Annotated in this window: 427 protein-coding genes, 6 tRNA genes and 13 pseudogenes (1 of these 446 running past the window's edge); 227 read left to right on the top strand and 219 right to left on the bottom strand. The window is 63.3% G+C overall.

The features are described from left to right. From OB905_11085 to OB905_11075, 3 genes are all read right to left on the bottom strand, one after another. Positions 1-140, bottom strand: the start of a protein-coding gene (locus OB905_11085; GenBank protein ID MCU4926521.1) for a pyruvoyl-dependent arginine decarboxylase. Its footprint begins 340 nt before the window's first position; the window shows 140 of its 480 coding nt (coding positions 1-140); the start codon lies at positions 138-140; its stop codon lies off the left edge, out of view. 115 nt (positions 141-255) lie between these two features. Beyond that, complete coding sequence (locus tag OB905_11080; GenBank protein MCU4926520.1) at positions 256-1,488, bottom strand: proteasome-activating nucleotidase; 1,233 nt, start codon at positions 1,486-1,488, stop codon at positions 256-258. A 324-nt stretch (positions 1,489-1,812) separates the two neighbouring features. Continuing rightward, complete coding sequence (locus OB905_11075) at positions 1,813-2,556, bottom strand: bacteriorhodopsin (GenBank protein MCU4926519.1); 744 nt, start codon at positions 2,554-2,556, stop codon at positions 1,813-1,815. Positions 2,557-2,760: 204 nt separating this feature from the next. On the opposite strand from OB905_11075, the gene OB905_11070 reads away from it, so the two are divergent. Continuing rightward, on the top strand, positions 2,761-3,369 hold the full coding sequence (locus OB905_11070; GenBank protein ID MCU4926518.1) for a hypothetical protein: 609 nt from the start codon (positions 2,761-2,763) through the stop codon (positions 3,367-3,369). A 56-nt stretch (positions 3,370-3,425) separates the two neighbouring features. Here OB905_11070 and pepF read toward each other — a convergent pair whose 3' ends face one another. The 3 genes from pepF to truA form a co-directional block, all read right to left on the bottom strand. Next, on the bottom strand, positions 3,426-5,237 hold the full coding sequence (gene pepF, locus OB905_11065; protein MCU4926517.1) for an oligoendopeptidase F: 1,812 nt from the start codon (positions 5,235-5,237) through the stop codon (positions 3,426-3,428). A gap of 72 nt (positions 5,238-5,309) precedes the next feature. Further along, complete coding sequence (locus OB905_11060; protein MCU4926516.1) at positions 5,310-5,552, bottom strand: hypothetical protein; 243 nt, start codon at positions 5,550-5,552, stop codon at positions 5,310-5,312. 71 nt (positions 5,553-5,623) lie between these two features. Continuing rightward, a complete protein-coding gene (truA, locus tag OB905_11055; protein ID MCU4926515.1) occupies positions 5,624-6,499 on the bottom strand; it encodes a tRNA pseudouridine(38-40) synthase TruA in 876 nt (291 codons plus the stop codon). Between the two features lie 122 nt (positions 6,500-6,621). Between truA and OB905_11050 the strand changes: the two genes are divergently transcribed. Beyond that, complete coding sequence (locus OB905_11050) at positions 6,622-8,109, top strand: sulfatase (protein ID MCU4926514.1); 1,488 nt, start codon at positions 6,622-6,624, stop codon at positions 8,107-8,109. Between the two features lie 12 nt (positions 8,110-8,121). Here the strand turns inward: OB905_11050 and OB905_11045 are convergent, their stop codons facing one another. Then, the gene (locus OB905_11045) at positions 8,122-8,484 is read right to left on the bottom strand and encodes a hypothetical protein (GenBank protein ID MCU4926513.1); all 363 of its coding nucleotides are present in this window, start codon (positions 8,482-8,484) and stop codon (positions 8,122-8,124) included. 230 nt (positions 8,485-8,714) lie between these two features. Here OB905_11045 and OB905_11040 point away from each other — a divergent pair, with 230 nt between their 5' ends. Then, positions 8,715-10,829 (top strand): GAF domain-containing protein, encoded by a 2,115-nt coding sequence (locus OB905_11040; protein ID MCU4926512.1) that lies wholly within the window; start codon positions 8,715-8,717, stop codon positions 10,827-10,829. A gap of 150 nt (positions 10,830-10,979) precedes the next feature. On the opposite strand, the gene OB905_11035 is transcribed toward OB905_11040, so the two are convergent. From OB905_11035 to ahaH, 12 genes are all read right to left on the bottom strand, one after another. Continuing rightward, positions 10,980-11,711 carry a protein-L-isoaspartate O-methyltransferase gene (locus OB905_11035; protein MCU4926511.1) on the bottom strand — a complete coding sequence of 244 codons (732 nt, stop codon included), beginning with the start codon at positions 11,709-11,711 and terminating at the stop codon, positions 10,980-10,982. Between the two features lie 59 nt (positions 11,712-11,770). Next, the gene (locus tag OB905_11030) at positions 11,771-12,079 is read right to left on the bottom strand and encodes a DUF5985 family protein (protein MCU4926510.1); all 309 of its coding nucleotides are present in this window, start codon (positions 12,077-12,079) and stop codon (positions 11,771-11,773) included. Positions 12,080-12,081: 2 nt separating this feature from the next. Then, a complete protein-coding gene (locus OB905_11025) occupies positions 12,082-12,423 on the bottom strand; it encodes a helix-turn-helix domain-containing protein (GenBank protein MCU4926509.1) in 342 nt (113 codons plus the stop codon). A gap of 121 nt (positions 12,424-12,544) precedes the next feature. Continuing rightward, positions 12,545-13,207, bottom strand: a complete 663-nt coding sequence (locus OB905_11020) for an HVO_0476 family zinc finger protein (protein ID MCU4926508.1) — start codon at positions 13,205-13,207, stop codon at positions 12,545-12,547. Positions 13,208-13,304: 97 nt separating this feature from the next. Further along, positions 13,305-14,729, bottom strand: coding sequence for an ATP synthase subunit B (locus OB905_11015; GenBank protein MCU4926507.1), 1,425 nt, complete (start codon positions 14,727-14,729; stop codon positions 13,305-13,307). A 4-nt stretch (positions 14,730-14,733) separates the two neighbouring features. Further along, positions 14,734-16,497: an ATP synthase subunit A gene (locus OB905_11010; protein MCU4926506.1), complete on the bottom strand. Its 1,764-nt coding sequence runs from the start codon at positions 16,495-16,497 to the stop codon at positions 14,734-14,736. Positions 16,498-16,500: 3 nt separating this feature from the next. Further along, positions 16,501-16,836 carry a V-type ATP synthase subunit F gene (locus OB905_11005; GenBank protein ID MCU4926505.1) on the bottom strand — a complete coding sequence of 112 codons (336 nt, stop codon included), beginning with the start codon at positions 16,834-16,836 and terminating at the stop codon, positions 16,501-16,503. Next, entirely contained in the window at positions 16,833-17,891 is a 1,059-nt protein-coding gene (locus OB905_11000) for a V-type ATP synthase subunit C (GenBank protein ID MCU4926504.1), read from the bottom strand. Before OB905_11000 ends, OB905_11005 begins: the two co-directional genes overlap by 4 nt. A gap of 73 nt (positions 17,892-17,964) precedes the next feature. Next, a complete protein-coding gene (locus OB905_10995; GenBank protein MCU4926503.1) occupies positions 17,965-18,546 on the bottom strand; it encodes a V-type ATP synthase subunit E in 582 nt (193 codons plus the stop codon). Positions 18,547-18,564: 18 nt separating this feature from the next. Next, positions 18,565-18,831 carry a hypothetical protein gene (locus OB905_10990; protein MCU4926502.1) on the bottom strand — a complete coding sequence of 89 codons (267 nt, stop codon included), beginning with the start codon at positions 18,829-18,831 and terminating at the stop codon, positions 18,565-18,567. A gap of 225 nt (positions 18,832-19,056) precedes the next feature. After that, a complete protein-coding gene (locus OB905_10985) occupies positions 19,057-21,321 on the bottom strand; it encodes a V-type ATP synthase subunit I (GenBank protein MCU4926501.1) in 2,265 nt (754 codons plus the stop codon). Next, a complete protein-coding gene (gene ahaH / locus OB905_10980; protein MCU4926500.1) occupies positions 21,308-21,640 on the bottom strand; it encodes an ATP synthase archaeal subunit H in 333 nt (110 codons plus the stop codon). Before ahaH ends, OB905_10985 begins: the two co-directional genes overlap by 14 nt. 174 nt (positions 21,641-21,814) lie before the next feature. Between ahaH and OB905_10975 the strand changes: the two genes are divergently transcribed. Further along, complete coding sequence (locus OB905_10975) at positions 21,815-22,438, top strand: methyltransferase domain-containing protein (GenBank protein ID MCU4926499.1); 624 nt, start codon at positions 21,815-21,817, stop codon at positions 22,436-22,438. A gap of 9 nt (positions 22,439-22,447) precedes the next feature. On the opposite strand, the gene OB905_10970 is transcribed toward OB905_10975, so the two are convergent. After that, positions 22,448-23,224 (bottom strand): phosphatase PAP2 family protein, encoded by a 777-nt coding sequence (locus OB905_10970; protein ID MCU4926498.1) that lies wholly within the window; start codon positions 23,222-23,224, stop codon positions 22,448-22,450. A gap of 126 nt (positions 23,225-23,350) precedes the next feature. On the opposite strand from OB905_10970, the gene OB905_10965 reads away from it, so the two are divergent. Further along, positions 23,351-24,337 (top strand): GDP-mannose 4,6-dehydratase, encoded by a 987-nt coding sequence (locus OB905_10965; protein MCU4926497.1) that lies wholly within the window; start codon positions 23,351-23,353, stop codon positions 24,335-24,337. Between the two features lie 22 nt (positions 24,338-24,359). Here the strand turns inward: OB905_10965 and OB905_10960 are convergent, their stop codons facing one another. Further along, complete coding sequence (locus tag OB905_10960; GenBank protein ID MCU4926496.1) at positions 24,360-24,707, bottom strand: hypothetical protein; 348 nt, start codon at positions 24,705-24,707, stop codon at positions 24,360-24,362. Positions 24,708-24,876: 169 nt separating this feature from the next. Between OB905_10960 and OB905_10955 the strand changes: the two genes are divergently transcribed. Then, entirely contained in the window at positions 24,877-26,199 is a 1,323-nt protein-coding gene (locus tag OB905_10955; GenBank protein ID MCU4926495.1) for an MFS transporter, read from the top strand. 74 nt (positions 26,200-26,273) lie between these two features. Here the strand turns inward: OB905_10955 and OB905_10950 are convergent, their stop codons facing one another. From OB905_10950 to OB905_10940, 3 genes are all read right to left on the bottom strand, one after another. Continuing rightward, the gene (locus tag OB905_10950; GenBank protein MCU4926494.1) at positions 26,274-26,465 is read right to left on the bottom strand and encodes a hypothetical protein; all 192 of its coding nucleotides are present in this window, start codon (positions 26,463-26,465) and stop codon (positions 26,274-26,276) included. A 21-nt stretch (positions 26,466-26,486) separates the two neighbouring features. Then, positions 26,487-26,876 (bottom strand): hypothetical protein, encoded by a 390-nt coding sequence (locus OB905_10945; protein MCU4926493.1) that lies wholly within the window; start codon positions 26,874-26,876, stop codon positions 26,487-26,489. A gap of 168 nt (positions 26,877-27,044) precedes the next feature. After that, entirely contained in the window at positions 27,045-27,608 is a 564-nt protein-coding gene (locus tag OB905_10940; GenBank protein ID MCU4926492.1) for a hypothetical protein, read from the bottom strand. Positions 27,609-27,703: 95 nt separating this feature from the next. On the opposite strand from OB905_10940, the gene OB905_10935 reads away from it, so the two are divergent. Next, positions 27,704-28,660, top strand: coding sequence for a nucleotidyltransferase family protein (locus OB905_10935; GenBank protein ID MCU4926491.1), 957 nt, complete (start codon positions 27,704-27,706; stop codon positions 28,658-28,660). A gap of 93 nt (positions 28,661-28,753) precedes the next feature. Here the strand turns inward: OB905_10935 and OB905_10930 are convergent, their stop codons facing one another. Next, positions 28,754-29,182: a VanZ family protein gene (locus OB905_10930; protein MCU4926490.1), complete on the bottom strand. Its 429-nt coding sequence runs from the start codon at positions 29,180-29,182 to the stop codon at positions 28,754-28,756. Positions 29,183-29,354: 172 nt separating this feature from the next. On the opposite strand from OB905_10930, the gene OB905_10925 reads away from it, so the two are divergent. After that, positions 29,355-30,098: a sugar nucleotidyltransferase gene (locus tag OB905_10925; protein MCU4926489.1), complete on the top strand. Its 744-nt coding sequence runs from the start codon at positions 29,355-29,357 to the stop codon at positions 30,096-30,098. Positions 30,099-30,220: 122 nt separating this feature from the next. Next, entirely contained in the window at positions 30,221-32,620 is a 2,400-nt protein-coding gene (locus OB905_10920; GenBank protein ID MCU4926488.1) for an MFS transporter, read from the top strand. Positions 32,621-33,376: 756 nt separating this feature from the next. Here OB905_10920 and OB905_10915 read toward each other — a convergent pair. Beyond that, positions 33,377-34,159 carry a hypothetical protein gene (locus OB905_10915; GenBank protein MCU4926487.1) on the bottom strand — a complete coding sequence of 261 codons (783 nt, stop codon included), beginning with the start codon at positions 34,157-34,159 and terminating at the stop codon, positions 33,377-33,379. Between the two features lie 176 nt (positions 34,160-34,335). Between OB905_10915 and OB905_10910 the strand changes: the two genes are divergently transcribed. Both OB905_10910 and OB905_10905 read left to right on the top strand, forming a co-directional pair. After that, positions 34,336-35,046 (top strand): hypothetical protein, encoded by a 711-nt coding sequence (locus OB905_10910; GenBank protein MCU4926486.1) that lies wholly within the window; start codon positions 34,336-34,338, stop codon positions 35,044-35,046. A gap of 73 nt (positions 35,047-35,119) precedes the next feature. Further along, positions 35,120-35,209 (top strand): annotated as a pseudogene (locus OB905_10905) (IS6 family transposase). Here OB905_10905 and OB905_10900 read toward each other — a convergent pair. Beyond that, a pseudogene (locus OB905_10900) lies at positions 35,171-35,604 on the bottom strand (DDE-type integrase/transposase/recombinase). The pseudogenes OB905_10905 and OB905_10900 sit on opposite strands and share 39 nt — an antisense overlap. 124 nt (positions 35,605-35,728) lie before the next feature. Between OB905_10900 and OB905_10895 the strand changes: the two are divergent. Continuing rightward, on the top strand, positions 35,729-37,036 hold the full coding sequence (locus OB905_10895) for a hypothetical protein (protein MCU4926485.1): 1,308 nt from the start codon (positions 35,729-35,731) through the stop codon (positions 37,034-37,036). Positions 37,037-37,132: 96 nt separating this feature from the next. After that, positions 37,133-37,567: a hypothetical protein gene (locus OB905_10890; protein MCU4926484.1), complete on the top strand. Its 435-nt coding sequence runs from the start codon at positions 37,133-37,135 to the stop codon at positions 37,565-37,567. A 659-nt stretch (positions 37,568-38,226) separates the two neighbouring features. Here OB905_10890 and OB905_10885 read toward each other — a convergent pair. Beyond that, complete coding sequence (locus OB905_10885) at positions 38,227-39,147, bottom strand: hypothetical protein (protein ID MCU4926483.1); 921 nt, start codon at positions 39,145-39,147, stop codon at positions 38,227-38,229. A 313-nt stretch (positions 39,148-39,460) separates the two neighbouring features. After that, complete coding sequence (locus OB905_10880; GenBank protein ID MCU4926482.1) at positions 39,461-40,123, bottom strand: hypothetical protein; 663 nt, start codon at positions 40,121-40,123, stop codon at positions 39,461-39,463. Between the two features lie 296 nt (positions 40,124-40,419). Here OB905_10880 and OB905_10875 point away from each other — a divergent pair, with 296 nt between their 5' ends. The 3 genes from OB905_10875 to OB905_10865 all read left to right on the top strand — a co-directional run bounded on the left by OB905_10875 (position 40,420) and on the right by OB905_10865 (position 43,447). Further along, entirely contained in the window at positions 40,420-41,319 is a 900-nt protein-coding gene (locus OB905_10875) for a putative nucleotide-diphospho-sugar transferase (GenBank protein ID MCU4926481.1), read from the top strand. A gap of 50 nt (positions 41,320-41,369) precedes the next feature. Next, positions 41,370-41,597 carry a hypothetical protein gene (locus OB905_10870; protein MCU4926480.1) on the top strand — a complete coding sequence of 76 codons (228 nt, stop codon included), beginning with the start codon at positions 41,370-41,372 and terminating at the stop codon, positions 41,595-41,597. 659 nt (positions 41,598-42,256) lie between these two features. Next, a complete protein-coding gene (locus OB905_10865; protein MCU4926479.1) occupies positions 42,257-43,447 on the top strand; it encodes a glycosyltransferase family 4 protein in 1,191 nt (396 codons plus the stop codon). A gap of 55 nt (positions 43,448-43,502) precedes the next feature. Here the strand turns inward: OB905_10865 and OB905_10860 are convergent, their stop codons facing one another. Continuing rightward, positions 43,503-44,447: an NAD-dependent epimerase/dehydratase family protein gene (locus OB905_10860; GenBank protein ID MCU4926478.1), complete on the bottom strand. Its 945-nt coding sequence runs from the start codon at positions 44,445-44,447 to the stop codon at positions 43,503-43,505. 174 nt (positions 44,448-44,621) lie between these two features. Beyond that, positions 44,622-46,421: an ABC transporter ATP-binding protein/permease gene (locus tag OB905_10855; GenBank protein MCU4926477.1), complete on the bottom strand. Its 1,800-nt coding sequence runs from the start codon at positions 46,419-46,421 to the stop codon at positions 44,622-44,624. A 237-nt stretch (positions 46,422-46,658) separates the two neighbouring features. On the opposite strand from OB905_10855, the gene OB905_10850 reads away from it, so the two are divergent. Next, positions 46,659-47,576, top strand: a complete 918-nt coding sequence (locus OB905_10850; GenBank protein MCU4926476.1) for a glycosyltransferase — start codon at positions 46,659-46,661, stop codon at positions 47,574-47,576. A gap of 87 nt (positions 47,577-47,663) precedes the next feature. Here OB905_10850 and OB905_10845 read toward each other — a convergent pair whose 3' ends face one another. Then, positions 47,664-48,683 (bottom strand): glycosyltransferase family 4 protein, encoded by a 1,020-nt coding sequence (locus tag OB905_10845; protein ID MCU4926475.1) that lies wholly within the window; start codon positions 48,681-48,683, stop codon positions 47,664-47,666. Positions 48,684-49,399: 716 nt separating this feature from the next. Between OB905_10845 and OB905_10840 the strand changes: the two genes are divergently transcribed. The 3 genes from OB905_10840 to OB905_10830 all read left to right on the top strand — a co-directional run bounded on the left by OB905_10840 (position 49,400) and on the right by OB905_10830 (position 53,134). Continuing rightward, positions 49,400-50,434 (top strand): hypothetical protein, encoded by a 1,035-nt coding sequence (locus OB905_10840; protein ID MCU4926474.1) that lies wholly within the window; start codon positions 49,400-49,402, stop codon positions 50,432-50,434. A 472-nt stretch (positions 50,435-50,906) separates the two neighbouring features. Further along, positions 50,907-52,742: an asparagine synthase (glutamine-hydrolyzing) gene (gene asnB, locus OB905_10835; GenBank protein MCU4926473.1), complete on the top strand. Its 1,836-nt coding sequence runs from the start codon at positions 50,907-50,909 to the stop codon at positions 52,740-52,742. Positions 52,743-52,819: 77 nt separating this feature from the next. Next, the gene (locus tag OB905_10830) at positions 52,820-53,134 is read left to right on the top strand and encodes a hypothetical protein (GenBank protein MCU4926472.1); all 315 of its coding nucleotides are present in this window, start codon (positions 52,820-52,822) and stop codon (positions 53,132-53,134) included. Positions 53,135-53,752: 618 nt separating this feature from the next. Here the strand turns inward: OB905_10830 and OB905_10825 are convergent. The 3 genes and pseudogenes from OB905_10825 to OB905_10815 all read right to left on the bottom strand — a co-directional run bounded on the left by OB905_10825 (position 53,753) and on the right by OB905_10815 (position 56,571). Beyond that, positions 53,753-53,924, bottom strand: a pseudogene (locus OB905_10825) (glycosyltransferase family 1 protein). A 742-nt stretch (positions 53,925-54,666) separates the two neighbouring features. Continuing rightward, positions 54,667-55,587, bottom strand: coding sequence for a hypothetical protein (locus tag OB905_10820; GenBank protein ID MCU4926471.1), 921 nt, complete (start codon positions 55,585-55,587; stop codon positions 54,667-54,669). 363 nt (positions 55,588-55,950) lie between these two features. After that, positions 55,951-56,571, bottom strand: a complete 621-nt coding sequence (locus tag OB905_10815) for a hypothetical protein (protein MCU4926470.1) — start codon at positions 56,569-56,571, stop codon at positions 55,951-55,953. 706 nt (positions 56,572-57,277) lie between these two features. Here OB905_10815 and OB905_10810 point away from each other — a divergent pair. Beyond that, on the top strand, positions 57,278-57,517 hold the full coding sequence (locus tag OB905_10810; protein ID MCU4926469.1) for a MarR family transcriptional regulator: 240 nt from the start codon (positions 57,278-57,280) through the stop codon (positions 57,515-57,517). A 31-nt stretch (positions 57,518-57,548) separates the two neighbouring features. Here OB905_10810 and OB905_10805 read toward each other — a convergent pair whose 3' ends face one another. The 3 genes from OB905_10805 to OB905_10795 all read right to left on the bottom strand — a co-directional run bounded on the left by OB905_10805 (position 57,549) and on the right by OB905_10795 (position 59,882). Continuing rightward, on the bottom strand, positions 57,549-58,262 hold the full coding sequence (locus OB905_10805) for a hypothetical protein (GenBank protein MCU4926468.1): 714 nt from the start codon (positions 58,260-58,262) through the stop codon (positions 57,549-57,551). Positions 58,263-58,265: 3 nt separating this feature from the next. After that, a complete protein-coding gene (locus OB905_10800) occupies positions 58,266-58,529 on the bottom strand; it encodes a hypothetical protein (protein ID MCU4926467.1) in 264 nt (87 codons plus the stop codon). A gap of 141 nt (positions 58,530-58,670) precedes the next feature. Then, positions 58,671-59,882 (bottom strand): AAA family ATPase, encoded by a 1,212-nt coding sequence (locus OB905_10795; protein MCU4926466.1) that lies wholly within the window; start codon positions 59,880-59,882, stop codon positions 58,671-58,673. A gap of 588 nt (positions 59,883-60,470) precedes the next feature. Here OB905_10795 and OB905_10790 point away from each other — a divergent pair. Then, on the top strand, positions 60,471-60,677 hold the full coding sequence (locus OB905_10790) for a hypothetical protein (protein ID MCU4926465.1): 207 nt from the start codon (positions 60,471-60,473) through the stop codon (positions 60,675-60,677). A gap of 241 nt (positions 60,678-60,918) precedes the next feature. Here the strand turns inward: OB905_10790 and OB905_10785 are convergent, their stop codons facing one another. After that, positions 60,919-62,466, bottom strand: a complete 1,548-nt coding sequence (locus OB905_10785; GenBank protein MCU4926464.1) for an ATP-binding protein — start codon at positions 62,464-62,466, stop codon at positions 60,919-60,921. Positions 62,467-62,677: 211 nt separating this feature from the next. Between OB905_10785 and OB905_10780 the strand changes: the two genes are divergently transcribed. Then, the gene (locus tag OB905_10780; GenBank protein MCU4926463.1) at positions 62,678-62,974 is read left to right on the top strand and encodes a hypothetical protein; all 297 of its coding nucleotides are present in this window, start codon (positions 62,678-62,680) and stop codon (positions 62,972-62,974) included. Between the two features lie 24 nt (positions 62,975-62,998). Here OB905_10780 and OB905_10775 read toward each other — a convergent pair whose 3' ends face one another. Next, on the bottom strand, positions 62,999-72,364 hold the full coding sequence (locus OB905_10775) for a right-handed parallel beta-helix repeat-containing protein (GenBank protein MCU4926462.1): 9,366 nt from the start codon (positions 72,362-72,364) through the stop codon (positions 62,999-63,001). Positions 72,365-72,503: 139 nt separating this feature from the next. Here OB905_10775 and OB905_10770 point away from each other — a divergent pair, with 139 nt between their 5' ends. Beyond that, positions 72,504-73,310 carry a DUF1724 domain-containing protein gene (locus OB905_10770; GenBank protein ID MCU4926461.1) on the top strand — a complete coding sequence of 269 codons (807 nt, stop codon included), beginning with the start codon at positions 72,504-72,506 and terminating at the stop codon, positions 73,308-73,310. Positions 73,311-73,465: 155 nt separating this feature from the next. Here OB905_10770 and OB905_10765 read toward each other — a convergent pair. From OB905_10765 to OB905_10740, 6 genes and pseudogenes are all read right to left on the bottom strand, one after another. Further along, positions 73,466-73,617, bottom strand: a pseudogene (locus OB905_10765) (IS6 family transposase). A 102-nt stretch (positions 73,618-73,719) separates the two neighbouring features. Then, positions 73,720-73,806: pseudogene (locus OB905_10760) on the bottom strand (IS6 family transposase). 436 nt (positions 73,807-74,242) lie between these two features. After that, positions 74,243-75,337 carry a glycosyltransferase family 4 protein gene (locus OB905_10755; protein ID MCU4926460.1) on the bottom strand — a complete coding sequence of 365 codons (1,095 nt, stop codon included), beginning with the start codon at positions 75,335-75,337 and terminating at the stop codon, positions 74,243-74,245. Positions 75,338-75,645: 308 nt separating this feature from the next. Next, positions 75,646-76,095 carry a hypothetical protein gene (locus tag OB905_10750; GenBank protein ID MCU4926459.1) on the bottom strand — a complete coding sequence of 150 codons (450 nt, stop codon included), beginning with the start codon at positions 76,093-76,095 and terminating at the stop codon, positions 75,646-75,648. A gap of 21 nt (positions 76,096-76,116) precedes the next feature. Continuing rightward, positions 76,117-76,455 (bottom strand): DUF6516 family protein, encoded by a 339-nt coding sequence (locus OB905_10745; GenBank protein MCU4926458.1) that lies wholly within the window; start codon positions 76,453-76,455, stop codon positions 76,117-76,119. Positions 76,456-76,648: 193 nt separating this feature from the next. Beyond that, positions 76,649-78,118, bottom strand: coding sequence for a sugar transferase (locus tag OB905_10740; GenBank protein ID MCU4926457.1), 1,470 nt, complete (start codon positions 78,116-78,118; stop codon positions 76,649-76,651). A gap of 358 nt (positions 78,119-78,476) precedes the next feature. On the opposite strand from OB905_10740, the gene OB905_10735 reads away from it, so the two are divergent. After that, positions 78,477-78,848, top strand: a complete 372-nt coding sequence (locus tag OB905_10735) for a MarR family transcriptional regulator (GenBank protein ID MCU4926456.1) — start codon at positions 78,477-78,479, stop codon at positions 78,846-78,848. Further along, entirely contained in the window at positions 78,845-79,198 is a 354-nt protein-coding gene (locus OB905_10730; GenBank protein MCU4926455.1) for a type II toxin-antitoxin system PemK/MazF family toxin, read from the top strand. Before OB905_10735 ends, OB905_10730 begins: the two co-directional genes overlap by 4 nt. 59 nt (positions 79,199-79,257) lie before the next feature. Here OB905_10730 and OB905_10725 read toward each other — a convergent pair whose 3' ends face one another. Then, complete coding sequence (locus OB905_10725; protein MCU4926454.1) at positions 79,258-80,082, bottom strand: hypothetical protein; 825 nt, start codon at positions 80,080-80,082, stop codon at positions 79,258-79,260. Positions 80,083-80,085: 3 nt separating this feature from the next. Beyond that, positions 80,086-82,488, bottom strand: a complete 2,403-nt coding sequence (locus OB905_10720; protein ID MCU4926453.1) for a DUF4330 domain-containing protein — start codon at positions 82,486-82,488, stop codon at positions 80,086-80,088. 664 nt (positions 82,489-83,152) lie between these two features. Here OB905_10720 and OB905_10715 point away from each other — a divergent pair. Both OB905_10715 and OB905_10710 read left to right on the top strand, forming a co-directional pair. Further along, positions 83,153-85,399 carry a helix-turn-helix domain-containing protein gene (locus tag OB905_10715; GenBank protein ID MCU4926452.1) on the top strand — a complete coding sequence of 749 codons (2,247 nt, stop codon included), beginning with the start codon at positions 83,153-83,155 and terminating at the stop codon, positions 85,397-85,399. 413 nt (positions 85,400-85,812) lie between these two features. Continuing rightward, a complete protein-coding gene (locus OB905_10710; GenBank protein MCU4926451.1) occupies positions 85,813-93,834 on the top strand; it encodes a PGF-pre-PGF domain-containing protein in 8,022 nt (2,673 codons plus the stop codon). Positions 93,835-93,965: 131 nt separating this feature from the next. Here OB905_10710 and OB905_10705 read toward each other — a convergent pair whose 3' ends face one another. The 5 genes from OB905_10705 to OB905_10685 form a co-directional block, all read right to left on the bottom strand. Further along, positions 93,966-94,364 carry a hypothetical protein gene (locus OB905_10705; protein ID MCU4926450.1) on the bottom strand — a complete coding sequence of 133 codons (399 nt, stop codon included), beginning with the start codon at positions 94,362-94,364 and terminating at the stop codon, positions 93,966-93,968. Between the two features lie 424 nt (positions 94,365-94,788). Beyond that, a complete protein-coding gene (locus tag OB905_10700) occupies positions 94,789-95,508 on the bottom strand; it encodes a hypothetical protein (GenBank protein MCU4926449.1) in 720 nt (239 codons plus the stop codon). Between the two features lie 141 nt (positions 95,509-95,649). Beyond that, positions 95,650-96,642 (bottom strand): rhodanese-like domain-containing protein, encoded by a 993-nt coding sequence (locus OB905_10695; GenBank protein ID MCU4926448.1) that lies wholly within the window; start codon positions 96,640-96,642, stop codon positions 95,650-95,652. A 238-nt stretch (positions 96,643-96,880) separates the two neighbouring features. Further along, entirely contained in the window at positions 96,881-97,816 is a 936-nt protein-coding gene (locus tag OB905_10690; GenBank protein ID MCU4926447.1) for a hypothetical protein, read from the bottom strand. Between the two features lie 163 nt (positions 97,817-97,979). Continuing rightward, the gene (locus tag OB905_10685) at positions 97,980-98,399 is read right to left on the bottom strand and encodes a universal stress protein (GenBank protein ID MCU4926446.1); all 420 of its coding nucleotides are present in this window, start codon (positions 98,397-98,399) and stop codon (positions 97,980-97,982) included. 165 nt (positions 98,400-98,564) lie between these two features. Between OB905_10685 and OB905_10680 the strand changes: the two genes are divergently transcribed. The 6 genes from OB905_10680 (at position 98,565) to OB905_10655 (ending at position 105,119) form a co-directional block, all read left to right on the top strand. Continuing rightward, positions 98,565-98,978 carry a universal stress protein gene (locus OB905_10680; protein ID MCU4926445.1) on the top strand — a complete coding sequence of 138 codons (414 nt, stop codon included), beginning with the start codon at positions 98,565-98,567 and terminating at the stop codon, positions 98,976-98,978. Between the two features lie 403 nt (positions 98,979-99,381). Further along, entirely contained in the window at positions 99,382-100,557 is a 1,176-nt protein-coding gene (locus tag OB905_10675; protein ID MCU4926444.1) for a sugar phosphate nucleotidyltransferase, read from the top strand. Beyond that, on the top strand, positions 100,557-102,356 hold the full coding sequence (gene glmS / locus OB905_10670) for a glutamine--fructose-6-phosphate transaminase (isomerizing) (protein ID MCU4926443.1): 1,800 nt from the start codon (positions 100,557-100,559) through the stop codon (positions 102,354-102,356). Before OB905_10675 ends, glmS begins: the two co-directional genes overlap by 1 nt. A gap of 112 nt (positions 102,357-102,468) precedes the next feature. Beyond that, positions 102,469-103,416, top strand: a complete 948-nt coding sequence (locus OB905_10665) for an NAD-dependent epimerase/dehydratase family protein (protein MCU4926442.1) — start codon at positions 102,469-102,471, stop codon at positions 103,414-103,416. A 197-nt stretch (positions 103,417-103,613) separates the two neighbouring features. Further along, the gene (locus tag OB905_10660) at positions 103,614-104,603 is read left to right on the top strand and encodes an ROK family protein (GenBank protein ID MCU4926441.1); all 990 of its coding nucleotides are present in this window, start codon (positions 103,614-103,616) and stop codon (positions 104,601-104,603) included. Positions 104,604-104,705: 102 nt separating this feature from the next. After that, positions 104,706-105,119 (top strand): hypothetical protein, encoded by a 414-nt coding sequence (locus OB905_10655; GenBank protein ID MCU4926440.1) that lies wholly within the window; start codon positions 104,706-104,708, stop codon positions 105,117-105,119. A gap of 7 nt (positions 105,120-105,126) precedes the next feature. Here the strand turns inward: OB905_10655 and OB905_10650 are convergent, their stop codons facing one another. After that, positions 105,127-107,889 (bottom strand): PKD domain-containing protein, encoded by a 2,763-nt coding sequence (locus tag OB905_10650; protein MCU4926439.1) that lies wholly within the window; start codon positions 107,887-107,889, stop codon positions 105,127-105,129. 417 nt (positions 107,890-108,306) lie between these two features. Here OB905_10650 and OB905_10645 point away from each other — a divergent pair, with 417 nt between their 5' ends. Further along, positions 108,307-111,210 carry a PGF-CTERM sorting domain-containing protein gene (locus tag OB905_10645; GenBank protein ID MCU4926438.1) on the top strand — a complete coding sequence of 968 codons (2,904 nt, stop codon included), beginning with the start codon at positions 108,307-108,309 and terminating at the stop codon, positions 111,208-111,210. Positions 111,211-111,365: 155 nt separating this feature from the next. Here OB905_10645 and OB905_10640 read toward each other — a convergent pair whose 3' ends face one another. Beyond that, positions 111,366-111,869, bottom strand: coding sequence for a type IV pilin (locus tag OB905_10640; GenBank protein MCU4926437.1), 504 nt, complete (start codon positions 111,867-111,869; stop codon positions 111,366-111,368). Positions 111,870-112,252: 383 nt separating this feature from the next. Further along, positions 112,253-113,512 (bottom strand): hypothetical protein, encoded by a 1,260-nt coding sequence (locus OB905_10635; protein MCU4926436.1) that lies wholly within the window; start codon positions 113,510-113,512, stop codon positions 112,253-112,255. Positions 113,513-114,190: 678 nt separating this feature from the next. Here OB905_10635 and OB905_10630 point away from each other — a divergent pair. Both OB905_10630 and OB905_10625 read left to right on the top strand, forming a co-directional pair. Then, positions 114,191-115,111 (top strand): annotated as a pseudogene (locus OB905_10630) (carboxypeptidase regulatory-like domain-containing protein). Between the two features lie 582 nt (positions 115,112-115,693). Continuing rightward, a pseudogene (locus OB905_10625) lies at positions 115,694-115,924 on the top strand (hypothetical protein). Between the two features lie 253 nt (positions 115,925-116,177). On the opposite strand, the gene OB905_10620 reads toward OB905_10625, so the two are convergent. Further along, positions 116,178-117,173 (bottom strand): radical SAM protein, encoded by a 996-nt coding sequence (locus tag OB905_10620; GenBank protein MCU4926435.1) that lies wholly within the window; start codon positions 117,171-117,173, stop codon positions 116,178-116,180. A 169-nt stretch (positions 117,174-117,342) separates the two neighbouring features. Between OB905_10620 and OB905_10615 the strand changes: the two genes are divergently transcribed. Further along, positions 117,343-118,443, top strand: a complete 1,101-nt coding sequence (locus OB905_10615; protein MCU4926434.1) for a DUF373 family protein — start codon at positions 117,343-117,345, stop codon at positions 118,441-118,443. A gap of 143 nt (positions 118,444-118,586) precedes the next feature. Next, complete coding sequence (locus OB905_10610) at positions 118,587-120,023, top strand: PAS domain S-box protein (GenBank protein MCU4926433.1); 1,437 nt, start codon at positions 118,587-118,589, stop codon at positions 120,021-120,023. Positions 120,024-120,081: 58 nt separating this feature from the next. Here OB905_10610 and OB905_10605 read toward each other — a convergent pair whose 3' ends face one another. After that, positions 120,082-120,924, bottom strand: a complete 843-nt coding sequence (locus OB905_10605; protein ID MCU4926432.1) for a polyprenyl synthetase family protein — start codon at positions 120,922-120,924, stop codon at positions 120,082-120,084. Positions 120,925-121,110: 186 nt separating this feature from the next. Between OB905_10605 and OB905_10600 the strand changes: the two genes are divergently transcribed. The 6 genes from OB905_10600 (at position 121,111) to OB905_10575 (ending at position 125,745) form a co-directional block, all read left to right on the top strand. Then, on the top strand, positions 121,111-121,713 hold the full coding sequence (locus OB905_10600; protein ID MCU4926431.1) for a hypothetical protein: 603 nt from the start codon (positions 121,111-121,113) through the stop codon (positions 121,711-121,713). Between the two features lie 35 nt (positions 121,714-121,748). Next, the gene (locus tag OB905_10595) at positions 121,749-122,621 is read left to right on the top strand and encodes a DUF4870 domain-containing protein (GenBank protein MCU4926430.1); all 873 of its coding nucleotides are present in this window, start codon (positions 121,749-121,751) and stop codon (positions 122,619-122,621) included. Positions 122,622-122,726: 105 nt separating this feature from the next. Further along, positions 122,727-123,227, top strand: a complete 501-nt coding sequence (locus OB905_10590; protein MCU4926429.1) for a TRAM domain-containing protein — start codon at positions 122,727-122,729, stop codon at positions 123,225-123,227. A gap of 155 nt (positions 123,228-123,382) precedes the next feature. Further along, complete coding sequence (locus OB905_10585) at positions 123,383-123,841, top strand: Tfx family DNA-binding protein (GenBank protein ID MCU4926428.1); 459 nt, start codon at positions 123,383-123,385, stop codon at positions 123,839-123,841. Positions 123,842-123,935: 94 nt separating this feature from the next. Beyond that, the gene (locus OB905_10580) at positions 123,936-124,721 is read left to right on the top strand and encodes an SDR family oxidoreductase (protein ID MCU4926427.1); all 786 of its coding nucleotides are present in this window, start codon (positions 123,936-123,938) and stop codon (positions 124,719-124,721) included. A gap of 67 nt (positions 124,722-124,788) precedes the next feature. Further along, complete coding sequence (locus tag OB905_10575) at positions 124,789-125,745, top strand: hypothetical protein (GenBank protein MCU4926426.1); 957 nt, start codon at positions 124,789-124,791, stop codon at positions 125,743-125,745. Here the strand turns inward: OB905_10575 and moeB are convergent, their stop codons facing one another. Then, positions 125,746-126,579 carry a molybdopterin-synthase adenylyltransferase MoeB gene (gene moeB, locus OB905_10570; protein ID MCU4926425.1) on the bottom strand — a complete coding sequence of 278 codons (834 nt, stop codon included), beginning with the start codon at positions 126,577-126,579 and terminating at the stop codon, positions 125,746-125,748. 114 nt (positions 126,580-126,693) lie between these two features. Next, on the bottom strand, positions 126,694-126,966 hold the full coding sequence (locus tag OB905_10565) for a hypothetical protein (protein MCU4926424.1): 273 nt from the start codon (positions 126,964-126,966) through the stop codon (positions 126,694-126,696). A 440-nt stretch (positions 126,967-127,406) separates the two neighbouring features. Here OB905_10565 and OB905_10560 point away from each other — a divergent pair, with 440 nt between their 5' ends. The 3 genes from OB905_10560 to OB905_10550 all read left to right on the top strand — a co-directional run bounded on the left by OB905_10560 (position 127,407) and on the right by OB905_10550 (position 131,044). Next, entirely contained in the window at positions 127,407-127,592 is a 186-nt protein-coding gene (locus OB905_10560; protein MCU4926423.1) for a hypothetical protein, read from the top strand. 387 nt (positions 127,593-127,979) lie between these two features. Next, positions 127,980-129,929, top strand: coding sequence for an ATP-dependent helicase (locus tag OB905_10555; protein MCU4926422.1), 1,950 nt, complete (start codon positions 127,980-127,982; stop codon positions 129,927-129,929). Continuing rightward, positions 129,926-131,044, top strand: coding sequence for a peptidase M24 (locus OB905_10550; protein MCU4926421.1), 1,119 nt, complete (start codon positions 129,926-129,928; stop codon positions 131,042-131,044). Before OB905_10555 ends, OB905_10550 begins: the two co-directional genes overlap by 4 nt. A gap of 1 nt (position 131,045) precedes the next feature. Here the strand turns inward: OB905_10550 and OB905_10545 are convergent, their stop codons facing one another. After that, positions 131,046-131,297 carry a hypothetical protein gene (locus OB905_10545; protein MCU4926420.1) on the bottom strand — a complete coding sequence of 84 codons (252 nt, stop codon included), beginning with the start codon at positions 131,295-131,297 and terminating at the stop codon, positions 131,046-131,048. Positions 131,298-131,463: 166 nt separating this feature from the next. Here OB905_10545 and OB905_10540 point away from each other — a divergent pair, with 166 nt between their 5' ends. The 3 genes from OB905_10540 to OB905_10530 all read left to right on the top strand — a co-directional run bounded on the left by OB905_10540 (position 131,464) and on the right by OB905_10530 (position 133,432). Then, the gene (locus tag OB905_10540; GenBank protein ID MCU4926419.1) at positions 131,464-132,075 is read left to right on the top strand and encodes a riboflavin synthase; all 612 of its coding nucleotides are present in this window, start codon (positions 131,464-131,466) and stop codon (positions 132,073-132,075) included. 284 nt (positions 132,076-132,359) lie between these two features. After that, entirely contained in the window at positions 132,360-133,295 is a 936-nt protein-coding gene (locus OB905_10535; GenBank protein ID MCU4926418.1) for an NAD+ synthase, read from the top strand. Beyond that, positions 133,292-133,432 (top strand): hypothetical protein, encoded by a 141-nt coding sequence (locus OB905_10530; GenBank protein ID MCU4926417.1) that lies wholly within the window; start codon positions 133,292-133,294, stop codon positions 133,430-133,432. Before OB905_10535 ends, OB905_10530 begins: the two co-directional genes overlap by 4 nt. A gap of 48 nt (positions 133,433-133,480) precedes the next feature. Here the strand turns inward: OB905_10530 and OB905_10525 are convergent, their stop codons facing one another. Then, entirely contained in the window at positions 133,481-134,500 is a 1,020-nt protein-coding gene (locus tag OB905_10525; protein ID MCU4926416.1) for a PrsW family intramembrane metalloprotease, read from the bottom strand. Between the two features lie 133 nt (positions 134,501-134,633). On the opposite strand from OB905_10525, the gene OB905_10520 reads away from it, so the two are divergent. Further along, positions 134,634-135,074 (top strand): hypothetical protein, encoded by a 441-nt coding sequence (locus OB905_10520; protein MCU4926415.1) that lies wholly within the window; start codon positions 134,634-134,636, stop codon positions 135,072-135,074. Further along, the gene (locus OB905_10515) at positions 135,071-136,666 is read left to right on the top strand and encodes a DUF402 domain-containing protein (GenBank protein ID MCU4926414.1); all 1,596 of its coding nucleotides are present in this window, start codon (positions 135,071-135,073) and stop codon (positions 136,664-136,666) included. The genes OB905_10520 and OB905_10515 overlap by 4 nt, the downstream gene beginning before the upstream one ends. A 22-nt stretch (positions 136,667-136,688) precedes the next feature. On the opposite strand, the gene OB905_10510 is transcribed toward OB905_10515, so the two are convergent. Next, positions 136,689-138,119 (bottom strand): DUF2029 domain-containing protein, encoded by a 1,431-nt coding sequence (locus tag OB905_10510; protein MCU4926413.1) that lies wholly within the window; start codon positions 138,117-138,119, stop codon positions 136,689-136,691. Between the two features lie 119 nt (positions 138,120-138,238). Here OB905_10510 and OB905_10505 point away from each other — a divergent pair, with 119 nt between their 5' ends. Further along, a complete protein-coding gene (locus OB905_10505; protein ID MCU4926412.1) occupies positions 138,239-139,006 on the top strand; it encodes a Nif3-like dinuclear metal center hexameric protein in 768 nt (255 codons plus the stop codon). A gap of 90 nt (positions 139,007-139,096) precedes the next feature. After that, positions 139,097-140,131, top strand: coding sequence for a deoxyhypusine synthase (locus OB905_10500; GenBank protein MCU4926411.1), 1,035 nt, complete (start codon positions 139,097-139,099; stop codon positions 140,129-140,131). A gap of 20 nt (positions 140,132-140,151) precedes the next feature. Here OB905_10500 and OB905_10495 read toward each other — a convergent pair whose 3' ends face one another. Further along, positions 140,152-140,994, bottom strand: a complete 843-nt coding sequence (locus OB905_10495) for an NAD(P)-dependent oxidoreductase (GenBank protein ID MCU4926410.1) — start codon at positions 140,992-140,994, stop codon at positions 140,152-140,154. A 326-nt stretch (positions 140,995-141,320) separates the two neighbouring features. Between OB905_10495 and OB905_10490 the strand changes: the two genes are divergently transcribed. The 6 genes from OB905_10490 (at position 141,321) to OB905_10465 (ending at position 147,656) form a co-directional block, all read left to right on the top strand. After that, entirely contained in the window at positions 141,321-142,691 is a 1,371-nt protein-coding gene (locus tag OB905_10490) for an O-antigen ligase domain-containing protein (GenBank protein ID MCU4926409.1), read from the top strand. A gap of 147 nt (positions 142,692-142,838) precedes the next feature. Then, positions 142,839-143,522 carry an SOS response-associated peptidase gene (locus tag OB905_10485; protein MCU4926408.1) on the top strand — a complete coding sequence of 228 codons (684 nt, stop codon included), beginning with the start codon at positions 142,839-142,841 and terminating at the stop codon, positions 143,520-143,522. A 151-nt stretch (positions 143,523-143,673) separates the two neighbouring features. Continuing rightward, entirely contained in the window at positions 143,674-144,672 is a 999-nt protein-coding gene (locus OB905_10480) for an ATP-binding cassette domain-containing protein (protein ID MCU4926407.1), read from the top strand. After that, a complete protein-coding gene (locus OB905_10475) occupies positions 144,669-145,535 on the top strand; it encodes an ABC transporter permease (GenBank protein ID MCU4926406.1) in 867 nt (288 codons plus the stop codon). Before OB905_10480 ends, OB905_10475 begins: the two co-directional genes overlap by 4 nt. A gap of 60 nt (positions 145,536-145,595) precedes the next feature. Next, positions 145,596-146,141, top strand: a complete 546-nt coding sequence (gene hpt, locus OB905_10470) for a hypoxanthine/guanine phosphoribosyltransferase (GenBank protein ID MCU4926405.1) — start codon at positions 145,596-145,598, stop codon at positions 146,139-146,141. 120 nt (positions 146,142-146,261) lie between these two features. Then, positions 146,262-147,656 carry a purine permease gene (locus tag OB905_10465; GenBank protein MCU4926404.1) on the top strand — a complete coding sequence of 465 codons (1,395 nt, stop codon included), beginning with the start codon at positions 146,262-146,264 and terminating at the stop codon, positions 147,654-147,656. A gap of 119 nt (positions 147,657-147,775) precedes the next feature. Here the strand turns inward: OB905_10465 and OB905_10460 are convergent, their stop codons facing one another. Further along, a complete protein-coding gene (locus OB905_10460; GenBank protein MCU4926403.1) occupies positions 147,776-149,134 on the bottom strand; it encodes a divalent metal cation transporter in 1,359 nt (452 codons plus the stop codon). A gap of 133 nt (positions 149,135-149,267) precedes the next feature. Between OB905_10460 and OB905_10455 the strand changes: the two genes are divergently transcribed. From OB905_10455 to OB905_10445, 3 genes are all read left to right on the top strand, one after another. Continuing rightward, positions 149,268-150,053: a phytanoyl-CoA dioxygenase family protein gene (locus OB905_10455; protein ID MCU4926402.1), complete on the top strand. Its 786-nt coding sequence runs from the start codon at positions 149,268-149,270 to the stop codon at positions 150,051-150,053. A gap of 237 nt (positions 150,054-150,290) precedes the next feature. Continuing rightward, a complete protein-coding gene (locus tag OB905_10450; GenBank protein ID MCU4926401.1) occupies positions 150,291-150,806 on the top strand; it encodes a hypothetical protein in 516 nt (171 codons plus the stop codon). Positions 150,807-150,937: 131 nt separating this feature from the next. Continuing rightward, positions 150,938-151,972 carry a hypothetical protein gene (locus OB905_10445; GenBank protein ID MCU4926400.1) on the top strand — a complete coding sequence of 345 codons (1,035 nt, stop codon included), beginning with the start codon at positions 150,938-150,940 and terminating at the stop codon, positions 151,970-151,972. A gap of 33 nt (positions 151,973-152,005) precedes the next feature. Here the strand turns inward: OB905_10445 and OB905_10440 are convergent, their stop codons facing one another. Together OB905_10440 and OB905_10435 are read right to left on the bottom strand one after the other, a co-directional pair. Next, positions 152,006-153,223, bottom strand: a complete 1,218-nt coding sequence (locus OB905_10440; protein ID MCU4926399.1) for a hypothetical protein — start codon at positions 153,221-153,223, stop codon at positions 152,006-152,008. Positions 153,224-153,364: 141 nt separating this feature from the next. Then, positions 153,365-153,856 (bottom strand): hypothetical protein, encoded by a 492-nt coding sequence (locus OB905_10435; protein ID MCU4926398.1) that lies wholly within the window; start codon positions 153,854-153,856, stop codon positions 153,365-153,367. Positions 153,857-154,022: 166 nt separating this feature from the next. Here OB905_10435 and OB905_10430 point away from each other — a divergent pair, with 166 nt between their 5' ends. Further along, complete coding sequence (locus OB905_10430; protein ID MCU4926397.1) at positions 154,023-154,631, top strand: VOC family protein; 609 nt, start codon at positions 154,023-154,025, stop codon at positions 154,629-154,631. A gap of 43 nt (positions 154,632-154,674) precedes the next feature. On the opposite strand, the gene OB905_10425 is transcribed toward OB905_10430, so the two are convergent. The 5 genes from OB905_10425 to OB905_10405 form a co-directional block, all read right to left on the bottom strand. Further along, positions 154,675-156,261: a fused MFS/spermidine synthase gene (locus OB905_10425; GenBank protein MCU4926396.1), complete on the bottom strand. Its 1,587-nt coding sequence runs from the start codon at positions 156,259-156,261 to the stop codon at positions 154,675-154,677. A gap of 864 nt (positions 156,262-157,125) precedes the next feature. Next, positions 157,126-158,319, bottom strand: a complete 1,194-nt coding sequence (locus tag OB905_10420; GenBank protein ID MCU4926395.1) for a redox-regulated ATPase YchF — start codon at positions 158,317-158,319, stop codon at positions 157,126-157,128. Between the two features lie 100 nt (positions 158,320-158,419). Continuing rightward, on the bottom strand, positions 158,420-158,695 hold the full coding sequence (locus OB905_10415) for a hypothetical protein (GenBank protein MCU4926394.1): 276 nt from the start codon (positions 158,693-158,695) through the stop codon (positions 158,420-158,422). A 94-nt stretch (positions 158,696-158,789) separates the two neighbouring features. Beyond that, positions 158,790-159,482, bottom strand: a complete 693-nt coding sequence (locus OB905_10410; protein ID MCU4926393.1) for a class I SAM-dependent methyltransferase — start codon at positions 159,480-159,482, stop codon at positions 158,790-158,792. A 76-nt stretch (positions 159,483-159,558) separates the two neighbouring features. Beyond that, positions 159,559-160,335, bottom strand: coding sequence for an NAD(P)H-hydrate dehydratase (locus OB905_10405; GenBank protein ID MCU4926392.1), 777 nt, complete (start codon positions 160,333-160,335; stop codon positions 159,559-159,561). Positions 160,336-160,495: 160 nt separating this feature from the next. On the opposite strand from OB905_10405, the gene OB905_10400 reads away from it, so the two are divergent. Beyond that, entirely contained in the window at positions 160,496-161,119 is a 624-nt protein-coding gene (locus OB905_10400) for a phosphoribosyltransferase family protein (GenBank protein ID MCU4926391.1), read from the top strand. Positions 161,120-161,166: 47 nt separating this feature from the next. Here the strand turns inward: OB905_10400 and speB are convergent, their stop codons facing one another. From speB to OB905_10370, 6 genes are all read right to left on the bottom strand, one after another. Continuing rightward, entirely contained in the window at positions 161,167-162,024 is an 858-nt protein-coding gene (speB, locus tag OB905_10395; GenBank protein ID MCU4926390.1) for an agmatinase, read from the bottom strand. After that, complete coding sequence (locus OB905_10390; protein ID MCU4926389.1) at positions 162,024-162,398, bottom strand: translation initiation factor IF-5A; 375 nt, start codon at positions 162,396-162,398, stop codon at positions 162,024-162,026. Before OB905_10390 ends, speB begins: the two co-directional genes overlap by 1 nt. 265 nt (positions 162,399-162,663) lie before the next feature. Further along, positions 162,664-163,752, bottom strand: coding sequence for a hypothetical protein (locus OB905_10385; protein ID MCU4926388.1), 1,089 nt, complete (start codon positions 163,750-163,752; stop codon positions 162,664-162,666). A 73-nt stretch (positions 163,753-163,825) separates the two neighbouring features. Further along, positions 163,826-165,490, bottom strand: a complete 1,665-nt coding sequence (locus tag OB905_10380) for an asparagine synthase-related protein (protein ID MCU4926387.1) — start codon at positions 165,488-165,490, stop codon at positions 163,826-163,828. Positions 165,491-165,690: 200 nt separating this feature from the next. After that, positions 165,691-167,295, bottom strand: a complete 1,605-nt coding sequence (locus OB905_10375; GenBank protein MCU4926386.1) for an AarF/ABC1/UbiB kinase family protein — start codon at positions 167,293-167,295, stop codon at positions 165,691-165,693. 75 nt (positions 167,296-167,370) lie between these two features. Beyond that, a complete protein-coding gene (locus tag OB905_10370) occupies positions 167,371-167,805 on the bottom strand; it encodes an Hsp20/alpha crystallin family protein (GenBank protein ID MCU4926385.1) in 435 nt (144 codons plus the stop codon). 155 nt (positions 167,806-167,960) lie between these two features. Here OB905_10370 and OB905_10365 point away from each other — a divergent pair, with 155 nt between their 5' ends. Further along, positions 167,961-168,629: a helix-turn-helix domain-containing protein gene (locus tag OB905_10365; protein ID MCU4926384.1), complete on the top strand. Its 669-nt coding sequence runs from the start codon at positions 167,961-167,963 to the stop codon at positions 168,627-168,629. Positions 168,630-168,665: 36 nt separating this feature from the next. Here the strand turns inward: OB905_10365 and OB905_10360 are convergent, their stop codons facing one another. The 6 genes from OB905_10360 to OB905_10335 form a co-directional block, all read right to left on the bottom strand. Further along, positions 168,666-169,313, bottom strand: a complete 648-nt coding sequence (locus OB905_10360; protein MCU4926383.1) for an HAD family hydrolase — start codon at positions 169,311-169,313, stop codon at positions 168,666-168,668. Positions 169,314-169,395: 82 nt separating this feature from the next. Then, on the bottom strand, positions 169,396-169,782 hold the full coding sequence (gene lwrS / locus OB905_10355) for an LWR-salt protein (GenBank protein MCU4926382.1): 387 nt from the start codon (positions 169,780-169,782) through the stop codon (positions 169,396-169,398). Positions 169,783-170,012: 230 nt separating this feature from the next. Next, positions 170,013-171,398, bottom strand: coding sequence for a glutamyl-tRNA reductase (gene hemA / locus OB905_10350; protein ID MCU4926381.1), 1,386 nt, complete (start codon positions 171,396-171,398; stop codon positions 170,013-170,015). Next, the gene (locus OB905_10345; GenBank protein MCU4926380.1) at positions 171,395-172,066 is read right to left on the bottom strand and encodes a bifunctional precorrin-2 dehydrogenase/sirohydrochlorin ferrochelatase; all 672 of its coding nucleotides are present in this window, start codon (positions 172,064-172,066) and stop codon (positions 171,395-171,397) included. The genes hemA and OB905_10345 overlap by 4 nt, the downstream gene beginning before the upstream one ends. Positions 172,067-172,069: 3 nt before the next feature. Next, positions 172,070-173,200: an Lrp/AsnC family transcriptional regulator gene (locus tag OB905_10340; protein ID MCU4926379.1), complete on the bottom strand. Its 1,131-nt coding sequence runs from the start codon at positions 173,198-173,200 to the stop codon at positions 172,070-172,072. Positions 173,201-173,266: 66 nt separating this feature from the next. Further along, a complete protein-coding gene (locus OB905_10335; GenBank protein ID MCU4926378.1) occupies positions 173,267-173,671 on the bottom strand; it encodes a DUF5778 family protein in 405 nt (134 codons plus the stop codon). A gap of 106 nt (positions 173,672-173,777) precedes the next feature. On the opposite strand from OB905_10335, the gene uppS reads away from it, so the two are divergent. The 3 genes from uppS (at position 173,778) to OB905_10320 (ending at position 175,627) form a co-directional block, all read left to right on the top strand. Next, positions 173,778-174,710, top strand: coding sequence for a polyprenyl diphosphate synthase (gene uppS / locus OB905_10330; protein MCU4926377.1), 933 nt, complete (start codon positions 173,778-173,780; stop codon positions 174,708-174,710). A 66-nt stretch (positions 174,711-174,776) separates the two neighbouring features. After that, positions 174,777-175,292, top strand: coding sequence for a hypothetical protein (locus tag OB905_10325; GenBank protein MCU4926376.1), 516 nt, complete (start codon positions 174,777-174,779; stop codon positions 175,290-175,292). 113 nt (positions 175,293-175,405) lie between these two features. Further along, positions 175,406-175,627, top strand: a complete 222-nt coding sequence (locus tag OB905_10320; protein ID MCU4926375.1) for a hypothetical protein — start codon at positions 175,406-175,408, stop codon at positions 175,625-175,627. A gap of 41 nt (positions 175,628-175,668) precedes the next feature. Here the strand turns inward: OB905_10320 and OB905_10315 are convergent, their stop codons facing one another. Then, a complete protein-coding gene (locus OB905_10315) occupies positions 175,669-176,274 on the bottom strand; it encodes an undecaprenyl diphosphate synthase family protein (GenBank protein MCU4926374.1) in 606 nt (201 codons plus the stop codon). A gap of 240 nt (positions 176,275-176,514) precedes the next feature. Between OB905_10315 and OB905_10310 the strand changes: the two genes are divergently transcribed. Further along, complete coding sequence (locus OB905_10310; GenBank protein ID MCU4926373.1) at positions 176,515-178,266, top strand: PAS domain-containing protein; 1,752 nt, start codon at positions 176,515-176,517, stop codon at positions 178,264-178,266. A gap of 238 nt (positions 178,267-178,504) precedes the next feature. Continuing rightward, entirely contained in the window at positions 178,505-179,830 is a 1,326-nt protein-coding gene (locus tag OB905_10305) for a DUF92 domain-containing protein (GenBank protein ID MCU4926372.1), read from the top strand. Between the two features lie 58 nt (positions 179,831-179,888). On the opposite strand, the gene mgtE is transcribed toward OB905_10305, so the two are convergent. From mgtE to OB905_10290, 3 genes and pseudogenes are all read right to left on the bottom strand, one after another. Then, complete coding sequence (gene mgtE, locus OB905_10300; GenBank protein MCU4926371.1) at positions 179,889-181,148, bottom strand: magnesium transporter; 1,260 nt, start codon at positions 181,146-181,148, stop codon at positions 179,889-179,891. 53 nt (positions 181,149-181,201) lie between these two features. Then, positions 181,202-182,605 carry a DNA primase DnaG gene (gene dnaG, locus OB905_10295; GenBank protein MCU4926370.1) on the bottom strand — a complete coding sequence of 468 codons (1,404 nt, stop codon included), beginning with the start codon at positions 182,603-182,605 and terminating at the stop codon, positions 181,202-181,204. Positions 182,606-182,740: 135 nt separating this feature from the next. After that, positions 182,741-183,575: pseudogene (locus OB905_10290) on the bottom strand (helix-turn-helix domain-containing protein). 174 nt (positions 183,576-183,749) lie between these two features. On the opposite strand from OB905_10290, the gene OB905_10285 reads away from it, so the two are divergent. The 5 genes from OB905_10285 to OB905_10265 all read left to right on the top strand — a co-directional run bounded on the left by OB905_10285 (position 183,750) and on the right by OB905_10265 (position 187,698). Beyond that, the gene (locus tag OB905_10285) at positions 183,750-184,013 is read left to right on the top strand and encodes a DUF3311 domain-containing protein (protein ID MCU4926369.1); all 264 of its coding nucleotides are present in this window, start codon (positions 183,750-183,752) and stop codon (positions 184,011-184,013) included. After that, positions 184,010-185,476, top strand: a complete 1,467-nt coding sequence (locus OB905_10280) for a sodium:solute symporter family protein (protein MCU4926368.1) — start codon at positions 184,010-184,012, stop codon at positions 185,474-185,476. The genes OB905_10285 and OB905_10280 overlap by 4 nt, the downstream gene beginning before the upstream one ends. Before the next feature lie 49 nt (positions 185,477-185,525). Then, complete coding sequence (locus OB905_10275; protein MCU4926367.1) at positions 185,526-186,125, top strand: hypothetical protein; 600 nt, start codon at positions 185,526-185,528, stop codon at positions 186,123-186,125. A gap of 196 nt (positions 186,126-186,321) precedes the next feature. Beyond that, positions 186,322-186,723, top strand: a complete 402-nt coding sequence (locus tag OB905_10270) for a hypothetical protein (protein MCU4926366.1) — start codon at positions 186,322-186,324, stop codon at positions 186,721-186,723. Between the two features lie 90 nt (positions 186,724-186,813). Beyond that, on the top strand, positions 186,814-187,698 hold the full coding sequence (locus OB905_10265) for a DUF6293 family protein (protein ID MCU4926365.1): 885 nt from the start codon (positions 186,814-186,816) through the stop codon (positions 187,696-187,698). A gap of 554 nt (positions 187,699-188,252) precedes the next feature. Here the strand turns inward: OB905_10265 and OB905_10260 are convergent. After that, complete coding sequence (locus tag OB905_10260; GenBank protein MCU4926364.1) at positions 188,253-189,038, bottom strand: sensor domain-containing protein; 786 nt, start codon at positions 189,036-189,038, stop codon at positions 188,253-188,255. 199 nt (positions 189,039-189,237) lie between these two features. Between OB905_10260 and OB905_10255 the strand changes: the two genes are divergently transcribed. The 5 genes from OB905_10255 to OB905_10235 all read left to right on the top strand — a co-directional run bounded on the left by OB905_10255 (position 189,238) and on the right by OB905_10235 (position 191,056). Further along, positions 189,238-189,585 (top strand): winged helix-turn-helix domain-containing protein, encoded by a 348-nt coding sequence (locus OB905_10255; GenBank protein MCU4926363.1) that lies wholly within the window; start codon positions 189,238-189,240, stop codon positions 189,583-189,585. Between the two features lie 29 nt (positions 189,586-189,614). Beyond that, positions 189,615-189,965, top strand: a complete 351-nt coding sequence (locus tag OB905_10250) for a hypothetical protein (protein MCU4926362.1) — start codon at positions 189,615-189,617, stop codon at positions 189,963-189,965. A gap of 34 nt (positions 189,966-189,999) precedes the next feature. Next, entirely contained in the window at positions 190,000-190,284 is a 285-nt protein-coding gene (locus tag OB905_10245) for a hypothetical protein (GenBank protein MCU4926361.1), read from the top strand. Positions 190,285-190,367: 83 nt separating this feature from the next. Beyond that, positions 190,368-190,514, top strand: a complete 147-nt coding sequence (locus tag OB905_10240; GenBank protein ID MCU4926360.1) for a hypothetical protein — start codon at positions 190,368-190,370, stop codon at positions 190,512-190,514. 29 nt (positions 190,515-190,543) lie between these two features. Further along, positions 190,544-191,056: a hypothetical protein gene (locus OB905_10235; GenBank protein MCU4926359.1), complete on the top strand. Its 513-nt coding sequence runs from the start codon at positions 190,544-190,546 to the stop codon at positions 191,054-191,056. 13 nt (positions 191,057-191,069) lie between these two features. Here OB905_10235 and OB905_10230 read toward each other — a convergent pair whose 3' ends face one another. Continuing rightward, positions 191,070-191,906, bottom strand: coding sequence for a DUF4097 domain-containing protein (locus OB905_10230; GenBank protein MCU4926358.1), 837 nt, complete (start codon positions 191,904-191,906; stop codon positions 191,070-191,072). Between the two features lie 98 nt (positions 191,907-192,004). Continuing rightward, complete coding sequence (locus OB905_10225; protein MCU4926357.1) at positions 192,005-194,662, bottom strand: MMPL family transporter; 2,658 nt, start codon at positions 194,660-194,662, stop codon at positions 192,005-192,007. 136 nt (positions 194,663-194,798) lie between these two features. Here OB905_10225 and OB905_10220 point away from each other — a divergent pair, with 136 nt between their 5' ends. From OB905_10220 to OB905_10210, 3 genes are all read left to right on the top strand, one after another. Beyond that, complete coding sequence (locus OB905_10220; GenBank protein MCU4926356.1) at positions 194,799-195,443, top strand: hypothetical protein; 645 nt, start codon at positions 194,799-194,801, stop codon at positions 195,441-195,443. Between the two features lie 172 nt (positions 195,444-195,615). Beyond that, complete coding sequence (locus OB905_10215) at positions 195,616-198,387, top strand: valine--tRNA ligase (GenBank protein MCU4926355.1); 2,772 nt, start codon at positions 195,616-195,618, stop codon at positions 198,385-198,387. 107 nt (positions 198,388-198,494) lie between these two features. Next, complete coding sequence (locus tag OB905_10210; GenBank protein MCU4926354.1) at positions 198,495-198,743, top strand: hypothetical protein; 249 nt, start codon at positions 198,495-198,497, stop codon at positions 198,741-198,743. Positions 198,744-198,905: 162 nt separating this feature from the next. Here the strand turns inward: OB905_10210 and OB905_10205 are convergent, their stop codons facing one another. Then, positions 198,906-199,604 carry a DUF1405 domain-containing protein gene (locus OB905_10205; GenBank protein MCU4926353.1) on the bottom strand — a complete coding sequence of 233 codons (699 nt, stop codon included), beginning with the start codon at positions 199,602-199,604 and terminating at the stop codon, positions 198,906-198,908. 154 nt (positions 199,605-199,758) lie between these two features. Between OB905_10205 and pdxS the strand changes: the two genes are divergently transcribed. Then, complete coding sequence (gene pdxS / locus OB905_10200) at positions 199,759-200,667, top strand: pyridoxal 5'-phosphate synthase lyase subunit PdxS (protein MCU4926352.1); 909 nt, start codon at positions 199,759-199,761, stop codon at positions 200,665-200,667. Between the two features lie 43 nt (positions 200,668-200,710). On the opposite strand, the gene OB905_10195 is transcribed toward pdxS, so the two are convergent. The 4 genes from OB905_10195 to OB905_10180 form a co-directional block, all read right to left on the bottom strand. Further along, positions 200,711-201,268, bottom strand: a complete 558-nt coding sequence (locus OB905_10195; protein ID MCU4926351.1) for a hypothetical protein — start codon at positions 201,266-201,268, stop codon at positions 200,711-200,713. A gap of 103 nt (positions 201,269-201,371) precedes the next feature. Then, the gene (locus OB905_10190) at positions 201,372-202,253 is read right to left on the bottom strand and encodes a homoserine kinase (protein ID MCU4926350.1); all 882 of its coding nucleotides are present in this window, start codon (positions 202,251-202,253) and stop codon (positions 201,372-201,374) included. A gap of 132 nt (positions 202,254-202,385) precedes the next feature. After that, positions 202,386-203,690, bottom strand: a complete 1,305-nt coding sequence (locus OB905_10185) for an MFS transporter (protein MCU4926349.1) — start codon at positions 203,688-203,690, stop codon at positions 202,386-202,388. A 78-nt stretch (positions 203,691-203,768) separates the two neighbouring features. Further along, positions 203,769-204,368, bottom strand: a complete 600-nt coding sequence (locus tag OB905_10180; protein ID MCU4926348.1) for a DUF6149 family protein — start codon at positions 204,366-204,368, stop codon at positions 203,769-203,771. Between the two features lie 120 nt (positions 204,369-204,488). Here OB905_10180 and OB905_10175 point away from each other — a divergent pair, with 120 nt between their 5' ends. The 6 genes from OB905_10175 (at position 204,489) to OB905_10150 (ending at position 210,388) form a co-directional block, all read left to right on the top strand. Next, positions 204,489-205,727 (top strand): FAD-dependent oxidoreductase, encoded by a 1,239-nt coding sequence (locus OB905_10175; GenBank protein MCU4926347.1) that lies wholly within the window; start codon positions 204,489-204,491, stop codon positions 205,725-205,727. 87 nt (positions 205,728-205,814) lie between these two features. Next, a complete protein-coding gene (locus OB905_10170; protein ID MCU4926346.1) occupies positions 205,815-206,225 on the top strand; it encodes a hypothetical protein in 411 nt (136 codons plus the stop codon). 147 nt (positions 206,226-206,372) lie between these two features. After that, on the top strand, positions 206,373-207,290 hold the full coding sequence (locus OB905_10165) for an ABC transporter ATP-binding protein (protein MCU4926345.1): 918 nt from the start codon (positions 206,373-206,375) through the stop codon (positions 207,288-207,290). Continuing rightward, the gene (locus OB905_10160) at positions 207,287-208,153 is read left to right on the top strand and encodes an ABC transporter permease (protein MCU4926344.1); all 867 of its coding nucleotides are present in this window, start codon (positions 207,287-207,289) and stop codon (positions 208,151-208,153) included. Before OB905_10165 ends, OB905_10160 begins: the two co-directional genes overlap by 4 nt. 83 nt (positions 208,154-208,236) lie before the next feature. Next, positions 208,237-209,793, top strand: a complete 1,557-nt coding sequence (locus OB905_10155; GenBank protein ID MCU4926343.1) for a HAMP domain-containing histidine kinase — start codon at positions 208,237-208,239, stop codon at positions 209,791-209,793. A 64-nt stretch (positions 209,794-209,857) separates the two neighbouring features. Then, positions 209,858-210,388 (top strand): DUF5815 family protein, encoded by a 531-nt coding sequence (locus OB905_10150; GenBank protein MCU4926342.1) that lies wholly within the window; start codon positions 209,858-209,860, stop codon positions 210,386-210,388. Between the two features lie 27 nt (positions 210,389-210,415). Here OB905_10150 and OB905_10145 read toward each other — a convergent pair whose 3' ends face one another. Then, positions 210,416-213,061: a PAS domain S-box protein gene (locus OB905_10145; protein ID MCU4926341.1), complete on the bottom strand. Its 2,646-nt coding sequence runs from the start codon at positions 213,059-213,061 to the stop codon at positions 210,416-210,418. 174 nt (positions 213,062-213,235) lie between these two features. On the opposite strand from OB905_10145, the gene carB reads away from it, so the two are divergent. Together carB and OB905_10135 are read left to right on the top strand one after the other, a co-directional pair. Continuing rightward, complete coding sequence (gene carB, locus OB905_10140) at positions 213,236-216,436, top strand: carbamoyl-phosphate synthase large subunit (GenBank protein MCU4926340.1); 3,201 nt, start codon at positions 213,236-213,238, stop codon at positions 216,434-216,436. A gap of 363 nt (positions 216,437-216,799) precedes the next feature. Then, positions 216,800-218,395 carry an HTTM domain-containing protein gene (locus OB905_10135; GenBank protein MCU4926339.1) on the top strand — a complete coding sequence of 532 codons (1,596 nt, stop codon included), beginning with the start codon at positions 216,800-216,802 and terminating at the stop codon, positions 218,393-218,395. Between the two features lie 154 nt (positions 218,396-218,549). On the opposite strand, the gene OB905_10130 is transcribed toward OB905_10135, so the two are convergent. Next, positions 218,550-220,217 carry a hypothetical protein gene (locus OB905_10130; protein MCU4926338.1) on the bottom strand — a complete coding sequence of 556 codons (1,668 nt, stop codon included), beginning with the start codon at positions 220,215-220,217 and terminating at the stop codon, positions 218,550-218,552. A 150-nt stretch (positions 220,218-220,367) separates the two neighbouring features. Between OB905_10130 and OB905_10125 the strand changes: the two genes are divergently transcribed. Next, positions 220,368-221,150 (top strand): ABC transporter ATP-binding protein, encoded by a 783-nt coding sequence (locus tag OB905_10125; protein ID MCU4926337.1) that lies wholly within the window; start codon positions 220,368-220,370, stop codon positions 221,148-221,150. 33 nt (positions 221,151-221,183) lie between these two features. Here the strand turns inward: OB905_10125 and OB905_10120 are convergent, their stop codons facing one another. Beyond that, a complete protein-coding gene (locus OB905_10120; protein MCU4926336.1) occupies positions 221,184-221,588 on the bottom strand; it encodes a hypothetical protein in 405 nt (134 codons plus the stop codon). A gap of 198 nt (positions 221,589-221,786) precedes the next feature. Between OB905_10120 and folP the strand changes: the two genes are divergently transcribed. The 8 genes from folP (at position 221,787) to OB905_10080 (ending at position 231,339) form a co-directional block, all read left to right on the top strand. After that, positions 221,787-224,261: a dihydropteroate synthase gene (gene folP, locus OB905_10115; protein ID MCU4926335.1), complete on the top strand. Its 2,475-nt coding sequence runs from the start codon at positions 221,787-221,789 to the stop codon at positions 224,259-224,261. A 123-nt stretch (positions 224,262-224,384) separates the two neighbouring features. After that, positions 224,385-224,819 (top strand): hypothetical protein, encoded by a 435-nt coding sequence (locus tag OB905_10110; GenBank protein ID MCU4926334.1) that lies wholly within the window; start codon positions 224,385-224,387, stop codon positions 224,817-224,819. A gap of 81 nt (positions 224,820-224,900) precedes the next feature. Beyond that, positions 224,901-226,007, top strand: a complete 1,107-nt coding sequence (locus OB905_10105; GenBank protein ID MCU4926333.1) for a hypothetical protein — start codon at positions 224,901-224,903, stop codon at positions 226,005-226,007. A gap of 405 nt (positions 226,008-226,412) precedes the next feature. Further along, positions 226,413-227,396 (top strand): YeiH family protein, encoded by a 984-nt coding sequence (locus tag OB905_10100; protein ID MCU4926332.1) that lies wholly within the window; start codon positions 226,413-226,415, stop codon positions 227,394-227,396. 319 nt (positions 227,397-227,715) lie between these two features. Beyond that, a complete protein-coding gene (locus OB905_10095) occupies positions 227,716-228,693 on the top strand; it encodes a substrate-binding domain-containing protein (protein ID MCU4926331.1) in 978 nt (325 codons plus the stop codon). An 8-nt stretch (positions 228,694-228,701) separates the two neighbouring features. Beyond that, complete coding sequence (pstC, locus tag OB905_10090) at positions 228,702-229,631, top strand: phosphate ABC transporter permease subunit PstC (protein ID MCU4926330.1); 930 nt, start codon at positions 228,702-228,704, stop codon at positions 229,629-229,631. Further along, positions 229,631-230,491, top strand: a complete 861-nt coding sequence (locus OB905_10085; protein MCU4926329.1) for an ABC transporter permease subunit — start codon at positions 229,631-229,633, stop codon at positions 230,489-230,491. Before pstC ends, OB905_10085 begins: the two co-directional genes overlap by 1 nt. Continuing rightward, a complete protein-coding gene (locus OB905_10080; protein MCU4926328.1) occupies positions 230,488-231,339 on the top strand; it encodes a phosphate ABC transporter ATP-binding protein in 852 nt (283 codons plus the stop codon). The genes OB905_10085 and OB905_10080 overlap by 4 nt, the downstream gene beginning before the upstream one ends. Before the next feature lie 205 nt (positions 231,340-231,544). Here the strand turns inward: OB905_10080 and OB905_10075 are convergent, their stop codons facing one another. Next, on the bottom strand, positions 231,545-232,957 hold the full coding sequence (locus OB905_10075) for a hypothetical protein (GenBank protein MCU4926327.1): 1,413 nt from the start codon (positions 232,955-232,957) through the stop codon (positions 231,545-231,547). Positions 232,958-233,057: 100 nt separating this feature from the next. On the opposite strand from OB905_10075, the gene trpB reads away from it, so the two are divergent. Beyond that, entirely contained in the window at positions 233,058-234,212 is a 1,155-nt protein-coding gene (gene trpB / locus OB905_10070) for a tryptophan synthase subunit beta (GenBank protein MCU4926326.1), read from the top strand. A 60-nt stretch (positions 234,213-234,272) separates the two neighbouring features. Here the strand turns inward: trpB and OB905_10065 are convergent, their stop codons facing one another. Next, positions 234,273-235,322 carry a glycosyltransferase family 4 protein gene (locus OB905_10065; GenBank protein MCU4926325.1) on the bottom strand — a complete coding sequence of 350 codons (1,050 nt, stop codon included), beginning with the start codon at positions 235,320-235,322 and terminating at the stop codon, positions 234,273-234,275. 81 nt (positions 235,323-235,403) lie between these two features. Further along, positions 235,404-236,177, bottom strand: a complete 774-nt coding sequence (locus OB905_10060) for a hypothetical protein (GenBank protein MCU4926324.1) — start codon at positions 236,175-236,177, stop codon at positions 235,404-235,406. A gap of 241 nt (positions 236,178-236,418) precedes the next feature. On the opposite strand from OB905_10060, the gene OB905_10055 reads away from it, so the two are divergent. Both OB905_10055 and OB905_10050 read left to right on the top strand, forming a co-directional pair. Then, positions 236,419-238,293, top strand: a complete 1,875-nt coding sequence (locus OB905_10055) for a S9 family peptidase (GenBank protein ID MCU4926323.1) — start codon at positions 236,419-236,421, stop codon at positions 238,291-238,293. A gap of 51 nt (positions 238,294-238,344) precedes the next feature. Continuing rightward, entirely contained in the window at positions 238,345-239,373 is a 1,029-nt protein-coding gene (locus tag OB905_10050; GenBank protein MCU4926322.1) for a phosphatase PAP2 family protein, read from the top strand. 25 nt (positions 239,374-239,398) lie between these two features. On the opposite strand, the gene OB905_10045 is transcribed toward OB905_10050, so the two are convergent. Further along, positions 239,399-240,460 carry an NAD(P)-dependent glycerol-1-phosphate dehydrogenase gene (locus OB905_10045; GenBank protein ID MCU4926321.1) on the bottom strand — a complete coding sequence of 354 codons (1,062 nt, stop codon included), beginning with the start codon at positions 240,458-240,460 and terminating at the stop codon, positions 239,399-239,401. Positions 240,461-240,700: 240 nt separating this feature from the next. Between OB905_10045 and OB905_10040 the strand changes: the two genes are divergently transcribed. From OB905_10040 to OB905_10030, 3 genes are all read left to right on the top strand, one after another. After that, a complete protein-coding gene (locus OB905_10040) occupies positions 240,701-241,360 on the top strand; it encodes a helix-turn-helix domain-containing protein (protein MCU4926320.1) in 660 nt (219 codons plus the stop codon). Positions 241,361-241,427: 67 nt separating this feature from the next. Continuing rightward, the gene (locus OB905_10035) at positions 241,428-241,787 is read left to right on the top strand and encodes a hypothetical protein (protein MCU4926319.1); all 360 of its coding nucleotides are present in this window, start codon (positions 241,428-241,430) and stop codon (positions 241,785-241,787) included. 220 nt (positions 241,788-242,007) lie between these two features. Beyond that, positions 242,008-242,421 (top strand): GIY-YIG nuclease family protein, encoded by a 414-nt coding sequence (locus OB905_10030; protein MCU4926318.1) that lies wholly within the window; start codon positions 242,008-242,010, stop codon positions 242,419-242,421. Positions 242,422-242,525: 104 nt separating this feature from the next. On the opposite strand, the gene gltB is transcribed toward OB905_10030, so the two are convergent. The 5 genes from gltB to OB905_10005 all read right to left on the bottom strand — a co-directional run bounded on the left by gltB (position 242,526) and on the right by OB905_10005 (position 251,704). Beyond that, a complete protein-coding gene (gene gltB, locus OB905_10025) occupies positions 242,526-247,076 on the bottom strand; it encodes a glutamate synthase large subunit (GenBank protein MCU4926317.1) in 4,551 nt (1,516 codons plus the stop codon). 267 nt (positions 247,077-247,343) lie between these two features. Continuing rightward, positions 247,344-248,825: a proline--tRNA ligase gene (gene proS / locus OB905_10020; GenBank protein ID MCU4926316.1), complete on the bottom strand. Its 1,482-nt coding sequence runs from the start codon at positions 248,823-248,825 to the stop codon at positions 247,344-247,346. 54 nt (positions 248,826-248,879) lie between these two features. Beyond that, complete coding sequence (locus OB905_10015) at positions 248,880-249,398, bottom strand: 8-oxo-dGTP diphosphatase (GenBank protein ID MCU4926315.1); 519 nt, start codon at positions 249,396-249,398, stop codon at positions 248,880-248,882. 66 nt (positions 249,399-249,464) lie between these two features. Next, the gene (locus OB905_10010; GenBank protein ID MCU4926314.1) at positions 249,465-249,911 is read right to left on the bottom strand and encodes a hypothetical protein; all 447 of its coding nucleotides are present in this window, start codon (positions 249,909-249,911) and stop codon (positions 249,465-249,467) included. A 71-nt stretch (positions 249,912-249,982) separates the two neighbouring features. After that, positions 249,983-251,704 (bottom strand): NADH-quinone oxidoreductase subunit D, encoded by a 1,722-nt coding sequence (locus OB905_10005; protein ID MCU4926313.1) that lies wholly within the window; start codon positions 251,702-251,704, stop codon positions 249,983-249,985. A gap of 83 nt (positions 251,705-251,787) precedes the next feature. Here OB905_10005 and OB905_10000 point away from each other — a divergent pair, with 83 nt between their 5' ends. Then, complete coding sequence (locus tag OB905_10000) at positions 251,788-252,438, top strand: helix-turn-helix domain-containing protein (GenBank protein ID MCU4926312.1); 651 nt, start codon at positions 251,788-251,790, stop codon at positions 252,436-252,438. Between the two features lie 48 nt (positions 252,439-252,486). Beyond that, positions 252,487-253,026 carry an RdgB/HAM1 family non-canonical purine NTP pyrophosphatase gene (gene rdgB / locus OB905_09995; GenBank protein MCU4926311.1) on the top strand — a complete coding sequence of 180 codons (540 nt, stop codon included), beginning with the start codon at positions 252,487-252,489 and terminating at the stop codon, positions 253,024-253,026. A 38-nt stretch (positions 253,027-253,064) separates the two neighbouring features. Here rdgB and OB905_09990 read toward each other — a convergent pair whose 3' ends face one another. Further along, positions 253,065-253,550 (bottom strand): hypothetical protein, encoded by a 486-nt coding sequence (locus OB905_09990; GenBank protein MCU4926310.1) that lies wholly within the window; start codon positions 253,548-253,550, stop codon positions 253,065-253,067. Then, the gene (locus tag OB905_09985) at positions 253,543-253,749 is read right to left on the bottom strand and encodes a hypothetical protein (protein ID MCU4926309.1); all 207 of its coding nucleotides are present in this window, start codon (positions 253,747-253,749) and stop codon (positions 253,543-253,545) included. The genes OB905_09990 and OB905_09985 overlap by 8 nt, the downstream gene beginning before the upstream one ends. Before the next feature lie 192 nt (positions 253,750-253,941). On the opposite strand from OB905_09985, the gene OB905_09980 reads away from it, so the two are divergent. Further along, positions 253,942-254,892, top strand: coding sequence for a phytoene/squalene synthase family protein (locus OB905_09980; protein MCU4926308.1), 951 nt, complete (start codon positions 253,942-253,944; stop codon positions 254,890-254,892). Positions 254,893-254,919: 27 nt separating this feature from the next. Here OB905_09980 and OB905_09975 read toward each other — a convergent pair whose 3' ends face one another. The 16 genes from OB905_09975 to tuf form a co-directional block, all read right to left on the bottom strand. Then, a complete protein-coding gene (locus OB905_09975) occupies positions 254,920-255,813 on the bottom strand; it encodes a carotenoid biosynthesis protein (protein ID MCU4926307.1) in 894 nt (297 codons plus the stop codon). Continuing rightward, positions 255,806-256,690, bottom strand: coding sequence for a prenyltransferase (locus OB905_09970; protein ID MCU4926306.1), 885 nt, complete (start codon positions 256,688-256,690; stop codon positions 255,806-255,808). The genes OB905_09975 and OB905_09970 overlap by 8 nt, the downstream gene beginning before the upstream one ends. Further along, positions 256,687-258,177, bottom strand: coding sequence for a phytoene desaturase family protein (gene crtI, locus OB905_09965; protein MCU4926305.1), 1,491 nt, complete (start codon positions 258,175-258,177; stop codon positions 256,687-256,689). The genes OB905_09970 and crtI overlap by 4 nt, the downstream gene beginning before the upstream one ends. A 163-nt stretch (positions 258,178-258,340) precedes the next feature. After that, the gene (locus OB905_09960; protein MCU4926304.1) at positions 258,341-258,631 is read right to left on the bottom strand and encodes a translation initiation factor eIF-1A; all 291 of its coding nucleotides are present in this window, start codon (positions 258,629-258,631) and stop codon (positions 258,341-258,343) included. An 88-nt stretch (positions 258,632-258,719) separates the two neighbouring features. Beyond that, positions 258,720-260,171, bottom strand: a complete 1,452-nt coding sequence (locus OB905_09955) for an FAD-dependent oxidoreductase (protein ID MCU4926303.1) — start codon at positions 260,169-260,171, stop codon at positions 258,720-258,722. A gap of 152 nt (positions 260,172-260,323) precedes the next feature. Next, entirely contained in the window at positions 260,324-260,854 is a 531-nt protein-coding gene (locus OB905_09950; protein MCU4926302.1) for a hypothetical protein, read from the bottom strand. A gap of 86 nt (positions 260,855-260,940) precedes the next feature. Further along, entirely contained in the window at positions 260,941-261,138 is a 198-nt protein-coding gene (locus tag OB905_09945; GenBank protein ID MCU4926301.1) for a hypothetical protein, read from the bottom strand. Between the two features lie 107 nt (positions 261,139-261,245). Beyond that, entirely contained in the window at positions 261,246-261,656 is a 411-nt protein-coding gene (locus tag OB905_09940) for a hypothetical protein (GenBank protein MCU4926300.1), read from the bottom strand. Continuing rightward, the gene (locus tag OB905_09935; protein ID MCU4926299.1) at positions 261,653-262,633 is read right to left on the bottom strand and encodes a cobalamin biosynthesis protein; all 981 of its coding nucleotides are present in this window, start codon (positions 262,631-262,633) and stop codon (positions 261,653-261,655) included. Before OB905_09935 ends, OB905_09940 begins: the two co-directional genes overlap by 4 nt. A gap of 159 nt (positions 262,634-262,792) precedes the next feature. Next, positions 262,793-263,404, bottom strand: a complete 612-nt coding sequence (locus tag OB905_09930) for a translation initiation factor IF-2 subunit beta (protein ID MCU4926298.1) — start codon at positions 263,402-263,404, stop codon at positions 262,793-262,795. 74 nt (positions 263,405-263,478) lie between these two features. Then, on the bottom strand, positions 263,479-263,862 hold the full coding sequence (locus OB905_09925; protein MCU4926297.1) for a hypothetical protein: 384 nt from the start codon (positions 263,860-263,862) through the stop codon (positions 263,479-263,481). Positions 263,863-264,127: 265 nt separating this feature from the next. Next, complete coding sequence (locus OB905_09920) at positions 264,128-264,565, bottom strand: hypothetical protein (GenBank protein ID MCU4926296.1); 438 nt, start codon at positions 264,563-264,565, stop codon at positions 264,128-264,130. 325 nt (positions 264,566-264,890) lie between these two features. After that, positions 264,891-264,962: transfer RNA gene (locus tag OB905_09915), tRNA-Ala, on the bottom strand. Between the two features lie 103 nt (positions 264,963-265,065). Next, a complete protein-coding gene (locus tag OB905_09910; GenBank protein MCU4926295.1) occupies positions 265,066-265,692 on the bottom strand; it encodes a rhomboid family intramembrane serine protease in 627 nt (208 codons plus the stop codon). 142 nt (positions 265,693-265,834) lie between these two features. After that, positions 265,835-266,143, bottom strand: a complete 309-nt coding sequence (gene rpsJ, locus OB905_09905; protein ID MCU4926294.1) for a 30S ribosomal protein S10 — start codon at positions 266,141-266,143, stop codon at positions 265,835-265,837. Continuing rightward, complete coding sequence (gene tuf / locus OB905_09900) at positions 266,144-267,412, bottom strand: translation elongation factor EF-1 subunit alpha (GenBank protein MCU4926293.1); 1,269 nt, start codon at positions 267,410-267,412, stop codon at positions 266,144-266,146. A gap of 333 nt (positions 267,413-267,745) precedes the next feature. On the opposite strand from tuf, the gene OB905_09895 reads away from it, so the two are divergent. Then, entirely contained in the window at positions 267,746-268,267 is a 522-nt protein-coding gene (locus OB905_09895) for a VTT domain-containing protein (GenBank protein MCU4926292.1), read from the top strand. 22 nt (positions 268,268-268,289) lie between these two features. Here OB905_09895 and OB905_09890 read toward each other — a convergent pair whose 3' ends face one another. The 5 genes from OB905_09890 to OB905_09870 form a co-directional block, all read right to left on the bottom strand. Beyond that, positions 268,290-269,237 carry a homoserine dehydrogenase gene (locus OB905_09890; GenBank protein MCU4926291.1) on the bottom strand — a complete coding sequence of 316 codons (948 nt, stop codon included), beginning with the start codon at positions 269,235-269,237 and terminating at the stop codon, positions 268,290-268,292. Beyond that, a complete protein-coding gene (locus OB905_09885) occupies positions 269,237-269,884 on the bottom strand; it encodes an amino acid-binding protein (protein ID MCU4926290.1) in 648 nt (215 codons plus the stop codon). Before OB905_09885 ends, OB905_09890 begins: the two co-directional genes overlap by 1 nt. Before the next feature lie 170 nt (positions 269,885-270,054). Next, positions 270,055-270,423, bottom strand: a complete 369-nt coding sequence (locus OB905_09880) for a NifU family protein (protein ID MCU4926289.1) — start codon at positions 270,421-270,423, stop codon at positions 270,055-270,057. 151 nt (positions 270,424-270,574) lie between these two features. Further along, positions 270,575-271,930: a hypothetical protein gene (locus tag OB905_09875; GenBank protein ID MCU4926288.1), complete on the bottom strand. Its 1,356-nt coding sequence runs from the start codon at positions 271,928-271,930 to the stop codon at positions 270,575-270,577. Positions 271,931-272,006: 76 nt separating this feature from the next. Continuing rightward, positions 272,007-272,984 (bottom strand): ROK family protein, encoded by a 978-nt coding sequence (locus tag OB905_09870; GenBank protein MCU4926287.1) that lies wholly within the window; start codon positions 272,982-272,984, stop codon positions 272,007-272,009. A 200-nt stretch (positions 272,985-273,184) separates the two neighbouring features. Between OB905_09870 and OB905_09865 the strand changes: the two genes are divergently transcribed. Next, a complete protein-coding gene (locus tag OB905_09865; protein ID MCU4926286.1) occupies positions 273,185-273,925 on the top strand; it encodes an SDR family oxidoreductase in 741 nt (246 codons plus the stop codon). A gap of 50 nt (positions 273,926-273,975) precedes the next feature. Here OB905_09865 and OB905_09860 read toward each other — a convergent pair whose 3' ends face one another. Then, positions 273,976-275,208, bottom strand: coding sequence for an NAD(P)/FAD-dependent oxidoreductase (locus OB905_09860; GenBank protein MCU4926285.1), 1,233 nt, complete (start codon positions 275,206-275,208; stop codon positions 273,976-273,978). A 390-nt stretch (positions 275,209-275,598) separates the two neighbouring features. On the opposite strand from OB905_09860, the gene OB905_09855 reads away from it, so the two are divergent. The 10 genes from OB905_09855 (at position 275,599) to OB905_09810 (ending at position 284,563) form a co-directional block, all read left to right on the top strand. Then, positions 275,599-276,036: a universal stress protein gene (locus OB905_09855; protein ID MCU4926284.1), complete on the top strand. Its 438-nt coding sequence runs from the start codon at positions 275,599-275,601 to the stop codon at positions 276,034-276,036. A 130-nt stretch (positions 276,037-276,166) separates the two neighbouring features. Next, positions 276,167-276,406: a hypothetical protein gene (locus OB905_09850; protein ID MCU4926283.1), complete on the top strand. Its 240-nt coding sequence runs from the start codon at positions 276,167-276,169 to the stop codon at positions 276,404-276,406. 120 nt (positions 276,407-276,526) lie between these two features. Then, positions 276,527-279,490: an excinuclease ABC subunit UvrA gene (gene uvrA, locus OB905_09845; protein MCU4926282.1), complete on the top strand. Its 2,964-nt coding sequence runs from the start codon at positions 276,527-276,529 to the stop codon at positions 279,488-279,490. Between the two features lie 132 nt (positions 279,491-279,622). Beyond that, entirely contained in the window at positions 279,623-280,033 is a 411-nt protein-coding gene (locus OB905_09840) for a hypothetical protein (GenBank protein ID MCU4926281.1), read from the top strand. A gap of 67 nt (positions 280,034-280,100) precedes the next feature. Next, on the top strand, positions 280,101-281,126 hold the full coding sequence (locus tag OB905_09835) for a hypothetical protein (GenBank protein MCU4926280.1): 1,026 nt from the start codon (positions 280,101-280,103) through the stop codon (positions 281,124-281,126). Between the two features lie 187 nt (positions 281,127-281,313). Beyond that, on the top strand, positions 281,314-281,628 hold the full coding sequence (locus OB905_09830) for a 30S ribosomal protein S24e (protein ID MCU4926279.1): 315 nt from the start codon (positions 281,314-281,316) through the stop codon (positions 281,626-281,628). Further along, positions 281,629-281,763 (top strand): 30S ribosomal protein S27ae, encoded by a 135-nt coding sequence (locus OB905_09825; protein ID MCU4926278.1) that lies wholly within the window; start codon positions 281,629-281,631, stop codon positions 281,761-281,763. It begins immediately after the preceding gene. Between the two features lie 80 nt (positions 281,764-281,843). After that, positions 281,844-283,670, top strand: a complete 1,827-nt coding sequence (locus OB905_09820; protein ID MCU4926277.1) for a bifunctional N(6)-L-threonylcarbamoyladenine synthase/serine/threonine protein kinase — start codon at positions 281,844-281,846, stop codon at positions 283,668-283,670. A 99-nt stretch (positions 283,671-283,769) separates the two neighbouring features. Continuing rightward, the gene (locus OB905_09815) at positions 283,770-284,048 is read left to right on the top strand and encodes a DUF5808 domain-containing protein (protein MCU4926276.1); all 279 of its coding nucleotides are present in this window, start codon (positions 283,770-283,772) and stop codon (positions 284,046-284,048) included. 119 nt (positions 284,049-284,167) lie between these two features. Continuing rightward, positions 284,168-284,563 carry a hypothetical protein gene (locus tag OB905_09810; GenBank protein ID MCU4926275.1) on the top strand — a complete coding sequence of 132 codons (396 nt, stop codon included), beginning with the start codon at positions 284,168-284,170 and terminating at the stop codon, positions 284,561-284,563. Between the two features lie 44 nt (positions 284,564-284,607). Here the strand turns inward: OB905_09810 and OB905_09805 are convergent, their stop codons facing one another. From OB905_09805 to OB905_09775, 7 genes are all read right to left on the bottom strand, one after another. After that, entirely contained in the window at positions 284,608-285,471 is an 864-nt protein-coding gene (locus OB905_09805; GenBank protein MCU4926274.1) for a YihY/virulence factor BrkB family protein, read from the bottom strand. Positions 285,472-285,507: 36 nt separating this feature from the next. Continuing rightward, on the bottom strand, positions 285,508-285,714 hold the full coding sequence (locus OB905_09800; GenBank protein ID MCU4926273.1) for a YwbE family protein: 207 nt from the start codon (positions 285,712-285,714) through the stop codon (positions 285,508-285,510). 63 nt (positions 285,715-285,777) lie between these two features. Beyond that, the gene (msrB, locus tag OB905_09795; GenBank protein ID MCU4926272.1) at positions 285,778-286,179 is read right to left on the bottom strand and encodes a peptide-methionine (R)-S-oxide reductase MsrB; all 402 of its coding nucleotides are present in this window, start codon (positions 286,177-286,179) and stop codon (positions 285,778-285,780) included. A gap of 77 nt (positions 286,180-286,256) precedes the next feature. Further along, positions 286,257-286,418 (bottom strand): hydrogenase maturation nickel metallochaperone HypA, encoded by a 162-nt coding sequence (locus OB905_09790; GenBank protein ID MCU4926271.1) that lies wholly within the window; start codon positions 286,416-286,418, stop codon positions 286,257-286,259. A 645-nt stretch (positions 286,419-287,063) separates the two neighbouring features. After that, complete coding sequence (locus tag OB905_09785; GenBank protein MCU4926270.1) at positions 287,064-287,249, bottom strand: hypothetical protein; 186 nt, start codon at positions 287,247-287,249, stop codon at positions 287,064-287,066. Continuing rightward, positions 287,246-287,596, bottom strand: coding sequence for a hypothetical protein (locus tag OB905_09780; protein ID MCU4926269.1), 351 nt, complete (start codon positions 287,594-287,596; stop codon positions 287,246-287,248). The genes OB905_09785 and OB905_09780 overlap by 4 nt, the downstream gene beginning before the upstream one ends. A gap of 84 nt (positions 287,597-287,680) precedes the next feature. Then, positions 287,681-288,325: a helix-turn-helix domain-containing protein gene (locus tag OB905_09775; GenBank protein ID MCU4926268.1), complete on the bottom strand. Its 645-nt coding sequence runs from the start codon at positions 288,323-288,325 to the stop codon at positions 287,681-287,683. Positions 288,326-288,516: 191 nt separating this feature from the next. Between OB905_09775 and OB905_09770 the strand changes: the two genes are divergently transcribed. From OB905_09770 to thiD, 3 genes and pseudogenes are all read left to right on the top strand, one after another. Continuing rightward, the gene (locus tag OB905_09770) at positions 288,517-289,182 is read left to right on the top strand and encodes a helix-turn-helix domain-containing protein (protein MCU4926267.1); all 666 of its coding nucleotides are present in this window, start codon (positions 288,517-288,519) and stop codon (positions 289,180-289,182) included. Positions 289,183-289,219: 37 nt separating this feature from the next. After that, positions 289,220-289,648, top strand: coding sequence for a hypothetical protein (locus tag OB905_09765; GenBank protein ID MCU4926266.1), 429 nt, complete (start codon positions 289,220-289,222; stop codon positions 289,646-289,648). A 190-nt stretch (positions 289,649-289,838) separates the two neighbouring features. Then, positions 289,839-290,633 (top strand): annotated as a pseudogene (gene thiD, locus OB905_09760) (bifunctional hydroxymethylpyrimidine kinase/phosphomethylpyrimidine kinase). Positions 290,634-290,657: 24 nt separating this feature from the next. Here thiD and OB905_09755 read toward each other — a convergent pair. Further along, positions 290,658-291,503: an ArsR family transcriptional regulator gene (locus tag OB905_09755; GenBank protein MCU4926265.1), complete on the bottom strand. Its 846-nt coding sequence runs from the start codon at positions 291,501-291,503 to the stop codon at positions 290,658-290,660. A gap of 121 nt (positions 291,504-291,624) precedes the next feature. On the opposite strand from OB905_09755, the gene mutS reads away from it, so the two are divergent. Beyond that, on the top strand, positions 291,625-294,384 hold the full coding sequence (gene mutS, locus OB905_09750; GenBank protein MCU4926264.1) for a DNA mismatch repair protein MutS: 2,760 nt from the start codon (positions 291,625-291,627) through the stop codon (positions 294,382-294,384). 29 nt (positions 294,385-294,413) lie between these two features. On the opposite strand, the gene OB905_09745 is transcribed toward mutS, so the two are convergent. After that, entirely contained in the window at positions 294,414-295,067 is a 654-nt protein-coding gene (locus OB905_09745) for a ribonuclease HI family protein (protein MCU4926263.1), read from the bottom strand. A gap of 335 nt (positions 295,068-295,402) precedes the next feature. On the opposite strand from OB905_09745, the gene OB905_09740 reads away from it, so the two are divergent. Further along, positions 295,403-295,966, top strand: coding sequence for a hypothetical protein (locus OB905_09740; protein MCU4926262.1), 564 nt, complete (start codon positions 295,403-295,405; stop codon positions 295,964-295,966). A gap of 142 nt (positions 295,967-296,108) precedes the next feature. Here OB905_09740 and OB905_09735 read toward each other — a convergent pair whose 3' ends face one another. Next, the gene (locus tag OB905_09735) at positions 296,109-296,936 is read right to left on the bottom strand and encodes a YihY/virulence factor BrkB family protein (GenBank protein ID MCU4926261.1); all 828 of its coding nucleotides are present in this window, start codon (positions 296,934-296,936) and stop codon (positions 296,109-296,111) included. A gap of 109 nt (positions 296,937-297,045) precedes the next feature. On the opposite strand from OB905_09735, the gene OB905_09730 reads away from it, so the two are divergent. The 5 genes from OB905_09730 (at position 297,046) to OB905_09710 (ending at position 303,983) form a co-directional block, all read left to right on the top strand. Next, positions 297,046-297,960 carry a dihydrodipicolinate synthase family protein gene (locus OB905_09730; GenBank protein ID MCU4926260.1) on the top strand — a complete coding sequence of 305 codons (915 nt, stop codon included), beginning with the start codon at positions 297,046-297,048 and terminating at the stop codon, positions 297,958-297,960. Positions 297,961-298,112: 152 nt separating this feature from the next. Continuing rightward, a complete protein-coding gene (gene mutL / locus OB905_09725; protein MCU4926259.1) occupies positions 298,113-300,317 on the top strand; it encodes a DNA mismatch repair endonuclease MutL in 2,205 nt (734 codons plus the stop codon). 167 nt (positions 300,318-300,484) lie between these two features. Further along, positions 300,485-301,438: a sugar kinase gene (locus OB905_09720; protein MCU4926258.1), complete on the top strand. Its 954-nt coding sequence runs from the start codon at positions 300,485-300,487 to the stop codon at positions 301,436-301,438. Positions 301,439-301,578: 140 nt separating this feature from the next. Next, complete coding sequence (locus OB905_09715) at positions 301,579-302,730, top strand: hypothetical protein (GenBank protein ID MCU4926257.1); 1,152 nt, start codon at positions 301,579-301,581, stop codon at positions 302,728-302,730. A 197-nt stretch (positions 302,731-302,927) separates the two neighbouring features. Continuing rightward, complete coding sequence (locus OB905_09710; GenBank protein MCU4926256.1) at positions 302,928-303,983, top strand: aldo/keto reductase; 1,056 nt, start codon at positions 302,928-302,930, stop codon at positions 303,981-303,983. Positions 303,984-304,163: 180 nt separating this feature from the next. Here OB905_09710 and OB905_09705 read toward each other — a convergent pair. Then, positions 304,164-304,237: transfer RNA gene (locus OB905_09705), tRNA-Tyr, on the bottom strand. A gap of 132 nt (positions 304,238-304,369) precedes the next feature. Between OB905_09705 and OB905_09700 the strand changes: the two genes are divergently transcribed. The 3 genes from OB905_09700 to ftsZ all read left to right on the top strand — a co-directional run bounded on the left by OB905_09700 (position 304,370) and on the right by ftsZ (position 306,470). After that, positions 304,370-304,924 carry a zinc ribbon domain-containing protein gene (locus tag OB905_09700; GenBank protein MCU4926255.1) on the top strand — a complete coding sequence of 185 codons (555 nt, stop codon included), beginning with the start codon at positions 304,370-304,372 and terminating at the stop codon, positions 304,922-304,924. Positions 304,925-305,105: 181 nt separating this feature from the next. Next, positions 305,106-305,285, top strand: a complete 180-nt coding sequence (locus tag OB905_09695; GenBank protein ID MCU4926254.1) for a ribbon-helix-helix domain-containing protein — start codon at positions 305,106-305,108, stop codon at positions 305,283-305,285. Between the two features lie 3 nt (positions 305,286-305,288). After that, positions 305,289-306,470 carry a cell division protein FtsZ gene (gene ftsZ, locus OB905_09690; GenBank protein ID MCU4926253.1) on the top strand — a complete coding sequence of 394 codons (1,182 nt, stop codon included), beginning with the start codon at positions 305,289-305,291 and terminating at the stop codon, positions 306,468-306,470. Between the two features lie 102 nt (positions 306,471-306,572). Here ftsZ and OB905_09685 read toward each other — a convergent pair whose 3' ends face one another. Continuing rightward, positions 306,573-307,532 (bottom strand): TIGR00269 family protein, encoded by a 960-nt coding sequence (locus OB905_09685; protein ID MCU4926252.1) that lies wholly within the window; start codon positions 307,530-307,532, stop codon positions 306,573-306,575. A gap of 79 nt (positions 307,533-307,611) precedes the next feature. Then, positions 307,612-308,382 carry an alpha/beta hydrolase gene (locus OB905_09680; protein ID MCU4926251.1) on the bottom strand — a complete coding sequence of 257 codons (771 nt, stop codon included), beginning with the start codon at positions 308,380-308,382 and terminating at the stop codon, positions 307,612-307,614. 134 nt (positions 308,383-308,516) lie between these two features. Here OB905_09680 and OB905_09675 point away from each other — a divergent pair, with 134 nt between their 5' ends. Next, positions 308,517-309,191, top strand: coding sequence for a hypothetical protein (locus OB905_09675; protein MCU4926250.1), 675 nt, complete (start codon positions 308,517-308,519; stop codon positions 309,189-309,191). 77 nt (positions 309,192-309,268) lie between these two features. Further along, entirely contained in the window at positions 309,269-309,466 is a 198-nt protein-coding gene (locus OB905_09670) for a hypothetical protein (protein MCU4926249.1), read from the top strand. A 49-nt stretch (positions 309,467-309,515) separates the two neighbouring features. Here OB905_09670 and OB905_09665 read toward each other — a convergent pair whose 3' ends face one another. Together OB905_09665 and OB905_09660 are read right to left on the bottom strand one after the other, a co-directional pair. After that, positions 309,516-310,319 (bottom strand): methyltransferase domain-containing protein, encoded by an 804-nt coding sequence (locus OB905_09665; GenBank protein ID MCU4926248.1) that lies wholly within the window; start codon positions 310,317-310,319, stop codon positions 309,516-309,518. Positions 310,320-310,375: 56 nt separating this feature from the next. Beyond that, positions 310,376-311,242, bottom strand: a complete 867-nt coding sequence (locus OB905_09660; protein ID MCU4926247.1) for a deoxyribonuclease IV — start codon at positions 311,240-311,242, stop codon at positions 310,376-310,378. Between the two features lie 154 nt (positions 311,243-311,396). On the opposite strand from OB905_09660, the gene OB905_09655 reads away from it, so the two are divergent. Then, on the top strand, positions 311,397-312,305 hold the full coding sequence (locus OB905_09655; protein ID MCU4926246.1) for a serine/threonine-protein kinase RIO2: 909 nt from the start codon (positions 311,397-311,399) through the stop codon (positions 312,303-312,305). A gap of 228 nt (positions 312,306-312,533) precedes the next feature. Here OB905_09655 and OB905_09650 read toward each other — a convergent pair. The 3 genes and pseudogenes from OB905_09650 to OB905_09640 form a co-directional block, all read right to left on the bottom strand. After that, a pseudogene (locus tag OB905_09650) lies at positions 312,534-312,785 on the bottom strand (transposase). Between the two features lie 209 nt (positions 312,786-312,994). Beyond that, entirely contained in the window at positions 312,995-313,609 is a 615-nt protein-coding gene (locus OB905_09645) for a hypothetical protein (protein MCU4926245.1), read from the bottom strand. Further along, on the bottom strand, positions 313,599-313,925 hold the full coding sequence (locus OB905_09640) for a hypothetical protein (protein ID MCU4926244.1): 327 nt from the start codon (positions 313,923-313,925) through the stop codon (positions 313,599-313,601). The genes OB905_09645 and OB905_09640 overlap by 11 nt, the downstream gene beginning before the upstream one ends. Positions 313,926-314,291: 366 nt before the next feature. On the opposite strand from OB905_09640, the gene OB905_09635 reads away from it, so the two are divergent. Next, the gene (locus OB905_09635; protein ID MCU4926243.1) at positions 314,292-314,867 is read left to right on the top strand and encodes a 50S ribosomal protein L15e; all 576 of its coding nucleotides are present in this window, start codon (positions 314,292-314,294) and stop codon (positions 314,865-314,867) included. Positions 314,868-314,930: 63 nt separating this feature from the next. Continuing rightward, on the top strand, positions 314,931-315,365 hold the full coding sequence (locus OB905_09630; GenBank protein MCU4926242.1) for a universal stress protein: 435 nt from the start codon (positions 314,931-314,933) through the stop codon (positions 315,363-315,365). Between the two features lie 11 nt (positions 315,366-315,376). Here OB905_09630 and OB905_09625 read toward each other — a convergent pair whose 3' ends face one another. Both OB905_09625 and thrS read right to left on the bottom strand, forming a co-directional pair. After that, on the bottom strand, positions 315,377-316,096 hold the full coding sequence (locus tag OB905_09625) for a phosphoribosyltransferase family protein (GenBank protein MCU4926241.1): 720 nt from the start codon (positions 316,094-316,096) through the stop codon (positions 315,377-315,379). Between the two features lie 109 nt (positions 316,097-316,205). Further along, positions 316,206-318,152 carry a threonine--tRNA ligase gene (gene thrS / locus OB905_09620; protein ID MCU4926240.1) on the bottom strand — a complete coding sequence of 649 codons (1,947 nt, stop codon included), beginning with the start codon at positions 318,150-318,152 and terminating at the stop codon, positions 316,206-316,208. Positions 318,153-318,425: 273 nt separating this feature from the next. Here thrS and OB905_09615 point away from each other — a divergent pair, with 273 nt between their 5' ends. After that, on the top strand, positions 318,426-319,157 hold the full coding sequence (locus OB905_09615; protein MCU4926239.1) for a hypothetical protein: 732 nt from the start codon (positions 318,426-318,428) through the stop codon (positions 319,155-319,157). Between the two features lie 18 nt (positions 319,158-319,175). Here the strand turns inward: OB905_09615 and OB905_09610 are convergent, their stop codons facing one another. Genes OB905_09610 through OB905_09600 form a run of 3 tightly spaced genes read right to left on the bottom strand, consistent with a single transcriptional unit; the run spans position 319,176 to position 321,866 of the window. Beyond that, a complete protein-coding gene (locus OB905_09610) occupies positions 319,176-320,990 on the bottom strand; it encodes a ribosome biogenesis/translation initiation ATPase RLI (protein MCU4926238.1) in 1,815 nt (604 codons plus the stop codon). Further along, on the bottom strand, positions 320,991-321,317 hold the full coding sequence (locus tag OB905_09605; protein MCU4926237.1) for a hypothetical protein: 327 nt from the start codon (positions 321,315-321,317) through the stop codon (positions 320,991-320,993). A 51-nt stretch (positions 321,318-321,368) separates the two neighbouring features. Continuing rightward, a complete protein-coding gene (locus OB905_09600; GenBank protein MCU4926236.1) occupies positions 321,369-321,866 on the bottom strand; it encodes a hypothetical protein in 498 nt (165 codons plus the stop codon). A gap of 332 nt (positions 321,867-322,198) precedes the next feature. Between OB905_09600 and OB905_09595 the strand changes: the two genes are divergently transcribed. The 6 genes from OB905_09595 (at position 322,199) to OB905_09570 (ending at position 328,026) form a co-directional block, all read left to right on the top strand. Then, positions 322,199-323,356 (top strand): signal peptidase I, encoded by a 1,158-nt coding sequence (locus tag OB905_09595; protein MCU4926235.1) that lies wholly within the window; start codon positions 322,199-322,201, stop codon positions 323,354-323,356. 163 nt (positions 323,357-323,519) lie between these two features. Further along, complete coding sequence (locus OB905_09590) at positions 323,520-324,734, top strand: DUF5305 domain-containing protein (GenBank protein ID MCU4926234.1); 1,215 nt, start codon at positions 323,520-323,522, stop codon at positions 324,732-324,734. 167 nt (positions 324,735-324,901) lie between these two features. Next, on the top strand, positions 324,902-325,195 hold the full coding sequence (locus OB905_09585; GenBank protein ID MCU4926233.1) for an ArsR family transcriptional regulator: 294 nt from the start codon (positions 324,902-324,904) through the stop codon (positions 325,193-325,195). Positions 325,196-325,251: 56 nt separating this feature from the next. After that, positions 325,252-325,659 carry a hypothetical protein gene (locus OB905_09580; protein MCU4926232.1) on the top strand — a complete coding sequence of 136 codons (408 nt, stop codon included), beginning with the start codon at positions 325,252-325,254 and terminating at the stop codon, positions 325,657-325,659. A gap of 118 nt (positions 325,660-325,777) precedes the next feature. Continuing rightward, the gene (locus OB905_09575; protein MCU4926231.1) at positions 325,778-326,824 is read left to right on the top strand and encodes a M48 family metalloprotease; all 1,047 of its coding nucleotides are present in this window, start codon (positions 325,778-325,780) and stop codon (positions 326,822-326,824) included. After that, positions 326,821-328,026 (top strand): PQQ-binding-like beta-propeller repeat protein, encoded by a 1,206-nt coding sequence (locus tag OB905_09570; protein ID MCU4926230.1) that lies wholly within the window; start codon positions 326,821-326,823, stop codon positions 328,024-328,026. The genes OB905_09575 and OB905_09570 overlap by 4 nt, the downstream gene beginning before the upstream one ends. A gap of 228 nt (positions 328,027-328,254) precedes the next feature. Here OB905_09570 and OB905_09565 read toward each other — a convergent pair whose 3' ends face one another. Both OB905_09565 and OB905_09560 read right to left on the bottom strand, forming a co-directional pair. After that, positions 328,255-330,135, bottom strand: a complete 1,881-nt coding sequence (locus OB905_09565; GenBank protein MCU4926229.1) for a PINc/VapC family ATPase — start codon at positions 330,133-330,135, stop codon at positions 328,255-328,257. Between the two features lie 52 nt (positions 330,136-330,187). Beyond that, positions 330,188-330,967, bottom strand: coding sequence for a hypothetical protein (locus OB905_09560; protein MCU4926228.1), 780 nt, complete (start codon positions 330,965-330,967; stop codon positions 330,188-330,190). Between the two features lie 421 nt (positions 330,968-331,388). Here OB905_09560 and OB905_09555 point away from each other — a divergent pair, with 421 nt between their 5' ends. From OB905_09555 to OB905_09545, 3 genes are all read left to right on the top strand, one after another. Beyond that, positions 331,389-332,474: a M20/M25/M40 family metallo-hydrolase gene (locus OB905_09555; protein MCU4926227.1), complete on the top strand. Its 1,086-nt coding sequence runs from the start codon at positions 331,389-331,391 to the stop codon at positions 332,472-332,474. A 69-nt stretch (positions 332,475-332,543) separates the two neighbouring features. Continuing rightward, complete coding sequence (locus OB905_09550; GenBank protein MCU4926226.1) at positions 332,544-332,906, top strand: hypothetical protein; 363 nt, start codon at positions 332,544-332,546, stop codon at positions 332,904-332,906. Between the two features lie 78 nt (positions 332,907-332,984). Next, the gene (locus OB905_09545; GenBank protein MCU4926225.1) at positions 332,985-334,502 is read left to right on the top strand and encodes a carboxypeptidase M32; all 1,518 of its coding nucleotides are present in this window, start codon (positions 332,985-332,987) and stop codon (positions 334,500-334,502) included. A 37-nt stretch (positions 334,503-334,539) separates the two neighbouring features. Here OB905_09545 and OB905_09540 read toward each other — a convergent pair whose 3' ends face one another. From OB905_09540 to OB905_09530, 3 genes are all read right to left on the bottom strand, one after another. Beyond that, positions 334,540-335,247 (bottom strand): hypothetical protein, encoded by a 708-nt coding sequence (locus OB905_09540; protein ID MCU4926224.1) that lies wholly within the window; start codon positions 335,245-335,247, stop codon positions 334,540-334,542. Positions 335,248-335,323: 76 nt separating this feature from the next. After that, positions 335,324-335,779, bottom strand: a complete 456-nt coding sequence (locus OB905_09535; GenBank protein ID MCU4926223.1) for a thiol-disulfide oxidoreductase DCC family protein — start codon at positions 335,777-335,779, stop codon at positions 335,324-335,326. An 85-nt stretch (positions 335,780-335,864) separates the two neighbouring features. After that, positions 335,865-337,463: an HTTM domain-containing protein gene (locus OB905_09530; GenBank protein ID MCU4926222.1), complete on the bottom strand. Its 1,599-nt coding sequence runs from the start codon at positions 337,461-337,463 to the stop codon at positions 335,865-335,867. 128 nt (positions 337,464-337,591) lie between these two features. Here OB905_09530 and OB905_09525 point away from each other — a divergent pair, with 128 nt between their 5' ends. Together OB905_09525 and OB905_09520 are read left to right on the top strand one after the other, a co-directional pair. Further along, positions 337,592-338,071, top strand: a complete 480-nt coding sequence (locus OB905_09525; GenBank protein MCU4926221.1) for a hypothetical protein — start codon at positions 337,592-337,594, stop codon at positions 338,069-338,071. Between the two features lie 86 nt (positions 338,072-338,157). Continuing rightward, entirely contained in the window at positions 338,158-339,120 is a 963-nt protein-coding gene (locus OB905_09520) for an ABC transporter substrate-binding protein (protein ID MCU4926220.1), read from the top strand. Between the two features lie 122 nt (positions 339,121-339,242). On the opposite strand, the gene OB905_09515 is transcribed toward OB905_09520, so the two are convergent. After that, entirely contained in the window at positions 339,243-340,769 is a 1,527-nt protein-coding gene (locus OB905_09515; protein MCU4926219.1) for a sulfatase-like hydrolase/transferase, read from the bottom strand. Positions 340,770-340,888: 119 nt separating this feature from the next. Between OB905_09515 and OB905_09510 the strand changes: the two genes are divergently transcribed. Next, positions 340,889-341,323, top strand: coding sequence for a hypothetical protein (locus OB905_09510; GenBank protein MCU4926218.1), 435 nt, complete (start codon positions 340,889-340,891; stop codon positions 341,321-341,323). Between the two features lie 29 nt (positions 341,324-341,352). Here OB905_09510 and hisS read toward each other — a convergent pair whose 3' ends face one another. From hisS to OB905_09490, 4 genes are all read right to left on the bottom strand, one after another. Continuing rightward, entirely contained in the window at positions 341,353-342,651 is a 1,299-nt protein-coding gene (gene hisS, locus OB905_09505; GenBank protein MCU4926217.1) for a histidine--tRNA ligase, read from the bottom strand. Positions 342,652-342,728: 77 nt separating this feature from the next. Continuing rightward, positions 342,729-343,325 (bottom strand): alpha hydrolase, encoded by a 597-nt coding sequence (locus OB905_09500; protein MCU4926216.1) that lies wholly within the window; start codon positions 343,323-343,325, stop codon positions 342,729-342,731. Beyond that, complete coding sequence (locus OB905_09495) at positions 343,325-343,675, bottom strand: DNA-binding protein (protein MCU4926215.1); 351 nt, start codon at positions 343,673-343,675, stop codon at positions 343,325-343,327. Before OB905_09495 ends, OB905_09500 begins: the two co-directional genes overlap by 1 nt. A gap of 55 nt (positions 343,676-343,730) precedes the next feature. Beyond that, complete coding sequence (locus OB905_09490; protein MCU4926214.1) at positions 343,731-344,186, bottom strand: 30S ribosomal protein S19e; 456 nt, start codon at positions 344,184-344,186, stop codon at positions 343,731-343,733. Positions 344,187-344,323: 137 nt separating this feature from the next. On the opposite strand from OB905_09490, the gene thiL reads away from it, so the two are divergent. After that, complete coding sequence (gene thiL, locus OB905_09485) at positions 344,324-345,214, top strand: thiamine-phosphate kinase (GenBank protein ID MCU4926213.1); 891 nt, start codon at positions 344,324-344,326, stop codon at positions 345,212-345,214. 126 nt (positions 345,215-345,340) lie between these two features. On the opposite strand, the gene OB905_09480 is transcribed toward thiL, so the two are convergent. Then, positions 345,341-345,586 (bottom strand): hypothetical protein, encoded by a 246-nt coding sequence (locus OB905_09480; protein MCU4926212.1) that lies wholly within the window; start codon positions 345,584-345,586, stop codon positions 345,341-345,343. A 258-nt stretch (positions 345,587-345,844) separates the two neighbouring features. Then, positions 345,845-346,663, bottom strand: a complete 819-nt coding sequence (locus OB905_09475; protein ID MCU4926211.1) for a molybdopterin synthase — start codon at positions 346,661-346,663, stop codon at positions 345,845-345,847. Positions 346,664-346,806: 143 nt separating this feature from the next. On the opposite strand from OB905_09475, the gene pyrH reads away from it, so the two are divergent. From pyrH to OB905_09455, 4 genes are all read left to right on the top strand, one after another. Then, on the top strand, positions 346,807-347,526 hold the full coding sequence (pyrH, locus tag OB905_09470; GenBank protein ID MCU4926210.1) for a UMP kinase: 720 nt from the start codon (positions 346,807-346,809) through the stop codon (positions 347,524-347,526). Then, entirely contained in the window at positions 347,523-349,247 is a 1,725-nt protein-coding gene (gene lysS, locus OB905_09465) for a lysine--tRNA ligase (GenBank protein MCU4926209.1), read from the top strand. The genes pyrH and lysS overlap by 4 nt, the downstream gene beginning before the upstream one ends. 93 nt (positions 349,248-349,340) lie before the next feature. After that, positions 349,341-351,173: a site-2 protease family protein gene (locus OB905_09460; protein ID MCU4926208.1), complete on the top strand. Its 1,833-nt coding sequence runs from the start codon at positions 349,341-349,343 to the stop codon at positions 351,171-351,173. A gap of 91 nt (positions 351,174-351,264) precedes the next feature. Then, a complete protein-coding gene (locus OB905_09455; GenBank protein MCU4926207.1) occupies positions 351,265-352,854 on the top strand; it encodes a heme-binding protein in 1,590 nt (529 codons plus the stop codon). Between the two features lie 108 nt (positions 352,855-352,962). On the opposite strand, the gene OB905_09450 is transcribed toward OB905_09455, so the two are convergent. Continuing rightward, positions 352,963-353,145 carry a hypothetical protein gene (locus tag OB905_09450; protein ID MCU4926206.1) on the bottom strand — a complete coding sequence of 61 codons (183 nt, stop codon included), beginning with the start codon at positions 353,143-353,145 and terminating at the stop codon, positions 352,963-352,965. A 96-nt stretch (positions 353,146-353,241) separates the two neighbouring features. On the opposite strand from OB905_09450, the gene OB905_09445 reads away from it, so the two are divergent. The 7 genes from OB905_09445 (at position 353,242) to OB905_09415 (ending at position 356,811) form a co-directional block, all read left to right on the top strand. Further along, entirely contained in the window at positions 353,242-353,634 is a 393-nt protein-coding gene (locus OB905_09445) for a 30S ribosomal protein S6e (protein MCU4926205.1), read from the top strand. 11 nt (positions 353,635-353,645) lie between these two features. Further along, positions 353,646-354,083, top strand: a complete 438-nt coding sequence (locus OB905_09440; GenBank protein MCU4926204.1) for a hypothetical protein — start codon at positions 353,646-353,648, stop codon at positions 354,081-354,083. Between the two features lie 114 nt (positions 354,084-354,197). After that, positions 354,198-354,617 (top strand): DUF5807 family protein, encoded by a 420-nt coding sequence (locus OB905_09435; GenBank protein ID MCU4926203.1) that lies wholly within the window; start codon positions 354,198-354,200, stop codon positions 354,615-354,617. Positions 354,618-354,694: 77 nt separating this feature from the next. Continuing rightward, positions 354,695-355,390 carry a hypothetical protein gene (locus OB905_09430; GenBank protein ID MCU4926202.1) on the top strand — a complete coding sequence of 232 codons (696 nt, stop codon included), beginning with the start codon at positions 354,695-354,697 and terminating at the stop codon, positions 355,388-355,390. A 103-nt stretch (positions 355,391-355,493) separates the two neighbouring features. Next, positions 355,494-355,778 (top strand): hypothetical protein, encoded by a 285-nt coding sequence (locus tag OB905_09425; protein MCU4926201.1) that lies wholly within the window; start codon positions 355,494-355,496, stop codon positions 355,776-355,778. Further along, positions 355,705-356,556, top strand: a complete 852-nt coding sequence (locus tag OB905_09420) for a hypothetical protein (protein ID MCU4926200.1) — start codon at positions 355,705-355,707, stop codon at positions 356,554-356,556. Before OB905_09425 ends, OB905_09420 begins: the two co-directional genes overlap by 74 nt. Positions 356,557-356,667: 111 nt before the next feature. After that, entirely contained in the window at positions 356,668-356,811 is a 144-nt protein-coding gene (locus OB905_09415) for a hypothetical protein (protein ID MCU4926199.1), read from the top strand. Between the two features lie 2 nt (positions 356,812-356,813). Here the strand turns inward: OB905_09415 and OB905_09410 are convergent, their stop codons facing one another. The 4 genes from OB905_09410 to OB905_09395 all read right to left on the bottom strand — a co-directional run bounded on the left by OB905_09410 (position 356,814) and on the right by OB905_09395 (position 361,079). After that, the gene (locus tag OB905_09410; protein MCU4926198.1) at positions 356,814-358,112 is read right to left on the bottom strand and encodes a serpin family protein; all 1,299 of its coding nucleotides are present in this window, start codon (positions 358,110-358,112) and stop codon (positions 356,814-356,816) included. A 76-nt stretch (positions 358,113-358,188) separates the two neighbouring features. Further along, on the bottom strand, positions 358,189-359,148 hold the full coding sequence (locus tag OB905_09405; protein ID MCU4926197.1) for a sugar phosphate isomerase/epimerase: 960 nt from the start codon (positions 359,146-359,148) through the stop codon (positions 358,189-358,191). A gap of 159 nt (positions 359,149-359,307) precedes the next feature. Further along, positions 359,308-360,531, bottom strand: coding sequence for a phosphohydrolase (locus OB905_09400; GenBank protein ID MCU4926196.1), 1,224 nt, complete (start codon positions 360,529-360,531; stop codon positions 359,308-359,310). A 113-nt stretch (positions 360,532-360,644) separates the two neighbouring features. Beyond that, positions 360,645-361,079, bottom strand: coding sequence for a universal stress protein (locus tag OB905_09395; GenBank protein MCU4926195.1), 435 nt, complete (start codon positions 361,077-361,079; stop codon positions 360,645-360,647). A 138-nt stretch (positions 361,080-361,217) separates the two neighbouring features. On the opposite strand from OB905_09395, the gene OB905_09390 reads away from it, so the two are divergent. Further along, a complete protein-coding gene (locus tag OB905_09390; GenBank protein MCU4926194.1) occupies positions 361,218-361,676 on the top strand; it encodes a universal stress protein in 459 nt (152 codons plus the stop codon). A gap of 34 nt (positions 361,677-361,710) precedes the next feature. Here the strand turns inward: OB905_09390 and OB905_09385 are convergent, their stop codons facing one another. The 4 genes from OB905_09385 to OB905_09370 form a co-directional block, all read right to left on the bottom strand. Further along, on the bottom strand, positions 361,711-362,280 hold the full coding sequence (locus OB905_09385; GenBank protein MCU4926193.1) for a GNAT family N-acetyltransferase: 570 nt from the start codon (positions 362,278-362,280) through the stop codon (positions 361,711-361,713). Between the two features lies 1 nt (position 362,281). After that, positions 362,282-362,650: a universal stress protein gene (locus OB905_09380; protein ID MCU4926192.1), complete on the bottom strand. Its 369-nt coding sequence runs from the start codon at positions 362,648-362,650 to the stop codon at positions 362,282-362,284. A 152-nt stretch (positions 362,651-362,802) separates the two neighbouring features. Continuing rightward, positions 362,803-366,666: a malectin domain-containing carbohydrate-binding protein gene (locus OB905_09375; protein ID MCU4926191.1), complete on the bottom strand. Its 3,864-nt coding sequence runs from the start codon at positions 366,664-366,666 to the stop codon at positions 362,803-362,805. 312 nt (positions 366,667-366,978) lie between these two features. Continuing rightward, positions 366,979-368,175 carry a sugar phosphate isomerase/epimerase gene (locus OB905_09370; protein ID MCU4926190.1) on the bottom strand — a complete coding sequence of 399 codons (1,197 nt, stop codon included), beginning with the start codon at positions 368,173-368,175 and terminating at the stop codon, positions 366,979-366,981. A gap of 176 nt (positions 368,176-368,351) precedes the next feature. Here OB905_09370 and OB905_09365 point away from each other — a divergent pair, with 176 nt between their 5' ends. After that, a complete protein-coding gene (locus tag OB905_09365) occupies positions 368,352-369,728 on the top strand; it encodes an ATP-binding protein (protein MCU4926189.1) in 1,377 nt (458 codons plus the stop codon). On the opposite strand, the gene OB905_09360 is transcribed toward OB905_09365, so the two are convergent. Together OB905_09360 and OB905_09355 are read right to left on the bottom strand one after the other, a co-directional pair. Then, on the bottom strand, positions 369,704-369,979 hold the full coding sequence (locus OB905_09360; protein MCU4926188.1) for a hypothetical protein: 276 nt from the start codon (positions 369,977-369,979) through the stop codon (positions 369,704-369,706). The genes OB905_09365 and OB905_09360 overlap by 25 nt on opposite strands. A 65-nt stretch (positions 369,980-370,044) precedes the next feature. Next, on the bottom strand, positions 370,045-370,830 hold the full coding sequence (locus tag OB905_09355) for a methyltransferase domain-containing protein (protein MCU4926187.1): 786 nt from the start codon (positions 370,828-370,830) through the stop codon (positions 370,045-370,047). 188 nt (positions 370,831-371,018) lie between these two features. Here OB905_09355 and OB905_09350 point away from each other — a divergent pair, with 188 nt between their 5' ends. Next, positions 371,019-371,843, top strand: a complete 825-nt coding sequence (locus tag OB905_09350) for an MBL fold metallo-hydrolase (GenBank protein MCU4926186.1) — start codon at positions 371,019-371,021, stop codon at positions 371,841-371,843. Between the two features lie 36 nt (positions 371,844-371,879). On the opposite strand, the gene OB905_09345 is transcribed toward OB905_09350, so the two are convergent. Next, positions 371,880-372,887: a DUF5787 family protein gene (locus OB905_09345; protein ID MCU4926185.1), complete on the bottom strand. Its 1,008-nt coding sequence runs from the start codon at positions 372,885-372,887 to the stop codon at positions 371,880-371,882. 236 nt (positions 372,888-373,123) lie between these two features. Between OB905_09345 and OB905_09340 the strand changes: the two genes are divergently transcribed. The 7 genes from OB905_09340 to OB905_09310 all read left to right on the top strand — a co-directional run bounded on the left by OB905_09340 (position 373,124) and on the right by OB905_09310 (position 377,650). Further along, entirely contained in the window at positions 373,124-374,356 is a 1,233-nt protein-coding gene (locus OB905_09340) for a translation initiation factor IF-2 subunit gamma (GenBank protein ID MCU4926184.1), read from the top strand. Positions 374,357-374,367: 11 nt separating this feature from the next. Then, positions 374,368-374,754, top strand: a complete 387-nt coding sequence (locus tag OB905_09335) for a DUF188 domain-containing protein (protein MCU4926183.1) — start codon at positions 374,368-374,370, stop codon at positions 374,752-374,754. Then, positions 374,755-375,327 carry a DNA-directed RNA polymerase gene (locus OB905_09330; protein MCU4926182.1) on the top strand — a complete coding sequence of 191 codons (573 nt, stop codon included), beginning with the start codon at positions 374,755-374,757 and terminating at the stop codon, positions 375,325-375,327. 2 nt (positions 375,328-375,329) lie between these two features. Then, entirely contained in the window at positions 375,330-375,527 is a 198-nt protein-coding gene (locus tag OB905_09325) for a DNA-directed RNA polymerase, subunit E'' (protein MCU4926181.1), read from the top strand. Positions 375,528-375,555: 28 nt separating this feature from the next. After that, the gene (locus tag OB905_09320; protein ID MCU4926180.1) at positions 375,556-376,143 is read left to right on the top strand and encodes a GTP-dependent dephospho-CoA kinase family protein; all 588 of its coding nucleotides are present in this window, start codon (positions 375,556-375,558) and stop codon (positions 376,141-376,143) included. Between the two features lie 75 nt (positions 376,144-376,218). After that, positions 376,219-376,428, top strand: a complete 210-nt coding sequence (locus tag OB905_09315; protein ID MCU4926179.1) for a hypothetical protein — start codon at positions 376,219-376,221, stop codon at positions 376,426-376,428. A 136-nt stretch (positions 376,429-376,564) separates the two neighbouring features. Further along, complete coding sequence (locus OB905_09310; GenBank protein ID MCU4926178.1) at positions 376,565-377,650, top strand: geranylgeranyl reductase family protein; 1,086 nt, start codon at positions 376,565-376,567, stop codon at positions 377,648-377,650. A 40-nt stretch (positions 377,651-377,690) separates the two neighbouring features. On the opposite strand, the gene OB905_09305 is transcribed toward OB905_09310, so the two are convergent. The 5 genes from OB905_09305 to OB905_09285 all read right to left on the bottom strand — a co-directional run bounded on the left by OB905_09305 (position 377,691) and on the right by OB905_09285 (position 381,093). Continuing rightward, positions 377,691-378,308 carry a hypothetical protein gene (locus tag OB905_09305; GenBank protein MCU4926177.1) on the bottom strand — a complete coding sequence of 206 codons (618 nt, stop codon included), beginning with the start codon at positions 378,306-378,308 and terminating at the stop codon, positions 377,691-377,693. Positions 378,309-378,393: 85 nt separating this feature from the next. After that, a complete protein-coding gene (locus OB905_09300) occupies positions 378,394-378,807 on the bottom strand; it encodes a hypothetical protein (protein MCU4926176.1) in 414 nt (137 codons plus the stop codon). A 119-nt stretch (positions 378,808-378,926) separates the two neighbouring features. Continuing rightward, a complete protein-coding gene (locus tag OB905_09295) occupies positions 378,927-379,568 on the bottom strand; it encodes a hypothetical protein (GenBank protein ID MCU4926175.1) in 642 nt (213 codons plus the stop codon). A 63-nt stretch (positions 379,569-379,631) separates the two neighbouring features. Beyond that, entirely contained in the window at positions 379,632-380,753 is a 1,122-nt protein-coding gene (locus tag OB905_09290; protein MCU4926174.1) for an aminomethyltransferase family protein, read from the bottom strand. Positions 380,754-380,796: 43 nt separating this feature from the next. Next, positions 380,797-381,093 carry a DUF6432 family protein gene (locus OB905_09285; GenBank protein MCU4926173.1) on the bottom strand — a complete coding sequence of 99 codons (297 nt, stop codon included), beginning with the start codon at positions 381,091-381,093 and terminating at the stop codon, positions 380,797-380,799. 109 nt (positions 381,094-381,202) lie between these two features. Between OB905_09285 and OB905_09280 the strand changes: the two genes are divergently transcribed. From OB905_09280 to OB905_09260, 5 genes are all read left to right on the top strand, one after another. Further along, a complete protein-coding gene (locus tag OB905_09280; GenBank protein MCU4926172.1) occupies positions 381,203-382,126 on the top strand; it encodes a hypothetical protein in 924 nt (307 codons plus the stop codon). Positions 382,127-382,195: 69 nt separating this feature from the next. Continuing rightward, positions 382,196-382,579 (top strand): DUF5611 family protein, encoded by a 384-nt coding sequence (locus tag OB905_09275; GenBank protein ID MCU4926171.1) that lies wholly within the window; start codon positions 382,196-382,198, stop codon positions 382,577-382,579. Between the two features lie 65 nt (positions 382,580-382,644). Further along, positions 382,645-382,923, top strand: a complete 279-nt coding sequence (locus tag OB905_09270) for a hypothetical protein (protein ID MCU4926170.1) — start codon at positions 382,645-382,647, stop codon at positions 382,921-382,923. Between the two features lie 65 nt (positions 382,924-382,988). Then, positions 382,989-383,120, top strand: coding sequence for a hypothetical protein (locus tag OB905_09265; protein MCU4926169.1), 132 nt, complete (start codon positions 382,989-382,991; stop codon positions 383,118-383,120). Continuing rightward, positions 383,117-384,586 (top strand): MATE family efflux transporter, encoded by a 1,470-nt coding sequence (locus OB905_09260; GenBank protein ID MCU4926168.1) that lies wholly within the window; start codon positions 383,117-383,119, stop codon positions 384,584-384,586. The genes OB905_09265 and OB905_09260 overlap by 4 nt, the downstream gene beginning before the upstream one ends. 14 nt (positions 384,587-384,600) lie before the next feature. Here the strand turns inward: OB905_09260 and OB905_09255 are convergent, their stop codons facing one another. Then, positions 384,601-385,512, bottom strand: coding sequence for a hypothetical protein (locus OB905_09255; GenBank protein MCU4926167.1), 912 nt, complete (start codon positions 385,510-385,512; stop codon positions 384,601-384,603). 176 nt (positions 385,513-385,688) lie between these two features. On the opposite strand from OB905_09255, the gene OB905_09250 reads away from it, so the two are divergent. Continuing rightward, a complete protein-coding gene (locus tag OB905_09250) occupies positions 385,689-386,048 on the top strand; it encodes a hypothetical protein (protein MCU4926166.1) in 360 nt (119 codons plus the stop codon). Here the strand turns inward: OB905_09250 and OB905_09245 are convergent. Continuing rightward, entirely contained in the window at positions 386,045-387,277 is a 1,233-nt protein-coding gene (locus OB905_09245) for an MBL fold metallo-hydrolase (GenBank protein MCU4926165.1), read from the bottom strand. The two genes, OB905_09250 and OB905_09245, sit on opposite strands and share 4 nt — an antisense overlap. A 93-nt stretch (positions 387,278-387,370) precedes the next feature. On the opposite strand from OB905_09245, the gene OB905_09240 reads away from it, so the two are divergent. Beyond that, entirely contained in the window at positions 387,371-387,862 is a 492-nt protein-coding gene (locus OB905_09240) for a hypothetical protein (protein MCU4926164.1), read from the top strand. Between the two features lie 7 nt (positions 387,863-387,869). On the opposite strand, the gene OB905_09235 is transcribed toward OB905_09240, so the two are convergent. After that, a complete protein-coding gene (locus OB905_09235) occupies positions 387,870-388,718 on the bottom strand; it encodes a hypothetical protein (protein ID MCU4926163.1) in 849 nt (282 codons plus the stop codon). Positions 388,719-388,797: 79 nt separating this feature from the next. Next, positions 388,798-389,403: a hypothetical protein gene (locus OB905_09230; GenBank protein ID MCU4926162.1), complete on the bottom strand. Its 606-nt coding sequence runs from the start codon at positions 389,401-389,403 to the stop codon at positions 388,798-388,800. Positions 389,404-389,888: 485 nt separating this feature from the next. Between OB905_09230 and OB905_09225 the strand changes: the two genes are divergently transcribed. The 5 genes from OB905_09225 (at position 389,889) to OB905_09205 (ending at position 393,957) form a co-directional block, all read left to right on the top strand. Then, positions 389,889-390,527 carry a hypothetical protein gene (locus OB905_09225; GenBank protein MCU4926161.1) on the top strand — a complete coding sequence of 213 codons (639 nt, stop codon included), beginning with the start codon at positions 389,889-389,891 and terminating at the stop codon, positions 390,525-390,527. Positions 390,528-390,781: 254 nt separating this feature from the next. Continuing rightward, the gene (locus OB905_09220) at positions 390,782-391,996 is read left to right on the top strand and encodes a signal peptidase I (protein MCU4926160.1); all 1,215 of its coding nucleotides are present in this window, start codon (positions 390,782-390,784) and stop codon (positions 391,994-391,996) included. 45 nt (positions 391,997-392,041) lie between these two features. Continuing rightward, complete coding sequence (locus OB905_09215; protein MCU4926159.1) at positions 392,042-393,181, top strand: DUF5305 domain-containing protein; 1,140 nt, start codon at positions 392,042-392,044, stop codon at positions 393,179-393,181. 192 nt (positions 393,182-393,373) lie between these two features. Next, positions 393,374-393,754: a DUF1129 domain-containing protein gene (locus tag OB905_09210; protein ID MCU4926158.1), complete on the top strand. Its 381-nt coding sequence runs from the start codon at positions 393,374-393,376 to the stop codon at positions 393,752-393,754. Positions 393,755-393,756: 2 nt separating this feature from the next. Then, the gene (locus OB905_09205; protein MCU4926157.1) at positions 393,757-393,957 is read left to right on the top strand and encodes a helix-turn-helix transcriptional regulator; all 201 of its coding nucleotides are present in this window, start codon (positions 393,757-393,759) and stop codon (positions 393,955-393,957) included. 54 nt (positions 393,958-394,011) lie between these two features. On the opposite strand, the gene OB905_09200 is transcribed toward OB905_09205, so the two are convergent. Together OB905_09200 and OB905_09195 are read right to left on the bottom strand one after the other, a co-directional pair. Further along, the gene (locus OB905_09200; protein MCU4926156.1) at positions 394,012-395,985 is read right to left on the bottom strand and encodes an aconitate hydratase; all 1,974 of its coding nucleotides are present in this window, start codon (positions 395,983-395,985) and stop codon (positions 394,012-394,014) included. 216 nt (positions 395,986-396,201) lie between these two features. Then, positions 396,202-396,702 carry a hypothetical protein gene (locus tag OB905_09195; GenBank protein ID MCU4926155.1) on the bottom strand — a complete coding sequence of 167 codons (501 nt, stop codon included), beginning with the start codon at positions 396,700-396,702 and terminating at the stop codon, positions 396,202-396,204. Between OB905_09195 and OB905_09190 the strand changes: the two genes are divergently transcribed. The 6 genes from OB905_09190 (at position 396,615) to OB905_09165 (ending at position 400,613) form a co-directional block, all read left to right on the top strand. Next, positions 396,615-397,334, top strand: coding sequence for a deoxyuridine 5'-triphosphate nucleotidohydrolase (locus OB905_09190; protein ID MCU4926154.1), 720 nt, complete (start codon positions 396,615-396,617; stop codon positions 397,332-397,334). The two genes, OB905_09195 and OB905_09190, sit on opposite strands and share 88 nt — an antisense overlap. Positions 397,335-397,505: 171 nt before the next feature. Continuing rightward, positions 397,506-398,060 carry a metal-dependent hydrolase gene (locus OB905_09185; GenBank protein ID MCU4926153.1) on the top strand — a complete coding sequence of 185 codons (555 nt, stop codon included), beginning with the start codon at positions 397,506-397,508 and terminating at the stop codon, positions 398,058-398,060. Positions 398,061-398,134: 74 nt separating this feature from the next. Beyond that, positions 398,135-398,599, top strand: coding sequence for a copper resistance protein CopD (locus OB905_09180; protein MCU4926152.1), 465 nt, complete (start codon positions 398,135-398,137; stop codon positions 398,597-398,599). A gap of 85 nt (positions 398,600-398,684) precedes the next feature. Continuing rightward, positions 398,685-399,116 (top strand): hypothetical protein, encoded by a 432-nt coding sequence (locus OB905_09175; GenBank protein ID MCU4926151.1) that lies wholly within the window; start codon positions 398,685-398,687, stop codon positions 399,114-399,116. 105 nt (positions 399,117-399,221) lie between these two features. Continuing rightward, entirely contained in the window at positions 399,222-400,127 is a 906-nt protein-coding gene (gene gnd / locus OB905_09170) for a decarboxylating 6-phosphogluconate dehydrogenase (protein MCU4926150.1), read from the top strand. A 93-nt stretch (positions 400,128-400,220) separates the two neighbouring features. Further along, complete coding sequence (locus OB905_09165) at positions 400,221-400,613, top strand: Hsp20/alpha crystallin family protein (protein ID MCU4926149.1); 393 nt, start codon at positions 400,221-400,223, stop codon at positions 400,611-400,613. Positions 400,614-400,680: 67 nt separating this feature from the next. Here OB905_09165 and OB905_09160 read toward each other — a convergent pair whose 3' ends face one another. Then, positions 400,681-401,553, bottom strand: coding sequence for a RimK family alpha-L-glutamate ligase (locus OB905_09160; protein ID MCU4926148.1), 873 nt, complete (start codon positions 401,551-401,553; stop codon positions 400,681-400,683). A gap of 83 nt (positions 401,554-401,636) precedes the next feature. Further along, positions 401,637-401,864: a hypothetical protein gene (locus OB905_09155; GenBank protein MCU4926147.1), complete on the bottom strand. Its 228-nt coding sequence runs from the start codon at positions 401,862-401,864 to the stop codon at positions 401,637-401,639. A 169-nt stretch (positions 401,865-402,033) separates the two neighbouring features. On the opposite strand from OB905_09155, the gene OB905_09150 reads away from it, so the two are divergent. Together OB905_09150 and OB905_09145 are read left to right on the top strand one after the other, a co-directional pair. Beyond that, complete coding sequence (locus tag OB905_09150) at positions 402,034-402,675, top strand: helix-turn-helix domain-containing protein (GenBank protein MCU4926146.1); 642 nt, start codon at positions 402,034-402,036, stop codon at positions 402,673-402,675. Between the two features lie 247 nt (positions 402,676-402,922). Beyond that, complete coding sequence (locus OB905_09145; GenBank protein MCU4926145.1) at positions 402,923-403,630, top strand: hypothetical protein; 708 nt, start codon at positions 402,923-402,925, stop codon at positions 403,628-403,630. Positions 403,631-403,688: 58 nt separating this feature from the next. Here the strand turns inward: OB905_09145 and OB905_09140 are convergent, their stop codons facing one another. After that, positions 403,689-404,219 carry a 50S ribosomal protein L16 gene (locus tag OB905_09140; GenBank protein MCU4926144.1) on the bottom strand — a complete coding sequence of 177 codons (531 nt, stop codon included), beginning with the start codon at positions 404,217-404,219 and terminating at the stop codon, positions 403,689-403,691. A 182-nt stretch (positions 404,220-404,401) separates the two neighbouring features. Between OB905_09140 and OB905_09135 the strand changes: the two genes are divergently transcribed. Beyond that, the gene (locus OB905_09135) at positions 404,402-405,754 is read left to right on the top strand and encodes a CBS domain-containing protein (protein MCU4926143.1); all 1,353 of its coding nucleotides are present in this window, start codon (positions 404,402-404,404) and stop codon (positions 405,752-405,754) included. A 6-nt stretch (positions 405,755-405,760) separates the two neighbouring features. Here the strand turns inward: OB905_09135 and OB905_09130 are convergent, their stop codons facing one another. Both OB905_09130 and OB905_09125 read right to left on the bottom strand, forming a co-directional pair. Continuing rightward, positions 405,761-405,946, bottom strand: a complete 186-nt coding sequence (locus tag OB905_09130; protein ID MCU4926142.1) for a hypothetical protein — start codon at positions 405,944-405,946, stop codon at positions 405,761-405,763. 33 nt (positions 405,947-405,979) lie between these two features. Beyond that, positions 405,980-406,129: pseudogene (locus OB905_09125) on the bottom strand (GTP-binding protein). A 101-nt stretch (positions 406,130-406,230) separates the two neighbouring features. Here OB905_09125 and OB905_09120 point away from each other — a divergent pair. Further along, the gene (locus tag OB905_09120) at positions 406,231-407,481 is read left to right on the top strand and encodes an FAD/NAD(P)-binding protein (GenBank protein MCU4926141.1); all 1,251 of its coding nucleotides are present in this window, start codon (positions 406,231-406,233) and stop codon (positions 407,479-407,481) included. On the opposite strand, the gene OB905_09115 is transcribed toward OB905_09120, so the two are convergent. Then, on the bottom strand, positions 407,463-407,873 hold the full coding sequence (locus OB905_09115; protein MCU4926140.1) for a CopG family ribbon-helix-helix protein: 411 nt from the start codon (positions 407,871-407,873) through the stop codon (positions 407,463-407,465). The two genes, OB905_09120 and OB905_09115, sit on opposite strands and share 19 nt — an antisense overlap. Before the next feature lie 100 nt (positions 407,874-407,973). Between OB905_09115 and OB905_09110 the strand changes: the two genes are divergently transcribed. From OB905_09110 to OB905_09100, 3 genes are read left to right on the top strand one after another with little or no spacing between them, the layout of a single operon-like run. Continuing rightward, positions 407,974-409,182, top strand: coding sequence for a GTP-binding protein (locus OB905_09110; protein MCU4926139.1), 1,209 nt, complete (start codon positions 407,974-407,976; stop codon positions 409,180-409,182). 1 nt (position 409,183) lies between these two features. Continuing rightward, on the top strand, positions 409,184-410,410 hold the full coding sequence (locus OB905_09105; protein MCU4926138.1) for a GTP-binding protein: 1,227 nt from the start codon (positions 409,184-409,186) through the stop codon (positions 410,408-410,410). After that, complete coding sequence (locus OB905_09100) at positions 410,407-411,087, top strand: cobalt-factor II C(20)-methyltransferase (protein ID MCU4926137.1); 681 nt, start codon at positions 410,407-410,409, stop codon at positions 411,085-411,087. The genes OB905_09105 and OB905_09100 overlap by 4 nt, the downstream gene beginning before the upstream one ends. A gap of 47 nt (positions 411,088-411,134) precedes the next feature. On the opposite strand, the gene OB905_09095 is transcribed toward OB905_09100, so the two are convergent. Further along, positions 411,135-411,923, bottom strand: coding sequence for an ABC transporter permease (locus OB905_09095; protein MCU4926136.1), 789 nt, complete (start codon positions 411,921-411,923; stop codon positions 411,135-411,137). Positions 411,924-412,024: 101 nt separating this feature from the next. Here OB905_09095 and OB905_09090 point away from each other — a divergent pair, with 101 nt between their 5' ends. From OB905_09090 to arsB, 4 genes are all read left to right on the top strand, one after another. Next, complete coding sequence (locus OB905_09090) at positions 412,025-412,405, top strand: ribbon-helix-helix protein, CopG family (GenBank protein ID MCU4926135.1); 381 nt, start codon at positions 412,025-412,027, stop codon at positions 412,403-412,405. Between the two features lie 79 nt (positions 412,406-412,484). Continuing rightward, complete coding sequence (locus OB905_09085) at positions 412,485-412,874, top strand: metalloregulator ArsR/SmtB family transcription factor (protein ID MCU4926134.1); 390 nt, start codon at positions 412,485-412,487, stop codon at positions 412,872-412,874. A 108-nt stretch (positions 412,875-412,982) separates the two neighbouring features. Next, on the top strand, positions 412,983-413,426 hold the full coding sequence (locus OB905_09080; protein ID MCU4926133.1) for a RidA family protein: 444 nt from the start codon (positions 412,983-412,985) through the stop codon (positions 413,424-413,426). Positions 413,427-413,590: 164 nt separating this feature from the next. Further along, entirely contained in the window at positions 413,591-414,703 is a 1,113-nt protein-coding gene (gene arsB, locus OB905_09075) for an ACR3 family arsenite efflux transporter (protein ID MCU4926132.1), read from the top strand. Between the two features lie 178 nt (positions 414,704-414,881). On the opposite strand, the gene OB905_09070 is transcribed toward arsB, so the two are convergent. Then, a tRNA-His gene (locus tag OB905_09070) sits at positions 414,882-414,953 on the bottom strand. Between the two features lie 121 nt (positions 414,954-415,074). Here OB905_09070 and OB905_09065 point away from each other — a divergent pair. Continuing rightward, positions 415,075-415,530, top strand: a complete 456-nt coding sequence (locus tag OB905_09065; protein ID MCU4926131.1) for a DUF5814 domain-containing protein — start codon at positions 415,075-415,077, stop codon at positions 415,528-415,530. 71 nt (positions 415,531-415,601) lie between these two features. Here OB905_09065 and OB905_09060 read toward each other — a convergent pair whose 3' ends face one another. From OB905_09060 to OB905_09050, 3 genes are all read right to left on the bottom strand, one after another. Continuing rightward, entirely contained in the window at positions 415,602-415,994 is a 393-nt protein-coding gene (locus tag OB905_09060; protein ID MCU4926130.1) for a CopG family transcriptional regulator, read from the bottom strand. A 421-nt stretch (positions 415,995-416,415) separates the two neighbouring features. Beyond that, positions 416,416-417,042, bottom strand: a complete 627-nt coding sequence (locus OB905_09055; GenBank protein MCU4926129.1) for a DNA-binding protein — start codon at positions 417,040-417,042, stop codon at positions 416,416-416,418. Position 417,043: 1 nt separating this feature from the next. Continuing rightward, positions 417,044-417,973 carry a replication factor A gene (locus OB905_09050; protein MCU4926128.1) on the bottom strand — a complete coding sequence of 310 codons (930 nt, stop codon included), beginning with the start codon at positions 417,971-417,973 and terminating at the stop codon, positions 417,044-417,046. Between the two features lie 180 nt (positions 417,974-418,153). On the opposite strand from OB905_09050, the gene OB905_09045 reads away from it, so the two are divergent. Next, the gene (locus OB905_09045) at positions 418,154-418,465 is read left to right on the top strand and encodes a hypothetical protein (protein ID MCU4926127.1); all 312 of its coding nucleotides are present in this window, start codon (positions 418,154-418,156) and stop codon (positions 418,463-418,465) included. A 26-nt stretch (positions 418,466-418,491) separates the two neighbouring features. Here OB905_09045 and OB905_09040 read toward each other — a convergent pair whose 3' ends face one another. Together OB905_09040 and OB905_09035 are read right to left on the bottom strand one after the other, a co-directional pair. After that, positions 418,492-418,722 (bottom strand): Lrp/AsnC ligand binding domain-containing protein, encoded by a 231-nt coding sequence (locus OB905_09040; protein ID MCU4926126.1) that lies wholly within the window; start codon positions 418,720-418,722, stop codon positions 418,492-418,494. A gap of 120 nt (positions 418,723-418,842) precedes the next feature. Then, entirely contained in the window at positions 418,843-420,228 is a 1,386-nt protein-coding gene (locus tag OB905_09035; GenBank protein MCU4926125.1) for an alkaline phosphatase family protein, read from the bottom strand. Between the two features lie 208 nt (positions 420,229-420,436). Between OB905_09035 and OB905_09030 the strand changes: the two are divergent. From OB905_09030 to OB905_09015, 4 genes and pseudogenes are all read left to right on the top strand, one after another. Further along, a pseudogene (locus OB905_09030) lies at positions 420,437-420,673 on the top strand (DDE-type integrase/transposase/recombinase). A 201-nt stretch (positions 420,674-420,874) separates the two neighbouring features. Further along, entirely contained in the window at positions 420,875-421,150 is a 276-nt protein-coding gene (locus OB905_09025) for a PadR family transcriptional regulator (protein MCU4926124.1), read from the top strand. Between the two features lie 92 nt (positions 421,151-421,242). Next, a complete protein-coding gene (locus OB905_09020) occupies positions 421,243-421,548 on the top strand; it encodes a hypothetical protein (GenBank protein MCU4926123.1) in 306 nt (101 codons plus the stop codon). 387 nt (positions 421,549-421,935) lie between these two features. Continuing rightward, on the top strand, positions 421,936-424,323 hold the full coding sequence (locus OB905_09015) for a xanthine dehydrogenase family protein molybdopterin-binding subunit (GenBank protein ID MCU4926122.1): 2,388 nt from the start codon (positions 421,936-421,938) through the stop codon (positions 424,321-424,323). A gap of 46 nt (positions 424,324-424,369) precedes the next feature. On the opposite strand, the gene OB905_09010 is transcribed toward OB905_09015, so the two are convergent. The 4 genes from OB905_09010 to OB905_08995 form a co-directional block, all read right to left on the bottom strand. Then, positions 424,370-425,653 (bottom strand): amidohydrolase family protein, encoded by a 1,284-nt coding sequence (locus OB905_09010; protein ID MCU4926121.1) that lies wholly within the window; start codon positions 425,651-425,653, stop codon positions 424,370-424,372. Between the two features lie 170 nt (positions 425,654-425,823). Continuing rightward, positions 425,824-426,693, bottom strand: a complete 870-nt coding sequence (locus tag OB905_09005) for a xanthine dehydrogenase family protein subunit M (protein MCU4926120.1) — start codon at positions 426,691-426,693, stop codon at positions 425,824-425,826. Positions 426,694-426,728: 35 nt separating this feature from the next. Continuing rightward, positions 426,729-427,244: a (2Fe-2S)-binding protein gene (locus tag OB905_09000; protein MCU4926119.1), complete on the bottom strand. Its 516-nt coding sequence runs from the start codon at positions 427,242-427,244 to the stop codon at positions 426,729-426,731. 2 nt (positions 427,245-427,246) lie between these two features. Then, positions 427,247-427,846 carry an SRPBCC domain-containing protein gene (locus OB905_08995; protein ID MCU4926118.1) on the bottom strand — a complete coding sequence of 200 codons (600 nt, stop codon included), beginning with the start codon at positions 427,844-427,846 and terminating at the stop codon, positions 427,247-427,249. A 341-nt stretch (positions 427,847-428,187) separates the two neighbouring features. Between OB905_08995 and OB905_08990 the strand changes: the two are divergent. Beyond that, positions 428,188-428,797 (top strand): annotated as a pseudogene (locus tag OB905_08990) (IS6 family transposase). 77 nt (positions 428,798-428,874) lie between these two features. On the opposite strand, the gene OB905_08985 reads toward OB905_08990, so the two are convergent. The 5 genes from OB905_08985 to OB905_08965 form a co-directional block, all read right to left on the bottom strand. Continuing rightward, on the bottom strand, positions 428,875-429,711 hold the full coding sequence (locus OB905_08985; protein MCU4926117.1) for a methyltransferase domain-containing protein: 837 nt from the start codon (positions 429,709-429,711) through the stop codon (positions 428,875-428,877). A gap of 88 nt (positions 429,712-429,799) precedes the next feature. Continuing rightward, complete coding sequence (locus OB905_08980) at positions 429,800-430,642, bottom strand: transcriptional regulator (GenBank protein ID MCU4926116.1); 843 nt, start codon at positions 430,640-430,642, stop codon at positions 429,800-429,802. Between the two features lie 218 nt (positions 430,643-430,860). Continuing rightward, a tRNA-Thr gene (locus OB905_08975) sits at positions 430,861-430,932 on the bottom strand. Between the two features lie 121 nt (positions 430,933-431,053). Then, positions 431,054-431,752, bottom strand: a complete 699-nt coding sequence (locus tag OB905_08970) for a hypothetical protein (protein MCU4926115.1) — start codon at positions 431,750-431,752, stop codon at positions 431,054-431,056. Between the two features lie 85 nt (positions 431,753-431,837). After that, on the bottom strand, positions 431,838-432,632 hold the full coding sequence (locus tag OB905_08965; protein MCU4926114.1) for an NAD+ synthase: 795 nt from the start codon (positions 432,630-432,632) through the stop codon (positions 431,838-431,840). A gap of 148 nt (positions 432,633-432,780) precedes the next feature. Between OB905_08965 and OB905_08960 the strand changes: the two genes are divergently transcribed. The 3 genes from OB905_08960 to OB905_08950 all read left to right on the top strand — a co-directional run bounded on the left by OB905_08960 (position 432,781) and on the right by OB905_08950 (position 434,080). Then, positions 432,781-432,851: transfer RNA gene (locus tag OB905_08960), tRNA-Gly, on the top strand. Between the two features lie 105 nt (positions 432,852-432,956). Then, positions 432,957-433,400 carry a CBS domain-containing protein gene (locus OB905_08955; protein ID MCU4926113.1) on the top strand — a complete coding sequence of 148 codons (444 nt, stop codon included), beginning with the start codon at positions 432,957-432,959 and terminating at the stop codon, positions 433,398-433,400. Positions 433,401-433,498: 98 nt separating this feature from the next. Next, a complete protein-coding gene (locus tag OB905_08950) occupies positions 433,499-434,080 on the top strand; it encodes a DoxX family protein (protein MCU4926112.1) in 582 nt (193 codons plus the stop codon). A gap of 202 nt (positions 434,081-434,282) precedes the next feature. Here the strand turns inward: OB905_08950 and OB905_08945 are convergent, their stop codons facing one another. Next, positions 434,283-434,435 (bottom strand): hypothetical protein, encoded by a 153-nt coding sequence (locus OB905_08945; GenBank protein ID MCU4926111.1) that lies wholly within the window; start codon positions 434,433-434,435, stop codon positions 434,283-434,285. A gap of 152 nt (positions 434,436-434,587) precedes the next feature. After that, the gene (locus OB905_08940) at positions 434,588-435,910 is read right to left on the bottom strand and encodes a hypothetical protein (GenBank protein ID MCU4926110.1); all 1,323 of its coding nucleotides are present in this window, start codon (positions 435,908-435,910) and stop codon (positions 434,588-434,590) included. Positions 435,911-436,034: 124 nt separating this feature from the next. Between OB905_08940 and OB905_08935 the strand changes: the two genes are divergently transcribed. Next, the gene (locus OB905_08935) at positions 436,035-436,865 is read left to right on the top strand and encodes an NAD(+)/NADH kinase (GenBank protein MCU4926109.1); all 831 of its coding nucleotides are present in this window, start codon (positions 436,035-436,037) and stop codon (positions 436,863-436,865) included. A gap of 27 nt (positions 436,866-436,892) precedes the next feature. On the opposite strand, the gene OB905_08930 is transcribed toward OB905_08935, so the two are convergent. After that, positions 436,893-437,630: a DNA-directed RNA polymerase subunit epsilon gene (locus tag OB905_08930; protein ID MCU4926108.1), complete on the bottom strand. Its 738-nt coding sequence runs from the start codon at positions 437,628-437,630 to the stop codon at positions 436,893-436,895. 608 nt (positions 437,631-438,238) lie between these two features. On the opposite strand from OB905_08930, the gene mptA reads away from it, so the two are divergent. Further along, complete coding sequence (mptA, locus tag OB905_08925; GenBank protein MCU4926107.1) at positions 438,239-439,177, top strand: GTP cyclohydrolase MptA; 939 nt, start codon at positions 438,239-438,241, stop codon at positions 439,175-439,177. Positions 439,178-439,265: 88 nt separating this feature from the next. Here mptA and OB905_08920 read toward each other — a convergent pair whose 3' ends face one another. From OB905_08920 to OB905_08910, 3 genes are all read right to left on the bottom strand, one after another. Beyond that, positions 439,266-440,069 carry a TrmB family transcriptional regulator gene (locus OB905_08920; protein ID MCU4926106.1) on the bottom strand — a complete coding sequence of 268 codons (804 nt, stop codon included), beginning with the start codon at positions 440,067-440,069 and terminating at the stop codon, positions 439,266-439,268. A 66-nt stretch (positions 440,070-440,135) separates the two neighbouring features. Further along, a complete protein-coding gene (locus OB905_08915) occupies positions 440,136-441,824 on the bottom strand; it encodes a DUF255 domain-containing protein (GenBank protein ID MCU4926105.1) in 1,689 nt (562 codons plus the stop codon). Between the two features lie 50 nt (positions 441,825-441,874). Then, complete coding sequence (locus OB905_08910; GenBank protein ID MCU4926104.1) at positions 441,875-442,555, bottom strand: adenine nucleotide alpha hydrolase; 681 nt, start codon at positions 442,553-442,555, stop codon at positions 441,875-441,877. Between the two features lie 91 nt (positions 442,556-442,646). Between OB905_08910 and fxsA the strand changes: the two genes are divergently transcribed. The 7 genes from fxsA (at position 442,647) to OB905_08875 (ending at position 448,141) form a co-directional block, all read left to right on the top strand. Then, a complete protein-coding gene (gene fxsA / locus OB905_08905) occupies positions 442,647-443,219 on the top strand; it encodes a membrane protein FxsA (protein MCU4926103.1) in 573 nt (190 codons plus the stop codon). Between the two features lie 67 nt (positions 443,220-443,286). Continuing rightward, positions 443,287-443,360 (top strand) — tRNA-Ile (locus OB905_08900). A gap of 236 nt (positions 443,361-443,596) precedes the next feature. Further along, on the top strand, positions 443,597-444,988 hold the full coding sequence (locus OB905_08895) for an ATP-binding protein (protein MCU4926102.1): 1,392 nt from the start codon (positions 443,597-443,599) through the stop codon (positions 444,986-444,988). Between the two features lie 336 nt (positions 444,989-445,324). Beyond that, the gene (locus tag OB905_08890) at positions 445,325-445,960 is read left to right on the top strand and encodes a vitamin K epoxide reductase family protein (protein MCU4926101.1); all 636 of its coding nucleotides are present in this window, start codon (positions 445,325-445,327) and stop codon (positions 445,958-445,960) included. A gap of 181 nt (positions 445,961-446,141) precedes the next feature. After that, positions 446,142-446,894, top strand: a complete 753-nt coding sequence (locus OB905_08885) for a sugar phosphate isomerase/epimerase (protein ID MCU4926100.1) — start codon at positions 446,142-446,144, stop codon at positions 446,892-446,894. Next, a complete protein-coding gene (locus OB905_08880) occupies positions 446,863-447,222 on the top strand; it encodes a hypothetical protein (GenBank protein ID MCU4926099.1) in 360 nt (119 codons plus the stop codon). Before OB905_08885 ends, OB905_08880 begins: the two co-directional genes overlap by 32 nt. Positions 447,223-447,412: 190 nt before the next feature. Beyond that, the gene (locus OB905_08875; GenBank protein ID MCU4926098.1) at positions 447,413-448,141 is read left to right on the top strand and encodes a pirin family protein; all 729 of its coding nucleotides are present in this window, start codon (positions 447,413-447,415) and stop codon (positions 448,139-448,141) included. 101 nt (positions 448,142-448,242) lie between these two features. Here OB905_08875 and OB905_08870 read toward each other — a convergent pair whose 3' ends face one another. Next, positions 448,243-453,375 (bottom strand): DUF1080 domain-containing protein, encoded by a 5,133-nt coding sequence (locus tag OB905_08870; protein MCU4926097.1) that lies wholly within the window; start codon positions 453,373-453,375, stop codon positions 448,243-448,245. A 375-nt stretch (positions 453,376-453,750) separates the two neighbouring features. On the opposite strand from OB905_08870, the gene OB905_08865 reads away from it, so the two are divergent. Both OB905_08865 and OB905_08860 read left to right on the top strand, forming a co-directional pair. After that, entirely contained in the window at positions 453,751-455,379 is a 1,629-nt protein-coding gene (locus tag OB905_08865) for an acyl--CoA ligase (protein ID MCU4926096.1), read from the top strand. A gap of 73 nt (positions 455,380-455,452) precedes the next feature. Next, positions 455,453-456,352 carry an MBL fold metallo-hydrolase gene (locus OB905_08860; GenBank protein MCU4926095.1) on the top strand — a complete coding sequence of 300 codons (900 nt, stop codon included), beginning with the start codon at positions 455,453-455,455 and terminating at the stop codon, positions 456,350-456,352. Positions 456,353-456,548: the final 196 nt, after the last annotated feature.

Below are 456,548 nucleotides of genomic sequence, written 5' to 3'. Positions count from 1 at the left end.
AGGGGGACGTCGGCCGGAATCACCGAGGAGACAGAGACGAGGTTGTAGTTCTCCACGCCGGCGTCGGCGAGGGCGGCGTCGTACGAGGACATTGCCGTCGGCCCCGTGGCACTGCCCCAGACGATTCGAATGCTGCTCATACCCGTCTTCGGAGACCGACGGCGTAAGGGCTTGCGATCTGGACCGAGGCGTCGACTCGAAGCGGACGAATTGCTGGCCGGTTCAGTGTTCGAAGCGGACGAATTATCAGCCGGTTCAGTAGTACATCGCGCCGGCAGAGGAGACAACCTCGCTCGCGTCGTCGGCTTCGATCTTCTCAATCGCCTCGACGAAGTCCTGGTGGTGGACTTCGTTGCGGTCGTTACGGATGGCGAACATCCCCGCCTCCGTCGCCAGGCTCTCCATCTCCGCGCCGGAGTAGCCGTCGGTCTCGCCCGCGAGTGCAGCGAAGTCGACGTCGTCGACGACGTTCATCTCGCGGGTGTGGATCTCGAGGATGCGCTCGCGACCCTCGTGGTCCGGTTCGGGCACCTCGATGAGGCGGTCGAAGCGACCGGGGCGGAGGATCGCCCGATCGAGCATATCGAAGCGGTTAGTCGCGGCGATGATGCGGATGTCGCCGCGGGCCTCGAAGCCGTCCATTTCACTCAGGAGCTGCATCATGGTGCGCTGGACCTCGGCGTCGCCGGAGGTCTTCGACTCCGTGCGCGTCGTCGCGATGGCGTCGATCTCGTCGATGAAGATGATGGCGGGCTCGCGCTCGCGGGCCATCTCGAAGAGGTCCCGCACGAGGCGAGAGCCCTCGCCGATGAACTTCCGGACGAGTTCGGAGCCGGCCATCTTGATGAAGGTGGCGTCGGTCTCGTTGGCGACGGCCTTTGCGAGCATCGTCTTCCCCGTGCCGGGGGGCCCGTAGAGCAAGACGCCGCTTGGCGGATCGATCCCGACCTCTTCGAACAGCTCCGGCTCGGCGAGTGGCTGTTCGACCGCCTCGCGAACCTCCTGGACCTGCTCGTCGATCCCGCCGATATCTGCGTAGGAGACCTCGGGGCGCTCGGTGATCTCCATCGACTGGGCGCGCGCGTCGGTCTCGCTCGTCAGCGCCTGCTGGATCGCAAAGGAGTCGTCGACGGCGACGCGGTCGCCGTTGTCGATCTGGTCGGCCAGCCCGGGTGTGACCTCCGTGAGCACCTCCTGGTTGTTGCCGTGTTGTTTGACGACGACCTCGCCGTCGTCGAAGACGTCCTCGACCGTCGCGACGTACAGCGAGGAGCTCTTTAGCGTCTCGTTTTCTCGCTCGATCTGTGCGGCGTCTTCTCGGAGCTGCTCTCGACGCCGCCTGGCGCTCTCGAGTTGCTCTGTGAGCTGGGACTTGACCTCGCGCAGCTCCGTGAGGTGCTCCGAGAGCGCGTCGAGTCGCTCCTCGTCGGGGAGATCTGGGTCGATATCGCGGTGGGGGCGATCGGGCAGCGACGGGCTTCGAGACATCGTGCTGTACCCCGATAAGATACGCACGGTAAATGTGCCTTTGGGTCGCGGTGGGATTTCGCTGTGGCGCTCAGACGGCTTCGGTTCACTGCTCGCCGCCGTGGCGCTGCCCGATCGTGGTGCGAAGCGGTATGTCGGCGATGGCCACGCGGGGTCGCGTTTTCGCGTGTGGTGGCGACTCACAACCTGTTCGAGTTGGCCGCTTTCGCTTGCTACTCGGCTCGTGGCTCCCGCCGTCGTACGACGGTGCCCCATCGGTCGGGCCTCTGGACGCCGCACCCAGGGCCTCGACTCGCGCCACTCGGTACTGCGGTCGATTCGACCTCAACTTGCGGACGCCGTCTGCCCTGCCGTTGGCGTCTGCGTGACGGCGCGCTCGAGTATTGCATGGCTGCGCAGCAGGAGCAGCCCGAAGCCGACCTTCGCAGTCAGATCGAGGGCCATGAACGCTGCGGTCTCCCAGTACAGCGGGAGGATGCCGATGGTCCCCTCGGTCCCGAGGATCCAGACCACGGGGTACAGCAGCCACACTGCGATGAGCAGGTTACGGAGCTGACCGAACAGCGAGCGCACTTCCGGGGACTGGGCCTGCGCGCGCTCGGAGAGGGTTCCGACGAGGACGTACAGCAACACGAGCAGGAAGCCGGTGCTGATGCCCCACCACGCGATGCGGGTGCCGGTGGTCGCCGCGAACGCTCCCATGGTGCCGGTCCCAATCATGAGCACGTCGAGGCCGATCAGGGTCCCAATCGTGTTGCGATCGGCCCCGGCTAACAGTGCGAGATCGAGCAACAACAGCGGCGTCGTGAAGATCCAGTCAGCGTAGCGCGCCCAGTAGATGATAACCGCATCGTCACCGACCGTCACCTCAGTGACGCCGAATCCGGTTGCCATCGCATAGTACATCACCGCCGCGATAGCGGTGATGAAGATCGTGATGATGTAGAACTGCTGCATCTTCGGATCGCGGACGCCGCGTCCACGCCCGACGAAGTACAGTGTTCCGAGGGTCATTCCGATCGTTCCGATCCACAGCCAGAGTGATTCCGGTCCAACAAGTTCAGACATTATTAGGAATAGGTCGTCGGCGTATATTACTATATCACCTAACGGAATAATCTAGTCGTTCGTGTATCTCAGGTGTTCTGACAACGAATTGAAAACCGCAGCGTATATCTGGGTGGTCTGTGTCCGCCAACCTGAACCGATGGCCGGCAGTGTCGACTCGACAGATCAGGCAGCCTCCGGCCGTCCTCACGTCCCCCTTCGACCATGTCCTCGACTGACCCGGACGATCCAATCGCGGACGCCCTTCTCGGCGACTCAACCTACGAACGCCTCCGCGTACAGCGCTATGCGCTGATCAAGCAGCGGATTCCCCGGAAGCTTCGCTGGCAGGGCGGGCTGCTGTTGATGCTCGCACTCATCGTCCCGATCACGGCAACCTATCCGGCGTCGGTGCAGGCGGTGTTCCCCAGCGACGATCCGCTGTGGTCGTCCCCGCTGGTGCTCTGGCTCGGCGTGTACGCCGGCGTGATCCAACTCGCGACCGCGGCGACGCTCACCGCGGTCGCGGTCGTCCGCCGTCGTGGCGACGCCACGTTCTCGGAGTCACAAGTCCGGACGCTCCTGAACGTCGAGGACGTCGCCTCGATGTTCGGGCTGGTAACCGGCGGCTTCGCCGTCCTCCTCACGGTGGCGTTCTTCCTATTCGGGCACATGGGAGCTGAAACTGTCGCCGAATTCGTCACTGCTGCGCCCCAGAACCCGTACGGACAGACCGCCGTTTCGGTCCCCGTGATCGTCGTCGGCACCGCCGCCGCGATCGGCGCCGGGCTGGTTTACCTCACCGGTCGAGTACTCACTCTCGATTCTCCGTGACTGGGTGTCCGAGGGCGTTCTCGTGCGAGGGCGTGTGGTGGCCGTGCTCTACCGGCTCATTCGAGGAGCGTTTCGAACTCCTCGAGGCGGTCACCGTACGTCGCGAGCGCGCGCGCTATCGGCTCGGATGTACTCATATCGACGCCGGCGATCGCTAAGAGCTCGAGGGGGTACTCGCGGCTCCCACGTCGGAGGAACTCGAGGTAGTCCGTGGCCGCCTCGTGGTTGGGATCGCCGCCGGCGCCGTCGGGGAGGATGCCGTCGACGATCGCCAGCGCCGCGGCGATCCCGGTCGCGTACTGGTAGACGTAAAACGCCCGGTAGAAGTGCGGGATGCGCATCCACTCGCGGGCGATGCGGTCGTCGATCACGGCGGGCTCGTAGTACTCCGATTTCAGGCCCCGGTAGAGTTCGTCGAGTCGGTCTGCCGTGAGCGGCTCGCCCGCCTCCTCGAGTTCGTGAGCGCGGTGTTCGAACTCGGCGAACAGCGTCTGGCGGTACAGCGTCGACCGCACCCGCTCGAGAAACTCGTTTAAGACGTGTTTTCGCAGGGTCGGATCGTCGACGGTTTCGACCAGATGGCTCGTCAGCAGCGCCTCGTTGACCGTGCTCGCGACCTCGGCGACGAAGATTTCATAGCCCGAGTAGACGTAGGGCTGGGCCTCCGTCGCCAGCTCCGAGTGCATCGAGTGGCCCAGCTCGTGGGCCAGCGTGTACATCGAGGAGACGTCGTCCTGGTAGTTCATCAGGATGAACGGCTGGGTGTCGTAGGTCCCTCCCGAGTAGGCACCGGACTGTTTCCCCTCGTTCTCGTAGACGTCGACCCAGCGCGACTCGAGCCCCTCGGCGACGCGGGACTGGTAGTCTTCCCCGAGTGGCGCCAGCGCGTCGACGACGTAGTCAGTCGCCTGCTCGTAGGCGATGTCGGGCCCCTCGTCGCCAGTCAGGGGCATGTAGAGGTCCCACATCTGGAGCTCGTCGACCCCGAGTGCCGCCTGTTTCAACTCGGTGTGGCGGTGGAGCTTTCCGAGGTTCTCTCGAACCGTCTCGACGAGGGTGTCGTAGACAGAGACGGGGACGTTCGGGCCGTCGAGGGCGGCCTCGCGCGCGGTGTCGTAGTGGCGTGCCTGGGCCGTCTTGACGTCGGCTTTGACGCTGTTTTTGTACGTCGCGGCGACCGTGTTGCGCATCGTCTCCCACTCGTCGAAGTAGTTCGCGTAGACGCGTTCGCGAAACGCTCGCTCCGGGCGCTTGAGGAGGTTCGTCAGGTTACTCTGGGTGATCTCGACCGCCTCGCCGTCCGGATCTTCGACGACCGGAAACTGCATGTCTGCGTTCGAGAGCATATTGTAGACCTCGCCGGTCGCACCCGTCACCTCGCTCAAATCGGCCAGCAGGGCCTCGACCTCCGCCGAGCGGGTGTGGGGTTTCATCCGCAACACGTCGTCGACGTAGTGCTCGTAGGTTTCGAGGGCCGGCTCGGTTTCGACCATCGCCTCGAACTCCTCGCGGGAAAGCGCCTGGAGTTCGGGATCGATGAACGATGCCGCAGACTGGGCGTCGGCGGCCAGCGACTGGGCGCGTGCGGCCATCGCCTGGTACGCCTGGTCGGTCGTATCCTCGTCGCTGCGCATCCGGGCGTAGGCGGCGACCGTCGACACCTCTCGCATAACCGTATCCCGACAGTCGAGGACGGCCAACAGCGTCTCGGCGTCCGCCGTCGTCTCCCCCTCGTAGGCGGCGAGTTCGTCGACGCGCTCTTGGGCCGCCTCGTAGGCTGCCTCCCACTCCTCGTCGGTCGCGTAGATGCTCTCGAGATCCCACGTATACTCCCGGTCGATCTCGGAGCGCTCCGGCACGGAACTCATAGCCCGCAGTTCGGAACGGACGCGGTAAAGGATACCGGACGCCTGCGGGGGTGGCCCCGGGTTGCGGGCCGACTATCCGCGCATCTCGGCGTCGACGGCGATGCGGACGGTCCGGCCGAGCCCGAGGATGACGAGGTAGCAGGCGGCGAGGACGGTTGCGACCAGCAACACCACTCCGAGCCCCGTCGCGCCGGCTTCGGGGTGGGCAAGCAGCGGTGCCGTCACGAGGTAGCCGACGGCCCCGAGGAGGACGCCGCCCGCGACGCGAAGCGAGGCGCGCCAGTAGGCGCCGTACTCCTCGGGTGAGAGCTCCATACCGGCCCCTCACACCCCGTTCCCAAAAGCCCCCTGCTCGCGGACGCCTTCCGCCGACCTGGGCCCGGCTGTCAGTGTCGACGGTCGATTCCGTCACACAGCGTCCCCGAGACGCGGGCGCCCGTCCGGCGCTCGATCCGATCCTGACGGAAGACTGCCCGTGCGCTCGCAGCCGCCGCCGCGTCGACCGTAAAGGAGACCTCCGGATACGTTACGTCGGTCAGCACGAGCGGCTCGGGCGGGGCCGGCGCGATCCCCTCGTGGCCCGGCAGCGGCTCCGGTGAGAGCACCCGATCGATGGCCGCCGGCGACCGCCAGCCGGCTCCGACCGCGCGGACGAGCGAGATCACGCGTCGGACCAGCTCGCGACAGAAGCCGCCCGCCGCAATCTGGATGCGGAGGTAGGGCCCGTCACGCGCCGTCGTAAACGCAAGCGTCCGCTCGGTGTTCCGGTCGTCTGGCGTCAGGTTGTGCAGGTCGTGCCGGCCCGAGAGCGCGTCGAGTGCGGTCCCAATCCGGTCGTCGTCGACCGGCGGATACGCCTCCTGAGACGCATCTTCCTCCTCGTTTTCCGCGACGCCATCCGCCTCGGGTGCGTACAGCTCGTAGGTGTACTCCCGGCGAACCGGATCGTGGGTCGCGTGGAACGTCTCCGGGACGTCGGCGGCCGCCCACGCCCGGACGTCTGCGGGCAGCTCTGCGTTCATCGCCCGGGGGGTGAGCCAGTCGGGGCCCGCCACCGAGACGGTCTGGGCCAGCGCGGAGACGCCGGCGTCGGTTCGCCCGGCAGCCGCATACCCCACCGGCTTCGCGGCGTCGGCCGCGAGCACGTCGAGCCGTTCCAGCGCCCCAAAGAGGGCGTCCTCGACGGTTGGTACGTCCGGCTGGCGCTGGAAGCCGTAGTACGCCGAGCCGTCGTAGGCGATCCGGTAGGCACGCATGCTCACCTCCAGGACCGTCGCCGTGTTAGCTCCGTCGACTGACTGTTCGTCCCCACCCCGAGTGCGACCACGAACCTGCATGCTCCGGGGCGGTGACCATATCTCCGGGAGCCGGAGGGGGCCCCACGATGACAGCTCCCGATAGTGATCCCGACTCACATGGCCACGTGCGGAACGTCGTGGTGATCGTCTTAGACACCGCCCGCAGCCGAAGCGTCTCCGACCGGACGATGCCAACGCTCTCGGCGATCGGCGACGCCGGAACGACGTTCGATCGCGCGTTTGCGACCGCCCCCTGGACGCTTCCGTCTCACGCCTCGCTGTTTACCGGCACCTACCCCAGCGAACACGAGACCCACGGATCGAACCCCCATCTTACCGACTCGTTGCGGACGCTGCCGGAGGCGTTCGCCGACGCCGGCTACGAAACCGTCGGCGTCTCGAACAACACCTGGATCACCGAGGAGTTCGGCTTCGATCGCGGCTTCGAACACCTCCGGCGCGGCTGGCAGTATATCCAGTCCGACCACGACATGGGCGCGGTCGTCAGAGGCGAGGACCTTCGCGAGAAGCTCCAGGCGACGCGCGACCGCCTCTTCGAGGGCAACCCTCTCGTCAACGCCACCAACATCCTCTACAGCGAGTTGCTCCAGCCGGCGGGCGACGACGGCGCCGACCGAACCAGCGGCTGGATCGAATCCTGGCTCGACGGCCGCGACGACGACCGCCCGTTTTTCCTCTTTTGTAACTACATCGAACCCCACGTCGAGTACGACCCGCCCCGTGAGTACGCCGAACGGTTTCTGCCCGATGACGCGAGCTACACCGAGGCGACCGCCATCCGCCAGGATCCGCGGGCGTTCGACTGTGGCGACTACGCGCTTGACGAGCCTGAGTTCGCCATGCTGCGTGCGCTCTACCGAGCCGAGCTTGCCTACGTCGACACCCAGATCGCCCGCCTTCGGGAGGCGCTCGTGGCGGCCGGCGAGTGGGAGGACACCCTCTTTGTCGTCTGTGGCGACCACGGCGAGCACGTCGGCGAACACGGCTTTTTCGGCCACCAGTACAATCTCTACGACACGCTGTTGCACGTTCCGCTGGTGGTCCACGGCGGCCCCTTTACCGGCGGCGGCGACCGCCGCGATCTCGTTCAGTTGCTCGATCTGCCCGACACGCTGCTCGCGGCGACGGGGGTCGACGATCGCTTCTCCGAGCAGAGCCACGGCCGCTCGCTTCTTCCCGGCTCGGACGACGCGGCTCGCGAGGCTGTCTACGCCGAGTACGTCGCACCACAGCCGTCGATCGATCGGCTCGAGGCCCGGTTCGGCACGGTGCCCGAACGCGTCCGCTCGTTCGACCGTCGGCTCCGCGCCGTCCGCACGGAGTCCCACAAGTACGTCTGTGGCGACGACGGGTTCGAGCGCTTCCACGACCTCGATCGCGATCCCGACGAGCGGACGAACCGCCTCGAAACCGGTCCGGAGCCGTCTCGGGTCGATGCGCTCCGGCGCCGTCTCGAGGGCCGCTTCGACGGCTGGACGCCCGAGACCGCGGCCGACGATGTCGCGATGCGGTCGGGGACGAAACAGCGTCTGGCCGACCTCGGGTATCTCTAATCGGCGGCGGCCTCAGGGCTCTCGAAGCCGCCGGATCCAGATTGGTTCCCGGTCGTCGAGCACCACGAGCAGCCGGTCGCGTTCGGCCAGACACGGATACTCCGCGGCCGGAAGGACGAGCTGGTCGACGGTTCGCCCGTCTTCTTCGAGGAGGATCACGACGTGGGCGCCGTCGACGACGCGGTCGACCGTCGCCACGTACGCGCCCGGACGGTTTGCGACCGCCGTCGGGACCGGTGGTCGGTCGTCACAGACCGCCGTCGCCTGTTCGTCGGGCGTTCTCGATGCGCCGGCGCTGCCGACAGCACCCAGCCCGAGACCGACGGCACCGATGCTTCGAAGAACCGTTCGTCGCGCAACTGTTGTGCGGTCCATGCCCCGCTTGGCCGCGAATTCGTATATAAATCTGCGCCGCCCGCGATCTCGCGACTCCGCCATCCCCGATCCCGTGACTTTCCGATCCCCGACTACGGAAGTAGTTAGCTCCGACTTGAACAGTGTCCTAATCGTTTAGTAGTCCTACGTGTATCGGATCATATGACTGTCGTCAGAACCGATCGATTCGTGGCGGTGGCGTCTCTCACCGTCGCACGGGTTCGAAACGGATGACCGAGCCGATCACCGTCCTCGTCGTCGACAACGAGCCGGGACTGGCCGATCTCGTCGCCTCGATGCTCGAACGCGAGCGCGACTGTCTCGTCGCCGAGTCGCTTACCCGACCCGAGGCTGCACTCGCGCTCCTCGACGACGGCGGCGTCGACTGCATCGTCAGCGACTACGAGATGCCCGAGCTGACGGGGCTCGACCTGCTCGACGCGGTCCGCGACTCGGATCCAGAGCTCCCGTTTATCCTCTTTACCGGCCGGGGCTCGGAGGCGGTCGCCAGCGAGGCGATCGCTGCCGGCGTCACCCAGTACGTTCGCAAGGGCCGCGACGAGGAGCAGTACGCGCTGCTGGCCAACCAGATCGTCAACGCGGTCACCAACTACCGAACTGAGGCGGCGCTGCGTGAAAACGAGCGCCGCTACGAGCGGACGCTGGCGGCGCTCCACGAGACGACCCGCGACCTGCTCCGGGCCGGCACCAAAACCGAAATCTACCGCACGGCCGTCGAGACGGCGACCGACGTTCTCGACGTGCCGTTCGTCCGCGCGTACGCGTTCGAGCCCGCCGACGGACGGCTCGAGGTCGTCGCCACGACCGACGACGCGCGGTCGGCGGGCCGGGCCGATGCCGTCGCGCGCGGCGAGGGGCCGATCTGGACGGCCTTCTCCGACGGCGAGAGCGTCTACCGGCCGGACGTCGAGACAGACGACGCCGACCCTCGGTCGTTTTTCCGCAGTGAGTTGCGCGTCCCGCTGGGGAGTCACGGCATTCTCGTCGCCGGTGCCACGTCGGTCGACGGGTTCGACGAGTCGATGCGCGAGCTCTGTCACATCCTGGCGGCGAACACCGAGGCCGCCCTCGACCGGGCCGAGCGCGAGGCGCTGTTGCGCGATCACGACCGGTCTCTGACGGCCAAAAACGAGGCGTTGACCCGACTCAACCACGTCAACGAGATCGCCAGGCGCATCAATCACGGGATCGCGGGGGCGTCCGCTCGCGACGAGATCGAATCGATCGTCTGCGATCGGCTCGCGGACACTGACCGCTACCGGTTCGCCTGGCTGGCGTCGACGGCAGCCGACCCACCCCGCCCGGCGGCCTGGGCCGGCGTCGACGCGACGTACATCGACCGGATTCGCGAGGACGGAGCGGCCGTCCCCGAGGTCGCGACGGCGCGAGCGACACTCGCCGATGAGCAGCCCGTCGTCGTCCGGGACGTCCTCGACGACGATCGCTGGGACGATCGGCGAACCGAGGCGCTCACGTACGGGTTTCAGACGGTGCTTGCGATCCCGGTGACCGACGGCGACCGCTACTATGGTGTGCTGTTCGTCCACGCCGGCGGCGTAGATTCGATCGACGAGGACGAGCGGGCGGTCCTCGCCGAACTCGGGGAGATGATCGGGTTCGCCATCCGCTCGGTCGAACGAACCCGCGCGATGGTCGCCGACACGCGGACCGAGATCGAACTCGCCTGTCCCGACGACCGCCTGCTGTTGACCCGTCTCGCTCGCCGGCTCGACGCTCGGCTCTCGGTTCAGGGCGTCGTCGAGCGGAGTGACGAGGCCATTGTCCTCTTCGTGACCGTCGATGGCCCCCCGGTCACGGAGCTCGACGCGATCGTCGCGGAGTGGGCGACGCTGGAGGCCGCGTCGGTCCACACCGAGCACGACGATGGCTCGGTCCTCGAGCTGACGGTCGCAGCCACGCCGCTGCTCGAGGTGGTTGGGACGCGTGACGTTCGCTTGCGTGGTGTGACAGCGACCCCGGCGGGCGCCGATATCGTCCTCGAACTCTCCCGTCAGGTCGATACCCGGACGGTGGTCGAATCGATTCAGACCGCCTATCCCGAGACCGAACTGCGCGCTCGTCGCGAGCGGACCAGCGCGCCGCCGGCGCCACTCGACAGCCGGCTCGTCGACCGGCTGACCGACAGGCAACTCGAAGCGCTGAAAGCGGCCCACTACAGCGGCTTCTTCGAGTGGCCCCGCGACAGCACGGGCGAGGAGCTGGCCGCAGCGCTCGACGTCTCACCGCCAACCTATCACTACCATCTCCGGGCGGCCGAACGAAAGCTGGTCTCGATAGCGCTCGACCCGGATCTAAACAATTAGAATGGTCTCGACAAGTACACTATTCACGTAGCAACTGGCCTTACTTCGAGTCGGCCCATACCAACTGCTGGCGATCTGCAACCGGCTGTCGCCATCCCCCCTTTCCCCCTAACCCCTTTCACACGCGCAAGCCGTTGGTCTCGCAGTCGGCTAGTCCCACTCGATCCAGTCGAGCTCCCAGCCACGGCGACGCTGGGCGTCTCTGTCGGCCCGCTCACGCTCTTCCCGATCGGTTCGGTTTCGTTCGATCGCTCCCGCCTGCTCGCCATCGACGAGCAGCGGGTCGAACGACACCGTCGCGAGCGACTCGGCTTCGCCGTCGGCGCCGCTCACGACGAGTTGCTGTCCGTCCGCCAGTCGCGGATAGACGAGGCGGCCGTCGTCGGCTAGCTGTCGCTGCAGTGCCTGTGGCGGGGTGACGACGGCGGCCTCGAGGAGAATGCGATCGAACGGGGCGTACTCCGGCAGCCCCGCCGCACCGTCGCGGCGGTCGACGAAGACACCGCCGTAGCCCGCCTGTGCCAGGTTCGTCCGCGCCTCGTGGACGACCGGTCTGGCGATATCGACCGCGTGGACGTTCGCGGCTCCCGTAATCTCGGCGGCGACTGCGGCGGTGTAGCCGACGCCCGCGCCGACGATCAGCACGGCGTCTCCCGGTCGGACGGCAAGCGCCTGGAGCAGCCGCGCCGCGGTGCTGGGCGCGAGCACGCGCGTCCCCAGGTGTGAGACGTCCCGGTCGGCGTAGGCCACCCGGGGGTCGTCGACGAACGCGTGACGCGGCACCTCGCGCATGGCGACCGCGACCGTCTCGTCCGTGAGGACATTTTTCGCCGACGACTCCAGCCCGTCGACCATATCCTCGCGCAGTACCGCCGGATCCATGGCCGTCGTATCGGGGCGACGCTAATCAACCTCTCGCCTGCTCCCTCGCCCCCGGCCGACTACGGCTCCATCGTGATCGCGTACAGGATGCAGGCAAAGGCGAAGACGTTCGTCAGCTGAATCGTGGTGATCGCCAGGAACTCCGGAATCTGCTCGACGAACACGGAGACGATGAGGACGAGCACTTCCGGAAGCACGATCGCAGCGAACCCGAGCGCGATAAACAGCATCGGCCGGCTCCGATTGCGTCGGTACCCACGGAACGCGATCAGGATGATGGCGAGTCCCATGGCGGTGAGGACGGCGATGAGCGTCCACTGTACGGCGAGTTCGAACGTCAGTTCGAGAGACGGTGTCTGGAGTGTCATGGTTACATCTCCTCTATTAAGGTGGTGAACCGATCGGCCGGGGTTTCCCGTCGCTCGACGTCCAGTGAGAACCCGTCGTCGGTGAGAGCCACCGTGAGTCGGTGGAGGTTCGCGCGGTAGGTCTTGTAGTGGTGGCCGTCGCGGTCGGGAACGGTCGCTTCGGTAACGAGGTCGTGTTCGCGCAGCGTCTCGAGGCGCCGATAGATCGTCACCTCGGAGACCTCACATCGGTCGGCGAGTGCGCTGGCCGAGAGGGCGTCGGTCTGCGTGTGTACGAGGATCGCCCGGGCGACGTCGTCTGCGAGGACAGCGCCGATGGCTCCAGCGTCACACTCCTCGCCCATGACACTCGCTTCGTTCTACCCGATAAAACGTAAATCCCACAGCTTCTGTGCCTGAAGCTGTGTGTGGTGGGGGACGACCGGACGGGGGGTCCGCCGCCGTCGCGTGCCGACCGGACCCCGGCTACCAGGCCGACCAGGCGCTGCTCGTCTGGTCGTAGGCGTAGACGCGCTGGAGGTCCTTTGCGGGGACGCTGTCGCCCTCCATCTCGAAGCGGTCGCGATCGTAGCCGGTCGCGTCGTCGCGGACGACGAAGGCGTCGACTTCGAACTCCTCGTCGCCGGCTGTGCGTACCTCGCCGACGACGAACTCCTCGTCGCCAGGGACGTGCAGCGTCAGGCTCTCGCTGTCGTCGTGGGTGCCGTCTTTCGGGTGGACGGTGACGTCGACGGCGACGTTGTCGACCTCGCGGGTCCAGACGGTCTCGATGTCGTCGACGTCGGCGGCCTCGCGGCGGCGGTGGCCGTCGAGTTCGAGACTCGTCACCCGCACCGTCGCGAGCACTTCCTCGGTCTCTAAGAGGAACTCGTCGCCGGTTTCGATCCGTTCGTCGGCGGGTGTCGTCACGTTCGCGCTGAACGAGTCGCCCCCCTGGGAGACGACGACGTCGAGGGTGACTTCGCGTTCGGTCTCGGGCTGGACCTTGTGGACGTGGCCACACTCCCCACAGCGGACGGTCAGGTGGCCGCCGCCGGTGGTCAACACTTCGTGGACGGTGTCGAGCTCCGGCGAGCACGACGGACAGGGCGTCGGCACGCGATCCGGAACCTCAGATGAGTCGCTCATACCCCTCATAGCGGCTACGTACCTAAAAGGCGATTGAAGCCGTCGTCGCTGCGCTGGCGTCCCACTTGCGGCGCGAAAAAATCGTCGAGCGGTCGAGTTAGTCGGCCTGGACGGCTTCGGCTTCTTCCTCGTCTTCGCGGTAGTGCTCCGCGATGAGCTCCTCGTCGATCCGGTTGAGCTCCTCTTTGGGCAGCATCGAGAGCAGGTCCCAGCCGATCTCTAAGGTCTCCTCGATCGTCCGGTTGGTGTCGTACCCCTGCTGGACGAACTCGGTCTCGAAGCGGTCGGCGAAGTCGAGGAACTTGTTGTCCCGCTCTGAGAGCGCTTCGCGGCCGACGATGTTGACGAGGTCCCGGAGGTCCTCACCCTCCGCGTACGCCGCGTACATCTGGTCGGAGACGTCGGCGTGGTCTTCGCGGGTGAGCCCCTCGCCGATCCCGTCGTCCATCAGCCGCGAGAGGCTTGGGAGGACGTTGATCGGCGGCTCGATCCCCTGACTGTTCAGGTCGCGGTCCATCACGATCTGGCCCTCCGTGATGTACCCCGTCAGGTCGGGAATCGGGTGGGTGTCGTCGTCGCCGGGCATCGTCAGGATCGGAATCTGCGTGACCGAGCCGTCGCGATCCTTGAGACGACCCGCCCGCTCGTAGAGCTGGGCCAGGTCGGTGTACATGTAGCCGGGGTAGCCACGGCGACCCGGCACCTCCTCGCGGGCGGCGCCGATCTCGCGCAGCGCCTCACAGTAGTTCGTGATGTCCGTGAGGATGACGAGCACGTGGTAATCCTTCTCGAAGGCGAGGTACTCCGCCGTCGTCAGGGCGAGGCGCGGCGTGACCGTCCGCTCGACGGCGGGGTCGTCCGCGAGGTTCATGAAGACGACGGAGCGTTCGAGCGCACCGGTGCGCTCGAAGTCCTGCATGAACTCGTTTGCCTCCTCCTGGGTGATCCCCATCGCGCCGAAGATGACGGCGAACTCCGAGCCGTCCTCGTCGTCGTCGTCACCCTCGTCTTCCTCTGGCACCGTCGCCTGGCGGGCGATCTGGAGTGCGAGGTCGTTGTGTGGCAGGCCCGAGCCCGAGAAGATCGGGAGCTTCTGGCCGCGCACGAGCGTGTTCATGCCGTCGATCCCGGAGACGCCCGTCTGGATGAACTCCTCGGGGTACTCTCGGGAGAACGGGTTGATCGCCTCGCCGACGATGTCTTCGCGCGATTCGGGGACGATATCGGGGCCGCCGTCGATCGGGTTCCCCGAGCCGTCTAACACCCGTCCGAGCAGGTCCTCGGTGACGGGCATCTTCATCGTCTCGCCTAAGAATCGGACCGAAGCGTTGCGGTCGATACCGCCCGTCCCTTCGAAGACCTGGATCGAGACGAGTCCCTCACTCGACTCCAGTACCTGGCCGCGCAGCGTCTCGCCGTCGGGGGTCTCGATCTCGACGATCTCGTCGTAGCCGACGGGCTCGTCGACCTCGGCGAACACCAGCGGACCGCTGACTTCCGTAATCGTTTGGTATTCCTTCATGGTTCTAGTACAGACTCCGGATCTGTTCTGCGAGGTCGTCCTCGAGGTCGTCGATGAACTCGTTCCACTCCTCGGCGACGCCCATCCGGTTGAGCTGGGGTGCTGCGTCGACGTCGGCGATCTCCTCGACGGGGACGCCGGCATCTAAGGCGTTGAACGCCTCGTCGTTGAACGTCCGGATCGCCTGGAGCATCCGGTAGGTCTTCTTCGGATCGCAGTAGGTGTCGACGTCGTGGAAGGCGTTCTGCTGGAGCCAGGACTCACGCAGGTAGCGCGCGACCTCGAGCGTGAGCTGCTGGTCTTCGGGCAGCGCGTCCTTGCCGACGAGCTGGACGATCTCCTGCAGTTCGTCTTCTTCGTCTAAGACGTCGACGGCCCACTGGCGCACTTCCGGCCAGTCTTCGGCGACGTTCTCGACGAACCACGGATCTAACTGCTGGCGGTACAGCGAGTACGACTCGTTCCAGTTGATCGAGGGGAAGTGTCGCCGTTCGGCGAGGTCCGCGTCGAGCGCCCAGAACGTCTTGACGATGCGCAGGGTGTTCTGCGTAACGGGTTCGGAGAAGTCGCCGCCCGGCGGCGAGACCGCCCCGATGACCGACACCGAGCCCTGCGTGCCGTTGATGTTCTCGAAGAGGCCTGCGCGCTCGTAGAACTCCGACAGCGAGGCTGCGAGGTAGGCCGGGTAGCCCTCCTCGCCGGGCATCTCCTCGAGTCGGCTCGAAATCTCACGCATGGCCTCGGCCCACCGCGAGGTGGAGTCGGCCATCAGCGCGACGTCGTAGCCCATGTCGCGGAAGTACTCCGCGATGGTGATCCCGGTGTAGATACAGGACTCACGCGCGGCGACGGGCATGTTCGACGTATTCGCGATGAGACACGTCCGGGACATGAGCGGCTTCCCGGTCTGGGGGTCTTCCAGCTCCGGGAAGTCCTCGATGACCTCCGTCATCTCGTTGCCACGCTCGCCACAGCCGACGTAGACGACGATGTCCGCGTCGGCCCACTTCGCGAGCTGGTGTTGGGTGACCGTCTTCCCGGAGCCAAAGGGACCCGGGATCGCTGCGGTCCCGCCTTTCGCGATCGGGAACAGGCCGTCGAGGATCCGCTGGCCCGATACCAGCGGAATCGTCGGCGTCTGTTTCTCCTCTGCGGGACGGGCTTCGCGCACCGGCCACTCCTGGTGCATCGTGATCTCCTCGCCCGAGGAGAGCTCGGCGATGACCTCCTCGACGGTGAACGCGCCCGACTCGATCGACGTGATCTCGCCGCCCTCGTAGTCCGGCGGCACCATCACCTTGTGGGTGATGCTCTCGGTCTCGGGGACCTCACCGATGACGTCGCCCGGTTCGACGGCGTCGCCCTCGGAGACGGTGGGGGTAAACTCCCACTCTTTCTCCAGGTCGATGCCGGGGGCGTCGACGCCCCGATCGAGGAACGCAGACTCCATCTTCGCCTCGAGTTCGTCGAGGGGGCGCTGGACGCCGTCGTAGATGGAGTCCAGCATACCGGGTCCGAGGTCGACGCTCAGTGGCTCGCCCGTGTTCTCGACGGGTTCGCCCGGCCCGACGCCGGAGGTCTCCTCGTACACCTGAATCGTGGTCAGGTTCCCTTCGATCTCGATGACCTCGCCCATCAGCCCTTCGTCGCCGACGTAAACGACGTCGTTCATCCGGGCGTCGAGGTCCGCGGCGGTCACGACCGGACCGCTCACGCTTTCGATGACGCCGCCCGATTGGGCGGCCTCGGTGTCTTCTGCCTGGCTCATATGTTACTCGTTGTCTCCGTCCTCGTCCATCAGGTCGATACCGATCGCCCGCTTGATCTGGCCGCGCAGCCCGCCGCCACCGGTTCCGCTGCCGATGGTGACGACGACCGGCTCGACGCTCGTTTCGACCTCGCCGCGGACGTTCCGCGAGAGGTACTCGAGGTCGTCGTCGTGCATGACGACGATCCCGACGCCGTCGTCGTCGAGGACGTTCGTGACGGCGTCGTCTAAGTCTTCTCCCTTTGCGTCGTCTGGCACGTTCTCGAAGCGACTGACGCCTGCGAGGCGAAAGCCGGTCGTGAACTCGGGGCTGCCGACGACAGCGATTTCCTGACTCATAGGATCACCAGCTCCTCTTCGATCTCGGTCTCGGTGAGGCCGACCTCACGGCCACGCGCGATCGCGCGGATGTTCTCGACCTCGCGTTCTTTCGCGAGGATGTACGACAGCACCGCCGAGATCGAGACGGGGTAGATGCTCGAGAGCCGGTCTGCGTACTCGAGCAACGCGGCGTCGAGTGCGTGCTCGAACTGGATAAGGCTCTCGGCCTCGCGCAGTCGCGAGAGCGCCGTCGAGAGCCGGTCGCCGTACTGGCTGCTCTCGGCGATGTGGTCGACCAGTTCGTCGTAGTCGCCGACCAGCCGCGAGAGCTCGCTTCGGTCGAACAGGACCCCGCCGTCGATGTAGTACTCCGCCGGATCGAGGTCGGCCCCGCTGCGGGCCAGCCGGAGGGCGTTCCGGGCGTTCCGGAAGTCGATCTCGGCCTGGAGGAACTCGACGTACAGCGCACTCGGGCCGTCCTGTGGCCGCCCCAGATCCTCGAGCAGGCGCTCGTAAAAGGCCCGGTCGAGGGCGTTCTCTAGGGGGACGAGTACGCCGGTCTCTTCGAACTCCTGGTGGGCCTCGAAGAGCGGCTCGTAGAAGATCGTCCCGGTGAGCACCTCGATGGCGTCGTCGATCGCGTCGACCTCGAGCAGGCGATCGATCGTCGCATCGTCGAGTTCGCCGGCCCGGATGAGGTCGGTCTGGACCTCCTCGGTCGGCGTCTCGGTGTAGATCCCCCGGATGATCGTCTTGACGTTCCAGACGTCGAACTTCCGGAGATAGCGCGCGATCCGATCGTAGACGCGACCGTCCGCCCAGTCGAGCAAGTCGTCGAAGTGGCGGGCGAGATTCTGGTTGAGTGCGTACTCGATCAGGTCGACGCCCGAAAACCGGGTGCCGAGCCGGTTGATCTCGTTTTCGTACTCCGACTCTTCCATGAACCGGGCGATACCGCTTGGCCCCATCCGGATCAGCTTCCGGTACTCCTCGTCGGCGAACAGCGCGGCGCGCCGAGAGCGGACGCGGGCGTTGACGTACTCGGGGTTCGAGGCGCCGGCGCCTGCGCTCACGGCGACCACCCCGCCTGGCCGGCGGTCGCGGCGGTTCGGTCGAGCCACACCGTACCCGTGGAAACGCCTGTGGTCATTGCTCGAAGAGGTCGTCGCTGATCGCCCGGAGGTTCTCCTCCCAGACGTCGGCGAGGACCGAGTCGAACGTGTTGTTCACGCGGACTCGGGAGGCCTCGCTCTCGACGACGACGCCGCCGAGACAGTCGTACTCGCCGGCGACGCTGTAGCCGTCGTAGTCGGCGACGATCGTCTCGAGTAGCTCCTGATCGGCGGCGCTGCCGTAGACGCGGACGTCGTCTCCCGCGTCGAACTCGACGCTGGCGGCGTCGAGTAGCTCCCGAGTGAGCTCCTCGCGGGTGTCGCCCTCGAGGTCCTCGATGGCGTCTTCGGCCGCGTCGCGGACGTCGCCGAGTACGTCACGGCGGGCCTCCAGGCGCTTCTGTTTCGCCTCCAGTTTCGCACTGGAGAGTCGCTGTTCGCGAAGCTGCTCGATCTCGCGATCGACCTCGCGCTCTGCGCGCTCTGTGATCTCTGCGGCGTCCTCCTCGGCCGCCGCCTCGATCTCTTCGGCGCGGGCTTCGCCCTCGGCGCGGATGTCCTCCGCACGCGCGTGGGCCTCTTCTCGAATATCTTCAACGACTGTGTCCAAACTCATTGGTAAGAAAAGCGGCGCTTACAGCGCGAGGATGACGATGAGCAGCGCGAAGATCACGAGCGTCTCCGGCAGCACCGTCAGGATGATCCCCGGGATCAGCATGTCGCGGTCCTCGGCGACGGCGCCGACCGCGGCGGCACCGATTCCCCGCTCTGCGTATCCCGATGCGAGTGCCGCCAGTCCGACGGCGATCGCCGCAGCACCGTAGTCAGTGAGGAACGGCGACTCCTCGACGATAGTCTCTCCGTTCTGCAGTACGACGTCGGCAAGTTCAATTCCTGTCATGTCTAAGTTAGCCCTCTGTGTCGTTCAACCGCTTCGAACAGGCTATCCTCGCCACGCGGCCCCTATAAATCTCCCGAAAGAATTCGACACAGCTAAGCCGTCTTATCGGCCCTCAGGCCACTCTACGGCGGATTTGTGGATTCAAAACTCTGGCGGTCGGTCGTCGATGCCGCGCGGACTCGTCCCGGTGTGCAGAGACGAGCGCAAAAAGTGTGGATTCGTCGGTTAGTCGGCGGTGTGAGTGCGTTCTTTCCCGAACGGTTCGTACTCTTCGCCACCACCCTCGTAGAACTTCTGGAAGAACTCCACGTATTCGAGGCGGAGCATCTGGATGCCCGCTGCGGTGATGCCCAGCAGCAAGACCACGATGTGGCCGACGACGAACACCAGGATCGCGGCCACGATCGCGATGGCCGAGACCACGACGTTGTCTCCCAGGTGGATGAGCCCCACGAACTGCGTCGTGAGCTCGGTGGTGCCGGCGATGTTCTCGGCGCCGACGCCGGGGATGTCGAAGTACATGTAGCCGTCGGGCGCCTCGTAGGCGCCGAAGACGAGCAGGTTGACGACGAACGCCATCACACCCTTCGCCAGCAAGACGGCGACGATTCGCAGGTACGAGAGGACGTGACCGAACGCCCACGCCGGCGTCTCGGCGACCCCGGCGATCCCCTCGGCGGCGGCGACCATCACGAAGCCGACGGCGAACGCGGCGAGGCCGAGGAGGCCGACGACCTCCGGAATGCCGGCGAAGCCGACGAACTCGTAGAGGACCGCCTCCTCACTGGTCCCGACGAAGAAGTCGGGTTTGTACTCCGCGGCCGTCAGGTCCGTTCCCAGCCCCATCGATCCCGCGTCGGGATGGCTGAAGATCCAGAGGAACAGCCCGTTCAGCGCGAGCAGCCAGGAGCCCTTCTCCATGATCGCGGCTTTCAGCCCGTGATTGAGCTCGTTGACGAAGCCCATAATCAGCCCGAGGTTGAGATGGACCAGGCCGAAGACGATGCTCACGATCGCCCACAGGAGCACCCACTCGACGGTCTGAATCCCCTTACTGAGCACGCCCGCAAGCGGGAGGAACTCGAGCCCGAGGTCGGCCATGTGGACGCCGAAGATATCGTCGAACAGATAGCCGAAGATGACGGTGAAGCCGCCCGCCCAGACCGCGATCGAACCGATCGCCTGCATCGCGTTGGAGTCGAACTGGTAACAGGCCCACCCCATCGCCATGTAGAGGATGCCGTAGCCGATGTCCCCGATCATGAAGCCGAACGCAAAGGGGAAGGTCAAGAAGACAAGCAGCGTCGGATCGAGCTCCTTGTACTTGGGCTGGCTGACCATCTTGACCATCAGCTCGAACGGTTTGGCCGGCGTGAGGTTGTCGAGGACGACCGGCGGATCGTCGTCCATCGTCACGGTCTCGTCGCCGTGGCCGGTCGTCGTCCCGCCGTCGGTGGCGGCTTTTGGCGCCTCGCGCTCGCTCTCCTCGTCGCCCGCCTCGTCGACCGCTGAGCCACCCTCGTCGGCGACGGGGGCGGCGTGGGTGGGCGCGCCGTGGCGGTCGTACTCCGCGCGCTCTAACTCTTCGATCTCGACGCTCTCGCCGACGGCATCACGCAGGTCGGCGACGAGCTGGTCGTAGTCCTCGCTGGGGATCCACCCCTCTGCGACGAACGCCCGGCGCGTCGTCGCAAACTGTAGGGGTGCTTCCGCGCGCTGGACCTCGATGGTGAGCTCCTCTTCGATGCGCAGCAGGAAGCCCGCCTCCTCGGCTTTGATCGTCTCGAGCTCGTCGTCGATCGCTGCGAGCTGCTCGTCGATCTCGTCGAGGCGTGACTGTAACTCCTCGGCGTACGCCTCGGGGGCCTTCTCCGTCTCGGGGACGGCGTAGCGGGTGAACTCGAGGCCGACGAGGGCGTCGTCGATGATGCCCTCGGGGTCGTCGCCCTCGGGGGCGGCCACGATAGCGACGACGTCGCCGCCGGTGAACGTCTCGTACGTGCGGATGGCGTCCTCGGCGTCGAGGGCGGCTTCGACCTCGGTCTGCGAGCCCTCGCCGACGAGAACGTCGACCGACTCGTAGCCAGAGAGCAAGTCCAGCTCGATCCCGAGTGTGGCGAACGGTTCGACCCGTTCGAGATCCTCTTCGACCAGCCGCTTCTGGTCGCGGAGTTCGCCGCGGCGGTCGTCGATCTCGTTGATCCGGGTGCGGATCTCCTCTAAGTGGGCCTCCCAGTCGTCGTCGAGTCGGCCGGGGACGGCCTCGTCGGGCTCGAGGTCGAGCGTGCTCTCGAGTGCCCGGACCGTCACCAGCGTCTCGGAGGCGTCCTCGGCGCCCTCGATCGGGTTGCCGTTGTCGAATCCCGCCCAGGAACCGTCGTAATCCGAGAGGTGGACGACGTTCAGGTCGTGGATCGTCTCGATGACCGTGGGCATGACGCCCTTGGAGCCGGTCACCGAGATCTTGCTCATCTGCTCAGGTCTGAGCATGGACGTCCTCCTGGAACAGGGAGACGACGCGGTCGACGACGTCGTCGACACGCTGGTCGGCGTGCTCGGCGAGCGCGGCGCGCTCTTGCTCGCCCTGCTCGAGGATTTGGGCTGCCTCCGCATCGATCTCCTCGCGTGCCTCCTCGAGTCGACGTTCTTTCAGGTCACGTGCCTCTGCCTCTGCGCTCGTGCGAATCTCCTCGGCACGCTCTCTGGCCTCGGCGATTCGCTCGTCGCGGTCGCTCTCTGCGGTCGCGACGATGTCGTCGGCTTCCTCCTCCGCCGACTGGAGTCGTTTAAGAACCTCTGGCCTCGGCATACTCTTCTCAGCCGTCGTTTGCTCGAGCGCGTATATGGTAGTTGCGAAACGCAGGCGGTTCTCGGCCCCGGGTCGGACGATCAGATCGCTCCGCTGTGGCGGCTCAGCTGCCGCCCTGTCCGCGAACACCCGCGATCAGCACACATATTTGGCCAGGGCCGAAATGGACTGGAAATGGGAGTCCTCGAGAACAAGACGCGGGCGCGGCTGTTCTACAAGTACCTCTCGACGGTCTACGACCGGGTCAACCCCTTCATCTGGAACGAGGAGATGCGCGCGGAGGCACTCGACCTCCTCGACATAGAGCCCGAGATGCGAGTCCTCGACGTCGGCTGTGGCACCGGCTTCGGGACCGCGGGGCTGCTCGAGCACGTCGACGAAGTGTACGCACTCGACCAGAGCGAACACCAGCTCGGCCACGCCTACGAGAAGTTCGGGAAACGGGCGCCGCCGGTGCACTTCCACCGTGGCGACGCCGAGCGCCTGCCGTTTGCGACGGACAGTTTCGACGTGCTCTGGTCGTCGGGCTCGATCGAGTACTGGCCCAACCCCGTGCGCGCGCTCCGGGAGTTTCGCCGCGTGCTCGTCCCCGGCGGCCAGGTGCTCGTCGTCGGCCCCAACAACCCCGAGAACACCCTCCTCGAGAAGCTCGCCGACGCGATCATGCTCTTTTACGACGAGTACGAGGCCGACCGGATGTTCAAAACGGCCGGCTTCGAGGACGTCCGCCACAAGTTCATGGGGCCCGAGTACAGCCCCGACGTCGCGATCACGACCGTCGCCCGCGCACCCGAGTAACGTACGGATTCAGGCAGCCACACCGAGCAGCCGCCCCCGCACCGGCGGCGACTCCAGGAGCTGCCAGCCGACGATCGTGACGACCGTCCCGCCGAGTGCGAGCACCGCGCGGCTGCTCGCACCGCTTGCCAGGACGGCGCCGGCCGCAATGGCGAGCGTGATCGCGAACGCGACCGCGGGACGATCGCGGGCGAGCCACGCCATCGCCGCCAAATAGGCGACGCCGAGGACGACCGCCGTGAGGACGTCCGGAAGGTAGTGGACGCCGAGGGCGAGCCGCGAGAGCCCGACGAGGGCGACGAGGAGTGTGATGGCGCCTGCGACCGGCCAGCGGATGGTCTGCAGTCGCGCCCGCCAGTCGAGGCGCCCGGACGCTGTCGCCCCCGACAGCCCGCCGCCGGCCCACCACCATGCCAGCGCCCCCCAGAAGACCGTCGCCGCCATCGTATGCCCGCTCGGGAAGCCGTGTTCGCTGGGCTCGATGGCGTGGTAGGTGGCGGGTGGGCGCGGGAGCGCCAGCAGCGATTTCACCAGGACGATCAGCGCGAGTCCGCCGAAGACGACCGCGACGAGGGTCATCGTTCGGGCGGCCCACAGCGCCCCGTCGTGGCGGCCGGTAGCACGCGCCCGCCGCAGTGTGACGCCACCGTCGGCGAGGACGAGCATCCCGAGAAGGGGGAGGATCACCACGAGATCGCCCGCGAGCGAGACCACGGCGAGCAGGTCGACGAGCCACGACGGCAGCGTCTCCCGGAGGCTCACCATGACGCCGAGGTCGCGTTGCATACCGGGGGGCGCGCAGGCCACCGATAAAACGATACGGGCTTTGGGCTCGGCGGGGTGTCTCGTTCGCGCCGGTCTGTAAAATGAGAATATAAAAGTAGCCTTGCAAGAACGAACCGCTATCCAACAATGCAGATCTTAGTGACCGGCGGAGCGGGATTCATCGGGGGCCACCTGGCCGAGGCGTTCGTCACGGCCGGCCACGACGTCTGTGCACTCGACAATCTCGACCCGTTCTACGAGACGGATATCAAGCGCCACACGATCGAGGCCGCCCGGACGGCCGCGGACGACGGCGAGGGTAGCTACGCGTTCGTCGACGGCGACGTCCGGGACCGCGAGTTGGTCGCCGACCTCGTCGCCGACGCCGACGTCGTCTACCACCAGGCGGCCCAGGCCGGCGTGCGTGCGAGCGTCGACGATCCACACAAGACGACCGAGATCAACGTCATGGGCACGCTGAACGTCCTCGAAGCGGCTCGCACGGGCGACGTCGAGCGCGTCGTCCTCGCGAGTTCGTCGTCGGTCTACGGCAAGCCGGAGTCACTGCCCTACGACGAGGCCCATCCGACGACGCCGGTCAGCCCCTACGGCGTCTCGAAGCTCTCGGGCGAACACCTCGCGCGCGTGTACTCCGAACTCCACGACCTGCCGACGGTCGCGCTGCGGTACTTCACCGTCTACGGGCCGCGGATGCGCCCGAACATGGCGATCAGCAACTTTGTCTCCCGGGCGATCAACGGCGACCCGCCGGTCATCTACGGAGACGGCCAACAGACCCGTGATTTCACCCACGTCGACGATATCGTCGGGGTCAACCGCCAGCTGCTCACCGACGACGCCGCCGACGGCGAGGTCCTCAACGTCGGGAGTACGGACCGGATCACCATCCAGGAACTCGCCGAGACCGTCTGTGCGGAACTCGACCCCGATCTCGACCCGGTCTATGAGTCACGGCGGACCGGCGACGCCGAACACACCCATTCGGATATCTCGAAAGCCGCAACGCTGCTGGGCTACGAACCGTCGACCTCGATCGTCGCGGGCGTCTACGACTTCATCGCGTGGTACCGCGAGAACCGCGACTGGTACGAACCCCTCGTCCAGCGCTCGTAGCTATCCCACCAGCTGCCAGTTGCTACGCGGGGGCCAAATCCTCGGCTTCGGTGTGAGCTAGCGCTTCGTCGATGAGTTGGTGTCCGTCGTATTGTACCACTTCCGACTGGCGATCGTAGTCGACGATCCCGGCGTCGTCGAGCTTCGGTAAGTGTGTGTGTCGAAGTGAGATATCGACCGTCTGGCGATCGGCATCGACGTACCTGCTGACCTCGCTCGAAAGGGTTTTTACGTCTTCCATTTCCACCGGAAATAGCGTTCGTAGAACGATGCGGCGGCGCCGATTCGAGAGGATCTCGAATACCAGATCGAAGTCGGTCGCTGGCTGCTTCTGTAGGACGTCGGCTCCGGTGGGTGTGGCGTCAGACATCTACTCTTTTGATTACATATCTCGTGTATATAATGGTTTGTAAGCATTCTCACAGCACGAAAACCGCACCCGTTTTGGACAGTCGCACTATGCAGCTACTCCTCTACCACCTGCTGTCCGCGACAGCAATCCTCATACGCGTGTTGGCCGTCCGGGCAGATAGCAGGACATGAGCGACGAGTCAGTCTCGGCTCCCGATACTGCCCACGAGACGCCCGACCGACTCGGCCGCGCCGAGTATCTCGTCATCGGCTCGGTCATCGCGAGCACCTTCTTCGTCGGCTTCGGCGGCGGCGTCATCTTCCCCATCTTGCCGAATCTCGGGGCCGTCCTCGGCATCTCGCCGCTCATGGTCGGACTGATTCTGAGCGCGAATCGGTTCTCGCGCCTGCTCGCAAACGCGCCGGCCGGCAGTCTCGTCGACCGCATCGGCACCCGGACGCCGTTCGTCGTCGGGATGCTCGTCCAGGCGCTGGCCACCCTCGGCTACGTCGTCGCATACGTCGCCCCCCTGCCGGAGGCGTGGTTCTTGCTCGCGCGGATCGGCTGGGGGCTCGGCAGCGCGCTGGTGTTCGCGACGGCGTACACCATCGCCGCCGACGTGAGCCCGCGGGGCTCGCGCGGGACGAGCATGGGGCTCATCCGCGGGGGGATCATCTTCGGCTTTCCCAGCGGGCTCGTCCTCGGGGGTATCGTCAGCGAGGTGGCCGACGGCGTGCTCGCCGACCTTCCGGGTGACGTGGTTGCGTTCGTTCTGGCGACCGCCTTCGCTCTGGTCGCCGTCGCGCTCGCCTACGCCACCGTCCCCGAGACCCACGTCGAGGGCGCGCCCAACCGGTCGGTCAGCCCGTGGGAGATCGACCGCAGCGTCCCGACGCTCACCGTCGGGCTCGTCAACTTCACGGTCCTCTTTGCGTATATCGGTGCCCTGTTTGCCACCCTCGTGCTCTTTCTCGGCGCGCTCGACGTCGGCGTCTTTGGCTTCGACGCCCAGGGAAGTTCAGGCATTTTCATGGCCGTCACGGTCGTCGCGGCCGCCGTCTGCATGCTGGTGGGTGGCTACCTGAGCGACCGGCGTGGCTCGCGCGTCGCGATCCTCCTGGCGTTCATCGGCGTCTCGTCGGTCGGCTTTCTCCTCCTTTCGACCGCCGACTCCGTCGCGACGCTCACGCTGGCCTGCGTCCTCATCGGCGCCGGCCAGGGTGGGACGAGTGGCCCGCTCATTGCGTTGCTCGCCGATCTCACCCCCGCCGATCGGATGGGGCGGGCCGCCGGGACGATGAACGTCCTCGGGGACGTCGGCGGGGGGCTCGGCCCGCTGGTGGCGCTCCCGCTGGTCGAGGTCGTCGGCTTCTGGCCCGTCTACGCCGCCTGTGGGGCCTTGCCGCTGCTGGCGGGTGTAATCTTGCTCTGCGGGATGCGTTACGAGACGGGGCAGTTCTTCCCGGCGACCGACGCCCTCGAGCGGGCCGGTGAGTCGAGTCCGGAGTAGGTCGTGGCGCTCGGCAGCTGGCCGCCAACGCACAGGCCCAACACCGCCCTTCGGATGGCCGATCGACCGGTGTCTTAGAGCACGCTCGAAAGGATCCGTCTCGTCAGGTGGGGGTGTCCCGGGCTACTGGTCTCCTGTGCCGCACGGATCTCGTCGTCCCCGATCCCGGGCTCACCCCTGCGGGTTCCCTGCAGAACCACCGTATTCGGCGGCGTGGTCACCGCCACCCCAGCCGGATGGTGCCCGTCCCAAACCATCTTGGTCATAGATATATCTGTTAGTCCCGACTATATCCGCCTGGGTCGGCCGAACCACCGACTGGCCCAGGGCCGTCCCCCACCCTCTGGGCCCCTTCCGCTCGTCTGGGCCGTCCCACAACTCCCCATCCCCCTTTCGACTTTTCGCTCGACGTCGTGCGTAGCGCCGTCTGTCTCGTTGGGGACGCTCAGGCTGGCCACAGCACGATTCTTCCCCATCGACGCTCTCACACCCGTCTCGGCGCTGTGTGTTCGGTCGACTCCCCAGAGCTGTACGTTGGGGACGCCACACGAGCTGCAGACGGCGGCGTCGTTTCCGTTGTAGGGACGCCGTTCGAGCACGCCCGCCTCGCAGTAGGTACACGAGCAGCCGTCTCTCGCTGTGAGGAGTTGCTCTGTTGTGGACTGTGTCTGTGCCATCGGTAGTGGCATCCTCACCGCCGTCTAAAACGCAGTTGCTCGTTTGCACCAGCGGCAACCGGCCGGAGCCGTCTCTCGCTCCCCGTGCCTGAGCACGTGTGGTCACCCGCGACTACGGTCCACCGGCGCGCGGGGCGCTGATTGCACTGTCCGGTCACCACGCGGGCTTCAGTCGCCGTCGTCGTCTTCCGTTTCGTCGGGTTCCGTTTCGTCGTCTTCCGTTTCGTCGGGTTCGGGCGCCGGTTCCGGGCCACCGGCGTCCTGTGCCGCGCGGATCTCGTCGTACTGCTCGCGGGGGAGTAAGGCGTCGACCTCGCCCGTCTCGAGCAGTTCGAGCAGGCGCTCTGAGTCGCCGGTGAGGACGAACACCCCCTGTTCGCCGATGCCGGCTTCGATCGAGATGTCTTCGGCGCCGCTGTGGGCGGCTTCGAACTCGATGGCCAGTCCGAGCACCACCTCTTGCTGGCGTTCCTGGAACGCCGCTTCGACCTCTTCCTGGCTGAGATCTTCGTCTTCGGCCTCGGCCATCACCTCCTGTTGAATCTCCATCATCCGCTCTTCGGACGGCTGGATCGCGGCCGTGATCCCCTCGTCGTCCTCGAGCTCCGGCTCCGTGCCGACCTCGAGTCCGTTTCCGCCGTCGTTGAGGAGGTCCAGACAGCCGGCCAGTGCCGCGGTCGTCCCGGCGCCGGTCGCTGCGAGTACGCGGCGGCGGGTCGGATCCGATGTCATATCTCGGTACTGCGGGCGTGTGCGAATAAGGGTTTCACTGGCACGTTCGGTCCGTGAGACAACACTTATACTGATTCGTTGAAACGGACGCACATATGGACGCTGTCGTGCTGGCGGGTGGCGATTTCTCGCGAATGTGGCCGGGGACGGACCACCGGCCGAAGATGTTTCTCCCGATCGACGGCACGACGATCATCGATCGCATCTTCGGCGAACTCGAGCGCGACCCGCGCATCGAGACGGTGTACGTACTCACGAACCGCGAGTTCGCCCCCGAGATCGACGCCCATCTCGCAGATGCGCCCTACGAGAAGCCGACCGTCGTCGTCGAGACGGCAGCCTCGGATGGCAGCCGACTCGGCGTTATCGGGGCGCTCGCACAGCTGACGGCACGCGAGTCGCTCGACGACGCCCTCGTGATCGCGGGCGACAACTACGTCAGCTTCGCGATCAGTGACTTCCTCGACGCCTACCAGGACCGAGCGGGGCCGACGATCGCCGCCTACGACCGCGGGACGACCGACCGCGCCTCGAACTACGGCGTCATCGACGTCGACGACGGCCGCGTCACCGCTTTCCGGGAAAAACCCGCCGAGCCCGACAGCTCGCTGATCTCGATCGCCTGCTACGGCCTGCCCGCCGACGCCCTCGCCTCGCTCGAGCCCTACCTCGAGGCGGGCAACGATCCCGAAGAGCTGGGCGCGTTCATCGGCTGGCTGCTCGAGCGCCGCCCCGTCTCTGCGTTTCCCGTCGACGGCGCCTGGTTCGACGTCGAGACGCCCGGCTCGTATCTCGATGCGATCTCCCACCACTTAGACGGGGCGACCTCTATTGCGGCCTCCGCGACGGTCGAAAACTGTTCGTTTGGGACCAACGTCCACGTTATGGCCGGCGCCGAGCTCGTCGACTCGACGCTCGAGCGCGCCGTCGTCTTTCCGGATGCGGAAGTTACCGACGCGACGATTTCGGATACCGTCCTCGACCAGTGTAGCGTCGTCGAGGGGGTCTCGATCGCCGATAGCGTCGTCGCCTCTTACTCCGTCATCAGGTAGTGGCTGGCGCGCCTCGAAACGCGGGCGCTATCGCTGTCGGCGTTGTGCATCGTGTTCGAACCGGGCGCGAGGTGGGCCGTCGAACGGTTTGGCTCAGTCGGCGGTAGACCGCTCGCCGAGCGAACGCGCCTCGAGCGAGGGCCGGACGGCGTACCAGCCGAGGACGGTGCTCGCGCCGAGGGCGTTGACGAGGATATCGAGCACGTCGAAGTGGCGCTCGGGGTCGGCGTACTGGGCGACTTCGATGCCGGCGCCGTAGAGGGTGGCGACGGCGATGACGAGAAGTGCCTGCTGCCAGCGGCGGCGCTCCCAGTCGTCGATCGCGTAGGCGAGGGCCCCCGAGAGCGCGGCGTAGGCGACGAAGTGGCGCCAGTACGAGAGCGGAGCAAACGCGGGCTGGGCGGTGTCGACGGCGGTTTCCGGTGGCGACGTGATGAGCGAGGCGTAGAGAATGAAGCCGGCTACGGCGGCGACGCCGAGCCAGCGGACCGGTGTCGGGAGCAGGGGGAGCGGGAGTCGCATTGAGGCTGTGCCATGCTCTTGCCTCCTGTGGCTTCGCTTTTGTGGACGATGCCAGTCTCGGGGTTGTTGACGGGAGACGTCCTCAGCGATGGTTGGCTGTCCGTGGTGGTCTCGACGACTGGCAATCTCGCAACCAGAACGTTATTGCATCTCTACTGATCAATTCTGCCCAATGCAAGCAGTCGTTCTCGCAGCCGGGGAGGGGACCCGGCTCCGGCCGTTGACCGACGAGAAACCGAAGGGGCTCGTCGAGGTCGACGGACAGCCGATTCTTACCCACTGTTTCGACGAACTCGTCGAGCTTGGTGCGAGCGAACTCGTCGTGGTCGTCGGCTACCGCAAAGAGCAGATCATCGACCACTACGGTGACGCCTATCGCGACGTCCCGATCACGTACACCCACCAGCGCGAACAGCGGGGGCTCGCCCACGCGCTGTTGACCGTCGAAGAGCACATCGACGACGACTTCATGCTCATCCTGGGGGACAACATCTTCCAGGCAAATCTGGGCGACGTCGTCCGGCGCCAGCGCGAAGCGCGCGCCGATGCCGCCTTCCTCGTCGAGGACGTCCCGTGGGAGGAAGCCTCCCGGTACGGGGTCTGTGATACGAACCAGTACGGCGAGATCACGGACGTCGTCGAAAAGCCCGACGACCCGCCGTCGAATCTCGTCATGACCGGCTTCTATACGTTTTCCCCGGCGATCTTCCACGCCTGCCAGCTCGTCCAGCCCTCCGATCGCGGCGAGTACGAGCTCAGCGAGGCCGTCGACCTCCTCTTGCAGTCGGGGCGGACGATCGACGCAATCGGGCTCGAGGGGTGGCGCATCGACGTCGGCTATCCCGAGGATCGCGAGCGGGCCGAACAGCGCCTCCGTGAGGCATCTGGGGCCGTCGCCGAGGCGGCCTCCGACTGAGCAGGTGTGCGACCGGCAGTCCCGATCGGGCTCGTGGTTCGACAGCTGTGGTCTGTGAGCGGCCGTCAAGGTGGCGAGTCGGAACGAAACCGTGATAGGCGCAGACTGTCACACACAGTGCAATGACTGACGACGCGGGGCGGGTCGCCGAGGCGGCGACGCGGTTCCTCGAGGAGCGCGACGACGGGGAGGCCGTCCTCGAGGCTGTCCTCGCGGTCGACGCGGAACACGAGACGTGGACGTTCGACGACGTTGCCTTGGATTCGGGCACGTTCGGCGAGATTGTCTCGCGGGACCTGGTCGAAAAACACGCTGGCGCGTACCGGCTCGTCGAGCCGGAGGTGGTGGCGGCGGTGGTCGCCGGCGAGGAGATCGAATCGGCGTCGGCCAGCGACGGCGGCTCGCTGTTCGGAGGGTCGTCATTCGATCTCGGTCGCTGGGGCGATCGGCGAGCGATGGCCGGCCTCCTCGGCGCCCTCGCGGTTCTGTTCGTGTTGCGAATCCTGAACTATCGCTCGGTGTTTCAAGATGGGCACGTCGTCTCGCCGGCGAACGACCCCTACCACTACCGCTACTGGATGGAGACGCTTCTTGCAGACTCTGAGGGAATCACAGATTACGGGGTCATCACCGATCTCCCAAGCGGGCCCGATACACGGCCCCTGACCCATGCGACGAACTGGGTTGTCGCGGAGTTACTGGGTGGCGATCAGTGGGCAGCCGAGATGGTCGCCGCGTGGCTCCCGGTTGTCGCGACGCTCGCGCTGGGCGTCGTCCTCTTCTGGCTTGCCGTCGTCGTCACCGACGACGTCCGGGTCGGCCTCGCCGCGGTCGTCTTGCTGGCGCTTGCCCCGGTTCACGCGGTTTATGCCGGTCTGGGCTTTCTCGAACATCGGCTCCACCAGTATCTCTGGCTCGGCGTGACGCTGTTGACGCTGGCCTGGCTGGCGGCTGATCTCGCCCGCCGCCGTGATCGCGCCTCTTCAGACGAGGCCGCCGTCCGTGGCTACCTTCGCTCTGGTCGGACGTGGCTGGCCGTCGCCGGCCTCGGCCTCTCGCTTGCGGCCTCTGCACACACCTGGAGTGGCTCCGTGCTCGTGTTCATCCCGTTGGCGGCGTACATTGCGCTGAAAGTCGCCGTCGACGTGCGGGCGGGACTCTCACCGATCGCGGCGAACGGTCCGCTGGCGGTCGGCGTCGCCCTTGGTGGCGCCCTCGCCGCGGCGGCTCACCTCGCGTGGGGGTGGCACGAGCCGTACGCGGGCTTCGTCCCGCTGCTTGTCGCCGTCGGCACCGTCGGCGTGATCGCACTCGGTGCGGCCTGGCGGCGCCTCGGGTGGCCCGTCGGTTGGCTGGTCGGCGCGCAGGGGGTGTTGGGAGCCGGCGGGCTGGTCGCGTTCCGAGGCTTGCAGCCCGAGGTGTGGAGTCGGTTGTACAGCCGAGCGGACGATCTGCTGGCTCGCGAGGGGTATCTGGAGTCTATCTCGTTGTTTACGGTCGAGCAGGGGATCATCTTCGGCCCGCTGAGCCAGATCGGTGTTGGGTTTTATCTCGGGATTGCGGTGCTTGGCTGGGCCTGCGTGGTTGCGTACCGCCGCTACGAACCCGCGTGGCTGTTGCTCGTCGTCTACACCGGCTTCTGGCTGATCTTGGCCGCCTACCAGGTGCGGTTTGCCGCCCAGTTGGTGTTGCCACTCTCCGTCCTCGGCGGCCTCGGCTTCGTCCACCTGCTCGCGTGGGTCGACCTCGCGCGGGTGCCACGGCCGTTTCGCGAAGTGGAACCGTCGCGGTCGGTGGCCGCCGACGGGGGCGAGGCTGAGCCGAGTCTCGTCTTCCCCGACGAACGCGCCAAAGTGGGGGTGATGCTTGGCGTTGTACTCCTCGTCTGTGGGCTGAGTCTCATCTTCGTCCCGTCGCTGACCGCCCAGGTCGCCTACGACGACGCCCAGCTCGATGCAGCGCTGGCGATTGAGGATCACGCCGAAGAGACTGACCGGGAGTGGCGCGAGAACGCCGTCTTCAGCACAATGGGAGACAACCGGATGTACAACTACTTCGTCAGCGGGGAGTCACGACAGTACCGGTACGTCGATAGCTGGTACGGCGACTACGTTCATGACAACGATCCTGACGGCTGGACGGACCAGCTGGATGGCCGGTTCGGGTACGTGATCGCCGACGCAGACGAGGGGCTCCACCCCGAGCTCCTCGGCGCCGACGGGGAGCGCACCCTGTCGCACTATCAGTTGCTCTCGCTGAGCGAGGACGAGTCCGTGGCGGCGTTTGCGATCGTCGAGGGGGCGACGATCACCGGCGAGGCAGAGCCCGACGAGACGCTGGTCGTCGAGACCGACGTCGAGGCAGATGGCGCGTCGTTCACCGACGAACGCGTCGTGACGGCCGACGCGGATGGGGAGTTCTCGGTGACAGTGCCGTACGCTGGGGAGTACGATGTTGGCGGGCAGCAGGTGACAGTATCCGAGGAGGACGTGCTTGTAGGTGAAACCGTGGGGAGCGAGTAAGTGAGCGTTTGATACGTGAACCCCGATACCGTCGTTCGCTGCCAACAAGGGGAACGAGGTGCTACGGGGCGATTCAGTCGTCTTCTGGCTGTGAGCCAAGACGTTCGATGGGATTGTGGCTGTGATCAAAATGTTCGATGTGTTGACCAACACCGTCTCAACCACGGTCACGTAGGTCGACAGTAAAACCAAGGGGCAGAGACGGTGCCGACGTCGAGATTGTCGGGCCGGACGCGCTTGCTGACCTCGAGCCCCACGCGACATACCGGACGTCGCTGCAACTGCCCCAGGTGGTCTCGCTCGGTACCGGGGCGTACCGACCACACGACTGTGGCGGAAGTACGGCGTTCGGGGCCAACCAACTAACCAGACAGGAGGTGTCCCATGTAGAGTGTGGGAAGGCTCGACTGTTTCGAAATCAGGCGATGTCATGAGTCTCGGCGGGGCTACTGGAATTTGCAATGGCACGTGGCACATCCTCCACACGAGCGCTAGCGACCTGACCGCAGATTTCTTCGTCAACCTGGCGAGGCTGTGCCGCCCGACTCGCGCGGTGGATAGGCAACGGTGGAGAACTGATCGCTGACCGAGACGTGACCTGAGTGGACGTCAAGCGCGGCTGTGAAATCGTGCGTGTAGACGAGTTCTTGGACCAACTGCCGATCGGTCCCGAGCCGGTGCTGGGCGACGACGGCGTGTGGTTGTCTCCTTAGAAATGCCAGCGGGTGGCCGTCACGACCGCGGTGATAACGGCGATCAGTCCGCAGTATCGATGACGTCTGTCAGGTCGGGGTGGTTTCGGTACTCCCACAGGTCCTCAGAAAGATCTTCGGGAGATGAGGCGTCGGCGTATGCCTCCCTGACGCGTTGCCATCCCTCATGCCGAACGAGGATTCGAACGGGTATCTCGCGGAGGCTTAGAAGCTTCGCGATCATCAGACGGTTCCGACCGTCGTCGAGGAATAAATCACCGTGACGACCGATGTCAATCTCTACCTCGTGTTGCCAGCCCCGCGGCGAGATCGGACCCTCCTCACGCTGTGCGAGCTCTTCCTGGGTTAGATATCCCTTGGAGGCCAAGTGGTCGTATAACTGGTCAAGATCCGAAAGGCGCTCAAGCATTCCGTCGACAGAGTCGTACCGGCTCGTCTGGAACCCCTCGTCGATTCGACGTTTGTAAACAATCGTCTCCTCCCAAGGGACGCCTCGATCAAAGTGCGCCTCGAACGAGCGATACCAGTCGAGGTTTTCGACCGGTAACAACAATCGCTGATCCGGAAGCCCATCAAAGTCTTGCGGATACATTCGGTCTGAATCGGCGAAACGGCTGTCCCAGTCCCCATCGAATACGTATGTTTCACTATCGTTGGGAACTGACTGCGTAAAGAATGGGAGTACCTTATACTCGACATCAGAGGGATCGATCCAGACCAACCGGTCGGGACGTGCGGCGCTCGCCCCGAACCGTTGAGAGAGCGAACGCCGGTGAATTCTACCTCGGGCCTTCCGGATCAGGTTGTGGAGAATATCGAACGTCATGTTGTCGTTCGTGACTCAGTACCAGAATCTGAATCCGAACAAATTTAAATGGCGTGATCCAACCATCAGGCAAACTCTATATTGCGACGCGGCCGGAATTTTTCCTGAGCTACGATCATTTAATTCCGGGGCGAAAAATAATAGAGAGCTACAAAACATCATTTAGGTACTCAAATATGGCAACTCACTACGCAAAGAGATCTCTTAAGATACTCCGTCAAGAGGGAGTGATTGAACTATTGAACAAGTCAAACCAATTTATAATTCATAGAATATTTTATAGGCTTATATATAACCTCAAATACCCAGGTAGAAGACGAATACCAAGCGAACCATTGCTTGTCCAACCGGAGAATATAAACCACCACATTGGAAGTTCGTGTATACCCGATGATGCTCTTCCCTACGGAATTCTTGATGGGGGATGGGACTTAAACAAGTCACATTATGTCGAGGGTCATTTTTATGGCCTATTTGAAAGATTTAATGAAGGGAAGGATTGGGAGGATACTGTATATTACCAGAGTGGTATTAGGGTATTAGAATCGGGCGGAGAGTTGGGTAGATTAGATGGTCCCCAAACCGTATCCAATTTTGAAGATTATCTCAATGAGCTTGATATCATCTATGAAGATATTAAATCGAATGGCTATAATATGAATTCCACGATAACTGCCAGCATTAGCAGAGATGGAGAATGGATGGTACATCAAGGAAACCATCGTTCAGTAATGGCAGAGATTGCTGACGTAGAAGAAATACCCATAAAAATCAAGTATAGACACAAACAATGGCAAGAACTTCGAGCTGAAATCTATAATAATGGCCTCTCTGAGGAGCATACAGAGCTACGTGACCATCCCGACTTACAGGATCTCCATGAGTGAGAATATACGCTTCGCTCTTGCGTAGGAGATTGTGAATATGGTACTTTGTTGTAAATTCGTGCATTCTCGATCCCAGTTGTTTGGCTGCCACGGCACTGATCCAGCAGCTGCGTTCCTGCATGGACTCCGCGAGAAATACGATCTCTCCGAAGCTGTGTTTCTCGATGAGTCGGTGCAAGAATGCAGCAGCTGGATCGGTGCCTCACCGTTCGAACACTGCCACACCGTGAATCAGCCACGATTTGAGGTCGGCTGCAGCGTACACACAAGACCAATCGTCGTTGATCTTGACAGCAGTCTTACTAACTTCGACCCGCGAAGGCTTCGCCCTCGCCGGGTCTGGAATGATATTAAAATAACGACGGATGAAGTTCCAGACCGCTTGATGACGGAGTTCGATGCCGAACAAGCGGACAATCGGTTGTACCTCTCGGAGCGAACACCCGGTCGAATGGTGCCTGCGGTGAACACCTTGACGGGCGTCGCTGCTCGCTCACGCTTCCAAGCTTCATTAAATTCCGCCGCATATGACTCGTTGAGCAGGTCTGCGAGCCGCATGACCAAACCCACCTCTACGACCTGCTTGCTTCTCAAACTGCACTAAATAGACGGTATCGATCCAACGGATTCATCATCAATCCAGTAACTTGATGGTGCGTCGTGCTCCTCTTTGGATCAATAAATGCCATCTATACACCTCACAGACGTCGAACTCAAGGGCACTGAGATTCGATACAAGTATGAGTACGACAGACGACTTCACCACCTTTTCAGGGGGACCGACTACGTCATCGGCTACGATAGGGATGTCGAGGACATCCCCATTGGCATCGCTACGATTCCCTTCGTGGCTAGCGTCGCTCCGATCGCCTGGACCGAGGATATCGAAATCGTCGTACCCACACTCGACCCGACTTTCGGGGAGTCCCTGCAGACTGCACGCGAAATTCTAGACGAGCTCTACCCCGAATTAAACTTCGGAACGGGAGGTAATAACATCACCTGCGAGTACGAGGCCGCTGTCAAGGAGCGACGGGCGAACTCCACATCGTCGGCGACACTGTTCAGTGGTGGCGTCGACGGACTCGCCTCATACATCGAACACAGAGACGAGAGCCCTGGACTGATTTTCGTCGAGTACAAGAGCACTGACTACGACGAGGATCTGGAATATAAACGCCTGAAGGATAACGCCAGATCGTTCGCGGAGTTTGAGGAAGTAGATTTTAATAGCATAGATGCGACGAATAAAAGAGTTGTAGACTACAACTCCGTCAATTTATTGTACAGAAGAGTGTTAAATGGCTATAGTTGGTGGCAGAAGGTCAATCACGGGCTTTGGTTCACAGCGATCTCAATCCCAATATGTTATCAGGAAGGATATGGGAAATTGTATGTTCCATCATCATTCACCGATCAGTGTTCAATCCGATGGGCGACAGCACCAGAACTAATAAATCAATTAGCTTGGACGAGTGGGACGGCCAAACATGATCTCTCCCAAACAGGAAGGCAAAAAAAGTGGAAACTGATATCAGACTTCTTGTCAAACCGAAATCCAGAATTGTACATTCAGTCCTGTGAACCGTATCCCTGTGGTGAGTGCTTCCATTGTGCGAGGAACTTAGCAGCCATGCTTCTTGAAGGAATTCAACCAAAGCACTATGGGTACAGGAATCCCAAACTTGAACTGAACGATATACGATTGAAAATATTGTCGGGAGAATGGGAGATGGACGAAGTAAACCGACAATTCTGGGAAGATATTCAAAACAGTTTGCCTAGGAAACCAAATGAATCAATTAATGGGCTATCTGCCAAAGAATTAGATTTTTACAACTGGCTCAATACGGAAGAACTATCAAGATTGGAACAGAATCCATCCATGCCCAACTATTCCTCAAAACAGGAGGTCTATCGTCACCTTTTACAGAAATCGCCCCTATTAGCGTTTTACGTCAAGTCGATATATACAAGGTTGCTGTTGTGAAAAATATCAATTATAATGGTACGGTCTCTGTTGAGATATGGTAAACACGTTGCCAAATACGGCCGTTCAGCACCTCAACCATACAAACTACTATATGTGGATCCTGCCGACATTAAGTGGGTTTGTCTTCCAAAATTCCACAATGAAATTTCAAATCGGGGTACACATATAATTGGCGGTGAATGGGATCAAGAATGTCACGAAAAGTCAATCAACGTTACGAAACTCACCGGTAGAGATCGCGGTATTTATAAAGTGAAAAATTACAGGTTTTATACTTGTGTAAGAGATTGGATACTGAATGAATGTTCCTGGGATGACACTCCTCGATACACATATGATCTCGATACAAAAGGTCAATGGAAGGCGGAAAACAGAAAACAAAAACTTAGAGACCTGCTAGCCAGTATAAAGAATAACGGATATCTTTCACAACACCATATCTCAGATTTGGAGAGAGAGAGAGAGAGAGAGAGAGTGGGTCTAACTTTAACTGGTTGTCTCCTCCTGAAAAATTTGAAATTGAAGTGAATATCGGACGAAGCGGACGGATCATCTTCGACGATGGAAAACACCGTTTTTCAATCATTAAAACTTTGCGGACCAATTACCCTGAACTGTCGAATGAACTAGGGCTGAATGAGATACCGGTGCGGGTCCTTGTCCGACATCAAAAATGGCAGGACGTTCGAGATTCGGTCGCAAAGGCCGACGATATATCACAACTTGATAAAAAGGTAAGACAGCATCTAGATCATCCAGACCTACAAGAACTGATTGACACGTCTGGAATGGGGTAGATAATTAATAGATGTGGGACACCCTTGATGTCTTGCGAGTCAATGGGGCTACTATGAAATTGTTGGTCATCAAGTCTCAGCACCTCACAAAGCATCCGAAGCTAACTGACGCTGGACCGTGAATTACCGACGAACCAAAGCCGGATTTGTGTTTTGAAGATCCATTCCGCCGACTGCGACGGCTTCCTGTCTCTTGATGTCGAGATCAATATGGAGAGGACAATTTCAGTTCTGTTCGTCAGTAACTCACGCTTCAGCGACAGTTCGATGAGGATACTTTGTAAGGTGCTGAGTCTTGGTCGGTCGCTGTCCAGTCAAGAGATCAACTAGCAAAATTGTGTTGGTTGAGTCTGTAAAGATCCGAATTAAGTTATCGAATGTTGTCCAATGTCACCATAGCTCGCCAAATTCAAAATCGTATTCCCGTGGACGGAATTCCTCGCCTCCGGATCCTGGTGCAACGGTCAGTTCTCCGAATACAATCCCTCTTCCAACAGCGTCATAGAGGTCAACCCGGATGAAATCGAACCCACTTCCGAGGGTTTCTGCAATAGCGATCATGTCCTCAAGATGATCGGGGGCCTTGATCTCAGGTCCAAGCGGGTATAAGAGTTCGAACTCTTGGGGCGTCCAGTCCCTGTTGTAGAATCGCCGGGTGTGGTTTTCGTGCCTGTCGGAATCGACCTCGACGAACTCCACCCGACCGTGAAATACGAAGAACTTGAAATCACGAGGGACGACCCCGTCAGTTCCGTGTAGCCGCTCCTCTACGAGGATCCGAGGCTCTATCTCCTGATACCAGTATTCGTGTTTCAGCTCACCGTGGACCTGATCAAGCCAATTAAGACATTCCTGTTTGATCCTCTGATGGTCCGGGGTGTCATCCTCATCAATGATAATCACTGGTCCACTGAGGTGTGTTGGCTTCACTACAAACTCCTCAGGGAGTGAGTCGAAGGGAATCGTCTCCGGATCATCGGTGACGTGATGCACATCGGGCAACACGTGATCTCCGATTCGTTCTGCAACGTAATCACGCACAGCCCACTTGTCCTCAACCCTCGCGAAGCGGTCGTCGTCAGTGTAGAGCTTCCGATGAATGACCTTCTCGTTGAACGTGCGGGGGTTCCTAACTTTGGGCCAGTATCCCAAGCGTTTGTACATTAGGAGTTGTTGGTGCAGAGTATCACCGACCAGTCCGCGAAATGTGGGGCCCCAGTCACCACGGGTGAGTTTGTGATGCGCTCGATCGAATACAGCCTCAAGCCCGTCAGTTCGGTAGAGATTCCAAGCGTTACGAAGAATCCTCATTCGCGAGAACCGTTGGTTGCAACACTTATCTATATTGCGTCTACCGCATCGGTCGTGTTTGGTTAAACAGATTCGGTGCGATGAAGGAACGAGTCCAACGTTTCCGAAAGCCCCTCGCGCCAGTGGCCTGCACCTCGCTGCGCGCGGCCTACGGCCGTCCTTGCATCGGTTCGCCCCACGATCCTTGTTCCCTTTCGATTCCCACCTGTTAGCGGGTAACCTGTTGGGCTTCGCGTAGCTAAACACCGCCACGACATCGCCTTAATATGCTATTTCCAATACTATACAGAAGGTCAAATAGATCGGCCACAGATTAACCAGTCATAGGGACCATATCGGGATGTTCTAATTTTGACGAGGCTATATCAGATAGTTCTGAGTAATCAGATGCAGCTTCTACCTCACACCGTACTTTCTGCCACATGGAGTGACGGACGAAAACGCGGACGGGAACAGAATCCAAGTCGAGAATCTTCGCGATCATTAAACGATGCTGTCCGCCGCCACACTCAATAATCTCGCCTGTACGACCGATCGCGACGGTGATCTCGCCTAGTTCTGGGGGGTTAAGTATCAACCGACCACGGTTCATGTCGCGTTGGGTGCGATAACCACCGTTCAGAATGTGATCGTAGAGTTCATCAAGTCGCTTGAGAGTACTGTCGATTCTTTCGGCACTGTACCGACCTGACGGCCTCCGTCCTTTACACCGTTCCTTCTTGACTCGTGCGTAAAACGCCGTCTGCTTCCATGGATTCCCATCTCGAAAGTGTTCCAAAAGACACTGGTACAGATCGTAGTTTTCGAAGTTGAACAGATGGGGCTTTTCGTATTTCGCTGAGGCATCCATGTGGTAGTAGAGCGGGTCGTCGGTAATACGACGATCCCAATCACCACTAATGACGTACGTCCCGCACTCTCCAATGTTACGGTAGAAGCGGGGGACGATCTTGTGCTCCACATCGTTGGGATCCACCCAGAGAATACGGTAGGGGCTAGGCGCCGCTCGTCCATAGTATAACAAGTGCTTGAGTCGACGGAACAAATCTTGACCGACGCAAGCCATTCGAGTGAGAGATTTGTAGATCATACTAGGCAGCGAGAGGAGCTTGGGCATTCGGTATCGAATGTGTTGATCACGGACCTATTAATCAATTCTGGTCGGACCACTACAACTCGCTGACCCCGACTCCTCGGGAAGAGACGTCCGGTCAGCAACGAAGTATGCCAGTCTTCGTACGAGACAAAGCCGCCTAATCTTTCACAAGACTGATGAACCTGACTGAATATCCTTCAGTTATGTCGCACGGGGTCGTGTATGTTGCTTCCGGGGAGCCATTTATTGAGGCCGCCACCCGATCGGCTGAGAGTGTTAGGACCCATAATCCCGAGCTTCCCGTCGCTCTTATTTCTGACGAGGAGGTCGATAGATCTGCCTTCGATCAGGTGGTGAAACTAGACCGACCCATACAGGACAAGGGCGACTCGATCCTCACGCCGGAGGAAATATTGTTCGACGAAACTCTTTTTCTCGATGCAGACACCTACGTGTGTCGAGATATTACGGACGTTTTTGAGGTGCTTGACCGTGCCGAGATCGCAATGGCTCACAATGAAGCGCGAGCCTGGTACCATCAGGAGTTCTATGAATCAAAGGGTATCAACGTTCCCGAAGCGTTCCCTGAGTACAACAGCGGGGTCATTGCCTTCAGAGATACCAAACGTGTCCGATCACTGTTCGAATCTTGGCAAAAATACTACGAGACGTTCGGATACGAACGTAACCAGCCGGCACTCCGCGTTGCATTGTTCGAATCGGACGTCAACCTCGCAACGCTTCCCCCGGAGTACAATTTCATGACTCACACTATCGGATTCGCATCAGGAGACGTCAAGATCCTCCACCAAGGAAGTTCGGATGAGGATTTGGCACAGTGGGCAGAGCTTCTGAATGATGTGAAGGGAAAGAAGGTCACTACATGGGAGCGGAATCCATGCCGCGTCGTACCAAACACCTATAAGAGTCGACGGTACCGGCTGGGACAGTGCGATAAAGAGAAGATTGCCTCGCTCGTGGAGTCTGCAAAACGGAAACGACAAAAGGACGGGACAGGCGCACTTCTCCAGGCAGCCTGCAATAGCGTCCAACGATTCTTCCGCGGACAAGGATAGCTCGTAGGAAACCGCAATATCCTTTGGCACATTATTGTAACGGCTATTCGATGAATCTCCTCTACTTCTCCAAATTCTCCGAGAGCTTCATGCTAAACGGGCTCTACGAACTCAACAATTCTGAACACAACGTTGCGGTGTGTGCCAGACATAATCCCGACCCGAATGTCACACACGACGAGCTGGACCAACTCGACATCCCGGTCCACTATCTCGGCCGCCCAGTCTATTCGGACGTACCTGAACTACTCTCTCGACAGGCGATCTATCCCGGATAGTGCGGAATGCGATCTATCGAGCCGGTCCCAAGGACCACGCCCCAATCTCTTCTGGCAAAACAGTGCATCGAGTTCGTTGAGCGCCTTCCGTTCGACATTGAGCATGTACACTCGCATTCGAGACGCTCGATTCGTTCCCGTTGAAGTACGTGGTGGCCTACTACGAGCCTTCGTTCACGATCACGACGCACGCCTACGACATTTTTCGAGAGCCGATCGGTCGCTACATCGATCAGTTGTTTAGAAGCGCCCATCGGGTCGTCACGATTCCGGAGTACAACGAGAGATAATTGCGCGAGAATTTCGCCCCCACCAGGCTAGTCGGTATCATGAGGTGGGGTTCGCCCGGAGAAGTTCGTCCCCACCGACGTGACCGTGGATGATCGGATTCTGACCGTCTCCCGGTTCGTCGAGAAGAAGAGCTTGCGGTTTTGTATCTTATTAAAACCATCTCAGACCTGATCAAGCACTCGATAGACGAATACCCGTTGAGGAGGTGCTAAACTAGACAGTACCTTCATAACCTTTTAACCATATCTACTTGATAATTAGGCAGACATGTGTGATCACGGCCATACATTCTCAAAAGGACACTTCAAAAAATATTGCTGTAAGTTCATTCAACACCTAAAAACCCGTGGATTTCTTCCCGTTCACAAATGAAGATTCTATATTACCTCCACTCATTCCCAAAACTCTCCCAGAGCTTCGTCCTCAACGAGATTTATGAACTCGACCAAAACGGCCACGACGTAGCGGTCTGTGCGAGGAATCGACCCACGTCCAGCATCACACACGACGAACTGGACGAGCTTGAACTTCCACTCTACTACGTTGATCGGCCGTCCGTAACAGACGGGATAGAACTCCTCTCCACGAAGTGTTTCCATCCTGCAATCCTCAAACACGCCGGATATCGGGCACCAATAAAACACCATGCGGCGAACTTATTCCACGCAAAACGGTGCATCGAATTCATCCAGCAACTGGGTTGGGGTCTCGATCACGTCCACACTCACTTCGCGTCGAAGACGCGATTTCCCGCCCGGTACGTCGCCTCGTACTTCGACGTACCGTTTACAATCACGACACACGCATACGATCTCTACAGAGAACCGATCGATCCATCCGCAGGTAAACTTCTCCAAAGCGCTGATCGAATCATTACGATCTCCGAGTACAACCGACGCTACATCCGAAACCGGTTCACTGCGGACGTCCCAATCGACATCGTTCGAGCGGGTATTAGACCCGAGAAGTTCTCACCAGCCGGCAATACAGCAGAGAACCGGATCGTGACTGTGTCCCGGTTCGTCGAGAAGAAGGGGTTGCAGTACGCTTTGGAAGGGGTTGCGCTGGCCACGGAGCGAATTCCCGATATCGAGTATCACATTATCGGCTCCGGTCGTTTAGAAGACGAGTTACGACAGCAGGTCACTGAACTGGGACTCGAAGACACCGTCTCGTTCCTGGAGAACGTCAGTGACCAGCGTTTGCTCAACGAGATCGACGAGGCAAACTGCTTCCTGCTCCCATGCGTGATTGCTGATTCTGGCGATCGTGATGGAATTCCGGTCGCACTTATGGAGGCGATGGCGATGGAAACCCCGCCGATTTCGACGAGCGTATCTGGAATTCCTGAGTTAATTACTCACGAGGAGAATGGGCTCCTGGTCGAACCGCGGAATCCAAATTTGATCGCGGATGCGTTAGTTGACTTGCTTCAATCTGAGGACCAGCAAGCGAAGTACGGCGCAAACGGACGTCAGACTGTAAGTCAGGACTTCAATATCACACATGAAGCGACGAAACTGGAAGCAGTCTTCGAACGGCTTCAAAAGACTAGCTGAAACGTAATGTCGTCTCGAATCTCATTTTGGCAGTAGCGGTTGGAGGCGTTTAAGCTCAGATCTCCTCAGCGAGTTCTCCAGCTGCAACCCTTACAGCTTCATCACTCTCTAACTTCGGTTCCCACCCCAATGCCGCCAATTTTTCCACTGAAAGACGCATCTTCGGAACGTCACCGGTCCAACCGCGATCACCACCGGTGTACTCATACTCGGGATCCAGTCCGAGAACGTCCGCGACGATCTTGGCGATTCGATCTACGGAGGTCGTCGTTCGCGTCCCGAGATTGAACGTGTGGTGTGCCCGATTCGGAGCTGCTTCATCTGCGTGCTCGACCGCGTAGCACATCGCGTCAACGCAATCGCTGCGGTGAAGATAGGACTTCTCCTGGCGACCGTCTCCGAGGATCGTCAGTGTCACCGGATCGTCGCGTAATTTCTCAATGAAGTCAGGGATCACCGCGCCTCGAAGACCTGGCCCAACGACGTTCGCAAACCGAAACGCCCACGTCGTCAGTCCGTGCGAGTGGGCGTACGTCGACACCAACCCCTCGTCTCCAAGTTTGCTGGCCCCGTAGACGCTGATCGGCTCCAGTGGCGCGTAATCTTCCGGTGTCGGTCTCGGTGCCTCGCCGTAGACTGTCGACGAAGATGCGTACACGAAGTTCTCGACGCCCGACTGACGACACTGTTCGAGCAGCAGGTGCGTCATCGTCGTGTTTTCGGCGAACTGCTCGCGTGGGGCGTCGTCGTTCGGATCCTTTCGTGCCGCGAAGTGAAACACGCCGTCGAACTCGTCGTCGAAGAGCGCTTCCACGGCCTTGGAGTCGGTGAGATCTATCTTTTGAAACACCGCTTCGTCCGGGAGCTGCGCTGAGGTACTATTCGAGAGATCGTCAGCAACAACAACTGAATTTCCGTGCTCGAGCAACACTTCTGTGAGACGAGACCCGATGAAACCTTGCCCACCGGTAACAAGGAAGCGGCGTCCAGTTAGCTCCATAACCACTCACGGGGTGTGAATGATGAAATTCTATCGGTCATGCCTGCGAGAACTTATGGTTTAATTTACATTTTGGTGTCACAGGTTTCGTTACGGCTTCACCGTTTCCATCTCTTACGGTTTCTTCATCTATGCTGTACCAATAATGGATGTGCTTGCCCCCTTCATAGTCGCCTACGACTGAATCCCATACAACGTCGAATATTGGCCACCACTCTCGATCAACTCGCTATGGGTCCCAACCTCGACGACTTCGCCGTCTTCCATCGTGTAGATTCGATCAGCGTTCTCCACCGTCGACAACCTGTGTGCAATCGCGATCATTGCATAGTCCCGTTCCATCGCTTCGATTGCAGCCTGCACCTCTTGTTCGAGGTTCGAATCCAAGTCACTGGTTGCCTCGTCCAAGACCAACAGTTCGGCCTCTTCGAGCAAGGCCCGCGCAAGAGAGACACGCTGTTTCTGTCCGCCGGACAGGCGAACCCCCTCATCACCGAGCACCGTGTCGTACCCCTTTGGCATATCGTCGAGGAACTCGTCCACTTTCGCGATTTCGACTGCCCGATCGATTTCGGTTCGCGTCGCGTCGCGGTTTCCGATCGTCAGGTTGTACTCGAGCGTATCGTTGAAAATGAACGGGTTTTGCCGAACGACCGCAACTCGCTCCCGCCACTCGTCGACATCCATCTCACTGATGGGGACGCCGTCCGCTCGAATCTCGCCGCCGTCGAGTTCGTACATTCGCAAGAACAGCGAGACGAGCGTCGATTTCCCGGCTCCCGACTGGCCGACGAAGGCGACGAACTCCCCTTTTTCGACCTCGAAATCGAGTCCACGAATCACGTCTTCGTCGCCATTATACGAAAACCGGATCTCTTCGCACTCAACGCGGTCGATCGTTTCTGGAACCTCTCGAGTGGGATCGTTGATCTCTTTGCGGGACTCGAGTTCGGCAATGAATCGTTCAGTGCGGACGAGGTGTGGGAGGGTGTTCTCGAGTTTGTAGTAATAACTATTCAGCTGGCTCACTTTCGGTCCGAGCTGGTACATCGCAAAGAGAAAGACTCCGAGGGCACCGACGGTGAGGTCCGCGAACGTGAGTGCTAGATAGATGAGCACGAAGACGGAGACGGCAACGCCGAGCTGGTAGAAGTTGTCGATCGCCGCTTCGTTTCGCTTGAGGGAGACTTTCGAGTTCGTAAACTGGTCGATTGCGTCAGTGAAGTTCTGACGAAATTCGCTTGCGAGCCCAAAAATACGAACATCACGAATGCCCTGCGTTCCCGCTTGGGCCGCCTCGTGACGCCGTTCATTCCCCTCAGCTACCTGTTCACCGAGTTCGTACCCTGGTTCGACGACGTACCGGAGAAACACCGTCAAAAAGCCAAGGATCAGAATTGCAACGAGCGTCAGAACCGGAGAGATCACCAGGGCAATCAGCAAGTAGACGAGCGAGAGGAACAATTTCTCGACGAACCGGATGAGGTTCTGAATCGCTTTTCCCCCATACTTCGTCTCCGTGATAATCGTGTTTAGGATCTCGTCAGAGCCCTCGTCGTCGAAGTACGAGATTCGTGCATCCAGCGCGCTCTCGTATGCCTGGGATTGCTTGTCCCGAATGTAGTCGTACCGAAGCGCGTAACTGAACCACGCGACGATGAAACTCGTGGTATACCGTATCGTCATTACGGCCGCGACACCAATGACGACGTATCCGAGCGAGAACGGGACGCCAAGCGCCGAATATACAGTGACAAACGCACCTAGTAGACCGTCTGCTTCCGCTGTTGGATCATCGAGCTGGACGATCTCGATAATCGGTAGAATAAAACTCAGTCCAACGCCCTCGAGAGCGGCGGCGATCAGACTGAGAACGATGACGAGTGCGGTGAGCTTTGGATTGTATCGGGCGACCTCGCGTATGGCCTCGATTTTCTCGCTTCGCGAGGTAGATCCTGAATCAGTAGTAGACATATCGATACCGTACTACCCAGCGTTTATCGATAATCTGTTAAAATCTAATCGGTACGGTCCTCTCGGTTGGTAGTGAACTCTCGTGGAAGGTCACAACTTTACGGCTACTGCATAGCTATTGTTCCGGGTTCGAGACAAGTAGTCCTTATATTCAGTGTATAAATATGCATGAAGTCTATAGCCTGTTGTATAAACAACTCCGATAGATTCAGGTTGATCTCTATGGTTAACTGAAATATGTGCGGTCCACTCGTCTCAGTCATTATTCCAGCATACAATCGTCATGAGCTCGTGCAGAGAGCTATTGATTCAGTCTCCGCTCAAACTTACGATAATGTCGAGCTAGTGTTGGTCGACGACGGGTCAGAACCGCCACTACAGACGCAGGTTTCGTTTCCAAACGAGTTAGATACGGTGGAGACTGTACGCCACGCTACAAACCAAGGCGGAAATGCAGCCCGGATTTCGGGGATCGAAGCTTCGTCCGGTGAGTATGTTGCATTTCTTGATTCCGATGACGAGTGGCGTCCGAAGAAGCTCGAACTGCAAATAGAACAGTTGCAACGGACGGGAGCAACGTTTTCCTCCACGGGTGTCCAGCAAGTCGACGGCGATGGTCGTATAAACGCAATCAGAGAGGCGCCAGATGCTGAGCAGATTAAGTCGGGATTGCTCCGAAAAAATCTGATTGGAACCTTCTCTTCAGTCGTCGTTGCACAAGAACTACTCTCTTCGGTTGGGTTGCCAGATCCCGAATTACCTGCGTGGCAAGACTGGGAATGGTATCTCCGGGTCTCTGAAGAAGCCGATTTTACGACGCTTCAGAAGCCACTGGTGGTTCGTCACAACGAAGGTGGACAGATTAGTTCTTCGTTCGAACCAAAGCGGAACGTCTCGTTCCCTGTAGTTCGTGAGCAGATTACCAACCGAGCAGCATCGACGATGGAGACGCGAGCGGGCTTAGCAGGCCTTCGTTTCCAACTCGGCTATTCGGCGCTGGTTAACGGATACTACGCACAAGCGAGGAGGTCGTTTATGCGAGCTATTGTGTACAATCCATTTGTTCGGAAATATTATGTCTATCTTCTCTGTTCTGGCCCACAGTACGAATATGCTAGATCACTAAAACGGGCTCTTTTCCGGCTAATTAACTAGACTATCCGGTTGTACAAAGATTTTCCAGTCCTTGGTTACTGACTCTCTCCACGCTTCAGATGCAATCTCGAGGTCAAATTCCATCTACTATGCCTGTTGAATAGCGTTTTCAAATTCAGCTACAAGCACTTCCTGTGTGAACGATTCTGCGACGATCGATCGCCCACGCTCCCCAAACTGTGTTCTGAGATCTGGATCAGCTGCAAGCGTTTCGATCCCGGATCTAAACCCTGTTGTGTCGTGTGGTTCATACAAAAATCCAGATGCACCCTCTTCGACGTTTCGTTCTATTCCACCGACAGTACTCCCCACTACTGGTAGCCCAGCAGCCATTGCTTCGATCACAGTCATGCAGAGCCCCTCCCACCGAGATGGCTGGACGTAGATGTCAACTTCAGAGAGGAATTCTGGTACGTCTGTGACTTCACCGACAAACTCAATATTTTCGAGGTTTCTGTCCTCGATCATCGTCTCGAACTCAGTTCGTTTTGGACCGTCGCCCGCTATCCGGAACACAATATCCTCCGTGGATAACTCTTCGGCTATTTTGACTAGAGCCTCGTAATTCTTCTGAGGAACTAGTCGTCCAACACTGCCAACAACCACTGTCTCCCTGCTTTGGTGCTGTCGCGGGGTGTAGTTGTCGAGTCGTACTCCAGCAATCGGTACTGTTTTTACAAACTCCTCATCCACTTCGAACTCGCTTCGGTACATCTCTGCAACAGGTTCCGAATCGGCGATTACTGTATCACTCAATCTGTTTGTCAGGCCAATAATTTTCCGCCTGTTATCTGTCTTAAACTCCTCAATATGTTGCCAAGTGGCGATGGTGGACTTTTGATTTAACAGTCCAGAAAGGCGAGCAATCATCACAGAGTGGTAAAGAGAACCAACAATCACATCTGCGCTCCGTGCAGTTGACCACAGTTTTCGAATGGCAGATATACTTGGATTGTCAGTGATTTGTAGATCATAAACCGTCACCCATGAAGGAATACGATCGGTCAAATCCTCGCTATGCCCATTAAGCGCTATTACCGTCACATTGTATTTGTCTGCCTCAAGACCATTAAGCAGCCGACACATCCCGACCTCGGCACCACCCACATAAAGTGCATTAATTATGTATGCTAAATCAGTGGGTGCGTTTGCTTGGCTATCTTCACTATAATTTGCTTGAGAGCTATTTCCAATACGCATCATGTTGAATTGTTATATTAATATAACACTCCGAATAACTACTGAATCAATCCACTGATAATATATCTCTCGCGCTTAATTTCACATCCAATTAAGGAAATTGCGGCAGATTGTAACTTTGGTGGCGATCTATTACAAATACGCCTCAGAATAGTATCGTTCTGGATCAACATTTATTCGTGTTTGTTGCCTATCTCATATCATAGTTGTGACTTTGAGATGGTATTTTAACCCGCCGACTGCTGTCAGAATATCAAGAAGTCGACAGTCTTACCTTTGATCATGAAATCATTTCCTGGAATAGTATCATTAGAGAAAATCGACTGCAAAAACACTCGCCAGTTTTAAATTAATTGACTTTCCCATGGATTGAGTAGATGGCAGGTCCTATTCAAGAGAAACCACGAACACTATATATTCGAATATGATAGCTAGGACTTGTGCTTAGCGTAGTTGTTGTATTCCTCCTCTTCCTCTTTTTTGCGCGTTTGTTACGCGTAAGTCGATTCTATTTCTATGTGGCTCTCCTTGCACTGTGTGGTCACCTCCTCGTCACCTATTTTGTGCTTCCAGTTGTTCCGTACAGATGGGATATTGGTAATTTTCATGGTGCCGCGCTCGCGTTGCAAGATGGCGGGCTTCCGGACGCCTCAGTGACGGTTACCGCATTTGGGACGTTCCAAGGCTTCCTGTATCTGTTGTTCGGCGTCGACACAAGGGTTGTCTCGGTCGTCAACAGCCTTCTCGCAGTACTACTCCCACTTCCAGCAGTGTATCTCGCAGCCAAACTGTATGGTGACCAGTTGCGAAGCACCCACGGACTCACAGCCCTCATTCTTTTCTTGCCCCTGCCATTTCTCTTTCTGACGATCCCGATGCGAGACGCTCTCACGGTGTTCGCCGTCTTCTATTCGCTCGCACTCATCGTCCACGTGTTAACTGAATGCGATTACTGGATGGGTGCACCTCTCATCTGTTTTCTCGCCGCAACCTACCTCCTCCGACCGGAGTGGGGAATGGTTCTTCTGCTTGGCTTGCTCGCCGGAGTCACACTCCTCCTCTACGACGCTCTCGACATTGAGGCGAGCTTCGCTTCGCTGATCGCCACAGCCGGCGCTCTCGGCGCCCTCGCCTTCGCCCTCTTCGCCGAGTACATGTACTCCTTCGATCGCGTCAACGCCGAACTCTCGTACAGAACGAGTGGTGGTGCGGCCTACCTCGAAGGCATGCAGTACAGATCCTGGCTCGACTTCATCGTCGCTGCACCGGGTCGCGCGATCTACTTTCTGTTTGCCCCCTTCCCGCTACACGTCGAAACTACCTTCCACCTGCTGGCGTTCGTCTCGAGCGTCTACATCATCGTCTTCGTCGTCGCAGCCGCCCGATCATTGTACGAGTGTGAGACGGATGAGGTCGTCTTGGTCACACTACTTGTCGTCTTCCTTGCGGGAATCACCGGCTACGGACTCATCAACTCGAACTTCGGGACGAATGTCCGCCACAGAATCCCGTTCGTCCTCCTCTTGCTCGTCTTCGCCGCCCCGGTGCTCCAGCGCTGGGAGCTAGTCGTACGCCAACGGCTTGGTGTATGGCCAGACGAGTACGAGCAACGCGACCGCCAGCAACGCGAAACTCAGGAAGCGGACGGTCACGTGTAATCCCGAAAAGAGCACCCGTCCGAGACTCACTAGCGTAAACACCACCACGCTGGCCAACAGTACGCGCTGGTCGTTCAACAGCCGCATCATCGTACTGGGCGCCTACTATCACCATACCGTGTTTAATCCCTGAAATAGTCGCGATCCCTCGATGGTCTCCCGTAGTACCGTCCGTTCTCCCTCTCCACCGGACCTGTATCATCACATAGTCAACCGTCAATAGAGTCAGGAGTTTTTCGAGACGCCGTTACTATCCGAATCGCGATCTGTACTGGTTCCCATTCCAGATTCGATTTATCTTCCGGTCATCAGTCGCTCGATGACGAGCACCCGCTCAGATCTATGCCGGACCTAGAGCGGTTCCAACAAGTGGTTTATATATCAGCAGCCGAATCCGAGACATACGTACATGTGTGGAATCTCGGGCGTATATTCGGCAACTGATCCCCCATCTTCTTCGATGCTAACTCGAATGAACGAGTGCGTTGAGCACCGAGGTCCCGACGAAGAAGGGTACTTTCGGGAGGGACCGGTCGGCCTCGCACATCGCCGACTCAGCATTATCGGAATCGAGTCGGGCCAACAGCCGATCTACAACGAAGACGAGTCCATCGTCGTCATCTTTAACGGCGAGATGTACAACTACTCCGAACTTCGAGAATCCCTCGTCCGCGACGGACATCAATTCAGCACTGATACGGACACCGAAGTCCTCGTTCATCTGTACGAGGAAGAGGGAGAAGCGTTCGTCGACCGACTCGAGGGAATGTTCGCTTTCGCCCTCTGGGACCGCGACGATGAACGCTTGTTGCTCGCGCGTGATTCGATGGGAATCAAACCGCTGTTCGTCGGTGATGACGGTGAACACGTTGCGTTTGGATCGGAGCTCCCGGCGCTCCTCTCGTCGTCGATCGATCCGGGTTCACTCGACGAAACCGCCGTATCGCAGTATTTTGCGCTGGGGTACGTTCCGGCACCGAACACGGTGTTCGAGAACGTTCGAAGTCTCCGCCCTGGTGAGTTGCTCACGCTCGAGGACGGAGAGTTCGAGACGCGACGATTCACGAACACGTCGGTGCAGTCGCGGAACGTGTCGTTCGACACCGCAACGTCAGAACTCCGGAAGCGGATGACTGAAGCCGTCGAAAAGCGATTGATGAGTGATGTCCCATTAGGGGCGTTCCTGAGCGGAGGCATCGATTCGTCGATAATCGTGGGGCTAATGTCGGAACTCTCAGCTGATCCCGTTCAGACGTTCTCGGTTCGGTTCGATAAGGGCCTCTTCGATGAGTCCTCGTTCGCCCGTACGGTAGCAGAGTACCACGACACCGACCACCACGAATTCACGGTCTCACCGGAAACGATTCGCGAGTCAATCCCCGAGGTCCTGTCCAAACTGGGGCAACCGTTCGGGGATCCCTCCCTGCTCCCGACCTACGTCGTGTCCAACCGAGCGAGCAACGAAGTGACTGTCACTCTCTCCGGCGATGGTGCCGACGAACTCTTCGCCGGATACAACCGATACGTCGGCGAGTACTATTCGTCGTACTATCGCAAGCTCCCTCGATCACTCCGGACATCTTTGATCAAACCAGCGATCGAATCGCTCCCTGCGACCCGGTCGAACGAATTCGGCGAACTGATCCGGAAGGGACAGCGATTCGTCGCGACGAACGCCGACGAAACCGCCAAACGTCACTTCCAACTGGTTCGGCGCTCAGATGATAGTGTCAGTGACGTATACACCGGACATGATCCCGAAAAAAGCGGTGTGTCAGCATTTCGTGAGGCACACGAAGACGCTCATGCCACCCTTCCGGAAGAACGGCGCGACTCGCTTAGTCAGATCCTCGCCGTTGATACCCGTTTTGGCCTCCCAAACCAGATGTTACAGAAGGTCGACACGGCGAGCATGTTGAATTCACTGGAAGTGAGGGTCCCATTCCTCGATCAATCCATGGTCGACTACGCACTCGGACTGCCCGTCGAATACAAAATCACCCGCCAATCGAGGAAACGGGTGCTGAAAGCGGCATTTAACGATTTACTGCCGGATCCGATTCTCAACAGGGAAAAGCAAGGATTCGACATGCCTATCGGTGAATGGTTTAAGAGTGATCTCGCGGACGAGTTCGAAACATCGATTGCTGGGCTTGAAACCGAGTTACTCGACTCACAACAGATTCTTGACGTCTACGAGGAGCATGATACAGGTTCACGAGATTACGAACAATTTCTATGGAACGCGTTCGTGTTCGCCAAATGGGAACAGAAAATGCGTTCTGATGGGGTTTTTGAGCGTAATTAGGTTCGCTCTGTCTCTACGACCGCCTTCTCATCACTCCCCCGAACGTGTCCCTCTCCAGAACGTATGCCACGTTTCCCTTGCCCGTCGAGTCCGCCCTTCACCTCCTCGCGTTCGTCTCGAGCCTCTCCGCCTGCGAGACCGACGAGGTCGCCTTGGTTACACTACTCGTCGTCTACCTCGCGGGCATTACCGGCTACGGACTCATCAACTCGAACTTCGGGACGAATGTCCGCCACAGAATCCCGTTCGTCCTCCTCTTGCTCGTCTTCGCCGCCCCGGTGCTCCAGCGCTGGGAGCTAGTCGTACGCCAACGGCTTGGTGTATGGCCAGACGAGTACGAGCAACGCGACCGCCAGCAACGCGAAACTCAGGAAGCGGACGGTCACGTGTAGCCCCGACGTGAGAATGCGCACGAGACTAATCAGGACGAACACGAGTGTACTCGCTAGCAACACACGTTTGTCATTGAGGAAGCCGGCAACAGTGCTCGAGGCACCGAACTGCCACGCCGCCGAGAACCACGCGTAGAGCCGCGAGCTGGTGAGCAACGATCGCACGGTCGACGGGTCGGTCTCGGATTCCGTCCCGGACTCCTCGCTGGCGTCGCTGAGACGCCCGTACAGGCGGGAGTTTCGCAAGGCACGATCCAGACCGGAATCCTGACTCATATCCCTAGCTACCGGAGAGTGATCTTATCGATTGCGGTCCAATACGATCGAAGGGGGGAGTCACGCTAATGCAGGAATTGATGGGAAGCAGGACATACTTATTGGATGAATCGGTTCATCCCCGCTGTCTCGGGGCCCTGAGAGAGTGCCGAGGGAGCGACGAAACTTACTCGCCAGCCGTAACAACCGATCCTCGCTCGGACCGCGATCTCGCCTAACGCCGCTGTCGTCTCCATCACTTTCTCCTCCCAACTGAACGCCCTTCTCAGCTGGACGGTTCCACTCTCGGACACTGAATCGTGTGCAGTCGGGCACAAATGCGTCAACGTCATCGATCCGTCGCAGATACTGTGTCAGGTCGGAGCTGAGATCGTTTCCGGGGGGCTTCGCAACGGGGTCGCACCACCCTATAACCGGCTCGCGCCTCGATCGCGGGCAGCAACTGGTCGTGGCGCACTGTCAGCACGGTCACGTCGTGGCCCATCGCGGCCTGATCGCGGCTCATCGCGTGGATATCTCGAGATAAACTACTTCGGTAAGTACAGAGCGTCTACTGATCAATGACAGTCACCGAATTGTCTACCAGTCAGTTGGCGTGGGGGAGGTAAACGATGTGTCAGATGATAACTGGCAAAGGCAGGGCGCTTTATTCCGATAATAGTCACTATTCCAGACACTGACGATATCACCTTTTACGGGCGTCTAATCGCAGATGTGGAGACATCCGGAGGGGACGGAGGAGACGATTACGAGATAAGGCCATTGGTTAGAGATGATGATTTCGAGGTTATTGAATCGATCCGCGACGACTTCACGACGGGGACTAGTATGTTTTCAAGTCACACCTGAGATACGGGCTGGATTGAACTCAATCTAGATGCGTCGTGGTTTTTCTTTGATAAGTTACAGATGTGGTCTACCGGGACCATCGGCGTCGTTGAAGATAGGGCATGTTTCATCGTGAGTTATCAGAGGGAAGAACAATGACATGGAACGGGGACATCAATGACGATGGCGGACTTGGCGTATGGGACCACAACGACAATAAGGTAGCCGAAAATACCGAGTGGTGGAAAACTACCCCCTCATCGGGGTATCCGGAGGGGGTGAAAGAAATCGAATATAAGAATTTGGATGGTTCGCAACCGTCGGCCTACAATCAACAACTGTTGGCCGACATGGCTTGTGAACAAATCGAACGCCGTGAGCGAAAGAATAATGACTCGGTAACCTCACACCGAAAATAACTATATTTCTCACACGTATCCGAGGTCAGCAAGTCGTTCTTCAACGTTGGTGGCGGTTTTACTATCAATTCCAGTTACGTTCTCGGAATTGTCGGAGTGTATCTCTCGTCTTGCTTCGGTTTCACAGATGAACCAGGGCACCGTCACGAGTTTATCTGTATACGTTTGTCGGGGATGGCCATACTCGCGGATTGGGACTGGGGCTGATCGCTCTCCGATCATCTGACCGTGATCGGCTGTCAATACGGTTTTTCCCTCAAGGGAATCAACAGCACGGACAATCGCAGGGACAGCCACATCGAGTGTCTCGCGGAACGCTTGACGGAGGACATCATCGGAGACGTTGATATCGCCACTGAATACATCTCTCCAGATGGCGAGATTCTGTATATTGTTGAGTTCAGGGTGATCGCGGGTTGTCGGGCCAAGGAACGGGAAGTGGGGTTGGATATAGTGACATAGGAGACGTTTGTGTGGGTATTCCGTAGCGCCCTCCAGAATGGCGTCAGTCATCGCATCAGGTGGAACTGTATGCCTATCGTCATCCCACCTTTCGGAATCCCACACCTCAATCACGGCATGAAACTCATCGCAATCGGTCGCGTTTCGGTAGTACTGCGGGTTTGCAGTGATGTATACTGTGTCGGACAGGTCGCGGTTGAATACGTTCGACTCAAGCCACTCGACCGTGCTCGATCCACGTGAAGTGCGCGTCTCGAGACTGCCGTCGATGTGGGGAGACACCTGGTCGTCGAACATATCGAGGCGACAGGCATCGAGGACGACCAGGTTGTCCCAGTCTTCGCTGAAAACATCGACCCCGTCGGTGTTGTAAAGCCGTTGGCCGAAACGAGTATGGACCTTTCTGTTTACCTCCCTACCGAACAGCGAGGGTGTTTTGAGCCCACGCTTGATCCGCTCAGCGTTCATACAGACGCCGATACAGTCACGGAACGTAATCATTTCCATGGACTAACGTGCAGTCCTAACTTACATGTCGCAGAACTCTCACACCCGAAAGCGACGGAATAAAAACTCGAAACAGTTGCCCTACTAGACTGCGAGTCTCTCGAGTACCCCATTAAGCGCGAAAAGAAACCGAACACGCTCCAGACCCGCGAGATTCAGGGCCGTACCGCACAACCTGTGAACTCGTTCACCACACCATTCTCTCCCGCTGACCACCCAGCCTACACAGCCCATCTAGCGCCGTCGAGCGCCGTACCGAGCGCATCCACAGCTAGCCGCCGAATGCGTTCACCGCCGTATCCTTGAATGAAAGCTCCGTCTTGCTTACTCGGTTACGTTTGCCTCCTCAGTCCCTCCGTACGCTTCCCCAGTAGCCCTACTTCTTGTGGTGAACTGGTTCACACCACCGTTCTCGACGTGAACCGCTTCACAGTCGATCAACAACGCCTTCTTTTTGTGTTCGACGCCGGTCGCCGTCGGCACCTCTCGAGCGTCCCGCACCCGCGCCCCCTCGACCACCTCGGCCACCTCTCCGATCAGATCGTACGCATACCGTCGCGAAACCCCGACACAGCCCTGAATCTCTTTGGCAGTCACGGCCACCGTCGACGATCGCCCACCGCGTTTGTTCTGTGCGAACGTACAGATGGCCGCGATCTTCTGTTCTTTCGTCGTCTTCTCGCGATCGATCTCGCCCAGCGCCGCCAACCGCTTTTCGACGGCATCGAGGCGCTCGGCGTGGGTCTCTACCTGGCGGTTGAACGTCCGCCCGGATTCGGGCAGTTCGCCGATCTCGTCGATTTCGGCGCCGACCAGCGCCCGAATGGTCCCCTTCAGCAGTGGGATATCCCGATTAGTCGCCGTCTCGAGTTGTGCCTCTAGTTCGGTGACGGTCGTCTCGAGCGCTACCACGCGATCTGCGCACGACTCCGTGCCGTCGGTCATGGCTTTGTACCCTCCTCGGACGGGCTATACGCCACCATCGTGATCTCGGTCAGACACAGCCGGTGGGTGCGCGTCCGCGGGAGCGCAATGGTTCCGAGCCACGCTCGGACTACCAACTCTGCCACACCCAACGTCGGACTCCGAACCGATGCCGGCGCACAGTCTGGACAGTAACACCGGCGAAGATCCCACCGCGTACACTCGGCTGGGCGATAGCCGTAAACGGTCACGGGTTCCCCCTCTCCCAGTTCGTCGTTACAGCCGGTACAGACGACGCGGTTCGTCGGCAAGCCGACGACGAGTCCGAACAACAACTGCTCTGGCGTCGAGCACAACTGAGAGGGTGCCCGTTCTGCGTGTATGCAACCAGCGTCGCTCATCTCGCATCCTCCTCTTCGCCGCTTCGAAACCATTCGAAGCAGTCGAAACAGGGGAGTGAACTGCTCCTCGGGCCGTCACACCAGTCGTAGTCGCACGGTTCCTCTCCACTATCCTTTTTACCGGTTGACTTCGTAGCAGACATTGCTTCTCACACCTCGAGAAGTACGGTCCGGTGCTGGAACACCGGGCCACAGAATTCTGTGACACACGCACTTCCCAGGTGAGCTATTGCCCCTCATTCACTTAATGTTTTGCTAAGCAAACTGCCTAGTGAATTGCCTGTCCAATGATGAGAATTATGCCTTGCCAACAGAGATTAAGCCCAATGGTAAACCGGAACTACGAACCAAACGATCGTGAGAGGATCGTTCTCGAGTTAATTAAGCAAGGTAGAGAGAACGATGAGCCATGGGGGCGTGCAAATCCTCAGTTCTTTCGCGAGGAGACCAATCTCGAAAAAGGCCAAGTAGAGTACGCCCTTCGGAATCTCACCGCAGCAGGATGGATTCGCAGACTAAACAAAGGGGGTCTCTACGAGTTCGTCGAAGACCCACGAGAGCAGTGATCGGTCTCACTCGTCACAGTCGGTCTCTCATCTAACGCTCCCATCTAGCCGTTGAAGCGCTCTCCGCGTCTTCGACGTCCGTGAGCTGGTCCCACATCGCGACGAGTCGCTCGTACTCGCTGTCGGCGAGTTCCTCCAGCGTAAGCGCCTCGGCGTCGCCGTCGACAGCCGCCTCATCTTCACCCCCCGAATCCGCTTCAGCCGCGAACAGTGTTCCTTCGGCCAGCTTACGGTCGGCTATTGCCCGCTCGCCTTCGTTGTCGAGCGTCTGCCCAACGGTCTCGACGAGTCGTTCCTGGTGGGGGTGGAGGACGAACCACGTCTCGAGATCGGTCCCGAGTACCTCCTCGGCAAAGCGGTCGGCGGCCCGCGCCTGGGCAGCCAACACCGCAAAGCTCTGCGTCGCAGCGGTCCGTGCCTCGACCGCTAATGCGATCACCTCGTCGGACGGGTCGTCGATCTGACTTAGGATGACCGCCCACTGCCTGTGCTCGCGTTCATACTCCAGCGCCAGCGTCTGTAGGTCGTATGCGACATAGTGGCACAGCTCCAATGCGGCCACTCCGTAACGAAACACCTGCTCGGATTGCTCGGCCGGTCGGCTCTCGGCTAACCGATCGAGCCACCCCGGGCGACCACGGGTGTGTGCGCGTAAGGCGATCTGGACCCGTTCCAGTGGCTCGAGCGCTTCGAGGCGCTCGGCGGTGAGCTTGTCGATCTCGCGTTTGGTGGAGCGTTTACTCATCGGTCACGCCTTCTTGGTTTTCTCGGCGACTTTGAGCATCTCGAGCTCGTCGGCCATCTCGTCGAGATCTTCGTCTTTGAGCAGTTTCCGATACTGGCCGGCGAGATAACCCTGTGCGCGGATCCACTTGATCACCAGCTCTTCGTCCGCATCAGCATCCACCTCGAACTGCTGGATCCGGCTGTGGGTTGTCTGGATGGTCTCGCCGAGGAGGGCAAGCACCTCCTCGCGATCGGTTCGGTCGGATGCGGTAGTCGATAGCGACATACGTATACAGGGAGTGGCCGCCAACCCGGTACACCACGGGTCCCGGTCCATCTCGCCCTGCTATCCCTCCGTTCGTACTCTGGCCACATAAATTTCCGGTTACACAAGGTATATACATGGGTCGGTCTGGGGCCGAGGGAATTATATATCTGCGTCCTCGTCGGCGGCTGTGCGCTCGGCGTGTAGCTCGATCGCCGCCCGCACCCACTGGGGGTCGCACGTCGTCTGCAGCTGTTTGACCCGGCCGTCGCGGCCTCGGGACTCGATCCACGTCTCGAGCAGCCCCATCGTTTCGAGATCGGAGACGACCGTCCGGATCGCCCGCCCGCTTAGCTCGGTCGGATAGACGTCGGCTTGCAGCAGCTCGCGGACCTCGGCTGTCGTCACGGGCTGTTTGATCTCGCCGTCGCGATTTTGGCCGGTGATCGCCGTCAACACGAAAAAGTGATTCTCCGGCAACGCGAGCAGTTTCTCGATCGTCGCCTCGCGTTCGGTCGCCTCGACGTTCTCCTCAAGACACGCCTGCGTCACCTGCTCGAGGCCGCGCTCGCGGGCAGTCTCGCCGGCCTGACGGAACAGCTGCAACGCCTTGCGGGCATCGCCCCACCGGCGGGCGGCCTCGCGGACGCCCGTCTCGAAGACGGCCGCGGGGACGACCCCCTCGTGAAACGCCCGCTCGACGCGCGGTTCGCAGATTGCCGTAAGCTCGTCGACGCCGTACGGCGAGAAGAAGACGTCCTCATCGCTCATCGCACTTTCGACGCGGCTATCCACCCGGAGCTTGACCTCCAACAGCTCGTTGCTCACCAGCCACGCCGACAGCGCAATCTCGCGTTTGAGCTTCCCCTCGCCGCGCAGTAGCCGATAGAGAAACTCGCTTGGCTCGTAGTTCGTATCCTGGCGGATCTGGTCGATCTCATCCAGGATGAGGATCGTCCACTCGGGATAGCTCTCGAGGGCCTCCCAGATCGCCTCGAAGGCGCCATCCAACCCGGCATAGGAGCCCACCTTCGCTCCGCTGACCTCGAGACAGATCTCGTTGGCGGCACTGAAGATGCTCCGACACTCTTTGAGATTGACGTACTCGACGGCCACCGCGTCGTGGCGGGCGGCAAACGCCTCGCAGAGTCGCCGGGTTGTGAGCGTCTTTCCGGTGCCGGGCGGGCCGTAGACCGAGACCGTCGGCGGGAGATACCCTTCCTCGACGCCATTCAGAACCGTCGCCAGCTCGCGCTCTTGGGCCTCGCGGGCGATGACCTCCGTCGGCGCGGCCAGCGGGTCGAGTGCCCCCTTCTCGCGGAAGATCCCGCCCTCGGGGGCGGTCTCGTCGAACAGTTCGTCGTAGCGGTCCATGGGCGTCGGGGTCGCGCGTGCGAGCGGACCTCTGTGTGGGTATTTACAGAGGTCGTGATAACCCTTGGGGGCCGGACGGGTGCATGGCTCGGGCGAGACTAGCCGGCCAGATGGATGCAACTCGTCGGTCGGTCTTGCCGCTCGTACGTGTCGTCGGCCCCTCACTAGCTACCACTCCACCGGCTCACAGGCGTCACCGCCGCTCCGCGATGGCTTCTAACGCCGCCGTCGTCTCCGCCACCGTCCGCTCCCAGCGGAACGCGGCGCCCAGCTCGCCACCGGAGAGCGCTTCACGCAGTCGAGCCGCTGCTAGCGTACCGACAGGACCTCGCCCACCACCGGAGAGACGACATTCGACACACAACCCACCAGTATACACGGACCCGTGTTTTGCAGAAGTCAGGTCCACGGCAGGCCCCAGTTTCAGCGCCGTCATCAGGTACCACCTCGAGGCGCGCCGCCGATGCGCTGGTCAGCTTCGACACCGGATTCTACTGACTTAGGCCGACCACATTCCTATGAACAAATATTAGGGCGTAATATTGTATATGGGTATGACACTTATGCCTGGGCTCGAAAGCCGCGTGTATGTCCGCGAACCCCGACCAGGAGTCGGAAATGGGCACACGGCCTGCGAAGAACTGGCTGTTCTGTCCGGAGTGCGACCACGCGAGTCCGACAACCGGCGACTGGGTGCTGTTCGTCCACGAGTGCCCGAAAGACGCGTGGCTCGCGTACCGATGTCCCGAGTGTGAACGGGTCGTCACCCGCCGTCGACTGTCAGATCGCCCCTGATCGCCCTCGTCTGACACATCGCGGACGTTCTTGGAGTAGCGAGCGGCCGGTCGCTGCTGACACTAGAATTGTCCCGCTGCCGTCTGGAATCAGAACGTGTGCCGACGAGAGCGGTGAGCGGGTGCTCTGGCTGCTTGCGGACTCTGTCGAGCGTCGGGTGGACGGAGAGTGTTCCCAACGTCTCTGCACACACAGCTCTCAACCACCCTCCTCACGGATTTTGACCAGTTCGGGGATAGACTCAGCGTGGGGTCGGTAACCGAACCTCGATCGTCGTCCCGGTCTCGGATTCCACGACCTCGATTTTGCCGTCTGCCGTCGTCACGAGCCAGTAGCTCAACCACAGACCGAGTCCCTCTCCGTGGATCATCGGCGTCTCTTCTCCGCTCTCCAAGACGGCTCGCTCGGACTCGGGAAGGCCAGGCCCGTCGTCGCTCACACGAATAACAACCTGCACGTCGGTAACCTGGACTTCGAGATCGATCGCTGCAGGATCCCCGCCGTGTTTTGCGGCGTTGCCGACGAGTTCGAATAGCGCCGCTTCGACACGCGAGTGCGTCTTTGCGACGGCTGTCTCTGGTGTAGTGACGGTGATCGATCCGTCCGGATGCCGGAGTCGATACTCTGCGGCGATCCGATCGACGACCGGAACGAGGTCCAGGGGCTCCAACTCGACGGAGAGATTGCGGTTCTGTTCGATCTGCTGGGCCGATTCAGCCAAATTGTGTAACCGACTCGCGGCGCCGTAGATGAGAGCGGCCCGTTCAGCCCGCTCATCATCCAGCTGATCGGAGAGTATGTCTGCGTACCCTCGGATAACGCTCATCTCGGTTCGAACGTTGTGCCGAAGAACGCGGTTAATCACGCTGATCAGCCCTTCTCGCTGGCGGCGGCGGCTCGCGTCGCGGACCATGAGTTGGATCTCGACAATATCGTCGGGCGTTCGCTCCGACTCGGGCACGCCCCCGTCGTAGATCGGAACGCCACGAATATCCGTATAGACGATCTCTCTGGACTTCGTCTCTAACGGGAAATCACGAGCTTCGGCCGGCTCCCCGTCTAGCACCTGTGAAATCTTCTCCCACGCCCAGTCCGTCGTTTCTGCATCGGGATGTGTCACTGTGATCGGTCGCCCCTCCAGTTCCGCAGGCGAGTAGCCAAGGAGCTCTCGGACGCTTTTTGAGACATACGTAAACGATCCGTCCGTGTCCGTCCGGAACACCGAATCGAAGCTCGAATCAACAACGGCCCGATAGATTTCCTCCTGTTCGTTTAGCTGCTTTTCACGCTCTGTGAGGCGGTTTTCGTACGATTGTTGTTCGAGTGCCTGCCCGGAGAGCCTGGCGATGAGTTCGACGAAAAACTGTTCGCCATCAGTAAATGACTCGTCCCGTGGGTTGTCATCGGCAAAACAGGCGGTTCCGTAGGTCTCCCCATCAACAATGACCTTTGCTCCGATGTACGCCCCGAGATTGAACGTCTGAACGGCCACTTCGGAAACGGCAGACGAGATGGTGGCGTTTTGGATGGCGAGTGGGCTTTCCAGATCGATGGTTCGCCGACAGTAAGCCTGCTCAAGCGGACAGCTTTCCCCAGGTTGGATTAACCGATGGTCCCCGACTGTCTGAAGAATCTCCTGTCTGTCGGCGGTAATACGCGTAAGAAATCCGAGCGAGAGGTCGAGATACTCGGTCCCGAGTTCGAGTGCACGGTGGATTTGTCGTTCGAGATCTTCGGTAGGTGATGTGAAAATATCGTAGATCTGAGCCCGATACGTCGCAGCGTCCATAACCACTCATCGCCCGGATATAAAATCAAGCTTTTCGTTACATCTCCCCCCAACTGGATCGTGGGAAATCCGGACTCAGTGGGGACAAAAATGAAGCGACGGCTCTGTTGAATCCCTACTCTTTAGACCTGTATTCGCGTGAATCTACTGCACACTACACATGCGAATGTATCGGTGTCTGTAGGGACGAATCTTCCATTGGGAAAAGGATATGTCGACAGGAACGAATTTTATGGATATGATTAAAACATGCCTCTATTATGCATCGTTAGCCGCCTGTGGTGCTATTCTTGGAGGGATGGGCCTCTCCAGTGTCGTGTCTGGGAGCTTAGCTCTCGTCCCAGTGCTTCTCTCAATTGGCGGGATCGGCATGATTGCAGGAGTAGTCTACGAAGTATTCATCTCGTCTCAATCTATCGAGACTGTTCCAGATGATAGAGTGGTGTGGTTTACAGTAGCTATGGCCATCATCGGTGTTATAGCTGGGATTTGGTCTCTGGTTGGATAGTATCAAGCGATAACTGCTCACCCTCTACTGACCGATCACGCCTTCGCAGATCAGTTCACCGTCTGCGTCACATTCGTGCTCTGTATTCCGTACGCAGTTCGTAGCTCGGTAACGACGACGACTGAGGCCAACTCCGAGGAAGGCAAGCGCAAGGAGTGCCGTGAGCAATCCAAACCCGGGCATTTCGTCGTCACTCTCGTCCCCATCGTCTGTCTCGTCCGCACCAGAATCTCCAACCACGAGTTCGTCCGCTTGCTCGTCGTGGATCCCCTGGTCGGTAGAGAGCGAAACACCGATCTCGTATTCGCCATCTTCTTCGGGTGCGGTGAGGGTTGCTTCTGCGGTTTCGGAGTCGCCGCCGTCTACATCCAGCGCCTCTACCTCTTCTTCCTCGTCTCCGATGTAGAAACTCGCATGAACACGAATATCATCATCATGTACTCCGTCCCCGCCAGTGTTCTCGACGATGGCGGCCACGTCGACGTCCGCTCCGGGTTCGACGGCGTCCGGTGAGAACGCGAAGTCGTCAATATTCCACTCTGGGTTCAGTGGTTCTATTGGTTCGACGACCATCGTCTCGGTTGTCTCTTCGTCACCGACGCTAATCGTGTACTCGTACTCACCTTCTTCCTCGGGCGCGATTGGCGAGAACTCGACGTCCGCTGCGCTTCCAGCGTCGAGTTCGAGCGTTTCGGTCGACTCTTCGCCCTCGAAGTCGAGCACGACGGCTGCGTCACCCGCGCTGTCACCTTCGTTTGCGACGGTGACGAGCACGTGCTCTTCCTCGCCGGGCTCGAGCATTCCATACGCTGGGTCGACGTAGATCATCGTAAACTCGGGCGACTTCTCGACGGTAAGATCACCACTGATCCCGTCGTCGTCGGTCGAGACGGTCACCGTGTACGTTCCGGCCTCGAGGTCGCTGGTTACGCTCTCGAAGCTAAGAGAAGCCGTCTCACCAGCATCAACCGAGACGTCTTCGGTTTCGGACGTCGACACCGACTCTTCGACGTGTTCTATCTCGAGGGTGACGTCGAACGACCCTTCTCTGTCACCGATGTTTTCGACCGTCGTGGTAACGGTCTCATCGTCGCCCTCGAGAATCGTCGCCTCCGCCCCATCTTCGGCGATGTCGAGCTCAGTCACCTCGGCCTCCGGTGGTGTCTCGATCGTGATCGACGCTGTATCGGTGTCGTTCGCACTCGAGGCGATAACGTCGTACCCATCGGCATCACCTTCCTCGGTTTCCCAGGCCAGGGTGACCGACTCGTCACTTTCGCCACCCTCGAGCGTGACGTCTGTCCCGTCCAGTTCGGTCGACGTCGAATCCGTTGTGAGGTTCACGGTCTGAGTCGCTGTTACGTCACCCGTATTGGTCACGCTCGCACTCACCTCGAGTGAGTCACCTTCCACAACTGGGGCGTTCGTCTCCTCAATGGACATCTCGAAGAACGCGGGTTCCTCGAGCGTCAGCGTCCCGGTTGCGCTCTCTCCCTCGATGAAAACGCCGTATTCGTGCGCCCCTGGATCTAACTCGTCCGTCGAGACGTCCGTGAACTCGACTGTTGTCGCTTCACTGCCGTCAAGTGCTACGGACTCGCTTGCAACATTCTCACCGTCGATTCGGAGGTCGATTTGCTGGTCATCACTCACGTCACCAGTGTTGGTTACGGTTGCCGAAACGTCGATGGAGTCGCCCGTCTCGGCTACCACGTCACCGGGCTCGAGCTCACTCATGCTAAAGGACGCCGGTCTCTCGACAACTACCGGAACCGTATCAGTGTCGTTCGCACTTGAAACCGTAGCGGCATGCTCACCACCATCACCGTGTTCGGTCTCCCAGGTGAGGATAACCGAGTCGTTGCTCTCTCCACCTGCGAGTGTGACGTCTGTCTCGTCCAGCTCGGTCGACGTCGAATCCGTGGTAAGATTCACAGTCTGGGTAGTCTCGACGTCACCCGTATTACTCACGTTCGCGCTCACTTCGAGTGGATCGCCTTCGACGACCGGCGTGGTTGTCTCCTCGATGGCCATCTCAAAGACTCCCGGCGCTTCTACCTGCAACGTTCCAGTGAGCGTCCCACCTTCTGCCTCCACGGTGATCTCATACTCGCCGGCCCCGAGATCATCGGTCACGTTCTCGAAGCGAACTGTTTCCTCGCCACCCCCGGCGACCGTTCCGGTTTCCATCGTTTCTTCGACAACGTCGTCACCAATCTCGAGAGCGACCTCGAACGACCCCTCTCTGTCACCGACATTTTCGACAGTCGTGGTAATTGGTTCCTCGTCACCCTCAAGCGTTGTCGCCTCTGCACCCTCCTCAGCGATGTCGAGATCCGTCAGGTCAGCTTGCGCTGGTGTCTCGACCATCAGGTCACCGTGTACTTCGACATCGTCACTCGAGACGGTTACCGCGTACGTACCGCCGCCGAGATCGCCAGTCACCTCCTCGAAGGCGAGAGGGACGGTCTCTCCCGCATCAACTGACACTCCGTCTTCGATTGCAGTCACTTCGTCTCCGATCTCGAGGTCGACGTCGAACACACCGTCTCGGTCGCCGACGTTCGTGACGCTCACACCGACGTCTACGTCGTCTCTCTGCGTAATCGCGGCCTCCGAACCATCACCAGCAATGTCGAGGGACGAGAGAACGGGATTTGCAGGCGCTTCGACGGACAGGTTACCGGAGAGCGACTGAGCGTCTGTCGAAACTACAACCACGTACTCATCTGGATCCAGCCCATCGGTCACGTTCTCGAACTTGACGGTCTCTTCAGCACCTCCCTCAAGCGTCTGGGTTTCTTCGGTGGCCTTGACGACGCCATCACCGGTCTCGAGTGACAGCTCAAACGATCCTTCCCGCTCTCCACTATTTTCGACCGTGGTGGTTACGTTCTCCGCGTCCCCTTCGAGGATCGTCGCCTCATCTCCGTGGCCTGCGATATCGAGCGCCGTTAGATCGGCTTCTGGTGGTGTTTCGACGGTCACCGATGTGGTGTCGGTATCGTTCACACTCGAGGCGATGACGTCGTACGCCCCGGCATCACCGTCTTCGGTATTCCACGTGAGCGTGACTGAGTCGTTGTGCTCACCACCCTCGAGTGTCACATTCGTCTCGTCTAGCTCGGTCGATGCCGAATCCGTCGTCAGGTTCACCGTTTGCGTGTCTTTCTGATCGCCGGTGTTGGTCACGGTTGCCGTTACCTCGAGTGACTCACCTTCCAAGACCGGTGCGTTCGTCTCTCCGATGTCGACCTCGAAGAACGCAGGTTCTTCGAAGTCAATTACTGCCTGTGACTCCAGTTCCTGTCCATCGACCGTCACCGCCACCTCACTCGTCTCGCTCTTCTCGTTGATGAGTGTAAACTCGTAGACCCCGGGCTCTCCCTCAAGTTCTGCTGATTCGGCGTCGAACTCGGCGCTCCCTCTCTCGACGTCGAAATCGCTCCCCTCGAGTCCAGTCACCGGGTCGCCTGCGGTGTCGGTGACCCACACTGTGACGGTTGCGGCGTCCTCCCCATCCGGTTCGTGTGGTGAGGTCGCCTCGACACTCGAGTCAGCGGTGTCGATGCCCGCCGGGGCTGTCGCCGTCTCTCTGTTCGAGACGAGTTCGGGGTACGCCGACTCGAGGGCGACGAACGCGTGTCCGAACTCGAGTGCGTCCATGGTGTAGTTGGCAGACGCCCCCTGCATCTCGTCGGTCGTGAGTGGCTCACCGCTAGCGGAGCCGTCCTGGGTGGTCGCAGTGAGATCCCAGTAGGAGTCCTCGACGGAACCGTCGTCCTTGAACCCGACGAGGCCACCGACATCCGTGTCACCGTCGACGTTACCGGTGGCAAACGCGTGTGAGAGGTCACCGCTGTTTTCTCCGACCAAGCCGCCAACGTTCTCATCTCCGTCGACGGGACTGCTGGCTGTTGCGTTCCGTACGATACCGTTATTGTTCGACCCGAGAAGTCCACCGACGTTCTGGGTTCCGCTCACTTCCCCTGTGGCGAACGAACGTTCGATGTCGCTTTGGCTCATGCCAACGAGCCCGCCAACGTTCTCTTCGCCCGCGACGGTGCCTGTCGCAGACGAGGTGCTCACGGTGCCACCCGGACCCGCGTTTCCGAGCAGGCCGCCGACGTTCGTGCTGTCCTCGGCGTCGACGGTGACAGTGGCGTGGGAATCCGTGATGTCGCCGATTCCGCCGCCGAGTTCTCCACTGTATCCGGCGAGGCCGCCGACCTCGCTTCCGCCTTCGACGGTGACCGATCCCTCAACCGTGGCGTTTTCGACCTGGCCACTGTTGGTCCCGACGAGGCCGCCGATTTCGAACGGACCGCCGGGTTCAGCGCCGGCGTCTCCCTCGACGTCGACTGCCACACTGACGTTCGCGATCGTGCCATCTGCAGCGCCGACGAGCCCGCCGACGTTCGATGTGCCTCGAACAGTCGCGTTCTCGAGGCGGACGTCCTCGATGATGGCCGTCCCGTCCGTCTGGCCGAAGAGGCCCACGAGGTCGGACTCTTCAGTGCCGGACTCTTCAGTACGATTGATGTACAGATCCGAAATTGTCGCTCCATCCCCGTCGAACAATCCCTCGAAGGCGTTCTCGAAATTACCAATCGGCTCGAACCCGTTGCCATCGTTGGCGTCTTCGCTGGCAACCTCGCTGTAGCCTGGTGTGTCGGCATCGAGGTCGTTCGCCAGGGTGACGTTCGCGTCCAGGGCGAATCGAGCGTTGTCGAGGTGCTCCCAGTCTTCGATGATGTACGGGTCGTCCGCGCTCCCGTCGCCGTCGGCAAAGAGGTCTTCCACGGAGAGTTCGAACTCCTCTGCAGCCGATTCGGCGGCCATATCGAGCGTGTACGTGTCAGCATCGATGTCGAGTGTCGTCTCGGCGTCGAGAATCTCCGTGAGTTCGACAGTGTCCTCACCGTCGAATACGACCGTCTCGGTCTCGTCATCGATACCTTCGAGGGCGTCCATTCCGACGGTGGTCTCGCGTTCTTCTTCGAACGGATCGCCAGCCAAGTCGAACGCTCCCGTTATCGTCACGCTCAATGGGTCACCCCGAGTGATCGTCGCGTCCTCGACATCCAGCGTTGTGAGAACGGGGGCGACGGTCACGTCGAACTCGCTGTCTGCCTCTTGGGCCGTGACTTCGAGATCGTCGTACGAATCAGCAGCGAGCGTTGGTGTCTCGCCGTCGAACAGCTCAACGCCGGTGGCCGAGCCGTCAGTAAACCCGACGTCCGTCGTGGTAGCGTCTTCTCCACCGATCTCGTCAACTGTCAGGTCGACCGTGCCAGTGAACGTGTCGCCAGCCACGTCTTCGGCGTCGGTTATCTCGAGTGTCAACGCATCTCCCTGCTCGATCGTCTCGTTCGTCGGTTCGACGGCGAATTCGTTCAGTACTGCGGTGAGGTCCACTTCGGACGTGGCTCCCACGTCGGTGTCGTCGGCCCACTCGAGATCGATGCTCGTCTCCTGTGCGCCGAGAGCAGCCGTCTCGTCTGCCTCGAAGAGCTCAAGTTCCACCTCGTCAGTGCCCGCGAAGTCGACGATCTTCTCGACATCGGTGTCATTTCCTTCGAGGTCGCCGGTCGAGATCTTGATCTGCTCTTCACCGTAGAAGTCATCTCCCGCCAGGTCGACTGCGTCCGAGACTGTCATGGTGAGTGACTCGCCTTGCTCGATCTCCTCGTCTTCGACGGTGAAGTCTCCGAGCACTATCTCGAGCGTCGCGTCGAACTGGGCTGTCGCGTCGGTTTCGGCGGCTTCGAGAGTGACGTTCTCGTACGCTTCCGCCGAAATCTCTTCTGTGGTCTCTGCCTCGAGTAGCTCGACACCAGTTGCCTCGCCTTCGTCGAACTCGACCTCCTCGGCTGAAAGTTCCTGTCCGTCGATCTCGTCACCTGTCAGATCGACCGTGTCTATGTAGGGATCACCAGCCTTGTCCGTAGCGTTCTCGAGGTCGACTGCGAGTGGCTCTCCTTGATCGATTCCCACGTCGTCGGCGACGTCGAACTCAGCGAGGACGGCCTCGACGGTGAGGTGAAACGAGTCTGCGGCGTCCTGTCCCTCGATGTAGACTTCGGGGCTCGCTGCGGAGAGGTCCGCCGTCTTATTTGCATCGAGGAGCTCCACATCGCTTGCGCCTCCATCCTCGAACGTGACGTTCTTCATGAGTGGCTCGTCCAAGAGATCAGCGTCAAAGATGTCTGACTCGAACATAACTTCGCTCTCGTCGTCGTAGGGGTCCCCGATCGAGTCTTCGGCGTCCTCGAGGTCGACCTCAAGTGGTTCGCCTTGCTCGATGGTCACGTCGTCGACGGCGAGGTCGGTGAGGACTGGTTCCTCGCCGAAGACGCCGATTGTCCCGTCCTCCGTGACGTTGCCGGTGACGACCTCTTCGTCGGTATCGACACTGGAGTCGTCGATCTCTTCCCACTCGCCGCTGTCGAGTCGCCAGAGCGAGAGCGTCTCGGGGTCGATCGTGTCTCCTGTCGTGAGCCGCGTTTCGTTGTAGTCGAGCTCGAAGTTCTCGAAGGTGAACTCGTCTGAGGTATTGTCGACCTCGAAGTAGTAGCCGGTTGATTCGAGGGTGTCATGGTCTGCAGGCGATTCATCGACGCCATCGAGACGCAGTTCGGCTCCAGTGAATGTCACCGTTGTATCGCCTGCCGGTGTCGTGATCTGCTGGTTCTCGACGGACTGCTCTTCGTTTGTGAGTTTTAGATCAGGACCCGATTGTGTCCCGGTGTTGTTCTGAATCTCGACAGCTTGATCCTCGATGATGGCTATTCCTGCGCGTTCGGGGTGTAAAATTTCCGCGTTGGTGAGCGAGTTGTTCGTCACCAAACTGTCATCATCACCACCGAAAACTCGTATTGCGTGGCCATTTTGAGCATCGCTGCGAAAAAACGAACCAGCGATGGTATTATTGTCGACAGTATTCGACTCACCACGAATATCGATGCCAGCGCGTGCGTGTCCGTCGATTTCGTTATCCTTGACGACTGTCTCTGCGCTGTCAACGTAGATGAAATACTCAGGGCGGTCAGAGTGCCTGTCCACCTCACCCGTGCTTATCACCGAATCGGAAATTGTGTTCCCCGAAGAATCGTCAATTCGGACCGCATTCCAATGTTTACCATCTCCAATGGGTGAGCTGTTAATACTATTCTTCACAAGGTCATTATCCGTACTTGCTTCTTCGAGGAACAGTGCGGCCTGGGCGTTGGCTGTGAGATTGTTAGCTTCGAGGTAGCTGTCCGAGGTTCCCGAGAAGTAGATACCCGCATCCTCGACATCATCTGACGGTTCTTTCTCATCATCCCCATTGTCGACGACTTCGTTCCCCGAAACGACGAGTTCCTCGGAGTCAACGACGTACATCCCGCTTTCGTCGTTTTCCCTGAGCGTGTTGTTCTTGACGGCTGTGCCTGTAACGTCAGCGAGGTGGATACCGCTGGTGGCACCTTCAGTTACCGTATTATTGGCGATGGTGGAGTCCTGAACGTCATCGAATACGAGTCCGTTCTCGTGGCTCTCCTCGACGGTGTTGTGTTCGACGGTCGCGTTCTCGATATCGGTCATCTCGATGCCGACGTCCAGTCCGCTGAGCGTGACGTTCGTGATGGTGACGTTGGATTGTTTATCCACAACCATGCCCGTTCCGCTGCCCGATATGGTGTGATCGTTGCCGTCGATGGAGACGTCATCAGCCTCGATTCCGAGACATTCCCCGCTCGCTTCGATGTCGTCGGTCAGGTCGTATGCTCCCGAAGTATCGATGGTCTGGCACTGTGGAATCACCTCACCTTCTCCGACAGAAACAGCCCGGGTGTCTGTGTCGTTCTCACTCGCAACCGTCACGTCGTCGAGACCACCCTCATCCTCCGCGGTCTCCCACTCGAGTGTGAGCGCGGTTGATTCACCACTCTCGAGAGTCACCTCCTCGGTGTCCACCTCGCCGTCGTCAAAATCCAGTAGTTCGATAGATTGTTCGCCGCCGTCAGAACCAACGTTGGTGACGGTGGCGTCGACCTCGAGTGTCTCACCTTCGTCGATAGCAGAGTTCGTGCCGGTGATCTCCACGCCGTAGACGGGGTCGGTGTCCTCATACGAGAGGACGGGATAGTCATCTTCAACGGCGTGCCAGTGACCGTCGCCGTCTGGGAATCCGAAGCCGTTCATGTGCTCGGTGGCGTTCACGCCGGTCATCTCGTCGGTGGTGAGTCCGCCCTCGCTGGTGGTGAGTCCGTCCTCTTCGCTGTCAAAGGATTCGTTCACCCCGGTCGTTTCGATGTCCCAGTACGAGTTCTCGATGTTGAAATCGGAACCGATACCGCTCGCACCAACCCCGACGAGACCGCCAACAGCGTCTCCGTCCCCGTCGACTTCCCCGACTGCGTACGTTCGCTCGATGTCACTATTATGGGCGTTGCCGATGACACCACCAACCGTGTCGTTCCCGCGGACGGTCGCCGTGGAGTACGAATCAAAGAAATCCCCGCGCCCTTCTCCGACTAGTCCACCGACAGAATCTGCATCCTCGTTTCCAATCGTTCCGTGCGCACTCGAGTTCGTAATCGAACTAGTATCATCAAACGTACTGGTAAGTTGGCCAGCGATACCGCCGATTTTCTCGTCTTCCCCATCAACCGTTCCGTTCGTAAACGAACTCGAATCGATGCTGGCGCCTCTTTGGTGGTCACCAACAATGCCGCCAACATGAGTGTTTACCCCATCTTGCTCAGAAAAGACTGCTCCCTCGACGGTTGCCCCAGTGATGGTACCCCCGTCATTCCATCCGATAACACCACCGGTCGTCCCTGAACCAGTTACATCGGTGCTCATGGAAACGTCCGAAACCGTTCCATAATTCTGGCCACTGAGACTGCCTACATCGTCGTCCCCTGTAACCGTCACAGACTCGAGTGTCAGGTTCGAAACCGTTCCTTCGGAGCCGATGACTTCGAACAGCCCAACGAAGTCCTCTCCACCACGATCAATGGTCAGATCGGCAATCGTCCGGTCGTTGCCGTCGAACGTGCCGTTGAATGCGTCACCCTCGACGAATTCGCTCACGTCACCGTCGCCAATCGGCTCGAAGCCGTCATCTTCATTCCACTCTTCGGTCTCACTCGCGTCGATGTCGTTGACGAGCACGTAGTCCTTCTCGAGTCCGTGCTCTTCGATACACTGTAACTGACTCAGGTTCTCGACCTCGTAGTATTCGTCGGTGTCCTGTTCGAAGCCGACCCCACTACAGTCTGCTGGCTCCGTCTCCGCGGCGACGCCCCCCATCGCCACCAATAACACGCCCCCCAGACTCACCACGCAGATGAGCACCCATCGGGGCATCCGACCCGATGAAAAACGATCCGGCTGATTCATGTCCGAATAATTGCTCGCCGTTCCTTTAAACTTTCCAAACAGAAACTATAGGAATTAAAATCCACTCATCGGTTGAGTGAAACGCAAAAGATGCAATTTCACCAAAAGGTATTTGTCGGCGACCAGTAACGGTACTGTAATGAGGGACGGGGGGGTTTCACTCACCGAAACGGTGGTCGAACACCGCGACACCCTCTCGCTTCTGGAGTCCACCGGTCCGCTGACCAGCCGTAGCCTCGAGGACGAACTCGGCTGTTCGCTGGCGACGGTCAACCGCCACCTCGGGACGCTTCGAGAGCACGGACTCGTCGAGAAAACGGAGACGACCTACGCTCTGACGGAGCTGGGAGACGCCGCGTTACGGAGAATCGAGACCACCGCTCACCAACTCTCCGTCCTCGAGACGATAGCCGGCTCACGATTTCTCTCACACGTGGCGGACGCACCGAAGCCGTTCGACGTCTCCTGGCTCGCCGACTCGACCGTGATCCGGTCGACATCAGAGGACCCCTACGGACTGTACGACCGATACGTCGACGCCTTCGAGGACGCAACACGCCTTCGAGCGCTCCGAAACGAAGGCATCACCCCACCAGCCGTCGTCGACGCGATAACGCCTACACTGCTCGACAGGACGTTCGACGCCGAGGGGATCTGGTCTCGAGCGACCGCAGAGCGGTTCATGCAGGTCCATCCGGTCGTCAACGAGATCAGACGGAAAAATCCCGAACTCGGGGTGTACATCTCCGATGAGTCGCTCCCTATCGACTTCAGCCTGTTCGACACCTGCCTCGTTATTCTCTCGTACGACCAACAGACCGGCCACCCCGCCGTCTACATCGAAACCGAAGACGAGAACGCGATGCAGTGGGCGGCGGACGTGTTCGCCCACTATCGCGACCGATCGCAGACGATTCCCGACGTCTTCGAGGATCTCGAGTACTGACGGTGGGTCCTGACTAGATCGTCTTCTCTGCGGAACGCAACAGCGCTCGCGGCTCCGACGCAGCCGGTTTCGGGACATGCAACCCCAATCACTATCTTCGGGTCGGTACACGAGTCGTGTATGGCTACTTCTCGCCCTCTCGAACGCTACGACGTCGCCGTCGGCGGGTCGGGAACGCTGTCAGCCAGCCGATTCATCCAGTTCCAAACCCTCTGTGAGAGGGTTCAACGCCTATTTCAGCCAGAATTGCTGCTGTCTCCCGAAGCGAACAACCGGTGGCGTGGAGCCGGACGGCGAGCGCCCTAACGGCTCCTCAGAACGCGAAGCGTTCTGATGGGTTGTCTCCAGAATGCAGAGCCTTCTGGTGGGCATGAAGACGATATGCGTCTTCCATACTGCACAAGAGCTGCGCTCTTGTGAACGTCGCCGTCCGCTCGTTCTCCCAAGCCTCTTCGAAATCCGCATCGAAGCTCTCACTGAGCAGGTCTGCGAGCATCTAACCAATTCTCTCAACGACCTGATCACTTCTCAAACTGGCTCAACTAGACAGTGCCAGCCGGATTAAGATCCATACATACGGTGACATCTTGTCCCGCCATTTCAGACACTGTCTCAGCTTATGCAACAACATATAAACATCCCCTCGAGGAGATCGTTGTCGAGATCAAGGGGTGCGTCTCAAGCACGGTATGCCGGACTCGCCATCCAATACGTCCGCAAGGCGATCACGGAGTCGGCCGTGCACTCAGACCGAATCCGTTTTCTCAGTCACGGTTCCACTCCAGTGTTCTCGCACACGTCACCGAGCGCTTCCCACCAGCCATCGCTGCCACTTGGCGCTACGCCGTCAACGTCTGGCAATGCCCGACACACGCTGGCCACGGACGGCAGGCGGGAGTGTGGGGCCGCCGCGGTTCGCCCACCGCGATGGATCACCGACTCTCCGCGATAGCTTCCAACGCCGCCGTCGTCTCCGCCACTGTTCGCTCCCAGCGGAACGCGGCGCCCAGCTCGCCACCCTCCCCACCAGAGACCGCTTCACGGATCCGGTCCGCAAACGCGTCGACGTCGCCGATCGGCGCGTAGGCCACCGCGTCGCCAAACGCCGACCGGACCTGTGGGAGCGCCGAACTCACGACGGGGACGCCGGTCGACAGCGCCTCCATGATCGTCCGCGGGACCCCCTCGGCGCGACTCGAGAGGACGAACGCATCCGCGCTGCGGTAGACGGCGGGCATCTCCTCGTACGGAATCTGCCCGAGAAAAGTCACTGCCTCCCGGACGCCCAGCTCGCGAGCGCGCTCTTCTAACTCCCCACGAAGCGGCCCCTCGCCACAGAAGTACAACTGGGCAGTTGGATGGTCCTCGACAACCGACGCAAACGCCTCAACTGCGACCGACGGCCGCTTCCCCTCGACCAGCCGCCCGACAAACACCACGACCGGTCTCTCACCCGTCACCCGCTCACTCGTCGGGCCGGCCGGCGAGAAGCGCTCGGTGTCGATCCCGTTGGCCACCACCTCGATCGGGCTCGAGACGCCGAACTCCCGGACGCGCTCGCGGTCCTCGTCAGTGTAACAGAAGACGACGTCGGCCTGGTTGAACGTCCACCGGCCGACTGTCCGCAGATAGAGATCGAACACCCACTCGGGAGCGTTCTGGGAGTAGAGCCCGTGGTTCGTGATCGCGAGCGGGATCGTCCCCAATCGCCGCTTCAGCGCGGCCAGATTCGTCGCGAAGTACAGATGCGAGTGAGCGTGGACGACGTCGACGTCGCCGATACGCCGCAGATACTGTGCCAGGCCGGGGCTGAGCTCGTTGCCGAGAGGCTTCGCAACGGGATCGTACCGCACGACTGTATAGCCGGCTCGCTCCTCGATTGCGGGCAGCGACTGGTCGTGGCGCACCGTCAGCACGGTCACGTCGTGGCCCATCGCGGCCTGATCGCGGCTCATCGCGTGGACGTGGTACGGCCCACCCCCCTTGATATCGGGATAGACCTTCTGTGCAACACGAAGAATTCGCATTCGTCAGCAGGTTCACACCCGTTGCGGTAATGGGTTTCCATTCTTCGAGACACGGAGGAAAACTGTGAGCAACGGGCCACGGTATCGGTTTCGGAGTCAGGTCCCACGACTTCAGTCGTGGGATTTCTGTTCTGCTTGGGAACGACTGTACGAATGGTCGGAGGTATCATACTCTCCCGTCAGGGTACGTCCCAAAGAAGCTCACACGAACCAGAGTACCTACGCTGTAGGGAAACATTGCCTCTGTGGATTCAGCATAGCCTGAAATCCCAGCAGAGGAATCCCACGGCTGAAACCGTGGGAGGAAGTCAAGGTGCAGCGGTAGCCATGTCGCCACCCTCCCCATCGAACGGGAGGGTGATGACGAGTTCGTCGAACCAGACAACCGGACGCTTACGCTGCCCCTCTTCCTCGAAGAAGATGATGCCCAGCTGAGCGAGCCGGTTGAGTTCTTCGTGGACGTTCTTTACGTCCCGGTTGACAACTCGTGCAGTTTCGTTGATGCTGACTGGCTCGTCTCGACGGATAGCCTCGACGAGATCGAGGACGCGCGGCGTTAACGTCTTCAGCAGCTCGTCGTAACTCGTAAACGAGAGCGTCGGCCTGGCATCCACCGTGTCGCCCCGTTCGAGTGTCTCGATGCCGTCAGCGACGTCGTCGTGGAACTCGTTAGACGACTTCACGGTTACGACTAGCGTGGATTCGGTCCGAAGCTGTTCGCGCTCCATCGGGTGCAGCGGCGGCGTAGTATCGGTCATGGGTCTTACCTTGTGATGGCCTCACGTGATCTCGAACTCAGATTTTGGGATCTCGCTCCAGAAGCGTTCCCAGAGTTCGACCATCCCAGGGAACGTAATTATCTCTGGGACGGGATCCGGTGCGACGTGCAGTTCGTGTCCTTTGGTGTCCTCGTGCGAGTTATCGTATCGACGAATCGTCCCATCGTCAAGTGTACGGGGTGGGTCTGGCTCCGTTGTGCCGTAGTGGAGTTTGTAGGCCCACCCAGACGGGTACGCATCGCGGTCTGTCCGCATGCAGAACGCGCGGATGACGGTCCCGTCGGGGTACTTCCTCCCCTCGCTCACGCCATCGAGGTCATCGTCGGTCAGTGAGGCCATCCTCACCTATTGGTACACAGGCCAATACGATAAGCCCATTGGTCTCTAGAACAATATGAGTAGCTCTGTTGAAATCCTTGAGACAATGGCAATCTTCTTTTCCGCCGCGCTTGCGTTCCTCATCTCGCAATTCTTCTACACCCGTGGCCATTTCCAACTTCGGTAGCGTTCGCTCTCACGGTTTTTCGCTCGCTCACTCAGACCGACCCGCTCGACCGACCATCGCCCACACGTCCTCGACGACGGTCCACACTTGGCGGATCACGATCTTGACGTCGAACCAGAACGACTGCCGGCGGATGTACGCCAGATCGTAGCGCAGCTTCAGATTCGGGTTCGTGCTCTTGGCGTCGTTGATCTGGGCGAGGCCGGTCAGCCCGGGTTTGACGAACCAGCGCTTGCGCCAGGCGGGGGCGTCGGCTTCGAGCAGCGGCTCTTCGTCGGTCCAGGTGGCTCGGGGCCCGACGACGCTCATATCGCCGACGAAGATCGACCACAGCTGGGGCAACTCATCGAGGTGGGTTCGGCGCAACACGCGTCCGACACGGGTGATCCGATCGTTCGCTTCGTCTTCGGTCGGCGTCGTCGACTCTCCCTCCGGGATCATCGTCCGGAACTTATACACTGGGAAGGTCTCGCCGAAGCCGGCGGTCCGATCCTGGGTGTAGAGAACCGGCCCCGGACTGTCGAGTTTGATCGCTGCGGCGATCACCAGCAAAAACGGCGCGAAGACGACGAGTCCGACCGTCGCGAAGGCAATGTCGAACGCCCGCTTGTAGAGATGATCCACCGGATCCCACGGCTCGACGTCGACGTCAACGAGGTCGCCGACGTCTCCCTCCGAGACCAGGACGCTATCGGCGTACTCCCGGTGGACTTTCGCTGCGACGCCGTGATCGTGGCAGGCGTCGAGCGCGCCGAAAAACTCCGCGCGATCGGGCTGGGCGAACGCCAACACGACGGTGTCGACGTCGTACTCGACGAGCGTATCCTCGAGTCGCGAGAGGCCACCCAGCCGGTTTAACGCGCCCAGCCGGCCGTGCTCGTCGATCGCTTCCTCGATGTCGGCGACATCCGGCTGGCCGAGGCTGACGCCGCCGTCGGCCACTGGACCCGGGGTGCCCGGCGTCTCGTAGCCAAGCCCCGTCGGACACAGATAGCCCAACACGGGAGCGTTCACCGCGGGGACGACGCGTTCGAGCTGGCGGAGGTCGTCGCCGACGATCAGGGTTCGCCCCTCTGCCCCGTTCGGGCGCCGGCGGATCCAGACGAACCACGCCGGAAGCGCAACGGAGAGCAGGCCGATCGTCATCGTCAGCGTCGCCCGGGGCAACCGGTACGACCAGTTGAAATAGCCCAGCGTCGCCAGCGCGAGGCCGGCCACGAGCACCCGTTTCTGGACGAGAAACACCGTATCCAGAAGCCGGCGCGGGCGCGGCTGGTACAGCGGCACCAGACACCCACCGACCGCGAGGACGCCCAACAGCAACGCCCAGTACAGCGACTCGCCCGAGAGGACGGTCACGTCTAACCGATTGAACAGCGGAACGTAGGTGGTAAACAGCGATTGTGTAACCGCGTGGTTGGCGGTCAGGACGGCAAGTATCGTCAGCCCGACCACGCCGAGGACGCTGGCCCCCCGGTACCGCCACCCAGTAAGCATTCACTTCAGAAGGTGAATGGAACTGATATAAACCTGTTGAACGTAGGAGAGGTCCGCTTTTCCGATTCCTCCAAATCTTCGTGGCGAGTCTCGACAGGTGAAGCAGGCCGAGTGCCTCAGGATCGTTCGAGAGAGCAATGCTCTCTCGTGATCAAGCGAGCTCACCGGGTTCGCAGACCTGGCAGGAGTTTCGATCCCGCTTCGTGACGAGACGCCTCTGGCGTCTCGAACCACGTGACTCCGAGGCGGTTCACTGAGCTGTTTGGGCTCTGTTGAACAGCAATATCAGTACTCTCAGCGTTCACATAGATTTCACTCCTAACACTCTTCACAGTTGGGAGCATACCTCCGTTTACTGATGTCCATCGATCGAGACACCTTCGAAAACACGAGCGAGGAAGAACTCGCGGATCTTTCGGGGCCGGATCAAGTCCTCGGATTTCTGGCTGCTCACCACGACCAGGCGTTTAAGGCCCACGAGGTGGCTTCGCGGATCGGTATCGACGAGGGCGCGGTTAGCACTGCCCTCTCGCGGTTGAAGAACCGTGGGCTGGTTGAGCACAAAGCAACGTACTGGGCGATAACCGACGATACGGAGCGACTTGAGGGGTACAGCGGCTACGAGCGGGCGACCATCCTGTTCAACGACCAACTTGGAGCGGAGAACAAAGAGTCCTGGCGTGAACGCGCCCCTGACGCGCCACATCCGAGCGTGGAGAACGAACAGTGACCGACGAGGAGGCCATCCCGCTCTTTGAGCGAGGTGATGTCGTCTACGGTGACGACCCGTTCAAAGGCCCGGAAGCTGCGCGGCCGTGGCTCGTTCTCTCGAACAACGAGGGACATCCATTTCACGGTGACCAATATATCGCGCTGACGCTAACGTCGAAATCGTGGATGGACGGTCTCATCGAGATTTCCGAGGAGCAGTGGCTTCGTGGTGGGACGCCGAACCAGAGTCGGATCGTCCCGTGGGGCGTTCAATCGATCGATCACGAGGACATCGATTTCTGGCAGGGTCGGCTTGACAGCGACCTCATTGACGAGGCGGTTGCTGTGCTCGTCGAAACACTCCAGTAGCAACCGAGGTCGACAGACTCGAAGAAGCCAATCGCAGGCGTCTCATCATTTCGTTTGGCTCAGGTAGTCTCGCGCTCGCTGTCGGACTCGGTTTCGGTTGGGCTACCATTCCTCGCATCGGCCGGCTCTCGCTCCGGCAACGCAGGCGGCTTGAAAGCGGCTTCTACGGCCCGGAACGTCCGCGACGAGCGGACCCCTGTGAGGGTGCGTCGCGACCGGAGTCCGAGTGCTGAGAGCCCGACCAGCGAAAGCGAGCCCACGACCACCGATTGCGTGAGGCTTCCGGCGGCGATCGCCAGCAAGAGAACCGATACCGCCGCTGTGATCCCGATCAGCCCCACGACTCGGATCGGGCGCGCCCGCACGGTCGCTGCGAACGCGGCTCCAGCCTCGCCGAGTCGCGAGGCGGGCGCGCTCGCGGTGACGGCCGCGACTGTGCGATCCACCAGCGAGAGGACGGGACCGACCGTCCGCGTCTCCCGCAGGTCGATGACGATCACCTCGGGATCGGGCTCGCGCGTCAGCCAGCGATAGGCCCGCGAGCCAAACGCCCACCACCGGACCGCAAGGCCGGCGGCGACGAGCCGAGCGCCGTCGGCGGTGGCACCAACCCGCCCTGCAATGGCGCCGCCGGCCGCCAGCACACCCCCCACTTTCGAGGCGGAGCCCACGTCGCGCATCCGGGCCCGCTGGGAGCTGGCGCTCGACGCGTCGGCCTCGCCCGCCTCAGTGTCTCCCGCTCGATCGCTCGCGCCGGTGAGCCGACGCCAGGCGCCACCGACCGTGGTCGCGAGCCGTGAGCGTTCGAGCGCCGTCCGCGCTCGCTCGCCGCTCCGTCGCAGCAGGCAAACGGTCGCCGACTCGGCGCGGGCACGATCGAGCATGCCTCACTCACCGGGGTCGATCTCGACGACGGTCGGCTCGATCTGTTTCGTCCCGAAGTCGAGGACGATCGTCTCGTCTTCGCGGAGTGATTCGCCGTGGAACGCGAGCCCGGAGTCGGTCTCGATCGTTTCGAGCGACGCCGTCAGCCGGACGTCCTTGTTCGTGGGATGCTCGCGCAGGTGGATATCGCCGTCGTCGCTCTCGAGGACGACCTCGGCGGCCTCGCTCTCGACCGACTCGAGCGTCGCAAGCGTCTCTCCGCGTTCGACCTCCGTGAGCCCGGCTTCGAGCCCGTCGGCGACGTCCGGATCGATATTCTCGAGTTTGAGATCGACCGTCGTCGTCGCCGCCTCACCGCGGGGCTCCATCGCACCGGTCCGGATCACGTCGGCGTCGAGATCGTACGTATCGGTGCTCAGACGCAGCGTCCGGTCGACGGTGATCGCCTCGCCGGCAAACAGCGTCGTCGACCCGCGCTCAAGGGCGTCGAGAGAGACGCCGAGGTGGACGCGGTACTCGTCACCCCCGATCGGATACGTCTGGACCGTCTCGACGGTCGCGACCGTATGCTCGCCGAGTTCGAACGTATCGCCGGCTTCGATCTCGTCGACGACTCGGTCGGAGACCGTCGCCTCGAGCAGCGTCTGTGTCTCTGTCTCGGCGAGCGTGTCGGTGTCGTCGTCAAGGCTCGTGACCTCGCCACCGGCCGTATACTCACCAAGGTCGAGCTCAAGGTCGTCGCCAGTGCGGAGGTGCTCGCCGCCGAACCAGTAGATGGGATCGCTTCGGTCGGGGCGTTCGACCAGCTGGCCCGCGAACTCTGTGCGGACGACGACGTGGCCCGCGTCTCGGGCGGACGGCGAGACGTGGACGTCGGTAATGGTGACCGTATCGTCGCCGACGGCCATCGTATCGCCTGCATCGATCTGATCGATGACGTACTCGGGCTGTTCGCCAAGATCGACCGTGCCGTAGCGGGTCTCGGGTTCGCTGTCAATCTCGGTGGCGCCACGCTGGATAACCTCGCCATCGAACGTGTACGCGTCACTGGTCAACGACAGATCGGTGCCCAGGCGCAACGGCTCTCCGCCAACGGTGAGCGAGCCGCCCGCGCGCAGCCCGTCGAGTTCGATGCCGAGATGGACGCGGTACTGTTCGTCGCCGATGGCGTACGTGTCGATATTTTCGACGGTCGCGACCGTGTGGGGGCCTTCCTCGAACGTATCGCCGACGGCGAGTTCGTTGGCGGCGGTCGCCGACATCGTCCCCTCAAGCAGCACGTCTTCGGGTTCGGTGTTCAGCGTCTCGTCCTCGGCGTCGAGACCCGAGAGCGCCCCGGTCGCGCTGTACTCTGCCGTATCGAGCGTGAGTTCGTCGCCACCGCGGAGGCGGTCACCGCCGAACCAGTAGACGGGATCGCTGCGATCGGGGCGCTCGACCAGCTGGCCTGCGAGCTCCGTGCGGACGGCGACGTACCCGCTGTCACCCGACGCCGGCGAGACGTGGACGTCGGTAATGGTGACCGTATCGTCGCCGACGGCCATCGTGTCGCCCGTGTCGAGTTCGTCGATGACGTACTCGGGCTGCTCGCCGAGATCGAGGGTGCCATACCGGGTCTCGGGTTCGCTGTCAATCTCGGTGGCGCCACGCTGGATAACCTCGCCATCGAACGTGTACGCGTCACTGGTCAACGACAGATCGGTGCCCAGGCGCAACGGCTGGCCAGCGAAGGTGAGCGAGCCGCCCTCGCGCAGCCCGTCGAGTTCGATACCGAGATGGACGCGGTACTGTTCGTCGCCGATGGCGTACGTGTCGATGTTTTCAACGGTCGCGACCGTGTGGGGGCCTTCCTCGAACGTATCGCCGACGGCGAGTTCGTTGGCGGCGGTCGCCGACATCGTCCCCTCAAGGAGCACCTCCTCGGGTTCGGTGTTCAGCGTCTCGCCCTCGGCGTCGAGGCTGGAAATCTGGCCGCTCGCGCTGTACTCGGCCGTGTCGAGCTCGAGCCCGTCGCCGCTGCGGAGGCGGTCGCCGCCGAACTCGAAGATCGGATCGTCGCTCTCGCCGACGTCGAGGACCGTGCCCTGCAGTTCCGCCCGAATCGTCAGCCGGGTATCGCCATCACCCGACGCACTCGGCGTCGCGTAGACGTCGGTCACGGTGAGGTTGTCGTCGAACCCGTCGGGCGACATCTCGTCACCCGCCTCGAGCTGGGAGACGACGTACGCGGGTTGCTCGCCGAGTTCGATCGTCGCGTACTGCGTCCCTGTTTCGCCGTCGTCACCGGAGAGGACGCCGACGGCTGCGACGCCGGCGACGACAACGACGAGCAACAACACGACTGCGATGGCGTCGATTACGTTGACGACGCCGAAGAGGTTCCCCTCGTCGTCGATCAGTTCCATAGGGCCCCCACTGTAGACATAGGAGATGAACGTCACTATACCGATATAGTGCTTTTGACATCCAGAGCACGGGTGTCGGCCACCTCTCGAGTGAATCTCTACGAGACCTACTCCGCTCGTCTGCCCACAGTCGACTGCCGATCATAGACCGCCAGTCATCCTTTCTCGCGACCAGCTGCGAGTGGAATGGTCGTCGACGGTCTCGGGGGCCTGGCCGATGCGCACATCGGGGTTCCGAAAAGACGGTCTCGGCGTCGATCGTGCGTTCGCCGACGACGAACTGCCCCTCCCGTCTCGCCTCGAGATTGCGGGCCTCACCGCCCTCGCCCCAGTTCAAACACGACCGAGACACCGTCTATTCTAAAAATCGCTTTCCAGAACGAACATCTGTCCGACGAGGGGTTGTGGTGTCGCTCATCACCGGTTGGTAACCGCGGCTTCCGGCCGGTGGGACGCGATTTGGGTTCGTTGCTGCCTCCGACTCCTTGTGTCGCCGTACTGCTGTGCATGGGGACGACCTCGACGCTGCGCGTCGCGAACACGGGCTTCACCGACTGCGACGGCGGCAGCCATCGCGAGACGCGTCTGTCGCCCCTCATCGGAGCCGTGCCCGAATCGACCCCGAACTCTTAACTTGAGTTCAAACCCATCCTGGACGTACTGAATGCAACCGACGCTCCCCGGCGAACTCGCGCCGCTGGTGTTTCTCGCGGGCTATCTCGCCGCGGGTGTGATTTCGGCCGCGTTCGCAGCCGCTATTTTCCGAACACGCTGGAGCCAGCCCGTCGCGCGGGCCTTTGCGGTCGTCTCGCTGACGCTTGCGCTGTGGGCCATCGGCTACGTCGGTCGGCTCCTCTCGCCGGGGCTGGAGGCAAAACTGCTCTGGACGCAGCTCTCCTGGGTTGGCGTGACCGTCGCCCCGGTCGCCGTCTTCGCGTTCGTGGTGTGTTTTACCGGACGCGGACACCTGCTCTCACGACGGCGCCTCGGCGCGTTGCTCGTCGTCCCCGTCCTCACCCAGGTGCTGTTACTGACGAACGCCTCACACGGACTCTTTTACGAGTCGGTCTGGCTCTACACCGCCGAGGCGACCCCGGTGATCGCCTCCCGCGGCGGCGCGTGGTTCTACGGGATCCACATCCCGTACTCGTGGGGGCTGTACCTCATCGCGACGGTGCTGTTGGTCCAGTTCACGTTCACCACCAAGCACATCTATCGGAGTCAGACGATTGCACTGCTACTTGGCGCGATCGTTCCCTGGGTCGTCAACGGGACGTTCCTCGCAGGGGTCCGTCTCCACCCCGAACTCGATCCGACGCCGGTTGGCTTTGCGGTCGGGATGGCGATCATCGGCACCGCGGCGTTCAAGCTCAACTTCCTCGGACTGATTCCGGTCGCCCGCGAACGCGTCGTCGACGAGATGGACGACTGCGTCTTTGTCCTGGACGACGAGCGTCGCATCGTCGACGTTAACGACGCGGGGGCGGCGTTTCTCGACGCACACGGGACGGGGCCGTGGGCGATCGGAGACCGCACGGAGACGGTGTTTCCACCGGCGCTCCAGGACGACCGGGCCGAACCCGATGGCGGAACCGAATCGGAGATCCACGTCGGCGACGGCGACGCGGCGGCGTGGTATCTCCGACGCCAGCGTCGCCTGGGCGAGCCAGTTGCACTCGGCAGCGTCATTTCGCTCACGGAGATCACGGTGCTGAAAGCCCAACACCACTCCCTGCAGCGGACCAGAGAGCGCGCCGAACGCGAGCGCGACAGCAAGGAATCGATTCGCCGGCTCGTCCTCGAGACCTCGACCGAACGCGAGATCGCCGACAGCATCTGCCGATTACTCGTCGACGAACACGGCTACGCGGCCGCCTGGGTCGCACAGCGCTCCACACACGGACGCGCTCCGGCCGATCTTCTCGCTCGCTTCGGCGAGGACGGCGGTTTTTTCGAGGCGACGGCCGACGATGCCGGCCACTGCGATGCGGTCACCAGCCGCGTCCTCGAAACGGCCGACCCCGTGACCGTGAGCCGCACTGGCCCCGACGCGGACCCGGCCGTCCCGCTGGCGGCGTGTGGGCTCGAAAGCGTCCATTCGCTCCCGCTTGGACACGACGGGCTCATGTTCGGCGCGCTCACTGTCGTCCGGACCGAGCCGCTGGAAGACGGCGAACTGGAGCTACTGACGGAGTTCGCGGACGCGTTGGCGTTCAAGCGCCAGGTGTACCGACAGCGGTCGGCGCTGACCACGAAGACGGTGACCGAGATCGAACTCCGACTCACCGCCGACCACGTCCTCCTCAATCTCGCGGGGGCAGCGTCGATTCCGGAGACCGCCCGCTTCGTCGCCCACGAACTCTCGACGGGTGACGAGCAGGGCACCTATCTGGTCGAAGCTATCGACGTAGACGGGGATGCGGTGCAGTCAGCTGCAGCGGATCTCGACGCCGTACAGGACGTTACTCACCTCGCGACGCGGCGAGACACCACCGTCTTCCAGGCGCAATTCGACCCGCCAACGCTGGGAACCGTCCTGCGCGGATACGGTGGCGTGAGCATGTCTATCATCGCTGACGCCGATCGCGTGGATGCAGTGGTGCAGTTTCCCCGCCAGACCGATGTCAGTGAGGTTGTTGGCGCTATCCGGACGCACTGGCCGGACGCGACGATCCGATCGCGAAACGACCGAACCGTCGACGTCGATCGACCGGGCGTTTTCGAGACGCTGACCCAAAAACAGGAAACCGCCCTCCGAGCCGCGGTCGTCGCCGGCTTCTTCGATCGACCACAGGGGGCCAACGCGTCGGAGGTGGCTGAGACCCTCGGGGTCTCCCGATCGACCTTCCTCCACCACCTCCGGGCCGCCGAACGGATGGTGTTCGAGGACGCCTTCGAGCCAGATTCGTGATCAAAGCCGGCCCAACTGGATCGTCCGTCTTCGATAGGTGGCCGGTTGTCGTCGGCACCGAACCCGCTTCTGCTGTTCGGGCGATAACGGCTGTTTGAGTCGGTTTAACGCCCAGCTTTTGGAGTGAGATGGCGTACCGAATATCATCAAATATGACAATAATACGACCACATTCAACATATGGTGACAGTAACGCTAAGCCAACTCCTCCGATAGATGAGAGAAGATAGTCGTACGAATCGGGTTTGGTCTCGTTGCCAGCACGCCCTACCAGGTGTCGGCTCTCGATTCGTGCTCTGAGGACCTATGCAACACCTACCCACGCTTCCCACGGACCCACCCTTGACCGCGAACTCCTACCGAGCCACAGCACCCTTCCGGATCGACGAGTTGCTGACCGCCCGAGACAGTGGGTGGGTGGCGTGATTCGCCGGGCGTTGTTGATCGTTACGGCCGTGGCGCTCCTCGGTGTTGGGATCGTCGTGGGCGTCGGGTTCGCCGGGACGGTTGGGGCAGCCGACAGTGCGCCCGTCTGTAGCGAAGTCGAGTACCAGCCGAACAGTTCCGGCTACTACGAGATTTCGACCGTGAGTCAGTTGCAGTGTCTCGAGGACCACGGGTTGGACGAGAACTACGTGTTGACCGGGGACATCGACGCGAGTGCGACCGAAGAGTGGAACGATGGCGATGGCTTCGAGCCGATCGGCGACTTCGCGGGTACGTTCGACGGCGCGAACAACACCATCGCGGACCTGTACATCAATCGCAGCGACGAGGACCGCGTCGGGCTGTTTGCCACCACAACCGAGGACGCCGAGATTCGGGATCTCACGTTGGTCGATGCCAACGTAACCGGTGCGGGTGGCGTCGACGACGGTGTAGGAGGCCTCGTTGGATTCAACGAGGGCGACATCACGGATGTGTCCGCAAGTGGGGAGGTCACCGGCGACTCTCGCAGGGTAGGCGGCCTCGTTGGGTTCAGCTCCGGCGATATCTCGGCCTCGTCCGCCACCGTCGACGTCGAGGGTGAGGGTCGACTGGGCGGGCTCATCGGGGAGAACGACGACGGTGCCATCTCGGAGTCGTCTGCCACCGGCGACGTCACCGGCGACTCCAGCAGGGTGGGGGGGCTCGTCGGGTGGAACGTTGGGGGCACCATCGAGGAGTCGTCCGCCACAGGCGATGTCTCCAGCGATGGCTCGACCGTGGGGGGGCTCGTCGGGTGGAATACCCAGGAGGGCGAACTCACGAATGTCGCTGCCAGCGGGAATAGCACCGGCAACGACGGGGTGGGTGGTCTCATCGGAAGCAACTCTAACGGCGACATCATCGATTCCGCTGTCAACGGGAACGTCACCGGCAACAGCAGGGTGGGTGGCCTCGTCGGGCACAACTCCGGCGGGGAAATCTCGGAGTCGTCTGTCACCGGCGAGATCACCGGCGATAACAGAGTGGGCGGCCTTGTCGGGTGGAACACTCAGGGCGGCGACATCACCGGAAGCCACGTCACCGGCGAGATCACCGGCTCCGACGACGTGGGTGGCCTCGTCGGGGAACACGTCAGCAGCACCATCACGGACTCATCCGTCACCGGTACCATCACCGGCGACGGGAGCGGTGAGAACGTTGGTGGACTCCTTGGGAGGGGTGCTGATTTGACCGTCGTCGGCTCGAGTGCCACTGGCACGGTGGTCGCTGAAGACGCGAAAAACGTCGGCGGGCTGATTGGCTCCAACCATAGAGAGTCCCCCTGCTGCACGGTGGAACAGTCCTACGCTGACGTGGACGTCACGGGCGAGGAGAACGTCGGCGGCCTCATCGGGAAGAACGAAGACGACCTCGTGACGAATACCTACGCTGTCGGGAATGTCACTGGCTCATCGAACGTCGGCGGGCTTGTGGGCCACAACACCGGCGAGGACGCGAGTATCACCCAGTCGTACGCGGCCGGGAACGTCTCCGGTGACACCACCGTCGGCGGCTTAGTCGGCACGAACGAGGAGGGTGCCACGGTCGAAGACGCTTACTGGGACACTGAAACCACGACGCAACACGACTCGGCGGGTGGCACCGGCCTGACCACTGCCGAGATGCGCGGTGGGGCGGCCACGGATCACATGGACGGACTCGATTTCTCGGACACTTGGGCGGTCGAGACGGGTGCAGAGATCTCCTACCCCTACCTGCACTCCGCCGCCCAGGACCCCCCAGCAGGACTGGTGGGTGTCTCCTCGCTCTCGGTCTCGCTCGAGGAGACCGAACTCACACAGGGCGAGACGACGAACGTGACGGTCACCGCGACCTACGACGACAACACCACCGCAACCGTCACCGATCTCAGTTCGCTCACCTCGAGTGACTCGAGTGTGGCAGAGATTGCCTCCGATGGCACGGTGACGACAACGGGTGTCGGAACGGTTCACTTCGAGGCAGAGTACGAAGACGAGACGGCCACGACGGCGACGCTGACGGTGACGCCGGACGACGCCGAGTCGGTAGCGGTGGAAATCGAACCCGACACTGAACAAACCGCCGGTGAGACGATCACGGGCGACGGCGGCAGTTCCCCATCGGCGAAGGTGACCGATCAGTTCGGCAATCCGGTCGGAGTCGCCACCGTGGAGGTCGAAGTCATCGACGGGCCGGGATCGCTCACGGACGCGAGTACGACGACCTCGCAGACGGACAGTGACGGAATCGCTACGTTCAGCAATCTGGCGATCAACGAGACTGGTGACTATCGACTGGAGTTCAGCATCGACAGCGCCGCGATCAACGTCGGCGAATCGGCGAGTGTCGACAGTCAGACGTTCACCGTCGGCGCGAGCGACCTCGACTCACTCGAGATTACGGACGTGCCGGATTCGGCCACTGCGGGTGAGGAGTTCACCATCACCATCAACGGCACTGACGTGCTGGGTAACGTGGCGGCCAACGTGACTGCTGAAGACGTGGCGCTCACCTCCGAACACACCGAAGACGGAACGCTCGTCTCTGCGTCCACACTCGATCTCGACGAATACGGCGGAGCAACAGTCGACGTGGCGCTCACCAACGCAGACGAGAGCCACACGCTGACCCTCGATGCGAGTAACGCCGATGGAGACAGTACAGACATCGACGTGGGTGCCGCAGCCGCGGACGCACTCGAGATTGTGAACGATCCAGTTACGATTTCGGCTGGCGCTGCCAGCTCTGTTACTGTGGAAGTGACCGATCAGTTCGGTAATCCGGCAGTCAACCAGACCCTCGAGACCGTCACGCTCACCTCCGAACACGATGGAGCGGTGAGTAACGAAAGTTCCCGTGAGGTGGATTCGAATGGACAAATGCCGGTCTTTTGGGGCACCGACGAGATTACAACGGCCGACAGCGCTCACACGCTGACGGTCGATGCGGATGGCGTCTCTCCCGACAGTACGGCTATTCAGGTGGATGCCGCCGATCCTGCCTCGATTGAGTTCACCAGTACTCTCCTCTCTGACCAGACTGCAGGCGAGGATCTCAGTAACCCGGTTGTCGAAGTCACCGACACATACGGAAATCCCGTTCTTGGCGTCAATGTGACGGGAACTGCGAACGGACCCGGCGAGCTTTCGGACCCGAAGACTCGTGAGACTGGGCTCGCTGGCACTGTGCACTTCTCTGAGAACCAGATCAACACCACGGGCGAGTACAACCTGACGATTGCAGTCGAAGACGATCCAGCTATCAACGCCACCTCGAACGACTTCACGGTCGTGCCAGCCCCACTCGACTCTCTGCACATTACCTCGGCACCCGAAGAGATCACGGCAGGTGATGGGTTCACGCTGACGATCAACGCCACGGATGTGCTTGGCAATCTGGGTTCGGACAAAGAACTCGAGAACCTGATAGTGACATCAGATCTCGATGGCGAGGTGTTCGAGGGGGGTTCGCTGCCGTTGAACGAAAGCGGCTATGCGGACCTCGACATCCCTGAAGAAACCGTGACAGCGAGCGGAACCCACACGCTGACGGTCGATGCGGATGGCGTGAGTGGCGATAGCGTCGATATCGAGACGGAAGCGACCGGAGCGCACAACGTGACGCTCCTCGACGAGACGTACTCGGTGACCGCTGGCGAATTCCTTTCGCTGGACGTCAAAGTAACCGACGAGTATGGGAACCTCTGGACGGAGACCACTCAGTTGAACGGTACCTCAGAGTACGATGGAGAGGTCCACAACGTTCATACTGATATCCGCGACGATGGCACCACGGTACTGAGCTTCGAGGGTGTGACGACCGCCGACGACAATCACATGCTGACGGTCGACGGAAACCAGATCACGGAGGGTGACAGCATCAACGGCACCGTCACCGCCGCCGATCCAGATCTCCTGACCGTGGAAACCCAACCGGAGACGACTACCGCCGGTGAATCCATCGAGGGACCACCGACGGCGAACCTCACCGACGCGTTCGGAAACGCCATCAGTGAGGAGAACGTGACCGTCACGGCCAGCGGATCAGGCGACCTGGGCGGAACCACCACCCTCGAGACGGACTCGAGTGGCTTCGTCGCCTTCGACGACCTGCACATTGAACAGGCGGAGGCGTACACCCTCACGTTCGAGGTGGCGGCCAACTCGAGTGTGAGCGCCACGAGCGAGGAGTTCACGGTGGAAGCAGGGAACGCCGTCTCGGTGTCGGAGAGCTCCGCTCCTTCTGACACGGTTGCTGGCGAGGAACTGCCCTCGTCTCTCCTCGCACAAGTGACTGATGCGTTCGACAACCCCGTCGAAGGAGTCACTATCACAGTCGAGGCGATTGAGGGGTCGGGTTCGATTACGAGCGGAGACACGACGACAGAGACTACCTTCGAGGGATTCGCCATGCTCAGCGGAATCACGATTGAGGAGGCTGATGCGTACCGGTTCGAGTACAGCATCGACGCTGCAGACGACTCCGTCGACGAGTCCGATACCGCTCAGACCATCCCGTTCCTGGTCCTTCCGGACGACGCGATCGACGTTGCCATCGACACCCAACCAACCGAGGCCGCGGCCGGTGAGAACCTCGTTGGACCACCAACGGTCACCGTCACCGACGAGTTTGCCAACCCCGTCGCGGACGTCACCGTCTCCGTCGCCGCCATCGACGGCGCTGGCTCGATCACTGCAGGTGAGATGATGGCTTCGACCAACAGTTCGGGCATCGCCACCTTTGACGACCTCGAAATCGAGACTGCTGACGACTACCGACTCGCGTTCTCGATCGATGACGGTGACGCGAACGTCGGGAGTGATGCGACGGCACTGACCGACAGCTTCACCGTCGAATCGGTTGCTGCCAGTTCGGTCGCCGTCGAAACACAGCCTGACGGGACGCAGACTGCCGGTGAGGCGATCACTGGACCGCCACGCGCCTCCGTTACCGACGAGTTCGACAACCCCGTCGAGGACGTCACCGTCTCCGTCGACGCCATCGAGGGCGCTGGCTCGATCACTGTAGGCGAGACGGCTGTCGAGACCGACGCAGCCGGTCTCGCCACCTTCGACGATCTCGAAATCGACGTCGTGGACGACTACCGACTCGCGTTCTCGATCGATGACAGTGACGCGAACGTTGCGAACGCCGACGAGACACAGACCGACTCGTTCGACGTCGAATCGGCCGACGCTGACGCCATCGCAGTCGAAACGCAACCAGACAGCACGCAGTCTGCGGGCGGCCCCATCACCGGACCGCCTGAAGCGATCGTCACCGACGAGTTCGACAACCCCGTCGAAGGCGTCGATATGACCGTCGACGCGGTCGACGGTACCGGTGCCATCGTCTCGCCCGAGACGACGGTCGAAACTGCCAGTGATGGGCTCGCCACGTTCGACGAGCTGGTGATCGAAACCGCCGACGAGTACCGTCTCGCGTTCAGCATCGATGCTGCCGACGAGGGCGTCGCCGCAGCTGAGACGGCACTGACCGATGCGTTCACCGTCGAGCCGGCCGCGGTCGAGCGCGTCGAAATCGATCCCACGAACAACCAGACGATCACGGCCGGCGAGACGGTCGAATTCGATGCGGCCGCTCTCGACGCGTTCGGTAACGAGAACGAGGCGGCCAACACGGCGTTCACGTGGGAGAATACGACCACAGACGGGACGTTCGAGCACACGGTCGCCGGCAGTTACGATGTGACCGCGACATTCGAGAACGTCACGTCGGACACCGTGTCGATAACGGTCGAGCCAGCACCCGTCGACACGGTGGAAATCGATCCCGCGAGCGACCGGACGATCACCGCGGGTGAGACGGTCGAATTCAACGCGACGGCCTACGACGAGTTCGGCAACAAGAACGAGACTGCCGACACTGCCTTCACCTGGGCGAGCACCACAGCGAGCGGCACCTTCGTGAACACGATTGCCGGCACTCACGAGGTGACCGCCGAGCTGGCCGGCGTCGAATCCGATCCGATCACGATCGAGGTCGAGCCGGCCGCAGTCGAGACCGTCGAACTCGATCCCGAAAGCGACCAGGTACTCACCGCCGGCGAGCAACTCGAACTCAACGCCACGGCCTACGACGCGTTCGGCAACCAAAACGAAACCGCCGATACCGAATTTACCTGGACGAACACCACAGCGAACGGCACCTTCGAAAACACGACTGCCGGAGCCTACGGGGTAACGGCTGAACTGGCTGGCGTCGAAGCTGACACGACGACGGTAACCGTCCAGCCAGCCACCGTCATCGCGGTCGAGATCTCTCCCGCGAGCGACCGGACGATCACCGCCGGCGAGACGGTTATGTTCGACGCCACCGCGTACGACGTGTTCGGCAACGAAAACGAAACCGCCGATGCAGCGTTCGACTGGACGAACGTGAGCGCGGAGGGGGCGTTCGACCAGACGACCGTCGGCAGTTACACGGTGACCGCCGAACTCGATAGCGTCGAATCGAACGCGGTCGAGATTACGGTCGAGCCCGCCGAGGCGGCCACCCTCGTCGCCGACTCCGTCACCGCAGAGGCCGGCGTAGCCGATTCGATCGCGATCACGGCGTTTGACGCGTTCGATAATCCGGTTCCGGGCGCGTCGGTCACCGTTGCTGACGCCGACGGTCTCGATGGCACCGCAATCGAAGAGCCGGTCGAAACGAACATTACAGGCGTCGCATCGGTGCCCTTCGAGAGCCACACCCCTGGCACGTACACCGTCGGAACCGAACTGACGAGTGACGACGCGATCTCGACGACCGCCGCGGTAACCGTCGAGCCCTCGCCCGTAGTCGAGTTGGCCGCCGAGTTCGGCGTGGCCGAACTGACGACGGTCGAGTCCACGACGGTTACGGTGACTGCGACGTATCATAATGGGACCGTCGCGGACGTGACGGCCCGTACCACCTTCTCGACGGACGATGCTGGCGTCGCCACCGTCAGCCCGACCGGGACGGTCGACGCATACGGGGCGGGCACCGCGACGGTGACCGCCGAGTACGGCGACGAGACGGCGACGGCTGTGATCGATGTCGAACCGGTCCACGTCGAAGACGGCTACACCTGGATTAGTAGCCCCAGCTCGACGATTTCGCTCAACGAGACGACCACGGAAAGTACCGTTGCCCTTTCGGGGACGGAGTCGATGACGGTCACCGGTCTCTCGATGGATCTGGATTTGGCGTCCCAGCGTGAGCTCTGGGTCAACGTCTCGTCGTACACGGACGATCTCACGCCGGGTGGATCGACCGAGACGACCCCGGAGACCGAGGCGCTGCTCGCCCCAGCCGCCGAAACGTTCGAGACGGAGACGGGAACGCTGTCGGGTGGCTACGTCCACCTCGAGTACAACGTCGACCCGGGCGAAGCCTCGAACGTCACCCTGGCGTTCAGTGTCGACCGTGCGTACCTCGCGGAGCTCGGTGTCGACTCCGAGGAGCTCACGCTCTACCGACAGGGCGAGGACGGCTGGGAACCGCTGTCGACCGACCACGTCGCAGACACTGAGACGGACGCTACCTTCGAGGCGATGGCCGATGGCCTCTCAGTGTTCTCGCTTGGCACCGGCGTCCCGTCGACGACGGTCGCTGACACCACCCTCGAAGCAGCGACAATTTCGGCCGGCGAGACGGCGACGGTGACGGCGACAGTCACGAACCGGGGACAGTATACGGCCGAGCGCTCGGTCGACCTAGTCGTCGATGGCGAGGTCGTCGAGACGCAGGCGGTGATACTCGACGGAAGTGCGAGCGAGGAGATTTCGTTCGCGTTCGAGCCCGACGAGCCTGGTGCGTACGAGCTGGCGATCGACGGTGAAGACACACAGACGCTGACCGTCGAACCGCCCCAGTCGGACGACGACCCGACGGTAGCTGACAGTTGGTGGCTCCCGCTCGCGGCGCTCGCCGCCGCCGGACTGACCGGAGGGTCCGTGATGTGGTACCGACGACGGATCGCAGAAGCAGCTGGGTGATCTGCTGACGCCCGCTGTCATCGGGATCTCTTACAACACTGTGTCCTCCCTCGAGCCTGCCCACACTATGGCCTCACTTAGACCTGACCACGTCGCCCAGGATGCGCTGTACCCCGCGCCGCTTGGCTCGCTCACCTGGCGGGCTCGAGTTCGAGTCGCCGACTCCGCGCCGCGACAAGTTGGAGCCACACCTCGAGGACGACGGCGAGCGTCGCGCCCACACTGACGACCACTGCCGGGGCGAGCGCCGCAACCGTGACGGGATCGAGGCCGAACAGAGCCGGCACCGTCCCCGCCACCACCTGTTGGATCGCCGGTGACGGGCCGATCACCAGCCCGTACCAGCCGATCGCGGCGGCGAGCGCACAGGCTATCGGGGTCGTGATCGCGAGCAACTGGCGACGGTGGGTTCCGGGCATCATCTCTCGGTCGACCGTTCGCATCGACCCAGCCACGAGCGTCTCATAGGTTTTGTGCGTCGCCGCCGACCGATCTCCCGACTGATAGCCCCCTCCTACGCCTGACCGCATCAGGCAGGTCACGCACGGACATACCAAGCCGTGACATCCCTGATGCACTCCGCGCGATCCGAGCGACCCAATCGGTGAGACGGCTGCGTCCGAGGACGCACCTGCCTCGGACCCGATCGGCATCGACGACGCCGCACCACTCCATGGGGTGGTGTCGGCTTTCCGAACAGATCGGCGAGACGCTACACGTGGCCGGGGTGTTCCTGGCCACCGGCGTCGCTTCAACGCAGTTCCCGCCTGTCACAGCCACGAGCCCAGCCCTCGACCGTTCTCACACCGACTCTGGCACCGGGAGCAGCCGGCACGACCGGAGCCCCGCTCCGACCTATCTCGCCTCCGCTACCACCAGGTGACGGGAAGAGCCGACACCCTTCTCGGGTGTGTGAGTGACCAGTCCACGACCGTCGAACGACCCACACTCCGCTTACGCGACGTGCCCGCGCCCCGAGCCACGGGCGAGATGCCGGACGAGCACCAGCGAGCCGGCGGCGATGAGCACCCCGCTGCCGACCAGGAGGAGTTGGGTCGCCTGCGGCGCCGCCGTCGTCGCCGGCACGAACAGCTGGAGGTTGACCGCGACGACGAGCACCGCACCGACGGTGTTGAAGACCAGATCCAGGATCATGTCCCGCCGTCCGTAGTAGACGAGGACCGGATCGACGCCGTACCGGTCGCCAAGGTCGCGCGCGAGGAGCTCGAGCAGCTCCCAGAAGACGCCGGCGACGAACGTCGCCCCGATCGTCACCAGTCCGATGGTGTCGAGCGAGACGCCGACGACGCCGGCCTCCCGGAGGCCGACGAGACCGGCGTAGATGAGCGCGGCAACGAACCCGGCCGACACCGTGTGCGTGAGGTGATCCCACCACCAGACCGTATCGTAGGGGCCGAGCATACCGACCGCGTGCAGCCCGCCGGCGACCGCGAGCCAGAGCGTGAGTTCGGGGCCGAACGCGAGCGCGTCGCCGACGAGGAGAGCGGACCCACGTTCGACCATCGGGGGAAGCAGCGTAATCCCGAAGGCGACGACCGCGTTGACGATGGCAGCGCCGTTGCGCCGCCACAGCGCTACCAAGAACACGGCGAGGATGAGCCCTTGGAACGCGAGCACGCCCACCGTGACGGGCTCTGTCGGCGTCACAATCATCAGTAGCGGACAGTCACCGGACACTGGTATGATTCTTTGCTGCGTTGTTGTGCGCTGAGAACGCGCCACGCGGCAACCGAAACCGAGGGAACGACACCGCCAGCGACCGTCGCAAAAAGAGGCGCTAGTCGCTTCGTTCGACTAGGGGACCTCGCTGCCCGCGATCGGATAGCCGCGATCGACCCACTCCTCGAGGCCTTCGTTGAGCGCGTACACCTCGGTGTAGCCCGCCTCGATGAGCGCCGCCGCCCGGTGTCCGGCAAGCGTGTGCGGACAGACACAGTACGTGACGATCCGCGTCGCCGACGGCACGCCGATGAGCCCCGCGTGGGCGCTGTGGCCGTCGGGAGCGGGACTCAGTTGCGCCCCCGAAATGCGGAGATTTCCGTAGGGAACGGCGGATCGGGTGTCGAGGACGACCAGTTCGTCGTCGTCTTCGTACCAGTGGGCGACGTCCTCGACGGGCGCCAGCGGGACCTCCACGTCTCGAACAGCGTACGTTTCGTAGCCGTTCTCGTCGGTGTGGCCTGTCTCACCGCCGTCCGACTCGTCGACGCCGTCGGGGTACTCGTCTGGATGCTCGATCTCGACGTCCGGATCATCCCCGACTCCGAGGATGATGCGTCCGTCGTCGGGCGTGACGGCGACGTACGATCGCAGTCGCCCGCAGCTGTCGTCCCCGACGGTCCCGCGATCGGTCTCGGCTCCCGAGACAGCGTCGATCGCCCCCTCGGTCACGTAGAAGACGAACGGACCGGGGTGCCCGCGGGCCTCGGCGTCGAAGGCGACGTACCCATAGCCGTCGTGTGAGACGTCCCAGACGGTCCCCGTCTCCGCAATCGTCGGCGCGTCGGCCGCCGACGCGCTCGCGTCGAGCGCGGAGGGGGCCCCTTCAGTCACGCGGTTGCAGGCGTACGTGTGGTCGACGCTCTCCGCGACGACCACCCCCAGCGCATCACCGTCGAACGCCTCGTTCGACCCGCCGGTCGAGCCGGGAGACGACCCGTCCCGTGAGTCGTCGTCGGAGCCGTTTCGTCCGTCGTCACCGGAGTCGCCGCCGAGACAGCCGGCGAGCGTGCTCGCGATCGACGCGCCGACGACGAGGCGGAGGGCGGTTCGTCGGCCAGTCTCCATACTGAACGCAGCGGTCTCTCTGGTAAAGGTGTTATTCTGTTCAACCGAGAGGACGCCGGGTTCGCGGCGGTCAGTAACGCCCAATCCCAAAGCGACTGCCCGCCCCTGCCGGCGTCCACGGCTCCCTCATCGACAGCGGCCACGTCGCCACCTGTGGCCACCCCTCTGACCTCACAACCGCGTCCCACAGCGCCAGGGCGCGCCTGACGACCGCCATCCGCCGACTCCCCACCAAGTCCTACTGGGGGCCGTCCAGCTCGTCTGCCTCCCCGGCGCGGGGGCGTACATCCGCGCTCGCCCCGCGTCGGTCCTCGGACACGCGACCGGTGGCGGCCCCGTGGTCCGTCTCGACGGGCGCCTGTCGCGCCGCGTCGACACCCGACTCGGCCGGTCGGCGCCGCTCGGGGGCGGTCGAGTCATTGGCGCCCGCCCGGTGGGATGGAGGCGTCTCACCAGCGGCCTGGCCCGTCTCGACGGTGGCGTGGTGGGGCGCCGTCGCTCCTTTCCAGGGCGCACGGACGACGAGCGAGGCCGCCAGCGACGACGGCACCACCAGGCGCACGATCGCCGCGTACTGGGCGAGGACGCCGACCCCCATCACCAGTGCGAACACCACGATCGTGGCACCCGAGAGCGCCGGCTCGCCGGCCGCACCCCCGACGGCGCCGGCCCAGCCGGGACGGAACGCCAGAAACACCAACAGCGTCCCGACAAACGCCGACACGACGGCCAGTGCGACGCCGAACACGACCGCCACGAGCGCCCATCCGAGGCCGGCAGCCGACACGACCGCAAGCAGCGCCGGCCACCCCGAGAGCCCCAGTTCGACGACCGCCCAACTCCCACCCGCAGCGCCGAGCACCAGCCCCGGATACGCACTCGAGAGACGGGTGGTCGCCGCCAGCACGACCCCGAGGACAGCGCCGACTGCGAGGCCCGTCACCGGATCTCCGGCGCCGATCCCCCAGAGCCCGCCGATCGCGACGCCGACCACGGAGACCGCGCCGGTGTACAGCTGGCGACCGGCGACCAGCATGACTGCCCCCACGGCGGCGATGAGCAGCCGACCCGGACCCAACACCAGCCAGCCGCCGCCCAGTACGACGCCGGCAGCGCCGAGTACCACGCGGGTCGACACCGCCGCGGGACTCCCATCTCGTGATCTGACCGCCATTTTCACACAATTTGATATGTGATCGTCGCCCAAAAGCTGTTGTTCCGGTTGTCAGATTCCGCGACACATCTCAGCGACTACTGGCGGTGCGCGCGACACCCAGGGCGCCACACCGGTCCGGCGCCGCCGGGGGCGAGCCAGGCCACGTACGTCGAGACGCGTCTCAGCGCACGATCGTCACCGGCACCGAGGCCCGCCGGGAGACGGTCTCGGCGACGCTCCCGAGCAACACCTGTGCCGTCTCATCGTCGCCCTGGCTCCCGATGACGATGGCGTCTGCGTCGGCTGCGTGCTCGACGATCGACTGCGCTGGCGAGCCGATGCCGACCGTCGTCTCGAGGTCGCCGTCGAAGCCAGCGCGCTGGGCGATATCTGTTGCCCGCTGGAAAATCGCCTCTGCGCGCGCCTCAAGCTCTTCGTTGACCGTCTCCTCGAAGGCGAGCCCGGTGCGCTCGCTCATCGACGGCGCGCCGATCACGTGGAGGATCGTCAGCGCCGCATCGGGGTGTGTCTCGATCGCATACTCGAGTGCCGTCTCCGAGGCAGCGGAGTCGTCCATCGGGACGAGAATGTGGGATGCCATCTACCAGAACCGTGTGGCCCACACTCCCTGACGGTATACCCGCTGTATTGAGGGGCTTCAATACAGACGTGGGGCTGGTTATAAGCCATCTCGAACCCACCGGATGATTCTTAATTATTAACAATCGTCTTTCTAGTTATTACGGACCACTCAAAGTCGAACCTGATGTATACCCTACTCGTGCCGATCGATACGAGTGAGCAGCGCGCGCTCAGACAGGTCCAGTGGATCTCCAACCTTCCGAACGCCGCAGACACGCTCGACGTGCTCCTTCTGTTCGTCTTTGAGTCGGCCACGTTGGCTGAGGTGCCGTCATCGATCCGGTCGACCAGTGCCTCCGTCGATATCGTCCCTGCGGTGCGGAAGGCGCGCCAGTATCTCCAGGACCACGAGATCGATGTGACCGTCATTGACCGCCGGTTCAACACGACCGCGCAGATCCGCCGGGTTGCAGAGACCCACGATGTCGATACGATCGTCCTCGGGGGGCGACGGAACACCATCCGCCGAAACCACATCATGCAGAGCACGACGTACCGACTGCTGTACGTCTCCGAACGGCCGGTGGTCGTCGCCTAACGCCGGCGCCGAGAGCGGGGGCCGTGACTCCGGGTGGTCGGAATCACGGTGAACAACGCAGTGAATTTCCTCAGACGGCCATTGCATCCGTCCTCAGCCCGGTCTGACCGGACACTCCCCGGTCCGCGTCGCAAAGGTAGATTTCGACAGAGCTGACTGGTCGCCAGTCCGTCGGGCCGGTTAGCGGGCACCTGCGCTCCAGCGGAACTACGTGTGTCTATTTGGCACCACTCGCGACGGTCAGAACGCGCCGAGTCGCTGGCGGCGGGCCTGCCGGACGATGGTGTGGCCCCTGGGCACGGGTTCTCTGGATTCTTTCCCCGTCTGCGTCCGGTCAGCACGATTCTACCTGGAAATAGTTGACAAACAAAAGAATAACGTGGTGGCCACGACGACGCTCTCTATGACCGACCGTTCTGCGATCGTACTCGCGGCGGGGGAGGGGAAACGGCTCCGCCCGCTGACGAAACATCGGCCGAAACCGATGCTGCCGGTCGCCACCACGCCGATTCTCGAACACGTCTTCGACGCCCTCATCGAGGCTGGCGTCCGCGAACTCACCGTCGTCGTTGGCTACCAGCGCACCCGCGTCCAGTCGTACTTCGGCCCGAGCTATCGGGACGTTCCCATCCAGTATGTCACCCAGGAGAAACTGCTGGGTAGTGGCCACGCGCTGTTGGCCGCCGAAGAGGCCGTCTCGGGGCCGACGCTCGTCGTCAACGGCGACCAGATCGTCGACAGCACGATCGTCGGGGACGTCCTCGCCGCCCACGAGCCCGGCACCGCGGCCACGCTGGGACTGATTCCGGCCCGCGACGTCGGTGAGTACGGCGGGATTCTCACCACCGACGATCGGGTGACCGAACTCGTCGAGAACCCCCACGACGAGCGCGCGTACGATCTCAACGCCGGCGTCTACGTCTTCGAGGAGCCGATCTTCGAGGCGATCCGGACCGTCGACCCCCAGGTCGGCGAACACAGCCTCATCGACGCCCTCTCCCAGCTCATCGCGGGCGAGGCGGTCGTCCGCGGCGTCCGCTCGGGGGGCACCTGGATCGACGCGACCTACCCGTGGGATCTCCTCCAGATCGCCGACGACCTGCTCGCGGCCGACGACGGCACCGAGCCCCGCATCGCGCCGGACGCGACGGTTCACGAGACGGCGACCATCGTCGATCCCGTCGTCGTCCCCGCCGACTGCGTCGTCGGCCCCGGCGCGGTCGTCGGCCCGAACGTCTGTCTGGGCGAGAACGCGACCGTCGGCGCCAACGCGACGGTGCGCCACTCCGTCATCGACGCCGACACCCGCATCGCCGACGGCGCGACGGTCCGTGACTGCGTCGCCGGGCGCAACGCCCGCATCGGTCCCGGGTCGACCGTCGTCGGCGGCCCGAGCGACGTCCGGATGCACGGCGCGGTCCACCACGACGTCGCCTTCGGCGCGCTGTTTGCCGACCGGGCCCGCGACGAGGGTGGCTCGACGTTCGCGCCGGGGGCGATCGTCGGTGCCGACGCCCGCGTGGGCGCCGGCTCGACCGTCCGCGAGCCCATCGACGACGGCGTGGAGGTGCGGGCCTGATGTGTGGGATCATCGGCTTCGTCGGCGAGGACGACGCCGACGCCCTGGACGTGCTGCTGACCGGCCTGTCGGGGCTCGAGTATCGGGGCTACGACTCCGCCGGCGTCGCGCTCGCCGACGACGCCCTCGCGGTCCACAAGCGCGCGGGCGACGTCTCCTCGCTCGAAGACGCCCTCGCCGAGCGCCCGGCCGGCGGCGAACCCGTCGGCATCGGGCACACCCGCTGGAGCACCCACGGGCCGCCCTCGGATACGAACGCCCACCCGCATACGGACGCCGACGGGCGCGTCGCGGTCGTCCACAACGGGATCGTCGAGAACTACGAGCCCCTGCGGGCGGAGCTGCGCGCCGACGGCGTCGCCTTCGAGAGCGAGACCGACACCGAAGTGATCCCCCACCTCATCGCCCGGGAGCTCGAGGCCGGCCGCGAGCGCGAGGCCGCCTTCCGCGCGGCGATCGAGCGCCTCGAGGGGAGTTACGCGGTCGCTGCCGTCTTCGCCGACGCCGAGACCGTCTACGCGGCCCGCCACGAGTCACCGCTGGTCCTCGGCCTCGGCGAGCGCGGCCACTTCCTCGCCAGCGACGTCCCCGCCTTTATCGAGTACACCGATCGGGTGATCTACCTCGAGGACGGCGAGTTCGCGACGCTGTCGGCCGACCGTATCCGGATCACCGACGCCGACGGCGCGGTCGTCGAGAGCGCGATCGAGACGATCGAGTGGGACGCCGAAGACGCCGGCAAGAGCGGCTACGACCACTACATGCGCAAGGAGATCGAAGAACAGCCCGCCGCGATCCGGGAGTGTCTGCGCGGCCGGCTCAACGAGCTCACCGGCCGGGTCGAACTCGACGAACTCTCCGTCGCGGCCGGCGCGCCGCCCGTCACGCTCGTCGCCTGTGGCACCTCCTATCACGCCGCGATGTTCGGGGCGTCCCTGCTCAATCGCTGGGGGACGCCTGCTCGCGCCGTCCTCGCGAGCGAGTTTCGCGCCGAGACGGCGCCCCTGACCGACGACTCGCTGGTCATCGGCGTCACCCAGAGCGGGGAGACCGCCGACACGATGCGGGCGCTCCGGGAGGCCAACCGGGCGGGGGCGACCACGCTGGCCGTCACGAACGTCGTCGGCAGCTCGGCCGCCCGCGAGTGCGACGAGGTCTGTTACATCCGGGCCGGCCCCGAGATCGGCGTCGCCGCGACCAAGACCTTCGCGAGCCAGCAGACCGCCCTCACGATGGTCGCCGCCCAGCTCACAGACCACCGCTCGCGGGAGCTGATCAAGTCCCTGCGCTCGATCCCCGACGGGATCCAGCAGGTGTTAGACGATCCGGCCGCCAGAGCGGTCGCCAGGGAGTACGCCGACGCCGAGGCGTACTTCTTCATCGGCCGCGGCCTCCACTACCCCGTCGCGCTCGAGGGCGCGCTCAAACTCAAGGAAATCTCGTACAACCACGCCGAGGGCTTTGCCGCCGGCGAGTTAAAACACGGCCCGCTGGCGCTCGTCGGCCCCGAGACGCCGGTGTTCGCACTCGTCACCGGCGACGGCGAGCAGGCCAATAAGACGATCGGGAACGTCAAGGAAGTCGAGGCCCGCGGCGTCCCCATCGTCGCCGTCACCGACGGGCGCTCCGATATCGACCGCTACGCCGACCACGTCCTCACCGTCCCCGAACTCGAGGGCGTTGCCAGCGCCGTCGTCGCGAACGTCCAGCTCCAGCTCGTCTCCTACTGGATCGCCAACGAGCTCGGCCGCTCGATCGACAAACCCCGCCATCTCGCGAAAAGCGTTACCGTTCAGTAAGCAGCATACGGGCACTGATGGTGCGAGCGGCGTGGCGACTGCCTGTCGCCGATCGCCACAGTCTGTGGAACGCAACGCCACAGTGATACGGCTCGTCCGTGATGCTCTGGGTATGACGGCGTTCGAACCCACGGATCAGCGCATTCTCGTCACCGGCGGCGCTGGCTTCATCGGCTCGCATCTCGTCGACCGGCTCTGTGATCGCAACGAGGTGCTCGTCCTCGACGCACTGACGACCGGCGACCCCGCGACCGTCCCCGACGCGGCGACCCTGATCGACGGAGACATTCGCGACGGGGCAACCGTCGACGAGGCGATTGCGGGGGTCGACCTCGTCTTTCACGAGGCCGCCCTGGTCAGCGTCGACCGATCGATCGAAGCCCCCGTCGAGAGCCACGAGATCAACGCGCGGGCGACTCTCGACCTGCTCCAGGCGGCCCGCCGGGAGGGCGCTCGCGTCGTGCTCGCCTCGAGTGCCGCCATCTACGGCCAGCCCGACGACGTTCCCATCCCCGAATCCGCCCCGGCCGAGCCGGCCTCACCGTACGGTCTCGACAAGCTGGCCACCGATCACTACGCCCGGCAGTTTCACGACCTCTACGATCTCGAGACCGTCGCGTTGCGATACTTCAACGTCTACGGTCCCGGGCAGATGCCGGGCGACTACAGCGGCGTGATCAGCATCTTCATCGAGCAAGCGCTCACTGGCGAGCCGATCACCGTCCACGGCGACGGCGAGCAGACGCGTGATTTCGTCTTCATCGACGATATCGTCCAGGCGAACCTCCGGGCGGCGACGACGGACGCCGTGGGTGAGGCGTACAACGTCGCCACCGGTGAGGCGATCTCGATTCGCGAACTGGCCGAACTCATTCAGGAGCTCACGGACACGGAGTCGGACATCGTCCACACGGACGCCCGGACGGGCGACATCGACCACTCGAGGGGCGAGATCTCGAAGGCGACCGCCGCCCTCGAGTACGAGCCGACAGTCTCGTTACGAGACGGCCTCGCACAGACAGTCGAGTGGTATCGGGAAACGCAGCTCTCGAGTGAGTGAGCCTCGTGGCTCTGTATGATTGGATTACGCGCGGTTCGGATGCTCAGTCTCCGTCCCGGCTGGCGGTTTGTCTCGTTGGTCCGATCCGCCGGCGAGCCAGCTCGGCGTCCACTCTCGTGGTGGCCAACTCGAGCTTTCGTCACGATCGGTCCGTATTGGGGAGCATTAACTAACCGACTGTCTCGGGTGATGGCGGTATGGACGCCGTTGCCACGTTCGGCATTGGCAGCACGAATTTCCGAGGGGCAGTCGCGACGCCCGCCGGCGAATTCCTGACTGACGTGCACGTCGAACCCACACGGCCACAGGCCCTCCAGACACAACTGTGCGAGGCGGTCGCCACGCTGCGGGCGCAGGCGCCCGTCGACGCCGTCGCGATCACCCTCCCCGGATTGGTGGATCCGGACGCGGGGGTCGTCCGCGAGTTCGATACGCCGACGGGCGAGGTCCTCGACGCCCTCGACTTGCGACGGCCGCTTGTCGACCGGTTCGATGTCCCCGTCTTCGTCGCAAACGACTGCTCGGCGTCAGCGCTTGGCGAGTGGCACTTCGGTGCCCGCGACGAGTACGAGACGCTCGCCCATCTCACGTTCGGGACGGGCATCGGTGGTGGGGTCGTCGAGGACGGGCGATTGCTGCGGGGTGAGTCGGGACAGGCCGGCGAGTTTGGCTTGTTGCCCGTGGCGATGGAGACCGGCCTCGCAAGTACGGGCGTGACGGGCGCCTGGGAGGCGTGCTGCTCGGGCCGGGGGATTCCCCAGTACGTCACCCACCGGTTTCGGGACGCCGACGCGCGTCCGGAGACCACGCTCGCCGCGGCGATCGAAGACGGGACGCTGTCGGCCCCCGACGTCTTCGCGGCCGCCGACGACGGTGACGGCTTCGCCCAGACGTGTCTCGACCGGATCGATCGGTACAACGCGGCCGGCATTGGGGCGCTGTGTAACGCCTACGAGCCGGGGCGGATCACCCTCGGCGGCGGCGTTCTTCTGGGCAATGCCGAGCGCGTGCTGGCGGGCATCGAGGCCCATCTCGACGAGTTTTGTTTCGTCGACCGCCCGTCGATCTGCCGGACGCCGCTGGGTGATGATATCGGGCTCTACGGCGCCCTCGGCGTCGCCCGCGAGCGCACCGCCGAGGAGGTCTCGCTGGCAGCCGCCCGGCCGGTCGCCGAGACAGACGACTGAGCAGCCGCCACGAAGGGGGGCTGCCTGCAGGCGTAGCGATAGCGGACGTGACACCCAGTCCTCTCCCGTGAGTATTTATCAGGGATCTGTGTAGGGATAGATATGAACCGGCGACAGGCAATCCGGGGAGCGCTCGGTGGCGCGATTCTCGGCGTCAGTGGGTGTCTTGGCGGATGGGACACGCCCCCGGAGGTCGAGTGGGACGTCTCGCGACGCGGCGGGAGCGGCGATGGCGGCAACTTTCTCACCTTCACACATGCTGGCGGGAGCACGATCGACCTCACGACGGCGTCTCTCGACACGGAGTACACGGGTGATCGCGGTAGTGGATTTGGCAGCCGATCCGACAACCTCCTCCAGGACGAACTCACGGTCGGCGACGAGGTCATCGTCGAGCCGAGTGGACTCGGGACCCGGTTCGAGTCGGGCGAGGAGATCCGTCTCCTCTGGACGGACGACGAGGACGCCGAGCCGACCGTGATCGCCGCCTACGAGTGGGGCGAGCCGACGGACTGAGTGTGGATTACCCCTGGTTTCGAACGACCACCAGCGCAGCGAGGGCGAGCGCCGCGAGCGCGCTCGCGACGCTATAACCCGGCGTCGCATCCGCCAGCCAGTCGTCTCCCGTCTCGGTCGGCTCCTCGTTGACCGCGCCATCTGCAGCCTCGTCTTCACTCTGATCGCTCGAATCGGCAGTGTCGTCACCGACGTCTGCGTCCGCGTCGTCTGTGGTCTCGTCGGCTTCGACTGTGATCTCGTGTTCGGAGAACGCCTCGGCGCCGTACTCGTCGGTGACGACCGCGGTGATGACGTGCGTGCCGGCGTCGAACGTGTGGTCGACCGTCGCGCCCGTCGCTTGCGTGCCATCTGGGAGCTGCCACTCGACGGTGTACACGCCGTCGGCGTCGACGACCGCCCCGATCGCGATCGGCTCGTCGGCGACCGCGGTCTCCGGGGCGTCGATCTCGATGTCAGGTGCCTCGACCGCGGTTAGCTCGTGAGTCGCGGTCGCCTCGGCGCCGTGCTCGTCGGTGACGGTCACCGAAATCTGGTGGGTGCCGGGTTCGAACGTGTGCTCGAGTTGGTCGCCGTCGACCTCGCTTCCGTCGGGTAGCTCCCAGGTGACCGTTGTGGCGCCGATCTCGTTCTCGACGATCGCTTCGAGTGCGACCGGTTCGTCGGCCACCGGCGTCGTCGGCCCGTCGATCGAGACGGTCGGCACGTCGGTGATCAGCACCTCGGCGGTCGCGGTGTCGGCGAAGCCGTGTTCGTCGACGACAGTCACCGACACCTCGCGCTCGTCGGGCGTTTCGAACGCGGTGGGGACGGTCGGCTCGGTCGTCTCCTCGTCGATCGCGCCGTCGCCGGTGAGGTCCCACTCGTAGCGCTCGATCGCGCCGTCGGCTCCGTTTTCGCCTGCATCTATCGTCACCTCCTCGCCGGCGACCGCAACTGCGGGTGCGTCGATCGCGGCCTCCGGCGGGGTAACTGTGTCGCCCTCGACGCCCGTCTGCACGTGGTTTTCGTCGGCGTCGGTCACCTGCAGTTCCAGGTCGTCGATCCCGTCTGCGTCCGCCGGTGCGAGCAGCGTGATCGAGCCGTCGATCGAGTCGCCGGGGGCGAGTTCGCCCTCGGTCCAGGTGACGGTTCCCTCCGAGACGGTCCCGCCGTCGGCGTCGACGACGCTCCAGCCGTCGGGAACGTCTGCCGTCGCCTCGACGCCGACAGCTGGATCGGTCCCGTCGTTCGTGACGCTGACGGGGACGGTGACGTCCTCGCCGGGACTGACCGCTACCTCACCCAGCGTCGCCGCCAGGGAGACGTCAAACTCGTCCCAGGTACCGTACGCGTCCGGATCGGTCGGTGGGTCGGGGATCTCCTCGCCCGTAATGTATCGGTCGACGAACGCGTCCATCGGTTCGCCGGCGACGGCCTCGACCGTCTCGACGAACACGTCGTGGTCGACGACTCCATCGTGGGCGTTGAACTCGCGCGTGACGTCCGCGTAGGTTCGCTCGCCGTCGGTCGCCGCGCGGATCTCGGCGTCGAGGGCGGCTAGGACGAGCGCGCCCTTCCGGTAGTCGGCCAGCGTCCCCTCCCACGTCTCTGGATCCGTGAGCGTGACGTCCTCGTAGTTGGTCGGATCGTCGACGTCCTCGTCGTAGCCGAGCACGCGCTGGAACTCCTCGAATTCGGTGCCCGGCACGTCGATCGGGTGGTCGTGCTCGAGGAACATGAGGTTCGGATAGAACTCCGCCTCGGCCTCGGTGAGCCACGCCGCCGACTCGGCCGTCTGGTACCCCTGGCGGGCGTGGACGTACTCGTGGAGCCAGGTGTGGATCGGCGCACTCTCGTGGGTCCAGAAGTCGCCGTGTAAGTACGCCAGTCCGCCCTCGCGGATCGGATCCGGTGCCGCAATCGCGACGACTTCGGCCGATCTCGCGCCGACGCGGAGATCGTGTCCGCCATCTTCGATGGCTGCGACGAGCTCGTCGTGGTCGTCGCGTTCGCTTCCCTCGGGGACGACCAGCGTGACCGTCTGCCCGCCGGTGTCGATCGCCGTGGTGTCGTGGGCGCCGACGAAGGTCATCCACGCTCCCACGGTGGCCTCGGGTGTGCCGGGTGCGGTGGATTCGACGATGGCGTCGTCGTACGCCTGTCCGTCCTCGACGTAGCTCGCGTCGATTCCGAACAGCCCCAGCGCCCAGTCCTCGGCGTGGTAGGCGTCGTAGCCGTCGAAGTGGATGGCTCTGGTCACGTCGGTTTCGAACGAGAGCACTGCCTCGTCGGTCTCTCCGTCCCAGGTGTACGTGCTGCCGCCTCCGTCGAATCCTTCGGTGGACGTCACTTGTAGACCGAACGTCTCGATTTGGAACTCGCCATCCCGGTCCTGATACGCGTCGGGAATCTCGACGGTGACCGATCCCGTCAGTGGATCCTCGCCGTCGACGTCGAACGTGTAGCTCACCGCGATCTGCTCCTCGGGGAGCGAATCCGCGTTGGTCGCCGACGAGTCGGCGGTCGTCGGCGATGAGAGCAGCGTCGGCGCTTCCTGCCCGGACGCTGTGAGTGTTCCCGGATTGGACGCTGTGAGTGTTCCCGGATTGGACGCTGTGAGTGTTCCCGGATTGGACGCCGTGAGTGTCTCCGGCGCCGACACCGTGTGTAGCTCTTGCCCGGACGTGGCCTGGGCCGTCCCGTCGCTCGGCCCGGCTCCGGCGGTCACCACACCGCCACAGAGGGCGAGTACGAGAACCAAACTCAGAAGTAACGCCCGGTTACGCATGCCCCTGGTACGTTCGTTACGTGTGAAATGTGTTTCGACGAACTGTGTTCGATCGACGAGACGGTCCGCAGTTCCGTACTCACAGCGTCGGCGGAAGATTCCGCAGATAATTTTATTGCAGCCCTTGAAATCGGAAACCAACCATCGGTAATTAACTCTTAATCAGGGGACGGAAGGCCTGTCTCCCGCTGCTACGTCCATCACGAAACGAGACACTCAGACAGAAAGCTTATTACAGGATAGTTAAAATTACTCTATACCCCTACCCGGTAGGAGGTGAGTGACGGCTCCAGCGCCCCACCGTGTGGGCGTCACCGGTCGCCACGACACGCTCCAAGTGAACGGGTGTCCGACCATGGACATTCGGTTCGCGCGACTGATCGACGAAATCGATCACGCGACAACAATACACAACACATGACACGAAACGAAACCTCATATCGCGAAAAGGGACGTGCGTTGTTCCTCGCTGCGATGATGGTTCTTTCCGTCGTTGCCATGTCCGCTGCGTTTGCGGGCGGGGCAGCGGCTGCGGTTAACGACGATGGTGTCGGCGAGGTCGAATGGGATGGCCTCGGCGACCAAGATGAATTGGTTCAAGGACAAGAGCTGACTGTAACGGAACTCCCTCAGGTTGAGAACGCAAGTGCGTTCCAGGCCGATATCGTTGAGGGGGCACCGTCTAACCCAGGCGAGACCATCGGCGACGTTAGCACTGATGGTGACACCCTGACCCTCGAAGCAGAGGATACTGCTCCGATCGTTTCAGACGGTGACGATGAACAGCGAGTTCATCTTGAACTGATCAGTGACGAAGGTACGAAAACCTCGAGCAGTTTCGTCTGGAGCGCTCAGGAGGTTAGCTTCGACTTCGAACCCTCTAACTTCGTTGAGGGTGACGACGGTCTCGAAGATGTCGAACTGAACTTCACGGACGACAACCGTGGCGGTGAGGTCACTGTCGACATCAGCAGTGATGACCTCGACGACGACACCGTCGCGAGCTTCTTCGACGGCACCACGCACGATGTCGCCGAAGGTGAGAACATCAGCGCTGACTTCTCCGAGGCACCCGCTGGTGAGCACGAATTCGATATCGAGGTCCAGGACACTGGCGCCTCCGACACTGCAACGATCAACATCCAGCAGGATCTCGATGGTGACATCGAGTTCGGTGACATCGAAGACACCCCAACGGGTGACGAGATGCAGATCCCGATCTACTTCGACGAGCCGGCAGCCTACGCCGGTGAAGAGATCGGCTTCACCGTTGTCAGCCAGGACGATGACGAGACCTACGAGGTTGCTGTCGCACTCGAACTTGACGGCGACTTCGACGACGAGCAGGTCTACATCGACTTCAACTCCTACAACGCCGGTCAGGAAGACGTCGAAGACGTCTTCACGACCGACAATGAGGATGTCGACGTCTCCGCTGACGACGAGATCGATCAGACGGAATTCGAAGAGGATGACGAACGCCTCGACGCAATCGCGTTCACCTTCTCGCTCTACGAGGAGGGCGCTAGCGACGACATCGACTGGAACAACCGCGTCAGCTCCGAAGTCGCCACGCTTCAGGACCGCACGACCGGTGACGCCGATGTCTCGATCGCACCAAACTACCAGGACATCGAGGGCCTTGAGGGCGTTGACGACCTCTCCTACGAGGACCTTCAGACGCTCCTCGACGCCTCGACTGATGATGACACGCTCGCAGAGGGCGACACGGTCATCGTCGAGCAGGACGTCAACGGTGTCTTCGGCTACGCCTTCGACGACGGAAACCTCACCGACGATGTCGGCGTTGAGTTCCTCGCCGAGCTTGACGACGACACCTACCTCGACGACGAGGACTTCACCGTCGTCCCTGTCCCTGACGAAGAGACAGTCTACTTCGTCTACGAGGTCGGTGACGACCACGGTGAATGGGACACTGAGTTCAACGTCACCGAAGAGAACGACTACATCCCATCGTCTGACGACGACGAGGACGACAACTCCGAAGTCGCTACGACCAGCTACGAAGTGACGGAGCGGACGGCTGACCTCGACCTCGTCGAGACGCCGTACCAGATCGTCAACTCCGAAGACGGTGTCATCACCGGCACCACCACCGCTGCCCCCGGCAGCCAGATTGACTTCGAAGTGCAGAAGTCCGGTGTCTTCCTGACTGAGGAGACGGTCACCGTCCAGGATGACCGCACCTTCCAGTTCCAGGACCCAGAGAACTTCGCGGACCGCGACGAGGGTGACGAAGTGAGCATCACGTTCGGTGCCGAGGACACTGGCATCGAAGAGGAGACCGTTGAGGGTATCTTCTCGGACACCCCCGAATCTGAGTCCGACACCGTCCTCGAGTCCCTCGCCGACCTGCTCGGTGTGGACGTCACGGACTGGTACCCAAGCAACGACTTCCTCGTGCAAATTAACGAGCTCGAGGACGATCTCAATGACGAAACATCTACGGATGTTGAGAACGGCTCCATCCTGAGCAACCTCGCGGACCTCCAGTCCGACTACGAGGCTGCACAGGACGAGATCGCTGACCTCGAGTCTGAGATCGCGGACCTCGAGTCCGAGATCGCTGACCTCGAGGACGACTACGAGGACGCACAGGACGAGATCTCCGACCTCGAGAGCCAGATCGAGTCCCTTGAGGACGACCTCGCGGACGCTGAGGATGAGCGCGACGCTGCGCTCTCGGACCTCGCCGACGCTGAGTCCGAGATCGCGGACCTCGAGTCCGAGATCGCTGACCTCGAGGACGAGAACGCTGACAACGAAGAGCAGATCGCTGACCTCGAGTCCGACCTCGCCGACGCTGAGGACGAGCGCGACGCCGCGCTCGCCGACCTCGCCGACGCTGAGGACGAGATCGCTGACCTGCAGTCCGACTACGAGGCTGCACAGGACGAGATCGCGGACCTCGAGTCTGAGATCTCCGACCTCGAAGGCCAGATCGCTGACCTCGAGGACGACCTCGCAACGGCTGAGGACGAGCGTGACGCTGCGCAGGACGAGGTTGCTGACCTCGAAGGCCAGGTCGCTGACCTCGAGGACGACCTCGCAACTGCCGAGGAAGAGCGTGACGACGCACAGGACGAGCGTGACGCTGCGCAGTCCGACCTTGACGACCTCAACGACGAAGCCGACCAGGCTGGCTTCGACAGCGTCTCTGCCGCAATCGACGCCGCCACGTCTGACGACGACGATGACGATGACGACGACGATGACGACGAGACGCCCGGCTTCGGCATCGCCGTCGCACTGACCGCGCTGCTGGGCGCCGCGATGCTGGCCCTGCGCCGTCAGAACTAACGTCGACTAACTACCGACCGCGCGGTGCGGTCGACCCGATGCGGTTTCTTTTATTGCGCGCTACACACGCAGTGGCGACACCTGTGACCGGTTCGATGACATCCCACGAGAAGCAGCAGCTCGCAGATCGGGACTCCAGAGCGACGACTGCGGCCTCACGCAGTCGCCACCAACTCCGCGATGCGGTGTCCGTCGACGACGAACGCGACAGTCACCCGATCGCCTGGCTCTATCCGGGGTGCGTTCGTCCCGGCCAGACTAAATCCCGCATGCGCCCCCGCCGACCACTCCGTGCTCCCTGAGGGATTGAACGGTCCCGTTGGGCCGCTCTCGAACCCCTGTGCTGAAAAGAACGGAACTGGGGGCTGGTAGCGAAGTGCCTCACCATCGACAGTGACCTCTACCGAGAGTGACGCCACGTCGACGGCGTCGCCACCGCGGTGCTCGAACACGAATTGATCGGCGTTGGCGTCGACCGACACCCCGAACGTCGCCGTCGGCGGATCCGCCTCCGAGGGGACGGCGCTCATGGCGACGGCGAGGGCGCCTGCCAGCAGGACGGTCACCACCACGAGTACGACGACGCCAACGACCGGACTGACCGCCGGTTCCGACGCTGGCTGCCGATCTGCAGCAGTTAACCCGCGAGAGGAGCGCACGGGAGGACTCGCCGCCCGCTCCTATTTGAACGTTCGCGCCGCTGGTGTCGGGATGCACGTCTCATACCCTCCTCTGGTGTGGTACTCATCCACGACGCACGTACAGGATTCGCGGCACACGCCCACAACTGAGCCGGGGGACGAACCCGACTGCACGCTCCGACGATCACACGACCTGCTATCCCCGAACACAGGTTCTCCAGTACAGACGACCACCCATTGACCGGCTATACGCGTCGTCGGCTCCGTTCGACGACTGAAGCCGTTCTGCTTTCCCTTCGCTACCGCTGTTCCCTTCGACGGAGTATCGGACGCGTCCCCGGAACCGCACAATCTGCATCCCCACTCCGTGATATCTCACGACGGTCCCCGTGTGGCAGCTATCAATCGTCTCCCGCTCCGTTGCCGTCGGCCGCATCCAGCGGCATCGTTATTTTCTCTCCGTACCCCTCGACTGTCACCTCTTCAGCGTCCATCGGCGGTGCAATCCAGGCTGTTCCGTCAATGCCTGTCTGTGCGATCTCGACACCATCGACGGAGACCGTCGCATCGACCGAGGAGCCCGTGGTGTCGGTCGCCGACACCAGCGCCGGACCGCCCGCGGGCGTCCGCTCGAGGCTGACGTTGATCCATCCGGTACTCTCGGTCGTCTCACTGTTGATCGGCAGCGTCGAGAGCGCGAGTCGCTGTTGTTCGTGGTAGACGCTGGCCGTCGCCCCGTCGAGATAGGCCGTCACCTCGCCCTGTGATGGGGAGACGCCGATCCGGTAGAGCTGCAGCGGCGGCGCGAGCGCGCTGCGCTGGCTGCTCGAGTCCTCGAACGCCCACGGATAGTACTCTGCAGCAGTATCGAGCGCCGACGAGAGGCCGCCGATCTGGTCAGTCCCTCCCCGGTCCCGGTTGTCGTAGCGAGTCGCCTCGCGGACGTACTCACCGTCGTCGATCGCTGACAGAAGCAGCCCAGTCTCGCTGGTCTCGACCGTGACCGTCCCGATTTCGTCGACCTCCTCGCCGGCGACCCCTGCGGCGATGGCCTCACGGATCGACCCGGTGTATAGATCCTCTTTCACGCTGTAGAAGTCGGTTCGGTGCTCCGGTACCAACTCGGCGCGATCGATCGTCCGGTCGGCTGCCTCGAGGAGCGCCTCGGCTTCGGCGGTGTTTCGCGCGAGCGTCCGGAAGAGGTCGTCCTCGCTCGCCTCACCGTTGGCGTGGGCCTCGACGACCGCGGCTTCGCGTTCCTGCAACTCGGCGAACCGATCTGCGATCGCGTCCATTGTGGCCTGGCCGGCTGCCTCGCGCTCGCTCTGGTTCAGGTCGTCGAAACTGCCGTCGAAGCGGTGCCAGTCGAACTCGTACTCGAGGGCGGTATCCTCGCCGGCGAGTATCGTTCCGAGATCGGGTCTCGGTGTCGCAATCGCGCTCGCGTTCGCGCCGTCACGGTCGAGGGTCAGTCGGTTCGTCGTGTCGTTGGTGACGAGGTGATCGTTGGTCTGGCTTGTCTCGGTCGCTGTGGTCGGGTGCGCTGTGTCGTTCGTCTCGGCTGTGGAGGCCGTCGGTCCGGCGGCAGTGAGCGCCAGTGCGGGCGCGGCGAGCACCAGCATGACGACCACGCCGAGGAGGGCGGGGACCGAGCTTCTCATTGAGACCACCATTCGACCCCTCCTACAAAAACCAGTCGACGTAGTCTCGGCGCTGCGCCTCGAGATCCCCCAAAACCGCCCAAAACGCCGCCTAACTCTGTCAATGGAAAGGGTTTTTTCCCCACGTACTCTCGATATCGTCGTATGCGGCTGCCCTCCGTCGTGGTCTTCGCCCTCGTCCTCCTCCTCGCCTCCCCGGCACTGGCAGTCTCGCCGGCCGCGCTGGACGCCACGACCCCTGCCGACGCTCCCGCACCGGAACCGACCGAGACCACCGCGGTCGCCGCGGCCAACGCACAGTCGACGACTGACTCACCTGACGCCCCCGACCGTGCCGATCCTCAGCAGGTAATTCGACTCTCTATCACCGACGACGGCGACGCCGAGTGGTCCGTCGAGAGTCGATACGTCCTCGATTCGGCGGCCGATGCCGATGCCTTCGAGGAGTTCGCCGAGGCGGTCGCCGACGGTGAGGCCGACGTCGATTTCGACCTCGATGCGATCGAGACGTTCGTCGACCTCGCTGACGCTGATCGCGAGATGGCGATCGAAGACGCTGCCTGGGACGACCCTCGTATCGAACCCGCCGACGTTGAGCCATCACCGGAGAACGAAACCGTTGGTGTCATCGCCAAGACGTTCACGTGGACGAACTTCGCCGATACGTCTCTGAATGGGATGGAAATCGGCGACGCCTGGCACGCTGACGGAGAACCCCTGTTCGGCTCGCTTTCCGAGGGTCAGCGCCTCGTCGTTGAGCGGCCGGAGGGGTACGGACACGACGCCGATAGCGTCCCCATCTTGCCGGAGGACGGCGCGCTCGTCTGGGACGGCCCCGAGACGTTTGATGCCGACGAACTGCGCTGGTCGTATTTCGAGCAGGCAGTCGAGGACCGCTACGACCTCATCGCCACCGTTACCGACGCCGACGGCGAGCCCCTTACAGGAATTGATGTCACCCTCACCGGACCGGACGGCGAGGAACGAACCGGCGAGACCGACGAGAACGGCGAAGTCGTTTTCGAGGAACTACTCGACGGTGAGTATACGCTCTCGGCGACTCACGACGACCAGGACCTCTCTGAGGCCGCTACTATCGACGGCGCCGACGAGAGTGTTACCCTCACGGCTGAACCGCCCGAACCGGAGACGTACGCCATCACGGCGATCCTCGAGACTGCAGATGGCGAGCCTCTTGCAGGAATCGACGCCACGCTCACCGACGCCGATGGTGAGGAACGAACCGGCGAGACCGACGAGAACGGCGAAGTCGTTTTCGAGGACTTACCGGGCGGCGAGTACACCCTCTCGGCGACCCACGACGACCAAGAACTCAGCGACACGATCACGGTCGACGGCGGTGACGAGACCGCGACCCTCACCGCCGAACCGCCAGAGCCAGAGACGTACACCATCACGGCGCTTCTCGAGACGGCAGATAGCGAGCCCCTTGCAGGAATCGACGTCACACTCACCGGACCGGACGGCGAGGAACAAACCTTCGAGACCGACGAGAGCGGCGAGGTCTCCTTTGAAGACCTGCCCGACGGCGAGTACACCCTGACGGCGACCCACGACGATCAAGACCTCAGCGACATGATCACGATCGACGGCGCTGACGAGACCGCCACGCTCACCGCCGAACCGCCTGAACCGGAGACGTACGCCATCACGGCGCTCCTCGAGACTGCAGATGGCGAGCCCCTTACAGGAATTGATGTCACCCTCACCGGACCGGACGGCGAGGAACGAACCGGCGAGACCGACGAGAACGGCGAAGTCGTTTTCGAGGACTTACCGGGCGACGAGTACACCCTCTCGGCAACCCACGACGATCAAGAGCTCACCGAGACGATCACGGTCGACGGCGCCGACGAGACCGCTACCCTCACAGCCGAGCCGGTACGTGGAAACGGGACTCTCTCGCTCGATGCTTCCTTACTGACGACGATGCTCGGCATCTTCGGACTCTTCGCCGCCCTGGCTCTCCTCGCGTACGTTTTCGGCGTGCGCCGCGACACAGAGACAGAAGACACCATCCCAGAGGCAGCCGCCGGCGAGTCGGCCGTAGACGAGTCCGATTCGTCCTCCGACGCGGTTGTCTCGACGTACTCAGAGCCCACAGTCGAGGTCAGCGCCGAGGCCGAGGACGACGTGGCTGACGAGCCTGACGATGACGCGACTGCTGTCGACGTCGAACTCTTGAGCGACGAAGAGCGCGTCCACCGACTCTTGCGACACAACGAGGGGCGAATGAAACAGGCGACGATCGTCGACGAGACCGGCTGGTCGAACGCGAAAGTCTCCCAACTCCTCTCGAAGATGGACGACGACGGAGAGATCGACAAGCTCCGGATCGGCCGCGAGAACCTGATCACGCTTCCCGAGGTCGATCCGACACGAGTCGAGTGACGGTGTCGCGCCTCGCTCGTTCCCGCCACTGACTTGCGGTGCTCTCGCTCACGTCGTTCGCTCGCGGGACTCACGGCTCGCTCCGAACCGCGCTCACGCCAGCGGCGTTCGCTCGACAACTTGGCCGTCGTAGGTCGGATACTGCGGTCGCGACCTTTTTTCGCTCGGGTTCGCTCGTTACACTCGCCCACCGCTTCCAAAAAACCTCGACCAAAAAGCCGCTCGCTCACGTCATTCGCTCGTGGTACACTCTCTACGCCAACGGCGTCCGCTCGACAACTTGGCCGTCGTAAGTCGGATACTGCTCGACGATTTCCCCGTCGTCGACGTCGCCATCCTCGATCATCTCCTCTAGGAGCCACCAGGCGACCTCGACGTGGTTCGACTTCACGGTGTAGAACTCCTTGGGGACGCCGAGCGCTTCGAAGCGCTCGGGGGCCGCGCGGGTCTTCCCGTAGACGAGCGTCCCGTCGTCGGTGACGTCGTCGAACTCCCGGCGGATCTGGCGGGCCATCCGCTTGAGTCGGCGGCGGTGCTGGGCGGCGTCTTTGAACACAGAGGTACAGAAGTAGACGCGCTCGTGATCTCCCATCACGTCGAGAATCGCGTCGCGGTCGTTGTCGACCGCGCTCATGTGGTCTTCTTTGAGTTCGTATCCCGCCTCCTGCATCCGGCGGTAGTTCCCGTGGGACATCTCGAACTCGTTGATGTTACAGAACTCGGCGGCGCCCTCGTCTAAGAAGTCGAGAAACTCGGTTTCGGGGCGGATACCGGGAATCTCGAACGCCGGCGTGAGGCCTTCCTCGCGGGCGATGTAGAGAATCTCCTCCCACTCGGTGCCGTGGAGGTCGCCCCACTGTTCGAGCGGTGGGTGGAAGCGAATCTCGTCTAAGCCGGCTTCCGAAAGGCGGCGCATGTTCTCGCGGCCACCCGTGATGCCGGTGTAGAGATGCGTGTGGTGATCCTCACCGAACTCCTCTTTGAGCAAGGAGAGGTACCGACAGGTCCGGCCCATCGCCTCCTGGGGCTCGCCGCCCGTAATGGAGGTTCCCAGGGCGTCCATTCGCTTTGCCTCCGTGATGACGTCCTCGTCCGATTCGACGAGGCGCTCGTTGGCGTAGACGTCCGTGACGTTCTTCCGAGTCTCGCCGAGCGGGCAGTAAAAGCAGTCGCGCTGGTCGCAGTAGCCGTAGACGAACAGCACCATCTTGCCGCCTTTCGCACACTGCTCACAGCCCTTCGAGATCATTCAGTAGCGACGATACCGTCCGGAGGGCCAAAAGCCGTGCGAAACTCCCCGGCGGGCTCGTGGCGGTCGCCCGGCCGCCGTCGTCGACCGACCCCTGCGACCCCGCCGGCCGCCCGTCCCGCGTTCGGCCCCAGAAGATGGAAGTACCGCGCCGACGAATCGTCGCACGATGCTGCTGGTCCTCTGTGTCGATCTCGACGACGACCTCGGCCGCAAGACCGGCTTTGCGACGCCGGTCATCGGTCGGGAGCCGGTCGAGCAGGCCGCCGTCGCCCTCGCCACCGCGGATCCCGAGGATTCGGACCTGAACGTAATCTTCCAGGGATTGCACGTCTACGACGACCTCACGGATCGCGACGAGAGCGTCGAGGTCGCCGTCGTCACCGGAAACGACGGCAGCGACGTCGGCGCCACGCGGGAGGTCGGCGACGAAGTCGACACCGTCCTCGCGAGCCTCCAGACTGGCGAGGACGTCACCGCCCTCGTCGTCACCGATGGCGCCCAGGACGAGTCGGTGATTCCGGTTATCCGATCGCGGGTACCGATCGACGGCGTTCGTCGTGTCGTCGTCCGACAGGCTCAGGGCTTAGAGTCGATGTACTACACGATCAAGCAGGTTCTCGACGACCCCGAGACGCGGGGGACCATCCTGATTCCGATCGGTATCTTACTGCTGATCTACCCGCTTGCGCTGATCGGTGCCTTGCTCGAACTTCCCGGGCTGGTCCTCGGGACGACCTCGACGCTGCTCGGCCTCTATCTGATCTCGCGAGGACTCGCCCTCGGTGACCGACTCGACAGCGCCGCAGAGTCGATCCGTCACTCGCTGTACGCCGGTCGGATGACGCTGCTTGCGTACGCCGTCGCCGTCGCCCTCGTCGTGCTCGCGGGCGTCAGCGGCCGCAACACGCTTCGGGCGACTCAGGAGGCGACCGCGGACACGTTGGGTGCACCGATCGTTCTCGCCGCGCTCGTCTACGGCTCGGTCCAGTGGATCGCGGCCGCCGCGGTCACCACAAGTCTGGGCCAGATCACCGATGAGTACATCGCCGGCACGCTTGAGTGGCGCTACCTGAACGCGCCCTTTTACGTCGTCGCGATTGCGGTCGTCCTCTACGCCGTCAGTGGCTTCTTCATCGGCGAGGTTGGGCTGACCGTCCTCGCGACGGCGCTTACGGCCGGAACGGTCCTCGGCATCGCGAGTACGCTCACCTTCGCGATCGCCGAATCTCGGCTCCCCCAGCCCTCGCGGCGCGTCGAGCGGGCGTAAGCCGGCCGATCCGCACTTCGGGTCACCGCTCCGGTAGGTGACACGCGTCGTCCACATCACCTCCTCGTCACGGCAGACGCCTGCGGTTCTGGTTGGCGGGAGGTTCCCAATCATTTAACAGACTTCCGGCGTACCTCTGGACAATGGGTCCAGAGAAGGAGCGTCCGGAGCCGACGATGGCCCGGGCGTTTCGGCAAGCCGTCGAGAGTACTGGTCACGCCATCTACTGGACTGACACCACCGGGACGATCGAGTACGTCAACCCGGCGTTCGAGTCACAGACCGGTTACACCGCCGAGGAAGCGATCGGAAACAATGCGAACATCCTCCAGTCTGGTCTCCACGACGACCACTTTTACGAGCGCCTCTGGGATACGATCCTCGCCGGCGAGACGTGGGAGGGTGAGATCACCAATCAACGAAAGACCGGCCAACAGTACGTCGTCAGACAGACGATCTCTCCGATCGAAGACGAGACCGGGGAGCTCGTCCGCTTCGTCGCAGTCAACGAGGAGATCACCGATCTCCGGGCGTACCAACGCCGACTCGAGCGCGAGCGCGACCGTTTTGCCGCCTTGCTCGACGCTGTCCCCGTTTCGCTCGTGTTGGTCGCGTTTGAGGGTGCAGACCCGATCGTCAAACACGTCAACAGTCGATTCGAAGAGACGTTCGGCTTCTCCGAGTCGGTGGTCGTCGGTTCGTCGCTGGATACCTTAATTCTCGACGAGACTGACGCCGACCAGGCACGCGAGATAAACGGCCGCTTACAGCGAAACGACTCGGTGAACAGGGAGGTGACACGACGGACCGCCGACGGCGAGCAGCGGACGTTCCTCCTGAACGCCTCGCCGATGCAAGGCGACGACGCCGAAGTCTTGGCGACCTATATCGACATCACCGACCGGAAGGAGACCGAAGAGAAACTCAGGCAGAAAACGGCTGAACTCGAAGACTTTGCCAACGTCGTGAGTCACGACCTCCGCAATCCGTTGAACCTGGCAATGGGACACGTCGAGCTGCTGGCGGCGGATGCGGCTACCGAACACCGACCCACGGACGATGTGACGACCGAACACCTCGAGACGATCCGGACGGCACACGAGCGGATGCAGGAGCTGATAGAGAACATCCTCATGCTGGCCAGACAGGGGAAAACGATCGACGACGTGGAAGCGGTCTCACTTGCAGCCTGCGCCTCCCGAAGCTGGGAGACGATCGAGACGGCGGCGGCGACGCTCTCGACGGAGACCTCGCAAACGGTTCGCGCCGACGAACACCGACTGAGACAGCTGTTTGGGAACCTGATTCGAAACGCGATCGAACACGGCGGCGACGACGTGACGATAACGGTTGGATCGCTCGAGGATGGATTTTTCGTCGAAGACGACGGCCCGGGGATTCCGCCGAGTGAGCGCACCGGCATCTTCGAGCCGGGGCATACGACCACTGAAACTGGAACGGGACTCGGCCTCTGGATCGTTCGAGATATCGTCGACGCCCACGGCTGGCAGATCGACGTCACAGACGGAGCCGACGGCGGCGCGCGGTTCGAGATCACCGGCGTCGAGTGTCTCTGCTGATTGGGACTCGCGTCTACCCATGCTCTCGACTCACTGCTCTCGACTCACTGCTCTCGATTCACCGCTCGCGCTCGACGACGAACTCCGCTAACTCGAGCAGATACGCCTTCGCCTCCGGATCGGTGACCTCGATCGTCTCTAAGGCGGCGATCGCCTCGTCTGCCTGTGCTTGGGCGCGTTCGTTTGCCTCCGCGGGCGTCAGATCGGTCACCTGGACCAGTGAGGGGCGCTCTAAGGCCGCGTCGTGGCCTGCCGGTTTCCCGAGATCTTCGGCGCTTGCCGTCGCGTCTAAGACGTCGTCGCGGATCTGGAAGGCGACGCCGACCCGCTCGGCGTAATCGCCAAGCGCTTCGACGGTGAACGGATCCGAGTCCGCGGCGATCGCGCCGAGTTCCGCTGCAGCGCGAAACAGCGCGCCGGTTTTACGCCGGGCTAAGGTCATGTACTCGGCCTCGTCTGTCGGCTTCGCCGCGAGCTCGGTCGCCTCGCCGACGCCGAGTTCGACCATTGCCTCCGCGACGACCTGTGTGGCCCGCGGATCGGCCGAAAAGAGCGCGAACGCCTCCCCCAGGAGGCCGTCGCTGGCGATGATCGCCGGCCCGTGGCCGAACTCGGCCCACGCGCTCTGGGTTCCCCGGCGGCGATCGGAGCGATCGATGATGTCGTCGATCACGAGCGAGGCGGCGTGGACGAGTTCGATCCCGACGCCGAAATCGACGGCGTCTGGGGCCTCACCGCCGACGGTCTCGCAGGCCAGCAGCGTCACCAACGGTCGCACTCGCTTCCCGCCCGAGAGGGCGACGTGGCGGAGTTCGGCGCTGAGTTGCTCGGGCTCGACGTCGTCGACGACCGCGACGAGTCGCTCCTCGATCAGCGCCCGTCGGCGCTCGAGAAGTTCCATTAGCCCCGCTTAGCAGGGGGCGAAAAAGTAGGTGACGATCCGTCCACTGGAGACCGGCCGATCTCGTCCCGTTCGGGAGCCAGTTCGCGTTTGGCGTCCGCCAAATTGACGTGGGGGTTTACGGTCTCCACCCCGCAACCGACGGCGTGAGAAGCCGATGACCGAACCCGTCGACGCGAGACACCGATGACCGCCATCCCGCCGTGGATCGACTCCCGCCTCGATCCCGACCGCAAGAAGAAACTGACCCAGCGCCACGTCGTCGAGACGATGCTCGACGCCGAGCGCCCGCTGTTCTCGGCCGAGCAGATTCGGGCCCGCGTCCGCCCCGACGTGAGCAAGGAGACGGTTCGGCTTCGACTCACCGAACTGCGCGAAATCGACGTCGTCGCCGCCGAAACGTATCCGGAGTCGATCACCCTCTACTACGTAAACCACCCCGAGTCGAACTGGCCGCTCTCGCCGGAGGGGAAGGCGGCGCTCGAACACGAAACGCCCCTCGAGAGCCTCTCGCTTGCCGATTTCGTCCGCCTGCGTAATCCGGCCGGCATCAGAACGCTGGTGCTCGCGGGCTTTCAGCTTACTCTGGTGTTGTTCGTCGTGGGCATCCCCGCGGCGATCTTCCTTGCGGATCCCATCGTCCAGAGTGACAACGGCTACTGGGCGGCCGCGGGCAACCTCTTCGTCGTCTGTTTCGTCCTGCTGGCCGCCGAGCGAGTTGCGCGCAGGCTTCGCGAGAGAGACTCGGTGCCGTTTCGGTCGCAATCTGGCACTGCCGCGTCGAAGTAATGCACTGTAACTGAACCCAATCCACGATCTCACCCATGGCAACTGACTCCGACACCACGCACGCGACCGCATCGACGACCGAACCGGGACCGGACCTCCTCACGGAGCGCACGCTGTCGGGGATCTTCGTCCACCTCCTCGGGCTGGCGACGGCGTTCGTCCTTCCGGCGGTCGTCTATTTGGCCGCAAGCCGCGACTTTACTCAGAAAAATGCGCGCAACGCCCTCAACTGGCAGGCGTGCTATTTCGGCGCGATGGTCGCGCTCCTCTCGACGTTCGGCGTGGCGGTCCTGCTCGATTCGCTTCTCCCGGAGACGACCGTCACCTCTCTCCTGCTGATCGCGGTGTTGCTCGCGTTCGTCGCCGGAGTCGCCCTTTTCAGCGTCGCGCTCTTTCTCAACCTCGCGTTCGCACTCGTCGCGACTGGGAAGGCGATCTTTGGCAGCGCCTGGGAGTACCCGATCGCACCGGATCTGGTCGGCCGGCTGGAGGCGTCTCGGATCGGCTGGCCGACCTGGCGGACGTACATCGCAGCCTACGCCCTCGGTACGCCGGTCGTCCTGGGCTCCGTCCTCGCCACTGGCGTCTACGGGATTTTCGATACCGGCTGGAACGTGTTCTTGCTGGCTGTACTCCTGACCGTACTGGTGACTGCGTCGTGTTTCGTCCCCGTTGCGGTGTTTCGTGACGCGTCCGAACTCGCCCACCGCGGGGCCGCTCAGCGGCCAAACTGGCGACTGTACGTCGCCGTCCCGATCGGTGTTGCCGTCGCCGCCTTCTTCGTAGCTGATCGCTACGTCGGCTCTGTGAATCCGGGCGGGGACGCCGTCTACGCCTTCCTCGTCGCGCTCTGGGCGGTGGCCGTCGTCTATCTCGACCGCCGTCGGCGTCTCGTCGGCGCGTCCTGACTCGGGGACAGCGACCGCGGTAGCTCGCTCGCTACTGGACACCACCGCCCGTACGACGTGGCTACGAGACGGAAACGGTTTAACGACACCGCCGGTAGTACGACCATGGCAGACTGTCCGCTCGCCGACGACTGCCCGAGTTTCTCGGAACGGATCGCCGGAATGGGGTGTCAACACTACGGCGATCGCGGCGGCAAGGAGTGGTGTCAACACTACAACCAGCCGATCCAGGACTTGAAGACCCAGCCGGTCAAACCCGGCGAAGAAGTCGTCGTCGACGTCGTCGACATGCACGAGAGCGGCGCCGGCGTCGGGCGCACTGAGGACGGGTTCGTCGTCATGGTCGACGGCATCCTTCCCGAAGCGCGCGCTCGCGTCGAGATCACCCGCGTCCACAGCAACCACGCCCGTGCCGAGGAACTCGAGCGACTCCCGCTCGATCCCGACGAGGACGAGGCGGACGAGGCGGACGAGGCGGACGAGGCCGACGCCGACGAGGGCGACGGCGAGGAGTCGGCCGACGACGAAACGGAGGCCGACTCGGAGACGTCCCAGAGACCGAGTCGCGAGCGACTCGGCAGCCGCGAGAACTTCTGGGGCTCCTGATCGGCTGCTGATCGAGTGGACAGTCCGCAGTCGACACTGTGGACGCTTTTAGTGGTTCCGCCCCTACGACCGCGTATGAACGTTCGAGCACGGCGCGAGCCGGCGACACAGCACCTCTCTACCCGTGTGGAACCTCCGTCGACTGGGGTGGTTCCGTGATCGACGACGCCGAGTCGCTACTGGCTGAGATCGGCTTCGATGCCGACGCGAGCGTGCTCACCCACCGACAGGCCCAGGTACTCGTCCTCCGCGAACGCGACGTTCCGCAGGCCGAGATCGCCGACGCGCTTGGCACCTCGCGGGCGAACGTCTCCTCGATCGAGTCGAGTGCCAGAGAGAACGTCCGACGGGCCCGCGAGACGGTCGCGTTCGCCGAGGCGTTACACGCTCCAGTTCGGGTCCACGTCTCTGCCGGAACGGATCTCTACGACGTCCCGAGACTCGTCTACGACGCCTGTGACGAGGCCGATATCCAGGTCGACGCGACCGCTCCCGAGTTGATGAAGACGATAAGCGACGCGGCCGGAACCGCGGTGAACCGTCGGCAGGTCGCCACGCCGCTGACGATCGGCGTCACCGCCGACGGACTAGTTCGCATCCGCCAGGCCGAGTGAGCGTGATCGAAAGCGATCTCGCCCGTGCCAGCCGACGCTCGCAGCCCGCTTCGACTTCCCGATCCCTTTGTAGCTCCCTCGCTATCGTGGGCGTATGAGCTTCGATCTCGACGAGACGGCGGCGCTGGTGACGGCTTCCTCCTCCGGACTCGGCCTCGCGAGTGCGATCGCGCTGGCGGAGTCGGGTGCGGACGTAGCGATCTGTGGGCGCGACGAGAGTCGACTCGGCAAAGCCCGCAAGCGCCTCGACGCGGCGGGCGAGGGCGACGTCCTCGCCGTCCCGACCGATCTGACCGATCCCGACGAGGTCACCGCCCTCGTCGAGACGACGGTCGAGCGCTTCGGCGGCATCGATCATCTTGTCACCTCGGCAGGCGGCCCGCCGGCGACGACATTCGACGAGACCGACGACGCCGACTGGTACGCGGCCTACGACCTGCTCGTGATGAGCGTCGTCTGGACGATCGAGGCGGCACGGCCCCACCTCGCGGCCTCCACGCACGGGTCGGTTACCTGTATCACGTCCCGGACGGTCCGGGAGCCCGTCGACGGCTTGTTGCTGTCGAACTCGGTGCGGCGGGCCGTCGTCGGCCTCGTGAAGTCGCTCTCGCGGGAGTTCGCGCCCGAGATTCGGGCCAACGCCGTGCTTCCCGGGACGATCGAGACCGCCCGCATCGAAGAACTCGTCGAATCGGGCGTCGACCGCGGCGAGTACGCCGACTACGAGGCGGGGCTCGCGGACCTTGCTGGAGACATCCCGATGGGGCGTCTCGGTGAGCCCCGCGAACTGGGCGACGTGGTCGCCTTCCTCGCGAGTCCGCAGGCGAGTTTCGTCACGGGCGCGGAGATCCCCGTCGACGGCGGCCAGCTGCGAGGCTGACGGCGGACGATTCGGGGTGGCGCCGAGAATCGTAACCCTCTCTTCTCGTCCGGTTCTCGCTCGTGTCGTGTACCGTTCGACGCAGCTCGCGGGCTACTTCGCGCTCCTCCTCACAGCCGGCGCGCTGCTCGTCGGCTCGGTGGTCGCCCCGGGACAGCCGTCGATCGGAGCGGTCGGACTCCTCTTCGGAACCGTGCTCGCCGGCGCCCTCGCTGGCGGGGTCGAGCGACGACGCTCATTCGACCAGTTCGACGCACCCGGATTCGAGCGCACGGACGCCGTCGACGCGCTCGCCGTCACGTTCGGCGCCGTCATCACCTACGTGTTGAGTGTCTCTGCGGGGCTCGGCCCGGTGCTCGCGTCGGCGCTGGTCGGTCTCGGCGCTGGTGTTGCCCTCCCGCGGGTCGCCGCGCCGATCTACTGCGGTTCGTTCGTCGGCATGGCCTCCCCGGCGGTCTTTGGGTCGATAGCGTACGTCGCGCTCGCTGGTCTGGTAGCCGGCGTCGGCTTCCTCGCGGCGACGGAGTCTTTCGGCGGCGTCGGTGGGAAGCTCGGGACGCTCGCCCTGTTTGGCTGTGCGACGACGGCTGCCCTCGTCGGACTCGACTACGCCGACGCGGGCGCTCCCCAGTGGGATCTCCTTTCTCTGGCCGTTCCCGTCGCGGTCGTCGGGGCCGTCGCGACGGTTCTCCTGAGCGTCCGTCTCGAACTCGGCGCGGTCGTCGGCTCCGGGCTGGTCGGTGTCGTGGCCGGCGCCGCATTCCCTCTTCTCGCGGGAGAACTCGGAGCGACGATGGCCGCCGTCGCGTTCTGTGCCTCATTCGTCGGGATGTCGAGCCCGGAGCGGCTCCCAGGCGCGGTCGGCGTCGCGGCTGCCGGTGGACTGTCTGGAGTCGTCTTCCTCGCGGTCACACCTGCCTTCGAGGGTGCCGGCGGCAAGCTCGGAACCGTTGCGTTCGTCTCCTGTATCGCGCTCATCGGCGCGATCGAGCTGCGAGATGCCGTCGCCACCCGTCTCCCGTAGTCAGTCAGCCGCGATCTCACAGGTCCCCTCGTAGGTGCCCTCCTCGACCGACTCGATCTCTGGATCGTCCCCACAGACCGGACAGGCCGGATTCCGTCGAACCTCGATCTCGTCGAACTGCATCCCCATCGCGTCGTAGGTCAGGATGCGCCCCTCGAGCAGTTCTCCCTGATCGAGCAGGTACTTGACGACCTCCGTCGCCTGGATGCAGCCGACGGTTCCCGGGAGGACACCGAGCACACCGGTGGTGGCACAGTCGGGGACCGTGCCGGGTTCTGGCGCCTCGGGGAAGACACAGCGGTAACACGGTGATTCGACGGCATTGCGCTCGTTCGTGAACGTCGTCACCTGTCCCTCGAACCGGTAGATCGCACCGTGGGAGAGCGCGGTTCCGGTGAGCGCACAGTAATCGTTCAGCAGGTACCGCGTCGCGAAGTTGTCGGTCGCATCGAGGACGACGTCGTAGCTCGCCGCAAGCTCGTCGACTGTCTCGGCGGTGAGCCGCGTCTCGTGTGTCTCGACGGTCACGTCGGGGTTCAACTCGGCGACGAAGTCGGCGGCGCTGTCGACTTTGGGACGGCCGACGTCGGCGTCGCCGTGGATCACCTGGCGCTGTAGATTGGAGCGCTCGACCTCGTCGTCGTCGACGATGCTGAGCCGGCCGACGCCCGCCGCGGCGAGGTACTGGATCGCCGGCGAGCCTAGGCCGCCGGCGCCGACGACGAGCGCTGAGCCCTCGAGCAGGCGCTGTTGCCCCTCGGGGCCGACCTCGTCCATAATCACGTGCCGGGAGTAGCGATCGAGCTGGGTCGCGTCGAGGCGGAGATCGCTCATGACCCGTCGTTGGTGCGAGAGCGAGAAAAGCGCGCGGGTCAAAACGGTCCAGTGAGCGCAGATTTCCGAGGAGTTGTTGCTCGCTTGCTCCGCGACCGTTCGGTCGGGATTGGGCTACAGCTCTTCCGGGAGGATCCGATATCGCTGTGAGCCGCCGTATCCGCGGGACCACGTCTCCAAGTACGGTCTGCTCTCACAGAACATCCCGAACAGCCTCGGCGAGAACTGGTCGTCGATGTCGGCTTCGACTTCCCTGTAGAGCTCTCGCGATTTGAGGTACGGCCCACGAGTGGGGTGGTCGAGGTACGACTGCTCTAGGTGGCGCCTGACGACCTCGTCGGTTGCGTCGAGGTCGAACCCGCGTAGGATCTCTGGAACGTCACACATTCGTTGTAATCCAACTGCACCTTTCTTGTCGGTCGGTTCCCCACGGACGCGGCTCCGGGGACCCTTACGGGAGGTTGAGAACGAGGATAAAGCCGGCAGCGAGCACTAATCCGATCCAGACGAAGAACACAGTGGCTGTCTGTGCTCCAGTTATCGGCTCACCGGCGAGGCATTTGGAGACCCTCATCGTCGATACGGAGGGATCGAGTATCGATTGAGCCCTGGGTCCGTTCCCATCGTTCAGGAATAACCCATTCGTTGTATATATTGCTGCACCCCCGGAATGGGGGTCGTATTCTCCGGTAGTTGTCGTCTCGTACTGGGGGGAGACGGTCTCTGTGGCGAGCCCAGAGTGCGGTTCGAATACGACGGAATTCCTGAATCCGGCAGTATGACACCGAACCGCATGATTTAATAGTGTGGTGTGACATACCATGACTATGGCATCCGCACCCGACGATGCCGGTGACGACGTGTTCGACCAATTCCTCTCGGATCGCGGCCACGCGACCGAGGACGTAGGCTGGAAGCACGACTACAACAAGAAACAGTGTCCGGAGTGTAGCGGACTCCACGATACGTCCGCCCGGAGCTGTACCGTCTGCGGGTGGGAGCCCTATCAGTAGCCCGACCGTTGCCCAATTTCGGTTCGAACGGTCGACAGGATTATAGTCTCGTCTTCCAACCAGTTTCCTAGAGTACATATGCCCAAGTGTCAGAACTGCAGTGCGTTCGTGACGGATGCGTACGCTCGCGTGTTTACGCCGCCGGGAGTCGACGATCCACGGGTCTGTCCGCAGTGTACCGACAAGATTCGCGACGGTGCGGACGTTCGTGCGGCGCGCTCACCGCGTAACCCGTAGTCGGGTCGTTCCACCTGGCTCTTCGCCCGCCCCTGGCTCGCCCGCTTCCCGACGCACCGAACACCGAAGCGTCCGTCTGCGGTCGTGAGACGTCCTCTCCCTGTCGACAATCCACGTGACTTATGGGTCTCGCGCTCCTGTCACGGTACAATGGCTCCCACGGAGACGAAGGTGACGCGGCTGTTCGGTGGTCCCGGTAGCGGGAAGACGACAGCCCTTCTCGATCACGTCGAAGATATTCTCGATGACGACGACGTTTCGTTTCGCGACATTTTGGTCGTTTCGTACACCCGCGCTGCCGCACAAGAGGTCCGCGAACGCTTAGCTGAGCGTCTAGACGAGAATCCCCGAGCGCTACAGGGGAACGTCTGTACGATGCACGCGAAAGCCTACGAGCTACTCGATCTCTCTCGCGGTGACGTCATCGGCGAATCTGACAAAGAGGAGTTCTGTGACGACTACGGCATCGAGTACGAAGACGAGTACTCGGGTGCCGGCCGACGAACCGCTCGCTCGACGACCATCGGGAACAAGGTCATCGCGACCAGTCAGTGGCTCCAGCGCACTGGCCGCGAGGTAGGAGACTGGTACGACGTCCCCTTCCAGTGGAACGTCGAGGAGGTTCGCCTCCCCCCCGAGATCGACCCCAACGCCCAGGAGGGCAACAAGTACACGCCGACCTGGCCGGCCGACGACGACCGGATCGACGTCCCCGAGGCGATTCGTGCCTGGCGCACCTACAAGGGCGACCAGGGCAAGATCGGCTTCGCGGACATGTTAGAGCGGGTGAAACAGCGCTCGCTCGTCCCGAACGTCGACTACCTCGTCATCGACGAGTTCCAGGACATCACGACCTTACAGTACGACGTCTATCAGGAGTGGAAACCCCACGTCGAGCAGGTGCTGATCGCCGGCGACGACGACCAGGTCGTCTACTCTTGGCAGGGCGCCGATCCCGCCTTGCTACTCGAAGAGGAGGTCGACGAGGACGTCATCCTCCCGAACTCCTACCGACTGCCCTCGAACGTCCTGAACGCGGTCAACCAGGAGATTCGCCACATCGACCAGCGCCAGGATAAGGACCTGAACCCGCGCAAGGAGGGCGGTTCCGTGGATGCACGAGCCAACGCCTCCATGCTCGACGTCGTCCGGATGGTTCGCCAGACGCTCGTCGAGGGCGACGGGACTGTCATGGTCCTCTTCCGAGCGCGCTACCAGATGTTCCAGTTCATCGACGAGTTCATCACCGAGGGCGTCCCCTTCACCTCCCTGACCGACCAGCGTCTCTGGACCGACCGACTCACCCAGTACGTCCGCGCCGTCGAGCGAGTCGACGCCGGCGAGGACGTCGACGGGCTTCAGGCCCGACGACTCGCGGACATGCTCCAGGACTCTGCCTTTGGTACCAACGACCGGGACGCGCTGTTCGACGAGATCGACGACCGAGAAGAGGAAGCCGGCGTCGACGATCTGGAGGAGTTGGCCATTCCGGCCGATGTCATCCGGGACCACGCGCCGTTCATGCCCGGGCCGGCATCCGCCTCCGATATGCTGCGGAAGGTGACGAACTTCCAGAAGAAGTCCGTCAAAGCCTACTTCGCGATCGGCTCCTACCAGGGGATGGACACCGACCGCGTCCGCGTCGGCACGATCCACTCCGCGAAGGGTCGTGAGGCCGACCACGTCATCATCGGCACCGACCTCACCGAGAAGGTCGTCGAGCAGATGGTCGCCACACTCGAGGGACGCTCGGCCGACGACGAGCCCGTCGAGGTCGACGAACACGGCGATCCGATCGACACGCAGCCCCTTACGGACATCCCCGGCTGCGAGGAGTTCACCAAGACCACCTCGCCGGTACCGATCCTGACAGACAACGAGCGCCGCGTCTTCTACGTCGGCATGTCCCGGGCTCGCGAGCGCCTGACGATCTTAGAGAACTTGGTCGACGGCGCCCCGACGCTGCCGGTCGACGTCTTGCTCCACAACCGTCTCACCGACGACAGTCTGGAGGAGCTGATCGAGGACGCCCAGCAGCCGGCCGCTTCCGACGAACCCGAGGCTGGGCCAGACGCCGAGCCGGAAGTCGAAGCGCCGTGACCGAGCGGGCGACCGACGCGCTCGCGGCGGAACTGGCCGACCGAGATGCCGACGCCGTCGTTCACGTGGGTCGGCGCTGGGAGCCGACGATTCAACACTGTCTGGCACTCGTCGGAGCTGAGTCGACCGTAGATCCCGACGATCCGCTGGCTTCGACCCGAGACACCCCGCACATCCATGCCGTCGCGTTCGACGGCGACCGGTGGTACCACCGCGTCAACCGACCGACCGACGCTGCCCACCCAGCCGAGGCGCTGGCCGACGAATTGGTCGCAGCGGGGCGTGAGGAGCTGGTGCTCGTCCCGGCCGCGGTGCCCCACGACGCCGCTCTCTACCTCGAGGCGGCTGGGATCGAGGTCGCTTCGACCGACGCGTTTGCCGAGGCTCGGCGTGTGAAGTCCGCCCCAGAGCGCGAGCGCATCGAGCGCGCCCAGAACGCTGCCGGCGCCGGCCTCGAAGCCGTCGCCACTCTCCTCACACAGGTCGAGTCCGCGGGCGATCACGACGCCTCCCTGGAGGCCGGCGACGTCCTTTCCGATCAGGACGGTCCGGTTACCGCCGATCGGCTTCGGATCGCGGCAAACCGGGCAATCGTAGCCGCCGACGCCGAGCCCGCGGGAAACACGCGGATCGTCGGGCCGAAAAACGGCCCGATCCGGGCCGCCGATCCGGTCGTCGTCTCACTTGCCCCGCGCGAACCGGGCGGCTACCACGGGGGGCTCGTCAGGACGCTCGTCCCGGTCAGCGACGGCGGCGGCGAGCGCCGCGCCCACGTCGCGCTCACCCGGGCGTTTCGCTCCGCCCAGGTACTGCTGACCGCCGAACCCGCGACGGTCGCGGCCGTCGAGGCCGACCTCGAAGCCGAGATCCGGGCGTTCGGCTTCGCCGACGACGACGAGATTCGGACCCGAGTCCGTGGTGTCGGGAGAGAGCCCGAAGAGCGTCCACTGGCTCCCGGCGCGGAAATCGGTTCGGAGACGGTCGTGCGCGTCGCGGCCAGCGTTACGGTCGATGGCACGCCGGTCCAGCTCGCGGACGCACTCGTTCCGGGCGCCGAGGGCGACTGGCTCACAGCACCGCCGCGGGCGCTCGATCCTGGGGCGCTGCTTGAGTAACCTACTCCTCGCTCTCACTCGACTCAGTTTCCGGTGCTACTGATCCGACGACCCGCTTTGCTACCAGCGACGGCACGTCCGTTGGGAGCGTGAGAAATCGCTTCAGCGCGACAAGACCGATCGAGAGGCCGATCAGAGCGCCCCCGATTACGGGCTCTCCTCGAACGAGCAGAAACTCAAGGCCGGCCAGCGCGGCGGGGATCGCCAGAACGAGTACGCCGGCGAGCTTGATCGTGTCGATGATGCCAGCCATTGGGCTGGGGTTGGCGATACGGTCGCAAAAAACCGCCGGTGGCCCGCCGCGTTCGAGGTCGGCAGTTCCGTCCAGACTCCGACGAGAATCCCTGAGCACTGCAGGGCAACCGTCCGCCCTCGCTCGGACCCGCAACCGCTTTGGCCCGCCGCCGACACCCTCCGGTATGTTCACGGGAATCGTCGAGGAGACGGGGGAGATCCTCGCGCGGGAGGCGACCGACGACGGACTGCGACTGCGGATCGGCGCCGACGCGGTCGCGACAGATCTCGCCCACGGCCAGAGTGTAAGCGTCAGCGGCGTCTGTCTGACCGTCGAGCGGTTCGAGCCCGACGAGTGGTTCGCGGTGTTCCTCGCCGAAGAGACCGTCGAACGCACCTACCTCGACGAACTCGACGTTGGCGACGTAGTCAACCTCGAACGGGCGATGCCCGCCGACGGTCGGTTCGACGGCCACGTCGTCCAGGGCCACGTCGACGCGGTCGCGACCGTCGACGCGGTCGAGGCAGTCGGTGAGGACTGGTACTTCCGATTTTCTCTCCCCGAAGGCTACGAGCGCTACGTCGTAGAGAAGGGCTCGATCACGCTCGACGGGATCAGTCTCACCGTCGCGGAGAGCGGAGACGACGGTCGGGTGACCGTCGCAATCATCCCGACGACCTACGAGCTGACCTCACTTTCCGAAAAGCAGCCCGGCGACCCGGTCCACCTCGAGGTCGACGTCCTCGCGAAGTACGTCGAACGGCTGCTCGAAGCTGGCGTCGATCGCGGGCGGTGAGTTGAGCCGTCGTATTTTCGTAATCGATACGCTCCAGTGGGTTCGTGTGATCGATACGCTCACTTGATATCTGGTGAGTGATACTATCGATTGAACTGCACCGTTGCCCGCTCACACCGCCGTCACAGCGCTCGCTCACGGCTGTCGATCTCTCGTCTGTCTGTAGCCGGTGTGCTCTGTGCTGTTCCGGTTCGTTCACTATACTCTATTATCGATACTCGTTGTTCAAGCGCAACGTCTAAGTAGTGGTTGATAGTAAACCGATTCAAAGAAATGGTGGTCAAATGGCTGTAAACTCTACGAGGCATCACCCACATGTTGACGACAGTGGGCGCAGCATCGATCATACGTTCGTCCGTTCGGAGCCGGATCTCGAGTCCGTCGGCGCTCGAATTCGGTCGTTCATCGAGACGTCCGTCGTCGAGGCTGGAGCCAACGGCGTCGTCGTCCCGATGAGCGGCGGTATCGACTCGACGCTCACCACGATGCTGGCGGTCGACGCCCTCGGCAACGACCGTGTCGTCGGACTCGGCTTGCCGTGTACCAAGATGGATCGAATCCACCTCGCAGAGGCCCAGACGATCGCGGACGGGCTCGGCATCGACTACCGCGAGGTACATCTCGGGCCGGTGCTCGATGCCTTCGAGACCGTCTCCGGGGAGACGATCGGCGCCGAACATGACGTCACGGTGACCGGGAACGTGATCGCCCGCCTTCGCATGGTTGCGGCCTACGCCGCCGCCAATGCCGAGTCCCTGCTCGTCTGTGGGACCGCGAACCGCTCGGAACTCCTTCTCGGATACTTCACGAAGTACGGCGACGGCGGTGCCGATCTGTTCCCTCTGGGTGATCTCTACAAGACCGAGGTACGCGCACTTGCCGATCACGTCGGCGCTCCCCGTCGGATCATCGACAAGGAACCAACCGCAGGACTGCGAGCCGGACAGACCGATGCCGACGATCTCGGCGCACCCTACGACGTCCTCGATCCACTCCTGCAGCGTCTCGTCGACCGAAAACAGTGCGTTCTCGACGCTGCCAACGCCGAGGACGTCGATCTCGAGCGTGCCGAGCGCGTCGCCTCGATGGTCTCGGAAAGCCAGCACAAGCGAGCCGTACCGGCAACCCCCGGACTTCCGCCTGGAGCCTGTGAGCAGCGACCCGACGGTGGCTCCGATCGAGCCGGGTCGGCGAAGCCGACGGAGCGTGGTGGGAAATGACCCGGAGATTTCCATCGTCTCGAGACCGGCCGACGGCCGACTATGGGACGATGCAAGCGGTCCACCGTGTCTCCTCGGAGCCGCTTCCGACGCTGCCGGTCGCCGCCGTCTGGGACCACGTCGACGGCGATCGCTGATCGCGACTGCGTGTCCGGTGTCGGCTCACGCGTTCGCCACGTGGAAATTCACCGGCGCGTCGGTGGATCGAACTCCGTCAACTCGGAGTCGAACGCGGTCTCGCCTGCGTCGTCTCGAACCGATCGGTAGGTCCGTCGGTACCGCGAGATCTTTCGGTAGAGGTAGTAGCCGACGATCAGGTTGAAGCCGACGATGAACGCGACGAACGCGACGTTGGGATCGAGCCCGGTTTCCGCGACGATCATCCCTGGAACGATTCCGACGGCCACGTTGTACGTCGCGTGAAAGAGCGCGGCGACGAGCAGCCCCTTTACCACCAGTGGGCCGGCGTACTTCGGGGTAAACTTCGCCAGCCCGAGGTAGTAGCCCGCGATTGCCGAGTAGAGGACGTGGCCCGGTCCGACGAGCGCCCGCGTCGTCGTGATCTCCGTGGCGGCGACGAACAGCCCCGTCTCCACGCCGACGTCGGCGAGATACCGTCCAATGTAGATCGCGTTCTCGATCGTGGCGAACCCGAGTCCGGCGACCGCCCCGTAGACCGCGCCGTCGATCACCGCGTCGAAGGTGTCACTCCGGTAGGCGTAGACCCGGACGGCGAGTAGCTTTACCGCCTCCTCGACGGGACCGACGATCAGGAAGAAAAAGAGGAGGCTGCCAAGTAGCGTCGTCCGCTGGAAAAACTGCCCCCCGATCGAGTTCAGAACTGCTGCGAACGTCGCGAACAGCACTGCGAGGATGAACGTCGCGACGAGTAGTCCGAGTGGCTCGTTCGTCGTAATATCGGCGTACCAGATGTAGGCCGCGAGCAGCCCTGCGGGGACGACCGAGAGGACGAAGAAGACGCTTACCAGTGGCACCTCCGCGACGATCAGCGCGGGCGTCACCAGCAGCGAGAGGGTGATTGCGAGCGCGACGAGGAGGACGATCGTTCCGGCACCGTAGCTCAACCCCGCGTAGATCCCGGTCGAGAGCCGGTCAAGTGACGACCGTGGTTCCCACGTCGAAACCTCATAGAGATCTGCATCGTCCTCGGCGGCGCGTTCGACCGGATCCCGCTCTGGTGGCATAGGAGTTCCTACGCGGGTGACACACCTAATAGTGACACCGTCATGGACAGTTCTCTCGGTGGCCGCCTCGCTCTCCTGGGGCCGGTCGCCGAGACACGACACAGACTAAGGGCGTCTGGCCCAACTACCGACCATGCACTTCGACCAGCGAACCCAGCAGGCGCTTCGTGATGTCGGCCTCGACACCGACGACCTGCGGGCGGCCTCCGAAACCGTCACCGCCGCGGTCGACGCCGACGCCGCGGCGCTCGAGGCGTTTTTCGAGGAGCACGACACCGTCTACTCTGACATGGAGATGGCCCACTCGGCCAGCGAGTTTCCCGAACACACGGTCGATCATCTCGACCTGACGACCCACGCCGACGAGATGCGTGGCTGGCTCCGATTCGACAGCTGGGGCGTCTACGTCGAGAACGGGCGAATTCTCGAGGGCGAGACCGACGCTGCGCCCCAGCCGAACTCGGAAACGGGCACCGTCCGGACCTGGACCGACGTCGCCTACGTCGAACTCTCCCTCGGGCCGACGATTCACGACCGCGTTCGCTTCGCGCCCGACCGCGAGACGCTGCAATGACCGAGGAGGCGACGGGCGAGCGTCCGGAGGCGGACGCCACGGGCGTCTCCCCGCATAGCGACGTCGACGCCGCCGTCCGCGTTCGCGGCATCTACACCACCGCCCTGACGCAGCTGCTGGGCGAAGCCGGCGCTGAGATCGTCCAGGCCTCCGACCCGATTCGCGAGCGCTTCGGCGAACCGTTCCCGGCCGCCCCCGCGGACGCTACCGCCGAGACGAGCCGCGACAGACAGGGTATCGGCCTCTCGGGCGATCCCGACGCTGTCGACGCCGTCGCGGCCGTCCTCGCCGACGTGGGGATCGACGCCCTTCGCTGGGACGCCCCGGCCCCACAGGACGCGGTCTACGACGCTGAGATCCTCGATGCGGGTGGCGGCAGCGGCGCGACGGTCGACCTCGGCGACGGTCGCCGGGGCTACCTCCGGTACGGCGACGTCGACGGCTACGTCGACGCCGGCAACCGGTACCGCGTACAGGTTCGGGAGCCGACGCCACCCTGGTCGGACGACGAGCCCCGCGTGGCGCCCGCCCTCGCGGTCGAGAACGGGCTTTGCGAGCTGTCGAGGGATAGAAGCGGCGTCTCGGCTGCCTTCTCGGGCGAGCGGGCGACCGAACTCGTCGGGATGACGGAGCTGCTCTCCTCAGACGTTCCCGACGGCTGGGGACTGCGCTGGCAGCGATCGGCAGCCGACGCGGATATCGAGGCGATGGGGGCAGCGCTAGAAGACGTCGCCGAGCGGGCCCGAGCGCTCGAGTCGGCGCTTGCGGACGGTGACGCCTCGAACGCGGACGCCGACACGTCGGACGACACCGTCGAGCTGGACGACCCCGACCCCGGCGAGCCCGCCGAACTGGCAGCGCCCGCCGCGACCGCCTGGATTTGGCTCGGTCGCGAGTCACGGTTTGCCCTGGACAAGTCCCGGCGGGCCGTCGAGACGACCATGCCCGGCCACCACCGGATCAAGGCCGCAGACCGGGCGGCGAGCGCCGCTGTCGACTTCGCCGAGGCGGTTCTGGGCGAGAGCGACGGCGCCGACTCGGCTGACGGCGATTCCACCGTCGAAGACGACGCGGCGGACTCCGACGACGCCTTCCCCTTCGCCGCCGTCTCCCGGCAGTTCGGCCCCGAGCGCGGCGACCGAATCGAACTTGGCCACGGCAAACCCGACGGCCGACTCATCTCGCTCGGACGCGGCGAAATCACCGAGTGGGACGCTGAGGGACGGATCACGGTCGAGCGCTCGATGCGCGGGGGTGGCACCTACGACGCTCTCGGCGAGCCGATCGAGGACGGCGACGTCGCCATCACCAAGCTCCGCGAGGGACGGTGGTGGTACCCCACGACCTACCGGAGCGCCGAGGGGACCTCGAAAGGGACGTACGTCAACGTCTGCACGCCCGTCGAACTGTTTCCCGACTGCGCGCGGTACGTCGACCTCCACGTCGACGTCATCCGCCGGGCCGACGGCTCGGTGGAAACCGTCGACGAGGCCGAACTCGCGGCCGCCGTCGAGGACGGCTCGGTTCCGGAACCGCTCGCGGAGAAGGCCCGAACGGTCGCTGCAGCCGTCGAGCGAGCGCTCTCGAAGTAGCGAGCTGAACGGCCGCCCGAGCTTACCGACCTGCTGGTGGCGATTTCTTCGTTGGGGGCTCCGTTGCTGGTGACCGTTCCGTTAGCGGCGACTGCTCTCCGGCGACCCGATCGTCGAACTGGATCCACAGGCACGCCACGACCAGGAGCCACATGCCGAGCGTCGGCAGCTGGACGAACGCAAAGGCGGCCTCCGCGGCTCCCATCGCGGCCGACTCGATTCCCGCCGGAAGCGGCGCGACGACCACCGCGACGGAGTCCGGTCCGGGACGAATGTACAGCAACAGCATTCCGGCCAGCAGCAGCCGTCGCACCCAGCCGGCGGGTAGGACGTACAGTAAGACGAGCAGCGGGTAGAGCAGCAGCGAGAAGTACAGCGCCTGCAGGGGCATCGCGAGCAAGAGTACGAGCAGCGTCCCGAGAATCGCCGCCAGCCGGCGCCGATCGGTGTCGATCCGGCGGTAGAGGACGGCGACGAGTGGCGCGAGGATCGTCAGCGTGAGCACCGTGACCAGCGACGAGGGAGCGCCGAGGGCCGAGACCTGTCGGCGGGCCGTGACCAGCGTCCGCTCGGGATCGGGCGTCCCCTCGAACGTCGCCCCCTCGGCCCGGCCCAGGAGAACCTCGCTAAAGTACTGCACTGTCAGCTCCGGCCCGAGCACGACGGCGCCGAGGGCGAGCCCGGCGAGCCCGGTCCCGATTGCCGCGGCGACGCCGCCCCAGGATCGCAGACGAAGGAGCCAGAGCCCGATCGCCGCCGGGAAGACTTTGATGAGCGCCGCCGCAGCGAAGGCGACGCCAGCGGCCCGTTCACGGCCGGTCTCGAGGGCGGTGAACCCGAGTGCGAGCGCGAACGCGAGCCACAGCGTCACCTGGCCCTGGACGATCTGGGTCGTGGCGTACACCGAGCCGACCGCGAAGCCGACCAGCAGCCACCGGTCGATGGCCGTCAGCGCGACGTCCCGGCGCTCGACGGCGCGTAGAACCAGGATTCCGAGACCGATCCCGGCCGTCACGTTGAGCAGGGTCTGCCCGGCGAGTGCGACCGTCTCGCCGCCGAGGACTGCGTAGGGAACGAACAGCCCGATCACGATCGGCGGATAGATGTAGTGGTAATCGGGCCGATCCGGCGGCGTCACCTCGTAGATGTTCTCGCCGTCGAGCAGTCCCTGGGCGGCGTGGACGTAGACGTCGCTTGCGACGCCGAGTTGGGCTGGATTCGTCAGCACCGTCTCGACGGCGTAGGCGAGGCCGGCGAGGATACCGAAGACGAGAACGGCGCGGACGCTCCACCGGGAGTCGCCTGCCGATTCGTGGGTCTGCACCGAGTGAGCGGTCGCGTCGCTCTCCATCCCGTCGGAATCATGTCCGGTTCCGCCGCCCGTCTGAGCTCCGCCGTCCGTTTCGGGTTCGCTGTCATCCGCCGGCCGGTCGGCCGGTTCGTCCGCTGTCACGGCTCCCGATTCGAAGGCGGGTGCGAAAGAAGTACTGAATGGCGGTCGGCCGACATTGGCCGGGCCACAACTCGCGACAATCACGCGGCTATACAATCCCCGAGCCCGATTCGTCGCGCATGGAACGCGCCGAATTCGTCTCGAGGCTCGACGCGGAGCTGCGAACCGACGACTACGCCGACGTAGACGCCAGCGAAAACGGCCTCCAGGTCGGTAGCGAGGACGGAACTGTCGAGCACGTGGCCTTCGCGGTCGACGGAGTCCGCGAGACGGTCGAGGGGGCGGTCGACGCCGGTGCGGACGCGCTCGTGGTCCACCACGGCCTCTCCTGGGGCGGCATCGACCGCGTTACGGGCCGGACCTACGACCGGATCGCGCCTCTGATCGAACACGATATCGCGCTGTACGTCTCGCACTTACCACTCGACGGCCACCAAGAACTCGGGAACGCGGCCGGGGTCGCGGACGTCCTCGAGCTCGCAGACTGTGAGCCATTCGGCGAACTCGGCCCGGAGCACATCGGTCAGCGCGGCGTCGCCGCCGACTCCTACAGTCCCGAATCGCTGCGTGAGCGCCTCGCAGCCGAGCTCGATACGGGCGGGCAGCCCGTTCAGATTCTCGAGTTCGGCCCCGACGAGATCGACGACGTCGCGATCGTCACGGGCAGCGGCGCCGACTGGCTCGACGAGGCCGTCGCGGCCGGCGCCGACGCGCTCGTCACGGGCGAGGGGAAGGGGAAACTCTACCACGAGGCCCGCGAGGCCGGCGTCAGCGTCGCGCTGGCGGGCCACTACGCGACCGAGACGTTCGGGGTTCGAGCACTGCAGGACCTCGTCGAGAGCTGGGGTCTCGAGACGACGTACCTCGACGTGCCGACCGGGCTGTAGGGTGGGTTCGGCGATCTCCGCTGGCGGATCGAGGCGGCGGTTCGGTACCGAACCGCGGCGTTCAAACCGCTGGCTCGCGGACGCAGACGCATGAGCGACGAGCACGAACACCACGAACCTGCCCGCGAGACGTTCTCCCACGACCCGATCGGTCACGCCGAGGCCCGCGCCGGCATGACCGTCGGCGAGCTCGCCGACGAGTACGGAAACGCCGGTATCGGCGCGGCCGATCTCCACGACGCCGTCGACGTGACGACCGAGATGTTCGACGACGACGTCACCCTCTTCTGTTCGCTGGCCGGCGCCATGGTCCCGACCGGAATGCGTCGCATCGTCGCCGACCTCATCCGGGACGGCTACATCGACGTTCTCGTGACGACCGGCGCGAACCTGACCCACGACTCGATCGAGGCAATCGGCGGCAAGCACCACCACGGCTCGGTCCACGCCGAGGGGAAGACGGAGCGCGAACACGACGAGACACTCCGCGAGGAGGGCGTCGACCGGATCTACAACGTCTACCTTCCCCAGGAGTTCTTCGCGACGTTCGAGAGCCACCTCCGCGAGGAGGTCTTTCCGGTGCTCGAGGAAGAAGCCGAGGCGGAGGGCTCGGTCTCCATCGAGCGTCTGACCCGCGAACTCGGCCGGGCGAACGCCGAGGTCAACGAGCGCGAGGGCGTCGCGGAAGGCCCCGGCGTCGCCGCCGCCGCCTACGAGCACGACGTCCCGATCTACTGTCCGGCGGTCCAGGACTCCGTCCTCGGCCTCCAGGCGTGGATGTACTCCCAGACCTCGGCGTTCACGCTCGACGCGCTCGCGGACATGACGGCGCTGACCGACATCGCCTTCGACGCCGAAGAGGCCGGCGCGCTCGTCGTCGGCGGTGGCGTCCCGAAGAACTTCACGCTCCAGACGATGCTCGTCACCCCCGACGCCTACGACTACGCCGTCCAGCTCACGATGGATCCGAAACAAACCGGTGGCCTCTCTGGGGCCACCTTGGACGAAGCCCGGTCGTGGGGCAAACTCGAGCGAGACGCCGAGAACGTCTCGGTCTACGGCGACGCGACCATCACGCTCCCGCTGGTCGTCGCCGCCGCCCGCGAGCGCATCGAGGACGCCTGATCGTCGACGCGCTCGCACTCTCAGTCGCGCTTCGGCGGCGCGTCCCACGTCTCCCCGTCGTCTTCGGGGACGTATCCGAGCGTCGCCCTCGCGTGTTCGAGATCGAACCAGCGGCGCTGGTTGCCGCTGACGCCGTAGAAGACGTCGAACTCGACGGTATCGTCCCGCAGGCACCGATCAACGAGCTGTGCAAAATCGCGCCGCGAGTGCCACGTGGCCTTCATTCGGGCTACCTGCCGATCGTAGGCGTCGCTTCCGCGGCTCCAGTCGCCGTCGTCGACGCCGCGTTCGGCGTCGCCGTAGGGGTGGTCGAACGCCGGATCCCGGACGCTGCCGATTCGAAGCGCGTAGAACCGGCGGGGGTAGTCGTCCGTCTCGACGGCGTACCGTCCGAGCGCCTCGCCGAAGCACTTCGAGACGCCGTAGTAGGAATCCGGCCGGACGGGCGCGGTTCGATCGAGCACGAGGCCGTACTCGGGTCGGTAGAGCGCCGGTGCGTGATCTCGCTCGTACCCGCCAACGACGTGGTTCGACGAGGCGAAGACGACGGTCTCAATCTCGGTGTCACGCGCGGCCTCTAAGACGTTCGCCGTCCCGACGATGTTTGGCTCTAGTACGTCCGAGAGCGTGCTGTCGACGTGGGGATACCCGGCGAGGTGAACCACGGCGTCCGCCCCCTCAAACGCAGCCTCCAGCGCCTCGACGTCGTCGGCGACATCGGCGACGACCGTGTCGTAGCCGCCGTAGGGATGGTCGTCGTCCGGGTCGATGCGATCGACGTAGGTGAACGCGTGGTCGTCACGCAGGTGGTCGATAAGCGCCGTCCCGCACCGTCCGTACGGGCCGGTGATGACCGTCTCCATCTGCGACCGTTCGCGCCGGCGCTCCTACTGTCTTCCGTCGACCGGATTTCCGGTCCCTCGCGTTCCGGGAACCCAAACCGTCTTTGGCGCGACTGCGTTACGGTCGAGTGGCCGATGACGATGGTACCCTTCGGAGCCGGTCTCGGCAACCGGCGCTGACGAACCCTATGAGTTCCGAGGCCACCGATTTACTGAAACACAGCCAGTGGTGTCTCCACCGGTGCCAGCCGACGGGCTGCAACCGATTGTTATCGGCCACATACGGTAGTCGGTGACGGCGTCACTCGAACCCTAACTAATACGCGTTGAACGGTATCGGTGCTGGAATGAGTGAGTGGCGAAGCTCAGATATGTTGTGGGGGCGCTCGTCAGCTGACACGCCAACCGTCCCCTTCCACTACGCGTTACTCGCCGTTCTTACCGTTCTCGTCGCTATCGCCCCCTCGACCTGGCTTCTCTCGACGGACCGTGGCTATCTGCTCTCGGGTGCGATGCTCGTCCTCATCGTCGTCTACGGCGTCGTCTTTACGAGCGTTTCACTCTCGACGAATCCCACGTTTGTCGCTCTCTTTGGCGGGTACTGGCTCTGGCTCGTCGCCCACTACTGGCGTTACGATCCACATCCCGAGTTACTCTCTCTGATCCTCAGTACGCCGGTCGCCGTGTTCGCGACCGTAGTCGTCTTACCGCGGTTCGTCGATGGGCGACGGCAGACGTTCGCGATGGGGCTGGCTCTGAGCAGCGCCGTCGTCGCCGTCATCGGAATCTGGATGCTCTTGGCAGCTGGGACGGCTGGTTCGGGAGTTTCCGACTTCGTCGGTGAGGACGTTATGGGACTGTACCCGATCCGAACCGTCTCGGTGTTCACGAATCCGAACCCCTACGGCTTCTTCATGATGGTGGGCTGTTTGGCTGCACTGTATACCGTCCTCGTCCGCGGGGGAGTCGGTTGGATCCTTGTCTTCGGACTCTGCCTGCTCGGGCTGGTGATGAGCGAGGGTGATGCCGCGCTCGTCGGTTTCAGTGTCGGTGCGGTTCTCGTCCTGTCGGGGCGACACCACTGGCTTTCGTATCTGGGTATCGGGTTCGGGATAGTCGCACTGTACGGGATGATCCGGGTCGGTCACGTCCCCGAGGTGATGCGGACGACGCTGATGAATCGCGTCGACCGATGGGTGCGATCACTGGACCTTCTCGCCGCCAATCCGCTGTGGGGTATCGGATTCGCCGAGGTCGGCTCAGAGATCGGAATCGGGCGGGAGTTCGGCCACTCCGAGCTGTTTCCACCGCTTAGCGCAGACACCGGAACCAGTAGCGGACCACACAGCTCCTACGTCTATCCACTTCTCAGTACGGGGCTACTCGGAGGGGTACTCTACCTCGGTTCGTTGGGGTACGCACTCGGTTGTGGGATCAGACGTCGCTGGACGTCGTGGCGTGCCTTCGTCGTCGGAACGGCCAGTGGAATCTACGTTTACATGATCTTCGAATCTCACTTCCTCGGTGGGTTGGGGGTCTCCTCGGTTGTCTTCGGGCTGTTCGTCGGCCTCATGTTGCTCCCTGACGCAGACGACTCGGATCCGAAGACGAACGCAGTTACGGCACGCGACGCGCTCGCAACCAGTCGGGCTGTACGCGCCGTCACGTGGATACGAACAAACTGGCGGGATCGGCTCGATTCGTTACCGCGTTCGTAGCGGGACGACTACTGATGTCTCGGTGCTGGAAAGCAGTTCGGTGGTGGGGAAAACACGTTGCGTTCGACCGCAACTGCCACGTCCTGTCCTCCCCATAAACTCCTCGAGTGAGACGGGCTTTTGTCCCTTCAAAGCGTTCACTACGCCATGTGCGGGCGAAACTCGCTGTTCCTTCCGAAAGCCGACCTCGAGGATCGATTCGACGCCCGTGTCGTCGACGACTACGAGCCCCGGTACAACATCGCGCCCCGCCAGCCCCAGCCTGTGATCGCGAACGAGGCGCCCGGGGAGATCACACAGTTTCGCTGGGGACTCACGCCGGCGTGGATGGCCGACCCAAGCGAGGAGTACATCAACGCTCGTTCCGAGACGGCGCTCGAAAAGCCCGCGTTCAGACGCGCCTGGAAGAGACGGCCCTGTCTCGTCCTCTCGACCGGTTTCTACGAGTGGAAGGGACCGGATGGCGGCCCGAAACAACCGTACAGGATCTACCGTGAGGACGATCCTGCGTTCGCCATGGCAGGGCTGTGGGAGGGACAGGAGACGGACGACGGAAACGGGATGTGCTCGACCGTCACGATCCTGACGACCGAACCGAACGACGCAATCTCTCCCATCCACCATCGGATGCCGGTCGTCCTTCCCCGCGACGAAGAGCGAACGTGGCTGACGGCCGGTTCCGCGGAGCGTCGGGAGCTGTGTCGGCCGTATCCGGGCGACGATCTCGACGCGTATCCGATCTCGACCCGGGTCAACAATCCGCAAAACGACGACGCCCGGTTGATCGAGCCGCTGGGAAGCGAGCAGTCGGCCCTGGGAGAGTTCGTCTGAGGAGGCGGTTTCCGGCTCGCAGCGCCCGAACTCAGCTTTCACGATCCGTCTCACAACGGGTGTTGTGAGTCGTCGCATCGACGGCAACTCGACTCACACCGCCTTGCCGCGAGGTGGCTCGTATTTCCGTCTCGGTCGCCTACTCGGCCCCATGTCGAACGACCAGCCCCCGTCCGCGATCGAGACCGAGGGGCTCGAACTGGTGTACGGAGACGGCACTCGGGCGGTCGACGGCGTTGATCTGACGGTTTCCCGCGGGGAATTCTTCGGATTCCTCGGCCCGAACGGTGCCGGAAAGACGACGACGATCAAGGTCCTCGCGACGCTGCTCTCGCCGACCGCCGGCGACGTGCGAGTGAACGGCTTCGACGTTCGATCTGAGTCGCGGGCAGTCCGCGAGTCGATCGGCTATATGGCCCAGGAAACCAGCGTCGATCCGGAGCTCACCGCCGAAGAGAACATTCGCTTCGCCTGTGAGGCCTACGGCGTCCCGCGAGGCGAGCGCGACGAGCGAACCGCCGAACTACTCGACCTCGTCGACCTCGCCGATGTCGCGGACAAGCGTTCAGAGGAGTTCTCCGGCGGGATGCGCAAGCGACTCGACGCCGCCACCGCGCTCGTCCACCGGCCGCCGCTGGTGTTTCTGGACGAGCCGACGACCGGCCTCGACCCGTCGGCGCGAAACCGCCTCTGGGAGTACTTCCGGCGGATCAACGAGCAGGGGACGACGATCCTTCTCACGACGCAGTACCTGGCGGAAGCCGACGCCCTCTGTGAGCGTCTCGCGGTGATCTTAGACGGCGGGATCGTCGCCGACGGCTCCCCGGCCGACCTGAAGCGTCAGGTCGGTGGCGACGTCCTCGATATCGAGATCGGCGACGGAGCAGACGCCCGGTCCCGCGCGGCGGCGATCGCCCGCGAGTTCGACGCGTTCGCCGCCGCCAGCGTCGAGGAGACCGACGACGGCATCAGCGTCACCGCCGAGACAGCCCGCGAGTCCGGGACGGACCTGCTCGTCGCGCTGCGTGACGCGGATATCACTGTCACCGGCTTCAACGTCCGCGCGCCGACGCTCGACGACGTCTTCCTCGCGATCACCGGCGAGCGCGTCGACGCCGAGGACGCCGACCTCGCGGAGGTGTCGCCGTGAGCCCCCAGACCGCCGAGTCGGACGTTGCCCGAACCGCGAATACGTTCGCCGGCGATGCCTGGGTCAACTTCAAGCGCTGGAACCTCAAAGCCGTCCGCAACCCGTTCGTGTTGCTCGTCTCGCTCGCCCAGCCCGTCATCTTCCTCGTGCTGTTTACGGAGGTGTTCGGCAACGTCGCCGGCGGCGCCGTCAGCCAGGACCTACCGGGCGTCGACTACACGACGTTTCTCGTACCGGCGATCGCGATCCAGGTCGCGCTGGCCTCGGCGGTCACCTCCGGGATCGGACTCGTCAACGACATCGAGAACGGCATGTTCGAGAAGGTGCTCGTCTCGCCGATGGATCGGACGGCCGTCTTCGTCGGGAAGACCGCCGCCGAGGTGTTCCGGATCGCGATCCAGGTCGTCATCATCCTCGGACTCGGCGTCCTGCTCGGCGCAGAGATCGCGACCGGGCTCGTCGGCGTCGTAGCCATCGTCGCGATCGCGATCCTCTTTTCGATCTGGTTCATCGCGTTCTCGAACGTCCTCGCGGTCGTAACCAGAGACCAGGAGTCGACGATCATCGGCGCCAACCTGCTGCAGTTCCCCCTCCTCTTTCTCTCGAGTGCGTTTCTACCGCTTGACGTCCTCCCGACCTGGATCCAGCGCTTCGCTGCGATTAACCCCGTCACCTACGGCGTCGACGCGTCGCGAGCGATGATGGTCGACGAGGACGTGATGACCGTCCTCGACGTGACCGCCTTCGACGGCGTGCTCAACACTGTCGTCCCCGCTGTCGCCGTGTTAGCCGCGATCGGTGCGGCGTTCGGCGCGGTGGCTGTCCACCTGCTCTCGAAGGCGACGAGTTCGGCCGTTCGCTAATCGAGCCATCTCATCTCATCAGAACGAACCGCTTTTCACCGCCATTTCCCGAGTCACTGCATGGAGAAGCTCATCGAGTCGTTAGACGACGCACCGATCGTCGACAAGGACGGGTACGAGTACCTCGTCCACCCGATCAGCAACGGCGTCCCGATGTTAGACGCCGAACTGTTACGGGAGGTCGTCGTCGAGGTCATGCAAACCGCCGATCTGAACGTCGACAAGATCGTCGCCCCCGAGGCGATGGGAATCCACCTGGCGACCGCACTCTCCTTACAGACAGACATCCCACTGGTCGTCATCCGCAAGCGCTCGTACGGTCTCGACGGCGAGGTTTCGCTCCACCAGCAGACCGGCTACTCTCAGTCAGAGATGTACATTAACGACGTTGAGGCGGGCGACCGCGTCGTCATCGTTGACGACATGCTCTCGACTGGCGGCACGCTCGCGGCCATCTGTGACGCCTTAGACGACATCGGCGCCGAGATCGTCGACGTCGTCGTCGTGATGCGAAAGGTGGGCGAGTCGGCACTCGACGACACGAAGTTCGAGGCGACGAGCCTCCTCGATATCTCGGTCGAAGACGGCGAGGTTACGGTCCACTGACCGTCGGCTCTCGCCCAGGGGTGTATCCACGAACGTGGACATTTTTGCTATGTTTGGGTGGAGATATGAGCGTACTTGCGAAACTTTTTGTGGACCGATTCGCAACCTGGCGGTCATACAATGTCGAACGACGCGGACGGACGGATGGATCTCGAATACGAACTCGACGACAGACCGCCCCTACCGAAGTCGGTGCTGCTGGCGATCCAACACGTCGCGGTGATGATCGTGCCGGCGACGGCGGTGGCGTACGTCGTCGCCGGCGACGTCGGGCTCTCGGGGCCTGACCTCACCTACATCGTCCAGATGGTGTTGCTGTTCTCGGGTATCGCCACCGTCGTTCAGGCCTATACCATCGGACCGATCGGCGCGAAGCTCCCCCTCGTGATGGGGACGAGCTTCACGTTCGTCGGCGCGATCATCTCGATTGGCATCGACTTCGGGATGGCTGCGGTCTTCGGCGCGATCCTGGTGACCGGATTTCTCGTCGAGGGCGTCATCGGCTGGCAGTTCGAACGCATCAAACCCTTCTTCCCGCCGCTCGTCACTGGCCTCGTTGTCGTCATCATCGGCCTCTACCTCATCCCAGTCGGAATGGAGTACGCCGCTGGCGGCGTCGGCGAGCCCGACTTCGGCGCCACCCACAACGTCGGACTGGCCGCCCTCGTCCTCGGCGTCGCCATCGCGCTCAACCTCTTTACCCGCGGATCCACCCGGCTGCTGAGCGTCCTCGCAGCCATCGCCGTCGGCTACGCCGCCGCCATCGCGCTCGACTTCGGGTTCGGGGTCGACGTCGTCGACTTCTCGCCGATCGGCGAGGCTGCCTGGTTCGCGATCCCCGAGCCGACGCGCTTTGGCGTCGAGTTCGAGCCGATCGCGATCGTTACCTTCGCCTTCCTCTTTCTGGTCTCCGCGATGGAGACCGTCGGCGACATGTCCGGCGTCACGGCCGCCGAGGGGCGTTCTCCCGACGAGAAGGAGGTCCGAGGCGGCCTCTTCACCGACGGCTTCGCCAGTTCGCTCGGCTCGATCTTCGCGGCCTTCCCCGTGACCTCGTTCTCCCAGAACGTCGGGATCGTCAGCTTCACTGGCGTGATGAGCCGTCACGTCGTCGCGATCGCCGGCGGCATCCTCGCTCTGCTGGGGCTGAGCCCGGTCGTCGGCGCGCTCGTGACGACGATCCCGAGTGCGGTCTTCGGCGGCGCGGTCATCCTGATGGCCGGGATGGTCGCCGCCAGCGGCGTCCGGCTGATCGTCCTCCACACCGACTTCGACCGGCGGAACATGGTCATCGTCGCGACCTCCCTCGGCCTCGGTCTCGGTATCGCGACCACGCCCGAAGCGATTCAAGGGCTGCCGAGCGCGGCCGAGACGTTCTTCGGCGAGCCGGTGATCCTCACGGCGCTATCGGCGCTCATCCTCAACACGTTCGTCCCCGGTGAGCAGAGCCCACTGTTCGACGCGCCCGGCACTGATTCGACGGAGACGGCGGCGCCGACGCCGAGCGACGACTGAGCCGCCTGGGACTCGTCGATCGCTTGCGTACCGAACGCTCTCCGGTGGCGCTTTCGCGGCCGAACCGTCCGGTTCCGCGCTTCTACTGTCGGCGTAAAATTCGGCCTGTTACCCGTCTATCAGCTCGCGCCCGACCCGACCTGCTCTCCAGCGTACTTCCCGATCAGCCCGAGGGTCGCGATCCCCATCACGACGGCAAAGATCACGACGCCAGCCGAGCTAAACTCACTCGTCGCGGCCGGCGCCTCTTCGCGGACGAAGTCGGCGGCGAGTACCGTCGTCACGACGATGAGGACGATCGCGGCGAGGTTCGCAAGCCAGGAGTTCGTCTCCGGCACTGTCTTCGAATCGTTGAGCAAGTAGAGCACAATGACGAGTGCGAACGGAGTTCCGACGAGTCCGAACGCGAGCATCAGCGTCAGCAGCGGGAAGAATCCGCCCTCGAGGAACGCGCCGAGGGCGCCGATCAGCGCGACGGCGACGACGGCAGCGCGAAACCGCGAGTCAGAGACGTCTTGCTCCCAGTCGAGTTTGTCGGCGATCAGGTACGGCGGGACGACGGTGTTTGCGCCGAGCGTCGAAATCGCGGCGCCCCACAGTCCGATCATGAAGATCGCGGCGGCGTACTCGCCGGCCAGTGGGCCGAGCGCGTCGGCGGCGGCGAGAGCGTCGAGTTCCGCGCCGGAGATCTCGGGAGTGTGCAACACACTGGCGGCGACGATGAACGTCGCGACGCTGAAGAGGCCGAACGCGACGAGCATCGAGCTACCGACGTCGAACAGCCCGAGGTCGTACTCCTTGCGGGTCCAGCCGCGGGCCCGCATCGTGTACGTCTGCATCGTGATGAGCGTGATGTGGACGGCACCGCCGAGCACGCCTGCGATAATCAACGCGGCACCGGCGTCGGTCGGAATTGACGGCGCGAGCCCCGAGACCGCAGCCGTTCCGTCGGTTGGGACGATGAACGCAGAAGCGATGAAGGCGATGACCACCGCCGAGACGATGAGCTTCGCGCCGAGCTCGGCGATGTAGTAGCCGCCCCCGGCCAGCCCGACCGCGAGGGCGAGCGCCCACAGGACGCCCCAGATTCGCGCGTCGATCCCAGTGGCCATCGCGCTGACGTCGGCGACCGTTTTCATGATCACGATCTGGGCGAGTCCCGAGGCGAGTACCGTATCGATCACCAGCACCCACGCCCAGAACGTGCCCAGACGCTCCTCGACGGTGGCGACGATTCCCTGTTCGGTGAGCAGTCCCAGGCGCATCGAGAGGTACTGCGCGGTCGCGCCCAGCACCGCTGCGAGGATGACGACCCACAGCATGTCGTAGCCGAACACCGCGCCGGCAGTGATCACCGCAGCCATCGTCGCCGGTCCCGCGGCGATCGCGCCCGCGAGCCAGGTCGGTCCAAGCTTCGAGAAGTATCTCCTCACGCCGATGTGTTCCGTCTCTGTCCGCTCAACCGCTACGTCGGTCATTGACTGCTCTATCGAGTACGCACTGAAAAAGGATTCTACTCGGTTGTACTACCGGGATGTTAGATGATTATGCTGTTGTACCACTCGGAACGCTTCCGTAACCGTTACCGCGTGCTACCACCCAGGTATCCCTATGCAGCTCTCAGACAGCCAGTTCGAGCAGTACCAGACGGACGGCTACGTCGTCGTCGAGGACGCGCTTTCACCCGACCAGATCGAGCGCGTGACGGAGCGACTCCGGGAGTATACCCACGGTGACCGCGACCCCGCCGGCTTCGACAGCCAGCTCGAACCCCGCGTCGAGCGCGGTGAACTCGAGGTCGAGGAGGAAGGCGACGCCGTCCGCAAGTTCGAGGGCCTTGGAATGGTCGAGGAGGACGACGTCTTCCGCGAGGTTGCAGACAACGAGACGATCGTCTCTGTCGCCCAGCAGCTTCTGGGCCCGAACCTGAAACTGCTCCGGAGCGCGGCGATGTTCAAACCGCCCGAAATCGGCAGCGAGAAGGGCTTCCACCAGGACGCGGCCTACTACCCGATCCACCCGATGGACCACGTCACGGTCTGGATCGCCCTCGACGACGCGACGCCGGAAAACGGCTGCATGAACGTCGTCCCCGGCGCGCACAAAGACGGGATCCTCGGCCACGAGGCCGTCGAGTACGACACCGACATCGTGATCGGCGAGCGCGACTACGACGCCGACGACGCCGTCGCGGTTCCGATGGAGGCCGGGAGCGTCCTCTTCCAGCACTGCCTGACGCCCCACTACACCGCGCCGAACACCTCCGAACACTGGCGGCGCGCGCTCATCATGGCCTACATGCGTTCGCGTTCGCGCTTTACCAAGTCCGACGAGGAACTCCCCGGCTGGGTGGACTCCGTTCACATCACGGGCGAGGAGTTCCCGGGTTGCGTTTGAAGACTGTTCGCACGCACCACGAAGTTGCGGAGAAATATGCCGCTTTCACCCCGGTATGGCTCGGCTTGAACCCCTTCTCGCCAACCGTGACCATCTTCTCGTAGAGCTTGAACGATATTCGTGTGTGACTGACTGTCTTTCTGGCACGACAATACAAAGTGGGTGGGTGTTCTACGTATATCCGTAGATCACGGGCCCCGGCAACTGTCGGAGAACACCCGCTACGTCCACACACCCATGATAAGTAGACGCAACACGCTGGTCGGAATTGGATCGCTCGTCGCCGGTGGCGGTGCCGTGCTCGCAACTGGTGCGTTCAGCACCGTCGAAGCCGAACGAAGCGTAAACATCGAAACCGCGGGAGACGGAAGCGCGCTCCTCCAAATCGTCGCGAACGATGGGGACTTCGACGGCGTTGATGACACTGGTGGCGACACCGTTGAACTCAGTTTCAATAGCATCAACATTGAGGCGACCACTGGATTCGACGATCTCCTGACTGTCACGAACAACGGCGATCAGGACGTCGACCTACACGTCGAAAACAGCGACGGCGAAGATACCCTCTCTGATGGTGAGGTAACTTTGAACTTCGAAAATGACAACAGTTCAGTCCATGGGGGCGGCAATTCGGTCGAAGTCATTTCAGGCGGATCGGTCGAGCTCTCGCTAGATCTTGTGGTTGGTGATGCTTCGGATGAGGAAGACTTCAACATCGACGTCACGTTCGTCGCAAACGCCCAGGAAGAATAACGTAATTGCTTCCCATGAGTTCGATCGGAACCCACAAGAGCCCCGGTTCCGACGAACGTAATCGATGGATCTCCGTCTCCAATGGGCTTCGAGCGATTGCGTTACTTTCTCTTGCTCTTGCTCTTCTCCTCGTGTTCGCCTCCGCGGGCGCACAAGCCCAAGACGGCCATTCCGAGACCGCCGACATCTCGATCGAGGCCACAGACGAGTCGTACGCGAGCGTCACTGACGGCGAGATCGAGTTCCATTTCGAGGGGCTCAACCAGGACGCGACCACGACCATCGACGACGTCTTTTCGATCGAGGTAACCGGTGACCAGCCGAGAACAGTCTGGTTCGACGAACCGTCCGGCGTCACGTTTTACGAAGGTGACGACCGAACGGCGACAATAGACGGGGATAACCCGCTTAGGATCGCCGCTGGCCAATCAGCCTCGATCGGTGCCGAAGTCGACACGCGCGAAACCACCGACGATGAGCCGACGGTGACCATCTACACCAACGTCGATGATGGGCTTTCATCGAACGTCCGAATGACCTACGCAGGTGTCGACGTCGGTCTGGAACCTGGCGCACAAGCTACCGGCGGACCAGACGCTACTGGCGATGAGGGGTCCGAAACTGACGGTCAATTCACCGTCCAATCCGGTGTCGAATTCGACGTCGTTGGAACGTTCCAGTACGAGCTGATCGAAGAAGAGAGTGAGTCGGCACCCTCGTTCCTTTCGAACGACGCAGGAACCGCGTCCGGATTTGCCTCGTCGCCGGCCGACTCACCAGTTACTCCGCTGTCGAATGGGGAGAGTGAGACGTTCATCGCCGAACTCTCTATCGACGGGATCGTTCGGGATACGACGCGTATCACTCTCGAACCGGGTGGTGAGCGGGAGGTGCGGTTCAGCACTTCGATCGACGAACCTGGAACGTACGACGTCACGGTCAACGGCCACCACGCCGGAAGCGTCACCGTCGAAGAGACGAACGAGATATTCACAATAAATAATATGAGCTTTACCCAGGATCACGGACTTCTCGCGATTCCGTTGTTTGGTACTCTTCTCGTACTCGTTACTCCGCCCGGTAGGCGCGCAAGCAGAGAACTGTTATCCATGGTCTCAAATCGCATCACCTCTGAGATTCCGTCCCGAAATCGACGGCACAAGTAGCTCTGTCGCCCGACGTAGGCCGTCGGACGTCAACTAGGTAGTGACTGTTCCAGCGACGTTTTCTTGACCCCTAACGTCAACTTCGCCGCTCGTGTCGATATCGAGGTTGCCGCCAATACTCCCTCCCTGTCTAAGATCGACCACGACATCGTCGTCACTCTCGATCGTGAGACTACCACCGATGGTGCCGCCGTTTTTCAGATCGAGACTGACCTCCCCACTCGTGACAATTTCGACGTTACCCCCGATCGTGCCGCCTTGCTTGAGGTCGAGACTGACCTCGTCGTCCGTCTGAATCGTGAGATTCTCCTCGATGTCACCGCTATTTTTCAGATCGAGACTGACCTCCCCACTCGTGACAATTTCGACGTTACCCCCGATCTGACTGCCTCGCTGTACGTCGAGTGTGACGTCGTCGTCCGTCTCGATCGTCAGATCGTTGTCGATGCGGCCGTTGTCTTTGAGGTCAACCACAACTTCGCCGCTGGTGACGATGTTTGTGTCGCCGTCGATCTGACCTCCTCGCCGCACGTCGAGTCTAACATCGTCGTCAGTTGTGATATCGAGGTTCCCCCCAATCTGGCCATTGTCTCTGAGATCGACTGCAACCTCGTCGCTTGTGACGATATTGAGTGATTCCTCGATCCGGCCACCGCTGGTGACATCGACGGATACCTCATCGTTGGAATCGATCTGTACGTCACACTCCTCGACGCTGCCATTGTCCCAGGACCGGTCGACCGATCCGTCTTCGTCGATGAGGTTCACGCAGCCCGTGGGTTCACACGTCACTGTGAGTGACCGCGTCGTCGTCAACGACGCGTTCTCACCGGCCACCGAAATCTCTACTTCGAGAGTCTCTGTACCCGCTTGCGAACATGAGAGTACGCCTGTGACGGTTCGCTCGGCGCCAGCTGCAATCTCTGCTGGCGTCTCGACACTGTCGATCTCGATGACCTCTCCAGCGAAGAGCGAAATATCAATCTCAGTGAGATTCTCGGAAAACCGGTTTTCAAGCGTGAGGAGGGCAACCTCGTCACCTTCTGCACCGGACACATCGTGGGGAACGATTCCCAATAGTGCATCGTCGTCGTCGGCCACTCCGACGCCGAGCGTTCGCGCCGCGTTCTGGACACTAAACGCGCCGGTGCTATGGAGGCCGGCGATTCCGGCGCCCCCGGCGATCAGCCCCAGGGCAGCGCGTCGGCTCAGCGTTCCCCCTTTGCTGCGCCGTCGCCGACTTCGTCCCATTTGTCTCTCACCCCGTTTAGTTAGTGTAATAGTAAGTCTTCCAGGCGTATGAGTCTTTGGCTTGTTTCTGGCTCACAGACCTAACAAGCCCTGAAAATCACGAATTCGACGGTGGAAGCTGCGTGGATTGACAGGGGAGGATCAGGATAGCTCGAATATCTCTCGGTAGAGACTCTCTGCCAACCCCTCGATATTTTTCTCCGCATCACCCACCGGCGTCGAATCGCGAATGCCGTTCCACTCGATGGAGAGCTGTGAAACCGGTGCGAGCGCGATTCCGCCGACCGTGACGGGGCCGTCAGGCGTGTGCAGCGTCCATTCGGTGCGGAGTCCGTCGGATGATCGCGTGACCGCTTCGATCGTTCCGCCGCGGGCGCTCCAGCGTGCAGCGAGTTCGTCGGTCAGCCGTCGGAGGCGGCGCTGGCCGAGTGCGTGGCCCGCGACGCCGACGACGGTGAGGACACCAAACGCAGCTGCGGCCATCGGAATGCCGCCGTAGGGGACGTTCAGTGACGCAGCGAGGGCGGCGGCAGCGACGACGAGTCCGACGATCCGGGCGTCGAAGGCGGTCGGGACGGTTCCAGACCAGGTGGCTTCTGCTTCGGGGGCAGCCTGCTCGAGTTGGGTCGACATGTCTGTCGACACTCGGCACGGCGGGTGGGTAGCGGTTGGGCTGTCCCAGTCGTCGTTTCAAGTCACTCCGGCGCTGGAAACCGGTCAGATGGCGTCTCGCGATCCCGTTCCACCTTGCCGTCGGGACCACAGGTTTACCCCTCGGTCGCCTACTACCCGTCGAACTATGACCGACGAGCCGGAGATCACTGCGACCCCACCGGACAGCCCCATCAACGTCACCGGAACCGATCACATCACCCTCATCGGGAGCAACGAGGAGGATACGATCGAGTACTACCGCGATCTGCTGGGGATGCCCCTCGTGTTGAAACAGCCGAACCTCGACGATCCAAACTCGACGCACCTCTTTTTCGATACGGGTGACGGGCGGATCATCACCTTCTTCGTCGGCGACCGGCCGACGAACGCGAACCCGCTTCGCCACCAGATCGGTTCGGTCCACCACCTCTCGTTCTCGATCGACCCCGAGGACTTCGTCGACACCCGCGAGGCCTTAGCCGAGGCCGGCTACGGCTCGAACGTTTTCGACCGGGGCATCTTCTTCTCGCTGTACACCCGCGATCCCAACGGCCTGACGATCGAACTCTCGACCGACAAGTACGACATTCCCGACGACCGTCGCGGCGAGGTCCTGGCGACCGCCCAGCGCCTCCGCGTCGAGGACGGCGCCGACTACGCGGAGGACGAGCACCTCGCGGCCGCCTTAGAGGAACTCGGCCTCGACGCCGAGCCGTACGACCTGCCCGACGCGCCGACGGGCGCGGGCGTCTGAGCTGGCTCGGCGTTGGCACGCTCCCGAAACTCTCTCGTCCCGGCTATCCGACCCGCGGTGCGACGAGTGGAGCAGACGTCGCCGTCGCCGGCTCGGTCTCCTCGATCACGTATCGCTGGCCGAGCATCGGATCGAGCAGACTGTCGACCCCAGCCCGGTCGTCCCGAAGGACGGGTGCATCGCCGGTGTCGGGACTCTCGATGTAGTTCTCGACAGCGTCTGCGAGGTCGATACTCAGCTCGCGGTCGGCGTTTCGCTCCGCGAGTTCGTCCTGGCTGAAGCCGGTTTCGTCGTTGGTCGCAACCAGCTGGATGTTCTGGACTGCGTTCGCATCCGAGGTGCGGAAGCTGTAGACGTCGGGGAAGACCTCGTCCATCGTCTCGTACTGGGCGTGGTAGAACTCCGAACCGGAACCCGAGGGCGCGCCGACGACGTTTGCGTGGAGCACGCCGTCGTCGGCCAGCCGATCCGAGACGAGTTCCATGAACTCGACGGTCGTCAGCTGGAAGGGGACCTGATCCTGCTTGTAGGCGTCGAGGATGATGAGGTCGTACTCCTCGTCTGCGCCGGCGAGGAACTGCCGACCGTCGTCTTCGTAAGCGGTCATGTTCTCACCCTGTTCGAGTTCGAAGTACTCCTCGGCGGCGTCGGTCACCTGGGGATCGATCTCGACGACGTCGACGTCGACGTCGTAGCGCTCGTGGAAGTCCTGCGGACCGACGTAGCCGCCCCCGCCGACGAACAACACGTTCTCTACCTCGTCTGGGTCGTCGACCGCGAGCATCGGCAGGTGGAAGTATTCGGTGTACTTGAAGACGTGGCGATCCGGATCCTCGAGATCGATCGCGCTGTGCTGGGCCCCATCCAGGTACATCGTTCGAACGTCCCCGTCGTCGACGATCTCGAGTTGCTGGTGGGCCGTCTGGGTCTCGTAGACGACGTCGCCGCGGTGATCGAAGGCGACCGGGCCCATTCCAGAGGAGACGACGAGCAGGGCGACGATCACGACGCTCGCGGCGACGGTTGGCTTCGGAAGCGAGGGGCTTACGAGCACCAGGGCAGTTGCGACTAACGCGAGCCCGAACAGCAGCCCGATCAGTTCGATCGTGAGACTCGGAATGAGCAGGAACGTCGTCGCCGCCGAGCCGACGATGCTGCCGATCGTCCCGAGCGCGTAGACGTGGCCCGAGGCCTCGCCGACCCCCGTCTTGGCCGAGAGCTCCGCAGCGTAGGGGCTAATGAACCCGAGCAGGTAGGTTGGCGGCCCGAACAGCAGGATGGTCGCCGGAAGCGCGGCGTACCGCGGCGACAGCGGCAGCGTCGACGTGTAAATGAGAAGCATGTCGCTCGCGTAGACGATGATCGCGACGTAGACTGCGGTCGCGAGTAAGATCCAGGACATCTCCCGGTTGGTCGCCTGCGCGGCGCGCTTGCCACCCTGCCAGTAGCCCAGGCTCAAGGCGGCGAGACAGACCGTTAGGATCCCGCCGACCGTGTAGATGTGGCTCCCGTACTGCGGGGCGACGATCCTGACTGCAAGGATCTCCAGCCCCATGCTGGTGATCCCGGAGACGAAGACCGCGAGTTCGGCTTTCGTCGGCTGATATGCCGTCGGCGACCGCACGTCCATTATCCGATCTGAGTCGATCCGTCGTTGAGTACCTGTTGGTCGCGGAGGTGGTCTGGTGACCTGCGCGTCGAATACGTCAGTCTGTACTGGACGTGCTCGTTCAGTACGCGTGCGTACTTAGCGACCCCCGATTCAGTTTTAAAGGTGAATCAAGAACTCTCGGAAATTACTGCTAATGATGGTGGCGGAGGGTTACATCTGTGGGCGTGTTTTCAGTATAGTCAATAATAATTCCAAACGCCAAGTAAGTCTGCACGTCATTGGGTTCGTCGGGCCTGTCAGTCGAACAGGCGTGTACTCGGAGCAGACTTGGGTTGTCAGAGTCCCGCTCAACCCCCAATATGTGGTGTGAACCCCAATCCCCACGCAATGGCCGTTCAACTATTACAGCACACTGTGTGTCAAAGTCGATCTCTGCTAGATTCTGTCTGGTCTCCCTTTCCTCGACTTCAACGTCATTAGGGGTAGTGAGAAGTCGTACTTCGTCTTCTGCCTCAGACGCGCTGAAGTCAAACTCTTCATATTCCATCGGAGACTCGATGTCAGGGTCAGGGCACCTCGATGAGCCAGCGCATCCCATGAAAGGAACTGTAAGGGTGGTGCCAGACGAAGCAAGGAACACGCGCCGTTTCATTTCTCACCCCTATAATGTTGACAGGTAAATATTTGCCCCAATTCAAGTCCCATTAGAATGTAAATGGATGTGGTATAGTGGGTGAAATAAAGGCGCGCAGAAATCGTGTTAATCGGAACCTCTGGTATCAGCACGCTGTTCGTGACAACTATCAACGAATTTGATTGCTGTTCCGCTACCTAGTTTACCTGACTCGAGCAGTTCAGACTCCGCGTCACGTTCTACGACGATCAGTTCGTCGTGATCACTTCGATGACGTCCCGGGGCTCGACCTCGTAGTTCTTGCCGAGCTGGCGGTTCGTCCGGCAGTCGATCGCGTGGAGGAAGCCGTCGCCGATATCGGAGTGGAGACTGTAGGCGAAGTCCTCCGCGGTCGACTCCGGCGGGATCAGGTAGCAGTCGGGCAGCACCTCCCCGCGCTCGTTGCCCAGGCCGTTTGCGCCGCCGGGGAAGACGGGGACGACGCCGAGGACGTCGAACAGTGCCGTCTCCAGGGCGGCCTGGACCCCAGACGCGCCGTACTCGTCGAGGAAGTCCCGAATCTGTTCGAGTCCCTTCTCCTGCTCTGCCGAGATGTCGCCGACGATTTCGAAGTCGTCGTCACCGGGCCGGTAGTCGACGACACCGCCCTCGTCGGCCGTTTTGAGTGCCTTCTCGGCGTGGGCGCTACAGGGGACGATCGTGAGGTGCTCGTAGTCGGGATCGACAGCGATCTCCTCGAAGTTCTCCGCCGCCTCGGGCGTGTCCATCTTGTTCGCTGCGATCACCATCGGCTTGGTCTCCCGCCGGATCTCCCGGGCGAGTTCGAGCTTGTCGGTCTCGTCCCACTCCTCGGGATCGAAGCCGACGCCGGTTCGGCGGATCAGGAGCTTGATCTCGTCTTCGGTCGTCTTGAACGCGCTCATCTGCTCGGCTAGCTCCGCTTCGATCGCGTCGTCTTCGGTCGTGTAGCCCGATTCGTAGCGGTTGATCCCCTTCTTGAGCACCTCGAGGTACCACTGATCGAGTTCCGTCTCGAGGAAGTCGATATCCTCGCGCGGGTCGTGGCCCTCCGTGGGCTCGCCCTCGCTGTCGGTCTGGCCAGAGAAGTCGACGACGTGGATCAACACGTCGGTCTCGTTCAAGTCGGTCAGGAACTGGTTGCCCAGTCCTTTCCCCTCGTGGGCGCCGGGGATCAGCCCGGCCACGTCGACGAGCTTCGTCGGGACGAAGCGGACGTCACCCTCGAGGTAGCCCACGCTCGGCGTCGACACCTCGTCGAACTCGGGGGCGGCGTCCTCGACGCGGACGTAGGCCTCGCCGACGCTGGGATCGATCGTGGTGAACGGATACGCCCCCTCGGGGACGTCGTTCATCGTCGCGGCGTTGAAAAACGAGGACTTGCCGACAGAGGGTTTGCCGACGAGTCCGATTCGGTAGTTCATTAGGGATACCTGACACGGCGAGGGGTAAACGGGTTTCTCTCTGTCCCTGCCGTGGGCTGGGAACACATGACGTCCGCGTCCAGCTACTAACTGTGCCGCCTCAGATCATCGCTCGCCAGCTCCAGCCGGCGATCAGCAAGACCGCGAGCGCGAGGGCGCCGACGACGATCCACTGCCCGCCTTCGGTATCGGCGAGCGGGGCGCCCACGTCGACTAGTCCGGTCCACTGCATCATCACGACTGCGAGCAACAACAGTGTGAGGATGGAGACAACGGCGACCGCGAGCCAGTTGCGGACCATCCACGTCCCCTCATCCCGCGCCTCCTCGGCGTCCGTGGTAGGGGTGTCAGTTGGTCGATCGTCCGGCTGTGACATACCACGTACTCGGCTCGACTGACGGGAAACGCCTCGCCCTGCAGTTTCCGGCCGTCGGGAGATCTCGCTCGGTTCCGGTGTGGACGACGCCTCGCTATCGGTCGTCGAGCCGCCGGAGTCGCCCCCTCACGAACGGCGCCGCCGGGAAGACGCCGACGTCGACGCGCGCTATCTCCACAACCCCGAACGATTCGTGGCCCACGAACCGCCCTACGGTGTCCCGAGTGAGCTGACAGCCGCCCGCAGCGCGCTTCCAGAGTGGGTTGGCCAGACGCTGTCCGCGCCCGCGCCAGCCGTCCGCCCGGACATGCTCGAGAAACCGGAACTCGCCGCCCGGTGCCAGCACGCGGGCGACCTCCTCGAGCGCGCGGTCCGGCTGGGCGACCGTACAGAAGACCATCCCCGACAGCACCGCGTCGAACGCGTCGTCGGGATACGGCAGCGACTCGGCACGCGCGTCCCGCAGGTCGACCGAAAGCCCCGCTTTCGCCGCCGCACGTTCGGCTCGCCGGCGCATGTGCACATCGGGCTCGATCGCGTGGACCTCGATCCCCCGCCCCTCGGAATCTGCCTGTTCGACTGCGTCAGTCAGATACGGCCACATCGAGCCGGTCCCCGCGCCCAGGTCGAGTACTCGCCCCGAGAGATCCCGAGACAGGTACTCGCGGTGGGACGCCAGTAACCATTCCATTGGGACCATGGCGTCGTACAGCGCCGCGAACCACGGGTGAGAGATCGCGTCGAGGTCGGCATCCGAACGCTCGGTTTCGGCCGTCCGGTCGCTCATGAGTGGACGATTCGGCCGGAAGGAGGGTAACTGTTGTCCCAGCCGATCGGAGCGCGCCGATAGCTGACTGTCGCTCTCAGCGCATCGTATCCGGAATGCGGGCAATCACGTCGGTCGCGACGACTCCCGCGCCGTACTCGGCCGTCGCGAGTTCTCCCGATTTCCCGAGGATCCAGGCTCCGAGTTCGGCCGCCGTTTCCCGATCGGCGCCCTGGCCGAGCAACGCGGCGACGATGCCTGCGAGCGTATCGCCGGTTCCGGCCACCGTCAGCGCCGAGGTGCCGGTCTCGTTTTGTAACCGCTGCCCGTCTACGACGATCTCGTCGACCTCGCCCGTCAGCGCGACCACTGCGCCGGTTTCCTCGGTGAACGCCTCGATCGAGCCGTACCGCTCCTTGATAGCGTCGTCCTCCCTCTCGCTGGGCGTCAATACCGCCTGCGAGAGGTCCGCCTCGAGTCCCGGCTCGATCGCCAGCGCGTCGACGACGGTCGGACAGTCTGTCTCGTCGATCGTCCGCCGAATTGCCGCTGACTCGGCGTCGACCAGCCCCGGTCCGACGACCAGTACATCTGCCCACGCGGCCATCTCGAGTGCGGCCTCGGCCGCCTCGCCGTCGAATCGCTCGCCGACGAACCGGTCGACCAGCAGGTTCGACGAGGCGCTGGCGACCGCGTCGTAGATCTCGGCGGCGACCAACGTTCGAACGTGGTCCGAACCGGCGCGCAACGCAGCCAGCCCGACAATCGTCGGCTGGTTCGGGTAGGCGACGCTCCCGCCGACCATGCCGACTCGTCCGTTCCCGTCCCCGTGCTCGCTCGCGACGTTCGAGAGCGTCCGCTGGAGTCGTCCCATACGTGGTGTGGGCGGCCCAAACGGGTACGATTTCGGCACGCGTGTTCCTGCTCACGTCGGCTCCTCGGACTGGCTCTACCTGCGTGAGAGCTACCGTCACACGGCTCGACCCGTCACACGCTGCGTGAGAGCTAATTGCATGGCGCCCGTACACGTCCCCGTGTTCGACGACAGAGCAGACGCCGGCGCTCGGCTGGCCGACGCGCTCACAGCGCGCGGCGTCACGGCCGATATCGTACTCGGAATTCCACGTGGAGCGTTGCCGGTGGCCAGGCCGGTCGCCGACGCGCTCGACGCCGACCTAGACGTCGTCGTCGCCCGCAAACTCGGCGCGCCGGGGAACCCCGAACTCGCACTCGGTGCGGTCGCGAGCGACGGCAGCGTCTGGCTAAACGACGCGCTCGTCGCCCAGCTCGGCGTCTCTGAACCGTACCTCGAGTCCGTCCGCGAGGAGGAAGCCGAGAACGCCAGCGAGAAGGCTGCCCGCTACCGCGACGGCACCGGCCTCCCGCCGCTTGCGGACAGGGAGGTCGTCGTCGTCGACGACGGCGTCGCGACGGGCGCGACGGCGATCGCCTGCCTTCGGCAGATTCGCGGGGCGGGCGCTGAGCGCGTTACACTTGCCGTCCCGGTCGGCTCGCCCGACTCGCTTGCGGACTTAGAGAGCGAAGCCGACGAGGTGATCGCACTCCGCGAGCCGGCCGATTTCCGGGCGGTTGGCCAGTACTACCGCCAGTTCGGACAGGTCTCAGACGCGGAGGCAGTCGAGTACCTGGACCGGTAGCGCCGGGGTGGGCGGATCGGGACCCCGAACCACGCGGCGGCGAGCGCTCACTCGGTGTCGGCTGCAGAAAAGACGAACTCCCGGAGGAGCTTCCCCGCGAGCGCCGCGGCCTGCCCGTCGTCGCGGTCGTTGACTTCGACGACGTCGAATCCTGCGCTGCGTGGCGCTGCTTCGCGAACGAGCCGGCGCAGCTGACGGGGTTCAAGGCCGAACGGCTCCATCGTCCCCGTCCCTGGCGCGTAGGCCGGGTCGGCGGCGTCGATGTCGACGCTCAGGTAGGCCGTCCGGTCGCCGATCCACGATGCGAGGTCGACGTCGTCGACGTCCTCGGGCGGGACGACCGTCACGTCGGATTCGGTTGCTCGCTTCCACTCGAGCTCGCTGCCGGTTCGCGCGCCCAGAAGCAGGACCTCGGAGACACTATCGACGTCCTCGAGAATGCGGCGGGTCACGCAGGCGTGCGAGAGCGGGTTGCCGTCGTAGGCGTCGTAGAGGTCGAGGTGTGCGTCGAGGCAGACGAACACGTCCGGTTCGACGGCGCGGACGCCCGAAAGCGAGACGGTGTGTTCGCCGCCGAGCACCAGCGGGATTGCGTCGTCCCAGACGACGTCTCGGACCGTTCCCTCGAGAAACTCGAGGTACTCGTCGACGTCGTCCCACGCCCGGACGTCGCCGTCGTCGGCGACGCCCAGGGCCGAAAAGTGCTGGTCGGTTCGACGGTCGTAGTCGTCGAACGGCTCCGAAAACAGTCGCACGCGCCGGGGTCCAAACCGAGCGCCCGGCTCGAAGGTCGTCGTCGCGTCCAGGGGCGCACCGACCACCACGAAGTTCACGCCGCCACTCTCGGACGGTCGTCCTTGCGTGTCGGTCTCGGCCTCACGCGTACCGGTCGCCCCGGGAAACATCAGATAATCTTTCGCTGGTCTTCCATCTCGAGGTACTCGATGTTGTCGTCTGGGGAGACATCTTTGTCCTCGGGGACGCGCATCGTGATCGTCTCGTAGGTCTCTAAGTCCATGATCTGCATGTCATCGCCGTCGACAGAGACGATCTGTCCCTGCTTGCGGTCGATGATCGGGACCCAGATCTTCGCGTCGACGGGCTGACTGAGCGAGCGCTTCTTGCCGTCGAAGACGCCCTTTGCCTCGACGCGGGCCTTTGCACTGCCGTGTTTGCCCGGCTTCGCCGTGCTGTAAGCGTTGATTTTACAAGCCGCATCGTCGATCATTACGTAGCTTCCTTCCTGGAGGTCCCGAACCTCTTGCTGCTGCTTCGCCATGTCCCGGGGTAATCAACCGACGGGCATAAACCGTTTGGATCGTGCGAGGCCCGTCGCGCCGCTGTACGGGGTTCAGTAGCATATCCCGATCGGCACGTGGTGATGGAGCAGAACACTGGGGCACCACCAGCAAGTGGGGGAAGAGTGACTGAGACCAGTCAGCCGTGCACTCTGTAAGTTTCCGTGCCGAAGTCGGGGGGAGTGGGGGGAGTTGCCTCCAGTACTACTGGATGGGCACTCTATAGTTATCGCTAATTGCTAATAACTATTTCGGTGACTCACAGCCGAAACCCGGCTCGTCGTTCGGCGCCGGGAGGGGTGACGATGGCACTGTCGATGGCAGCTCCGGCACGTTGTAGGGTCGCGGTGCGAGGTCGTTCGGCCCGTCGGGATACCACAGCGAGGCCAGTTCCTGTATCTGATACCGTCCGACGTCCAGTTCGAACTGTCCGCCGCCGTAGAGGCTGATCCCCCGCTCCAGACACGCGTCGATCGTCTCCAACAGCGACTCGATCGACCCGAATCTGGACGGTTTGATGTTCAGCCAGCTGGGCTCCCAGGGAAGTGCCTCTACGTCTGTGAGCCCGTGGATCGGCGCGTCCCAGGCGACCCGCGAGCGAACTGCGGGCTCTTCGAAGAGTGGTTCGGTCTCGCTCGTCAAGGCGGGGTCCTCTAGGATCGCCTCCGGGAAAGCGTCGATTAGTCGCCGATAGAGGTCCGGATCTGCCGGTACGTCGACCTCGGTCCCCTCGTACTGCCCTTTCAGATCGAGGATCCGCACTGGGGCCGTCGCGGCGACTGACTCGATCACGTCCGCGTCCCACGACGGCGTCGGATCGAGCTTGAACGCTGCCTCGGGCTCGCGCTCGCGGATCCGTTCGAGCCGATCCGTCGTCGGCGGCTCTCCCAGCCGCGTGCTAGCAACGAACGAAACCGGCTCGCTATCCCGGTCGAGCACGCCCGCGAGCGTCTCTCCTGCCTGTCGGAGCGCGAGATCGAGCGCAGCGCTCTCTACCCCCCAGCGCCGGTAGTTTCGGAACACGTCACGGTCCGGTGCGCCCTCGGGGAAGAGATCGAGGTCGGCGAGTCGGCTCGAGAACGAGTCGATCGTGTATTCGCCGGTCAGGTCGGGAAGGCCGTGGGACGCCAGCGCGTCGTGCTCCTCGGCGTCGTAGATGACGTCTTCTCCTCGTCCAGTGATCGATCCGCCCTCCCCGTCCGGTCCCGACAGCGAGAGCAGCGTCGTTACTCGGGTAAAATCACTCGTCGTCTCGCCTTCGAGGCGCTCCGTCTCGACGGCGTCGATCGATAGCGACAGGTCGGCGATCCGGTCGTACTCCGTCTCCGTGGCCATACCACCCCTTCGAGCTCGAATCGGGTGTAAGTACCCCTTCCCCGAATCGCTGCGTGTCGTTCCTCGGGCACGGTTAGACGCGTTCGACGGCCGACGCCGAGACGCGGCCGGCGACCGACGCCGTCCGAGTATGGGGCGCTGGCTCGAGATCGTGCGCGTCCAGCACGCGATCTCGCCAGATCGCATAGCTGGCCAGGTTCCACGCCAGCCCGGCCGAGCGCTCGACGACCTCGCCGGAAATGTCCGGGGCGAACGCAGGGAGCTCGTACTGCTCGAAGATCGACGCGAGTGGCCCCGTCGTAAGGAACCGTTCGGCGGGGAAGTTCCCGTTCCCCTTGGGCTTGTCCCGGTCGTAGGTCGGGAACCACTCCTCGACGAGTCGCTTCGGAACGTGCTTGGCCTCGCCGTCGACCATGTACCGATCGGGCGAGGGGATCCCGAGCGCCAGCTCGGCGACTGCCTTGCCGGCAAAGGGCGTGTACATCTCACAGCCTCGAGCGATCGCCGCCTGGCGCCAGACCGTACCCGCGTCCTCACAGAAGAAGTCGACCCACTGGCCTGCGTGGGCGTGCTTGGCGAAGTTGTCCCCAGCAGCCGGCGGAACGCGGGCCATCGCGTACTCGTAGCGTGCCCGCTGTCGGCGTTCGTACTGATCCCGGCCGATCGACTCGATCGCAGACGGCACGTCGGTGTAGACGCCGAACCCGAGTGCGTGCCCGTCCGGATCGGACGGCGGTCGCTCGAGTCCACGGCGAATCTCCCCGTGGCGCTTGAGCCTCTCGACGACCGCCGGCACGTACCGAAGGTGGCGGGTTCGCCACACCCGGCGACCGGTCTGGAGCGCACTTTCGAGGCCGAAGACGGCATCTGCGACCTGTCCGCTGACGAGCCTCCCCTCCGCCTCTCGGAAGATGCCGTCGAACGTCGGCGTCTGGAGCTGGTGGGGTGGCATCCCGAGCGCGTCGACGGCCGACTCTAAGCGCGCTACGTACTCATCCTCCGTCATCTCGACGACTTCGCGGTCGGCGTCTATGAGGTCGGCCGCTCGCTCGGCGTACGCTCCCTCGAACGCGAGTTCGGGCGTATCGAACGAACCGGTGACGCTCGGGGTCGGATTCGTGAGATACGGACCCAGTACGGTCGAGTCGACGCCACCGGAGAGCATCAGCGTCGCGTCGTCGGCGACGGGTGTACAGACCGCCGAGAGCACCTCGTCAAGACGTCTGTGTGCGCCCGCAGCGGACACACCCGGCTCGGGATCGAGCGTCTCGGTCAACGGCGTCCGGTGAGTCTCACCGGGATCCCAGGTCAGCGTTTCTCCGTGTCCGAGCCGGTGGACGCGCTCGACGTACGTCTCGATCGGCGTCGTTCGGTACAGGAGGTGGTCGGCGACCGCCCGGTCGGGAACCGTCCGATCGTCCGGATCGAGCCGTGCAAGCGCGTTTTTGAACAGATCGGTGACGATCGGCTCGCCGCTCGAGTCGACGCAGTAAAACACCTCGTAGGCCGACGTGATTCCGCGGTGGGCCCGGACCGTTGGCTCGTCCTCGCGCCCGGAGAGCGCCACGACGGTTCCCTCCCCGGGTAGCGTCGTCTGCAGCTCCCGCACGCCCTCGAAGTCGGTTCCTCGTTCGATCTCGTCGCGGAGTTCGCGCGTGTGCGTTCCGACGACGACCCACGTCCGATCCTGTCGGGTAACAATCTCAGCACTCGGATTCGCGACCAGTACTGTCGCCATTGGAGACGCGTTCCCGATACCAACACATTGTAATGGAAGTCATACTCGCGTCCCGCTGACGGTCAACGACTGATGAACGTCGGGTCCGATGGACGATTACAGGCCGTTTTGTGGCTTCTGTGGTCGGTTACGGGCAGCCTCGTCGCGTCTGTGCCAGTTGGGGGACGCTTCGGCTCCTGTGACCGGTTACGGCGATCCCGTCACTCCTCGCCGCGCCGTCGGCTCACGTTTTGTCGCGTGAACTGGGGTTTCGCCTTGATTCCTCGCGATTCCCGGAACGAGCGGTAGAGCTGTACCGTGATGACGACTGCGAACGCCCCGGCGACGATCGATGCCTCGGGCGCCTCCAGCGCGTAGAGGACGCCGGTCGAGAACAGCGCCATCGTGAGCAACATGCCGTAGATCAACCGACGCGCGAGGTGCTCGAAGACGTTCTTGTCGTCTTCGACACCGATCCGAACGTAGAGATTGTCACGCTCGAGACGGTCGAGCGCCCGCTCGGTCTTTGGCGGCACCCGAATCAGTGACGTCCCGGCGTCTCTGACGTCGGCACCCGTTGCGTCGATGAACTGCCGAATCGACTCCTCGCGATACCCCTCCTCGGTCAGGTACTCGGTCGCCGTCGAGATGAAGTCGTAGTCGGGGTCGAGCGTGATGCAGACGCCCTCGACGACCGTCGCGACCCGGAGGACGAGCGCCAGATTCTTCGGCAGGCGGAAGGGGAACTCGTAGATCGAGTCCTCGACCTGGCCGACGATCTGCTGGACGCGGTACTGCTCGATCTCCCGCCCGCGGGCGTTCTCGATCGCGACTTCCATCACCTCGGCCATCACTGCCCGGTCCGCCTCGGGGCTGAGCGTCCCGATTTCGATAAGCGCATCGAGGATCGCGTCGATATCGCGGTTGGCGACTGCGATGTAGAACTCGACGATCTTGTTCTGGACGAACTCGTCGACCCGGCCGGACATCCCGAAATCGTAGAAGACGATTTGCCCATCGTCGGTGACTGCCAGATTGCCGGGGTGGGGATCGGCGTGAAACACTCCGTCGTCGATGATCATCTGCATGTACGCCCGCTGGAGGTTCTCTGCGATCTGCTCGCGGTCGATCCCCTGCGCTTCGAGCTCCTCGATGTCGTTGATCTTCGTCCCCTCGACGTACTCCATCGTCAGGACGCGTGGTCCGGACCGACGATCGATCACCGCCGGAATCCGGACCCGATCGTCCGCGCCGAGGTTCTCTTTGATCTCCTCTAGCATCCGCGCCTCGCGCTCGTAGTCCATCTCTTCGCGGATGGTCTTGGCGAACTCGTCGGCCAGATTCTCGAGTGAAAACGCTCTCGAGTCGTCGACCACGCGGAGCAGAATCGGCATCGACCACCGAATGACGCGCAGGTCAGCCGCGACCAGCTCCTCGATCTCTGGCCGCCGGACTTTTACCGCGACCTCCTGGCCGTCCAGCCGGGCCCGGTACACCTGTCCGAGGCTCGCACCGCTGATCGCCTCGGTGTCGAAGGCGTCGAACTGCTCGTCGACGGGCCCTAACTCCTCCTCGACAACCTCCTCTGCCTTGGCCCAGTCAGTCGGCGGCACGTCGTCCTGGAGCGCCGAGAGCACCTCGACGTACGCCGGCGGGAGCACGTCGGGCCGCGTCGAAAGGAGCTGTCCGAGCTTGATGAACGTCGGGCCGAGCGTCAGCAACGACTCGAGGAGGACCTCCGCCCGACGGCGGTGGGTCTGGTGGTCGACGCGCCGCCGCCTGCCGAACAGCAGGAATCGGCGCCGGTCGCGGGCGTACGCGAGCAACAGCGGGAGGAACTGCCACGTGACGACGACGAACCGCCGGTACGCACGGAGGGTGGACAGACCGCCCACCCCTCGTTAGCCGCCCCCGGCGGGCTCGTCGTCGTCATCTTCGTCTCGATCCCGGCTTTCGACGATGTCGTCTTCGTCTCGATTTTCCCCCTCGACAACGTCGATGTTCGTCTCGTCCGTCGCGGTACGCTTTGGGAGCGTCAACTCGAGGACGCCGCGCTCGACGACTGCCTCGGCCCCCGACTCGGTCGCGTCGGCAGGGAGCGGAAGGTCGACATCGTGATACAGCGGGCGGTCCTCCGTCACGTACCGGTACCCCTCGCCGTCGGGCTTCTCCCGACGCGCCTCGACCGAGATGTGCCCGTCGTCGACGGTGACCTCGAGTGTCTCCGCGCTGGCTCCCGGGACGTCGAGGACGAGCAGATACGCCCCCTCGCTCTCGAGCAGATCGAAAAACGCGTCGTCGGAGAGATCTTGCAGCGCCTCGCGCAGCGGTGCCATGGCTGGCGATTCGGACGCGGGAACGAAAAAGACCGCGGTCGTTCGAGCTGTCGACCGGGCTCCCAGCTGACGTCGCCGAACCTCCCGTATCACTGCTCCAGACTGTCCAAATCGCCTACGTAGCAGTTTTCACCCTCTCTCTCGTACGTTCATCAATGTCGACTATCGCCGAGTTTCGTGTCTCGGCCGCGGAGACGTCGCTCGGACACACGTTCGAGCGCGTTCCCGACGTCCAGTTCGAACTCGAGCCGTCGGTATCTCGGACTGTCCCTTCGCTGTGGGTCGATGGTGTGAGCCGCGACGACGTCGAACTGGCGTTCGACGCGGATTCCTCCGTCGAGGCCTACTCTCTGGTAACCGAGACGACCGGACGGCTCCTGTACGACGTAACGTTCGCCGAAGGAGCGCCGTGTCTCACGGAGGGTCGCATCGAGGATGGCGAGGGGTGCGCCCTGCTGGCGTGTTGGGGGGTCGACGGCTGGTGGCAAGCCAAAATACGGGTCCGGGATCGGGACCATCTCTGGCGGATCCACGAGGAATTCGTCCGTAACGACGTCTCCGTCGACTTACGTCGCGTCTCGGACGTCGCCACTGACGCTGCGGAGGGATCATCGCTTACTCCCCAACAGCACGAGGCGCTCGAGGCCGCCTTAGCACACGGCTACTTCGAGATTCCCCGTGGGATCTCAATGGAGGAACTCGCCGGCGAACTGGGAATCTCTCACCAGGCGCTCTCAGAACGGCTCCGGCGGGCCTACGGCACCCTCGTCGAGCAGGAGATCCAGCCCACCGACAGGGAAGAATCGACGACCGGGCCGCGATAACCCGTCAGCGCTTTCTGTCGTTCCACAGAGTTCCGCCTACAGCTCCTCCGTTTCGGCCTGCAATTCCTCGAACGACGTGATCCGGTAGTCGCCGAGCACGCACTGTCCACGGCGCTCGTGGCCGACGCGCTCGACGTGGATCGCGTCCAGCCCGGCGTTCCAGGCGGCGCCGACGTCGTTGGCACCGTCGCCCGCCAGCACGCCCTGGTGGCCGTTGTGGCCGACGCCGAGTTCCGACATCGTGCGCTCGACGGGGGTCGGGTCCGGTTTCCACCCGGTCTGCTCGCTACAACAGAGGACGACGTCGAACCAGTCGCGAATATCGACGCGATCTAACACCGGCTCACAGAGGAACTCCTGGCAGTGAGTCACCAGCCCTACCGGCTGATCGATCTCGGTGACAAAGTCGGCGTCGTCGTGGAGATAGGTCTGTTCGGCGCGTACGCGAGGATCTTCTTCGTCGTGGAATATCTCCCAGAACTCGGCTGGATCGATGCCCCATGCCGCAAGCTGGCGGTCTCGTGACCCGGTTAACCCGCTCCAGATGATGTCGGCTTCGCGGTCGCTGAAGCGGCGTCCGAGCCGGTCTCCGACCCGATCGAAGACCTCTCTCGTGTACCCCCAGTCGACGTCGACCAGGGTCCCGTCGAGGTCGAGCAGCCAGAAGTCGTACTCGGGGACCATGCGGACACTCATCTACACGGTTCGAAGACAAGTGTTTGTCGCCGGATCGTGACGTCTCGGATTCGGATGGAGCATCTCTCCATCACCAGTGCTCTCCCTCGCCCATCACTCTGATACTCGACCCGAGGTACTTCGAGAGCACTTCGGTGACAGTCTCGGCGTTGAACGCGTCCAGATCGTCCGCAATTTCGGTCTGTAGTGCCGAGCGGTAGGCGTCATCGACCTGTAGCTCGCGGAACTCGACGGCGTCGACCGGTGGCTCGACCCACTCGTCGATGAGCTCTCGCCCGTACGTCGGATCCGACAGCTCACCGCGCCACAGGGTGTCTCGAAAGAAGCGCCATCCCTCCGTTCCCGGCTCCGCAGCCTCGATTCGGAGCGTGGTCTCGGCGGTGGTGGGATCGAGCCGGACGTCGTCTCGTCGTGTCTCGAGGCGAAGCCCAACACGGAAGACGTACTGCCCGTTCATTCTGCTGCTCTCCACACCGCGTTCGACGGCCCAACCTTCCGGTCGCCGTTCGACAGGTGACCCTCGCGGTCGCCGACCGCTGGTCGACCCCCGCAGCCGTCGTCCACTACCGAAGCGCGTTGCTCGCCTCTTCCGTCTGGAACCACGCGCTTGCGTCCGCTATCCGGACAAGCGTGCATGGACCGACTGATCGCAGCCGAAAACATAACGGTTGTGCCTGGCCGCTCCGTTCAGTCGTCGTCAGTGATACCGCTGGCCTCGCCGAGCCGGCTCGCGTCGAATCGGGCTGTGCCGATGCCGTGTAGATCGCCACCGGTGGTTCGCTGTCCCGTCTCCCACGGAGACTGCATCGCAGATGGCGGGCCATCGTCGAGCCCGGGATCGAAGAGTCGGAGTGCGGTGTAGATCGTCTCCCAGTCGTCCTGGGCAGCCGCCTCTCGCAGGCTCTGGGTCGGCGGCGCGAGCAACTGGCCGACCAGCGCGTCGGCCATCGACTCGATGATCTCCCACTCGTCGACGCTCCCTTCGCTCTCGGCTAACCGTGCTTTGGCGGTCTCGAGCTCGCGGCGCTTGATCTGCTCTGCGGACTCGTACATCGTTGCGATCACGTCGTCGGCCTGGGCGCGTTTGTACTGATCGTGGAGGTTGTCAACTTCCCGATCGATCAGTACCTCGACCTCCCGGGCGGCCGCCGCGCGCTGCTCGCGAGTTCGGGTCGTTACCGACTCGAGATCGTCGAGATCGTACACCGAGACGTCCGTGACGTCTGCCACGCCCGGCGCGACGTCTCGGGGCTGGCCGAGATCGACGACGACCTGCTCGCTGCCGTCCTCGTCGAGGTGGTGTGTCTCGAGTACCGGCTCGTCGCTTCCAGTCGCGGTCATGATGACGTCCGCCCGCCGGGCGATCGTCCCGACCGCAGTTAGTGGGGCAGCGCTGGCGGTCACCTCGTCGTCGATGTCGCGAACGACGTGTTCGGCGTGAGCGACCGTCCGGTTGGCGACGACGACCTCAGCGGTCTCCGTTGCGGCCACAGCGCGGGCAGCGAGCTGTCCCATCTCGCCGGCGCCGACCACGAGCGCCGTCGCGTCGGTCAGATCGATCTCACGCCCTGCCAGCCGGGTCGCCGCCGAGCCCAGCGAGACGATACCCTCGTTGATCGCCGTCTCGGTGCGGGCACGCTCGCCGACGTGAATCGCTTTGGTGACGGCCATCTCGAGCAACGACCCGATCCCGCCGGTGGTCCGGGCGTCCTCGTACGCTCGCCGGACCTGGCCGATGATCTGATCCTCGCCGATGACGACCGATTCGAGCCCGCAAGCGACCTGCAGCAGGTGCGTGATACTCTCATCGTGGTCGGCCACGACGACCGCCTCGTCGTCGACCGACGCGAAAAATCCCTCCATGGCGGCGCGGCCGACCGCGCCGTCCTCGGCGACGACGTACGCTTCGACACGGTTGCACGTCGAGAGGACGAACGCCTCGGAAACCCCCGGTCGGGCCAGCAGACCGGCGACGCCGGCGCGCTGGCTGGACGGACTCGCGGCTGCAAGCTGGTCGACGTCGGCGCGCTCGTGGGTCACGCGGGCACTCGTCACCAGTCCGCCTGCGGTCACTGCAGCTCACCTCCGGCGTTTCGGTGCTCCTCCAGCACGTCCTCGATCACTTGCTCCGTGTTCGGGGCTCCCGTACGTAAAGCTGTCCAAACGGACGGAGAATTGACGGTGTCAGTGACTATCTGGCGCCGGCGGTCGGGTGGAACGTCCAGTTCTTTGAGACGAGTTCGAAGCGCAGCGAGCGCCGTCGCCATCTCGCCGGCCCCCGCGAGCTCCGCGTCTAGCTCCGTTCGGAGATGTTTGCTCAGGACTGGTGCGGTTCCACTCGTCGAGATCGAGACGACGACGTCGCCCTCGCGAACCGTCGCCGGCACGACGACGCTTCCCGGCTCGCGTTCGCCAGCGCGATCCGCGCGGTTGACCAGCGTTCCTCGATCGCGCGCTGCAGCCACCACCGCGTCGTTAACGGATTCGTCGTCAGTTGCGGCGACGACCAGCGCGGGCTCGAACCGGTCGAGCCAGTCGCCGACCTCTTCGGGTGCGGGAGCTGCCCGGAGGAGTTCCGTCTCGCCTGTTCCCTCTGACTCGAACGATTCGTTGGCAAAGGCCGGGCTGACGACCACGACGCGCGCCTCGCGGGCGAACCGGCGGGCCTTCCGCGCGCCGACGGGGCCGCCGCCGAAGACGAGCACCGTCGACGCGGAGAAGTCGTGAAGCAGAGGGATCATGCGTTAGGCGGAGTCTGTCGGCGAGTCGGTGTGCTGTTCGGATTCCGTATTGGCGTCGGCGCGCTCAGCGAGCCTGATACCGGTCTTCTTCAATATCTGGGTCGAGAACAGCGAGTCCCAGTCGTCAGCGCCCACGTCCCAGTGGGCTGCCATCGTCTCGCGGACCTGCTCGATGCGCTGCTCGCTCTCTTCCTTGCTTCGCCCGTGGGTCATCGCGAAGAAGTTGTACGGCCAGACGCCCTCGTGGCGGGGGCGTTCGTAGCAGTGAGTGACGAACGGGAGCGCGGCCACCTCGGGACCCACTTCGGCGACGACCTCGTCGGGGACGTTCCAGACCGTCATTCCGTTCTCCGTATAGCCCAGCGCGTAGTGGTTCGGGACGACGCCGATCCGGCGGATCTTCCCCGTGCGATCGAACCGTTTGATTGTCTCGCGGACCCACGCGGGGTCGCGGCCGATCGCCGCGGCGACGTCCGCATACGGCGTGTCAGTGAGCGGGAGCCCGTCCTGAATTTCGAGGACGAGGTCTCGCTCGCCCGGCGAAAGCGTCGTCGAACTCTCCCGTTCCTCCAGCTCGTCGTCGCAAACGTCTGGTCCTTGGTCCGAACAGTCGACGCCGCCCGGCTCGCCCGACTCCGGCGGAGCGAGCGGCCCGTCGACGTAGAACTTCGCCTCGACGCGGAACTCCTGTTGCTTTGGCAGATTGTACGTCTCCTGGCCCGTTTCGGCTTCGATTTCGGCCAGCACCGCTGCGACTCGCTGCTCCTCGGCGACGCTCACGACGAACCAGACGTTCAGATGTGGGTGCTCGCGCTCGTAGTTGTGCGCAACCTCACGATGGGCGTTGACCGCCTCGACGACCTCGTCGAACCGGTTGTCGGGCGCGTGCATGGCGACCAGTGTCGCCGCGCCGCCGATCTCGGCAGCGTTGACGAGCGGGCCGAACCGCGAGAGGACGCCCCGGTCGTCTAACTCGCGGATCGTCTCGAGCAGTTCGTCCGCGTCGATCTCGACCCCTGCGGCCGTCATCGCCGTCGCGGCGTCCTCGAACGGGCGTTCCGTAACTGGAAATCCCCCCTGAAAGGCGTTGATGACCCCCCGCTCGCGGTCTGTGAGGTCGGCGTCCGTACTCATACGTGACTCTTCGACTGACGATGTATAAGCGCCTCGGGCGAGCCCTGTTGGCCAGTTGCTCGCCGGCTACTCCCCTTCGACGCCGGTCACGTCGTAGCCCAGCTCACGGATGTCCGCCAGAATCGCCTCGTGGTCTGCGCTCGCCTCGTAGTAGATCACGATTTCGAACGTCCCGTTTCGCAGCAGCTGCTGGCACTCCCAGACGAACGACTCGTCTTCTAAGCTCAGCCCCTGGTGTTGATTCGAGGAGAAGTCGGGGTCGTCGTTGCCGGAGTGAACGTAGCAGTCCGTCGAATCGTAGCCCGAGTGCTCGGCGATGATGTCGCCGACATCGATCGTCGCCTGCATCATCTGGACGTCCTCGCTACCGCCGTAGGGCGTGTGGACGATGGCGCCGTTCAACTCGATCTCGCCGGGCTCGAGCAAGGCCTTCGTCCGCTCGTAGAGATCCGTATCGATAGCGTCTTCCATCGGTCGAGAGTACGCGTCTGGACTCAAAGCGGTCACGATTCGCGAGTGTCGAGTGGGGGTACCTGACACACAAGACACATAGCCTTCGACGAAGTTACAACGGACGATGAAGCGGTGGCTCCGCCGGCGTGTGGACTGGGTGTACGAGCGTATGCTCTCTCGGGAGCTCTCCGGCGCACCGACTCACGTCGCCGTGATTCAGGACGGGAACCGTCGGTACGCTCGCAAGCAAGGCGAGGACGCACCGGACGGCCACCGAGCCGGCGCGGAGACGACCGAGCGCGTCCTCGAATGGTGCCAGGACGTCGGCGTCGAGGAGCTCACCCTGTACACCTTCTCGACGGAGAACTTCGACCGCCCGGACGAGCAAAACGAGGCACTCTTTGACCTCCTCTGTGAGAAGCTTCGGTCGTTCGCCGACGCCGACCGCGTCCACGACAACGAGGTCTGTATCCGCGCGCTCGGCGACGTCTCTTTGCTGCCCGAACGCGTCCGCGACGCTGTCGAGTACGCCGAGTCGCGAACCGAAGCCTACGACCAGTTCGTGTTGAACGTCGCGCTGGCCTATGGCGGTCGCTCGGAGCTACTCTGTGCCGCCCGAAACGTCGCCACGGAGGTCGACGCCGGCGAGCTAGATCCGGGGGAGATCGACGTCGACCGGATCGAATCTCAGCTCTACGATAGCCCCGTCCGTGACGTCGATCTGATCATCCGAACCGGCGGCGACGAGCGCACCTCGAACTTCCTGCCGTGGCACGCAAACGGCAACGAGGCCGCTGTCTTCTTCTGTACGCCCTACTGGCCGGAGTTTTCGAAGGCCGACTTCCTGCGCGGGATTCGAACCTACGAACACCGCGAGGCATCCTGGCGACGTACCCGTGCCAGACGGGCACTGGCGCTTCTGGGTGCTCTCGGCGACGTCGAACTTGTCGAGGCACGCTCGACCGTCGCCCGCTTTCGAGACTCGCTGCCGATTTCCGAACGACCGGACGCAGAGGACGTCGAGGCGCCCGATGCGAGCGGACAGGCCGCCGATTAGTGACTTTCTCAGCTGGAAACTCCGCCCGGGACTCTTTTGTCAGTGGAATCCAAACTCGAGTCGACGATGACACCCAACCCTGCTAACATGTCCCCGACATCGATCACCCCGTCGCTCTCACGCCGACGCGTTCTGGCGACCAGTGCCGGCCTGGCGACCGCAGCCCTTGCGGGCTGTTCGACTGTCGTCGACTTTCTCGCCGGGCTCGTTCTGGACGACGTCAACGTGATCAACGGCGCTGACGAGCCCGTCGCTGGAACGATCGAGGTAACGGATCCGGCAGGCGAGCGCGTCCTCGACGAGACGTTCGACTTAGAAGCCGGCGACGACGACGGTGACGAGGACGCACAGGCGATCTACGACGAGGTCTTCACCGATGCCGGTGAGTATACCGTCCACGTCGAACTGGATGACGGCGACTCGATCGACGGCGAAGAGGGCACTGAGGAGACGATCGACGTCGACGACCCTGACGACGAGCACATCCTCGTCTTCCTCGGCTCGGATGAGGTCGAGGAGGCGATCCTCGTCACGACGATCGAAGAGCTAAGCGACTTAGAGGAGTACGCCGACGACTTCTGAGGAGGGACACTGACGTTTCTTGGCGCTGCGCTACGCGAACTCTCCGTCACCTCCGACTGAGCGCGTCCACAGCCGAAACGCTCAACCGACCGCCCTCGAAATAGCACTCTCGAATGAACCGGCAGCTCCTCGCGGTCGGACTCGGCCTGACGACTCTCGGACTCGTCGGACTCGTGGTACTCGCTTTAGGCGGCGTCCTTCGCCACCCGGCCGAGGCGGCCGAGACGTACGCGGCGCTCGACGTGATCGCGATCACTGGCAGCGTCGTCGCCCTCGCCGTCGGCGTCGTCGTCACGTTTCGGTCGTTCGTCGAGATTCCAGCCGACGGCGCGTAGTCGGCTGCGTACCGCAGCCATCGCCGGTCTCGAACAGCCAGCTACTGCCCGAACCGACGCGAACGGTTGCAAAACTCTCGGACGGCGCGCAGGAAGTCACGTTTCCGAAGGTCGCGCCAGTTGACGTCGGTGAAGTACAGCTCCGAGTAGACCGATTGCCAGATCATGAAATCCGAGAGGCGTTCGGCACCGGTCTTGATCACGAGGTCGGGTTCGTCGGGAAAGACGAGATTGTCCTCGACATGCTCAGTTTCGATCTCTCCGGGCTCGAGATCGCCCGATTCGACGCGTTCGGACAGCGTTCTGACGGCACTCGTAAACTCGTGTTTCCCGCCGAGTCCGATGCCGATCTGGATCGGCGCATCTGCCGGCGTCCGATCTTCCGGGCCGCGGACCGCCACCTCTCGGGGGGTCTCGACTGTCTCGAGCTCCTCGCGCAGTGCCGGGACGGCCGCGGCGTCTAAGACGCTTACGTACACCGTCACTCGCGAGGCGTACTCGAAGGCCCACTCGAAACACCTCGTGAGCGTCTCGTAGGCCCCGTCCTCGAGTAGATCCCGTTCCGTAAGGACCAGGGCAACGTGATCGGGGGTGTCCCCCTCGTGTCGGCGAATCTGATACGCCAGGTACCGTTCGTACAGTCCCACGACCGTAGTTCCTGACCCGGTGACAAACCGATTACGGCTCCGGGTGAATCGTCGCCCTCGAACCCTCTTTGGAGACTGAGAGGTTTCGGTGGTCGATCGTATGCGGGCGCGTCTCGTAGGGTTTCGGGCTCGCGTCCGGTTGACGGAGGTACTAGTGAACTGTTCGGACCCGGCTCTCTATCCCTCCGCCGGGCTAAAGATAACAATAGCGTTATCAGTTTATGTGTTAGTGAGTGTCCTATGATCTCGCTCACTCTCCTGTTTGCCTCTGACCCCTCCTATGACGAAGATCTAATACACTATCTCGAATCTCAATCCGAGTTCGACGTCCTCACTGCCCGAACGGGCGCGGAAACGCTCGCGTTGCTCGATCGCGCCGACGTCGACGTCCTCCTGTTCGGTCGCGATCTGCCCGACATGGACGCCGAGACGCTACTCGATCGAACGCAGACCCGAGACCCACTTCTCCCCACGGTCTTTCTCTCTGACGGTGAGTACACGCTCGGCGACGCCGACCGAGCACCCCATCCGACGACGGTCGTACAGATGCAACGCGCCGACGCACCGGAGCAGGTCCGCGATCGAATTACGACGCTCGTCCAGTGTCTCCGCGGGGACCAGTTCTTCTTAGACGACTCCCCGGAACGGACCAGCCTCAGCCGGATGACGGACGGATTCTACGCGCTCGATTCCGACTGGCAGTTTACCTCGGTAAACGAGTATGCTGAGACGCTGCTACAGAAATCCGCGGCAGACCTGATTGGGTGCAACGTCTGGAACGCGTTCCCCGAGACGACCGATACCATCCTCTACGAGAAGTACACCACCGCCGTAGAGACTGGCACGACCAGCGAGTTCGAGTTCTATCACGAACCGCTCGAAACGTGGTTCCACGTCACCGCCTATCCGTCTGGCGACGGTCTCTCGGTCTACTTCGGCGATATCACCGACGAGATCCTTCTCTCTCAGGCAGTGGACGTGGCAGACCTGGGGATCATCATTACCGATCCCCACCAATCCGATAATCCGATCATCTACGTCAACCAGGGGTTCGAAGCACTCACAGGGTACTCGGGGGCGGAGGCCCTCGGGCGGAACTGCCGGTTTCTCCAGGGGATTCAGACCGATCCAGACACCGTTTCGAAACTTCGACGGGCGATCGATCGCCGTGAGCCGGTCACGGTCGAACTCATCAACTACCGGAAAAACGGCACGCCCTTCTGGAACCGCCTCCAGGTCACCCCGGTGTTCGACGTAAACGGCTCGCTGACGCACTTCATCGGCTTCCAACAGGACGTAACGACCCACGTAGAAGAACGGCAACGAGCGGAGATGTTCCAGCGCCTGTTGCGTCACAACCTCCGCAACAGCATGAACGTCATCCTCGGACAGGCCGTCCACCTTGCGGAGACGACCGAGCTCGATACGGCGCAGCTGGCCCCGATTTTCGAACACGGAGGGAGCCTCCTTCGGGCCTCTGATCGGGTCCGCGACACCGACACCCTGCTCGAACGCGTTCGAGTGGAGACGACCACCTCGGTGGGGCTTACTACCCTCTGTGAGACGGCGGCCACGTCCGTATCGGATTCGTATCCGAACGCCGAGATTACGACGGACGTCCCGGCCGACGTCCGCGTGCTCGGACCGGACGCACTCCAGGTCGTCTTTGAGGAACTCCTCGAGAACGCCGTCAAACACGCCGATCACCCGTCGCCGTCGGCGACCGTCACCGCGGACTTGGACACCCAGCGGCGTCCCGACGGCACCGACCGGCCGATTGTTCGCGTGTCTGTGATCGATTCCGGCCCGCTACTGACCGACCAGGAGAAGACCACGCTGCTCGGGAGAGAGGAGACCGCGCTCCAGCACGGGAGCGGACTGGGCCTATGGCTCGTCCAGTGGCTCGTCACCATGGCTGGCGGCTCGGTCACGGTCTCAGAGCACGCAGCCGGTGGCAACGAGATCACGGTGACGCTCCTGCGGGCCGACTGATCGCTGGGCCGGCGCCTCCGTCCCATCGGGACGTTGCGGCCAGACTGGCGCCTCCGCGCCCGTACCGAGACTCCCGGCCGCGTACAGCTGTCGTCGGCGACGCTCGACCTGTTCCCCACCGACGGCAGTCGGCCGGCTCGGTGCTCCGTCCCTGACTGCGTCCGTCAGAGCCGTCGATTTCGACGGCCCCACGGCTTCGGGAACGTTAAAGTAACCACCACAGAAAGGGTCGGATATCGTGACGGCTCCCGTTCGACGAGCAGGGATCTTCGCTGCGCTCTGTACGCTCTCGCTCGTCCTTCCACTGTTTGGCCCGCTGGTCGCCGCGGCGCTGGCAGCGGTCGTCGTCCTCGGGGCGCTCTCGATTACCGATGGCCCGCTGTTCGATCTCCTCGCCTATCCGGAGGACTACGAGGACGAGCGCCTCTATGGGTTGATCACGTTCGTTCTCGCACTCGGCGCGTTTGGGCTACTCACCGAGGTACTCTCCGTGCCGGTCGCCATCTTCGTCGGCGCGGTCTTTCTGGTCGGCTTCGGCAACGTTGCCGAGCAGCTGGTCCGGATCCGAATCGAACACGGCGTTCGATCGGTCGTCGCATTTTGCATCGTTGGCACCGTCGCCGCCGTCGTCGGCCAGCTCACCACGCTCTGGATCGTCGGTGACGGCCTCACGGACGCGCTTCCGATCGCCCTCTTCCTCGCGGCCAGTGGGGCGTTACTCGCCGCACTGTTGCGCGACGTCCTCTTTCTGTACGACGATCCGGTGGTGATGCTCTCGGTCGGCTTACTGCTCTGGTTGCTCGCCGAGCTCGAACCGGTTATCGGGACCGTCGAGTTACTCGTTGCGCTCGCGGTCACCGTTTTGCTTGGGTACGCCTCCTATGCGCTCGAGACCGCCTCGATTGCGGGGATGCTCACCGGCGTCTTGCTCGGCCTGCTCACGATCGTCCTCGGGGGCTACAGCTGGTTCGTCGTCTTGATCTCGTTTTTCGCCATCGGCGGCCTCTCAACGAAGTTCCGGTACGACGAGAAGGCATCCCGCGGCGTCGCCGAGCAAAACGACGGTGCTCGCGGCAGCGGAAACGTCCTCGGTAACGCCGCGGTGGCGATCGCCGCCGTCCTCGGCTACGAAGCCAGTTCGGCGGGGATGCTCCCTGGCGCACCCGAGCTGTTCCTCTTTGCCTTCGCAGGCTCGGTCGCGACCGCGATGAGCGACACGCTCTCGAGCGAGATCGGGAGCGTCTTCGACGAGCCGCGGCTGATAACCACGTTAGAGCCGGTCGAACCCGGGACCGACGGCGGAATCACCTGGCAGGGATCTCTCGCGGGCCTCGTTGGTGCGACAGTCGTCGCCATCATCGCCGTCTCGTTCTTCGAGGAGGTCACCGCGATCGGTGCGCTCGTCATCGTGGCGGCCGGCGTCACCGGGATGCTCGTCGACAGCCTCCTCGGGGCGACGCTCGAAGGATCTTTCCTCGGCAATCAGGGCGTCAACTTCCTGGCGACGCTGGCCGGCGCAGTCGTCTGTGCGTTGCTCGTGATCTCGGTGGCGACACTGGGATGACGGCCCACGCGAGACGCCCTCACCGCGACTGAAGCGAGGTACGCAGCGAGGAGCCCGTTCACAGCAAGACCGCCTGGGCTAGTCCGAGGAAGACGAAAAAGCCCAGCACATCGGTTGCCGTGGTGATGAAAATCGTCGCGGAGGTTGCCGGATCGAATCCAATCCGGTCGAGCATCAGTGGGGTGATCGCGCCGAAAAAGCCCGCAATGACCAGGTTCGCGACCATCGAAATCCCGATGACGGCGCCGAGCAAAACCCCGAACTCGCCGAAGGAGAAGGCGATCGCGATGGTGGCGACGAGCACACCGGTGATGAGCCCGTTGACGGCTCCGGCGATCACTTCGTTGGCGATGACGCGTTTGCCGGTGTTGAGCGATACCTGTCCCAGCGAGATGCCCCGAACGGTGACCGCCATCGCCTGCGTTCCCGCGTTCCCTCCCATACCAGCGACGACCGGCATGTACGCAGCCAGTATGGCGACGGCTGCGATCGTCGCTTCGAACAACCCGACGACTGCGGCCGCCATGAACGCCGTTCCGAGGTTGAGGATCAGCCACTTGTACCGCCTGCGCACCTTCGTCGCCGGGCCGTCGAGAACGCTCTCTTCTTCGGCGACGCCGGTGAACTCGTAGAGTGTTTCGCCTTTCGCCTCTTCGATTAGCGTCAGCAGGTCGTCGGCGTGGATCACGCCGAGAATGTCGTCTTCCTCGTCGAGGACGGCGACGGTGCGCTCGCGGTTCTGCTGAAACACCTCGAGTACGTCCTCGTCGTCACGGTCGTACCTGACGTGGGGTGTCTCCTGTACGTGATCAGTGATCGTCTCGGTCTCCTGGTCGGCCACTGACAGCGCCACTCCCGGTAGCTCCCCCTGGAGTTCACTTTCGTCGGTGACGAAGATCGTCGGTATCCGCCCCGTTCGGTCTTCGAAGCGCCGAACGCGCTCGGTTGCATCGCGAAATGACCGGCTCGCGTCGACGGTAACGTAATCGAGGCTCATTAGTCCGGCCGCGCTTTCGGGGTTGAACGACAGCAGAAAGTTGATTTTCTCCTGGCGCTCGCTGTCGAGGGTCGCGAGTAGTGCCTCGCGCCTCTCCTCGTCGGTGTACCCGAGCACGTCCGTGACTTCGTCGGGATCGAGCTGATCGATGAACGTTTCCAGTTCGGGGCGGCTCATATCTTCCACGAGCACCTCTCGGACGCTCCCCGGAAGTGAGAAGAACACGTCGCGCCACTTGTCTCGCGGCAGGTCGGTAAATGGGTCGGACGGCTCTGGAGACATCGAGATCGTCTCCTGAATCTCCGTCGATCGACTGTCCATACTCGTGTCCTACCCGTGAGACACTAAACGGTATCGAGCCACGGCCGACGACGCTACTCGGGCGTGGCTTCTGCGACGTCGTTGATCGCGTGAATCTGAACCCCGGTAGGTCGCTTCGTGAACTGGCCGAGCGATCGGGCGACGATCCGCTCGACGCCTCGATCGGCCGCCAGATCGAGGAGTCGCTGTCCGAGAATCGCGTCTAACACGAGTAGCTGTGGCGCGGTGTCTGCCGCTGTGAGCGCCTCGTACGCGTCGCCGGCCGGGACGTCGGTTTCGGTCTTTCCCTCCGCGTCGACGAACCGTGCTGTGTCGGTCCCGGCTCGAATGACCGTCGTTGCGTGCTCGTAGACGGTCCGTGGTTCGTCGGCGTCGCCACCTGCAGTGTTGGCGTCTCCATCCGCACCGTCGGTGCCGTCATCCGCAGTATCGGCGTCGTCGTTGAGCGCTGTCTGCGCTCGCGTTGTTGTCGTTTCACTCGGACCGGCGTCGCGTTCGTTTTTCGGGCTGGGTGCCGGCGAGGTGCTCCCGTCGGTCCTCCCTGTGGTGGACGGTGACTCGTCTGCGGTGGACGGTGACTCGTCCGCCGGCGGGGCGGGTGCCGGTGAGGCGCTTCCGTCTGTGGCGGCGACTGCCGAGCGAGGCTCCTGGTGCTCCGAAATCGACTCGTACGGAACCTTGTTTCGCAACGCAGCGAACAGCTGGTGGTGGTCTAGATCCTCGACGGAGCTTCCCGAGGGGGCAAACGCGACGTAGTCTAACTCCCCGACCTGGGCCAGCTCCTCGAGAATCAGGTCTCCGCCGCGATCGCCGTCTAAGAAGGCAGTCACCGTCCGGTGTCCGGTGAGCTCAGCCACCGCATCCGGGACGTTCGTCCCCTCGACCGCGATGGCATTTTTGATGCCGTACTTCAACAGCGTCAGCACGTCTGCACGCCCCTCGACGACGATGATGGCGTCGCTGTCGGCAACGCGAGGACCTGCCGGGGCCCCCTCGAACTCCGTGATATCCTCGACGCGGACGTGCTGGCGGACCTCTGCCAGAATCTCCTCGGAGGACATCACCGTATCGTCAAAGCCCGTTCGCAACAGCTCGGTTGCTCGGTCGACGACCTCTCGGCGCTTTGCTGCACGGACGTCCTCGATGCCGGTCACTTCCAGCGTGGCCCGGCACGGACCGACGCGCTCGATCGTCTCCAGTGCTGCTGCGAGCGTCGCTGTCTCGACCTTATCTAGGCTCGTCGCGATCGTCAACTCGCCGTGCGACTGGCCGCTGGCGCTTGCAATCTCGACGTCGATCCGTCCGACCTTCTGGGACTGGCGTAAGTCCCGCAGGTCGAGTTCCTCGCCGAGCAGTCCCTCCGTTTGCCCGAATATCGCGCCAACGACGTCGCTACGCTCGACGACGCCATCGGCCGTCACGTCCGCGTGGATGTGGTATTTCGACGTTTCGTCCATGTGGAATCGATCGCGCGAAATCGGCGCGACCGTCGTGTCTAGTACAAGTAGGATCCTGGACGGCAAATACCTGTTGACACACCTGCCGAGCGGTGTCCACTACGATGAGGGTGCCCTTCAGGTGCGCGAGAGCAGTCAGTACGTCTGCCAGTACCAGTAGGCGAACACTGCAGTCAACACCACGAGCCCGCCGAGGAAGAAGAGCACGCCCGGGGGGGGCCGCTGCGAACACCGCTTCGGCGCCCTCGGGGGCACCGTCGACGGTTCCATCCGTGGGCACGTCGCCCGCGCCCGTGTCGTCTCCGGTATCGACAGCTTCGTCGGTGCTGTCGAACGAATCGTCGCTGTCATCGGTTACGTTCGCGTCGTCACCGTTCGCCCCACCATTTTCGTCCGCTGCGTCCGCGCCGTTCGCTGCACTGTCTTCTGCCGCATCGTCTTCCTCCCAGGCGGCGTCACCGTTGGCATCCGCATCGTCGTCATCGTCGGCTCCCCCCCACGAGAACCAGTCGCTTCCCGCGGTCTCGCCGCCGTAATACTGCGCCAGTCCGTACTGGACGAGGAGACTGCCGCCGGCAAGTGCCGCGACGGCCCCGAGATACCGCGAGAGCGCCGCCTTCAGCCGGTCGGCCGTCGAACGATCGCTGGTGACGATCAGTGGTCCGTTCGTCGTCGCGTAGACGCTCATCTCGTTGCCACGCGAGGAGTACCAGGTGTCGACAATTTCGACGAGGCCGGCATCCTCTAACTTCTCGAGGTGGTACCGAACGTTCTGGATCGAGGAGTCGATCGCCTCGGCCACATCGCTTGGCGTCCCCGGACGCCCTTCCAGGGTCGTGTAGATTTCTCGTGCCGTCGTCGAGGAGAGCGCACTGAACACCGCGTCGGCGTCTTCGTCCCCAAGATCGACGACCCGCGGCTGTCGCTTGTCGGTCGACGTCTCCGATCGAAAGGGGAACAGCCGAGCCATCTCCGTCAGCTATCATACTCTCGCCGACACGTATACACTTTTTCCTACCTAAAAGCCGATTTTTAGCTTCTGAATATGGGAGTCTCAGGACGCAACTCCCCAGTGGTGAAAAATCCTCTCCAATGTGGGTGATTGGATAGTAACTATTACCACAGTGGCGGGCTGAGTGCCGGTATGACTCTTGCTGAGCGCATCGGGTGGCTGGCCGTCGCCCTCGTGCTCGTCGCACTCGCGATCCCCTGGTTCCTCTGGGGCACATCGGCGGTCGTGGCCGGCTTCCCGCTGTGGCTCTGGTGGCACATCGGCTGGATGATACTCGCATCGGTCGTCTTCTGGATCTTCACGAAGCGTGCGTGGGGAATCGGTATCGAACCGGACTTCGAGCGCGACGGGTCGACCGAATCAAGTGGATCCAACGTGGGGGGTGAGAACCGGTGAGTCTCGCCGTCCAGTTGGCCATCATCGTCGGCTACATGTTCCTCGCATTAGTGATCGGTCTGGTCGCCTACCGCGTCACCGAGCGTACCGCCGAGGATTTCTATCTGGCGAGTCGGACCGTCGGCACCGTCGTGCTTCTCTTTACCACGTTTGCCACCCTGTTATCGGCGTTTACCTTCTTCGCCGGACCGAACATCGCCTACCAGCAAGGTCCCGAGTGGGTGCTCGTGATGGGGCTGATGGACGGGATCATCTTCGCGATCCTCTGGTACCTCGTCGGCTACAAGCAGTGGCTGCTTGGCCAGCGGTACGACTACGTCACACTGGGCGAGATGCTCGGCGACCGGTTCGGATCGAGACGCCTTCGAGGGCTCGTTGCGGGCGTCAGCTTGCTGTGGCTCTTTCCGTACGTGATGCTCCAGCAAGTTGGTGCGGGGACGGCACTCGAGGCGCTGACCGAGGGGGCGCTGCCCTACGCCGTCGGCGCCGGACTGATCACCGTTTTCATGATCGCCTACGTCGTCGTCGCGGGCTTCCGTGGCATCGCCTGGACGGACACGCTCCAGGGTGCGGTGATGCTCGTGACTACCTGGGTTGCGATGCTGTGGCTGCTCGCCGTCGTCGGCGGCCCCGGTGTCGCGACCGCCGAACTCGGCTCGGTCGAACCCGACTTCCTGGCGCTCGGCAGCGACTACTACACGCCCCAGTGGATGCTCTCGACGGCGATCACGATCGGGTTTGGCGTCGCGATGTTCCCGCAGGTCAACCAGCGATTTTTCGCTGCCGGCTCACGGACCGTGCTCAAGCGCTCGTTTGCCCTCTGGCCGATCCTCTGCGTTCTACTGTTCGTCCCCTCCTTCATGATCGGCGCCTGGGGGCGCGGTCTGGGCGTGGAGGTCCCAGAGGGCGGAAACGTCCTCCCAGCCGTGCTCGCGGAGTACACACCCATCTGGTTCGCTGCGATCGTCATCGCTGGCGCGATGGCCGCGATGATGTCCTCTTCGGACTCGATGCTGCTGTCTGGCTCGTCGTACTTCACGCGCGATCTCTACCGACCGTTCGTCGAGGCGGACCTCTCGGCACGACGCGAGGACCTGCTCGCCAGGATCGGGGTCGTCGCCTTTGCAACCGCCGCTTTCGTTGCGAGCCTCTACAACCCGGCGACCCTGTTCGAACTCGGCGACGCCGCGTTCAGCGGCTTCGCCCAACTCGCCTTGCCGGTGCTCGTCGCCCTCTACTGGCGGGGGACGACCCGAGCCGGGATCACCGCCGGGATCGTCGGCAGTCAGCTGTTTTACCTCGCGAGTCTGTTCACCCCGATTCCGGGCGCCTACGCCGGCTGGTCGGCCGGGCTGGTCGGCATGGGACTCGGCCTCGTTCTCACGATTGCCGTCTCTCTCGCGACTGCGCCAGCGGCCGACGAACGTCGGGCACTGTACTTCGAGGGGCTCTCGGGCGACTGACCCGATTCGAACGGGAGTCTCTTACCGCCGCCCGTGCAAGCCGACATCGATGGACCTCCGGGAGCGACTCGCGTCGGAGTGGCAGATCGCAGAGATACGAACCGAACAGTCACAACTCGCCGTTGCGTCGATCACGGCCAATATTACGCTGTTCGAACACCGCGAGACGGCGGCCGCAGTGGACGCCCAGACGGCCAGCGCGATTCCAACACGGTCACTGTTCGCGATCGCGATCCGGTTCCAGCCGTCGTTATCCACGCTCGGATTCTCCCCGCGGGCGGTGCTCTCGTTCGCCGCGCCACGGGCGAAGCAGCTCGTACTCGAGAGCGCCGAAGCAGACGGGCTCATCGTCGAAGACCAGCTGACGAAGGGTGAATTCGAGCGTGCCGATGGGACGACGGGACGTCACTATGCGTTCTCGACGGCGCTGGCGATCGATTCGGATGGGACGGACCGTCGGACGATCGACGCCGAGACGCACGTCGCGGTCTGGCCGACGGAAACGTCCTACGGAATGGCCGGCGGGACGCTACCACTAACCGTTCCCCAGTCGGTCTCGGACGCGGTCGCGATCGAACCGGACCGAGACCGGGGACTGATCCAGGAGTTCGTTCGGACGATCGAGACCGATAGCGGTACCAATTCGTAATCGACGTGACCGGACCGTCTCTGTGTTCTCGTCTCGCTCCCGAGGGCTCTCGCTCCTGACGAACGTCGGACACTGTACTTCGAGGGGCTCGCGGACGACTGAGCGTTTCACTCGGCTGTGAGCGTGGTCGATTGGCAGTGCTGGCCTACATTCGTAGGAGTACTGGTTACTCATCTTCCGCCGAAAGACACGATCGATGACACCTGATCCGCGAACTGCGAGAAATGCCGGCGAAACGGACGGCGACTGGGAACTCTACGTCCGTGAGGGCGTCGTCGTCGCCGAGTTCCCCGAGGGGATGCCCTCGGAGCGTTCGGAGTACGAGGAAGTCAACCGGCAGTTCGAGGAACTGGCGTCCCGATCCGACGCCCACGCGCACCTCTCGTGGCTCAAAATGGATGCCGCGCTAACTGTAGACGTCTTCGAGAAGGCAACGGAGGCCGCGGCGATGGGGACCGACCACGGCATCACGAAGTGGGTCATGGTTTCAGACGGGATCAAAAACCTCGCGCTCCGGAGTCAGATCAATGACGTTCCAGGCGTCGAGACGCACGTCGCAGACTCGTTCGAGGAGGGAATGGAGTGGGCGACGCAGTGACTGTATCCGGCCCAAGCCCCCACCCCGCGACGACCTGCGCTCTGGTCCGTTCTGATTGCTTTTATACGGCCTGGATGCGCTGTATCGGGTATGCAAACCCACATCGTCCCGGTCGGCTTCGACTACGACCGGCTGATCGCACCCCTCGTGCGCGATCAGATCGACGTCGATCACGTCATCTTGCTCGAGGGTGCAGTCGGCTCCGAAGCCAACGTCGAGTACTCGCGCAACCTCTCGCGGAAACTCGAGACCGACTTCCAGAACCTGCTCGGAGCGAGCACCGACCGCTTCGTCCTCGCCGACGTCTACGACTACGACGACGCCTTCGAGCAGGCCTACGAGCTGATTACGGCCGAACTCGACGACGGCAACGAGGTCTGGGTAAACATCGCGGCGATGCCCCGCACCGTCAGCTTCGCCTTCGCGACCGCGGCCCACTCCCTGATGGTTGAGCGCGAGGAAGACCGCGAGGGGATCCACACCTACTACACCGCTCCGGAGAAGTATCTGGAGACGGAACTGGCCGAGGAACTCCGAGAGGGAGTCGACCTGCTTTCGGATCTCCTCGACGGCGACGTCGACGACGACCGGGTCCAAGAGCGCCTCGAGAGCGCCCGGGACCTGCTCGCCGAGTTCGACGAGCGCGGCACCACCATCGGCGCCAAGGAGATCGACGGCCGCCACGTCGTCGAACTTCCCGTCGCCTCCTTCTCGAACGTCAAACCCTTCGAGGAGCTCATTCTCTACAAACTCGGCGAGGACGGCGAGTTCGACTCGGTCTCCGAGCTCGCTGAGGCCCTCTCCCAGGAACTAACCGAGGAGTACACCGAGAGCTTCCGCTCGAAAGTCATCTACAACGTCGACCGACTCGGCCCCGGCGGGAAAGGGTATATCGAGCGCGAAGAACACGGCAAGTCCTACCGGACTCGCCTCTCGCGGATCGGCGAGCTGTGGGTGCGCGCACACTCTGATTGAGTCGCAGTTCCGCTTGCCAGTGGAGGGACTCACGGCCTCTTTCCACAATGCGTGGGGGTGGAAGATAATCGGCACTCCAGTACCTACAGCTGCGTATGGAGTGCTAGGGCGTCCATAGATTGACGGTATGTTTTTAGCATCTGTTATAGTGATTAGGGACATGACATCAAAAGATGAATCGACTACTTCAGATGTACGATTCAGAAAACGTCTTGTTCGGGTAATTACCTCAGTCGTCGTAATGACCGGCGTAACTGTCGTTCTCGGATATGGTGGTTGGATTGTTTTGACCCTCACCGCCAAGATTGGCGGGTGCGATCCGAAAACGACAGACGGCGAAGTACTCCGTGAACGGTTACTAGCGTGGCCTGACCGCAACAGAGAGGTTATGCGTTCGGACGGAAGAATTCCCCTCCCGTTGAAACCGTAATATGATGTGTACCCAGAGCGATTACTTGGTATCCGTAGGTCCTTCTCATGTTATACCGTCCATCTATGCTGACCGCAAGTCGCACGAACTACTCTGAATACCGAAACCGGAGAACCAACTACAGTTACGACGACCGCCGAAGAACCGCAACCGGATCGTAGCTGTCGGCCAGCGTCAGTCGTGCGAATCGGCCGAAGAGCCCAGCTACCGCATTCAGCAGGTGCAGCGTAGTCAGCACGACGCCGACGCCGACGACGGCGGCCAGAAGCGCCGCCGGAAGCGTCTCGATCCGCCAGTGGCCCAGGGTGATCACCGCCTCGAAGCCGACCAGCAGGTAGTTCCAGCCGAGGTACAGCGTCTGGCTGAATTCGGGTGCGCGGTCCGAGACGAGTCCAACGTACAGCCCTGGACGGTCGTAGTAAAGCGGCAACAACAGCATGCTTACCCCCGTCGAGAGCCCGGTGGTGACGATCACGAACGAGAGCACGCCGAGGACGAACTTCGCGGGCAGGTAGAGCAGGGGCGCCCACGTTTTCGGGTCTTTTACCAGTGAGACGACTCTGTCCCGCGTTCGGTCTCCCGCGAGCTCGGTTTTCGGGCCGATTTCGACGTCGAGCATCGCCGACGTCAGCCAGCGCTCGAATCCGGCAAGCGAGAGCGCCACCGCAATCGTGATCGCCAGGATCGGAAGGCCAACGAGCAAGAGCACAACCGAGAGTACGAGCGCAATCCCTACAGAGAGTCCGACCGTGAGCCCGACGAAGTAGACGAGCCCGAGCGGAAAGGCCAGCAACAGGTACGCGAGATTCAGGTACGTCTGTCGTCGAAACGGAACCGTCACGAACTGTTGGAGTCCGGCACCCAGGCGACCGAATCGATCGCTCGCCGCCGTGGCCCCTGGACGCGACATCTCGGTCGAGACTGCCCGGCGCGGAGACATAAACGTTGGCCCCTGGTTGTCGACTCCACAGCTCGTCGGCGGCTACTACCCGTCTCTCACCCGATGGTCAGACACCGATGGTCGAGTCCGACAGGTTGCGGATCTGGATGCCAGAACCGGGCCGTACGACCGGTGGAGCTTTTTGGGATCCGCGGGAACCGTGGGGGTGATGAGCGACGACGCCGAGGCCGACGTCGTCGATCTCCTGAGTGACGAGTACATGCGGACGATTTTAGAGCAGTCTCGGGAGGAGCCCCAGTCGGTCGACGCCCTGAGCGACGCCTGTGGGGCCGATCCGTCGACGATCTACCGCCGCGTCACGCAGCTTCAGGAGGCCGGCCTGTTAGAGGACCACCAGCAGCTAGATCCCGGCGGCCACCACTACAAGGTCTACCGCGCTCGCCTCCGGGAGGTTCGGATCCGTCTCGACGAGGAGGGCTTCGAGGTCGACGTCGACCGGAGCCCGACGGAATCGGCGGCCGATCGCTTCACCAGGCTCTACGAGGGATTCAAATGACGACGCAAGTACCGACGTCGGCTGCGGGTTTGCCTCCGACACCCCTCGGAGGGAACCTCCAGCCGCCGGTGCTCCCGCTACAGGCGGACGCCACCGGCGGCTCGCCGACGCTCGTCGTCCTCGTGTTCGTCGCCTTGCTCATCGCAACGGTGCTCTCGCTCGTGCTCGCGGTCCGCCTCTACCGCGGCTACCGCGGTGGCGGAGGCAGCGGTATGCTGGTCCTCGGCGCGGGTCTAGTGTTGCTCACGACGGTCCCGATGGTACTCCGGCTGGCGCTGTCGAACGTGCCCGCCGACCCGGTCTGGCGGGAAGTGATCGCGACGGCCGCCCAACTGCTCGGCCTGCTCCTGATCCTGGGGGTGATCTATGCTCGTCGTTGATCCCGGATCGACCGCAGCTACCGATCCATGGCCGATGGTCGCCGTCGATCCCGTAGCCGTCCTCTTTGCGACGGCGCTGGCGACCGCTGTCCTCGGTGCTGTCGTCGCCGGCCTCGCCTATCAGGGCTACCGGCGCCACGGCAGCGACACCATGCGCTACCTCGCCGTAGGGATCGTCTGCATCGCCGTCGGCCCCTTCCTCATCAGCTACGGTGTTGGACCACTGCTCGCCCTCTCCGACGCCGCGACGCTGCTGGGAGTGCTGCTCGCCACCATCGCGGGGCTGCTCTCGATTCTCTACTCGCTCGAAGGCGTCTGACCGACGTCGCTCGATCTCGATCTTCACGTAAGGATTTAGCCGAGTGGGTCAGTCGACAGGCCGCGATCCCGGTTTCGGTGTTCGTGGAACTCGTCGTCACCCTCTCGCTGGCTGTGAGTTTGCTCGCCGCGCTCGCGTTCTACGGAGACCACGTCGCCCCCTCCCAAATCGATACGCTCGGACGCGCCGTCGCCGCTACTGCCGATTCACGGCTGTGTCACGCAGTTTAATGGGGATGGGTGTACGTTCGAAACACACTATGGACGAGTCAGCTCGCACTGAGACGTCCTCGGCACGGCCGGTGACGGAGGGGACGCTTGGCAACCGCTTTCGTCGCCTCTTCGTCGTCTCCGGCCTCTCCACTCCGACACTCGCTGTCGTCCTCCTTAGTATTGCGCTGGTGATTGGTGATGTCTCCCTGGGATGGACCGGAACGCTCGTTCTCGGTGCCCTCGTGGCACTGCTTGGGATCTCCGTGCTTTTACTCGTCGGCTCGTTAATCGGGTACGGCTGCTGGGCGCTCTGGACGGCTCGTCGCCTCCGGCGTGTAGATCCGGACGCGACCACGACCGGTCTGCTTCGGTTCCTGTCGTTGCCGTACCGAAGCAGCGCTGACCTCGGACGCCACGAGAAATTACAACGAGACGGACTCATTGCCACACTCGTCGCCCTCGTAATACTGCTGGGACTCGCCAACTGGGTCGGCGTCGACTTCCTGCACTTCTTCGGGGCCGTCGAGAACGTGACTTCAGGAGCGTTCCTGCTTCGATAGCGACGATTGACCGCTACTCGGAAAGTGTCGTCAGCGTGATCCGCCCGGTCGTCGTCTCGAATCGCAGCGTCGGCCCACCCTCGCCGAGAGTGCCTGTCACCTGGCCGTCGGTCCGATTCGCGCCACTCATCGCTAGGTCGTCGGTGTCGATGCGCCCGGTGGTCGTACTCGCGCGAATCTCCGCGTTCACGTCCGAGCTGATCGCGGCTTCGATTCGCCCCGTCGTGGCTCGGATCGTCGTTTCGCCGTCGATTGCGGGCACGTCGACTTCGATCCGGCCTGTCGTTGTCCGGACGTCCCCCAGCGCCTCCATGTCGCGAACCGTCACCCGGCCGGTCGTCGTCTGCGCTTCCACCGCGCCGTCGACGCCGTCGACGTCGACCCGGCCGGTCGTCGCCCGAACCGAGAGATCGCCGGCGACGTCCCTAACGGTGACGCGGCCGACGTCGGTCTCGATCTCCGACACCGCAAGCTCCCCGGGAATCTCCGCGTTGATGCTCATCGAGGGGCGGCTCTCGAACCATCCCACGCTTCCCTCGTACTCCGATCGAAGTGCCAGATTCTCACCGTCTGCCTCGGTCCGGAGGACCAGGTCGTCCAGATCCGTCCGGATCGAACTCGACTGCTTTTCGAGATCCAGGTCGACGTCGTCCCGGTCGCTCGTTCTCACCGAAACGTCCCCGACGTCACCCGTGATCGCGATCGATTCAGCCCCCTCCGGCGCGACGGTTTCGGTCTCCGAGAGCTGCTGGCCGACGAACGGCGTCGCCCCGCTGCAGCCGGCAAGCGCCGCGCTCCCCGCCGCAGCGAGGCCGCCGAGGAATGTTCGGCGCGTCGTGTGCTGGTGCATACGCCGGTGTACGGACAGGACCCACGTTAATACGGAGGCCCGACTGTCGACCGCCCAGCCGATCCCCGTAATTTTTATATCGGGACCGAACTCGGTCGTTAGCGGCCCTCCCCGGTCCCGAACCGGGCGATCACGCGCTCGCGGAGGACGAGCAGACACGGCAGGACCGTGACGCAGGCGACGAACGCGAAGATGATGCTCAGCCCCGTCACGAGACCGAACCGCTGCAACGGCGGTGCGAGTGCGAGTGCCAGCACTCCGAAGCCGGCCGCCGTCGTCAGTGCGCTCCCGAGCAGCGCCCCGCCGGTTCCGGTCACCGTCGCGGCGAGGGCATCGCCCAGTGAGTCACGCACCTCGCGCTCGGCGACGAATCGTTCGGAGACGTGGATGCTGTAGTCGACACCGAGACCGATCGCGAGGCTCGTGATGACGGCCGTCTCGCTGTTAAAGGGGAGATCCAGAAGCGCCATCGCGCCGAGCAGCCACGCGAGCGCCGCGACCACGGGTGCGAGCGTCACGGCGCCCAGCGAGAGCGCCCGGTGGCGAACCCACGAGAGCACGGTCAGGAACGTCAGGATGACCACGAGCGTGACCGCGAACGCCTGAACGAGCGTCTCCAAGAGAGCGTCCTGGACGACCGCGGTCGTGACCGGCCCGCCAGTCGCGACGGCGACCGCTGCGCTCTCGTCTTCGATCGCCTCGGCCAGCGCTCGGGTGTCCTCGGCGACGCTCTGGGCGCTCGCGTCGCCCTGGACGGTCACGAGCAGCCGCACGCTCTCGTACTCGCCATCATCTGTTCGGTGGAGCACCTCGCTCGCTCGCTCTTCGTCGGCCTCGAAGAGCACGTCGTAGAGGCCGGCGACGTCCTCGTCTGGCAGTCCGTTCTCGGACGTGTCGCGCTCGTCGAGCGCAGCGGCCACCGTCTCGTTTTCGGCGGCGAGATCGGCGATCAGCCTGTCTGGACCCTCGATTGCCGGCCCGGCGGGCCCGGAGGTGATCGTTCCGTCCGGATCGACGCCGTCGCGGGCGCTCTCGATCGCCGTCAGCGTCTCGGGATCGGTCGCGCCCTCGCGTATCAACACCTGCGTTTGTGAGCCCTCGCCCTGCTCGGCGAAGTTCTCGCCCAGGTAGGCGGCGTCGTCGCTCACCGTGTACGTGCCGGTTGCGAGCGGGCCGGGGAGCGATTTTGCCCACTCTGGAGCGTCCTGGGGAAGGAAATCGGCCTGGTTGAACTCCGTGTCGATGTCTGTCGCCGCGTATCCTCCACCCGCCGCCAGCAGTAGTGCTACGAGCACTACGGCCACAGGGGCCCGGCGCGCCAGCCCGACTAGCCGCGAGAGTGCCCGGTTTACCACACCAGACCCGACGCCAAACGGTGGTTTGGCCCGGTTGCGGTCGAACCGGTCCTCCAGCAGGTCGTCGACCTCGACTTTGAGCGCCGGCACCAACACGCCGAAGGCGACGAACGTCGCGAAGATTCCGCCTGCAGAAAGGATTGCGAAATCCTGAATCGCGGGCAGCGGACTGACGACGTTTGAGAGAAAGCCGACGCCGGTCGAAACCGTCGCCGCGCCGAGTGCCAGAACGACGCCAGCGAGGCCGAGTCGCATCCCGGCTCGCGGCCCCATCGTCGCCCCGGGTTTGTCTCTCGCCCCGGCCCTCGACCCTCCGTCGCTCTCACCGCTTTTTCCGCCGGATTCGTCGAGCACGCCGGCTCTGGCCTCCCGGTAGCGCATCACGACGTGCAACGAGTAGTCGATCGAGAGCCCGATCAGCAGGAAGGGGACCGCGATCAACAGCTGGCTCGTCGGGATCTCCAGCCAGCCGAGCAGGCCTGCGAGCCACCCCATCACGACGGCGATCCCGAAGACGCCGAGTAGGACGTCAACCACGTCCCGGTAGGTGATCGCGAGAACGCCAAGCACGAGCACGAGCGCGACCGGCGTGATGATCGCGAAGCTGTCCCCGACGGCGTTCGAGGAGGCCTCGTCGGTGATTCCCTGCCCGAAGACGAACGCGTCGTCGAAGCGCTCCTCGACGAGGCCGTCGATCTCGACCTGGGCGTCGTAGGCTGCTTGGGGCACTTCGTCCTCGCCGCTGTCGTCGGCCTGGAAGATGAGGATGAGGCGGGACTCGGAGTCAGTCTCGCCCGGCTCGTAGTCACTCGGGAGGAACTCGTAGGGGTCCGCGTCGACGGCGGAATCTTGCTGGCTCGCTTCGCCCCCGCCCACACCGTCACCGTCCGGATCTAACACGTCCGCCAGCAGCGCCTCGACCTCCTCATCAGAGCGCTCTTCGAGCGCGGTGATCTGTTCGCCGATCGTCGGCTGGCTCGTATCGGGCGGCCCGTTCGCTTCGGCGGCCCGATCCTCGAAGACTGCGCCCGTCGCGACGACGTTTTCCAGTCCCACGATTCCGGGCTCCTCGAGCGTCGCGTTCAGCGCCGCGTCCTCCCGGATCTCTTCTTGAAGATACAGTCCCTCGAGCATCGACTCGTGGGTGAGTACGTCCCCACCCTCGTCACGGACCACAAGTTGGGCGACCACGCCGTCGTCGGTGTCGTAGGTCGCCTCGATCTCCTCGAGTGCGTCGGTCTCTTCGGAATCCGTTTCGAACTGACCGATCTCGCCGTCCTCGCTCTCGCCGACTGCCGCACCCGCCGCGACGAGGGCAGTGATGAGGAGTACCGCGACGATTACGGCCCGACTGTGGGAGACGAGCCAGTCGGCGTACCGCGACGACAGCTCGCCACTCATCCTGTTGCTCCCCCTCTTCGTTCCCCGCTTCCCGTCCTCGCCCTGCGACTCATCACCCGACTCATTGCCGGCTACTCGGCCCTAGCAAGGGATATACGTTCGGCCAAACCCAGTATGGTATAATTGGAAACCGATTATGGACGCTGAAATCGACCGCGAACGAGGCGTGTTGAGTCCCGCCGACCGGGCCTACCTGCTCGGCGAACGCGAGATGTCCCACGACCAGTCGGCCCGAAACGCCGAGGCGCGCATCAGGCGCCGAATTCGTGCCGCCGTGCTCGACTTCGACCTGCTCTTGCACACGCTACCCGAGAAAGACCGCAAGCAAGTGTTCGAGGCCACGCTGACCGACGACGCCGTTCTCGATGGGCTGCGGGCGACGGTCGCGTTCGTCTATCTCGGGCTCGCACGGTACGGCGTCGACTTCGAGGACGTCCTCGAACCCGGCGTCGCGAGCGCGGAGGAGTATCTCGCGGCGACGACCCGCGACGCGACCGTCTCCGTCGACGTCGACTTCGATGTGAGTCGGACAGTCGAGTCGACGCTCGCGGGAACCACCACCCGGCTGCGCGAAGGCGAGCCGATCACCCCCAGAGAGCTGTTCTCGGTCATCATGCGCGGGGAGACAGCCGTCGCCGAGTGCGACCGAATCGAACTGCTCACCGTCACCGACCGCGACGCCGATCCAGCGTTCTTAGAGCGGCTGGCGACGTATCTGGACGGCGAGCTCACGAGGGAGAGCGACTCGCGAGCAGTCATCGAGATGGGGGCGTCCGGGTAACGGGGATTCGGTCGATCGCTCGACCACGCCGGACCCCGAACCCGCCAGCTTTCGACGGATGTATTGTCGCCGACCCGCATTCAGCGAACAACGGAGCCCTTTCAGCTATGGACGACACCGACCCGCACCCACGGATGACACACCGGCGACGCCCGCGACGGGCGGTGAGAGCATGAGCACGGAGACACCCGAGTCGGAGGGTGACGAGGCCGAGCTCGGCGCCCCCTCCCTCGAGGGTGGCTACGAGCCAGAGACGGTCGAGGCGCGCTGGCAGCGACGCTGGGTCGAATCCGAGACCTACGCCTACGACGGCGATCCGGGCCAGGATCCGAACACGACCTACGCGATCGACACGCCACCGCCAACCGTCTCGGGGAGCCTGCACATGGGCCACCTCTACGGCTCGACGCTGCAGGACTTCGCGGCCCGCTTCCAGCGGATGGCAGACGGCGACGTCCTCTTCCCCTTCGGCTACGACGACAACGGAATCGCCTCCGAGCGCCTGACCGAGGAGGAACTCGATATCCGCCACCAGGACTACGAACGCCGCGAGTTCCAGCAGCTCTGTCGAGAGGTTTGTTCGGAGTACGAGGCCGAATTCACGGAGAAGATGCAGGCACTCGGCACCTCGATCGACTGGAATCACACCTACAAGACGATCGAGCCCCGCGTCCAGCGCATCTCCCAGCTTTCCTTTATCGACCTCTATGAGAAAGGGCGCGAGTATCGCAAGAAGGCCCCCGCGATCTGGTGTCCCGAGTGCGAGACGGCGATCTCGCAGGTCGAGACCGAAGACGACGAGCGCCACTCACACTTCAACGACATCGCGTTCGAGGTGGCCTCCGATGGCGCGGACCGCGAGGAGTTCGTCATCTCCACCACGCGACCCGAACTCATTCCGGCCTGCGTCTCCGTCTTCGTCCACCCCGACGACGAGGATACCCAGGACTTAGTCGGCGAGACCGCCCGTATTCCAATCTTCGGCCACGAAGTCCCGATCATCGCAGACGATCGCGTCGACATGGAAACCGGGTCCGGGATCGTGATGTGCTGTACGTTCGGTGACCAGAACGACATCGAGTGGTACCAGGCCCACGACCTGCCGCTTCGGGTTGCGATCGACGAAACTGCGACGATGACCGACCTCGCCGGCGACTACGAGGGGCTTTCGACGGAGGAGGCCCGCGAGGCGATCGTCGAGGACTTAGACGACGAGGGCTCTCTCCGCGACCGACGCGACCACGTCCACGCCGTCGGCGTCCACGAGCGCTGTGATACCCCCGTCGAGTACCGCGTCTCCAAGCAGTGGTACGTCGAGATTCTCGATCACAAAGAGGAGTACCTCGAGGCGGGCCAGGAGATGGACTGGTACCCCGAAAAGATGTTTACCCGCTACCGCCACTGGATCGAGGGCCTGGAGTGGGACTGGCTCATCTCCCGCCAGCGCGACTCGGGGATTCCGTTCCCGGTCTGGTACTGTACGGAGTGTGACCACGAGATCGTCGCCGAGAAGGCGGACCTGCCAGTCGATCCCCTCTCGGACGAGCCACCGGTTGACGCCTGTCCCGAGTGTGGCAACGAGGGGACGGACGCCTTCGAGGCCGAGGAGGACGTCTTCGACACCTGGGCGACCTCTTCGCTCACGCCCCTCATCAACGCTGGCTGGGACTGGGATCCCGACGCCGACGGCGGCGAGGGTGGGTTTACGATGGCCAACCCCGAACTCTACCCGTTCGATCTGCGACCGCAGGGCCACGACATCATCTCCTTCTGGCTGTTTCACACGATCGTCAAGTGCTACGAGCACACCGGCGAGGTGCCGTTCGACGCGACGCTGATCAACGGCCACGTCTTAGACGAGAACAGAGAGAAGATGTCGAAGTCGAAGGGCAACGTCGTCGCTCCCGACGAGGTGCTCGCAGACTACCCCGTCGACGCCGTCCGCTTCTGGGCAGCAAGCGCCGCCGTTGGCGACGACTTCCCGTATCAGGAAAAAGACCTTCGGGCGGGCGAGAAGCTGCTTCGGAAGCTCTGGAACGCGTCGAAGCTCGTCGACACACTCGCACCCGAAGAGCCCGAGGAACCAGACGAATTGGAGCCGATCGACCGCTGGCTGCTCGCGGAACTCGACGACGCCGTCGAGCAGCTGACGACCCAGTTCGAGGCCTACGAGTTCGCGAAGGCCCGCGACCGCCTGCGAACGTTCTTCTGGAATACGTTCTGTGACGACTACTTGGAGATCGCGAAGGGCCGGGAGGACAACCCCTCGACGCAGTACGCGTTACGAACTGCCCACCGAACCTTCCTCCAGCTCTGGGCGCCGTTCCTGCCCCACGTCACCGAGGAGATCTGGCAGGCGGTGTACGACGGTGATGGGGGCTCCCTCGACGAGACCAGCATCCACACCCGCGACTGGCCAGCTCCACAGGGCTACGACGCCGACCTCGAAGCCGGCGAGACGGCGATGGAGGTTATCTCTGCACTCCGACGGTACAAAAGCGAGAATCAGCTCCCACTGAACGAGAAGCTCGACTCGGTTTCGGTGTACGGTTCGGTCGTCGGCTTCGAGGACGCCATCCAGAACGTGATGCACGTCCGGGAGCTCGAGGTACTCGACGAAGAGCCGGAGGTCACGACCGAGATCGCCTCGATCGACCTCGATTACTCGACGCTCGGACCGAAGTACGGCGCTAAGGTCGGCGAGATCGACGCCGGGATCGAGAACGGCGAGTTCGAGATCGTAAGCGCGGAGCAACGCTCCGCGGAGAATTCGAGCGGCGATGAGCCGCGAGACGACGATGCAGACGTACTTCGGGTGGCCGGCGAGGAACTCGAGGGTGACCTGTTCGAGATCTCGTTCGAGCGGACCTACTCCGGCGAGGGTGAGATGGTAGAGACGGACTCTGCGGTCATTGTCGTCACCACTCGACAACCAGATCTCTAGCTCGAACGCGGCTAATCGATGTACGATCAGCTTTTCGTTCGACGAATTCACCGTTACAGTGGCTGCACGCGGACGAGTAGTCGTAGAACATCTCTCTCAGAGCACTAATGGGTGATTCGGGTGAGCTCCCCAGTTCTGGCGCTGACAGCGTAATCGAACGCGGGGAGACGTACGAGCACGAGACATACGGGCTCGTCGAGGTGACTGGAATTTGGAAAGGCGTCAACAGCGTCGATACAACTCGTGAAGCAAACGAAAAAGACGTCTACATCGTCCGGTACTCCGCCAGTGAGGATGGGGAGCAAATCGATGCGCTCACAGACACGTTAGAGACGTTTCTCGAATCCGTCGAGTGAGAACGAAAACCGAACCGACAGAAGCGGACTTCGACAGAGTCGCTTCGCTCTGTTTGCTATGTGGCGGTGTGTGGTCTCGTTCGTCCCCAGCGACCGCGTAGAGCGAAGAGTTTGTGGCGGACGTACAACCAGACCGGCTGCGAGAGTCGTGTGTCGTCTCTCTCACTCCTCTTCTATCACCGACTCGCACTTTTTGACGCGTATCGCGAGGGCGAGAAACAGCGCCAGCAGCGTAAACGTCACTTCTCCGGCGGCGACCACGCCGAGTGCGTCGGCGCCGAGAAACATCGGCTCGTCGCGGTCGACCGGGATCACGGTGTGATGGAGGTCTCCGGCGACCGGGATGAAGTAGTCGACGATCAGATTACTGGTGTACCAGGCGAGGGCGACGGCGACGCCCCAGACGGGGAAGTCGGAGATTCGGTAGAGAACCAGCGCCTGGACGACCATCGCGAGGTGGCTCCAGAAGAGGAACTGGTACATCGCGGGGTGAAGACCCGAGTAGGCGTCGGCGAACGCGAGCAGCGTATAGGGCGTCCACAACCCGAGGATGATGTTTCCGAAGAAGGCCAGCGCGGTGAGCCAGGCCTGTTCGCGTCCCAGCTTCCAGGCGGCGATCGCAAGCGCGGCCAGCAGCGTCGCCATCGGGCTGTCGGGTACCCAGGGCCACATCATCATCGGCGAGTCGGCGAACTGGCCGAGCTGGGCGCCGTACCACCAGAAGCCGAAGGCGGCGCCAACGAGGTTGATCGCAACCACGAGCCACGCCAGCCGCAGGCCGAGGTCCTCGATCCGTTGCGGAACCGGGGCGAGATACGTCGGTAGCGGCTCCCTCTCCGGTAGTCCGTCGCGCATGCTCATCGTCCGCGGCGACGGACGGGAGGGCTAAAACGATAGCGATCGGGACACTCTCGACGGATCACCGTCGTCTGCTGAGGAGTCTCTTCGATTCGAACCGGCTCGACGAATTCGGCCAAAGGACACGCGTAAGTGCTGTGGGTCCTAACCCGTTCGTATGACCGAACCCACCGATCTCGAGGAACTGCGACGCGGGACGGACCTCGTCAAGCGCGGCTTCGCCCAGATGCAGAAAGGCGGCGTCATCATGGACGTCGTCGATCCCGAACAGGCCCAGATTGCAGAAGACGCCGGCGCGGTCGCCGTCATGGCCCTTGAGGCCGTTCCCGCCGATATTCGCAAGCGCGGCGGCGTCGCCCGGATGGCAGACCCTGCCGACGTCGCAGAGATCGTCGACTCGGTCTCGATTCCGGTGATGGGAAAGTCCCGAATCGGCCACACGAAGGAAGCCCAGATCCTGGAGGCGGTCGGTGTCGACATGATCGACGAGTCCGAAGTCCTCACGCCCGCGGACGACGCCTACCACATCGACAAGCGCGACTTCACGGCACCGTTCGTCTGTGGTGCACGCGACCTCGGCGAGGCGCTGCGCCGGATCGAGGAGGGCGCGGCGATGATCCGCACCAAAGGCGAGGCCGGGACTGGCGACGTCAATCAGGCCGTCTACCACCAGCGCACGATCAAAGGCGAGATCCGCCGGCTCGAGGGAATGAAACACGAGGAACGCGAGGCCTACGCCCGAGAGATCGAGGCGCCCGCAGAACTGGTCCACGAGACCGCCGAGATGGGCCGATTGCCGGTCGTGAACTTCGCCGCGGGCGGCATCGCGACGCCCGCCGACGCCGCGCTCATGATGCACCACGAGTGTGACGGCATCTTCGTCGGCAGCGGCATCTTCGGCGCCGAGAACCCCGTCGAGATGGGCGAAGCGATCGTCGAGGCCGTCAACAACTGGGACGACCCCGAGGAACTCGCCGAGATCTCGAAGAATCTCGGCAAGAGCATGAAAGGCGACGCGAACGTCGACCTCCCCGAGGAAGAGAAGCTCCAGGGACGGGGCGTCTGAGCGGTCGACCGGATTCCGAACCGACTGTTTTTACGGCACGTGCTTACTCGCGTCGAACTCGTCCGGCCGTCTCGCCGCTTCGTTCCGGCGAGCCCGCGAGCTGGTTCGCGAGCAACTCGGCCAGCGGATCGAGACAGCGCCGAATCCGCGCGATGAGCAGCGCGAGCGGGAGCAGTGCGAGTGCGAGAAAGGTCAGGTGGTACAGCCACCCGCCCGAGACGGTGGCAAACGCCGGCGCGAGAGGGGGTTCGAAGCCCCAGTGGGCGATCGGAATCGCAGAAAACACGGCCACGTACTTCGCACTCGCTGCGACGTCTGTGACGACTGCTTCCGGTCCGTCGAGTGAGCTTCGAACGAGGCGCTCGAGGACTGGCGACGCTGCCAGCAACCCCGCTACGAGGAGATAGGTTCCGAGTGCCAGGAGGGTGGCCGACAGCGAGATCGGCAGCCACCCGAACAGCTGTTCGAGTCCGGGCAACAGCGAGGCGAGCGCGACGACGAGCAGCCCGCTTCCGACGAGCAGGGTGATCCGAACGAGCGGGTAGAGGTCGCTGCCGTCGACAGACGGTTCGACTGTCAGGGTCTCGGTGTCGGTACTCACGGTGCCGTGACTATCATCGTTCAGCGGGATAAGCGTCGTGGCCGGTCGCAGGCTCGGACACCGTCGATCGATCTCGTCTCTTTTGCTCCCCGAGTGCCCGGCGCTACTCCCGGTACAGCGTCGCTCCGTCGCCCACGGCGGTCTGGTAGGCTCGACTCTCGATACCTGCGGCGTCGAACGCACCGATCATCGCGGCGGCGACCTGGCGTCGATCGCCTCGCTGGCAGGCCGCCAGCACGCCGGGGCCGGCGCCGCTGACGGTGACGCCGGTGGCGCCCGCCTTGAGGGCGGCCTCCCGGACCGCTGCGTAGCCGTCGATGAGCGCCGCGCGCTCAGGTGTGACGATCCCGTCGTCCATTCCTTGGCCGACGAGCGTCGGGTCGTCTCTGGTCATTCCGACCGCGAGCGTCGCCGCGTTGCCGACCGTCGAGACGATGTCGGTAAGCGCCGCGTTCTCGGGGACGACACCGCGCGCATCGCGCGTCGAGACGGCCGTTTCGGGCAGGCAGGCCACCAGCGGGACGTCGGTCTCGACCTGCGTGACGCCGTCGTCGGTGACGATCGTAAAGCCGCCAAGCAGGGAGGGAGCGACGTTGTCCGCGTGAGCAGTCCCGGAGACGAGTGCCTCGCCCTCGGCGGCGATCGGAACCAGTTCCTCGCGGGAGAGCCCGCGGTCGTAGAGTTCGTTCAGTGCGACGGCCGCGGCGGCCGCGCTGGCAGCCGAGGAGCCCAGCCCGGAGGAGGGGCGGACGCCCTTGTCGATCCGGATACGAGCCGGCGCGTCGAGTGCCTTCGCGACGGCGCCGACGGTGTTGGAGTCGGGATCTTCCGGGATGAACTCGCTGCCGGCGCCGGTGACCGTGATCTCGGTCTCGGAGGCGCGTTCGACCCGGATCACGTCGGCGGGCGAGCCCAGGGCGACGCCGAAGACGTCGAAGCCGCTGCCGAGGTTCGCGCTGGTCGCCGGCGCCCGCACGGTTAGCATGTCGTGTGCTTTCCAGACTGCGGGCAAAAAGGTAGCGGACCGACCCGGCGTCGATTCCCGCCGGTTCGATCGCACTCGCGTTGTCAGCGTACCCCCGGTTCGATGCCAGTGGCGATCGGTAGTCGCGGCTGCTCAGTCGTCGGCGGTCGATCCGATGCCGCCCCGGCGGCGGTCGACTCCGGAGTACAGCCCGACCGCGAGCGCGGCCCCGACCGCCGCGAACGCCGCCAGCAGGCCGAAGAACCAGGCCTGTGAGACGCCGAGTGCCAGGCCGCCGAGCGCGATACTCGCCGAGCCGAGGCCGAACTCGCCGAGGTAGGTGTAACCGTAGGAGAGCCCCCGGGACTCGGGAGGCGTGTAGACGGCGACGGCCTCCTGGTAGAACGGCTGGATCGCGAACAGGCAGATCCCGAAGACGACACAGAGGGCGACGAGTGGCCACAGGCCCGCCGCCCCGGCCGCCGTCGCCGGGACGAACGCGAGCGCCAGTGTAGCCAAGACGACGAACAGCGCTCCCATCCCGGCGGCAGGGGAGACGCGGTTGGTGAGCTTGCCGCCGACGTACTGGCCACCCATCCCGGCGACCAGCAGCCCGACGTAGAGGTAGAACTCGACGTCGATCTCGTATCGCTCGAGTTCGGGTGCGAACTCGAGGTCTGCGATCGCGGGCGCGTTGTGGAGTACCTCGGGGAGGTAGGTCAGCATCCCGCGGTAGTACAACCCCTCGAAGGTGACGATCACGAAGACGATCGCGAACGCGCTCGCGAACAGGGTCCGGGAGTCCGCCAGAAAGTCGGGCAGCGAGAACCGGTCGTCGGCTCCGTCCTCGCCAGCCGCGAGCGCACCGTCCGCGACGGCCGCGGTCGGGTCGAACTCGGCGCCGAAGCCGTAGGCCGCGGCGAGAAATCCGGGTATCGCGAGCAGCGCCGGGACGTAGTACCAGGCGTCCCAGCCGACGACGATCAGCAGCGTCGCGGCGGCAAACGGCCCCAGCGCGATGCCGGCGTTGCCCGCGATGCCGTGCCAGGCGAAGACCGTCCCTCGATCCTCCACCCCGGTGCTGATCAGCGACAGTCCCGCGGGGTGGTAGACGCTGGCCGCGACGCCCCACAGGACGAGACCGACGGCGATCGCCCAGATAGAGTCGGCGACGGCCGCGCCTGCGAGCGCGAGAAACGCGACACTCATTCCGACGAGACTCCAGCAGACGAGTCGCTTCGTTCCGTACCGGTCTGCGAGGATCCCGCCGGGAAGCGCGCCGAGGCCGAACGGGGCGTAGCCGAGTGCGACGACGAGCCCGAGGACGGCGACGCTGACGTCGAACTGCGCGATCCAGACGACCAGCAGGATCGGGATCGACGTCTCGAACCAGTGGACCAGCGCGTGGCCAGCCATCGTGAAGCCGGCGATCGATCGGTCGTTCGCGGTCAGGGCCATGGCGTGGTGTCGAAACGGCGTCGCCGCGGCTACTTAGCCGCTTGGAAGCGCGCGAAAATCGGCTGCGTCACGGTGCCCTCAGCGCTCGTCGTCTGCGTCGGCTCCGTCGACGCCGACCGCCTCGGAGATATCGGCCTCACCCACGTCTGCGTCCCCACCCACGACCAGCTCGCCGTCGGGCCCTTCGACGTAGACGTCGTCGGCGAACCCGCCCTCGGCGTGGGGGTGGTCCGGATCCTCGAGGCGCTCGGGCGTCGAGGGAGCGGCCGGAAGGCCGCCAGCTGGCTCGAACTCGCCTAACGGATCGGCGATCGTGATCCCCCAGGTATCGAAGAAGTCGGCGTGGCGGTCGTAGTGGGCCTCGAGTTCGTCGACCGGAATCTCCATCATCTCGGTCCAGCCGTGGTTGTAGAAGTCGAAGTTGGCCTGGATGTGGGTAATCTCTCGCGCTTCGGCCTCGGAGTAGCCGGCCTGCAACGCCGCGAGGTAGGTGTCGACAGTCGCCCCGAAGAGCGCGTCGAGGCGATCGGTTCGCTCGTCGACCCGCTCGGGATCGGCCTTCCCGCTGAAGATACGGGTGTGTAAGCGGACGAGCCCGCGTTTCGCGACCGAGCGGATCCCTGGTGTCTCGAGAGCCTTCCGTGAAGCGACGTGGCGCGCGTTCTGTCTAATCTTCATACTTGCAGGTATGAACGCGAGGGTAATGAGGGGTTCGACCGTCGCAAAGTGTAGGTTCACACACGGAACGCTGAACGGGATAGCAACCCACTTTACCCCTCGTTACAAACCTTGCCGTATATGACCGACTACGTGATCATCGGTGACGGTATCGCGGGGAGTTCCGCGGCCGAAACGCTCCGGGAAGAGGATCCGGAGGCGACGATCACCGTTATCACCGATGAAGGGGAGCCACTCTATAACCGCATCCTGATCAAAGAACACGCGAAGGGGAAGCTCCCCGAAGCGCCGATTTCGATCCACGACGAGGAGTGGTACGACGAACGAGATATCGACCTCCAACTCAACACCCACGTGGCGACCGTCGACCCTGACGCGAAGCAGCTGCGAATCCACGACGGCGAGGACATCTCCTATGACAAGCTGCTGGTCGCGACCGGCGGGACGCCGACGCAGCTGCCTGTCCCCAACAGCGACGCCGAGGGCGTCCACCACTTCTGGACCTTCCAGGATGCTCGCAGGATCCGCGAGAGCGCCGAGGCCGCCGAGGAGGCGGCTATCGTCGGCGCCGGGCTTCTCGGTATCGACTTTGCGGCTGTCTGCGGTTCTCAGGGCGTTTCCGGTAAGTACCTGATGCGCGGTGACCGCTGGTGGCGCTACGCGCTCTCTGCTGACGGCGCCGAGATCATGCACGAGGGAATGCGCGACGTCGGCGTTGAGCCGGTCTTCGACAGCGGCGTTTCCGAGTTCGAAGTCGACGACGACGGCGCGGTCACGGCCGCGGTCGACCCCAACGGCGAGCGCTACCCCTGTGACTTCGCCGGCGTCGCCATCGGCCTCACGTTCAACACCGAGTTCCTCCACGGGACCGGTATCGAACAGGAAAGCGGTATCGTCGTCGACGAGTTCATGCAGACCAACCTCGAGGACGTCTACGCGGCCGGCGACATCACCCGCTTCTACGACGTGTTGCTCGGCGAGCAGGCCCAGAACGGCTCCTGGGGCTCGGCGAAAGAGCAGGGTCGGGTCGCCGCCGTCAACATGGCCGCCGACGACGAGGACGAGGCCTTCGAGTGGGTCTCCTCGTACTCGATCACCCACTTCGATTTCCCGTTTCTCTCCTTTGGCCACCCCACGCTCGGCGACGAGCACGCCGAGCGCAAGTACAGCGACACCGAGTGGCGACGCATCGCGTTCAAAGACGGCAAGGTCGTCGGTGGCGTCCTCATCGGCGACCTCTCCGCCCAGAGCACGCTCAAGCAGCTGATGCGTGAGCAGCGTCCGGTTGCCGATCAGGCCGAGGTCCTTTTAGAGAAGCGTGTCGACGCCGACGATCTGGCGCCGCTTCAAGAGCAGTAACACGGTCGCCGCGGCCGTTGCCGACGACGGCCCGGATTCATTCCCGGTATCGAAGCCGTTTTGCGTCGCGCCCGTCTTTTTCCGGGTATGAACGGCGGTAGCGACATGACTCTGGCGTTCGAACTCGAGGCGCTGAAGGCGGTGACGTCCCCCGAGCACGTCTTCGAGGACGCGCGAAGCTGGACGACGTACGTCGGGGTCGTCTCCGAGAAGCCCACCTACGTCGTGACGAACTTCACGCGAAAGAACCGGGTCCGCCAGGACTTCTTCTCCGGTCCCCGGGGTGTCGAGGAGAGCCTCGTCGGCGTCAAAGATCAGTTCGACACGGAGCGGTACGTCTTCATCGGCACCACCGACGAGGACGAGGCGATGGCCGACGATCTCGGCTGGGAGTTCCTCCACGTCGACGACGCCGCCGAGGCCGCCGACTGGACCCTCGCTTCTGATGCCACGTCCGACGAACCCGAGCCCGAACCGGCCCGCGACGACTGGCCCTGATCTGGTCCGCGACGACTGGCCCAGCGAACCGTTGCTCGCCTCACTGAATGCGTGTACGCGGGATTTATTTAATCTCCCGAGCATGAGCGGTCATGCACCTGCTGTTCGACGTCCAGCACCTAGTCGTCTCGTCACGGAGGGTTGACTGTGCCTGCGATTGAACTCGACGGTCTGACCAAACGGTTCGGCGATGTCGTCGCGGTCGACGATCTCAGTCTCTCTGTCGAGGAGGGCGAAATTTTCGGCTTTTTGGGCCCCAACGGCGCCGGCAAGTCCACGACGATCGACATCTTACTGGATTTTACGCGCCCAACCGCAGGCACCGCCACCGTCCTGGGTTACGACGCCCAGACTGAGGGCGAGACCGTCCGCAGTCGTACCGGTGTACTTCCAGACGCCTACCACGTCTACGATCGACTCACCGGCCGTCAACACGTCGAGTTCGCGATCGAGATGAAAGGCGCCGACGACGATGCCGGGGCGCTGCTCGAACGCGTCCGGATCGCGGACGCTGCCGACCGAAAAGCCGGTGGCTACTCGAAAGGGATGGCCCAACGGCTGGTTCTCGCGATGGCACTCGTCGGCGACCCCGACCTGCTCGTCTTAGACGAGCCCTCGACGGGTCTCGATCCGAACGGTGCTCGCGAGATGCGCGAGATCATCCGCGAGGAGAACGCCCGCGGGACCACCGTCTTCTTCTCGAGCCACATCATGGAGCAAGTTGAAGCTGTCTGTGACCGCGTGGCGATTATCAATCGCGGACGGCTCGTCGCCACCGACACGATCGACGGCCTCCGCGACGCGACCGAAACCGGGGAGACGTTGTACGTTTCCACCGAGCGCGTCGACGCAGCTGTCCTCGAACGGGTCAGGAGTGTCAACGGTGTTGGCACCGCCTCGATTGATGACGGCCGGTTCCGGGTCACAGTCGACGGGGTCTCGAAGTTTGCCGTGTTAGACGCTATCGACGACGTCTCTTCGGTCCAGGACTTCTCCGTCGTCGAATCCTCTCTCGGTGATCTGTTCGTTCGCTACACCAACGAGGCCCAGGAGGTCCGGAGATGACGTGGCTCACCGTCGCGAAGAAAGACTTCCGAGATGCCGTCCAGTCGCGGGCACTGTGGGCACTGGTCGCTGTTTTCGTCGTCTTATCGCTCATTTCGACGTATGCCTATGTCGAAGTTCCGGAGATGCTCGGCTCGCCGGCGGGGGCGACCTTTGGCGGACTGATCTTCTTTACCGTCGCGCTCACCAGCCTGTTCGTTCCGGTTGCGGCGATCGTCGTCTGTTATAAGTCACTCGCCGGTGAGCGGGAACTCGGAAGCATCAAACTCTTGCTCTCGTTGCCGACCACGCGCGGGCAGGTCTTCCTCGGCAAAGTGCTCGGAAGGGCTGGTGTCCTCGCGTTCGGACTCGGCAGTGGCCTCGTCGTCGGCCTCGGGTTCGGCGCTGCCATGCTCGGCGAGGTCGACGTCCTCGCGGTACTGGTCTTCGTGCTTGCGACCCTCTCGTTCGCTGCTGTCTACACGGCTATCGTCGTCGGCATCTCCGCGACAACTGGGTCGACGTCACGAGCCACGACGCTGGCGCTTGGCTTTTTCGTCGTCTTCGAGCTCGTCTGGGACGTGGTCCCGATGGGCGTCCTTTACGTCGTGGAGGGGTTTTCGTTTCCAACGCAGATCCCGGACTGGGTGTTCCTCGTAACCCAGATTTCGCCGTCGTCAGCGTACTTCTCGACGATTGTCGCCCTGCTGCCGGACCTCGCGGATACCGCAGCTGCCGACCCCGGTGGCGCCGGCGTCGAGGTAACGGCTGGCGAGGCCGAACCGTTCTACACGAACCCCGAAGTCGGCATCCTCGTCCTGGCGCTGTGGCTACTTGCCTCACTTGCGGTCGGTTACTACCGATTCAACGGCACTGATCTGTAGCCCCTGTCCGATTTCGAACTAGTCACTCACAACGGATTTATTAGCGTGCTCTCTAAACCCCAGAGCGTACCTGAGCGGTTTCAATGACCACCTATCCGGATCAGCAGGCGAGTTCTGTTACGCGTGGCGATCGATCGCACTTCACCGTCCTCTACGTCGACCCGAACTCCGATCGCCGCGAATCCGTCGCGGCGTCCATCTCGCCGCCGTACTCGGTGCGTGCGATCCCGCCGGACGGGACAGTCTCCCATCAGCCCGTCAACTGTGTCGTTTCGACAGCGCTCGAACCGGTCGTCGACGGAGATCTCGCGGCGGAACTGGGATCTGAGACCCCGGTCGTCCTGTTCACCGCTTCGCGGGACCCGGAGACGTTTGTTGGCGCAATCCGGGCGGATGTCCACGACGTTGTCTTCCGATCCGAGCGGCCGGACGCACGCGCCCTCGAGACCCTTTCTTACGCCCTCGATACCGCCTACGAGTCCGCGATCGACGATATCGCCGACACTGTTCTCGATGTCGCCGGCTCGCTCATGAGCGCCGCACCCGACGAGATCGACACCAAGATTCGGTGGGGGCTTCGCGTGATCGCGACCGAACTGGACGCCGAGGCGTGTCAGCTCTACCGGGTCGACGACGAGACGCTGGTCCCGACGCACGGCTGGGCCGCAGCGGAGACGGCAGCGTTCGACGACGCGATCGACACCGACGATTTCCCGGGGTTCGAGACGCTCTCCTCGTTCGAGAACTATGCCGTCCCCGACTGTAACGACTCCGGCAGCGACCGGGGCTCGCCCCTCTCGGACGCCCGCACCGACGGAGAGAGCCACGTCGCGTCTGAGTCTCTCGAGGCACACGATATCGGCGCGTTTTTCGCCGCCCCGGTCGTCATCGACTGGCAGCTAGAACACGTCATCGCCGTCTACCGCCGATCCGACCGGGGCTGGCCGACGCTGGTCAGACGCGAGGTACGGACCGTCGGCGAACTCGTCGGCCACACGCTGCGGCGAGAGGCCCGACGCAGGGAACTCGAGCGCCAAAACGAGCGATTAGAACGGTTCACGTCGGTTCTCCGTCACGATATCACGAACCCGCTGAACATCATCGAAGGCTACACGGAACTCGCCCGGCAGACTGGAGATCTCGAGCACCTCGCGAACGTCGAGTCGGCGACGGATCGCATCCGCTGGATGCTCGACGACCTGCTGACGCTCGCCGAAGCCGGGACGGATTTGGGTGGGTGTGAGCCGGTTTCGGTCGGCGAGCTGGCTCGGGCAACCTGGGATGGCGTCGATACGGGCAACGCAACACTCGAAACCAATGTCGATCTGACCGTCGAGGGCGACCGCGGGCGGCTGCAGCAGGTGTTCGAGAACCTCTACAGAAACGCCGCCGAACACGCTGGTGACGCGGTGACAGTCGCCGTGGTCGAAACCGACTGCGGCTTCGCCGTCGAAGACGACGGTCCGGGAATTTCCGAGTCCGACCGGATAACCGTCTTCGAAGAGGGGTATACGAGCGGCGGTGGCACCGGTCTCGGGCTCTCTATCGTCGAGCGCGTCGTCGACGCCCACGGCTGGACGGTCGAGGTAACGGCTGGACGTGACGGCGGCGCCCGGTTCGAGGTCGACGTCGAACACTAAGATCCAACACGCCACCCTCGCTGAGGCGCCGCCCTTATTGTCACAGCGTGCGGATCGTCTGGCGATGGCAGCGCCCCGCGTCCCCGGCGATCGAGACGAGCTGGACCTTCCCTGCGGTACGACGATCGATCCACACGACGTCGACCTCGGGATGCGCGAGTACCGCTGTTCCTGTGGCCAGACGCACGCCGTCGTCACCGACGTCCACCCGCCGTCGCGCTTTTTCCCCGAGTCGTTCGTCGACGTCTTACGGGAGACGATCGAGACTGACGACGAGTTCGACGCCTTCGGCACCCCACACCTGATGGGGGTCGCTATGGAGGAGTTTCCGGAGGCCGTCGCCGTCTACGACGCCGCCGACGACGGGAGCGTCGGCTACACGCTGCTCTGGGTCACAGACTTCGAGGCGCGACGGCTCCACGAAATCGTCGTGGAACTCGTCGTGGAACTCATGGAACACGCGATGAGTCACGCCGACGACGACGATGCACTTTCGGAGTTCGAATCCCACATGCTCGAGTTCGACGTCTCGGCGTTCGTCGAGGAGTACCGACAGGCCCGGGACTTCGAGAGCGAGCACGACCGGGCGCTCTGAGCGGGTCGGTTCTCGCGCTCGGTACCGTTAGGTATCCCCGGCTGGTGGGAGGGTAAACGAGACCGTCGTCCCCTCGCCGGGTTCTGAGTCGATCCAGATCTCGCCGCCGTGGCGCTCGACGATCCGCTGGCAGAGTGCGAGCCCGATCCCCGTCCCGGAGTACTCCTCGCGGGTATGCAGGCGCTCGAACACCTCGAAGATCCGTTCTACGTCGTCGGGGGCGATGCCGATTCCGTCGTCACTGACCGAGAGCATCCACCGTTCGTCATCGCGCTCGGCCGAGATGTGAATTCGTGGCTCGTCGGTGCTGTACTCGATCGCGTTCTCGAGGAGATTTTGGAACACTTGCCGGAGCTGGCTGGCGTCGCCCGCGACAGTTGGGAGGGAATCTGCGGTCACCTCGGCGCCACTCTCCGCAATTTTCACCTCGAGATCCGACCGAACATCGTCGAGGACGGCGTTCAGGTCGATCGGTTCGAGCGGCGAACCCTGCGTTTCGATCCGGGAGTACTGGAGGAGTCCGTCGACCATTGCCCGCATGCGCTCGGCGCCGTCGACCGCGAACTCGAGAAACTCACGGCCCTCGTCGTCGAGCGTCTCGGCGTAGCGCGTCTCGATGAGCTGGAGATAACTCGAGATCATCCGCAGGGGCTCCTGGAGGTCGTGGGAGGCGGCGTAGGCGAACTGTTCGAGGCGTTTCGTCTCCTCCCTTAACTGTTCGATGTACTCTCGCTGCTCGAAGTGAAATTTCACGAGCCTCGCAAACGTCTCGACCAGCTCCTGTTCCTCGTCGAGAAATGGCTCTTCTCCCGACGTCAGGGGACTCTCGTGGACGACGGCTGCAACCGCGATCGGCGTTCCGTTGCTCGTTGTGGTGCGGGCTGTGATGTGGCGATCGATCGCCTCGTACCCGCCGATCGTCACCTCGTGGTCGTCGACGGCGATCCGCACGCCGGTGTGATCTGCGTACTGAAACGACTGGGCGAGCCGTCTGGCGAACTCAGTCAAGAGGTCGTCGACCGGTCGGTCGCCGTTCTCGAGCAGGTTCGTCGCCATCTGAACGGCGGTAAACTCCTTCTCTCGCTCTCTGAGTGCTCGTTTACGCCGGTCTGCAAGCGCTTTCAGATCGGTGATATCGGTTGCAGTGACGACGGCCTGGGTCGGATTCTGCTCGTCGTCGTCGATCGGCACAGCGTTTATCGACAGCCACCGTTTGGCCCCAGCCGCTCCCGCTGCCAGCATCTCGTGGTCGTGTAGCGACACACCGTTTTCGAACACCTGTTCCGCGGGCCAGTCCTCGATCGGAAGCACGTCATCAGCTCCGTCGAACGCCGCTCCGGTGTTCGTGGCAGTCGTCTGTGCGTCCGGGGTGCGATCGCCCAGTAGCTCCACCATCCGCTCGTTGACTCGGTCGGTCGTCCCGTCCGGATCGACGACCGCGATGCCGACCGGTGCCGTCTCCAGGAGTCGCTCGGTCAGATCTCGCTCGTGTTTCAGTTGCCGCTCTCGCTCCCGTCGCTCAGTCATATCGCGTGTAACCGTCGCGTACCCCTGGAGCTCGCCGTCGTCGCGAATCGCCGTGATCGTTACGTTCGCCCAGAACGTCGAGCCGTCTGCGCGGACGCGCCAGCTTTCGGTTTCGATGGAGCCGGTCTCTCTCGCTTGTGCGAGGTGACTCTCCGGAACTCCGGCTTCTCGGTCGTCGTCGGTGTAGAACGTCGAAACGGGCGCTCCGAGGATCTCCTCGGTGTCGTAGCCGTTGATCCGCGCCGCCCCTTCGTTCCAGCTCACGACGGTTCCCTCCCGGTCGAGCATCACGATCGCGTACTCCCCGATTGCGTCGAGAAGGGACCGAAACCGCCGCTCGCTCTCTGCTCTGGCTCGCTCGGTCTTCTTTCGCTCGGTGATATCGTAGTAGAGCTCGATCCGGCCCCCAGCGTAGCGCCCGGTGTCGATCGGCTTGCTCCGGTGTTCGAGCCAGTGTTCCTCGCGGTCGTCCGCTCCGACCACGCGACACTCGAACTGTTCGACGTACGTGTTATCGTCGTACGTCGAGAACACGTTGTCTACGAACCGGTCGGGATCGGCGAACCGATCGCGGATCTGCTCGGAAATGAGGGTGCGCTTGTCCCGTCCGACGATCTCGGTTCGGTCGACGCCGAAGTACCGCTCGATCGCCTCGTTGGCCCAGGCAACGTTGAATTCGTCGTCGAGTACGAATACGCCGACGTCCGCCTCGTTGATCGCCGCCGAGAGCGACTCGCGGCTGGGTCCGATTGCGGTACGATCGTCGATCTCTCGAACGACGGCGATCGCACCGCCGGACGCGAGGTGGGACAGTCGAACCTCGCACGGAACGCGGCCCCCGTCTGCGGTCTCGAGGGAGATCTCGAACGTGGGCTGTTCGCCCGTCTCGACCCGCTTTTCGCTCTGGAGTGCGTGCTCGATCTGACTGGCGTTGGTCGACACAGCCGACAGGCGCTCGCCGAGGAGGTCCTCGCGGGCGTAGCCCGTCTGCGTGAGCAACTGCTCGTCGACGGCGACGAACCGACCGGACGCGTCCAGTTCACAGAGACTTCCCTCGACTAACTCGGCCAGCGCGCGACTGCGATCTGACGCCGCCGAAGCGTCCGTCCCGGACGACCCGTCGGAAGTCGTGGGCCGATCGCTCATACCTGTTAGTGGCCACTACGGCCGATAAACCCTCTGCACGATCCAGCATCTCCGGTCGAGCGTTCCCCAGCGTTTCGCTCCAGCCCGCCATTTCGAATTTCGAAATTCGGTTCCGAGATTCGTATCGTTTCGTGGCGCTTATTACGATGTACGAACTTCGGACGAACAAGACCAATGAGTACGGACATCCAGGGCAGCGACGACGCCGCAGGTGACGGGCGCACCATCCTGCTGATCGGGAGCGGCCCGATCCAGATCGGACAGGCAGCCGAGTTCGACTACTCCGGCGCACAGGCCTGCCGCGCGCTCCAGGAGGAAGGCGCTCGCGTCGTCCTCGTCAACTCGAACCCCGCGACGATCATGACCGACCCCGACATGGCAGACAAGGTCTACATCGAGCCGATCACGACCGACGCCATCGCCGAGATCATCCGCAAGGAACAGCCCGACGGCGTCATCGCCGGCCTTGGGGGACAGACGGGGCTGAACGTCACCGCCGAACTCGCCGAGGAGGGCGTCTTGGAGGAGTACGACGTCGAGATCATGGGGACGCCCCTGGATACGATCTACGCGACCGAGGACCGCGATCTCTTCCGCCAGCGCATGGAGAAGATCGGCCAGCCCGTTCCCAAGTCGACGACGATCTCACTCGACGAGGACGAGGACGTCTCGGAGCTGACCGAAGACGATCTCACAGAGCGCGTCCAAGCTGCCGTCGACGAGGTCGGCGGATTGCCGGTCATCGCGCGCACGACGTACACGCTCGGGGGCTCGGGTTCGGGCGTCGTCCACGAGATGGACGAACTCCTTCGTCGCGTTCGCAAGGGACTTCGCCTCTCCCGGAACAGCGAGGTGCTGATCACCGAATCGATCGCCGGCTGGGTCGAGTACGAGTACGAGGTCATGCGCGACGCCGACGACTCCTGCATCATCATCTGCAACATGGAGAACATCGACCCGATGGGCATCCACACCGGGGAGTCGACGGTCGTCACCCCATCCCAGATCGTCCCCGACGAGGGCCACCAGGAGATGCGCACTGCCGCACTCGACGTCATCCGCGAACTCGGTATCCAGGGCGGCTGTAACATCCAGTTCGCCTGGCGCGACGACGGCACCCCCGGCGGCGAATACAGAGTAGTGGAGGTCAACCCGCGTGTCTCCCGCTCGTCTGCCCTCGCCTCCAAGGCGACCGGCTACCCCATCGCCCGCGTCACCGCGAAGGTCGCACTGGGCAAACGCCTCCACGAGATCCAAAACGAGATTACGGGCGAGACGACCGCTGCATTCGAGCCCGCGATCGACTACGTGGTGACGAAGGTTCCACGCTGGCCCAAGGACAAGTTCGACGACGTCGACTTCGAGCTGACGACGGCGATGAAGTCGACGGGCGAGGCGATGGCAATCGGTCGCACCTTCGAGGAGAGCCTGTTGAAGGCGCTCCGATCGTCGGAGTACGAACCCGACGTCGACTGGGCCGAGGTGACTGACGAGGAACTCGAAGAGCAGTATCTCGAGCGTCCCTCCCCGGACCGTCCGTACGCGATGTTCGAGGCCTTCGAACGCGGCTACACCGTCGAGGAGATCGTTTCCCTGACGGGCATCTTCGAGTGGTACACCGAGCGCTACGCGAACATCGCCGAGTCGATGCGCGCCGCGCAGGACGGCGACTTCACCGAGGCCGCGATCGCCGGCCACACGAACGCCTCCATCGCCACGACCACGGGCGAGACGGTCGGCACCGTCGAGGAAGCCGTCCCCGGGCGCACCTACAAACAGGTCGACACCTGCGCCGGCGAGTTCAAGGCCGAGACGCCGTACTACTACTCCGCACGCAAGTCCGAGTTCGACAAGGGGCCCCTCGTTGGCGACGCCGCCGCGGGCGAACTCGAGGTCTCCCGTGACGTCGAGAGCGTGATCGTCGTCGGTGGCGGTCCGATCCGCATCGGACAGGGCGTCGAGTTCGACTACTGTTCGGTCCACGCAGTCCACGCGCTGCGCGATCTGGGCATCGACGCCCACGTCGTGAACAACAACCCCGAGACGGTCTCGACGGACTACGACACCTCCGACGGACTGTTCTTCGAGCCGGTCACCGCCGAGGAAGTGGCCGACGTCGCCGAGGCGGCCGATGCCGACGGCGTCATGATCCAGTTCGGCGGCCAGACCTCCGTCAACATCGGCGAGCCCCTGCAGGCCGAGATCGACCGCCGCGGGCTCGACTGCGAGGTCATGGGCACCTCCGTCGAGGCGATGGACTTAGCCGAGGACCGCGATCGTTTCAACGCCCTCATGGACGAGATGGGAATCGCCCAGCCCGAGGGCGGCACGGCGACCTCGAAGGAGGAAGCCCTCGATCTGGCCCACGAGATCGGCTACCCCGTCCTCGTGCGTCCCTCCTACGTCCTCGGCGGGCGCGCGATGCAGGTCGTCCACGACGACGACGAACTCGAAGAGTACATCGAGGAAGCCGTCCGCGTCGGCCAGGATAAGCCAATCTTGATCGACGAGTTCCTCGCCGACGCCGTCGAACTCGACGTCGACGCGGTCGCCGACGGCCGAAACGTGCTGATCGGCGGCATCATGGAACACGTCGAGAGCGCGGGCGTCCACTCCGGCGATTCGGCGTGTATGATCCCACCGCGCTCGCTCGACGAGGACACCCTCGATCGCGTCCGCGAAGTCACCGAGGACATCGCCGAGGCGTTGAAGACGATGGGGCTGATGAACGTCCAGCTCGCGGTTACTGGGGTCGACGATCCCGACGAGGAGACCGAGGTGTACGTGCTTGAGGCAAACCCGCGCTCTTCGCGTACCGTCCCGTACGTCTCGAAGGCGACGGGCGTCCCGATCGCGAAGCTCGCGGCACAGGTGATGGCCGGCGAGACACTCGCCAGCCTGGACGCGAAAGAGCAGATCCCCGAGCACACCTCGATCAAGGAGGTCGTCCTGCCCTTCGACCGCCTGCCGGGTTCGGATCCGCGCCTCGGCCCGGAGATGAAGTCCACGGGCGAGGTCATGGGCTCGGCGCCCGACTTCGCCACTGCCTACTGGAAGGCCCAGCAGGCCGCCTCCAACGCGGTCAGCGAGGGAACTGCGATCGTCGACCTCGAGGTCGACGGCTTCGAGGAGTACTTCGACGTCGCCGAGTTCGACGACGTTCCCGCGGCGATCCGCGAGGGCGAGGTCGACTTCGTCGTTAGCCGCGACCGCGACACGTTAGAGATGGCCGTCGAGGAGGAAGTGCCGTACCTTTCGACCGTCGCCAGTGCCGAGGCGTACGTGGAGGGGCTGGCCGCAGCCGACGACGACGTTGCAGTCGAGCCGATCTCGGACCGTCCGAAGCGCGTCGCCGAGTGGGGCCGTAGCGACTGAGGTCGGCGCCCTCGGTGAATCATCCACTTCGATCTGGGTTCTTTTTCGAGTCGGCTCGGTGCCATCTACGCGTTCAGTGATGATGCTTGTTGAACGCTGGACGCTCTCTCAGTCCTGAGCACCGTTCGTACTGGTGTGGTGGTCGCAGTATCTGTCGCGATACTGTGGTTTTGAGAACTGATGAGCCTCCACTCCGTTACCGTTCGAACGGAGCCATATCCGATACCTGGACGGCGAGAAGGGGGGAAACAGGGTAGCACACAGAAAACTTATACGGACCTCATCAAGAGCAGCGAACAAGTAGCCCACCAATCAATTCGAATCACTCGGTGCGAGTGACTATTGTTGGCTACCCAGACCGCTATGAGAACTGATGACGACGGAGGACCTTCGAATCCGCCACAGTTACTCAGGACGTGGGCTCTCCAGCTCCGGGATCTACGTGATCCAGTCCGCCGGGGAGTTCGATCACGCTTCGAGATCGATACCCGAGCACTCGCCGCCCTCCGCATCTCGCTCGGACTGATCATCTTGATTGACCTGCTCCACCGATGGAGGGATCTCGGCTTCTTCTACACCGACGATGGTGTCTATCCGCGGGCGGTCTACGAGGCCACGAACGCGAATAGCGGCTACTCAATCCATGCATTCTCCGGTGAGTTGTGGTTTCAGCAGTTCCTGTTCGTCGTAGCAGCGATCTTTGCGATCGCGTTACTTCTCGGGTATCGAACGAGACTTGTCGGGTTCATCTCGCTGGTGTTGTTGCTTTCGTTACATGCGCGCAATCCGATGGTTCTCAATGGCGGTGATCGGCTGCTCAGGGTGCTGCTGCTGCTTGCCCTCCTGACGCCGCTCTCCGAACGGTGGTCGATCGACGCCCTTCGGCGCGGCTCTGCCCGGACGACTGTCGTCGGGTTCGGGACGGCTGCGCTTCTCGTCCAGCCGATTGCCGTCTTCAGCTCGAACGCGATTCTCAAACGCGAAGGCGAAACGTGGTACGCCGGTGACGGCCTCCAGATCGCGCTCGCGAACGACGAGATGACGATCTTTCTTGGCAACTCTCTCGTCGAGTATCCCATCCTCCTCGAAGTGGCGAACTGGCTGTGGGTGATCTTGCTCGTCGGATCGGCCGTGTTCTTGCTGCTGACGACGGGCCGCTTACGGGCGTTCTTTGTCTTCGTATATCTGGGCGCGTTCGCCGGGTTGCTGTTGACGGTCGCCGTCGGACTCTTTCCGCTGGTACTGGCTGCGTCGGTCATCCCCTTTCTCACGAAACCGTTCTGGGATGGACTGGCTCGGCTCGCGCCCACCCGTGGGACGCGACGTTTGCTATCGGCCTCACAGCTCGGCCCGCTCGGCCGTCCGCCCATGGAACAGCGCTGGCTCGCTGGGCTCCGCGATAACGGTCACGAGTCGGTCGCCTCGTACGTCACCGCGTACGGGCGATCGTTCGTCACCGTCGCCGGGGTAATCGCGCTCGTCTGGATCGTCCTGTTTAGCGGGAGTCACGCTGTCGGTGTTGACGTTCCGGACGAGATCGAGTCCAATTTCCCAGACGAACAGCGATGGGGCTTGTACGCTCCGGACCCGTCAGAATCATATAGTTGGTACGTCGCCGAAGCGGAGCTGGAAAACGGCTCGACGGTCGATGCGTTCGAGGGAGGGGAGGTTGTCACGGATCGTCCGCCGGATGCGTCACAGGAGTACGATACGTTCCGCGAGCGTAAGTTCATGGAATCGGTCCGTGACTCCGGTCGCGAGGGCACGGACGACAGTATCGCTGAACGATACACCGACTGGGTGTGCGAGCAGGCGCAGGCAGATTGGGGCGGAGACGTCGCTCAGGTAACCATCTCCCGCCTCGTCCAGCCGAGTCCGCTCGATGGTGAGTATGAAGATCCGCTCCAATTGACAGTGCTCGAGCGTGAGTGTGCTCTCTCCAATGATGTCACTGAATAATCTCCCCGTCTGACCCCCTCCCTGCGTTCAGCACGCCACTCTCGAGATAGCCAGATATCGAGTGCCGACTCAATTACGATCCCGTCTGTACCGATACGACGGTATCACATTGCCCATTCCCACGGACCTTGATCGATTAGCCAACCGACACCCTTCACTCCAGTGCGTACCAGTCGAAGCGCTCGATGGCGTACAGACACGAAACGATCGGTGCGACGAGCCCGGCGGCCAGAACCGTCCAGGCGGCCACCGTGATTCCGCGCGCCGAGGGTGCCACCTCGGGGCCGGGTGTCCACGCCGAGACCGCAACCGCGAGCTCCGCCATCGGCGCTGCGGCGTCGGTGTAGAGGACGACGGCGGCGGCCGCGGGCAGGAGCACCGCCAGCGAGTAGGCGGCGAATGCGGTCTTGCTCGGCATCACTGCCTCCCGGTTGTTGGTCACGTTGACGCTTCCAAAGCGGGGGAACGCCGAGCCGATACCGGTCGCCAGCGCGGGCGTGACGACGGTCCCGGCCGCCGTTCCCGCGATCAGTGCGAGCGTCTGCTCGGCCGAGAGCGGGCTGACAGCGCCGAGGATCGCCGAGGCGACCAGCGCGACCGGTGCCGCGACGAGCGTCCCCGCGAGGACCAGCCCCGTGACGGCTTGTCGGCCCGACAGCGGCGAAGAGACGACGGCGGGCAGCGCCCGCCCGAGATCACCGAGTGGGTTGAGGGTAAACAGCGCGCCGGCGGCCCAGACGAGCCACAGACACAGTAAGACGGCGACGTACGACGGCACCGTTCCGGTCTGGATGATCACCTGGGCGAACCCAATCATGCCGAGCAGGGGATAGCCGATGTAGGCCAGCCGGATGGGGGCTCGCTTCGTCCGCCGGATCGCGGTCGTCGCGATGGTCCGAACGGGGCGTCCGAGCCCCGACGGGAGGAGTGACTCGAGGCGGCCCGAGGTCCCCTCCTCCGAGGCTCTCGATGGCTCGTCGTCGAACCGCGCCGGATCCGCGAACCAGTGGATCCGAGCGGAGGCGACCCCAACTGCCGTAGCCGCGGTCGCGAGGACGGCAGCCCCCGTGGCCGCACCGACGATCGCCAGCTCGGAGGCCGGGACGTTCGGCACGCCGGCCAGCACGACGTGGCCGAACCAGCCCAGCGGGCTGTCCTGGAGCGTCGAGAAGAGCTGTGCCATGAGCTGATCGAAGTGGCCAGTCGCGATCCCGCCAAAGTACGCGAGCCAGAAGCCGACGAACAGCACCCACCGATACCGCGCGATCGGTTCGTAGACCGTCACGAGGTGGCGGATCCAGGTGCCGACGACGAAGCCGACCGGGACGGCGGTGACGATCATGAGGGAGACGGCGACCAGTGCGATGAGTATCGGCAGTATCGTCCCCGCACCGTAGGCAAACGCCCCAGAGAGGAGCAGCGCCGGCGGGACGAGCCACAGCGCGAGCAAAACGGCCTCGGCAGCGATGATTCCGGTGACGACGTTCCGAAGCGACGTCGAAATGAGCAAAAACGCCGGCTTGTCGGGATCCGCGGCTGCGGTGAAGGCTCGTATCGCGATCATAAACACCAGAAAGATCCAGGCGACTGCTGCGCCGCCGGTGGCGATCTCCGTCGCTGCCGACACCTGCTCCCCGGTCACGCCCGCCGCAACCTCCTCACCGAGCGTCGGCAAGAGGTAACCTCCGGCGACGGTCACGGAGCCAAGCAAGAATAGCCCCACCAGTCCCAACACGAGGACCTTCGTCTTCTCGGCCGTTACCGATCGCAGCGTCCGCTTTACTTCTGTCCTGGCGACGGTCGACGCCGTCCGGACGTTCACCGGAGCCCACCCCATCGGCCGATCGCGTCGTTCGGGACCATACGTCGCTGCGGGACCGCGACCCAGTAAACAGTTTGGGTTTTGTCATTCTACGTCTCCGGCAGAGCAACGTGTCGAACGTTTATACATGTCGGGCCGAAACGGGAGCGTATGAGCGACGCAGACGAACCCGCCGTGGAGACCAACGCCCTCACCAAGCGCTACGGCGAGACGACCGCTGTCGACGGCGTGACACTGACCGTCGAGCGAGGGACGATCTTCGGCTTTCTGGGTCCCAACGGCGCCGGAAAGACGACGACCATGCGGATGCTCACGACGCTGACGAGGCCGACCTCGGGATCAGCACGGGTCGCCGGCAACCCGATCTCCGATCGTGAAGCCGTGACCCCACATATCGGCTACCTTCCCGAGGAGCCGCCGATCTACGACGAACTCACCGGTCGCGAACAGCTCGAGTACGCCGCGGGCCTGCGCGACCTACCCGAGGACGAGTCGGCAACGCGGATCGAATCGATGCTCGAGCGCTTCGACCTGCTCGACGACGCCGACCGCCGGATCGAAGGCTACTCGAAGGGGATGCGCCAGAAAGTCGGCGTCATTCAGGCGGTCCTCCACGAGCCGGCGGTCGCCTTCTTAGACGAGCCGACGAGCGGACTCGACCCGCGTGCAGCACGGACGATGCGGGAGACGATCGCCGATCTGGCCGACCGCGAGATGACGATCTTCCTCTCGACGCACATCCTCCCCGTCGTCGACGAACTAGCCGACCAGATCGGCGTCATCCACGACGGGAAGCTGGTCGCCAAAGGCGACCCCGAGGCGCTGAAATCCCGCGCCGAGACTGGCGAAGCGCGCAGTCTCGAAGAGGCGTTCCTCGAGGTGACCCAGGAGTCACCTGGACCCGCAGCCGACGACAATCTCGTCAAACAATAGTCTGACAGCAGCCGCCGGATCTGTGAGTTGCTCTTAGCTGTCGCCAGTCGCGACGTACAGGTACGCCGCAGCGACGACGAGCCCTGCCTCGGCTCCTTTCGTCACGACTCGCATCGGATTCAGTGCCCCATCGACGTAGAACGCCTCGATACCGTATCCCTGGAAGGGAAACAGCGCAAGAATAGTGACCAGCGCGTACACAGCTGCAACCACATAGAACTCCCGCTGCCAGTACCGAGTCAGGTACAGCGCAGTGCCGGCCAGAAAGCCCAGTCCGTTGAGCGCGAACAGCGCCTGGAGCGTCTGGTTCGGTGCTTGACCCACAATAACGAGGTGTAGGACGCCCGTGACAACTGCCAGTATTGCAGCGACGTAACCGACGGGGTGTTTTCGGAGCGCTAGCAGCGATTCGTTCGCTGAGTTGGTTGACGTTGCCATCTCTGTATTGTGAGTAATACACACTATGTACAAAATAGTATCGGTAACTCTGCTTCCTCGAACTCGTCCAACCCCGAGACGCGGCCACCGTCAATGAGGGGGAGCGTCTGAAAACGCTCCTAGTCGGCTGTACTCCTCTCTCACCTCGCGGAACGCCAAGTCCGACACCCTAAAGCGCACGGGCTCTGTGCTTCGAGTATGGAGTATCACGAGGCGGCGGACTTTCTCTTCGGACTCCGCCGATTTCGACCCAAGCCAGGGACGGAGTCGACGGCGTCTCTCCTCGCCCACCTCGGCGATCCCCACGAGGGTGTCGACTTCGTCCAGATCGCGGGGTCGAACGGCAAGGGATCGACGGCACGGATGGTCGAACGGACACTTCGCGAGACGGGGCTCTCGGTCGGACTCTACACCTCGCCACACCTCCAGGAGCTGCGCGAGCGCGTCCGCGTCGACGGCCGGAAGATTCCGAAGGCGGTGGTCTCCGAGTACGTCGACGCCGTTGCTGACTACGTAACCGAGGAGGGTGCATCGGGTACGTCGCCGACCTTCTTCGAAACGATGACCGCCCTGGCGTGCTGGCACTTCGGCCGTGAGGGCGTCGACGTCGCCGTCCTCGAAGTCGGCATCGGCGGCCGGTACGACGCAACCAGCGTCGTCGATCCGGTCGCGAGTGCGGTCACGAGCGTCACCTTAGAGCACACCGGAATTTTGGGTGACACGGAAGCCGAGATCGCCTACGACAAGGCTCACGTCGCCGGTGAGAACCCACTCGTCACCGGTACGACCGGGGATGCCCTCGCGGCCGTCCGCGAGGTGGCCCAGGAGGTGGTGACGGTCGGGACCGACGGCGCTGTGGGGGATGATCGAGAGACTGACCCGGACGTTAGCGTCACCTACGAGGGACGTCCCAACCACGCCGAAGCCGCGGTCTCGATTCGCGGTCTCGACCTCGACCTCGAGACCCGGATCCCGCTGCTGGGAGAGCACCAGGCAGAAAACGCCGGCATCGCAGCCGTTCTCGCTCGACAGGTCGCAGACGTCACCGAGGAGCAACTCTCCCGCGGGCTGCGCAAGGCTCACTGGCCCGGCCGGTTCGAGGTGATCGACACCGATCCTCTCGTCGTACTCGACGGTGCGCACAACCCCGGCGCCTGCGAGCAGCTCGCCAAAACGCTTGCGAGCTACCAGTACGACCAGCTCCACCTCGTTATCGGGGCGATGCACGACAAGGACCACCGCGAGATGGCCGACACCCTCCCGACGCCCGACGCCGTCGTCGCCTGCGAGCCGGATCTCGACCGTGCGGCCGACCGAGACGTCCTCGCGCGAGTATTCTCGCAGGCAGGTGTCACCGACGTACAGACCGAGGCGGCTGTCGCCGACGCGCTCGCGAGTGCGCTCGCCGACGCCGACGAGGAAGACTGCGTGCTCGTCACCGGCTCGCTGTTCGCGGTTGCGGAAGCCCGGCGACGTTGGACCGACGTCGACGTCCCAAAGCGGATTCGAGACCTTGTAGACGCTCGTGAGACGCTCGAGGCCGCCGGCGTCACCGAGAAGGGAGTCTACCGAATGCGCGGGAAGGCCGTCCATCGCGTCGTTACGACCGACCTCCAGTACCGTCAGGCACAGTACCTGAAACAGGAGCTACTGAGCCTCGGTGGTGAGTGTGCCCTCTCGGGGCTGCAACGCGACGAGGAGCGCACCGAGGCCGTTCTGATGGGGACGCTCGCACAGTTCAAGCGCCTCATCGAGAAACTCGCTGCCCAGCCATACGGACTCGCAGAGGTCGCCCGCGAACTCCGCGAGACGCTCGGAATCGGTTCAGGCGACGCTCCCGACTCCGACTCGCCTCACTTCCCCTGGAGCGACGGTCCCGCGGTCATGGGCATCCTGAACGTCACGCCCGACAGCTTCCACGACGGCGGGCAGTACGACTCCCGTTCCGACGCCGTCGCCCGCGCCGAGGCGATGGTCGACGCCGGCGCCGACGTGATCGACGTCGGCGGGGAGTCGACCCGCCCGGGCGCCGACCCGGTCTCTGTCGAGACGGAGATCGACCGCGTCGTCCCCGTCATCGAGGAAATCGCCGAGCTGGACGCGCTCGTCTCGGTCGACACCCGGCGGGCGGCCGTCGCCGACGCCGCGCTCGACGCCGGCGCCGACATCGTCAACGACGTCTCCGGGCTCGACGATCCCGAGATGCGGTTCGTGGTCGCCGAACACGACGCCGCGCTGGTCGTGATGCACAGCATCGACGCTCCCGTCGTCCCCGACCGCGAGATTGCCTACGACGACGTCGTCGCGGACGTAATCGACCAACTCGCAGAGCGCGTCCTGCTCGCCGAAAAGGCCGGCGTCGACCGCGAGAAGATCGTCGTCGACCCCGGAATCGGCTTCGGCAAGCGCGCCGCCGAGAGCTTCGAGCTACTCGATCGCATCGACGAGTTCCACGCACTGGGCTGCCCCGTCCTCGTCGGTCACTCTCACAAGTCCATGTTCGAGCGCGTCGGTTGCGGTCCCGACGAGCGTCTGGCTCCGACGGTCGCAGCGACCGCGCTCGCGGCCGACCGCGGCGCGGATCTGATCCGGGTCCACGACGTCCCCGAGAACGTCGCCGCGGTACGGACGGCGCTGGCCACCGACCGCGGTGCGGACATCGACGCTGAGTAGCCTCTCGACACGGACCTGGTCGCCGAGACCACCCTATTTCGGCACGGATATCCACGCTGCGGTACTCCGGAGTAGTCACCTGCCGGTCCAAGCTTCAACCGTCCCGAGCGCTTACTGACAGATATGGACGAGGATACGATCGCCGAGACTGCAGCGGACCTCCCGATCGAAACCGACGAACCGAACGCAGAGTCAGCGCCGGTCAGATCCATCGTTTCCGGTGGCCTCAGGGACGGCTCGGTCGCGCTGGTCGCGGGCGCGACGGCACTGGTTGCGGCCGCCAGGTCCCTCTTTCGCGGTCGCCTGCGGGCGGTCCCGCAGGCGGCCATCGGCGCGGCGCTCGTGAAGGTCGGTCTCCGACAGCGCGGGTCGGCCGAGGAGACCGTCGACGAGCAGCTGCTGGGCGGCGGTGACGATCGACTGGACGTCGACGCGGACATCCCCGAGGAGACGGCGTCGGCGATCCACGACGCGCCGGAGGGCGGCGCGGAGACCGACGCCGACGCAGAGACAGACGCCGACACAGAAGACGACGATCAGTCCGAAGACGAGCAGTAACCCGACGGTGAGCCGACGCTCGCTCGTTTCGAGAGCGGTTCGATCCGGCCGAGGTAGCTGCTCTCGCCTCTCTCGCACCGAATGACGACCATCCCGGAGCTACGATACTACGCCCGAGAGCTTCGCCGGCGCCTCGAACACTACTACCGAAAGCGTCGGTACGGGTTTCGAGATCGCGGCACGCTCGACCGCGCGGCCGCCGAAATCGTCGCCGAACGCGCCCGCGGCGGCTTCGTCTCCGGCGGGCACTTCCGCGGGACCTGGCCGCGGGACCTCTGTTTTGCAGCCCGGGGCGTCGCAGCTGCTGGCTACGAGTCCGCCCTCCGGAACACCGCAGATCGCCTCGTCTACCGCTTAGAGGACGTCTTCTACACCGACGTTCACCGGAAGTTCGGCGCGGCGATCCCCGAGGAGGGCGTCGACACGTTCCCGGCGCTGGTCGTGCTCCTCTCTGAGTGTGGCGCCCTCTCCACGCACGCGGGCGAAGTCACACGCCTCGCGGCGCTGTTTCGCGAGCGCTTTTTCGACGAGAAGCTGGAAATCGTCACCGGATCGGGGAGTTCGTGGTGGGACTCTGCGGCCGCCCCACGCGAGGCGTACAATACCGCTATGCTGCTCGCCGCGATCGGCCGACTGGAGCGCCACGACGTCGAGACGACGTTCACGGACGAGTTCGAACGGACTCGTGACGCCTGGCTGTCGACGCTGTGGACCGGGAGCCACTTCGCCGAGCGCCGGGGCTCGGCGACGCTCGCCTGCGACGCCAACGTCGTCCCCCTCTACTTCGGCCTGCTCGACGACGACCGTGCGGCACGGGTCGTCGACGCACTTTCGGCGCTCGAAACGCCGGCCGGATTGCGGATGCGAGCGCGCCAGTTCTCCCGCCGCGAGGTCCACCCGTTCTTCGCTCTTCACCCCGACTACCACTACCACGTCTGGCCCTGGAACAGCCTCATGTACGCCAACGGGCTCCGGCGGTACGGGTTCGACGACCGCGCCCGAGCCGAGATCGCCCGGATGGAGCGGCTGTTGGCTCCTTACGGTAACTTCCTCGAGGTGCTGACGACCGCGGGCGAGCCCTACGTCAAACGCGGTTACGCCAGCGCGGAGGACTTCACCGTCGCGGCCGCGCTGTGGCTCGAGTACCAGGCGATTTCGGGTTCGACGGACCGGAACGTCGATATCTGACCGAGGTGTCACGCATTCGACACCCCCTCTGGCTGTCAAACTCTTCCTTTGCTACTCGAACCAATATGGGTTTGCTCGCGACACTGTGCGATTCCGACCGACGCGACCGGCCGTACTCGATAACGGAATTAGTTGAATCAACCGCCGATAGATCCCCATCGATCAACGGGGATGTTCCGTACCTGATAGCTGCAATATGTTCTGGTACCGGCGACACGATCGACAAGCGTTAAGTGCGACGGTCCGGAGGAGTCGAACGAATGTCGTCCGATCGATGGGTGGAAGTCGTGGACGGTGTCCGGTCTCGTTGGTTGGCCCTCGAGTGCGATTGGCAGGCCGTCGCTATTGGCATGGCAATCGTCGGCCTCGTCGGCGCTTTCGAACTGCAGATTCCGGGGTGACGCAATGTCGATCCGCCGGCTCGGTCCCGGACTCGCAGTCCTCTGTCTCGGTGCGCTGCTCGCGCGGTCGGTCGAACTGACCCTCGGAGCTAACCACCTGCTGGTTGCTATCGCTCTCGGATTCGGTCTGGCGAACGTCGTCGGCGTCCCCGAACGTCTTGAACCGGGGATCGCGACTCACACGCTCTGGCTCGGCGCCGGAATCGTCCTTATGGGTGCGTCACTGACGCTTTCGACGGTGCTCGATGTCGGCGTACTCGTCCTCGTGATCGTTCTCCTCGTAACCGGAGTCACGATAGCGGTCGTCGAACTGCTCGCACGGAACGTCTTCGGGCTCGCCGACCGGTTGGGATCGCTGCTAGCGGCCGGGGCCGGGATCTGCGGCGTGTCGGCGGTCGTCGCGGTCGCCGGTGCGGTCCGCGCCCGCGAGGAGCAGGTCGCCTACGCGGCGGCGACCGTTCTGCTCTTCGACGCTGTCACGATCGTCGTGTACCCGATCGTCGGCGATTGGCTCGGGCTTTCGGGGATCGTCTTTGGGATCTGGGCGGGGATCAGCATGTTCTCGACGGGGCCGGTCGTCGCCGTCGGCTTCGCTCACTCGGAGGTCGCAGGCCAGTGGGCGACGATGACAAAACTCGCCAGGAACGCGCTGATCGGTCTGGTCGTACTCGCCTACGCGAGCTACTACGCCGGGTCCGGGGATGGCGGTCGTCCGTCCCTCCGCACGCTCTGGACGGAGTTCCCGAAGTTCGTGCTTGGCTTTCTCGCGCTCGCGGTCGTCGCCAGCGCGGGTGTCCTCTCGCCAGCCCAGCAGGCTTCGCTCGAGAATGCCTACAACTGGCTGTTCCTGCTCGCGTTCGTCGGACTGGGCACCGAGATCCGGCTCGCCGAACTCCGGAACACCGGACTCACTCCCGCACTCGTCGTGTTGCTCGCGTTGCTCGCCAGCAGTCTCCTCTCGCTGACGCTGCTGCTGACGGTGTTCTGATCGTCGAAGAAATAGGCAATTTACTCCGCTACCAGTGTATCGGGGTTGCCAGAGCCTGAATCGGCAGTTCACCAGCCCCAACAGCCGGGTCGCCCGCCGTGATCGTACTGGATCGCTCGTAAACGGGCGATTTGAATCCCGACTCTCCCCCACTTTCGGGCGATGAGACGGCTGGTTTTCGCATTTCCCTCCCATCGGATCGCAGGTGCGTGTGGTTCACACGTACGCTGTCGCGATATTTGCCGGATGCCGATTGAACGCCCAAACATTGCTGGGGTGCGTGAAGATACAACCGTGGGGTGGTTTTGGAGGCACAACGATGGAACAGATTCTTTCGCGCCGATCCGCACTTCGCCTTGCAGGTGTCGGTTCTGTGGTTTCTCTGGCTGGCTGTACGTCGCTGCTGGGTGAAAGCGCCGACGTCCGTATCTCCGGTGGCGTCGGTCCGTTGCCGATGGTCGAGGTGTGGGCGGACATGTACGAGAACGAACACGGTGTCGTCTTCGACATCAGTGGCGGTGGCACCGGCGTCGGCGTCTCGGACCTCTTCAACGGCCAGGTCGATATCGCGATGATGGGTCGGGACCCGGAACCGGAGGAGATCGACGACGGCCTGTTCGCAGTGCCGATGCTTATCGACACCGTCGTCGGGACGGTCCACGAGGACAACCCGATCATCGACGAAATCCAGGAGAACGGCCTCACCCGCGAGCAACTCGAGGACATCTTCACGCGGGAGATCACGAACTGGGGCGAACTCGTCGACGACGACGTCGACGAGGAGATCGTCGTCTACGGCCGCTCCGATACCTCAGCTGCCTACAAGCAGTGGGCCGACTTCCTCGCCGGCGAGGGCGACGCCTACACCGAGAGCGAGATGGAAGACTACGCCGACGAGAACCACAACGGCGACCAGCCGGTCGCCGAGGCGCTCGCCCGCAACGAGAACGCCATCTCGATGAACAACATCAACTACGTCTACGACCTCGAGAGCGGCGAACTCGAAGGCAACATCCGGCCAGTGCCGCTCGACCAGGACGGCGAGGGGCTCTCGGACGAGGAGGACTTCTACGAGACCCGCGACGAACTCCTCGAGGCCGTCGAGGTGGGCGACTACCCCCGGCCGCCCGCTCGACACATGTATCTCGCGTCGATGGAAGAGTTCGAGGACGAGGCCCAGGATTTCGTCGAGTTCGTTCTCGGTGAGGGACAGGAGTCCGTCCGGGAGAACGGCTACGTGCCCCTCGAGGACGACCGCCGCGAGGAGGCACAGGAGACTCTCCAAGAGGGGGCCTGAGCTGACCGATGGTAGAACGGACGGAATCGAGACGTGACAGCCGCCTCGGTCGACGGCTGCTCGCCGAACGGCTGAGTAGCTACTGGCTGACCGGCGCTGGCTACTTTGCGATCGCGATCTTCGCCTTCATCGTGCTGGCGCTGCTCTACCAGTCGCTCCCGCTGCTATCGGAGTACTCGCTGGTACAGGCGCTGACCTCGTCGAACTGGGATCCCGCTCAGAACGAGTTCGGGTTCCTGCCGGCCATCGTCGGGACGATCTACGTGACGGCGCTGACGATGGTGATGGGAACGCCGATCGCGATCCTTGCGGCGATCTACATCGCCGAGTACGCCGAGGGTCGGATGAAGGTGCTCGTCTCCTCATTTATCGACGTGCTCGCGGCGGTCCCGAGCGTCATCTTCGGGCTCGTCGCGCTGATCGTCGTCGTTCCGTTCGTCGGCGATTACCTCGCACCGGCGGTCGGCTCCGGCTCGACCGGGCTCGGGATCTTCACCGTCAGCGTCGTGATGGCGATCGTCGTCACGCCGTTTATGATCTCGCTGACCGTCGAGTCGCTCGAGGCTCTTCCCGACGAACTCCGGGAGTCCTCGCTGGGCGTCGGCGCAACCAAGTGGGAGACGATCCGGTCCGTACTGTTGCGGGCCGCGGGGCCGGGTATCTTCTCGGCGATCCTGCTCGGCTTCGGTCGCGTCTTCGGGGCGACGATCGTTCCCGCAATGCTCATCGGTGGGCAGACCCACATTCCGGACTCGCTGTTCGCGACGGGGCAGACCCTGCCGACGCTGGTCGTCAACGACTACGGTGAACTGATGAGCCTGCCGCTGACCCAATCGGCGCTGATCTTCGTCGGCCTGATGCTCGTCGTCGTTGTCTGGCTGTTCAACTTCGGCGCCATGCTCGTCCGCCGCCGGCTCAAACGGAGGTGGCAGTACTGATGGACCGATACGCCAAACAGCGCCTCTTCGGCGCTTTCGCCCGCGGCGCGGCCGGCCTGGTCGTCTCCGTGATGATCTTGGTCGTCGGCGTGACGATCTACCGGGGCGGTCGCGTCTTCCTGACCGATCCGGCGATCGCCGTCACCCCGCCGGGCTCCCGGTACATGCTCGAGGGGACCGGCGGCTTCCTCCACGCGGTGCTGGGAAGCCTCTTCATCGTCGTCCCGGCGACGGTCGCCTCGGCGACGCTGGCGATCTCGACGGCGATCTACCTCCAGAGCGACTACTCGAGCGAACGGTTCTCGGACGTCGTGAACATGTTCCTCAACGTCCTCTGGGGGACGCCGCCGATCGTCTATGGGGTGTTCGTCCTGACGGTCATCATCGCCGTCGGGGCTCAGACGAGCCTGTTCTTCGGGATCATCGCTATCGCGATCTTCCAGTACCCAATCATGACCCGGTACACCGACGAGGCGCTGCGGTCGGCGCCCGATGCAGTCAAGGAGGCGTCGTACGGACTCGGCAGCACGCGGTTCGAGACGGCGATCGTTACCGTCCGCGCTGCACTGCCGGGAATCATCGCCGGGATCATCATGGGCTTTGCCCGTGGTATCGGCGACGCCGCGACGGTACTGTTCACCGCCGGCCGGAGCACGCGGATGCCCGCCGGCCTCTTCGAGCCCTCGACGACGCTGCCGGTGCTCATCTTCGACCAGGCGATGTCGTTCAATGCCGAGGTCCGTTCACACGCCTACGCGGCGTCGTTCGTCCTCATCGTCGCCGTCCTCGGCCTGATCTTCGTCTCGAAGCTACTGGCCGGACGCTACGCTCGCTACGCACCAGGAGGGAGCCGCTCATGACAAACGCTGCACTCACCACGGAAAACCTCGCCGTAACGTACACCGGGAATCGCGAAGTCGAGGCGCTGAAGGGCGTCTCAGCCGAGTTTCCGGCGAACCAGCTGACCGCCATCATCGGTCCATCGGGCTGTGGCAAGTCAACGCTGCTGAAATCGCTCAACCGACTCCACGAGATCCAACCTACCGTCGAGATCGACGGCGACGTCACACTGAACGGCGAGTCGATCTACGACACCGACGAACCGGCTCCTGAAATCCGCCGACGGATCGGCTACGTCCCGCAGACGCCGACCCCGCTGCCGCTGTCGATCTACGAAAACGTCGCCTACGGCGTGAAGATCCACGGCGACTACGACTCGAAAGCGGAGCTCGACGAACTCGTCGAGGCCTACCTGCGGAAGGTGAACCTCTGGGACGAGGTAAAAGATCGACTAGATACGCCTGGCGCGGAGCTCTCGACGGGCCAGATCCAGCGGCTCTGTCTGGCCCGCTCGCTGGCCGTCGAGCCCGAGGTACTGCTCTGTGACGAGGTCACCTCGGCGCTGGACCCCGTTTCGGCCGAGGAGGTCGAGAAGACCCTCGCCGGGCTCAAAGAGGAGTACACGATCGTCATGGTCACCCATAGCATGGACCAGGCCAAGCGCCTCGCCGACGAGGTCGTCTTCCTCTACCTCGGAAAACTCATTGAGGCCAATGACACGCGTTCGTTCTTCGAGAATCCGCGCCACGAACGCACACAGCAGTTCGTCAAGGGACACACCATCGTCGAGTACAGCGACGAGGGTGGGGAGGCGGTCGACGATACCGAAACGGGGTCGACGAACGGGACGCTCGCGGCCGAACGGTAACCCGTCCGAGCACGCCTCCCACCCGGGCTCAAATCACTCGAGATACGCGAAATGGCGCTCGTGCGCACGATATAGCCGTGGCCGTGCTCGTCGCCGGCCCTGTCACCGGAGCACTGATGTCGGTCACGACTCGGGCGAACGGGCTCGAACCGAATAGTGACTCACCCCATGGATGACGGCTCGATCCGGAGGAATCGAACCGGGCTCACTCCCACTCGATATCGTACTCCGCTGTGACCTCCTCTGCGACCGCCTCGAACTCCTCAAACGGCATCGGCGGCGGGTGGGCGTGTCGCGCGCCGATCGTCTCGGGGAGGTCAGCGTGATACCGAACCTGCGTTTCGACGTCGTAGGGGTACTCAGTCGGGTCGACGCCGACGAAGCCGTACTCGTCGCGGGCGTTCGAGAGTGCCTTGCGCCACTCGTCGACCGACGCCAGTCCCGCCGACTCCATTCCATGAGAGAACAGCGTCGTCCGGATCTCGTCGTACGGCTCCGTCCCCTCGAGGTACGACTCCAAGTGCGCGACGTCGGGGCGGGTGTTGAACGCCGTCCAGTAGGGCACGGAGCCGGTGCGCATCGTCCACCAGGGCTCGACGAGCGCGAACGACTGGACCAGCAGCCGATCAGTCGGCCGATTTAAGTCGGCGTAGCGCTCGCGGTACCGGTCGGCGACGAACGGGCTCAGATCCCGTGGATCGTCGAACCGGAGCCGCCGGATCTCATAGTCTCGCTCCGCCGCGAGGCGCTCGATGTCCTCGCGAAGTGCTGGCTCGAACCCCCACTCCGCCTCGGGGAGTCGCCCGTCTGGATCCGGAACGTCCCACTGCCGAATGCCGGCGTCTTGGCGGTCGAGGAAGTCTGCGACCGCCTCGCTGCCCTCGTAGTACTCCTCTGGCGAGAGCCCGCCACAGCCGCCGAGCTGGAAGCTGTGGCGCTCGCCGACGTCGATGGCGGGCCAGTCGTACTCACACTCGAGCGAGATGATCGTCCCGCCGGGCGCTAGCACTGTCTTCAGAAACTCCTCGTAGGCCTCGCCGAGCGTCTGGGACTTGACGCGGAAGTACCCAAGCTCTCTGACCATCAGCCGGTCCTGGTTAGGGTCGTGCATCTGGTGGAGTGAGACGTCCGGATTGGCTGCGAGGAAGGGGGGCGCGTGCTCGGCGCCCCACTGGATATCCTCCCGGATCGCGTCCGCGTCCATCGAGCGCTGGATCGGTAGGAGAAACGTCTGGGGGAGAAACGGCACCCCGAGCAGCGCCGCGAGATGTACCGCGGCGCCGTTGCTCGATCCCACGACGACGGCGGGGTAGCCTCGCTCTGGGTACTGTTCGACGACCCACTGGCGGAACTCTTCGATGTCGATCTCTCCCAGGTCGTCCGGATCGATCCCCTCGTTTGCGCCGCCTCTGGTGTAGATCCCGGTTCTGGCGCGCCGTGGCAGGTAGTTGACCTGCTTTGCCAGCGGGACCAGCGCCGGGTGAATCATCCCCAGGGCGGGAAACGACTCGCCGTGTAGGTACCGCGCGGTCGCCCGGACGAACGCCGTCGTCGAGTCGAAGTTCGGGAGTCCGTACGGCGTGGATCGGTCGCCCGAGACCAGCTGCGACAGTCTCATCGGTCAGCGCGGTCGTACCACGCACGGGTGGATAATACCGCGGGCTGTTAGGGCATACCAACAGCCATTATTACCCTGTCCCCACAACTGGGTGTCAGCCATGTCCAAGGGAGATTTCGACGGGTACGGCGGCCGGTACGTCCCCGAGCCGCTTCAGGAACCGCTCGACCAGCTCGCGACCGCCTACGACGAGGTCGGAACGACCGAGGAGTTTCAGGCCGACCTGCGGGAGCTTTCAGCTGACTTCGCCGGCCGACCGTCGCCGCTGTACCACGCCCGCAACCTGAGCGAGCGCTACGGCGCGGAGATCTACCTCAAGCGTGAGGACCTGCTCCACGGTGGGGCCCACAAGATCAACAACTGTCTCGGGCAGGCCCTGCTCGCCAAACGCGCCGGTCGACCTCGGCTTATCGCCGAGACCGGCGCCGGCCAACACGGCGTTGCGACCGCGATGGTCGGCGCCGTACTCGGCCTCGATACGGAGATCTACATGGGCAAAAAGGACGCCCAGAGACAAGCGATGAATGTCTTCCGTATGCGCCTGATGGGCGCCGAAGTAAACGAGGTGACTCGCGGCGGCGAAGGGCTCGCTGACGCCGTCGACGCCGCCTTAGAGGACTTCGCGGAGAACGTCGACGACACACACTATCTCGTGGGCAGCGTCGTCGGCCCCGACCCCTTCCCGCGGATGGTCCGGGACTTCCAGAGCGTGATCGGCAAAGAGGCCCGCGAGCAGTTCCTGGAGCGAACGGGTGACCTCCCCGACGCCGCGGTCGCCTGCGTCGGCGGTGGCTCGAATGCGATCGGGCTCTTTCACGCCTTCCGGGACGACGACGTCGACTTCTACGGTGCCGAAGGTGGCGGTAAAGGGAGTGACTCGAGCAAACACGCCGCACCGCTCGCGAAGGGCACAGACGACGTCATCCACGGGATGAAGACCCGCGTCATCGACGAGGACGTCTCTGTCCACTCGGTTTCCGCCGGCCTCGACTACCCCGGTGTCGGCCCCGAGCACGCCATGTTCCGGGCGATCGGACGCTGTGAGTACACCGGCGTCACCGACGACGCGGCGCTGGCTGCCTTCCGCGAACTCGCAGAGACCGAGGGGATCATCCCGGCACTCGAGTCGAGTCACGCCATCGCCCGGGCGATCGACCTCGCCGAGGCTGGCGACCACGAGACGATCCTGGTCAACCTCTCCGGTCGCGGGGACAAGGATATGGAAACCGCAGCCGACCGATTCTCGCTCTCCTGAGTGGGGCAACTGTTTCGTAACGTCAGCCGTTTGTACACGTCCTGTCGATCACTGCCATTTCTAGCTGTCACTGACCGCCTGATACACTCGCAGATACCGCTCCCGGACCGCGTCCTCGTCGTACGCGTCGAACCGGTCGTCTGACTCGCGGTGTTCTAACTCACCTGCAGCCAGGATCGCGTTTGCAAGCTCCTGTTCGCTGGTTGTCCGGAATCCCCGACCCCATCCTTCGACGAGTTCGTGGGCACTCGAATCGACGTGGTACTCGACGATGCCGACGCAGCCGGCGGCGAGCGCCCACAGCATCTCCGTCGGGAAGGCACAGTCCGCTGCGGTCTGGGCGAAGACGTGGGCGCCCCGATACAGCGACAGCCGCTCCTCTCGGGAACACTCGCCGACGAACTCGACCCGGTCGTCGATCCGCAGGTCACTCGCCAGCCGCTCGTAGGTCGCTCGCTCGGGGCCGTCGCCGATGATGACCGTCCGCCACTGGCGTCCACGGAGTTCCGCCAGCCCGAGCAGGAGGCTCTCTAAGTTCGCACCCTCGTCGAGTCGGCGCGCGTAGACGACGTCGATTCGATCGTCGGGCTCGACGTCCTGGATCCGGTCGACCTCGATCGGATTCGGGACGATCTCGACATGGCTGCCGTCCGCGCCGAGTTCGCGGGTCCGAGTGCCGACCAGCTCCGAGGGAACGACGATCCGATCTGCACACGTCGCGACTTTCTGCCGGCGCCGCTCGTCTCGGCGCCCCGTCGCGTCGTACCACTCCACGACCAGCGGTGCCCGGCTCAGTCGGGAGCCCCACTTGGCCGCCAGCACGTCCCTCGCCCGGTCGGCGTTTGCGTGGATCACGTCCGGTTTCGCCTTCGCGAGCGCGAACGGTAGCCGGAGCAGAAACCTCGTTCTGGCCTCGAGTCCAGACGATATCGCGTGATACGTGATCCCGTCGCGTTCGACTTTTTCGGGCTCCTCTGACCAGAATCGCGCACAGAAGACGTGGACGTCGTGCCCACCGTCTCGAAGGAGTTCGAGGACGGTCTGGAACCGTTGGTTCGCCTCCCGACCGCGGTGAAAGACGGTTTCGAAAGAGACGAACGCGAGACGCATACGCCGCGGGACGCAGCCCCGAAATAAAAAATCACCTACATCGGCATCGCGTCACGAGGTGTTTCGGGCCGAACTGCTCTGTCAGCCGAACAACTCATCGAGGACGTCTCCGGGTGCCCCTCCGTCGTCTTCATCGTCATCCTCGCCCTCGTCTTCATCTTCTTCGTCATCGCCGTCTTCGTCGCCCTCACCCTCGTCTTCGTCGCCATCTTCGTCATCGTCTTCTTCGTCTTCCTCATCATCTCCGTCATCTTCGTCATCGCCGTCTTCGTCTTCCTCATCATCTCCGTCATCTTCGTCCTCGTCTTCTTCGTCGTCTTCTTCATCCTCGCCATCATCGTCTTCGTCTTCCTCATCATCTCCGTCATCTTCGTCCTCGTCCTCATCTTCATCCTCTTCGTCTTCCTCACCGTCTCCGTCATCTTCGTCCTCGTCCTCTTCGTCCTCATCTTCATCGTCTCCGTCTTCTTCATCCTCGCCATCATCCTCTTCGTCTTCCTCGCTCTCGTCTTCGCCATCGCCTTCATCGCCCTCATCCTCTTCGTCCTCGTTATCTTCCTCCTCCTGATCCTCGCCTTCGTCATCTCCATCTTCGTCTTCATCCTCTTCGTCGTCCCCCTCTGGTGACTCCAGATCCTGTGAGTCGATATCCGACGTTCCATCCGAAAGCCGGTCTAAAGCCCCGATCGACTCCGGAGCGTCGTCCTCATCGTCAAACTCGTCGTTTAGCAGCTCGGGCCCGGCTACGGCCACCGTCATTCCGAACGCGATACATACGACGACGGTGGCGATCACGACGGCGGCGACCGAGAGATCGGCCTGCTCGCCACTGCCGCCCGAACCCTTCGCTGACATCGTCTGCGGGAGTCGGTCCGGAACTCGTTTTGTTAACCACTCCAATCTCTGTCCGTTTGTCCGTCGATCTCCCCTCTCACAGCTGCCACGACCCTTCTAGGGTGTGCCTACTCGCAGTCTCCGCCCCCGTTTCTGCTCGTCTCTCTCTGGACCATCTTTCCTCTATGTGGCGTGTCACCGTCTCTATTGGGTGGTCCCAACGAGGCGAAACCGTTAGTGGGCGCCCGGGCGATGACTCTGTATGGAGTCGTTCGATATCGAGCGCTATCTCAACGTGCGAAGCGCCTACGGGGCCTCGTTCGGACCCGAGGGCGACCGCCTCTCGTTTCTGATGAACACGACCGGTACCTCCCAGGTCTGGACGCTCGACGCGGCACGTACGTGGCCGGAGCAGCGAACGTTCTCCGACGAGCAGGTGTCCTTCGCCTCCTGGTCGCCCGAACGGCCGGAACTCGCCTTTGGGATGGACGAAGGCGGCAACGAGCGCGCCCAACTGTTCCGACTCGACGTCGAGTCGGGCGGGGTCGAGAACCTGACTCGCCATCCCGAGGCCAAACACCGCTGGGGTGGGTGGAGCCACGACGGTGACCGGTTCGCGTTCACCTCAAACCGTCGCGACGAGTCCGTCTTCGACGTCTACGTCCAGCGTCGCGGCGAGACCGGTGAAGATGCTACCCTCGTTTGCGAGGGCGACGGCTGGCTCACCCTCTCGGGCTGGAGCCCGGACGACTCCCGACTGCTGGTTTCGGAAGCGTACTCCAACTTCGATCAGGATCTGTACGTGCTCGACCTCGACACCGATGAGCCCGAACTCGAGCACCTGACGCCCCACGAGGGCGACGTTCGCTACGGGAGCGCGAGCTGGGCGCCCGACGGGACGGGGATCTACCTCGTCACCGACGAGGGCGACGCCGACACGCTCTATCTGGCCTACCTGGACCTCGAGACTGGCGATCTCGAGACGGTCGTCGACGGCGAGGAGTCACGCTCCTCGAAGAGCCGGGCACAGCCCGGCGAGGGATGGAACGTCGGCGGAATCGCAGTAGACAACGAAACGGGCCGATTCGTCTACTCGCGAAACGTCGAGGGCTACACCGAACTGACCGTCGGTGCATTCGATTCGGACGATCCGACCGCGTTCGAGACGTTCCCTACACCGGACCTGCCCGGTGGCGTCGCCGGTGGTGTCAGCTTCGATCCCGACGCCGAGCGCTTCGCGCTCTCGACCTCCGGCGACACCGTAAACACGAACGTCTACGTCGTCGAGGTCGAGACCGGCGACGCCGAGCGCTGGACTGCAGCGCCGACGGCAGGCATCCCACCTGAGACGTTCGACGAGGCCGACCTCGTTCACGTCGAGAGCTTCGATGGACTCGAGATCCCCGGCTTCCTCACGCTCCCTGACTCGGCAGACACAGCGCCGTCGACACCCGGCGAGACGCCCGTCATCGTCGACATCCACGGCGGCCCCGAGAGCCAGCGCCGGCCCTCCTTCTCGTCGGTCAAGCAGTACTTCACCGATCGCGGCTACGCCTACTTCGAGCCGAATGTCCGCGGCTCGTCGGGATACGGTGCCGACTACGCCGCCTTGGACGACGTCGAGAAGCGGATGGATTCGGTCGCTGACATCGACGCCTGCGTCGAGTGGCTCTGCGAGCACCCTGCGATCGACCCCGACCGCATCATCGCCAAGGGCGGTTCCTACGGCGGCTTCATGGTGCTTGCCGCACTCACCGAGTACCCCGACCGCTGGGCGGCCGGCATCGACGTCGTCGGCATCGCGAACTTCGTCACATTCCTCGAGAACACCGGTGACTGGCGCCGCGAACTTCGGGAGGCCGAGTACGGGAGCCTCGCCGACGACCGCGAGTTTCTCGAGTCGATCTCGCCGATCAACACCGTCGATCGTATCGAGGCACCACTGTTCGTCCTCCACGGCGCGAACGACCCTCGCGTCCCAGTCGGTGAAGCCGAGCAGATCGTCGAGAAGGCCCGTGAGCAGAACGTTCCAGTCCGGAAGCTGATCTTCGAGGATGAAGGCCACGGCTTCTCGAAACTCGAAAATCGCATCGAGGCCTACTCCGCGATCGCCGACTTTCTCGACGAGCACGTCTGATCGGGACTAGCCGGCCAAACGGCTATTTCGGTGCTGAGAGTACTATCGTGCATGTCTCGTGGTATTGGCGAAGTCGATTTCCTACAGGGACTCATCCCGGAGTGGCTGGCCGTTATCGTGGCCTTGCTCACACAGCTCGGCGATATCTGGTTCTTGGGGCTCCTACTCGCCGTCCTCTACTGGGCCCACACGCCCAAGCGAGACGAGATCGCGATGGTCGGCGGCGTCTGGCTCGCCGGAATGGGGTTCTACAAGGGACTGAAGGAACACTTCGAATTTCCCCGGCCCGACGATCCGCTGCTCGATCCCGAGGTGTTGCCGACGCTGATCCAGCCGCTGTACGAGGCCACCGCGATGGCAAGTGGCTACGGGTTTCCCAGCGGTCACGCCGTCAATACCACCATCGTCTACTTCGGATTGGCGTACGTTCTCTCGATCGGCTCGAAACGGGCGCGGTTCGCCACCGCCGCCGCGATCGTCACCACGGTTTGTTTCACGCGACTCGCCCTCGGCGTCCACTACCTCGTCGACGTCGTCGTCGGCGTTGGAGTCGGGTTCCTCGTGTTGCTAACCGCGCGGGAACTGATCAGGCGGATGCCGAGTGACCGGACGACGGTCACGTTGGGGATGGCCATCATCTGTGGCGTCTTTTTCCTTGTCACGAGCGAGGTGGACGAAGACGCCGTCTTCGTTCTCTCTGCCTCACTGGGAGCCTTCGCCGGCTGGCAGGTCATCATCCTCGGCAGGCGACTCGTCTCGGCCCCTTCGTTCTCAGCTGCAGTGCGCCCGATTGCTGTGAGGGGCGGACTCGTCCTCATGGCGCTCGCGCCGCTGGTCGCCACGTTCGAGTACTTTCCACTGCTCTCGGTGTACACCGCCGGTGGCGGGATCGGTCTCCTCACGGCGGTCGCGATCACGATTCCAGTAGCGCGCCACTCGGACCACGCCCGACGAATCGGTTCTCGGATTCGGTTCTGGATCGTCGTCGTCTTACACGGTCTCCTGTACGTGCTCGATCCCCGCGTCTGGCGGCAATGGCTCGCAAGTGCGCGAAACTATCTCTCGGACCGTCGGAAGTAGCCCCGCGGCGGGACTCGGCGCTTCGTCACCCGATGACGCCGGTCTTCTCGGCGACCTCGCGGGCGGCGCGCTCGTTCATGCCGTCGCCCAGGATCGTGTACCGATCGCGGATGGCATGACACGTGGTCAGCGCCTCGATGACCGTCTCGTCGTCGATCCCCAGCTCGGCGGCGGTCGTCGGCGCGTCGATGCTGGCGAGGGCGTTCCGGATATCTTTCCAGATACCACGCTCTCCGCCGTGGAGGTAGGCGGTCATGATCGAGCCGACGCCGACCTGGTGCCCGTGTAAGGCCGTGCCGGGTGCCAGCCGATCGAGCTGGTGGGAAAAGAGGTGTTCGGCGCCACTTGCGGGTCGCGAGGAGCCCGCGATGCTCATCGCGACGCCCGAGGACATGAGCGCCTTCGTGACGATCCAGGCCGATTCCTCGAGTCCGGGCCGGACGTGCTCTGCGTTGTCGACCAGAATTTCGGCGGTCATCTCCGAGAGCGCCGCGGCGTACTCGGAGTACTCGACGTTCTGGAGCCGCCGGGCGAGACGCCAGTCCATGACGGCGGTGTAGTTCGAGATGATATCGGCACAGCCAGCCGTCGTCAGTTCCCAGGGCGCCTCCGCGAGGAGTTCGGTGTCGGCGACGACGGCAAGCGGCGGCTCGGCCGCGACGCTGTGGCGGGTGTCGCCGTCCGGAACCGACCCCCGATTGCTCACGATTCCGTCGTGACTGGCCGCCGTCGGCACCGAGCAAAATCCCATGTCGAGGTGATCGCTCGCCATCTTCGCGATGTCGATCGCTTTCCCGCCGCCGATGCCGACCAGATAGGAGACGTCGGCTTCGGTCGCGACCTCGATGACTTCCTCGACGGCGTCGAACGTCGCCCGTTCGATCGTGACGATTGCGGGGTCGATGCCCGCCGCCTCGAAGTCGGCGGCGATCGGATCTGCGGCGATCTCCCGTGGAGTCGGGCTGGTCACGAACAACGGGCGTCCCTGCAGGTGGAGATCCTCGATCACCTCGCGAACCTGGCTTCTGACGCCGTGACCGACGACGACGTTTCGCGGTAGCCGAATCCACGTCGACTTCTCGAACATACTCCTCCTTTCTTACGGGAGCTATAATAAGTGAGCCTTCGAGAACCACTCTCACCCATGCAACTTCTTGGCTGGTATTTCAATTGACATCGAGCGCACACGGCGTCGCCATGCATGCGCGTGATCAGTACAGGCAAAGACAGAGCGAATCGGTGCCGAACACGAAACGCGAAATTTTCCCGTGACTCAGTTGCATAACTCCGTAGTGGTATTTACGCTCAGGGAACCACGGATTGGACGATGGCTACAGAGGCTTCCTTTACGGTTCCATCCAACGAGTTCCCGCTGGGAACGGTGTTTGAGCAATTGCCGGATGTATCGGTCGAACTGGAGCGGATCATCCCCGCCCGAGACGTGGTGATCCCCTACTTCTGGGTGCGGGGAACCGACGTTGAGGATGTCGAAGGGGCGTTTTCGGAGCATCCCGGCGTGAAGGAAATCCAGTCCATCGACGCCGTCGAAGATGAGCATCTGTTGCGCGTCGAGTGGGCGTTAGATTACGACGACGTGTTGACCACGCTGACGGAGACGCAGATCGCGCTCATCAAAGCCGTCGGGACGGACACGCAGTGGACGTTCGATATTCGTGGAGACACCCGTGACGATATTGCTGACTTTCAATCTCGGTGTCGGGAGGTGGGCATCCCGATCACGCTTACGGAGCTACACGCGCTCACGCCGGTTGAGACGGCTACCGAGGCGGCTCTCACCGATACCCAACAGGAAGCCTTGGTACTCGCCTACGAGCGCGGCTACTTCGAATCCCCGCGCGAGGCAACGATGGAAGAGATCGGCGACGAACTCGGTATCACCCAACAGGCCGTCGCCTCCAGACTTCGGCGCGGAATCAAACACATCCTCGGGAACACACTATCCGAGGTATCGGCTCCCTCTCGATAGAGGAGTTAAAAGCGTGTTGGGTACTAAAAAGTGAGAGTGATTTGGGTCGGTTTTCGAAGATGGTCCAATGACAGAGAGGTCCATCGCGTTCGACACGGTGCTCGACTTGTGTAGAGAGGAGGTTCGTCGCATCATCCTCGCGGTACTTGCAGAAGAGCAGCGTTCGTTGACGGTGAACGACCTCCGGGGAACGATTCTCACCTATAATCATCAGACGCCAGTTATCCACGCGTCTGAAGAGGTGCTAACGGAAATTCGGATCTCGCTATCCCACACGCACATTCCAAAGTTAGAATCGGCAGGCGTCATCGACTACGATTCGGAACGGAAACTCGTAGAACCAACGGAACAATTTGACCAGCTACAGCCCCATCTCTCTGCGATCATCGATACCGATCCGGATCTCGACGAACCAATCGAGTTGTGAGGTCGTACAGGCGACTCGCTATTCTCGATGAGGCCGTTGGAGTACGTCAGTGGTGTCTGAATAGAGGTTCGGGCAATACGCACACGTACTAACCAAACCGAGAACTCTCGTTTCAGATACTATCCCGACGCCGTTCGCGGCCGTCCATATACTGTCCACGGACTGACTTCCGTCGCCCCCAATCGATTTCGTTTTCACCACGTCACGAGATGCCGTCGGTATGGGCGGCACCTACGTCCTCCTGATCGACCGCTCTCGGTCGGGATCGATCGAGGTCGGCGCGCTCGGTACCCGCGAGTTCGCCGCCGGAACCTACGCCTACGTCGGCAGCGCACACGGCCCGGGCGGCTTCGCCAGGGTCGACCGACATCGGGAACTGGCACGTGGTGATCGCGACACCAGACACTGGCACGTCGACTACTTGCTCGGCGATCCGGCGACGACGCTCGTTCGCACGGCCCGCTTTCCCGACGCCGACCGCGAGTGCGAGCTCGCCGCGTCGCTTCCGGGCGAGCAGGTTCGCGGATTCGGCGCCTCCGATTGTGACTGCGACGGGCACCTACTCGAAACCGACGAGTCGGAACTTCTCGCCGCGGCTGGCGATCACGGCGGCGTGTTCGATTCGACCGGGTGACAGGATAGCGTTCTCTACACTCCTTCTCGTTCCGATTCGATAGGATGAGGAAAAACGTCGCCAGGATAGCCAAAAACGCGACCCGAGTCGGAACTGTGGGCCGATCAGTCGTCGCTGGCCGCGAAGCCGGTGGCACCGGCCTCGGCCTCCGCGCCGGGCGCGGCAGGGAGCTCCTCTCGGACGTCGTCGCTGCCCTGCTCGGTGATCGCCTTGTCGTAGGCGTCGGGCATGATTTTCACGAACGAGTCGAGTGCGTCCTCCCAGCTGTCGAGCAGCTCCTCACCGCGCTCGGAGTCGGTGTAGGCGACGTGGTTCTCGACGAGTCGACGCAACATTGCCTCGTCTTCGGCCTCGAGGTCGTCGTCCAGGGTGACCATGCCGGTGTTGGCGCGGTCTGCGAACTCGCCGTCGGGGTCGTAGACGTACGCCACGCCGCCGGACATCCCGGCCGCGAAGTTCTTGCCCGTCTCGCCCAGCACGGCGACGACGCCGCCGGTCATGTACTCACAGCCGTGGTCGCCGACGCCCTCGACGACCGCCTTCGCGCCGGAGTTCCGGACGGCAAAGCGCTCGCCGGCCAGTCCGTTGACGTACAGCTGGCCGTCGGTTGCGCCGTAGAGAGCGACGTTTCCGATAGCGATGTTCTCGGCGGGGTCGTAGGTTGCCGTCGGCGGCGTCTCGACGGTAATCCTCCCGCCGGAGAGCCCCTTCCCGACGTAGTCGTTTGCGCTTCCGGAGAGACGCATAGAGACGCCGTTGGCCAGGAACGCGCCGAAGCTCTGTCCGGCGGTTCCCTCGAGATCGACGGTGATCGTCTCGTCGGGGAGCCCCGCCTCACCGTAGCGGCTCGTGATTCGGTTCGAGAGCATCGCGCCGACGGTGCGGTCGACGTTCGAGACGTCCGCGGCCAGCGAGACCGGCTGCTGGTCCTCGATGGCCTCGGTCGCGGCGTCGATCAGATCGCGGTCGAGCTGATCGTCGAGTTCGTGGTCTTGTTCGCGGATCTTTCGCCGGACGTTGCCCTCTGGCTCGGCTACGATCGCCGAGAGGTCGACTGTGCGTGCCTTCGGGTGGTCGACGTCCTCGCGCTGGGAGAGGGTCTCGACGCGGCCGACCATCTCGTCGACCGTCTCGAAGCCCAGTTCGGCCATGATCTCGCGAAGCTCCTGGGCGATGAACGTCATGTAGTTGATGACGTGGTCCGGTTCGCCGGGGAAGCGCTCGCGAAGGTCGCCACGCTGGGTCGCGATGCCGACCGGGCAGGTGTTCTTGTGACACTGCCGGGCCATCACGCAGCCCTCGGCGACCAGGCTGGCGGTGCCGAAGATGTACTCCTCGGCGCCCAGCAGGGCGGCGACGGCGACGTCACGGCCGGTCATCAGCCCGCCGTCGGTCGAGACGCGGATGCGGTCGCGCAGTCCGGTCGCACGGAGCATCTGGTTCGCCTCCGCCAGGCCGAGCTCCCACGGGAGGCCGGCGTGTTTGATCGAGGTTCGGGGCGACGCGCCCGTCCCGCCGGAGTGGCCCGAAATGTGGACGACGTCGGCGTTCGCCTTCGCGACGCCGGCCGCGATCGTGCCGATCCCGGCCTCGGAGACGAGCTTGACGTTGATGTCGGCCTCCTCGTTGGCAGCCTTCAGATCGAAGATCAGCTGTTTCAGGTCCTCGATCGAGTAGATGTCGTGCAGCGGCGGCGGCGAAATGAGCCCCACGCCGGGGGTCGACTTGCGGACGTGGGCGATCATCTCGTCGACTTTCATTCCTGGGAGGTGGCCCCCTTCGCCGGGTTTCGATCCCTGGGCCATCTTGATCTGGAGCTCGTCGGCCGCAGAGAGGTACGTCGAGGTGACCCCGAAGCGCCCCGAGGCCACCTGCTTTACGTTACACTCCTTCTCGGTGCCGAAGCGTTCCGGCGGCTCGCCACCTTCGCCGGAGTTCGACTTGCCGCCGATCCGGTTCATCGCGATCGAGTTGTTCTCGTGAGCCTCCGGCGAGAGGCTGCCGAGACTCATCGCCGCGGTGGAGAATCGTGTGACGATCTCCTCGACTGGCTCGACCTCCTCGATCGGGATCGACTCCCGATCGGAGTCGAACTCGAGCAGTCCGCGCAGCGTCTGGAGGTTCTCGTTCTGGTTGTTGACCAACTCGGCGAACTCCTGGTACCGCTCGTAGTCACCGGAGCGGACCGACTGCTGGAGCGCGCCGACGGTCTGGGGGTTCCACTGGTGGTAGATCCCCTGCTTGCGGTGGTTGAACTCGCCGGTGCGCTCGAGGGCGGACTCGTCGCTGCTGTAGGCAGTCGCGTGGCGCTCGCGAACGTCGGATTCGATCTCCGCCAGGCCGATTCCCTCGGTTCGGTTTTCGGTCCCCTCGAAGTACTCGTCGACGAGGTCCGAGTCGAGCCCGACGGCCTCGAAGATCTGGGCGCCCTGGTAGCTCTCGACCGTGGAGATCCCCATCTTGGCCATGATCTTCAGCAGGCCGTCCTCGACCGCGCCGACGTAGGCGTCGATCGCGACCTCGAGGTCGGCGCCGTCGTCGCCGGCCGTGATGTCCTCGATGGTCTGGTAGGCGAGGTACGGGTTGACTGCGCCCGCGCCGTAGCCGACCAGCGTCGCGAAGTGGTGGACGGTTCGGGGGTCGGCCGACTCGACGACCAGCCCGCAGTGGTTACGAAGCCCGTTTCGCACGAGATGATGGTGGACGCCACCGGTCGCGAGCAGGCTCGGGATCGCGAGGCGATCCTCGTCGGCGGCTCGATCGGAGAGAACGAGGATGTCGTCTCCCCCCTCGATCGCCGCGACGGCATCTTCGCGGACGCGTTCGATAGCGTCACGGAGATCCTCGCCCGGCTCGTCTGTGGTCGGCTCGTAGGTGATGTCGATCGTTGCGGTCGTGATGTCGTTTACCTCGCAGTCGCGGATCGACGCGAGTTCGGCGTCGGTGAGGACCGGCGAGTCGAGTACGAGCTGGCGAGCGTGTTCTGGGGACTCGTCGAGGAGATTCCGCTGGTAGCCGAGCCGTGATTCCATCGACGTCACCAGCTCCTCGCGGATGTAGTCAAGCGGCGGGTTGGTGACCTGGGCGAACAGCTGCTTGAAGTACGAGAACAGCGGGCGGTTGAACTCCGTCAGCACCGACAGGGGCGTGTCGTCGCCCATCGAGCCGACGGGATCTTTGCCCTTCTGGGTCATCGGCTCGATCAGGTTCTCGAGTTCGTCGTGGGTGTAGCCGAACGCGAACTGCTGGTCGCGAAGCGACGCGACCGGCTCACGGGGCTCGCTGTCGTCGTCGGTACCGATCTCGCCGAGTCGGACCTGCTCTTCGTCGACCCACTCGCCGTAGCGGTCGTCGGTAAGCTCGTCGAAGACCTCGTCGTCGGGGATGACCCGCCCCTCCTCGGGATCGGCGAGGAAGAGCTGGCCGGGCTGGAGGCGACCGCGCTCGTTGATCTCTTCGGGGCCGAGATCGAGTGCGCCGGCCTCGCTAGCGACGACCAGCCGGTTGTCGGTCGTCACGTCGTACCGGCAGGGGCGCAGGCCGTTACGGTCGAGAACCGCACCGACCCGTTCGCCGTCAGTTGCCGCGACGAGCGCGGGACCGTCCCACGGCTCGACGAGCGAAGCGTGGAAGTCGTACCAGTCTTTTCGATCCTGGTCCATCTGGTCGTCGCCGCGCCACGCCTCGGGGACGAGCATCCGCAGGGCGTGCTCGAGATCGCGGCCGTCCTGCATCAGCAGTTCGAGGGCGTTGTCGACGCTCGCGGTGTCGGACTGCCCGGGGTCGTTGATGACCGGCTTGACCGCGTCGAGATCGGCGAGCACCTCGCTCTCGAGGTCGGTCTCGCGGGCACGCATCCAGTTGATGTTGCCCTGAATGGTGTTGAACTCGCCGTTGTGGACGATGTTGCGGTAGGGGTGGGCGAGGTGCCAGGCGCCGAGCGTGTTCGTCGAGAACCGCTCGTGGACCATCACGAAGTTCGACTCGACGCGCTCGTCGGTGAGATCGGGGTAGTAAGTGGGCACCTGGACGCCTTTCAGCAGCCCCTTGTAGACGATCGTCTTCGAGTCGAGCGAACAGACGTAGAATCGCTCAGCGCCGTCGACCTCGGCAGTTTCAACGGCGTTTTCCAGCGCCCGTCGGGCGACGTAGAGCCGACGGTCGAAGGCGTCGCCGCTGCAGTCGTCGTCCGGCGTGACGACGGCCTGTCGAACATCCGGCTCTGATTCGACGGCGGTCGTTCCGAGTCCGCCGTTTTCCGTTGGAACGTCTCGCCACTCGAGAACGTCGAGGGCGTAGTCAGCGAGAACGTCTTCGACGACCGAGACGACGGCCTCGCGGGTGTCGTCGTCGGTTGGCAGAAAGAACGAGCCCACGGCGTAAGTCTCCGGCAGCTCCGTCTCGAAAACGTCTGTGAAGAACCGTTCCGGCGTTTGGAGCATGATCCCCGCGCCGTCGCCGGTGTTTTTTTCTGCGCCGGTCGTTCCGCGGTGTTCGAGATTTGTCAGAAGTTCGAGCCCGTCGGCGACGACGTCGTGGCCCCCTGCTCCATCTAAGTCCATGACGACGCCGACGCCGCAGTTCGACCGTTCGTCCGCGGGGGAAGCGAGACCCCGCGAGCGATCGGTGGATGACGCTCGGTGTGGCTGTGGCATACAGTCTCGTCTGCCTCACTCCCATAAGAGGCTACTCCATTATGACTAAGTGTATTATATATACATATTAACGGGTATAAGGTATATTGGTCGATAAGTACCACCGCTACAGCGTGTGACGGACGTGCAACAAAATGTGTCAGAGGCAGATGGTGATCGCCGAAGCGAGCACCACGAATAACCGTTGGAGAGGGATCGGTAAACGCTGCGTGGTTAAAGGATTAGGTTCTTCACGAACCCTCCTGGCTACGTTCCGGCTGCACGGACTCAGTAGGATCGTGCGAAGTAGGCGACCTCCTCGGCGTGCTCGCCACAGACCCCACACTCGTCGGATTCGGGTGTCTCGACTTCTCCTGCGGTGGTGCCGCCTTCGTCTTCTAACGGCTGCATCACGATCTCGGCGGCGATCTTCTCTTTGATCGCCTCCTCGCAGGCTTCGTCTCCGCACCACGCCGTCTTCACGTAGCCGCCGTGCTTGCCGATGGTCCCGAGAATCTCTTCCGGCGAACTGGCTTCGCGAACGTTCTCGGCTAAGTTCTCCGCCGCGGCGTCGTAGAGCTTGTCGTAGATCGCGTCGAGGTGTTCGTCGACGGTCTCGACGAGTCCGTCGCGATCTTCGAAGGACTTCTCGTTGTCCGGGCGGTGGACCATCGTGACCTCCTCGTCGTCGACCTCGTTCGGACCGATTTCGAGTCGGAGCGGGACCCCGTTTAACTCGTGTTCGTTGAACTTGAAGCCGGGATTTCGCTCGTCGCGGTCGTCGAGTTCGACCCGGAAGCCGGCGTCTTCGAGCTCTTCGGCGATCTCTTCGGAGTACGCGAGGACATCCTCTTTCGTCTCTGCCTGCCAGATCGGAACGATAGCGACCTGCGTGGGCGCGATCGTCGGCGGCAACACGAGCCCCTGATCGTCCGAATGTGTCATGACGAGCGCGCCGATCGCTCGCCAGGAGACACCCCACGAGGTCGTGTAGGCGGTCTGTTCCTCCTCGTCTTCGTCGGCGAAGGTGATGTCGAACGCCTCGGCGAAGCTCTGGCCCAGGTGGTGGCTGGTCCCGCCCTGGACGGACTTCCCGTCGGGCATCAGCGCCTCGACGGTCGTCGTGGTGTCGGCGCCGGGGAACTTGTCGTGTTCGGGCTTTTTGCCGCGAAGCACCGGAATCGCGAGCACGTCCTCGTAGACGCGCTCGTACTGCGAGAGCCGGGTCCAGACCTCCTCCCAGGCGCCCTCGTCGCTGGCGTGGGCGGTGTGACCTTCCTGCCACATGAACTCCTTCGTGCGGAAGAACGGCTTCGTCTCGGTCGCCTCCCAGCGCACGACCGAACACCACTGGTTCAGTCGAAGGGGCAGGTCCCGGTGGCTGCGCGTCCAGTCAGCCATGAAGGGCGCGATGATCGACTCGCTGGTCGGTCGCACCGCGAGACGCTCCTCGAGTTCGTCGTGGCCACCCTGGGTGACCCAGGCGACCTCGGGGTCGAAGCCTTCGACGATGTCTTTCTCGCGTTCCAGAAAGCTCTCGGGGATGAACATCGGGAAGTAGACGTTGTCGACGCCGGTCTCCTTGAACCAGCCGTCTAAGGCGTCCTGAATCCCTTCCCAGATCGCGTACCCTCGCGGTTTCGTGACGATGAATCCGCCCATCGGTGCGTAGTCCGCCAGTCCGGCCTTCTGGACGACCTCGGCGTACCAGTCGCCGGGATTGCCCTTCTTGGACTCGGTGATACCGAGCTCCTGACTCTCGTCGGTCATACTTCGACACTCTGCCAGCGCGGTCTTAAACGATGCGAAGGTCGGATGCGGTGGCTATCGGTTCTCGCCCTCGTTGGACGAAAATGAAACGTCCCACTCCAGATCGTGGTCGACGAAGTCGGCTTCGTCTAAGGGCTTCCCACCTTCAAAGCGAAACTCCCCGAGGACGGTGTCGCCTGCGAGGACGCCCGGCACCCAGTGGCGGTCGTCCTCCCACATTCGATCGTAGGGGACCTCCTCGACCGCGAACCACTCCGGGTGGGCCTCCGCCGTCGAGACCGGCTCCCCGGAGAACGCGTCGGTCAGGAAGACGTGACTCTCGGTGTGGATCGACCCGTCCAGTAAAAATCTGAGTTCGCCCACCTTTGCCGGCTCGTGGACGTCGATGCCGACTTCCTCTCGGGTCTCCCGGGTCGCACACTCTTGGAGCGTCTCTCCAGGCTCTAGCTTTCCACCCGGCGCGTTGTACCACCCTTCACCCAGCCCGCGGCGCTTCTCGATCAGCAACACCTCGCGCTCTCCGGCGTCGGCCTCGTCTTCGCGAACGACGAAACAGAGCGTCGCCTCGATCATGTCGGACTCTTCGGCCGTCAACGCAAAAGCGTCCCTCTTCTGTCGCCATTTTCGGGGTTGGCGGGACTACTCCGCCGTTCCCGTCTCCTGGATCGTCAGGTAGCCGACGTAGGCGATTGCCGCCACGACCAGTGCGCCCGCGAAGACGGTGACGCCCTCGTAGCTCTCGAGCGCGACGTCGGGGTTCTCGAGCAGGTAGGCGCCGCCCTCGACCGCCAGCACGAACAGCGCCCCGTAAGCCGCCGCCAGTGCGAGTGCGCGCCCGATCGAGATGGCGTCGAGCCGGCCGCGCTGGAGCAACTCCACGACGAACAGCAAGGCGATCGCGAGCAAGTAAAACGGCTCCGGCAGCGCTCCGCCGATCTCTCCGCCCCGTCCGATCACTGCGACGCCGTAGTACGCGAGCGCGAGCAAAATGGCGCCGACGAGCGTGAGGGTGACGCCGTAGGCGGTCGCGTCCTCGCTCGTCGGCGCTGGCGTCGCTCGACTCGAGTCGTCCTCGTCCGTCGCCATGTTCGCGTTACGCCGCCGACGTCCTTAGTTAACTGGGGGTAACCGTCGCGTCGGTTCGCCGACGGTCCTCGTCACCGATCGACCTCTCCCATGATACAGTCGAGACTGCCGATCGCGGCGATCATGTCCGCGACGTACTCTCCCCGGACTATCTCGGGGAGTGCCGAGAGATTGGAGAAACACGGGCTGCGGATCTTGAACCGTGCGGGAGTTTCGCTCCCGTCCGAACGGATGTAGATGCCGAGTTCACCCTTCGCGCCTTCGACGGCCCGATAACTCTCTGCTCCGGCGTCGGGTTTGAGCGTCCGTGGAACGTTCGACTGAACCTCGCGGTCGTCCTCGGGCCAGTCTTCGAGCACGTCGAGACACTGTTCGACGATCTTCGCGGACTCCTCGACTTCCTGCATCCGGACGAGCAACCGCGAGTAGTTGTCGCCGTGGGGCTCCGTGGCGACGTCCCACTCCAGGTTCGGATAGTAGCCGTAGGGGTCGTCTCGGCGCAGGTCGTAGTCGATACCCGAACCGCGGGCGACCGGTCCCGTACAGCCGTACTGCTTTGCGATCTCAGGCGCTAAGATGCCCGTGTCGACACAGCGAAGCTGAAAGATCTCGTTTCGAACGAGTAGATCGTGATACTCTTCGACCTTTGCGGGGAGGGCGTCGAGCATCGCTCGCGTCTCGGCGACAAACTCCTCGCGGGGTTCGGGAAGGTCCCAGGCGACGCCGCCCAGTCGGAAGTAGTTAAACATCATCCGCTGGCCCGTCAACGCTTCGAGCGCGTCCAAGACCAGTTCCCGGTCGCGCATCGCGTACTGGAAGGCCGCCGTGAACTCGCCGAAGACGTCGAGGGCGTAGGTTCCGAGCGCGATGAAGTGTGCTGCCATCCGCGAGAGCTCGGCTCCCATCGTCCGGACGACCTGTGCGTACTCGGGAACCTCGATTCCTGCCAGCGCTTCGGCGACGCGAGCGTACGCCCACTCGTTTAGCAGCCCTGCCGACACCCAGTCCCAGCGGTCAGGGTAGGGCATGATCTGGTGACGGTAGGTCCCCTGCTGGCACAGCTGCTCCTCACAGCGGTGGATGTAGCCGATATCGGGATCCACGTCGACGACCGTCTCACCGTCGAGGACGGTCTTGACGTGCAACACGCCGTGGGTCGAGGGGTGGTGTGGCCCGACGTTCAGAAACATCGTCTCCGAGGGGTCGCCTCGCGAATTCGTTCTATCCCCGCTATCACCTCCCTCGACGACTGGATTGTCGTGCTCGGTGAGCGTGACGATCTGGGGCGTCGTCTGGTCGTAGTCGAGCGAGAGCGGATGTCCCTGCCACGTTTCGGGCAACAGGATCCGCCGAAGATCCGGGTGGCCCTCGTACTCGATTCCCACGAGATCGTACGCCTCGCGCTCGTGCCAGTCGGCCGTCCGGTAGACCGGCGCCGCGGACTCGCTTCGCGGGTCGTCTATCGGGATCGGGACGATCACGCTCAGCTCTCGGGTTGGATCCGCGTACGACCGCAGGTGATAGATCGACTCGTAGCGGTCCGCGTACTGCTGGGCGGTGACGCAGGCGCAGTGGTCGAACCCCGCGTCGCGAAGCCGCGAGAGGACTGCTCGAACCTCGTCTCGCCGAACAACGATTCCCGGTGCGTTCTCGTGATCGTCCCGGTCCAGTACGTACTCGGCGACGCCGGCGGCCGAGCGTTCGGCGTCGACCCCTTCCTCGAACTCGCCGACACCACCGTCTTGCTCCCGTTCGCGTCTCGCTACTCGTTCCCGTTTCAAACGACCGTCCATAACGTCGACTTCGAACCGACTTTGGGAGTCGATGGTGCGCCACTGGTGAGGCTATTTATGTATCCGATTCGACGGACAGACGCATGAAGACCGTTCGGTTGGCTCTCAGGCATACTGCCGACACGATCCACCCGATGCACCGATTCGTCGCCGAAAACGAGTCGTTTGACTCCTATCGGATGGTCCACGGCAACTTCGTCGGCGACGACCCCTGTGCGTTCGTCTTCCACGTCGTCGGTGACCCAGACGCCTATGAGCGCGCCCTCGAGTCCGTCGGGGATACCAACAGTTACGACATCTCGATCACGAGCGAGCGCTCGTTCACCGTCTACGTTCGAGACGAACCTGACGAGGTCGGCCAGGGACTGCTTTCTGCCTTCTCCCGAGACAGCCTCGTCCCGCTGCCGCCCCTCGAATACCGCTCTGACTGGACGGTTCGCTTCTCGGTCGTCGGTGAGTCGGCAGACATTCGGCGAGCCGTCGACGCCGTTCCGGATGGGATCGAAACGACCGTCGAGCGCGTCGGCGAGTACGGCGCCCGCGAATCCGCCGTGGCGGCCCTCACCGAACGCCAGCACGACGCCGTTCGCCTCGCCTGCGAGCTCGGCTACTACGACGTTCCTCGAACGGCGGGCGTCGACGCCGTCGCCGACCGGCTCGGAGTTGCACCGGCCACCGCTGCAGAACACCTTCGGAAGGCCGAGTCGACCCTTGTCGCCGAACTCGGCCTCTGACGCCGCGACACCGACGGCGATTTACCCTCGCCGACCGCCACCCCGAACATGGCACTCCAGTTCGTCACGGGAAACGAGGGGAAGGTACGGGAGGCCCGCGCATACCTCGAGGCTCCCGTCGAACAGGTCGCGTACGACTACACCGAGATTCAAAGCGATGACCTCGCCGAGGTCGCAGCGGTGGGCGCCCGCGAGGCCCACGCGGAACTCGGCGGAGAGCCGGTTCTCGTCGGCGACACCGGACTGTTCGTCGACGCGCTGGGCGGCTTTCCGGGGCCGTACGCCGCGTACGTCGAGGACACCGTCGGCGTCGAGCGCCTCTGGCGGCTCGTCAGCGAGGAGCGCGATCGGAGCGCTCGCTTTCGGACCGTCCTCGCTTACGCCGACGAAACTGGTGTCGAGACCTTCGAGGGAAGCGTCGAGGGGACGATCGTCGCCCCCCGTGGCGAGGGCGGGTTCGGCTTCGATCCGATCTTCGAACACGAGGGAGCGACGCTGGCGGAGATGAGCACCGACGAGAAAAACGAGATCTCACACCGCGGACAGGCCCTCGAGGCGTTCGCGACGTGGCACGCCGACCAGACCTGAGCCGATCACCGCCACCAGTGGCCGAGAGAACTGCACGGTCACGCTCGCGGGTCTCGATCCGGTCCCGGATACGCGCCGCCTTCGACCGCCTCGTACAGACTCGCCGGATCGAACAGTCTGGCGAAGGCGTCCGGTGGTCGGACGCTGACTGGAACGTGGGACTTCATCGACAACCCGGCGGCTGCAGAGCCGAGTTCGTCGTCGAACGAGAGGACGTGTGCGGCCCCGCTGCGGTAGGCTGACGCCAGCGCGGGGTGGTCCCCGTCGGGGTGGTCGACCGGAACGCGCGCTGCTTCGAGTCGCTCCCGGTGGGCGGCCGCGAGGGAGGGGTCTGCGAGCCCGGCGACGAGGCGTTCAGTTTCGGCGAGCAACGCGTCGCTCGCGACGAGTTCGACCCAGGAGTGTGACCGTATCTGGTCGAGGGCTTCCCGCGCATCGCCGTCGATCAGCAGGTCCGCAGCGAGGACGTCGCAGTCGGCGACGATCCGGGCGGGGTTCGGCCGGTCGACCCCGTTCTCAGGCATCGTCGTCCTCCTGAGGGTCGACCTCGCCCGCATTCATTGTCGTCTCCTGTGAGTCGTCGATGTTCGGCCCAGTCTCCGCGTCGCCACGCTCGGTCGTAGACGACCGCTCGCGTTCGTGTGCGGCTATCACTGCCTCTCGATCGACGTTGTAAGTCGCCCCGCGATCGAAGAGCGATTCCCAGCGTGCCGGTTCGGTCATCGTTGGGAGTTCGACCGCTGAGGGAAAAAACGGTCCGGTCCGATCCCGTCGCCTCGGCCGGTTTTCGAGGCAAGCCCGACTGGTGAGGGCTAGATGTTTTATAGCCTTCTGTCATACTGGTTGTATTGCGACGCTGTCAGGCATCCGGCGAGAGGGCACCAGGAAGACGCGTTCAAGAACGACTATCATAGAATGCAACGGGAACACATCGAAGCCGGAAAGGAGATCCAGAAACGAACCGGGAAGACGTTCTACCTCGCGACGCGGTTTCTCCCCGCTCGCGTGCGCGACGCAACACACGTCCTCTACGCGTTTTTCCGGATCGCAGACGAAGTCGTCGACGACGCAGCAGGGGTTCCCCCTGACGAGCAAGCTGCCAGCTTAGATCAGCTGGAAGCCGAGGCACTCGGCGAGCGCGAGCCAGACGATCCGGTCTTGCGCGCGTTCTGCCAGCTTCGCGAGCGCTACGGTATCGACGATACGGAGGTGGAAGCCTTCTTCGACGCGATGCGGTCTGACATCCACACCGACCGCTACGAGACGTACGCAGATCTCGAGACGTACATGCGCGGGTCTGCCGCAGCGGTCGGAGTCATGATGACTGCGATCATGGAGCCCGACGAGCCGGAGGCGGCGCTCCCACACGCGATCAAACTCGGTGAGGCGTTCCAGATGACCAACTTCCTGCGTGACGTCCGCGAAGATATCACCGAGCGCGATCGGATCTATCTCCCGAGGGAGACGCTTGCCGCTCACGATGTTCACCCAGACAACGTCGAGCGTCTCGAGTTCTCGGAGTCGTTCGGTGCGGCCATGGCCGCGGAGGTAGAGCGAACCGAGAGGCTGTACCGCGAGGGCGTCGCCGGAATCCGCTACCTTCCCGAGGACTGCCAGCTTCCCGTGTTGCTTGCCGCAGTGCTCTACGCCGAACACCATGCCGTTATCCGATCACAGGGGTACGACGTCCTCTCTTCGGCGCCCCAGCTCTCGACGACACGGAAGCTCTGGTGTCTCCTGAAGACCCGACTCTACTGGCACTGGAGTGGCGATCCAGAGGCAGTCTTCCGGCGCGTCTCTGCGGTTCCAACCGTCGAAACCGAGTGGAGCGAACCGGGTCCCGGTGAGGGCGTTCCGACTCGATAGCCACTGTCAATTTTCATCCGATCGCACTCACTGCTCGGCGTCGCCACGGAGTCGACTCGGAAGCACCGTCGCCACCATCTCGAGATCGTACCGGTCGGTCCGAACGAGGCCAACGCAGAACGCACCCGCGACCGCCGCCGCGATCCAGTTTCCATACAGCAGGTTGATCGAGCCCCAGAGTAACACGAAGCTGACGAGATCGTCGAGGACGAAGACGCACTCACGAACGCGGGCCAGCAGCGCCTCGCGGTCGAACGCCAGATCGACGAGGACGACCGCGACAGTTCCTGAGAGGAGCCAGCCGAGGTAGTTCGAGACGGGAACGCCGTAGTAGACGCCCTCCTCGAACGCCCAGAAGCCGACCGCGACGGCAGCGGGGTCGAGCACGAGATCGATCGCGACGACCGCGGCGACCGCAACAGGAAGCCGAATCACGGCGCGATCGGCCCGGTCGCCGAGCAGCAACAGTGTCAGCAGGTAGGCATTGAGCACGAGCGGGATGAAAAACAGTGGCAAAGCCAGCGGGACCTCGCCGAGAAGCATCGGCCCGAGCTGGATGGTGTACTCGAAGGCACCATAGGGCCAGTCCGTTTGGACGCCGATCATCTCGATGGCGTACGTGTACGCCGTCAACACGCCCAGACAGCCAAGCGCCCACCAGCCGATTCGTGGCAGGACGCCGACGACCAGCGGTGAGCGCATCACGAGCGTTCCAAAGAGGATCAACAGCGGATTGTACGCGAGCGGGGCGGGTAACAGTCCCTCGGCGCTCGCGACGAGGGTCACGGCACCGACGAACGGGAAGAGCACCGCGATCGTGAATCGGTTCTCCTCGATCAGGGTTTCGAGCTGGCGCTGGACGGTCGCCCGCCGGCTGTTGTGAGACGCTGCCCCCTTCGCGGGTGTCGATTCGTTATCCATAGAACACCCTCCAGAGACCGCCCAGAGTCAGCGCTGCACCCACTACCGTGTTGATCGCTGGGAACCACCAGTAGGCCCGGTCGACCGCGACGCTCGTCCCGGAGACGACCGCGATCAGTGTGGGGTATGCGAGCATGACAGCGCCGAGGCGGACGTCCAGTACCGCGAACGCGGCGGCTGCCAGCAGCCAGCAGCCCCCACAGTAGACGTACGTCTTCCCCTCTCCCAACACCGTCGCTGTGGTCTGAATGCCGGCGCGGCGATCCGGCTCGATGTCCGGAATCGCGGAGAAGGTGTGCATTCCCATTGCCCAGAGCCAGCCCCCGAGCACCGCGAGCGCCGGCGGCTGTCCGGACGCCACCGCGGCGTAGGCGGCCGCGCCCGGCACGATGTACAGCCCGTTCGACATCGAGTCGAGCAGTGGGGTCGTTTTGAACCGAAGTGGCGGCGCGCTGTATGCTGCCCCCAGAAACAGGAAGACGGCGAGCCAGGGCCACGCGCTCGGGGGCACGATCGGAACCAGCGCCAGTGCCAGGGCCGCACAGAGGCCGACGACGACGGGGACGAATCGCTGCCCCTCGTAGCGTGCCTCTCGCCCCTCTTTCTTCGGGTTCTCGGTATCGATCTCCCGGTCGTAGACGTCATTGACTCCGTACAAAAAGACGTTCGCTGGCAGGAGAAAGTACGCAAAGAGAGCGACGGTTGCGGGTACGAGTAGCTCCGTCGGCGCGTCGGCGGCGTAGGCCACCCCGACCAGTACGGGGCCGGCCAGATAGAGCCAGAATCGGGGCCGCGAGAGCACCAGCAGGTATCGGATTCGGTCCGTCACCGATCCCGGACTGCCAGCACCGTTCGCTCCTGCCGCACGCGCCATCATCGACTGGTTCCAGCGTCTGCGATGACCTTTTCTGCGGTCAGTTCGCCGCTGATCAGACACATCGGAACGCCGATTCCCGGCGTCGTGTACGAGCCGGTGAAGTAGAGCCCGTCGACGGCCTTCGAGCGGTGTGGGGGCCGGAAGATCGCGGTCTGGCGAAGCGTATGGGCCATTCCGAGTGCCGTTCCCTGGAAGCTGTTGTACCGGTCAGCGAAATCCTCGACGCAGAACTGTTCCTCGAAGACGATCCGATCGCGCAGATCGGCGCCGGTGTTCTCGGCAATGTCTGCCAGAATCTGCTCGCGGTACTGCTCGCGGCGTTCGGGCGTATCCTCGAGATCGGGGGCGATCGGGACGAGGACGAACAGCGCGCTGTGCCCCTCGGGAGCGACGTCGTCGTCCGTCTCGGATGGAACGCAGAGGTAGTAGGCGGGCTCGTCCGGCCAGGCGGGCTCGTCGAAGATCTGCTCGAAGTGCTCGTCCCAGTCGGTCGGGAGAACGAGCGTGTGGTGGGCTAGCTCGTCGACGTCGCCCTCGATACCCAGATACAACAAGAACGCGGAGGGTGCGTACGTTCGAGACTCCCAGTAATCGGCGTCGTAGCCGCGCTGCTCGGGCGCGAGCAGATCCTGCTCGGTGTGGGCATAGTCGGCATTGCTCACGACGAGATCGGCCGAGAGCGTTCCCTGCTCGGTTTCGACCAGAAACGCTCCCTCGCGACCTTTGATCCCTGTCACGGGACGGTCGAGTTCGTACTCGACGCCGAGCTCTCGGCCCACCTCGGCGATCCCGTCGACGACGCCGCCGATCCCGTCTTCGGGGTACCAGACGCCGAGGTTGAAGTCGACGTGACTCATCAGGTTGTACAGCGCCGGCGTGTTCCGCGGTGATCCACCCAGGAAGACCAGCGTATACTGCATGATCTGCTGGAGCTTCGGGTGCTCGAAGTAGTTCTCGACGTGGCCCTGCATCGAGCCCAGTAACGAGAGCCCTCGGGCCTGTCTTGCAACGTCCAGATCGAGGAAGTCCCGCAGTCGCGATCGATCCGTGTAGACGAAGTGTTCCATTCCGACTTCGTAGTTCTCCTTCGACTTTTCGAGGTAGCGATCGAGTTCTTCGCCGGCGCCGTCCTCGTAGGACTCGAAGACCGCTTTCGTCCGCTCTCTGTCCGGCGTCACGTCGACCTGATCGCCGTCTTTGAAGAAGATCCGGTAGTGGGGGTCGAGGTGAGTCAGCTCGTAGTAGTCCGTCGGCGAGCGATCGAAGTGACCGAAAAACCGCTCGAAGACGTCGGGCATCAGGTACCACGACGGCCCCATGTCGAATCGAAAGCCCGACTCCTCGAGTACCGACGCTCGGCCCCCGAGCTGTTCGTTCTTTTCGACGACCGTCACCTCAGCACCTGCGTCGGCGAGAAAGCAGGCCGTAGAGAGGCCACCAAATCCGCCACCTACGACGACGACCGACGTCCCGCCCAGCGATTTCATTACTACGTGCTAGTTTCGGATGGGTGATAAACACCACGGGTGATCCGTCCCAGATCGTCGTCTCACGCCACGTTCCTCTCTCGCTCGGCGACGACACTCTCGTCTAGTGGCGAGACACGTCGCTACCGACTGGTCCGAGAATAAAATGCTGTTAGATGCGCGCTCAGACGGTGTCGAGGTGGCCTTCGCGTCGCAGCTGATCTGCGTCCTGGCCGGTGTAACGCCACTCGATCGTGGCCTTCTCGTCCTGCCAGTCCCAGGGTTCGGCGACGACGATGTCGTCTTGCTCGATCCAGGTGCGATACTTCATGCGGCCGGGAATGCGGCCGAGTCGCTCCTCACCGTCCTCGCAGCGAAGCCGGACGTGGTTGCCACCGAGGTGTTCGGTGACGATCGCAAACAGCTCGTCGTTGTTGGGCATCCGGAGGTTCCGTCGCCCCGTGTCTTCAGTCACATACGTATTACATCCGGCAGACGGTTAACCATTTTCATCCCGCATCCTGGGTGTTACCCGAGCAACTCGGGAGGAACTCCGGTGTCGCTCAGTCGTCCGCGCCGGTGCTCGCCGCCGCACCGTCGGCCGACTCCGCGGGCTGCTCTGTGCCCGCGGTGGTCGCTGGTTCGTCGGCACTCTCGGCGTCGGGAGCATCGGCGTCCTCGACGCGCGGGAAGTGATCGATCGTCTCGGCACGGAACGCCTCCTCGTCGAACTCATACTCGCCGTCTAAGAACTCGACGACCTGCTGGGCGTCGACCATCGCGTTTTTCAGACAGGTCGAGGCGCCCGGCGACGGCGTGATGTTGAAGATGATGTCCTCGCCGGTGATCTTCGCCTCGCCCATGTCCAGGGACTTCTGGCTGGTGTCGACGATCTGCGGTCGAACGCCGCCGTACCCCTTCGCACGAGAGATATCGGACAGTTCGGCGCTCGGGACGACCTTCTGGACGTGAGGGAGGAACGCTCGCGGGCCAGCGCCAGGGAGGTCGTAGACGAGGTTCCGGAGGACGTACGGCAGCAGGATGCGATCTGCCAAGATGTTCCCGTAGCTCAGGAAGGAAGCGAGGTTGAGTCCGAACACGTCGAAGAAGTCCCCGACGGTCGAGATCCGGCCGCGCTCTAACGTTGGAACCAGCTTCGCCGTCGGTCCGAATCGGGTGACGCTGTCGTCGTGAACGTCGGCGTCGCCGTGGACCGCGGCGAAGGGCAACTTCTTCATCTGGAGGGTGTAGACCTTCCCGTTGAGGAAGTCCTCTGCGAGGAAGAAACTCCCCGCGACCGGGAGCAACACCTTGTCCTGGCCGTAGCCCAGCTCCTTCGCGATCTGGAGGCTGTGCGAGCCGGCCGCGACGACGGCGACCTCGCAGTCGTACGGGCCGTCGGGCGTCGTGACGGTGTAGCCGCTGTGGGTCTCCGTGATGTCCTCGACGGCCGTCCCCGTGTAGATGTCGACGGTCGCCTCTTCGCGGGCCTGCTCGACGAAGGAGGCGGCGGTCTCGCCGTAGTCGACGACGTAGCCGTCGGGCGTCTGGAGCGCTCGCAGCTCGGTCCCTGGCTCGCGTCCCTCGACGACCTTCGGTTCGAGCGCTTCGATCTCCTCGCGGTCGATCACGCTGAGTTTCGGGAAGAGGTCGCCAAAGCCCTCTTCGTGGTAGCGTTCCTCGAGTTCGGCGACCTCCTCGTCGCCGACGCCAAGCACCATCTTACTGCGCTTTGCGTGCATCTCCCGATCTGCGTCGTGGTTCTCGAGGTAGCCTGCGAGCAACTCTGCGCCCTCTTTTACCTCCTCGGCCTTCTCGAGCGTATAGTTCGTCTCGATATCCCCGAAGTGAAGTGTCTGTGAGTTGTTAGTGTGGTGGGAGTTGATCGCCGCGATCTCGTCTTCCTTTTCGAACAGCGCCACGCGCTCGATATCGGTGAATTTCGACACCGTATAGAGCAGCGACGCCCCACTGATTCCACCGCCGACGATGATGAGGTCATATTCTCCTGACATGATGATGCCTGCTCGATGAGCCGAATACCGCTCCTACTACCGTCGACTGACTCGTCGTACTAATGCGCTGCTATTTTACTCGGGTCGGCGTTGTGAGAGGACAAACGGTCACTAATTTCGAGAATATGTTGTGGGGTGTGATACCCATTCACTCACAGCACTCGATCGCTGTCGGGATTCTCGAGTTCCCAGAGCACCTCCGGAAGGAACGCCTCGAGGTTGTCGATTACGCGCCGTTCGCTGACGTTCAGTCCGTCACAGTGGTCGTGTGCAGAGTCCCGGATATCGACGTGTAACTCGCCGTCTTCCAGTCGGACTGCGAGCGGAAAGACCGAACACCGTGCTGGTTTCCAGTCCTCTTCTAGGTGCAGCGAGCAGAGTCCGTCCGATCGCAAGAACGCGCAGGCATTCCCGTCCTCGGCGACGTGCTCGTCGCGGTCCTTTGGCTCTCGGGTCACGAACTTCTCGCCGCGAAAGTCCGTCGTCGTCTTGGCCAGGTTCGCTCGCTCGGCGAGCTCCAGGAGATCGCGATCGTAGAGCAACACGCCGTGGTGACAACACCAGGTACACTCCTCGACACACTCGAAGGTGAGGTCGGGATCGAACTCGACGACGACCTCGCGGCCAGGATAGACCTCTGCCCGGCGGGGGCCGTCGTCGTCTGTCGTCGCGTCGGCACTCACAGACCGTACGTCGGGGGCCCGCGCGGAAGTGCCTTTCCGTGTGGCTTATCGCGCTCCAGTTTCCCCGTCGCGTCTGTGTCTCGCAGTTACCCCTCGACGACGAGATACGTTCGCGCCCCGCGGTGCTCAAGCGAGACGCGGTCGGTACCGACGTTCGTCCGAACGAATTCTTGGACGTCGGTGGCGTCGAGTTCGGTGACGTCGATACGACGGCGCTGGTCGCCGGGTTTCTCGGGCGTTGCCGTTCCGTCGACACGGTCGTCGTCGATACAGTCTACGATCATCATACCAACTCGTTCGACTGACGATACGTCAATGCGATCCGTGCGGAGTGAAAGTGAAAGTACGAGACTGCGGTGCGATCGCGGGTACTCTCGTGTTGGACGCTCTGTTACTGTGGCTCGTCGAGCCAGCCGACGCTGACTGTGTGTGACTTCTCTCCAGTGTCGATCGTCACCGTCTCACGAAGGGAGTCGCGAGCCTGCGACCGCCAGTTGTCAATTGGGCCGTCCTCATCCTCTCCGTCGCTTCCGACGTCGGGAGGCCGGCTCTCGAAGTCGGGATACGCTGTACGTGTTCGCTTAGGGAGGAACGAACGCGGGGGTACATGGATTGCACCCGTCAGCTCACGGTCGTCCTCGCGATAGACGTGGAGTCGGGCCCGCATCCGTCCATGGAACGGGGGTGTCACTCGGAGCACTGCCGTGCCGGGATTCTCCCGGTTGTAGACGGCCGCGTCCAGGACGTCTTCGACTGCAATGGCCAGCGAGCGGATCACGGTCGGATCGTCCCCATCGGTCATCGGTTACTCACCCCCACCAGCGACCACTCGAATGCCGCTGAACGAACCTCAACGGCCAGTAACACCGGCTCTGGTGGGCCCACAACGAGCGCTCCCGCCATCGCGAGAACGGTCGCGACGACAACCCCGACGGCTGCTGCAAGCCCAAGCAGCGCCACTCCCTGCTGACCGTGCTCGGCTGACGGCTCCGTCGTATTCGCATTCGAGGCGTCCGTTTCGGCCCCACTTGCTTCGACACGGACGCTCAGTGTAGCAGCGAGCGTGGCTGCCGGCCACCCGATGGGACTCGCCGACGCTCGTCGGTCTCTGCTGGCACGTCGAATCGCGGCCGGATCGCCCGCCGCAACGGCAATGCAGACCGCCCCAATTCGGTCGGTAATCCACGTGATCGACGTCGCAATCGGCCCGCTCGCTGATGGCGTCCGGTCGTCGGCGTCTCCCGACCGATCGAGCACCAGCACACACTGCACCCACGCCGCCACTGCCGTGGCCGCTGTCACCGATGCGGGGGCGAGCAGTGAAAACGGGAGTAGCGTCGCCAGGAAACCGGTCGAGAGCCCGTCGGCACCGTCTTCGAGGGCTGCCATGCGACGCTGTGGCAGTGCGGTCGTCACGCTCCCGCTGGTGGTCTCATCCGGCTGTTCGTCGCTCTCGTTCAGTCCGTGATCGACCGCCGCAAGCGTGGCGCTGGTTCCCTCGAGGAGCGCCCGGAGATCGATCGTGAGAAAGAGGACGACGGCGGCGACGACGCTTGCGGCGATCGCAGACTGTTGTTCACTCAGCGCGACGGCTCCGCCTGCCAGGATCGCGACGAGAACGGAGCCGACGAGAACGGTACCGAGTCCGCGTCGCTCTCCCGTTTCCGGGGCGATGCGGTCGACGAGTTGGCCGAGTGGGGCAACTGTGTCACGTGGGTTGCCAACCAGTAGATCCAGGCTAAACGCGAGTGCGAGGATGGCGAGCGTCGTCACCGCCACGACCGACCCCCCGGTAGCGGATGTAGCGTCACCCGCCGATGTGCGATACCGGAGAGCCGGTTCGCACCACGTTCGAGTCGAGTCGTAGACACAGTTGCCATCTTCGGGAGCACGTGCCGCCGCACCGCGATCGGGCTGAACGCCCGCTCTTGAGGCCGATCAGGCGAGTCGCGAGAACGCGAGGTTGCCCGAGATGTTCTTGATGTAGATCTCGACGACGTCGCCTTCGTCCGCACCGGGGACGAAGATCGTGTACTCTCCTTTCTCGGCGACTCCGTCGCCCTTGCGGCCGGTGCCGGTGATCTCGACGGTGTAGGTCTTCCCTTCTTCGACGGCCTCGCGCTGCTGTTGTTGTTGCTGGCTCGCCGAGCGTTTCGTCACTGGACGGAACGCCCCGCAGGCGTCACACCGGAGCATCGGCGTGCGGTCCTCGCGGACGAGGCGAGTGTCGGGCAGTCCACACTCCGTACAGAGGACGTACTCGTCGAGGTAGGCGTCGACGGCCGCGTCGAAATCCTGCTGGGAGAATGTTCCGTTATACCGGGCTCGCCCCTCCTCTAGCTTGCCGCTGGTGCCCAGCTCGCGCTGGATAAATCGGTGAAGGTGTTCGTCCTCTCGAGAGAGGACGTCGGCGATCTCTCCGAGGTTCGTAAATCGGGTGAAAGCCCCGTCTTTCTGGGGCTGGGCGTCGGGTATCTGCAGGCGATCCTCGTCGCCCCCGATGTCGGGGACGTTCTCCATCGCGCGGTCGAGACTCGCGTCGTAATCCATGGTCGAACGAAGACGGCCGCGACGTAAATCCGTTCTGCTATTCCGGTTCCGCACCCGAAACCTCCGCCGCCCGGCTACAGCGCGTTCGTATCGCGTTCGTCTGATGGCGGCTGGCGCTGGTCGTCGAGTGCCTCGAGATCTCGTTCGGCATTCGCCTCGTTTCGGTCCCCTGCGTCGCCGGTCACCTCGCCGTAGACGGCCTCGCGAACCGCCGTGGCCGACTCGTACTCCTCGCCAGCGAGCCTGTCGAACACTGAACCCAGTGATTCCGTCTCGTTGGGTAACGCTATCGGATCGTCGCCGTACTCCGCTGCAATCTCCTCGCTCGTCACCGGGTACTCGAGGTCGTCGAACGAGCGCTCGGCGTCGGTGAGAATCGACTCGGTCGTCTCCGCCCGTTCGCCCTTCCGGTCACCGATGCGATCCTGCGCGCGGTCGCGATTCGGGTCTTCGACCATGCGTAGCGCTATCGCGGAGGAACGGAAAAGCGGCCGGCCGGCGACTGCCCGGTCGTCCCCGCCGTGCTACTCGGGTGGGATTCCGGGATCCATTCTCGCTTAGCCTTCGATTTCGAACCCTCTCGCCCGCGTCTTGCCTCGGACGAAGACGCTACCCCTGACGCCCGATACCGTTTGCCTGCCCCCGCGGTGGACACCACCATTCGAAACCACCGACGTTCCACCGCGGTGGCATGTCGAAACGGATGGAGCGTGTCCCCCTTCTCTACCGGTAGGCAAGAGTCGCATAGCGCAGCAGTCCAGCGATCGTCCCGAGCGCCGTACCGAGGACGACGACGATCAACACGTAGGTTTCGGCGATCGCGAAGTCGTAGATAGTCGTTCCCAGAGTGACGTACCATACCGCGAAGACGATTCCCGCCAGCAGCCCGTATCCCACACCGACGAGTCCGTACCGCCAGTCGTCCAGTCTCACTTCGAGTCCGTACCAGACGGTCCCCATTACGAGAACCGTCAGCGCCGTACAGAGCAGGTAGTAGTGAAAGTACTCGTGACTCGAGAGAAACGCGACCGTCTCGACGATCCCCCGAGAACCGCTCGCGTGCTCACCGAGGAACGGAAGTACATACCCTGCTGCGAGCAATGCACTCGTCATCGCCGCGTTTCGTAGCGCGCCCCCGTTGATAGTGTGTCCCCCACCCATACCGACTCGCCGTACACCGCTTTCTGGGGTAAGGTTATCCCCGTGCTGCAGCGCATGCACCCTTGCGTTGCACTTTTGTTCCGAACTGCGCACCGCTCGGCGCTGTCGTTCGAGAGAGCGTTGCTCTCTCGTGATGACGAGAGACGCCAAGGGCGTCTTTCGAACTACGTTTCACAGGGCTTCAAATCCCGACTCGACGATTATTTGCGGCGCTCACGAAGTTGTTCGCGCCGCAGAATTATAGACTCGCTGGGATTGAGCAAACTCGTAGAGTTTGCGATGTGCAGCGAGTCCACGACTGAACGAGCGTAGCGATGTGAAGAAGTGGACTCGCTGGGATTTGAACCCAGGGCCTCTTCCTTGCGAAGGAAGCGATCTACCACTGATCTACGAGCCCTCGCCGATAGGTAGCCCAGGTTGCTATTTGAGACTTGTGTTTCCCAACAGAGGTACTCAGACATGCGTCGAACCGGCTCTGTGTGACACTGACGAACGCCGCCTCAAACTGGCGTCTGCGTCGCTGCTGACTGCGAGCGTGGCTCGAGGACGCCCGCACGGCCGGCGGCCAGCCCCAGCACGAAGCCGGTGAAGTGAGCGAGCAACGCGACCCCCGGAGCTGCGGTCGCGAGTGTGACGACGACGGCCAGAGCCAGGCCCAGCAGGAGCGCTGCCGTCGTCGAGAGATCGACGAGTGAGCCGAGCCCCGACGTCACGCGGTTTGCTGCGAGCAGGTAGCCAAGCAGTGCGAACACCGCGCCGCTGGCTCCGAGCACGCCCGCGCTGGCACCGAACCCGGGGAATGCGGAGAGCCAGCCCCCGACGAGGATCTGGGTCACGCCGGCGATCGCGCCGGTTGCGAGAAAGAACGTGTGAAAGCGCAGCCGCGTCGTTGCCCGTGCGACTGGCCACCCAAACAACACCAGCGCGACGGCATTCGAGAGGAGATGCCCGATGCCGGCGTGGGCGTAGACGCTCGTGACAATCGTCCAGGGATCTGCCGTCACTGGCGGCGAGAGCACGAACAGCCCGGCCATCGCTCCGCCGAAGGCCGCCAGCGTCTGCAACAGGAAGACGAGGACGAACAGGGCAAGCACCTCGAGGATCGGCGCGCCAGATCGAGTCGCCATACCGGATGGTCACGACCGAGCTACAAAAGTCTGCACGTCGGCTTCGCTGTCTGGAACAGCCGGAGCGTCGGATCTCGGTCGGCTCTGTAGCTCTTCGCCCAGTGTCCTCGGAAAAAACGGTCAACTCAGAAAGCGAGCGTCCTCAGTCTTCGAGGACGATCTCGATCGAAACGTCGTTTGGCACCTGGATGCGCATGAGCTGTCGGAGTGCACGTTCGTCGGCGTCCAGATCGATCAGGCGCTTGTGGACGCGCATCTCCCAGTGCTCCCACGTCGCGGTACCCTCTCCGTCTGGCGACTTCCGCGTCGGGATTTCGAGGGTTTTCGTCGGTAGCGGGATTGGACCGCTCAGGTTGACGCCGGTATTGTTCGCAATCTCGCGGACGTCGTCACAGATGTCGTCTAGGTCCTGTGGGCTCGTGCCCGCGAGTCGAACGCGTGCCTGCTGCATTTATTTCTCGTGGACGTCGAGGACCTTGCCAGCTGCGATGGTCTGACCCATGTCGCGGATGGCGAAGCTCCCGAGTTCCGGGATCTCGCTGGATGGCTCGATGCTGAGGGGCTTTTGTGGTCGGATGGTGACCACTGCAGCGTCACCCGACTGGATGAAGTCGGGGTTCTCCTCGGCGACCTCGCCGCTTGCGGGATCCATCTTCTTGTCGATGGACTCGATCGTACAGGCGACCTGTGCCGTGTGGGCGTGGAAGACAGGCGTGTAGCCGGCCGTGATGACCGAGGGGTGCTGCATGACGACGACCTGGGCCTGGAACGTCTCGGCGACGCTTGGTGGCTCGTCGGCGGGACCACAGACGTCACCGCGGCGGATGTCGTCCTTGCCGATGCCGCGGACGTTGAATCCGACGTTGTCACCGGGCTCGGCCTTGGGCACCTCTTCGTGGTGCATCTCGATCGTCTTGACTTCGCCGCCCACGTCAGAGGGCTGGAAGGAGACGTTGTCGCCGATGTTCATGATACCGGTCTCGATACGTCCGACGGGGACGGTACCGATGCCGGAGATGGTGTAGACGTCCTGGATCGGCAGTCGCAGCGGCGCGTCCGTTGGCGGCTGCGGTTCCGGCAGGTCGTTCAGGGACTCGAGCAGGGTACGACCGTCGTACCAGTCGGTGTTGTCGGAGCTCTCGGCGATGTTGTCGCCCTCGAAGGCCGAGATCGGGATGAACGAGCCATCCTCGACCTGGAAGTTAACCTGCTTGAGCAGCTGGTTGACTTCGTCGACGACGTCCTGGAAGGCGTCTTCCTTGTAGTCGACGACGTCCATCTTGTTGACGCCGATGATCATCTCGTCGATACCGAGGGTACGAGCCAGGAAGACGTGCTCCTGGGTCTGGGGCGCGACACCGTCGTCGGCGGCGACGACGAGGACGGCGTTGTCCGCCTGGGATGCGCCCGTGATCATGTTCTTGACGAAGTCACGGTGGCCCGGACAGTCGACGATCGTGAAGTAGTAATCGTCGGTGTCGAACTCCTGGTGGGCGATGTCGATGGTGACACCACGCTCTCGCTCCTCAGCGAGGTTGTCCATGACGTAGGCGAACTCGAAGCCACCCTTGCCCTTCTCCTCGGCTTCTTCCTTGTGCTGTTCGATGACGTGCTCGGGTACGCTCCCCGTCTCGTAGAGGAGCCGCCCGACCAGCGTACTCTTCCCGTGGTCAACGTGGCCGATGATGGCCAAGTTCTGGTGCGGTTTGTCTTCGCTCATTGTTGTAGCTCACGCGCAGAGGCGCTTATATCGGTGTTGTTTGCTCGTTGCGGTTAAAACCATTTCGAAACCGTATTCTTCCGATCCCTGTTCCCTCTTGCGGTTTGCGTCTCGGTCACACGGCGTCCCGCCACTCATCCGCGGCTCGTCACGGCTGTCCGTCTATCGTTCCGTCGGACGGAGTTTCTCGTTCGGAAACTGCCAGCGTCTATTTATACTGACGTGTTGCCTCCGATAAACTGAGACCCAGATGTCCGACCACCGATCTCCCGACAGCCGACCTGAGCCCGCGAGCCCTCGCTTGGTCGTGCGAAGCCACGCGGACTGACGGATATGTTCGACGTTGTTTCTCTCGTTTCGGAGCTTGTCCCCGAACCGACGAGCCTGCTCGCGATGCCCGCCCTCTTCGTGATTTTTACCCTGAAAGGGGCATTCGTCGGGAAGATCTTTCCGACCAGCGTCTTCCTCCCTGGCTACGTCCTCGCGACGGGCGCAGAGGTCGTCCAAGCGGCACTCATCGTCCTCGTCGTCACGCTCGGCTACATGGTCGGCCAACTCGTCATCTACGCCGGAAGCAGACGGTACGGTCCGACGTTCGTACTGAGCCTTCCCTACGTGACGGTCGATCCCGACGCGCCGGAACTTGCACGTCTCGAGGTGTGGTTCGAGGAGTACGGTGGCCCCGCGATCTTCGTCACAAACTTCCTCCCGTGGATCCGTGGACTGGTGACGATTCCGGCGGGCGTGGGCTCGTATCCGGCCGGCCGATTTACCGTCCACATGGGTACGTCCACGCTGCTGTATCACGTGCTGTACGTCGGCGTCGCGCTGGCTGGACTCCAGCTTATCGCGTAAGAATCAGTCCGCCCAGACTAGCTTACAGCTCGGGCAGCCGACCGACGTCGGCGAGGATCGCCGTCGCCGTCTCCGGGCCGCCCGCGCCGCGTCCACTGGAGGCCAGCGAGCCGCCGTGGCGCGTCTCGATCTCGACGATGTTTCGCGTTCCCGTCACCGCGAGCGCTCCGTTCTCGGGGACCAGCCGCGGCCCAACCCGGATGCCCTCGCGGGTCGCCTCGCCGATGAGTCGGATCGTTCGTCCGTCCTCGGCCGCGAGATCTAAGGCACTCCCCGGAACGGTTTCGATCCCGTCGACGGTGGCGTCTTCGAGCGCGAAACCGCCGTCGGCGAGGACGTTCGCTAAGATCACGAACTTGAGTGCGGCGTCGGTGCCGTCGACGTCGAACGTCGGATCGGCTTCCGCCACGCCCAGGTCCTGGGCCTCTGCAAGGACGTGCTCGTAGTCTAGTCCCTCCGCGGCCATCCGCGTCAGGATGAAGTTTGCCGTTCCGTTCAGGACGCCACGAACCGCGGTCACGGCTTCTGGCGTCGTGTCCTCGATCGTCGAGAGGATCGGAATCGCGCCGCCGACGGTCGCCTCGAACCGGATCGAGCCCGCACTCTCGGCCTCGAGTTCACGAAGCTCTTCGTATCGTTCGGCGACGGGACCCTTGTTCGCGAGCACGACGTGTTTGTCGTCAGCGAGCGCTCGCTTCACGTGAGAGAAGCCGGGCTCGGCGTCGCCCAAGGTCGTCGGCGTCACCTCTACGAGCACGTCGTAGTCGGCGTCGAACGCCGATTCTGGGTCGGCAGAGCCGACGTCTTCACCGCCTGCCTTTCGCTCGAGTGCGCGCTCGACATCGATCCCGTTGTCGTCGACCGCAGCGCTGCTCGAATCTGCGAACGCGACGACCTCGTGGCCGTACTCGCCGGCCAGCTCCGCGACGGACGTGCCGACGGAGCCGGCACCCAGGATGGCCAGTCGCATCAGGCCTCACCCCCTGGCAGCGGTTCGACGACGGTGAGTCCCTTTCGCTCGCCCAACTCGCGGATCGCCGACAGCACCGCCTCAGTGCGTCCGGAGCCGATTGCCAGCCGGATCCGAGCACTGGCGACACCGTTCGTTCCTTCCGGTGCGGCAAGCGAGAGGTCGAGGACGACGGCACCCGCCTCGTCTTCGATCGCAGAGAGCGTATCCGAGAGATCGGTGTCGACGAGCTGGCCCGAGAGGACGACGCTCAACTCATCGCCGTAGCGCTCCTCGCCGGCCTGAATGACGTTGACGCCGGCATCTCGAAGCGCCTCGACGATCCCGTCGAACCGATCCGGCGGACATTCCACGTCGACCTCGACGGGGATGTGCCCTCGTGGCGTAATATTCCCGCGCTCGTGGTGGATCGAGAGCAGGTTTCCGCCGTTGTCAGCGATCGGATGGAGCGCTCGCAGCAGCTCGCCGGGCTCGTCGACGAGCTCCAGACGGACGGTGTACGCGCGCACGCCGCCGTCCGTCTCGGGCTCGTCACCCTCGTGTTCGTCGTCCGCTTCGTCGTGTCCGGTGTCGTTCTCGCGTTCGCCACCGTCCGTCGCCACCGCGTCGGTGCCGACCGTCGCGCTGGGGAGCGGTTCCTCAGCCATTCTGGCCACCCCCTGCCGCCGGGCGTTGGCTCGTCGTCGTGGTCATTACCTGAACAATAGGTGACTAAACGCGTATAGGCGTTCCCAAAACTGGCCGCCCGTGTCACACAGTGGCTCGGAGACAGCACTCGCGTCCGTCCGAACGTCGTCGGCCCCAGGTAACCTGTCTCTCAGAGGTGGTCCTTGCCGGGATTCGACGAGCCCCAGTCGCCGCGCCCGCCTTCGGTTCTGTCGACGCCCATGATCGATTCGGGCTGGTCAGGACCGCCGAGATCCTCGCGCGCGTCTGGAACGCGGACCGTGATCTCGTCGATTTCGGGCCACTGCAACAGCTCCGCTTCGATGTTGCCCGTGGTGACGTCGCTCACGGAGCAGCCGCTACAGCCGCCCCCGAGTTCGATGATCACCTCGCCAGTCTCGGGGTTGGCCTCGCGGACCGCACTCGTCCCGCCGTGCATCTGGATGATCGGCATCTCTCGGGCCATCCACTTCTCGACGCGCTCGCGAAGCGTCGCCCCCTCGACCTCTGACTCGCTCATTATCGGGGGTTTCGGGCTCGAGAAAAGAATAGGTTGCGCTGCGTCCGAACGTTCGTGACAATCTGGCACATACGGGAGGTGACGTCAGCGTCGCTGAGTCCGGTGTCAACGTCAGCGTCGCCGGTTCTGTGTCGATATCCGCCGCTCTCGCTCAGTCGTCGTCCTCGAAGACGGCTGGATCGTCGAGTGCGACCGGATCTGCCTGTTCGCCGTCGCGAATCGGGAACGTGTACAGCGCGCTTTCCGGTCGGTCGGCGTTCGTATAGCCGGTCGAGCTGGCGACGAACGTCTCGCCGGGCTGGGCGACGCGTGCGGTCCAGAACGACGCCGAGAGCGGCTCGTGCCATTGGGCACGCTCTGTGGGGTCGGCGGGATCGCTCACGTCGTGCAGCGTCACGCCGCCCTGGTACCACGAGGCGTGGAGGACGTCGTCACGGAGTTCGAAGTTGTGCGCCGTCGTCCACGGCTCGCTATCGTAGCGCTCGTCGGCTCCGCGGGGCGCCTCGATCGTGGACCGATACTCCGGCTCGGCGGAATCCGTCAGGTCGTAGAGATCGATCCCGCCGGGCCGATCGGCCGCGCTCTGGTTCGTCACCCAGGCCTCCCGGCCGATCGCCAGTAGTTCGCCCGTCTCGTCGACCGCGGAGTAGTGGTCGTTGCCGGGTAAGCCGAGCTGTGCGGTCCGGACGGCCTCCCGGTTTCCGCTGCGGTCGCGTTGGGTCTCGAGATCCGTCTCGGAGAGCCGCGAGACGAACGCCGGCTCGGTGGGATCGCTCACGTCGAGGAGGATCGTCCCCGCGTTCCAGTAGGCAAGCACCGCCAGATCGTCGTGGACGTAGACGTCGTGGAGGTAGCGCAACAGCCAGTGGACGTCGGCCCAGTCGGGGTCGACGTCGAGCAGCGACCAGCGCCCGATCTCCTCGATTTCGTCGCCGCTGACGTCGAAGATCACCAGTGGATTGCCCTCCTCGTCGTTCGCAACGACGTAGAGCCGCTCGTCTCGGAGGAAGCAGTTGTGGATGGGGTACTCGGTCTCGTAGGGCTCGCCGACCGGCTCGGGATCGGCGGGATCGCTCACGTCGTACAGCACGAATCCGTGAAAGACGCTGCTCCCCTGCTGATTCGCCGGGCCCGGGACGGCGAGTCGGTCGCCGTCGACTTTCACGTCCAAGATGTCGGTGAACGTTCCGTCCTCGTTCCAGTCGCCGAGCAGGTCGGTTCGCTCGGTGAGCACGGTCGGCGATGCCGGATCCACGACGTCGACGGTGGCGATGCCGTCGATACCCGCGACGTAGGCGGTCTCTCCGCCATCGCCGACGACCGCCTCCGCGGCGCCTTCTAGCGAGACCGACCCCAGGGGCTCGTACGGTCCGTCCTCGCCGTTCTCGTCGCTCCCGTTCTCGCCGTTGCTCCCATTTGGTGCGGCGTCGGTGCAGCCGGCGACGCTCGTCCCCAGTGCGGCCGCTCCGGTGGCACCGATCGCCCGAATCGCCGTTCGCCGGCGCATACGCTCGCCACGTCAGCGCTGGATAAGAAACGCCCGGTCGCTCTCGCGGGCGGCATCGCCGCCCGACCTGTATAGCTCAGTGGTCGAGGTACCGCCGATCGCCCGTCCCAGCGGTGAGCGCGCTCGCGAGTGCGCCTTCCAGAACGACATCGTCACCCAGTGTCGTCAGCCGGATCTCGGGGACGTTCGCCATCACCATCTCCGAGACGCGCTCGGCGATCGGATCGACGACCAGTTCCTCGTTGTGGATCGCGACGGCGCCCCCGACGGAGACGAGAATGGGGGCAAACGCGTGGACCACGTTTGCGATTCCAAGCGCGTTCCAGTAGGCGACCTGCTCGATCGCGTAGTCGGCCAACTCGTCCGAGCCGGCGTGTTCGAAGACATCTTTGGCCGTGAAGTCGGGGTCCTCGAGGGGCAGATCGGTGTCGATCGTCGGATCGTCTTCTGCGATCATTCGTACGTAGTTCGGGATCCCGTTGCCCGAACAGTAGGCCTCCCAGTGGCCGGCGTGTCCACAGCCACACTGGAGGCGTTCGCGAGGATCGACGAGCCAGTGGCCGATCTCACCGACGTTCCCGTCCCATCCGTCTAAGATCTCGCCGTCACAGCAGACACCGGCGCCGATCCCCGAGGAAATCGTCACGTACACCATGTCGTCGGGATTGCGGGCGGCGTGGAACCGCTCGCCGATCACGCCCGCGGTGGTGTCGTTATGAAGGTACACCTCCTCGCTATCGATCAACTTCTCGATGGGGCCGGTCAGGGGGATCCGATCGATCGTATCGGGCAGGTTCGCCGGATCGATCACCATCCCCTCCGCCAGGTCGAACGGGCCGATCGAGCCGATGCCCGCGGCTACGACTTTGGTGGGGTCGATTCCGGCGTCGTCGCAGGCCTCCCGCAGCGTCAGGAGGACGCCTTCCGTCACGTCGATTCCGGTCGGGCCGTGCGGCGTCGCGCGACGGCTCGTGCCAACCGTCGTCCCATCGTCCTCGGCGACGAGCGCACGGACGTTGGTCGCGCCGAGATCGACGCCCGCATAGTAGTCCATCCTACCCTAGGGACTGCCGTCGCCATACTTAACTACACATATTGTACTCAGCCGCGGCGATCCGGCCCCCGTTGACTCGTTCCGGTCGGAACCCCGGTAGCTGACGCTTACAGCCCCGTTCGGCCGCCACTGAACGTCGAAACCGGTCCTGCGGCGGGGTGAACTAAAGACCTAACCCGCCGGCTGTCCGACGGCGAGGTATGTACCAGCCGGATCTCACGGGTCAGACCGTCCTCGTCACCGGCAGCGGACGCGGCGTCGGCCGCGAGCTGCTGCTTTCGACGGCCGACTGTGGTGCGAACGTCGCCGTCCACTACCACACGAGCGCCGACGCCGCCCGCGAGGTCGCAGCCGAGGCGGCAGACCGGGGCGCCGGCGACGCGATCACCGTCCAGGGCGACGTCACCGATCCGGAGAGTGTTGACGGGCTCGTGTCTGCGATCGAGGCCGATCTCGGCGGCGTCGACGTCCTCGTCAACAACGTCGGCGACTTCGCGCCCGCCCACTGGGAAGCACTCGACGTCGAGACCTGGAACCGCGTCATCGAGACGAACGTCAACGGAACCTACCTCTGCTCGAAGCGCGTTCTGCCCGGAATGCGCGAGCGGGGGTACGGTCGAATCGTGAATATTGGCTACGCCTCCGCGGAGAAGGGCCTCGTCAACCCCAAGAACTTCCCGTACTTTCTCGCCAAGGCCGGCGTCATCCAGTTCACCCGGATGCTCGCCGCCGATACGGCCGACGACGGAATCACGGTCAACGCCGTCTCTCCGTACGTGGTCGAAAACTCAGACGAGTTCCCCGACGAGCTCCCGCGCGGTCGCCCGGCCAGCTTCGACGATCTGGTTCGTCCCCTGCTGTTCTTCCTCGATCCCGAAAACACGTACACGAGCGGGGAGAATATCGAAGTCGACGGCGGCTGGCTCCCTGAGGACGTCTGATCGGCACAGATCGCGTTCCCGTTCGACACACGTACCGTCTCGGCCCCAGCTTACCGGGTGAGCTGATACCGAGCGAACTTCGCCAGCATCGGCAGATCTCGCAGGTGTAATAGCTTCAGAACGCCGCGGACGCTCCCGTTGTTCGCCTTCGCGAGGGCGTCTTCGTCCATCTTCGAGAGGTCGGCCATCAGCTGGTCGTAGCGCTCGTTCGAGGCGAAATAGAGCAGCTTCGTCATCCAGAGTCGCGACTGCATGTTCGGAGCGGCGTCACGGTGCCAGAGCGTGTCGTAGATCTCGAGGTTCTCGGCGGTCGGCGGCGTGTTCTCGTGGCCCATGCAGTAGTCGGCGGCGATCGCGGCCGCACGCCCGGATCGCATACACGTGTTGATCCCCTCGCCCCAGAGCGGGTCGACGGTCGGGACGGTGTCGCCGATGGCCATGAACCGGTCCGTGTGCATCGTTCCAGGCGGCTGGATGTGCGCCGAGCCGCGGTGCATCTTCTCGTCGAGGCGCGTCGCGTTAGCAAATCGCGGGTCGGTATCCGTCCAGTACTCGAGGTAGTCGTCGATGCTGAAGTCGTCTCGTCCGTGCCGGTGATAGTCTTCGTTGCGGATGTAACAGAGACCGACCTTCGCGGTGTCGCCGCCGGTGTGGAAGATCCAGGAGTAGCCCCCAGGCGCGAGGTCGTGATCGAGTCGGAGCATCATCCCGTCGGTCAAGTCCGCGAAATCGGGGTGGTCGACGTCGACGCCCTCGAACTCGTACTCGATACCGATAGCGTGGTTCTTGCTCTTGAGATCGCTCACGCCGAGATTCTTCGCCAGCGGCGCGCTCGGCCCCGTCGCGTCGACGACGATCTCGCCGTAGACCTCTTCGTCGCCGTTGTACCGGACGCCGACGGGCTCGTCGCCTTCGAGGATCGGCTCCCGGACGTGGGAGTCAAACCGGTACTCCGCGCCCTCCTCGCGTCCTTCGGCGACCAGCCACCGCTTGAAGTCTGCGAACTCGAGTACGGCACCCGGATGCTCCTGGACGTAGTGGTTGTTCGGCGACTCGAGGACCACGTTGTCGGTGTAGTTCATCACCACGTCGTCGGGCACTCCGAACGCCGTCATCATCGAGTAGAACGTCCCTGCAGTGGACTTGTTGCTCGTCTTCGGGAACACCGATTCGGCCTCCGTCTCGAGGACGACGACGTCGTAGTCCCGGGCCGCGAGATCCCGTGCACACTGGGCGCCCGCGGGACCGGCCCCGGCGATCACCACGTCGAACTCATCTGTCATACTAGACCGACTGTACTCGATGACAAAGAGTATACCCCGTTTGGATCTCCACCCGAAATCGCGGTTAATCTCCGGTGAGGTGTCACTAGAGTGGCTCTCGGACGCGTATCATCTTAAAATTCTGGCCGGTGCCATCTTGCCGACTGCCTGCTCCTCTTGACACCTCTCGTTCTCATGATGACCGAACTGCCAAGCGCCGCCTGAGACCGTGACCTCGACTCACCCGCCACCGTTGACCCACACGTCGTCCATCGTGCCCGTGTAGTCGTCACGGTATATTCGACAGTAGATATCGATATTGTTCGCACTACTCACCTCTCCCTCCGACTCCCACAGCGCACATCGATTCGCATGCGACCGTTTATTCCTGAGAGCGCCATACTGTCTCCTATGACCGATAGGTTGCTGGTCGCCGTCGACGACAGCGACACAGCCCAGACCGCGCTCGACCGCGCCGTCGCACTCGCTGCAGCCTGCGATGCCGACGTCCACGCAATCACGGTGGTCGAGCCGAGCCGATCCACACTTACCTTCGGCGTCGCCGAGGTCGACGAACTCAATCAGGCAGCACGGCGGCTAGTGGAGGACGCGAGAGACGCCTACCGAGACCACACCGTCGAGATCCACGCCGAGGTTCGTCGCGGCCAGCCCGCCGAGACGATCCTCGACTACGCCGACGAGATCGATGCCGACGCAATCTTCGTCGGCCAGCGCGGAACCAGCGGACTCTCGGGGGCGGTCATTGGGAGCACCGCCGATCGACTCGCCAGGACCGCCACGATTCCGGTGACGATCGTTCCGGGTGAGACCGACGATCACTCCGACTGAGGCCGACGATCACTCCGACTGAGGCCGACGGTCTGATCAGCTTGATAACGAACGCGAAAACCCTCCCGATTCAAGGAAACCGGAGATCGACGGCCAAACGGTTATGTGTGGGTCGCTGGTAGCCGACCCCATGGCTGCCTCGCTCACCGACGACGACGTCGGCAAGACGGTCGTCGACGCCAACGGCAAGGAACTGGGAGTCGTCTCGAACGTCGACGGAGACGCCGCCTCGGTCGATCCAAATCCGAGCCTCCTCGACACCGCACTGGCGAAAGTTGGCTGGGATCGATCCGACGACGAGGCGTACACGATCAGAGAGGACATGCTCGACCGCATCGACGACGAGGTCGTCCTTCGGGGGACGATCTGAACGCACTCGAGTGCGATCTCCTCCGTTCCCGGTTAGTTTCCCTGCGTGCCCGTTCACTTTCACCTCGCGCGATCTCCCAACCGACAGCCCTTCATTTGTGCGGCCGCTGGCTGTGGCTAGATGAGTTCGGAGCATATCGAGGTTCGGGGGGCAGAAGAGCACAATCTGAAGGACCTCGACGTCTCGATTCCTCGGGAGTCCTTTACCGTCGTCACGGGACTCTCGGGATCGGGCAAGTCCTCGCTGGCGTTCGAGACGATCTACGCCGAGGGCCAGCGCCGATATATCGAGAGTCTTTCCGCGTACGCGCGAAACTTCCTCGGGCAGATGGACAAGCCGCAGGTCGAGTCCGTTGACGGGCTCTCCCCGGCGATCTCGATCGATCAGAAGAACGCCGCGAACAACCCCCGCTCGACTGTGGGAACTGTCACCGAGTTACACGACTACCTTCGACTGCTCTACGCCCGCGTTGGCACGCCTCACTGTCCCGACTGTGGCCGCGAGGTCGGCGAGCAGTCCGCCCAGAACATGGTCGAGCGCATTCTCGAACTCCCCGAGGGAACGAAGTCGAAGCTCGCCGCCCCCGTCGTTCGCGACCAGAAGGGTGCCTTCGAGGATTTGTTCGACGAGCTGGTCTCGGAGGGGTACTCTCGGGTGGAAGTCGACGGCGAGGAACATGACCTCACGCTCGATACGCCCGACTTAGACGAGAACTTCGATCACACGATCGACGTCGTCGTCGACCGGATTTCGGTTTCGACGGAAGCACGACCGCGGATCATCGACAGCGTCGAGACCGCCCTCGAGGAGGCAGAAGGCGTCCTCAAGGTCATCCTTCCCGACGCCCCCGAGGACGTCGCGAGCGAGCTGGGCGAGCAGGCCCGCCGGACCGGCGCACTCGGCGACGAGTACGAGGCCGATGACCGGTTCGTCGTCGAGTTCTCGAAGGATCTGGCCTGTACGCACTGCGGGATCGACGTCCCCGAGATCGAGACTCGCAGTTTCTCGTTTAACTCCCCACACGGCGCCTGTCCGGAGTGTGAGGGCTTAGGCGAGACCAAAGAGGTCGACGAGGATCTCGTGATTCAAGACGCCTCGAAGCCCTTAAAGAAGGTATTCGAACCCTGGAGCTACAGCCGATCGTACTACCGGACCCGCCTCGACGCCGTCGCCGAACATTTTGACGTCTCGCTGTCGACGCCGTTCGAGGAACTGGACGAGGACATCCAGCAGGCGTTTCTCTATGGCACCAGCGACCAGGTGCTGTTCGAACGCCACACGAAAAACGGCACCCGGCGCAAGCGAAAGCGCTTCGAGGGCGTCATCCCCAATCTGGAGCGTCGCTACCTCGAGACGGACTCCGACTCCACGCGCGAGCACATCGAGGACTACATGTCCGCGACGGCGTGTCCCGCCTGTGACGGCACCCGCCTCAGGGCCGCCTCCCGGGCGGTGCTCGTCGACGACACCGCGATCACCGAGATCAACGCGATGAGCATCGGCGACGCACTCGCACACTTCGAGTCCATGGAGGCTGACCTGACCGAGCGCGAGAAGGTGATCGCCGAGGAGATCCTCAAAGAGATCCGCGCGCGTCTGGGCTTCATGGACGAGGTCGGGCTCGAGTACCTCACGCTCGACCGCGAAGCCGCGACGCTCTCGGGTGGTGAGAGCCAGCGCATCCGACTCGCGACCCAGATCGGCTCCGGGCTCGTCGGCGTCCTCTACGTGTTAGACGAGCCTTCGATCGGGCTCCACCAGCGCGACAACGATCGGCTGCTCGACACCCTAGAAGAGCTTCGCGACCTCGGAAACACCCTCATCGTCGTCGAGCACGACGAGGAGACGATGCGCCGCGCCGACACCGTCGTCGACATGGGGCCCGGCCCCGGCAAGCGCGGCGGTGAGGTCGTCGTCAACGGCCCCGTCGAGGAGATCAAAGCCTGCGAGGAGTCGGTCACCGGCGACTACCTCTCCGGGCGACGGCAAATCCCGGTTCCCGGTGATCGTCGGGACGCCGACGGCACACTCGGCATCCACGGCGCTCGCCAGCACAATCTCACCGATCTGGACGTCGAGATTCCGCTTGGCTGTTTCACCGCGATCACGGGCGTCTCGGGCTCGGGCAAGTCGACGCTCATGCACGAGGTGCTCTACAAGGGACTTGCTCGTGAGATGAACGACAACACCTCCGTCATTCCGGGCGACTACGACGAGTTAGCGGGGCTCGACCAGATCGAGACCGTTCGCCTGATCGACCAGAGTCCAATCGGACGCACGCCGCGCTCGAACCCGGCCACCTACACCGGCGTCTTCGACTACGTCCGCGAGCTGTTCGCCCAGACGAAACTCTCGAAACAACGGGGCTACGAGAAGGGCCGATTCTCCTTTAACGTCAAGGGTGGGCGTTGCGAGGAGTGTGGCGGCCAGGGGACGGTCAAAATTGACATGAACTTCCTCTCGGACGTCTACGTCCCCTGCGAGGAGTGCGGGGGCGCCCGGTACAACGACGCCACGCTTGACGTCACCTACAAGGGCAAAACGATCGCCGACGTCCTCGAGATGGAGGTCGGCGAGGCCTACGACTTTTTCGAGGCGAACTCCCAGATCCGCCGCCGATTGAAGCTGTTGAAAGACGTCGGGCTCGACTACATGACCCTCGGCCAGCCCTCGACGACGCTCTCGGGCGGAGAGGCCCAACGGGTCAAACTCGCCGAGGAACTGGGCAAGAAAGACACCGGCGAGACGCTGTACCTGCTCGACGAACCCACCACGGGCCTCCACTCTGCAGACGAGCGCAAACTGATCGACGTCCTCCACCGGCTCGTCGACGGCGGCAACTCCGTCGTCGTCATCGAGCACGAACTCGACCTCGTCAAGAACGCAGACCACGTCATCGACCTCGGCCCCGAGGGCGGCGAGAACGGCGGCCAGATCGTTGCGACCGGCACCCCCGAGGAAATCGCTGCGCACAATGTGTCGTACACGGGCCAGTATCTCCGGGACCTGCTCCCCGACGTCGACCTTGAGGGGCCACGCGGTCAGCGCGTCGAGCCGGTGACGGCGCCGATGGACGACGACTGATCAGTCCAACGGCCAACTCCCCTCTCCTCGGCGGACATCTTCCCTCGCCTCGACGGCCGATCACCTCGGCTGCGTGCCCGAGACGCCGACGCACTCGAAACAACTATTCCGGCTGACGTGTTCGGTTCTGGTATGAGCGATCAGCGAGAGACGTTCCGACACGGACTCGCAGCCGGCGGCGTCGCGATGCTCGCTGCACTGGTACTGCTCGCCGTGCTGTTCGCGGCGCCGGAGACGTTGGAGGGTATCGCGGTCGCCGGTCTGTTCGCGCTCGTCGGCGTCACATTCCTCCTCGCTGGCACTCGAAATCGGCTCTCCGTCGGCCCGGTGGCGATTCCGTGGAACCGACTCGCGGCCCTCCCCCTCGCCGTGCTCGGACTCTTTCTCACCACCAGCGCGGTGGTGAGCGTTCTCGAGATTTCGGGACCGGGCGTCGTCTGGGACCTGCTGCTGGTGCCCATGGCAGTCTTCGTCGTCTGGCTCGCCGCCGAGTGCTGGGTCGGCGGGAAGTATATGGACCGCGAACTGTTCGCCGCCGACTGAGTTACCGCGTTGGTGTCTCTCTCACGCCGGGCGAACCTTTCTGTTCGATCCCGCCGTCCGTTCTAGCATGGCCTTCGTCTCCCTCGCCCTACCCGACCGACTACTCGTCTGTACGGGTGATCCGGACGATACCGAGCATTGGAACCGAGCCGACCGTCTCGAGGGGCACCGACTGGAGTGCGTCACCGTCTCGTCCGACGCGCCCGAACGCGTCTTCGCCGGCACCTTCGAGTCCGGTCTTTACCGCTCTGCCGACGGCGGCGATACCTTCGAGCGCCTCGAGACGGACTTCGAGCCCAACGCCGTCACCGCCCTTGCGATCAGCCCCCACGACGCCGACGTCGTCTACGCCGGCACGGAGCCGAGTCGCGTCTATCGCTCGACGGATGGGGGCAACTCCTGGACTCACCTCGACGGGATCACCGACCTTCCCTCTGAGCCGGAGTGGTACTTCCCGCCGAGGCCAGACACCCACCATGTCCGGTGGATCGAGGTCGACCCCTTCGACCCCGACCGGCTCTACGTCGGGATCGAGGCAGGCGCGTTCGTGTTCAGTACGGATGGCGGCGACACCTGGCAGGAGCGCCCACCCGGATCCCGCCGGGACAACCACAGCCTGGCGACTCACCCCGACCGCGAGGGGCTCGTCTACACGGCCGCGGGAGACGGCTTCGCTGCCTCGGAAGACGGTGGCGAGTCGTGGGAGCGCCCCCAGAAAGGGCTCGACCACCGCTACTGCTGGTCGGTTGTCCCAGACCCCGGCAACCCCGACCGAGTCCTCGTCTCGAGTGCGACCGGTGCCTCGACGGCCCACCGAGCCGACTCCGCCGACGCCTACGTTTACTGCCGAGCGGGCGACGAGCCCTGGAAACGCCTCGACGGCGGCGGGCTCCCGACCGGTGAGGGCGTTGTCAGAGCCGAGTTCGTGACCACCGATCAACCAGCAGTCGTCTACGGTGCGACCAACCGCGGCCTGTTTCGTTCGGCTGACTTCGGCGACTCCTGGAACCCTCTCGAAATCGACTGGGACGACGAGTTCGAGAGACGGACACCACGGGGACTGACCGTCACGGACGGAGAACACGACAGCTAGCGTCGCGGAAGACGAGTCCGACAGTTTGGAGACGCGACGCTCCACGCCGACGCGCGCAACCCGGGGTCACTCCACCCTCGACGCTGGTGAACCGCCGAACGAGGACTGACGACCCGGAGACGCCGACCAGTCGCTTCGAAATCCTTTTAGGCGCTACAGGGGGATACTAGAGCAACTGAGTGATATCATGGACGTCGACATCCTCTCGGAAGACGAGAATCCCATGTTGCACCGAACGGACGTTACATTCGAACTAACCCACGAGGAAGCTACACCCTCCCGTCTGCAGGTCCGCGACAGCCTCGCGGCAATGTTGAACAAGGACGCAGACGAGGTCGTCATCCGAAAGCTCGACACCAAGTTCGGGATGCGAACGACCGTCGGCCACGCGAAGGTCTACGAGACGGCCGACTTCGCCCGCGACGTCGAACAGGAGCACATGCTAGAGCGAAACAAGATCGGCGCCGGCGAGGAAGCCGAGCCCGAAGCGGAGGAGGCCTAAATGGCGCACTACGAGATCTACGGCGACGACGGCGCCGCCGAGCGCGAGGCGTGTCCTCGCTGTGGCGACTCCTTCCTCGCCGACCACGGCGACCGCCAGCACTGCGGCAAGTGCGGCTACACTGAGTGGGAGTAGCGAGGTATCGAGCGTAGCGAGATGCCTCGAGACACGCGAACGGGGAGTACGACGACCCGTGAGCGGGCGGTCTCCAACCCGTGAGCACCCGCACTCGAATTCTCGGAATCGAGGGCACTGCCTGGGCGGCAAGCGCCGCGGTGTACGATTCCGAAACCGACGACGTTTTTATCGAGACCGACGCCTACGAGCCCGATAGCGGCGGCATTCATCCTCGCGAGGCTGCCGAGCACATGCACGACGCGATCCCTCGCGTCGTCGAAACGGCACTCGAGCACGCCCGCGAGACGTTCGCCGCCGACGAGCCACCACAGGACGGCGACGAGCAGCACTCGTCGGGCCACCAGGCGGCGCCTGTCGACGCCGTCGCCTTCTCCCGCGGCCCCGGTCTCGGCCCCTGCCTGCGCGTCGTCGGCACCGCCGCCCGGGCGCTCTCCCAGGCGTTGGACGTACCTCTCGTGGGGGTAAATCACATGGTCGCCCACCTCGAGATCGGCCGCCACACCTCCGGCTTCGACTCGCCGGTCTGTCTGAACGCGAGTGGGGCGAACGCCCACCTGCTTGCGTACCGAAACGGTCGCTACCAGGTGCTCGGCGAGACGATGGACACCGGTGTCGGCAATGCCATCGACAAGTTCACGCGTCACGTCGGCTGGTCTCACCCTGGTGGCCCAAAGGTCGAAACGGCGGCGAAAGACGGCGAGTACGTCGACCTCCCCTACGTCGTCAAGGGGATGGACTTCTCCTTCTCGGGGATCATGTCGGCGGCCAAGCAGGCCTACGACGACGGCGTGCCGGTTGCAGACGTCTGCTTCTCGCTACAGGAGAACATCTTCGGGATGCTCACCGAGGTTTCAGAGCGCGCGCTCTCGCTGACTGGCAGCGACGAACTCGTGCTGGGCGGCGGCGTCGGCCAGAACGCTCGCCTCCGGGAGATGCTCGGGGAGATGTGCGAGCAACGCGGGGCCAGCTTCCACGCCCCCGAGCCTCGATTTCTGCGGGACAACGCGGGCATGATCGCCGTGCTGGGCGCGAAGATGTACGACGCCGGCGACACGCTCGCGATCGAGGACTCTCGGGTGAATCCGGACTTCCGACCCGATCAAGTGCCCGTGACCTGGCGCGGAAGGTCCGAGCGAAGCGAGGACCTCGGAACCCCGAGCGGTGACGAACGGAGCCGCGAACGCACCGACGAACCGGATCTGACGCTCGGCCGCAACGAGGATCCCGTCCAGGGCGCCGAAGCCGTCGTCGACCTCGAGCCCGACGCCGGACGCGTGACCAAGCGCCGCCGGGAGAAGCGCTACCGTCACCCTCAGTTAGACGATCGCCTTCGAACGGAACGGACCCGGATCGAGGCGCGACTGACGAGTCTCGCCAGGCGCGAGGGGGTCCCGACGCCGGTCCTCTCGGACGTCGACCCCCGCGAGGCGCGCCTCGAGTTCGCGTACGTCGGCGAGTCGGATCTCCGGGACGCGCTCTCCGCGGATCGCGTCCGCGACGTCGGTCGCCACCTCGCGCGATTACACACTGCCGGCTTCGTCCACGGCGACCCGACGACGCGCAACGTTCGGGTCGGGCGAGCGGGACGCGACGCGTCCCGAAATCGGCGAGCGGGCGTAGACCGCGAGCAGCGCCACGCGCCGCCGAACGAGCGAACGGACGACGCCCGTGAGCACGATAGCGACCGAACCGCTCTCATCGACTTCGGCCTCGGCTACCACACCGACCACGTCGAGGACTACGCGATGGATCTCCACGTCTTCGATCAGAGTCTGGTCGGCACAGCGAGCGACCCCGAACCGCTGCGCGAGGCGGTCCGTGAGGGATACCGTGAGGTCGGCGACGAACGGGTCTTAGAGCGCCTGCACGACGTCGAGGCTCGCGGCCGATACGTCTCGGAGTGAGAGCGCGCCAAGCACTTCGGGGCGCATCGCTCTGTGCGCTCCCTCGGCGCGCGAGACGAGCACATAACGGTTTTATCGGGCGACGCCGTACGTTCTCGCATGGTTGACAAACCGACTTCCGGTGAGATCTTTGGCGTGCCGTACAACTTCGACCGCCCGAGCTTCGGACGGATGCTCTCGGCGTACTGGCAGCCCGGCGAGGGGATGCTCGTCGAGAAACCGTTTGGCGTCGGCTACACCCTGAACATGGCCAACTGGCGCTCGTGGATCGTCGTCGCCGTCGCCGGGGCCCTCCTCTACCAGCAAGAGACCGGCTCTTCCGAGGCCGACGAGTCGGCCGACGACGAACCGGTCGAGGTTATCGTCGACGACGACTGAGCTCGTAGTTTCTCATCGGCGAGATACCTGTCTGTACTACCCACCGACGAGGGCTGTGATCTCGAAGCGGTGCAGGTTCCCGCCCCAGCTTTACGTGTCCGGTCGTGGTACGGCCGCCCATGTCCGATCCAACCCACCCGTCAGCCTCTCCCCGTGTCAGGCGAGCGAGCGGCCTCGTTGCAGTCTTCGCGGCTCTGCTCTTCTGGGCGCCGACGCTGTTTACCGCCTCGGGGTGGATCCTCCTCGCCGGCCCTCTTCTAGGGGGGACGATCGTCTTGCTCGTCGCAGTGAATCTCTACCGTGTCGGGACCGGAGCGCTGCCGCTGCTCACCATCTCGGCTCTCGTGACGCTGTTGGCGGTCGCCGGCGCCGCCGCGCCACTCCTCCTCGGCGTCGCGAACGAACTCGTCTTCTGGACGATGGTCGTCTCCGGGGCGCTCGCAGCGCTGCTATCGGCCTACACGGTCGTCAGTAGCTGGCGGCTGCAGTCCCGTTCGACGTCCGCAACTGCCTGAGGAGCCCGGCCAGCCGTCTGGGATCCCGAGTGTCGACTGACGTCTTAACCGCGCTCGAACAGCTGTTCGTCGACGGGGACCCATCCCTCGTCCGCCTCGACGCGACCGGCGAGGACGGCGTTACAGACGGCCCCGAGCAACAGACAGAGTGCGCCGAGGTAGACCCACGTCAGGACCAACAGGACGGCGCCGGCGATCCCGAAAAGCGCCACACTCTCGGAAGTCACCACGTAGACGCGAAAGCCAAGCGCCAGGAGCGTCCACGATCCCGCCGCGAGCGCGGTTCCCGGTAGCACCTCTCGCACGGAGACGTCTGCCTCGGGAAAGAGGTAGTACATCGGCACGAAGAGGAGAAACAGCAAGAGTGCGAGCGCAGCCGTGCTCGCGATACCAGCCCATCTCCCGTCGACAACAACCGAGATACTCACGCCGAGAACGCTGACCAGAGCGACGCCGACGGCGACGGTCGCGGTCAGCAAGACGGCGTTGCCGATAGTCACCGCCGAGGTCGTAAGCGCCGCACGTAGGTACGACTGTGACTTCCGGGAGCCGTAAACGGCTGTGAACGCGCTGTTTACCGCCTGGAATAACCGTGCGGCACTCCACAGAAGGATGGCGGTCGCTAGTAGTGCAGCCCGGCCCAGATCGGCGCCGCCGTCTCCCGTTGCCTGATCGAGGGCGTCGCGGCTCACCGTCTCCTCGAGGCCAGTCGCCGTCTCGATCGCGTCGAGAACGACCGCGAAGCCGTCTGCGATCGCCACGCCGACCAGCAACAACACGACCAGCGGGACGAGCGTGTTGAACCCGTGGTAGGCCAGTGCTGCCGACTTCGCGCTCAGCTGTCGCTCGCGAGCGACGGCGGCGACGTCCCGTACCAGCGTGGCGGGATCGGAGTCACCGGCGCTCATCGTCCTCGTCGTGCGTGCCGGTTTGGACACATGCGCCTACTCGTCGGCGACGACCGACTGGACGTGTCCCACGACGCCCGTCTTGAGCTCGACGTGTGGCCCATCGGGTTCGTCGCCGTAGATCGTCGCCACCTCGCCGACGATCGGTTCCTCGTCTGCAGACTCGACGGTTGCGTCCTCTTGGACGATCTCGACGGTCATCCCTTGGCGCAGCTCGTCGGCGGTCGGTCGGTTGTTCGACATGGACCGATGTCCGTCACTCGTGTCGAAAAGCGGTGTGCCTGCAGATGCGTTCGCTGGCGGACGTCACTCCTCGTCGAACTCGAGGGCGACGGAGTTGATACAGTAGCGCTTGCCGGTCGGCTCCGGACCGTCGTCGAAGACGTGTCCGAGGTGGCCCCCACAGGTCGCACAGAGCACTTCCGTCCGGCGCATCCCGTGGCTCGTATCGAGCCGGGTTTCGACCCGGTCTTCCGCAGCGTCGAAGAAACTCGGCCAGCCGGTCCCCGACCCGAACTTCGTCTCCGAGTCGAACAGTGTCGCCCCGCAGCCGGCACAGGCGTAGCTTCCGTCCTCTTTGTGGTCGATGTACTCGCCGCTTCCCGGCGTTTCGGTTCCCCCCTCGCGGAGAATGCGATACTGTTCGTCAGTCAGCTTCTCGCGCCACTCTGCATCGCTCTGGGGAAGCTCTTCGGGCTGATTGACCATATCTGTCCTAGGGCACACCGACACAAGAGTCTGTCCGCACGCCGTGCTCGCCCGGTTTGGCTGCCGCCGGAACGCGACTACCGACCGGCGATCACGTTGGTGCTTCCACAGTCTGGACACTGCGTCATTCGACCGATTCCGGGGACCTCCAGTCGGAGCCACTCCGCCGAACCGCCGTCCGCCTTGAAGCCACAGTTTAGACAGCGCGATCGGCCGACCGTCTGCGAGTTGCTGGCCATGTGTCGTGGTACGATACCACTGAGCATAGGAATTTTTACGGACGAACCTGACTGTCGGGTCGAGTGACTACGCAGCGAGCCTGTGGGTGGTGTCTTCGACAGCCCTCGTTCTGCTGCGCGTAACAGTCGATAGTAGCGCAGTTTCGTTATTGAGTCTCGTACCTGAAACTGAATCAGGCGGTTCGCCACCTACGTGTGCGTATCGATCGCTGAGGGTTCTACCAATTCTGATAGTTGTTCAAGTAGTCGTGCAAACCCAAAGTGCGCATTCAGCAGCAAATCGATTACAGGACCAGGTTACTCGTCATGGTCGTCATCGATCTATTCATGAAACCGACATACCTCGTCGAATTTCATTCCTCGCCGTACCTTGTCTTCGAACCTGTCGAACTCGACGAACCCCTTATCCGATAATTCGGGAAGTAGGACGTGATGGAGTTCGTAACAAATCGTGAGGTACTCCCCGGAGTTGAGCGTCTCTCCCTTACGAAGAATCGGGTCAGCAGATATCGAACTCTCGTCGAGGAGCGCACGTAATACTCGCCGTTGTTGCGCTGAGAGTACCCGTTTGATGCAATCTTGGTTACAGCGTTCGTCACTCACAGGTCAAGTAGTTGCTACCGATCCGGCCACGCTCGTAGTCGTTCACTCCGAATGCTCGTTCTTTTCGACTTCGGTGACGATCACGTCCCAGTCAGGATGTTCGACCCCATTCCGACATTCGAATCCGCCTTCCACATCGATTCCACTCTCGTAGGCCCTGCGAAGGAGGGCTTTCAGCTCCGCGTTTAATTCTTCCTTCGACGCAAGCGAGGTCTCCTCAGACGTCATCTTGCCTCGCCCCCTTCGTGTTTCTCCACTGTGAGTTCGTGTTCTGGTGTGATGATGATCACACCGTAGCTGTGTACGGTTATTGCGTGCCCCTCGTGCGTGAATGCAACGTGGGTGTCTCCGTTCGTCCCGTTGCGAACGTGGACGAGCGCATCTAATTCGTCGGCGTCAACAGTGGAATGGAGCGGGTCCAGTTCTACCGGATCAGTGTCCATTACGTCCGCCAGCGTTGCGACAACAGCCATGCTCGCGGGTGTCTTCTCCTGATCAAACTGCGTGCGGACAGTCCCAGATTCCTGAGCGTACTCGACCGCTTCGACTCCAACCCCAGATATCGTTGTACCCATCTAGCCTGATTCTAGCCGTCTGAGTCGGTTCAACAGGGATACTGATAATACAGCAGGTTTATAAGGAAGTCATACTCCGAACGATCACACCGAACTGCTGAGCGTCGCTCCAATGAGACGTCGATGCCCGCGTCGGAGTCGTGAAGAAAGTGATTGCTGGGTGATGCCGAGCTCGTCGGCGATCTCTTCGAGCGACGACTCGCGTGGGGAGTCGAAGTAGCCCCGTTCGTAGGCTAGTACCAGCGCCTCACGTTGGGTCTCGGTTAACTCGTAGCCCTCGCCCTGGATCGGGAGCATTGCGTGGACGGCGGTGATTGTTATCGGAATGTCGTTTTCCTGGCAGTACTCTCGAAACTCGCCGATTGTCTCCTGACTCTCGCCGCGCACCTCGAATCGCCACTCGTCTTTCGTACCGATTCCGGAGAGCACGACGACGTTGGCCTTGGCCAGCGCGCTCAGGATGCCGAAGTACTCTTGTTCCCACTCGGCACGCATGAGATACTCGTCTTCGATGCTATCGACCATTTGGATGTTGCTCACGCCGGCGTGTTGTTCGAACTCAGCTTCGATGTCCTCCGTTTCCACATCGCGTACCCAGAAGTAGGGGATAATCAGCGTCTGGTGTGGAATCAGCCGCTCCAGTTCGACCGTCACACCCGGCAAGTTTTTGAACACACTCCCCAGCGGGAACTCCGCTGTCGGACTCGTAAACTCCATCACAGTCGCCATGCGGAACCTTTCGCCTAGCAGACAAATAACCGGCATGGGTGGTGTATCATGGCTTCGAGACGAGCCAACGCACAGTTGTTGGCCGGGATAGTGTATGCTGCAAGCGGGGAGTCCGTTTGATACCCGGAAAGCCATGGTACACCATGTCAGCTCCTTTTGTACAACCGGGCAATCTAGTTGCACAAGCGAGCATGAGTGTAATAACGGAGATTCGCATCCCATCCGATGCTTTTGAACTCGGGCAAATCCTCAGTCTCGAGGATGCGTCGGCAATCGAACTCGAAACGCTCGTCCCGAGTGGGGACGTGACCGTGCCGCTCTTCTGGGTCTACGAACCGGTCGAAAACGGCTTTCTCGAAGCCGTCGAACGCTATCCAACTGTCAACACCGTCACAGAGGTGGACGTGTTCGACGACAGGACGCTAATCAGGATCGACTGGGATGCGAGCCAGGACCACCTTTTTCAGTGCATCTTGGAACACGACGGGCAGATACTGGGTGCGACTGGATCGTCGGAAGGGTGGAATTTCGAGATACGGTTTTCAGACCGCGAGACATTGAGTCAGTGCCAGACCTGTTGTGAGGACGCGCACATCTCTCTGGAGCTAACCCGCATATATAATCCGACGGACCCTGAGGCCGGTCCGTGGTACGGCCTGAGTGAGCCCCAACGAGAAGCGTTGACGCTTGCCATTCGAAGGGGATACTACGACATTCCACGAGGGTGTACGACCGCAGAGTTAGCTGACGAACTCGGAATTTCCGATCAAGCAGTGACGGAGCGACTGCGTCGTGCCATTGGGACGTTCGGGAGGTACACACTTCTCACGCCCGAGTCAGCGGCGGAAATGGACTGACTGGTTCCATTATGCACCATGGGACAGAGCCAGGCAGATGGGACTACGCTATGTGAGTATGGATGAGAGTCGAGAACTGGGGACACGTGATATACAGTCAATTGATGAGGGTACCGGTTCTTCGGGTCGTGAGAGATCGCTCTCCCCCGATACGATTCTGTCGGCAGTAGCGAACGAACACCGACGCGCCACCCTCAACGCATTGGACAACGCTTCTGAGAAGACACTGGAATACGATGCGCTCGTAGATCGCGTTGCAGACCGGGTTCGGAACGAAGACCCGAGACGGGAGTCAGACGAACACCAACAACGCGTCCGAATCGCACTTCACCATACTCATCTTCCAAAACTGGAGGAGGCTCGGATAATCGACTACGAGGCTGAAACGGGGCACGTCCGGTTTGTTGGCAGTGAACTGGAACAAGATCTCCTGACGTTGGTCGAGCCGTACGAGGCCTACGAGTAACAGTATATCGGATCGACTTCTCCTCCGTTCGACCTAAATCAGCCGTATTGTACGAATATGTATTGTTCGTCGTCTTCATTCTCTGTATCGAGCGCGATTTTCACGCACCTCCCTGAATACCAAAACCGTGCTACCAACTACTGGTAACGCGACCATCAGCGCTTTGTAAAACCGGAGAATACATTCGCGTATGATCTCACCAGACCCCCACCGACCGCCCGTCGCGCTCACCGTCGCCGGCAGTGACTCCGGCGGTGGCGCCGGGATCCAGGCAGACCTCGCGACGATGGCCAGCCACGGCGTCTACGGGACAAGCGTCATCACTGCTGTCACCGCCCAGCACACCCGCGGAGTCGAGCGTTCGTTCACCCTCCCGACCGCGGAGGTCGACGCCCAGTTCGACGCCGTCACCAGCGACTTCGCTGTCGGTGCGGCCAAGACCGGAATGCTCGCGACTGCCGAACTTGTCGAGTTGGTCGCCGACCGCGCCGCCGACGTCGACTTTCCGATCGTCGTCGACCCCGTCATGGTCGCCACCTCCGGAGATCGGCTGTTAGATCCCGACGCTGAGCGCGCCTACGAGCGCCTCCTGGCCGAGGCCGCCCTCGTCACGCCCAATGTCGACGAGGCGACGGTGCTGACGGACGTCGATATCGAGGACGCAACCGACGCCGTCGAGGCCGGCGAACGCCTCCGCGATATGGGGGTCGAGGCGGCGCTCGTCACCGGCGGGCACCTGCCGGGGGAGACGATCCAGGACGTCCTCGTCACCGCCGACGGCACGACGACGTTCGAGCACCCGCGCGTCGACACCCAGGCGACCCACGGATCGGGCTGTACGCTCTCGGCCGCCGTCACGGCCCGCCTCGCTCGCGGTGAATCGCTTGAGGACGCCGTCTCCGGGGCGACCGACTTCCTGGCCGAAGCAGTGCGACGCCACTACGACGTCGGCGAGGGGCCCGGTGCGGTCAATCACGGCGTCGACGCCGACCGCTGAGTAGCCGTCTCCTCACCCGTCGAACGGGAGGCTCTCCAGAAAGTCCTCGCTCTGGTAGTCGAGATGGTCGAGACGCGGTCCAAGGAGTTCGCGGACGAGGACGACCAGCGGATTCGTCGCCCCCTCGCCGATTATCGCCGTTTCCTCCAGCCCTCCGTCCTCGGTTTCGTCGAGCAGTCCGACGACGACCTGTTGGCGGTCCGCGACGATGACGCGGTTTATCCGGGGATACTGCGTTCGGCTCGCACCCCAGTCGCGCTGGGGTTCCCAGAGCGTCGCCTCCGGCAGGTGCTCGTGAAAGAAGTCGTGAACCCCGCCGTCCTCGGAGCCGACGGCGAACTCGACGTCCCGGTCGATGGCGCGTTGGGCCTGGGGCAGGCAGTCGACGGTGAGCAACTCGTCGGAGACGTAGATGAGAAACAGCTCTTCGTCGGCCTCGTCTGCCATCTGTCGCGCGTGCTCGTAGACCTGCTCGCTCCCCTGTACGACGCCGATTCCCTCCTCTCGGTCGTGGTGGGTGCCGAAGTACGACTGCAGCTCGTCGAACAGTTCGACGTCGAGCCACTCCGCCTCGAGGTCCGTCTGCGTTGCCGTCGAAACGGTAGCGTTCTCGCGATTGTACGACACCAACTCGGCCGACGTGAGCGCCGGGAGAATTCGATGGTGGAGTTCGATCGTGATCCGGTCAACTGATGCCGCCCGCTCGTCGGCACCACCGGACGCTCCCTCCGCCTTGTCGGCGATCCCCACAGCCAGCTCCCGGAGCGAACAGGTCCCCTCCTCGTGGAGGATCTCCAGCGCCCTCCGATTGCGCTTTTGGGACAGCAGGCGAACGATCTCCTCCTCTTGGGAGGTCATACGGTCCATTTCGAGACCGAGCTAAGTAAGGCTGCTGGCAGTTCCCACGAACCGTCTCTGTCGTCGACACGTCCTCACTCGAACCCACACGATTTTAGCGATGGCACGACTGTCACCGGGTATGACCGACGCCGAGCCGACGGGGATCGTCGGCGAGTTTCTCTCGCTCAAAGCGGGGACGGACGCGGATCTGCTGGCGATGCAGTGTGGTGACTTCTACGAGTTCTTCGGCGAGGACGCCGAACGCGTTGGCGAGGAGCTCGACCTGAAGGTGACCTCGAAGTCCTCCCAGGGCCAGTCCTACCCGATGGCGGGCGTTCCCCTCGACGACCTCACTCCCTATCTCAAGGCGCTCGTCGAGCGCGGCCACCGGGTCGCCGTCGCCGACCAGTACGAGACCGACGGCGGCCACGCTCGCGAGATCGTCCGCGTGGTGACGCCGGGGACGCTGCTCGAGACAGGCGACGCCGACGCCCAGTACCTCGCAGCAATTGTAGACGGCGCGGGCACGTCAGCCGCCGGCGGATCGGGTGGCGGTTCCGCCGACGCCGGCTACGGCCTCGCGTTCGCCGACGTCACCACCGGGCGCTTTCTCGTCGCCAGCGCCGCCGACGCCGAGGCGACGCTGACCGAACTCTACCGGTTCGCACCGGTGGAGATCCTCCCCGGCCCCGCGGTGCGAAACGACGACGCCCTCCTCTCTCGGATTCGCGACCACACCGACGCCACCCTCACGCTGCACGACGCCGAGGCGTTCGCCCCCAAACGTGCCGGCCACCGAGCCCGCGAGCACTTCGGCCGCGAGCCGGTCGAGGGGCTCGCGGTCCCCGATACCGCGATTGCGGCCGCCGGGGCGGTCCTCTCGTACGTCGAAGAGACCGGCGCCGGCGTGCTGGCCTCGATGACCCGGATCGCGGCCCACCACGGCGACGACCACGTCACCTTAGACGGCACGACCCAACGCAACCTCGAGCTGACCGAGACGATGGCCGGCGAGCGCGAGGGCTCGCTGTTCGCGACGATCGACCACACGGAGACGAGCGCCGGGGCCCGGCTGTTGAAGGAGTGGCTCCAGCGTCCCCGACGTTCGTTGCCCGTCCTCCGGGAGCGCCGGGAGAGCGTCGCCGCGCTTTCGAGTGCTGCCCTCGCTCGCGACGAGATCCGGGACGTTCTCGGCGAGGCGGCCGACTTGGCGCGGCTGGCCTCGCGATCGACCCACGGCAGCGCCGACGCCAGGGACCTGCTCGCCGTGCGGGACACCCTCGCCGTGCTCCCGCGAGTAGCTGACGCCGTCGCCTCGAACCCGGAACTCGCCGACTCCCCGCTTCCCGAGATCCTCGACCGGCCCGACCGCGAGGCTGCCGCGGACCTGCGCGAGACGCTGGCCGAGGCGGTGGCCGAGGAGCCCCCCTCGACGGTGACTCAGGGCGGGCTGCTTCAGCGGGGCTACCGCGAGGAACTGGATACGGTGATCGACCGCCACGAGGAACTTGAGGAGTGGTTCGCGACCCTCGCCGACCGTGAGAAACGTGCCCATGGCCTCTCCCACGTCACCGTCGACCGCAATCGGACCGACGGCTACTACATCCAGGTCGGCAAGTCCGCCGCTGACGGCGTCCCCGACCACTACGAGGAAGTGAAGACGCTCAAGAACTCGAAGCGCTTTACGACCGACGAGCTCGAGGACAAAGAACGCGAGATCCTCCGCTTAGAGGAAGAACGCGGCGATCTCGAGTACGAACTCTTCGCCGAGCTTCGCGAGGCCGTCGCCGACAGCGCCGAGCTCCTCCAGGACGTCGGCCGGGCGCTCGCAACCGCCGACGCGCTCGCGAGCCTCGCGACCCACGCCGCCGAGAACGGCTGGGTCGCCCCCGAGCTTCACCAGGGGGATGCGATCAGAATCGAGCAGGGCCGCCACCCGGTCGTCGAGCAGACCACGGAGTTCGTCCCGAACGGCGTCCGGCTGGGGGACGACCCCGGCGCCGCCGCGTCGGATCGCGACGCTGGTCGCGAGTTCCTCGTCGTCACTGGCCCCAACATGTCCGGGAAGTCGACGTACATGCGCCAGGTCGCCTGTATCGTCCTCTTAGCCCAGATCGGGAGCTTCGTCCCCGCCCGCGAGGCCGAGATCGGCCTCGTCGACGGCATCTTCACCCGTGTCGGCGCGCTCGACGAGCTCGCCCAGGGACGCTCGACGTTCATGGTCGAGATGAGCGAGCTCTCGAACATCCTCCACGCCGCGACCGACGAGTCGCTCGTCATTCTGGACGAAGTCGGCCGCGGCACCGCGACCTACGACGGCATCTCGATCGCCTGGGCCGCCACGGAGTACCTCCACAACGAGGTGCGCGCGAAGACGCTCTTTGCGACCCACTACCACGAGCTGACCGGGCTCGCCGAGCACCTCCCGCGGGTCGCGAACGTCCACGTCGCGGCGGACGAGCGCGACGGCGACGTCACCTTCCTCCGGACGGTGCGAGAGGGGCCCACCGACCGCTCCTACGGGATCCACGTCGCCGACCTCGCAGGCGTCCCCGAACCCGTCGTCGACCGGGCGCGAGACGTCCTCTCCCGGCTGCGCGAGGAGAAGGCTATCGAGGCGAAAGGCGGCGCGAGCGAACCGGTCCAGACCGTCTTCGACGTCGGCAGCGGCGAGTTCCGCGGGCCGGCGAACGCCGACGGTGGGGCCGCTGGTGGCTCACCCGGAGCGACGGCCGGCGGCGGATCGGCGGGGGGCGATTCGAAACCGGATTCGGCGCTCGACCCGGAGACGGAGGCCGTCCTCTCGGATCTCCAGTCGATCGACGTGAACGCGACGGCGCCGGTCGAACTCCTCTCCGAGGTGCAGGATCTCCAGCGCCGGCTCGAGGACACGGAGTAGTACGACGTCTTTGAACCGGCGGCGCTCTCCTATCCGGGTCCGAGGGCTGCAATATCGGCTCCAACCGTCGCCAGCGCGTCGGCGGGGTTCGGGTCGCTGTCGGCCAGGTGCGTGTACTGGTGGGTCGGAATGTCCGACAGCGTCGCCGCAACGGCTTCGCTGTAGGTCTCGACGCCCGGCTCTGTCGGATCGTTGCCACCCCAGACGTCTCGGATGACGGTCATCGAATCGATGCGCACCTCTAGCCTTCGGGGCTCGTAGCGAGCTACCAGTTCAGCGAGGCCGAGCTGGAGGGCGACGTATTCGGCCGTGTTGTTCCCCGTCCGGGAGCCGACGGGTCGGCCGAGCCGGGCGAGTTCGTCTCCCGTAGCGTCCACGATGACGGCGCCCGCACCTGCGGGGCCAGGGTTGCCGCGGGAACTGCCGTCGACGTAGAGGACGAACGCGTCGCTTGCCGGCTCGGGGACGGGCGGCCGGCTACGTTCCGACGCGAGCAGGCTCTCGAGCGCGCGACGCAACTCGTCCCGGCTGGTCTCGGGATCGAAGAGCCCGCCGTAGCCGGGGACGGCGTCGTCGACGGCGTCGATGGTGGCCGCCACATCGTAGCCGACGCCCGCGAGCACCTCGTCGACGAGCGCAGCGAGCGGCGAGAGGTGCTCGGCCGGGAGGGGCTCGTTGGTCACGCTACTCGCCCTCTCGAGATTGGGTTCCAGCTCCGCATACCTTCGCTCCCGGACGGGCTCGGTGGCTGGTCACACCGCTTCATACCGGCCCTCGGTAACCCAGCGTGATATTTCTTCAGGTGGCCGGTGGTGGTGCAGACAGTGGATACACTCTCCGCCTGGAGAGTTCGAACCGTCTGAACGGGAAGCGACAGCTCACGGGTCGGTCGAGCAATGCTGATACGCGGTTTGCGGCGACACCCGCCCCTCACGCTCGGGAACTGCTGTCCTCCGACGAGCCGGTTGCCAGTTTTGCGCCGGGGTACTTTTTTTATCCCCATGACATCTTTGGTGGCATGGATCGACGGACGTTCATCGCTGTGGGCGGCGCCACCCTCCTTCTTGGGACGGCAGGGTGTGCTGACAATACCTCTCCGGACCCAGAACAAGAAGCGTGTTCGCACGTTCCAGACGACAGCAATACCGTGTCGTACGAGTTGTCCCGAAATGCGGTTCCATCGTTGCGGAGTGAGTACGCGCCGTTTGTACTGCTCACAGACCGTGACCAGATCGAAACCGTCTTTCCCGCTTCAGAGGTGGAACACGATGCTGATGAGGGACGTCTCTTAGAAGATGTCGACTTTTCAGAACAGGTGGTTCTCGTCTGGGAGAAAGAGTGGTATCTTCAACCTCCACAACAGGACCGTGCTGTGGATGTCCGTGAGATTACGCAGCCAGATGACCACACGATTACGATGTACGGTTGCTGGTACGAACTCGACAGAGAGCCAGCCTCGTATCACATCACTGTCTCCTACGCTGCGACCGTGGCTCTCGCTTCAGCCCCCGAACAAGCAACCCTCGTTGTCGGTACGGTAGATGATACGACTACAATTCAGGCTGCCTCACCCGACCGCTGAGAGTACGCGCTTCAAATCGCGGTTTCACCTGTCGTCCGTTTTCGGAAGCCCACCTCGCGTCAGCTACCAGTGCCGTTCACGCTTGTTCACGCACCTGCTGCGTCCGCTGCCGGCGTTTACGCCCCGACCATGACTGACGGCGTTACGTCCCAACCGCGCCCGTCGACGGCGCCTCGTCGCGCTCGTCTGCATCCTCGACGTGGTGGCCGCCGACGACGACGTTGAGCGCCGCGCCGACCAGCAGGACAAGGGCCGTGCCGTAGAGCCAGACGAGTAGCAGGATCACGGCGCCGAGGGTCTCGTAGGTGCCGACGGTGTCGACCAGTCCGGCGTAGATGCCGAAGACCGCCTCGAGGACGACCCAGCCGGCGGCAGCGACCAGCGCCCCCGGCAGGGCCTCCCGCGGGCCGACGTCTGCGTTCGGGAAGACGTAGTACATCGGAAAGAACGCGGCCGTCAGCCCGACGAACAGCGCGACCGGCGTCAGCACTTCGACGACCGCGTGATCGACCGCGGCCAGGACGGTCGCCCCGAACCCGGCGCCGACGGTGGCCAGCAGGATGGCGACGAAGACGACGAGCCCGTCGATCACCCGCCCGCTTGCGGAGCGGTCCTCGCCCTCGTAGAGTTCGTCGAACGCGGTGCTGATCCCTCGGAAGATGCGCAGCATTCCCCACAGCAGCGACGCGACGCCGATCAGCGAGGCACCGGCGCGATCTGAGGCGTCGGTCAGCGCCTCGAAGACGAGCCCCTCTCCCGCCGGGCTGAGGTGATCGCGCGCCAGCGCGGTGATCTGCTCGGTCAGGAACTCGTTGCCGACCGCGCCGACGACGATGAACAGTAAGAGGAGCAACGGGAGGATCGAGAGGAACGCGGCGTGGGCGATGCTACCCGCCATGAACGTCACGTTGTGCTCGCGCACGACGTCGACGACCGTCCGGGCGACGGAGTAGCCCCGTCGCAGGTCCATAGCCGGTGAACGACCCGCAGGTCGAAAAGCGCCCCGCCGGCAACCGCCATCGGGCGCCGGCCCCGTCCCGAGTAGGTACGCTTTTGCAACCGCCCAGACACGACTGCGTATGGACTTCCGGACCGAACTCGCGGGAATCACGTGTCCGATCGTCACGCCGTTCGAGCCGGACCCGGCGGACATCGACAGCTCGGATCCGATACCGATCGACGAGGCCGCCCTCGAATCGCTGGTCGACTCTCTCATCCAGGGCGGCATCGACGCGCTCTTTCCCTGCGGCACGGCCGGCGAGTTCGCGAGCCTCTCCGCCGAGGAACGGCGTCGGGTCACCGAACTCACCGTTTCCCGCGCCGACGGCGCGGTGCCGGTCGTCGCCGGTGCAGCCGCCACCTCCGTCTCCGAGACACTGGGGCACGTCCACGCCGCGGTCGATGTCGGCGCCGACGCCGCCGTCGTCGTCCCGCCATACTTTCACACTGCGAACGATCCGGCCGGAAACCGGCGCTTCTTCGAAGCGGTCGCCGACGAGTCGCCCCTGCCGCTCTTGCTCTACAACATCCCGCAGTGTTCCGGCGACCCGATCGATCTCGACACGCTCGAGGCGGTCGCGACCCACGAGAACGTGCTCGGACTCAAAGACTCCGGCGGCGACTTCGAGTACTTCCTCTCGGCGATCCGGCGGACGCCCGCGGACTTTCTCACGCTCCAGGGGTTCGACTCCCTGCTCGTCCCGTCGCTCCGGATGGGCGCCGACGGCGGCGTCAACGGGCTCTCGAACGTGGCGCCCGCGGTCTACGCCGAGCTGTTCGAGACGGCCGACGAACGGCGCGGACGTCGGCTTCAGGACGCGATCGCACCGCTGTTCGAGACGACCGCGACCTACGGCTTCGCGCCAGCCGCGAAAGCCGCGCTCGCCTACCGGGGGACCATCCCCTCCGACGCGGTTCGACCGCCGCTCGTTCCGGTTCCCGGGACGGGGCGGGAGACGATCGGCTCGCGCCTCGACGCCTTGCTCGAGGCCTGATCCGACGGTCACTCTCTTCCCGGCGTGTTATCCCGTAGATCGGCCTCGCGTAACACCTATTGAGCGCCGCCCGAAACCACGGCGCAGATGACCCACCGGAACCGGCGGCCGAACGTGCGACCCGGTTCTGCCCTGCGTCTACTCTGCACGCTATGAGCGACGACACTACCGAGCCCACCGAGATTCGCCAGCTGGATGAGGACACCGTCGCCCGCATCGCCGCGGGCGAGGTCGTCGAGCGCCCCGCGAGCGCAGTCAAGGAGCTCGTCGAGAACGCCATCGACGCCGGCGCCTCCCGGATCGACGTCATCATCGAGGACGGCGGCACGGAGCTGATCCGAGTCGCGGACGACGGCCGGGGGATGACCGAGGCCGACGCTCGAGCCGCGGTCCGCCAGCACACGACGAGCAAGATCGCGGGTCTCGACGACCTGGAGTCGGGGGTCGCCACCCTCGGCTTCCGCGGGGAGGCACTGCACACGATCGGCTCCGTCTCACGGCTGACGATCCGGACGCGGCCGCGGACCGACAGCGTCGAGAACGCCCAGGACGCGGTCGGCACCGAACTCGTCTACGAGGGCGGCGAGGTGACGAGCGTCGAGCCCGCGGGCTGTCCCGAGGGGACGACCGTCGAGGTCGCAGACCTCTTCTATAACACCCCCGCGCGCCGCAAGTTTCTGAAGACGACTGCTACCGAGTTCGCCCACGTCAGCCGGGTCGTGACGCGCTACGCGCTCGCGAATCCGGACGTCGCCGTCTCCTTGACCCACGACGGCCGGGAGGTGTTCGCGACGACCGGTCAGGGTGACCTCCAGGCCGCCGTCCTCTCGGTCTACGGCCGTGAGGTCGCCCAGTCGATGATCGAGGTCGAGGCCGACGGCGACGCCCTTCCGCCCGGCCCCCTCGAGTCCGTCTCCGGGCTCATCTCCCATCCCGAGACGAACCGCTCGAGTCGCGAGTATCTCGCGACGTACGTCAACGACCGCGCCGTCACCGCCGACGCGGTTCGCGAGGGGATCATGGGCGCCTACGGGGCCCAACTCGGCAGCGACCGGTACCCCTTCGTCGTCCTTTTTCTGGAGGTGCCCGGCGATGCGGTCGACGTCAACGTCCATCCTCGCAAGCGGGAGGTCCGGTTCGACGACGACGACGCGGTGCGCCGGCAGGTCGACGCCGCGGTCGAGCGGGCGCTGCTCGACCACGGGCTCCTGCGGTCGTCGGCGCCTCGCGGGCGATCTGCTCCCGGCGAGGCGCGCGTCGAGCCCGGCGCTGCTGGGAAGGGCTCCGAGCCCAAGGCGGCACGATCCGAGAGCAGTCTCGACGGTTCCGGCTCCGATCCGTCATCCTCCCACGAATCCGACGTCAATTCACGGTCTGCGGACCCGCCTCGCGACACATGGGCGGGAGCGTCGAACTCGGCTGGCGACTCGAGCGCGTCCGAACCGGACGCCGAGTCGAATCCGGCCTCCGTTTCGGGTGCGACCGCCAGCTCGGCGGTCGACGCCTCCGGAAGCCGGCCGACCACGCCCGACACGAATCCGGCCACGGGTGGCTCCGACGCGCGCCCGGGCCGCCGTGACGAGGCGGGCCCGAGTCGCGACGCTGAAACTGACTCCAACCGCGACACCGGAACCGAACCCGACTCCGACATCACGAGAACACCCTCTGATCCCGACCGCAAGTTCGGCGGCGGCACTGAGCAGCGAACGCTCGACGACGAGCCCGCGATCGGCGAGGAGGCCGCGTTCGATTCGCTCCCACGACTGCGCGTGCTCGGTCAGCTCCGGGACACCTACCTGGTCTGCGAGACCGACGACGGGCTCGCACTCGTCGACCAGCACGCCGCCGACGAGCGCGTCAACTACGAGCGCCTCCGGGAGGCATTCGCCACCGATCCGGCCGCCCAGGCCCTCGCCGACCCCGTCGAACTCGAGCTCACCGCCGCGGAGGCCGCGGCCTTCGAGGACTACCGCGAGGCGCTCTCCCGGCTCGGCTTCTACGCCGACCGGGTCGACGACCGAACGGTTTCCGTCACGACCGTTCCCGCAGTGTTTGCGAAGACAATCGAGCCCGACCGGCTGCGCGACGTGCTCGCCTCGTTCGTCGGCGGCGACCGCGAGGCGGGCGCGGAGACGGTCGACGCGCTGGCCGACGCCTTTCTCGGCGACCTGGCCTGCTACCCCTCGATCACCGGCAACACCTCACTGACGGAGGGATCGGTGCTCGACCTGCTCGAGGCGTTAGACGACTGCGAGAATCCCTACGCCTGCCCGCACGGGCGCCCCGTCATCGTCTCGTTCGACGCGGCCGAGATCGAGGATCGGTTCGAGCGCGACTATCCGGGTCACGGCGGCTAGCCCGGTGAATTGCACTCCCGGACAATGGCGAGTAGCCCGGTGAGTTGCGAATCGCGAGCTGTGACCCATTCTGCCCGACTCCGCAACGATACATCTTAGGCGGATCCGTCCGTCTGCCGACGTATGACACATTCACAGGCTACGGTCGATCCGCGGAGGGTAGTAGTGTGAGCGACCTCGTCACCTTCGGCGAGACGATGTTGCGGCTCTCCCCGCCCGGCCACGAGCGCTTGGAAGCCGCGAGCGAACTGGAAGTGCGCGCTGCCGGCGCCGAGAGTAACGTCGCCGTCGCCGCCCAGCGCCTCGGACTCTCTGCCACCTGGCTCTCGAAGGTGCCCGACTCGGCGCCCGGCCGGAAGGTCGCCCGCGAGCTCGAGGGGTACGGGATCGACACCGAGATCGTCTGGAGCGAGGAGGGTCGACAGGGGACGTACTACCTGGAACAGGCCGGCAAGCCCCGCGGCGCGAACGTCATCTACGACCGGGCGAACTCGGCGGTGTCGACCGCCGAGACGGCCGAGATTCCCGAGGACATCGTCGCGGACGCCGACGTCTTCTTCACGACCGGCATCACGCCCGCGCTCTCCCCGACGCTCCGGGAAACGACCGGTGACCTGCTCGAACTCGCCCAGGACAGCGGGACGCGAACCGCCTTCGACTTCAACTACCGGCGAAAGCTCTGGGACCCCGAGACGGCTGGCGAGGCCCTCTCCGCGTTGTTCCCCGCGATCGACGTGATCGTCATCGCAGCTCGAGACGCCCGGAACGTTCTCGGCCTTGACGGCGACGCCCACGGTCTCGCCGAGACGCTCGGCGACGAGTACAGCTTCGACACCGTCGTCCTCACCCGCGGCGGCGAGGGCGTCTCCGCCTGGCACGACGGCGCCATCCACGATCAGGGTGCCTACGACACCGACACGCACGACCCGATCGGAACGGGCGACGCCTTCACCGGCGGCTATCTGGCCCGGCGGGCTGCCGGCGACGACGTCCCGGCGGCCTTAGAGTACGCCGCGGCGACGGCCGCACTGAAGCGGACGATCCCCGGCGACGTCGCGCTGATCACCGCCGACGAGGTCGAGTCAGTCGTCTCTCACGGCGCCGAGGAAATCTCGCGGTAGCTCACCTCACTGCGCTCTGATCTCGCTGCAGCGACACGCGTCCGTCCTGCTCGCGCGACGCTCTCTCGTGAGGCTGAGTCCCACATTTGGACGGGTTTGTCAGAATCTGTTTTACGACCCCGTCGGAAGGACCGAGTGCAATGTCACGACTCACTGCCCTCGCACTCACGGCGGTGCTCACGATCGCAACCCTCTCGGTCGCGATCGTCGGCGCTGGCGCGGCTGCGACCGACCCTTCGACGAACGCGACGACCGAGACCGCGGCCGAATCCGACGGCTACGCGGGCGCTCACGTCGCCTTTAGCGCCTCCGGTGACGCCCTGACCGATTACGAAATCGACGGCGACCGACAGTTCGAGAACGTAACCGTCGCCTCCCAGAGCGACCACCACGCCGAGGCCGGCGGCGGCCTCTCGCTCGACGCTGTCGCGAATCTCTCCGGTCTCGGCCTCGAACTCGCGGCCGAATCCGAGACCCGGGCCGATGTCGCAACCGAGGGCTCGGCCTCGATCGCCGCTCACGACACCGACCGCGGCATCCTCACCGTCGACGCCGGCGGCGAGAGCCAGTACGTCGAGGTCGCCCTCGCTAACGAGAGCGAGGCCGAAGCCGACGGCGACGTCGTCGTCGTCGACAGCGAGAACCGAACCGGAGCGTTCGTCGTCGCCGGCGACGGCGAGGTCACCGTCTCCGACGACGGAAACGTCACCGCCGATCTCGACGGTGACTCGACGCTCGTCTTCCGCTCGTACGACGACGGCGAGCGCGACGACGACGCAAAAGAACAAGAGCAGCTGATCGCCGACGGCACCGCGACTGCCGAGATTTACGTCGAGGAGCGAAACGGCGAGCGCGTCGCCGACGTCGCCACCTACGGCCACGACGTCGCCGTCGACGCCCACGGCGAGAGCGAAGAGCGCGTCGAGATGACTGTCGAACGCGCCCAGCACGAGGGCACGATCGTCATCACGACCGTCTCCGAAGCCGCCGTCGAGGCGGCCGGCTCGGCCGAGGAGCTCGTCGCCACCGTCGACGGCGAGGTCGCCGCGGAAGCCTCCTCGCAGAGCGACCTCGAAGCCGCTATCGGGGGCGAGGAGTCGGCCTATATGGTCCAGCAGTCCGCTGACGGCTCCGCGGACGTCCTCGTCGCAGTGAATCACTTCTCAGAGCGAGACGTGGCCGTCGAGAGCGCCGACAGCGGCGGTGACGGCGGACTCGACGACGTCTCCGGGTTCGGCGTCGGCGTGACCGTCCTCGCGCTCCTGAGCGCGATGGGTGCCCGACTCCGCTAGATCGGTTCTCAGATATGGGGTCGGTCAACTCCCCCTGACACTTCGCCGCCTCCACCGATCGCCCGACGACTGTCCTGCGATTTTGCGTCCCTGACCGTCTCAGATGGCCCATAGCCACCGCGAACAGTTTCACCCCATCCTCCCGCGACTCGGGAGCTTCCGCACACCCTAAGTTCCCCGACTCCCAACCCCGGAGTATGTACGCTCGTGAACTCGGCGACTCCGGCATCGAGGTCAGCGAGGTCGGCTTCGGCGCGTGGGTCGTCGGCACCGACTGGTGGGGCGACCGCTCTGAAGACGACGCCATCGAGATGATTCACCACGCCGTCGATCAGGGGATCACCTACTTCGACACCGGCGACGTCTACGGTCACGGCCGCAGCGAGGAACTGCTTGGGCGGGCGCTGGCCGAGGTCCGCGACGAGGTCACGATCGCCACCAAGGTCGGCTACGACTTCTACAACAACCCACAGGCGGGCCACGGCGAACTTCCCAAGGAGATGGATCCGGACTACCTCCGCGAGGCTGTCGAGAAGAGCCTCGACCGGCTCGAAATGGACTCCGTCGACGTTCTCCAGCTCCACAATGCCAACGTCTCCGAGATCACGCCCGATGTGCTCGAAGTCTTCGACGAACTCGAAGAGGAGGGGACGATCCAGGCGACAGGGCTGGCGCTCGGTCCCTCGATCGGCTGGCTCGCCGAAGGTGACCTCGCGATCGAAGAAGAGTTCGACTCTGTTCAGCTCGTCTGGAACGTCTTAGAGCAGGAAGTCGGGAACCACTTCTTAGAGACGGTCGAAGAGACGGGCTCGTCGACCAGCCTGATCCCCCGCGTTCCACACTCCTCGGGTATCTTGAACGAGCAGGTCACACCCGAGACCGAACTCGGCGAGGGCGACCATCGCGGCTTCCGCCCCGATGCCTGGTACGAGACCGGCTGGGAGAAGATCGAGAAGCTGCGATTTTTGGAACGCGATGGCGAGCGGACGATGGCCCAGGCCGCCATCGCGTGGCTCCTCAGCCACGATCCCGTCGCCACCGTCACGCCGACGTTCCGGACGACCGACGACATCGACGAGTGGGCGGCTGCGAGCGACGTGCCGAAACTCTCCGACGAGGAGATGGAACGCGTCGCTCAGCTGTACGAGACGAATTTCGAGATCGACCGCGACGACGGGATGGACGCGCTCCGCTCGTCGGTTGACGGCACCGACATCGAGTCGGCCGGGCTCGATAAGATCGCCGCGAACTGATCTGAACGACATCGGAGGCGGCAGGTCCCGACCGAGAAGAGTCGACAACTGCGACGCCTACCCCGTCGACGTGGATACGGAGTAATACATCGGAGCCAGTCGTAGGTGTTGTTCTCTTCTCCAACCACTGTTCTACACCCGTTGCTCGTCTTCTCTATCACGAATCGACTTGGAGAGAAGTCCGCCCTCCCCGATTTGAACGGGGGGCAAGTCGATCTACAGTCGACTGCTCTACCAGTCTGAGCTAAGGGCGGGCACTCGTATGTAGCAGACGAGTCGGACATAAGGGTTGCCATTCGGAATCGGCCTCTCCCGTGTGACACATGTCGGACAGAGGGCATGGCTTGATATAGGATGGATCACAACACCTCCTCAGAGACGCGCTCATGAGCAAGATAACGTTCCGAGCAGACGACGACCTCGTCGACGAACTGGAGGCGTTCGACGCCTCGAAAAGTGAGGTGATGCGTGAAGCGCTTCGCACGTTCCTCGACGAACGCGGACCACGGTCCGACGACGTCGACCAGACCCGTACTGGTTCCGTCGACGATCTCATCCGGGCTCGAGTGGACGAACTGCTCGCCGAACGGCTCGGTCGCTCACCCGACCGCCGATCTTCTGAAATCTCCGTGACGGTCTCACTCGACGACGGCGTTTCCGAGACTGATTCCGAACTGTGGGACGTCGAGACGGAGCGCGAACATCCCCAGACGGAGCCAGCCATTGACTCGTCGTCTGACACGCAGTGTGCGCAGTGTGGTTCGACTGTCGACGAAGACCACGTCTACTGTCCGAACTGCGGACAGAAGGCGGTACAGCGACTGTTCTGTGATTGCGGTGACGAAGTTCGATCGGACTGGGCGTTCTGCCCGGGCTGCGGTCGCCGAACACCGGCGGCCGACGTCCTTGACTCGGGCCGCGGCCCCTCCGGAGACGCGTAAGACATTCTGTATTTCATCTTACAAAATGCTTATTAGTAGGGGAAAACATGGATAGAACCGCGTAAGACGATCGTCTTACACCACGTAAAACATCGCTACAAACGGCAGATGGCGGTGGATTCGTGGTGTAAGACGTTTGCGCGACAGGGCGCAACCGTCTTACCCCAACGGGAATACAATCATGGAGCGTGTGACACTGCGGATTCCAGAACAGCAGATCGAGGAGGTCGAACAGCTCGTCGACTCGGGTGAGTTTCCGAACCGGAGCGAAGCGATCCGGTCGGCCGTCCGTGAGATGATCAACGAACAGCAGACCGGACGGAACGACCGCACCGGAAACCGCCACTGGGCGAAGGTGTAACTGATGCAAGATATCGTACAAGAGGCACTCGACAACGCAGAGGAAGAGGCCCGCGAGATGGACGCCTCGCTCGACGACGAGGATTTCGGCGATCCGCGAATCGTGATCGTCGGCTGTGGTGGGGCTGGGAACAACACGATCAACCGGCTGTACAACATTGGTGTCGACGGCGCAGATACGATCGCCATCAACACCGACAAACAGCATCTGAAGATGATCGAAGCCGACACGAAGATTCTCGTCGGCAAATCGCTCACGAGCGGGCTTGGCGCCGGCGGCGATCCGTCGATGGGCGAGCGCGCCACCGAGATGGCCCAGGGGACGATCAAGGAGGTCCTTGGCGAAGCCGATCTCGTCTTCGTTACGGCGGGTATGGGCGGCGGCACCGGTACCGGTGCGGCACCCGTCGTCTCGAAGATTGCCAAAGAGCAGGGCGCAATCGTCGTCGGGATGGTCTCGACGCCGTTTAACGTCGAGCGTGCCCGTACCGTCAAGGCCGAAGAAGGGCTCGAGAAACTGCGTGAGCAGGCCGACTCGATCATCGTCCTCGACAACAACCGACTGCTCGACTACGTCCCAAATCTCCCGATCGGCAAGGCGTTCTCGGTGATGGACCAGATCATCGCCGAGACCGTCAAAGGGATCTCCGAGACGATCACCCAACCCTCCCTCATCAATCTGGACTACGCGGACATGTCCACAATCATGAATCAGGGTGGCGTCGCGGTGATGCTCGTCGGCGAGACACAGGACAAAAACAAGACCTCCGAAGTCGTCAACGACGCGATGAACCACCCGCTACTGGACGTCGACTACCGCGGCGCCTCCGGCGGACTGGTCCACATTACTGGCGGGCCGGATCTCACGCTCAAAGAGGCTGAGGGGATCGCCGACAACATCACGGAGCGCTTAGAGGCTTCCGCGAACGTCATCTGGGGTGCACGCATTCAGGAGTCGTATAAGGGCAAAGTGCGCGTCATGGCGATCATGACTGGCGTCCAGAGCGCCCAGGTGCTCGGTCCGACGACCCAGAAGCAAGCCGACAAGTCCCGTGCGAGTATCGAGGGACTCAACGACGCCGACTTCGACGCGAGTCAGAACGTCGAGAACAGCGGCTTCAGCGCACAGAGCGATGGCGGCCGCGACGAAGTAGAGCGCGAAAACGGCGTCGACGTCATCCGATAACGACGCCGGCACCGCGACGGACCCGTCGACGATTCTACGGCGGCTGCTTGTCACACTCTTCCGAGCGATCGCCCCAGAGACGGACACGCTACAGCGCTCGTCTTACGCGAGCGCTTCGAGTAACGAACACTTCCGACAGCGTTCGCGAGTTGTCGTCGCACCGCACTCGGCGCAGTCGCGAAGATCGGCACTCTCTTCGCCCCGATAGCGGTCGGAGACGATCCCGCCGAGTTCCTCGTATCCCGAAATAATCGAATGGCGCGTTCCAGGGTGGTTCTCCTCTAACTCGTACAACAGTTGCTGAATCTCGCCGCGGTAGGCCTCACTCGAGTGAGGACACTCCGTGATGTGTGCCGGCAGGTCCTGGAGGTGGGCGTAGAGGGCGACTTCTTTCTCAGGAACGTCCCGAAGCGGTTTCGCGCGGGGAACGAACCCCTCCTGATCGGTTCGCTCTGAGAGGGGGCCGAGGCTCGCGTCGAAGTGCTTCGCGATCTGGGCGACGTCGCCCTCCAAGACGTTCATCAGCGCGGTTTGTGCCTCGTCGTCCAGATTGTGCCCGGTCAGTAACAGGTCGGCGTCTAGCTTCTCGGCGTACCGCGAGAGCACGTCTCGTCGGAAGACGCCGCAGTAGGCACAGGCGGCCATGTTCTCCGGGTCGTCCTCGACGACCTCGTCCATCCGAATCCCGAACTCCTCGGCGTAGCTGACGAGTTCGTGGCGAATCTCGAGGTCGTCTGCCAGCTCGACGCAGGCGTCGACGCTCTTGTCGCGGTACCCCTCGATCCCCTCGTGAATCGTCAGGCCGATCAGCTCGATGCGTGGGTCCTCGTTGAAGGTGTCGTGTAAGACGCGGGTGAGGACGACGCTATCTTTCCCACCCGAGAGCCCGATCACCCACCGCTGTGGGTTCTCCGGCGTCGCCTCGCGTGGCACGAGGTCGTCCCGGCGGACGCGACGCCGCACGCGCTTCTCGACGGACGCACAGAGGTGGTCCTCACAGAGGTGGGCGCCCGAGTAGGCGGCGTGCATCACGGCCGGCTGATCGCACCGGGTACACTCCATCGATCCCGGATAGCCGACCGGAACGTATGTCCGTTTCGCCTCCGCGACGCCTCGGTTCGACGCGCTGGAGCCAAGCGGGCTACTCGGCGTCTGCCGACTCCGGGGCCGCCGTCGCTGCGTCCGACGGCTCCGTGGTGGGAACCGTCGGCCGATCCTCGACGGCCGCCGCACCCTCCCGAAGCGCGTCGATAACCGTCCCGACGTATCGGTCTCGTGCCTGCGAGGAGAACAGTTCGTGGCCCCCGTCGTAGCAGACGACGTGGGCTGCCGGGACGCGCTTGCCGATCGCCTCGTGGCTGATTCGACGGTCGCGAAGCGAGCAGAAGACGACGGCGTCGTGGTCGATCGTCAACAGCTCTTGCTGTGCGCGCCGAATCTCTCGGACGAGCGTCGGCGAGATCCACCGCGGCGTCGTCGCGAGCTGGTGATCGGTCGCTCGCGAGCCCACCGTCTCCCGGTCGGGCTCGCCGACCGGAACGAACGGAAGCGTCGCCGGAACCGCCGCGATCGCCTCAAGGAGGAGATCGGGGTAGGCCTCGCTGACGCCCCAGAGTGGGCTCAGGTAGACGTGATTTTCCGCCCCATCTAACGCCTGGCCGACCAGCGCCCCGGCACCGTGGCCGAGCAGCTGGTAGCCGTCCAGATCGACGACGTACTCGGCGACGGGCTCTAACCAGTCGGCTTTGAAGTCCTCGATGGCCGTCGGCAACTCGAAGGCGTGAACCCGGAAGCCGGCGTCGGTGAGCCGCCCGATCAGCCAGCTCACGTTCTCGTGGGTCCAACGGTTGCCCCAGTCCATCAGGAAGACCAGGTCGTCCTCGCCGCCGTCCTCGAAGATGCGATGTCTCATACTCGACCGTTCGTCGTGACAGACCAAAAATCCCCTCTCGTGACAGGTACTCAAGAGTCGTCGTGAGAGAGCGCTCGTTCGGTCGTTGTCACTGCTGAGAAACGGTTTTGCGCCTCGATTCCCAAGCGACGCTTATGGCCGACACCACACTCTCTCGTGATCGGGCCGTCAAACGGCTCTCGGAGATCGTCGACGCCGTCGAGACCGAGCTGATGCCCGTCCCCGTCCGAGAGGTCTGGGCGTTCGGTGACGTCGCACTCGGAGTCGACCCGGTCGAGCGACTCGACGTCTACCTCACCAAGGACGTTCTCCTTCGGGACGACAGCGGGAGCGATGACGAGGATCCCGACGCGGTCTTTCGTGACTCACACGGCGTCGCCGGCGTCGGCCAGTCGGTCAGCGCCGAGTGGGCCAGCCGTTATCCCGAGGCGCTGCGCGCGAATCAGAACGGCCACGCGGCCCCGGAGCAGTGTCTTGCTGCGCACTTACTCGACTCGGACGAGCCGGTCCACCTGGAGGTCTGTAACACCTCGTTCGAGCAGAACGTGACCCAGCGGCTGCGCGGTGCCCGCCTGCGGGAGGATTACAGTCAGCTTCTCGATCCGCGGGGAGTCTGTCTCTGGGTCGACGGCACCCGAAGCGACGAGGCGTTTCGCAAGCTTCGCGAGAGCGAGTTCGCGCTCCCGACGCTGTCGGCAGCCCTCGAGATGCTCGGCATGGACGACGAGGAGGCAGAGACGGCCGCCAAGGAAGTCCACGCGTGGCGCGAGAACCGGGACGGCGTCACGGTTCGCGGCGACGTCGTCTGACCGGCGAGGCGGTCGCTCGTTCACCGCCGTCTCCGATCGCCGAAACGCCTTTGATCTGCTTGGCTAAACGTACCCCTATGTCTACTAGACGGGATTCCTCCCTTTCCGAGCGCGTGTTTACACCGCGAGCGGCACTGCTGGCGAACCTCGGGCTCGTCTTCGCAGGATCGGTTCTCGGTCTGCTGAACCTCGTCGATACCCTCGTCGGGGTGGTGATCGTGCTCACCGGCGCCCTCGGTGCCTCGGTCGTACTGCTCGAATCTCGTCGGTCGTGAGCCCGCGTCCTGGTGGTCCTCCGAACTGTCACACCTCTGATCCAACCTGTCAGTTATCGCCAACGCGACCGACCGTCACGTGAAACGGCACGGTCTCTTCTCGCCGGTACCGACCGTCTCGCATCTGTTCGATAACGTCTCGCCCCATCTCGCGCCACGCGCTGCGGAGTGCGTCGTACTCTTCAACGGTCACCGCGCTTTCGAGAATGGTCTCCCGGTCGTCGGCCAGCCCTGCCCCGGTAGCCTTCCGCCGGGCGACCGTGAGCGCCCGATCACCGTACGGTGGTGCGATGGTGCGTACGTGGTCGTACCGCTCTCTCGCCGTCGGTGTGATTCCGGCTCCCTCGAACGCTGCGGCCAGATCCCGGCCGAGCGAGACGTCCGTTCCGACGCCGTCGATGTACGCCCGACGGGCGTGCTGCTCGAGGGATTCTTCCGACGCTACCGTCGACTCGATGCCGACGGCGGCGTTGTTCGGTTCGACGGCGGCGACGAGGTCCCGCGAGACGCGAGCGAACTCCGCGAGTGCCTTGGTGGGAGTGGGGAGGTTGATCAACAGCGCCTGACAGACCACGAGATCGAAGCTGTCGTCGGCAAACGGCAGCCGGAGGGCGTCGCCCGCGACAGTCGGGACGTGCTCGTCGACCGCCGCGAGCAGCGTCGGATCCGCGTCACAGCCAACGACCTCCCCGGGCGACTCCGCTGCAAGAACCGCGCTCAGTTCGCCGGTCCCGCAGCCGACATCGAGGATTCGCTCCCGGGAGTCGAGTGCGAGCGGGTCGAGGGCCGCCCGCGAGTCCTCCCACATGCCCTCACGCGTGCGGTCCAGGTAGTCAGCGGAGAATTCGCGCACGAGCAGGGGTATTGTCGTCGGAAATAAAAGCAGGTCGATTGCCCTGAGGCCGGGGGTTAGGCCCGCAACTCTCTGACCTTCTGGATGTTCCAGGCGAAGCCGCGACCGTTCTCGGTCGGCGTCTCGAGGGCGAACGGCAGCTCTCGGAGATCGGGGTGGTTGACGATCGCGCGCATCCCGTCTTCACCGATGTAGCCTTCCCCGATGTGAGCGTGCTCGTCTTTGTGCGTGCCGACGTCGTGTTTCGAGTCGTTCAGATGGATGTACTCGAGGTACTCTAAGCCGACCTCGTCGTCGAACCGGCCGATCGTTTCGTCGACCGCTTCGGGGGTGGTCAGATCGTTCCCCGCCGCGAGCGTGTGGGCCGTGTCGATGCAGATGCCGATGTCGGTCTCGGTTCGCTCGACGATACCCGCGAGGTGGGAGAACTCGCCGCCGAGTTTCGTTCCCGAGCCGGCGTCGGACTCGATCAGGATCGTCACATCTTCGGGGACGTCTAAGTCGTCGATGACGCCCGCTGCGTTGTCTAAGCCGCCCTCGACGCCCGCACCGGTGTGGGCACCGAGGTGGACGTTGACGTATGGGATTCCCAACCGCGCGGCGGCGTCGAGTTCGGCCTGCATGCTCTCTATCGACTTCCGACGCAGATCCTCCTTTGGCGTACAGAGATTGACCAGGTACGCAGAGTGGATTACCCACGGTCCCTCGAGCAACTCGTCGGTCTCCGCCTGGAATCCCTCAGCTGCCTCCTCACCAATCTCGGGCTGGGCCCAGACCTGCGGCGAGGTCGTGAAAATCTGTCCGCAGTTGCCGCCGAACGCCACCTGCCGGTGGACCGCGTTGCGAACGTCGTCGTACGGTGGGGTCTCCTCGTCCGAGGAGACGCGCGACCCGGAGATCGAAACGTGTGCGCCAACCTTCATGGATACCTGTCGGTACCGTGCGGTGAAAGGTACTTCGAAGCCGTCCATTGCGGTCGAGCGATGTTTGATATTGCGCTATTTCATTTATCGCTGCAGCGTGGGCCGCTCGCCGCGACGTCACGACGCTTTTACGTCCGCGGCGGGTACCTCCGCTATGGTGCGGAACGTCGCCTCTCTCCTGACTGAACTCGAAGACGAGGACTTCTACCTCCTCTCGGGCGTCGAACAGGGGATGCGCTTTTCAGAGTGGGTCAACCGGGGGAAGCTCACTTCCTTTTCAAGTCTGACCGAGGAAGAAGTCGACTACCGCCTCGAACGGTGTCTCAAGCGAGGACTAGTCGAGAAAAAGACGATCCAGTACGAGGGATACACCCTCCAGTTCGAGGGGTACGACGCACTCGCGTTGCGCTCGCTCGTCGAGCGCGAGACGATCTCTGAGTTCGGCGCTCCGCTTGGTGTCGGCAAGGAAAGCGACGTCTACGAGGTGCGCTCGTACAAACCGCTCGCGCTCAAATACCACCGCGAGGGCTATACGAACTTCCGGGAGGTCAATCGCGAACGCGATTACACTGCCGAGAATCGCCACGTCTCCTGGATGTACACGGCCAGAAAGGCCGCCGAGCGCGAGTACGACACTATCGAGTCGCTGTATCCCGACGTCTCGGTGCCGCGTCCGATCGACCAGAACCGCCACGCCATCGTCATGGAGAAGATGGACGGCGTCGAACTCTCCCGGACGAAACTCGCAGACGAGCAAGTGCTTGGCGTCCTCGATCTCCTCTGTCGGGAACTCACGCGTGCGTACGAACTGGGGTACGTCCACGCGGATATGAGCGAATACAACGTCTTCGTCGACGACGGCGGCGTGACGATCTTCGACTGGCCCCAGGCCGTTTCAGTCGACCACGATCACGCAGACGAGTTCCTCCGGCGTGACCTAGACAATCTCCTGGGGTACTTCCGTCGAAAGTACCCAAACCAGGTGCCAGACGACCTCGAGAGCGACGCGATCGCCACGGCAATCGCCGACGGATCGTTCGATTCGGTCGAGCTATTGACCTGATAAACTGTATTGTGCGATACTGAATCCTCTTTCTGACGTTGGGGAATTTCACAAGATAGAGGGTAAAACGTCGAATACAGCTGTATTCTAACACCAAAAACTGGCTGAAATTATGGTCGATGGAAAGATCACCACTACCAGCCGGTAGTTCAGAGAAGAAAACCCGGAAAACAGCGATTACACAGTAGTGTTGCCACTAACGAAGGGGAATACCCGGAACCGAAAACGTCAGTCGGGGGGATCTAATCCGACGTAATCCTTCGCAATCGTTAGGAACAGATCCGCTGTCACGAGTGGTTCATATCGGAACTCGGACTCAGCCCGTAGCTCCAACTTCACCAGTAGATCGGTGAGTCGCCACACATTGTACAGCGTACACGCGTACAGGAAGTTGAAGAACCGGTACTCGTGGTTCATCGACGTGGTACGGACACGGAAACTCTTGATCTGCTTGAATCCGTTCTCAATCCCCCACCGATAGTTTATTCTCATGCAAATTTATATGGTTTATCTATTTGTATTAGTATATAATTAGATTATCACAAGAACTTCTAAATGTGGGATTTTCAACCCCAACAGATCAAATCACGGTCGCCCGAGATTAGAGGAAAACTCGGACACGCTTTTCAGCTAACCCTCGCTTGAAAACATCTGAGGCTTTACTGATCAGATTGGCAGTTTAAGCCAGATTATTTCGGTGGAAGGGCGTCACCATATTCGCCGTCAAGGATTTCGGAACAATCGACAGGGATACTAGTCCATGCGTTCTTCACAACCTCGTACCCAGTCCACCCTTCCGTCCGAATCATCTCCACGGTTGCCTCGCAGAATTCAGGCTTTGAGATGAGGTCGTTGTCAAGCAGGATGTAGAGGAGATACGGTGGTCCGACAACATCAATGTCGTACGCGCTATCGTCAATGAGACGCCGAAGTGACCTTCTCGCAGCTGAGTCAAGAATCGAGACGATCTGATACGACGAACCGTGTTCAGAAAGTTCCTGCTTGAGCGATTGCTCGCCTGCATCTGGTCCATGCGGGCGGGGAACGACAGTTACGCACGACCACGGCGACGAATCCTCGTCTAGATGTTCAAGAACACGGTGGCTCCCTCGTTTCAAGTAGTGCTCACGGCTGCCCTCAGGCGGGTATTTGTTCAAGTTGACGTGGTTTTGAAGTTCGTGCTTGCAGACGTTCGTCGTTGTAAGATGGATCGCGTCTTTCAGTCGTTCCCACTGAGTGGTGTTCGCAACCGCGATCAAGGAACTCGTATCAGCCAGTATCGGATAGCGAGCCTCACTCGCCATCGCTGCCCGTCAAGAATTCGGACGTATCTCGTTCCATAGCCGCCTCGAACGACTCTTTCTCCTCTTCCATCCTATCGAGTTTCTCACCGAGAAGGACACGGGCCACGTCCTCACCGATCTCACCACGACTGTATCGTTCGTACACCGCAATCTTGTCTTGTTCATCTAATGACTGTCGGAGCATTTCGACCAGGCCGACGCGGGCGAGTTCGCTCACGTTGACGCCACCGATGTGAATCTCATCGAGGAGCTCCGCGGCCTCTTTTTCGGCTCCGGCACGGAACTGAATCGTCTTGTCGTAGCTTGATCCGCTCATACATTGACGTTCGACGTGGAGAGGCATATATGTTATGACGCGTACTTATTTGTCATTACAAGTGATCAAGAACGTAGCGCTACCAGGCAGGTCACCCTCTCTCAAGGGGTGCGATATGAGTTAGGAATCGTGCAGAATCATTATGATCTAATGAAATGAGCGAAAGCTAGTGAACTCGTCCTCTTTCGATCGATGCTCTCGGCCCGGGGTGGCCTACGGTTCGAAGCGCTTATACTCGCCAGACAGGTAGCTTCGGGCGACTCGCTGACTCGCGGGCAGCAGCGGGCACCCGTTCGGCACCGCCACGGGTCGGAATGTGGAACGCCGGAGGCGTTCTGAACCGGACAACGCCCGCAGGTGAACACGATGGCACGAAGTTTCTACTCCCACATCAAGGAGGCATGGAAGACCCCGGGCGACGGTAAACTCGGGGAGCTGCAGTGGCAGCGAAAGCAAGAGTGGCGCAAGCAAGGCGCCATCGAGCGCATCGAGCGCCCGACTCGACTCGATAAGGCTCGCGAGCTCGGCTACAAGGCAAAGCAGGGCGTCGTTCTCGCCCGCGTCGCCGTCCGGAAGGGGACCGCGCGAAAACAGCGTCACAAGGCCGGTCGCCGAACCAAGCGCCAGGGCGTCAACCGCATCGGTCGGCGCAAGAATATCCAGCGCATCGGCGAGGAACGCGTCGGGCGCAAGTATCCGAACCTCGAGGTCCTCAACAGTTACTGGGTCGGCGAAGACGGCTCCCAGAAGTGGTTCGAAGTGATCCTCGTCGATCCGAACCACCCCGCCATCCAGAACGACGACGATCTCAACTGGATCTGTGACGACTCCCAGACGAACCGCGCCTTCCGTGGACTCACCAACGCTGGGAAATCCAATCGCGGCCTCCAGAACCGCGGCAAGGGCACCGAGAAGGTCCGACCGTCGAACAACGGCGACTAACCGGCTTTTCGACTCGGCTTGTCGTGGCCGAGACTTATTTCCTCCCCTGTCGTAGCCATGAGTATGGCACGACACGTTCTCGTTCCGATCGACGACTCGGCACAGTCTATGGAGGCACTCGAGTTCGCGTGTCGGGAGTATCCAGACGACACGATCACCGCGTTGCACGTCCTCGATCCCGGCGACTTCTACGCCGCGACGGGGATCGAAGGCGGCGCGATGGCCAACTACGACCGGATTCAAGAACACAACGAAGCCAGGGCCGACACCGTCATCGAGGACGCCGTCGATCGCGCAGCCGATCTCGGCGTCGAGATCAATACCGAACGCGTTATCGGCGGCGTCTCTCGGTCGATCGTCGACTACACCGACAAGCAGGACGTCGATCACATCGTGATTGGCAGTCACGGTCGCCGCGGTGCGAGTCGCATCTTACTCGGGAGCGTCGCCGAAACCGTGGTTCGGCGCTCGCCGGTCCCCGTTACTGTCGTCCGGTAGCGGTGGTTGACTTACCGCGATGTGACCGTCGTCAGCGCGTCGACCGCCGCGTCGGTTCGGTCCCGCGCACGGTCGATGCCTTCGTCTCCGGCGGCGATTAGCGCGAAGACGCCGGCGACGTCGGCGTCCGCCCGTTCGACGATATCCAACAGCAGTGCCTGCGTCTCCCCGGACCGGATCAGGTCGTCGACGACCAGTACCGACTCATCGGGGGCGATCGCCGAGGCAGGCAGGTAGTAGGTGAGTTCGATCCCCGACTGGAGACGTTCGCGGGCTTCGAAGAACTCCTCGACGGCCGTCTCCTTTTGTTTCTTTGCGTACGCACAGCGCACGCCGTAGTAACTCGCAAGCGAGGCGGCGAGCGTGATTCCGTCGGTCGCCGCTGTGAGCACGACGTCGGGGCGCTCGAAGTCGAAGCTATCGGCGACCACGGGCGCGACGAGGTCGAGAAACGGCTGATCGAAGACGACGCCCGAGTTGTCGACGTACCCCTCCTCGTCGACGTCGATCCGAGCTTCGAGTTCGGTGACGAGGGCCTCCTGACCGAGATCCTCGACGACTTCGCGGGCGCGCTCCGGTCCGGGGAGAACGTGTCCGTTGACGTACCGATTTAAGTCGCCGGCCGGCAGTCCCGTCTTCGCGGCGAGCTCCTCGTACGTCCGCGTCTGCTTTAGCATCCGCAGGACGTCGACGGCGCGAAGTTGGAGGGCAGCCTTCTCTGCTCGATTCATACCGATACTCACGATTCCACAAGTATGGATATTCCGATCGAATATCTGCGAAAAGTCTGCATACTCGTGGATGAACAGTACGTCGTCCCCAACTGCGGTCGCGGTCGGCTCAGTCCTGGAGGAAGTCCGGTTCCGTCCGTTGCTCGTTGCGTTCGGCTTCGAGGTGGGTTCGGAACGCCGCGATTTCGACGTCGTACTCCTGGTCTTCGAAGCGGTCTCGGACCGAGATGTTGCCCGCTTCCTCTTCGTTGTCGCCGACGATGATCTGGTAGGGGACGCGGTCGTCGTGGGCGGCGCGGATCTTGCGTTCGAGCGTGGAGTCACGACCGTCGACCTCGACGCGGAACTCGTCGAACTCGTTTGCGACGCGGTGGGCATAGCCGAGATTGCTGTCCGAAATTGGCAGCACACGGACCTGTTCGGGGGCAAGCCAGAGTGGAAATCGACCCTCGTAGTGCTCGATCAGCATCATGAAGAACCGCTCGTAGGACCCGTACAGCGCGCGGTGGATCATCACCGGCCGGTGCTCTTCGTTGTCCTCGCCGACGTAGGAGAGGTCGAAGCGCTCTGGCATGTTGAAGTCGAGTTGGACCGTCGGCCCGTCCCAGCTACGCCCGATCGCGTCCTCGAAGGCGAAGTCGATCTTCGGGCCGTAGAAGGCGCCGTCACCCTCCTCGAGTTCGTACTCTGCGTTGCGCTTTTCGAGCACCGACTCCAGTTGTTCCTCGGCGTGCTCCCAGATTTCGTCGCTCCCGACCGACTTCTCGGGGCGGGTCGCAAGCGCCATCTCGTACTCTAGATCGAACGTCTCCAAGACGTCCGTGATCATGTCCATGATCTCTTCAACCTCGCGTTCGATCCCCTCTGGTGTGACGAACAGGTGGCCGTCGTCGATCGTGAACGCCCAAACCCGGGAGAGACCGGAGAGTTCGCCACGCTGTTCTTTGCGGTAGACCTTCCCGTTCTCGGCGTACCGGATCGGGAGGTCGCGGTAGCTCCAGGAGTGGTCCTGGAAGATGGCGGCGTGGCCGGGGCAGTTCATCGGTTTCAGGCCGAACTCGTCGTCACCGACGTCGAAGATGAACATGTCGTCGGCGTAGTTCTCGTAGTGGCCAGACCGGTGCCAGAGGTCTGTCTTGAAGACGTGGGGCGTCTCGACGTAGTCGTAGCCCGCCTCCGTGTTCAGCTCTTCGACGAAATCCTCCAGTTCCTTCAGAACCGTCTTCCCCGCTGGGTGATAGAGCGGCAGTCCCGGACCCGTCACGTCCTGGATCGAGAAGAGATCCATCTCGTTGCCGATCTTCCGGTGATCGCGCTTCTGGGCTTCCTGTTTGCGCTCTATGAACGCCTCCAGGTCGCTCTCCTCTGCGAAGGCGGTGCCGTAAATCCGGGTCTGCATCGTGTTCTCCTCGTCGCCGCGCCAGTAGGCCCCGGCGATCTCCAAGAGCTTGACGGGGCCGATCTCGCCGGTCGAGTCGACGTGGGGGCCGGCACAGAGGTCTTCCCACTCGCCCTGGCTGTAGAAGGAGACAGTGTCGCCCTCCTCGGCCAGCTCCTCGAGTAACTCGAGCTTGTAGGGTTCGTCGGCCAGCCGCTCTTTTGCCTCGGCGATCGAGACGTCCTCGCGCTCGATCTCGTAGTCGGCGGCGACGATCTCTTCGATCTCGCGTTCGAGGTCCGCGAGGTCCGCCTCGTCGACGTCTAAGTTGTCGAAGTCATAATAAAAGCCCTCGTCGGTCGGCGGACCGATTGCCAGTTTGACCTCCTCGGCGTCGAACAGCCGCTCGACCGCCTGGGCTAAGCAGTGAGAGGCCGAGTGGCGCATCACGCGCAGGGACTCATCGGAGCCCTCGGTGATGATCTCGAGTTCGGCACCGTCGTAGGCCGGCTCCTCTTTGGCGACGAGATCGCCGTCGAGTTTGCCGGCGACCGTGTCGCGGCCGAGCCCGGGCCCGATCTCGTAGGCGCAGTCCTCGACCGTGGCTCCCTCGGAAACCGCGAGTTCGGAGCCGTCTGGCAGTACGACCGTTATCGAATCTGACTCTGATTCTGACATGGGTTGGGGTGTGGATCGCTGTGGTGGCCACGTCGCTGTTCGAAAGCGTTCGACGCGGTGGGAGAGAGGGAGGTGTTAGAAGCGGGCAACCGCCCGTGTAAAACGGCGAACCGAGCTCGGAGTCGGGTGCCGGTCCGTTTCGCCGCGTCCGTTGTGGCCTCTCGCCATGGGCCGCTCTACCCGTGGCGGCCGAATAAATATTCCGACTCGTCGAACGCCGAACGGGGACAGAGCGACGATTTATCCCTCCCGACGGCGTACCCCTGACGTCGAATGGACCGACGAGACGACGAGGAGGTCGAGGTCGAGATCGAGCCCGGAAGCGACGACGCCGACCGGGATCGCTCGCGGACGACTCCCGGCCGACCCAGAGGCCGAGATAGCGACCTCGCAGACGAACTCGGTCGCATCTCTATCCAGTCGACGCCGGAGGGGTACGTCCGAGGCCGGATAACCGATCTCGAACCGGTCGACGCGACGACCGTCCGGCTCGTCGTAGCACTTCCTCACGGACGGTCGGCTGTGTTCGCCCTCGCGAAACCGATTCCCTGGTCCCGGGACTTTCTGTTCGCACGACTCGTCGAACACCTCGGCTACGACGCCGCCTCCGTCGACCACGTCGTCGGCGAGACGGTCTACGTCGCCCGCACAGATCTCGAGGAGGAAGACGGCGGGACGTGGGCCGATCTCCGGGAGCCGGTTCGGGCGGCAACCGCCCTCCTCGGCGGTCGGTTCGGTGAGCCCGAGACGGGGCCAACCTGGCGGCTCGTCGACCCGCGTGAACTCCCGGATCCCGACGAAGAGACCGATTCCGAACGCTCCATCGCGGCTGTGGCAGCCGTCGCCGTCGCGCTCGGCGCTCTGACCGCCGCGGCGGGTGCAGTCGTGGGCGCGACCGGCGCGCTTACCGTGCCGGTCGCGGCCGTCCTCTATGCGCTTCCCGGCCTGGTGATCGCGCTCGTCGGGCTTGCGGTGCTCTACGAGCGCGCTCTCGAAACGGTATAAGTGCTAAAAAGCGCCCGCTCAGGGCGCGTAGTAGTACTCGCCTGCGCTCTGTTGCTCCCGATCGAGCTGCGAACCGGGCTTGTTGATCCGCGGGCGCGAGGTGCGCTCGTCCCGGCGGAAGGTTACGTCCAAGTTCGCGAGGAACTCGTTCATCCCCTCACGCATGGGCTGTGGTGTCCCGGCGCGACCGCGAACCGCGGGCTCACCGTCGAAGACCATCAGCCGATCGGCCAGCAGGTCCATCATGTAGATGTCGTGGTCGATTACCAGCACCGTCGCGTCCTGCTGTTCGGCGTAGCGTCGGATCGCACTCGTCGCCTGCACCCGCTGTTCGACGTCCAGGTGGGCAGAGGGCTCGTCGAGTAAGTACAGATCCGCCGAATCCGAGAGACACGCAGCGATCGCGACCCGCTGGCGCTCCCCGCCGGAGAGATCCGAGAGATTTTGCTCCATGATGCGCTCGAGTTGCAGCGGCCCCGCGATCTCGGTGTTCCAGTACGAGGAGCCGAACTGGTCCGTGATCGACGAGAGGAAGGCGTCGACCCGCATGTGCTGGTCGATGGTCACGTACTGCGGTTTGTAGGAGATGTCGAGATCCAGGTCGGCGTCTCCCTCTTCGGGTTCGAGCGCGCCGGTCAGGAGCTTCGCGAACGTCGACTTCCCGATTCCGTTCGGACCGACGATGCCGAGCACCTCGTTCTTGCGGATCTTTCCGCCCTCGACCTCGAGCGTGAACTCGCCCTCTCCGTAGCTCTTCGTGAGGTCGGGGTACTCGACTAAGACGTCGCTTCGGGTCGCGGTCCGGGGAGCGTGCTCCTCGAAGGCGATCTCGTTCGGCCGAATCCGCATGTTCTCGTTCTCGAGGTAGCCCGACAGATACTCGTTGATCCCGTTTCGCACCGACTTTGGCGCCGTGACGACACCGTAGGCGCCGGGCTCACCGTAGGCGACGTGGATCGTATCCGCGAGCAGGTCAAGAATAGCCAGGTCGTGCTCGACGACGAGCATCGACCGGTCGCCCTCCTCGGCGAGTTCCCGGATCAGTCGGGCCGCGGTCACGCGCTGGCCGATGTCCAGATACGGCGTGATCTCGTCCAGGAAGTAGAAATCGGTGTCTCGGGCGAGCGTGGCTGCGAGCGCGACCCGCTGGAGTTCGCCGCCGGAGAGATCGTCGATCGCCTGGTCCATGACGGGACCGATCGAGAGTCGCTCGACGAGGTCGTCGAGTGCCCCACGCTCGTCCGTCTGTGCTAAGAGCTCACGGGTGTTGCCGTCGAAGCTCTTGGGAATCTGGTCGACGTACTGGGGTTTGCGCGCGATGGTAACGTCACCGTCGCGGACGTCGGCGATGTAATCTTGCAGTTCGGTGCCGCGGTAGGCTTCGAGCACGTCGTCCCAGTCCGGCGGATCCTCGAACCGTCCGAGGTTGGGCTCGAGTTCGCCTGCGAGGATGCGAACGGCCGTCGTCTTCCCGATCCCGTTCGGACCGAGAATGCCAGTTACTTTCCCCTCCTGGGGTGCGGGCAAGCCGTACAGCGAGAAGGCGTTCTCGCCGTAGCGGTGGGCCGGGTCGTCCTGGAGCTCCTGGGGGAGGTTGATGATCTCGATAGCGTCGAACGGGCACTTCTCGACGCAGATACCACAGGTTTCGCCCAGACAGATCTCCTCGGAGATGTGAACCTGCTCGGGCTGGCCCTGATCGGCGTCCTCGCCCCGGAGCGTGATACACTCTTTGCCCGTGCGGTTGGGTGGACAGTAGTTCTTACACTCGTAGTTACAGCGATCGGGCTGGCACCGATCTAAGTCTACGACGGCGATGCTGTCGTCGGCCATTTAAAACGTCGCCTCCGAGGTGAGGATGATTCCCCAGGTCAGAAACCACAGGGAGAACGTGATGAACGCAATAAACAGGTAGTGTTTGGCGCCGAACTCGTCCTCGCCGTAGATCCCCGACAGCTGGATCAGTGGGAACTGGACGACGATCGCCGCGACGACGATAAACAGCGCGAGCTGATCACTCGCGGCGTCGTCCACCGTTGCCGCGTCGCCGGTGACCGCCGCCGACGCGAGTGCCGCACCCACGCCCGCCAGCGCGGCAAGCGCCGTCACGCCGATCGAGCGGATGTGCTCGCGTCGGTCGCTGATCGATTCGGTCGACATGCCAGAGTCTCTGTGGCCGTCAGCCAAAAGGGGTTCGGGTTCGTGCTACGGCTACGGCGGCTGTTCTATCTCGCCGAGGCGCAGTCGGCGGGTCTGCCAGACGTGGATGGCAGCCGAAATCGCAAAGAGCCCCACGATGAGCGTCGCCCAGCCGAGGTCGGGGACCGTTCCCGTCGGGAGCCACTCGAGCCAGAGCCCCGTGATTACGACGCCGGACAGCGCCGCGAGTCCGAGGTAGTAGACTCCCCAGGGGACCGAGTTTTCGGGAACGACGTCGAGGTAGACTTCGAGTGCCTGTGCGTTCTCGGTCAGCTCGATCCGTCGGTCGTCGAACTCGATCATGCCGGCACGCTCGAGCGTCGGCAAATGTGTCTGCTGTAAGGAGGTGTAGACGCGCTTTCGCTCCGCGGAGGTCACTGCGTCGACGTCCTTTCCAAGCTCCCAGGCGGCGACGTACTCCGCAAGCGTACCGAGCTCGACGGGGCTGTCCTCCCGTTTGCAGTAGTGGACCGCGTACCGACGCCGGTGGTTACTCAACAGTTCGAACACGTCGCCACGGCTCGGTCCGCTGGCGCGTCCGGCGGAACTCTCGACCGCGTCGTGATCGTCGGCCGACCGTTCGCCGTCGCTCGCATCGGCTGCTACAGCTGCCGTGTCTCCGTTTCTATCTTCCCCATCCCCACTATCACCATCGTGATCCCCCGTCCCCCGTTGTATTGCCATACGAACGCTCTCGCGAAAATATATTTACTACCTGCACATAATGCTTGTTGCCACGGTCGCCGAACCTTGTCACGCACAGGCGACAATCGTCGAAAGGTATAATTCTCGTCGCCCGAAACGGCTCCTATCCGAGCGGATATCGGTCGTTACACTCTCGTATGATCCGATCTCTCCTCGTCCGCGTCGGGACGTCCGTTCTCGTGTTGGTCGTCGTCGCCCTCATCGTCGGGCAGCTGCTCGGCCAGCCCATACTGCTGGGGTACGTCGCGACGGGGAGTATGGAACCGGAGATGGACGCCGGAGACGGGTTCGTCGCTATCCCGAGCGCCGTCTCGGGATCGCCATCCGAGGGTGACGTGGTCGTCTTCCAGGCGCGGGAGCTTCACGGCGGTGAGTTGACCACGCACCGAATCGTCGGTGAGACGGACGAGGGATATATCACCAAGGGAGATGCGAACCCCTTCACTGACCAGGATGGAGACGAACCGCCCGTGACGGAGGGCCAGATCGTCGCGACGGCGTGGCAAGTAAACGGCCAAGTCGTCACGATTCCCCATCTCGGAACGGCGCTGATGACGTTCCAGAATCTGGCCGAATCGGTCTCGAGTTCGGTCGGCGGCGCCGTTGGCGCCACGTCGACACCCGACGGAGAGAGCCTGGGTGCACTGGTCGTCGGCGTCGGTGTCGCCCTGTTCGGGTTCGGGCTCTTGCTCGACCGGACGGGTGTTGCCGCCCGCGGGACCTCGCGGACGCGGTCGCGACAGAACGTGCTCGCCTTCGTAACGGTCGTCGGTCTGCTGTTGTTACTCGTCGTAACGTTCGCGACCGCGGCGATGGTCGTCCCCTCCGGGACTCACGAGTACGAAGTCAGAGCCACCGAGTCTCCCTCCGAAAATCCCCAGATCGTCGAACCCGGGACGACCGTCGAACTCACACGTACTGTCGAGAACGCCGGATTCGTCCCCGTCGTCGTCGCCCACGACGTCCAAAGCGATGGCGTCGCGATCCAGCCGCCCGACCAGACGGTCGGCATTCGAAGCGAGGGTGAGACGACGATCACGATCCTGACGCCCGACGAGACGGGCGAGTACGCCTACACGATCGGTGAACACCGATATCTCATGGTGCTTCCCCCGTCGTTGCTCGTTGCACTTCACGATCTTCATCCACTCGTCGCGATCGGCGCCGTCAACGCCGTGCTGGTCGGCGTCGTCGTCAGCGTCTTCCTCCTGCTGTTTGGCAGCGGCGACTTCCGGTTGCGTCGTCCCGGTGGGAACGTTCCGCTCTCGACGCGACTCGCCCGCAAGTTCCGGTAATCGATCCCCGGCCGAACCCTCCGTAATCGCCTGCGGTCGGCGGCAACCCTGGAGCCGGTGATCTTAATATGATCGATTGCCTGACGTTCAGTATGCAGTATCTCTCGGCTGACCACTTCCCAGACGGTTCGGTCGGCGGCTCAGTTCCGAGAGGTGCGTGGACGTGATCGATAGCCCGCGATTCGATCTGCTGGTCGCAAAGCACGGGCGAACGCTGTTTATCGCGCTGATCGCGATCGGACTGCTGGCGCTCCTTACAACTGGCTGGGTGTTCGCCACCCCCTCGACCTCGACGACGACGGAGGACGCCAACGAACAGACCGTCTCGACTGACGTCACTCACGGTGCGACCGTCGTTCAGGACGGGGCCTGGGAGGCCGGAACCGAGCTTACGGACAGCCCCATCTACCGGTTCGACGACACCCCGGAGCTAACACTCGACGTTACCACATCGGTGCCAACTGAGGAGACGAACGTCACCCACACGGTCGAACTCGTCTACGAGGCCGATCGCGACGGCGACGAGATTCCCGCTATCGGGACGACGCAGACCGTCGTTCGGGCCGACCCTGCCGTTGCTGACGGCGAGGCTACCACCAACGCGACGATCGATGCACCCGAGATGCACGAAGAGTACTTTAGCATTGAGGAGTCACTCGCCGGGATGGGTTCGGTCTCGGTCTCTATCGTCGTCACGACCGAGTACGATACCGGGACGTACATCGACGAACAGCAGGCGTCGACGCCGGTCGAGATCACCAACGAGACCTACTGGCTGCCGGACTCGCTCTCGGCGTCGGAGACGCACAGCCAGACACAGACCGTCGAGGTCAGCGAGCCGCGCAGTTCGGGGCTCGTCGCCGGCCTCGGACTCATCGCCGTGCTCGCGTTCGGGCTCGCCGCGCTCGTCTCCTCGCGGTCGGACACCGACGAGGAGGCCGCGCGCCGCGCCGTCCACGAGCAGCGCTACGCCGAGTGGATCTCCCGGGGATCGCTCCCGATGTGGGTCGGAGAGCACCACGTCTCGCTCGATACCTTAGAGGATGTCGTCGACGTCGCAATCGACACCAACGAGCGAGTCGTCAACGACCGTCAGCGAGGCCTCTTCGCCGTCGTCGACGACGGCGTCGTCTACTACTACAGCGAGCGCGGTCTCTGGGAGGAGACTGCGTGGCCGGAGATGAACATTCCCGCCGCCGCTCAGGGCGAAGCGGGTCCGCCGTCCGAGGACTCACCGCTCCCGTTCGACAGCGCTGACGGATCGCCGACCGACGGTGACGACTCCGTTGCGTTCAGACCTGACGATCTCGATCTCGAGGAGTTCGACGACGGGGACGACGAGGAATTCGATGACGATGACGTCTGGCAGCAGTTCTGACCGGTGATCGATCCGGGACAATCGTTGCCCTCTTCGTTCGCTCACCTTGCGTTCCCGTCGTCTGACTCCCTCGAGTCAATTTCCGATCGACTTGTTGTGCCAATAATGACTCTTCGGGCCGTGGTAAGGCTCAACTTTTATGCTGCTGGCTGCGTTCGAAACGACACATGGAAGAGACTGACGGCGAGGAGATCGAAGATCTCCCCCCGAGCGCCAAGCTCGTATTCAAGGTCCTCGAGTACGACGGGCCACTAACGCAAAAACAGATCGTCCAGGAGTCGATGCTCTCGGCCCGGACGGTCCGGTACGCACTCGAGCGCCTCGAGGGGATCGGCATCGTCGATGAGGATATCTACTTCGCCGACGCTCGCCAGAGTCTCTACCGGATCGAAGAGCCCATGACGGCCGACGGCGGTGTCGACGACTCCGGAGCCAAAAAGGACGCCTGCTGCGCCGAATAACGGCTCTCGCCGTTCGAGAGCGGTAGGATTATTTTCCGTCGGTGTCGCTCTCGACTATGGACAAGGAGCGACTCCCACAGTGGGCCTGGCTACTACTGGGCCTGTTCGTGACCGCGCTCGTCGCGAACACCATCTACATCTCCGTTCTCGAGCCGATCGGCCTCTCGCCTGACTACCTTGTCGTGATTCTCATCTCGAGCATGTCGCTGGTCGTCATCTATCTGGGCGTCTGGTACAACGAAGAACGATCAGCCTACTGGGAGCGCCCGAAGGCGGCGATGTTCGGCGACGTGACGTTCGTCCTCGTCGGCGCCGTCACCGTCTCCGCGCTGGTGATCTCGATCGGCCTCGATCGCGGTCTCTCCCAGCTTCCTCGCGAACTCCTCGCGATGATCGCCGGCTTCGCCACCGCCTGGGTACTGTTCTACTGGCGAAACCCCGATCTGTACGGTGCCGGCTCGTAGCCGACGGCGACTCTCGCAAGGCGGGCCTTCCTCGACGAGCGAGAGGCAGCGTCCGGTTCCGAGATGACGCGACAGGGTTATAACATGTTGGTGCCATCCGTCTGTACGATCCCGCTACATGTCTGCTCTCCCCGGCTCTCGATTCGACCCCGACCGTGAGTTCCGCGTTCGGATGGTGCTCGCGCTCGCTCTCGTGGTCGCTCTCCCGTTCGCCTTCGTCTACACGTTCCTCTTCCTCGCGAACACCGTCGGAATCGCCCTGCTCGAGTGGGCCAACGACCGGCCCTATCACGGCGAGTTCTACGTCGACCCGGTCTTGCTCACCGTCGTCGTCCTCGGCGGACTGGCGGTCCAGTACCGGTACGGGTCGCGAGCCGTTCTCGGCTCCGTCGACGCTCGACGGGTGACGGCCGAACAGCATCCTGATCTCCACGCGGCGGTCACCCGACTCGCCGCGCAGGCCGACGTTGCGAAGCCGGACGTGGCCGTGATCGACACCCAGCTTCCGAACGCGTTTGCCGTCGACGGCGGCGGCGACCGCGCGGTCGTCGTCACGACGGGACTGCTCGACCGTCTCGACGGCGACGAACGCGACGCGGTGCTCGCCCACGAGCTCGCACACCTGAAAAACCGCGATGCAAGCCTGATGACGGTCGCGTGGCTCTTGCCGACGATCACCTACTATCTCGCGATTGCGGCCTTTTTCGTCCTCTACGGGCTGGCGCGCGTTCTTCGGTTCAGCGCGGGGACGAGAGGCGGGGGCGATAGCGATGGTCGGGGGATCGTCGTTGCACTGGCGGTCATCGTGATCTGTTCGATTCTCACCCTCGCAGTGTCCGCGATGTTCTGGATCGCGAGCGTTCTGTTCTATCGCGTCCTCTCCCGACACCGGGAGTACGCGGCCGACCGGGCCGCAGCGACGATCACCGGCTCGCCGGCGGCGCTCGCGAGCGCGCTCGAGACGATCGACGAGACGATGCCGGCGGTTCCCGACGAGGACCTCAGACGGTACGACGGTGGGGCGGAGGCGCTCTATCTCGCACCCCTCGAGCCCCGGTCGTTCGGCTCCCACGAGCTGCTCAGTACCGATATCTTCCCCGACACCCATCCGCCGACGGAAGCGCGAATCGACCACCTGCGAGAGCTCGCTCGCGAGGGAATATGACCGGCAATCGGTTCTCACGCCGGCGGTTACTCGCATCCGTCGGGACCGGAGTGTCGGCCTTGGTCGCCGGCTGTGGCTACCAGCCCGCTGGCGGCGAACTCGACTGGGTTGCTGACGCCGACGGCTCAGTACACGAGACTCAGGGCTTCGGGTCGGTCGACGACCTGGCGTGGCGCAGCGACGGCACCTCCCTCTACAGGATCCGAAACCGGTCGAACGTGATGTTCGCCGACGACGGTACTGCGGTGACCGTCTCCGACGCGCGCGCTGACACCGTCTGGAGCGTCGGTGACGAACGCTTCTACGAGGGGCGTCCAGCCGTCGCAGACGGGCGAGTCTTCCTCTCGCTCGAGGATGGGTCGATAGTCGCGTTCGAACACGCCGAGTCGACAGCGGACGCCGACGGCCCGGACGATACCGCAACCGAAGACGGCGAGATCGACTTCTCGCGTGGCGACGACGGCGCCGTCGACTGGCGAACCCGGTACGACGGACCGCCGCTCTCGTTAGTTACCGACGGCGACCTCCTCGTCGGCACGAACGACGACCAGGCAGTGGGATACGAGGCGACCACGGGCGACGAGCGGTTCACGCTCTCGTTCTCGGACGGCCTCGGTCCTGCTGGAGTCGACGATGTCGCCGTCGCTGGCGGTCGAACGTGGCTCCTCGCCGGGGACGAACTGTTCGGTCTGGATCCTGACGGAACCGTCGGCGTGGAGCGATCGCTTCCGGCGACAGGCAGGTGGCTGACTGCGACCGACGCCGCCGCGGTCCTTTCGGTCGACGACGAACTTTGGACCGTCGATCCGGACGGTGATCGGACGCTCGCTACCGAAATCGACGTCACCGGAACGCCCGCAGCCGTCCCGTCGCAGGACCGCCTCTACCACGCCGGTAGCGACACCCTCACGGCCGTCGACACCGAGGACGGTGCGGTGGCGTGGGTGCGCGATATCTCCTTCCGGACAGGCCCCGTTGCCGACTCCGACGGCATCTATGGTGTGGTGAACGCGACGGATTCCGCCGGCTGCGAACTCACGGCGTTCTCGACCAGCGGCGAGCGCCGGTGGGCCGTCCCGTCGCTCGCGGAACTCGGCTGTTCGTTCGATCTCTTCGTCGTCGACGACCGGCTGGTCGGGGTCGGTGAGGACAGTCTGTACGGGATCAGACGAGAGCCCGGTCCTCGACTCTCAGTGCACTGAGCTCGGCAGGAAGGCTGCAATCTCTGCCTATTTAGGACGGAACGACGGTAATCGCCTGGGTCCGATCGATCGCCTGCTCTAACTCGTCAGCGATCGCGCTCCCTCGCGAGACCTGAATCTCACACACGCACCTTTTTCCACTCGGGTGCGCCGCTGGCGCACCACTCGCGCAAAAATCTGCACCAAAAACGCTGCTCAATTCACTGCGTTCGCTCGCAGTGCGATTCCCTACGAGGGAACGACGGTAATCGCCTGGGTCCGATCGATCGCTTGCTCTAGCTCGTCGGCGATCGCACTCCCTCGCGAGACCTGTATTTCGCCCCCGCGACTCACCGTCGCCGTGAACAGGTACTCGCCGCCGGCCTGCACCTCGACGGTCTCGCCGTGGTTACCGTCGACCGGAATCACGACGTGTCGGGAGGTGATCTCGGGCTGGACGCGCTGGCCGGCGCCGCCACCGGTCGATCCCGCCGCACTCGCCCCGCCGGAACTGCCACCGCCGCCGCTGTTCCCGTAGTGGGGGTTCTCGTCGTGGGTCCGCACGTCGATGTCGATGCCCAAACGGTTCTCGATGTCGGTGATCCGCCCGCCACCCTTCCCGATGACACTCGAGATGTCGTCGTCTTCGACGTAGACGACGGCCGTATTCTGCCCCTTCAGTTCGACATCGACGTAACCGCGGGCGACCGATCGGATCTCGCGTTCGATCTCGCCTTTCGCGATGCGGTCGACGCCGGTTTCGGCGCCGGGGCCACTATCCTCGTCGGTGAGGGGGACGGTGACGACCTGGCGGTTGAACGTGTAGATCTCGTACTCGGGCTTGCCGGTCTGGAAGTCGGTGATGAGGATGACCGGACGAGCCAGGTCCTCCTCGGTCAGCCCGGCGGGCACCTTGACCTCGGTTTTCACGTCGTAGACCTTCGCGACCTCGCCGGCCTCGATGTAGACGACGGTGTCGACGACCTGCGGGATCATTCCGAGTTCGACCCGGCCGACCAGGCGCTGGAGGGCGTCGATCGCGCGGGTGGCGTGGACGACACCGATCATGCCAACGCCGGCCAGGCGCATGTCCGCGAAGACCTCGAAGTCGTCGGTCTTTCTGACCTCGTCGTAGATGGTGTAGTCGGGCCGGACCATCAGCAGGGCGTCGGCCGTCTTGGCCATCTCGCCGCCGAGTTCGGTGTACTGGGTAATCTCGGGGCCGACCTGGAGGTCCCGGGGCTTTTCCATCGTCTTGACCGAGTAGTCGTGACTCGAGATGAACCGGGCAACCGCCTGGGCGAACGTCGACTTGCCTGCCCCCGGCGCGCCAGAGATCAGGACACCGCGCTGGTGCTCCAGGAGACGCTCTCGCAGCTCGTCGGCGTGTTCGTAGTCTTCGATGTCGGTCTGGGCGATCGGTCGGACGGCCGTGATCTCGATGCCATCCGAGAAGGGCGGCCGGGCGATCGCGATCCGGTAGTCCCGGAACTGGACGATCTTCATCCCTGGCTCCGAGAGCTCGATGAATCCCTCGCTTGCCTCCTTGGCGCCGTCGACGACCTCGCGGGCGTACTCGTCGATCGTCTCCTCGTCGAGCGGCTCGTCGGCGGTCTCCTCGTAGCGCATCTCACCCAAAGCGCCGCGTTTGGCCATCGGGACGGCGCCGCTTTTCAGGTGGACACTCATCGTCTGCTCGTCGAAGTAGTCCTCGACGGCGAGCGTGCCGACTTCCCGCACTTCGGGGGAGACGTAGGAGACGTCGAGCCCCTTCGCCTGGGCGACCTCTGCCTGGACGATGTCGCTGGTGACGAACGTGGCGTCGAGTTCCTCGGCCAGATCCCGGATCAGGGCGTCGACCTCGCCCTCCGAGGCGTGGCCGCGCTCGATCGCGCTGGGGCGGTCGCCGACGTACTCGAGGGTGATCGTCCCCTCGTCTGCCAGTTCGGCGAGTCGCTGGAGCTCCGAGAGCCCGTCCCAGCCGCTGTCGTAGCCGTCGTTGGCCTGTGCTTCGAGCTCGGCGACGACGGCCTCCGGTACCAAGATCGTCGCGTCTGCGAACTCCCCGTCTTCGACCTGCGCCGAGACGCGGCCGTCGATGACCACGCTCGTATCCGGCACGACGTTCATGTCGTATGGTTCGACCTTCGTAAATAAAAGGCTGCGGGACACCGGACGGTGGTCAGTTCCCGTCCCCAGCGGCGGATTCCTCGAGCGGAACGCGGGTCGCCTGCTCTCGGTAGCTTTCATAGGCGTCGACTGCCCACTCGTAAAACGCCGGCTCCTGGCTCTCGATGCACGCGACGAACACGCCCTCGTCGTAGACGCCGACGAACGCGGTCTCGTCGGTTACCGTCATCCCGAACTCGATTGGCTGGTCGAGCGCGAAAATAGTAAACAGCGAGGTCGGAATCGCTTCCATCGGTGTCGGTGCCACCTCGAGTACCGATCGCGGTGTAATGAGCTCCGTTTCGACTCCCGCTGCGAGCAACTGCTCGTGCGTTTCGACGAACAGTTCACTGAACACCGGTGAGATTCCCCGGACCGTCTCCGTCGACTCCTCGAGTATGCTGTTTCGGTAGTGGCTGAGCGGCTCGTGGGGATTCGTCTCATTGGCTACGGAGACGGTTACGTCCTCGAGTAAGAGCGGGTCGAACTCGTCGTCGATGGCAGCGAGTTCGTCGATGATGTCCCCGTGCGCTTCGAGCACCGACAGTCGGTCTACAAAGGCCGTTGTGGCCTCACAAACGAACTCGCCAACCGGCGTGAGCTCGTAGCGACCGTCGACCTTCTGGACCCAGCCGAGCTCTGAGCACTGGTGGAGGTGTCGCTGGACGGTTACTCGCGAGACCGAGACTCGTTCGACGAGCGCCTGCGTGTCTCCCGGCTCTGAGCGAAGTTCTCGCAGAAGCGTGCGTCGATGTGGCGACCGAAACAGCTGTGTTCCCCACTCGTACCCCATTATCGACGACTTGTCTCCCGACCCCTCTTAGTACTTCCGTCGAGAATGACGTGGCTATTCGTCGATATCGGCTACAAGCGGATCTCTATCCCGAATATATCCGATTTAGCGCTGTTTCACACCCTGTTCTGATCGCTGCTACTGTTCAGTGACTGTACGCGGATACAGACGGTAAGGTAAGGACCGAAACCGGCGAACTGGCTGTTGCATTGCGGCAGCCACCGCTCCACAGCGTCTCACGCCCGTGGTCCTCGGTCGCTGTCGTGTGCCTCTGACACTTCGGTGGGCGGTACTCACAGAGCCGCCCGCTTTCTGCGCTGTTTAGCACCTGCGTAGCATAGACACTCGTCAGCTGACCCTCCAACGCCGGGTCCGTGACCGCCACCGGTGCACTCACGACGCTGGGACCCAACACTCGCCCATGACGACGGTCACCGAACTGACCCGCGAACTCGTCTCGATCCCGAGTCACGAAGACGAGGCTGCAGCCGGCCGATTCCTGGTCTCGTGGCTCGAACGCGAAACCGACGCGGCAGTCGTCCGTGACGACGCTGGAAACGTCATCGCTCGCACGGGCGAGGGCGCTCCGACGCTCGCGCTCGTCGGCCACCACGACGTCGTTCCGCCGGCCGATTCGCAGCTCGACGGCGACGCCTACCACCTCGAGGAGCGCGATGGCCGCCTCTACGGCCGCGGCACCGCCGACATGAAGGGCGCGCTGGCGGCCATGCTGCTCGCCTTTCGGGACGCCGACCCCGACGCCGAACTCGTCTTCGCCAGCTTCGCGGGCGAGGAACAGGGCGGTGTCGGCGTCCAGGCCGCGATCGAGGACGGCTTCGCCCCCGACTACGCCGTCGTCGGCGAGGGCTCGACGAACTATTCGGGAGACGACGTGACCGACGTCGCCGTCGCCCACAAGGGTCGCCGCGGGAGTACGATCCTCGCTCGCGGTTCGGCCGCCCACGCCAGCAACCCGGGTGCCGGCGAGAACGCAATTTACCGGGCCACTGACGCCGTCGATCTGCTCCGGGAGATCGAGCCACCGACCGTGTCGGTCGCCGGCGAGCGCCTCGCCGGCTCGCTCGTCGTTACCGAGATCGAGGGCGGCTCGGCCTGGAACGTCGTTCCGGATCAGTGTACGGTCACCGTCGACGAGCGAACGGTGCCGAGCGAACGCGCGCCCGTAGAGCGCGTTGCCGACGTGGCGGACGTCGAGTGGCGCGTCGACCAGGACTTGCCGCCGATGCGGTGTACCGACGACGCCTTCGCCGAGCTGGTGCTCGCGGCGGCCAACGCCGCCCAGCCCGCCGTGCCCGAATTCGTGACGAAACCCCACGCGACCGACGCCGGCTGGCTCGCCGCGTCCGGAACCGAGTGCGTCATCTACGGCGCCGCCGAACCCGGCGAGGCTCACACCGACGACGAGAGCGTCTCGATCGCCGTTCTCGAGCGCTGTTTCGAGACGTACCGCTCGCTGGCCGAGGGCTGGCAAGGCCCGATCGAGTGAGCGCGACGGTCGCCGGTCTTCGCCCATCGAGCGCTGCATTTAGGGCCGATCCGTGCGTCCCTCGGACCGATGCCCGCCGATCGCGATCCGGACGGCGACACCGCCCGACAGGACCGCCTCGAGCGCGCCGAGGAGCGGCGCAAGCGGGCCGCTCGAGCGGCACGAGCTCGCTCTAGCACCCAGTCGCCACAGGTTGCTGAGAACGGATCGGGCGACGGCGGCCCGAACCGCGGTCGCCTCTTTCAGCTCTCCATGTACCTTCGAACCGTCGCGTTCGCCCTCCTCGTGGTCGGCTTCATCGGGCTGACGGTCGCCGACGGCTGGCTCTCGCCGACGGAGTCACCGTACGCGCTCGTCTTCGGTGGTGGAATCGTCTGTGCGATCGCCTCGATCTACCTCGCGATCTACCAGCACGACGGCGCCGAGGCGTGAAAGTGCGGTGGCAGCGGGCCGTGTTCTCACTCGCCGGAACCACGACGTTGATGGGCGTTCTCGCCGTACCGCGAGCCAATGGCAACCGAGCAATCGGCGTCGGTCGAGGAGAGCTACGAGCAGCTCGAAGAACGGGTCGAACGCATCGCGAACGTCGGCAACGCCGCCGGCGTTCTGCGCTGGGACCAGGAGGTCGTCATGCCGGAGGCGGGGACGCCGGCCCGAGCGAAGCAGCTCTCGACGCTCTCGACGCTCTCCCACGAACTGCTGACCGCCGAGGAGACCGGCGACTTGCTCGATGCTCTCGAGTCGATCGACCTCGAAGCCGATCAGGCCGCGGTCGTCCGGGAGGTGCGCCGCCAGTACGACCGCGCCACGAGCGTCCCCGAGGCGCTCGTCGCCGAAATCTCGGAGGCGACGACCAACGCCCACCCCGCCTGGAAGCAGGCAAAAGCGGACGACGACTTCGAGGCGTTCGCGCCCACCCTCGAGGAGCTGGTCTCGCTCAAGCGCGAGTACGCGAATCACATCGATCCCGACGCGGATCCCTACGCCGTGCTCTACGCCGAGTACGAGCCCTACCTCGACCTGGAGACGGCAGAACGCGTCTTAGAGCGCCTACGCGAGGAACTCGTCCCGCTGATCGATGCGATCGGCGACTCGGACGCCGACCTCGCGACCGACGCCTTCGCCGGCACGTTCGCCGACGCCGACCAGGAGGCCCTCGCCCGGGACGTTCTCGATTCGCTGGGCTATGACTGGGATCGCGGCCGGCTCGATACGGCCCCTCACCCCTTCTCCTCGGGAACGCAGTTCGACGCTCGCGTGACGACCCGGTTCGACGAGTCGGACTTGCTGGGGTCGCTCACCTCGACGATCCACGAGTTCGGCCACGCGAACTACACGATCGGGCTGCCCGACGACGCCTACGGGACCCCGCTGGGCGAGGCGCGGGACCTCTCGGTTCACGAGTCCCAGTCGCGGCTCTGGGAGAACCACGTCGGCCGGTCGCGGGCGTTCTGGGAGCACTTCCTGCCGACCGCCCGCGATCGCTTCCCCGGGCTCGCGACCGTCACCCCGTGGGACGCCTACGAGGCCACAAACCAGGTCCACGACGACAACCTCATCCGCGTCGAGGCGGACGAACTCACCTACCACCTCCACATCGTGATCCGCTTCGAGATCGAGCGCGACCTGATTCGGGGTGACCTCGACGTCTCTGAAGTTCCCGAGACGTGGAACGATAAGTACGAAGAGTACCTCGGTGTCCGCCCCGAAACCGACGCCGAGGGCTGCCTGCAGGACATCCACTGGAGCCACGGCTCCTTTGGCTACTTCCCGACGTACTCGCTTGGCTCCGTCCTCGCCGCCCAGCTCTACGCCGCCGCCGAGGACGACCTCGGCTCGCTCGACCAGCGCATCCGTGCCGGCCAGTTCGACGACCTCAACGAGTGGCTCCGCGAGAACGTCCACCGCCACGGCAAACGGTACACGACGCCCGATTTGGTCGAACGCGCCACTGGCGAGTCGTTCGCCGCCGACGCGTTCCTCGAGTACGTCGACGAGAAGTACGGCGATCTCTACGACCTCGCGTAAGGCGCAACATCGACAGTGAGCAGCGCGAAGCTGCCGTTCAGAAGCACTCGAGCAAGTCGCCCTCTTCGACAGGGTCCGGCGTCTCTTCCTCGTCGTCATCGTCGGTCTGGTAGTACTCGGCCTCTGCGCGAACGACACCCGTTTCGTCGACTCCGTACACGGCGGCGTCTCCGTACGGGTCGGATTCTACAGTGCCCGCTCCGTCGCGATCGACGATGCTCGAACCCACGGTGTACTCGATACGAATTCGGTCGATGTCATCGTCCGCCTCGAGCGTCTGCGTGGCATCGTCTTCGACCGAGACGCTAAATCCGAGCAATCGATCCTCGAGCCTCTCGACTGCCCCGTTCTGTCTGTACGCCTGCTCGTAGTCGGAGACGAACGATCGCACCGCTTCCTCGGTGAACTCTTCCGGTGGGTCGGGGTACGGTTCGACACCCTCGCTTCGGAACGTTTCGGTCCCGTCGCCGAACGTGATCTCGTGTTCGGTGCACACATCTCCCGTCGGCTCCGGTCGGTCCGCGTTCGTACAGTCGCGGCGCCCGGCGATCGATTCCGATGGCGGATCCTCGATCTCTCCGCCCCCATCGGGCCACGACTCCTTCTGGAGGCAGCCTGGGACCTCGCCCTCGGATCCATCGTCGTCGGTTTCGTTTTCGTCTCCGCTGTCGAGTTCGTCGAGACAGCCGCTCACACCGAGGAGGACGCTCGTGCCACTCGCCGCAAGCAGGGACCGTCTGTTCATGGGATACGGATACCACACTCTCTACTGACAAAAAACTTCGTTGACAGGTTCCGCGGGCCCGGTTCGGACTCGCCCCTCAGGTCTCCTGTACTTCCGAGGAATCCGGCCCGGGGCCGCCTGCCAGAAACCGCGACTGGAGCTCCGGTGTCGGCATCATACACTGGTCTTTTTTCCCGAACCAGCCGTACCGTCGAGCGGCGACGAAGTCGTAGACGAGATTACGAAGGCGCGTGGGGAGGAACCGAAACGGCGGCAACAGCCGGTAGATCCCGCCGAGATAGGCCGCGACGCGGAGGACGGCGTCTGACTTCTCGTACACCCGCCCGTCGTCGATCACGACGACGGAGTCGAGATCGTCGGGGTCGACGTCGGTGTCTTCGAGGAGCTCCTCGGCGACCGACGACTGCAGTGGCGCGAATCGGAAGACGCCCTCGGGATCGCGCTCGATAAGAAACTGGACGGAGCCGGTACAGAGGTTACAGACCCCGTCGAACAGGACGACCGGATGCTCCGCCGAGACGTCTTCGGCCATTGCCGAATCAACGACACTTGGCCCAATCAGTGTTGTGCTTCTGGCAGTCTCGCGACGAAGAAACGGTCCAGCGACGGCGGTTCGGTTAGTCTGCTCGCGGGAAGTCCTCGGGCGGCTGGATGATCGTCGGATTCCGGTCGTCACAGCCGTGGTGGTAGAAGCGGTTCCACTCCTGGTCGCGGTCCTCGTGGGCCTGCACCGTGTCGTGGGTCACGTCCTCGGTGATCTCGTACATGTTGATGTGGGTGAGGGTAATGTCGCGCTCGTCGTCCCACGTCGTGCAGATGTCGTCTGCGACGAGTTCACGAATGTGTGGATCCGACCCCGAGCCGCGCCGGACGCTGTTCATAAAAAAGCGCTCCCGGTAGGTCCCGTGTTGCTTCTGTAACTCCTCGTGTGGTCTGTCATAGCGCAACTCTCGGTCGTTGTAGACATCGTAGTACTCGCCGTCCTCGTCGACGGCGGCGAAGACGTAGTACCGGTCCGTCGTTCGCGGCGTCGGCGCGAAGACGCCCCACTCGGGCTGGTCGGCCGAGAAGCTCTGGGCGACGTTTTCGATCTCCTGTTCGGGGCCCAACTCGCCCTGAATCGCACCCGCGAACTGGAGGAACGTAATCGTCGAAAAGAGGACCATCGAGGCGACGACGAGGATGATCGCGACGGTGTGTAACTCCTCGCGCCCCTTCCTGATCCGCGGTGAGTCGATACGGATGTCGGGGACGTATCCAGCAACCCGGGCCAGCCGATCCGGGAGCGCCGCGAGTCGCGAGCCCAGCAGCCCCACCCGGTTGGCCACCGTCGAGAGGTCGTCCCAGAACTGCGCCTGGAGGAACAGCGTCAGGCCGGTGATACAGACGTAGGAGAACGCCCCGATCCGGACCGTGAGCGCGAACGAGGCGTGGCCGGCCATTAACATCCCCGCGAACAGCATCCGCGGGCGTCCGCGGAGGAAGAACATGAGCCACGACAACGAGAGTAAGTAGAGCCAGGTTAGCCCGCCGATTTGCAACAGCACGGAGAACTCTCTGACGATGTCTCCGATGAGGTAGGTCATCTCGTCCAAGCCGAGCACCAGGGGGGCGGCGTCGCCCTCTCTCCACAGCGACGACTGGACCTTGTGCAAGGCGTTGACGACGTACATGAAGACCATCTGCCCGAGAATCAGGAACGACGCGATGCTCGCGACGGATGCCCGCGGCGCCCGGTCGCGGTGGACCGCGTCTATCGACCAGCGCTCGCCGAGGGGGAGGAACATCGCCCAGAACAACAGCAGTCGGAAGATGATGTCGGCGTAGCTCGTCACCAGCGGGTTGTGGTGGTCGAGCGAAATGACGAACAGAAAGGAGAGGATCGTCGCGAGCCGGGTCCGGTAGCCGACGATCAACTGGACCGCGATCAGCGCCTGAATCACGAACAACGCCGCCAGCAGGTCCGGATTCGAGGTCATAAAGTAAAACGAGAAGGCGCCCTCGGAGGTGACCGACGTCGCCAGCTCCTGTGGCACGAGCCCGTCGTCGGTGTAGTAAAACGAGAAGTTTCGCGACCGAAGCAGCATGTCCGCGACGATGAGCAGCCCCAAAAACACCCGAAAGACTGCCAGCGTCCGCGTATCGATCCGCACGCAGTTGCGCAGATACGCGTGAATGCGCTCTGTCGAGATGGAGGGGAGGGCGGAGTGGACCATCGGTCCAGAAAGGTCAGCCCAGTACTATATGTATTTCCCCACACTCCAGGCAGCTGTCGGTCTCTTCGAGCAGCCGTCCTTGGATATGCCGGGTCAGCACTCTCGGGCTGTGGCTGACTGGGTGTGGTATGCGCCTCTCGATTCCCGGCTTCCCCGGCGTCTACTACGAAACCGACGCGAAAAACACCGCCGCGACCGTCGCGTTGAGCGCCGCTGCGAGGCGCGCACCGAAACCACAGGGGTACGCCCTCCACGTCCTCCCGACACTCTGGTCGTTCGAGGTCGATCTCCGCGAGGTTCCCGCCGATCATCCCCTCCAGTACCTTCATCCCGAGGGCGCACGGAGTCTCGCTACCCTGACGACGAATCCCGACGCGCAAGCCGTCGGAACCGATCTCGAGGCCGTCGTGCGCTTCGCCTGGGAGGTCAATCGCGAGGCCGGCGCGGCCGCCGATCGGATGATTGAGGGCGGACCGTTCGGTCCGGTCGACGCCCCAGAGCGCGGCGGTGGAACTGCGGAGGGAACCGTTATCGAGATCGACGATGGGAGCGTCGCGGTCGGCGGCTCGGAGCTCGACACCGACGAGTTCGACCCGGACGACGAGTGATCCGAGAGCGGAGTGCACTGATCGAACCCAACTGACCACCGCTGTCGACGGAGCCACTTTTGTCCCGCCCGCCCCTATCCCCATCTATGCGAGTCGTCACGACGCTGCCTTCCGCGACGGAAATCGTCGCCGCGCTGGGAGTCGACCCAGTCGGCGTCTCCCACGAGTGCGATCACCCGCCGAAAGCGGTGTTGGCTCCCGCAATTACTCGATCTCGGATCGACGCCGACGCCTCGAGCGCGGAGATCGACGGGCAGGTTCTCGAGGTCGTGTCGGGAGGCGGATCGACCGATGCGGAAGCCGACGACAACTCGGGCGTCTACGACGTTGATGTCGAAACGCTCGACGCGATCGATCCCGACATCGTCGTTACCCAGGGACTGTGTGACGTCTGTGCAGTCGACGAGGTCGTCGTCGCCGACGCTCTCTCCGAGATCACTGCCGATCCCGAACTTCTCACAACCGATCCCCACACCGTTACGGACGTCCTCGACGACGTCTCACAGATTGGCGCGGCGATCGGCCGTGAGGAGCGGGCGGCCACGCTTCGGAACGAACTGAGTGGTCGAATCGACGCGATCCGTGAGCAGACGGGGGATCTCGATGGATCTCGTCCCCGTGTCGCGATCTTCGACTGGACCGACCCCGTCATGCTCGCTGGCCACTGGACTGCAGAGTTGGTCGAGGCGGCCGGCGGAGAGTACCCTGTGGGCGTCGGCGAGCGCTCCCGTCCGCGCGAGTGGGACGAGATTCGCGCCTACGATCCTGAGATAATTGTCGTCGCTCCCTGTGGGTTCGACCTCGAGCAGACGGCCGACAATCGGTCCGACCTGACGGATCGCGAGGGGTGGGACGACCTCGCTGCGGTTCGGAACGGTCGCGTTTGGGCGATGGACGGCGATCAGTACCTGAACCGGCCTGGCCCGCGTCTCGTCGAGACGCTCGAAGCTCTCGCTCCCATTGTTCGACCCGAAGCGTTCGACGACCGGGATCGGCCGGGCGAGTCGGTCGCAGTTCCGTTCGATCGGCTCGAGTCGATTGCAGCCTGATTGACCGGCCGGAATCGATCGCCGCCTGACCGACCAGCCGGAATCGCTCGTCGCCCGACTGCGGCGTCGCCAGTTTTCTGACGGCGAGTTTGCCGTCGCTTTGGAACACGCTCGGCGTCGGCTCAGTCGAACGTTCCCGGCACCCACTTCCGGTTCGGATCGTCCGTGGTCTCCATCCACTCGACGAGTTGGTCCTGTAGCTCCCGGCGGACGCCCTCGTACTCGGGGTGGTCGACCAGGTTCTGTAGCTCCGCGGGATCGCGCTCGAGATCGTACAGCTCGTTCACGTCGGGGCCGTTGTAGACGAACTTGTACCGTTCGGTGCGGACCATCCGTTGGGTGTAGAGCCCGAACTCCTCGCCGTGGTACTGCGAGAACGTGCTTTCCGGCCAGTCTGCGGGCGCTTCGCCGCTGTTCTCCAATAGTGGGCGAAGGCTCCGCGTCTGGAACGACGCCGGCACCTCCGACCCGCCGATCTCGAGGAAGGTCGGCGCCAGGTCGTGGAGGTGCACCGGCGCTTCGCAAACGGTTCCGGGTTCGACGACGCCGGGCCAGCGGACCTGCAGCGGGATCCGATAGGTGTCGTCGTACATCAGCGGCCCTTTGTTGAACTGGCGGTGGGCCCCCGCGAAGTCGCCGTGATCGGCAGCGTGGACAACGACGGTCTCCTCAGCGAGCCCGGTCCGCTCCAACGCATCCAGAATGCGCCCGAGCTGGTCGTCGATCAGGGAGACGAATCCCCAGTACTTCGCGACCGCCTCGGACCAGGTGTCCCAGTCGAAGCCCTCGACGCTGCGGTAGGAGAGAAACGCCTCGTGGACGCGGGGCTTTCCGTCGAACGTCTCGGCGTAGCTCTCCCAGGGACCGATCTCGTCGGGGTCGTACATCGAGGCGTAGGGTTCGGGGACGACGTAGGGGTGGTGAGGACCGTAGAAGTCTGCCCGGTGGAAGAAGGGCTGGCCGCCGCCAGCGGCCGCGCCGCCGCCGTCGCCCGCGGCCACCTCGCCGCCGGTTCCCGAACCGTCGCCCCCTTCTGCATGGGCTTCGATCGCGTCGACCGTCCGTTCGGCGAGGAAGTACGCTCTGGTCTCCTCGACGTCGACGGGCGTCTCGGCGGCTACCAGCGTCCCCGTCTCGGGGTCGCCGTCGGTGTAGATCTCGTCTGCGAGATCGATCTCGTCGGGATGAACGCCGAGCTCCTCGCGATACTCCCGGAACGCCTCGTCGATGTCGTCGTGGTGTGTGTCGCTGCCGCCGAGATACGAGAAGCCGAACTCTTCGGGCGTCTGGTCGCGGCCGACGTGCCACTTGCCGGTGTAGGTCAGCTCGTAGCCCGCCTCCGAAAGCACCTTGGAGAACGTCGGCAGCTCCGGAGACAGGTTCGGCCGGATCGCGTCCGCCTCGTGGCTGTTGTTGAGCATCCCGTGGGCATGAGGAAACAGGCCCGTCAGCAGCGAGGCCCGCGCGCTCGTACAGATACTGATCGGCGTCACCGCCCGCGAAAAGCGCATCCCCTCGGCGGAGAGCCGATCCATCGTGGGCGTCTCGACCGGCGGCCCGTCGGGGGCGGTGCAGTCGTAGCGCTCCTGATCGGTGAGGACGAACAGCACGTTTGGACGGGCGTCGTCTTTCGAGGAGGTGTCGGCCATCGAGCGCCCTACACCGTTGGGACAGTTAATACCGCCTCCCGCCGAGAATTTATCCGGAGAGCGCCGCCGAGGACTGCGTCTGGAGAAGGCACTTACCTGATGGTGTGGATACAAATCGTATGGATCGACGGACGCTCATCGGCACGGCCGGACTCGCCCTCCCTGCAGCCGTGACCGGCTGTCTCGATGCCGACCAGTCCAACTCGGACGATACTGAAGACAGCGATTCCGACGACGGAGGTCGAACACCGGACCGAGTGTACGTTCGCGCAGAGGTGTTCACGGCGTCTCCGGAGGGGGAGACTTACCCGCCCGACCACGACGTCCTCGACGGGTTCGAACCGCTCGACGCGTTGCTACACCGAATCGATGACCGCGACGACGTTTCGGACGGCGACACCGTCGTCAGCGACCCCGTGTTGTACGGAAGCGAGGAGCGAGAGGAACTGGAGACGCAGTGGGAGGCGATCCAGACCGACGCTGACGGTCCGGCGTTCGTCGCGTACGACGACCTGTATCTCCGCCTCGCGTACGTTGAGGAGTTCGACGACTGACCGACCGACAGCGCTGACTCGCTCTCTTGCTACTCGAAGTCCGCGATCGTCGGCTGCTCTATGTCTCCGGGGAACTCCCCAACTGGCACCTGCGTCTGGTCACCGCTTTCCATGTCCTTTATGGTCACCTCGTCGTTCGCTAAGTCTTGTTCGCCGGCGATGACGACCGTCTCGGCGTTGATCGAGTCGGCGTAGTTCAGCTGCGCGCCGAACGACCGGCCCGCGACGTCGGATTCGACGACGTGACCTCGCTCGCGCAGATCGCGGGCGATCCGGGCGGCCTCGGGGCGGGTGTCGCCGACCTGGAGGACGTAGTAGTCCGTGGTGACCTCCTCGGCGGGCCAGACGCCGGCGCGCTGGCACAGCAGGGGGAGAGTCGCGTGGCCGGGCGCGACGCCGACGGCGGGCGTCGGCTGGCCGCCGAAGCTCTCGATCAAGTCGTCGTAGCGTCCGCCGCCGAAGATCGACCGCGAGACTTCGCCCGCCGAATCGAAGCACTCGAAGACGACGCCGGTGTAGTAGTCCAGTCCACGGGCCGTCTCGAGGGAGATCGTACAGTACTCGCGGGCACCGAAGTCCGCGGCGGCGTCTAAGACGGCCTGGAGGTTCTCGACGGCGTCGGTGACGCGCTCGTTCTCGGCGAACGCGACCACGTCGTCTAACTCGCCGCCGGCGATCAGCTCGTCGAACTCGGCGGCCTGCTCGTAGGTGAGCCCGGCCGCGACGAGGTCGTCGTGGTACTCCGCAGTCTCGAGTTTGTCCGATTTGTCGACCGCGCGGATGGCCTCGTCGATCTCGATATCTTCGTCGTAGGTTTCGAGCACGCCCCCCAAGATGTCCCGATGGGAGATCCGGAACTCGAAGTGCTCGCCGGTGAGTCCCAGCCCGGTGAGGGCGTCGGCGGCCCAGGCGAGGATCTCGGCGTCGGCCTCGGGTTCGCTCGAGCCGAAGATGTCGACGTTGGTCTGGTAGAACTCGCGCTGGCGGCCCTGCTGGACCTGCTCGTAGCGCCAGAACGACCGCGTCGAGAACCACTTGATCGGCTTCGAGAGCGCCTGCTGTTTCGCGACGACCATCCGGGCGACCGTCGGCGTCAGCTCCGGGGTCAGCGTCACGTGGCGCCCGCCCTGGTCCTCGAAGGCGTACAGTTCGTCGACGATATCGTCGCCGCTCTTGTCCGTCCACATCTCGGCGCGTTCGAGCGCGGGCGTGCCGATCTCGCGGAAGCCGTAGCTGCGGGCGGTGTCTTCCAAGCTATCGATGGTCTGCCGTCTGGCAGCCATCTCGCCGGGGTAGAAGTCGGGAAAGCCCTTGATGCCGTCGTACATGACCGGTGATTCGGCGAGGGCGACCTTCTAACCTTTCGTTCGCGGACGGGACGCTGTGGCGGCGGTCGTTTCCCGATTCAGCTCCGTCTGACGCCGGTCACGTGCGTCTGTTCGTGGTCGGGGAACAGATCCCCGATCGCCTCCGGGCCGTCCTCGGCGGCGATGATCGACCGAATCTCGGCCTCGTAGTCGGCCCGCGTGATCTCCTCGCTTGGGCCGACAGTCACGTCGAGGGTGCGCTCGACGAGCCGGTCGACCGCTCCCCGGCCGAATCCCGACAGCGGGGCGATGTACTCGATGCCGTGGCGGTCCTCTAAGCTCTGGGCCTGGGCTCGCGAGACCGACGGAACGCGGTCGTCGCGACGGGTGCCGTCGGCGACCGCGTCGTACCCCGCCTCGGCGACCCGCTCTAGGGCGTGGAGGTGAACCTGCTGGACACCATTTCGGGGGTAGCCGTCCGTCCGAATCTGCTCGGCTGCCTCGCGAGCGACTGCCGGGTCGAGTTCGAGGCGGTCGAACGCGAAACCGGCAGATATGGCGGTCTCTCTGGCGTGTTTCCAGTCGTCGGTGACGCCGAAGTGCGCCGTCACGAGGGTGACGTCGTAGAAGCGCTCGAGCAGCAGCGCCGCGAGCGTCGAGTCCTTTCCGCCGCTGTAGAGCAGTCCGAGCCGCATCAGCGCCGCTTGATGTCGAAGCTCTTGGACTCGGGTTTGAGTTCCTGGAGCAGCTGCTTCATCTTCGCATCGTCGATCGTTCCCTGGATCCGACCGCTGCGGGCCAGCGCGACGACCTGCTGTTCGACCTGCTCGCCGAACTCCGGCTTGCTCATCTTGACCGTGTTGAGTCGCTTGCGGGCGTCGTCGGTCAGGTGCTGGCGGAGCAGGGCCTGCTTCTGGGCCTCAGCTTGCTGCTGGGCGGCCTCCTGAGCGCCCTCGTCCTGTGGTGACTCGGCGCGCTCCTGGAGTTGCTCCAGTTTCTTCTGTCGGAGCTCCTCGAGTTTCTCGTCGTCTGGTGAGCCACTCATAGCTATACCTGACCGTTACGCAGGGGAGCGGAAAATGATTACGGACGGGGCTGAATTACGCGTAGCGCTCGAGTTCCGGTCGGTCGAGCTCTTCTAAGACCTCGCCTGCGGTCTCGTCGAGAAGGCTGCGGCCCTCGGCGGTGATACGCCGCCCCTCGCCGTCGGCCGTCTCGACTAAGTCTTCGTCCTCTAGCTGCTGGAGGATCGTTCGGATCAGGTTCCGGGAGCCGTCGGCTCGCTTGTCCGGAGCGACTCGGTAGCGGGTCGAGCCACTCTTGCCGCCGCCGTACTCGGTGGCGAGGCGCTCGACACCGATGGGGCCGTTGTCGGCAACCTTCCGCAGCAGACTCGCCGCGCGGGTCGCCCAGAAGTCTTCCTGGGTCGGCGGGAGCTCGCGGTCGACACCGCTCTTTGCGAACTGCGCCCAGTCTGGTTCGTCGAGCCGGTCCTCGAGGTCGGCGGCGAGCGCGTCGATCAGCGCGTCCGCCGGGACGTCGTACATCGTAGCCATTGGGGAATCGTTCCCTGCGGCGGCATTTAAGGCCATCGTTGTCGAGAGCGCCCGCGAGAAGCCGCTTGCGCTCACCGCCGGATCGGGCGCCGGCGCCGGTCGGGCGGTTTTTCGCCTTGCAGTCGTAACGAGGGCGCATGGACTTCGACGAGCGCGACGCCCTGGGGGTGCTCGCAGCCGAACTCGACCCGGTGGGCGACGACGCTGCGATCGTCGACGATCTCGTGGTGACGACCGACATGCTCCACGAGACGACGGATTTCCCGCCGGGAACGACCCGCTACACCGCCGGCTGGCGCGCGGTCGGTGCCTCCCTCTCGGATGTCGCCGCGATGGGTGCCGAGGCTACCGCGGCGGTCGCGGCCTACGCCGCGCCCGAGTTCGACCGCGAGGAGGTACTCGCGTTCGTTCGAGGTGCCCGAGACGTCTGCGAACTGGTCGACGCCGCCTACGTCGGCGGCGATCTCGACACCCACGACGAGTTCACCGTGGTCACGACGGCAATCGGTCGAACCGATCGGCCGGTCTTCCGAGATGGTGCCGCTCCCGGCCACCGTATCTGTGTGACGGGAACGCTCGGGCGAAGCGCCGCTGCACTCGATCTCTTCTCTCGTGCTCGTGAAACCGACGATACGGCGTTGGCAGAGCGTGCGAACGAACTCTTTCGGTTCGAGCCGCGTGTCGCGGCCGGCCGAGCCCTCGCTCCCCACGCCAGCGCGATGATGGACTCGAGCGACGGGCTGGTGCGCTCGCTCCACCAGCTTTCGGAAGCGTCGGGGTGTGGCGTCGAGATCGACTCGGCCGCCGTCCCGGTCGCCGACGCACTCTCCGAGGCTGACGAGCAGGTACTCGACCGTGCGATCACCTTCGGGGAGGACTTCGAACTGGTCTGTACCGTTCCAGCGCAATCCCTGTCAGCAGCCCGTGACGCGTGTCCGACCTCGCTGACGCCGATTGGAACAGTCGTCGAAACCGGAATCAGGATGGATGGTGAGAAACTCCCAGATCGGGGCTACACACACGGCTGATCGGACACTATCGCGACCGGCGCTGTCGCTTTCGGACAACAACGCGGAAAAACGGGGTGTGTCGGATAGCGATTTGGAACGCTCCGACACGTATGGCACGCAGGTCGGTTCCGCGTCGATGAGCGCTCAGGCGGGGGCGACGCGCCAGGTCGTCGCGCTCGTGTACGACCACTTCTCGATCTCGAGATCGGACATGGACTGTGAGAGTTTGTTCATCAGCGCGCCGATTTCCTTCGGCGACAAACCGACATCGTCCGCGATGAACTTCCCTTTGAAGTATAACTCGCCCTCTTCGGCGCGAGTACGGAGGTAGCTCTTCAGACGGTGTTCTTTGCTTTCCGTGGAGGGTTGGGCTGTCGTGCTCATCGACATCCACCCCTTTCCGACAGCTGACTATATAATAGGATGACGCTTCGTGGTGTTTCGTGTCCCTTCACGGTATTTCCAGTAATTCGACCGTTTGCTGAGTGCCACCGAATCGTTCACAACTGTCTTAGATGTAGTTAGAGGTTTTATAACCGCTTCTCTACACTCCTCTCTGGAACAGTCAGGGCCTCGACAGAAACAGTCTCTGGGCGGTCAAATCCATCGGTGACACACCCAGTTGGCTGTCGACTCGCTGGCGCGTCATCACCGCTGGTGGACCCAGAACTCTTCGTCGACCGTGACCTCCTTTTTGAACAGTGGCACCTCGTCTTTCAGCCGGTTGATGCCGTCTTCGACCGTTCGAAACGCCTCTTCGCGGTGTCCCGCGAGCACGACGACGAAGACGATGTCCTCTCCCGCGGCGACGACGCCGGTTCGGTGGTGAAGCGCCACCGCGTGAACGCCCTCGCGCGCCTCTAGATCCGACCGGATCGCGTCCATGCGAGCCTCGGCGACGCCCTCGTAGGTCTCGAACTCCAGAAACTCGGTTCGTTCGTCGTTCGGACCGTCTTTTGCGCGAACGCGCCCGGTGAACGTCGCGATCGCACCCGATTGCGCTGCGCCTGGCTCGTCTTCGATGGCCGCGATCAGCGATTCGAGCGTCTCGTATGGCTCCGTCGATTCGAGTTTCGAGACGAGATCCACCTCCGCTAACCCGCTCGGCCTGTCGACGGCTGCGAGGACGGGACCCTCCCGGTCTCGTTCGTCTCTCCCGACGACCAGCGACGGATACTCTAACCCGTCAACGCCGACGACGACCGCGTAGTCGTAGTCGGGCGCCAGCGCCTCCAGCGCGTCGTCGACGTCCATACCGGTTCCGTTGGCGACCCAGTCGCCGTCGGCGCCGAGTTCGTAGCTTACGTCGCCGCCTGTCGTCACCGTACTGGCGGTTCCATCGGCGATCGTCGCGTCGTACCGGATGACACCGACCCGGCCCGCCTGAGACAGCGTCTCGACGACTCGATCGACGACGGCGGCGTGTACTGGAGCGTTCCCCGCTCCGTGGATACCGAGGACGTACATACCGCAGATATGGGCGTGTTCCGGTTTGTAGCTGTCGCCCGTCCGCTTCTGGAGGCGTTGCTATCGCGGCCTAGTAGCTGGTCACTGCGCCGGATCCGGGGTTAATAATTCTTAAGGCGACATCCCGGCTACTCCGCGATAGTATGAACGTCGTCGTTTCAATCGGTGGGAGTGTTCTCGTCCCTGATCCGGGGAGCAATCGAATCGCACCATACGCGACCATTTTAGAGGAGCTGCTCGCGGAGGGCTGTCAGGTCGGCGCCGTCGTCGGGGGCGGCGGCGTCGCCCGGGAGTACATTTCGGCCGCCCGCGACCTCGGCGCGAACGAGATCGAACTCGACCAACTCGGTATCGACGTCACGCGACTCAACGCCCGACTGCTCATCGCTGCGCTCGGCGAGCAATCGGTCACCGCACCCGCGGACGACTACGAGGAGGCCCGTCGCTCCATCGAGAACGGCAACGTCTCCGTGATGGGTGGCGTCGCGCCGGCCCAGACGACCGACGCCGTCAGCGCCGCCCTCGCAGAGTACGTCGATGCCGACTTGCTCGTCTACGCGACGAGCGTCCCCGGCGTCTACAGCGACGACCCCAACGAGACCGAGGACGCCCAGAAGTACGACGAACTCACCGCCAGCGAGCTCGTCGACGTCATCGCGGGGCTGGAGATGAACGCCGGTGCCTCCGCACCGGTCGACCTGCTCGCAGCGAAGATCATCGAACGGTCGGGGATGCGGACCATCGTCTTGGACGGAACCGACCCCGACCGAATCGCCCGCGCTGTCCGGCGTGGCGACCATGAGGGCACCGACGTCATCCCCGAGCGCGCCGGCGACGAGCCGACCTACTGGGCTGCAGAATGACCGACGAGGCGAGCCCCTACGCTCTCCAGGCGGACGACGACGCACACCACGCGTTCTGGGCCGACGAGGTCGCAGACGCCGTCGAGGACCGCGTCGGTGCGTCCGACGATGCCGACGCGGAAGCCGACTCCGACGAGCCGATCGTCGTCAAAGGCGGTATCTCGCCGTCGGGCGTCCCCCACCTGGGGAACGTCAACGAACTCCTCCGGACGTACTTCGTCGCCGAGGTGCTTCGCGAGCGCGGTCACGAGGTTCGCCAGGTGTTCACCGCGGACGACCGCGATCCACTGCGGAAGCTTCCCCGGACGCTCTGTGATCTCGACGGCGAACTGGTCGATTTAGGCGACGTTGACGCGGGCGCACTCGGACGCAACCTGGGCGCCCCCTACACCGACATTCCGGACCCCTTTGGCTGCTGTGACTCCTACGGGGAGCACTTCTCGACGATCATCGAGGACAGCGCCGACGCCGTCGACGTTCCGATCGATCTGCTCTCCAACACGGATCTCTACGAAGACGGCACGTTCGACGCGGTTTCCCGCCACGTCCTCGAGAATCGGGATCTCGCGCGCGAAGTCCTCTCGGCGTACCAGGACAAGGTCGACGAGGAGTACGTCCCGTTCAACCCGATCTGCGAGAACTGTGGCAAGCTTACCGAGACCGTCACTGGCGTCGATCTGGAGGGTGGCGACACCGCCGGCAGTGTCGGAGCTGACGACGCTTCGCTCCCCACCGTCGACTACCGCTGTACCGACATGGACGCCGGCGACCGCACCATCGATGGCTGTGGCCACGAGGGAACTGCGACGATCCGCGAGGGGAAACTCCCCTGGCGCTTCGAGTGGCCCGGCCAGTGGCAGACCCTCGGCGTCGACTTCGAACCCTTCGGCAAGGACCACGCTGAGGGATCCTGGCCAAGCGGCCAGGACGTCGCGCGCAACGTCCTCGGAATCGAGCCCCCGGTCCCGATGGTGTACGAGTGGTTCACCCTCGACGGGGAGCCATTTTCGTCCTCCGAGGGGAACGTCATCCTCGTCTCGGACGTCTTAGAACTGCTCGAGCCGGAAGTACTCCGGTACTTCTTCGCGAAGGACCCCTCGCGAGCACGGAACTTCAGCATCGAGCGTCTAGACCAGCTCGTCGACGAGTTCGACCGGCTCGAGGCGATCTACTTCGGCGAGATCGACGCCGACGAGGACGAGACTGCCTTCGCAGAGCGCGTCTATCCCTTCCTCGTCGAAGAGCCCCGCGAGGAACGGATTCGCCTCCCCTACACGTTCGCCGCGGTGCTCGGGATGACAGACGATCCAGACCTGCGCGAGGAGATTGCTCGCCGCGAAGGCCACATTCCCGAGGACGCCCCCGAGTGGGCCGTCGAGGCCGCCCTCGAACGCGTCGAGCGAGCCAGAACCTGGGCCCGCCGAACCGAAAACGAGTTCGACTACGAACTCAAGCGGTCCGACATCCCGGAGCACGAGTTCGACGAGTCGACCGAGGCCGCCCTCGCGGACCTCGCCGACGTCGTGGAGTCCGGGGCCGGCCCCGAGGAGATTCAGGGCGAGATCTACGACGCCGCACGTCGCCACGACGTCGACGTCGGCGACTTCTTCGCCGCGGGCTACCGCCTCTTCTTCGACGAGAGCCAGGGGCCGAAGCTCGGCCCTTTCCTCGCGAAGGTCGACCGGGCGTTCGTCGTCGCGCGGCTGCGTCGCGAGCGGTAGCTGTCCGGATAGCTAGCCATCGCCGACTCTCTGTTTTTCGAGACCCGATTGCGGACAAAAGCCATTTGAGAACGCCTCCCCGAGAGTGTACTGATGGACTCCGGCTTCCTCGTCGCACCTGCCTTCCTCGAGACGCTGACGTCCGGCGTTCTCGGCTGGGTTCTCTTTGGCCTCGCCGTCTACTGGCTCGGAATCATCGTCCTTCGAAATCGCGGTCTGCTCCCGTCGTACGTCGGTACGCAAGGCCCGATTCTGACGATCCATACGACCCGTGGTCGAGCGTTTTTAGATTGGCTCTCCGGCCCGACGCGCTTCTGGCGTGCCTGGGCCAACCTCGGCGTCGGAATCGCCATCGTTGTCATGATCAGCATGTTCGTTTTCCTGCTGTTCGCGGCGATCGGGGCGCTCACCTCGCCTCAGCCGACCTCGCCGGTCCAACAGCCTCGGAACGTGCTGGTCATCCCCGGCGTCAACGACTTCCTCCCGCTGTCGGCCGCGCCCGGAATCGTCTTTGGACTGTTGGTCGGACTCGTGGTCCACGAGGGCGGTCACGGCCTGCTCTGCCGAGTTGAGGACATCGATATCGAGTCGATGGGCGTCGCGATGCTCGCAGTGCTTCCGATCGGCGCGTTCGTCCAGCCAGACCCCGATGACAGCCGAGAGGCGAGCCGCGGCGGTCAGACGCGGATGTTCGCCGCCGGTGTGATGAACAACTTCGCGATTACGATCATCGCCTTCGCGCTGCTGTTCGGTCCGATTGCGGGTGCGATCGCCGTCGCCCCGGGTGCAGGCGTCGCCGGCGTTGCACCCGGCTCGCCTGCCGAAGACGCCGATATCGGCGCCAACGAACGGATCACCGCGATCGACGGGCAGGCGATCGAGTCGAACGACGAGTTAGACGAGCGCCTCGCCGAAATCGACGCCGAGACGATCGAGGTCGAACTCGACGGCGACCGGACCGTCACCGTCGAGCGGTCGCTGCTGGTCACCGTCGCGATCGAGAACGGACCGACGGATCTGCACGTCGGTGACAGGATCGTCGCCGTCGACGACGAGCCGGTCTCGACGGAGGCCGCCTTCTTCGACGCCGTCGGCGACGACGAGGTGGCGACCCTTACTGTCGAACGCGAGGACGGCGAAGAGATCACTCGCGAGATTCCGATCGGCGCCTCCGTCGGCGTCGCCCCCGACGAGCCGCTGGCGGCGGCCGGCGCGCCGGCCGGTGACGTCGTCGTGATCACTGCGATAGACGACCAGCGCATCCAGTCGGGTGCCGACCTCTCTGAGGCGCTCGACGGAACCGAGCCCGGCCAGACGGTTACGGTCGCCGCGTACGTCGACGACGAACGCGAGGAGTACGAGGTCACCCTCGGCGAGCACCCCTCCGAAGACATCGGCTTCCTGGGCATCGAGACTGTCGAAGAGGTCTCCGGGCTGGCGCTCTCTGATCTCGGCGTCCAGCTCTACCCGGCCGAGGAGTATCTGGCCATCCTCGGCGGGGGTGACGACGGTGGGTTCGGCGGGATGACTGACTCGTTCTTCGGGCAGATCGTCCTCGTACTGTTCTTGCCGCTTATCGGCTTCATCGGCCTCCTCCCGTTCAACTTCGCCGGCTTCACCGGTGGCGTCGAGAACTTCTACGAGGTGCAGGGCTCGCTCGCCGCACTCGGCGATGGACCGGTCTTTCTCATCGCGAACCTGCTGTTCTGGACCGGCTGGATCAACGTCCAACTGGGCTTTTTCAACTGCATCCCGGCGTTCCCCCTGGATGGGGGGCACATCCTCCGGACCAGCACCGAGGCGGTGCTCTCCCGGCTCCCCGGTGGGGCCACCCGCGGGATGGTGCGGACGATCACGACGACGGTCGGAATCACGATGCTCGTGAGCTTCCTCGCGATGCTGTTCGGTCCCGGACTGCTCGCCTGAGCTGTGGATGGGCGGACGCCGTCTGAACCGTCGGTGCTGACGGCGATCGAAACCCGGTCCTTCTTAGCGCTTCGCCCCCCAACTCGCCGGTATGGAACGACGCCGACCGCCACAGACTGAGGAGGGCTGGTACGTCCTTCACGATTTCCGCTCGATCGACTGGGACGCCTGGCGCGACGCCCCCGAGCGCCGACGCTCGCGGGCGGTCGCCGAGGGCCGTGACTACCTCGCGGACGTGGCTGCCGTCACCGACGCCGAGGAGGGCGACTCCGCGGTTTTTTCGGTGCTCGGACACAAGGCGGATCTCCTCGTCTTGCATCTGCGACCGACGCTCGCCGACCTCGACACCTTGGAGCGCCGGTTCGAGAGCACTGCCCTCGCCGAGTTCACCGAGCGTGCGGACTCGTATCTCTCCGTCACCGAAGTCTCGGGCTACATGTCCCAGGAATACTTCGAGGAAGACGGCGAGATCGAAGATACGGGGACGAAGCGATACATCGAGTCCCGACTCACTCCCGAAATTCCCGACGCCGAGTTCGCCAGCTTCTACCCGATGGACAAACGCCGCGGCCCCGACCACAACTGGTACGAACTCCCATTCGACGAGCGCGCCGAGCACCTCTCCTCACACGGCGACATCGGCCGGAACTACGCCGGTCGCGTCACGCAGATTATCTCCGGCAGCACCGGCCTCGACGACTTCGAGTGGGGCGTCACCCTCTTTGCCGACGATCCGACCGACGTGAAGGAGCTGCTCACCGAGATGCGTTTCGACCCCTCGAGCTCGCGCTTTGCCGAGTTCGGCCGCTTCCTTTCGGCCCGTCGAATCGCTCCGTCTGATCTTGGGGCGTTCCTCGCGGGCGAGCCGGTTCCACAGGAGGGTGACGACCCGCATACCGGCCATCCACACAGTTCCGGTGGACACTCAGACAGTGCCAGCGGGCACCCGCACGATACTGGGGGAGACCCACACGGCTCGGACCACCACCACGGTGGTGCCGACGGCCACGGAAACGATCACGGCCACGGCGACTCGGACGGCCACCACGGCTCCGGGGGTTCGCACGCGGACTCGGACGACGAGCGCGTCCGCAGTGAACTCGACGAACTGGGCGTCTACGCGGGCCAGCCCCACGGCGAGGACGTCCACGCTGTCGTCCTCTACTCGGCGGCCGACCCCGACGAACTCTTCGAGGAGGTCGACGGCCTGCGCGCGAACTTCGATCACTACGACACGCACGTCAAGACCGCCGTGTACGAACCGAGCGAGGTGAGCCGAGACGACGCCGAAACCGCCGTCGTCAGCCTCTGGGAGACCGACCGAGCCGCCAATACGGCCGCCGGATTCCTCGCGGATCTGCCCGACGTGGTCCGCCAGGCAGGTGACGACGAGGACGACTCCTGGGGCACGATGGGGATGTTCTACACGATCAAGCCCGACTACCGGGCGGACTTCGTCGAGACGTTCGCCGAGGTCGGCGAGGCGCTTTCGGGAATGGACGGCCACCGCCAGACCGACCTGCTCGAAAACCGCGAGGACGAGAACGATACGTTCATCGCCAGTCGCTGGGACTCCCGCGAGGACGCGATGGCGTTCTTCCGCAGCGACGCCTTCTCAGACACCGTCGAGTGGGGCCGGGACGTTTTGGCCGACCGACCGCGACACGTCTTCCTGGCCTGAACCGGGTTCTGGCAAGACGGTCGTGAATTCACGACCGACGGATGCAATCGTCAGCGGTAGTGCCGACTCGTTCGTGCATTTGAGGACGCCGAATGCATGTTCTCTCCCTCACAGCGGTCCTGCGTCGCGGTCGTAAAAGAAGTAGCCAGCTACCCCGGCCAGTCCGAGTGCGAGCGTGATATAGGGCCAGTTTCCGGGCTCGCGGTCAGTGAGAAAGGCGTGAGCTGTGACGAAAATCGCGAGCCCGACGTGGGCGACTGCCGTCGCGAGCACGAACGTCTGCAGTTCCATACGCGAGGATTTCGACGAGTTCGCCTTAGGAATTTCGACGTCCACGTCCGCCGATCGATCGACGTATTTTTGACTGCAGGCCGTTTTCCGTCCGGTATGGCACGTTTCACTGTGGTCGTTGGCGACCCCGAGTCCGGGCTGGCCCACCAGCTCGAGGCGGAAGGACAGGACGCGAACCGATTCCTCGGCAAGTCGATCGGCGACGAGGTCGACGGTAGCACGCTCGGACTCGACGGCTACACCCTCGAGATCACCGGCGGCTCCGACGAGGCAGGTCGTCCGTTCAACGAGTCGGTCGCCGGCTCGAATCTGAAGGAAGTGCTGATGAACGAGCGCCAGACCGGCTACCACCCTCAGCGCGAGGGTGAGCGACGGCGTATCACGGTTCGGGGCAGCGAGGTCGCAGACAACACCGCGCAGGTAAACGCGACGATCGTCGAGCACGGTGACGAGGACGTCGCCGACCTGCTCTCCGAGGACGACGAGTAACGTCCCCTTCTATGGCAGACCGGCTCTCGAGCGACCACCCGTCGATCGACACCGTTCGAGCGACGCTCTCGGAGACGACGACCGGCGTCCGGATCGACGTTCCAGCCGACGACCGGGACGCGTTTCCGGCCGGTGAGGTGGTTCGAGTCGACGTGGACGGTAGCGAGCGGTTTGCCCACGTCGAACGCGCGCTCACCGGCGATAATCTCTCGATTTCGGGCGTCTACGAGACGCCAGACGGCGCTCGCGATCCCCGCGACGGCGTCGATCGCCTCCCCTCGTGGATCGACGAGCACGACGTTCGAACCGGTGGCTCGGTTCTGGTCGACGTCGTCGAGCCCGAGTTCTACTACGGGCTCCGCGCACCCGGCGAGACGATCTACTACGACGCCGCCGAGGCGCCCGACGACAGCCTCGCCTCGATCGCGAAGAATCTCGACGACGTCTAACCGTTCGGTCTCGAACGCTGGCTGTCTTGCTGTCTGCTACCGAGACCAGACTACCGGACGAGTCGAGCGTCGCCGATAGCCGTCCTTTTTCGTCTGCAGACACAATTGAGCCCTATGACCGATGCACGCGATGGGTTTCTGGCGGGCGAGCGTCCCGAAGACGTTGCCCTCTTTCTCGCCACGTCGTACGTCTCTGACGACCGTCTCGACTCGTTTGGCACCGCCGTCGACGGCGGCACGCTGATCGTCGTCGACGGCGAGCGCGGCCGGAACGCGTTCCGGGCCGCGACGGGAACCGACGCCATGGACTTTGCGAAGACAGCGATGGCGACTGAAGGCGAGATCGACGCCGATCTCACGGGTGGCGAGTGTCCGGTCGCCGAGGACGGTGACGACCACGACGTCCAGTACATTTTCGCGTTCGCCGAGGAGCAAAACGAGGAGGTCGGCGGTATCTACGCCGAGGGCGACGTAATCCACGCATACGCGAAGTGTGCCTGCGACGAGGCCTACTCGGATCGGTGGGTCGTCTGAAGGGCCACGTTGAAGCTTACGTCGATTCCAATCCGCCGAGCGAAGCCTTTTGGCCCTCTCCCGGGTAGTGCCTGCCAATGAGCTCCTTCGAAACGCCACACGAGACCGACCGCGGCTTCGGCATCTCAAGTCGGGAGGCGCGGGTGATCGGCGGCGCAAGCGTCCTGATGGCGATCAACGTCCTCCTTATGTACGTTTTCGTCGACACGCCCCTGGCCGTCGTCAACGACTACCTCTTCGCGGTCCCCATCCTCGGCGTGCTCGTCTACGGGGCGGCGATCATGGGGGGCGAACTGATCGCCGAACGTGGTGTCGAGGGCGGCGATATGGGTATTGCACTGGCAGGGATGGTGATCCTCCAGCTCGCCTTTGGCATCTTCGGTGCTGGGGTGCTTCGCTTCGCGCCGACGGACGCCGTGCTCGCGATCCTCGCGATCACCGCGGTCGTCGTCGCCCTGATGACCGCAGCCATCTCCGGCTACGTCTACGCGCGTCAGAAGAGCTTCGAGAGCTGGGGGACGTACGCCAATTTCTCCTTTATCGGCGGCGTGGTCGCGATCGCCGTCGGCACGTTCGTCGCGCCCGTGCTCCTCCTCGGGTTCGTCCTGATCTTCCTCGGATTCCTCCTCCGGCTCGGCTGGGAGATATGGCGCCTGCGAGATAAGCGAAACATGTCCGTCGCGCTTCAGACGATCGGCGTCTACATCGCCGTCGCCGGTGTCTTCGTCCACGTCCTCCAGCTCGTGATGCGGTATTTCGCGTCGCGGCAGTGAGGCGATTCGTGGTGGGATCGGACTACACTCGTTTAGATCGACCGTTTCTGACCGAGAAACGACCTCCGTGGTTTCAATACGCTTTGTTGACAAGGCTCTGCGTATGACTCTCTACTTCCGCGAGGCGACCAGCGCCTTGCTGAAGACGTACCCGTTCGTGCTGTTGCGGATGGGGCTCGCGCTGGCGTTTTCGGCTGGTATCGTCGTACTGATTCTCGCCGGCATCTGGATCGCCAGCGTGGCCGGAACCGGGGCGGGGATCGCCGCTGTTGTACTGGGCCTGTTCCTCGTGGCTCTCCTTTTTTTTTTTCTTCGTGCAACCGTACCTGCTGTACCTGATCGAAGCGACGCACGTCGCGGCGCTCACAGCGGTCATCGAAGACGGTGAGACGCTGGAGAACCAGTTCGGATACGGAACATCCCAGGTGCGAGCAAATTTCGCTAGCGTCTCTGTCCTGTTCGTCATCGACCGGGCGATCAAGCGGCTGTTGAAGCAACTCAACAGGCTCATCGATGCGATGGTGAACACGGCCACCTCAAGCGTTCCGGGCTCGAGCGGGAGCAAGCAGTCGAACGCGATCGAGGGGATCGCCCAGATCGTAAAACTAGCACTCAACATCACGATCGGCTACGTGGATAAGGCGGTGATGTCCCACATCTTCCGCAGCGACCACGAGAACAACTGGAAACCGGCCAAAGATGGCGTTGTCCTCTACGCGAAGACGTGGAAGCCGATTTTGCTCTCTGCGTCGATCGTCGCGACGATCGCCTACGGGCCGTTCGTTCTCGCAGCCGTCTTTCACGAGGAACTTCTCGCCGCCCTCGGCGGCCAAGACGCTGTCGTCTCGCAGCTCGAAGCGTTCGCAGGGGGCGTTTCAGACGTGGGATTAATCCTGCTTGTTACGGGAATCCTTGCGCTCCTGTTCGTCGTTCACTTCGGAATCGTCAAGTCGTGGCTGACCGCGCTCGTTCTCACCATCTTCCTCAACGAAACCGAGAGTGAGACGCCCGACGGCGAGTGGGAACAGAAGCTGCGAGAGAATTCGGACGAGTTCCGCGCGTTCGAACGTCGAGCAGAGGAGGGCGGTGACGCTCCTGGAACAACGGGGACGTGGCGCGATCGCTTCTTACCGACCACCGACCGAGAGGATGCGTCGACGACGTAACGATTCGTTTTGCCCTCTCTAGGACTTCTGTCCGCTCCCCCGGAGGCACGTTTTGGCCTCGTTTCCCTCGCATGCAGTACACACAACCGACTTCCCAGAGTACACGCGATTATGTCCGCTCGCACTACCTTCGGCTGGTCGCTGATCACTTCCGGAATCGTCACGCTCGTCCTCACGGTTCTTCCGGGGGACTCCGTCTGGTGGGGGATCGGTCTGCTTCTCGTAGGTATCGCAGTCTTCGTGATTCGACGGTAGCGTCACTCCTTCGGGTCGACGACACGCCCTAAGAACAACACCGCACCGGTCTCACGGTCACGAATCAGGAAGAGAAACGGCCGATCAACGATCATGTCGAACGCCAGTGCGGGCCCCGAGTCCTCGACCATCTCGACGCCGGTCGCGGCCGCGGCCTCCGTCCCCTCCTCGTCGACGGCGACGTACGCCTCGTGGACGACTTCGCCGACGAACAGGTTGTTGTCCCCGTCGGTCATCCCGTCGAAGTTCGCCTCGTCTGGCTCGAACGCACCGGGCATTCCCAGATCCGCGAGCACGCCGTTCAGACTGAACGCGACGTCGAACTCGAATCGCGGGAGGACGATCTGTCCTTCCCCCTCCGAAAGCGACTCCGTGAACGTCCCCAGTTGGTCGGCGTCCAGATCCGCTTCGAACGATTCGAACTCGCCTTCCGCGGGCAAGAGTACGAGCATACTCACCTCCTCGCCGATGTAGGGAAGCTCAATCGCCTGGTGGCCGTCGACCTCGGCGTACGGGAACGTCTGCGTCTGGCGCATCAGTGGAACGTCTCGTTCCTCCCCGTCGAGCGTCGTGAACGGCTCGTCTCGCGTGTCTCCCTCGTCGAACTGATGGTGCCAGTCGGCGAGCAGGTAGACCGCGTTCGTCAGGACGAGCCGCGTGTACTGATCGAACGCGCCCGCCGGAAACAGCTCGTCGATGTGGTCGTTCGTGCGCTCGGCAACCCAGTCGTTGATCTCCTCGCGTGCGCCCTCCGAATCGCCAGCGAAGTCGAGTTCGTCGAGTTCCGCACCGTAGCGCTCCTCGAGCAGGTCGAGGTACGCCTCGCTGTAGGGGTACTCTTCGAGCCCCCAGACCGCGTTCGCGACCGCCAGCTCGAACGTGGCGTCTTCCTCGGCTGCGGTCTCGGCGCGCTGGTTCAGCTCGTACTGGAGGTGCTGGTGTGCCGGGTGCAGGTCGTCCTGATCGTCGGGAAATCGCATCGCGTCGGCGATCTGCGCCTCGGTTTCGCCCTGAGCACCGGCGTGGGTCATCCCGAGTGCGAGACCGACGCTGGCCGGCGAGGCGACGAGGTTCTCGTTCGGATCGTCGTCGACGAGTTGGTTCAACAGTTCGACGCCGAACTCGACGTTCCCCTCGACGACAGCGTCGACTGCCGCCTCCGCGGCGTCTGACGCCGCCGTAATCCCCGGGATCGGCTCTACTGCGGGCTCCGCCTCCGCTCCGCTCATCGCGTACCAGAGGGCACCGCCCGCAAGCGCTGCACCCGTCGTCGCCATGGCCGTTCGTCTGGAGAGCTCCATGGCCGGTTCTCACCGACGTTTGGCAAAAGAATCCCGCAAGGTGAAACGCACGCTTTAGCTACGCTGGTACGCGGAATTACCGCTTCGGGCCGCCGCCGACGCTGTTCAGCGTCGAGAGCACCTCGGCGCCGGCCTCGATCGACGACTCCGGATCGACCGGGTTGTGCTCGTAGATCAGCCAGTCGACGTCGGCGCGGGCCTGTGCCGTGGTGGCGATACCGTTCATCGGCATGTCGCCGTCGCCGATTTCGGCGAAGTCCCACGTGGTGCCGTCGACGTCGTAGGCCGCCTCCTCTGCGGGCACGTTCTTGTGCAGGTCCCGCATGTGAATTGAGTCGACCCGCTCGCCGATCTTCGAGATCAGCGATACGGGGTTCTCGCCGCCCACTGCGGCGAGGGGTTCGATCTGGAAGCGGACGTCGTCGGTGGTCTCCTCGACTAAGAGGTCGAACGCCGTCCGATCGCCCAGGTCGACGAACTCGGTGTGGTGATTGTGGAAGCCGAACTCCAGGCCCCGTTCTGCGAGTTTGTCGGCAAGTTCGTTGAACCGGCTCGCGAGCTCGCGGACGCCCTCCTCGCTGTCGAACAGTTCGCCGGGCGCCGAAGGGACGGTAAACGTCTCGACGCCGACCTGGGTGTGCCGGTCGACGGTCGCCTCGAAGTCGTCTTCGAGCGCACCCAGCCCGACGTGCGCGCCGGCGACGTCGAGTCCGGTTTCGTCGAGCGCCTTCTCGACTTCGTCCGGGTCGTCGATGGTGTAGGGTTCGACGGCGTCGTACCCCGCGCCGGCGACCGCCCGGATCTCCTCGGCCGTCGACAGCCCGAGCGCCTGGATCGTCCACAGCTGGATCGCGATTGGCGTCTCTGTTCGCCCCCGTGACTGGTCAGCGCCGCCGCGCTGAGCAGCCCCAGTGCCGAGCAGTCCGCCGCTCACCCCGAGCGCGGCGACGCCCTGCAGCACTCGCCGTCGGTTCGCGGTCGGGCCGGTAGTCGGAGTCTGTACCTCTGTCGTCGCTGATCGGTTTTCGTCGGTCATCGTCGTGGTATCGCTAGCTGATGTTCTGCCAGGCGGACGTCTTGGCCGCCTTATTATTGGTTATAGCGCCTGGCGAACGCTAGTGGCCACATTATCTGTTGTATTAATAATTACGGCAGAGATGACTGTCTCTAGGAACGATGGCTCTCGGGTCTTCGGTCAGTCGTCGCCGTCCTCTTCCTCCGCGACGACCGTTCGGAACGCCTCGATGATCACCCGCTTCGTGACCGCGCCGCGGGTCGTCCAGTGGGTCGCGTAGTCGAGCATGTCGTCGTAGATGTCGGGCTTGCAGCCCGCTGCCTTGGGGTGGCCGCCGCCGTTTACCAGACCAGCGACCTCGTGACAGCGCTCGAACGCGTCGGTCCCGCGGATCGACGCGGAGCCGGCGGGCTTGACGATCACCGAGGCGTCGGCGCCCTGTTCGCGCATCGCTTCGGCGACCTCGTTTTGCGAGCACCGGCCGTAGGTGACGCCGACGGTGTAGTCGCCGATCTCACGCAGTTCCGCGCGGGCGACGGCCTGATCGATCAGCGCCTCCTTCTCGACCCGGCGTTCGGTGATGAACTCCTGGACCCATTCGGGGAGAGCGGCACCGTACTCCCGGACGACCTCGACGTACTCCGCCGGATCGGTCCAGTAGGCGTAATCCGCCAGATCGTCGCTTCGTGGATCCTCGCGCAGCCAGAGATCGTGATCTCGCGTGACGGCGGCGAGTTCCTCGTGGTGCTCGCCGAACTCGTAGTCGAGCGAGCGCAGCGTCACGTCGGTGCTGCACTCCTCCTCGGAGTCGCCGACGACGAGTTCGACCCCGGCGTCGCGGACGGCTGCGGCGACGTCGTCGTCCCACTGGTGGTGATCGTACCAGTTCACTTCTGACGCCGTCTCGAGGGCCGCCTCCAACTCTTCGTCGACGTACTCGTATCGGTCGGGACAGAGGTCACAGACGTAGCAGTCGAGTCCTTCCTCGCCGTACTCGGCGACGTACTCGAGCGATTCTTCGAGATCGTGGGGACTGGCTGGGAGCAGCGCAACGCGATGGGGTGTCGGCTCCGGTATCTCGAGCGGTTCCTCCGTCCCCGCTACCGCTGTGTCGTCCCCTGTCGATTCCTCGTCGGCTGGCGCATCCTCGTCGCCAGCTACCGTCTCGTCAGGTTCGGGTATCGCCTGTACGTCGTCGTAGGCCTCTCGGAGCAGTGCAACACAGCCGAGTCCGTCAGCGTCGGTGTCGGCTACGACGGCGACCGTCGCTCCCTCCAGAGCGGCCATCGCCGCTTCCTCCGCTAGGTCGTCCTCGACGCGGTCGGGCAAGAAGAATCCGGTGCCGGGAAGGACCGACTTCCGGGCGATCGGTAGCTCCCCGCTATCGATGAGATCGTCGTCCATAGCTCTCCTGCGAGACGGGGCCGCAAGAAAGCGCCGGTCTCCGAGCCGCGGGATCGCGGCCAGAACGGAAGATAGCGGTACGCCGAGTGTGGGTTCGTCTCCTCTTTCCGAGACTACTGTACGGGCTGTGTCAACTGTCGGACGGTGAGAACGGGCACCGGCGAGGTCCGAACAACGCGTTCGGCGACGCTTCCCAGGAGGAGGCGGTTCTCGCCGTGCCGGCCCCGCGTCCCGGTGACGATCAGGTCGGCGTCGACGTCCCTGGCGTAGTCACAGATCTCGCGGGCGGGCTGTCCGTCCCTGACGGCAGTCGTGAGTTCGCGCTCTGTCCGCTCAGTGACGGTCGCGAGGGCTGCGTCGGCATGGGTTTCCAGAGCGGTCTGCAGTTCGTCTCGAAGCTGCTCGGGTGAGGCGTCGACCTCTCTTGCGTCGATGACCGAGAGCGCGTGGACGTCTGCGTCGAACCGGGCTGCGACGTCGATGCCGACGTCGACTGCCCGCTGTACGCTCTCGGACCCGTCGGTTGCGACGACGACCGTATCGAACATACGCCACGGTTACGCCCGCGTCCCAATAAACGCTCACACACGCTGCGGCACACGACCCACCCACAATACCACGGCCACACGACCTACCCACACGCCGCGGAAGGTGACTTTTTGCCTTCCGGGTTCGTACGGCCTGCCATGGCAGCCAGCGATGCCGTCACGGTCGAGACAGTTCTCGTTCCCGTCGACGGTAGCGACGAGTCCGAGATCGCCGTCGAGTACGCCGTCGCCGTCGCCGAACGCTACGACGCGACCGTCCACGCCCTCTACGTTCTCGGGCAGGGCGTCGTCCGCGGTATGGACGCCGGAACGGTCGCCGACGAGGACGTTGCCGATTCGACGCACGAGTTTCTCGAATCTGTCGGGGCGTTCGCCGAGGCGGCTGACGTGCCCGTTTCGACGTCGATCGACTACGGCTTTTCCAGAACTCAGAAGACGTTACACCCGGGGAGTGTCGTCCTCGACGCTGCAGACGCGATCGGCGCCGACTTCATCGTCGTCCCACGGGAGCCGATTACCGACACGGAAGCGGACGTCCTCGAGAAGGCCGCAGAGTACGTCCTCTCGTACGCCAGCCAGCCCGTCCTCTCGGTGTGAGAGACGCCGCGGGTGCTTCCCGTCGGCCACGTCCTCACGCCAGTCGGATCGCCATCTCCTGTTCGAACCGTTCGGCGCCGGTCGTCTCGAATCCAACCCGCTCGTAGAGCGCGATTGCCGGTCCGTTCCACCGTTCGACGGTGAGCCAGACCCGATCGATACCGCACTCACTCGCGTGTCCCAGCAGGTGTTTCAGTAGCGCTGTTCCGATCCCTGCCTGCTGGTAGGCTTGCAGGACGAAAATCGCAAGCTCCCACTCGATTTCGTTGACGGCCTCGACTTCCCCCGGATCGTCCGTATCGGGGACGAGCGTCGCGTGGCCGACGACCTCGTCCTCGTGGCAGGCGAGGACGTTTACGCCGTCGTAGACGAGCGGTTCCAACCACGTCTCGATGCGCTCGGGTCCGGTCGGGGGGATCCCCTGAGCCCGGTCGCTCGGATCGAACTGGACGTACATGTCGACCAGCGATGCCAGCAACGCGTCCTCATCGCCACTCGTGTCTGCCCGTAGCTCGATTGCACGCCCGTCCCGGTCGTCGACCGTTGCCGGCGGCACGGGAAACGGCCCGGTCAGATCGTCGGGGTAGTATCGCGTTCGACTCATACTATCGAACCAGCGTTACCGTCGTCGTGGTGTTCAACAGGACAAACTCGGTGATCGGTCCCAGGCGGATCTTTCCCATCGGGCTGATCGTCCCGCCGCCCAGTACTAGCTGGTCGAACTCGCCTCGCTCTGCGTACTCGACCAGCGCGCTGCCGGGATCTCCGTCGAGCGTTTCGACTGCCGCGTCGATACCGGCGTCTGCGAGCAGCGCCTTTGCGTGCTCGCGTGTCTCTTCGACCGATCGATCGTCGCTCTCTTTGTCGATTATCGCGACGGTGAGGTCGTCGCCTGCCTCGAGCGTCCGGTCGATCGTCCGCCGGAGCGTCTTCTCGGATTCGTCGCTGCCCTCGATGCCCAACAGCACGTTCATACCCCAGTCTGTGTAGCCATAGTGGAAAGGTATTGCGCTGGTCGGTGTCGTCGCTGTTCGCTCTGGTCTGATCGCGTCGAACTCTCCGCTCGTCGATCGGGGAGCAAAGAGAAAAGAGATGAGTGTCGCTTACGCCGTCGTTTCTTCGGTGCTTACTCGAGCTTTTCGACGTCGTCGTAGCCGTAGACGATGTGCTCGGCACCTGCGTCTTTGGCGGCCGCGACGATCTCCGCGTCGTCGGTGTCGGCCGAGAGCCCGGACATGTCGAGTGCGTCGAGCTGACCGCCCAGTTCGTCGAGCTCTTCTATGAGCGCGATCACGTCGAGATCCCCTTCGAGGGCTGCTGCGACGTCGAGTTGTAGTTTGACGTCGCCCTCGAGGTGGTCGACGAGCAGTTCGTAGCCTGCCGTACCGTCGATTTCTTCGAACGAGTCGTCCGAGAGGTAGTAGCCGAACTCGAGGCCGAGCTCCGCCAGCTCGGCTTCCAGTTCGGATAAGTCCTCGGCGAACTGTGCGATCGAGTCGGGGTCGGACCAGACCTCGGGGCTCTCGAAGGCCTCGACGATCATCGGCTGACCGAACTCGACCAGCAACTCGACGATCGCGTCGAGGTCCGCGTCGAGCGCATCCATGCTCACGTAGACGGCGCGCATGTCGAGACCGAGTTCCTCGATTGCCGCCGCGAGATCGGCGATCACCGGCTCGAGTTCGGTGTCGAACTCGACTAACAGCTCCTCGATGGCGACGAGGTACGGCTCGACAGAGTCGACGTCGCCGTCGGCGAAGTCGCTGAGCAGTTCCTCGAAGTCCATGTCGAGGAGCATCTCGATGAACTCGTCTTCGACGTCGAGTTCCTCGAGCAGCTCCACCAGATCGATGTCGAGTCGGTCGAGGAGTTCGAGCAGTTCCTCGATATCGTCGATCTCGTCGTCGTCCTCGAACAGCTCATCGAGGTCGAGGAAGTCGTAGGTCGGGAAGTGGATCGATGGATCCGGATCGACGTCGTCAGCCTCGCGAATCTCGATTCCCGAGATCGACGTCGCGTCCTCGTGAGTCGTCGTGTCGATCTGTAGCGAGCCGTCTGTCACTTCGACCTCTTCGACGGTGTGGGTGACGGCGGTGTTCATCCCACCAGCTTCGGCGTAGATGTCGAACTCCGAAAGGACTTCCTCGCCCTGCACGGCGACGTCGAAGACGCGGTCGCCTTCGGCGTCCTGGGTCTGCTCGGAGAAGTGCAGCGTCACGTCGTAGACGCCGTCTTCGATGGTGAAGTCGAAGCTGACGTCGGGCCCCCAGAACTCGGTCTGGTAGAGCGCGTCGTACTCCGTCTCGCCAATCTCCGCGTCGGTTCCGGCGGAGCCGGCGGGCGGACTGAACCAGTCTTCGTCGTTGAACCAGTGGTCCTCGTCGTGGGTTACGTGCACGTGCTCGATGTCCGACGCGTCCGCTTCTCCGGGGAACTCGAGGCCGTCGATGACGACCGGCACATCGGAGTTTGCATCTACGTCGTGATCGTCGGGGTAGCCGCCGGCGCTGAATCCGTACGGCGCGGTGATCGCGTCTGGCCCTTCGCCTTCCATGTAGAGGCTGGCGATCTCGCCATCGCCGAGTGGCCGGTCGTAGAGGCGAATCTCGGAGAGGTCGCCTTCGAACCAGTCGGCGACGTCGGACTTCGACCCGATTGCGAGGTCCATGTCGGACGGCTCGGATTCGGTGACATCCTCGATTCGGCCTTCGAGTTCGCCGTCGACGTGGACCGTCGACTCGTCTTCTGACGGACCGTGTCGGTAGACGACGTGGTGCCACTCGCCATCGTCGATGGCGGTCTCGGCGGTGATGTCTCCGTCTACGCCTGTATCGTCGTGGGCGTCGAGGCGTGGGATCGCCGTGTCGTCCAGAGTACCACACCAGTACGAGCCGTCCTTCCCGACGAGCGCCGACCAGAAGCCGGACTCATCGGTCCGAGCCCACACGGAGACGGTGAACTCACTCGGGTCGATCTCGTCGTCGTCGGGGATCATGACCGTCGACCCTTCCTCGCCGTCGAACGTGGCGCCGGCGCCGGTCGGGGAGGTCACGCCGGGGCTTACGCCGCCCTGGATCGTGCCGTCGTGGCCGTTTCCGGTCTGGTCGATGACGGTGTCGTCGTCAACGCCATCAGTGTCGAACGACCAGTGGCCGACAGCGTCGTCCGGAACCTCACCGTCGAACTCTCGAATCTCGATGCCACTGAACTTCGAGTTGTCGTCTAAGGTCTCGGAGGCGACCGTGAGGACGTTATTGGTCACTTCGACCGGCACCGCGACTTCGGTCGTCGCGACGTTGATGCCGACCTCGGCGGCGATCGCGTACTCCGAGAGCACCTCGTCGTCTTGTACGGAGACGTTGAACAGTCGGGCGTCTCCAGTGAGCGCGTCGTTCGTCTCGGCGAAGTGAAGCGTCACTTCGTAGACGCCGTTCTCGATGAAGACGTCGTAGCTCAGGTCCCCGCCGTGGTGCTCGGTCTGGTAGAGAAGATCGTGGTCGGTACCCTCGACCGGCTCGTCCGAGGTGAACGTGCCGACGGCGGTTCCGGTCGCGCTTGCGTCCGGGTTGCCGTAGGCGGTGACGACATCTGACTCCTCGACGTTCGTGAACTCGAGCCCGTCGATTTCGACGCTCTCGTCGACGTCTTCACCACCGGAGTCGATGCCGAACGGTGCCGCGGCGAGATCTTCAGCTGGTCGAATCTCGACTCCGTTGAACAGCGTGTTGTCTTCGTGGGTTTCGGATTCGATGGTGATCCAGCCGTCTGTCGCTGCGACAGTGAACGTCTGGGGCGCGGCGATATACGCGCCGCCGGCTTCCGCGTGGGGATCGAACTCCGAGAGGACCTCCTCCCCGTTGATCGAGACGTCGAAGACGCGTGAGCCGTCGCCGCCCTCTCCACTTCCACCGTCCTCACCGAACCAGGTTTCTGCGAAATGAAGCGTGACGTCGTAGACGCCCTCGCCGACCGGAACATCGTAGCCGAGGTCTCCACCCCAGTGCTCGGTCAGATAGATGTCGTCGTGGTCGGTGTTTTCGACGTCGGCCGGGTCGCGTGCGGCAGAGTTCAGGCCTCCAAGAACGGTGACCGAGTCCGGAATCTCGTCGTCGAAGACGAGGTCGTCGACTTCGACGGGATCGAAGTCCCCGTCTTCGTTACCGCTGTTGAGTCCCCACGGTGCGCCGAGCGGTTCGACGACGACGACGTCGATACTCGTGGTGAAGCTGTCGTCGCTGCCTGCCGCACTATACGATTCCTCGACGGAGAGTTCGTATTCGCCCTCGGCGTCGCCAGGAATCGAAATCTCCCACTCGACCTCCTGAGAGTCGCCCGATGCGAGATCGAAGCTCGTGCCGCTTTCAGATTCGAGTTCCCACCCATCAGGAAGAGACCCGGATAATTCTCCGGATTCGACACCGACGTCGAGCGTGTTTTCGACCGTTCCCGATACTGTGTTCGCCCCTGGCAGAACGGTAATCTCGTCCGCGTCGAACGAGAACAGAGAGACGAGATCGACGCCCTCGACGGTCAGCGTCGCGGAGGCGCTGTCGTCGTCGCTGCTAACCTCGTACTCGTAGTCGTCCGGAGAGAGATCGGCCGTCTCGATCTCGTCGAAGGTGACGCTCTCGTCTTCGCCCTCGCCGAGCGTTACTTCGACGGAATCGTGTTCGTCACCGTCGACCGTCAGCGCGATCGCCTGCGTGTCTTCTTCCTCGCCCGCGTTCGTTATCGTGGCGCTTACCTCGACCGTCTCGCCGACGGTGACGCTCGTTTCACCAGGAGCCAGATCGCTGATCTGAAACTCGGCGTCTTCGGTCGGTGTTGGTTCCGTATCGTCATCCTCGCCGTTGGGATCGTCGTCCCCGTCACCGATACAGCCGGCAGTAATTCCAGCGACTCCTGTTGCCCCAACGCCCTGAAGAAATCGCCGACGATGTTCGTTTAAAGTATCATTTATCTTACCACGGCCCTTGTGTTCCGAAGACATACGTGTGAATCAGCGACACAGCACGTATATAATTAACGGTGGCATTTACTGCAGTGTATAATTCCCGGTATGATGGCATTACAGGCCGGAGTGACCGCGTCAATACATGTTTACTATCGGCGGGTCTCTCTTGATAGTACTATTTCTGGGAATTATACTTTATAATGTGTATTCTACCAGTCACACCCATCACTGACTCTCGCGTACTGTTTCCATCGCCTGTTACGCTGTGATTCCTCCGTGTGATTTCCAGCCAGCGATCGCATTCCTCGAGAAGAGTGCGTGTTCTGTCGACAATTCCGTCGGGCGCGCTCAGAGACTCTGGAGGTACTCGGCTCCGAACTCGAGAGACTCGAGAGGTTCAGGAGCGTTGTCGTACTCGTAGACGAGGTAGTCGACGCCGGCAACTTCTCTGGCAGCGTCGGCGACACCCTGCATGTCGACGGCACCCTCGCCGATCTCGACGAAGTCACCGTCCTCGGTCATGTCTTTCATGTGAATCGACTTGATCTTCTCGGGGTAGCGCTCGATTACCGCAACCGGATCGGCGCCGCCGACGACCACCCAGCCCACGTCTAGTTGCAGGTGGACGTTCTCGTTGACGTGTTCGGCGAAAACGTCGTAGGCGATCTCCCCGTCGTCGAGCTCAACGAACTCGAAGTCGTGGTTGTGATACCCAAACTGGAGGCCACGCTCTTCCATCTCGTCGGCAACGTCGTTGACTCGCTCGGCGAACTCGATCACGTCGTCTCGCGAATCCCAGACGCCCTGATAGTAGGGCTCGATGAGCGCGATTTCGCCGAAGTCGCCGTAAATATCTGCCATCCCGCCTGGATCGTCTTCGACCTCATCGATGTTGATGTGCGAACTCCCGAGTCGAAGTCCGGTTTCGTCGAGTGCCTCCTGAACGTCGTCGACGTCGCCGAGATTTCCTGGACCGCCGAAGGGTTCGATCGCGTCGTACTCGTGGTCGCCCGATTCGTAGATCAGTTCGACGGTGTCTAACCCGGCACCGTTGTACGAGAAGAACTGCGTCGAAATATCCGTCTGTTCGACGGTCAGCATCGCGCTCTGGCTGTCGTCGTCGGTCGTGATTTCGTACTCGTACTCGCCCTCGTCGAAGTCGATCGTTCCGACCGTGAACGCGACCTCGTCGTCGTCGCCGCCCCCGAGTTCCACCTCGTCGTCGTCGACCTCGTCACCGTCGACCAGGAGGGACACGGTCTGGACGTCTTCCTCGTCACCGGTGTTCTCGATCGTCGCACTCACGTCGACGGACTCGCCGATGGTCACCGTCTCGTCCCCCGGTTCGAGGGAATCTACCTCGAAGTTGGCTGGGGCACCGTTTCCGTTTTCACTGTCGTCACCGGTATCATCGCCGTCGTCGTCACCGTTGTCGTCGCCGAGACAACCGGCAGTAAGTCCGGTGAGTCCGGCCGCGCCGATTCCTTGCAGGAACCGTCGTCGATAGTTACGAACGCGATTCTCATCCGTGTGTTCCGAAGACATACATGTTATTCAGATGTACTGTGTATATAACTACCTATATATGCCCTCTCCTTCCGTCGAGAAACGCCATCGGTACCGCTTTCCCACGGTGGCCGCACTGGCACCCCACTCCCGTCCACAACGCCATGCAGATCATGACGACGGCGTTAAGAGCGTGTGGCGAAAAGGGGAGGTGAATGAGTACTGCGGCGCTCGACGTCGTCGAATTTCTCCTCACGACGAGCGTGTATTCCGACGATCGGTCCTTAGACGAGAACGACTTGCCACCCGAGATCAGAAAGGTGTTCTGGGCCGGCGACGGCGGGGACGGTAGCCGGCGGGCAGGCATTTCACGCCCCCTCTCGGCGACTACCACCACGACCCGCCAAGCTACCGGCGTCGACGACCCCTGGAGTGCCGTCTCGGATCTGATGTTTACCGACCGAGACGACTTCTCCGGGGCGATCTCGCTCACCCAGCGGGAGTTGGCCGAACAGTGGTTTGCCGACCGTGCCGACGACGAGCGCCTGCTCGCGAACCCCACGCTGGCAAAGCACTTTGCCGACGACGGCGCCTTCGACGTCGACTACGAGGCGGCACGAGAGCAGAATCGACCGATTCAGGCCGACCGAATCTGGATCGACGGGCTGCTCGCGGAGTACTTCGACGACGAGGAGGACGAAGAGATGCTCGATCTGGTCGATGTCAGGGCGCCAGAGGAAGTCGACATCACCCTCGACGATCTCGTCCTCACCGAGGATCAAGAAGCCGAGATCGACAAGATCGCGAAAGCGATCGAACACCGCGACTACCTCGCGGACATCGGGCTGCGCGAGATCGGGAAGCTGCTGTTCGTCGGCCCACCCGGAACCGGGAAGACCTCGACGGCCCAGGCGCTGGCTCGCGACATGGACCTCCCGTTCGTCGAGGTCAAGCTCTCGATGATCACTTCCCAGTATCTGGGCGAAACCGCGAAGAACGTCGACAAGACCTTCGAGGTTGCAAAGCGTCTCTCGCCGTGTATCCTCTTTATCGACGAGTTCGACTTCGTCGCGAAGACTCGCCGGAGCGACGAACACGCTGCCCTGAAACGAGCCGTCAACACCCTCCTCAAGGCCGTCGACAACATCTCGCTCATCCAGGACGACGTTCTGCTGATCGGCGCGACAAACCACCCCGATCAGCTGGATGCCGCCGCCTGGCGGCGCTTCGACGAGATCATCAACTTTCCCAAGCCCGACTACGGGATGCGCTCTGACATCCTGCGGGTCATCACTCGGACGATGGACATCGACGAGTTCGACCCCGACGTCGTCGCAGAGGCGACAAGCGGGCTCACCGGCAGCGATCTTCGGATGGTTCTTCGAGAGGCAGTGCTCGAGGCCCTGACAGAGAACCGTCGGACGCTCACTCAGCAGGACCTCCTCGACGCCGTCGCCGAGTTCGAGGAGCGAGACAACTTAAAGAACATGGATATGATCGAAGGCGACCACGACGCCCTCGTCGCTGGCGGCGACATCAGTGGCGCGAGCAGCGGTGACTCACACGATCACTCGCACGACCACGACCACTGAGCGGATAGCCGACTCGACTCTCTCGTCTGTCTACCGGCCCTACTCTCCGTCGGACTGTTGGCCACCGTGCCAAGCGGATCGGCGATCTCCTCGCCGGCGTGCAGGAAGCGAGGTGGGCCAGGATGGTGTGAGCCGTCCGCCTGGGAGGTGAGTGGGGCGATCGTCTCTTCGTTCTCCGCGTCGCCCGACGCGATTCCAGCTGTACCCGCTGCCAGGGCGCTCAGCGTTGCGACGAACGTTCGTCGTTGCATTGGCGACTCTCACGATCCCAGTCCCTTAATGGTCAGCTTCGTCACGTTTCCTGTCTCCCGATCCGTCACTGCGTTCTCTCCCGCGTCGGAACCGCGATGACGCGAATCCGACGGTTCGGGGTCATCCACGCGCCGTTCCGGTACCACTCCTCGCGCAACCGATCCTCGACGTCGGCGATGACTGCTTCCCGCTCGGCCGCTGGAACGGTCGCCAGTAACCGATCCTCGAACAGTTCGAGCCAGTTTCGCAATCCGTCCTCTCCTCCCTCTAGCTCGATGATCCGGTCGAACAATGACGCGTGGCGAACCTCGAACCCCGCAGCCTCGAGCCGGGTGCTGTACGCCCCGACTGTCGGGAGATACCACGGCGCGTCGACGTCGTACCCGCGCTCGCGACACGCCTCGCCGACGGCATCGACCACGTTCGCAGCACTGCCGGCGTCGAGAAACTCCGCGACGAATCGCCCTGTCGGGGCCAGCAACTCCCGCATGGAGGCGAGGACCGCGTCGTGTTCACTCTCTGGCACCCAGTGTAGTGCCCCCTCCGAGAACACGGCGTCGACGGTCTGCTCGTAGCGAAACGAGAGTTCGTCGACCCTAATGAACCGCCCCTCGGGGCAGGTCCGCCTGGCCTCCTCGATGAGTTCTTTGGAGACGTCAAAGCCCAGGACGGTCGCGCCGGCGTCGACGATCTTGCGCGAGTTCCGCCCGGCGCCACAGCCCAGATCGAGCACGCGCTCGCCCGAACTCGGGTCGAGCACGGAGACGGGGTCGGCCTCGGGGTCGGCGGCCAGCGCGCGGTCGACTCCGCAGTTGCCTCTCGCCCCGCGGGCCGGATATCGTCCGTTCATGGCCGGCGGTTTGCCGACCGGCTACTAAGCCGCTTCCGATCGCCGTCTCGGAGCCGCGCGAACAGCACCCTTTTCGATCCCCCGCCCGATACCGAACGCATGGCCGTGGACCAGACCGCGTTCGACGTCGTAGACGAACACCGCCGCGTCCGTCCGTCGAGACGGGCCCCCGACGCCGATCCCTGACGATGCGCGTCACCCTGCTCGGGACGGGCGACACGACCGGAACGCCGACCGTCGGCTGTGACTGTGAGACCTGCGAGGGCGCCCGCGAGCGCGGCGTCGAGCGAACTCGCTTCTCGGTTCACGTCGAGAACGACCGAACTGACGAGTCGCTCCTGATCGACTTCAGCCCCGACTTTCGCACGCAGTTCCTCCGGGAGAACGTCCCGACCCCTGACGCCGGAATTGTGACTCACGTCCACTTCGATCATCTAGACGGGCTCGGCAACGTCTTTCGGATCTGTGACGCCCTCGACGTCTACGCGGCCGACGAGACCGATCCCATCACCGGACAGAGCGTCGCCGAGACGGTGGCGACTGACTACGACTATCTCGATGCACTAACCGTCCACCCCACGACGCCCCTCGAACCGACCCGGATCTGCGGATTCGACGTGACGCTGGTTCCGGTCGATCACCCGCCACTTTGCTGTTATGGGCTCGCCGTTTCCGATCCCGAGACAGGTGCGAAGCTCTCGCTCACCGGCGATACGAGCTACAACGTCCCGGCGGCGTCTCGGACGGCACTGGCCGACCCCGACCTGCTGCTGGCAGACGCCATCGTTCCGGCTCACCTCTGTGATCGCCACTTTTTGGGCGGTCGCCACGAGGACGAAACGGGCGTTCCGCGGACCTTCGGCACAAAACACATGACTCGCGAGGGCGCGCTCGCGCTCGCCGAGGAGGTAGACGCCGACCGGACGCGACTCGTCCACGTCGCCCACTACTATCCGGCTGACGAGGCGTTCGAGGAGCCGCTGGCCGTCGACGGCGAGCAGTATCTCCTGTGATTCCGTACCGACTGATTCCCCGGTCGACCCCATGCGCTACCCGAACCGATCCAGCCCCGACTGCTCTCGCTGTTTCCCGGCAGGATTCTGTCGCCACGGCGTCCGCCGGTCGCGCTCTGCCTCGAGATCGATCTCGGGTGCTGGCTCGGGCTCGTATCCCGGACACGACGGACCACACTCGGAACTCGCGTCGACGATCCGTCCGTTCCACCGGCAGTGGGGTAGCGTCGCGCGATCGCCACCCGAGCTACCGTTCCCGGCGTCACCGGTCGGTTCGCAGGCCCCACAGTCCGGGAATGCGTACGTCCGCCACCCTTTCCCGTAGGCCCGCTCGGCGAGCCGCCGTCGGGCGCGGGCCTTTCGGGCGGGCGAGATGACGTCGATCTCGGTCCGGCCCGGGTGGGAGGCGATGGGCTCGATACCCGGGTTCTCTGGCGAGAGCAGGGTCGGCTCGCGGATCACGTCGATCTCGACGCCGGCAGCTGGTGTCTCCTCTCGGTGGACGCGCCAGACGCCGACCGCGTCCGGGATCCGGTTCAGGTGGGCGCGGGTGACGTAGCTCTCGGTCGCAAGAACGATTTCGTCGACCAGTCCGAGACTCGCGTCCGTACGGAGCTGGGCCTCCAGATCACCTGGTCGCCCCAGATCGGGCTTGTTCTCGATGCCGACGATACGCCCGTACCAGTCGGGGTAGCGCGCGACCTGCCTCACGTAGTCGCGTCCGTTTCGACGCTCGCGCTCGAAGAAGCCGATTTCGACGGCGCGCTCGACCGCACCCCGGGCGCGTTCGGGGTGGCAGTCGAAGGCCGCTTTCCAGTAGCGGGCGGTTCCCGGACCGACGGCCGACTCGATCGCCGCGTCGGGGATCGTCTCGCTCGTCAGCGCCAGTCGGTCTTCGAACTCCGGGCCGGGCTCGACGGAGACCACGTCGAGAATCCGCCCGCCCGGCTGGGCGACGCTCGCGCCGAGCTGGCGCGCGAGGATGCCCTCCCGCTGACTCTCGAGGTGGGCACACAGCTCCAGTTCGAACGCGAACTCCGACACGGACGACGACAGGGTCGGTGGCGCCAAAAGCGGTCCGATCGCGGTGGTCGAGTCTGACTCTCGATCGCGTCGGTGTCCGTCTGCGGGCCGAAGCCGAGTCGGTCAGCGACGAGCCGACCGTTCGGAATCCCTGAGAACCACCGACACGGGGCGGTTTCGCGGACCGAAACCGCCCCCAGAACAGTAGGTTTATCAATCGCACGGCGGAAGCCATACGCAAGATTACGTACCGTCTTATGGCAGGAAATCAACAACCGGAGGTGAACATCGGACTCGTCGGTCACGTCGACCACGGCAAGACGACGCTGGTGCAAGCACTCAGCGGCTCGTGGACCGACCAGCACTCCGAGGAGATGAAACGCGGGATCTCCATCAGGCTGGGCTACGCCGACGCGACGTTCCGTCGCTGTCCCGGCGTGGACGAACCCGAATGTTACACCGTCGAGGAGGAGTGTCCGGACGGCTCGGAAAGCGAGCCGCTGCGGACCGTCTCGTTCGTCGACGCCCCGGGTCACGAGACCCTGATGGCGACGATGCTCTCTGGAGCCTCGCTGATGGACGGCGCCGTGCTCGTCGTGAGCGCCAACGAGCCCGTCCCCCAGCCCCAGACCGAAGAGCACCTGATGGCACTCGATATCATCGGGATCGAGAACATCGTCATCGCCCAGAACAAAGTCGACCTCGTCGATCCCGAAACCGCTCGCAACAACTACGAGCAGATCCAGGAGTTCGTCGAGGGCACCGTCGCCGAGGACGCCCCTGTCGTCCCCGTCTCGGCCGGCCAGGAGGTCAACTTGGACCTGCTGATCAACGCCATCGAGGAGGAGATTCCAACGCCCGAGCGCGACCCCGACGCCGAACCGCGGATGCACGTCGCCCGGAGCTTCGACATCAACAAGCCCGGCACCTCGGCTGCAGATCTGGCCGGCGGCGTGTTAGGCGGCAGTCTCGTCCAGGGCCAACTTGACGTCGACGACGAGATCGAGGTCAAACCCGGCAGACAGATAGAGGAGGGCGGCCAGACCGAGTTCGTCCCGATCGAGACGACGATCCGCTCGCTGCAGGCCGGCGGCCAGTCCGCAGACACCGTCACGCCGGGTGGCCTGCTCGGCGTCGGCACCGGACTGGATCCGGCGCTGACCAAAGGCGACGCCTTGGCCGGCCGGATCGCCGGTCCGCCGGGATCGCTCCCGCAGACCTGGGAGTCCTTTACGATGAGCGTCGACCTCCTAGAGCGTGTCGTTGGGATGGACGGCGGCGAGACGATCGACGAGATCAGCACCGGCGAACCGCTGATGATGACCGTCGGCACGTCGACGACCGTCGGCGCGGTCACCAGCGCCCGAAGCGGGGAGTGTGAGGTAACACTCAAACGCCCCGTCTGTGCCGAACCCGGTGCAAAGATCGCGATCAACCGCCGGATCGGCGCTCGATGGCGGCTGATCGGTCTCGGCACGCTTCAGGAGTAACGGGTCGACGAATGACGACGCGGGTCGCCCTCGACACGAGCGCGCTGATGATGCCGGTCGAACTCGACGTGCGACTGTTCGACGAACTCGATCGGCTCTGTGGCGCGTTCGAGTCGGTGACGCCCCAGTCCGTCGTCGAAGAACTCCGGCGGCTCTCTGAGAAGGGCGGCACGGAGGGAACTGCGGCCACCGTCGGCCACGATCTGGCGACCGATCGCTGTCTCGTGGTCGATACGGAGGAATCGTACGCCGACGACGCGCTGGTCGAACTCGCCCGTGAGGGCCTGGTCGACTACGTCGTCACGAACGATCGCCCGCTGTGTGACCGGGTGCTCGAAACGGGCAGACCGGTAATTGCATTACGCGGGAGAAACAAGCTAGCGATCACTCAACCATAGATGTACAAACGGGTCAGATTGAAAGACACGGTGGAAGTACCGCCGGAGGAGCTCGGCGACGTCTCGCCGGCGTTAGTCAAGCGGCTTCTCCAGGACAAACTCGAGGGACGAATGGACGAGGATATCGGCAGTGTGGTCTCCGTGACGGAGGTCCACGACATCGGTCAGGGGACGGTACTCCCCAACCGACCGGGGGTCTACTACGAGGCGGAGTTCGACGCGCTCACGTTCGATCCCCAGATGCAGGAGGTCGTCGACGGAACGATCGTCGAGGTCGTCGAGTTCGGCGCCTTCGTCGGAATCGGCCCCGTTGACGGACTGTTGCACGTCTCGCAGATCTCCGACGAGTACCTCTCGTTCGACCGCGAAAATCAGCGTCTGGCCTCGAACGAGTCCGACAAGGCCCTCGGCGTCGACGACGCCGTTCGCGCCCGTATCGTCACGAAGAGCATCGACGAACGCAACCCACGCGACTCGAAGATCGGCCTCACGGCCAAACAGCCCGGCCTCGGCAAGCACGGCTGGCTGCGCGAGGAGCGCGGAGAGCCCGAAGAAGCGGCTGCGGGTGAGTAATCGTGGCGTCGAACCGCATCGTCTGTCGAGAGTGCCACCGAGTCAACGACGCCGACGCCGAGACCTGCGAGAGCTGTGCCTCTTCGTCGCTGACCGAGGACTGGGCGGGCTACGTCATCATCGCCCACCCCGAAGAGAGCGAGATCGCGACCGAGATGCAGGTCGAAGAGCCCGGTGCGTACGCACTCAAAGTCCGATAACGGCTCCGTGACCCGAGACGACCCGAGTGTGCCCGACGACGACGACACACCTTCTGACAGTCGGTTCGAGTCTGCCGAGCCGACGCTTCGCCTTCCGGTCGATCTCAGAGCCGATCTCAAAGAGCCGATGGGACCGGTCGAAACCGATGCCGAAGCCGTACTGGCCCGCGTCGAGGGGCCACTGATCGCCGTCGGCGACGTCGTCACCTACCACTTCTTGCAGGCTGGCGTCACTCCCGACGTCGCACTTGTCGACGGCCGAACCGAGCGCAGCGCGGTCGACGACGCCGTCGAGCGCGTCGTCACCGACGGCGTCTCTCGCGAGGTGGACAATCCCCCTGGCGTCATCACCGCCTCGCTCGTCCGCGCGATCCGCGACGCGCTCGCGGCCGACGAGCCTACCACGATCTTCGTCGACGGCGAGGAGGATCTCGCCGCGCTCCCGGCGATCGTCCTCGCGTCCGAGGGCGCGACCGTCGTCTACGGCCAACCCGGCGAGGGGATGGTCCACGTTCGCGTCGACGACGCCGCCCGTGACTCGGTTCGAACCCTGCTCGGCCGGTTCGAACGAGCCGACGAACCGGGAGCCGTGATCGCTTCGCTCCTTGACCGCTGATCGCGCTGTACCCGACGTGAACTGCCTGCTTCGTGCAAGCAGACCGTTTACCCGAAGCTACGGCTGAATACGTCCATGAACGTTCCGACGGACCGCGTGCTCTTGATGCTGATCGTCGCGACCGGCTTCGCCGTCGTCGGCGGGGGCTGGGCCGCCAGTCTCGTCCACGCCGAAGCGACGGGAACCGAAGAGTTACTCTTTCGCGTGGGTATCGGCGCCGTCTTCTTCGCAATCCTGCTTGGCTTCTGGTACGTGTTCGCCGGCATCGATCGGGAACCAGCCTGATTCGTTTGCTGTATCTGCCTTGCTATCCGTCGGCTCCCATCCCTTCGGCGAATCTTGGCCGGCTATCGCAACCCCCGTGTTTCAGGCGAACGGACAGTCGGGAAGCCCTTTATTCTCTCGTGTGGATGAGCCGAGTATGTACGATTTCGTCGTCGTCGGCGTCGGTCCGCCGGGGGCGAGATTCGCCCGACGGGCGGCCGAAGCCGGATACGACGTGCTCGCTCTCGAGAAGGGGCGGATCGGCGATCCGCTGGCCTGCTCGGGCCACGTCAGTACCGACCTCTGGGAGTTTACCGGCGAAGGCGCTCGTGACGAGTTGCTCCAGAACGAGGTCTATGGGGCGCGATTTCACGTCGGCGGACCCGACAGCCCGGGCTATCCCTTCTACCGTCGCGAGCCCGTCTCGAACGTCGTCGACCGCGTGGGGCTCGATCGGCACCTCGCCGATCTCGCCCGCGAGGCTGGTGCCGACGTCCGCGAACGCCACACCGTCACCGATGTCACGGAGACGCGAGACGCAGTCGAGATCGAGGCGAAAGGACCCGACGCCTCCCATCAGTTCCGGGCGAAGATGGTCGCCGGCTGCGATGGTCCGCGCTCTCGGGTCCGTGAGGCCCTCTCGCTTCCCGAACCCGACGAACTCCTCCACGGCGTCCTCGCCTTTTCCGAGGAAGACGACCACGCGGACTTCGTCGACGTCCACCTCACCGCACCCCGCTTTTTCGCCTGGCGAATCCCCCGCGGCGAGGCGGGCGTCGAGTACGGGCTCGCGGCGCCGCCCGGGGTCCAGGTCACCAAACACTTCCGGGAACTCGTCGACGGCTACGAGGTCGACGTCTCTCACCGGTGTTCGGGAGCGATTCCGATCGGGCCGCCAGACCGCGTCACGACGCGTCGGGGCTTCCTGCTTGGCGACGCCGCAGCCCAGACGAAACCGTTTACGGGCGGCGGGATCCTCTACGCGATGACCTGTGCCGACCACGCCGTCGCCCAGATCGATCCGGATCGACCGGCGACGCTCGCAGCCTACGAACACGCCTGGCGCGAGGACTTAGCACGCGACCAGCGGTTGGGACACCTGATCCGCCGGGCGTACTCCCTTCCGGCGCCGGTCCAGCACCTCGGTCTTCGGGTGCTCTCGGGCGAGATCGGCGTCCATATGGATCGGCCGACGTCGCTGCTCTCCCGTGAGCACCTTCGGGCGGTGCTCTCGCCGTCTTGAGCTTCTTCGCCAATCCGAGTCTCGCTCCACAGTCTACCGCTTACTCCCAGTCGTCTATCGTCGAGGACTGCGGCGGTGAGGTATCGGGCCCAACCTCGTGCCAGACTGCCTGTCCCTCGGCGAGCATCGCCCCGATTCCCAGCGAGCCGAGAGCGAACCCGATCCCGTACCCGACGTAGGGGGCTGCAACGGTGACGACCGACAGCAGCGCCGCGACGACGAGCGCCCCCGTCCATCCACGGACCAGCGCGCGACCGACTGCGAGCCCGGCCAGCACCGTCCCGAACGCGGTCGCGACGACGAACGCGAGAAACACCGGCAAGAGAACCGGAATCGCGACGATCAGAAGCAACTGTATGGAGAGCGATACCCAGACGGTTCCGGCCGCAAACACCACGACGACCGCCCCGACGCTGACCGATCGCCCCGGCTCCGCGGCAATTCGGTCGGTAACTCGCTTCGTGTACGCCTGTCGCTTCCAGAGCAACAGAGCGCCGAGAAACACGGTCAGTGCGGCGGCGGCAACCGCACTCTTGAGTCCCCCTCCGACCGGCCACGACGCCTCAACCGGGACGTACTGAGAGGCCAGCCCGAGCCCCGGGACGAGCGCGAGCGGAGCGACGGCCGGAAGCACGGCTCGGTCCCGTGGTCGACTCATACCCCAGATCGATCTCTCGGCCGGCATTACCCTGTCGGAATCGCCTCCGGGCCGAACCCGAATCCGTGCTGGTGGGAGAACGCGTTCACCCGTCGCCGCCTTGGGCCGCCAGTCCGACCTGCCCGTAGACGACTCCCGCCGGATCGACCACCCGCTCGCCGTCGACGGCCGTCGAATTCAACAGCAACAGCGCGTCGTCTGGCATTCGGTCTGCGACCCGCGTCTCGTGGCCCAACTCTGCCTCGACGTCGTCGACCCCGTCGACGTCCTCGGTCTCGAACAGCAGTTCGGCGTTCGCTCGCGAGATGACGAGCACCGAGCGCTCGTCGTCGTCGACTTTCGCCTCAAACGTCTCGCTCAGTCGCCGGAGTGCGTCCGGATCGATCGCCTTGAACGATCGGCACGTGACGGCGTCAGCGTCTTCTTCCGTTTGCTCTTCGACCTGCGCGCGAACGCGGGCCGACAGCTCTCCGAGATCCGTCTGCGAGTCAATTCCCATACCGGGCCGTCGGTCGCGGGCTCCGTAACGCTGTGGCCGGACGCTTCCGGCCGGTGTCTCCGTTCTTGTTTCGAGCCTCGTGCCGTGAAGATCTGATGGATACCAATTGGTAGAGCCCCTCACTTGAACCACGAGGGGTCGGCGTCACAGATGGCTAATGTCGTCCATACCGTCCTCTCTACCGCGCCGTCCTCACCAAATATGACGTCCTGGACGGAGCCGTTGCAGTCGACGTTTGACTCACTCACCTCCGTCGACGGATACGCCGTCTCTGGGAAGTCGATCAGATACTCATTTTTCGCCCTGAACAAGATCGTCTGTGAGTCCTCCGCGGAGACGCTTATTTCGTCCTCGTAGATGGCTTTGCCACCCTGAATCCGTATCTCCATCGTCGTCTCGAGTGAGACGTCCGACTCCGCTCCCAGCACCACCCGGTGGCTCCCCTCTGAGGACCCGACCTGCACGATCCCGGAGGGCTTTCGCCAGGCTTGGACATCCTCGGCGGCTGTCGCCGACTCCGCCGACTCGTCGCTCTCACCGTCGTCCGCGTCAGTTGGCTCCGTGTCAGCCGGCTCCGCGTCCGTTTCGGCCGTCTGCCCGTCGTCGCTATCAGTGTCACCTCCCTCATCCGCACGTGCTTCCTCGGGGCTTGCGGCATCGTTACCGCCGGTGCCCGAGGTCTCCGAATCCCACGTTCCGAGGCAGCCGGCGAGTGTTGTCGTGGCCGCCCCGACTGCGATGATTGCCTTTCGTCGATTCATGACAGCCAGTTATTTTTTTTGTATAAATGCTTTCTGTACGGTCTGTTCTGTAGCGCGATGACCTCAGTCCGCGTACTCCGGCAGCCGACCGGATCGCTCGGATCCCTCGACGAACGGCAGTTCGGTCCGGGTCGCGGGCAGCTCTTTACCACCGACGCGAACCGAGAGTGCCTCGCTCTCGAGGCCGTACTCGACGAGTGCGAGCGCGATCGACTGGCCGAGCATCGGACTGTGAATCGCCCGCGTCACCTCGCCGACGACGCTGTCGCCGTCGAAGACGGCCGCGCCGGCGTCGGGGACGGCGTCTCCGTCGTCCGCATCCGTTTCAGTACTGGTTTCGAGCGCGAGCCCGACCAGCCGCGAACTCGGCTGCCCGCGATTTTCCACGCGGGAGACGACCTCCTGGCCCACGAAACAGCCCTTCTCGAAGTCGACGGCGGCGCGCAGCCCGAGGACGTTCGGGATGCGCCCCTCGAGTTCGGACTCGAACAGCGGTGTGCCGGCCTCGAGACAGAGATCCTCCCAGGTCCGGTAGCCGAGGGGCGCGGCGTTCATTCCCTGATTCAGGAGGACGCCGTAGACCGCCTCGGCGTCGTCGGCGCCACAGACGATCTCGTACCCCTCCTCGCCGGTCGGCGCGTCGGTTCGGATCACGGTCACGCCTGCGTCGTCGAGTCCTCCACGGACGAAGCCGTACCGCTCGTCGGGAGTTCCCGGTCCGGTGAGGACGCTCGCGACCTTCTCGGTCGCGTTAGGCCCGTGGACGCCGAAAACGGCGTACTCGTCGGTCGCGGCCTGGATCTCGACGTCCTGGATGAACACCTTCTCGGCCCAGTCGGCGGCCAGCTCGTCGGCACGTCCGGGTGGCGTGAACAGGAGCAGGCGCTCGCCGGCGTTGTAGACGAACAGATCGAGTTCGATACCGCCCTGGGGGTCACAGAGGAGCGCGTAACAGCCCGCGCCGTCCGCGTCGGGAACGCGGTTCGAGACGACGTTGTCGACGTACTCGACGCGGTCGTCGCCCTCGACGACCACGACGCCGTAGGTCATTTCGAGCAGGCCGACGCCGTTGCGCACCGCTCGGTGGGCCCGTTCCGGCCGACCGTAGTGTGCGACGACTCGCCGCCCGCCGCATTCCTCGAACGACGCGCCGTGATCTGCGTGTACCGACTCGATGACGCTCATGCTCGAACGGAGGCGCCTCACCCCCACAGGCGTTTCGATCGCCTCAAAACGGCATTCGACGACGCAGCCACTCACTTAGCGTTTCGTCTGTCTCCGGCTCGGGCTCGTCGGGGATGACCCGGTCGGCCGGTTTGATAAGGGTCTCGTTGGTCGCGGTATCGACGACGATCAGCCCATCGTCTTTGAGCGCCGCCAGAGCGTCCTCTAGCTCGTCGATCTCGACTTCGACGGCTGCACGGAGTTCGAGGACGGTCATCCCCTCTTCGACGCGATTGACGAGCTCGTCCAGAACCGCGACCTGCGGTTTTTCCCGGTCCCGGTACTCCGGCTTCGCTCTCATCCGTCCCTCTCTTCGTGAGCCTGGGATTTGACACTTGCCGTTCCAGCAGGGGTGTCGCCCGACGGACAGTACGTTTTTATGGTGGGACTCGGTACGGTCGGACGATACAATGGTCCTGCGATGTTCGCTGCTCGGCCACGAGTACGGCGAACCCCACGTCGATCGCGATCGCGAGGAACGGGGCAGCGAGGTCGTCGTCACCGTCCAGGAGTACGAGGAGTGCTCTCGCTGTGGCGACAGACACGTCATAAGCGAGAACACCGAAGTGACGCGGTTGGCCACGGCAGACGCCGAATCGGACGCCGATACCGCCGACGGCGGCGCTGATACAGCTGGTGTCGAAGACGGCGCGCCGGACGCTGTCGCCGATGGCTCAGACGCGGTCACCGAAACCGAACGTCCTCCTTCGACGCCCGATCCGAGCGACGCAGTCGACGACGAGACGCTCGCGTCGGCGGACGATCCCCCCGCTCGAGAGCACGGCGAGTGGCCCGACTCCTCCGACGTCGGACCGCCCGTCGGTGCCGACGCAGATCCCGCCGCCTGGCCCGACGATGATGGTGATGATGGTACCGAGGCCGATCCGGCGGGTGAGGAGCTATCCTTCTCCGAACCGGCCGAGGTGTCCGCGGCTGACGCGGACGGCCCCGAGGAGGACGACGGGATTATTCTCGAAGACTCGTCCGGATCGTCCGGTGCCCCCGCCGGCTCCGGAATCGACGCCGCGGCTTCCGACGACGCTGACGCGACGCCCGACGACATCGTCGATGCGTCCGAAACGCCGCCCGCGGCCGACCGAGACGCACCGCTCTCGAATGCGGACGAGGACGCCTCTATCACGGGAATCGAGAGCGCTGGCGCCGCACCTGCACCTGGCCAGGGCGGTCCGGCCGACGGCGTCGCTACCGAGTTCTTCTGTCCGCGCTGTGAGTTTCGAGCCGACGGCGACCGCGGTTCACTTCGCACTGGAGACATCTGCCCGGACTGTCGGAAGGGCTACCTGAGCGAGCGCGAATACGAGCCCGGACGCTGACCCGTCCGGACGCCACACGGGCTGCGTGGTATGAAAAGAGGTAAACGGTCCCCCGTGTTTCACCAATTCATGAAGGAGTACAAGATGCGACGTGGCGAGTACCTCGAGGAGCGAATCCCCGACCTAGAAGCCACCGTCGAGGAGTACTTCGGGCCGATTTCGGAAACGGAAGAGTTCAAGGGAAGCGATCTGTTCGTCATCGCCGAGCCCGACAACCCCGTCTTCGAGCGTATCGTCGTCGGCGCCGTCGAGTACTCCGGGAAGAAAGACAAGCTCGCCGTCGAGTTCCACGAACGCGATCCGACCGAGCTCGGACCCGACGAACTCGAGGCCGCCGGCGAGGCCGTCTCGGCGAAAAACGAGTTCCTCCTCGAAGCGACGGGTCGCGACGCAAAGTCCCGACGTGACTCGCTGAAACGGACCGTCGAAGACGACCCCGACCACGACTTCTAACCGCTCGCTGTCCGCTCGGTTCGAGCGGGCACAGACGGAAGTGCCACCAGCCCGTAGCAGACGCCGTGTCGCTCGATCCCGATCAGCTCGAAGAACGCTTGCGTGCCGAGTTCGGTGGCTCTCGTGGCGCCTCTCGAGTCGTCGCCCGGCAGGCGCGGACGCTCGCTGACGCGGGGCGATACGAGCGCGACACCGGCGTCGAGTTGACGTCAGCGATCGTCATCGAGGAGTTGGCTGACGCGCCGGACGGGGCGCCACCGGAGCGATGGAACTGGTGGCTCGGCGCCCTCGAAATTGCCTACGGCGGCTACGAGGAGTTTAGCGTCAGACGCTACCGACGGTAGCGATCATCTCCACCGTTGGTCTGAATCAGAACCCATTTCACGCCTCCTGACCAACTGGTCAGCTAGTGACCGTCCTCCGCGTTCGCCTCTCGATTGCTGGGACGATCGACGCCGCTCGTCGCTCGATCGCCCGCGGTTGCCGTCCACACGATCACGCCGAGCCGGCGGCCTCGACCGCGACGAGAGGGGTCGAATGACCGAGGGAACGGACCGATCAGTCAACGTCACCGACGGCGCTTTGTTCAAGCCACTCGTCGTCCTCTCTGCGCCGATCGTCTTCTCACAGCTGCTGCAGGTGGCGTACAACCTCGCTGACACCTACTGGGTCGGCCGGCTGGGAAGTGACGCGGTCGCCGCACTGTCGTACTCGTGGGCGATCGTCTTCCTGATGGTCAGCGTCGGCGGGGGTCTCACGGTCGCCGGCACGGTGCTCGTCTCCCAGCACAAGGGTGCGGGGGACTTCCGACGATCGCACCACGTTGCCGGCCAGACCGTCTCGTTCGTCACAATCGTCGGCGCGGTCTTTGGCGCCCTCGGGTTCGTCCTCTCGCCGTGGCTGATGCAACTCGTCGGTGCGGAGCCCGGAACCGACGCCTACGCCTACGCCGTCTCCTACACGCGGATCATCTTCGTCAGCGTCGGCTTCATGTTCTGGTTTTTCATCTTCGACGCGCTCTCGCGAGGCTGGGGTGACACCCGAACACCCCTCTATCTGATGGCGGGGAGCGCGACGCTCAACGTCGTTCTCGACCCCTTTCTGATTCTGGGCTTTACTGACAACCCGGTGTTCGCCTGGATCGGCGCGACCGGTTTCGAGTCGACGCTGTACGCCGCGACCGGCTTCGAGGGCTTCGGCGTCGAGGGGGCGGCGATCGCGACTGTCATCTCGCGTGGGCTCGCCGCCGTCGCCGGCATGTACCTGCTGTTTACCGGACGCGTCGGGCTCGAACCGTCGCTCTCGGATCTGTGGCTCAAAGGCGAAACCCTCCGGAAGATCATCGATATCGGCGCCCCGATCGCAACCGAACAGGGCCTGCGGTCGTTCGGGATCACCGTCATGACCGCACTGATTGCCCTCGCCGGCACGGAGGCGGTCGCCGCTTACGGCATCGTCAACCGCCTCTCCTCGCTTATGTTCTTGCCGGCGCTCGGGCTCGCCCGCGGGACGGAGACCGTCGTCGGCCAGAATTTGGGCGCCGACCAGCTCGACCGCGCCAGACGCGCCATCAAACTGAGTTCGATCGTCGTCGTCGGCGTCTTCGTGGCCATCGTCGCGCTTGTCTACCCGTTTGCAGAGCCGATTACGGCCGTCTTCATCGAAGGCGAGGAGTCTGCACAGGTCGTCGAGTACGGTGCGGCCTACATCCTCATCGCTGGCCCCTCCTACGTCTTCCTCGGGGTGTTCCAGGTCTTACTGGGCGGGATTCGAGGAAGCGGTTCCACTCGTGCCGCCATGTTGCTGGCGACCCAGGAGCTGTGGCTCTATCGCATCCCACTCGCCGCGGTCGCGATCATCGTCATAGACGCCGGGCTCATCGGTGTCTGGTACGCGGTGGCGATCTCCTACGTCCTCTCGGCGATCGTCACGGCGGCCTGGTTCCTCCGTGGGACCTGGACCGAGAGCGTCGTCGACGAGACGCCCGCCGTTCCCGCCGACGACTGACGGCGCGCTCTTCGTTACTGGATCTCGAACGACCAGTCGCCGACCGCCTCGACGCCGATCCAGGCGGTCGCGTCGAACTCCACTTCAGTCTCTCCCTCGAACGGCCCTTCCTCCTCGAAGACAACAGTCGCGTCGTCGGGTTCCGTGCCCGCCTCGTCGTAACAGACCAGCTCGAAGGGGCCGTTGCCCTCGTAGCTCGCGGCGACCGTCACCGTGCCGTCGATTTCGACGGGTCCCATTACGTCCGGTTCGGTTCCACTTGCCTCGACTGGAATCTCGTGGATCGCCTCAGCGGGCGCGTTGGGCTGGGCGGTGGCGAGCGTCCAGTAGCTGTTGCCTGAAATGTCCGTTTCGACGGTTACCGAATGGATCCCCGCTGTCGCCAGAACCGCCGACGCCCCCTCGACATCGCCGAAGAACGGGCCGGCTTCGCCTACCTCTCTGCCGTCCGCATCGAGTACGCTGAACGCGAACTCGTTGCCGACTCCGTGGTCGAAGATCATGACCGCGAGTCCATCGTCGAACTCGACTCCGTCGATCGTTGTGCTCCGTCCGTAGGTTCCGAGCGTCGTTGCGTTCGGATCGTATCGATCCGCTACTGATTGGATCGACACGAGTTCGGTCGGTTCCGCTTCCCCTCCGTTTTCGTCACCATTTCCGTCGCCGTTCTCGCTTTCATCTTCTTCACCGTCGCCGTTCTCGCTTTCCTCATCCTCGCCGTTTTCACTTTTCTCTTCCTCACCGTGTTCGTCACCACCTTCGTCGCCGGTCCCCTCATCGCTTTCGTCGTCTTCCGATTCGTTCTGGACACCGTCCTCGTCGTCTCCGCTGTCGCTGTCGTCACCCGCCTCGTCAAGCGTCGAACAGCCGGCGAGGGCCGAGACACCCGCCACACCCATCACCGAAAGGTAGTGCCGCCGTTTCACGGTACGGCTACTTCCACGCCGGACATGAATGTTCCGCTGGATTACGCGAGCAGCGACCGCTCTCGATTGACTCGCCCGGAACCGGCCGCGACGGCCGCTCCGCTATCGGCACGCGCGTTCGTGCCTCACTCGTTCGAGGGAAACACGGATTGTACTGGAAGCCAAACGGAGTGGCGATGAGTGACCAATCCGAGATGTTGCCGACCGGCCGACCTATTTGGCCCGCCTATCTCCTGACGGTGCTCGTCGCGGGACTTGGCCACTGGTATCTCAGCCAGTGGCGACGAGGGCTCGCCTGGCTCGCTCTCTACCTGCTCTCGCTAGCATTTCTCAGTGCTCGAACAATCTCCGGCGCGTTCGAACCCGGCGACCCGTTCGTCCTCACGGCACTACAGATACAGGACGTCGCCTACACCGACGTCGCCGTCCCCCTGGCGGTGCTAGTGGTGGCGCTGCTTGACGTCTACCTGATCGGATTGACCCGCACGCCGGGTCGTCGACCGGGGCCGGTTGACGGAAACGGCTCGAACGGCTAGACGCGCATCGTCTCGCCGAGTTCGGGGGCAGAAGCGTCGACGCCGTCCTCGCAGAGCGTGGTCGCGAACGCCTCACACCGGTCGCCGTGATTTATCAGGACTCGACGCTCCCGGTATGGCTCGAGAAACGCGGCGAGTCCGTCCGCGTCGGCGTGTGCAGAGAAGTCGTATTGCTCCACTCGGGCGGCGACAGGCAGCACTCTGCCGTCGAACTCGGCCCGGCCCGTCTCGAGGAGTTCCCGGCCGGGCGTCCCCTCGACCTGATAGCCCGTCAGCGCTAGTTTGTTCGTCGGATTCGTCCTGATCGCCGGTACGTACGTCATCGCCGGCCCGCCCGAGAGCATCCCGCTCGTCGTCACAATCACCGTGTTCTGTGCGGCGATCCGCTTCCGTTGGCCGTCCCGACCGGTGACGAAGCGGGCGTTCGACGTCGCCCGTCGGAGCGCAGCCTCGTCACGGACGAACTCGGGATGGCGCCGAAGCATCCGGGTCACGTCTTTCCCCATCCCGTCGACGTAACACTCCACGTTGTGGGCCGCACAGACCATCAGCATCTCCTGTGTCCGGCCGATCGCGAACGCCGGGACGACGACGGTGCCCCCCTCCCAGACGGTCGTTCGGAGGCTCTCGACGAACCGCTCTTCGACCGTCTCGCGGGGCTCGTGGGTGACGTCGGCGTACGTACTCTCACAGAGCACGACGTCAGCCTCGGGCCGCGCGGTCGAGGCCGACACCAGACGCTGGTCCGTGGTGTGAAAATCGCCCGTATAGAGCAGCCGCGTCTCGCCGTCGTCAACGAGGACGTGGGCACTCCCCGGGATGTGGCCGGCGTTGTAGAGCGTCACCGTGTGGCCGGCCGCCTCGAACGATTCTCGGTAGCCGTGCGTTTCGGACACCTGCGTCACGCGTTTTAGCTCGGCCTCGGTGAACGGACAGTCGTAGGTCCCGCCATGGAGTTTGAGCGTATCCCGTGCGAGGGTGAGCGCCAGCTCTCGCGTCGGCGGCGTCCAGTGGATCGGTGGCCGCCGGTCTCCCGAAAGCAGCGCAGGAATCGCCCCAACGTGGTCTAAGTGGCCGTGGCTGACGACCACCGCTTCCGGCTCGACGTCGCCGACCGGAAACTGCGGCGGGGTTCCGGTCTTCATCCCGTAATCGAGGAGCAGGGAGTCGTTTACCAGGATGGCACTCCGGCCGACCTCGCGAGCGCCGCCCAGAAACCGGATCTTCATCGTCGGCGCTACCCACCCCAGGGCTTTCCCTCCGTCGATCTGCGAGCCTGATGCCGTGAAAGCGTTTTACCGACGGACGTGGTCGATCCCCGCGTGACACCACCCCGTGACCCCGCCGACCACAACCCCAGTGACGATTCCAACGCCGATTCGGCTCCCGCCGACGAGCATCTCGACCTAGACGACAGTGAGCGCGAGGCGCTTCACGACCTCCAACTCGGCGTCGAGTACGCCCACCGCGCCTACGGCGAACTCCTCACCTTCCACCACAACCTCGGCCACGCGATGGATCGAATGGCCGACGCCGAAGACGCCCTTCGGGAGGCGGGCCACGACGATGCAGCAAACGCCCTCCGCGACAGCCATCTCCCGGCGGGCGCACTCGACGAGCGCTGGACGTACGAACTCGTCGAGGAGTTTTCGGACTCGTTTCTCGATCCGCTGACGGCCTTCGAGGACGACGTTCGTGACGAACTGGCCGACGGCATCGGCCACGTGACCGAGCGCCGCCAGCAGCGTCGCGTTCGAGAGCGGGCCGCCGAATCCGTCGACGACGGCGGATCACCCCCTCCAGGGCAGAACTGAGTCCGTTTTACGGTTCCTCGAGTTCGATATCTCCAGGAACGTAGAGTCCGTCACCGCCATCCCACGAGTCGATCTCTCCGGTCGACGGATCGAATCCGGGGTGGTGGTAACTGGCGTCGATAGCGGGAATGTATACCGCGACGAATCCGCTCGTCCCCCCATCCGTCTGCGCCTGAAGTGGCACGCCTGGATCGAAATCATCGACCGTCCCGCGATCGAACGCGGTGATTTCGCCCGGTGGACGTCCGTTGCCGTTGCCTGTTCCCGCACCCGGGGCGTCGTTTCCCTCCTCGATCTCGGCGGCCGTCCAGTAGTCGACCCCGCCCGATCCATCAACCCATTCGGGGATGTGGATGTTTCCGCTCCCGGCGAACGTCACTGGCTCGGCAGCCCCGCAGGTCACCTCGATTGCCCGGCTCTTAGTCGTCCTGGCGGCGACGCCCTCCCCTGTGACTGCCACGTCGAAGAGCACGGTCGCCGACGCCCCCTCCGGGGCCGCGCAGTTGACGGCGACTGTGACCGGAGCCGTCTCGCCGATATCCAGCGAGTCGGGATACTCAAGGTCGCTGGCGGAGAGGGGGCCGTCTACGTTGACCTCGAACTCCGCGATCTCGATGTCGGATTCGAACAGGTTGCCGAGTTCGACGATCGTCGTCTCTTCGTGTGGCGGACTGGCGCCGACGTCGGTGAGGTCGACGTCGCCGTACCGTAACTGCAAGACAGCCTCGTCGTCTCCGACGACGTCGATCGTCAGATCACGTTCGGCTCTCCCCGTCGAGAACGCGCTCGAACCAATCAGGAGCGAACTGCCGCCCGTGACCGCGAGTGTCCCGAGCACGAACCGACGGCGATTCATATCGGACCACCGGCCAGTCCCGTCGGGCCGTCGGTAGTTCGTACGTCACCTCTCCGAATCAGGATCGTCTGTATTGTGCTCATCGGTTGTCGACCTCCAGCGGTTTCTCGTGCGCGCCGAGTCGCATCCGGTATCGGTTGTCGTAGTAGTGCCAGAGCGCTGAGACGCCGAACATGGTGACGAAAAAGACGCTCCACATCAGAGTCGTCAGGAACGTAAACGGATAGACGTCGGCGACGATTCCGACCAGGCTGACCGCGCTGAGTCCGACGACTACGACGTAGTACAACCCCCACGGAATCCCCCGATTCGGGAGGACGTCGACGTAGAATCGGCTCTGTGCGGCGACGTCTGTCAGGCGGATTTCCCCCCGTTTCGGATGGTATTCGACGAACCCGCAGTCGTTCATCTTGGGTAGGTGGAACTGTCGGAGCGCGTTTTGCACCCGCTTTCGCTCCTGCGGGGTGAGCTGCTTGACGGACTTTCCGTTTTCCCAGCTCGCGACCTGATCTGTGAGCTCCCCAACCGACACGCCGCCGTGATCTCTACCTGCCCGCGTACGCCGTCGTTTCAGGTAGTGAATGACGAACCGTCGGCGCTGGTTACTCAGAATTTCGAGAACCGTATCTCGGGTGAACCGCTCTCGTTCGACTGACTGCCCCGTGGTTTTGCTAACTTCCCCCATCTCCCTACGGGCGTAACAATCGAGAACACAGTTAAGTATGAATACAAAAACAATCGTGACCTTCACATCAATCTAACATATTTGTGTCAGGAAATCTGCTCTCTATCTACGACCACCTAGAATACGGCTACAACACGGAATGTAATGGCTTGAGGATTGGTGTACTTATCTCGAAAATAAGATAGTTCGATAGCAATGATTGTCCAGAAATAAGCTATTAACCGACTGGTCAATCTGACGATGTCGGACTCGGTGATCGCCAATCACTGTTTGGCCAGTTGACATAGGGTCTTTCCCGATCTAAGGAGAGTGTCTGTCGTCGGTCAAAACAATCTCTTCGGCGACTACTGGCTTTCTTTCCGATATTATTGTCTGTACATACCAAAGTACACGACTACTGATCAGTCGAATACGCGTCGACGAAGACGAGTGGGCGGAAGTGAGTCGTCGGATGGGTCGACGCACGACAACGAGGTTGAAAATCAATGGAACGACGAAAATTCATGATCGGACTCGGAAGTGCAGCTGCAGGAAGTGCCGCGCTCGTTGGAACGGGCGCATTCAGTGCTGCTCGAGTCCCTGATCGAGAGGCAACGATCAATGTCGCAAACAACGACAAGAAAGGCGGAATCGGTCTGATCCCTGGAAACACCGACATCGCGTACATGAACGAGGCCGGCGAGTTGGAGATCGATCTCCAGAAGGGTCTCAGCAACGGTGGTACCGGGATGAACCCGAACTCGACGTACTATCTCGGCGGGAAAATGGACGAGACCCTCGATTACTACGAGGTCGGGGTCGACCCGGAAGACCTCGACGAAGAGGTCTTCGAGCGGCCACTGTTCTCGGTGCGCAACCAGTCCGGTGAGGACCGACACGTCCAGTTCGATATCGAGCTGAAAAGCGCTCCGGACGGTGCTTCTATCAGCGCGTTCGCGTGGCAGTACAGCGGTATTGAACAGGCGAGTGTCCTGTCTGTCGAGAACCCAGGTGATACGGACAGCGGCGGTCAGGTCAATCTGAGCCCCGGCCACGAGTTCGACGTCGTGATCGTCGTCGAATCTGGCTCGGACCCAGGACAGATTGAACTCGAGATTACAATCACGAGCGGCGCAATCCGGTAATAGAGCGCTGTCTATCGCTTTTTTGGACTCTTTTGCATTACTCTTCAGCGGAGAAGCCGTGCGTGGCTCGCCACTGGGGTTTGAGATCGCGCTCGCGAGACGGCATCTATGTGCTCCCCGAATGGAGTGACCGTGAGTATCTACCAGCACCAGTGAATGTATGTCTAATATGAAATTAACTGAAGATGATGTGTTGGTAGCGAGTTGATACTAAAACCGTTTGTCGGCATCTGCATCGAACGCGACGTAGACTGGTGTGTGAGTGCAGAATCTTCGACGATGCGATCCGCGAGGGAGTTACCATGACCGAACCGAACACGACGGCACGGACGATTCTTCACTGGGCGGGCATCCTCGCCTGCATAGTCGCTCTCCTCTCACTGCTGGCCGGACACGTTCTCGGAGTCCCTGTCCTGTTCAGCTACGTTGAGACCGGCAGCATGGAGCCGCCAATCGAAACCGGCGACGGCTTCGTTGCGATTCCGTCGGAGGTCTCCGGAGATGTCGAGGCGGGCGACGTCGTCGTCTTCGAGGCCCAGGAGATCGAGGGTGGCGGGCTGACGACACACCGCGTCGTCGAGGAGACCGAACACGGGTACGTGACACAAGGCGACGCGAATCCGTCTACGGACCAGGAAGTCGGCGAACCACACGTCACCGACGGGCAGATCGTCGCGACCGCCTGGCAGGTCAACGGCGAGCCGGTCACGATCCCGCATCTCGGAACCGCTGTGATGGGGATCGAGAGCGGGCTGGAGTCGGGTCAGTCCTGGTTGGCGTCGCTGTTCGGTACGAGTGCGTTGCTCGGCACGCAGGGCCTTGCGTATCTCTTGCTCGCGTTCGGGCTGGGTGTCGTCGCGCTCTCAGCCGTCCTCGACCGCGGGAACGCGACGAAGCGCGTTCGCGACCGGAGCCGCTCGCGTCGCGACGTTTTCGACGCCCGAACGCTCGTCATTGGCATGGCCGTACTCCTCTGTATCGTGACGTTCGCGACGATGTTCGCGATGTCCGGACCGACCGAGGTCGGAATCGTGAGCGCGGACTTCGACTCCGATCGACCGGACGTGATCCCGGCCGGCGAGACCGAGACGCAAACACGGGAACTTCAGAACGGGGGTGTGTTGCCGGTCGTGACAGTACTCGAGCCCACGAGCGAGAAGATCGCCGTCGACGACGGTGGTGAAGCGACGCTCGATCGGGGCGAGTCGGTAAATGCGACGATCTCGGTCACCGCCCCCGACGAGACGGGGTACTATCTGCGGTCGCTCTCGGAGTACCGTTACTTCGCGGTGTTGCCGACGTCGGTCGTCCTCTCGCTGCACGCGATCCACCCGTGGGTCGCGATGGCGGCGGTAACCGGGACCATCGTCGGTCTGGTCGCCCTTCCGTTCGCCCTGTTGCTCGGAGTCGGCCGGATTCGAACGCGGACGCGCAGGCGCACGGAACGAGCGAGCGGTTTCAACTGGTGAGAACGATGCATACGACAGCGAACACGAACGCGGGGGGTATCGACGATGAACATCAATAGTGGCCGACTGATCGTCCGCGCACGGACGGCGCTGGACGAGTGGTTCGTCCTCGTCGTCGTCGCGTTGCTCGCGCTCAGCCTGTTCGGCGGCTGGGCAGCGTACGGCGCCGTCGGCGACGATTCCACGGACGAGCAACAGCGAACCGTCGACGCCTGGTCGACGACTGGCGACTTCGAGCACGGGGCGGAGGTCCGAGAAGAGAACGACGTCTTTGCGGTCGGCGAACACCTTGAGGATCGATCGCTGTACTATACGGAGGTCATGCCGATCCTCGAGGGTGAGTTCACCTACGCCTACGATGCCCCCAGTGGCGACGTCGCGGTCGACGTCGACCTCGTCCGCGTCGTCCGTTCCGTCGACGGCGAAGACGGCGAGCACTGGTCGGTCGAGGAACCACTCGCATCCGAGAGCGAGGACGGTGTCGGTCCCGGGGAGGAGCAGACGGCGACGTTCGACGCTAACGTATCGGCAATGGACAATGAGGCAACGGATATCGAGGAGGGCCTCGGTAGCTCCGAGGGGACGCTCGAGACGGTCGTCTTCGCACACGTCTCTCTCGAGGGGAGTATCGACGGCGAGTCCGTCGAGCACACTGACGAGTACGAACTGGTCGTCGATGCCGACGGCGACACCTACGCCCTAACCGGACCGGAAGACAGCGAGTACGTCGAGCAGCGAACGGAACTCGTTTCGAGCACTGATTCGGACCCTTCGACAGCGGCGTTTGGTCCGCTAGCTGTTCTTCTTGGCGCTCTTGTCGCCCTCGGCGCGATCTGTGTCGCCAAGTATCGGGGCGTTTTGGCTCCCGACCAACAGCAACTCGAACTAATCGCGACTGATCACGAGCGAGAACGATTCGCCGACTGGATCTCGCGTGGGACGCTACCTGAGACGGTTTGTAACCGGCCACAGATCGGGGTCGCGTCCCTTGAGGAACTGGTCGACGTCGCTATCGACTGCGACCGGCGCGTGATCGAAGACAGGGGCGGGTACTACGTCATCGACGGTGACGTGATATACCACCACGAACCGCCCGCTACTCACTCAGGTTCGCGTCCGAACGGGACAAATTCTGTCGGTTCAACCGACACTGACGCAGACGCTACCGACGAACGAACGAATTGAGAGTCTCGCAGGCGAGGGGCGGCCGGGGGCTGTCGAGAGTCGGACTTTGACCTGACGGGCCAAACCTGGGGGTGTTTCGTCTGTTCTCTGGAGATCACTCTCATTGGATGCTGCTATCCTGACTATATTGGCGTATTCTACAGACAATATGGAAAATACTTATTACACTGTGTAAAATACGCTTTACATATAATGTGGATCGATAGATCACGAATCGCCATCGTCGCGATCGCCGTTGTCGGACTGGCTCTCGGATTCACCGTCGGCTACCTCGACCTCGACGTGCCGATTCTCGGCGTCGTCCTCGGGTTCGGGGCGATCGCCGGAATCGCGATGTACTACTACTACAGAACCCAACAGCGGACCGGCGCCGTCGACGAACGGTACGTCCGCATTCAGGGTCGTGCATCGATGGGAACCGCCACCGTCTTGCTCGTCGGCGTCGCTCTGATCGCCGCCACCCTCTCGTTTACCGAGATGGCGCTCCCGGTCGAGTGGCTCCTCTGGGGGCTCGTCTTCGGGGGGATTATCGTCGACGAGGCACTGCTCGAACTGTACCGACGGCGCATGTAATCATGGAAAACAATCTCAACGTCTGGCGGGCGAAAGCCGACGTCACGCAGGGCGAACTCGCCGACGAGATCGGCGTCTCCAGACAGACGATCAACGCCATCGAGGGCGGACGGTACGACCCCAGCCTCGAACTGGCGTTTCAACTCGCCACGTACTTCGAGTGTTCGATCGAGGAGATTTTCGAGTACGATCCCGAACCGTAGGCAGAACGAACGATCCGTTCGAATCGGAACGGTGGCCGGATGCGACGACTGTCGTCAGTCGTCGGCGGGTGCGGCGCCGGCGCCGCCTTCGGCCTGGGCTTTCGTCCAGGAGAGTTTGCCACCGGCTGCGAGAATGTCGCGCTCGCGCTCGGAGGCGTCGAGCGTCGCGGTGTACTCCTCGTCGCCGTTGACGCGGACGGTGAACGCCTCGGTGCCGTCGGCAACGGCGGCGGAGACGTCCTCGACGATCTCGACCTCGTCGCCCTGATCGATGCCCTCGTAGGCGTCCTCGTCGATCACGAGCGGAACGATACCGAAGTTAAACAGGTTCGCGCGGTGGATCCGGGCGAAGCTCTGGGCGAGGACGGCTTCGACGCCCAGATACATCGGACACATCGCGGCGTGCTCGCGCGAGGAGCCCTGGCCGTAGTTCTCGCCGGCCAGCAGGACGCCGCCGTCGGCGTCGGCCGCTCGGGAGGCGAACTCCTCGTCGACCCGCGAGAGGGTGAACTCGGAGAGCTTGTCGATGTTCGACCGGTACATCAGGATGTCCTGGGTCGCGGGGATGATGTGGTCGGTCGTGATGTTGTCGTCCATCTTCAGGAGGACGTCGCCTCGAACGTCGCTCGCGATCCCCTCACGAAGCGGGACGTCGCCGATGTTTGGACCCTTGACGAGGTCGTCGTCGACGGCCTCGTCGGGACTGATGAGGTCCGTCTTCGAGCCGTCGTACTCGTCGGGCAGCTCGATGCCGGGATCCTCGAGATCGCCGAGTTCGTCGGCCAGATCCCGTGGGTCGACGATCTCGCCGGCGATCGCCGCGGCGGCGGCGACTTCCGGCGAGCAGAGGTAGACGTTGTCGTCTTCGATCCCCGACCGGCCCTCGAAGTTGCGGTTGAACGTCCGCAGCGAGACGGAGTCGGAGGCGGGGACGTGGCCGATGCCGATACAGGCGCCACAGGTCGCCTCGGAGAAGTTGACGCCGGCGGCCATCATCTCCGCGACCCACCCTTCACGGGCGAGCATCTCGGAGGCCTGCTTCGAGCCGGGCGCGACGATCATCTCGGTCTTCATATCGACCTCGCGGCCCTCCAGCATCTTCGCGGCCGGGAGGACGTCTTCGTAGGCGCCGTTGGTACAGGAGCCGACGATGACCTGCTCGACGTCGGTGCCGGCGACCTCGCGGACGGGCACGACCTTGTCGGGCATCGACGGCTGGGCGATCAGCGGCTCGAGATCCGAGAGGTCGACGACGATCTCGTCGTCGTACTCGGCGTCGTCGTCGGGCTGGATCTCGACGTACTCCTCGGCGCGGCCGACGCGTTCGAGGTAATCCTCGGTCTGCTCGTCGGTGCCGAAGATCGACGTCGTCGCGCCGAGTTCGGTGCCCATGTTGGTGATCGTCATCCGCTCGGGTGCGGTGAGGCTCTCGGCGCCGGGGCCGGTGTATTCGAGAATCTTGCCGACGCCGCCTTTGACCGAGAGGCGACGGAGCATCTCCAAGATGACGTCTTTCGCGGTGGCCCAGTCGGGCAGTTCGCCCTCGAGGCGGACGTTGACGATCTCGGGCATCTCGATGTAGTAGGGTGCCCCACCCATCGCGACGGTGACGTCGATCCCGCCGGCGCCGATGGCGAGCTGGCCGAGTCCGCCAGGCGTCGGCGTGTGGCTGTCCGAGCCGAGCAGCGTCTTGCCGGGGGCCGCGAAGTTCTCGCGGTGGACGTTGTGACAGATCCCGTTTCCGGGGCGAGAGAAGTGTGCCCCATAGGTGCCAGCTGCAGAACGAAGGAAACGGTGGTCGTCGGTGTTTTTGAAGTCGAATTGGTAGGTCTGGTGGTCGCAGTACTGTGCGGCGATCTCGGTCTGAACTTCGTCCAGTCCCATCGCCTCGAACTGGAGCCAGACCATCGTGCCGGTCGTGTCCTGGGTCAAGACCTGGTCGATCTCGATCCCGATCTCCTCACCGGTCTCGAGTTCACCCTCGACGAGGTGATCCTCGAGAATTTTCTCCGTGATCGTGTGTCCCATAGCGCCTGAATCTCGGCTTTCCGTCGTGATAAATCCAGCGTGTTTCTATCTAACACTGCTCGAAAAATCCCTCACTGCGACCACGTTTCGGCTCGATTCGTTCTCACCTCTTGCCTTCGCAGATTCGTCTGCCCCTCTTCGGCTCGAAACCGAGCTACCGCCGCCGAGGTACCTCGCGTGTAACGATGCTGGCCTAAGCACGTCGTCGGCGTCGACCTAGAGATCGTCCACAGTGACAGTTACCTCCGCTGGAACGTCATCCTCTTCATCCGTAATCCGAATGAGGAACGAATGAATCGCACTATCACCCGGAACGTCGCCGCTCACTTCCACCCCAAGCGCGATCTGGAGTCTACCGTCTTCACGCACAATCGAATCTAAGACGAGATCCGGTTTCGGTTGCATTCTGTTCTGTACGAAGACGAGATACGACTCCGCAAAATCAGTGTCGGCAATGAACGCGGAGACCGCTTCCGTCTGCTCGAGCGTTGTCTCGGCGGCCGTTTTGGTTTCGATGATCGTCTCGTATACTGTGTGTGTGTCGATCACGTCGTCCTGATCTGAACGAACGTCATCCTCTTTGTACATCGTCTCAACAGCCATTCCAGCGGGAGTCGTCGCCCCCTGAACTGATTGCCGATACCAGCTCCACGTGGAGTAGCCGCCGACGGAGGCGACACTGGAGCCGACAAACGCGAGGACGGTTCGGCGGTTCATGTTGTTCTATTGTTGACCATCCAGCATATGTTTTTTATACAACATCTGACAGCAAAACCTCTCTCCACGAACAGCGTGACGGGTTCGGCTACACTACACACAACCGGGAACGCGAACCCTTTTCTCCCACCCACCACGTTGTCGAGCGTATGTTCCGTGCAGGGAGCTTCGTCGCCGACCACGTCTCCCCGACGACCGCCGAGCAGGTCCAGCCCAACGGGGTCGACCTCACCCTGGAGATCGTCTTCGAGCAGCGCGAACCCGGGCGGATCGGCAGCGACGGGAAGTCCATCGGCGAGCGCGTCGCGCGTCCGTTAGAGGAGTTAGACGAGAAGATGCCCGAGACCTACTATCTGCCACAGGGCTCGTACGTCGTCCGGTACGGCGAGCGCATCCACATCCCGGAGGGACACGTCGGGTTTCTCTACCCGCGCTCGTCGCTGCTTCGTAACTCCTGTATGCTCAACACCGCAGTCTGGGACGCCGGCTACGAGGGACGCGGCGAGGGTCTTCTGCAGGTCCACCACGATATCGAGATCGAACGCGGCGCCCGGATCGCCCAGCTCGTCCTCGCCGAAGCGAACCACGAGAGTACCTACGACGGCAGCTATCAGGGCGAGAACGTCGATTGAGGTCGTTGGTCTCAGCTGCGGGCCAACTATCTCGATTGCACCCGGCCGTCTCGGCTACGGGCCAACTATTCCGACTCCGGTCGACGGCCAAACACCGTTCCGACCCGACCTTCGAGTACGTCCGCCACAGATACCGTTTTCACGCTTCGTCGGGTAGCTAACGTCACGCCGATGATGGCTACCACCCACGTTCTGGCCGGGCTGGCGCTTCTCGCGCCGGTGGCCTACGCGGTTCCCGAGCTAGCCCCGGCGCTCGCCGTCGGGGCCATCCTCGGCGGGCTCGCGCCGGATGCAGACCTGCTGTTGGCTCACCGGCGGACACTCCACTTCCCCCTTCTCGGTGGCGCGGTCGCGGTCCCTGTGGTCGCTCTCGGTACTCTCTGGTCGACCCCACTCACTGTTGGCGTCGCCGCGTTCGCCGTCGCCGCGTGGCTCCATGCGGCGAGTGACGTTCTCGGCGGCGGTCCCGAGATGGATCCCTGGAACGACGCCAGCGGGCGGGCGGTCTACGACCACCTTCGGGGTCGGTGGCTCGCCGCCCGCCGGTGGATCCGGTACGACGGCGCCCCCGAGGACGCCGTCGTTGCCATCGCGCTCGCGGTTCCAGCCCTTCTGGTGTACGACGGCTGGGTGGCTGTCACGGTCACGGGTGCGATCGTCATCTCGATCGGCTACGCACTCGTCCGCCGCCGACTGGTCGACTTCACGCCCGAGTGGCTCGAGTAACCGTCTGTGACTTCACGTGGTATCTGTCGCCGACGAGCCGGAACCCTGATAACCGTTCTGTCGAAGCGGTTCGTATGGCCGACTATCTCGTCGCGACGACCGTCCACCTCGTGTTCGCCGCCCTCTGGGTTGGAAGCGTCTTTTATGCCGCATTTGTACTCGTTCCGCTCGCCAGAGACGGCGCGTTCAGCGCAACCGCTCCGCTCTCGGTCGCCGCCGGACGGCTTGCCCACATCTCTCGGGCGAGCGCGCTCGTGCTGTTGCTCTCGGGCGGTCACATGGCTGGAGCGGCCTACACCGCGGACAGCCTCTTCGGATCCACCCGGGGCCAACTCGTCCTCGCGATGGTCGCCCTTTGGTTCCTCATGATGGTGCTCGTCGAAATCGGCGTCGCTCGGTTCCGGTCCGGTCTCGACGAGCAGAAGCTGCGCGAGCCCGCCCGAAACGCCCAGCCCGTCCTCCGTGCTGCAGCGCTCACCGGTGTTCTCCTCATGATCGTCGCCGGCATGCTCTCGGCCAACGTCACTCAGGTCCTGTAACCGACGCTATCGTTCACGAATTGTGTCACGTGTGAACAACCCACTGATCCGAAAATTACTTAATCGGTTACTGTAAGGTAGGGCCATAATGATCAGGGGCAAAGACGTGGCGTTTTCGCTGCTCGTGGTCGGAACCGCTGCGGCGGCCGGCTACGTCCTCCAGTCGGGTCGTACCGCGGATCGAACGGCTCGCTCGAAAGCCGATATTGGCGCGCGAATCGTCGACCGCGTTCCGGCGAATGCGACCGTCGTCGACGTCTCACACGAGTATTTTACCAGGCGGCCGTCGCTTCGCGAGGCGATCGAGCGCGCGGTTCGAACCGACGCCCGCGAGCAGTGGGCGAACGTTACCGTCGAGCGCGACGGCGCCTGGTCGGTCGTCGACGCTATCCGGACGGCACTGCCCTACCACGAGGGCGACGGCACCGAGTACAACGGCGTCTACGTTCGATGTGGCGACCGCGTCGTCGTCCTCAACGCGATTGGCTGGGCCAGAGTCGAAGAGCCGCTGCGTTGAATCGACGCGCTCGACCAACACGGCACGCCACCCCGCCGCGTGACTGCTGAACCGTTTTCGCCACGAATCACAACCACTACCTCACCCCACCACCGAGAGACGCGCATGCAACTGGGCGTCATCGGACTCGGACGGATGGGACAGATCGTCGTCGACCGCGTGCTCGAAGCCGGCCACGATGTCGTTGCCTTCGACCTCGAACCGGAAGCCGTCGCGACGGCCGCCGACGCCGGCGCCGATCCGGCCGACTCGATCTCGGATCTCGCAACGAGCCTCGACGACGGGGACCGGAAGCGCATCTGGCTGATGGTGCCCGCCGGCGGGGCCGTCGACGCCGCACTCGACGAGCTCGAACCCCACCTCGATGCCGAGGATATCGTCGTCGACGGCGGCAACTCCTACTTCGAGGACTCGGTGCGGCGCGCCGAGTCCTGCCCCGCGGCCTACCTCGACTGTGGCACCTCCGGCGGCCCGGCCGGCGCGGAACTGGGCTTCTCGCTCATGGTTGGCGGTCCCCAAGAGGCCTACGCCGAACTCGAACCGGCGTTCGATGCGGTCGCGACCGGCCCCGACGGTCACGAACACATGGGGGCTGCGGGCTCCGGGCACTACGTGAAGATGGTGCACAACGGCGTCGAGTACGCGCTGATGCAGGCCTACGGCGAGGGGTTCGAGCTCCTCCACGAGGGTCGGTACGATCTCGACTTAGAGAACGTAGCCTCCGTCTGGAACAACGGTGCGGTCATCCGCTCGTGGCTCCTCGAACTCTGCGAGGAGGCGTTCCGCGAGGAGGGGACGGACTTGGGCGACGTCGCCGACCGGATCGAGGGCGGCTCGACGGGCACCTGGACGGTCCAGGAGGGGCTCGAACAGGAAGTGCCCGTGCCGCTGATCTACACCGCCCTCGCCGAACGATTCGGCTCGCGGGCTGACGACGGCCGGTTCGGCCGCCGACTCGCCAGTCGACTGCGGTACGGCTTCGGCCGCCACGAGGTCCCGAGACGAGAGTGAGACGGCGAATCAGTCGGCTCCGTCTCCCCCAAAGCCGTGCGAACAATTAACGGCGACAGAAGGTTTTTGCCGTGGGCGCCACTACGTGCTTGCATGCGACGAGATGACCGCGACGAACCCTTTGACGACCTGTTTCGTGAACTCGAGCGGATGATGAACGAGATGATGGATGGGGGGAACGTCGAGTTCAACTCCAGCGGCGCCGACACCGGCTTCGGCTCGGACACCCACGTCGACGTCCACGAGGGCGAGGACGAACTCCGCGTCGTCGCCGACCTTCCCGGCGTCGAGAAAGACAATATCGATCTCGAGTGCGACGGCGAGACGCTGACCATCTCGGCCCAGAGCCGCCACCGACAGTACGACGAGCGCATCTCGCTGCCGACCCGCGTCAACGAACACACCGCCGCCGCCACGTACAACAACGGCGTTCTGGAGGTCGTCTTCGAGCCCGCGGACGTCTCCTCGGACATCAGCCTCGAGTAACACCTCTTCGTCGCGTCGGTTCTCTTCGTTTTGTGAAGTGTGCGAACGACGTGCCCCTGAGCCGTGCTTATCTTTCGCTCGCGGCCGCCTCGATTGTGGCCGCCAGGCGGTCGTAAAATCCCGGCTCGTACTTGGTCTCTGCATCGATCGTCGGCCGCGCGTTCGTCTCGCCGACCACGACTCGATCGTCAGTGACCAGCAGGTCGACCCCGAGAAACGGGATCTCGAGCTCGCTGGCCACGCTCTCTGCCAGTTCCCGGAGGTCGGGTTGCAGGTCGACCCCCGTTGCCACGGCTCCGCGGTGGACGTTGTGCTTCCATTGCCCCTCGGCGACCGCATCGTCGGGCAACCGACGTTCGACGGCGCCGACGTACTCGCCGTCGAGTACCATCACGCGGTAGTCGGTGGCGTCAGGGAGGTACTCCTGGACGAGAAAGGACCGATCGCCGGTCGCCCGGTAGTCGTGGACCAGTGAGAGGTAGTCACAAATCCCCAGAAAGGAATCGACGTCGTGGGCCTTCGCGACGCCGACGCCCCGCGTCGTCGAGTTCGGTTTGACGACCACCGGTGGGTCGAACCGCGCGAAGACGTCGGCCAGTTCGGCCTCGCCCACCTCGTTCGAGACGTAGACGGACCTGGGAACCGGCAGATCCGCCCGCCCGAGACGAGCCAGTACCGCCGCCTTGTTCCGGGAGGTCAGCACGTCGCGTCGGTCGTTGAGCCACGGAATATCGAGCAGTGCGTCCGCAACCCCGCCTTCCATCACCCGCCCGGGATAGACGAAGCCAACGTCGTAGTCGCCGGGCGACCAGGGCGGGTCCGAGAGATCGACCGTGCGCTCGCTCGCGGGCACGTGGTGGACTGTGATCTCTCGCTCGGCCAGCGGTTCGCGCATCCGCTGGAACGTCTCCTGGTCGTTGGCGACGGCGAGCTCGATCATACCCTGACTCGGGACGGGACCGGCAAAAAAGAGTCGCTGACCGCGGTGTCACGTCGTTGCGGTCGCTGGTTAGCGACGAACGCTCAGGGTGAGCGCTCGGATCGGTGGGTCCGGATCCATCGCCGGAGGACGGCCTCCTTCCAGAGGAGCATCCCCGAGAGTGCCAGCCCCGGGAAGACCAGACCCTGGATCAGTAGCTCCGCGGCCCACACGTCCGAGAGCGGCGAGTAGAGATAGCTCCCGAGAGCGACGGCGAACAGCACGTGAATCGAGCGATGGATCGATCGGTCCCACGGCAGCGACGTCGTCACGGACCCATCACTCCCGGTGGTCGTCTGTCGACCGTTCTTTGAGTCACGATTCGGTGCGTTCCACAGCGGTCGAGTTGCGTCATGGGACATCGTTTATTCGCTGGGGTTACGAACGTCTGCCCAACATGTTGGCCAGCCCACTCACGAATTCGAGAGGGGAGAGAGCTCGATGATCGAGGCACGATTTCGGCTGCAACTGCCGACCGATCTCTGGATCACCGAGGTTTCGACGTCGTTTCCGGACGCGACGTTCAGACTACTCACTGGCGTACCGATTGGGGACACTGCGCTCGAACTGGGCGAGATCACGGCTTCGGACCCCGAAGCGGCCGGTGAAGCCGTCCAAGACCACCCGGACGTCGTTGCCTACGATCGGCTCTATCTCGACGACCAGCGGACGATCGCACAGTACGAGGCGACCGAACAGCAACTCTACGCGTTTCTCGGTGATTCGTCGCTTCCGCCGGAGTTTCCGGTCACGGTCCAGAACGGTGCCATGGAGTTCGACGTGACCGCAACGCGCGATCACTTCGAGATGCTCGGCGCCGGGCTGGACGCGACCGGCTACGAGTACGAACTCCTCTCGGTGGTCGAAGGTCGAGATCCAGACGCGCTGCTGACCGATCGCCAGCGAGAGTGCGTGACCGTTGCACTCAGGGAAGGCTATTTCGAGGTTCCCCGGTCGTGTACACTCGAGGACGTCGCCGACCGAATCGGCGTCGACAAATCGACAGCGAGCGAGACGATCCGTCGCGGTGCTGCCGAGATCCTTGAGTGGTTCCTCGTCGGGCGGCGTCCGCACCCAGCGTAGTCCGGCTGTCCGACCGTGCTGTTGCCTGCTCGACTCAGGTCCGGAGTTCGCCCGTCTCGATAGGCCCAACATGTTGGGCTAACTTCCACGGCGATACAGCCTGGATGGGAGAGCAATGGACTCCGCCGAGAACCAGCCTACTGATCACCGCCCGGCGAGCAGGCTCGTACCCTGGGTACGGCTACGGAGCGTGAGTGCAGAACTGAGACGCCGAAACGGAATTCTCTGGGGCGTCTCACTTGCACAGATGATCCTGTTCGCCGCGTTTCTGGTTGGCATCGTGATTGACGCGCGAACCGTCGGTGGTGACCCGGTGTGGCTCAAACCAGCGACGTTCGCGGCGTCGATCGCCATCTTCACTGCGACGCTCGGCTGGATCGGAACGCACCTCCCCGTCAGTGATCGATTCCTTCGAATAGTTTCGATCGGCGTTGCAGTCGCCGCGTTCGTCGAAATCGTGCTCATCGGTGGCCAGGCAGGTCGCGGCGTCGAGTCACATTTCAACGACTCGACGACTCTCGACCTGTCGATCTATGTGGTAATGGGTGTCACGATCCTCGTGATGACCTTGCTGGTCGGCTGGCTCCTCGTTCGGTCGTGGGGCCGCTCGTTCGATGTTTCCCCGGCGTTTGCCTGGGGTATCCGGCTCGGAATCTTGCTGTTCGTCCTCGGTGCGCTCGAGGGTCTAGCGATGGTCGCGTTCGAGACCAGCGCGCTCGATGGCGGCGCGACGATTCCCGTCGTCGGGTGGGCGATAGCGGGGGATTTCCGTGTTGTACACTTCCTCGGCCTCCATGCCTTGCAGGTGCTTCCGCTCGGTGGCTACCTCGCCGGAGTTGCCGGCGAGCGTGGTCTCCTCGAGCGACCCTCCCGAGCAGTCGTTCGGTTCGGCGTCGGCTACGCGCTGCTCCTTCTGGTGGCGTTCGTGCAAGCAGTTTCCCCCGTGTTCCCGTGAGCACTGCGTTGCCGGTGGCTATCGAGCGAGGGATACGCGTGAAAAGCGGGTCGGTCGATTACGCGACCAGCAACTCTTCGCCGCGCTCGACGACGATGCGACACGGCGGCGAGATCTTGTTGTACGAGCGTCGCAGCGCGTCCTTTGCGAACTCGGCGTCGTCGACGTCACACCAGATCGTGAAGATGCGCTCGCCGGCCTGGATTCGCGCGGCCGTGCCGACGATCTTCCCGAAGGACTGGCGCATTCCGTCGGAAACACGGTCTGCACCCGCACCCGTCGCCTGCTTGTTCTCCCGGATGACGTGGTGGGGGAACTTCCGGAGGATCATCTTGTAGTTGCCCTCGCCAGCGTTTTTGAGCATGTGGCGGTTTGCCGAGAGGCGGGATGCCTCGAGGCTGCCGTGGCGAATCTGGACTTCCTCCTCGGTGACGAGGCTGATCTGGACGGGGTACTCGTCGGGGTCGGTGCCGACGTCGCCCATCTTGTGCTGTGCGATCTTCGAGCCGGGGATCCCAGTGATGTACTCGCGGCGCGTGTACGCCGGCTTACTGATCTCCCGGTACATGGAGGCTGGCTTGTCTGACATGGTGGTTACTTACGAAAACGGAGTGCTACCGCGCGGATAAAGGCTTCGAACCGAATTCGACTGCCTCCGCCGACCCCTCGACGCGAGTCGTCTCGTCAGCGAGGCTCGGCGCTCGGTTACAGCGGCCGGTCGTTCGGTATGCCGTCGGCGTGTTTAAGGCGCTTCCACCGGTATCGTGACACATGTGGAAGAGCTTTCGGATCGGCTCGGTGTTCGGAATCCCCATCAAGCTCGATCTCACCTTCTTGTTGATCCTTCCCCTGTTCGCCTATCTCATCGGCGTCGAGATCGGCGCGCTCGTTACGATCTTGAACGAAACGATGGGTGCCGGCATCGACCCGGAGGCGGTCACCGGCGGGACCACGCCCTGGCTGCTCGGCTTCGCCGCGGCCATCGGCCTCTTCGCAGGCGTCTTGCTCCACGAACTCGGCCACTCCGTGACGGCACAGCGGTACGGCTTCCCGATCGACTCGATCACGCTCTGGCTGCTTGGTGGCATCGCTGCGCTCTCGGAGATGCCCGACGACTGGCGTCAGGAGTTCAACATCGCCCTCGCCGGCCCGATCGTCAGCGTGCTCGTCGGCGTTGGCTCCTACGTACTGTTTTTGCTCACGCCGGAGTCGATCGACGGCGCCCGGTTCGTCCTCGGATATCTCGCGGTGTTGAACGTCGCACTCGCCATCTTCAACATGCTCCCCGCGTTTCCGATGGACGGCGGTCGAATCCTGCGAGCTCTCCTCGCACGAAATCGGCCATACGCGCGGGCCACCCAGCAGGCGGCGGGCATCGGGAAGTTCTTCGCGGTGCTCATGGGATTGTTCGGCCTGCTCGCGTTCAACATCGTCCTCATCGCCGTCGCCTTCTTCGTCTACATCGCCGCCTCCAGCGAGGCCCAGCAGGTGACGATGAAGGCGGCCTTCGAGGGAGTAACCGTCAGCGACATCATGACCCCTGTCCGTGATCTCCACACCGTTGATCCGGAAACGAGCGTCGCCGAACTCATCGGACGGATGTTTTCGGAGCGCCACACCGGCTACCCCGTCCTCGACGACGGCCGACTGGTCGGTCTGGTGACGCTCTCTGATGCCCAGGAGGTCCGCCCGGTCGAACGCGACGCCTACACCGTCGGCGACGTCATGACCACCGATCTGGAGACGATCGGTCCTCATTCTGACGCGATGACTGCGATCCAGCGAATGCAGTCGGAGGGGATCGGTCGCCTGCTGGTGGTCGTCGATGCCGACACTGTGATCGCCGACTCGACATCCCCGTCCGAGAGCGGATTCGGCCCGTTCGACTCCGGATTCGGTACTGGCGACTCCGGATTCGGTACTGGCGATTCCGCAGGCGGGTTCGGCGATTCCGATCCCAGCGTGGGGGAATCGGAGTCAGAACACGTCGGCGCCGAAACCACCTCGCCGCGCCACACAGACGACGGCGAGAGCGACTTCGTGGGGCTGATCTCCCGGTCCGACCTCATGACCGCGCTCAACATCATCCGCGAGAGCGGCGCGAGCGCGCCGACGGAGACGTAACACCGCTCACCGCACGTCGTCAAGCGCCACGTACGAACCCTCCTCGGCCGAGATCCAGCTCGTCGTCAGCCGCCGCGGGACGGACGTATCGAAGATCGTACAGACATCTGGTTGCGTCTCGTTCCGTTCGATGCGGGCCCGACAGTCGGGCGGGCGCAGATCCTCGCCGTCTGGATCGGAGCGTGAACGCATCGCTGGCACTCAGTCGGCGAGTCCGACTTCTCGTTCGGCGTCGACGCTGACCTCGCCCATCTCGTTGACGAGGACGGCGAGGTCGAGGTCTGTACCCGCTCGAATGAGGTGATTCAACGTCGTCGTCTTCCCCGCGCCCAGCGTCCCGGAGAGGACGGTAACCGGTGTCGAGTTGCTACCCATATGATGGTACTATCGCCCACAGTTATGTTATGTCTTATTATCTGAACCACTATTTTTATTAAACACGCCGACCTCTCCCGAGATGAACGGATCAATTTCGCATGGCCACCTCACAGCACTCATCAACGATCGACTGCGTCGTCGTCGGCGGCGGTATCCACGGAACCTACCTCGCACAGCGACTGCTCGACGAAACACCCATCGAATGGGACCAACTTGCGATCGTGGACCCGAACCAACGCCTCCTCGCTTCGTTTCGGAAGAAAGCCCGCGCCTGCGGGATGTCGGCGCTTCGCTCGTCGTTCGTTCACCATCTCGGCACCGAACCGTTCGGCCTCGAGTCTTACGCGGAGTCCGTCGGCCGGGAAGACGATCTCGTTCCAACGGTCGACTACCCGCCGCGGCCGACGCTCGATCTCTTCCTCGAGTACGCCGATTACGTCATCGAGCGTCGCAATCTCGAATCGCTTCATATTCAGGCCCATGTCGACGCGATCCGCGACCACTCCGATGGATCTGGCCTCCGACTCGAGACCGACCACGGTCCGATCGACGCGCGCCGCTGTGTGCTGGCGATCGGCCATGGCGGTCGGTATCACCGACCCGACTGGGCTGCAGGGGTTGACCGCGTCACTCACGTCTGGGACGGGTTCGATCCCGCTGCCGACGTCTCTCGGACCGCAGTTGTCGGTGGCGGAAGCACCGCAGCCCAGCTCGCGCTCGACCTGACTGAGACTCAGTCGGTGACGATGGTGAGTCGCCACCCGCTCGAGTGGGAGATCCCAGAGGCCGATCCGCCCTGGATCAACTGGTCGCACGTCGAACGGGAGCTTCACGTCCACCCGCCGGGCTCCCGGCGACGGCTCGACGTCGTCGAGGAAGCCAGGTACGACGCGTCGGTTCCGACCTACCTCTACGATGCCTTCGACCGCCGGCTGGGAGACGGTTCACTCACGCTCTCACAGGGCGAGGTGGAGGCGTGTCGCGTCGAGAACGAGTCGGTTCGCCTCCGTCTCGCGGACGGTGCGCCTGTCGATGCCGACCGGGTCGTCCTCGCGACCGGGTTCGAGCCCGTCTTCGACCATCCCTTCGTCGACCGTGTCGCCGATGCGCTCTCGCTAGCCCGTGGTCACCGGGAGATGCCCATTCTGGACGACGAGACGCTTGCGTGGCGGCGAACCGACGGCGAGTCCGCTCCCCTCTACGTGTCGGGTGCACTGGCGCTGGGAACCGTCGGTCCGTACGCGCCAAATATCCCTGGTGCGAGACGAGCCGCGGACCGAATCTCGTCGGCGATCGCCCGTCACGCGGCTTCGACGGCGCCGAGGCCCGGTTACGCCAGCGCGCGCTGATCCGGGGGAAGGATGGCGTACTCGACGGTGCTCACTCCAGACACGCTCCGAAGCTTCGAGACGAACGCACCGACCTCTTCGACCGTCCCCTCAGCGACGAACAGTTCGAGACACGCATCGCCCGCGTGGCTGTGGACGTTCGACGTGACCAGCTCTTGATGGCTGTGTCGCAGTTCAGATAGCCGCGTTTCGGCGTCGGTCTCGTGGCCAAACACCGTCGTAATCGTCGCGACGATCGGCTCCCCCCCGAGTTCTGGCTCGTCGAACTCCGTGAGTAGGCCGCGCGCTCCCTCTCTCATGGCCTCGCTTCGCCCACTGTATCCGTACTCGTCGATGAACGTATCGAGTTCCTCGAGTAGCGATTCGGGCATGGACACGCTGACTACCGGCATTGTTCGGACGTCACGGCCGATGCGGATATGTTTTGTTATGACACTACTCTCAGTTCGTAATAACTAACAACTTAGTATCTTGGTGTGGTAAATTGGCCCGATGTCGGACACAATTCCAGTTACCGTCCTCTCGGGCGCCCTCGGCGCGGGCAAGACGACCACGCTCAATCACGTGCTCACGGCCGACCACGGCTACGACGTCGCCGTGCTGGTCAACGACATGGGTGAGGTCAACGTCGACGCCGAACACGTCGAGCGCCAGTCGGAACTCTCCCAGCGCGACGAGGAAATCATCGAGCTCTCCAACGGCTGTATCTGCTGTCGCCTTCGGGGCGACATGCTGGAGGCGGTTTGTTCCCTCGCTCGGAACCGCGAGTTCGACTACCTACTGGTCGAGTCGTCCGGTATCTCGGAGCCGATCCCCGTCGCCCAGACGTTCGCCCTCGGATTCGAAGACGCCGACTACGATCCGACCCAGGACTACCACCTCGACACCATGGTTTCGGTCGTCGATGCCCACGCGATGTACCAGGGCTTTGACTCCGGAGCCACGCTGGTCAGCGACGACTCGGCCGAGGGGACCGATCGCGTTCCTGAGACGGTGTTGATGGACCAGATCGAGTTCTGTGACGTCCTCTTGCTCAACAAGTGTGACCTGGTTCCCGACGCCGAACTCGACGAGATCGAGGCCGTACTCGGCGTCCTCCAACCGCGGGCCGAGATCGTTCGCACTGAGTTCGGTCAGGTCGACCCGGGTGAGATCCTCTCGACCGGCCGGTTCGACTTCGAGGTCGCCCAGGATTCGGCCGGCTGGAAGCACGAGCTTCAGGAGGGTCACCACCACGACGCAGCCGCCGAGGAACACGGCGTCGAGTCGTTCATCTTCCGCGCCGACCGGCCGGTTCACCCCGCACGCTTCGCTGACCTCCTCCGGGAACTTCCCGACGCGATCATCCGCGCGAAAGGCTTCTTCTGGTCGGCGGGTCGAGAGGATATCGCGATGGGACTCGACAAGGCTGGCCAGTCCGTTCGCGCAGGTCCAAACGGCCGCTGGATCGCGACCCTTCCCGCCGAACAACAGGAACGATATCGGCAGGCGCTGCCTGACCTCGACGACGAGTGGGACGAACAGTGGGGTGATCGCGGAACCGAACTCGTGTTCATCGGCCGTGAATTCGACCCGTCCTCGCTCGAATCGCGTCTCGAGGAGACAGTGCTCTCTGCGGAGGAGATGGACGCCGATTGGGAGGCGCTTCCTGACCCGTTTGGCCGCGACGAGCAGCGCGAACTCGCGCTCGCAGACGACTGAGATGACAGTTCCAGTCACCGTCCTCTCGGGTGCCCTCGGCGCGGGCAAGACGACCACGCTCAATCACGTACTCACGGCCGATCACGACGCCGAGATCGCTGTCGTCGTCAATGACATGGGCGAGGTCAACGTCGACGCCGACCTCGTCGAGCGACGCGTCACGGACGACGGCGAGGTCGTCGAACTCTCGAACGGTTGTATCTGCTGTGGCATTCACGGCGAGTTCGAGCGAGCGATCGTCGACCTCGCGCGCTCCGAGTCGTTCGAGTACCTGCTGGTCGAACCCTCCGGTATTTCGGAACCGGCGCCCGTCGCCCGGCAGTTCGTCCACGGTCACGCGGGTGCGTTTTACGACCTCCACAGCGTCGCGACCGTCGTCGACGCCCGGCAGTTCCACGACGCCTTCGCCGGCGGCGTGGTCTCGCGGCACGGCGCCGACGACGGCGACCGGCCGCTCTCGGATCTCATCGCAGCCGGTGTCGAATTCTGCGATACGATCGTCCTCAACAAGGTCGACCTCGTCGACCAGACAGAGCGCCAAGAGGCGATCGACCTTCTCCGCACAGTCCAGCCCGACGCCGAGTTACTCACGGCCGAGTTCGGCCATGTCGAACCCGAAGCGCTGCTCGCTCCCGACGCTCGCTTCGACCTTGAATCCGTCTCCACCTCGGCGAGCTGGAAGCGCGCGCTCGAACACCATCGGGAGCACGACCACGACGACGGACATCCAAATCACGAGGCAGATGAACACCACCACAGTACAGACGACGATGACCACAGCCACGCTCACCCACCAGAAGAGTACGGCGTCGAGAGCTTCCTCTACGAGGCTCGTCGGCCGATGCACCCTAAACGGCTGCACGAGACATTTGCCGAGCTTCCGACGAGCGTCGTGCGCGCAAAGGGGTTTCTCCACGTCGCGGGGCGGCCGGACCACGCCCTGACGCTCTCGCTTTCCGGCCCCGAGGCCCATATCGAGGTCGTTGGCCGGTGGATCGCATCGCTTTCAACTGACCGTCAGGAGCGATATCAGGACGACGAGGCGATCGACTGGGACGAGCAGTACGGCGATCGCAAGACCGAACTCGTCGTAATCGGCCGAGAGATGGATATCGATGATATCAATGCTCGGCTCGACGACTGTCGATGCACTGAGATGGAGCTCGAAGATCAGGCCACGATGGAGAATCCGTTCCCGGCTCGGGAGGGGGAGACGCTCCAGCTATGACGCTGTACGGTATCGGACTTGGACCAGGTGACCCCGGACTCGTGACCGTCCGCGGGCGTGAGATCTTAGAGCGCGCCGAAGCGGTCTACACCCCCGGCAGACTCTCTAGACGCGTCGCCAGCGAGTACGTCGAGCCCTCCCAGCTCGCCGACCTCGAGTTCCCGATGACCCGCGACGAGGACGAACTGCGCCGCGCCTGGAAGGACGCCGCCGAGGTCGTCGCACCCGCGGCCCGCGAGAGTGACGTCGCGTTCGTCACCCTCGGCGATCCGAACGTCTACTCGACGTTCGGTCACCTCAGACGGACGCTCGAGCGATTTCATCCCGATGTATCGGTCACCGTCGTTCCAGGGGTCTCGACCGTCACCGCGTTCGCGACCGCCCTCGACGTCGAGATCGCCGCGGGATCCGAGCTGACGCTTCGGGAGGCCGCCGACGGCGCCGCACCCGTCGGTCCCGACAGGATGGTGCTGTTCAAAGTTACCGACGTCCCGGAAACGCACCGAAAACTCGTCGATGCGGGATACGACGTCCACTACGGTCGCCGACTGTTCATGGACGACGAGGAGACGGTGCTTACCGACGATCCCGACGAACTTACAGACCGAGACTACTACACCGTCGCCTACGCAGAACGCGCGGATCTGGAGACGGACGCTCCCGACCTGTTCGAGTAATCGTTGCGGATCATCGCTCCCGCGATCGATTTGCGACGATCAAACTCTCAGAAGAGACCCAGCACGAATCCCAGGCCGACGCCGATGAGGACGATTCCGGTAAGTGTCGGCAGGTACGGCGTGTAGCGCTCGATGCGCTCCCGATGGGTTTGGTAGCCGGCGATCAACAGCAGCGTCGGCACGAGGATGGCGACGATCACGGCAAGCGAGTAGATCAGCATCAGTTCCAGGCAGAACGGCGTCCCCGCACAGATTGCTAAGATCTGGATCGGTTCTTCGTGAGCGAACCCGAGCACCAGCGCCGTGACACCGAGGGTCCACAGCCCGCCCTCGGCGTGTGCGCTGGTGAAGTGTCCGTGGCCGCCGTCGAGTCCGGGACCTCCATCGGTGTCGTGGTTATGATCGTGCTGGCTGTCGTGGTCGTGGTGATGCTCGTGATCGTCATGGTCGTGACCGTGGTCATCGGTACCGTGCCCGTGATCGTCATGGTCGTGTCCGTGGTCATCCGTACTGTGACCGTGATCGTCATGGTCGTGACTGTGTCCTCCCCACACCAGCTCGTAGACGCCGAGCGCGATCAGCAGGCCGCCAGCGAGGGGCTTCATCCACGGCCCCTCGGCGAAGGCCGCAAAGGAGCTAAACCAGTAGTAGGCGAGCACGAGCGCGACGCTGCTGATCAGATGCCCGATTCCGAGGACCAGCGCCGCAACCGTCCCCTGTAGCCACTGTCGCGGCCGCTCGAGCGCGTACAGCGCAGCGATCGGCCAGCCGTGATCGGGCAACACGCCGTGGACGATTCCGAGGGCGACCACGCCAGCCACTAGCCCGATATCCATACCGCACACTCGGGACACGTCGCGTAAACAGCTTGTTACTACCGATCCTGGGATTTCGTACTAATGAAAGCGATAATGTGGTCGCGGCCGCTGGTTCAGGTATGCGAACGAGCTTAGCCGTCCCCGACGACGCGCTCGCGGAGTTCGACGCCACCTGGCAGGCGGAGGGCCTCGATTCGCGCTCGCGAGCGATCCGCGAGGCGATGGCCGAGTACGTCGAGCGTCACGAGGTCCTCGAAGACGTCGAGGGGACCGTCACCGGCGTCGTCGTCTTCGACTACGAACACGAGCGCGTCATCGAGCGCCTCCACGCCGTCCAGCACGACCACCAGGAGACGATAATCTCGACCAGCCACGCCCACAACGGCGACTGGTGTCTCGAGACGCTGTTCGTGAAAGGCGATGCCGAAGAGGTCAGACAGCTCATCTACCGGTTGAAGGACTTCGACGGCGTCCAGCGGGTTCGATCGATGTTCTTGTAACAAGTCCCTGCTGGGTTCTCTTCTCGAAAATGACTTGCTGACAGAGCGCTTATTTCAGCTCCGCCACAACTATCTCATAATGTCTGAATCAGCCGACCGACTCCGTCGCTATCTCGAAGACGAACTCGGAGAGTGCCGAAACGAGGACCTTCAGAAGCGTCTCGCTGAGCTCGACAGTTTGGAATCAGTGCTCGATGTGCGTATTATTTCAAAAGACGTTCAAACGCTGTCTGCGCTTGGTAACGAGACGCGATACCGACTTATACGACTCCTCGTCGAAGCCGATGGGGCGCTTTGTGTCTGTGAAATCACACCGCTCGTCGATGTTAGCGATAGTGCTGTGAGCCACGCACTCTCTACCCTCGCTGACGCTGGTCTCGTGACGAAACGAAAAGAGGGACGATGGCGCAAGTATCAGGCAACGAGCCGTGCAAATGCACTGCTGACCGTCCTCGACGGGTCTCGGTAATTTCCACTTCGATTGCTGACCTGAGAAAATACGTATTGTCTACCTGGTCCGGATCGGACCAGTACTTATTTATTTGAGCGAGCGTTCAATTGATCTGTGCCTCAATCAATGTCGGATGATCAGGCGGTAGATGCTGCGTCCTCCGAACCGGAGACTACCCCTCTCGAAAGAGTTAGTAGCGAAAGTAAGCGACAGCGCGAGGGATCAGGAAGTGGGTCAGCGTACGGTGTTCGAACGGGTGAGTCAGACCTGCTCTTCTTCGAGGGGATTCTTCCCGAGGAATCTGGTGTTGTGATGAACGAACACTCAATTAAAGACCAAGCCGACCTGTGTCTCGACCGGCTCGAATCGATGCTGTCAGCACGGGATCGCACACTTGAGGATGTGATGAAAATCGAGGTGCAGTTGACTGAGATAGACGCACGGGCGGCTGTTGATGCGGTGTATCAGGCCAGATTCGACGGAACATATCCACCACGTACGACCGTTGGCGTCTGCTCACTCCCTGGCAACGCTGCTGTACAACTCGATGTAATCGCTGCTGACGAATAAGATTCCATTTACATTAATGGGCATAGACAACCTTCCGATACGAGTAGCGTGTCGAATTGGTGCAGTGATTGGTCGCTGTCAGTCGGAGGTCGGTTACCGTGGGTAGTCTTAAACACGAACACGGGGCAGACTGCGACTGTCCGGACTGTGGTGATCCGCGGTCGATGGATTTCCTCGACAAGTACCTGACCGTCTGGATCTTTCTCGCGATGGGACTGGGAGTCAGTCTAGGGTACGTCACTCCAGGGATCGTCGATCCGATCCAAGACTACTACCTCGTCGAAATCGGTCTGATTGCGATGATGTACCCGCCGCTGGCGAAGGTCAACTACGGCCAGCTGCCGCGGGTGTTCAGCGCGTGGCGTGTACTCAGTTTGAGTCTCATCCAGAACTGGCTGATCGGACCGACGCTGATGTTCGCGCTCGCGGTGATCTTCTTTAGCGGTCTCGTCCCGCCGTTTCCGGCCCATCCAGAGTACTTTCTCGGGTTGATCTTCATCGGAATGGCCCGCTGTATCGCAATGGTGCTCGTCTGGAACGACCTCGCCGACGGCTCCTCGGAGTATGCTGCTGGACTGGTTGCGTTCAACAGCGTCTTCCAGATCATCACCTACGGGGTGTACATCTGGTTCTTTGCGCTGTTTCTGCCACCACTATTGGGCATGGACGCGCTGGTCGCCGGCATCGGGACCTTCGACATTACGATCGCACAGGTGTTCTGGGCGATCGCGATCTTTCTCGGCATTCCCTTCGCCGGTGGGATTCTGACCCGGGTCGGTGGCGTTCGATCCAAGGGTGAAGAGTGGTACGAAAAACAGTTTGTCCCGAAAATCAGCCCCATCACACTGATCGCGCTCCTGTTTACGGTCATCGTGATGTTCGCCACGCAGGGAGAGAACATCCTCGCCCAGCCAACCGACGTCGTCTGGATTGCCGTCCCGCTGACGATCTACTTCGTGCTCATGTTCCTCGTGAGCTTCGCGATGGGACGGGGTATCGGCGCAGACTACTCGACGACGACGGCCATCGGCTTCACCGCGGCGTCGAACAACTTCGAACTCGCGATTGCGGTCGCCGTCGCCGTCTTCGGCGTCGGATCCGGTGTCGCATTTGCGACCGTTGTCGGCCCACTGATCGAGGTGCCCGTCCTCCTGGCGCTGGTCAACGTGGCCATCTACTTCCAGCAGAAGTTCGACTGGACTGGCTACGAAACCGGTCAACTCGAGAATACGACGTCTGCGACCGACGACTTGACGTCGCCAGAAGCAGATGATTGATTCGATTGTCGTTTCCAGGAGGTGATCTCGGTAGGATTCCTGCGGCTCGCGGATTTCTCGCCGAAGGAAGTCCGGGTGCGAGAATCGAACCACGGTCGTTTCGCTCACTGCGTTCGCTTCACTCCCTGGTTCGATCTCGGTCGGACTTTCGACTCCTCCGTGAAGTCGTCGTCAGAAAGTCCGGGTGCGAGAATCGAACCCGCGTCTCAGCCTCCACAAGGCTGAAGGATAACCACTACCCCAACCCGGACACGGTGTGCATTGATACGTACTCGTGGAGCGAGTGAAATACATTACGTTCTGGCCGACGCCGTGTGAGTGGCTGGCGAACGGTGGGCTTTTTTCGCTCGCTCGCGTAGCTCCGCCAACCCGTGGCGATCACCGACAAGATCTACGTCAAGAACCACCGCCAGCTGAGCTCCCAGCTCGAGACGAACATCCCGAAGGGGGCGTTCAAGGGTGCGACGCTCGATATCCTCTTTCGAGGCGACGGACTCGAGAAGTTAGACGATGCGACCCGAGACCGCGTCCTCGACTTCGCTGAGGACTTTCTGGACTGTGGCTGCGACGACAACCCCTACTGTGGCTGTCCGGAACGGAAGTTCGTCAGCTACTTGCTCGACCTGCGAGCCCAGGGACTCGGCCCCGACGCCATCGTCGACGTGATGAGCGACGACTACATGGTCTATGCCTACCCCGGCGACGTGCTCTCCTTTCTCGACAACGCGGTTCGAACGCTCGAGGCGGCCGAAGGGCTGGCCCGCGTCGACGGTGCCCCAGAGAAGCGCGAGGAGATTCGACAGGCAGCAACCGAACTGACTCGGTAGCTGGCCGATTACCTAGTAGCTGGTCGACCACTCGATACCTGCTCGGCTAACGAGTCCGTCTAGTATCACCCCTACCGTAACTGGAAGGACTCTTCCTCGTCTAACTCGTCGAGCAACAGGACGTCGTCGCCGCCGTCTTCGAGTTCGTCGCGTAGATCCGCAACGTAGGCCTTGTGCTCTTCTAACTGCTCGCGGAGGTGTTCGGCCTCGAGCTCGAGACGTTCGTGCTCGCGGACGAAGCTCTTTGGCACTTCGACAGACGGTGGGAACGTCGCCTCCGATTCCGTTTCGCCGCGTTTGGCGTCAGGGACGACGGTCACTTGCCCGTCGTGTTCGACCAACAGGTCGACGTAGTCGCGAAAGACGGCCGAAAGCGAGATATCACGTTCCTCGGCGATATCCTGCAGCGACTCGAAGGCGTCCTCGTTCACCCGGAACGAGATCGTCTTATTCTTGTTCCCCATCACCAGTCCATCAGTGTTCGGAACACTTAACGATTCGTCAGACAGGCTCGATGTCGACGATCGGTCCGCAGAACTCAACTTTCGTGTTTTGTTGCCGGCCTCGAGGGTGATGTGGGTACGCCGACGAGTCCTGTCCGGCCGTCCGTCCCGTCGGCGCTTTTCGCTGCCGTCGAGTCGCCAGTCTCGTCGGTCGGTGAGTCGTCTCCACTACCTCCGGGCAGCGTCGGCTGGTGGTCCCATATCGGTTCTCGCCGTCGGTCGGTCTCTCAGGGTCGATTCCGCTGTTGAACAGCCAGTGTACTGTGATCGCCCTCGGCCAGGACTGTGTCTTCGGTGCCGAAGCGCTGTACTCACGCTCCGCTGGTAGTCACAGCGTCGAAAAACGGGAGCGTATGGTGTGTCGTCCGCGGATTTTCCCTGATCAGGCCGTCGCGTCGGCCTCCTCGAGACTCTCTAGGGCCTGGACGACCGCACGGCGGTAGTTCTCGACGGGCGAGTCGTACTGCTCGCGGGCCATCTGGGCGTACTCGTTTCCGGGTGCGGTCGAGCCATTCTCGGGCGCTTCCTGCTCTGCTTCCCACGCTTCGAAGGACTCGATACGGTCGAGCGTCCGCTCGGCGGTTTCGACCACCCAACGGTCACGGGTGGCGGCGTCGACGACCGCGATGGTCTCCGGCCGGAGCGAGACGTTGACGGTGCCGTCGTCGGTCTCGTAGGTCCGGGGTTTGCCGACGACGGTTACATACGCTGGCGGTTCCGCGTCTCGGAGGACGGCGGCGGCCTCGGGCTGGTACTGGCCGGCGTAGACGAAGAACGTTCCCGTCGGGTCGACGACGCGGCCGCGCCAGTACTCGCTTTCCTCTCCGACGTCTTCGGTCTCGGTCAGGGTGCCAGAGACGAAGACGCGATTGGCGCGGTCGCCCGTTGGAAGCAGCGCGTAGTTCGGCGCGCGCTCGTCGTCGCTCTCTTTGAACGCGTACGTTGCATCGTTGAATTCGGCGGCGAAGGCGCGGCGTGCGACCTCGCGGGTGAGTTGTGCCTGGCTCATCTCACATCGACCTCGCTTTAATCAGCAGTTCCTCGGCATCGACCGGCCCGTCGAGTTCGGAGACGTCGTCGGCCAGTACGTACCGGCCGAACGTCGGCCCCTCGACGCGGTAGTAGGTGCCGAGGATCGTCTCGCCAATCTCGTCTGCGACGACCGTCGTGTCGAGGGCGTCCATCGCCATCTCCTTTGCCTCCTCGAGACTAATTCCCGTCAGCGATTCGGTGGCCTCGGCGTCGAAGATCACCTCGTGGGCGTCGATGCCGTCGTCGAGGACGCCCTTGATCCGGAGATCGAACTCACCTTCTCCCTCGCCGTGTTCGTTACAGCGCCCGTTTTGGAGGACGCGGGTGCAGTCGTCTTCGGGGCAGCGCTTGATCAGCCCGGAGCCACTTTGCATGTCGACGAGCGCGCCTTCGACTTCGCTCGTATCGTCGCCGACTTCGATCTCTTCATCGAGTTCCTCGATGACGGTTGTGCTGTTGAGTTTGACCGAGTACCGGCCCTGATACTCGTCGGTGACGACGTTCCGAAGCTCGTAGACACCGCCTTCCTCGAGCGCCGGGAGGTCGGATTTGGCCCACTTGGTGAACTTGATCGTCCCCGTCGGATCGCCGAGCAGGCCCACCTGTGCGACGGAGTCGCTGCGGGGGTCCCACAGCTCAATCACTTTTGCGGTCAGGTCGATCCACTCCTCGGGTTCGTCGACGTCCTCGACGCTGACGGCTTCGCTGCCACCGCTCGCGATGTCTTCGCGCTCTAGACCCGCCTCCTCTAGGTAGTGGTTCGTGACGCTGCGGCGTGCCTCGTCGATCGGTACTTTGTATTCGCCGACGAGGGTGTGCAGTCGCTCCTCGACGTCGTCGACCGAGACGTCGATATGGTCTGAAAACTGGTCGTGTACGTCTTCTGCGTGTTGTCGTACGTCGCTCATAGTGTCTCGCCTCCTCCTGGGTTTCACTGGGAGGCACATCGAGTTTCGCTCCCGATGGTATTTAAACTGCCGCCACCGGAGCGAAAGTGGTTCGATCGCGACCGCTCGCGCCCGAGTTCCGTTCCAGGCCCGATTTCGGCGACGAACCTATGTGTCTCCCGGTCGAACCACGGGCGAACGATGGCAGACGAACGGCGGCTCGAGCGCTTCTTGCGCTCGAAGCTCCAGCAGGTGGGGTCGCAGTACGAGGAGTTCCGGCGCTCGACGGACGCCCAACTCGACGAGGCCCGGGGCGCCTACGAAGTGGCCAAGAACGCGCATGCCCTTCCGACTGACGAGAAGGGGCGTGCCCGAATCGTCTGCCGGCGCTACGCCGAACAGCGAGCCGCGAAACTCGACGATCAGTACCGGCCGGCCTGTTACGAGGCCGATCATCCGGATTGCGAAGGCTGCGCCGAGGACGTCCGCGCCGGTCGGATTGAAACCTGGTAGCCCCGGAGTTCGGTTTATCGCTTCCCTTACTGGAGCACCATAGACGTTCTGGTGGGGCCGGCGCCTTCGAGTGAGTGGATCTCCTCTGTGACCACCGTTAGTAGATCTTGCGTCGAGCCCGCCTCGACGGTCGCGATGATGTCGAACTCACCGGCAACGATGTTCGCCCGTTCGACCCCCTCTATTTCCCGAAGATTCGCCAGCACTGACTGGGACGTTCCGGCCGCGGTCATCATCAGCAGATACGCTTCTACCATCGATTCACCTCGTCTACCCGCGGCAACCGGCGGCTACTGTCTGCTCTGTGACTCATCTGTAATCAGCACTCCCACACCGTCCAGCGATAAATAGGGCCGGTGGCTCCGTCGGATGGCGACCTACGAGCGGTACTGCTCGAGAAGCCACGGTTTAATGTCGGTCATCGCCGGTTCCTCCGGTGCCCTCAGGTCGGGGCTGAGGAGCACGGGCCCCTCTTCTGGCGAGGCCGGCGGCAGCCCGTGACTCCCCTCAATCAGCGAGGCGTCGAGCGGAATCAGGCTCATCCGATAGCGGAACCCGAGCTTCTTTTTCGCCAGGATGGCGGCCGCCTTGAGCTTCGGGAAGCGAAGCTCCGGATCGTAGAACATCTCGACCGGGTCGTAGCCGGGCTTATCGTGGATTGCGACGCTCCGTGCGTAGTCGGGCGCGCGGTCGTCGTTGAACCAGAAGTAGTAGGTAAACCAGCTGTCGCGTTCGGCCAGCGCGACCAGCTCTCCGGATCGTGGGTGATCGAGGCCGTGTTCTTCCTTTTCCGCCTCACCCCAGACCTCGCCGACGCCGTCGACCTCGGAGAGGAGGGACTTCACCGCCGGAATCTGGTCGGGATCCCGGACGTAGACGTGGGCGACCTGGTGGTCTGCGACGGCGAACACCTCCGACTGGTGGACGTCGAGTTGCTCACCGAACGGTCCGTACCGCACCTCCAGCCAGCCCTGTTCGCGGAACAGCCGGTTCAGGTGAACCGGCCGGGAGACAGGCGTGATGCCGTACTCCGAGAACAGCACGAGCTTCGTGTCGGTTTCCTCGGCCGCCTCGCGGATCCGTCCGACGTACTCGTCGAGCGTCGCGAGCGCCTCGCGGGACTTTCGGTGATCCGGTCCGTACTTTTGGAACGGGTAGTCGAGCACCGGCAGGTACGAGATCGTCAGATTGGGCTGGCGCTCCCGGAGCGTCTTCGCCGTCGCGTCGGCGATCCACTCGGAGGCGTCGGGACCCGACTGTGGTCCCCAGAACGTGTGGAACGGGAACTCCCCGAGGTCGTCCTTCAGGTCCTCTACGTACGAGCCCGGCGCGCCGTGGATGTCGAACTCTTTGCTGCCGTCGGACCCGTACCACGGCTTCGGGATCACCCGATAGTCGGCGTCGAGTGCGCCCTGGCTGAACCACGAGAAGATCAGCGCGGTGGTAAACGAGTCGCCGAACTCCTCGGTTGCCGCCTCGTAGATCGTTTCCCCCTGCATCAACTGGCGCGCCTGCTGCCAGACGCGGATCTCCTGGGTGTCGTACAGCCAGCCGTTGGCGACGGCACCGTGCTCGGCTGGCTCCGTACCAGTCAGGACCGATGCCTGTGGGGTGAGCGTGACGGCCGGGGTAACCCCCTCCAGTGGCTGCGCGCCGCTTCCACCCTCCTCCTCAGCCATCGACTGTAAGACCGGCGTGTGGTCGCCGATTAGTTCCGGCGTGAGGCCGACGGCGTCGATCAGACAGATACGCGTCGACGTCATTGCGGCCTCCGTGGCGTGATGGCGACAGCCCCGTCGGTTTCGCCCCCGCTATCCACTGCGTGGGACGACCCCATCCTGTTTGGGTGCCGGTTCGCCGCGGTTGCACTGCGTACCAGACTGTCCATACTCCAACGCATTCGAACCTAGTTACTAAACTGGTACCCTTCTTCTGACTCCCGTGTGCGAGATGAAATTGGGAAGATGAAGAGAGGGGTCTTGGTTGTACGCTGCAATAGACACCGAGACGAAGCTGGTTCTCGATCTCGCGTTGTTTGGTCGACATGGCACCGATCCGGCAGCTGCGTTTCTGCATCGACTTGACGAGAAATACGATCTCTCCGACACCGTATCTCTCGTGGATCAATTCGGCTATCGGACTACCCTTGCTCGATTTGGATTGGGCAGCCGGGTCACCTACACCGAGCGAACCCTCATCGAAAAGTATCGAAATGATAACTGATGAGATACGCAACCGGGTCCGCCGGGAGTGGCGTCAGTTGCGCGGCGATTTGCTGTCGCCGCTCCTCCTCGGCTTGGCTCTGAGGCTGTGCACTACAATTGTCAGTTGTGGACATTCATCGGATAGCTACGTTCCATGTTATGCGGGAAAAATAACAAATACATATCCGTTGGATTTTCTCGCAGGATGAACGACCTCACCGGCTTCCAGCGTGATCTCCTGTACGTGATTGCAGGTGCCGACCAGCCATCGGGCCAAGACGTGAAAGAAGATGCTGAGGCGTACTATGAGGGGGAAATCAACCATGGTCGGTTGTATCCGAACCTCGACACACTCGTGAATAAAGAGTTGGTCGAGAAAGGGCAACTTGATCGGCGGACGAACTACTACGCTATTACCGACGCGGGAAAACAGACTCTCCAGGAGCGACGGGAGTGGGAAGAGCAATACGTTGACGTTTGATCCGTGCGGTATTCGCCAGAGCATTACGTTCACCGATTCCTACTTTTTTACCGACAAGAAGGGTTATAACGGCGGAATCGAGTTTTCTACTCATGTCACCTGAAACTGGTTTGCCAAATCTCGTGACGATCGTTGGACGCGGTGTTCCATCGAACTACGAAATCACCGTCGACGGCGATATCGAACTGGTAGGGACCGAATCGCCCGAGAAATCTGCAGTCGTGACGGACCACAGTGCGGAAGGGGCAGTCGATACTGGCGTGCTACGGTTCCGGTTTTCTGGGGAGATGGCGAACGTCCGGCTCGTCGACTGGAACGGAGTACCCGCACCGGACTCACCGAGCACACCGGATGTCCACGTCGACTACCACGCTCCTGAACGGGCGGGCAGGAACTAGTCGAAACCCACCTCCACGTTCGAATCGACGACGTTTACCTGTTTACCCCCCCTGGCAGTGGCCTACCGCCGAAGCGGTGACCTTGTCGATGGACTCTCGTTCGAACTCCAAACAGGAGTGGTCGTTAGATGCGTCGCTCACGTTCAATGTCCTCGACTTCAGGGTAAGCTGCCTGTTGCCCACTCCATCGGGACGTTTGCTCGATGGTGATCTCTAAAGAGAAGACAGCACAGTTCTTTCGGCGGTAGTTTTATTCTAATGGCAATAGAGTAGCTAGCACGACTATGCGTGAAAATAACGTGCATGCCGATCTGGGGGGGATGGAGGAGAGGCATGGTACTGCTGGGGAACTTGGGAGCGGGCTGGGCTGCGATTCGAGGTGAATATATGAGTCAAGAGATGGCGAAAACCGTGTTCGGATCTGAGGTAGAGCGAAAGGAAGACCCGGAACTCATTAGCGGCGATGCACAGTATATCGATGATATTTCGGAGCCAGGAATGGTCCACATCTCCATCCTCCGAAGTCAATACGGGCACGCCAAAATCAACGGAATCGATACGAGCGCAGCTGAGGATGTTGAGGGCGTACTGGATGTATTAACGGCAGAGGATTTTGAAGAGGCCGCGTTACCAACCCCCAACAACATTCCAGTCATTTGGCACTTCCCTGAGGAGGATATTCCCGAGGAGTTCTGGAAACGAGTAATCGTTGGAGATACAGTCCGATACCAAGGGGAAGCGATTGCAGTAGTCGTTGCTGAAGACCGATACGTCGCGTACAATGCGCGTGACCGTATCGAAGTCGATTACGAACGGTTAGACGTTGTAACCGACCCGTACGAGGCGCTGGCAGATGACGCACCAGCCCTTCACGAGGGAGCAGAAGACAACGTCGTATTCGATTGGGAGGAAGGGGACGCAGAGCAATCGGAGGCTGTTTTCGAGGACGCAGACCACACGTTCGAGATCGAGTTACCGAGTCAGCGTATTCTTCCGACGTCGATCGAGACTCGCGGTGCGATTGCGAAGTACAATAAATCGAGTGAGAAGTTAACGGTGCAGATGACGAGCCAGAATCCGCATCTCCATCGAAATCTGCTCTCCCGGGTGTTGGAATTGCCGGAGAACAAGATCCAGGTTATCGCTCCGCACGTCGGCGGCGGGTTCGGGAGTAAGATCTACCACTACGCAGACGAAGCGATCGCTTCCTGGCTTGCGATGTATCTCGAACGGCCGGTGAAGTGGATCGCGCCGCGTTCGGAGACGAGTCAGACCGACGCACACGGTCGCGGATTAGCACAAAAAGGTGAACTCGCCATCGATAGCGACGGGTCGGTGCGCGGAGTTCGTGTCGATGGCGTTGTCGACGTCGGGGCGTACGTTTCTTGCTTGCTCCCTGCGCTACCGACTGACGAGTACTGGGGTGTGTTCTCCGGTCCGTACGATTTCGACACGGCTCACTGCCGGATCCGTGGCGTGCTGACGAACGCAGCACCGGTAGACGCGTACCGAGGCGCGAATCTCTCAGATGCTGCACACCTGTTAGAACGGTTACTTGATACCGCTGCCCGCGAACTGGATATCGACCCCGTCGAAATCCGTCGGCGGAATTTCGTTCCCGAAGATGCGTTTCCGTTTGAAACGGTAACTGGGATGCTCTACGATAGCGGAGCGTATGAAAAGGCGCTCGACAAAGCGGTGGAGTTGGTCGAGTACGACGAGTTACGGGAGCGCCAGGCGGAGCTCCGCGAAGAAGACCGGTATCTCGGGATCGGGATCGCGTCGTTCATCGAGATGTCGGGGCTTGGTCCCTCCGACATTTGTGGGATGCTCGGTGCGAAAACCGGCTACTGGGAGAACAGTACAATCCGTGTCCATCCGGAAGGGACAGTGACCGCGTATTGCGGCACCTCCGGGCACGGACAGGGCCACGAAACGACGTTCGCACAGATCGTCTCGGATAAACTCGGTGTCCCGTACGACGATATCGAAGTTATAGAGGGCGATACGGATCAAATCGCACACGGGCAGGGGACGTACGCGTCTCGAAGCGGCCCTGTCGGCGGTGGTGCGATAGCGCAAGGTGCGGACAAAGTCGTTGAGAAGGGACGCCGAATCGTTGCCCACCAGTTAGAAGCGAGCGAACAAGACATCGAGTTCGAAGATGGTGAGTTCCATGTTCGAGGCGCTCCAGAGCGATCGATGACGTTCAAAGAGGTCGCAGCCACCGCGTATCTCGCTCATGATCTCCCCGATGACCTCGAACCCGGGCTGGAAGAGTCAGCGTTTTACGACCCTGAAAACCTGACGTTCCCCTTCGGAACGCATATTGTCGTCGTCGAGGTCGATCCCGATACGGGTGAAGTAGCCTTCGAAAAGTACGTTGGCGTCGACGATTGTGGCGAGCAGATCAATCCACAAATCGTGGAGGGGCAGGTCCAAGGCGGGACTGCGCAGGGCATCGGCCAGGCGATGTACGAAGAGGTGCTGTACGACAAGAACGGAAACCTGCTCAACGGGACGCTTCAGGATTATACGGCCCCGAAGACAGTTCAAATCCCGGAGATGGAACTCGAAAGCACTGTCACACCGTCACCGCACAACCCGATCGGTGTAAAAGGCGTCGGGGAAGCCGGAACGATCGCGGCACCGCCTGCAATCGTGAACGCAATTGTCGACGCTCTCGAGCCATTCGGTGTCGATCACGTCGATATGCCGGCCACTGAAGAGCGTGTCTGGAGAGCAGTCCAGGAAGCAACCAGCGACGGGGAGTAACACCCCGTCGAATGGTCCGAGTGTTACGACGAGAGTGTTCCGACGATCACGGCTGATAATCGACTTTTCGTTCGCCTTCTGCTCGATAGATTGTCGTTTCTCCAGGGTCGGTTTTGGCGATCGGTTGGCCCTCGTTTAGAACGAGCGTTCGTGGAGAGCGCATCCGAAGGACGTTGAACGGGTCCGGGCCGTCGTAGACGACAAGCGATCCCTCATTGCCTTCTTCAATTCCGGACGCTTCGGCACCGACGATTTCGGCGTTCGAATCGACGAGCATCTCCCAGAGTGCGTCCACGTCGTCACGTCCGTTCATGTGGGCGTAGTGCAACAGAACGAACGCAGCTGTGACTGGATCACCATCACCGTAGTGATACCACGGGTCGATGATATCGTCTTGGCCGATGCCGACGGTGACGCCGGCCTCGCGTAATTCATCGACTCTGGTGTGGCCTCGCCGCTTCGGGTAGTCGTCGTACCGGCCCTGCAAGACCTCGTTTATTGGCGGGTTGGTGACGACGCTGACGCCGCTCTCTGCGAGCATACTACACAACTTACTCGCGTAGGAGTTCGAGTACGAGTGCATCGCCGTTACGTGGCTTGCTGTCGTCCGGTCACCGATCCCGCGCTTCAACGCTTCGCTGGCTAACACGCCGGTAAATCTCGATTGCGGATCGTCGGTTTCGTCGATGTGGAGATCGAGCGGAAGGGTTTCTTGTTCAGCGATGTCCACCACCGTTTCGATCTCGTGTACACCATCTTCTCGAGTGTACTCGTTGTGAGGGATGCCGCCGACGATGTCGACGCCCATATCAATCGCGTCGCGAAACAGGTCCAGGTTGGTTTCGTCCGTGTACAGCCCACTGATCGGGAACGCAACCAGTTGTAACTCGACAAGGTCCTTTACCTCGTTTTGAACCTCAAGAAGCGCTTCGACTCCGGTCAACTCCTCGTACGTGGTATCGACGTGCGTTCGGATGCGGGTGACGCCGTTCGATGCGAGCCACTCGATCGCTCGCGTCGCGTTCTCTTTGATCTCCTGTTTCGTGATCTCGTGTCGCAGATCTTCCCAGAGACGCCAGCCTTCTGCGAGGGTTCCCGGCTGATTCCACTGTGGCCGACCAGCTGTGAGGACCGCATCGAGGTGCGTGTGCGGTTCTGATAACGTCGCCGTGACCAACCGCCCGCCACCGTCGTACCGGTGATCCTCGTCGAACGCCGCGGCGTCTCCCTGCCCGGCAGGGGCGATTCGGTCGATCCGCCCGTCTCGGATCTCGATGTCGACCGCGTCTCCATCGCGTGTCCGAACGTCACTTACGAAGTAGTTTGACATATGCTCACACATGTGGTGGTATCGCAAAATAATTCCGGCACCGGTTACGTAGAGTCGGTGTAGCGAAAACACACCCGTCAGACACTTCGCACACTCGTGAGACGCATCGATCGGGCGTGAGACTAGGACAACTCTGCGAGGATAGAAAGTCGTGCGTCCCGCACGACTACTCAGTGACCATCCGCCCTGCTCGCTGCACGCTCTAACGCGCGCTCGGTAAACGCACCGAGTAACTGAAGGCGGAACTCACCCGACGTTCGCTCGTCATCCATCACCATGTACTCGTCGAGGCTATCGCCTGCCACGTCACCTGCAGCCGAGATCGTGTCTGCTGCTAGCTCCTCGTCGACGAGCACGTCTTCGACTTCCGGGAGACGAACACCGTGATCCATCACGCCGTTGGCGGCTACCCGCGCCTCGGTAACCGTTCCGTCTTCGAGGGTGAGACGGGTAGCCACACCGACGAGTGCATACCCCGAAGCCGGATCTGGTTTCTTGACGTAACTGCCGACGGTTCCGTCGTGCGGAACGGAAACAGCCGTGACGAGTTCACCGTCACCGACAGCAGTCGTGTACATGCCGTGGAAGAAATCATCCGCAGCGACGTCGCGCTCACCATCAGGCCCTCGAACCGTGATCGTTACGTCCGAAACGAGCACCGCAGCGGAAAGGTCTGACGCTGGATCCGCATGCGCGACATTGCCGCCGATTGTCCCGCGATTTCGAACCTGCAGGTCACCGATATTCTGGGTTGCCTCTGCGAACGCGGTCGCTTCCTCCCACAACCGTTCGTCATCTACGACCGCCGCGTAACGAGTGAGCGCGCCGATTCGGGTTTCGCCGTCAGAGCGCTCAATTCCGCTTAGCTCATCGATGTCATCGATGTCGATTATCCGCCCCGGACTGGCGAGTCCGCTTTTCATCATCGGCAACAAGCTGTGCCCTCCAGCGAGGAGTGTTGCTTCAGGATGCTCGGAAAGCAGCGTGATTGCCTCCGAAACACTGCCTGCACGGTGGTATGCGAATTGATCTGGGTACATTATCACTCACCTCCAATTAACAGGTTCTGCTCCCGTCATCGGTCGCGTTCCTCCCCGACTATTCCACCATCAGTCAGTTCCGTTTCTCGCATCTCCTCGGCTGCCACCTCGACAGCATCGACGATATTTTGATAGCCCGTACACCGGCACAGATTCCCTTTAAGCGCCTCTCTAATCTCCTCCCGATCGGGATGTGGGTTGTCCTCGAGAACATCGACCGCAGCCATGATCATCCCGGGCGTACAGTACCCACACTGCAAGCCGTGCTCTTCCGAGAAACTCCGCTGAAGCGGGTGATCATTATTCTCGGAGAGGCCTTCAATCGTAGTTATTTCAGACTGGTCGGCCTGAACCGATAGAACGGTACAGGCTTTCACCGCGTTCCCGTCCATACTGACAGTACAGGCCCCACACATCGTGGTCTCACAACCAATATTTGGGCCGGTATACCCCATTTCGTCTCGTAACGTGTGGATCAACAACCTGTTTGGTTCGACGCTCAACTCGTACTCGTTCCCGTTGACTGTGAGTTCGATCTCTTGTTTGGTCATGGTCAGAAAAGGTTGGATACTCGCTCCCGGAGGCTCCCATCGGAGTCATCAGTTAGATCTTGCATTTCGCTCTCTACCTGACTGAAAAACCGGCCGACGACACGGTTTGCAACGGGATTAAGCATTCGCTGACCCAGTTGCGCGATCCGACCGAATACGTCAGCCTCACTCTCCCACTGGATGTTCACTCCCTCGTCCGTCTCGATGAGTTCCATCTGCGACTGCATCTCGAAGGAGCTGCTAGTGGCGTCTCCTTGGCCGCTAGCTGTCATCTTCGGGAACTCCCGTTCGTCGATAGTCACGACCGTATCGAAAGTCGGCGAGACGTTTCCGACACTGATCTGCATGCGAGCAGCGTACCGCTTTCCCTCTTCGAATGCTCGTTCAGCCACGTCTTCCGGTTCCGCTGCCGGGAGGGTTTCTGGGTCTTCGTCAGGCCACCGTGCATCCAATTGGTCAAAGTCTGGGTTTTCGCCCTCTTCTAACGCGACCAGGAACTGACACCCCGGCAACGCCTGTTTTATCATGACTGGATCGGACAGGGCTAACCATGCCTCTTCAGCTGAGGCACCCTCGATGGATTCCGTCCCGCTAAACTCCATCGAGACAACCCCTCTCTGTGAGTGTGTCTTGTTGACTCATGTCTTTCCCAGTGTTGACCATTAGTATCTCGGATACCAAGTTAACTGTTGGTGGATAAATACGTGTGTAAAAACTCCGATATTATACTCATTGAAGCGCAAACAATGCCTGTTCGACAGGTGGAATTGCGACAGAGTGTGGAGGAGGGCACTGCCGAGATGAGGAGTGGAGGACGTGCAAGAAGTGGCGAGAAATGCTCACTCAACTCACCAACTCGTTCAGAGGGCACTGTCTAGTTGGGTCAGTTTGAGAAGCGAGCAGGCCGTTGAGTTAAGTTGGACTAGAACGCTCACAGAGCGTTCTGAGGACGCCTGTCAGGGCGTTCGCCATCCGTCTCCACACCATCGGTTGTTCGCTTCGGGAGACAACAATTATTGCCGAATTAGGCGCTGAACGCTCGCATGAAGCGGTTTGGAACTGGGTATCTCGGCTGGCTGACAGCGTTCCAGATCTGCCGAGGGCGAAGCCCTCGCGGGTCGTGGTTGACGAGACTGCTGTCAACATAAACGGCGAACGGCCTTGGTTATACGATGCAATAGACCTCGACACAACGTTGATTCTCGACGTCCAGTTGTTCGGCCCTCACGGCACCAATCCGGCGACTGCGTTCCCCGCATGGACTCCGCGAAAAACACGATCTCTCCGAGGCGGTGTTTCTCGTGGATCAGTTTGAATACCGGACTGCCCTTGCTCGATTAGGACTGCACGGTCAGGTTGACTAGACCGACCGAAACCTCATCGAAAAATGGATTCACACCTTCGAAATTCGAGTTGACCGTTTCTATACTTCGTAAGTGGGCAGTCGGCGGAGTGCCCGCAAATGGGTTGAACAGTTTGTGCATTACTACAACCATCAGAGACCGAATCAATCGCTCGATGGAACGACGCCAGTTGACGAGGTGCGAAACTAGACAGTTCCCGGCTCTATTTTGGTTATATCTCTATTAGATAATCACAAAGGTTGTACAACTCTCAAGATATATCTTGATTATTGCTGATCTTTATCCGCGGTGACGGCGTACGATTCCATTGGTGAGACGACTCCTTCGTCGTCGAGATAGGCCTTTGACGCATCCTTGACCGCTTGAATCAGTTCGTCCCGTACCGTTCTATCGATGGCCGCGATTGGCTCGGCTAGCGGTGAGCTGGCAGCCTCCCGGCGGACGAACTCCTCGACTGACGGATAGCGAACAGAACCGATCTCAATGGTGACTGATACGTCATCGAATCCTCCATCCCTTACGAGTGTTCGTAGCTCCTCTCCATTCCACGCGGGAAACGGAGCGCGCATCATCGTTCCGGCCTCGTCACTGATGTGGTGCTCCAGGGCGTCGGCCAACACCACGTATGCAGGATTGTAGTCGAGCGGTCGCCAGACACTCAGTGCCACGCACCCACCCGGTGTGAGAACTCGGCGCATCTCCTCGACTGCCGCGACGGGATCGTCGAAGAACTGGAGGGCCTGTTGACAGCAGACGATGTCGAAACTCTCGTCAGGAAACGGCAGGTCGGTCGCATCACCCTGTTGCCACTCGATCGATGGTTGCGTCTCTACAGCGGTTTCCGCCGCCACTGCAAGCATCCCGTTGTTGATATCGAGTCCGACCACAGCTCCACTCTCTCCTACTCGGGAAGCAGCACGACGCGTTACGATACCAGTGCCGCAAGCGACGTCCAGAACTCGATCTCCCGCCTGTACCTCGCTCGTCTCGATGAGGCGATCAGCCCATGGCGCAAAAATCGGCGGCACCAGATACTTTTCATAGGCCTCGGGAGCACTCTGTTCGAGTTGCCACCCAGTCGATTGGCTTGCGTGATTGCTCATGAGCGTTCACCACGAGCCAGATACGCTGCGAACGGAAGTATAACTGCCTAGTGAAATATTTCACGTCGTGAAAGCATGGGCGACGGGACTACTCCGGCTCGAATCGCATGGTTCGTCGGACCGAATCGATTGAGAGTAGATCAGTTGCGTCAGAGAGCGGTTGAGCCTCGTCCCGAAACTGGTCGTAATGGGACTCCGCCCACGTACGCATCGCGTCGCTTTCGGTGTCAACGAGCGACTGCAACGCTCCTGTTTCCGGATCGTAACAGCAGATGCTAACACAGTCATCGAACAGGCAGATCCCACACCGCTCGTCAAGTGGAAGGTCGTCGTGTAGCAAAATAGTGTAGTTGGCATGTCCTGCCGCGTTCAGGACTGTTCGTTCGTTCCAGGTGAGGAGATCCTCGAAAACGGCGGGTGGATAGATGTATTCACACTCCAGACCATCCACGACGTGGCCGAAAAATGGCTCCAGATTCCCCGACTTCAGTAGTGCCATACCAAACCCGCGCATTGTTCTCGTCGTCGTAAGTAATTCCGTGAGACGTTCGACAGGCTCGTAGGGATATGCTGGTCCTGGCTGAGAGACGACCACGTCGGTGAACAACTCGATGCTAAATCCGTCGATTTCGTGGGGAAGCCACGACCAAACCTCACGGAGTCGTCGCTGATACGCCATTGCGTTCCGAAACTCCGCAAACTGGTTGGCGACGAACTCGCCGAGTCCGGTTAGCTGATACAGATTCCCATCCCGGTCGATCCAGTGGCGATCTTGGAAGTCGGTGAGGATGCGGCCTATCGTCGGGGACGATGCTCCCGTTTCGGCGCGCAGATCATGCCGGTCACACGAATTCCTCGCCAGTGCATCAAGCACTCCCACGCGATGGTCAGAACTGACGAGGAACGCAATGTCGTCGAGTGCTCCATCCATGATCATGGTATGCGTTGGCGCGCATTAATCGTCTAGGCGCTGCTCTCGGGAAGGAGCTGCTCTGTGCAAGACACCTCATTATCGATAGGGGCAAACCAATCGTGACTTAATAGCTATTCTGCTGCAGCTTTTTTCTTGGCCTGTCTATAACAGCTTGAATGCCTCCACAGAGAACTCACAGTAGCAGATTCTGAATCTGTTTGTGACAAACCAATAAAAGCCTAGGCCGGGATTTGAACCCGGGCTCTCGTCCTTACCAAGGACGCGCTTTACCGCTAAGCTACCCAGGCAGGCATACGTTCGTTGACCGGAGTCGTCTTTATGGGTTTCGATTCCCGCCCCGGATGTGTCTGCGTGTCTCGGTCACGAACCCCGAAGCCCCAACCCCCCACTGCAACGAACCGCGCTCCCTTACGTGTCGGTCGCCGATGTCGCCCGATCGGTCGCGAGGCCATCGTCAGCGGGCGGCTCGGTGGGTGCGTACTCCACGAATGGGAGCTGCTCGGCCTCGGGTGGAAACGTTTGGTCCGTCGCGTCGGCAATCGCCCGGGCCGTCGCTAGCAGTTCCGGAGTCGGTGTCCGACCGACGGCGGCCGCGCCGGCCAGCGCCGCCAGTTCGAGCACGTCTCGTTCCAAGACCCCGTCGTGGCCGCCCCCCTCTCCCTCCTGAACGTGGGTCTCTTCCTGGCCGAACGCCTGCACGGTTCGAACGGCCTTCCCCGCGGCGTCAGTTCGTGCGAGGAGGTAGAATCCCCGGGCGACGAGAATATCGGCGGCCAGAATCTCGAGGTCAGCGTCGGTAGCGTCCTCGAGCGGTGGTGCGTTCTCCCCCGGTGTGTGTGGCTCTACGGCCGCCTCCCATGGCGCTTCGCGTGCTAACCGCCGGGTGAGTCGGAGCCCGTCGTAGATCAACTGGACGCCGGCGGCCTGGCTCGCGACGGCATCACTCTCGACGTCGGGATCGAGCTGGCGGGCGCTTTCGATCGCGAAGACACCAGGAGCCATCGACGTTCCGTCGAGTACGTCCGTCAGCCGGTCGCGTAACTGCGGCGGCTCGACGTCCGAGACGGCGTCACGGGCGGCGCGCCGACACGTGTCGGCCCTTTCCATCAATCGGGGGTTACGGCGGGGGAGGCAAAGACCTTTGGAAAGGGGGTCCGGATCGACGGAACCTGTGTGGTCTCCTGTGTCCACGCTACTCGAGGGGCTCGGGTGCCGGCGGGGCGGACCGTTTGTGCGCACTGGCCTCGTACATCTCGCGCACGTGCTCAACCGTCGATACGTCCACATCGAGCAGCCGAGCGGTCGCGGCCGCGGGGACGCCGCCGTCGATGTGCGTCGCGAGGATGGAATCTAACGCGTCGTAGGAAATGCCGAGTTCGTCCTCGTCGGTCTGGTCGGCCCACAGCTCCGCCGTCGGTGTCTTCTCGATCAGGTCGGTCGGTACGTCCAGATCGGCGGCCAGTTGGCGAACCTGCTGTTTGTAGAGGTTTCCGAGCGGGTGGCAGTCCACGGCGCCGTCGCCGTACTTGGTGAAGTAGCCCACTGCAGCCTCGCTTCGGTTGCCGGTCCCGAGGACGAGTCGGTTCTCGTGGTTCGCGACGAGGTAGTTGAACACCGCCCGAACTCGGGCTCGCGCGTTTCCGACCGTCACGTGGTCACCCTCGGCTTCGGGGTAGGCCTCGAGCAGTGCCTCGACGATTGGTTCGACTTCGACGACGTCGTAGCTGACCCCCAGCTCCTGGGCGACTCGCTCTGCATCACTCATGTTGTCCTCGCTGCTGACCCGAGCCGGGAGGACGAGCCCGTGAAGCCGATCTGCTCCCAAGACGTTCGCCGCGAGGTACGCCGTGGTGGTGCTGTCGATACCGCCCGAGAGGCCGAGTATGACGCCGTTGGCGCCCGACGTGTCGACCTGATCGCGAAGAAACGCCTCGATGTGTTCACGTCGGCGCTGCAGTTCCGACTCCGAGAACCGAAGATCGATCATTACCACAGTGTACGCTCGGAACGGCCTAATACTCTCTCCTCTGGGCTGACCGGTGGACGAACGGTCAGTTATGCGCTTCGGCGATCGCTGGGATCCGTTTCGGCACGAACGCTACGTTCAAGTTCCCGCCCCCGAAAGACGTTCGTGCGCGCCGTTGGTCCAGTGGTAGGACACTAGCTTCCCAAGCTAGTAGCCCGGGTTCGACTCCCGGACGGCGCATTCTGCTTCCGGACGGCGCATTCTGCTTCCGGACGACGCATTCTGTCCCCTCGAACCCGCTCTCTGGAGCACTACAGTTATGTTGGATCGCTGTGGCGTATAGGTATGTGCGCTCGGGTCGCCGAGGTGATGACTGCCGATGTGGTCAGTGCTGAGCGGACGACGGCGCTCGATACCGTTGCCAAGCGGATGATAGAACACGACATTGGGAGTGTTATCATCACGAACGACGGTGCTCCCTACGGAATTGTGACTGAGTCAGACGTCGTCGCGGCCGGCTACCGGATAGATCGTCCGTTCAGTGAGATCACGACCCAGGTGGTCGCGAGCCACCCGCTCGTAACGATCGAGCCGGGCCGATCGGTCAGGCTCACGATCAAGCGAATGCGCGACGAGCAGGTCAAGAAACTCGTCGTCGTCGAGAATCTGCAGGTCCGTGGAATCGTCACAACGCACGACCTGATCGACCACTACGGTGAGCTAACGCAGGAAATCGAGACAGTTCGGGAGCGACGTCGACGACGCGAGACCTCGTGGTTCGATTCGTAGGGGCTTTCCTATCCACCACGAAGAACTTCCCAGTCGACGAGAAGTCTCTATAGCCTCTTTTCTATTCCCGATAGTGAACCGAGTAGGTGACCTACCTGATGTCAACACAACCCTCAGAACGGACGCTCCGATCGGACCTACTGGGACGTAACGTCGAATTCGACTACTCCGAGACGTGGCTCGCTTACTCCATGCTCGGACTGCGACTCGTCATCGCCTGGGTGTTCTTGCAGGCCGGTCTGGAGAAACTGCTCGATGGCGGTCTTAGCGATCCGCTTTCGTGGTCGTCTGCCGGCTTCCTCGAGAACGCAGTCGCCGACGCGAACCCGCTACAGGGGCTGTTTCTCTTCTTTGCTGATTATGCGGCGATCGTCGATCCGATGGTAATCTTCGGTCAGATTCTTATCGGACTTGCGCTCCTGTTTGGGGTCTTCTTCCGCTTTGCCGCCCTCATGGGCGCCATCCAGATGCTGTTCTTCTGGACCGCGGCCTGGCAGGGTGGACTCGCGGCTGGACTCCCCGTCCAGAACGGCTACGTCATCGACAGCTCGTTCGTCTACATGCTGTTGCTGTTCGGACTCGGCGCGTGGGGTGCGGGTCGGCTGCTGGGGATCGATAGCTACCTTGAACAAACCGAGTTCGTCCAGCGCCGCCCCTGGCTGCGCTACCTGCTCGGGTAGCGCCCCACATCTTCTGACGGGCGAGCTGTCTCGAATCAAGCGAATCACAACGGTGTGACTCCGGACACGCCCCGAACTGCGCGGGGCTGAGAGCGACACGACCGTCGGTCTGCTACGCAGGAAGCGATCGGTGGCTGAAGACGCTACTCACCGATCGACGGGACGGAACATACGGACCGCTCACTGCGATTCGACGAGCCGGTCAGTGATTTTGGTGAATGTGGTCTCGGAGTCCGTCGGTTTCGTCGAACTGTTCGTTACACTCTGCACAGACGTTGTGATGCAACGCGACGTGCTGGGTAACGCCGGCTGCAGACTGGAACTCCGCGTCACACGTGGAACAGGCATACGACATTGCATTAGTAACTCAAGAGACACTGCTTAAAAACGGTTGCTAGCATATGCATATTCACACGCCATATTATTTAATAACCCTCTCGTCGACGGTAGCAAGCGACCTCGGCCGGTTTGTCGCGGATAGGCGGGAAATCCGATCCACCCAGGCTCTCAGAAGTATCCAAAGAGCGTCCCGATCAGCACGATACCCCACGCTGCGACGCCTGCAACGAGCAGATCGTTCAGCCACGAGTCCCGCGTCGCGCGCTTGGCCGCGCCGCCGGCGATCAGCCCGAGGGCGACGACCACGAGCATTCGCTGGACGACGACGTCGACGGGGAGGGAGTCGACGCCCATCAGTCCGTAGTCGAGCCAGATAGCGACCGCGAGCGAACCCGAGGCGACGACGGCTGCGTCGAGTCGACGTGTCAACCCGCGGGCGATTACGTAGGTGACGATCGGTAACCCGAGTGCAATAAACGGGTACAGCATCGCCGCGATCATGTGCATCGTCAGCGCGTCGACGGTCCGCTCTAGGGCGACGCCGCCGAGACGGACTCCCAGAACGATCGCGAGGATGCTCAGGGCTAAGATGATGTGGCCCGCTTCGACGCGATCGTATGCTGCTCGAAGACGACGCTTGTCCACGTCGGTCAGGTGATCATCCATCGCTCCGTCGAGCGCCTCAGAGGCCTGCTCGCGACGCTTCCGATGCTGTCCGCTCGCGAGGCCGAGCGCGACCGGAACGAGCGCCATTCCTACCAGGTCGACGTACGTCGCCCAGCCGTCGGCGTCGGAGGGGCCGGCGTTTTCGACGTTGATCCGTCTGATATCCTCCTGCCTGTCGACGCTTGGGAGGTCCATGAACTCCGATTCGATCTCGAGTTGGGCGCTCTCGACGCCGTCGACACGGTGGCGCAGCGTGAACCAGTCGAAGTGTTCCGTGTGGGCTTGCATCGCGACCCACTCGTCGTCTGCGTTCGGCGACTCATAGAGCCGAATGTGCATCCGCTCGCCGTAGTAATCTCCGTCGTCGAGTTGGAGTGTCTCGGTCATCCAGTAGGCATCGTCGCCGTCGCCTGGATCGACCCAGGCGTACCGGGTCGTTCCGGCGGCTTCGCCCCACTCGGTCCCGGTCGCGTGGTGACCCTCGTCCTCGAGGAACGCGTACGTCTCGGCCTCAGCGTCCATTTCGTCCTCGTCCAGTACCTCCCAATCGCCGTCTCCCTCTTCGGTCAGTTTCTCGACGACCGCGTCGGCGTCGCCGCGAACGAACAGGTTGAGTGGGCTGCGTTTATCGTGGGCCTCGCGCGCGCTCAGATACGCCCAGATCCCGCTCTCTGACTCCTCAAGCGCGAGGACATCCGGCGCTGGCTGCTGCTCTTGTTCGGGGGCGACGTCTGCGGTCGAGGGCGAGAACAGGAGCGAGGGGCCGCCGATGAAGAGAACGGCAATGGCGAGCAACGCGAGTCCGACGACGATCGACCGACGCATTAGTGACCGATAGCGACTCCTCCCTGATTAATCCACTCGCCGAGCAGCGCGTTTGCCACGGCAGAACGACTCCGTGGACAGCAGAACGCAGAGGTTTTTACCACGGGTCGGGTAGCCGACGATCATGGTCGTCGACGTCGGGATTGTCGCCCAGCGCGACAACGATCGAGCCCGCGGACTCGCAAAGCGGCTGGTCGGGGAACTCTCGCGGCCGGATACGGACGTCGTCCTCGACGAAGAGACCGCGGCAGTCGTCGGCGCGCCGGGCGTTCCCGTCGGCGAGATGGGCGGGTGCGACCTCGTTGTCAGTATCGGCGGCGACGGGACGCTGCTCTTCGTCGCCCGTGAGGCTGGCGACGCACCGATTCTCGGCGTCAATCTGGGGGAGGTCGGATTCCTGAACGCCATCCCGCCGGCGGACGCCGTCGAGTCAGTCACTGCAATCGTCGACGAGCGTCGTGAGACTGGTTCGGTTAGCGGACGCGAAGTCGCTCGGCTGCAGGCCAGCGGCGAGGGGTGGTCACTCGTTCCGGCGCTAAACGAGATCGTCGTCCACGGTCCGCGCCGTGGCCGCGGCGGCGGCGCCTGCATTACAATCGACGTCGACGGGCAGCGGTACGTCGAGAGCCACGTCGACGGGGTGATCGTCGCTACGCCGACGGGGTCGACCGCGTACAATCTAAGCGAGGGTGGCCCGCTCGTTCGCCCGCGGCTGGACGCGCTCGTGGTGACCCAGATGGCCCCCTCGGAGTCGATGCCGCCGCTCGTTCTCGACGCAGACACCGAACTCGAGTTGACGATTACCGATGCCGACACCGCCTACGCGATCGGCGACGGCCGGAACCGAAAGCGTCTGGAGCCGCCGGCCACCGTGACGGTAACGCTGGCGGACGATCCAGTTACGCTCGCGGGCCCGCCGGTCGACTTCTTCGAGGCTCTCGAGAAACTGGAGTGAGCCGACGCCTCGTCTGTCGGTGGCAGCTCAACTCGCTCCCTCGCCTGTCCCGCCGTCGGCCTCGCCGTCGACCTCTGTCCGGGCTGCTGCGGGGAGATTCGGATCGCGCCACGGCTCGCGCCCGTACGCCGGCAACTCCTCGTCGAGTTGGGCTTTTAACACTCGCCGAAGTCGGTTGAGACTCGTCGTATCGAGTCCATGGCGTTCGGCCAAGCGCTCGAACGTCGGGTCGTCCGTGATGTCGTGGGCGCGGTACTCCGCGAACAGCTCTTCCATCCGATCCGGAGAGAGCGCCGAGACGTCGACGTCGTCGAGGCCGAAGTACGCCTGCCGGTCGACGTCGACGACGTGGCGGATCACCACCAGCGCGACCGTCGGGATCGCCCGCTGACTGCCGAACCCCCGGAGGTCGATTGCGTCCATCACGCCCAGCGCCAGATCTCGCTGCCAGGGTGTCAGCTCTAAGGCGTTACACAGTGCCTGGGTCGTCCGTAGGCGATCGAGTCGGTGGGCGCGCTCGCCGTAGCCGGGCGTCGCCGGATGCTGCTCGTCGTGCAGTCGGCGGACGCTTTCGGAGACGTCGCCCTCAGTCGAGTCTGCACGGCCGATCACCGTCGCGCTCGGCGTGACGACGCCCCAGCGTCGAACCGTCGCGTCCCGCTGGAGGTCGGCGCGAGAGACCGAGCCGGCTCCGGCTCGGGTTTCGATGCGTCGCTCCGGACGGTCCGTGACGGTCGCGTGTTCCGTGCCCGCATCCTCGCTCATCTCGTCGGGAGGTGAGACGGGCAGACGGAAAAAGGCTCGCTCGTCGCCTGGGTTCGCTCACGCATTCCGATACGTTCCTCGGCTACTGAGTCGAGGCGGCGCCGAAGTCACCGCTCCCGGGTCGAATCGACCACAGAGCTATCGCTTCCGGAGAGAGGTACCCGCGAAAATGCCCTTCATAGCTCTACCTTGTGACCAGAAGCACTTAAAGAAACGTTCGGATGGCAAACCTGTTACTCGGCTGTTGTCCCCTCGAGTCAACTGCCACGCGCTTCCCACTGTCCTGATCCACACTGCCGGGGCTATCGCTCGAAACGGTGCTTCTCGAGAAGGCGACTTCCCGTCATAGCTCCACCTTGTGACCAGAAGCACTTAAACAGAGGCGCGGGCTGGTTCGACACTCACACAGTTCGCGCTCCGCTACTGGATGTATCGACTCGAAAAACTGGCCCGCAATCTCCCGTCATGGCTTCACCTTGTGACCAGAAGCACTTAAACAACTGCGCCGGATCGTTCCGCCCCCATAGGACTCCCTCCACCGAGGACATCCCGCCGGCGGAACTTCGCCTTTCGAAAGGGCTAATCCCATCCTGGCCCGAATGCGGCCAATGAGTCCACAACTTCCCGACGTGCAGGCGTCGGCCCCCGACGTCACCGTTGGCCTGAGTCAGGTCGGCGTGACCGGCGTCGAGAAGCTCGTCAAGATCGCCCGCGAGGGAGAGCGACCGATCGTCCTCACCGCCGAGTTCGAGGTCTTTGTCGACCTGCCCGCCTGGCGCAAGGGCGCAGACATGAGCCGCAACATGGAGGTCATCGACGAGATCTTAGAGGACGCCACCCGCGAGGAGGCCTACCGCGTCGAAGACGTCTGTGGCGACGCGGCCGAGCGCCTCCTCGAGAAACACGACTACACCTCCCGGGCCGAAGTCTCGATGGAAGCCGAGTTCATGCGCCGCGAACAGACTCCCGAGAGCGACCGCGAAACGCAGCATATGGTCGATATCGTGGCTGCGGCGACCGCCACCGACGAGGGCACCCGCGAGGAGATCGGCGCGACGGTCACCGGGATGACGGTCTGTCCCTGCTCGCAGGGGATGTCCGTTGCTCGTGCGAAACAGACCTTAGAGGATCTGGGCGTCGAGGAGGAGACGATCACCGAGTTCTTGGATCAGGTTCCCCAGCCGGGCCACTCCCAGCGCGGCCACGCGACCCTGACCGTCGAGGCCGGCGGCGACCCCGCGGTCGATCTAAACGACGTTATCGACATCGCTCGCGACTCGATGAGCGCGCGAATCTACAACCTGGCAAAGCGCCCCGACGAGGACCACATGACCTACGCCTCCCACGCGGACGCGAAGTTCGTCGAAGACTGCGTGCGTGCGATGGCCGAGGGCGTCGTCGACGACTTTGATCACCTCCCGGACGACGCCGTGATCACGATGAAACAGTCGAACGACGAGTCGATCCACCAGCACAACGCCCACGCCGAGCGCGTCGTCGAGATGGCGACGCTTCGTGACGAGGTCAACGGCGAACTCGAAGGCTGAGCCCCAACTCGCCTGATTACTACCTACTGACCTCGACTGCATAGAATCCGGACTGCGTCAAATCCGACCGGACAGACTCTGCAACCACTTAGAACTCGAGTGGCTGAGCTGTCTCCCAGTGTGGAAGGAACTCCTCGTGGACATCCGCAGCGAACTCGGGGTCTTTCAGATCGATCATCCCGAACAGTTCGTTCGACGACAGCGGGTTCGGCACCTGGATACAGACTTCCACGCCGTCGATGAGGGTAAACGAGCCGGTCACCCCGTCGCTCGTGCGAACCGAGAAGTCAGGTCGCGTCTGTAACTGTTCGCGGTACCGGTCGCCGACGCTCGGGGACAGCGAGCCGACCAAGTCGGGGCTCATCAGCAAGTCGACCGTCACGTCGCGCTCGAGCGCCTTCTCAAGCTGCGTTAGTACGTCGTCGCCAACCGTCCGAATATCGACTGCTGGGGCCGGATCGGCCGCCACCATGAGAATATCCCTGTCTGCCGCTGTGAGCCGCTCGAGCAGGAGGTCGATCGTCTCCTCGGGACCGACTGCCGCCGTCCAGAACTGCTCTTCGACTGGCTCGGCCGCGTCTAACTCCGCCGAGAGTTCGTCGACGATCGACTCGTACTGCTCGGCCCGGGCTTCGAGCTCCTGTTTCTTATCCTCAAGGAGGCGATCCAGCGCGGTCGCAGGCTCGACAGCCACGTACTTTTTCGGCCGGCTCGCGGTCTGGGTTCGGACGAGATTGTACTGCTCGATACTGTTGAGAACGTCGTAGATCCGTCCCATCGGCACGTCGCTGGCCCGGGACAACTCCTTGGCGGTTGTTGGACCCGTATTCAGCAACGAGCGGTATGCTCGGTCCTCGTACTCGGAGAGGCCGAGGTCTCTAAGGGTGGCCATACTGCCTACAATGCCACCGAACTGTGATAAACGATACGGTGGTTTACTGCTGTGGTGGTAGCTTTGTCACCCGAGCACGTCGCCGATTCGGCCGCTCAGTTCGGCTGGCGTGGTCGCGGGCTCTCCACGCCGATCGCCGCGCTCGGCGCGGGCCGTCCCCGCCGACACGGCCGTCGCGTTCGGGATGACCACGGTTTCGTGATCTGCTAGACGTAGCGCTGCCCGATGGAGGTCGCTGCCGGCGTCCGTCCCGACGCGGACGACCAGCGGTTCCTCGAGCAGCCGCGCTGTGACCGAGCCGTAGGCCGCGACGTCGGGGCCGAACCGATCGCTCGCTCCAGCAAATGCCTCGAGTGTCTCCCGTGCGACCCGTCGGTAGCGGTCTTCGCCGGTCACGATCGCCAGGTCGACCAGCCCGTCGGCCATCGCTACGTTCGCATCGAGTGGGCGGAACGGCCGTTGGAGCAACCCGACGCCCTCGGGTGGCGCATCGACGAACGAGTCCCCCTCGCGCAACTCGTTGATCGTCGCGTCTGCGACCGCCTGTGCATCTGCGATGGTTTCCGCACCTACCACCGCGTTGGCGGTGAGTAGCGCCCGGAGGGTTCGCGCCTGCGTCTGGAGGTGTGGAACACTGACGGTCGCGCCGGATCGGTCGTCGGTCCCCTCCGTCACTTGCTCATCAGCCGCTTGCTCATCGAGCGCTGTTCGTCGGTAGCTGACCACGCCGTCCGCGAGGTGGTGTGCTCGAAGCGACGACAGCGCACGCTCGCCATAGCGGCGGGCGCGCTCGTCGTCGGTGTAGGCCGCGTAGGTGAGCAACGCGTCGATGGCCATCGCGTTCGGGCCGGCCAGGACAGTGTCGTCGACGGGTGGCGTTTCTGTGGCTTCGCCGCCGTTCAGCTCGTCAGTGTCGGTTGCCGGCCCGCCGGGCGCCTGACTGTTCGCGAACGCTTCGATCCCGTCGTTCCAGAGGGTCGTCGTCAGATACTCGACGGCCCGCGCCGCGGGCGTTCGGTAGGTCTCGCGACCGGTGTGGAGGTACGCGTTCGCGAACGCTCGGAGCAGCGCCGCGTTCTCGTCTATGAGCTTCTCGCGCTGGAGTCCAGACCAGTCCCGTTCGGTCGCAAAGCGGTAGAAACCACCCTCGTGCTTGTCCGCCAGGTTCGCCGCGACTGCGTCGTACGACCGCAGCGCCATCTCGCGGTCGCGTTTGAGGGCGAACTCGAGCGCGTCCGGCAGCGGGAACTTGGGCTCGGTTCCCCAGCCACCCGCGACCTCGTCGAAGGCGTCGTCGAGTTGTCCGAGCATGGCCCCCTCGATATCGGTAGTAAGCTCTCCTGCCGGCGTCTCGTCGTCTCGGAGCGCTCGTGGAACCCGGCCTGCGTCTGCCCCTTTCTCGGCCCACATCTCGGCGACGCTATCCAGCACCTGGCGCATGCCGTCCGGATCCAGGTAACCGGCACCGGTCAGGAGCGTTCCGTCGGGGGCGAGAAAGACGGTCGACGGAAAGCCGCCCATGTTGTACCGGTCTCGCACGCGCGGTCGCCGATCGACGTCGACCCGGACCGGAACGAACCGGTCGTTGACGTTCGCCGCAATTCGGGGCTCTGCGTAGGTCTCTGCGTCCATCTCGTGGCAGTGATCACACCACGTCGCCGTCAGCGAGAGTAACACCGGAACGTCCGCCGCTCGCGCCTCCTCGAAGGCGGCGTCGTCCCAGGACCGCCACTCGACTCGCGTCGCGTCGTTCATACTCGGGCCAGGCGGGTGAGGCGCCTAAGGCCTTCGTTCGGACAGCGTACTCAGGCCTCCTCTGCCAGTCGCAGGTCGCTGTAGTGGATCTCGGCCTCGCCGACCGACCGGGTCACCGTCTCTCCGGTCTCGACGTCGACGGCCTCCTCGAAGATCGGCCCGTCCCAGACGAACGTGTGAAACTCGCCGTGCTCGCCACAGGGGTCGACGCCGTCGGGGAGGTCGTCTATGAACGCGTCGTCGAGCTCGCGACCGGCGAACGACGCGTCGAGCGCTGCATCGTCGACGGCGACGACCGTCGCACGAAAGCCAAGAGCGAGCCAGTCTTCGATCAGCGCGGTCGTGTCGCGTCCCCAGACCGGCCAGGTTCCGTCTACCGGACACGCCGCGAGCTGGGTTTCACGGTAGTCTCTGACATCTTCGAGAAACAGGTCCCCGAACGCCACCCGTTCGATCCCGCGTTCGGCGTAGTCGTGCATCTCGGCTTCGAACCTCGCCTCGTACTCTTCGTTCGACGGTTCCGGTGGGAGAGAGACGCAGTTGATCGGGAGGCCGATCGCTGCCGCTTGACGCTCGTACAGCGCTCTGTGCACGCCGTGTATCGAGCTTCGGTCGTACTCCTCGTTGATCGTTGTTAGCAGCTCTGTGACCGATTTGCCCTGCTCTCGGAGGGTGTACAGGGTGTATGCGGCGTCCTTTCCGCCACTCCAGGACAGCACGATCGGCGCCATTCTATCGCTTCGTTTGCGGACGGGGGCAAAGGCGTGTTGATTTTCGAAGTGAGAGTAAAGCGTTTTCACTCCCGGCGGGCTACGTCGGGATATGCTTCGCTGGATTCTGGCACTGTTGCTCATCCCCTTTCTCGACGCGGTGTTGCTGGCGGTCGTCGTCAGCCAGACCGGCGTGATCGGGTGGACGGGCATGGTGTTGCTGGTGGTGCTGACGGGTCTGATCGGTATGCTGCTCGTCCGCGCGGAGGGGAGACGCACGATCGGCAAGATCCAGCGCCAGCTCGCGGCGGGGTCACCCCCAACCGACGCGCTTCTTGACGGCGCCTTACTGATCGCTGCCGGCGCGTTCCTGCTCACGCCCGGGCTCGTTACGGACCTGATTGGCTTCCTGCTCGTGCTCCCGCCCACCCGCATCCCCATTCGCGCCGGGATCAAACGGTTCGTCATCGTCCCCTACGCGGACAAGAAGACGGATGGCTTCACGAGCGGCGCGGTCTGGACGGTCGGCTTTCCTGGGGGCAACGACGAGCCACAGTCGGCGTGGTCCGACTCGAGTGCGGCTGGACAGACTGAGGCCTACGACTTAGACGAGGAGTCTTACTCTGTCGAGTTCGGCGACGACGCGTCGACCCGTGAGACGGAGGACGACCCCTCTACCCGGTAGCGGTTCGCACGCGACTGGGAGAAAGAAACGCTTAAACGTACCACCCGGCAACTGGTGGATGCGAAGCGGGCCAATAGCTCAATCAGGTTGAGCGCCACTCTGATAAGGTGGAGGCTCTCGGTTCAAATCCGAGTTGGCCCATGCAGCTTCTGAACGCTTCTTAGACGCCCGATAACGCCAGGTTTAGCGTCCAACAGTTCCGTTCACGGCGATTGAGGAGATCGGTACCCCCTCGATTTCGCCGCTTAGCTGATCCACTTCTGATACCTTGGCCGCCCGTAACCCGCATGCCGGTAGCGAAAACTGTACTTTGAAGTACGATACTTTAGAGTATGATTATGCGAGGTATTATGGTTGGTGCTGCTGTATCGGAAACTATGCCCGGATTCGTGAATCGAACGGAGGAACTCTCGCGCCTATACGAACTCTATGATTCAGATGAGGCGGAATTAGCAGTCATTTTCGGACGACGACGGCTCGGGAAAACTGAACTCGTCAAGCAGTCTCTCAAAGAGTGCGACGAAGCAGTCCTCTTCCAGGCGAAACAAAAAACGAGCACGCTACAACTCCGGCAATTCGTCGAGGCGGTTTCGGACGTCTACCCAGGGATCACGCGGATCCGCGAGGAGTGGGAGTCGATCCTCGGCTATCTCGCAGATCAGGATGCGATTGTCGTTCTCGACGAGTTTCCGTACTTAGTTGCACAAGACGAGAGCCTGCCCTCCGTTTTGCAGGCGATGTTCGATCACGAACTCGACGACTCCAGTGCTACGTTCGTTCTCGTCGGCTCGTCGATCAGTATGATGGAAGAAGCTGCGTTACTGGGAAATAGCCCACTATACGGCCGCTCGTCGTTGAAACTGGACATCAGACAGCTTCCGTTCGACGCGACGATGGAGTTCTTCCCGGAAAACTACACAGCGGACGAACAAGTATTCACGTGGGGAGTCTTCGGCGGTGTTCCGTACTACCTTGAAGAAGTGGATCCAGAGGGCGACCTCGGCGAGAATATCCAGCGAACAATCCTCTCGCGTCACGGGACGCTGCACGACGAACCCGACTACGTTCTCCGAATGGAGCTCACGGAACCGACGCGATACTTCTCGATCCTAGAAGCGATCGCCGGCGGAAGCACGAGCCGAAACGAAATATCCGGAGCGACGGGTATCGATTACAACCAGCTCTCGAAGTATCTGAATCGCCTCTCCCGATTGCGACTGGTAGATCAACGCGTTCCGATTACCGAACGAAAGGAACGAACCAAGCGAAGCCGCTACCGCATCCGCGACCAGTTCTTCAGATTCTGGTTCCACTTCGTCTACGGTAGCGGTGACAGATATGAAGACTTCGGAGGTGAAGCGTACGAGATGCTTATCGAGCCGGAACTCGCGGACTTTGTCAGCGACTCCTTTGAGGATCTCTGTTGTTCTGCGCTTCGCACCCTGTATCCCGAATACGCGATCACGGACGTTGGTCAATGGTGGTATCAAGAGCACGAGGTGGACGTCGTGGGTCTGACGAACGAGGACGTACTGATCGCCGGGGAGTGTAAATTCCAGCGGTCTCCGCTGGACTACGACGCGTTCTCGAAGCTTAAAACTCACGTAGAAGAACTTCGATGGGCACCAGCTGGCGGTGGAGAGCGGAAGCACGAATACGCGTTGTTCTCTCGTAGTGGGTTTACATCGGCCGTCCAGGAAGCCGCTGAGAAACAGGATGAGGTGCGGTTGTTCACCGTTGAAGAGGTGGTAGAAGCGCTGAAATCGTAAGCGAAGGGCCAGAGAATCCGCTATTTCACATGTTCCCGATCCAACGTGCCGACAGCCTGGAAGATTCGCCCGCTATCGGTTCTGCTCGCGCGAGTAACTACTCGCGATGATCGCCCTCGCGTTCGATTCGGTGCCCGCGACCTCGCGAGTGCCACAATTGGGTGACGACCTGCACGACAACTGTGGTCTGGCCTTCATATTGCTGACGGGGTCAGAGCGTCGTTTCGGCCCATCTTTTGGCGCCGACTCTCGTGTTCGATAGTGTTCGACGGTGTTTCATAGTCTTGGATCTAATACACAATTCTTTTGTACTCCGACTCTCCAAGTCAGTATTGCATGAGTACTGAAACACCAATCTCGATGGCGTTCGATTACGAGTGGGAGTATTCTCCACGGGTGTCGGCGTTATTTGGTCTGTTTACGATCGTTGCGGTTCTGGGGTGGTTGGTCACGGTCGCGCTGACTGCGATCCACTTGTTTGCAATCCCTGCAATACCTTCGGATGCGCCGGTGCCGGGAAGTATCGAAGTGATCACGAGTCAGTGGGCGTACGTCTTCGGCGTTCCGTTGGCGACCCTCGGCGGGTTCTACTACCTGACGACGATCGGGCTCGCGCTCTGGTGGTTCGACACCCGACATCCGCTGTTGATCAAGATCCTGACGCCGATTACGGCCAGCGGCGTGGCGTTCTCGGCGTACTTCGTCTACCTGCAGCTGGGCGTCATCGGCGAGATCTGCCCGTTCTGTATGGTGTCAGCAGGAGCTACGGTCATCCTGTTCGCCCTCGAACTGGTGATCCTCCGTCAGAGTACGACGCCGCCGCTGTCGAGTATGGGTGGCGACCTCAGCCGTGTCCTCGGGAGCACGAACTACGCCGTCGTCCTCGTCCCGGTCCTGATGGGCCTGGTCACCATCGCGGCCCTGTTCATGGTGCCCCTGCTCCCGCTTCCAGAGATGGTTCCGTTCGCGTAACCGGCCAGTCGCACCATCAGACACTCTGTCTATCGAATTTACACAATACTTGCACAATCCCCACACCACTGTGGTATCGACCCAGCGTGAGTACGATGGCAAACCCGATGGCTGGACTAGTATAACTGGATCTCGTGTGCGAGGCGGTAGTGATTTGTGAATCGTCGTCGGAACAGTCCGTATGGAGATCGGGCTCACCGTCGGCGATTCGATCGATCGACTCGAGGCCACTATCGAGCCGTTCGACATGGCGGAGTTCTCTATCGGCGAAGGGACCGACCCTACCGAGATCGACGTAGACCGGCTCACGGAGTGCCTCGACGACGCGGACGCCGACCTCTGCGTACACCTTCCGTTCAAACAGGTCGTGGCCACACCGGTCGCGGAGATCAACGACGCAATCGTCGCGTACCTGGGACGACTCCTCGAGTGGGCCGGGGACGTCGGTGCCGAGAAAGCCGTCCTCCACGGCACGACGCGGAATCCACACGACACCGACCTGCGCCCAACGTTCGTCGAGCAACTCGAGGCGATCTCGTCGGCCGGCGCGGACGCCGGTGTGGAGGTCGTCATCGAAAACGTCGGCCACCAGAAGCTGGGCTTGCCACTGACCGTCCTCGGCGATCTCGCGCGGGAGTCCGAAACGCCGGTCTGTTTCGACGTCGGTCACGCCTACATGGAGGACGGAGATGACGGCGTCGATCGGTTTCTCTCGCGCTACGGTGACCTCGTCTCGCACCTCCACGTCCACGACGTTCGAAGTCGCGGCGACACCCACCTCCCGATCGGTGCCGGTGAGATCGACTACGGAATCGTGACCGAACACCTGGCAGGCTTCGACGGAACCGTCGCCGTCGAGGTGTTCACCGACGACGTCCCGCTGTTGCGAGATACGGCACGACGTGCTGTGGCCGCTCTCGAGGACCGTTCGTAAGTTCCGAGCCCTGTCGCCGACACCAGAATCTATATTCCGTCGCCGAAATAGCGCTATCCTATGGTATCATTCCGCACGATCCTGGACCGTTATTTCTGTCGACTCAGACCGGCCGATTCGGCCGATCGGCTCTCGCTCCCGCTCGCACGGGTCCGGTGCGGAGATCGAGGCGCTCTGTCGCGAGGCCGCGATGGTCGCCTTCCGCGAGGTCGCGCGATCTGTCCCCACAGACCACGTTGAGGAGGCGGTCGCGTCGACGACGATTCGATCCGAGCACTTCGAGGAGGCTCTCGCCATCACCGACGCAGAGCGCGAGGACCAGACGTAGCGTTCGATGCCGGCCGCTCTCGTTCCGATCTCGGTCACTCCTCTTCGTCGGCTGCCAGCGGGAACTTCGAGCGGGTTCGCCAAGCTATCGCCGAGTGTCTGCTGGCTGTACGCGGAACTGCCTGCGTAAGGATTCGATCAGTTTCCGCCGCCCGAGAACGGTAAACCCGCCCCGACCTAACCGGTTCGCAATGGTAGACGAACCGATCCTGCACTCGGCCGCGGACGTCGTCCACCCGGGTGGCATGCGTGCCGACCGGCTCTTTCCGACTGACGCCCAGGCACACTTCGACCCCTTCGTCGTCTTCGAGCACTTTCACATCGAGCCGTCACAGGGATTCGACACCCATCCCCACCGCGGCTTCGAGATCGTGAGCTACATGCTCGATGGAGAGATGGCCCACGCAGACTCGATGGGACACGAGAGCGTCGCTGGCCCCGGCGACGCGATGCGAATCACGACCGGCAGCGGAATGACTCACTCCGAACTGCCCGCTGGAGAGGGCGGTTGCAGCGGTCTCCAGCTGTGGATCAACCTTCCGCGGGAGGCGAAATCAGTCGAGCCATCGTATCAGGACGCCTCCCCGGCAGACCTCCCCGTCACAGCGCGCGACGGCGCGACGGTACGGACGGTGGTCGGCGATGGCTCTCCGATCGAGCTCCACACGCCCGTCACCTACGAGGACGTCGACATCGACTCCTCGTGGCGCTGGGAGGTCCCGGCGGAGTGGAACGGCTTTCTGTTCGCCCTCTCGGGGTCGGGAGCCGTCGACGGACGAGCGATCGAGGCTGGTGAGTACGTCCTCGCTCCCGCTGACGAATCACTCTCGGTCGAAACGGACGCCGGCGTTCGGCTCGTCGCCGTCGCCGGGCGTCCCCACGACGAGGCGATCCGTCATCGCGGTCCGTTCGTGGAGTGAGAGCGGGGGTTCGTCCACTGAACGAAAGTGCTGCTGCTCTCGGTTTGACGGACAAAAAATAGTGCAAGCACAGACTGACGAATTCGCGGTCGGACGGACGATTACCGAACGTCGATCTCACCCTCCATGCTCGCGTGCGGGAAGCAACGGTAGAAGGCCATCTCCTCGCTGGCCTCGAACGTCAGCCACTGGTCGTCGCCGGGTTCGCCCGTCAACTCCGTTTCGAGGTCGTCGACGACATCGCCGTCCTCGTCACGGATCTCGATGTTGTGGTTTCCACCGTCACCTTCGCTCCAGCCGATCGTATACTCCTCGCCCTCGGCGAGGACGAGCGTTGGGTTCTGGTCACCCTCGATCTCGTCGGGCGAGATGCCGACCCAGCCAGTTGTCTGCCCGTCCAGATCGATCGTCGTCCCCGGCTCGATCGCGTCCTCGGGAATGTCGTCATCGTCATCACCGTTTTCCTCGTCGTCCGCGTCGTGGATCTCCAACCCGTTCAGTTTCGCGTTGGGATCTTCGGTGTCGGGGTGGGACTCGAGTTCGATCGACAACTCGCCGTCGGTGACCTCGACGCCTTCGAACGTCTCCGGATGTGCGACGCCCGGCTCGCACCGGTACTCCTCTAAGACCGTCTCGCCTTGCAGGGAGACGTTCTGCAATCGGAGGTCGTCCTCGGGGTCGAAGTACGGCCAGTCGGAGAAGTGAAGCGTGACGTCGTAGACGCCGTCTTCGATCTCGACATCAATCCCGAACGCTTCCTCGCTTAGCTCGCTCGTGTACAGCAGGTCGTGGTCGGTGCCTTCGAACTCCACCTCGTCGGGATCCGCCGCGGAGGGAGTCACCCCGCCGGACGTGGAGACGTACGGGTTGTCGTCTGGAGATCGGTCGAACGCCAGTCCGTCGATCTCGACGTCGTCGGCGGTGTCGACGCCGCCAGCGTCTAACCCGTACGGCGTCGAAATGCCCTCGACTCGGTGAATTTCCAGCCCGTTGAGTCGGGCGTATGGATCCTCCGAGTCGGGGTGGACCTCGATCCCGATCGTGAGTTCGCCGTCGTTGACCGCGACCTCCTCGAACGTTTCGACCTGTGCCTCCCCGCGTAGTAATTCGTACTCCGCTAAGACCTGCTCGTCCTGCACGTAGACGTCTTGCAGGCGTGGCACCTGGTCGTCCTCGAAGTACGGCCACTCCGAGAAGTGAAGCGTCACGTCGTAGATGCCATCCGGAACGTCGATCTCGAAACCGAACTCCTCGCCGTGGATCTCGCTGGCGTACAGCAGGTCGTGATCGGTACCCTCGAACTCGAGCTCTTCGGGCTCTGGCGTGTCGCCGAATCCGGGTGCGGAGGTGTTTACGTCGCCGGTAGTAGCGACGAACTGGCTGTCGTCGACCGACCGGTCGAACGCCAGCCCGTCGATCTCGATGTCTCCCTCTGTCTCGTTCCCGCCAGCGTCTAACCCGTATGGCATCGACAGCTCGCCCAGTCCGTTCCCGTCGTCGACCTCGTCGGATTCAAACGGGCGGACCCAGGTGTTTTGGATCTCTACGTCGTCGCTGCTTTCGCGGATCCGAAGCGGCCGTTCGCCGCGTGGGGCGTACTCCCGCACGGCCAGTCCGTTGTTGGGGCCGGCGACTTCGAGACGCGTCTGGACGGCCACGCCGTTGAGCAGGGCCGTTACCTGCGCCGGGCTCGCGAGCTCGCCGTCCTCGAACCGCGGCGACTGCCAGAGGATGTCGAGCTGTTGCCACTCGCCGGGCTCGCGGGTCGCGTCGTGGTGGGGCGGGGCTTGATGCGTGTAGGCGCCGGCCCACTGGTCTGCCTCGACCGGGTTGTCGTGGGTGTCGACGATGTTGATCTCGTAGTTGCCGACCATCAGAACGCCGCTATCGCCGCGCCACGGCCCCTCGCCGTCGGCATCCTCGGGGATGCGGTACTCGAGGTGGAGCTGGCAGTCGCCGTACTCGTCGTCGCTCTCCCAGTCGCCGTCGCCGGACGACAGGGTGAGCGCATCGTCGATGAGGACGTCTGCGTCCTCGGGCGGCTCGCCGGTCGTTCCGGGTCCGCCCGCATCGATCCGTTCGGGCTCGCCTTCGCCGGCGGAAGTGTCGTACGTGGGTAGATCGCCCGGTTCGTCGATCTCGACCGGTCGTTCCGGCAGGTCGCGGTACCAGATGTTGCGGAACTGGACGACATCACCGTGCTCCTGAAGGAAGAAGGGCCACTCATCGGCGAACTCGCCGTCGTCCGTCATCGGATGACCGAACTCCTCGTCGTCGAAGTCGTTGATGCCACCCCAGTTTGGACCCGGCACATCGAAGTGGTACTTCGTCGGAACGCCGTTGAAGAACACCGTCAGCTGCGGATACCGCACCACCTCACCGTCGTCGAACTCTGGCGTTCGCCAGAAGATGTCGAACTCGTTCCACTCGCCGCGCGGTCGAAGCGGAAGCACGTGCGGATCGTCGGCTAAGTAGTACGACCCAGCCAACTGATCCGGGTTCCAGTCGCCGTCGTCGAGGATCTGGATCTCGTAGCGCTCCATCATGAAGACGCCGCTGTTGCCGGTGTCTTCGACGTCTTCGGGCAGTCGCCACTCGAGGTGGAGGTGACAGTCGCCTATCTCCTCGCCGACCCCGTCGATCTCTGGACGGAGATCGCCCGAATCCGGGACGGTCTCGAAGTAGCCGTCCTCTTCGATCCAGACTGGGTCGGCACCGGTCGGTTGCTCGCCGCTGGGCGACCAGTCGGAGTGCTCCCAGTCGTCCAGAGTGGCCTGGTCACCGTCCCAGAGCACCGTCGCGTCTTCAGGCGGCTCGGCTCCGAGCCCGTCTTCGCTGGGCTCGACGCGGTCGGGCCACTCTTCTTCCGGTGGCGGCTGGTACTCTGGTTGCGGTCCGTGGTACTCGATCTGGTAGAAGCCGTCGCCGTAGTTCGTCACGTAGGCTCGTCCGTCGGGACTAATCTCCATGTGGTGGGGCGTCTGGCCAACCCAAGGGGCGTCCGGAAGGAACTCGTTGAGTTCCAGCTCTCCGTCCTCGTCGAACGTGATGTACCAGATGCTCTGGTGGGTCCCGTAGGAGGTGATGGCGAACTGCTTGCCCTCGAAGAACGGCGGCAGTGCGTGCTCACCGTACTCCTCGTGGTACCGGTAGGTGGGGCCGGCGTTGTTACCACCCGATCCCTGAATCTCCGGCCAGCTTACCTCACCCGGGCGGGGCATGTCCGCCCACGCTGGCGCCTCGTAATGTTCGAGGGTATCCTGCCCGTTCTGGGGCTGCCAGATCAGGTCTGGCTCGTACGGCGGTAGTTCCTCGATTCCGGTATTGTTGCGCGAGTCGTTGCGAGGGTTGTCGATCCAGTAGGGCTGACCCAGTTCGCCACTGTCGTGATCGTATCGCCGGTAGGCGTAGTAGCCCTGGAAGTACGGCCAGCCGGCATAATCGGGTTCGCAGATGAGCCGGAAGCCGGCGATTCCCGATGGGCCGCGCTCACTGCTCGCCCAGGAGCCGTAGCCGGGGGAGTATGTCGCGGTAAAGAGAGACCCCGTGTGCTCGTCGACGGTGACGACGTACGGGTTGCGGTACCCCATCGAGAAGATTTCCGGCTTAAACTCTTCCTCGTCGAACGTCTTGCCGGTACGCTCCTCGTGGACCTCTTTCAGGTTGCCGTCCGGGATCGAGTAGCCGCCGTCCTCCTCGGGGGTGATCCGGAGGATGCTCCCGCGCAGATCGGCCGTGTTCGAGGACGTTCGTCCGGCGTCGTAGGCTGGATGCTGACTCTCTCGATCGTCAAGCGGCGAGTAGTCCGAGACGATCTCGGAGTTGTCGCCGAGTGAGAGCCAAAGGTTTCCGTCCGGACCGAATTCGACGGCGCCGCCATGGTGACAGCAACCGTCGTACTGCCACGGGATGCGGATAATCTCGGTTTCGGAGTCGGGGTCGATCTCGCCGCCGGTGAGCTCGAACCGCGAGACGAGCTTGTAGCCGAAGTACCCGACTTCACCGTCCCAGAACTCGTCGTACGGGCTCGGGCCGATGTCGTCCATCTCGTCTAGTGGCGGGTCGTAGTGGATGTAGACGTAGCCGTTGTTCTCGAAGTCGGGGTCGAACGCGATGCCCTGGCCGCCGGCTTCTCGAGAGTTGGTGTCGACGCCGCTGGTGCCAGCGATCCCGAAGAGGGTTTCGCGTTCGAAGACCATCTCTTGCTCTCCGCTGTCCGGGTCGACGTAGCCGACCTGGAACGGGCCTTCGCCGGTGCCGGTGTTGAAGTGGCCGCGGGTGATGTAGAAGACGCGGCCGTCGGGGGCGACCTCAATGTCCATGAAGTCGTCCTGGTCGAGGAGTTTTGTGACCTCGTAGTTGTCCCAGTCGGTCGCTTCATCTGGGTGGACCGTCACGTCGATATCGCGGTGCCAGCTGGTCTCTTCGGTTGCTTCCTCGACGGTGAGCGTGCCGGTCGCCTCGTCGTCCTCGGTGGCAATCGCGTGCACGTACTCGCCGGGATCGATGTCGCCGGTGTCGACGTCCTCGAACGTGACAGTCGTCTCATTAACGACGTGTGACGGGACACTCTCCGTATCTGAACTGAGAGAACTGGCGTCGACGTCAGCGGCGGCATCCTCGTCGGCGCCCTCGAGCGAGATGGTCTGGCTATCGACGACCTCGTCGTCGATGCGGAGCTCGACCGTCTGCGTGTCGTCTTCCTCACCGACGTTGGTGATCGTCGCCGACACGTCGAGCGACTCGCCCTGCTCGACGGAAGCCTCCTCGGGATCGAGATCGCTCACCGTGAAGCCGGTCTCGACGTGGAGACAGCCAGCGACCAGCCCAGCGATCCCCACTGCTCCGGCGGTCTGGACGGCACGGCGCCGCGCGGTACTTGCGCTCTCAGCGTCTGCGGCAGGCTCGACCCTGCCGCCCTCCTCGAAGTCGCCGGCATCGTAGACGATCGCATCCCCGTGCATCTCTTCGGGGTGGTTTCCGCATCGATACCCGGCCATCTCCTCGGTGGCGGTGAACTCGACGATTTCCGTCGCACCTGCCTCCTGGAGGACCGCGGATTCGAAGACGATCTCGCCCGATTCGTCTTCGATCGCGAAGCTGTGGGGACGGCCGTCGGCGTTGGTCAACTCGACGACGTACTCTCGGCCGGCGATCAGCGCGAGTGTGGGGTTCGTCTCGCCTTCGATCCCTCCATCGCTTCCGCCGATCCAGACGGGCCGATCGTCGCTCAACGCTCCGTGATCACCGTCGGCGCCCTCGCCAGCGGGCGCTGGTGCATCGGTACTACACTGCCTGTCTGCTTTGAGTGTTAATCTCTGTCTCTCAGAGTCCGACATGCCGATGGCAATACCATATAATGGTCAATAAGTATTGACTATTGCTTTCAGAGACTGTGACTGTTACTGAACATTCAAGTAGGGTGTATTAAACTTTTCACCAGGTGATTAATTCCGAAATGTTTGGATAAATACCTTCTCTGCCCAGATATTGGAGTTTTTCCGATTCCGAATGAATCTGTTCTCGTCGATCTCTCAGCGAATGCTCGTGGGCGCTTTCGCATCCCCCGTTGCGAACTGTATAAGTCCCCGGCTCGACGAGTGAGGCGCATGTCGGCGTCCGAGTCACGAGACAACAACTTCACGGCCGCATTCGACGGAGGCGTAGTCCCCGATCCGTCGACGACGGCCTTCATCGACGCGGCGACGGGTGAGCAAATCACGCACGGCGAGTTTACGACTCGCGTCTCGACGGCCGGCGCTGTGCTCCGCGACGTTGGCGTCAGCCGCGGCGACAGGGTGGCCCTCTTTTTCCCGAACGAACTCACGTATCTCGCCGTCTTCTTCGGAGCGATGCGAATCGGCGCCGTTCCCGTGCCGGTCAACATCCAGCTTCCCCAGGACACCGTCGAATACGTCGTTGACGACAGTGGCGCCGCGTTAGCCGTCACGAGCGGGACGGAGTCGGTCGCCGAGACGGCCGTCGCCGCGGCCGACGCCTGTGATCGCGTCCAGACGTTGTTCGTCGACGGTCCGCCGGGATCGGTGGTTGGGACGTCTGGTGGCGACCGTCTCTCCGCCGATGTCGACGTTCGCTCCTTGCCCGACGCGATGGCTGCGGCCGAAGCCAACGCCGCACCCGCTGCTGTCGCGTCGGACGATCCGGCGATGCAGCCCTATACAAGCGGCTCGACCGGCAAACCGAAGGGTGTGGTCCTCACCCACGGCGGTGTCGCCTGGAACACCCACACCGTTGGCGATGCCTGGCTCCTCGATTCGGATGAACGGGGGCTCGCCGCCACGCCGCTGTATCACAAGAACGCGATGCCGGGCGTGAAGGCCTTACTCGAGCGCGGGGGCAGCACCGTCGTCATGGACGGCTTCGAGCCCGAGGCGGTCCTCCGGGCGATCGATCGCTACGACGTTACGTTCATCACCGGCGTCCCGGCGATGTTCAAGATGTTGCTCGCAGAGCGCAATGCGGTCGCCAAGCACGATCTCTCGACGCTCTCCTTTGCGATCTGTGGCAGCGCGCCGGTCTCTCCCGAACTCCACGGCCGCTTTTCGGACACGTTCGACGCCCCGCTGCTCGAGGCCTACGGGCTGACCGAGGGTGGCCCCGTCGTCTCGCTTACCCCACGCTGGGGGATCAACAAACCCGGCAGCACCGGACTCTCCGTGCCCGGCTGTGAGACCATCGTCGTCGACGCCGAGACCGGCGAGCCAGTCGGGTCCGGTACCGTCGGCGAACTCCTCGTCTCGAACCCCGGCGTCGGGCGGTACCACGACCGTCCCGAGGAGAACGAGCGTGCCTTCGAGGAGCGTGACGGTCGCACCTTCCTCCGAACCGGCGACCTCGCGACGAAGGACGCGGACGGCTACCACTCGATCGTCGGGCGCGTCGACGACATGATGATCGTCGGCGGTGAGAACGTCTACCCGACGGAGGTCGAGGACCTACTGTTGACCCACGACGCTGTCGCGGACGTGGCCGTCGTCGCCGCTCCCCACGAGATGAAAGGAGAAGCGCCAGTTGCGTTCGTCGTGGTCGACGAATCGGGGGCTGAACCGAACACCACCGAGGAGACGATCAAGCAGTACGCGCTTACGAACGGCCCCGCCTACGCCCACCCCCGACGGGTGTTCTTCGTCGACGACCTTCCGCTGACCGGAACTGAGAAGGTCGATCGACAGCGCCTCGAGGCCGACGCCGAGAATCGACTCGACGGCGCGCTCTAGAAATCCCCGTACGGCTGTTCGACGCGACTGACGGGGCCAGACGATTTTTAGCGCTCCTGTGCGTAGCTGGCGTATGACCGTCTTTTCCGTCACCGAGGACGTCTACGGAATCACGCTCGACGACGCGGAGACCCTGTCTGCGTACCTGATCGTCGACGAGGAGCCGACGATCGTCGACCCGGGCACGGCAGCGGGGGTTCCCCAACTGCTCGACGCCCTCGAGGCGGCCGACTTAAGCCCCAATGACCTCCGCCACGTCGTGATCGGCCACTACCACTTAGATCACGCCGGCGCCGCACCGGAGTTGCTCGAGGCCGCACCGAACGCCACGGGCTACCTCCATGCGTCGATGGCCGACTGGCTCACCGACCCGGACCGATTCGAGAAACTGGTCTCGAGCACCGCAGACTCACTCGGAGAGCAGTTCGAGGCGATGGGCGCGCCAGATCAGCCCCTCTCTGAGGACCGACTCGTTCGTATCGAGGGCGACGGTCGCTCGCTCGACATCGGCTCGACGAGCCTCGAGATCGTCCACACGCCGGGACATTCGCCGGACCATCTCTCCGTCTACGACCCCGAACGGGACCTGCTGTTCGCCAACGAGGCGATCGGCCGCTACTTCCCGCGTGCAGACGTCTTCCACCCGCCAACGACCGTCCCCTCCTTCGACATCGAGGCCACTGCGGCGAGCATCGACCGGCTCGCGGAGATCGATCCTGAGCACGTGGCGCTCAGCCACTATGGCGTCCGCGACGATCCCGATGCGCTGTTCGAGACTGCCCAGGAGCGACTGAAGACCTTCCAGACCCGGATTCCCGAACTCTACGACGAGTCCGACGAGGATCTCGAGGAGACCGTCTCGCGGGTCCGCGAAGAACTGATCCGACTGGATGACGATTATCCCGAATCGGTGGCCGCGGGCCAGGCAGAGGTCTGTACCCACGGCGTTCTCCGAGCCGTCGGTCGGCTATAACAATCCGTTGTGTAGGCTGTGTACGCAGGGTTATGCCTGAAACTGAGCTCGGCAGTTCGGTCAGTACGTGTGCGAGTTGAACACGAGCATTCGCGCGAACGAGCGGTCCGAAGGACCTGGTAGTGAGCGCGATTCACCGGTCGAGCGGAGCGAGACCGGCTTTTTGGCATCATCAGAACCGCAAGCGGTTCTGATT

This window comes from Halobacteria archaeon AArc-dxtr1, from assembly GCA_025517425.1.
Taxonomy (GTDB): Archaea; Halobacteriota; Halobacteria; order Halobacteriales; family Natrialbaceae; genus Halostagnicola.
This window is presented reverse-complemented; position numbering and strand designations above follow the sequence as displayed.

Excerpts from the sequence above, each read along its gene's own strand:
- OB905_08955 (MCU4926113.1), top strand. The coding sequence starts at position 432,957 with ATGTGCGCTCGGGTCGCCGAGGTGATGACTGCCGATGTGGTCAGTGCT.
- OB905_09400 (MCU4926196.1), bottom strand. The coding sequence starts at position 360,531 with ATGGACGACGATCTCATCGATAGCGGGGAGCTACCGATCGCCCGGAAG.
- OB905_09990 (MCU4926310.1), bottom strand. The coding sequence starts at position 253,550 with ATGCCTGAGAACGGGGTCGACCGGCCGAACCCCGCCCGGATCGTCGCC.
- OB905_08920 (MCU4926106.1), bottom strand. The coding sequence starts at position 440,069 with ATGGCCACCCTTAGAGACCTCGGCCTCTCCGAGTACGAGGACCGAGCA.
- OB905_10220 (MCU4926356.1), top strand. The coding sequence starts at position 194,799 with ATGGACGCTGAAATCGACCGCGAACGAGGCGTGTTGAGTCCCGCCGAC.
- OB905_10690 (MCU4926447.1), bottom strand. The coding sequence starts at position 97,816 with ATGGCGGTCAGATCACGAGATGGGAGTCCCGCGGCGGTGTCGACCCGC.
- OB905_09510 (MCU4926218.1), top strand. The coding sequence starts at position 340,889 with ATGGATCGACGGACGCTCATCGGCACGGCCGGACTCGCCCTCCCTGCA.
- OB905_09415 (MCU4926199.1), top strand. The coding sequence starts at position 356,668 with ATGTCCGCTCGCACTACCTTCGGCTGGTCGCTGATCACTTCCGGAATC.
- OB905_08940 (MCU4926110.1), bottom strand. The coding sequence starts at position 435,910 with ATGCGTCGGTCGATCGTCGTCGGACTCGCGTTGCTCGCCATTGCCGTT.
- OB905_10935 (MCU4926491.1), top strand. The coding sequence starts at position 27,704 with ATGGACGCTGTCGTGCTGGCGGGTGGCGATTTCTCGCGAATGTGGCCG.
- OB905_10985 (MCU4926501.1), bottom strand. The coding sequence starts at position 21,321 with ATGCTCAGACCTGAGCAGATGAGCAAGATCTCGGTGACCGGCTCCAAG.
- gltB (MCU4926317.1), bottom strand. The coding sequence starts at position 247,076 with ATGCCACAGCCACACCGAGCGTCATCCACCGATCGCTCGCGGGGTCTC.
- OB905_09910 (MCU4926295.1), bottom strand. The coding sequence starts at position 265,692 with ATGGCGACTCGATCTGGCGCGCCGATCCTCGAGGTGCTTGCCCTGTTC.
- OB905_09060 (MCU4926130.1), bottom strand. The coding sequence starts at position 415,994 with ATGGGGAACAAGAATAAGACGATCTCGTTCCGGGTGAACGAGGACGCC.
- OB905_10490 (MCU4926409.1), top strand. The coding sequence starts at position 141,321 with ATGAGTGAGTGGCGAAGCTCAGATATGTTGTGGGGGCGCTCGTCAGCT.
- OB905_10750 (MCU4926459.1), bottom strand. The coding sequence starts at position 76,095 with ATGACCGATACTACGCCGCCGCTGCACCCGATGGAGCGCGAACAGCTT.
- OB905_11005 (MCU4926505.1), bottom strand. The coding sequence starts at position 16,836 with ATGAGTCAGGAAATCGCTGTCGTCGGCAGCCCCGAGTTCACGACCGGC.
- OB905_08875 (MCU4926098.1), top strand. The coding sequence starts at position 447,413 with ATGGTAGACGAACCGATCCTGCACTCGGCCGCGGACGTCGTCCACCCG.
- OB905_08985 (MCU4926117.1), bottom strand. The coding sequence starts at position 429,711 with ATGAGCAATCACGCAAGCCAATCGACTGGGTGGCAACTCGAACAGAGT.
- OB905_09560 (MCU4926228.1), bottom strand. The coding sequence starts at position 330,967 with ATGGGGTACGAGTGGGGAACACAGCTGTTTCGGTCGCCACATCGACGC.
- OB905_08935 (MCU4926109.1), top strand. The coding sequence starts at position 436,035 with ATGGTCGTCGACGTCGGGATTGTCGCCCAGCGCGACAACGATCGAGCC.
- rdgB (MCU4926311.1), top strand. The coding sequence starts at position 252,487 with ATGGCACTCCAGTTCGTCACGGGAAACGAGGGGAAGGTACGGGAGGCC.
- OB905_09855 (MCU4926284.1), top strand. The coding sequence starts at position 275,599 with ATGACCGATAGGTTGCTGGTCGCCGTCGACGACAGCGACACAGCCCAG.
- OB905_09695 (MCU4926254.1), top strand. The coding sequence starts at position 305,106 with ATGGAGCGTGTGACACTGCGGATTCCAGAACAGCAGATCGAGGAGGTC.
- OB905_10635 (MCU4926436.1), bottom strand. The coding sequence starts at position 113,512 with ATGAGAAGCTCGGTCCCCGCCCTCCTCGGCGTGGTCGTCATGCTGGTG.
- OB905_09670 (MCU4926249.1), top strand. The coding sequence starts at position 309,269 with ATGTCTACTAGACGGGATTCCTCCCTTTCCGAGCGCGTGTTTACACCG.
- moeB (MCU4926425.1), bottom strand. The coding sequence starts at position 126,579 with ATGAGCGATCTCCGCCTCGACGCGACCCAGCTCGATCGCTACTCCCGG.
- OB905_09480 (MCU4926212.1), bottom strand. The coding sequence starts at position 345,586 with ATGTCGATGAGCACGACAGCCCAACCCTCCACGGAAAGCAAAGAACAC.
- OB905_10610 (MCU4926433.1), top strand. The coding sequence starts at position 118,587 with ATGGGTCCAGAGAAGGAGCGTCCGGAGCCGACGATGGCCCGGGCGTTT.
- OB905_10335 (MCU4926378.1), bottom strand. The coding sequence starts at position 173,671 with ATGGAAGACGCTATCGATACGGATCTCTACGAGCGGACGAAGGCCTTG.
- OB905_09195 (MCU4926155.1), bottom strand. The coding sequence starts at position 396,702 with ATGAACCGCCGAACCGTCCTCGCGTTTGTCGGCTCCAGTGTCGCCTCC.
- OB905_09785 (MCU4926270.1), bottom strand. The coding sequence starts at position 287,249 with ATGACGTCTGAGGAGACCTCGCTTGCGTCGAAGGAAGAATTAAACGCG.
- fxsA (MCU4926103.1), top strand. The coding sequence starts at position 442,647 with ATGCTTCGCTGGATTCTGGCACTGTTGCTCATCCCCTTTCTCGACGCG.
- OB905_09330 (MCU4926182.1), top strand. The coding sequence starts at position 374,755 with ATGTACAAACGGGTCAGATTGAAAGACACGGTGGAAGTACCGCCGGAG.
- OB905_09275 (MCU4926171.1), top strand. The coding sequence starts at position 382,196 with ATGAAGGAGTACAAGATGCGACGTGGCGAGTACCTCGAGGAGCGAATC.
- OB905_09210 (MCU4926158.1), top strand. The coding sequence starts at position 393,374 with ATGTGGATCGATAGATCACGAATCGCCATCGTCGCGATCGCCGTTGTC.
- OB905_10790 (MCU4926465.1), top strand. The coding sequence starts at position 60,471 with ATGTCCGCGAACCCCGACCAGGAGTCGGAAATGGGCACACGGCCTGCG.
- OB905_09290 (MCU4926174.1), bottom strand. The coding sequence starts at position 380,753 with ATGAGCGTCATCGAGTCGGTACACGCAGATCACGGCGCGTCGTTCGAG.
- OB905_09500 (MCU4926216.1), bottom strand. The coding sequence starts at position 343,325 with ATGCGGCTCGGACTGCTCTACAGCGGCGGAAAGGACTCGACGCTCGCG.
- OB905_10945 (MCU4926493.1), bottom strand. The coding sequence starts at position 26,876 with ATGGCACAGACACAGTCCACAACAGAGCAACTCCTCACAGCGAGAGAC.
- OB905_08895 (MCU4926102.1), top strand. The coding sequence starts at position 443,597 with ATGCCCGGATTCGTGAATCGAACGGAGGAACTCTCGCGCCTATACGAA.
- OB905_10015 (MCU4926315.1), bottom strand. The coding sequence starts at position 249,398 with ATGATCGAGGCGACGCTCTGTTTCGTCGTTCGCGAAGACGAGGCCGAC.
- OB905_09315 (MCU4926179.1), top strand. The coding sequence starts at position 376,219 with ATGAACGTTCCGACGGACCGCGTGCTCTTGATGCTGATCGTCGCGACC.
- OB905_09010 (MCU4926121.1), bottom strand. The coding sequence starts at position 425,653 with ATGTCAAACTACTTCGTAAGTGACGTTCGGACACGCGATGGAGACGCG.
- OB905_10135 (MCU4926339.1), top strand. The coding sequence starts at position 216,800 with ATGAGAACTGATGACGACGGAGGACCTTCGAATCCGCCACAGTTACTC.
- OB905_10145 (MCU4926341.1), bottom strand. The coding sequence starts at position 213,061 with ATGAGCGATCGGCCCACGACTTCCGACGGGTCGTCCGGGACGGACGCT.
- OB905_10975 (MCU4926499.1), top strand. The coding sequence starts at position 21,815 with ATGGGAGTCCTCGAGAACAAGACGCGGGCGCGGCTGTTCTACAAGTAC.
- OB905_09810 (MCU4926275.1), top strand. The coding sequence starts at position 284,168 with ATGTCCGATCCAACCCACCCGTCAGCCTCTCCCCGTGTCAGGCGAGCG.
- OB905_09385 (MCU4926193.1), bottom strand. The coding sequence starts at position 362,280 with ATGAGTCGAACGCGATACTACCCCGACGATCTGACCGGGCCGTTTCCC.
- OB905_10410 (MCU4926393.1), bottom strand. The coding sequence starts at position 159,482 with ATGAGCGACCGGACGGCCGAAACCGAGCGTTCGGATGCCGACCTCGAC.
- OB905_11080 (MCU4926520.1), bottom strand. The coding sequence starts at position 1,488 with ATGTCTCGAAGCCCGTCGCTGCCCGATCGCCCCCACCGCGATATCGAC.
- lwrS (MCU4926382.1), bottom strand. The coding sequence starts at position 169,782 with ATGAACGGGCAGTACGTCTTCCGTGTTGGGCTTCGCCTCGAGACACGA.
- OB905_10365 (MCU4926384.1), top strand. The coding sequence starts at position 167,961 with ATGTCGACTATCGCCGAGTTTCGTGTCTCGGCCGCGGAGACGTCGCTC.
- OB905_09655 (MCU4926246.1), top strand. The coding sequence starts at position 311,397 with ATGGTGCGGAACGTCGCCTCTCTCCTGACTGAACTCGAAGACGAGGAC.
- OB905_08945 (MCU4926111.1), bottom strand. The coding sequence starts at position 434,435 with ATGTCGTATGCCTGTTCCACGTGTGACGCGGAGTTCCAGTCTGCAGCC.
- OB905_10650 (MCU4926439.1), bottom strand. The coding sequence starts at position 107,889 with ATGCGTAACCGGGCGTTACTTCTGAGTTTGGTTCTCGTACTCGCCCTC.
- hpt (MCU4926405.1), top strand. The coding sequence starts at position 145,596 with ATGGAGAAGCTCATCGAGTCGTTAGACGACGCACCGATCGTCGACAAG.
- OB905_10725 (MCU4926454.1), bottom strand. The coding sequence starts at position 80,082 with ATGCTCGATCGTGCCCGCGCCGAGTCGGCGACCGTTTGCCTGCTGCGA.
- OB905_08890 (MCU4926101.1), top strand. The coding sequence starts at position 445,325 with ATGAGTACTGAAACACCAATCTCGATGGCGTTCGATTACGAGTGGGAG.
- OB905_09835 (MCU4926280.1), top strand. The coding sequence starts at position 280,101 with ATGGCCTTCGTCTCCCTCGCCCTACCCGACCGACTACTCGTCTGTACG.
- OB905_09955 (MCU4926303.1), bottom strand. The coding sequence starts at position 260,171 with ATGTCAGGAGAATATGACCTCATCATCGTCGGCGGTGGAATCAGTGGG.
- OB905_10555 (MCU4926422.1), top strand. The coding sequence starts at position 127,980 with ATGGCTCCCACGGAGACGAAGGTGACGCGGCTGTTCGGTGGTCCCGGT.
- OB905_09020 (MCU4926123.1), top strand. The coding sequence starts at position 421,243 with ATGTCACCTGAAACTGGTTTGCCAAATCTCGTGACGATCGTTGGACGC.
- OB905_10595 (MCU4926430.1), top strand. The coding sequence starts at position 121,749 with ATGGCAACTGACTCCGACACCACGCACGCGACCGCATCGACGACCGAA.
- OB905_10970 (MCU4926498.1), bottom strand. The coding sequence starts at position 23,224 with ATGCAACGCGACCTCGGCGTCATGGTGAGCCTCCGGGAGACGCTGCCG.
- OB905_09570 (MCU4926230.1), top strand. The coding sequence starts at position 326,821 with ATGACCGGCAATCGGTTCTCACGCCGGCGGTTACTCGCATCCGTCGGG.
- OB905_08950 (MCU4926112.1), top strand. The coding sequence starts at position 433,499 with ATGTCAACACAACCCTCAGAACGGACGCTCCGATCGGACCTACTGGGA.
- OB905_10380 (MCU4926387.1), bottom strand. The coding sequence starts at position 165,490 with ATGGCGACAGTACTGGTCGCGAATCCGAGTGCTGAGATTGTTACCCGA.
- OB905_10995 (MCU4926503.1), bottom strand. The coding sequence starts at position 18,546 with ATGAGTTTGGACACAGTCGTTGAAGATATTCGAGAAGAGGCCCACGCG.
- OB905_10385 (MCU4926388.1), bottom strand. The coding sequence starts at position 163,752 with ATGGCCACGGAGACGGAGTACGACCGGATCGCCGACCTGTCGCTATCG.
- OB905_09260 (MCU4926168.1), top strand. The coding sequence starts at position 383,117 with ATGACCGAGGGAACGGACCGATCAGTCAACGTCACCGACGGCGCTTTG.
- OB905_11050 (MCU4926514.1), top strand. The coding sequence starts at position 6,622 with ATGACAGCTCCCGATAGTGATCCCGACTCACATGGCCACGTGCGGAAC.
- OB905_08980 (MCU4926116.1), bottom strand. The coding sequence starts at position 430,642 with ATGGATGGAGCACTCGACGACATTGCGTTCCTCGTCAGTTCTGACCAT.
- pyrH (MCU4926210.1), top strand. The coding sequence starts at position 346,807 with ATGAACGTCGTCGTTTCAATCGGTGGGAGTGTTCTCGTCCCTGATCCG.
- OB905_11030 (MCU4926510.1), bottom strand. The coding sequence starts at position 12,079 with ATGACACTCCAGACACCGTCTCTCGAACTGACGTTCGAACTCGCCGTA.
- OB905_09130 (MCU4926142.1), bottom strand. The coding sequence starts at position 405,946 with ATGCGTTCACGCTCCGATCCAGACGGCGAGGATCTGCGCCCGCCCGAC.
- pepF (MCU4926517.1), bottom strand. The coding sequence starts at position 5,237 with ATGAGTTCCGTGCCGGAGCGCTCCGAGATCGACCGGGAGTATACGTGG.
- OB905_10100 (MCU4926332.1), top strand. The coding sequence starts at position 226,413 with ATGTCGATCCGCCGGCTCGGTCCCGGACTCGCAGTCCTCTGTCTCGGT.
- OB905_09525 (MCU4926221.1), top strand. The coding sequence starts at position 337,592 with ATGCGCCTCTCGATTCCCGGCTTCCCCGGCGTCTACTACGAAACCGAC.
- OB905_08930 (MCU4926108.1), bottom strand. The coding sequence starts at position 437,630 with ATGAGCGAGGATGCGGGCACGGAACACGCGACCGTCACGGACCGTCCG.
- OB905_10035 (MCU4926319.1), top strand. The coding sequence starts at position 241,428 with ATGACAGAGAGGTCCATCGCGTTCGACACGGTGCTCGACTTGTGTAGA.
- OB905_10925 (MCU4926489.1), top strand. The coding sequence starts at position 29,355 with ATGCAAGCAGTCGTTCTCGCAGCCGGGGAGGGGACCCGGCTCCGGCCG.
- OB905_09205 (MCU4926157.1), top strand. The coding sequence starts at position 393,757 with ATGGAAAACAATCTCAACGTCTGGCGGGCGAAAGCCGACGTCACGCAG.
- OB905_09730 (MCU4926260.1), top strand. The coding sequence starts at position 297,046 with ATGGACTTCCGGACCGAACTCGCGGGAATCACGTGTCCGATCGTCACG.
- OB905_10390 (MCU4926389.1), bottom strand. The coding sequence starts at position 162,398 with ATGGCGAAGCAGCAGCAAGAGGTTCGGGACCTCCAGGAAGGAAGCTAC.
- OB905_10255 (MCU4926363.1), top strand. The coding sequence starts at position 189,238 with ATGAGCGACGACGCCGAGGCCGACGTCGTCGATCTCCTGAGTGACGAG.
- OB905_10415 (MCU4926394.1), bottom strand. The coding sequence starts at position 158,695 with ATGTCACAGCCGGACGATCGACCAACTGACACCCCTACCACGGACGCC.
- OB905_10215 (MCU4926355.1), top strand. The coding sequence starts at position 195,616 with ATGAGCACGGAGACACCCGAGTCGGAGGGTGACGAGGCCGAGCTCGGC.
- OB905_10565 (MCU4926424.1), bottom strand. The coding sequence starts at position 126,966 with ATGTGTGACGTTCCAGAGATCCTACGCGGGTTCGACCTCGACGCAACC.
- OB905_10755 (MCU4926460.1), bottom strand. The coding sequence starts at position 75,337 with ATGCGAATTCTTCGTGTTGCACAGAAGGTCTATCCCGATATCAAGGGG.
- OB905_10465 (MCU4926404.1), top strand. The coding sequence starts at position 146,262 with ATGTCGAACGACGCGGACGGACGGATGGATCTCGAATACGAACTCGAC.
- OB905_10080 (MCU4926328.1), top strand. The coding sequence starts at position 230,488 with ATGACAAACGCTGCACTCACCACGGAAAACCTCGCCGTAACGTACACC.
- OB905_10590 (MCU4926429.1), top strand. The coding sequence starts at position 122,727 with ATGGCAGACTGTCCGCTCGCCGACGACTGCCCGAGTTTCTCGGAACGG.
- OB905_09610 (MCU4926238.1), bottom strand. The coding sequence starts at position 320,990 with ATGGCCGACGACAGCATCGCCGTCGTAGACTTAGATCGGTGCCAGCCC.
- OB905_10855 (MCU4926477.1), bottom strand. The coding sequence starts at position 46,421 with ATGTCTACTACTGATTCAGGATCTACCTCGCGAAGCGAGAAAATCGAG.
- OB905_11025 (MCU4926509.1), bottom strand. The coding sequence starts at position 12,423 with ATGGGCGAGGAGTGTGACGCTGGAGCCATCGGCGCTGTCCTCGCAGAC.
- OB905_09165 (MCU4926149.1), top strand. The coding sequence starts at position 400,221 with ATGCGACGAGATGACCGCGACGAACCCTTTGACGACCTGTTTCGTGAA.
- OB905_09280 (MCU4926172.1), top strand. The coding sequence starts at position 381,203 with ATGGTCCTGCGATGTTCGCTGCTCGGCCACGAGTACGGCGAACCCCAC.
- OB905_09515 (MCU4926219.1), bottom strand. The coding sequence starts at position 340,769 with ATGGCCGACACCTCCTCGAAAGACGACGCCCGTCCAAACGTGCTGTTC.
- OB905_09595 (MCU4926235.1), top strand. The coding sequence starts at position 322,199 with ATGATCCGATCTCTCCTCGTCCGCGTCGGGACGTCCGTTCTCGTGTTG.
- OB905_10455 (MCU4926402.1), top strand. The coding sequence starts at position 149,268 with ATGCAGCTCTCAGACAGCCAGTTCGAGCAGTACCAGACGGACGGCTAC.
- OB905_10265 (MCU4926365.1), top strand. The coding sequence starts at position 186,814 with ATGCAAACCCACATCGTCCCGGTCGGCTTCGACTACGACCGGCTGATC.
- OB905_09625 (MCU4926241.1), bottom strand. The coding sequence starts at position 316,096 with ATGAATCGAGCAGAGAAGGCTGCCCTCCAACTTCGCGCCGTCGACGTC.
- OB905_09790 (MCU4926271.1), bottom strand. The coding sequence starts at position 286,418 with ATGGCCAGCAACTCGCAGACGGTCGGCCGATCGCGCTGTCTAAACTGT.
- OB905_09300 (MCU4926176.1), bottom strand. The coding sequence starts at position 378,807 with ATGGGAATTGACTCGCAGACGGATCTCGGAGAGCTGTCGGCCCGCGTT.
- OB905_09245 (MCU4926165.1), bottom strand. The coding sequence starts at position 387,277 with ATGAAGATCCGGTTTCTGGGCGGCGCTCGCGAGGTCGGCCGGAGTGCC.
- OB905_09090 (MCU4926135.1), top strand. The coding sequence starts at position 412,025 with ATGCGAACGAGCTTAGCCGTCCCCGACGACGCGCTCGCGGAGTTCGAC.
- OB905_09150 (MCU4926146.1), top strand. The coding sequence starts at position 402,034 with ATGATCGAGGCACGATTTCGGCTGCAACTGCCGACCGATCTCTGGATC.
- OB905_10160 (MCU4926344.1), top strand. The coding sequence starts at position 207,287 with ATGACGTGGCTCACCGTCGCGAAGAAAGACTTCCGAGATGCCGTCCAG.
- OB905_10655 (MCU4926440.1), top strand. The coding sequence starts at position 104,706 with ATGAACCGGCGACAGGCAATCCGGGGAGCGCTCGGTGGCGCGATTCTC.
- thiL (MCU4926213.1), top strand. The coding sequence starts at position 344,324 with ATGGACTTCGACGAGCGCGACGCCCTGGGGGTGCTCGCAGCCGAACTC.
- OB905_09970 (MCU4926306.1), bottom strand. The coding sequence starts at position 256,690 with ATGATGGCGCGTGCGGCAGGAGCGAACGGTGCTGGCAGTCCGGGATCG.
- OB905_10340 (MCU4926379.1), bottom strand. The coding sequence starts at position 173,200 with ATGAGTACGGACGCCGACCTCACAGACCGCGAGCGGGGGGTCATCAAC.
- OB905_09110 (MCU4926139.1), top strand. The coding sequence starts at position 407,974 with ATGTCGGACACAATTCCAGTTACCGTCCTCTCGGGCGCCCTCGGCGCG.
- OB905_09435 (MCU4926203.1), top strand. The coding sequence starts at position 354,198 with ATGACCGATGCACGCGATGGGTTTCTGGCGGGCGAGCGTCCCGAAGAC.
- OB905_10805 (MCU4926468.1), bottom strand. The coding sequence starts at position 58,262 with ATGAGTAAACGCTCCACCAAACGCGAGATCGACAAGCTCACCGCCGAG.
- OB905_09535 (MCU4926223.1), bottom strand. The coding sequence starts at position 335,779 with ATGGCCGAAGACGTCTCGGCGGAGCATCCGGTCGTCCTGTTCGACGGG.
- OB905_10895 (MCU4926485.1), top strand. The coding sequence starts at position 35,729 with ATGCCATCTATACACCTCACAGACGTCGAACTCAAGGGCACTGAGATT.
- OB905_10910 (MCU4926486.1), top strand. The coding sequence starts at position 34,336 with ATGGCAACTCACTACGCAAAGAGATCTCTTAAGATACTCCGTCAAGAG.
- OB905_10005 (MCU4926313.1), bottom strand. The coding sequence starts at position 251,704 with ATGGACGGTCGTTTGAAACGGGAACGAGTAGCGAGACGCGAACGGGAG.
- OB905_09395 (MCU4926195.1), bottom strand. The coding sequence starts at position 361,079 with ATGTTCGATACGGTCGTCGTCGCAACCGACGGGTCCGAGAGCGTACAG.
- crtI (MCU4926305.1), bottom strand. The coding sequence starts at position 258,177 with ATGAAATCGCTGGGCGGGACGTCGGTCGTCGTCGTAGGTGGCGGATTT.
- OB905_09640 (MCU4926244.1), bottom strand. The coding sequence starts at position 313,925 with ATGAGCGGATCAAGCTACGACAAGACGATTCAGTTCCGTGCCGGAGCC.
- OB905_09865 (MCU4926286.1), top strand. The coding sequence starts at position 273,185 with ATGTACCAGCCGGATCTCACGGGTCAGACCGTCCTCGTCACCGGCAGC.
- glmS (MCU4926443.1), top strand. The coding sequence starts at position 100,557 with ATGTGTGGGATCATCGGCTTCGTCGGCGAGGACGACGCCGACGCCCTG.
- OB905_11020 (MCU4926508.1), bottom strand. The coding sequence starts at position 13,207 with ATGAGCGACTCATCTGAGGTTCCGGATCGCGTGCCGACGCCCTGTCCG.
- OB905_10525 (MCU4926416.1), bottom strand. The coding sequence starts at position 134,500 with ATGCCACCAGAGCGGGATCCGGTCGAACGCGCCGCCGAGGACGATGCA.
- OB905_09025 (MCU4926124.1), top strand. The coding sequence starts at position 420,875 with ATGAACGACCTCACCGGCTTCCAGCGTGATCTCCTGTACGTGATTGCA.
- OB905_09540 (MCU4926224.1), bottom strand. The coding sequence starts at position 335,247 with ATGAACAGACGGTCCCTGCTTGCGGCGAGTGGCACGAGCGTCCTCCTC.
- OB905_10745 (MCU4926458.1), bottom strand. The coding sequence starts at position 76,455 with ATGGCCTCACTGACCGACGATGACCTCGATGGCGTGAGCGAGGGGAGG.
- OB905_09355 (MCU4926187.1), bottom strand. The coding sequence starts at position 370,830 with ATGAACGGACGATATCCGGCCCGCGGGGCGAGAGGCAACTGCGGAGTC.
- OB905_10615 (MCU4926434.1), top strand. The coding sequence starts at position 117,343 with ATGCTGCTGGTCCTCTGTGTCGATCTCGACGACGACCTCGGCCGCAAG.
- OB905_10105 (MCU4926333.1), top strand. The coding sequence starts at position 224,901 with ATGACGACCATCCCGGAGCTACGATACTACGCCCGAGAGCTTCGCCGG.
- OB905_10560 (MCU4926423.1), top strand. The coding sequence starts at position 127,407 with ATGGCATCCGCACCCGACGATGCCGGTGACGACGTGTTCGACCAATTC.
- OB905_10480 (MCU4926407.1), top strand. The coding sequence starts at position 143,674 with ATGTCGAACGACCAGCCCCCGTCCGCGATCGAGACCGAGGGGCTCGAA.
- OB905_09780 (MCU4926269.1), bottom strand. The coding sequence starts at position 287,596 with ATGGGTACAACGATATCTGGGGTTGGAGTCGAAGCGGTCGAGTACGCT.
- OB905_09135 (MCU4926143.1), top strand. The coding sequence starts at position 404,402 with ATGTGGAAGAGCTTTCGGATCGGCTCGGTGTTCGGAATCCCCATCAAG.
- OB905_10245 (MCU4926361.1), top strand. The coding sequence starts at position 190,000 with ATGGTCGCCGTCGATCCCGTAGCCGTCCTCTTTGCGACGGCGCTGGCG.
- OB905_09740 (MCU4926262.1), top strand. The coding sequence starts at position 295,403 with ATGGATCGACGGACGTTCATCGCTGTGGGCGGCGCCACCCTCCTTCTT.
- speB (MCU4926390.1), bottom strand. The coding sequence starts at position 162,024 with ATGTTTCCCGGGGCGACCGGTACGCGTGAGGCCGAGACCGACACGCAA.
- OB905_08865 (MCU4926096.1), top strand. The coding sequence starts at position 453,751 with ATGTCGGCGTCCGAGTCACGAGACAACAACTTCACGGCCGCATTCGAC.
- OB905_09365 (MCU4926189.1), top strand. The coding sequence starts at position 368,352 with ATGAGTACTGCGGCGCTCGACGTCGTCGAATTTCTCCTCACGACGAGC.
- OB905_09225 (MCU4926161.1), top strand. The coding sequence starts at position 389,889 with ATGGAACGACGAAAATTCATGATCGGACTCGGAAGTGCAGCTGCAGGA.
- OB905_10210 (MCU4926354.1), top strand. The coding sequence starts at position 198,495 with ATGGGTGATTCGGGTGAGCTCCCCAGTTCTGGCGCTGACAGCGTAATC.
- OB905_09975 (MCU4926307.1), bottom strand. The coding sequence starts at position 255,813 with ATGGATAACGAATCGACACCCGCGAAGGGGGCAGCGTCTCACAACAGC.
- OB905_10520 (MCU4926415.1), top strand. The coding sequence starts at position 134,634 with ATGCACTTCGACCAGCGAACCCAGCAGGCGCTTCGTGATGTCGGCCTC.
- OB905_08995 (MCU4926118.1), bottom strand. The coding sequence starts at position 427,846 with ATGGAGTTTAGCGGGACGGAATCCATCGAGGGTGCCTCAGCTGAAGAG.
- OB905_09375 (MCU4926191.1), bottom strand. The coding sequence starts at position 366,666 with ATGTCTTCGGAACACAAGGGCCGTGGTAAGATAAATGATACTTTAAAC.
- OB905_10645 (MCU4926438.1), top strand. The coding sequence starts at position 108,307 with ATGACACGAAACGAAACCTCATATCGCGAAAAGGGACGTGCGTTGTTC.
- OB905_09035 (MCU4926125.1), bottom strand. The coding sequence starts at position 420,228 with ATGACGTCGACGCGTATCTGTCTGATCGACGCCGTCGGCCTCACGCCG.
- OB905_10450 (MCU4926401.1), top strand. The coding sequence starts at position 150,291 with ATGATAAGTAGACGCAACACGCTGGTCGGAATTGGATCGCTCGTCGCC.
- OB905_10420 (MCU4926395.1), bottom strand. The coding sequence starts at position 158,319 with ATGAACTACCGAATCGGACTCGTCGGCAAACCCTCTGTCGGCAAGTCC.
- OB905_09715 (MCU4926257.1), top strand. The coding sequence starts at position 301,579 with ATGTCACGACTCACTGCCCTCGCACTCACGGCGGTGCTCACGATCGCA.
- mutS (MCU4926264.1), top strand. The coding sequence starts at position 291,625 with ATGACCGACGCCGAGCCGACGGGGATCGTCGGCGAGTTTCTCTCGCTC.
- OB905_09230 (MCU4926162.1), bottom strand. The coding sequence starts at position 389,403 with ATGGGGGAAGTTAGCAAAACCACGGGGCAGTCAGTCGAACGAGAGCGG.
- OB905_11040 (MCU4926512.1), top strand. The coding sequence starts at position 8,715 with ATGACCGAGCCGATCACCGTCCTCGTCGTCGACAACGAGCCGGGACTG.
- OB905_09530 (MCU4926222.1), bottom strand. The coding sequence starts at position 337,463 with ATGGTCCACTCCGCCCTCCCCTCCATCTCGACAGAGCGCATTCACGCG.
- OB905_10225 (MCU4926357.1), bottom strand. The coding sequence starts at position 194,662 with ATGAGTGGCGAGCTGTCGTCGCGGTACGCCGACTGGCTCGTCTCCCAC.
- OB905_10000 (MCU4926312.1), top strand. The coding sequence starts at position 251,788 with ATGAAGACCGTTCGGTTGGCTCTCAGGCATACTGCCGACACGATCCAC.
- OB905_09870 (MCU4926287.1), bottom strand. The coding sequence starts at position 272,984 with ATGGACTACTATGCGGGCGTCGATCTCGGCGCGACCAACGTCCGTGCG.
- OB905_10045 (MCU4926321.1), bottom strand. The coding sequence starts at position 240,460 with ATGTTCGAGAAGTCGACGTGGATTCGGCTACCGCGAAACGTCGTCGTC.
- OB905_10495 (MCU4926410.1), bottom strand. The coding sequence starts at position 140,994 with ATGGAGACGGTCATCACCGGCCCGTACGGACGGTGCGGGACGGCGCTT.
- OB905_09360 (MCU4926188.1), bottom strand. The coding sequence starts at position 369,979 with ATGCAACGACGAACGTTCGTCGCAACGCTGAGCGCCCTGGCAGCGGGT.
- OB905_09045 (MCU4926127.1), top strand. The coding sequence starts at position 418,154 with ATGGCAGACGAACGGCGGCTCGAGCGCTTCTTGCGCTCGAAGCTCCAG.
- OB905_09615 (MCU4926239.1), top strand. The coding sequence starts at position 318,426 with ATGGACCGACGAGACGACGAGGAGGTCGAGGTCGAGATCGAGCCCGGA.
- OB905_10990 (MCU4926502.1), bottom strand. The coding sequence starts at position 18,831 with ATGACAGGAATTGAACTTGCCGACGTCGTACTGCAGAACGGAGAGACT.
- hisS (MCU4926217.1), bottom strand. The coding sequence starts at position 342,651 with ATGTACGACGGCATCAAGGGCTTTCCCGACTTCTACCCCGGCGAGATG.
- OB905_10660 (MCU4926441.1), top strand. The coding sequence starts at position 103,614 with ATGGACGCCGTTGCCACGTTCGGCATTGGCAGCACGAATTTCCGAGGG.
- OB905_09115 (MCU4926140.1), bottom strand. The coding sequence starts at position 407,873 with ATGCCGGTAGTCAGCGTGTCCATGCCCGAATCGCTACTCGAGGAACTC.
- uppS (MCU4926377.1), top strand. The coding sequence starts at position 173,778 with ATGAAGCGGTGGCTCCGCCGGCGTGTGGACTGGGTGTACGAGCGTATG.
- OB905_10235 (MCU4926359.1), top strand. The coding sequence starts at position 190,544 with ATGGACGAGTCAGCTCGCACTGAGACGTCCTCGGCACGGCCGGTGACG.
- OB905_10230 (MCU4926358.1), bottom strand. The coding sequence starts at position 191,906 with ATGCACCAGCACACGACGCGCCGAACATTCCTCGGCGGCCTCGCTGCG.
- OB905_10580 (MCU4926427.1), top strand. The coding sequence starts at position 123,936 with ATGAGCTTCGATCTCGACGAGACGGCGGCGCTGGTGACGGCTTCCTCC.
- OB905_10150 (MCU4926342.1), top strand. The coding sequence starts at position 209,858 with ATGGCAGCGCCCCGCGTCCCCGGCGATCGAGACGAGCTGGACCTTCCC.
- OB905_10785 (MCU4926464.1), bottom strand. The coding sequence starts at position 62,466 with ATGGACGCTGCGACGTATCGGGCTCAGATCTACGATATTTTCACATCA.
- OB905_09295 (MCU4926175.1), bottom strand. The coding sequence starts at position 379,568 with ATGAATCGACGAAAGGCAATCATCGCAGTCGGGGCGGCCACGACAACA.
- OB905_08915 (MCU4926105.1), bottom strand. The coding sequence starts at position 441,824 with ATGAACGACGCGACGCGAGTCGAGTGGCGGTCCTGGGACGACGCCGCC.
- OB905_10965 (MCU4926497.1), top strand. The coding sequence starts at position 23,351 with ATGCAGATCTTAGTGACCGGCGGAGCGGGATTCATCGGGGGCCACCTG.
- OB905_10010 (MCU4926314.1), bottom strand. The coding sequence starts at position 249,911 with ATGGCGACGGACGAGGACGACTCGAGTCGAGCGACGCCAGCGCCGACG.
- uvrA (MCU4926282.1), top strand. The coding sequence starts at position 276,527 with ATGAGTTCGGAGCATATCGAGGTTCGGGGGGCAGAAGAGCACAATCTG.
- OB905_10275 (MCU4926367.1), top strand. The coding sequence starts at position 185,526 with ATGGACCTCCGGGAGCGACTCGCGTCGGAGTGGCAGATCGCAGAGATA.
- OB905_10930 (MCU4926490.1), bottom strand. The coding sequence starts at position 29,182 with ATGCGACTCCCGCTCCCCCTGCTCCCGACACCGGTCCGCTGGCTCGGC.
- mutL (MCU4926259.1), top strand. The coding sequence starts at position 298,113 with ATGAGCGACGACACTACCGAGCCCACCGAGATTCGCCAGCTGGATGAG.
- OB905_10270 (MCU4926366.1), top strand. The coding sequence starts at position 186,322 with ATGACACCTGATCCGCGAACTGCGAGAAATGCCGGCGAAACGGACGGC.
- OB905_10695 (MCU4926448.1), bottom strand. The coding sequence starts at position 96,642 with ATGGAGACTGGCCGACGAACCGCCCTCCGCCTCGTCGTCGGCGCGTCG.
- OB905_09890 (MCU4926291.1), bottom strand. The coding sequence starts at position 269,237 with ATGCGACTGGCCATCCTGGGTGCCGGCTCCGTCGGCACGTCCGTCGCG.
- tuf (MCU4926293.1), bottom strand. The coding sequence starts at position 267,412 with ATGAGCGAAGACAAACCGCACCAGAACTTGGCCATCATCGGCCACGTT.
- OB905_09850 (MCU4926283.1), top strand. The coding sequence starts at position 276,167 with ATGGCTGCCTCGCTCACCGACGACGACGTCGGCAAGACGGTCGTCGAC.
- OB905_10360 (MCU4926383.1), bottom strand. The coding sequence starts at position 169,313 with ATGGTCCCCGAGTACGACTTCTGGCTGCTCGACCTCGACGGGACCCTG.
- OB905_11015 (MCU4926507.1), bottom strand. The coding sequence starts at position 14,729 with ATGAAGGAATACCAAACGATTACGGAAGTCAGCGGTCCGCTGGTGTTC.
- OB905_09840 (MCU4926281.1), top strand. The coding sequence starts at position 279,623 with ATGAGCGATCAGCGAGAGACGTTCCGACACGGACTCGCAGCCGGCGGC.
- OB905_09285 (MCU4926173.1), bottom strand. The coding sequence starts at position 381,093 with ATGAGAGCGAAGCCGGAGTACCGGGACCGGGAAAAACCGCAGGTCGCG.
- OB905_10175 (MCU4926347.1), top strand. The coding sequence starts at position 204,489 with ATGACCGACTACGTGATCATCGGTGACGGTATCGCGGGGAGTTCCGCG.
- OB905_09100 (MCU4926137.1), top strand. The coding sequence starts at position 410,407 with ATGACGCTGTACGGTATCGGACTTGGACCAGGTGACCCCGGACTCGTG.
- OB905_10370 (MCU4926385.1), bottom strand. The coding sequence starts at position 167,805 with ATGGCACCGCTGCGCGAGGCGCTGCAAGATCTCTCCGACGACGCGTTT.
- OB905_10795 (MCU4926466.1), bottom strand. The coding sequence starts at position 59,882 with ATGGACCGCTACGACGAACTGTTCGACGAGACCGCCCCCGAGGGCGGG.
- OB905_10095 (MCU4926331.1), top strand. The coding sequence starts at position 227,716 with ATGGAACAGATTCTTTCGCGCCGATCCGCACTTCGCCTTGCAGGTGTC.
- dnaG (MCU4926370.1), bottom strand. The coding sequence starts at position 182,605 with ATGGACGAAACGTCGAAATACCACATCCACGCGGACGTGACGGCCGAT.
- OB905_10460 (MCU4926403.1), bottom strand. The coding sequence starts at position 149,134 with ATGACCGACGTAGCGGTTGAGCGGACAGAGACGGAACACATCGGCGTG.
- OB905_10310 (MCU4926373.1), top strand. The coding sequence starts at position 176,515 with ATGATCTCGCTCACTCTCCTGTTTGCCTCTGACCCCTCCTATGACGAA.
- OB905_10665 (MCU4926442.1), top strand. The coding sequence starts at position 102,469 with ATGACGGCGTTCGAACCCACGGATCAGCGCATTCTCGTCACCGGCGGC.
- carB (MCU4926340.1), top strand. The coding sequence starts at position 213,236 with ATGAGTACGGACATCCAGGGCAGCGACGACGCCGCAGGTGACGGGCGC.
- OB905_10345 (MCU4926380.1), bottom strand. The coding sequence starts at position 172,066 with ATGATCCCTCTGCTTCACGACTTCTCCGCGTCGACGGTGCTCGTCTTC.
- OB905_10040 (MCU4926320.1), top strand. The coding sequence starts at position 240,701 with ATGGCTACAGAGGCTTCCTTTACGGTTCCATCCAACGAGTTCCCGCTG.
- OB905_10700 (MCU4926449.1), bottom strand. The coding sequence starts at position 95,508 with ATGATTGTGACGCCGACAGAGCCCGTCACGGTGGGCGTGCTCGCGTTC.
- rpsJ (MCU4926294.1), bottom strand. The coding sequence starts at position 266,143 with ATGCAGCAGGCACGCGTTCGACTCGCGGGCACGAGCCCACAGGACCTA.
- OB905_10055 (MCU4926323.1), top strand. The coding sequence starts at position 236,419 with ATGGAGTCGTTCGATATCGAGCGCTATCTCAACGTGCGAAGCGCCTAC.
- pdxS (MCU4926352.1), top strand. The coding sequence starts at position 199,759 with ATGACCGAACCCACCGATCTCGAGGAACTGCGACGCGGGACGGACCTC.
- OB905_10960 (MCU4926496.1), bottom strand. The coding sequence starts at position 24,707 with ATGTCTGACGCCACACCCACCGGAGCCGACGTCCTACAGAAGCAGCCA.
- OB905_09430 (MCU4926202.1), top strand. The coding sequence starts at position 354,695 with ATGAGCTCCTTCGAAACGCCACACGAGACCGACCGCGGCTTCGGCATC.
- OB905_09645 (MCU4926245.1), bottom strand. The coding sequence starts at position 313,609 with ATGGCGAGTGAGGCTCGCTATCCGATACTGGCTGATACGAGTTCCTTG.
- OB905_10820 (MCU4926471.1), bottom strand. The coding sequence starts at position 55,587 with ATGAACGCTGAGCGGATCAAGCGTGGGCTCAAAACACCCTCGCTGTTC.
- msrB (MCU4926272.1), bottom strand. The coding sequence starts at position 286,179 with ATGGTCAATCAGCCCGAAGAGCTTCCCCAGAGCGATGCAGAGTGGCGC.
- proS (MCU4926316.1), bottom strand. The coding sequence starts at position 248,825 with ATGACCGACGAGAGTCAGGAGCTCGGTATCACCGAGTCCAAGAAGGGC.
- OB905_11060 (MCU4926516.1), bottom strand. The coding sequence starts at position 5,552 with ATGGAGCTCTCACCCGAGGAGTACGGCGCCTACTGGCGCGCCTCGCTT.
- OB905_09985 (MCU4926309.1), bottom strand. The coding sequence starts at position 253,749 with ATGACCGAACCGGCACGCTGGGAATCGCTCTTCGATCGCGGGGCGACT.
- OB905_09495 (MCU4926215.1), bottom strand. The coding sequence starts at position 343,675 with ATGAGTGGCTCACCAGACGACGAGAAACTCGAGGAGCTCCGACAGAAG.
- OB905_09160 (MCU4926148.1), bottom strand. The coding sequence starts at position 401,553 with ATGATCGAGCTCGCCGTCGCCAACGACCAGGAGACGTTCCAGCGGATG.
- OB905_09055 (MCU4926129.1), bottom strand. The coding sequence starts at position 417,042 with ATGAGCCAGGCACAACTCACCCGCGAGGTCGCACGCCGCGCCTTCGCC.
- OB905_10060 (MCU4926324.1), bottom strand. The coding sequence starts at position 236,177 with ATGTCAGCGAAGGGTTCGGGCGGCAGTGGCGAGCAGGCCGATCTCTCG.
- OB905_10720 (MCU4926453.1), bottom strand. The coding sequence starts at position 82,488 with ATGGAACTGATCGACGACGAGGGGAACCTCTTCGGCGTCGTCAACGTA.
- OB905_09460 (MCU4926208.1), top strand. The coding sequence starts at position 349,341 with ATGGACTCCGGCTTCCTCGTCGCACCTGCCTTCCTCGAGACGCTGACG.
- OB905_09095 (MCU4926136.1), bottom strand. The coding sequence starts at position 411,923 with ATGGATATCGGGCTAGTGGCTGGCGTGGTCGCCCTCGGAATCGTCCAC.
- OB905_10875 (MCU4926481.1), top strand. The coding sequence starts at position 40,420 with ATGAACCTGACTGAATATCCTTCAGTTATGTCGCACGGGGTCGTGTAT.
- OB905_09050 (MCU4926128.1), bottom strand. The coding sequence starts at position 417,973 with ATGAGCGACGTACGACAACACGCAGAAGACGTACACGACCAGTTTTCA.
- gnd (MCU4926150.1), top strand. The coding sequence starts at position 399,222 with ATGCAACTGGGCGTCATCGGACTCGGACGGATGGGACAGATCGTCGTC.
- OB905_09895 (MCU4926292.1), top strand. The coding sequence starts at position 267,746 with ATGTTCGACGTTGTTTCTCTCGTTTCGGAGCTTGTCCCCGAACCGACG.
- OB905_10545 (MCU4926420.1), bottom strand. The coding sequence starts at position 131,297 with ATGGCTGGCATCATCGACACGATCAAGCTCGCCGGCGTACTCGTTCTG.
- OB905_09410 (MCU4926198.1), bottom strand. The coding sequence starts at position 358,112 with ATGGAGCTCTCCAGACGAACGGCCATGGCGACGACGGGTGCAGCGCTT.
- asnB (MCU4926473.1), top strand. The coding sequence starts at position 50,907 with ATGAACGAGTGCGTTGAGCACCGAGGTCCCGACGAAGAAGGGTACTTT.
- OB905_10780 (MCU4926463.1), top strand. The coding sequence starts at position 62,678 with ATGTCGACAGGAACGAATTTTATGGATATGATTAAAACATGCCTCTAT.
- OB905_09580 (MCU4926232.1), top strand. The coding sequence starts at position 325,252 with ATGGACAAGGAGCGACTCCCACAGTGGGCCTGGCTACTACTGGGCCTG.
- OB905_10850 (MCU4926476.1), top strand. The coding sequence starts at position 46,659 with ATGTGCGGTCCACTCGTCTCAGTCATTATTCCAGCATACAATCGTCAT.
- OB905_08860 (MCU4926095.1), top strand. The coding sequence starts at position 455,453 with ATGACCGTCTTTTCCGTCACCGAGGACGTCTACGGAATCACGCTCGAC.
- OB905_09425 (MCU4926201.1), top strand. The coding sequence starts at position 355,494 with ATGACTCTCTACTTCCGCGAGGCGACCAGCGCCTTGCTGAAGACGTAC.
- OB905_10865 (MCU4926479.1), top strand. The coding sequence starts at position 42,257 with ATGAAGATTCTATATTACCTCCACTCATTCCCAAAACTCTCCCAGAGC.
- OB905_10950 (MCU4926494.1), bottom strand. The coding sequence starts at position 26,465 with ATGACCAAGATGGTTTGGGACGGGCACCATCCGGCTGGGGTGGCGGTG.
- OB905_11010 (MCU4926506.1), bottom strand. The coding sequence starts at position 16,497 with ATGAGCCAGGCAGAAGACACCGAGGCCGCCCAATCGGGCGGCGTCATC.
- OB905_10205 (MCU4926353.1), bottom strand. The coding sequence starts at position 199,604 with ATGAGCATGCGCGACGGACTACCGGAGAGGGAGCCGCTACCGACGTAT.
- OB905_09370 (MCU4926190.1), bottom strand. The coding sequence starts at position 368,175 with ATGTCTTCGGAACACACGGATGAGAATCGCGTTCGTAACTATCGACGA.
- OB905_10500 (MCU4926411.1), top strand. The coding sequence starts at position 139,097 with ATGAGCGACGAGCACGAACACCACGAACCTGCCCGCGAGACGTTCTCC.
- OB905_10705 (MCU4926450.1), bottom strand. The coding sequence starts at position 94,364 with ATGCGGTCAGGCGTAGGAGGGGGCTATCAGTCGGGAGATCGGTCGGCG.
- OB905_09455 (MCU4926207.1), top strand. The coding sequence starts at position 351,265 with ATGGAACGACGCCGACCGCCACAGACTGAGGAGGGCTGGTACGTCCTT.
- OB905_09215 (MCU4926159.1), top strand. The coding sequence starts at position 392,042 with ATGAACATCAATAGTGGCCGACTGATCGTCCGCGCACGGACGGCGCTG.
- OB905_10155 (MCU4926343.1), top strand. The coding sequence starts at position 208,237 with ATGACCACCTATCCGGATCAGCAGGCGAGTTCTGTTACGCGTGGCGAT.
- OB905_09340 (MCU4926184.1), top strand. The coding sequence starts at position 373,124 with ATGGCAGGAAATCAACAACCGGAGGTGAACATCGGACTCGTCGGTCAC.
- OB905_10675 (MCU4926444.1), top strand. The coding sequence starts at position 99,382 with ATGACCGACCGTTCTGCGATCGTACTCGCGGCGGGGGAGGGGAAACGG.
- OB905_09445 (MCU4926205.1), top strand. The coding sequence starts at position 353,242 with ATGGCACGTTTCACTGTGGTCGTTGGCGACCCCGAGTCCGGGCTGGCC.
- OB905_09940 (MCU4926300.1), bottom strand. The coding sequence starts at position 261,656 with ATGACCGATGGGGACGATCCGACCGTGATCCGCTCGCTGGCCATTGCA.
- OB905_09015 (MCU4926122.1), top strand. The coding sequence starts at position 421,936 with ATGAGTCAAGAGATGGCGAAAACCGTGTTCGGATCTGAGGTAGAGCGA.
- OB905_09140 (MCU4926144.1), bottom strand. The coding sequence starts at position 404,219 with ATGTCAGACAAGCCAGCCTCCATGTACCGGGAGATCAGTAAGCCGGCG.
- OB905_10190 (MCU4926350.1), bottom strand. The coding sequence starts at position 202,253 with ATGCTAACCGTGCGGGCGCCGGCGACCAGCGCGAACCTCGGCAGCGGC.
- OB905_10810 (MCU4926469.1), top strand. The coding sequence starts at position 57,278 with ATGGTAAACCGGAACTACGAACCAAACGATCGTGAGAGGATCGTTCTC.
- OB905_09860 (MCU4926285.1), bottom strand. The coding sequence starts at position 275,208 with ATGACAGATGAGTTCGACGTGGTGATCGCCGGGGCCGGTCCCGCGGGC.
- OB905_10680 (MCU4926445.1), top strand. The coding sequence starts at position 98,565 with ATGTATACCCTACTCGTGCCGATCGATACGAGTGAGCAGCGCGCGCTC.
- OB905_09770 (MCU4926267.1), top strand. The coding sequence starts at position 288,517 with ATGAGTGTAATAACGGAGATTCGCATCCCATCCGATGCTTTTGAACTC.
- OB905_09945 (MCU4926301.1), bottom strand. The coding sequence starts at position 261,138 with ATGATCGTAGACTGTATCGACGACGACCGTGTCGACGGAACGGCAACG.
- OB905_10800 (MCU4926467.1), bottom strand. The coding sequence starts at position 58,529 with ATGTCGCTATCGACTACCGCATCCGACCGAACCGATCGCGAGGAGGTG.
- OB905_10405 (MCU4926392.1), bottom strand. The coding sequence starts at position 160,335 with ATGGGACGACTCCAGCGGACGCTCTCGAACGTCGCGAGCGAGCACGGG.
- OB905_09565 (MCU4926229.1), bottom strand. The coding sequence starts at position 330,135 with ATGAACGTCGTGCCGGATACGAGCGTGGTCATCGACGGCCGCGTCTCG.
- OB905_10260 (MCU4926364.1), bottom strand. The coding sequence starts at position 189,038 with ATGTCGCGTCCAGGGGCCACGGCGGCGAGCGATCGATTCGGTCGCCTG.
- OB905_09830 (MCU4926279.1), top strand. The coding sequence starts at position 281,314 with ATGGACGTCGACATCCTCTCGGAAGACGAGAATCCCATGTTGCACCGA.
- lysS (MCU4926209.1), top strand. The coding sequence starts at position 347,523 with ATGACCGACGAGGCGAGCCCCTACGCTCTCCAGGCGGACGACGACGCA.
- OB905_09575 (MCU4926231.1), top strand. The coding sequence starts at position 325,778 with ATGTCTGCTCTCCCCGGCTCTCGATTCGACCCCGACCGTGAGTTCCGC.
- OB905_09405 (MCU4926197.1), bottom strand. The coding sequence starts at position 359,148 with ATGACCGACGAAAACCGATCAGCGACGACAGAGGTACAGACTCCGACT.
- OB905_10535 (MCU4926418.1), top strand. The coding sequence starts at position 132,360 with ATGGCTGTAAACTCTACGAGGCATCACCCACATGTTGACGACAGTGGG.
- OB905_09815 (MCU4926276.1), top strand. The coding sequence starts at position 283,770 with ATGGTTGACAAACCGACTTCCGGTGAGATCTTTGGCGTGCCGTACAAC.
- OB905_10885 (MCU4926483.1), bottom strand. The coding sequence starts at position 39,147 with ATGAGGATTCTTCGTAACGCTTGGAATCTCTACCGAACTGACGGGCTT.
- OB905_10505 (MCU4926412.1), top strand. The coding sequence starts at position 138,239 with ATGGAACGCGCCGAATTCGTCTCGAGGCTCGACGCGGAGCTGCGAACC.
- OB905_09585 (MCU4926233.1), top strand. The coding sequence starts at position 324,902 with ATGGAAGAGACTGACGGCGAGGAGATCGAAGATCTCCCCCCGAGCGCC.
- OB905_09520 (MCU4926220.1), top strand. The coding sequence starts at position 338,158 with ATGCGAGTCGTCACGACGCTGCCTTCCGCGACGGAAATCGTCGCCGCG.
- OB905_11045 (MCU4926513.1), bottom strand. The coding sequence starts at position 8,484 with ATGGACCGCACAACAGTTGCGCGACGAACGGTTCTTCGAAGCATCGGT.
- OB905_09105 (MCU4926138.1), top strand. The coding sequence starts at position 409,184 with ATGACAGTTCCAGTCACCGTCCTCTCGGGTGCCCTCGGCGCGGGCAAG.
- OB905_09185 (MCU4926153.1), top strand. The coding sequence starts at position 397,506 with ATGATGGCTACCACCCACGTTCTGGCCGGGCTGGCGCTTCTCGCGCCG.
- OB905_09680 (MCU4926251.1), bottom strand. The coding sequence starts at position 308,382 with ATGAGACATCGCATCTTCGAGGACGGCGGCGAGGACGACCTGGTCTTC.
- OB905_09200 (MCU4926156.1), bottom strand. The coding sequence starts at position 395,985 with ATGGGACACACGATCACGGAGAAAATTCTCGAGGATCACCTCGTCGAG.
- OB905_09660 (MCU4926247.1), bottom strand. The coding sequence starts at position 311,242 with ATGAAGGTTGGCGCACACGTTTCGATCTCCGGGTCGCGCGTCTCCTCG.
- OB905_09005 (MCU4926120.1), bottom strand. The coding sequence starts at position 426,693 with ATGTACCCAGATCAATTCGCATACCACCGTGCAGGCAGTGTTTCGGAG.
- OB905_09350 (MCU4926186.1), top strand. The coding sequence starts at position 371,019 with ATGCGCGTCACCCTGCTCGGGACGGGCGACACGACCGGAACGCCGACC.
- OB905_09880 (MCU4926289.1), bottom strand. The coding sequence starts at position 270,423 with ATGAGCGAGTCAGAGGTCGAGGGGGCGACGCTTCGCGAGCGCGTCGAG.
- OB905_10735 (MCU4926456.1), top strand. The coding sequence starts at position 78,477 with ATGTCCATCGATCGAGACACCTTCGAAAACACGAGCGAGGAAGAACTC.
- OB905_10485 (MCU4926408.1), top strand. The coding sequence starts at position 142,839 with ATGTGCGGGCGAAACTCGCTGTTCCTTCCGAAAGCCGACCTCGAGGAT.
- OB905_10075 (MCU4926327.1), bottom strand. The coding sequence starts at position 232,957 with ATGAGACTGTCGCAGCTGGTCTCGGGCGACCGATCCACGCCGTACGGA.
- OB905_10870 (MCU4926480.1), top strand. The coding sequence starts at position 41,370 with ATGAATCTCCTCTACTTCTCCAAATTCTCCGAGAGCTTCATGCTAAAC.
- OB905_09765 (MCU4926266.1), top strand. The coding sequence starts at position 289,220 with ATGGGACTACGCTATGTGAGTATGGATGAGAGTCGAGAACTGGGGACA.
- OB905_09805 (MCU4926274.1), bottom strand. The coding sequence starts at position 285,471 with ATGAGCGCCGGTGACTCCGATCCCGCCACGCTGGTACGGGACGTCGCC.
- OB905_10920 (MCU4926488.1), top strand. The coding sequence starts at position 30,221 with ATGACTGACGACGCGGGGCGGGTCGCCGAGGCGGCGACGCGGTTCCTC.
- OB905_09930 (MCU4926298.1), bottom strand. The coding sequence starts at position 263,404 with ATGGATTACGACGCGAGTCTCGACCGCGCGATGGAGAACGTCCCCGAC.
- mgtE (MCU4926371.1), bottom strand. The coding sequence starts at position 181,148 with ATGGACAGTCGATCGACGGAGATTCAGGAGACGATCTCGATGTCTCCA.
- OB905_09440 (MCU4926204.1), top strand. The coding sequence starts at position 353,646 with ATGGCAGACCGGCTCTCGAGCGACCACCCGTCGATCGACACCGTTCGA.
- OB905_08970 (MCU4926115.1), bottom strand. The coding sequence starts at position 431,752 with ATGGAAAGGGCCGACACGTGTCGGCGCGCCGCCCGTGACGCCGTCTCG.
- thrS (MCU4926240.1), bottom strand. The coding sequence starts at position 318,152 with ATGTCAGAATCAGAGTCAGATTCGATAACGGTCGTACTGCCAGACGGC.
- OB905_09080 (MCU4926133.1), top strand. The coding sequence starts at position 412,983 with ATGTCGGATGATCAGGCGGTAGATGCTGCGTCCTCCGAACCGGAGACT.
- OB905_10170 (MCU4926346.1), top strand. The coding sequence starts at position 205,815 with ATGAACGGCGGTAGCGACATGACTCTGGCGTTCGAACTCGAGGCGCTG.
- OB905_10435 (MCU4926398.1), bottom strand. The coding sequence starts at position 153,856 with ATGTCGACCCAACTCGAGCAGGCTGCCCCCGAAGCAGAAGCCACCTGG.
- OB905_09145 (MCU4926145.1), top strand. The coding sequence starts at position 402,923 with ATGATCCTGTTCGCCGCGTTTCTGGTTGGCATCGTGATTGACGCGCGA.
- OB905_10515 (MCU4926414.1), top strand. The coding sequence starts at position 135,071 with ATGACCGAGGAGGCGACGGGCGAGCGTCCGGAGGCGGACGCCACGGGC.
- OB905_09775 (MCU4926268.1), bottom strand. The coding sequence starts at position 288,325 with ATGGCGACTGTGATGGAGTTTACGAGTCCGACAGCGGAGTTCCCGCTG.
- OB905_09250 (MCU4926166.1), top strand. The coding sequence starts at position 385,689 with ATGAGTGACCAATCCGAGATGTTGCCGACCGGCCGACCTATTTGGCCC.
- OB905_11075 (MCU4926519.1), bottom strand. The coding sequence starts at position 2,556 with ATGTCTGAACTTGTTGGACCGGAATCACTCTGGCTGTGGATCGGAACG.
- OB905_09120 (MCU4926141.1), top strand. The coding sequence starts at position 406,231 with ATGGCCACCTCACAGCACTCATCAACGATCGACTGCGTCGTCGTCGGC.
- OB905_10955 (MCU4926495.1), top strand. The coding sequence starts at position 24,877 with ATGAGCGACGAGTCAGTCTCGGCTCCCGATACTGCCCACGAGACGCCC.
- OB905_09180 (MCU4926152.1), top strand. The coding sequence starts at position 398,135 with ATGGCCGACTATCTCGTCGCGACGACCGTCCACCTCGTGTTCGCCGCC.
- OB905_09925 (MCU4926297.1), bottom strand. The coding sequence starts at position 263,862 with ATGGTCGAAGACCCGAATCGCGACCGCGCGCAGGATCGCATCGGTGAC.
- mptA (MCU4926107.1), top strand. The coding sequence starts at position 438,239 with ATGAGTCCACAACTTCCCGACGTGCAGGCGTCGGCCCCCGACGTCACC.
- OB905_09390 (MCU4926194.1), top strand. The coding sequence starts at position 361,218 with ATGGCAGCCAGCGATGCCGTCACGGTCGAGACAGTTCTCGTTCCCGTC.
- OB905_10770 (MCU4926461.1), top strand. The coding sequence starts at position 72,504 with ATGAGGGACGGGGGGGTTTCACTCACCGAAACGGTGGTCGAACACCGC.
- OB905_10320 (MCU4926375.1), top strand. The coding sequence starts at position 175,406 with ATGAACCGGCAGCTCCTCGCGGTCGGACTCGGCCTGACGACTCTCGGA.
- OB905_10185 (MCU4926349.1), bottom strand. The coding sequence starts at position 203,690 with ATGGCCCTGACCGCGAACGACCGATCGATCGCCGGCTTCACGATGGCT.
- OB905_09755 (MCU4926265.1), bottom strand. The coding sequence starts at position 291,503 with ATGACCTCCCAAGAGGAGGAGATCGTTCGCCTGCTGTCCCAAAAGCGC.
- OB905_09310 (MCU4926178.1), top strand. The coding sequence starts at position 376,565 with ATGTACGATTTCGTCGTCGTCGGCGTCGGTCCGCCGGGGGCGAGATTC.
- OB905_09450 (MCU4926206.1), bottom strand. The coding sequence starts at position 353,145 with ATGGAACTGCAGACGTTCGTGCTCGCGACGGCAGTCGCCCACGTCGGG.
- OB905_10050 (MCU4926322.1), top strand. The coding sequence starts at position 238,345 with ATGTCTCGTGGTATTGGCGAAGTCGATTTCCTACAGGGACTCATCCCG.
- OB905_10440 (MCU4926399.1), bottom strand. The coding sequence starts at position 153,223 with ATGGGACGAAGTCGGCGACGGCGCAGCAAAGGGGGAACGCTGAGCCGA.
- pstC (MCU4926330.1), top strand. The coding sequence starts at position 228,702 with ATGGTAGAACGGACGGAATCGAGACGTGACAGCCGCCTCGGTCGACGG.
- OB905_09085 (MCU4926134.1), top strand. The coding sequence starts at position 412,485 with ATGTCTGAATCAGCCGACCGACTCCGTCGCTATCTCGAAGACGAACTC.
- OB905_10775 (MCU4926462.1), bottom strand. The coding sequence starts at position 72,364 with ATGAATCAGCCGGATCGTTTTTCATCGGGTCGGATGCCCCGATGGGTG.
- OB905_09550 (MCU4926226.1), top strand. The coding sequence starts at position 332,544 with ATGCCCGCCGATCGCGATCCGGACGGCGACACCGCCCGACAGGACCGC.
- OB905_09040 (MCU4926126.1), bottom strand. The coding sequence starts at position 418,722 with ATGGTAGAAGCGTATCTGCTGATGATGACCGCGGCCGGAACGTCCCAG.
- OB905_09555 (MCU4926227.1), top strand. The coding sequence starts at position 331,389 with ATGACGACGGTCACCGAACTGACCCGCGAACTCGTCTCGATCCCGAGT.
- OB905_09875 (MCU4926288.1), bottom strand. The coding sequence starts at position 271,930 with ATGCGCCGGCGAACGGCGATTCGGGCGATCGGTGCCACCGGAGCGGCC.
- OB905_10110 (MCU4926334.1), top strand. The coding sequence starts at position 224,385 with ATGGACGAGGATACGATCGCCGAGACTGCAGCGGACCTCCCGATCGAA.
- OB905_11035 (MCU4926511.1), bottom strand. The coding sequence starts at position 11,711 with ATGGATCCGGCGGTACTGCGCGAGGATATGGTCGACGGGCTGGAGTCG.
- OB905_09335 (MCU4926183.1), top strand. The coding sequence starts at position 374,368 with ATGACGACGCGGGTCGCCCTCGACACGAGCGCGCTGATGATGCCGGTC.
- OB905_10120 (MCU4926336.1), bottom strand. The coding sequence starts at position 221,588 with ATGGCAACGTCAACCAACTCAGCGAACGAATCGCTGCTAGCGCTCCGA.
- OB905_09630 (MCU4926242.1), top strand. The coding sequence starts at position 314,931 with ATGGCACGACACGTTCTCGTTCCGATCGACGACTCGGCACAGTCTATG.
- OB905_09545 (MCU4926225.1), top strand. The coding sequence starts at position 332,985 with ATGGCAACCGAGCAATCGGCGTCGGTCGAGGAGAGCTACGAGCAGCTC.
- OB905_10815 (MCU4926470.1), bottom strand. The coding sequence starts at position 56,571 with ATGACCGACGGCACGGAGTCGTGCGCAGATCGCGTGGTAGCGCTCGAG.
- ahaH (MCU4926500.1), bottom strand. The coding sequence starts at position 21,640 with ATGCCGAGGCCAGAGGTTCTTAAACGACTCCAGTCGGCGGAGGAGGAA.
- OB905_09980 (MCU4926308.1), top strand. The coding sequence starts at position 253,942 with ATGCAACGGGAACACATCGAAGCCGGAAAGGAGATCCAGAAACGAACC.
- OB905_10285 (MCU4926369.1), top strand. The coding sequence starts at position 183,750 with ATGACTCTTGCTGAGCGCATCGGGTGGCTGGCCGTCGCCCTCGTGCTC.
- OB905_10125 (MCU4926337.1), top strand. The coding sequence starts at position 220,368 with ATGAGCGACGCAGACGAACCCGCCGTGGAGACCAACGCCCTCACCAAG.
- OB905_10030 (MCU4926318.1), top strand. The coding sequence starts at position 242,008 with ATGGGCGGCACCTACGTCCTCCTGATCGACCGCTCTCGGTCGGGATCG.
- OB905_11070 (MCU4926518.1), top strand. The coding sequence starts at position 2,761 with ATGTCCTCGACTGACCCGGACGATCCAATCGCGGACGCCCTTCTCGGC.
- OB905_10430 (MCU4926397.1), top strand. The coding sequence starts at position 154,023 with ATGACCGACGAGCCGGAGATCACTGCGACCCCACCGGACAGCCCCATC.
- OB905_09475 (MCU4926211.1), bottom strand. The coding sequence starts at position 346,663 with ATGTACGTCCTCGGTATCCACGGAGCGGGGAACGCTCCAGTACACGCC.
- folP (MCU4926335.1), top strand. The coding sequence starts at position 221,787 with ATGGAGTATCACGAGGCGGCGGACTTTCTCTTCGGACTCCGCCGATTT.
- OB905_10065 (MCU4926325.1), bottom strand. The coding sequence starts at position 235,322 with ATGCGTCTCGCGTTCGTCTCTTTCGAAACCGTCTTTCACCGCGGTCGG.
- ftsZ (MCU4926253.1), top strand. The coding sequence starts at position 305,289 with ATGCAAGATATCGTACAAGAGGCACTCGACAACGCAGAGGAAGAGGCC.
- OB905_10425 (MCU4926396.1), bottom strand. The coding sequence starts at position 156,261 with ATGGACGTGCGGTCGCCGACGGCATATCAGCCGACGAAAGCCGAACTC.
- OB905_10325 (MCU4926376.1), top strand. The coding sequence starts at position 174,777 with ATGACACCCAACCCTGCTAACATGTCCCCGACATCGATCACCCCGTCG.
- OB905_09685 (MCU4926252.1), bottom strand. The coding sequence starts at position 307,532 with ATGGAGTGTACCCGGTGCGATCAGCCGGCCGTGATGCACGCCGCCTAC.
- OB905_09605 (MCU4926237.1), bottom strand. The coding sequence starts at position 321,317 with ATGTCGACCGAATCGATCAGCGACCGACGCGAGCACATCCGCTCGATC.
- OB905_09885 (MCU4926290.1), bottom strand. The coding sequence starts at position 269,884 with ATGGCTGAGGAACCGCTCCCCAGCGCGACGGTCGGCACCGACGCGGTG.
- OB905_08965 (MCU4926114.1), bottom strand. The coding sequence starts at position 432,632 with ATGATCGATCTTCGGTTCTCGGAGTCGGAACTGCAGCGCCGACGTGAA.
- OB905_10915 (MCU4926487.1), bottom strand. The coding sequence starts at position 34,159 with ATGACGTTCGATATTCTCCACAACCTGATCCGGAAGGCCCGAGGTAGA.
- OB905_09700 (MCU4926255.1), top strand. The coding sequence starts at position 304,370 with ATGAGCAAGATAACGTTCCGAGCAGACGACGACCTCGTCGACGAACTG.
- OB905_10940 (MCU4926492.1), bottom strand. The coding sequence starts at position 27,608 with ATGACATCGGATCCGACCCGCCGCCGCGTACTCGCAGCGACCGGCGCC.
- OB905_09710 (MCU4926256.1), top strand. The coding sequence starts at position 302,928 with ATGTACGCTCGTGAACTCGGCGACTCCGGCATCGAGGTCAGCGAGGTC.
- OB905_09735 (MCU4926261.1), bottom strand. The coding sequence starts at position 296,936 with ATGGACCTGCGACGGGGCTACTCCGTCGCCCGGACGGTCGTCGACGTC.
- OB905_09305 (MCU4926177.1), bottom strand. The coding sequence starts at position 378,308 with ATGAGTCGACCACGGGACCGAGCCGTGCTTCCGGCCGTCGCTCCGCTC.
- OB905_09380 (MCU4926192.1), bottom strand. The coding sequence starts at position 362,650 with ATGAACGTGCTGTTGGGCATCGAGGGCAGCGACGAATCCGAGAAGACG.
- trpB (MCU4926326.1), top strand. The coding sequence starts at position 233,058 with ATGTCCAAGGGAGATTTCGACGGGTACGGCGGCCGGTACGTCCCCGAG.
- OB905_10685 (MCU4926446.1), bottom strand. The coding sequence starts at position 98,399 with ATGGCATCCCACATTCTCGTCCCGATGGACGACTCCGCTGCCTCGGAG.
- OB905_09490 (MCU4926214.1), bottom strand. The coding sequence starts at position 344,186 with ATGGCTACGATGTACGACGTCCCGGCGGACGCGCTGATCGACGCGCTC.
- OB905_09800 (MCU4926273.1), bottom strand. The coding sequence starts at position 285,714 with ATGTCGAACAACCGACCGACCGCCGACGAGCTGCGCCAAGGGATGACC.
- OB905_09825 (MCU4926278.1), top strand. The coding sequence starts at position 281,629 with ATGGCGCACTACGAGATCTACGGCGACGACGGCGCCGCCGAGCGCGAG.
- OB905_10740 (MCU4926457.1), bottom strand. The coding sequence starts at position 78,118 with ATGCTTACTGGGTGGCGGTACCGGGGGGCCAGCGTCCTCGGCGTGGTC.
- OB905_08885 (MCU4926100.1), top strand. The coding sequence starts at position 446,142 with ATGGAGATCGGGCTCACCGTCGGCGATTCGATCGATCGACTCGAGGCC.
- arsB (MCU4926132.1), top strand. The coding sequence starts at position 413,591 with ATGGATTTCCTCGACAAGTACCTGACCGTCTGGATCTTTCTCGCGATG.
- OB905_10085 (MCU4926329.1), top strand. The coding sequence starts at position 229,631 with ATGGACCGATACGCCAAACAGCGCCTCTTCGGCGCTTTCGCCCGCGGC.
- OB905_10600 (MCU4926431.1), top strand. The coding sequence starts at position 121,111 with ATGACCGCCATCCCGCCGTGGATCGACTCCCGCCTCGATCCCGACCGC.
- OB905_10180 (MCU4926348.1), bottom strand. The coding sequence starts at position 204,368 with ATGAAGATTAGACAGAACGCGCGCCACGTCGCTTCACGGAAGGCTCTC.
- OB905_09675 (MCU4926250.1), top strand. The coding sequence starts at position 308,517 with ATGGCCGACACCACACTCTCTCGTGATCGGGCCGTCAAACGGCTCTCG.
- OB905_10860 (MCU4926478.1), bottom strand. The coding sequence starts at position 44,447 with ATGGAGCTAACTGGACGCCGCTTCCTTGTTACCGGTGGGCAAGGTTTC.
- OB905_10620 (MCU4926435.1), bottom strand. The coding sequence starts at position 117,173 with ATGATCTCGAAGGGCTGTGAGCAGTGTGCGAAAGGCGGCAAGATGGTG.
- OB905_09000 (MCU4926119.1), bottom strand. The coding sequence starts at position 427,244 with ATGACCAAACAAGAGATCGAACTCACAGTCAACGGGAACGAGTACGAG.
- OB905_09920 (MCU4926296.1), bottom strand. The coding sequence starts at position 264,565 with ATGGGTGGGGGACACACTATCAACGGGGGCGCGCTACGAAACGCGGCG.
- OB905_10605 (MCU4926432.1), bottom strand. The coding sequence starts at position 120,924 with ATGGAACTTCTCGAGCGCCGACGGGCGCTGATCGAGGAGCGACTCGTC.
- OB905_09635 (MCU4926243.1), top strand. The coding sequence starts at position 314,292 with ATGGCACGAAGTTTCTACTCCCACATCAAGGAGGCATGGAAGACCCCG.
- OB905_08910 (MCU4926104.1), bottom strand. The coding sequence starts at position 442,555 with ATGGCGCCGATCGTGCTGTCCTGGAGTGGCGGAAAGGACGCCGCATAC.
- OB905_10540 (MCU4926419.1), top strand. The coding sequence starts at position 131,464 with ATGTTCACGGGAATCGTCGAGGAGACGGGGGAGATCCTCGCGCGGGAG.
- OB905_10530 (MCU4926417.1), top strand. The coding sequence starts at position 133,292 with ATGACCCGGAGATTTCCATCGTCTCGAGACCGGCCGACGGCCGACTAT.
- OB905_09235 (MCU4926163.1), bottom strand. The coding sequence starts at position 388,718 with ATGAATCGCCGTCGGTTCGTGCTCGGGACACTCGCGGTCACGGGCGGC.
- OB905_10715 (MCU4926452.1), top strand. The coding sequence starts at position 83,153 with ATGCAACCGACGCTCCCCGGCGAACTCGCGCCGCTGGTGTTTCTCGCG.